Genomic DNA, 461,373 nt, shown 5'->3' on the forward strand with positions numbered 1-461,373 from the left:
CATTTCTACTGTGAGCTTGCGCTACAGGCAATGGGGAGTGATGACCTTGACCGTGCGATGAACCTGCTGAAAAAAGGGGACTCTGCCGACCGCAACAGCGCCCGCGTCTCGATCATGATGGGGCGCATTCATATGGCGAAAGGCGAGTATGCCAAAGCGGTAGCGCACCTGCAGCGTGTTATCGAGCAGGATAAAGAGCTGGTCAGCGAGACGCTGGAAATGCTCGAAAGCTGCTACCAACACCTGGAACAACCGCAGGCGTGGGCCGACTACCTGCGTCGCTGCGTCGAAGAGAATACCGGCGCGTCAGCCGAGCTTTACCTTGCTGGCATCCTCGATCGGGAAGAGGGCGCGGAAGCCGCGCAGACCTACATCACCCGTCAGCTTCAGCGCCATCCGACCATGCGGGTGTTCCATCGCCTGATGGACTTTAATTTGCAGGAGGCCGAAGATGGCCGCGCGAAAGAGAGCCTGATGGTCCTGCGTGAGATGGTGGGCGAACAGATCCGCACCAAGCCACGCTATCGCTGCCATAAATGCGGGTTTACCGCCCATGCGCTTTACTGGCACTGCCCATCCTGCCGCGCCTGGTCATCGGTCAAACCTATCCGCGGCCTCGACGGCCAATAACCTTCTGTTTTTATTAGCTATCACCCTTTTTATTGTAGGGGCTGACCTTCTTTTCCGGTCAGCCCGTAAAAAGATTCTAAGCCTTATTAGTTACAACATACTAACGCGTTTAGTTTAATAGCGGTTCCAGCCGCACCCGTACTCTCCTGTGCTTAACAGGGAAGGATAATTGTCAGCGTAAACTGTGAATTTCCCTGCGCTATAGGTAGAATGCTCCCCGTTTATCGTTTGCGCCGTGCGGTGCACCAATTAAAGAGGGTATATCCATGCTTTCACCTCAGGTTACCGGCTCACCGATTGTGGTCGCGTTAGATTATGCCGATCTCAATCGCGCAATGGCGTTTGTTGACCAGATTGAGCCCGGCAGCTGCCGCTTAAAAGTCGGCAAAGAGATGTTTACCCTGTTTGGTCCGCAGCTGGTGCGCGATCTCCAGCAGCGCGGGTTCGAGGTGTTTCTCGACCTCAAATTCCACGATATCCCCAACACTACCGCGCATGCCGTTGCCGCCGCAGCCGATCTCGGCGTATGGATGGTAAACGTGCATGCCAGCGGCGGGGCGCGGATGATGAACGCCGCGCGTGAAGCGCTGCTGCCAATGGGGAAAGATGCGCCGCTGCTGATTGCCGTAACCGTATTGACCAGCATGGATGCTGATGACCTGCGCGGCCTGGGCATTGAGCTGTCACCGGCAGAGCAGGCTGAGCGTCTGGCGCGCCTGACCCACCAGTGTGGTCTGGACGGCGTGGTCTGTTCGGCTCAGGAAGCCAGCCACTTCAAGCAGGCTATCGGACAGCAGTTCCGTCTGGTGACGCCTGGCATTCGCCCGGCAGGCAGCGATGCTGGCGATCAGCGCCGTATCATGACGCCCCAGCAGGCGGTGCAGGCTGGCGTCGACTATATGGTGATCGGTCGCCCGATTACCCAGTCCAGCGACCCGGCAGCAACGCTGCGTAACATTCTCAGCGAACTGCAGGGGGCATAATGGTCGATGATAACAGCCGCCTGGTTTACTCCACGGAGAGCGGGCGCATCGATGAGCCGAAAGCGGTGGTGCAGCGGCCAAAAGGCGACGGCATTGTGCGCATCCAGCGTCAGACCAGCGGCCGTAAGGGCAAAGGCGTCTGTCTGATCAGCGGAATTGACCTTGATGATGCGGAGCTGACAAAGCTGGCTGCCGAGCTGAAAAAGAGATGCGGCTGCGGCGGTGCGCTAAAGGATGGCATTATTGAGATCCAGGGGGATAAGCGCGATCTGTTGAAAACCCTGCTGGAAGGCAAAGGTTTTAAGGTCAAGCTGGCTGGCGGTTAATCGTTCGCTGCGCTGAAAAGAAAAGAAGGCCGCGATAAATCGCGGCCTTCTGCATGTAGATGTGCGTGCGGAGCCAATTTCTTATAGTTAGTCGACCTGATGGCCGATAATCCCACCAACGGCAGCGCCGCCTACGGTGCCGAGACCACTACCGTTGGTCAAAATTGACCCACCAATTGCACCGGCACCTGCACCGATGGCCGTATTACGATCGCGTTTCGACCAGTTTGAACAGGCGCTCAGGGAAAGAACTAACGTTGCTGCCAGTACGGCGGCGGTGATGCGTTTTGCATTGATTGACATTATGACTACTCCTTAGTTACAGCGTCAGAAATACCTCTCAAGTATAGAAGAGGGTTGGTACACAAGGCGCTTTTACTGGTGATTTATGTCACTGTTCAGGTAAATAGCGCTTAAAAATAGAACAATTTATTGTGCCATCCACCCGGCAGATGAAGATGAATCAGACCTTTAGGTCTCTAACTATCACCTGCGGCCAGAACAGATAAGCTAATTCTAGATATTGCTGAATATATTTACAGGTAAAAAATCTTAATTCCTACCAGACCTGGCTGTTATTGCTGCCGCAAATCGCAGTGAACAGCCGGAATCTGCCACTTATCCAGCGAATGCTTCCATACCCGCTTTGCCTCCTGCCGCTGACAATAAGTCAGATATCAACACGGAGATAACAGCATGCTGGAACAACTAAAGCAGCAGGTACTCGAGGCAAATCTGGCGCTGCCGCGTTATGGTCTGGTGACCTTTACCTGGGGCAACGTGAGCGCGATTGACCGCACGCAGGGCTTAATGGTGATTAAGCCTTCCGGGGTGAGCTACGAGGCGATGCAGCGTGACGATATGGTGGTGGTTGATGTGGCCAGCGGCGAAGCGATCGAAGGGAGTAAGCGCCCGTCGTCAGATACTGACACCCACCGTGCCCTCTATCTTGCCTGGCCGCAGATTGGCGGTATCGTTCACACCCATTCGCGTCACGCCACTATCTGGGCGCAGGCGGGGAGAGATCTCCCCGCATGGGGGACGACTCACGCCGATGATTTTTACGGCGCCATCCCTTGTACGCGCCAGATGCGCGCCGAAGAGATCGCCGAGCGCTATGAGTGGCAAACCGGGCAGGTCATTATTGAAACGCTGCAGCAGCGCAATATCGATCCTCTGGCGATCCCTGCTGTGCTGGTCAACTCGCATGGCCCGTTTACCTGGGGGAACAGCGCTGAAGCTGCGGTACACAGCGCCGTAGTACTGGAAGAAGTCGCCTACATGGGGATCTTCAGCCAGCAACTTACGCCGGAGTTGCCTGCGGTACAGCAGGTATTACTGGATAAACACTACCTGCGAAAACATGGAAAAAACGCGTACTACGGACAAGAGTAGTTAGCCCGTATCTCCGCCCGGTTGCCACTCTCGGGCGGCATCAGCGTGGCTAAAATCCGGCTTATCAGTGGCGAAATATTTCACTATACGCTGCAGTTGTCACCCCATCATATCGTTTTATTTTTAATCAATTATTTAACGCTATTGCATACTTAACTCAATTTCATCTGGCGTTTATCTGTTAATTTACCTTAAAAATCAAACGCCCTTTTAGCAGGGTCACACTCTGGATTAGGCTGGAGCTGCGTTTAACGCATAACTAATCAGAGGATAATAATATGACCGTTGTAAATCAGACTACCTGCAGGCTCTTTAGCGAAGCTGGACAAATGACTCAGCTCTCCGCCTACTACGAAGAAGAGCGTCGGACGATGTGGATGATGCTTCGTGCACAGCCGCGACCGAGCTTCAATCATCAGCTGATTGAGGAGATTATGAACCTCAGCTACGCCGCACAACGATCCGGGCTGAAGATCGATTTCTGGGTCACCGGTTCGCTGGTGCCGAGCATGTTCAACGCCGGTGGCGATCTGCGTTTCTTTGTCGAATCGATTAAAAACGGGCGTCGTGAAGCATTGCGATCGTATGCCCGCGCCTGCGTTGACTGCATTCATGCCGCCGCGCGCGGCTTTGATACCGGTGCGGTGACCATTGCGATGGTTGAAGGCAGTGCGTTAGGCGGCGGGTTTGAAGCCGCCCTGGCGCATCACTTTATTCTGGCGCAAAACAGCGCGCGCATGGGCTTTCCGGAGATTGCCTTTAATCTGTTCCCGGGGATGGGAGGCTACTCTCTGGTGGCGCGCCGTTCGGGGATGAGGCTGGCGGAAGAGCTGATCTGCGAAGGGGAGTCGCACACCGCAGAGTGGTTCGAAACTCGCGGCCTGGTCGATAAACTGTTCCAGCCGGGAGAGGGTTACCGCTGCACGCGTACCTTCATTGATACCCTGCAGCCGAAGCTAAACGGCGTGAGAGCGATGCTGAAAGCGCGTCAGCGCGTGCTGCAACTCACTCGGGCTGAACTGATGGATATCACCGAGGACTGGGTGGATTTCGCCTTCACGATTGAGCCGAAGGATATTGCCTACATGGAGCGACTGGTCCAGCTACAAAACCGCCACAGCGCACAGCTGCTGAAAGCGGGCTAACTGTTAACCCCCCTCAGGATGTGATCCCGGCATGATGCTGCGTGAGCCAGTGCTCGAGCTGTTCAGCGGGCATTGGCTTTGCGTACAGATAACCCTGACGAATATCAACGCCGTTCGCCATGACAAAGCGCGCTTCCTCTTCGGTTTCGATTCCTTCCGCAATCACTTGCAGATTCAGCGCTTTCGCTACGGCGACGATCGCCCGCACCAGCGACTGCGACACTTCCTGATGATTCACCCCGCGCACAAAACTCTGGTCAAGTTTGATAGCATCGATAGGCACCCGCGCCAGCTGAGACAGCGAGGAGTAGCCGGTACCGAAGTCATCCAGATGTACCGCCGCCCCCAGCGCCTGAAATTGCCCCATCAGCGCCAGCGCCAGCTGCTCATTTTCAATCAGGCAGCTCTCGGTCAGTTCAATATCAATCGGGCTGCTGTCCAGCCCGGCCTCATCGAGTGCCAGTTTTAAATCGGTATAAATACTCTGGTCAATCAGCTGCCGGGCGGAGACGTTAACCGCCACGCGCAGATTGATCCCCTGCTTGCGCCAGTTGAGCACCTGCTGCAGCGCGCTCAGCATCACCCAGCGCCCCAGAGGGATAATCAGGCCAGACTCTTCGGCATAAGAGATAAAGCTGTCAGGGCGCACCAGCCCGCGCTCTGGCGACAGCCAGCGCACCAGAGCCTCAACGCTGGTCACGCCGCCATCCGCATCAATCTTCGGCTGATAGTGCAGCACCAGCTGGTGTTGCTCCAGCGCTTTACGCAGATTGGTATCCAGCCACAAATACTCAAATACCCGCTGGTTCATCTCAGCGCAGAACAGGCAAAACTTACCGCGGCCATTCTCTTTGGCGGTGTACATTGCGGTATCGGCATTGCGGATCAGGCTTTCACGATCCTCACCATGCTGAGGGGCGAGGGCGATACCAATGGAGCAGCCGGTATAAACTTCGATCAGGCCGATACGGAAAGGCTGCTTCAGGCGTTCAAGGATCCGCGATGACATCGCTTCTAACACGGCCTGGCTGGTGTTCTCCGCCAGCACGATAAACTCATCACCGCCGAGGCGCGCCAGCGTCTGGTCCTTGTCCAGGCAGCTGAGAATAGCCAGTGAAACCGCCTGCAGCAGCTGATCGCCAAACATATGCCCGTAGGCATCGTTCACTTTTTTAAAGTTATCGAGGTCAAGATAGACCACACCAATCTGCTCACTGGTGCGTTTTTCCAGCGCTTCGGTAATTTCATGATTGATGGCGTTGCGGTTAGGCAGCCCGGTGATGTTATCGGTGTTGGCCAGCACGCGCAGGCGCTCCTGCGCGCGGCGCTCTTCGGTAATATCGGTGCCGGAACAGATCAGGAAGATTTCATTTTTGCCGCTGCCGCTGTGCACGAATTTGTTGCGGAACAGAAACAGCCGCTGGCCCTTTTTGGTTTTGATCCAGCGCTCAACCTCATACGAACTGCCTTCACGGAAAAAGCTGCTGATATTGCGTCGCGAGGCTGCCGCTTCCTGGCGCGACATAAACAGCTGGAAGACGTTGCGGCCGATAACTTCCTGCTCTTTCAGGCCGGTGTACTCTTCGCACAGGCGATTAAAACGCTGGATATGGCCCTGCTGATCGACAATCACAATCACCGAGTTAGCCTCGGAAACCACCTGTTCAGCAAAGGAGAGGCCCAGTACCAGATCGCGCGCCACTGAGGAAGTATCGCCCCAGGCTGAAGCCGTACCGGCCCACGCCACCTGGGAGACTTTCCTGCCAACCAGATGCATCGACAGGGAGTTACCGTACAGGGTAATCGTCAGATTAACGCTGGAGGTGATCACCGTCATCGCGCGGATCATATTAGCCTGAGGCGTGGTCAGAGGAACGGCGATATTGGTTTCACCGTCTTCATCTTCAGCAAATTGAATCGCATCACTATCAGCAGATAAACGCCAATGAGGGCTGCTGGTACCAAAGTACGCATACAACAGCGTCTGGCCCTGTTCATCGGTCATTTTTTGTCTCCCTCAGTGCTTCTTTACAGATGGTATCTTCTTATTTTAGCAACAGTATTCGGCAAACAAGAGAATCACAACACATAAGGGCAATATTTTTTCAAAGCGCTAAATAAGTTACGCCTCAAAGTAGGGAAAACAGGCAATCAACAGCGGTTGGTAAAGGGTTCGGTCGTGTTACCAGAACAGGGTGACAGCAATGGCTGCCGCCCAGCAGACTGAAGAGAAACTTAACAGAGTAATCCAGCTAAACGAACGCAGCATGCCAGCATCTTCAATTGAGTTAATCATGTTTTTCATCGTAGTCTCGTTGATATTGTCGGCGGAGGGGTTCCTGTCCCGAATCTGAGGCTAGTTTGGCAGATGGCGGGTTATGACAATATCGGACGCGACTGACGGTTCTGTAGGGTAAATGACTTTTATTTGTAGGAAAGATACTACTAGGGGTGGGGGGGAGGAAAAGAGGGCGGGATAAGCTAAGTTATCCCGCCGCTTTCACGGTCAGGCGACCGGACGAGCCACGATGCTGCGGGTTTCCATGCGCACTTCGGCGATGGTCACCTCAATCAGGTCGGTGACGCGATAGACCACCTCACCTTTGATCTGCACCGTGCCGTTTTCATTGCTCAGCACCAGCTCATCGCGTACCGCATGAATAAACGGTGCCGGGATAAAGGCGACAGCGCCGTTATCCTGCAGACGAACACGCATGCCCCCGCGCGAGACGTCGATAACCTCGGCGCTAAAGCGCCGATCGGTGCCGACCGCTTTCTCAAGGAATCGCGAGTAGAGCCAGTCACCGACATCGCGCTCCGCCATGCGGTTTTGACGGCGGCGCTCGGCCATTTTCACCGTCAGCTCATCGGCAGGGCGCTCAGCGGCTTCACCTTTGATCATCGCTTTCAGCAGGCGGTGGTTAACCATGTCGCCGTACTTACGAATAGGGGAAGTCCAGGTGGCGTACGCCTCAAGGCCAAGACCGAAGTGCGGGCCAGGAGTGATGCTCACCTCAGCAAAAGACTGGAAGCGGCGAATGCGGCTGTCAAGGAACTGGGTGGGTAGCGCATCCAGCTCACGGCGCAGGTTACGGAAACCGTCCAGCGTGGCAATCGCCAGCGGATCGGCGGTGACGCCGTGGTTGGCCAGCACGCCAGCAGCCAGCTCCGCGTTAGCTGCATCAAAGCCGAGGTGCACGTTATACACGCCAAAGCCCAGCTTATCGCGCAGCACGGTGGCAGCGCAGATATTGGCAAGGATCATCGACTCTTCCACGATGCGGTTAGCAATGCGGCGGTGTTCGGCGACGATATCCAGCACTTCGCCTTTCTCACCCAGCAGGAAGCGGAAATCAGGGCGATCTTTAAACACCAGCGCATGCGCCTGGCGCCACGCGCTGCGTGCCAGGCACAAGCGGTGCAGCAGGCGGATCTGCTCAGCAATCGCTTCGCTTTCCGGCTGCCATTCGCCGCTATTTTCCAGCCAGTCAGACACGTTGTCGTAGACCAGCTTGGATTTTGACTCAATCCAGGCGGCGAAGAAGTGGATATCCTCACCCAGGGTGCCATCCGCAGCCACGGTCACGCGGCAGGCCAGCACCGGACGGCGCTCGCCGGCGCGCAGTGAACAGGTGTCATCAGACAGCTGGCGCGGCAGCATCGGGATATTAAAGCCCGGCAGATAGTTGGTGAATGAGCGTTCAGCGGCAACCGCATCCAGCTTGCTGCCCACTGGCACGTAAGCCGTCGGGTCAGCGATGGCGATGGTCAGACTCAGCGCGCCGTCGGCGGCTTCTTCCACATAGAGCGCATCATCCATATCTTCGGTGCTGGCGCTATCGATGGTGACGAAGTTCAGGGCAGTGAGGTCTTCACGCTCCAGTCCTTCATCCAGCATCTCTTCCGGCGCAGCCACGTCCGGGGCTTCACGCTCCAGATTATGGCGCGACAGCGTTACCCACCAGGGAGCCAGATGGTCATCCGCAGTGGTAATAAATTCGGTCAGTTCAGCATAGAAGGTGCGGTCGCCCTTCAGCGGATGGCGGCGCATCTCTGCCACCGCCCAGTCTCCGGCCTGGAAGTCATGCTTCACACTGCGCTCTGCGCGGCACTGGATCGCATCTTTCAGCAGGGGATGGTCGGGAACGATCGACAGGCGGTCATCTTTTCTCTGTACCCGGCCTACAAAACGCGTCAGGAAAGGTTCAATCAGCGTTTCAGGATCGGCAACTTCGCGATCTTTGTCGGTCTGAATCACTGCGCTCACGCGGTCACCGTGCATCACTTTTTTCATGAACGGTGGCGGAATAAAGTAGCTTTTCTGCGGGTCGACTTCCAGGAAGCCAAAACCTTTTTCCGTGCCTTTTACCACACCCTCAACACGCGGTGTCTGGGAGTGGAGTTTCTCTTTAAGCTGCGCGAGCAGCGGGTTATCCTGGAACATAATTTCAACGTTTTCGTGGCCTAAGAGCGGCAGACAGTTTTACGCGATTAACCGCGCTACGGCAAGAAAAAACCCCGTTTCCGGGGGCTGTAGGGGTCGACCCTTTTTTCCGGTAGACCCGTTATGTCCCCGTACTGTTAAGCACGCATCAGGCAATGCGCAGGCCCGGCGTCACCGGTGAGAGCGTAATTTTTACCGGCACGGACTTGGAGGTCGGGGTACCGCTGCCGTCACCAAAACTGGAAAGCGGAACCAGCGGGTTAGTTTCCGGATAATAGGCCGCGAGATTACCGCGTGGGATGGCGTAAGGCACCAGCTTGAAGCCGCTCACTTTGCGGGTAATTCCATCGTTCCACAGGGTTTCAATATCCACGTTGTCGCCGGCGGCGTAGCCCATGCTTTCCATATCCTGCGGATTGATGAACAGCACCTCGCGCTGGCCATATACGCCACGGTAACGGTCATCAAGGCCGTAAATGGTGGTGTTGTACTGATCGTGAGAACGCAGGGTCTGCAGCGTAAACGGCACTTCCTCATCCAGCTGCGGGAACAGCGAAGTGGGCAGGGCAGCGGCGCTGAACTGGGCTTTCTCATTCAGGGTAGTAAAGCGCAGCTCGGCGGCAGCATTACCCAGGTAGAAACCGCCTTTCAGATCGCATTTGGCGTTGAAATCGCTAAAGCCCGGAATCGTCGCGGCAATATGGTCACGGATTTTGTTGTAGTCACCGGCAAGCGATAACCAGTCAACTTTATCGCTGCCCAGCACGGCATTGGCGATCCCCGCGACAATCCAGGTTTCTGAGCGCTGGGTATCGGCGAGAGGTTTGCCGACGCCCTCGGAGGCATGCACCATGCTGAAAGAGTCTTCGACGGTAATAAACTGCGCACCGCTGGCCTGCACATCCTGCTCGGTACGGCCAAGCGTTGGCAGGATCAGCGCATCGATCGCCCCCGGGCAGAGATGGCTGCGGTTAAGCTTGGTGCTGATTTGCACGGTCAGGCCGCAGCGTCTTAAGGCTTCTTCGGTGCGAGGGCTGTCCGGGGCGGCTGCCGCGAGATTGCCACCGAGGGCGATCAGCACTTTAACCTCGTCGCGCAGCATCGCTTCCAGGGCTTCAACGGTGTTATGGCCGATTTCACGCGGCGGCTCAAAGCCGAAATGCTGACCCAGGCTGTCGAGAAACGCTTTAGACGGTTTCTCATCAATGCCCATAGTGCGGTTGCCCTGCACGTTACTGTGGCCGCGCACCGGGCAAAGTCCGGCACCTTTTTTACCCAGTTGACCAAACAGCAGCTGCAGGTTGACGATTTCACGCACGGTATCCACCGAGTGCTTGTGCTGGGTAATGCCCATCGCCCAGGTACAGATCACCCGCTCGGAGTGTTGATAGATGGCGGCGGCTTCGCGAATTTGCTGTTCACTCAGGCCGGACTGGCTGACAATGTGTGACCATTCAGTGGCGTCAACTTCGGCCAGGTAAGCCTCCATCCCTTCAGTTTTGGCATTGATAAACACTTCATCAAACAGGCCCTTTTCACCCTGCGCCACTCGCGCACGATGGTTTTCTGCCAGCACTTTCACCATGCCGCGCACCGCCGCCATATCCCCGCCGAGATTCGGCTGATAGTAGGTCGAGCTGATTTTACCGGCCATGCTGGTCACCACTTCCAGCGGTTTCTGCGGGTCGGCAAAACGCTCCAGCCCGCGCTCGCGCAGGGTATTGAACGTGACGATTTTCGCCCCGCGATCGGCGGCGTGGCGCAGGCTGTGCAGCATACGCGGATGGTTGGTGCCGGGGTTCTGACCGAACACGAAAATCGCATCAGCATGGTCAAAATCGTCCAGGCGGATGGTGCCTTTGCCGACGCCGATGCTGCGTTTCAAACCGGTGCCGCTGGCTTCGTGGCACATGTTAGAGCAGTCGGGGAAGTTATTGCTGCCGTTCATCCGGCCAAACAGCTGATACAGCCAGGAGGCTTCATTACTGGCGCGCCCGGAGGTGTACAGCTCCATCTGGTCAGGATTGTCCATCGCCTTGATATGGGAAGCGATAAGCTGGAAGGCATCGTCCCAGCTAATAGGCTCGTAGCGGTCGGTGGCGCGGTTATAGCGCAGCGGTTCGGTCAGGCGCCCCTGATATTCGAGGAAGTAATCGCTCTGCTGATACAGTGCCGAGACGCTATGCTGTGCAAAGAAATCGGCACCGATATTGCGGTGGGTGGCTTCCCAGGTCACCGCTTTCGCACCGTTCTCGCAGAAGCTGAAGGTACTTTTATTATCATCACCCCAGGCACAGCCCGGGCAGTCAAAGCCTTTCGCTTTGTTCATGCGCATCAGATTGCGCAGATTTTTGATCACTTGCTTGCTGTCAAAAACGAAGCGGGTCGTGGCTTCCAGTGAACCCCAACCGCCCGCAGCGGCCTGGTAAGGTTTGATGGCTTCTTTAAATTTCATTATCTCGCAGGCTTATGTTGAATAATTGTTATGAGTATATGTCTTCTTTATGGCAATTCTGCGAGTGGCAGGGGAATTTGTCTAATTGATTGAGGAAATGGTGCGATAGGCGCTGTTTATCATGGCAGGCGCAGAAGTGTGATTGCGCTCAAAAATTAACCGTTAAAATTGTCGCTGAAGACGATCTTAATCAAGCACGCGACTAATACTTAGCTCTTTGCAGTCAGAGCGGGAGAGGTCAGATGAAAGAGTTTGCCAGCAAGATCCACGCCTTCGGCAAAGCGCTGATGATGCCGATTTCGGTGATTGCCGCCGCCGGCATTTTCCTTGGTGTGGCGGCGGCGTTGCAAAATCCGGCGATTACCGGGGAGGCCTTCGCCCGCATGCAGACGCCCCAGCTGATCATTGGCTTTATCCGTAAGGTCGCCGGGGCGCTGTTTGCTAACCTGCCGCTGTTCTTTGCCGTTGCCAGCGCCATTGGCCTGGCAAAAGCGGAGAAACCGACGGCCGCCTTTGCCGCGGTGATCGGTTTCATCGCTATGCACGTGGGCGTGAGCGCCACGCTAGCCGCCAAGGGTCTGACCGCTGCCACCACCACACCCGCCGCGCTCCAGCAGCAGGGCATGGACCAGACAACAGCGATGATGACCTCGGCGGAATATATCCCGATGCTCGGTATCTTTACCTACAACATGAGCGTGCTGGGCGGGGTGATTGCCGGGCTGCTGACGGTGGCGATCCATAACCGCTGCTACACCACTCAACTGCCGACCGCTATCAGCTTTTTCGGCGGGCGGCGCTTTGTGCCGATTGTCACCGTGCTGGTGCTGCCGCTGGTGGGCGTGCTGCTGGCGTTAATCTGGCCGACGATTGGCGCAGGTATTGCCTGGGTCGGGGAGCTGATTGGCAAAAGCGGCCAGTACGGCGCCTTGCTCTACGGTACCAGTGAACGCCTGCTGATCCCAACCGGGTTACATCACATCCTCAATGAAACCGTGCGCTTTACGCCGATTGGTGGTATTGCCACGGTAGACGGGCAGACGATTGTCGGCGCGCTGAACATCTTTAACACCTCACTGACGCATCCCGGCTCGGTGGCGGATGCCACGGTGCAGGAGGCCACGCGTTTCCTCGCCCAGGGTAAAATCCCGGTGATGATGTTTGGCCTGCCCGCCGCCGCGCTGGCGATGTATCACTGTGCGCGACCGGAACATAAACAGCGGGTGAAGGCGCTGGTAATGGCCGGGGCGCTCACCTCGTTTACCACCGGGATCACCGAGCCGCTGGAGTTCTGCTTTATCTTTGTCTCGCCGGTGCTCTACATCCTGCACGCCCTGCTGAGCGGGCTGTCGTTTATGCTGATGTCGCTGATGCACCTGATGATTGGCAACATTCAGGGCGGTGCAATTGACCTGGTGGTGTTCGGCATTCTGGGCGGCAGCAAAACGGCCTGGTGGTGGAGCGTGGTGCTCGGGCTAATCTACGTGCCGATCTACTACTACGGCTTTAAATTCATCATCCTGCGTATGCGGGTGGAAACCCCGGGGCGAGAATCCGGGCAGGAACCGCAGCAGGAGACCGTTGCCGCCGACGAGCGCACCCGCGTGATTATCAGCGGGCTGGGCGGAAAGGCCAATATAGAGGACGTCGATTGCTGCTTCACCCGTCTGCGCGTGCGCGTTAAGCAGATGAACGAGGTAGTGGACCAGACGCTGATGAGCACCGGTGCCAATGGCGTAAACCGCGTCAGCGATCGTGATGTGCAGGTGATTTACGGGCCGCAGGTAGAGAAAATAGCCAGCGAGGTGAAAAGTGCGCTGGGCGTGGCATGAAGTCGCGTTTCTGGCTCTCAGGCTGTTACTATTAGCAAAAATTTACCAATAAAATAACCATTATGGATATCAAGCAGCTCATCTACCTGTGCAACCTCGAGCGCGAGCGCCACTTTGGCCGTGCCGCAGAAGCCAGCTTTGTCAGTCAGCCCACGCTTTCGATGCGCCTGAAAAATCTGGAAATTGAGCTGGGGCTGTCGCTGATTAACCGCAGCAATAACTTCGACGGCTTCACCCCGGAAGGGGAGCGTGTGCTCTCGTGGGCGCGGGAGATCGTCTCGGTCTATCAGGGCTTAAAGCTGGAAGTTGAGTCGCTGAAGCACGGGGTTAACGGCACGCTACGCATCGGCGTGGTGCCCCAGTGCAGCATCTCGCTGCCGGTGATGCTGAAGGCGATTAGCGAGCGCTATCCGCAGCTGGATTACCGCGTGGCGGTGCTGAGCGCCGATCAGCTGCTGGAAGCGCTGAATAGCCATACGGTGGATGTCGGCATTGGCTTCTTTGAGCTGTCGACGCTGCGTGAACTGCATTTTCAGGCAGAAACGCTGGTGGATAATGGCGTGGAGCTGCTGTTTCATCCGCAGCATTTTCCGCAGTTGAACGGCACAGAGCCGCTGACGCTGCCAGAGATCGCCGCGCTGCCGCTCTGTCTGGCCGATCAAACCCGCTATTTTCGCCGCTATGTTGACGGGCATTTTCGCGAAGCCGGGCTGGAGCTGCGCGTGGTGCTGGAGACCACCTCGGTATTTCAGCTGCTGCAGGGCGCGCAGGTGGGCCTGGGCTGCCTGATTTCTCCCGTCGGGCATCTGATCGCGGGGATGAGCGGTGAGCTGAGCCGCCGCGCGGTGGCGATGCCGCCGATGTCACGCCAGGCTGCGGTGGTGATCGCCGAGCCTGGTCGCGCCACTCCGCTGGCACAGCATTTCTTCGATGAAGTACGGCGCTGGCTGATGGGCTGAGCTAACGCGCTGCCGTGCTGCCGAGGCCCTGCATCAGGCGGTTGCCCCAGCTGGCGTTAGCCACGCTAAGGATTATCGCAAACACTTGCGCGGTACTCAGCCCGGCCTCTTTCAGCGGTTGCACGTGCGCCGCGTTAACCCGCTCGGGCGAGCGCGTTAGCTGGGCTGCCAGCTGGATCACCGCCTGCTGCTGCCGGTCAGCCAGCGCCAGCGCTTGATCGACACTCGCCTGCAGTGCATCACGCAATTCGCCCAGCGCTAAGCGGCCAAAGCAGGCAGCACTGCCGTTAATCCTTGCGGTCACTGCCGCCGCCAGCGTGGCCTGCGGCGAATGACGGATTTCAGACAGTGCCTGCAGCAGGCTCGCCCAGCCGTACAGGGTTTTGCCGTCGTGCGCGAACAGCCAGGCACCGGCTTCCAGCTCGGCTATCGGCTGACAGAAAGTCAGGGCCTCTAACTGATCGGTTGCGGCGTAACGCATTTCGAGCGGCGGCAGGCTGGGCTGCCACTCTGCCGCGGTGCTGAACAGCTCGGGTTCCGCGTCTGCGGGCACCGTTACGCCCGGCATCCAGCGCACGGGCAGCGCCAGCAGGGCATGAATTCCAGCCACCACGCGGGCCTGGTAGCTGACAAAGCCAATAATCTGGCTGAGCGTGACAATATCCGACGCACTGAGCCCCACATCATCCAGATGCTGTACGGCAGCGGCGTCAATCAGCGTTGGCTGGCTGGCAAGCTGGCGGGCATACTCGGTGATTTGCGTCAGGCGGCGATTGCTCTCACGCGATGAATCCGGCCCAGGCAGCGGGTTAAGCCGCGCCGCATAGTGATTACACAGGCGCTGAACGCCGGTAACCTGCGCCACCGTCAGCGCGCTGCTCAGTCGGTCATACAGCGTAAGCGTGTGGGTCAGGGTGGTGGTTAATTCGTTGGGGAACAGGATCTGATAGAGATCGCGGGAGGCCAGCAGTGCGGGCTGCACCTGCTGCAAAGTGGGGATCAGGTCGCCCTCGACCTGCTGCGCCAGACCAAGCAGGAAACGGTCTTCAATAGTGGCAGCTTCGGGCACCAGCGGCGCGCGCTGCGCGGGCAGGCTGGTCTGGGTTTCATGATACCAGTGGTTGTTGCCGGTAAAGCGGCGCTGTTCCATGATCATTCCTTTTCAATTACGGCACGGGTATCCTGGCGTAAGCGCTAAAGCGAAAGAAATAATGTTCGGTGCTATCAAATAGCTGGATGGCATAAGCGGTGCCGTCGTAGGGGCGAGGCATGCCTCACCCTGGTCAGGCAGATGCCGGGTCAGGCAGTGCCGTCGTAGGGGCGAGGCATGCCTCACCCTGGTCAGGCAGTTGCCGGGTCAGGCATGCCTGACCCCTACGGGGTGGGGGTTAGCGGTCTTTACGCCACGCGTCGGCGGTCAGCGCTTCACCGAAGTGGCTGGAGATCAGGCGTTTGGTAAGATCGTGCAGCGGGCAGGCCAGCACGTCGGCGGTGCTGCCGCGCTCCACCACTTCGCCCTGATGCATCACCAGCAGCTTGTCGCTGATATGTTTCATCATACCCAGATGCTGCGTGACGTAGATATAGGCAATACCGTGCTTGTCCTGCAGCTCCAGCATCAGATTGATCAGCTGCGAGCGCATCGACATATCCAGCGCAGCCAGCGCTTCATCCGCCACAATCACCTTCGGCTGTAAAATCAGCGCGCGCGCCAGGCCGATGCGCTGCTTCTGACCCGGGGCCAGCATGTGCGGATAGTAGGAAGCGTGGTCGCGCAGCAGCCCGACCTGGCGCAGCGTGGCGATAATACGTTTCTCGCGCTCATCTGCATTCAGCTCGGTGTTGAGGCGTAGCGGGAAATCGAGGATCTGGCTGATGCGCTGGCGCGGATTCAGGGAGGTCGACGGATCCTGGAATATCATACGAATGCGCTGACTGCGATAGCCGTAATCGCCATACTCCAGCGGACGATCGTCAATCACTATTTCGCCGGATGAGGGGGCAATCATCCCGCTCAGCATTTTCGCCAGCGTCGATTTGCCCGAGCCGTTTTCACCGATAATCGCCAGCGTCTGGCGCTCGCGCAGGGTGAAGCTGACATCCTTCACCGCCTCAACATGCTGGCGGCGGAACAGCCCGGTGCGGTAGCGATAGGTTTTACTCAGGTTGCGCACTTCCAGCAGCGTTTCAACCATTACTGACTCTCCATATTCAGCGGGAAGTGGCAGGCAAACATATGACTCTTCGACCCGGTTAAGCGCGGGGTCTCAATACAGGTTTTCTGAGCATAAGGGCAGCGTGGGCCCAGGCGACAGCCAATCGGCAGGTGTTCAAGCGAGGGGATAGCACCCGGCAGCGTATTGAGGCGGCTTTTATGCGGCAGCGAACGGCCAAAGTCCGGCATTGCGCGGATCAGCGCCTGAGTATAAGGGTGATGCGGAGCAGCGATCAGCTCTTCGCTGAGCGCGGTTTCCACCGTCTGCCCGCAGTACATCACGTTAATTTTATCCGCCCACTGGCTCAGCATCTGCAGATCGTGGCTGATCAGCAGAATCGTGGTGTTGTTGTTTTGGTTGAGCCGGGAGAGCAGGCGGAAAATCTGCGCCTGGGTAGTCGGTTCCATGGCGTTGGTTGGCTCATCGGCAATCAGCAGGCGCGGCTGATTCGCCAGGGCAATAGCGATCATCACCTTCTGGCACTCGCCGTCGGTCAGCTCATACGGGAAGCTGCTCATAATATCTTTATGATCTTTGATGCCAACGCGGTGCAGCAGCTCAATGGCGCGGCGATGACGCCAGCCAAAGCGCTGATACCAGCGGCCTTTCCACGTCCAGCCGGGGATCGCCTGCTTGATCTGGGTGCCGATACTTTCCGACGGGTCGAGGCACGACTGCGGCTCCTGGAAAATCATCGACACGTTATGACCGACAATTTTACGCCGTTCACGCGGCGTCAGGTGCAGCAGGTCGATGTCGTTAAAGCGCATGCGGTCAGCGGTGATGCGCCAGTTATCCTTGGTGACACCGCAGATCGCCTTGGCGATCAGGCTCTTGCCCGAACCGGATTCTCCCACCAGCCCGCGCACTTCGCCTTCGCTCAGCGTGATGCTGACCCGGTCGACCGCTTTTACCGGCCCTTCGGCGGTCATAAATTCTATCGTCAGGTTACGAATATCGAGCAGCGGCATTATTCAACTCCCGCAACGATGGCCCGGCGTGCGCCGTCACCCAACAGGTTAACAATCAGTACACTAAGCATAATCGCTGCGCCCGGTAACATCACGGTCCAGGGAGCAACATAAATCAGCTCCAGCGAATCACCCAGCATCGCGCCCCACTCCGGGGAAGGGAGCTGCGCGCCGAGATCGAGGAAGCCGAGTGCGGCAATATCGAGGATCGCCATCGACAGCGCGCGGGTAAATTCGGTCACCAGCAGCGCCAGAATGTTAGGCAAAATGGCATACCAGAGAATATCCAGGCTGCTGGCACCGTCCAGACGTGCGGCCACCACGTACTCTTTTTCCAGCTCATCATGCACCGCGCTGTAAATGGCGCGCACCAGGCGCGGCAGAATGGCCAGGAACACCGCCAGCATCGCATGTTCCAGCCGTGGCCCCATAAAGGCCACCACGATGATAGCCAGCAGCAGAGAGGGGATCGACAGCAGCGTGTCGAGCACGTGATTCATCACCGCCGAGCGCAGGCCGTGCGTCAGGCCGGCAAAAACGCCCAGCACCATCGCACACAGCGCCGCCGCCAGCGTGACCACAATTGCGGAGCCGACGGTCGGCGCCGCGCCGCTCAGCAGGCGACTGAGCAGATCGCGCCCCAGATCGTCAGTGCCGAGGAAGAACGAAACATCGCCATAGCGTGACCACGAAGGCGGCAGCAGCTGGAAGCCGAGAAACTGCTGGTCGAGGCCGTAAGGCGCCATCAGCCCGCCAAAAATGCACAGCAGCAGCAGCGCGATAAAGCCATAGAACCCGATCATCGCCGTGGTATCGCGATAGAACAGCCCCCACGTGTGGCGCAGCGGGCTGGGCGGCCGCTTCTCGGAGTAGATATTATCTGAGGGCATACCATTCCTTATGCTTCAGCGGGTTTGTCATAGCACCCAGAATATCGGAGAGCACGTTCACGGCGATCACCAGAGCGCCAACCACCATCACGCCGGCGGAAATCGCCGCATAATCCTGCTGGCGAATGGCGTTAATCAGCCAGCGGCCAAGGCCCGGCCAGCTGAACACCATTTCAGTGATCATCGCCAGCGTCAGCATGGTGGAGAATTGCAGCCCGAGACGCGGGATCACCGGCGGCAGGGCGTTATGCAGCACGTGGCGGCGAATAATGGTGAAGCGCGACAGCCCGCGCGTGGCGGCGGCTTTCACATAGTTCTGCTCCATCACATCGCGGGTGCTGATGCGCAGCAGGCGGATCACCTCAGTGGTGGGTGCCACGGCCAGCGCGGTAACCGGCAGGATCATATGCTTCAGCGCGCTGATGATCATCTCATGGCGCCACGGCGAGTCCGTCAGCCAGGCATCAATCAGCGCAAACCCGGTGACGTGCTTTACCGGGTAGAGCAGGTCGAAGCGCCCGGATACCGGCAGCCAGCCGAGATTAAGCGAGAAAAACAGCGTCAGCAGCAGCGCCAGCCAGAACACCGGCAGGGAAAAGCCGAGCAGGGCGACGGCGCTGATGGCTTTATCCTGCCATTTGTTACGCATTACGCCCGCGGCAATGCCCAGCGGGATACCAACCAGCAGGGCCAGGCTGAAGGCCATAAAGCACAGCTCCAGCGTGGCGGGAAACACTTCACGCAGCTGCAGATTAATCGGCTGGCCGTTAATGCTGGATACGCCGAAATCGAGCTGCACGATGCCTCTGAGCCAGAACAGCAGGGCATCCCACAGCGATGCGCCCTGCAGCGGCGCGTGCGGCGTGAAATAGCTCAGGCTGAAGCCAACCAGCGTCAGCATAAACATCGTGACGATAAACAGCACCAGGCGGCGCAGCGTATAGATAATCACGGCGATTTCTCCTCACCACTTTCGCGGTGGACACCCGCAAAGGAAGCATTACCAAACGGGCTCAGCACCAGGCCTTTAATATCGTGGCGGTAGGCCTGCAGGCGCAGCGAATAGGCCAGCGGCAGCACCGGAAGCTCCTGCGACAGCAGCGTCTGGGCCCGATCGTAATAGTCGATGCGGTTAGCAAGCTGCTGAGACAGCAGGGCCTTATGCAGCAGCTCATCAAACGCTGAATTACACCAGTGGGCAAAGTTGGTCTGTGAAGCGATGGCCGCGCAGCTCAGCAGCGGGCGAAAAAAACTGTCCGGATCGTTACTGTCGGTTGCCCAGCCGGTCAGCGTCAGGTCGTGATTATTCTCCATCAGCCTGGCCTCCTGGAAGCGGCCTTCTACCTGCACGATGGTCACTTTAACGCCAATCTGCGCCAGATCGGCCTGAATCAGCTCGGCAGTTTTCAGCGGGCTGGGGTTCCAGGCCTGTGAGGCGGAAGGCACCCACAGATTAAGGTGCAGGTTCTCAATTCCCAGCGCCTTCAGCTCTTCACGCGCTTTCTGCGGATTATAGGGCGTGACGCGCGCATCGGTATCATAGGCCCATGAGGCGCGCGGCAGGATCGAGGCTGCGGTCTCGGCGGTGCCGTAATAGATCGACTCCATCAGCCGTTCATTGTTGATTGCCAGCGCCAGCGCCTGGCGCACCTGTGGGCGATCGAGCGGTGCCTTGCGGGTATTAAACGCCAGATAGGCGATGTTCATGCCGGGGCGCAGGGTCAGGCGCAGGCGCGGGTCGTCACGCAGGATAGAGAGCTGGCTGGCGGCAGGATAGGCCAGCACGTCGCACTCGCCGGTCAGCAGCTTGGACAAGCGCCCGGTGCCGCCCGCTGCCATATCAACCACCACCTGCGACATGCGCGGCTGGCCTTTCCAGTAAGCGTCATTGCGCTGCAGGCGAATATACTGCCCGCTGCGGTAATCATTCAGCATAAACGGACCGGTGCCCACGGGCTCGCGATCGAGCTGTTCCTGGCGATCAATTTTGCTCAGCCGATCGGCATACTCGGCTGACAGCACCGGCGCGTAATGGGTGGCAAGGTGCCAGAGGAAGGACGCATCCGGGCTGTTGAGGCGGATTTCTACCGTATCCTTATCCAGCTTCTTCACGCTCTGCACCGCATCGGAAAATTGCAGGCTGTCAAAGTAGGGGTAGCTGCCGCCGTTGACGTTGTGCCAGGGGTGCTTGCGGTTAAACACGCGCTCGAAGCTGAACACCACGTCATCCGCATTCATCGGGCGGCTGGGTTTGAACCATGCGGTGTGCTGGAAGGCGACGTTGTGGCGCAGGTGGAAGCGATAGGTGGCGCCGTTATCCAGCACTTCCCAGCTCTCTGCCAGCTCGGGGATCAGGCGATAGGTATAGGGATCGACGTCAAGCAGGCGGTCATACAGCTGGGCGGCGAGGGTATCTACCACCAGCCCGCCGCTGGCCATCTGCGGATTAAAGGTATTCATTACGCCGTTAACGCAATACACGAAGCCGCTCTGGCGAATATCACCGGGCGTTGCAGACCAGACCGGAGCGCTTAGCACGCTCAGGCTCAGGAGCAGAGTGGATATTAGTTTGCGCATAACTCTTCTGAAAATTCAGGCAATAAACACAGTGTACCGCACTCTCAGGCTGCACCCAAAGTTTGCTGCGCTGTGGCGGGATGATTCCGCGACTTTAATAAGCACATTAATGCAAGGGTGTTGAAAATACGCACAAAGTTGTTATGGAAATGAGAAAGATTCTCAACAAAATGCTTTACAAGCAAGACTGAGAATGATTATTATTCCCCTGCGCTTCACCGGTGGCTCTGCCGCTGAAGAGCACGACATTGCTCACATTGCTTCCAGTATTTTTAGCCCACCCTGCGTGGGTTTTTTTTTGCCTGAAACCAGGGTCGGGCATGCCCGACCCCTGCGAGGGTGCGGTGCAATGCTGCAGGGGTGATGGCATGCCCGACCCCTACGAGGGTGCGGCGCAACACCGTGGTGCGACGGCATTCCCGACCCCTACGAGGGTGCGGCGTGATACCGTAGGGGCGACGGCATGCCTCGCCCGCCGTTAATTATGACGGATTCAAATCGTGTTTCTTCAGCATGGCGCGCAGCTGATGATAGGTCACGCCCAGCAGCCCGGCGGCGCGTTTCTGATTAAAGCGCGCCTGCGCAAGGCTTTTCTCCAGCAGCGCTTTCTCCTGTTCATGCTGCCAGCGGCGCAGATCCAGCGGCAGCGCGGGCAGGGCGTCCGCGGCGGGCTCCTCCAGCGGGATAGGCGCAGTGCGCTCGAACGGGTTGATAATGATGTTGTCCAGCGGCTCTTCAATGCTGGCGTGGCGATAAACCGAGCGCTCCACCACGTTTTTCAGCTCGCGCACGTTGCCCGGCCAGCCGTAATCCAGCAGCCGCTGTTCGGCCGCCGGGGAAAAACCGGGAAACAGCGCCAGCCCCAGCTCGCGGCACATCTGAATGGCGAAGTGCTGCGCCATCACCAGAATATCGCTGCGCCTTTCGCGCAGCGGCGGAAGCTGCACCACATCGAACGCCAGGCGGTCGAGCAGGTCGGCACGGAATCTCCCCTCCTGCGCCAGCTTCGGCAGGTCGTCATTGGTGGCGCACACCAGCCGCACGCTGACCTGCAGCGGCTGGCTGCCGCCGACGCGCTCCAGATGACCATATTCAATCACCCTCAGCAGCTTCTCCTGCACCAGCATCGGCGCGGTTGCCAGCTCGTCGAGAAACAGCGTCCCGCCGTCAGCGCGTTCAAAGCGGCCAAGATGGCGTTTCTGCGCGCCGGTAAAAGCGCCGGCCTCATGGCCGAACAGCTCCGAATCCAGCAGGTTTTCATTCAGCGCGGCGCAGTTGAGCGAAATAAACGGCCCCTGCCAGCGGTCGGATAAATAGTGCAGACGGCTGGCGATCAGCTCTTTGCCGGTGCCGCGCTCGCCAATGACCAGCACCGGCTTATTCAGCGGCGCGAGGCGGGAAACCTGCTCCAGCACTTCAAGAAAGTTGTTTGATTCACCGAGCAGGGTATCAGGATTTTCGCTCATCATTAATTTCACCAGGTGTTAGTGATAAAAACCACTTTAGCCGCTGTGGCCGCAGGTGTAAAGCCGCCCGGCCCAGTAAAATCAGCAACATAAAAACTGGCACGCTATTTGAATAGTAATAACTCACAGCGCAATATCATTTGTGCCGATAACTGACTGAAGAGGATTTCGATAATGGGTATTTTTTCTCGCTTCGCCGACATCGTGAACGCCAACATTAACTCGCTGCTGGAAAAAGCAGAAGATCCGCAGAAGCTGGTGCGCCTGATGATTCAGGAAATGGAAGATACGCTGGTGGAAGTGCGTTCCACTTCTGCCCGCGCGCTGGCTGAGAAAAAACAGCTGCTGCGCCGCATCGACCAGGCTGAAAGCCAGCAGGCGGAATGGCAGGAAAAAGCTGAACTGGCACTGCGCAAAGAGAAAGACGATCTGGCGCGCGCTGCGCTGATGGAAAAACAGAAGCTAACCGATTTGATTGCCACACTGCAGCAGGAAGCCACCCAGGTAGAAGAGAGCCTGGCGCGCATGAAAGGTGAGATTGGTGAGCTGGAAAGCAAACTGAGCGAAACCCGCGCTCGCCAGCAGGCATTGACGCTGCGCCATCAGGCGGCCTCTTCCTCACGCGATGTGCGCCGTCAGCTGGACAGCGGTAAAATTGATGAAGCGATGGCGCGCTTTGAGTCGTTTGAGCGCCGCATCGATCATATGGAAGCAGAGGCCGAGAGCCACAGCTTCGGCAAGAAGAAAACGCTCGATCAGCAGTTTGCTGAACTGCAGGCCGATGACGAAATCAGCGAGCAGCTGGCCGCGCTGAAAGCAAAAATGAACCGCAGCGAATAATGTAACGGGCCACGAAAGTGGCCGGATAACCTATGCTTAACCCGCAAGGAGAGTGAATGAGCGCGTTATTTCTAGCCATCCCCCTGACGATCTTCGTGCTGTTCGTGGCACCGATCTGGCTCTGGCTGCACTACAGCAATCGTCGCAGCGGCAGCGCTGAGCTGTCGCAAAATGAACTGCAGCGCCTGCAGCAGTTGACCCAGGACGCCCGCAAAATGCGCGAGCGTATTCAGTCGCTGGAAGCGATTCTCGACGCTGAGCATCCGAACTGGAGGCAGCCATGAGCAAGAACAAACTGTACCGCATTCCGCAGCAGGGTAAACTGAAAGGCGTCTGTGCCGGGATTGCCGACTACCTCGGTATTCCGGTGCTGCTGGTACGCGTGATTGTGGTGCTGTCGATGTTCTGCGGGCTGTTTATCTTTACCCTGATTGCCTACTTCGCGCTGGCGGCGGTGCTCGACGAAATGCCGCTCAGCGTGCAGGGGCAGGATAAGCCGCTGAGCGCCCATCAGCTGCTCGATGAGCTGAGTGCAGAACTGAACGGCGGAGAGCAGCAGCTGCGTGAGGTTGAGCGTTATGTCACCTCTGAAACCTTCAGCGTGCGCAGCCGCTTCCGTCAGCTGTAATACGATTAACCGGTCTTTAACGGAGAAATACGATGCGCCAATGGCAACGACATGCCCCGGCCCTGAAAAAGGCCGGTAAGTTTATTCTGATTAATGCGGTCACCTATGGCCCGGCAGGCCTGAGCGGCTGGGCGGTCAAATCCGTGGCCCGCAGGCCGCTGAAAATCCTGCTGGCCTGGGCGCTGGAGCCGCTGGTGCGGCGCGTGATGAAGCGCGCGACCGCTCGCTGGGTCAAACCGACCCGTTAAAGGATTGTGCGGTGCTGGCCTGATGTTACGATAATGGAATAACTCGCAATAAGGATGGCAACCCCACAGATGAAAAGACTGCAAAATGAATTACTTTCTCTGGTCAATCGCGGCGTGGATCGCCATCTGCGCCTTGCGGTTACCGGCCTGAGCCGCAGCGGAAAAACCGCTTTTATCACCTCTCTGGTTAATCAACTTCTCAACGTTAACGCCGGTGCGCGCCTGCCGATGTTTTCCGCCGTGCGCGAACAGCGTCTGCTGGGCGTGAAGCGCGTGCCGCAGCGCGATCTCGGCATGCCGCGCTTCACCTACGATGAGGGGCTGGCGCAGCTGTATGGTACGCCGCCAAACTGGCCCACGCCGACGCGCGGAGTCAGTGAAATGCGTCTTGCGCTGCGCTATCGCTCGCGCGATTCCCTGCTGCGCCATTTTAAAGACGCTTCAACCCTGTACCTGGAGATTGTCGACTATCCCGGTGAATGGTTGCTCGACCTGCCGATGCTGGCGCAGGATTACCTGAGCTGGTCGCGTCAGATGACGGGCCTGCTGCAGGGCGACCGCGCAGCCTGGTCCCAGCGCTGGCAGCAGCTGTGCGTCGATCTCGACCCGTTAGCGCCCGCCGATGAAAACCGTCTGGCAGAGATCGCCGCGGCCTGGACCGAATATCTGCAGCGCTGCAAGCAGGAGGGGCTGCACTTTATCCAACCGGGGCGCTTTGTGCTGCCGGGTGAGATGGCGGGCGCCCCGGCACTGCAATTTTTCCCATGGCCGGCGGTGGACGAGGGCGGTGATACGCGCCTGATGCAGGCCGATGCCTCCACCAATATCGGCATGCTGCGCGCGCGCTACCAGTACTACTGTCAGCACGTGGTGAAGGACTTCTATAAGAATCACTTTCTGCGCTTCGATCGCCAGATCGTGCTGGTGGACTGCCTGCAACCGCTCAACAGCGGGCCGCAGGCGTTTAACGACATGCGCCTGGCGCTGACCCAGCTGATGCAGAGCTTCTCCTACGGGCAGCGCACGCTGTTTCGCCGCATGTTTTCCCCGGTGATCGACAAGCTGCTGTTCGCCGCCACCAAATCCGATCACGTCACCGCCGACCAGCACGCCAATCTGGTCTCGCTGCTGCAACAGCTGGTACAGGATGCCTGGCAGAATGCTGCCTTTGAAGGCATCACCATGGACTGCGTGGGGCTGGCATCGGTGCAGGCCACCCAGAGTGGGCGCGTCGATCATCAGGGCGAGAGCATCCCGGCACTGCGCGGTCATCGGCTGGCGGACAATGAGCCGCTGACGGTCTATCCGGGTGAAGTGCCGCCGCGCCTGCCTGGCAACGCATTCTGGCAGCAGCAGGGGTTCCACTTTGAACAGTTCCGTCCGCAGGATCTGGATGTTGATCGTCCACTGCCGCACATCCGCATGGATGCGGCGCTGGAATTTTTACTGGGAGATAAACTGCGATGAACACACCGATTAAACCGCGCATTGATTTTGCCGCGCCGTTAAAAGAGGAGGCCGCCGCGCCGCTGCGCCCGCCCCGGGAATTTGCCGCGCAGCAGGATAATTTCGTTGTCGTCGATCCTGAGCGCGAAGCCGAAGAAGAGGGGGCAGGCGAGCAGGCCGTCGAAGCCGCACTGCGGCCGAAGCGCAGCCTGTGGCGCAAAATGGTGATGACCGGGCTGGGGCTGTTTGGCGTCAGCGTGGTGGCGCAGGGCGGACAGTGGATGCATCAGGCCTGGGTGACTCAGGACTGGATTGCGCTGGGCGGCGGTGCGGCGGGCGCGCTGATCGTGGCGGCCGGGGCCGGATCGCTGATAAGCGAATGGCGGCGGCTCTATCGCCTGCGTGAACGTGCGGAAGAGCGCGATGAGGCACGCGAGCTGCTGGCCAGCCACGGCATCGGTAAAGGGCGCGCATTCTGTGAGAAGCTGGCCAGCCAGGCCGGACTGGATGCCGGGCATCCGGCGCTGCAGCGCTGGCAGGCTTCGCTGCATGAAACCCATAACGATCGCGAAATCGTCGCGCTATATGCGCAGCTGGTGCAGCCGGTGCTCGACCGCCAGGCGCGGCGTGAAATCAGCCGCTATGCCGCCGAGTCGACGCTGATGATTGCCGTCAGCCCGCTGGCGCTAGTGGATATGGCGTTTATCGCCTGGCGCAATCTGCGGCTGGTGAATCGCATTGCCGCGCTTTACGGCATCGATCTCGGCTATTTCAGCCGTATCCGCCTGTTCCGTCTGGTGCTGCTGAATATCGCCTTCGCCGGGGCATCTGAACTGGTGCGCGAAGTCGGCATGGACTGGATGTCGCAGGACATTGCCGCGCGTCTTTCAGCCCGGGCGGCGCAGGGAATTGGCGCCGGGTTACTGACGGCGCGCCTCGGCATCAAAGCGATGGAGCTGTGCCGCCCGCTGCCGTGGCTGGAGGGGGAGAAACCGCGGCTGGGTGACTTCCGCCGCGATTTGATCGGCCAGCTGAAAGAGAGCATGCAGAATAGCGGGAAAAGTGACAAATAAGCTCAGGATTACAGCGACTGTCAACTTTTCCTGACAGATTACTTCTGGACCTGCAAAGGATAGCGTATTATTTCGCAATCATTTATCGGCTGCATCGGGCGAGGCATGCCTCGCCCCTACTAATGATGGCGTAGGGGCCAGGCATGCCTGGCCCGATAAGCTTGATAACGCGCGAATTGTTATGATCACACTAAAGGTTAATACGCATGCGTCTTGAAGTCTTTTGCCAGGACCGAATCGGTCTGACCCGCGAACTGCTGGATCTGCTGGTCGAGCGCAGCATCGACCTGCGCGGCATCGAAATCGCCGCCATTGGCCGCATCTATCTGAATTTTTCCAGCGTCAGCTTCGATCAGTTCAGCCAGCTGATGGCAGAAATTCGCCGCATACCCGGCGTGACCGACGTGCGTACCGTCTCTTACCTGCCATCCGAACGTGAACATCGCGCTCTGAGTGCACTGCTGGTGGCGCTGCCGGAGCCGGTCTTTTCCATCGATCTGAAAGGTAAAGTTGAGCTGGCGAACCCGGCGGCGCAGACGCTGTTCGCACTGAATGAAGAGAAGATGCGTAACTACAGCGCCGGTTCGCTGATTAGCGGCTTCAACTTCCAGCGCTGGCTGGAGAGCGAGCGCATCGAGGCGCAGGCGCATCACGTGGTGCTGCAGGGGCGCGACTTCCTGATGGAGATCACCCCGATCCATGCTCAGGATGAAGAGGCGTGCTCCCCGAGTCCGGTTGGCGGCGTGGTGATGCTGAAGTCCACCGCGCGCATGGGCCAGCAGCTGCAGAACCTGGCGGTTAACGACGACAGCGAGTTTCAGCATATTGTCGCCGTCAGCAGCAAAATGCGTCAGGTTATCGACCAGGCGCGCAAGCTGGCGATGCTCGATGCGCCGCTGCTGATCGTCGGCGATACCGGCACCGGAAAGGATATGCTGGCGCGCGCCTGCCACCTGCGCAGCGCGCGCGGCAAAAAGCCGTTCCTCGCGCTGAACTGCGCTTCGCTGCCGGACGACGTGGCGGAAAGTGAACTGTTTGGTCACGCTGCCGGGGCTTACCCGAACGCGCTGCAAGGTAAAAAGGGCTTCTTCGAGCAGGCCAGCGGCGGCTCGGTGCTGCTGGATGAGATTGGTGAAATGTCGCCGCGCATGCAAACCAAGCTGCTGCGCTTCCTCAATGACGGCACCTTCCGCCGCGTTGGGGAAGAGCATGAAGTGCATGTGGATGTGCGGGTGATCTGCGCGACGCAAAAAAACCTGATGGAAATGGTGCAGCGCGGCGAATTCCGCGAGGATCTGTTCTATCGCCTCAACGTGTTAACCCTTAATCTGCCGCCGCTGCGCGAGCGCCCGCAGGATATCCTGCCGCTGACCGAAATGTTTGTGGCGCGCTTTGCCGACGAGCAGGGGGTGGCAAGACCGAAACTCTCTGCCCAGCTCAATGCCTTCCTGACCCGCTACACCTGGCCTGGCAATGTGCGTCAGCTGAAGAACGCGCTCTATCGCGCATTAACTCAGCTGGAAGGTTACGAACTGCGCCCGCAGGATATCGTGCTGCCGGAATACGCGATGGAGCTGCCGCTGGGGGATGATGCGATTGAAGGATCGCTGGATGAGATCACCAGCCGCTTTGAACGTTCAGTGCTGACGCGCTTATATCTCTCCTATCCGAGCACGCGCAAGCTGGCGAAACGCCTCGGGGTTTCACATACGGCGATTGCCAATAAGCTGCGGGAATATGGCCTGAGCCAGAAGAAGAGCGAAGCGGAATAGCGGGTTATTGTCGAATAAACGGGCCGATCGAAAAAGAAGATCGGCCCCTACATTTTTAATTGAGCGATGCCAGGGCGGCATCGTAATCCGGCTCGGTGGTGATTTCGTTCACCAGCTGGCTGTAAATAACGTTATCTTTTTCATCCAGCACCACAACGGCGCGCGCCGCCAGGCCTTTCAGCGGGCTATCGGCAATCGCCACGCCATAATCCTGCAGGAATTCGTTGCCGCGCAGCGTGGAGAGGGTCACCACGTTGCTCAGGCCATCGGAGCCGCAGAAGCGCGACTGGGCGAACGGCAGATCGGCTGAAATGCATAACACCACGGCATTGTCGACTTCACCCGCCAGCTGGTTGAATTTACGCACCGAAGCGGCGCATACGCCGGTATCAATGCTCGGGAAGATATTCAGAACTTTGCGCTTACCCGCGTAGTTTGACAGAGAAACTTCGGAAAGGTCTTTGGCCACCAGGGTAAACGGTTTTGCGCTCTGGCCCGGCGTTGGCAGCTGGCCGTCAACGGAAACCGGATTGCCCTGAAAGTGTACGGTCTGAGACATAATCTATCCTTTTAATGTTAATGGTGTTTAACCTGGTCCAGTGTATGCCATGCTTGAGGTGTGCGACAGTTTAAAATCCTTCATGCTGTCCAATTAGAATGAAATCAGGGAGCTGAGTATGAGAGCAGTCAAGGTCTATCCGGAAAGCTGGCCGTTGCATAGCCCGTTTGTTATTGCCCGCGGCGCGCGCAGTGAGGCGGGCGTGGTGGTCGTGGAGCTGGAAGAGGATGGCATAAAAGGCGTCGGTGAATGCACCCCTTATCCCCGCTATGGTGAAAGTGAAGCCTCCGTACTGGCGCAAATTACTCAGCTGCTGCCCGCGCTGCAACAGGGGATGGATCGCGCCCAGCTGCAGCACAGCCTGCCCGCCGGGGCGGCACGCAATGCCCTCGACAGCGCGCTGTGGAACCTGGAAGTGCAGCGCACGCAGCGCAGCCTCTGGCAGTTGACCGCCAGCGCGCAGCCCGCGGTGATTGACATGGCGCAGACCGTCAGCATCGACGGGCCGGAAATGATGGCCAGCAGCGCGCTGGCGCTGTGGGAGAACGGCGCCAGGCTGCTAAAAATCAAACTCGACGATCATCTGATCACCGAGCGCCTGGTGGCGATCCGCAGCGCGGTGCCGCAGGCGACGCTGATTGTCGACGCTAACGAATCCTGGCACGGCGAAGGGCTGGCCGCGCGCTGCCAGCTGCTGGCCGACCTCGGGGTGGCGATGCTGGAGCAGCCGCTGCCTGCGGGCGATGATGCGGCGCTGGAAAACTTTATTCATCCCCTGCCGATCTGCGCTGATGAGAGCTGTCATACCGTCGACAGCCTGCCCGCACTGCGCGGGCGCTATGAGATGGTGAATATCAAACTGGATAAAACCGGCGGCCTGACCGCCGCACTGGCGCTGGCCGCCGCCGCGCAGGCGCAGGGATTCGCCATTATGCTCGGCTGCATGCTGTGCACCTCACGTGCGATCCGCGCCGCGCTGCCGCTGGTGCCTCAGGCGCGCTTTGTCGACCTCGACGGCCCGACCTGGCTGGCGGTGGATGCCGAACCAGTATTGCCCTTCAGCTGCGGGCGCATTGAGCTGTCACGGCTGCCAGCTGAGTAAATCCACCAGGGCGCCGAGATAGTGCTCGGTGGCGGCATCGGCGGAAATCGGCGGGAACTCTGCCGTGATGCAGGGCACATCCAGATCGGCGCACCAGCTGCCAAACGAACCCGGGGTGGCATAGCCCACGCTGGTAACCAGCGGCAGGCCGGTTTTGCTCGCCAGCCAGTGCCCGAGCGGGCTGCTGTCCGGGTCTTCAATGCAGGCCAGCGGCTCGTGGAAGCTGACAATCCACGCCGGGGCAATCTGATGGATCAGCTGGCACAGCGCTTTGGTTTCCGGTTCAGACGCGGCGAAATCCCCGGTCGACAGCTGGACATCGCGCTCGTCGGCCGCACTATTCCAGCGGTAAACCGTGTCACCGGGCTGCCAGTTGGCGGCAGGAAAATTACGATTCAGGTCAACCCCGTTAGCATTGGCGCGTAAGCCAAGCTGGCAGCCATCCGGATTTACCGCCAGCACCACGTGGTGACGGCGGTGGCTGTCCTGCAGCGTGCGCATGGCGCATGAGAGGGTGACCACGGCGGCGTTCTCATCGCCGTGCGTACCGGCGAGGATCAGGCCACTCTCTTCATCCGCCATGGGCGCCGGGAACCACAGCAGCGGAGCACCCAGTACCGACTGTCCATAAGGTTGCGCCACGGCATCAAGACGACCGCGCAGCGGTCTCGGGTGAAGTAACGACATCTACAGTGCTCCAGTTATTTAGCCAGTGATTAAGCTAGCACATTGCCCGCCAGCGTTCATCGCTCACACAATGAATAAAATACTATTTACGCTGTAACAATCTGCGTTACAGTCAGCCGTGAAAATAACCCGGCCGCACATCACGTTACGTTGCTTGCAAGGATACCGTTATGAGGAAATCGTCACCCTTTGCGCTGGCTGCTTTAGCGCTGGTTATCAGTTCTGTTACGCATGCTGCCGATGTTCCGGCGGGAACCCAGCTGGCCACGCGCCAGGAAATTGTCCGCCACATTAAAGATGAACCGGCTTCTCTCGACCCGGTAAAAGCGGTCGGGCTGCCGGAAATCCCGGTGATCCGCGATCTGTTTGAAGGTCTGACAAATCAGGATGCCAATGGGAAAATCATTCCCGGCGTCGCCACCGGCTGGCAGACCAACGATAACAAGACGTGGATTTTCACGCTGCGCAAAGATGCCCGCTGGTCAAACGGTGACACTGTCACCGCCGCCGACTTCGTTTACAGCTGGCAACGTCTGGTTGACCCAAAAAACAGCTCCACCTTTGCCTGGTTCGCGGAACTGGCGGGTATCGAGAATGCCGGGGCGATTATTAAAGGGCAGATGAGCCCGGATAAGCTCGGCGTCAGCGCGATGGATGCCACCCATCTTAAAGTGACGCTCGACAAGCCGGTTCCCTATTTTGCCAGCCTGACCGCCAACTTTAGCCTGTTCCCGGTGCCGCAAAAAGTGGTCACGCAGTACGGTGACCAGTGGACCAAAGCCGGAAATCTGGTTGGCAACGGGGCCTATCAGCTGCAAAACCGCGTGGTTAACGAGAAGCTGGAACTGGTTCGCAACCCGCACTACTGGGACAACGCCCATACGGTGCTGACTAAAGTCACCTTCCTGCCGATTAGCGAAGAGTCCAGCGCTACCAAACGCTACCGCGCCGGAGATATTGATATCACCGAATCCTTCCCAAAAGAGCTGTACGGCCTGCTGAAAAAGCAGATCCCGCATGAGGTTTACACCCCGGATCAGCTCGGCACCTATTACTATGCTTTCAACACCCAGAAAGGCCCGACGGCCGACGTGCGCGTGCGTCAGGCGCTGAGCTGGAGCATCGATCGTAAAATCATCGCCGGCAAAGTGGTGGGAACCGGGGAGAAGCCCGCCTGGCACTTCACGCCGGACGTGACGGCCGGGTTCAAGCCGAAAGCCAGCTTTATTCAGCAGCACAGTCAGGAAGAGCTGAATGCCCAGGCTAAGGCGCTGCTGGCAGCGGCGGGCTATGGCCCGACGCATCCCCTCAACCTGACCCTGCTGTATAACTCTTCCGAAACGCACCAGAAGATTGCCATTGCCGTGGCCTCGATGTGGAAGAAAAACCTGGGCGTCAACGTCAAGCTGCAGAACCAGGAGTGGAAAACCTATATCGACAGCCGTAACAGCGGCAATTTCGATGTGATCCGCGCTTCCTGGGTTGGGGACTATAATGAGCCGTCTACCTTCCTCAGCCTGCTGACGTCCACGCACAGCGGCAACATTGCCCGCTTCAAAAGCAGCGAGTACGACGCGCTGATGGCGCAGGCCAGCCGGGAAACGGATGACAGCGTCCGCAACGATGATTACAACCGCGCCGAGCAGATGATCGCCGACCAGGCGCCGATAGCCCCGATCTATCAGTACACCAACGGCCGCCTGATCAAGCCTTATGTGCAGGGCTACCCGATGACTAACCCCGAAGACGTGGCGTATAGCCGCACCCTGTATATCCTGAAGCACTGACCGCCGGAAAAAGCAGCAGTTCACGCTGCTGCTTATCCCATTGGTTTACGGGTATCACCCGCATAATTGCCCTATCGCGAACAACCCGGTATCCACGATGAAACTGATCTGCCTGCTATCCCTTACCTTGCTCCTCAGCGGCTGTGCCGTAAAACGCTATCCCGCGTCGCCGCCGGTCAGTGCGGTGCAGGCCGACCAGCTCGACTGCAGCGGCATTCAGCAGCAGATCGCCGCGCAGCAGCAGGTGCAGCAGAAAATCGATAAAACCGCTGAGTTTGACGGCCTGACGGTGGTGGGGGCGGCGCTCGACTTCGGCATCGGTAACGGCATTGCCAAAAGCCGGGCGCAGAAAGCCGCTACCCTGCGGGCGCAGCAGCTGCAGCAGCTGGCACAGGCCAGGTGCCACGCGGCGAGCTGAAAATAAACCGAAATAAATCACGAGAGCTGTATCACAGTTCCGCCGCGCCGCGCTTGAGGCGGCGGGATTATGGATTATCGTGTGAACACTGGATTGTTACTGCATTTAAGCAGGCAAAACCTGACCGCTGGAACTGCTCCGGCCGTCAGGTTTTTTTGTTTTCAGGCCGGGAAATGAAAATAGCGAAAGTACTGAATAATAATGTGGTGATCGTCCACGATGCACAGGGCCACGAACAGGTGGTGATGGGGCGCGGGCTGGCGTTTAAAAAACGCAGCGGCGACGATCTCGATCCCGCGCTAGTCGAGAAGACCTTTGCCCTGAAAAGCCAGCAGCTGAGCGGGCGGCTTAGCGAACTGCTGTCCGAAATTCCGCTGGAGGTGGTGATCGCCAGCGAGTGCATTATCGCCCAGGCCCGCCAGCAGCTGAAGGCCCCGCTGCATGAGAGCCTGGCGATTGCGCTGACCGATCACGTGAATTTTGCACTGCTGCGCCATCAGCAAAACTTGCCGATGCGCAACGTCCTGCAGTGGGAGATCCGCAGCCTCTATCCGCAGGAGTACGCGCTGGGGCTGGCGGCGCTGGATATCATCGAACAGCGCCTGCAGGTTCGCCTGCCGGATGATGAAGCCGGTTTTATCGCGCTGCACCTGGTCAACGCCCAGCTGGGCAGTGAGATGCCCGCGGTGATGCATATCACCAAATTTATGCAGGAGATCCTGCATATCGTCAAATATCAGCTGCAGCTCGATTATCAGACCGAGGCGCTGAGCTACAACCGGTTTGTCACCCATCTGAAGTTCTTTTCCCAGCGCATGCTGGGTAAACGCGGTGTCTACAGCGACGATGAATCACTGCACGACGTGGTGCGCGACCGTTATCCCGCCGCCTACAAGTGCGTTGAGAAGATTGACCGGCACATTATGAAAAACTATCAGTACACGCTGGGCAGCGAAGAGCGGATGTTTTTGACCATCCATATTGAGCGCGTCAGGAAAGAGACGCTGTCGCTGAAGGAAGAGCCGGACGAAGCGTAAAAAGGCCGGGCAGAGGTGCCCGGCACAGCATCACTTTAGTGATTCGCCGTGAGTTTTAATCACGTTCTGATACCAGTAGAAGCTTTTCTTGCGGGTGCGCGCCAGCGTGCCGTTACCCTGGTCGTCGCGGTCAACGTAAATAAAGCCGTAGCGCTTGGAGAACTCAGCTTTAGAGGCGCTCACCAGGTCAATCGGTCCCCAGCAGGTGTAGCCCAGCACCTCCACGCCATCCTCAATCGCTTCACGCACCTGCACCAGATGGTCGTTGAGATAAGCGATGCGGTAGTCATCATTGATCGAGCCGTCGGCCTCCACGGTGTCGCGCGCGCCGAGACCGTTTTCAACGATAAACAGCGGTTTCTGATAGCGGTCATACAGCACATTCATCAGATAGCGCAGACCTTCCGGGTCGATCTGCCAGCCCCATTCCGAACTCGCCAGGTGCGGGTTCGGCACCATATTGAGAATATTGGCGCGCTCCTTCTGGTTTTGCTCTTCGTCGGTGGTGACGCAGCCGGTCATGTAATAGCTGAAGGAGATAAAGTCGATCTCGGCGCGCAGGTCCAGGCGGTCCTGCTCGGTAATCTCTAGCGTGATGCCCTGTTGTTTAAAGAAACGCTGCATATAAGCCGGGTAGTAACCGCGCGTCTGCACGTCGCCAAAGAACAGCCAGTCGCGATTCTGCTGCAGGGTTTCCATCACGTCCGCCGGGTCAGGGGTCAGCGGGTAGAGCATCGCCCCCAGCAGCATATTGCCGATTTTACCGTCAGGCACCATGTCGTGGCAGGCTTTCACCGCACGGGCGCTGGCAACCAGCTGATGGTGGATGGCCTGATACACCGCCGGTTTGCCGCTCTCTTCCGGCAGACCCACCCCGGTAAACGGCGCGTGCAGCGACATATTGATCTCGTTAAAAGTCAGCCAGTGTTTCACCTTATGCTTATAGCGCGCAAACACGGTTTTGGCATAGTTGACGAAGAAATCAATGGTCTGACGACTGCCCCAGCCGCCATATTTTTGAATCAGCCCGAACGGCATCTCATAGTGGGAGAGCGTCACCAGCGGAGTGATGTTGTATTTGGCCATCTCATCAAACAGGCGATCGTAAAACGCCAGGCCCGCTTCGTTTGGCTGGGTTTCATCCCCCTGCGGAAAAATGCGCGTCCAGGCGATGGACGTGCGCAGCACGGTAAAGCCCATCTCAGCGAACAGCTTGATGTCTTCCGGATAGCGGTGATAGAAATCAATAGCGAGATCCTTAATGCCAAAATCACCGTCCTTGCGCTCCACGCGCTGACCAAAGATACCCTGCGGCTGCAAATCTGAGGTGGAGATGCCTTTGCCGTCGGTCTGCCATGCGCCTTCGACCTGGTTTGCAGCGACTGCGCCGCCCCAGAGGAAATGTTGTGGGAAACGTTGTGTCATGTTGATCTCCTTATGAAAGATTATTTAATCAGCGTCAGCAGGGGTTCGCCGGCTGCGACTTCACTTTGCTGGCTGGCGGCCAGCACATCGATATAGTCATCGCTATTGCTAATCAGCACCGGCGTGGTCAGGTCATATCCGGCCGCACGAATTGCGGCAATATCAAACTCCAGCAGCAGGTCGCCGACGCGCACCGCATCGCCCTGACTGACGTGCGCGCTAAAGTGCAGACCAGCGAGTTTGACCGTGTCGATACCTACGTGGATCAGCACTTCAGACCCGTCGTCTGCTTCCAGCCCAATGGCATGGTGAGTGCGAAACAGCGAAGCAACGGTGCCGTTAACCGGCGAAAGTACGCGCCCCACGGTGGGCTGGATGCCGATGCCCTTGCCCAGCAGGCCGCTGGCGAAGGTGGCGTCCGGCACCTTTTCCAGTGCGATTACGCTGCCGCTTATCGGGCTGACCAACAGGGATTTGTGCAGCAGCTCAGGAGTGGCAGGCGCCACCGGGACCGCCTTGCTGGCAGGTTCAGCTAGCGCTTCTTCAGGCACACCAAACAGCAGGGTGGCGACGGTGGCAAAGCTGAAGGCGATCAGCGCGCCGACCACGGCCGCCACCACGCTGGCATCAAAACCGCTATTGGGAACGACCTGGCTGAAGGTAAATATCGAGGGCAGGCCAAATGAGAAACTGGTGGTGTGGTAGAAACCGAGCACGGCAGCGCCCATTGAGCCTCCGACACAGCCGAAGATAAACGGCCGGCGCTTGGGCAGTGTGACGCCATACACCGCCGGCTCGGTAATACCAAACAGGCTGGCGCTGAAGGCGGAAGCGGCAATCCCTTTCATTCTGGCATCACGCGTGCGCAGCAGTACGCCAAGGGTAGCTCCGGCTTGGCCGAGTATGGCCGGCATCAGCAGCGGCAGCAGCGTATCGGCACCCTGTACCGCAAGGTTATTGAGCATAATCGGCACCAGGCCCCAGTGCAGGCCGAAAATAACGCACACCTGCCAGAACGCCCCCATAAACGCACCGGCAAACGTCGGGCTGAAGCTGTAAGCGTGCAGATACCCCGCTGCCAGCATCTTGCTCAGCCAGGTTGCCGCCGGGCCAATCAGCATAAAGGTCACCGGCACAACAATCGCCAGGCAGAGAAGCGGGGTGGTGAAGTTACGCACCGCCCCAGGCAGGCGATCGTGCACCAGGCGCTCAATCTGGCAGGAGAACCAGGCGGCGAAGATAATCGGGATCACCGACGAACTGTAGTTAATCAGGATCATCGGAATGCCGAAGAAGTGCAGCGGCGCCGCGCCGCTTTGTGCGGCGGTGAAAGCGGCCAGCATCTGCGGATGGACCAGGGCAGCGCCGATGATCATGGTGGTGAAGGCATTGCCGCCAAACTTTTTACCGGCGGTATACCCCAGCAGAATCGGCAGGAAATAGAACACGGCATCGCTGGCGGCGAACAGGGTTTTGTAAGTCCCGGTCGCCTCGCGGGTCAGGCCAAACGCCAGTGCCAGAGAGAGCAGCCCCTTAAGGATACCGCACGCTGCCATTACGCCGACGAACGGGGTAAAGATGCCGGAAACGATATCAATGAAGCGGGCAAACAGGGCGCTTTTCTCTGCGCTGCTATCATCACTGCGGCTCTCCTCGCCCAGTCCGGCGGCAGCGATTAACGCCTGATAGACCTCGCCGACGTGGTTACCAATCACCACCTGATACTGCCCGCCGCTCTCCACCACCATAATCACGCCGGCATTCTGCTTCAGCGCGGCGGTGTCTGCCCGGCGGCTGTCTTTCAGCTTGAAGCGCAGGCGGGTCGCGCAGTGCATCACCGAACGGATATTCTCTTTGCCGCCGACGCCCTGCAAAATTTCTTCTGATAAAACCTGGTACTTCATGGTGTGCTCCTGGTTTTGACATCTTGTCTGAGGGCCGTTGCCGAATTCAGGCCAAAAAAAAACCTAAACCGCTTCGTTAACGCCGTAGGGGCGAAAGAAGCGGTTTAGGTTTTGCCTGAGATTCAGTAACAATCCTGTTTTGCTGCGCTGATATTTCCCCAGCGGCTGGCTGTTAGCAAGGGGAGAGGGCGGGAATAACTTAATTTCGTGAGGCCGATCGCCTTTTAGCGCCCGGAGCAGGTTTGGAAATTGTCACCATTTTTAACCGCAGTCGCTAATTGTCAGATTTTGCTTAGGTGCCAGTACAGGCTAGACTGTATCGCATTGATTATGTTGAAACCGGGGTGAGCGTGGACGTTATTGCAGGTAAAGCACTACAGGTATCGGATGCCATTATTTCATGTCAGTTAGATGGTAAGGGCGGGCTGATCCCGATTAATGACAGCGAGGTGCTCGACTGTGACCGCCCATGCTGGCTGCACCTCAACTATACCCACCGTGATAGCGCCGACTGGCTGATGTCGACCCCGCTGATCCCGGACAGCGTGCGCGACGCGCTCGGCGGCGACAGCATGCGCCCGCGCGTCAATCGCCTCAGCGATGGCACAATGATCACGCTGCGCAGCGTGAATCTGAACACGGACTCACGCCCGGACCAGCTGGTGGTGATCCGCGTATTTATCAACGACAGGCTGATTGTCTCAACCCGCCGCCGCAAAGTTTTTGCCATCGATGAAGTGCTGACCGACTTAAAAAATGGCAACGGTCCCACCGATGGCGGCAGCTGGCTGGTGGACGTTTGTGATGCCCTGACCGATCACGCCAGCGAATTTATCGAAGATCTGCATGACAAAATCATTGAGCTGGAGGATGCGGTGGTGGACCAGCAAATTCCGCCGCGCGGTGAGCTCTCCCTGATCCGCAAGCAGCTGATTATCATGCGCCGCTACATGGCGCCGCAGCGTGATGTCTTTTCGCGCATCGCCAGCGAGCGGCTGACGTGGATGAGCGACGACGATCGCCGCCGCATGCAGGATATCTCCGACCGGCTGGGCCGCGGTCTGGATGATCTGGATGCCAGCGTGGCGCGTACCGGCGTGCTGTCGGACGAAATCAGCACCGTCATGGCGGAAGCGATGAACCGCCGCACCTATACGATGTCGCTGATGGCGATGGTGTTTCTGCCAACGACCTTCCTGACCGGCCTGTTCGGGGTCAACCTTGGCGGCATTCCGGGCGGGGGGTGGCGTTATGGATTTGGCGCATTCTGCCTGCTGCTGGTGGTGCTGGTACTGGGCGTTGCCTGGTGGTTAAAAAAACGTAAATGGTTGTGAAAAAGCACATTGAGTCGAGAAATTGCCGTAGAAAAGGGAAGTAAAGCTGATCGACGTCAATAAACGTGGTGCGCAATCGGAGCAATATCACTCCCGCAGGTGAATGCAACGTCAAGCGATGGGCGTTGCGCTCCATATTGTCTTACTTCCTTTTTTGAATTAATGCATAGCACATTTAATTCGTACGACGCCGGCATATAGCCGGCTTTTTTTTGCCCGTTTGCCAGCAGGCTGAGATGTCCTACGCTTAAGGTTCATGCAACACCTGAGGAGGAAGGCATGTTCACTGACAGCACAAAAGCGATCCGCAGCTCGGAACCGCTGGGTGACCCGGTTCCCATTCCCGATCCCATCCCTGTTCCGCAACCGCTGCCCGATCCGCCGCCCGACAATCCCGACCCGTATCCGATTATTGACCCACCGCCACATCGTTAAAGCAGCGCAGGTCGTGTCGCGAGAGACGGCCTGCCGGACAACGGATGTTTCCTGCCTGGCAAAACTTACGTATAATGCCCGCCTTAAAATTGTTACTTAAAGCAAGTCGTTCTCAGACTATCAGGGTCAAAATAAAGTGGTTATGAATCAAGTCGATGTAAGAAAAGAAACCCTTGAGTTTAATAAGCTCCAGAAGCGTATCCGCAGAAATGTTGGCAACGCTATCACTGATTACAACATGATCGAAGAGAACGACGTGGTGATGGCCTGCATGAGCGGCGGCAAAGATTCGTTTGCCATGCTGGATATTTTGATTGGCCTGCAAAAAGTGGCCCCGATCAAATTTGAGGTGATCGCCGTTAACCTGGACCAGAAGCAGCCCGGTTTTCCTGAGCATATCCTGCCAGCCTATCTCGATAGTCTGAATATCCCGTATTACATCGTCGACAAAGACACCTACTCGGTGGTGAAAGAGAAGATACCGGAAGGCAAAACCACCTGCGGTCTCTGCTCCCGCCTGCGTCGCGGTACGCTTTACTCCTTCGCCGAGAAAATTGGTGCCACCAAAATCGCGCTGGGCCACCATATGGATGACATCGTTGAGACGCTGTTCCTTAACATGTTCCACGGCGCGCGCATGAAGGCTATGCCGCCTAAACTGCGCTCTGACGATGGTCGTAACGTCGTGATCCGTCCGCTGACCTACTGCCGCGAGAAAGACCTGATCGCCTACGCTGAGCAGAAAGATTTCCCGATTATCCCGTGTAATCTCTGCGGCTCGCAGGAGAACTTACAGCGTCAGGCTATCAAGGCGATGCTGACCGAGTGGGATAAGAAGACTCCGGGCCGCGTGGAGAGCGTATTTAAATCGCTGCAAAACGTCAGCCCAAGCCAGCTGGCGGACCGTGAACTGTTTGACTTTGAACAGCTGCCGCTTGACCGCAGCGGTGACCGCGCTGAGTACTCGTTTACCGAAGCCACCGTCTCTTCCACCAACATCGACAAATCGCTGTATATCGACGTGGCGAATCTGTAAACATTTAACCCTCCATCTACTATGCTTAATGCACTGCACAGATGGAGGTTGTCATGTCGAAAGAGAGTCATAAAGAAGAGAGCAAGCCGCATCCGGCGAAGGATAACCCCAGCGAACACGGTGAAATACCGCGCACGCGTGACGGGAGCCAGGACGATAAAAAGGATCCTTACAAAGATCCGGCTAAGAAGTAAGCCGCGCTTAAATCATCTTAACCCTGCAAGGTTTGCACCCTGTGAACCTTGCTAATCCCCCCTTTCTGCCGTAGTTTCTCCTGCGAGATGCTGAGATTAATCTGAAAATATTTGCGTTTTCGCACCTTAAAAACGCGACATTTAATACCAGCCTTGTCTATAATCCGCCTGAAGACTTCCGTCTTATACAGTTATTTAGCGATCAAATAGCTGAATCAGAACGAAAGTTCGGGAGAAGCAAAACGCATGAAATGGAATCGAAGAAATACCTGGATTGCGATGGTGGCGGGATGCCTGATCTTCTGGCTGCTGATCGCGTTGGTTTTATCTTAGTCTGACTACGCACTCCACGCGCTGTGCGGCACTGCCGCCAGCGCTTTTCTCCCTCCAGGCTCTGCTTTCTGTTACACTCTGCGCCAATTATTTTGCCGTTTTATCAGAGAACTTTCCCGTGACTGCTTTTACTACCCTGACACAACTTCCCGCCAGCCAGATTGAGAACCTCAACGAGCTGGGTTACCTCGCCATGACCCCGGTTCAGGCGGAATCTCTGCCAGCCATCCTTGCCGGGCGCGACGTGCGTGCACAGGCGAAAACAGGCAGTGGCAAAACCGCCGCATTTGGGCTGGGTGTGATGCACCGGGTGGACGCCAGCCAGTATGTGACCCAGGCGCTGGTGCTGTGTCCGACGCGTGAGCTGGCAGACCAGGTAACGAAAGAGCTGCGTCGTCTGGCCCGCTTTACCGCGAATATTAAGATTCTCACTCTGTGCGGCGGTCAGCCGTTTGCCGCGCAGCGTGATTCACTGCTGCATGCTCCACATATTGTAGTAGGAACGCCGGGGCGCATTATGGATCACCTGCAGCGTGAAACCCTGAAGCTGGACGGCGTGAATATGCTGGTGCTGGATGAAGCCGACCGCATGCTGGAGATGGGTTTCCGTGACGATATCGACACCATTATTGGCTACTGCCCGCCACAGCGCCAGACGCTGCTGTTCTCCGCGACCTGGCCGCAGGTGATTGCGCAGATCAGCCAGAATATCCAGCGCGACCCGCTGACGGTAGAAACCGGCGATGTCTCCGACCTGCCGAAAATCGAACAGTCATTCTATGAAGCCGGGCCGCGTGAAAAGCTGAGCGCGCTGATTGGCCTGCTTAGCGACCGCCAGCCATCTTCCTGCGTGGTGTTCTGCAACACCAAGCGCGAATGCGATGATATCGCCCAGGCGCTGGAGTCTGCCCAGATCAGCGCGCAGGCGCTGCATGGCGACCTGGAACAGCGCGATCGTGACCAGGTTTTGATTCGCTTTGCTAACGGCAGCTGCCGCGTGCTGGTGGCGACCGATGTGGCTGCGCGCGGGCTGGACATCAAAGCGCTGGCGATGGTGGTGAATTATCAGCTGTCGTTTGACCCGGAAGTCCACGTGCACCGCATTGGTCGTACCGCGCGCGCGGGGCAGGAGGGCTGTGCCGTCAGTCTGGTGGCGCCGGATGAGATGGTGCGTGCGCACGCGCTGGAAGATTTCCTGCAGCAGAAGCTTAACTGGCGCAGCGTGGCGGAGCTGAAGTCAGTTGCCGCCAAGCCGCTGCCGGCGGAAATGGTTACCGTGTGCCTCGACGGTGGGCGCAAGGCAAAAATTCGCCCGGGCGATATCCTCGGTGCGCTGACCGGTGACGGCGGGCTGAAGGGCGATCAGGTTGGCAAGATTGATGTTGGCCCGACTCACGCCTATGTGGCCATTCGTCGTGACCAGGCGCGCCAGGTGATGGGGCAGTTGAAGGACGTGAAGATTAAAGGCAAATCTTGCCGCGCACGCCTGCTGAAATAATCGAACCTATTCCTGTAGGGGCCGATCTTTTGTTGCGATCGGCCCGCTGAGCCGATCTTTTGTTAGGATCGGCCCGCTGAGCCGCTCTTTTCAAGAACGGCCCTGCCATTTAAATCTTGGTAATCACCGGTGGTGCTGCCAGCAGCGATTCAACCCCCGCCAGCAGAGCCTGGAAGTGTGGCTGGCTCTCGTGCAGTTCAATCGCGGCGGCGCTTTTCCAGGTTTCATGGAACAGGAAGCTGTCGCTGTTCTCTACGCTGCGGTACAGATCGTAATGCAGGTTCCCTTCCTCAAGACGGCTTGGCGCCACGCAGCGGTTTAACACCGCAAACAGCTCATCGCCTTTACCGGCTTTTGCCGTGAAAGTGGCAACAATCAGAATGGATTTATCAGACATCTGTATCTCCTAATAAGTGGCAAAATGACGTCGTCAGCGGCGAAATACCCCTGCGGCGTGTAGTTTGGTGCTGTAAGACTAACGTGCCTGCGGCTGTTTGCCATGATCTTTTTAGGCCTCACTGAATTTCGACCGACTGCACCCCTTTGATTTGTAGCAGATCTTCATATAGCTGATGCGGTTGTATTCTGCGTGACAACGTCACCTCAACCATCATTTCACACAGGCTGTTCTCAGCATCACGGTTAACCACTGAGACATTGCCCGTGCGGACATTCAGCTGCTGCAGCGTCACCAGCACCTGCGGTACGCTCTTGGCCTTGAGATGGAAGGTCAGGGTGTGGTGTCGACCGATCAGCAGGCGGCTGATGCGGCTGAAGGTCTCCAGCACCACCAGCGCCAGTACCGTGCCATAAATGCCAATTTCATACAGGCCGCTGCCGATAACCAGCCCGATTGCCGCGGTCACCCACAGCCCGGCGGCGGTGGTTAACCCTTTTACGATCTGCTTTTGAATAATAATGGTCCCGGCACCGAGAAAACCCATGCCGCTCACCACCTGGGCCGCCACGCGGCTGGGGTCTAGCGCAATGTGGTTGTGCGCGAGAATATCGTCGAAACCATATTTTGAGACGATCATAAACATCGCGCTGCCGATCCCGACCAGAACGTGGGTGCGCAGACCTGCTTCTTTCGCACGCAACTGGCGCTCAAGCCCAATCAGGCCCCCCAGCACCCCCGCCATGGCGATGCGCAGTAACATATCAGCGGTCATCACTTATCCTTTTGATTTTACATAGAGATATCATTATCTGAACGGGTAGTTATAAATTAAGAACCGGGGCTATTGATATTTCTGTTATTTTGATTTTGTAAGAATGCATGACAGCTATCGACCTGGTGTGAATCGTAGCTTATGCTGGCAAACGCATCTCAGCGCAAATCCACCCGGAGTTTACCCGATGAAAGCAGCGAGTTTTTTGCTGGTAACGGCAGCGTTACTACTGTCCGCCTGCAGCAGCGACAGTGATAATGAGCCACCTCAACAGGCTACGGCCGCCCATGCGCCAGCGCGTGTCGTGATGGGCGATTTGGCAGCCAGCAACTGCGCCAGTGCCGGTGGTACCCTGGCGTTGTCTCGTCAGTTAGATGGTAGCTCAGTGGGGATGTGCCAGCTGGCGAACGGTCGCCGCTGTGGTGAAAGTGCCTTAATGAGCGGCACCTGCGCCCGTTAACGGGCTGACCGAAATGTAGGGGGCGACCATTTTTCCGGTCGCCCCGTGCCGCGAGTTTGCACCGGCCTTAATGCAGACCATTTTTTCCGGTCGCCCCGTGCCGCGAATTACACCGTCAGCACATTATCGCACTCGGCGCCTTTTTCCAGCTGACGCAGGTTATGCAGCGTGGTCTGGGAAATGCTGGTCAGGGCTTCATCAGTCAGAAACGCCTGATGGCCGGTGAACAGCACGTTGTGGCAGGCGGAGAGCCGGCGGAACACATCATCCTGGATTACGTCGTTTGATTTATCTTCAAAGAACAGATCGCGCTCGTTCTCATACACGTCCATTCCCAGCGCGCCAATCTTCTGCTGCTTCAGCGCATCAATCGCCGCCTGTGAATCAATTAATGCGCCGCGGCTGGTGTTGATCACCATCACGCCATCCTTCATCTGTGCAAAGGCTTGCGCATTCAGCAGATGATAGTTTTCCTCCGTCAGCGGGCAGTGCAGGGTGATAACGTCAGACTGCGCAAACAGCGTATCGATATCAACATATTCTGCGCCCAGCTCCAGCGCCTGCGGATTAGTATAGGGGTCAAACGCCAGCAGCTTCATGCCGAAGCCTTTCAAAATACGCAGGGTAGCAATGCCGATTTTACCGGTACCGACCACCCCCGCCGTGCGGCCATGCATATTAAAACCGATCAGCCCTTCAAGGGAGAAGTTGGCATCGCGGGTGCGCTGATAAGCACGGTGGATGCGGCGATTCAGCGTCATCATTAAACCAACCGCATGCTCGGCGACCGCTTCCGGGGAGTAAGCCGGCACGCGCACCACCTGCAGACCCAGCTCCTTAGCGGCATCAAGATCCACGTTGTTAAAGCCGGCACAGCGCAGCGCAATAAACTTCACGCCCAGCTCCGCCAGCTCTTCCAATACCGTGCGGCTGCCGTCATCGTTAACGAAGATACAGACCGCATCACAGCCGACGGCATTTTTCGCCGTGCTCTCACTCAAAAGGAAGTCAAAAAACTCCAGTTCAAAGCCGTAGTCTTCATTGACCTGTTCAAGGTATTTCCGGTCATACTGCTTGGTGCTATACACCGCAAGTTTCATCGTGTTACTCCTGTACCCGCGCTTAAATAATAATGCAGTGTAACAACTATTGTGAACCGCGGGCGAGGCATCCCGCTCAGCTGAGCTAAAAAGCAGCGAATGAGTTGATTACTGGTGAAAAACTTCACCAGAGTGATATTCCGTGCCATCATTCAGGGATAATCACGGAGCGAACAGGGTTTTACTGCCATGAAACGGGGCTGGAAAAGGGCGCTTGCGGCGCTGCTGGCGGTGATCCTGCTGCTAACAGGACTTCTTCTTACGGTTACCCAGTGGCTGCCAAGGGTGGCTGGCATCTGGCTGCCTGCGGATACTACCATCGCACTGGACGGCAATCCGCGCTGGCACAATGGCGCACTGTTTCTGCCCGGCATCCGCTACCGTGCGGGCGACTGTCAGCTGGCGAAAGTGGTGAATGTTTCCCTCGGCTACCAGCAAAAACAGTGGCAGCTGGCGGCGGACAGCGTGGCGATTGACAGCGCCTGCCTGGCTAAACTTCCCACATCAGATAACCCTTCCGCACCGCGCAGCCTCGCCGAATGGCAGCAAATGCTGCCCAACGCCCGCGTCAATATCCGCCAGCTCAGCGTTTCTCCCTGGCAGCAGTGGGCTGGAGCTCTGCAGCTCACCTTCGATTCCCAGCGCCAGCAGGTCAGCTATCAGAGCAAAAATCTGACGCTGGCAGCACAACTGAGCGGACAACAGCTGGCGATCGACGCACTGACGGTTCAGGCGCCCGGCGTGGCACGGCCCGTCACGGTCAGCGGTACGCTGACGTTGCCACACCTACCCGATGGCCTGCCGGAACAGGGCGCGCTACGGGGGCAGCTGGCGCTGGCAGGGATCCCTGATTCGCTGCAGATCACGCTTGACTGGCGGCAGCAGAGCGGCACCCTGACCGCCATCGCTGAACACCAGAGTACGCCGCTGCTGACGCTGCCATGGCACATCAGCCCGCAGCAGATTGACATTACCCAGGGGCAGTGGAGCTGGCCTTACGCCGGGCAGCCGCTGTCAGGAGGGATCGCCCTCAGTGCCAAAAACTGGCAGCAGGGCCTGCCCGCCAGCGAGATTAGCGGGCGTCTTAATCTGCTGACCCAGGGGCGCGGGGGGAAAGGGAATGTGGTGCTGACGCTCGGCCCTGGTCATCTTGACTGGAGTGACAGCCAGCTGCCGTTTCGTCTGACGGGTGAGAGCAAGCTGGCCAGCCTGCAGTTTTTCGCCGGGCTTCCCGGTGAGCTGCGCGGACCGCTGCTCGACCCGCAGTTGCACCTGCAGCCCGGCGCGCTACTGCGGATGAAAGGGCGGCTGCTGTCGACGCTGGAAGTGGATGAAGCCCGCTGGCCGCTGGCAGGCGTCGCGGTTTCATCAGCCGGAATTGATGGCCGACTGCAGGCGATCCTCAGCGCCCACGACGCCGAAATGGGCCGTTTTCGCCTGCATCTGGATGGCCGCGCAACCGACTTCTGGCCCGATAAAGGGCAGTGGTTATGGCGCTACTGGGGCGACGGCTATCTGGCTCCGCTGGCGGCGAAGTGGGATATGAACGGCAACGGGCGCTGGCAGGACACGCTGATTGAGCTGCAGTCGCTGTCGACCGGGTTTGACCATCTCACCTATGGCAGCGTCACGGTGGACGCCCCGCGCCTGACGCTCAACAAGGCGGTGCGCTGGCAGCGCGACGCGCAGCAGCCTGCGTTCAGCGGCGAGCTGAAGCTCAACGCGCAGGACACGCGCTTCAGCGCCGGGGGCTATCTGCCGCCTTCGCTTCTGACGCTGAAGGTGAAAGGGCGTGACCCGGCGTGGTTCCTCTACAGTGGCAGCCTGCAGGCGCAGCGCATTGGTCCGGTGCAGGTGCGCGGTCGTTGGGACGGCGAGCGCCTGCGTGGGCAGATGTGGTGGCCTCAGCAGTCGCTGCGCGTCTTCCAGCCGCTGCTCAGCCCGGACCTCAAGCTGGCGATTCAGGACGGTACGCTCAAGGCTCAGGTGGCGTTTTCCGCCGCCAGCGATCAGGGGCTGGAAGCGGGCGGCCACTTCCTGGTGAAGGATGGCAGTGCGCTGCTGCCGGATAACGAATTTAACGGCATCGATTTCTCGCTGCCGTTCCGCCTGCGCGAGCACCGCTGGTACTTCGGCACCCACGGCCCGGTCTCGCTGCGCATCAAAGAGATTAAAAACCAGTTTGCCATGCAAAACGTCACGGCGGATCTGCAGGGCTGGTATCCGTGGAGTGCCAGGCAGCCGCTGGAGCTGAGCAACGTCAGCCTCGACCTGTTAGGCGGCCAGCTGAGTATGGCCAGCCTGAAGATGCCGCAGACGCAGGCGGCCACGATTACTATTCAGCATCTGAGCGTTTCCGAACTGGTGACGGCGATGAAGCTTAAACAGATTGCCATGTCGGGCCACATTAACGGCGCGCTGCCGCTGTGGCTGAATGATTCACGCTGGCTGGTGAAAGAGGGCTGGATAGCCAACAGTGGGCCATTAACCGTGCGCATGGATAAAGATATGGCCGATGCCATCAGCAGCAATAATTTTGCCGCCGGTGCGGCGATGGACTGGCTGCGCTATATGGAAATTTCGCGCAGCTGGGCCACCCTCGACCTCGACAATCTTGGCTGGATGAAAATGACCGCCAAGGTTGATGGCACCAGCCGCTTCAGCAACCGTGACCAGCGCGTCACGCTGAACTATACCCAGCAGGAAAACCTGTTTCAACTCTGGCGCAGTCTGCGCTTTGGCGATAACCTGCAATCCTGGGTGGAGCAGAATGCCACCCTGCCGTCGCAAAAGGAAACGAGTGATGAAAGCCCGAATTAGTCTGCTGATGGCAGGCTGTCTATTGCTGCTTAGCGGCTGTATCCCCCGCATTGAGGTTGCCGCGCCAAAAGAGCCGATCACCATCAATATGAACGTCAAAATTGAGCATGAGATCCATATCAAGGTCGATAAAGACGTGGAAGCCCTGTTAAAAAACCAGAGCGGTCTGTTCTGAGGAGCAAGCAATGAAACGACTGTGCAGCGGATTACTGCTGGGCTGCCTGCTGTTGTCGCCACAGGTGATGGCGCTGACGCTTGATGAGGCACGGCAGCAGGGGCGCGTAGGCGAAACGCTTAACGGCTACATTGCCGCGGTGCAGCAGGATGCAGAGACAGCGGCGCTGGTGAAAGAGATCAATGCCGGGCGCATGAATCAGTATCAGATACTGGCGCAGCAGAACAATTTGACCACGCGTGACGTGGCGAATATCGCTGGGCAGAAGCTGGTAGAGCGGGCAAAGCCGGGAGAGTTCGTGCGGGGGATAAACGGGCAGTGGATTAGGAAGTAGCTGCGGCACCGACACAGTGCCGCAGCAGGCGGATTGAGGAGGGCGCTCAATCCGGCAAACCTGTTATCAGGCAGTGACGATCTGAGAAATCACTTCTTTCGCATCGCTGGCGGCTTTCGCTGCTACTTCAGGACCGTAACCGATACCTTCAGCAAACACGAACTGCACGTCGCTCATACCGAGGAAGCCGAGGAACAGGGTCAGGTACGGGGTCAGCAGGTCGCTTGGGGTGTCTTTATGAACACCGCCACGGCTGGACAGCACCACCACTTTTTTGCCTTTGATCAGGCCTTCAGGACCCTGCTCGGTGTAGCGGAAAGTGATACCGGCACGCGCCACCAGGTCAAAATAGTTTTTCAGTTGGGTTGGGATGTTGAAGTTGTACATTGGCGCAGTGATCACGATGGTGTCGTGTGCCTGCAGCTCAGCAATCAGTTCGTTGGACAGGTCCAGCGCTTCCTGCTGACGCGGGGTCAGCGCGGCATCAGAAGGACGCAGTGCGCCAACCAGTTCGCCGTCCAGTACCGGAATCGGGTTAGCGGCCAGGTCACGTTCGGTCACTTCATCAGCCGGATGGGCCGCTTTCCACTCGGAAACCAGGTGATCGGCCAGCTGACCAGACTGAGAATAACCGGCAAGGATGCTTGATTTCAGTACTAATACTTTGCTCATGGTTTTTTTCCTGTTTTGTCATGCGGAAGGCTATCCGCTCAATGGATAACACTTTACGGATAAATGACGACGAGTGTAAGTGCGAGTTTTCGATATCAATGTTCGAAATTATTGAATAACTGCTCGCGGGCAAATTAATCGCTAAGTCGCTGTCTGTGCTAGAATACGCAAAAATTTTAATCCCTGATAAATCCATGTTGCCCGCATCAGGTGCGACAAAGCGAGCTTTCACCATGTCTGAATCACCACAATCTGCCCTGGCGCCGCTCTATTCACGGCTGGATTTGCTCATGCTGCGCGACCGCCAGCGCTTTCAGCGCCGCCTGCAGGGCGCGAAAAAAATCAAAAATCCGGCGGCGCTCCAGGCGCTGATCGACGAGCTGAGTGCGGAAATCGCTCAGGCCGAGCAGCGCGTGACCGCACGCCGTGCCGTGACGCCAACCCTCCGCTACCCGGAAAATCTGCCGGTCAGCCAGAAGAAGCAGGATATTGCCGATGCAATCCGCGATCACCAGGTGGTGATCGTCGCCGGGGAAACCGGTTCGGGTAAAACCACGCAGCTGCCGAAAATCTGCATGGAGCTGGGGCGCGGCATTCACGGGCTGATTGGCCACACGCAGCCACGCCGCCTGGCGGCCCGCACCGTCGCTGACCGTATTGCCGCGGAGCTGGAAACCTCACTCGGCGGCTGTGTCGGCTACAAGGTGCGCTTTAACGATCAGGTCGGTGAAACCACCCAGGTCAAACTGATGACCGACGGTATTCTGCTGGCGGAGATCCAGCAGGACCGGCTGCTGATGCAGTACGACACCATCATTATCGATGAAGCGCACGAGCGCAGCCTGAACATCGACTTCCTGCTGGGCTATCTGCGCGAGCTGCTGCCTAAGCGCCCGGACCTGAAGGTGATCATCACCTCGGCGACCATTGATCCGCAGCGTTTCTCACGCCATTTCCACAACGCACCGGTGATTGAAGTCTCCGGCCGCACTTATCCGGTGGAAGTTCGCTACCGTCCGGTAGTGGAAGATGCTGATGATACTGACCGCGACCAGCTGCAGGCCATTTTCGACGCGGTGGATGAGCTGGGGCGTGAGAGCCGTGGCGACATCCTGATCTTTATGAGCGGTGAACGTGAAATTCGTGACACCGCCGATGCGTTGATGAAGCGCGACCTGCCGCATACTGAAGTGCTGCCGCTATATGCGCGCCTGTCGAACGCCGAGCAGAACCGCGTGTTCCAGTCCCATGCCGGGCGCCGCATCGTGCTGGCGACCAACGTGGCGGAAACCTCGCTGACCGTACCGGGCATCAAATACGTCATCGATCCGGGCACGGCACGCATCAGCCGCTACAGCTTCCGTACCAAGGTGCAGCGCCTGCCGATCGAGCCGATTTCTCAGGCCTCCGCCAACCAGCGTAAAGGGCGCTGCGGACGCGTCTCGGAGGGGATCTGCATCCGTTTATACGCGGAAGAGGATTTCCTCAGCCGCCCGGCGTTTACCGACCCGGAGATCCTGCGCACCAACCTGGCATCGGTGATCCTGCAAATGACGGCGCTCGGCCTCGGCGATATCGCCGCGTTCCCGTTTGTGCAGGCACCGGACCAGCGCAATATCCAGGACGGGGTACGTCTGCTGGAGGAGCTGGGTGCCATCACGCTCGCCGACCATCAGCGCTATCAGCTCACCCCATCAGGCCGTGCACTGGCGCAGCTGCCGGTCGACCCACGCCTGGCGAAAATGGTGCTGGAGGCGCAGAAATATGGCTGCGTGCGCGAGGTGATGATTATCACCGCCGCGCTGTCGATCCAGGATCCGCGCGAGCGCCCGGCGGAGAAGAAACAGGCATCCGATGAGAAGCACCAGCGCTTTGCTGATAAAGAGTCTGATTTCCTCGCCTTTGTAAACCTGTGGAACTACCTGCAGGAGCAGCAAAAAGCGCTCTCCTCCAGCCAGTTCCGCCGCCAGTGCAAAACCGAATACCTGAACTACCTGCGCGTGCGCGAGTGGCAGGACATCTATACCCAGCTGCGCCAGGTAGTGCGCGAACTCGGGCTGCCGGTGAACAGCGCACCGGCCGAAATGCGTGAAATTCACACCGCCTTACTCACCGGGCTACTGTCGCATATCGGTCAGAAGGATGCGGACAAACAGGAATTTACCGGAGCGCGCAACGCCCGTTTCGCCATCTTCCCCGGCTCCGGTTTATTCAAAAAGCCACCGAAGTGGACCATGGTCGCCGAACTGGTGGAAACCAGCCGCCTGTGGGGGCGCATTGCGGCGCGCATTGAGCCGGAGTGGATCGAACCGGTGGCGCAGCACCTGCTGAAGCGCAGTTATAGCGAGCCGCACTGGGAAAAAGGTCAGGGCGCGGTGATGGCCAGCGAGAAAGTAACGCTGTACGGTCTGCCGATCGTCGCTGCCCGTAAGGTGAATTACGGCACGATTGACCCGGTGCTATCGCGCGAGCTGTTTATCCGTCACGCCCTGGTGGAGGGCGACTGGCAGACGCGCCACGCCTTCTTTAAGGCGAACCTTAAGCTGCGTGCCGAAGTTGAAGAGCTGGAGCACAAGTCGCGCCGCCGCGACATCCTGGTGGATGATGAAACGCTGTTTGCGTTCTACGACCAGCGTATTGCCCACGAGGTGGTTTCCGCGCGCCATTTCGACAGCTGGTGGAAAACCGTCAGTCGCGAAGAGCCGGATCGCCTTAACTTCGCCAAAGAGATGCTGATCAAGCAGGGCGCGGAAAACGTTAGCAAGCTCGACTATCCGAACTTCTGGCATCAGGGCAATCTGAAACTGCGCCTGAGCTATCAGTTTGAGCCAGGGGCAGATGCCGATGGCGTGACGGTGCACGTACCGCTGCCGCTGCTCAACCAGGTGGAAGAGCGGGGTTTTGAGTGGCAGATCCCTGGTATTCGCCGCGAGCTGGTGATTGCGCTGATCAAATCACTGCCTAAGCCGTTACGCCGTAACTTCGTTCCCGCGCCGAACTACGCCGATGCATTCCTTGGCCGCGCGACGCCGCTTGAGCTGCCGCTGCTGGAGTCGCTGGAGCGCGAATTCCGCCGCATGTCGGGCGTGACGCTGGAACGCGAAGCCTGGCAGTGGGATCAGGTGCCCGATCATCTGAAAATGACCTTCCGCATCGTTGACGAAAACAACCGCAAGCTGGCGGAAGGCAAAGATCTGACGGCGTTAAAACTTCAGTTAAAAGGCAAAGTTCAGGAAACCCTGTCGAAAGTGGCTGATGACGGTCTCGAGCAGAGCGGGCTGCATATCTGGAGCTTTGGCGATCTGCCGGATCACTTCGAGCAGAAGCGCGGTAGCTACAGCGTGAAAGCCTGGCCTGCGCTGGTAGACGAAAAAGAGAGCGTGGCGATCCGCCTGTTTGACTCGCAGCACGAGCAGCAAAAAGCGATGTGGCGCGGCCAGCGCCGCCTGCTGCTGCTGAATATCCCGTCGCCGATTAAGTATCTGCACGAAAAGCTGCCAAACAAGGCCAAGCTGGGGCTGTACTTCAACCCTTATGGCAAAGTGCTGGATCTGATCGACGACTGCATCGCCTGCGGCGTGGATAAGCTGATTGCCGAACACGGTGGCCCAAGCTGGCAGGAGCAGGGCTACATGCAGCTGCATGACAAAGTCCGCGCCGAACTGAACGACACGGTGGTCGAGATTGCGAAGAAGGTCGAACAGATCCTCACCTCGGTGTTCAATATCAATAAGCGGCTGAAAGGGCGCGTTGATATGACGATGGCGCTGGCGCTATCGGATATCAAAGCGCAGATGGGTGGCCTGGTGTATCGCGGATTTGTCACCGGCAACGGCTGGAAACGCCTCGGCGATACTCTGCGCTACCTGCACGCCATTGAGCGGCGCATGGAGAAACTGGCGGTTGATCCGCACAGCGACCGTGCGCGCATGATGAAGGTCGAAACGGTGAAACAGGCATGGAGTACGTGGTTCAACAAGCTGCCGCTTGAGCGCAGGGATGATGAGGAAGTTCAGGATATCCGCTGGATGATTGAGGAGCTGCGCGTCAGTTTCTTCGCGCAGCAGCTGGGGACACCTTACCCCATCTCCGAAAAGCGTATTTTACAGGCGATGGAGCAGATTACTGTCTGACAGTGGTCGGGGTTGATGGCGAACCGCAGCGGATCGCCATCGGTTGTTTAATCCCCATACTCCTCCGTGAGAAGGCTGCGGCTCGCCGGACGATATTTTGCCACCAGTGCTGCGGCAATCGCTTCAGTCTCGGCATCCGCAACCCCAGTGTAGTTCGAGGGGCGGAAATGCATCTGGAATACGCTGATAGCCTGCCTGGTTGCGGCGTCGTTCACGCCAGTTTGTGGAATGGTGTAACCGTAGCTGGCGAGATCGGCCTGAATTTTACTGACCGAACCCGCGGTGGCAAATGAGCGACCGGCAAGGTAGTGCTGCACGGTCTGTTTGTCGGGCCAGGCACCGATTCCCTGTTCAGCCAGCTGTTGCCAGGGAAACAGTGGGCCGGGGTCAACCTTGCGCGTTGGCGCAACATCACTGTGTCCGAGAACGTTATAAGGGGTAATGCCATAACGCTGGATGATATCTTTCGCCAGGCTGGCCACCAGCCTGATTTGCTGCGCATCCCAGGGATACCAGTATCTGTCCAGCGCGTCCTGACGGTAACCCAGGTTGACAATCTCCACGCCGATAGAGCTGTCATTGAGATTGCTGCGGCCATGCCAGTTGCTGAGGCCGGCATGCCAGGCACGCTTATCCTCAGGGACCAGCTGGTAGACCATTTTTTTACTTAATGCCGGATCGGCGGCCGAGGGAACAAGGTAATGTGCGCTCACTGAACCCCGGGTTAATGACGCCATGGATGCGGCATCGTCTTCTGCGGTGTAGTGAAGGATGAGAAAACGAACGCGTTCATTCTGACTTTGCGAAGGGTGCTGAGTATTGACCTGGTAACCTGGCCGTGAAACGAGGTTACCGGTTGAACATCCGGTCAATGCTATGGCGAGGATCGCCGTTAGGGTTTTATTCATGATTTCCGTCCGTGAAGTGAATTAATACAGGCGCTGACAGTATTATTTAATTCACCCCGGTGGAACATCGTTAAAACGGCTATCAGATTGACGATAGATGCTACTGCGCTAACGCTTCCAGGCTGTCGCGGAAGGCAGTCACAGCGATAGCGCGGTTGTCTGCCAGGTAGCGGTCTTTCGCCGCCGGAGCAGAACTCTGCACCGCGATCAGCTGCCAGTCGCCGTTCACTTTCAACATCAGCGGGGAGCCACTGTCGCCGGGCAGGGTATCGCACTGGTGCGACAGCACGGTTTTCTGCGCCCAGCCGGTAATCAGGCAGTCGCTGTGGGAGTAAAGCGTTTCAAGATGGTCTTCAGGATAGCCCGCCTGGGTAACCCGACGGCCAGTCTGCTTCAGTGCGGCGGTCAGTTCTGAACGCGAACCGGCAAACAGCGGCACCGGAACAATTCCGGAAGGGGGATTACGCAGCACAATCAAACCAAAATCATAAGGTGCGGCGGAGGCCGGTACGATCCAGCCATCGCCATCCGCTTTTAGCTTCCTGCCCAGAGCCGGATCAACCCGCGCTTCAATATCATGGATCTCATAGCGCCAGCCGCCTTTACCATTGGCGATAAAACGCAGCGCCACGGCTTTATCCAGTTTTCCCGGGGGATTAAGCAGGCAGTGTCCGGCGGTTAACGCCAGGTTTGGGGCAATCAGGGTAGCACTGCAAAGGTTACCGCTCTCTGTTTCCAGCTGGCCGATGGCTTCCCACGGTGGCGTAGCGGTCTGGCTGACCGGCAGGCGATCGTCCTTGCCAAAAAATAGCGTTTTTACGTCGGCTTCACTCGGGCCGTCATCATCGGCGTAAGAATAGAACGAAAAGGCTAAGCAACCCATTAATAACACAGCAGTCAGGCGCATATTTTTCTCAGGCTGGAGAAGCATTGTAATTTGTGGTTACGCTAATGCAGTAACTATAGACGGATAGTGCCAGAAAAGGGAGTTTAATTTGGAATATCAGCACGCTACAGAGACTGCATTTAAAGATAGAAGCTGGCGGCAACAACGCCACAGACGATCATCACAACCAGAATGATTTCGAATAAATAGCGACGCACCATCATCCGAAACTCCTTAAAAAAACACCCGGTAAAACCGGGTGTTTGAGTTTATGGGCCAACCCCTACAATGTCTCAAGGAGTGGACCGCTTTTTGGCTCCGCCCGAGGGCGGAGCTCGGCTGAAGAGTTAAGCCTTAGGAGCGACTTTCTTAGCTTTGTGGTGTTTTTTAGCAGCCTGCGCTTTCTGAGCTACAGGTTTTTTAGCCGCTTTGTGATGCTTTTTAGCCGCCTGCGCTTTCTGGGCTACAGGTTTTTTAGCTGCTTTGTGGTGCTTTTTAGCGGCCTGCGCTTTCTGAGCGGCAGCTTTCTTAGCTTTGTGGTGCTTTTTAGCCGCCTGCGCTTTCTGAGCGGCAGCTTTTTTAGCTTTGTGGTGCTTCTTAGCAGCCTGAGCTTTCTGAGCTACAGCTTTATGATGTTTTTTCACGTGCTTAACAGAGGCTTTAGCTGGAGCCGGTGCAGCAGTGGTGGTGGTAGCAGCTGGAGCAGCAGTTGTTGCTGGAGCAGCGCTGGTTTCAGCAGCGAAAGCAACTGAAGACAGACCCATTGCAGCGGCGACAACCAGAGCGAATAATTTTTTCATTGTGAAACCCTCAAAGTGTTTAGTTCATGTATCAGCCCACTGCGGGGCCGGTGAAGAGACTATAAGGGAATGCGAGGCGGGCTTCCGTGAGTGATTGGTATCGGCGTGTAACCGATTGTACAAACAGGGGGGGCGACGTGATAACCGGTCGAGGCATGCCTCGACCCTACCGAATCAATGCAGGGTTGGCATGCCCGACCCTTAGCCGTTTTCAAGGTAACGCAACGTAGGGGTCGGGCATGCCCGACCCACCATGCCCGACCCACTATGCCCGACCCTTAACCGTTATTTAAGGTAACGGCTTTCCAGATGCTGGCGGAAATAGCGCGGATTGAGGTCTTCGCCGGTAGCATTTTCAATCAGCTGGCGCGTGCTGAAGCGGCAGCCGTGCTGCCAGATGTTCTGCTGGAGCCAGTCAAACACCGGCTGCAGGTCGCCCGCGCGGATCTGCTCGCTGACCTGTGGGATTGCCCGTTTAACTGCCTGGAACAGCTGTGCCGCATACATTGCACCCAGCGTATACGTCGGGAAGTAGCCAAACGCGCCGTCGGTCCAGTGGATATCCTGCATACAGCCATCGCGATAGTTGCCCCGGGTATCCAGGCCCAGCCACTGCTGCATTTTCTCATCCCACAGCGCCGGGATATCCTCAACTTCAATCTCCCCGGCAATCAGCGCTTTTTCAATTTCGTAACGCAGAATGACGTGCGCCGGATAGCTGACTTCATCAGCATCAACGCGGATCAGACCGGGTTTGACCCGCTGATTTAAGGCAATAAAGTTGTCTGCGGCCATTGCAGGCTGATCGCCCAGCAGGCGCACGGCCAGCGGCTGAACCAGGCTGAGGAACTCCGGGCTGCGGCCCAGCTGCTTCTCAAAGAACAGGCTCTGCGACTCGTGGATGGCGGTCGAGCGCGCCAGCGCCACCGGCTGGTCAGCCCACTGCTGCGGCAGGTTCTGCTCATAGCGGGCGTGGCCGGTTTCGTGGATCACCCCCATCATCGCGCTGATAAATTCGGCTTCGTTGTAACGGGTCGTGATGCGCACATCCTGCGGCACGCCGCCGCAGAACGGGTGCGCGCTGATATCCAGACGTCCGCCATTAAAATCAAAGCCGAGCTGCTGCATAATCGCCAGCCCCAGCTGCTGCTGCTGCGCCTGGGGGAACGGGCCAGCGGGAACGGCAACGTTCTCCTGCGACTGCTGCGCGACGATTTTTTGCAGTAAATCCGGCAGCCACTGTTTGAGGTCAGCGAAGGTAAGATCGAGCTTTGCACTGGTCATCCCAGGTTCAAAAACATCCAGCAGGGCATCATAGCGCGAGCAGCCGTTGGCCTGAGCGCGGATTTCCGCCTCCTGGCGGCTCAGCTTCACCACCTCTTTCAGGTTGGCGGAGAAACCCTGCCAGTCGTTGTTCGGGCGCTGGCTGCGCCATGCGTGTTCACAGCGTGAACCAACAATCGATTTGGCTTCAACCAGAGAAGCGGGCAGCAGGGACGCCTGCTGCCAGGCGCGCTGCATCTCAAACAGGTTGGCCTGCGCCACATCATCCAGATCTTCCTGCTGCGCCTGCTGCAGCCACTCGCCAACCTGTTTGGCCGTCAGGATTTCATGGCGCAGCACGCTCAGTTCCGCCAGCGCCGCACCGCGTGCGCTGCTGCCGCCTGCGGGCATCATGGTCATCATATCCCAGCCGGCAATTGCCGACAGGTGGCCAAAGCGTGACAGACGCTGGAAAGTACGGGTCAGATTAGCGTAAGCAGAAGACATAAAGTTCCTTATCAGTTGAGTCAGGTAGCGCGTAACGGGTGATCGATCGGCCAGCAAAAGCGCACGCTGGCGCCGCCGAGCGGGCTGCTGTCGATGGTCACATAGCCGCCAAAAGCCTGCGAGACGGAGTGCACAATCGCCAGCCCAAGCCCGCAGCCGCCAGTGGCACGGTCACGGCTGGGATCGAGACGGACAAAAGGTTCAAACACCCGCTGGCGTTCATCGAGTGGAATACCGGGGCCGTCATCCTCAACCTGTAAGCAGGCGAGGTTACCATCAAACCACAGTCCAACGCGCAGGTGATGATCGGCATAGCGCAGCGCGTTATTCACCAGATTATCCAGCACGCGCTCCATCAGGCGCGCATCGGCCACGCCAATATTTTCGCGCTGCGGCGTATTCAGTTCGAGGGTAAATTCCGGATGCACCGAGCGGATATCCTCCAGCCGTTCGTGCAGCCAGGCGGCGAGATCCAGACTTTGCAGATTGAGGTCGACCTTCGGGCGATCGAGGCGCGCATAGGTCAGCAGCTCCTCAATTAACGCTTCCAGCTGGCCAATGTCGCGGTTAAGCGCCGCCGATTCAGCATCGGTGAGGTTATCACTCATCTCCAGCCGATAGCGCAGGCGCACCAGCGGGGTACGCAGCTCATGGGCAATACCGTCGATCAGCTGCTTTTTGCTGGCGACCAGCGTGTTGATGTTATCGGCCATCTGGTTAAACGCCACGCCAAGGCGCAGCAGGCTGGAGGCGCTGTCGAAATGGATGCGTTCGTCCAGATGCCCCTGGCCTAAACGCTGAGCCGCGTACTCCAGCTTCAGCATGTCCTTCCAGTGCGGGCGCATCCAGATAAACACCGGCAGCGCCAGGGAGATACCGATAAAGGCCAGCAGGGCGATATCGAGTATGCGCATTTCGTGCAGGAAGAACAGGTACGGGATGGGGCCAACGGCCAGCACGTAGTGGCTGCGCGGAATGTGCTGTAAGAAGGTGTACTCCTCATCCAGCGCGACAATTTCCCCTGCGCGCAGGCGGTGCATGGTGACCGGGTCGAGCTGATATTTGCTCATCGGTTCAATATGTAGCTTAAACGACAGGTTAAGGTCGAGGTTATCGATGGTCTTGTTCCAGTCGCGTGGCGGGATCTCGCGCAGTTCGCTACGCATCAGGTAGAGCGAACTTTTCATCAGGTCATCCATCGACTCGCGCCCGGCACGCTCGGCGGTGAATTTGTACACCAGACCGACCAGCATCGCCATCACCAGAAAGCAGACAAATAGCAGCAGATAAAACTGAATAAACAGCTTCTTCATTTATTGCGCATCCCACGCGTGTGGAGCAAACAGATAGCCTTTATTACGGATGGTTTTAATGCGGTAGGGTTCGGTCGCACTGTCCAGCAGCTTTTTGCGCAGGCGCGAGATCGCGACATCAATGCTGCGATCCATGCCGTCATAGCTGACGCCGCGCAGGGTTTTCAGCAGCGCGTCACGGTTGAGAATGGTTCCGGCATGGGTTGCCAGCTCCCACAGCAGGTCGAAATCGGCGGTCGACAGAGCGACAATCTCATCCGACAGCGCGACCTGGCGGTTAACCGGGTCGATGCTCAGCGTGCCGAAGCGCAGCATCTTCTGCCCGGCCACGCTGGGTGCAATCTCCTCGTGCGCACTGCTGACACCCGCCTGGCGCAGGTGCAGCCTGAGTCGCGCCAGCAGCACCGCAGGCGGCGTGGTTTTAAGGATGTAATCATTCGCCCCCATTTCCAGCGACAAAATATGGTTCATATCGCTGTCGAGGGAGGTCAGCAGCACGATAGGGCCCGACCAGCTGCTGCTGTTGCGCAGATCGCGGCACAGCGTCATGCCGTCTTTACCCGGCAGCATGATGTCGAGCATCACCAGGTCAGGGCAGGCGGCGGCAATGGTCTCTTCTGCCCGATCGCCGCGTGACTCGACAATCACCTCAATATCGTGACGTCCGAGATAGGCGGCGATCAGTTCGCCTACGTCTTTATCATCTTCAACGAATACAATTTTGTTCATAGTGCCGGTTCATCGCTACAGAGAAACGTAGCTTATCCTTATCCAGGCTTAACGACCATTAATCAACGCCAAATATTGGGCTTATGTAGTATAATCCCGGCCGAATATGTCATGATACCCCTGTGAAATGAGGGTGCATCAGCGTCAGGTCAGCGGTTGAGAGATGGATAAGGAGAGAAGAGTGTCGGATAAAAAGCGGGTCGCAGCAGAGTACAGTAACCCCATCTGCCTCAACTACATTGATTTTCTCTCCGCATCGTGCAAAAAACGCTGGAGTTTTGTCGACGCCATCTACGGGGTCATTCCGTTTTTTGGCATGATTACCCGCAAACCGGCCGATCTGCCGCGTGCCTCATCGCCGGAGCGTTTGAAAGATCTGGCGCTGCAAATTATCTCCACCCAGGTCAGTGATGAAATCAATATTGCCCGCCTGATCACCCTGGCCCAGCAGCAGCAGATCGATCATTTCGATATCCTGCTGCCTTATCCGCTTTCCGAACAGCAGATGGTGACTATCCGCCAGGAGTACGCCCGGCCGCTGCAACTCGCACAGTATGACGACCGGCTGAACGTGATCATTCCGGTCGTACCGCACTAATCCTCAGCGCGCCAGCATCCATGCGGCGGGCAGCGCCGCCAGCACCAGCGCCACCATCATCGATTTTTCCGCCCGGTTTAACGACTGCGTGGCACGCCCACCGCGGCGGGCAAACAAAAACAGCGCGATGCCCGGTGCATACAGCACCACCGACAGCAGCAGATGCAGTGGACCTGAAGCGTACAGTAGCCACACGCCGTAGGCGCTGGCACCGATGGCGACCACGCTGGCAGGCGCGTGCTTACGCTCACGCGCCACCTTAAACAGATAGATACCCACCAGCAGGTAAGGCACCAGAATCATCTCTGAGGCAATAGTCAGCAGGGTGTTGTAGTCGGAGCCGGTCAGCCAAATCAGGATCAGACAAAGCTGTACGCAGCCGTTGGTTAGCCACAGCGAGGCGGCAGGCGCACCGCGAGCGTTCTGCTGGCTGAGCAGGCGCGGAAATGCACCATGCTGCGCCGCCACCAGCGGGACTTCGGCGGCCATAATGGTCCAGCTCAGATAGGCACCGCATACCGAAACGATTAACCCGACCACGATCACCAGATTGCCCCAGGAGCCCAGCAGGGCAGTCATCAGCCCGGCCATCGAGGGGTTGCGCATTTCCGCCAGCTGGTCTCTGGGCACGATGCCGAGCGACAGCAGCGTCACCAGCAGATAAACCACCAGCGCGGCGACCACCGCCAGCAGCGTGGCGCGCCCCACATCTTTTTTATCCCGGGCGCGTGAGGAGACCACCACGGCACCTTCCACGCCGATAAACACCCACAGGGTGATCAGCATTGTATCCTTCACCTGCTGCCACACCGGTTTACCCAGCGCGATGCCGGTAAAATCAATCCTGAAGCGGTCGTAATTGAACGCTGCAATCGCCAGCAGCACAAACAGCCCGAGCGGCAGCAGCTTACCCAGCGTTGCGACCATGTTAATGCTGGCGGCGGTTTGCACGCCGCGCAGCACCAGGGCATGCACCAGCCACAGCAGCGCCGAGGCGCCGAGCATCGCCTGCCAGGTATTGCCGTCGCCGAAGATCGCGTGGCCCGGTGAGTCGGTGAAAAAGCTCATGGCAGAGAAGACAATCACCAGGTAGGAAACGTTGGCAATCACCGCACAGAGCCAGTATCCCCAGGCAGAACAGAATCCGGTCAGCTCACCAAATCCCGCCCGGGCGTAGGTAAAGATACCGCCATCCAGCTCCGGCTTCAGGCGGCTGAGCAGCAGCATCGCCAGTGCGAGAAAGATGATGCCAACCCCGGTCACTGCCCAGCCGATCAGCAGCGCGGCCGGGCTGGCCACCGCCGCCATATTTTGCGGCAGGCTGAAGACGCCCGCACCGAGCATGGAGCTGAGTACCAGCGCGGTCAGCGCGGTAAGACCTAACTTTTTGTCCAAAAAATACTCCACTTGCAGAATAAAATGCCAGTTTGATCGTCAGCGTTAGAGTTAATACTGGTTGTCAGGGTGTAAGAGGAAACGAACCCCTGAAAGGCGGGCGATTTTACGGAGTGATCGGGCAGGATGCAATGCTTACTCAGCGTTACTTATGCAAACAGAGAAGGGAATTATTCAAAGAGGCGGGGCAGCTGAGCGCTACCCCGCAGCAAAACTTATTTGAACAGGTCAGCCGAGACGGTCAGGTTACCGCCGCTCTGGTTAGACCATTGGCGGGTAACATGATAGTACTTGGCGCCTTTATCAATCGCCCGGCGGCCCACTTCCTGAGAAATCTCAGTCGGGGTGCTGAAGTGCCCGGTAAAGGTGATGCTGTCATACGGCTGCATCTGTGCGGCGGTGATGGCATTCACTTCCTGCACGCTTTTACCGTTCGGGGTGGTTACAGTGTAACGCTGACCGGTTGAGCTTTGCGTTTCAAAGAAACGTCCCACTTTATTGCTTGGCGTTTCAGCTGAAGCCACGCCCGGGATCTCGACCTGCTTCGCGGCGGTGCCACCAGCGGCCAGCGCGGCTTTACCGGCAGCAGAATCCGCAGGGATCAGGTCAGGGGACTGAACTTTGCGCTGTGGCGCATCGGCTTTATACACGTAGGCGGTAATGATCTGATTACCGCCGCTGTTGGTATCAATCTGACGCACGATAAAGAATGACGCCGCGCCTTTTTCTTTGGCGGCTTTGGTGATGGCATCATTGACATCAGGCTGGCTGCGGAAGAAACCGCTGGCGCTGACGGTGTCGTAAGGCTCAAGAGAGTAAGCTTCTGATTTAGTCAGTTCGCGTACGCCGTTAATAATACGGTCTTTATTTTTTGGCGCTGCGGGTGCATCGGCATGATAAACATCCGCCGTCACGCTCCAGTTACCTCCGTTGCCGTTGGTATCATTGATGCCCTGCACATAATAGGAAGCAGCGCCCATTGAATCAGCACGTTTAGACACGGCATCGTTGGCATCGCCAATGGAATTGAAACGGCCATTGATGGTGATGCGGTCGAATGGCTTCAACGCCGCCGCTTTCTCCGGGGTCAGTTCCTGGGCCGCGTGGGCGCTCAATGCCGTCATCGACAACAGGGCTGAGGCCAGAATGGTGTTCTTCAGCTTCATAAAAATTAATCCTTCGCCTTACGCAAAAATTGAGTACGAAAACGTGCTGGACTCTTGATGTGTAACAGATTAGCGCCCGATTATTACATGTAATAATGCGCGCTGTCTCAGCGATTTTGTGTGCAGGAAGACCAGCGATAATTCTTTATTTCAGAATAACCAGGAAAGCTGGCTGAATCGTGTCATTTGCAGACGGTTAACCACTTACGGTGGTAATAATGACCACTTAACCCGTTAATGCATTGTTAAACAATACTTTTTTGCTACATATTTACTCTAATTGTTAAAAAATATCGTAGCACATTATGCGTTTGATTGGCTGTGATTCAGGTCCAAAATAGTGCTTATTGGACTATAAACTGAATTTTTATAGGTTAGTCTACGAAAAGCCTGATGGTGGCTGGATCGAAATAAATATTTTCAGTAGGTTATAAGCAGTTTGCAACAGTTAGCGTTTCGGTCATATCGATCGGGATCTTGAGAACAAACCATCGTACTCTCTGAAGAAAGGGAAGAATATGCTTATTGGTATTACCAAAGAGCGGTTGGCCAATGAAGCCCGCGCAGCAGCAACGCCGAAGACGGTTGAACAGCTGCTCAAACTGGGTTTCAGCGTTGCGGTTGAAAGCGGCGCCGGTAAACTCGCCAGTTTCGAAGATGCAGCCTTTGAGGCGGTAGGGGCAACCATTACCGACTCCGTCACTGTCTGGCAGTCCGATATCGTGTTGAAAGTTAACGCACCAACTGATGAAGAGATCGCCTTAACGCGCGCGGGTAGTACGCTGGTCAGCTTTATCTGGCCAGCGCAGAACCCTGAGCTGCTACAGAAGCTGGCAGCGCGCAACGTCACCGTGATGGCAATGGACTCGGTGCCGCGTATTTCACGCGCGCAGTCGCTGGATGCCCTCAGCTCAATGGCTAACATTGCCGGCTATCGTGCCATTGTTGAAGCCGCTCACGAGTTTGGCCGTTTCTTCACCGGGCAGATCACCGCCGCCGGTAAAGTTCAGCCAGCCAAAGTGATGGTGATTGGCGCCGGCGTTGCTGGCCTGGCCGCTATCGGCGCGGCACGCAGCCTGGGTGCTATTGTGCGCGCCTTCGATACGCGTCCGGAAGTCAAAGAGCAGGTGCAAAGTATGGGCGCCGAGTTCCTTGAGCTGGATTTCGCAGAGGAAGCGGGCAGCGGTGACGGCTATGCCAAAGTGATGTCTGAAGCTTTTATTAAAGCTGAAATGGCGCTGTTTGCCGCTCAGGCTGAAGAAGTGGACATTATTGTCACCACCGCACTGATTCCAGGTAAACCGGCGCCGAAGCTGATCACGGCTGAAATGGTCGCCTCAATGAAACCGGGCAGCGTGATTGTCGATCTCGCCGCGCAAAACGGCGGGAACTGTGAGCTGACCGTAGCGGATACCGTGACCACCAGCCCGAACGGGGTGAAAATTATTGGCTATACCGATCTGCCAAGCCGCCTGCCAACGCAGTCTTCCCAGCTTTACGGCACCAACCTGGTGAACCTGATGAAGCTGCTGTGCAAAGAGAAAGATGGCAACATCGTCATTGATTTCGACGATGTGGTGGTGCGTGGCGTGACGGTGATCCGCGAGGGTGAAGTCACCTGGCCTGCGCCACCGATTCAGGTTTCTGCCGCGCCGAAAGCCGCAGCGGCCCAGGTTCAGGTGGAGAAACCCACAGCTAAACCCGTATCACCGATGCGCAAGTACGGTCTGATCGTGCTGGCTATCGTGCTGTTTGGCTGGCTGGCAAACGTTGCTCCGCCGGAATTCCTCTCCCACTTTACCGTGTTCGCGCTCTCCTGCGTGGTCGGCTATTACGTGGTGTGGAACGTCAGCCACGCGCTGCATACGCCGCTGATGTCGGTCACTAATGCCATTTCCGGCATTATTGTGGTCGGCGCGGTGCTGCAAATCGGTCACGGCGGCTGGGTCAGCTTCCTGTCCTTCGTCGCGGTGCTGATTGCCAGCATCAATATCTTTGGTGGCTTCACCGTCACCCAGCGCATGCTGAAAATGTTCCGTAAAAACTAAGGGGTAGTCCATGTCTTCCGGATTAGTGACTGCAGCATATATCGTTGCTGCAATCCTGTTTATTTGCAGCCTTGCCGGGCTGTCTAAACATGAAACCTCTAAGCAGGGGAATATTTTTGGCATCAGCGGGATGGCGCTGGCGCTGGTGGTCACCATCTTTGGCCCGGACTCTGGCAACGTTGCCTGGATCCTGCTGGCGATGGTGATTGGCGGCGCCATCGGCATCCGTCTGGCGAAGAGAGTCGAGATGACTGAAATGCCAGAACTGGTGGCGATGCTGCACAGCTTTGTTGGCCTGGCGGCGGTGCTGGTTGGCTTTAACAGCTACCTGGACCACGGCCCGGGCCTGCTGCCGGTGATGGAAAACATTCACCTGACTGAGATCTTCATCGGTATCTTTATCGGTGCAGTGACCTTCACGGGTTCCATCGTGGCATTTGGCAAGCTGTGCGGCAAGATCTCCTCTAAACCGCTGGCCCTGCCGCATCGCCACAAGCTGAATCTGCTGGCGCTGGTGGTGTCACTGGCGCTGCTGATTATCTTCGTGCGCAGCGACAGCGTTGGCGCTCAGACCTTTGCGCTGGTGGTCATGCTGCTGATCGCGCTGGCATTTGGCTGGCACCTGGTAGCATCAATCGGCGGGGCGGATATGCCGGTGGTGGTTTCCATGCTGAACTCCTATTCGGGCTGGGCAGCGGCGGCAGCGGGCTTTATGCTCAGCAACGATCTGCTGATTGTGACCGGTGCGCTGGTGGGTTCAAGCGGTGCGATCCTCTCTTACATTATGTGTAAGGCGATGAACCGTTCCTTTATCAGCGTGATCGCCGGGGGCTTCGGCACCGACAGCAGCTCAACGGGTGAAGGTGAAGAGATGGGCGAATACCGCGAAATCGACGCCGCAGGCACCGCAGAACTGCTGAAAAACTCCACCTCGGTGATCATCACGCCTGGCTACGGCATGGCGGTAGCGCAGGCTCAGTATCCGGTGGCGGATATCACCGCCAAACTGCGCGAGCGCGGTATCAAGGTGCGTTTCGGTATTCACCCGGTTGCCGGTCGTCTGCCCGGTCATATGAACGTGCTGCTGGCGGAAGCTAAAGTGCCGTATGACATCGTGCTGGAGATGGATGAGATCAACGATGATTTCACCGACACTGACACCGTGCTGGTTATCGGCGCCAATGACACCGTTAATCCGGCAGCGCAGGAAGATCCGCGCAGCCCAATCGCGGGCATGCCAGTACTGGAAGTGTGGAAAGCGCAAAACGTAGTGGTGTTTAAACGCTCGATGAATACCGGTTATGCCGGGGTGCAGAACCCGCTGTTCTTTAAAGAGAACACGCAGATGCTGTTTGGCGATGCGAAAGAGAGCGTCGAGGCAATTCTGAAAGCGCTGTAACAACAGGGTCAGGCATGCCTGACCCCTACGATCTGTGTTTGGGGAATGACATGCCTGACTCCTACGATATGCGTCTGGGCGATGACATGCCTGACCCCTACACAGATCGTAGGGGCGGGGCATGCCCCGCCCGGATGTGTTCTGTAAGGGCTGACCGCTAGCTGGGTCAGCCCTTTTTTATCATTTAGCGGACGGATCCTGCTCGCCAATAAACCAGTACCACAGCGGCACTGAAAGCAGCAGGGTGAAGACCACGCTATAGATGGTAATCATAAAGAACTCTGAAACATACAGCTCAACGGGCCAGGTGGAAAACGGCATATTGTACTCGTTGATCGCTCCGCCAATCATCGCCTTGGTCATCACAATGATGGCGCAAACCAGCACGCAGGCCTGAGCGGTAAAGAACTGGCGGCGTTTCTTGCCCGGTGGAAATAGTGACATGTTATGTACTCCTGTACGGTGATTCAGAATTTAACGTTAACTTTTGCCCACCAGGTGCGGCCTGGCTCATTCACTGGGGTACTGGCGGAATAGCCAAATACGCTGTTGCCTGCCAGATTCAGGTGCTCGCTGTACGCTTTATTGAAAATATTGTCGACGCCGCTGCTAATCTTGACGTTTTTCGTCACTTCATACGCGGCATTGGCGGAAAAGATGCTGAACCCGGCGCTGCGCTCGAAATCTTTGCCGACCACGTTGCCTTCATTTAACGCGATACGATTTTGTGGCCCCACCATACGCAGCAGGCCGGTCGTGCTCCAGCTTCCCTGTTTCCAGGTCAGACCCAGTCGGCTCTCCAGCGGCGGCATCTGCGGCAGCGGGCGACGATCAGAGCCGTTCTGCCCCCATGAATATGCCAGGCTGCCGTCTGCAGTCAGGCTCTCCGTTAATTTATAACTCAGGCCCGCTTCACCGCCCATAATTGTGGCGTTGACATTATCGGCGCGGCTGACATAAGCGTTGTTCGGATCGTAGCTGAAGAGAATAAAGTCTCTGACGTGGCCCAGGTAAGCCGAAACCCAGCCATCCATGCGCTTGCCGGAATATTTGGCGCCGATATCCAGCTGGGTGGTCTTCTCCGCTTTCACTGTGTCAAACGCCGCGCTGTGCCCGTCTGCGCCGTAGCTGGGTGAGAACAGCTCCCAGTAATCCGGGAAACGCTCCGTATAGCCCACCCCGGCATACATCATCAGCGGCAGGCTATCCAGCGTATGTTCCAGCCGCATAAACCCGGCGGGCATTGTATCGCTCCTTGCACCCTCGCCGGAAGCGCTAAAATTGTCCACCCAGCTGCGGTCGAGTCGCGCACCGCTCACCAGCTTATTGCGCGGGTCAATGCTCCAGCTCAGTTCACCAAAGGCGCCAATATCGTGAAAGCGGGCATCTTTGCGCCAGTCGTTATTCCTGCGGTTACGATGGGTGCTGGTTTGCATATCCATCCCGCTTTTCAGTTCAAAGTCAGACCATAACCAGGTACCCATAAAGCGGCCACCAACGGTGCGGCGATCGAGCTGCATCGCCATCGGCATGCTCATATCCATATGGCTGGACATTCCCGGCATGCTGCCCGGGCTGCGCAGGCTGTAATTATCCATGATGTGATTGGCATAGTTGTAGTACATCTGTGCTTCAAATTTGTCGAGTACCTCGCCGATGTTCGATTTCTCCACCCGCATGCCGAGGCTCTCACGCTTAAACTGGGAGCCATCCATGCTGCGCCCGGCGTAGCGCGCTTCGCCGTTGCCGCGCCCCGCAGTCAGCTCAACCAGCGTATCTTTATCCGGCGTCCAGCCCAGCGCGACGTCGCTGTTCCATTTGTTCCAGCGCGACGGCACGCGGTCACCGTTGCCGTCCTTGTAGTCCTGCGAAATAGAGTGGTTGCCAATCACCCGCAGATAACCCTGTTCGCTGCCCACGCTGAGGTCAGCACTCTGATCCCAGCGATTGTTCGACGCGCCCAGCAGGCTGGCGTTGCCCTGAATGCCGGGCTGGTCGAAGCGGGGCGGCTCACGGTCAAAGCGCACGGTGCCCGCCGAGTTGCCCGGCCCCCAAAGTACGGTTTGCGGGCCTTTGGTGATGCTCAACAGGTCGTAACTCTCCGGGGAGATATATGAACTGGGGGCATCCATGCGCGCCGGGCAGGCACCGGGCATTTCACCGCCGTCGGTCATGATGCGCATGCGCGAGCCGAACATGCCGCGAAACACCGGGTCACCGTTGGTCCCACCGTTACGAATCTGCGCAAAGCCCGGAATGGTTTTCAAATAGTCGGAGCCGTCGCTGGCGGGTACCGGCTGGCGCGGGGTTTTTGGCGAAGTGACAATCTCCAGCGGGGAGGTCAGCGGCGCGGTGACGGTCATCACGCCCGTCTCATCCGGCACGACATCATGCGCCGCGGCCAGATGTGGGCAGGCAGCAATAATTGCCACGCTTAACAGCGACAGCGGCAGGTAAATGACTTTCATGCTTAATTCCTTTTTAAACGGTAATTCTGTCTAAATAACTCGTCTGGATGCCCGGAATAATATTCAGGCGTGCGTGGTCCTGTGCAGGGCACATATAAAAAGGACAACGCTTTCCGACGGAGTTATCCGCAGTAAAATAATTGTATTAATCAGCGAAAGGAATTAAAGCAGCGGCGGGGCGCGAGGCTGGCAAATACTGGGGAAGAAAGTGACGTGAAAAGCGGGAAGAATTAACGCGGGCGGGGTGCAGGCAATCAGGCATATCAGCCAGAAAAAGGCGATAAACAGGCAGAGCAGCAGCGGCATATGGACCAGAAGCTGGCAGTAACCGCAGGCAAATTCGCCCATCATACCCATCTCGCTGCCCATATCATGATGCATGGCTTCATCAGAACCGGCGTGCATCATCATCGCAGCGTGGCTGGACATCGCGGGCATGGACATACCATCCATCATCATCTCTACAGGGTGATGCGCACTCATTTCGCTGCCGGCGGAGGTGCGATAACTCTCCAGCGTTTTGGAAACATCCGGCGCAATAAACAGCAGCAGTACCGCCAGAATAGCGATCAGAGCGGGCAAGCGGCGCTGTGACAGGCGATAGAATGAAACCAATCTGGCAATCCCTGCAGAGTGAATGAAAGGCGATAGTTTAGCGACTTTATTTGGCAATGTTAATGCGAACTTGAATTAATCATTATTAATTTAAGGCAAATAAAGGTCTCCCGCGGTTTTTTTGTGAGAGTACAGGTGTTGTCCAGCGCCCGGGACACTATTTGGTAGTGTTTTCCAGTTTTGCCTCTGCTTAGATAAGACTCCGGCCGGACCCTACACCAATAATTACCGGAGAACATCCATGAATATCATTGCCATCACCGCCTGTCCTACCGGTGTGGCCCATACCTATCTGGCCGAAAGCAATCTGAAAAAAGCGGCGAGAAAACTGGGCCTGTCCCTGCGCGTGGAAACACAGGGTGCCATTGAGAGTCAATACATCCTTAGCGCGGAGGATATCGCGGCCGCCGACATTGTGCTGATCGCCGCAGATAAGAGAGTCGAAATGGGGCGCTTTCAGCATAAAAACATTATCGAGGTTCCGGTGGCGCGTGCGGCCAGAGATGCTGAAGGACTACTGAATGCGATAACCGGTGGCGAACTGGTGCCGCATCGCCTTGAAACCCTGAGCGAAGAGCCGGGGAAGGCCGCAGCAGGCAGCAGTTCGCTGCTCTCCTCAGTCTATGTCCATTTGATTACCGGGGTGAACCTGATGATCCCGTTTGTGGTGGCAGGAGGGATACTGATCGCGCTCAGCTTCTCTTTTGGCATTACTGCAGCCACGCCGGGGGACGCCAGTTTTAGCCCGCTGGCGAAAATGCTGGCGGATATTGGGGGCGGCTCGGCGTTTGCCCTGATGTTGCCGATACTCGCGCTGGGCATTAGTCAGTCAATCAGTGGAAAAATGGGCATTGTCTCCGGCGCAGTGGGCGGCATGATGGCTATTCACACCGGCTCCGGCTTTCTTGGGGCGCTGATTGCCGGGTTTATCGCCGGCTACGTGACGCTGCTGATTGTGCGCCATATTAAACTGCCGCAGGCGATAGCCGGGCTGAAGCCGATCCTGATTGTCCCGCTGCTGAGCGTGCTGATCACCGGTGCGTTGATGGTGTGGCTAATTGGCGAACCCATTAAGCTGCTGCTGGGCTGGCTGACCGACTTCCTGAATGCGCTCGGGCACACCAACTCCGCGATACTCGGCTTACTGTTTGGCATGATGGTGGCTTTTGATATGGGCGGTCCGCTGAATAAAACCGTTTGTATGTTCGCCATCGGGCTGATGTCGAGCGGCATCTACGGGCCTATCGCGGCCTGCATGGCGGCGGGAATGGTACCCCCACTCGGTATTGCCCTGGCGACGCTGCTGTTCCGCCGTAAGTTCAGCCGCAGCGAGCGGGAAACGGGTAAAGTGACCTGGATTCTGGGGCTGTCGTTTATCACCGAAGGGGCGATCCCTTATGCGGTCTCCGATCCGTTACGCGTGATCCCGGCTATCGTGGCGGGCTCCGGGCTGGCCGGGGCACTCTCGATGGCGTTTGGCTGTGCCTCACGCGCGCCGCACGGGGGGATATTTGTGATGTTTATTCCCAATGTCATCGCCAACCTCGCTGCCTATCTGCTGGCGATTGCGGCGGGATCGCTGCTGACGGCGCTGATCCTGGGATTGCTGAAAAAAGAGCTGCCGGAAACGGCATAAAAAAGGCGGCCTGCGGGGCCGCCTGAACCCTTTAAGCAAGCTTAATCGTCTTCGTCGTCATCCAGTTCAACCGGTGAGGTGAAGCCGTCGGGTTTGATCGCCAGCAGATCGCAGCGCAGGTGGTCAATCACCTGTTCGGCGGTATTGCCAAGGAAGGCCGCGGACAGCCCGGTGCGGCCAATCGTTCCCAGCACCACCACACCCGCATCCAGATGTTCCGCCAGGTCAGGGATGACTTCCTCCGGCAGGCCTTTTTCAACATGAGTAAATTTTTCATCAATGCTAAAGGACTGGCGCAGCGCTTTCATCGCCACTAAATGCTGACCGCGAATCGCATCGTTATACACGCTGGGATCGAAGTCCGGCAGTTCAATCGCGATGTTAATTGGCGTGACGGGGTATGCGCCAACCAGATGCACTTCGGTATGGTTGACGCGTTCCGCCAGTTCCAGCGTCTCTTTCACCAGCTTGGTATTCAGCGGATCGTGATGAGGTTCTTCACTGGCAAGGTTAACCGCTACCACCGCTTTACCGCCTTCCGGCCAGGCCTGGTCTTTGACCATCCAAACCGGGCAGGGGCACTTGCGCAGCAGGTGCCAGTCAGTCGGGGTGAAGACCACCGCCTGCAGGCGGTCGTGCTGGTGGGCCATCTTAATCACCAGGTCGTGCTGGTTGTTCAGCACCTCCTGGATAATGGCTTCGTACGGGCGGTTATGCCAGATCACTTTGATATCAATCTGCACTCCGGCCGCGAGGTAGGCCTGCGACTGCTCGCGGATCCACTCAGTGCGCTGGCTGATCACCCCTTTACGCATGGTGATGCGTTCATCAGGGGAGAGCAGGGTAGTCATCTCGTAGGAGAAGTCGTAAATAGGAAGAAAACAGGTAATTTTACCGCCAAGGCGCTGATTCAAATAGACAGCACGGCGAAGTGCAGGCTGATCGTCCTGCTGTGGGTCGATAGCCACAAGAATGTTTTGATACTGAGCCATAACGATTTCTCCTTACACTGAGCGTGTCAGTTTAAAGATAGCCCAATCGCGGCAAAGGAAAAAGAGGAAAAGTTGTTGCCGGATCAATAAAATAACAAATATTGACCCGGCAATTATCAGGCAACCGTGTGGCTCTGGCCCGCAAGCTCCGAGAGGATTTGATGATTTTCAATGGTGATGTATTTGCCTTTCACTGCCAGCATGCCGCTTTTCTGGAAGCGACCGAGCAGGCGGCTGATGGTTTCAACCGTCAAACCGAGGTAATTACCAATATCGCCACGGGTCATGGTCAGGCGGAATTCACGCTGCGAGAAGCCGCGCTGGCCAAAGCGACGTGACAGGCCATAAATAAACGCAGCCAGGCGCTCTTCGGCATTTTTCTTTGACAGCAGCAGGATCATTTCCTGGTCACCTTTAATCTCACCGCTCATCAGGCGCATCATCTGTTGGCGCAGGCTGGGCATTTTACCGGATAGGTCGTCCAGGGTTTCAAAGGGGATTTCACACACCATGGCGGTTTCTAACGCCTGGGCAAAGCTGGGGTGAGAACTGGCGCTAATGGCGTCAAATCCAACCAGGTCACCGGCAAGGTGAAAACCGGTAATCTGCTCATCACCCTGTTCGGTGATGGTGTAACTCTTAATGGTTCCTGAACGGATCGCATAGAGTGATTTCAGTTCATCACCGGCTTTAAACAGCGTCTGGCCTTTCTGAATCGGTTTTTTTCGCTCGATGATATTATCGAGCTGATCCAGTTCGTGCTCGTTAAGCGTGAAGGGAATGCATAGCTGACTGATGCTGCAATCCTGGCAGTGAATAGCACAACCACCTGATTGAATGCGTCGGGTAACAATTCGCTTTTCCTGAATCATGATGTACGCTCGATGATAATTGACTGACATCAATTTACCATTTTTCGCTTACAGAATGAAACTCATCTGAGCAGTTTTGGGCACAATAAAAATGGGGATGTTATTGTCAAGGAATATCAATGTGAACGCGGTGTAAAATACCCGTAGTTAAAGGGGGTATTATCGCCAATTCTCTCGCCCTTATGCCCTTTTGCATCATTTTATCCCCTGAACAACAGAGGTGACCGCGGGCGGATTTTTGCTAAACTCACAGCTCTGGCCGAATAGGGTCACGACTTGATAATGACCGGGGGTGAGTATGACCATCAACCTTGATGAGCTGGATCTGTTTAAAAACGCGATGGAAGACGTCAAACCGCTGAAAGAGTGCAGCAACGTCGTGTGGATGAAGAGCCCTAAGCCCACCGCACCGCGCAAGCAGGATCTGCAGTTAGACAACCCCCTGACCAGCGGGCTGCTGGATATTGTTCCGCTTACCGTGCCGCTGGAATATAAGGCGGAAGGCATCCAGCAGGGGGTGCTGGATAAACTCTACCTCGGCAAATACCCGCCGCAGGCCAATCTCAATCTGATTCGTCAGAGCGTTGAACAGTGCCGCCAGGCGCTGTATCTGTTTATTCTGCAGGCGGAGCATCACGGGCTGCGTAATCTGCTGATCGTTCACGGCAAAGGGCGTGACGATCGTTCGCACGCCAATATTATTCGCAGCTATCTGATGCGCTGGCTACCGCAGCTGGAGCAGGTACAGGCCTTTTGCTGTGCGCGCACTCATGATGGCGGCGAGGGAGCCTGCTATGTCGGATTGCGTAAAAGCGAGCAGGCGCGGCTGGAAAACCGCGAGCGTCACGCCAAACGCAGCCGTTAGCCGGAGTGGGATTTACGGATGGTCGCCAGCATAATCTCTGCACACAGCGTCAGACTGCTGCCGGAGCGGGTCATAATGCCGACCGGCTCCCCCGGGCCATGTGGGGCAATGGGCAGTGCGGCCAGCGAGTTGTGCAGCAGATCCTCTTTGATGGCGCCGGATGGCACAAACCAAACATAGTTGTAGCGCAGCGCCAGCTGGCGGGCGAGGGAGGTCGAAGAGGTTTCGACCAGCGAGCCGGGCAGCTGGCAGCCTTGCTCCTTCAACATTGCTTCCGCCACGCGCCGTGGTGCTGTGCCCTCCGGAGAGATGACTACCGGCCACGACAGTGCCTTCGACAAGGTGACGTTGTCACTTAAGAGCGGGTGATCGGGACGCACAACCAGCCGCATCGACTCCAGGAACAGCAGTTCATAGGTTAACCCGGTCATCAAATCCGGATCGGCCATGCGGCCAATGCCGACATCAAACTCTCCCGCCTTAATTGCCGCAATCAGCACATTATTGTGCAGCGTTGCCACCTGGACGATAGCCTGCGGCTGCTGCTGGTGAAAACGATCGAGAATTGACGGTAGCATGCCCAGCGCCACGGTGGTCAAAACGCCAACGCGTAACACTTCGGGGTCTTGCTTCACCGGGAGATTAAATGACTGCCCGGCATGATTGAGCGCATCGAGCACGCGCACCGCATGGGTCAGAAACTGTTCCCCCATGGTGGTGAGCTGGGCTCCGAGACGCCCGCGTTCGAACAGACGCACGCCCGCCAGCTCCTCAAGCTCATTGAGCGTCTTTGACAGCGCAGGCTGGCTGAGGGACAGGGTTTCGGCGGCACGGCCCAGCGTCCCCTGTTGAGCAACAGCGACGAAAGTATGCAGATGGCGCAGACGAATGCGCTGATTAAACTGATATTTTTTGTCCATAACGCAGAGTAATGAGGGCGGCGATAAACTGGCAAGATCTATCTGAGCGTTTTGTTAACCTTATTGCAAATTTTAATTAACATTTACCGGCTATATGGCCGTATTCATCACTTTTTATGCGGATAAGCCCTGGGGGTTATATCGGCAGATTATAAAACCGCAGAAAAAACAGGCGAACTGCCTTTTTGCGGTTAACCAGGCTTTTTGTTCGTATTACCGTGAAAAAACGAACAAAACTGGCAGGAGAATTCCATAACAATCCGTTATGATAGCCGCCACTTTTTTAAATCAAACCTCAGCGAGTCGACATCATCTGGCCGGGGTTGACCCAGGCCAGCTATGGAGTGCGATGTGGACAGTAGCGCAGCGATCGATATCCGTGCGTTGATTAATCAGGGGGCGTTGAGTCGCTATCAGAAACGGATTATCGCCCTGAGTTTTGCCGTGGTTGCCATGGATGGTATGGATATTGCGCTGATGGGCTTTATCGCTCCTGCGCTGAAAACTGCCTGGGGCGTGACCAATCACCAGCTTGGCGCGGTGATCAGCGCTGCGCTGATCGGCCTGGCGCTGGGGGCAATGTTTGCCGGGCCGCTGGCAGACCGTTTTGGCCGCCGGGTCATCATCATCAGCAGCGTCTTCTTCTTTGGCCTGTGGACGCTGGCGACCGCGTTTTCGCAAAACCTCGACCAGATTATGCTGTTTCGCTTCCTGACCGGGCTTGGGCTGGGCGCAGCGATGCCCAATGTCGGTACCCTGGTGGCCGAATACTCCCCGGAGCGCAAACGCGCCTTCCTGATCACCGTGGTGTTCTGCGGTTTTACCTTTGGTGCGGCGACCGGCGGGTTTGCCGCCTCGTGGCTGATCCCGAATTTTGGCTGGCACGCGGTGCTGGTGCTGGGTGGGGTTCTGCCGCTGTTGCTGGTGCCTCTGCTGCTACGCGGGCTGCCGGAATCGGTGCGCTTTATGATGACGCGCAACGCACCCGCCGCTGAGATCCGCGCCATTGTGCAGAAGATGCATCCTGGCTGCGTGAGCGATGAGAGCCGCTTTACGCGCAGTGAAAGTGTCGCCAGTGAAGGGGCGATAAAAGTGGTGTTATCGCGCCGCTACGCTTTTGGCAGCATGATGCTGTGGGGCAGTTACTTTATGGGGCTGTTCCTCGTCTATCTGATCGGCTCCTGGCTACCCTCGCTGGTGAAGGATGTGGGAATGACGGTGACGCAGGCAGCGCTGGTTACGGCGATGTACCAGGCGGGGGGTACCGTCGGGTCACTGTTTGCGGGCTGGATGATGGACCGTTTTAACGCCAACCTGGCGCTGGCGGCTATCTATTTTACCGGTGCAATTGCCACGGTCTGTATCGGCTACGCTCCGCCGGACGCATGGGTGCTGAGCGCCATCGCTTTCTGCAGCGGTTTCTGCCTGAACGGTGCCAATACCGGGATGAATGCATTATCCGCCAGCTACTATCCGACCCATGCCCGTGCGACCGGTTCCAGCTGGATGCACGGCGTTGGTCGTATCGGGGCTATCCTCAGCGCTTTTGCCGGGGCACAGATGCTGTCGATGGGCTGGAATATCACCGATGTCTTCTCATTCCTCGCCATTCCGGCGGTGCTCACCACGCTGATGCTGGTGGCGAAATATCTGTATGGCTATCAGCGGTCAGATTAACCCTGGGGCGACACAATAAATCGGTGGGGCTGACCCTCTTTTTGGGTCAGCCCGCCTCACATCACTGCAAACTGCTGTTCTTCACTAAGGTAAAACGGCCAGCCCCTAAAAACATGACCGCCAGCGCACCGAAGAAATAGAGCGCTTCACCTTCCAGTGCCCATGCGCCAACGCTGGTTCTGTCCCATACCGCACCGGTTTTTACCAGCAGCGTTGCCACCACCAGATTGACTGCGATAACAAACGCCGCCGGGCGGGTCAGCAGGCCAACGATAATCATCACCGGTGCAACGACTTCGCCGAAATAGGCGCCGTAGGCGACAAACCCCGGGATGCCGTGCGCGTGCAGCAGGCGTGCAATCCAGCCTACGCCGTGCTGGATCTTAAATACCCCATGAAACAGCAGCAGAGCCCCGAGTGAAACGCGTAACACCAGCTTGCCCAAATCGGGGTGGTCGCCGAGGCGGGAAAATCCATTATTGATAGCGGAAAACATAAAGTGGTCCTCAACGTTATGGCAAAAAATCCTGCATCGCAGCCGCGGATCATCGCATTGCGAAAAACTCATCACCTATCAGCATAATCTGCAAATAAGCTGGCGTTATGGACTTTCTGCCTGCGGATGCAAATAATTAATGCAGGCCAGTTTTGGATGAACTAATGAGAAACGATCGTTTATTACGGATTAATACCGCAGAAGGCTGTCTGCGAGGAAACGTGGAAGAGGGTGTATTTGTTTTTAAAGGGATCCCTTACGCCGCACCGCCCGTTGGCCCGCTGCGCTGGAGAGCGCCGAAACCGGTCCCGCCCTGGGAAGGGGAAAAGGATGCCAGCGCATGGGGCTTTGCCAGCTGGCAAAGCCGCGAATACTGCCTCGCCGTTGGCGGAGGCGACCCTGGCACCTTCAGCGAAGATTGCTTATATCTCAACGTCTGGACACCCGATGTCGAGCCATCTTCACCGCTGCCGGTGATGGTGTGGATCCACGGTGGCGGCTACGCCGTCGGTTCAGGTGGGCTGACGCCGTACATTGGCGCACCGCTGGCACAGCGCGGCGCGGTAGTGGTGACGATCAACTATCGCCTGGGTCATCTGGGCTTCTTCGCCCATCCGGCGCTGGACCGCGAGTACGCCAAAGGTGAAGTGATAAATAATTTCGCCTTGCTCGACCAGATCAGCGCCCTGCAGTGGGTGCAACGTAACATTCATGCCTTTGGCGGCAACCCGCACAATGTCACGCTGATGGGCGAATCCTCGGGTGCCCGCAGCGTCCTGTCACTGTTTGCTTCGCCGCTGGCGCAGGGTCTATTCCACAAAGGCATTGCGCAGAGCGCTTACTCTTTACCTGACGTCCCCCGTGCCGAAGCGTTAAAGAAGGGCGAGGCGCTGGCCAGCCATTTTGCACTTGGCGAAGCGACGGCAGAACAGCTGCGCGCGCTGCCCGCCGAAGCCTTCTGGTCGCTGGACAGTTCGCTGGGAACCGGGCCAGTCGCCATCAGCGGTGACTGCGTATTGCCTCAGCCAATGCTTAACGTATTCAATGCTGGCAAACAGCAGCGTCTGCCGCTGATGATTGGCAGTAACAGTGATGAAGCCAGCGTGCTGAACTATTTTGGTGTCGATGCCGCGAAGGTGATCGCCAGGCTGCGCGCCAAACAGCCCCTGACGCTGCGCTTGATTAAGCTGTTATATCCCGGCGTCTGGGATGACATTGAGCTGGGCCGCCAGGTCGCGCGCGATATGAGTTTCACCACCCTGGGCTATGTTATGGCTCTGGCACAGCACCGCATTGGCATTCCGGGCTGGCGCTACTACTTCGATTATGTTTCCGAAAATGCCCGCGATATCTACCCGCACGGCACCTGGCACGGCAATGAAGTGCCGTACGTTCTCAATACGCTGGGGCAGATGCCGCCGGGCGAAGCCGATCGCGCCTTTACCGCAGGTGACCACCAGTTCGCCCGGCGCGTCAGTGAATACTGGCTAAGCTTTGCCCGCGATATCACCGAGTTTTCCCATCAGATCGGCGGTGAGGTGAGCTGGCCTGCCTGGCATCCTTCACAGGATGTTACCCTGCGCTTCGGTCAGGACGGGTTGGCCGATATCCATATTGAAAAACGTTTTATGCGCCGCCGCATGCAGGTTTTCCGCCTGCTGATGAAGGCCCTTGTCCATCTTAAACACTAAACAATAATCACGCAGCGGTAATAGTTAATGATTACTGCTGTGTTTTAAATAACTTAAAAAAGTTAAATATCGGTTCATAGCAATCACTTATATTACATCAGCACTAAAATCAGGCGGCGGAATCAACAATATTAATCGTGTATTTTTCTTAACTGTTTCTTCGTAATTTGCCGATAACTCTCTTGATAGCCCACTTATGTCATCACTTTTATTCGGTATCACCAGGTTACGGAGTCCCTATGAACTTATTAAAGAACTACACGATCCGCGCCATTATGCTGTGGATCCTCGGCCTGTTTTGCCTGCTTTGGGGAGGCGTTGGCGGCTACAGCGTCTATTCTCTGAACCAGCTGGCAAAGGGTAACGACGTTGACCGTCACCTGGTAAGCCAGATGACCACGCTGAGTAAGGGTAACGACCAGTATTTTCGGGTGATTACTCGTCTGTCGCGGGCCATCGAATCTAAAAAGCCAGAAGATATGGCCTCCGTGCAGAAAGCGCTGGATAACATGACCACGCTGCTGGCCGATTTTAAAAAACAGTCTCCCGGCCCGCTTGATGCCCAGTATGCGGCGGGCGCCATTGATAGCTGGCAGAAGCTGCTGGATGAGGGCGTTTCTCCGCAGGTGAACCTGGCAAAGCAGGGCAGCCTTGATGATTTCCGCCGCCAGGCCAGTAGCGTAACGCCTGCGCTGAGCCGCGCATTTGGCGCCAGCGTGGAAAAGTTCAACAGCGCGGCGGGTGCCAAGCTGGATGACACGCGCATCACCGTTGATCACCTGACCAACGTCACCAAAAGCGTGCTGGTGATGGCGGTGATTGCCGGGCTGCTGATTTTACTGTTCACCGACCGCTATCTGGTGGTGATGCTGGTGCGCCCGCTCGACACCATCCGCGAACACTTCCGCGTGATTGCCGAAGGTGACCTTAGCCAGCCGGTGAATGACTTTGGCCGTAACTGCGTCGGCAAGCTGGTGCCTTTACTGCGCGCGATGCAGGACAGCCTGCGCGAAGCGGTCAGCTCAATTCGCAGCGGCACCGAAAATATCTATCGCGGCGCAGCGGAGATCTCCTCGGGTAACAACGATCTCTCTTCGCGTACCGAAGAGCAGGCCTCCGCGCTGGAGCAAACTGCCGCCAGCATGGAGCAGCTCACGGCTACGGTGAAGTTCAACGCCGATAACGCGCGTCAGGCCAGCGATCTGGCGGATACCGCCTCAGCAACCGCGGGTAAAGGCGGCAAGCTGGTTGGTCAGGTGGTCAGCACCATGGAAGGCATTGCCGGCAGTTCGAAGAAGATTGCCGAAATTACCACGGTGATTAACAGCATTGCTTTTCAGACCAACATTCTGGCACTTAACGCTGCGGTCGAAGCCGCACGCGCCGGTGAGCAGGGGCGCGGTTTTGCCGTGGTAGCCAGTGAAGTGCGCAACCTGGCGCAGCGCAGTGCTAACGCGGCCAAAGAGATTGAAACCCTGATTGCCGACTCGGTCAGCCGGGTTGACGATGGGTCGAAGCTGGTAAACGCGGCGGGCAGCACCATGAACGATATTCTGCACTCGGTAGGCGAAGTGACCGAGATCATGAAGCAGATCGCCTCGGCATCGGAAGAGCAGAGTAAGGGCATTGCGCAGGTCGGCACCGCCATTTCCGAGATGGACAGCGTGACCCAGCAGAACGCCTCGCTGGTTGAACAGGTCTCCGCCGCTGCCAGCGCGCTGGAGCGTCAGACGGAAGAGCTGACGCTGTCGGTGGCTAAATTCCGCCTGTCGGCGACCGAGCCTGCGGTGAAAAGTGCGGCGCTGAAATCGCCAGCGCGCGCCGCATCACCTTCGCCTGTCCTGGCAAAAAGCCCGGCGGCTGGCGCTGATGACTGGGTAGCGTTCTAATTCCCCACTGATAACCACGCCACCAGCTCATCCAGCAGCGGTGGCGCTTCCTCAGGCGGGCGGCGGAGCAGGCTGTAAACCGCCCCCGTTTTCACACTGCCGCTAAACGGCGCCACCAGGCGCTGCATCGCCAGATCTTCCGCAATCAGCGTCACATCCGCCACCGTCACGCCAAACCCCTGAATGGCCGCACTGATCGCCAGATCCATGGTGGCAAAGTGCTGGTTACGCTTCATGATCGGCGGCTGGCGGTTGGCCTGGAGCCAGAGCTGCCAGTCACGGCTGTCGGCGGTGGGATGCAGAAAAGTCATCGCGGCCAGCGACGCGGGCGTGACGGCCGGTTCGGGCAGCAGCGCGGCGGCCATCACCGGGGTTAATGCCTCTTCAAACAGCAGCACGCCGTGGCGCGGCATGCTGCCGTAAACAATGGCGGCATCAAAATTTTCCAGCTGGCCGCTGTGCTCAACGGTGGTGGTGAGGGAGACATGCAGTTCCGGGCGCTGCTTCTCCAGCGCCACCAGTTTTGGCACCAGCCAGCGCATCGCACAGGTTGGGGCTTTCAGGCGGATCACCGCGTGCTGACGGCTCGCCTGCTGTGCAGCGTCGTGCATCTGCTGATAGCCGCTTTGTAGCGCGGGCAACAGGCTGGCCCCCTGCGGGGTCAGATGCAGGCCGCGCGCGTGGCGATCAAACAGGGTAAAGCCAAGCCACGCTTCCAGCGCCGCAATTTTACGGCTCACCGCACCCTGAGTAATGCACAGCTCGCTGGCCGCACGCGTCAGGTTAAGGTGACGGGCAGCAACGATAAAAGCATGAATGGCATTTAACGGCAGCGGACGCTGGGGCATAGAGGCTCTCTGAGCTATGTTAAAAAGTCATGGCTATTATGACAACAATTCGCTTGTCGCCTCAAGTGCCGCCAGGTAGAACTGGCATCATTACTTTTCTTCCGACTGGAGCTTCTATGACCATCACCTCAGCGGTGCAGCAGCGCTCAAAACTCCCCGATGTTGGCACCACCATTTTCTCGGTGATTGGCCAGCTCTCCGCGCAGCATAACGCGATAAACCTGTCGCAGGGCGCACCAAACTTCCCTTGCGACCCGCTGCTGGTTGATGGTGTCACCCGCGCCATGCAGCAGGGGCATAACCAGTATGCACCGATGACGGGGTTGGGCGCGCTGAGAGACGTGCTGGCGGAAAAAGTCCACACGCTTTACGGCCAGCAGTATGACGCGGGCAGTGAAGTGCTGATCACCGCCAGCGCCAGCGAGGCGCTCTACTCAGCGATTGCCGGGCTGGTGCATGCGGGCGATGAGGTGATCTTCTTTGAACCCGCGTTCGACAGCTATGCGCCGATTGTGCGCCTGCAGGGGGCGAAAGCCATTGGCCTGAAGTTACAGGTGCCGGAGTTTGCGATTAACTGGGAGGAAGTCAGCGCCGCGATCACCTCGCGCACGCGGATGATCATCATCAACACACCGCACAACCCCAGTTCACAGGTGCTGAGCCGCGAAGATCTCGACCGGCTGGCAGCGCTGACGCGCAACACCGATATCGTGGTGCTGTCCGATGAAGTGTATGAGCACATCCTGTTTGACGGCCGCAAGCATCACGGCATGGCAACCCACCCGGAGCTGGCGCAGCGCAGCGTGATTGTCTCGTCCTTCGGTAAAACTTTCCACGTGACCGGCTGGCGCGTCGGCTATCTGTTAGCCCCGGCGCAGCTGATGGAGGAGGTGGTTAAAGTGCATCAGTTTATGATGTTCTCCGCCGATACCCCCATGCAGGTAGCGTTTGCCGACTATCTGCGCCAGCCAGCTAACTATCTGGCACTGGGCGAATTCTATCAGCGCAAGCGCGACACCTTAGCCGCGCTGCTGCAGGATTCGCCGTTCAGGCTGCTGCCATCTGCGGGATCGTTCTTTATGTTGGCCAGCTATGCTGATTTCAGTGACGAGACGGACAGCGAAATGGTAAAACGTCTGATTGTTGATCATGGTGTGGCGACCATTCCGCTGTCGGCATTTTATACCGATGGCACCGACAATAAATTAATCCGTCTCTCTTTCGCAAAAGACGAAGCCACTTTGCAGGCGGGCGCACGCGCACTCTGCCAGGTCAAGCCTCGCTAACTTAATCACACTTGAGGGGAAGTACATGAAGAAGCTGAACGCGTTGTTGGTGGCGGTAGGCCTGTTGAGTTCTTTGTCCGCGCTGGCGCAGGAGACGCTGCGCTACGGGCTGGAATCGCAGTATCCACCTTTTGAAAGCCGCAATGCCTCCGGGGAGCTGGAAGGGTTTGATATTGAGCTGGGCAAAGCCATTTGCCAGGCGGGTAACTTCAAGTGCAGCTGGGTTGAGAGCAGCTTTGACGCCTTAATCCCGGCACTGGCGGCGAAGAAGTTTGATGCCATTAACTCGGCGATGAACATCACCGAAGCACGCATGAAAAGCATCGGCTTCACCAAGCCTATTTACCGTATTCCCAGCATGCTAATCGTGAAAACCGGTTCTGGCCTGCAGCCAACCGTGGAGAGCCTGAAAGGTAAGAGCGTGGGCGTGCTGCAAGGGTCCGTACAGGAAACCTTCGCTAAGAAGCACTGGGAGCCGCAGGGGGTGACCGTAACCTCCTATCAGGACCAGAACCAGGTGTACAACGACATGGATGCTGGCCGCCTCGACGGTACGCTGGTGATGTCTGCTGCCGGTCAGTCCGGCTTCCTCGACAAGCCGCAGGGCAAGGGTTACAGCTTCGCCGGTAAAGCGGTAGAGGATGAGCAGGTGCTGGGCGTGGGAATCGGTTTTGGCCTGCGTAAAGACGACGCTAAGCTGAAGCAGGATCTCGATGCGGCGATTGCTAAAGTACAGGCTGACGGCACCGTCACCAAGCTGGCTGCCAAGTTCTTCCCCGGCATTGATGTGTCAGTAAAATAATACTTTCCCGGTACAGCGAAGCGACGGCAAGATGTCGCTTCGCCACTGACTTCTCCTCAATATTTTCAATCTAATTATCCCGTTAGAAATTTAAGCCTTAATGTGTTTATTAAGTAAAAATTCGCTGGGCAAGACTTTTTCAAAAAAACTCAGAAAACGCACGAATGGAACTACACTTCCGATTCAAGTATATTATATTTCTCCGTTTTCTATTAAATCTAAAAAATTTATTTTTTTGCTCACTCTTTGTAATTTATATGAAAATTTAAATGCCAATGCTATTAACCATCAAAGCATGATCTCCAGCACATTTCTAAATAAAAATATTCAGTATTATTGTTTTGTCCCTGTTGGTTTTAGTGTTCGTTAAAGTCAGTTTCGATTTTTAAAAACATGGAAGGATAAAATAAATGGATATATCTATAAGGTTGGCGAATTCTTTAGGCTGTTCTGTAGCAGGAACGGCTGTTGTTCATAGTATTTATGAAAAATTTAAAGGCGAGAATATCTCCGTTTATACAAAGTTTCCTAGCCTTTTATCTGGCATTGAAGGTATCGATGTTGTAACTGCAGTAACAGAACTCGATGATTTCTTTGACGTCGACTTGCGTAAGTATACTGAACGGCGCCCCCACAATTCCTTCCCTTATCGACCAAGTTTTTATCATATGCTAGAGATGGCCGAGGAACAACTCAAATGTACACTCCCTATCTGTAATCCTAAGATAATTATCCAGCCAGAGGAAATTAAAATTGCACGTGAGAAAGTGGCGCGATACACAAAGCCTGTTGTTTGGTTACAAACCATATCAAAAAGTTTCAACCGAAATTGGCCAGCTGAAAATTGGTCTCAACTAACTGAATTTTTCAAATCAAAATGCATATTTATTGATCTCTCAAAGGCAGAATATTCTCTGCGAGAGTATCTTGCTGTAACAACACAATGTTATGCTGGGATTTGCCTTGATAGTTTTTTAATACATGGTTCTGCAGCGGTAGGTGCACAAAATGTGATAACGATTTTGGGAAGTTCAAGACCCCAAGTTGTGACCTATCCGGGTCAATCGCTTTGCTATTCATCCAGTTCATGCGAAGCTCAGCCATGCGGTATGCATGGTTATTATAGAGGATGTTCAGCTGTATTTGATAATCACTTCAATAATAACCTATGCATTCATCAAAGTCCCATTTGCATGGAGGGTGTTTCTTTTCAACAAGTTGTAGGGAAACTTAAAAAAATACTCTCTGGCTTTAAAGTGAAGACTACTTAATTCAACGAGTCGTGTTTATAATTTCGATTAAATTTAATGAAATTAATTAGTTAGTAGTTGTTTTGTTCATTTTAATTCTCAGGTGATATTAATGAGGAAAAATAAAAAGAATGTAATACTTCAAGATGTAGCTAAAAAAATAGGCGTTTCATCTATGACTGTATCTAGATTTTTAAATTGTCCAAATCTGGTTTCGGAAGAAACAAGAGAAAAAATTGAGAGGGCAATTTCCGATTTAAATTATGTGCAATGTGGTTTGAAGTCGGAAAATATAAAAATTTGCGATATTGCTAATGAAGCCGGTTTATCACCTATGACTGTATCGAGGGCTGTAAGTAAGCCTCAGCTCGTGTCTGAGAAAACTAGGTTCTATATAGAACAGACTATCTCTCGAATGAGCAGCAGGAAAAAAGAATCACAAAACTCTCTAGCATTGTCTGAAAATGATTTTTTATTTATGTTTTTTTGTATGAATCTTGATATGGCACTCGTTATTAACTATATAAAAAATGTATATGAACGTGGAGTGATACCATGTGTGCTGCCTTACGAAACAAAAACTGAACTTCTATCTAATATCTCAAGAGTAAGGTGTATATGTCATTGTGAATTGGTTGTTTTATCTGATAATGACGATGTTGATTTTAGTGATCTTACATCTATAGTTAATGTTATAAATATTGCAAGAGAAATTTAATTTTTAGAGATTTAACTTATCTATTATGCTTAAATGACTTTAAACTCCAGATTATTCGGTTGAAAACAGTTTGACTAACTTGAGATTAGTTTAACTAATCAATGATGTTTTTTAATTACTTAGTTTCTTTCTGATTATTTGTTAAGGAGATATAATGTCCGTTAATAAAACTAACGATCTTGATTCTGTTGAATATCCATTCCCACCTTTTCCTGAACAGACTCAGCTAGCTCCAGGGCTGGCCAACAAAATGATACCTTTACCTGATCATGGTGAATTAAGCTATAAGGGTAGTGGGCGTTTAGTTGGCCGTAAAGCTCTGATTACAGGAGGGGACTCCGGTATCGGTCGTGCGGTCGCCATCGCTTATGCTCGCGAGGGAGCTGATGTGGCAATCAATTATCTTCCTGAAGAAGAATCTGATGCTGTTGAAGTGATCCGCCTGATTGAAGCGGAGGGAAGGGTAGCTGTCGCTCTTCCAGGAGATATTTGCGATGAAGCGTTCTGCAAAAGGTTAGTCAAAGAAGCCGCCTCCAGACTTGGAGGTATTGATATTTTAGTTAACAATGCAGGGCGTCAGCAATACAATGAATCTATTCGGAATTTAAAGACTGAAGATTTTGATGCAACGTTCAAAATAAACGTTTATGCGATGTTTTGGATAACTAAAGAAGCTGTAAATCACCTTCCCAGAGGGGCTTCAATTATTAATACCAGTTCAATTCAGGCGTTTGATCCTAACGAGATCCTGCTTGACTATGCTCAAACTAAAGCTTGTATTGTTGCCTTTACCAAATCACTGGCAAAGCAGTTGGCCAAAGAAGGTATTCGAGTCAATGCAGTTGCACCTGGGCCATACTGGACCGCTTTGCAACCTAGCGGTGGACAGCCAACGAATAAGGTAAGTACTTTTGGCGCTTCTACGCCGCTAGGGAGACCTGGACAACCAGCAGAAATTGCATCGCTTTATGTGACAATGGCCTCGACTGAAAATAGTTACAGTTCCGGACAAGTCTGGTGTTCTGACGGTGGAACTGGAACAATATGACTTTTTTATGAACCTATCCGCCTCATTCTATTACTTTCCTTTCTTCCAATGTCCCATGGGTCGGGCATGCCCGATCCCCGACGAAAATGTTGCTGGAGATCGTAGGGTCGAGGCATGCCTCGACCGTATTTCTTTCCGCCGACTATCACTCCGCTGCCAGCAGGCAAATTTTCTCTGCCAGCAGGTAAGATTTCACAAACGACGGGATCGGCAGGAACTCAAATTTCGAGTGGAAGTTATGCGCCCCGGTAAAGAAGTTCGGCGTTAACAGACCCTTGGCCGACAGTGCTGCGCCATCGGTGCCGCCGCGCATTGGGATCACCTTCGGTTCAATCTCTAACTGCTTCATCGCCTCAAAGATCAGTTCGATCGGGCGGCGATCGTCGCCAATAGCATTGCTGATATTGCTGTAGGTATCGCTGATGCTGACTTCAACTTTTCCGGTTGGGTAGGCCTGACGGATTTTCTCCGCCACGTCATGCATCTGCTGTTTGCGTGCGGCAAAACTGACGAGGTCAAAATCACGAATTGAAGCCTTCAGACGCGTCTCGCTGGCGTTGGCCTGCATGTCGTTAAACCAGGTGTAGCCTTCGCGCCCCTCGGTATGCTCCGGCGTCTGCTGACGGTCGAAGTGGCTGATAAAGTCCCACGCCATCAGCAGCGGATTGACCAGCACCCCTTTGCCCGACATCGGGTGTGCTGTTACACCGGTCAGGCGGATTTCAGCGGCAGCGGCGTTAAAGTTCTCATAAACCACTTCGCCCAGCTCGCAGCAGTCGATAGTGTAGGCAAAATCGACGTCAAAACGGGCTTTTAAATCCAGCGCCTTCGCACCGCGCAGGCCGATCTCTTCATCCGGCACAAACGCCACCACGATATCGCCGTGGGCGTGCTGCGCATTCAGGTTTTCCATCAGCGTCATCACCACTGTGACCGCCGCTTTATTGTCGGCGCCGAGCACGCTGGTGCCGTCGCTGAAGATGATTTCCTGGCCGTGATAGGCGCGGATCTCCGGGTGTTCCGCGCTGCGCAGCCAGATATCCTGCGTTTGGTTCAGGCACAGATCCTCACCCTCATAGCGCAGCGTCTGCGGATGAATATGCGGTGACAGCCCGACGTCGACGGTATCGATATGGGTGATAAAGCCAATGCGCGGCGCATCAGGGCGGTTGCCGGGCTTAACGGCGGTAACGGTAGCAAACTCATCAATCACCACCTTTTCCAGCCCGAGCTGGCGCAGCTCGTCAGCCAGCATTTGCGCCATCTGATGCTGTTCCGGCGTGCTCGGCAGCACGGTTGCTGCGGCATCACTCTGGCTGGTAACGGCCAGATAACGATAAAAACGCTGAGTCAGCTGGCTCGCCAGGTTGTCGGTCATAACGTTTCCTTATTTGTCGCGAACTATAAAGGTTCTGTAGAGTTGCCAATCGTGTTATTTATTAAACAGATATCTTTTTGTTTTACGCATCACCCCCTGACAAAGTCAAATAAAAAGCGAGGATGGAGATGAAGAAAGTGGTATTACGCACGGTACTGGCGGCTCTGGCGCTCACCGTGGCCTCTGGGGCAGCCGCAAAAACGCTGGTGTTCTGTTCGGAAGGGTCGCCGGAAAACTTTAACCCTCAGCTGTACACCTCCGGCACCAGCGTGGATGCCAGCGCGGTGCCGATTTATAACCGCCTGGTGGATTTCACACCGGGTACCACCGACCTGATCCCGAGCCTCGCCGAGAGCTGGGATATCAGCCCGGACGGCAAGGTTTATACCTTCCACCTGCGCAAAGGCGTTAAGTTCCACAGCAGTAAAAGCTATAAGCCGACGCGCGATTTCAACGCCGACGACGTTATCTTCTCGTTTATGCGGCAGAAAGATCCGGCTAACCCGTATCACAACGTCTCTAACGGCAGCTACACCAACTTTGAAAGCCTGGAGTTTGGCACGCTGCTGCAAAAAATTGAGAAGGTGGACGACCACACCGTGCGCTTTACGCTGGCCCATGCCGAGGCGCCATTCCTCGCCGATCTCGGCTGGTATTTTGCATCGATCCTCTCCGCCGAATATGCCGATGCGATGCTAAAGGCCGGCACGCCGGAGAAAGTGGACCGCGACCCTATCGGCACCGGGCCATTTGAGCTGGTGCAGTACCAGAAGGACGCGCGCATTCTGTACCGTGCCTTCCCGGACTACTGGCAGGGCAAAGCGAAACTGGATCGTCTGGTATTCAGCATCACCCCTGATGCCTCGGTACGTGCTGCCAAGCTGGAGAAAAACGAATGCCAGGTGATGCCATTCCCAAACCCTGCCGACCTTAAGCGCCTGGGCGAAGACAAAAATATCACCCTGATGCAGAAGGCCGGGCTCAACACCGGTTTCCTCGCGTTTAACACCCAGAAAGCCCCGCTGGATAACGTCAAAGTGCGCCAGGCGCTGAGTATGGCGATCAACAAACCGGCGATTATCGAAGCGGTATTCCAGGGCACCGGCACCGCAGCGAAAAATCTGCTGCCGCCGGGGGTGTGGAGCGCTGACCAGGACCTGAAGGATTACGATTACGACGTAGAAAAAGCCAAGGCATTGCTGAAAGAAGCCGGAATAGCCCCTGGCACCAGCATTGACCTGTGGGCGATGCCGGTGCAGCGCCCTTATAACCCAAACGCGCGACGCATGGCCGAAATGATCCAGGCTGACTGGGCGAAAGTGGGCATCAAAGCGAATATCGTCAGCTTCGAATGGGGGGAGTACCTCAAACGGGTGAAAAACGGCGAACACCAGGCCGCGCTGATGGGCTGGACCACCGCAACCGGGGATCCGGATAACTTCTTCGGTCCGCTATTCAGCTGTACTTCGGCCAACGGTGGGTCAAACTCGTCGAAGTGGTGCTACCAGCCCTTTGACCAGCTGATTACCAAAGCGCGCGCCGAGCAGGATCACGACAAGCGCGTGGCGATGTACCGGGAGGCGCAGCAGATCATGCACGACCAGGCCCCAGCGGTGATGATTGCGCACTCAACCATTTTCGAACCGGTGCGCAAAGAGGTGAGCGGTTACGAAGTCGATCCCTTCGGTAAGCATATTTTTTATCAGGTAGAGATGAAATAAAACAGCGGCTTGAATGTCGTAGGGGGCGACCTTCTTTTTCGGTCGCCCCACCAACGGCACGCAGCCATATCACAGACCAAACTGCGCTCTGATCTCCATATCCTGCTGCTTTAACTCCATTCGCACAAAATCCACAAACAGCGACAGCGCTGCCGACGGCTGGCGCCCAATTGCCGTCTGCATCTGCAGCGAACGCTGGCTCAACTGGTCCGGTCCCACCGATTTCAGCACCAGCCCGTGCTCCAGCGCCTGATACATCACGGTGAAGTGGCTACTGATGGTGATCGCCTGCGGTGTATGTAGCAGGAAGGTGTAAAGCGAGCTGAAGTTATTGCAGGTCAGTACCGGCTCGATAAAGGTGCCGCTCATACGGCAGGAGAGGTCGAACAGCTGGCGCACGGTGAAGTTGGCATTGGGCAGCGCCAGCGGGTACGCCAGCAGGTCACTCAGCTTCATCTCCTGCTGCGCCAGCGGGTGGCTGCTATGCAGCACCAGCAGAACCGGAGCAGGCCAGGATGCCGCCACCTCCACACCGCGCTCCGGGTGCAGGCTGAACTGGAACGCCACATCACACTCGCCGCGCCGCAGGATCTCCGCCACTTCCAGCGAGCTGGCTACCGTGAGTTGGAAACTGACCCCGGGGTGCAGCAGGCGAAACTGGGTAAACAGCATTGGCAGCAGGCTGAAAGCCATTCCGTCGGTGCAGGCTACCCGCAGCGCAGTGCGCCTGACGGCTTTTAGCCCTTTAATCTCTGCAATCGCGTGCTCCATATCCATCATGCTTTTTCGCACGTGGTTTTCAAAAATCTGCCCGGCATCGTTCAGCACCATGCCGCGCGCGTGGCGCTCAAACAGCGGGGCGCCAACGCGCTCTTCCAGCCGCTGGATCTGGCGGCTGATCGCCGATACCGCCACAAACAGCTGCTGGCTGGCGGCGCTGAGTGAGCCGCAGTTCACCACCGCCAGAAAATAGCGGATTTCACTGCTGTGCATGGTAGTGCCTCCTGCTGGTGCATGTGCTTTTAAGGTGCAGCGCATCGTTGCTTTAAAAGCAAAGCCCGTTTGATATTTTGATGATTGTAGCAAAGCCCGATTGTCGCTTAAAACTAAACGGCAAACACAAAAAATAAACAGATAAAACGGACAACTATCATGACAGGTGAACAGGCAGTCGCGCAGGCTACGGCGTATTTTGACAGTGGGGAATTTAAAACGGTGCTGGCACGGCGCGTGGCGCTGCGCACTGAAAGCCAGCGCGACGACCGTGATGCGCTGATCCAGAGCTATCTTGATGATGAGATGGTCCCCGCCATGCAGGCGCTGGGCTTCAGCACGCAGCAGCTGGCGAACCCGCAGGCGCCGCAGCGCCCCTTCCTGCTGGCGACCCGCGTTGAAGACCCGCAGCTCCCCACGCTGCTGTGCTACGGCCACGGCGATGTGGTGTTTGGTGACGATGAAAACTGGCGCAGTGGGCTGAACCCGTGGCAGCTGCTGGAAGAGGGCGACCGCTGGTACGGGCGCGGCAGCGCCGACAACAAAGGGCAACACTCGGTGAACATTGCCGCGCTGGAGCAGGTAGTAGCCGCGCGCGGCGGTCGTCTTGGCTTTAACTGCAAGTTTCTGTTTGAGATGGGGGAAGAGATCAGCTCCCCGGGCCTGAAGGAAGTGTGTCAGCGCCATGCCGATCTGATGAAAGCCGATATCTTTATCGCCTCCGATGGCCCGCGCCTCAGCGCGGAGCGGCCAACGCTATTCCTCGGTTCGCGCGGTGCGGTGAACTTCCGCCTCAGCATCCACGCGCGCGATCGTGATTATCACTCCGGCAACTGGGGCGGTCTGTTGAGCAACCCGGGTACCCAACTGGCCAACGCGCTGGCCTGCCTGGTCAATCAGCACGGCCAGCTGCAGGTTGCCGCCCTGAAGCCGCCGGCGATTAGCGCCGCAGTAAAAGCGATCCTCAGCGATATTGATGTCGGCGAAGGCGACGGCCCGGCCATCGATCCCCGCTGGGGCGAATGCGGCCTGACGCCAACCGAGCGCCTGTACGGCTGGAACACGCTTGAAGTGCTCTCTTTCCTCACCGGCAATCCGGCGCGGCCGATGAACGCCATTCCCGGCAGCGCGACGGCGGTCTGCCAGCTGCGTTTTGTCGTCGATACCGACTGGGAAAATATCGCCAGCCACCTGCGCACACATCTGGATGCGCACGGCTTCCAGCAGGTTGAGGTCGAGGTGCTGCGCGGCTCTCCGGCCACGCGCCTTGACCCGACCGATCCGCTGGTGGGCTGGGCGCTCGGAGTGATGGCGCAGACCAGCGGTAAAAAACCGGCGCTGCTGCCCAACCTCGGTGGTTCACTGCCGAATGATGTCTTTGCGCAGACGCTCGGCCTGCCGACGCTGTGGGTGCCGCACTCTTATCCCGCCTGCGGTCAGCACGCGGTGGATGAACATATGCTGAAATCGATCGCCCGCGAGGGGTTACAGATGATGACGCGCTTATTCTGGGATTTAGGCGAGCAGGGCAGCGATCTGCTGGCGCGCCATCGTGCGCACCGTGCACAGGGGGCAGGCCAGTGAGCAGCTTAATTCAGCCTCAGGCGGCGGCGCAGCCGAACCTGTATAAAACGCTGTTCGCGACCTGCGTCGGCAATGCGCTGGAGTGGTTTGATATTGCGGTGTACGGCTTTTTCGCCAGCTATATCGCCCACGCGTTTTTCCCTACTGAGGATCCGTCAGTCTCCATGCTGCTGACTTTCGGCAGCTTTGGCGTATCGTTTCTGATCCGTCCGCTGGGGGCAATTGTTCTCGGTGCCTATGCAGACCGCGTCGGGCGTAAAAAAGCGCTGCTGATGTCGATCATGTTGATGATGGTCGGTGGGTTAATCATCACTGTGATGCCGTCTTATCAGAGCATTGGCCTGCTGGCACCGCTGATGATTTTGCTGGCGCGCCTGATTCAGGGCTTCTCGGCGGGCGGCGAATTCGGCAGCTCTACCGCCTTTCTGGTGGAGCACTTTCCCAAGCGTCGCGCCTTTATCGCCAGCTGGCAGTTTGCTACCCAGGGGGCAAGTACGCTGATGGCCTCGGCGTTTGGCTTAGGGCTGACCTCGTGGCTGACTGAAACGCAGATTCAGGACTGGGGGTGGCGCATTCCGTTTGCTTTCGGCCTGATTATCGGCCCGGTTGGCCTGTATATTCGCCGCCACGTGCATGAGCCGGCCAGCTTTGTCGCGCAGGAGAAGTCCCACGCGCCGCTGAAAGACCTGATGAGCCGCCAGAAAACGCTGCTGCTGCTGGCAATGGGGCTGATGGTGATCTCCACCGGGGTCAACTATATGCTCAACTATGTGCCGACGTATGCCACCAAAACGCTGCATCTGCCGGGTTCTGCGGCCTTTACCGCAACGCTGGTTGCCGGAATTATTCTGACGGTGGTGACCCCGCTGATGGGGCTGTGGGCGGAGAAAGTCGGGCGCGTACCGCTGATGTGGGGGTCATTAATCCTGCTGGCGCTGACCATCTATCCGGCTTTCCGCATGGTGGTGAATAACACCACGCCGACCACCTTGATCCTGCTGGTTGGTTGGATGGCGCTGCTGAAATCGGTCTACTTCTCTACCGTGCCGTCGATGATGGCCGATCTGTTCCCGATTACCACCCGCGCCAGCGGCATGGCAATCAGCTATAACGTGGCGGTCACGGTGTTCGGAGGTTTTGCGCCGCTAATCTGTACGCTGTTGATCAGCGCAACCGGCAGCAGCCTGGCGCCGAGCTACTATCTGATCCTGCTGGCGTTATTCAGCGCGGTGGCGCTGGTCAACAGCCAGCGCCGGGTAGGGCGCTAAAACAGCAGGGGCGACTGAAATGCTCGCCCCTGTCACAAACCCTAAACCTGTAGGGGGTGACCCTTTTTTTCGGTCAACCCACAGTGCAGATACCTAAGAGGTTTTCACTCTGAACACCATGGTGGCACGCTTCTCAATCAGCCAGTAGATCATATAACCGACCACCGCTGAGGCCACGCTGAGGATCACCATCGCCAGATACATCGTGGCGGTGCTGGCCGCGGGCATAAACACATGCAGTACCTTCTCCAGCGCCCCCATAAACAGACGGTGGCACAGATAGATAGAGTACGAAGCCAGACCCACGGCACTCACCACTTTGGTCATGGTGGTTTGGCGAACCGTATTAAACTCCAGTCCGGTCAGCAGGAAGAAGCTCAGCGTCAGCACCAGCAGCTGAAGCACGCCCTGCAGCCACAACGTAGAGAAAGTCAGCAGGGCGACAATCAGCACCAGCGACAGTGCGCTATGGGCATAACGCTCCGGCATACGCTTTTGCAGCATAAAGCATACAATCCCGCTCAGGAAATAGAGCATGATATCGTTGGTATAAAACAGGAAGTAGCTCTGTTGAGAACTGCCCAAATATCCCATCAGCATCAATAAAGCAATGGAGACAAAAATAAAGATCAGGCCGGTACTGCGGCGGAATAATAGCCCGATGGCAAACACCAGATAAAACAGCATTTCGTAGCACAGCGTCCAGCCAACGGATAATACCGGCGTGAGCGTATCGAGTTCTTTAATGTAAACCGAAGGAATAAATAACAGAGAAAGAATATCATCCAGCGGCGTTAATACAGTTGATGGGAACCAGCCGGGGTTAATTACCCATGCGATAATCGTCAGCAGGGTAAACAGATAATACATCGGCAGAATACGCACCAGCCTTTTCTTGACAAACAGCGCCATCTTACCGCGGCCAAAGTCCTCCCAGTGCACGCACGCCATCAGGTAGCCGCTGATCATAAAGAACAGCAGTACGCCAAGCTTGCCTACCGCGCCGCCATAGCCAAACAGCCCGGAAAAATAGCCCGGACTTAATTTGGCCGCAAAGCTTTCTGCATGACAGACGACCACCAGCATACAGGCCACGGCCCGTAGATAAGTAATCGACAGGATATTAGTTTTCACAGCCATTCCCCCTTGGGATTTAATCCCCCCTGCATAAATGATGCAAGGGGGATTAAAGTAACGATAGAAAAATAAAGAAGAAAATCGAAAGGGTATTAATATTTCAGGTCTTATAAGGAAATAATTTCCCTGGTGTTGTAATCGCTCGTACGACAGTTAGCGTGCTGTTGTGTAGTGTCTTGCGACGATGAAACATTACCCAATATTGAGGTAAACACCTAACATAAATTAATCAATTCCTCATCTTTAGGAATTTCCTTTTTTTGTAAAAATAATAACATTAGCGTAGCTGACGCGATGTTCAGTTAAACTTAATAAACGATAAAGCGCTAACCGGCGTTTACGCCAGGTAATCTGTGGTCTCTTCATTTAGCGGCATGAAAATTTGATTAGCGCGGCAGGAGTGGCAGTTGCAGAAATGTCAGCAAAGCGTCAGCAAACGTAAAGGTTACATTAATCCTGCCACACGGCATCACGCACATTGATAGCGCGCGGCAGTAATCCCAGCGCATAGAAGCGGTCGGCAATGGTTTGCTGCGCACGGATCACGCTCAGGTCCATGCGCTGCGTCTGGTGGCTGCGGCGCAGCAGAGCGTGCGATAGCGCCTCAGGTCCCAGCCCCAGTTCGGCGGCCAGCAGGGCGGTGGCCTCTGCGTGGTTAGCATCAATGAAGCGCCCGGTCTGCTCCAGCGCCCGTATCACGCTGTGCAGCAGGTCCGCCGAGTGTGCGGCAAAGTCACGATGCGCGAGGTAAAACTGATGATTGCTCACCCGGCCGCACCCGTCAGCAATCACTCTTAAGCAACCGCTCTGCTCGGCGTCGCTCAGCAGCGGGTCCCACATCATCCAGGCATCGACCGCGTGATAATCGCTGGGCGTCAGCGGATATTTTGGCGGTGCATAGAGCACGCGCACGTCGTTCAGCGTCATTCCGGCTTCATCCAGCATCTGCACCAGCAGATAGTGCACGTTAGATCCCTTATTCACTGCGATACGTTTGCCGCGCAGGTCGGCAAGCGTTTGAATCGGGCTGTCCTGCGCCACCAGCAGCGCCACGCTCTGAGGCGCGGCGGGTTCCCAGGCAACGTACAGCAGGGGATTGTTCTCGGCCTGGGCAAAGACCGGCGGCACTTCCCCGGTGGTGCCGAAATCAATCTCACGGCTGCTGAGTGCGTGCAGCAGCTGTGGTCCGGCGGGGAACTCGCTCCACAGCACGCTGATGCCCGTTCCGGCAAAGCTCGCCTCCAGGCTCTGCCGCGCTTTAAGAATGCCGAGGTTGCCAAATTTCTGGTAGCCAATGCGCAGTTCGCGATCGCCCGCAGGGCGCTGGGCAGTCTGGCGCGCATCGCCGCTCGCCAGACTGCGGCGCGCCTTGATCAGTCCAAGATGGCCAAGATGAGTGCGCAGCGTATTGCGGCTGACGCCCAGCAGCGTGGCGGCCTGGAGCTGATTTTCACCGCTCAGCTCAAAAGCATTGCGCACTAAAGCGTCGATCACCCGCTGGTAGATTGGTCCGCTCTCCTGCTGCAGCTGCTGGCGCAGAAACTGGTCCAGCGCCTGCTCACCCGCCGCGAAAGCTGGCCCTGGCGCGACCGGGTTGAGGCGCAGCTGCTGCGGAGCGATCAGCGGCTCGCGGCTCAGCAGCACCGCATTGTGCAGGGTATTTTCCAGCTCACGCACGTTGCCCGGCCACGCATACTCCATCAGCGCCGCAAGGCTGTCGTCGGTTAAACGCAGCTGCGGGCGCCCCAGGCGGCGGGCGTACAGCGTGAGAAAATGCTCGGCTAGCAGCGGGATATCTTCGCGGCGCTGGCGCAGCGGCGGCAGGGTGACCGCCGCCACATTGAGGCGATAAAACAGATCTTCGCGAAAGCGGCGTTCACGGATTGCCACCGCGAGATCCACGTGGGTGGCAGCGATCACTCGTACGTTGACCTTTACCGGGCGGCGCGACCCGACTCGCGTCACTTCGCGCTCCTGCAGCACGCGCAGCAGCTTAACCTGCAGCGGCAGGCTCAGCTCGCCGATCTCATCCAGCAGCAGCGTGCCGCCCTCCGCCGCTTCAAACCAGCCCTGATGGCGTTCACCCGCGCCGGTAAACGCGCCTTTCTCATGGCCGAACAGCTCGGATTCCGCCAGGCTTTCGGTTAGCGCACCGCAGTTCACCGCAACAAAGGGCTGCGTCCGGCGCGGGCTGTGATGATGCAGATAGCGCGCCACCACCTCTTTGCCGGTGCCGGTCTCACCGACAATCAGCACGGTAGCATCGGTTGGCGCAAGGCGGTCCAGCACGCTCTGAAAAGCGAGGGAGGCAGGGTCAATCAGTAACGGGCCGGAATGCTGCATAGTGTGCTCCTTATACTCAGAGCAGGCAGATTACCCTGGCGTACGCCAGCTAACGACCCGCTGGGGAGCCGCTTTGCTGCAAATGAAGCAGCCTGTGGTCAGTGACTGCTGCAAATGCAGCAGAAAAAGCGGCTGGCATTACTTTTCAACGTCATGAAAAATAAGGTTTTTAACAGAATTACACTCTGGCACGTTTCCTGCTAACTGGTTTATAACCAAAGCGTAACTTTCTATCGAATAAATTCAGATATAGTTATATAGGAAACGAATAATGAGCGACTCAGCGCAGAAAAATATCAACGTATTCTGGTTTCTCCCGACCCACGGCGACGGGCGCTATCTTGGCACCACCGAGGGCGGGCGCGCCGTCGACCTGCCGTATCTACAGCAGGTCGCGCTGGCCGCTGATAACCTCGGCTATTACGGGGTGCTGATCCCGACGGGTAAAAGCTGCGAGGACTCCTGGCTGGTGGCTGCGGCGCTGGCACCGATCACCAAACGCCTGCGCTACCTGGTGGCGGTGCGCCCCGGACTGCAGCCGCCAAGCCTTGCGGCGCGCATGGCCGCCACGCTTGACCGTTTGTCAGAAGGGCGACTGCTGATCAATGTGGTGACCGGTGGCGACCCGGTGGAGAACAAAGGCGACGGTATTTTCCTCAGCCACGCCGAGCGCTATCAGGTGACCCGTGAGTTTCTCGAAGTCTATTCACGCCTGCTGGCGGGGGATAAGGTCGATTTTCACGGTGAACATATTCACGTTGAGGGGGCAGAAATTCTGTTCCCTCCGGTGCAGGAAAACGGCCCACCGCTCTATTTTGGCGGTTCATCCGATGAGGCGATAGACGTGGCCGCCAATCAGGTCGATACCTATCTCACCTGGGGTGAGCCGGTGGCTCAGGTCGCGGAAAAACTGGCGGTAGTGCGTGAACGCGCCGCGGCGCGCGGGCGCACGCTCGACTACGGTATTCGCCTGCATGTCATCGTGCGCGAAACCGAAGAGGAAGCCTGGGCCGCCGCCGACCGCCTGATCGCCCACGTTGACGATGACACTATCGCCGCCGCACAGAAGATTTTCTCGCGCATGGATTCCGCAGGCCAGGCGCGGATGAGCGCGCTGCACAGCGGTTCACGCGACGGGCTGCGCATCGGGCCAAACCTGTGGGCCGGTGTCGGGCTGGTGCGCGGGGGCGCGGGCACCGCGCTGGTTGGCAGCCCGCAGCAGGTGGCGGACCGCATTCGCGAATATCAGGAGCTGGGCATCCAGAACTTTATCCTGTCCGGCTACCCGCATCTGGAAGAGGCGCACCGCTTTGCCGAGCTGGTGATGCCGCTGCTACCGCTGGCGAGCAATGGCGATAAAAAACAGCGCACGGTAAACACCGGGCCGTTTGGCGAAACCATCGGTGGCGATCTGCGCCCGAAAGCGCAAAAGCAAACCAGCGCAAGTTAAAGGGGGATTTTCCATGAGTCAGTCAACGCCGATTAAATTTGCCTACTGGGTACCGAATGTTTCAGGTGGCCTGGTCATCAGTCATATCGCACAGCGCACCAGCTGGGATTTTGACTATAACCGCAAGCTCGCGCAGATTGCCGAGCAGGCTGGTTTCGAGTATGCGCTGACGCAGATCCGCTTTACCGCCGGATACGGCGCTGATAATCAGCATGAGTCGGTCAGTTTTTCCCAGGGCCTGTTGGGGGCCACCGAGAAGCTGAAGGTGATCGCCGCGCTGCTGCCAGGCCCCTGGAATCCAACGCTGGCGGCGAAACAGATCGCCACCATCAGCCACCTGTCGAATGCGCGCATCGCGGTGAATATCGTCAGTGGATGGTTTCGCGGCGAGTTCAAAGCGATTGGCGAGCCGTGGCTCGATCATGAAGAGCGCTATCTGCGATCCGAAGAGTTTATTCGCTGCCTGAAGGGCATCTGGCGCGAACCGACCTTTAACTTTGCCGGCGATTTCTACCGCTACCGCGACTACTCGCTGAAGCCAAAGCCACTGGACCCACAGCCGGAGATTTTCCAGGGCGGCAGCTCGCGTGCAGCGCGTGATATGGCCGCACGCGTCTCCGACTGGTACTTCACCAATGGCAATACCGTGGAAGGTATTCGCCAGCAGGTTGAAGATATCCGTCACAAAGCAGCAGCCAATCAGCATCAGGTAAAAATTGGCGTTAACGGTTTTGTTATCGCGCGTGACAGCGAGCAGGAAGCGCAACAGGTGCTACAGCAGATCCTCGACCACGCCAACCCTGATGCGGTAAAAGGCTTCCAGCATGAGGTTAAAAATGCCGGCAGCGCCTCGCCGGAAGGGGAAGGTAACTGGGCAAAATCCACGCTCGAGGATCTGGTGCAGTACAATGATGGTTTTAAAACTAACCTGATCGGTACTCCGCAGCAGATTGCCGAACGTATTATGGCGCTAAAACAGGCCGGAGTGAGCCTGATGCTGCTGGGCTTCCTGCATTTCCAGGAAGAGGTCGAATTCTTTGGCCGTGAAGTGATCCCGCGGGTGCGCGAGCTGGAGCGGCAACAACAGCTGGAGTTGAGTCATGGCTGAGCGTCATATCGTTATCGTCGGCGGCGGGTTTACCGGCACCGCCACGGCCATCCATCTGGCCGGGCTCGGTGACGCCGGGCTGACGGTAACGGTGATTGAGCCACGGCCGCAGCTGGCCTGCGGAGTGGCTTACGGCACGCGCGACCCTGCACACCGCATCAACGTTCCGGCCGACCGCATGCAGCTCTCGGCGGCGCAACAGGGCGATTTTGACCGCTGGTTCCGCGCCTCGCAAGCGTTTGCGCAGGATGCCGATGCGCAGTGGCACGACGGTAAAGTTTACCCGCAGCGCGGGCAGTTTGCCGCCTGGGTTGCTGAGCAGTTCACCCAGGCACAGCAGAGCTCGGCGGTGACATTACGCCATATTTGCGGCCGGGCGGTGGCGCTGGAAGCGGGAAGCATTGTGACGGACGCGGGGCAGCGCGTGGCCGCCGATGACGTGGTGCTGGCGATCAGCCATCCACCGCCCGCGCTGCCGCGCCAGATTGCCGCAGCGCTGGAGGGGCACCCCGGCCTGATTGCTAACCCGTGGCGTGAGGGGGCGCTGAGCGCTATTGCGGCGGATGAGCGCATCGCGATTATCGGCAGCGGGCTGAGCATGTCGGATGTCGTGGCAACGTTACACCGTCACGGGCATCGCGGCCCGGTCAGCGCCTTTTCACGCCGTGGCCTGCTGCCACGCCCAAATCTCAGCGGTGCTTATCAACCCACGCCGCTGGATTACCAGCAGCCGCAGGCCAGCACGGTGCTGGCGTGGCTGCGGCGTATTCGCCGCGAGATTGCGGCCAGCGGGCTGCCGTGGCAGCTGGTGCTCGACGATATTCGCCTGAACGGCCAGCGCATCTGGCAGCAGCTGTCTCTTGACGAACAGCGCCGCTTCCTGCGCCATCTGCGCCCGTGGTGGGATGTGCACCGCTACCGCATCGCTCCTCAGGTCAGCCAGGTGCTGGAGCAGTGGCTGACTAGCGGGCAGCTGACGGTGAGTGCCGCCAGGCTGGGCGCGGTGCGGGCCGCCGGGCAGCAGATTGAGTTGACGCTCCAGCCGCGCAGAGCGCCGGCGCGGCAACTTACCGTTGACCGCGTAATTATTACCACCGGCCCGGCGCACGGCAGCCTGTTGAGCAGCGACGCGCTGCTGCATCAGTTAACTATCGCTGGCATCATCCAGCCCGATCCGCTGGCGCTGGGTATTGCGGTGAATGCCCTGTCGCAGACCCTTAACCGCAGCGGGCAAGCCAACCCGCATCTGTATGTCGCCGGGCCGGCTGCCCGTGGCCGCTTTGGCGAACTTATGGGGCTGCCGCAGGTGGCGGAGCATGCCGAAAGCGTGGCGCGCCAGCTGCTCGGCCTCGATGCGGAGCGATGTCCCGCCTGACGCCGTAACTCACCGTTGATTCACCCTTAAAAACTATCACCTGCAGCGGGCGGGCTGGATCCGGCCGTGTAAAATTCGGAGTGTGCTATGTCTTCACAACGTGAAATTCGTCTTAACGCCTTTGATATGAACTGCGTGGGCCACCAGTCTCCGGGCCTGTGGGCGCATCCGCGCGACCGCTCCTGGCAGTATAAGGATCTGAGCTACTGGACCGAGCTGGCACGTCTGCTGGAGCGCGGCAAGTTCGACGGCCTGTTTATTGCCGATGTCCTTGGCGTCTACGACGTGCTGAACGGCGATAATGCCGCCGCCATCCGCAACGCTACCCAGGTGCCGGTTAACGATCCGCTGGCGCTGATCACCCCGATGGCGCTGGTGACCGAGCATCTCGGCTTTGGCCTTACCGCATCGCTGTCGTTTGAGCATCCTTACCCGTTTGCCCGCCGCATCTCCACCCTGGATCATCTGACCAAAGGGCGCATCGGCTGGAATATTGTCACCTCCTATCTGGAGAGCGGTGCGCGCAATATCGGCCACCAGGCGCAGACCGATCACGATGCACGCTACGACTACGCCGATGAATATTTGCAGGTGGTGTACAAACTGCTGGAAGGCAGCTGGGAGGAGGGAGCCATCCTGCGCGATCGCCAGCGCCGCATCTTCAGCGACCCAACGAAAATCCATCCGATCAATCACCAGGGCACCTTCTTCCAGGTGCCGGGCATTCACCTGTGTGAACCGTCGCCGCAGCGCACGCCGGTGCTGTATCAGGCTGGAGCATCCAGCCGCGGCAAGCAGTTCGCCGCCGAGCACGCCGAGTGCGTATTTGTGGCCGCGCCGTCGAAAGTGCTGCTGAAGAAGACGGTCGCCGATATCCGCCGCCGCGCCGCAGAGGCCGGGCGCGATCCGCGCAGCATTCTGATCTTCAACCTGCAAACGGTAATCGTTGACGAAACCGATAAAGCGGCGCAGGCGAAATGGCAGGAGTACAAAAGCTACGTCAGCTACGAAGGCGCGCTGGCGCTGATCTCCGGCTGGACCGGCATCGACTTCGGCCAGTATCAGCCGGACCAGGTGCTGAAACATCTGCACACCAACGCTATCCAGTCAGCGGTGGAAACTTTCTCCACCGCCGATCCAAATCGTCAGTGGACGGTGCAGGGGCTGGCGGACTGGGTGGGGATTGGCGGCTTTGGACCGCTGCTGGTCGGCAGTGCGCAGACCGTTGCAGACGAGCTGCAAAGCTGGGTCGAAGAGACGGATGTTGACGGCTTCAACCTCGCCTACGCGGTAACGCATGAAACCTTTAGCGACGTGGTGGAGCACCTGGTCCCGGAGCTGCAAAAGCGCGGGGTCTACAAACAGGATTATCAGGCGGGTACGCTGCGCGAGAAGCTGTTTAAGCAGGGGCCGCGCCTGCAGTATCCGCATCCGGGGGCCGGATACCGCCGCGCGGCCACCGCTGGGGTGCCCCATGCCGATGAGGTCACGCCATGATTGAAATTGACAGCCTGCGTAAACACTACCCGACGGCGGGCGGAAAGACGGTGGAGGTGCTGAAAGGCCTCTCTCTCACCGTGCCCGCAGGGTCGATTACCGCCGTAGTGGGGCCAAGCGGTGCCGGGAAATCGACGCTGGCGAAATGCATCAGCCTGCTGGAACGCCCCAGCTCCGGCAGCATCCGCGTTAACGGGGAAGATCTGTCGCGCCTGTCGGGAGAGGCACTGCGCCGTGAGCGACGCGCAATCGGCACGGTCTTTCAGTCTTCGGCGCTGCTGGCGCGTAAAACCGCCTGGGAAAATATCGCGCTACCGCTGCAGTGGCTGGGCGTGGTGCCGGGGCAGGTTAAGCAGCACGTTGACCAGCTGCTCGACAGCGTTGGCCTGAGCGACAAAGCGGGCTATTACCCGGCGCAGCTCTCCGGCGGTCAGCGCCAGCGCGTCGGGATTGCCCGGGCGCTGGCGCTGAAGCCCTCGGTGCTGCTGGCGGACGAAGCCACCTCCGGGCTGGACCCGCAGGCGACGGCCTCCATCCTGCTGCTGTTGCAACAGCTACGGCAGCAGTTTGGCCTGGCGATTGTCCTGATCACCCATGAGATGGACGTGGTGCGCAGCACGGCGGATGCGGTGGCAGAGATCCGCGACGGTCAGCTGGTACAGCAGGGCACGCTGCGCGACTTGCTCAGCACGCCAGGCTCGGCGCTGGGAGAGCAGCTGTTTCCACTGCGCCCACTTTCAGCGTCAGCCGACCTGCTGCTGCAGCTGACCTACGCCACGCCGCTGGCCACTGACTGGATCGGGCGGATCGGCCAGCAGTGTCACTGCCAGATTGATCTGCTGGCCGCGCATGTGGAAGAGGTTGGCGGGCAGCTGGCCGGGCGTATGCAGATTGGCGTGCGTTTCAATCAGCGCCCGCTGGAAGCCAGGGCGCTGATCGCGCAAATGGCCGAGCTGGGAATTATTGCCCAGCTGATTGAGGCGCGTCCGCGCCTGCAGGAGGCCGGATGAAAGCGCAGGATGTGATAAGCCAGGACACGCCATGGAGCCAGATACACCGGCTGATGCTGCCTGCTTACGGTGAAACCTGGCTGATGGTCGGTATTGTGATGCTGTTTGTGGTGTCGCTCGGCGGGCTGCTCGGCGTGGTGCTGTTTAATACCTCAGCGCGCGGGCTGTTTTCCCACCCGGCGGCCCATCGCAGCCTGAGCTGGCTGGTGAACATTGGGCGCTCGCTGCCGTTTCTGGTGCTGATGGCGGCGATTATCCCCTTCACCTTCTGGCTGACCGGCACCACCATTGGTATTCCGGCGGCGGTGATCCCGATGATCGTCGCCGGAACGCCATTTTTTGCCCGGCTGGTGGAGAACGCGCTGCGCGAGCTGCCGGCGGAAGTGACGGCGGTCGGGCTGGTGTCCGGCGGTTCGCGCTGGCAAATCATCTGCGGCGCGCAGCTCAGTGAGGCACTGCCGGCGATTGTAGCCGCCATCACGCTGAACCTGATTTCAATGATCGAATATTCGGCTATCGCCGGCACCATCGGCGCGGGCGGCATTGGTTATCTGGCGGTGGTGTATGGCTATCAGCGTTTTGATAATCACATCATGATCGCCACCATTGTCGTGCTGATCGCCACTATTCAACTGATTCAACTGATTGGCGACCGCGTGGTTGCCAGACTTCAACACTCTCAGGGAACGCACACATCATGACGCAGCAAACTTTTGAACTGAAAAAGAAGAAAACCTGGCCGTGGCTGGTGGCCGTGGTGCTGATTGCGCTGATTGCGCTACTCGGCTGGCACTTCAGCCGCCAGCAGCAACATAGCGTGACCTTTGGCACCACGCTGAAGGTGCACTTCGAGCCGGCCATGGCGGGTGAACAGAAGCTGATCGAGTACGTGGCGCAGCATATTGCCCCGGACTACGGTATTCAGCTGGAAGCGGTGGGGTTGCAGGATCCGGTGCAGGCCGACCGCGCCGTGGCGGAGGGGCAATATGCGGCCACGGTGTATCAACACCAGTGGTGGCTAAAGCAGGTGGTGGATGCCAATAAATTCGAACTCAGCTCCACGCTGCCGCTGTTCCAGTGGGCGTTTGGTATCTACTCGGACCGCTATAAGGCGATTGCCGATCTGCCCAACGGCGCAGAAATCGTGGTGCCAAACGACGGGGCGAACCAGGGGCAGGCGCTGTGGCTGCTGCAGCGCATTGGTCTGATTGGCCTCGATCCTAACGTTGAGCCGCGCACCGCCAAAATTAAAGATATTGTGAAAAACCCACATAACTTTAATTTTAAAGAGCTGGATTTATTAACCATGCCGCGTGCCTTAAATTCTGTCGATGCCGCAATCGGTTATGTTTCACAGTTTGATGCCGGTAAAGTCGGGCGTGATAAAGGCATATTATTCCCACCCGCGCCGCGTACCTTCGCCTCACAGTTAGTCATTGGTACTCCCTATTTAAATGATGAGAATATTATCAAGTTAAAAAAAGCATTTGCCGATCCACGCGTGCAGAAGTGGCTTAAAGAGACTCAGGATCCGCAGGTGCAGGGCGTATTAGTGCCGGTATCGGCAGATTAAATTAACACGCATCAACAGGCCGGGCATATTGCCCGGCTTTTTGCGTTGGAAAAATATATCCAATTGATTTTAAAGCATAATAAAATCATTTTTCCTTGTTTGTTATTACAGCGCTTCCTCTTTATAAATGCAGTGTTACCTGCTAATAAAATAATATGAGGATACTATGAGTACATTAAATATTGACGATGGTGTTATTTCACCCCCCTCGTCCTCAACACCGGTGCGTTCCGTCAGTGATGTGGCGCAGTTAATTAACACCAGTACCAGCAAAAACAGTTACGCCCGCTGGATTGTCTTTCTGGCACTCGGCGGGGTGTTTTTAGATGCCTACGATCTCACCACACTCTCATACGGTATTGATGATGTGGTTAAAGAGTTCGGCTTAACCCCGGCAATCACCGGGCTGGTCACCTCATCGATTATGATCGGCACCATCGTTGGCAACCTGCTGGGCGGCTGGCTGACCGATAAATATGGCCGCTATTCGGTATTTATGGCCGATATGCTGTTCTTTGTGGTCTCGGCGCTCGCCGCCGGACTGGCGCCAAACGTCTGGGTGCTGATCGGTGCGCGTTTCCTGATGGGGATCGGCGTGGGGATCGACCTGCCGGTGGCGATGGCTTATCTGGCTGAGTTCTCCAAATTTACCGGCAAGGGCAATAAAGCCGCACGTTTAGCCGCGTGGTGCCCGATGTGGTACGCGGCGTCGTCGGCCTGCTTCTTTATTATTTTCGCGCTGTATTTCCTGCTGCCGAAAGAGCACGCCGACTGGCTGTGGCGTGCCTCGCTGCTATTTGGCGCGGTGCCAGCCCTGCTGATTATTGCGGTGCGCAGCAAATTTATGAATGAGTCCCCGCTGTGGGCGGCGAACCAGGGCGATCTGGAAGGGGCGGCACGTATCCTGCGCGACTCTTACGGTATCAGCGCCCACGCGGCGGAAGCCCACGAACGCGAGCCGGTAAAAAAAGCGCCGCCGAAAGTCAGCTTCCGCGTGCTTTTTCATAAGCCGTATCGTGAACGTACTATTGTCACGGCGGTGATGAATATCTGTATCTCCTTCGAATACACCGCCATCGCCTTCTTCCTGCCGTCGATCCTCGCGCAGTTCCTCGGCGCTGGCGTATTTGAAACTATCTCCGCTTCGCTGGGGCTTAATGCGCTGTTCGCCTTTACCGGTGGACTGCTGGGGATGCGCCTGGCATGGAAATTCCCGTCGCGCCACGTGGCGATTGCCGGGTTCGCGCTGCAGTTTATTGCGCTAATCTCGCTGGCGCTGATTGGCCACCCAACCGCCACGCCTGGCGTGGTGTTTGCCATTCTGATGCTCGGTCTGTGGCTGTTTGCCGAAGGCTTCGGTCCCGGCGCGCAGATGATGATCTACCCGGCGCTCTCTTATCCCACTCATATTCGTGCAACCGGCGTCGGTTTTGGCCGCTCGCTGTCGGGGGTTGGCAGCGCGCTGGCGCTGTTTATCCTGCCAATTTTGCAGGCTGCCTACGGCACCAATATGTTCTGGATCGTCTCGCTGGCCGCGATTATCCCGATTATTTTCCTGCTGATTATCCGCTTTGAACCGACCCGGCAGGATATTGACGACCAATCTGAAACCGGAGGATCCCATGTCTGATATTCACCCTGACTATGCCGCGCTGGCGGCAGCCTTTCGCCCCATTTTCGCGCGTATTGCCGAGGGCGCCGTAGAGCGTGAAACCACGCGCACGCTGCCCACGGAACCGATCCGCTGGCTGAAAGAGGCCGGATTTGGCACCCTGCGCATTCCGCAACAGCAGGGCGGATTCGGCGCCACGCTGCCGCAGCTGTTCCAGCTGCTGACGGAGCTGGCCGAAGCCGACTCAAATCTGCCGCAGGCGCTGCGCGCGCATTTTGCCTTTGTCGAAGACCGCCTGAATCAGCCAGATAGCGCGCAGCGGCAGAGCTGGTTCCGCCGTTTTGCCGATGGCGAACTGGTGGGCAGCGGCTGGACTGAAATCGGCACTGTTAAGCTGGGCGAGGTGATCACCAAAGTCAGCCCAGTGGAAAACGGCTGGCAGCTCGACGGGGAGAAGTTCTACAGCACCGGATCACTGTATGCCGACTGGATCGATGTCTACGCTCAGCGCAGCGATAACGGCCGTGATGTGATTGCGCTGGTGAATACCCATCAGGCGGGAGTGGAGCGTGATGATGACTGGGATGGCTTCGGGCAGCGTCTGACCGGCAGCGGCAGCACGCGCTTCCGTCAGGCGCGGGTGGAGCAGGCGCACGTATTTGATTTCAGCGAGCGCTTCCGCTATCAGACCGCGTTCTACCAGCACGTGTTACTGGCAACGCTGGCCGGTATCGGCAGGGCGGTGAAGCGTGATGCCGCGGCGGGAGTGGCAAACCGCACGCGCACCTACAGCCACGGCAATGCCGGACGGGTCAAAAATGATGCGCAGGTGTTGCAGGTGGTGGGGCAGATATCCAGCTGGGCGTGGGCGGTGGAAGCCACGGTACAGCGCGCCGCCCACTCGCTGCAGCTGGCTTATGAGCTGCACAACAGCGGGGATGAAGCGCGCATTCAGCAGGCGAACGTCCTGGCCGAGCTGGAATCGGCGCAGGCGCAGGTGGTGGCGAGCGAGCTGGTGCCGCGTGCTGCCAGCGAGTTGTTTAATGCGCTCGGCGCATCGGATACCCGCGTCAGCAAGGCGCTGGATCGCCACTGGCGCAATGCCCGCACGGTAGCCTCACATAATCCGGTGATTTATAAGATCCGCAATGTCGGGGACTGGGAAGTCAACGGCAAAGAGCCGACGTTTATCTGGCAGATTGGTAACGGGGAATAACAAGGTATGGATTAAGGGTCGATCGAAGAAGATGATCGACCCCTACCGTTTTGAACGGCCCAGATTTACACTATTTATCCAGCGACCAGGTCGCGGAGCTGACGTTCACTTTGACCGGCAGCAGGCCGATTTGGCTGAATTTATCCGCCAGTGCCTGCTGCTCTTTAAACACCGCCGGGGTCATTCGCTCGGCGCCATAAGGCATTCTCGCCAGCGCCCGCTGCCAGATAGGCTGCGGCAGGCCGGTCGAAGTAGCGAGAATTTTCGCCGCATCCTCAGGATGTTTATTCGCCCAGTCGCTCAACGTTCCCAGCTCATCCACGACCTGCTTCGCCGTCTGCGGGTAGGTATCAGCAAACTTGCGGCTGGCGAGATAGAAGGTGTAGTGCGGCACCAGCCCTTCGGCATTTTTCACCAGCCGCGCTTTGGCGTTGGTTTCCACTTCCGCGTAGTACGGGTCCCATATCACCCATGCATCGACCGCACCGCGCTGGAAGGCGGCTCGCGCATCGGCGGGCGGCAGGTAAACCGGCGTAATGTCTTTGTAGCTCAGCCCGGCATTCTCCAGCGCGCTGACCAGCAGATAGTTCACGTCAGAGCCTTTGTTCAGCGCGACGCGCTTGCCTTTCAGATCGGCGACGGTTTTGATGGTGGAATTTTCAGGCACCACAATGGCTTCGGTTTTTGGGTTAGCCGGAGAGTGGGCCAGGTAGACCAGATCGGCCTGCGCCGCCTGGGCGAAAGTCGGTGGCGCATCGCCCGTTGCCGCCAGGTCGATACTGCCGACGTTCAGCCCTTCCAGCATTTGTGGCCCGGCGGGAAACTCGACCCAGCGCACGGCGATACCCTGCTTTTTGAACTGCTCATCCAGCGTGCCGCGATACTTCAGCAGCGCAAAAATATTGGCTTTCTGATAGCCGATATTGACGGTTTTCGGTGTGTTTTCGGCGGCATTGCCAGCAAAGGTGCTGCCGATGGTCATTGCGCCCAGCAGTGCGCTGAATAGCGTTTTTTTCATGTTATATCCCCTGGTAATTAATCCGCTGGGAAAAACATAACAAAATGGCAGAAGGGGGCTTAACGAGTTGATCTGATAACGATATGCACAGAATGGATAACGCCTCAGCGCTGTGGCTGACCTTCTGTTCCGGTCAGCCATGAGTTCAGTTCGGCCCTCGTAGTGGCTGACCCTCTGTTCCGGTCAGCCATTTATCTATATCCGCCTACTGATATTGCAGATAGGCAACGTGCGTTTGCAGATACTCTTCCAGCCCGTGACGACCGTCCGCGCCGCCGATGCCGGATTTACGCCAGCCCGCATGGAAGCCCTGCATCGCTTCAAAGTTCTCGCGGTTAATATAGGTTTCGCCGAACTTCAGCTTCTTCAGCGCCAGCATCGCGGTGTTGATATTCTGCGTGAAGATCGACGAGGTCAGGCCATATTCGCTGTCGTTGGCCAGCGCGATCGCCTCATCCAGCGTACTGAACTTCATCACCGGCAGCACCGGGCCAAAGGTCTCCTCCTGCATGATATTCATTTTCTGCTCAACGTTAGTCAGCAGAGTCGGTTCGAAGAAGAAGCCGGTGCTGCCCGCGCGGTTGCCGCCGGTAACCACTTTCGCCCCGGCGGCAACCGCATCCGCCACCTTCTGCTCAACGCGCTGCAGCGCCGCAGCGGTGATCAGCGGCCCCATATCCAGCCCTTTCTGCGTCGCCGGGTCGCCGAAGGTAACCTGGTTAAATGCGGCGCTCAGGCGCTCCACCACCTGGTCGTAAACCCCTTCCTGCACGTAGAGGCGCTCCGCGCAGTTACACACCTGCCCGCTGTTGATCATGCGCGAGGCGACAATCGCTTTTACCGCCAGATCGAGGTCGGCATCATTCATTACGATAGCCGGGGCTTTGCCGCCCAGCTCCAGTGACACTTTGGTGACGTTTTTCGCCGCTGCCTGCATCGTGGCAATCCCGGCGCCGACGCTGCCGGTCAGGCTTACCATGCCCACTTTCGGGTTGGCGGCCAGCTCCTGGCCAATCACCGGGCCATAGCCGGTGACCAGATTAAACACGCCCGCAGGCAGGCCGATCTCATGCACGATTTGGGCAAAGATAATCGCATTGTTTGGCGTCAGCTCGCTCGGTTTCACCACAATGGTGTTGCCGGTCAGCAGTGCCGGGGCGGCTTTACGCGCAATCAGAAAGAACGGGAAGTTCCACGGCAGGATGCCGGTGGTCACGCCAATGGCTTTCTTGAACACCAGAATGTTCTCCTGCGGGCGGTCGCTCTGCACAATTTCGCCCTCGTAGCGGCGCGCCCACTCGGCCATATAGTCGAGGTAGTCTGCGGTGAACAGCACCTCGGTTTCTGCCAGCTCCTGAGTTTTGCCGCCTTCGGCCACTATCGTCGCGGTTAACTCTGCCGCCCGGCTGCGCACGCCGGCGGCAATCTTATGCAGCCAGGCCCCACGCTCCACCGCGGGTAAGGCTTCCCAGCCCGGCTGCGCGGCCTCTGCCGCATCAATCGCGCGCTGCGCGTCTTCCACGCTGCCTTCAGGAATACGCGACAGCAGCGCCTCAGTTGCCGGATTGATCACCTCGATCCAGCGGTCAGCGCGATTCTCGACAAACTCGCCGTTGATATACATTTGTTGCTGTTCAGGCTTCATGGACGCTTCTCCGTGACACATTTGATAGGGGATTGTTAACCAACAGCGGGTTTGCTGTTACAGGCCCTTGACGGTGCATCAGCGCGCGTTGAATCACCTTGATCTGATTGCCACCCATGAGAGCAGGCTGGCAAAAATCGCAAGAAGCCGCTGCTGGCGCTGGCATTTTCGCGATTTAGTGAAGAATATGAGTGGCTTAGTAAAGACCAGGCTTTTCACCCTGTGGGATCGTCGAGATGTATGATTTGTGATCCTGCAAAGGCAAAGGCGCTGAATTTTGCCAGATTGCTGCCAGGCCCGGCAGCCAGCGTAAGGTTGAACCGGATGGCTTGTCCGTAGACTCAAACCACACAGGGCAAACAACAACCAAGGTAAATAACAATGAGTGAAGCCATCCTCTCAGGCATTCTCTGGCATCTGGTCGGTGCCGCCAGCGCCGCCTGCTTCTATGCTCCGTTTAAAAAAGTGCGTCACTGGTCATGGGAAACCATGTGGTCGGTCGGCGGCATGATGTCGTGGATCGTGCTGCCGTGGGCGGTGAGCGCGGTGCTGCTGCCGCATTTCTGGGCTTACTACAGTTCATTTTCGCTCTCCCAGCTGCTGCCGGTGTTCCTGTTCGGCGCGATGTGGGGCGTGGGCAACATTAACTATGGCCTGACCATGCGCTACCTCGGGATGTCGATGGGTATCGGCATCGCGATCGGCATCACGCTGGTGGTCGGTACGCTGATGACGCCGCTGATCCAGGGGCGTTTTGTTGAGCTGTTCAGCTCCGCCGGTGGCCGGATGACGCTGCTGGGCGTGCTGGTGGCCCTGATTGGCGTGGCTATTGTTTCACGTGCGGGTCTGTTAAAAGAGCGCGCCATGGGCATTACCGCCGAAGAGTTCAACCTGAAGAAAGGGCTGGTGCTGGCGGTGATGTGCGGCATCTTCTCCGCCGGCATGTCGTTTGCGATGGACGCCGCCAAACCGATGCATGAAGCCGCCGCCGCGCTGGGCATCGACCCGCTGTACGTGGCGCTGCCCAGCTATGTGGTGATCATGGGGGGCGGGGCGCTGGTTAACCTTGGCTTCTGCTTCTTCCGCCTGGCGACAAAGTCGAACCTGTCGGTGAAAGCGGACTTCTCGGTGGTCAAGCCGATGCTGATTGCCAATATTGGCCTCTCGCTGCTGGGCGGCACCATGTGGTATCTGCAGTTCTTCTTCTACGCCTGGGGCCACGCGCGCATTCCGGCACAGTACGACTTTATCAGCTGGATGCTGCACATGAGCTTCTACGTGCTGTGCGGCGGCCTGGTCGGTCTGATATTGAAAGAGTGGAATAACGTAGGGCGCACGCCGGTGCGCGTACTCAGCGTCGGTTGCTTTGTGATTATCCTCGCGGCAAATATCGTGGGGATGGGGATGGTGTCCTAGCACTTCTGCGCAGGGTAAAAGGGCTGACCCGTGGTCAGCCCTTTATACTTTTACCGTCGGGGCAGCAATCGGGCCGCGGGGAATAAAGCGCTGGCGCCACGCGCTGGGCGTCAGGCCGGTATCGCGGGTAAACACCACGGAAAAATAGTTGCTGTCATCAAAACCGCAGCGGGCGGCCACTTCACTAATCAGGCACTCGCTGGTACGCAGCAGATACTTGGCACGGCACAGCTGGAGCTGGCGCACGTAGTGGCTAATGGTCATGCCGGTCTGCTGGCGAAACAGCTGCTTCAGCGCCCGTTCAGACAGCTGGTGTTGATGGCAGAACAGCGCCAGATCGAAGGAGGTGGCAATCTGCCCCTGAATAGCGGCCATCAGCAGGTCGAGCTGCTCCCCTTCAGGCTGCTGATAAGCGCGATCCGAGGCGTAGCGGTGGCGTTGCAGGATCAGCGCCAGCTGCAGGAACAGCGCTTCGGTTAGCTGGCGTGACAGCAGGTCGCTTTTGCGGCTCTCCTGCTCCAGCTGCTGGATCACCCCGCGCGCCAGCGCCATGCCGCGCGTGGTTAAGCGCCACGATCCCGCATCCTGCGAGGGCAGCAGCTGTTGCCAGTCCAGCGCCAGCTGAAAACGTTCCGGGCAGTAGATAATGTTGTCGAGCGCCAGATCGTGTACCGACTCATAGCTGTGACAGTCGTCGGCGCTGACGTAAAAGAGGTCACCGCAGGTCACCAGCCACGGCCGGTCATTCATCACGTGCAGGCCGTTGCCGCGCCACACCAGCACGATCTCATTGAACTCGTGCACGTGCGGCGGGAAGGAGGGTTGCGAGCTGCGCTCGGCCACCGCCACGGGCATCTGTTCAGACGGGAAATAGTCAGCTTTTGCCAGGCGCAGGGGAGCGGTCATGGTTCACCTCATCAGTTATTTTGTCGCAGTGTACGCGGCGAGCAGCCAAATTCCCGCTTGAACAGGGTAGAAAAGTGATTGCTGTCACCAAATCCGCACTGAAAAGCGATATCCGTCACGCGCATTTCGCTGTGGCGCAGCAGATGACGCGCCTCCAGCAGGCGCAGGCGGTTGAGATAGCGCTGCGGCGTGCTGCCGGTTTGCTGTTTCAGCTGGCGGTGCAGAGTGCGCAGCGATAAGGAGAAGCGGTCGGCTAAACCTTCCCAGTCAACATCTTCACTATAGTGGTCGGCCAGCCAGTCGAGCAGGGCGCGCAGACGGCTGTCCTGATCGTCACTCTGCGCCGCGCTGCACCCCTGGCGCAGCAGCACCAGCAGCTGCATAAAGTGCATCTCCTGCTCCGCCTGGCTTGCCAGAGAATCGTTGGCGGGGCGCTGCTCCAGCTGGCCGATAAGCTGCCGCGCCTGCGCCAGCACTTTATTACCGATGCGCCAGTGCGACGGATAGTGGCCATCCTGCTCCTGCGGCAGCAGATGCTGTAAGCCGGAGAGAAAACGGAATGACTCCGGCCCGCGGTACAGCACGTTGGTCAGGCAGAGATTATCGGTCTGCTCATACATATGGCGGTCGTGATCGCGTACGAAGCAGACACAGCCACTGCACAGCGGCTGCGACTGGCCGTTAAATACGTGGATACCGGAACCCTGTTCAACAATCACGATCTCATGAAAATCGTCATGATAATGCTCGGGGAAGGCGCCCTGCGGCGCACGCGGTTCGATTGCTACCGGGAAATGCCCGCTCGAGAAGAAATCAACGCTGTGTAACACGGTCATGATAACCCCACTCTTCATTTACATATTGGTAACAGAGTCTACCCAGCGCCGCGCTGTGCCACCTTGAATTTTCGACAGCGGAATATCACTACCCCGGTGATTTTTTTAAGAAATGTGCGACTAACGGTGAGATTTGCGGGCAGGGTCACATCGCGTGAATAAACCCGCAAGCTGCCGAACTGTGAGCTGCTTCACGTTCATCTTTGCCTTGCTGCCAGCGCGCTAATTTCGCTGGCAGTGGCGAGAAGGTAGCGGAATCAGGCTCTTTTACACTGGTGACATTGAATCATCAGGAAGCTATTTCATGAGCCAACGTCATTATGTCGCCGTCGATCTCGGTGCCTCCAGCGGCCGCGTGATGCTGGCCAGCCATCATCCGCACACCGGGGCGATAACGCTGGAAGAAGTCAGCCGCTGCGTGAATCAACTGGTGACGATTAACCATCGTCAGTGCTGGGATCTCGACGCGCTGGAAGCCTTTATTATTGCCGCCTTAGAGAAGATCGATCGGCGCGGCATCGTGCCGCAGAGCATCGGTATCGACACCTGGGGCGTGGACTACGTGCTGCTGAATGCGCAGGGCGAGCGCGTCGGGTTGCCGGTGGCCTATCGTGACCATCGCACCGACGGCGTGATGGCTGCCGCCTGCCGTGAGCTGGGGCGCGAGGGGATTTATCAGCGTACCGGCATCCAGTTTTTACCCTTTAACACCCTCTACCAGCTGCGCGCTCTGTGCCGCGACAATCAGCCCGAACTGGACCAGGTGGCCCATGCGCTGCTGATCCCGGACTATCTGCACTATCGGCTGACCGGGGGGCTGAACTGGGAGTACACCAACGCCACCACCACCCAGCTGCTCAATATTGCCAGCGGTGAGTGGGATAGCGAACTGCTGCGCTGGAGCGGTGCCGATCCCGCCTGGTTTGGCGCACCGTCGCAGCCGGGTAAGCGCGTAGGGAGTTGGACGGCGCCATCGGGTCAGTCGATTGCGGTGGTGGCCGTCGCCACCCACGATACCGCCAGCGCGGTGCTGGCCACGCCACTTCACGGCGATAACGCCGCCTACCTCAGTTCCGGCACCTGGTCGCTGATGGGCTTTGAGAGCCGCCAGCCGTTTACCAGCAGTGCGGCGCAGCAGGCCAACATCACCAATGAAGGTGGGGCCGAAGGGCGTTTTCGCGTGCTGAAAAACATCATGGGCTTATGGCTGCTGCAGCGCGTGTGCGATGAGCTGGCGATTCAGGATCTCTGTCAGCTGATTGCCGACGCACAGCAGCAGAAGGCGGCGGCGTGGCTGATCAATCCCAACGATGAGCGCTTTATTAATCCCGCCAGCATGGTGCGCGAAATTCAGGACGCCTGCGCTGAACAGAATGCCCCGGTGCCCGGCAGCCCGGCCGAGCTGGCGCGCTGCATCTTTGACAGCCTGGCGCTCTACTACCGCCAGGTGCTGCAGGAGCTGGAGCAGCTGCGCGGTAAGCCCTTCAGCCAGCTGCATATTGTGGGCGGCGGCTGCCAGAACCAGTTTTTAAACCAGCTGTGCGCCGATGCCTGCGGTATTCCGGTGTATGCCGGACCGGTGGAAGCCTCCACGCTCGGCAATATCGGCTGCCAGCTGATCGCCGCTGGCGCGGTAAAAGATGTGACCCACTTCCGCCAGCAGATCGCCCAGCACTTCCCACTTATCCGTTTTGACTCTCACGGCAGTGACGCGTTTCGCCGCAGTCTGGCGCGCTTTCAGTTACTGACCCAAACAGCGAAGGAGCTTTGTATATGACTCAGGCTATCGAACAGGCCTATGCCCTGGCAAAACAGCGTTTTGCCGATATCGGCGTCGATGTGGAAGCCGCACTGAAGCAGCTTGATCGGCTGCCGGTTTCCATGCACTGCTGGCAGGGGGATGACGTGCGCGGCTTCGAAAACCCGCAGGGCGCGTTGACCGGCGGTATCCAGGCAACCGGTAACTATCCGGGGCGGGCGCGCAATGTCGAAGAGCTGCGTTCGGACCTCGACCGGGCGATGGCGCTGATCCCTGGCCCGAAACGCCTCAACCTGCATGCTATTTATCTGGAAAGCGAGCAGCCGGTGGCACGCAATGAAATTAAGCCGCAGCACTTTGCCGGCTGGGTCGACTGGGCGAAGCAGCGCGGTTTAGGGCTGGATTTTAACCCGAGCTGCTTCTCGCACGAGCTGAGCGCCGAGGGGTTTACCCTGGCACACGGTAACGCAGAGATCCGCCAGTTCTGGATCGAACACTGCCAGGCCAGCCGCAAAGTCTCGGCCTATTTCGGTGCGCAGCTGGGCACGCCGTCGGTGATGAACATCTGGGTGCCGGACGGCATGAAAGATCTCACCGTGGACCGCCTGGCACCGCGCCAGCGCCTGATGAATTCGCTGGATGCCATCATCAGCGAGAAGCTCGACCCGGCGCACCATATTGACGCCGTGGAAAGCAAGCTGTTCGGCATCGGGGCGGAGAGCTACACCGTCGGTTCCAACGAATTCTGCCTCGGCTATGCCGCCAGCCGTCAGACCGCGCTGACGCTCGACGCCGGGCACTTCCATCCGACCGAAGTGATCTCTGACAAAATTTCTACCGCCATGCTGTACGTGCCGCGCCTGCTGCTGCACGTCAGCCGCCCGGTGCGCTGGGACAGCGACCATGTGGTACTGCTGGATGATGAAACTCAGGCAATCGCCAGCGAAATCGTGCGTCAGCAGCTGTTCGATAAGGTGCATATCGGTCTCGACTTCTTTGATGCTTCCATCAACCGTATTGCCGCCTGGGTCATCGGCACGCGTAATGCGAAAAAAGCGCTGCTGCGCGCGCTGCTGGAGCCGGTAGAAACGCTGAAAAAGCTGGAAAACAGCGGGGACTACACGGCACGCCTGGCGCTGCTGGAGGAGCAGAAATCCCTGCCGTGGCAGGCGGTATGGGAAGCGTGGTGCCTGCGTCACGATGTGCCCGCCGGGGCCAGCTGGTTAGGCGATGTGCGCCATTACGAACAACAGATTCTCAGCCAACGTTAAGGGTAATCAGATGCAACAGATTCTCAACTCCTGGTTTGTCCAGGGCATGGTGAAAGCCACCACCGATATGTGGCTGAAGGGCTGGGATGAACGCAACGGCGGCAACGTGTCGCTGCGCCTGCTGGATGAAGAAGTGCAGCCCTTTGCCGCTGATTTCTACCGCGAGCCACGCACCCTGGAACTGAGCCAGCCCGCGCCTCAGCTGGCGAATGACTGGTTCCTCGTCACCGGCTCCGGCAAGTTTTTCCGCAATGTGCAGCTTGACCCGGCCGACTGCCTGGTGCTGCTGCGCGTCAGCGCCGACGGTCGGGCCTTTACCATTCACTGGGGCCTGAGCAACGGTGGCGTGCCGACCTCTGAGCTGGCTTCCCACTTCCAGTCGCACAGCGTGCGCAAAACCGTCACTCACGGCGCCGACCGCGTGATAATGCACTGTCACGCGACTCACTTTATGGCGCTGAGCTACGTCGTCGATCTCGACTCCGCCAGCTTTACCCGTCTGCTGTGGGAAGGCAGTACCGAATGTCTGGTGGTGTTCCCGGACGGCGTCGGCATCGTGCCGTGGATGGTGCCGGGCACCGACGGTATCGGCACGGCTACCGCCAACAAGATGGAGTCACATACGCTGGTGATGTGGCCTTTCCACGGCATTTTCGGCGCGGGGCCAACCCTTGATGAGACCTTTGGCCTGATCGATACCGCCGAGAAGTCATCCGAAGTGGTGGTTAAAGTGCTGTCGATGGGCGGGATGAAGCAGAGTATTACCACTGAAGAACTGGTGGCACTGGGCGAACGCTTTGGTGTGAAACCCTGGCGCGCAGCGCTGGAAGCGAAGCATAACCATGTTGCGTAAAGCCTTTGTCATGCAGGTACACCCGGATAAGCACCGGGAGTATCAGCAGCGGCATAATCCCATCTGGCCAGAGCTGGCGCAGACGCTGAAGGCGCACGGGGCGCATCACTACAGTATTTTTCTGGATGCACCGCGCAACCTGCTGTTTGCCACGGTGGAGATAGAGTCGGAGGAGCGCTGGAACGCGGTGGCACAAACCGAGGTGTGCCAGCGCTGGTGGCAGTCGATGAGTGAACTGATGCCGTCCAATGCCGACCACAGCCCCGTGAGTGCAGAGTTAAAATCCGTGTTTTATCTCGATTGAACCTGTAGGGGGCGACCTTTTTTTCCGGTCGCCCCGTGCCAATGATTTCCACTGAACGTAATGAAGACCTTTTTTTCCGGTCGCCCCGTGCCAATGATTTCCACTGAACGTGATGAAGACCTTTTTTTCCGGTCGCCCCTTTTTTATTTATTACGCCCGGCTTTACCCATTCAACCGCAGCTGCGGATAACGCTTCATACTCCATGCACACCACAGCAGTGATACCAGGCCAATGGCGCCACCCACATAGCCTACGCTGGCCATATTCAGATGCAGACTCACCTGGTTACCCAGCAGCGCACCGCCGCCGATACCGATATTGTAAATCCCTGACAGCAGCGACATCGCCACGTCGGTAGCATCCGGTGCCAGCGCCAGCACGCGTACCTGCACCGCCAGCCCGATAATCATCATCGCCATGCCCCAGATAATACACAGGGTGGAGATTGCCAGCATATGCGTCGCCGCAAGGTAGAGCGACAGCATGCACAGCGTGATTAACGCGATGGCACCCAGCAGGAAAGTCGCCGGATATTTATTGCCAAACATGCTGAACAGCACGCTGCCGACAATGCCCGCCGCGCCAAAAATCAGCAGCAGGAAGGTGGTAAACCCGGCGCTCAGCGCGGCGACGCCCTGAATAAACGGTTCGATATAGCTGTAAGCGGTGTAGTGCGCCGTCACCGTGACCGCAATCAGGATATACAGCGAAACCAGCGCCGGGCGGCGGAACAGCATCGGCACGCTTTTCAGCGACCCGGTATGTTCACTTGGCAGCTTAGGCAGCAGCTTCATCAGGAGCAGCATGGTAACCAGCGCCACCGCACCAATCACCGCAAAGGTAATGCGCCAGCCCAGCAGCTGACCAATCATGCGGCCAATGGGCAGGCCGAGCACCATCGCCAGCGCGGTGCCGGTTGCCAGCATGCTCAGCGCCTGAGTTTTCTTGCCCGGCGGCGCTACGCGGATCGCCAGCGACGCGGTAATCGACCAGAAAATGGCGTGCGAGAAGGCGATGCCGATACGTGAGATCACCAGCGTATTGAAATCCCAGGCAACGGAAGAGAGCCCGTGGCTGGCAACAAACAGCACAAAAATCACAATCAACAGCAGGCGGCGCTCGACATTACGCGTCAGCAGCATCATTGGCAGCGACATCAGGGCGACCACCCAGGCGTAGATGGTCAGCATCAGCCCGACCTGCGCCGTTTGCATGGAAAAACTGGCGCCAATGTCCGACAGCAGCCCCACCGGCACAAATTCAGTAGTGTTAAAAATAAACGCAGCAATGGCGAGCATCACCACGCGCAGCCATGCGGTCTTGCGGGAAACAGTAGTTGATTGCATTGAGATTAACGCTGTGGTTGAGGAAAGATTACCCGTTACGCCGGGCCACAGAACAAGTCGGGATATTGTCTTTTATTTAGTCGTCAGATGAAATAGAAAACTCAAAATAATTGTAAAGCAGATTATTCAAACAATGTGATCCAGAAGCAATTTTTTTTCGCCTGCGGATATTTGACCTGCGTGCTGTCAGGCGGCAAAATCGCGCGATAATTCAGCCCGTAATAGCGACAGCAGGGGAAGGGTAGTGGAAAGCGTTCTGAATAATGAGTTACTGGCAGACATTGTGCAGCAGGTGCGGCCGTTAATTGGCCAGGGCAAGGTCGCCAGCTATATCCCTGCACTGGCAGAGGTGCCCGCCGACCGGCTTGGCATTGCCGTCTGCATGCTGGACGGCACGGTTTATCAGGCCGGTGACGCGCAGGAGCGTTTCTCCATCCAGTCGATCTCTAAAGTTCTGTCGCTGACGCTGGCCCTGACGCGCTATCAGGACAGCGAAATCTGGCAGCGCGTGGGCAAAGAACCCTCCGGCCAGCCGTTTAATTCGCTGCTGCAGCTGGAGCTGGAGCAGGGCAAACCGCGCAACCCGTTTATCAATGCCGGGGCGTTGGTGGTGTGCGATATGCTGGAAACGCGCCTGACCGCCCCGCGTCAGCGCATGCTGGAAGTGGTGCGCAGCCTGACGCAGGAAGCGGAAATCAGCTATGACCGCCATGTGGCACGCTCTGAATATGAGCATTCGGCGCGCAACGCGGCCATTGCCTGGCTGATGAAGTCGTTTAATAATTTTGCCAACGACGTACCCACCGTGCTGCAAACCTATTTCCACTACTGCTCCATGACCCTGAGCTGCGTTGAGCTGGCGCGCTGCTTCCTCTATCTGGCCAATCACGGGCGCGGATTGGGGCAGGGGGAGGCGCTGCTCACGCCGAAACAGACCCGCCAGATCAATGCGCTGATGGTGACCAGCGGGATGTATGACGGAGCGGGGGAGTTTGCCTGGCGCGTCGGAATGCCGGGGAAATCGGGCGTCGGCGGTGGGATTATCGCGATAGTGCCGGGCGAAATGAGCATCGCCGTCTGGTCGCCAGAGCTGGACAACCAGGGCAACTCGCTGGCCGGTACGGCGATGCTGGAATTACTCTCCGAGCGCATCGGTCGCTCAATTTTCTGACTTTCAGTCACACGGCAGGTCAGTTTACTGGCCTGCCAGAACGCCCCATCAATCAATCACCGCAACTAATTATTGATCCACGTCATTCCCTGTCAGTACACCACCTGGTAATATTTCGCGTAGAAAATTAAATTTACATTTCACGCAGTGATACCTAACCCACCGAGGGTAAATCATGACTATTCAGGCAAAACAGTTAACCCTTAACCATCAGCTGCGTCAGTTTGGCGGGTTGGTCAAACTGGCAATGATCCGCACATCTCCACAACTTATTGAAGTCTGGACCATGAGCGGCAACCGCCTGCGCTTTACACCCACTCAGCGCGTCGAGGCCCAGGTCATCCTATGCTAAACGTTCGCCTGCTGTTGATCGCCACGCTGGTGATGCTGTTAGTGACGGTGTTTTGCGTGCTTAGCCAGCCGTCGGTGACGGTGCATCTTCGCCAGGATATTCGGAAACTGTTGTAAAGATGATGGGTCAGGCGCGCCTGACCCTTTAGCGCGGGCAAATTACCCCGCCTGAACCGCCATCCTGCGCCGGGACATCAGCGCCCGTACCACCAGAGCCAGCATAATCAGCCACTCGGCACCCAGCGCAGCCAGTACCGCATGCTGGTAGTTGCCGTGAGGTTGCAGCACCTGGCTGAACACCGTTCCCAGCACCATCGGACCCAGGCCCAATGCCGCCTGCTGTACCGTGGAGAGCATCGCACTGCCTGAGCCAGCGTGGTCTTTCGGCACTTGCGCCAGACCAATACGGAAGAAGCAGCTGACGATAAACGACTGCCCAAAGCCAATCAGCGCCGTAGCCGGCGCCAGGCTCAGTATGCCCATCTGCTGCCAGCTGCTGTTGAAGGTGATCATCAGCCCGATCAGCCCGGCCATCTGGATCGCGCAGCCGGTCAGCAGCGTCGGCAGTTTACCTATGCGTTCCACCACGCGGGCGGACAGCAGCGAGCCGATAAAGTAGGCCACGCCCAGCGCAATAAAAGTATTGCCCGACTGGAAGGCGCTCATGCCGAGGCCCGACTGCAGCGTCAGCGCCACGACAAACATAAAGCCACTCCAGCAGGAGAAGAACAGCACGGCGATCGACAGACCGAAGCGCACGCCGTGCAGCTGCATCAGCGAGGGCGGTAATAGAGGGGCACCGCCCTGTTGCTCGATGCGTTTTTCCACCTGCCACAGGCGCTTAAGCAGCAGTGGAAAGGCGGCGAGCAGGGCGATGCACGGCCACGACCAGTGGAACAGCGGCCCTAACGCCAGTGCAACCAGCAGGCAGCCAATGGCTCCGGCGAGATAAAAGGTTCCTGCCCAGTCGATGGGGACGCGCTGCTGCTTTTTCGTTTCCGGAATGGTGCGCGGCGCCAGCAGCAGGACCAGCAGGCAGAGCGGGATATTAATCAGGAACACGCTGCGCCAGCCGTAGCCGCCGGGATTAGCATTAATCAGGAAACCGCCCAGTACCTGGCCGATAATAAACGCCATTCCACCGATACCACCGTACAGGCCCAGCGCCCGCGAATGTTCACGACCGTGTAGCGAGACATGCAGCGTGGCGAGGATCTGTGGCACCACCAGCGCCGCGCCAACGCCCTGTAAGGCACGCGCCAGCAGCAGCGTCCAGACGCCGGGGGTGATACCGCACAGCAGGGAGGCAATGCCAAACAGCAGCACGCCGATGCTGAAAATGCGGCGGCGGCCGAAGTTATCCCCCAGGCGGCTGCCCATCGCCAGGCTGACGGCGAAGGCGATACCGTAAATGGCGACAATCAGCTCCAGCTGGATCGGGGTTGCATGTAAGGTGGCGGACATGGCATCCAAAGCCACATTCACGATAGAAAAATCAATCATCGGCAACAGCTGACCCGCTAACAGCACTGTCAGACCGCTGCGGCCGAGAGTGGTGCAATCATAACCGCTTTTCATGGTGTGTAACCCTTGTGTTTAACCGTAACCGGGCATAGCATCAGTGAAATCCGAAACGGGTACCAGTTCTTGATTATACTGGTACCCGCACTACCTGCCTGACTGGAGTCACCCCCGATGAGCGAGACGCCGCTGCCGCTGAGCATCAGCGAAAAAAACCGCCAGCTGCTGGCGACATTTTTACGCAGCCGCCGTGAGAGCATTGATCCGTCGCGACTGGGCATGCCGCATCACCGCTCGCGGCGCACGCCGGGTTTGCGGCGGGAAGAGGTGGCTCAGCTGGCGGATGTTGGCGTGACCTGGTACACCTGGCTGGAGCAGGGGCGCGAGATTAAAGCGTCGCCAAAAACGCTGGCTTCGATTGCGACAGCGTTACAGTGTAACGAAGCGGAAACGCAGCACCTGTTTCGGCTGGCGGGCCATCCCACCCCGGTGATGGCAGCGGCCAAAGCCTGTGCCAAAGTGTCGGCGCACGGGCAGATCCTGCTCGACAGCCTTAACCCGCTGCCGGCTATTATCCAGACGCCGCGCTTCGATATTCTCGGATATAACCCGGCGTGGTGCCGCCTGATGAATGTCGACCTGGAGACTATTCCCGCGGAGGATCGCAACTGTATTCTGCTGGCATTCACCCATCCGCAATGGCGGCAGGCGGTGGCCGATCAGGAACAGCTGATGCCGCATATGGTGGCGCTGTTTCGCACCCAGATGGGAGAGCATCTTGACGATCCGCGCTGGCAGGAGCTGCTGGAACGGTTATTGTCGGAGTCAGATGAGTTTCGCGCCATGTGGCAGCGTTACGAGATCCGCGCCATCGACAACCACGTTAAACGCTTCTATCACCCTGAAGTCGGCATCATCACCCTGCGCCAGAATAACTGGTGGTCCGCACCGCGCAACGGGGATCGCCTGCTGGTGTATATCCCTGATGATGAACAGAGCGCTGCGGCCCTAAAGCGCATTACCGATTGAACTTGTCGGGCTCAGGCGTGCCTGAATCTATCTGAATCGTTAAAAAACAAGGGATCACGCTATGAATCAACTGCCAACGGTTGCGGTACTCGGTCTGGGTGCGATGGGCCATGCCTTCGCTGCCAACCTGTTAAAAAATTCTTTCAGCGTCAGTGCCTGGAACCGCACGCGCTCGCGCGGAGAAGATCTCGAATCCGCCGGGCTAACACTGTGCGACAGCCCGCAGGAAGCGGTGGCCAATGCGGACGTGGTGCTGGTGATGCTGTCCGACGGCGCCACTACGCTGGCGGCCTGCAAACTTATCCTGCCGGCGCTGAAAAATGGCGCGGTGCTGTGTCAGATGGGCACTATCGGCATTGAGGCAACTGAACAGCTGCTGCAAAACATCCAGGCGCAGCGTCCGGATGTGGTCCCGGTCGATGCCCCGGTTTCCGGGACTAAAGCTCCGGCAGAGCAGGGAAAAATTCTGGTACTCGCCAGCGGCGATCGTGGGCGTGCTGCCGCAGTTGAACCGGTGTTTGCTGCCATTTCGAAAGGGGCGAAATGGCTGGGTGAAGCAGGAGCCGGTTCCAGAATGAAGCTGGTGGCTAACGCCTGGCTGGTGTCTATGGTGCAGGGGCTGGCAGAAAGTACGCGTCTGGCCGAGCAGTTAGGTTTCTCGCCGGACGATTTCTGGCAGGTGCTGGATGGCGGCCCGCTGGCTGCGCCCTACGTTAAGGGCAAGCTGGCGATGATTGCAGAAGGGGAGTACCCGGCGCAAATGCAGCTGACGTGGGCGTTAAAGGATGCTCGCCTGGCGCTTGATGCTGCTGGAAACCAGCCGCTGCCGGGCCTCAAGGCGATTGCCACCCAGTGGCAGGGCGCGGTGGATGCCGGTTACGGGGATAAAGACCTGTCGGTGGTGTATCGCTATTTGCAGGACGGCGCTAAAAAAGCCTGAGCAGACTTAAGGCACTTGCGGGTGCCTGTTAATAAAGCCCCGTAAATCATCATGATATCGCCAATAGCCCATATCGCTTAGTGGGTGGCTTCAAAAATGCAACAATGTTTGTTATATTATCGAAATAGTGTTTTTATATTTGACTGATTTTTAATGCTTTTATTACCGTTATTCATCCGCAGATGAACAGCAAAAAGCAAGGATCACATCATGCTTGATATTCGTTTTCCTACCGCCCTGCAGATGGTGTTATGCATTGCCAAGGCGGATCGCGAAGGGCTTCGCTGCACCAGCAAAATTCTGGCTGATGGTCTTAAGGCCAACCCGAGTTTTGTGCGCAAAATGATGGTGCCGCTGACCCGCGACGGTATTATTGTCTCTACGCTGGGGCGCTGTGGCACCACGCGGCTGGGCCGCCCGGCAGAAGAGATCACCCTGTGTGATATCTACACTTCGGTGATTGAAGATAAGCCGCTGATGGCGGGGCGCCCGGAAGTGGAGCCATGCTGTGTGGTGAGCGCCAATGCCTGCTGGTACTTTAAACAGCTGGCGAAAGAGGCTGAACAGGCCTCGCTGGACGTGCTGGCTAAACGCACCGTAGCCGATGCTCTGCATGACATTCTGCAACGCAGCGAAGTGAGCGAACCAGAACCGCAGCGCTGCGCCTCCTGATTTAACTCCCTGACTCATCCTTCCCGAATCCTGTTGGGGTGACCCGTTTACTGGTCGCCCCTGAGTTCTGCCAGATCGCACTTATTCCTAAATTTAATGCAACAATAAAACTTGCATTATAGCCGTTCCTGTCTTAACTTTATTAAGTGCATTCGTCAAAGTTACCTTTTACACCTGACAGTGAGACAGGTCAAGGCAACGCAAAGATCGATAAAAAAACCGCGTCAAAAAACAGAATCAGGGGAACACCGATGAGCCATGATGATTTTATTAGCGATCTGGTTAAGTGGATCGACACTCACATTGAAGGGAAGATGGATTTAGACACCGTGGCCACGCGCGCCGGCTACTCGAAATGGCACCTGCAGCGCATGTTCAAACAGCATACTGGCTATGCCCTTGGTGAATATATCCGTGAACGCCGTCTGAAAAAATCCGCTGAACGCCTCGCACGGGGCGGTGAGCCGATTCTGGATGTGGCGATCAGTTTTGGTTTTGACTCCCAGCAGTCCTTTAACCGCAGCTTCAAGCGCCAGTTCGGCCAGTCGCCGGGCGCATGGCGCCGCCAGGTGCAGATTGCTGCACATGCCTGACAGATTGGGCCGTGGGAAAACCCCTTCGGCCCTGTGTTTTTGTTGCCACAATTCCTCTTCGCTTTAACTCCCGTTTATTCAGCCCAACCTTAGCAGGGCATAGTATACTGTCTGAATTCGCTTCATTTTTTTCCTTTAAGACAGGACTTGTCATGGAAATACGGAATGTTAATCGGTCGCAGCTCTGTCAGGCCGCCAGTTATGGCCTGATTTTTATCGCGCTGTTCGCCATCTTCCCCCTGCGTTTACTGCCCTGTTTTCTCGCCGGGTTTATCGTCTATGAAACTATCCTGGCCCTGACTCCGCTGGTTGAGCGGCTAGTGAAAGGGCAGATAGCCCGCTGGATCAGCATCCTGTTCCTCAGCGTGGTGGTTATCCTCGCGCTGGTGACCGGCATCACCAAACTGATTGGCTTCCTGCTGCACGATTTCCAGAACCCCGCCGCTTTCCACGCTACCGCCACCAAGCTGCTTGAAGATGCCCAGCGCACGCTGTCCCCGGTGATCGTGCGCTATCTGCCCTCGGACATCGACGAGCTGCAAAATCAGGTCGTCACCTGGCTGCGTGAGCATCTGGTGGTGGTGCAAACCTTTGGCCGCACGGCGGCGCATACCTTTGCCACCATGCTGATCGGCATGCTGCTGGGGGCGATTATCTCGCTGCGTAACAGTAGCGGCCAGCGCCCGGAAGCGCCGCTGAAGCAGGCGATGCTTGACCGCCTGACTACGCTGGCTGCCGCCTTCCACAACGTGGTGTTTGCGCAGATCAAAGTCTCGCTGGTGAATACCGTGCTGACCTGCGGTTTCCTGTTTGGCATCCTGCCGCTGTTCGGGCTGCATTTCCCGTTTGCCAAAACCGTGGTAGTGCTGACCTTTATCGCCGGGCTGCTGCCGATTATTGGTAACCTGATTTCCAATACGGTGATTGTGCTGATCGGTCTCTCGATTTCGCTGGAAGCGGCGCTGATCGCCCTGATTTACCTGATCCTGATCCACAAGCTGGAATACTTCATTAATGCGCGCATCTTTGGCAGCCGCATCAGCGCCAAGACCTGGGAGATCCTGCTGGCGATGCTGGTGTTTGAATCCGCTTTTGGGCTGGCTGGCGTGGTGGCTGCGCCGGTTTATTACGCCTATCTGAAAGCTGAACTGCGTATCGCTCATCTGATTTAATCCTGAACCATTTCGGCCGGATGCTTCCGGCCGCGAGACGGAGTTTTCATGCCGCTGATAGCCACGCTGCTGCACCAGATACTGATTGCCATGCCGCTGTTTGTCCTGATTGCACTGGGCTGGCTGCTGGTGCGCTGGCGTCACTGGCCGGAAAGCATTACCGAAGCAATTAACCGCCTGGTGTTTCGCGTCGCGCTTCCGGCGATGCTGTTCCGCCTGATGTGCGACTTCAGTAAGGGCCCGCCGGTTGATGGCCGCCTGCTGATTGCCTTTTTCGGCGGCTGCCTGCTGGTGTTCGCACTGGGTAGGGTAGTTGCTTCACGCCTGTTTAAGCTTGATGGCATTGCCGGTTCAGTATTCGCGCTGGGCGGAATTTTTTCCAATAATGTGCTGCTCGGCTTGCCCATTGCCCGCGTCATGCTGGGGGATGCGGCTATCCCATCGGTTGCGCTGGTGCTGGTGTTCAACGGCCTGATCCTGTGGACGCTGGCAACGGTTTCGGTAGAGTGGTTTAAGCACGGCGCGCTGAATCTCAAAGGCTTTGGTAATACCGCGAAAAGCGTGCTTAAAAATCCGCTGATTATCGGCATCCTTTCCGGCACCGCGTTTAGCCTGAGCGGGCTGCCGCTGCCGCAAATGGTTGACCAGCCTGTCACCATGCTCGGCCAGATCGCCGTGCCGCTGGCGCTGGTCGCGCTGGGGATGAGCCTGGCCGGCTACCGCATCAAAGAAGGGCTGGCCATCAGCTACGCGCTAAGCACCATCAAGCTGATTGTCCAGCCGCTGGTAGTCTGGGGGCTGGCATGGGCGATCGGGCTGCCGCCGCTGGAGAGCAAAGTGGTGGTGCTGCTGGCTTCGATGTCGGTCGGGGTCAATGTCTACCTGATGTCGCAGCAGTTCAACGCGCTGACCGGCCCGGCGGCTACCAGCATGCTGCTCACCACGCTGTTTTCCGCGCTGACCACGCCGCTGTTTATGCTGTTGATGGAGCTGGCCTATCACGGCAAAGCGTGATGGATGTTACGGAATCGTTAAAATCAGATTGCATTCAAACCGTTCATTTCATTAACCTCCAAATGCGGTTGTGATGTTTCATTTTATCCACCGCAGTCACCTTTGCCTCTGGAGAATAATAATGAAACATTTTAAAAAACTGCTGCTGGTGGCCGCGTTAAGCTGCTCCGCTTCCTCACTGGCCGAAACCATTGGCGTGTCGATGGCCTATTTCGACCAGAACTTTCTTACCATTATCCGCCAGGCGATTGATAAAGAGGCCAAAGAGCGCGGCATCAAGGTGCAGTTTGAGGACGCGCGCGGCGATGTCGGGCGCCAGACCGACCAGGTGCAGAGTTTTATCAGCGCCGGGGTGGATGCGATCATTGTTGATCCGGTCAATTCAGCCGGAACTCCCGTTATGACCCGGCTGGTTACCCAGGCTAAAATCCCGCTGGTCTATGTTAACCGTACGCCGGGCGACCCGAAACTGCCACCGGGCGTGGTGTTTGTCGGCTCCGATGAGAAGCAGTCGGGTACTTTGCAGATGGAACAGCTGGCAAAACTCGCCAACTATCAGGGCAAAGTTGGCATTATGATCGGTAACCTGACCGATGCCGGGGCACTGCAGCGCACCAAAGACGTTGAGCAGGTGGTCGCAAAGTACCCGAAAATGAAAGTTGTGCAGAAGCAGACGGCGAACTATTCACGTAGCGAGGGCATGGACCTGATGCTCAGCTGGCTGAGCAACGGCGAAGAGATTGATATCGTCGCCGCCAACAATGATGAAATGGCGATTGGCGCTGCGATGGCGCTGCAGCAGTCAGGCATTAAACAGAATAAAGTGCTGGTTGGCGGCATTGATGCCACGCCGGATGGTCTGAAAGCGCTGGCCAGCGGCAAGATGCAGGTCACCGTATTTCAGGACGCTGTTGGCCAGGGCAAAGCCTCGGTAGATGTCGCCCAGCGTATGATCAAAGGCGAAAAGCTGGATTCTTACCACTGGATCCCCTTCGAGCTGGTGACGCCGGAAAACATGAAGCAGTACGAGAATAAATAGCCATAACGGCAAAATCTGGCGGGAATAGCGCAGCTGCTGGCTTTCTCGCCACGCTTTTCTCTACGCCCCACATCCTGGCTTTGCTAAACTACGCCCATGAACAAAAAACTTCTTATTGCCGCGATCTTCGCGATTGCCGCCGCGGCGGCCGGGCTGCATCATCCGGCGAAACCGCCGACTTCATCAACACAATCCACTCCGACTGCGCGTCAGGGTGCCAACGATATCAGTACGCTTACCGCTCAGCAGCGAGTGGCGGACTATCTGCAACAGCATCAGCGGCTGCCGGACTACTACCTGCGCAAAGGTGAGGCGCGTAAACTGGGCTGGGACCCGTCAAAAGGTAACCTGTGCAACGTGCTGCCGGGGCGGGCCATCGGTGGCGATCGCTTCAGCAACCGCGAAGGGGGGCTGCCAGATAAAGCAGGGCGCCGCTGGTTCGAAGCCGACGTCAATTATCAGTGCGGGCGGCGCGGCAGCGATCGCATGCTCTACTCGAGCGATGGCCTGATTTACGTGACGAGCGACCATTACCGCCATTTTCAGCAGGTAAATTAATATGCAACTGGTGAGTTTTGACTTACAGCAGGTGGAAGATCGCGCCGACTTTTATCGTCAGTTCGCCGCCCGATTTGCGTTGAGCGAGTTCGGCAGTAATCTCGATGCCTTATGGGATGTGCTGACCGCTGGCGTGGCGCTGCCGTTGAGGATCACTCTGCGGCATCTGCACAGGCATCCTCAGCAGGCGGAACTGCAGGGCATCATTGAGGTGATGCAGGAAGCCGAACAGGAAACGGGCGGCGCATTTAGCGTACGGGTTTATTGAGCTTCTCCGGGTCGACCGAAAAAAAAGGTCGACCCCTACGCGAAATCATTATCGGCGGATCACGCTCAAAATCTTCGCCAGCCTTTCACGCTCTTCGCCGCTGATTTCGCGCGATGCCGCATACCCGGCATTCTGCACTATCATCTCATTCAGCCCCACCAGCCAGTCGTAGATATAAAACGCGGCGTGGTTATTTGGCTTCAGCGCCAGACGCGTCAGGCGCTGACCGGGCCCCAAATTAACCGTCTGTGCTTCCGGCTTGGCGAAAATCTTCTGCCCGCGATTGATGCGGCTGTCCGGGCGCTGCGCTTCCGGCAACTGCTGGAACCCCAGCCAGGCGACGAAATCACCCAGCACGCTCAGCGCACGCGACACCTGACGATCGGCGATCTGCTCAGCGGGCAGGCCCGCCGCATCGCTGTCGGCCAGAATGCGCAGCAGCGCCGCTTCAATCTCCTGGCGTACGCTGGCGGTGATCAGCTCTTCGGTCAGCATCTCCAGCGTCGGTTTGGTCACGCCAAGCAGCTCCAGCAGCGGGCCGTTATCCGGCAGCAGGCGTAGCTGATTGATCCAGTGGCGATAGACGTTCTGGGAAAATTCGGCTTCCTGATCCACCACCGGCGCGCTGTGATAGCTGGTCTGTACCGCCGTCAGCGGCTCATCGCTCAGCAGATCGATAGTCATACCAATGCCAAACGGATCGTCCTCGGAGATGCTGTACTCGTCAGCGGCAGTTCGCTCACTGCGCTGATACTGGCGCTGCAGGAACAGGTGACGCAGGGTATCGCGCACCGGCACCAGGCGCTCCAGCAGTTCGCCGTGCACGCCGGTGCGGGTCTGAAGCGCTTTCAGCAGCGTTTCGGCGGTGCGCAGGCGCTCGGCCGGATCTTCACCTTCCGCCGCCTGATACCAGCGCCCGAGCAGGTTTTCACTCAGCTCGCGCTGGATCTCGGCGCGGCAGGCGGCAATGCGCTCCAGCTTGCTGTCACGACGCACTTCATTGACCAGGTACCCGGCCATACGCTGCACGCCTTTTTCATCCATCGCCAGCATGGCACCCCAGGCATCGCCCGGATTGCCCACGTAGCGCTGCACTGCCGCATCGTGGTTGTGGCCGTGGGTAATGCGTTGATCAAACGGCGTCATCGCCCAGATCAGCCCAGGCTTGCGGCCGCTGCGCTGCACGCTGGTTTCGCCCTGAGTTTGCTTCACCCAGAAGTCGAGCAGGCGGCCAACGTGGCGCGTTTCATTACGGTGTGCCGACGCGCTGCACACCAGCAGATGAGTGACATCCTGCTGTACCGCCGCACGCTGCAGCAGGAATGGGCGCCGCGCCTGCAGGAAGCTCAGCGCCAGCGCATGCTGATCGTCGTCCGGCAGCACCGGCAGGCTGACAAAACCAGGGTAATCGAGCAGGTCGACTTCGCTAAACAGCTCCTCGCGCGGCGCGCTGTAGAGCGGCAGCAGTACTTCGCGGCTTAGCAGCGTCAGTTCTGCCAGCGCCACGCTGACCGGGGCCAGAGAACGGCCACCGTGGCGCGGTACCACCTGCAGCGTCAAATCGACGGTGGCATTAAACTGGCTGACGCCGGAGCTGTTAAGCAGGCTGTACGAGGGTTCGTCCAGCACGCTGAGCGGGGCCAGAACGTCGCCCACGCAGGAGAGGTGGTGCAGCACGTGCGCCAGCTGGCGATACAGTGCCGTCAGCTGGCGATCCTCGCCCCACAACAGGGAGAACAGGCGGGCGCGGTCGTCCACGCCGAGGAACGGAGCCTGCTCCACCGCCTGCGGCCAGAAATGGCTCTCCAGCGCGCTGTTGCGCGCCAGGCTGAAATGCAGGGCATCCCACAGTGCCACCATCTGATGACGGTTGATGCCGTCAACCGCTTCCGGCTGGCGGTACATCGCCACGTTCTGCATTTTCTCGCCAAGCTGCGATTCATCAAAGGTGACAGTGTCACCCACGCGCTGCGCATACTGGAGCGCCAGCACCGCAACCAGCTCGCTTTCACTGAGCAGAGTGAGCTGCACCGGCCAGCTGCTGTCGCTGCTCTGCTGCTGACCGCTGAAGCGTAATACCAGATTACTGGTGTGCTGCTGCGGGTTAAGCTGGCCGGCATAATCCAGCACGCTATTGCCAAATGCGCACTCCAGGCGGCCCTTGTCGCTGGCAGCCAGGGCGCCAATCAGATAAGACTTGCCCGCCTGCGCCAGACCGAACAGGCCTATTGCCGGGTTGATCGGCGTGTTGCGGGCCAGTACGCTGGCCTTGTTGTGCTGGCGCAGCAGTTTGACCGCCAGGCGATCTGCTTCCATATTCAGGCGCGGCGCCTGCTGGCGGTTATCCTCCAGCCACTCCAGCGCCTGCTCAATACCCTGCGTCAGAGCATCACGTTTTTTGTTCGCCTGGGCGGTGAGGATCTTATTTAACGATTTCATTTCTTGTAGACGCTCCCGCTGTCAATCCAGTAATGCGCCATGCCCGATCCGCTGCTGGCAAGGGTGTTGAGGCGCAGACGCAGATGTTCAAGCGGCACCTGGCTGCCGTCATCAAGCGTCGCATCGGCAATATCAAAACGCTCCGGTCCGAACTCGCCAAACGGGCGGCTGACCGCCAGCTTAATGCGCAGCACTTTATCCCCGGCTACGCTGCGCGCCAGCTGCGAATCGACAATCGTCAGGGTATACAGCGGTGACGCAGGCCAGCGGTCATTGTCCAGCTGGCGGAACCCTAAGGTTAACGCGCCGCGCACCTGGAATCGGCTACGCACTTCCAGATTAAAGTTCTGCTGGTCGAGGTCAATATCGCTGTACCAGACGTTATCCGCCGTCAGCGCGCCGGTGCCGTCGAGCATCCCGAGATAGCGAATGGTCGAGTACGGCTGGAAGTCCCCGGCCTTGAACCAGAAGTTCGCCAGGCGCAGGTCCAGCGACAGCAGGCACAGCATCGCGCCGACCGCGGCGGTAGATTTCGGGTTCTCGATTTTTCCCTGCTTGTTGAACGGATACCAGTCATTGGTGTGATAGCCGTCCAGTGAAACAATGCGGCTCACCGGCAGCGGTTGCAGGTGGCGGAACAGCGCCTGCACGCCGGGGAAGCGTGAAGGGCGGCCGGTCAGCAGCAGCACATCGCAGTCGTATACCGCCACCACTTCCGACATTGAGCGCAGGCTGTGGGTAATGTTCATGCGCGGCGAGAGGAACTCAGCGTGCAGCTTGCTGAGGCGCACAATCAGCGCCACATCGAGAATATCGAAGGCAGCCGCATCGCCCGGCAGCTCGCGCTGGATCTCGCGGTTAATATAGTCCAGCAGTTTGCTGGTCGGCGCCTGCGCCAGCAGCTCACCAAAGCGGGCATCAATCTCTGCCGTCAGGTCAAGCGGGTCGAAGGTTTCATAGGCTTCCAGCACCGCCTGGCCCAGCGGGATAAACAGCTGCAGCGTCACCTGCTGGCGCAGGGTTGAGTGCCCGTCAAGGCGGCCTTCATGACCGAACAGGCGCGTCATGACCGCTTCAGGGTTGACCATGCCAGCCTGCTTAAAGGCCGCCTGCAGCGCGGGCAGTACGTACAGCTGAATGACGTCGAGCAGGATATCGTCGCCCGCCAGCTTAAAGCCCTCGCGGAACAGCAGGCGCGGCATAATTTTTACGTTATTCCCTACGCCGTCATCGAGGCGATATTGAGTAATTGCCAGGTCGGTGGTGCCGCCGCCAATGTCGATGGAGGCGATGCGCAGCGTCTTGCCCGCCGGTTCATCGGCAGCACGGGCGCGGTCGGGGCGTACCATGCTGGCGAAGAAGGCTTCAGCACGGCCACCAAAGTTGACCTGGGTTTCGTTATAGAGATAAACCATCTGGCCGCAGGTGGCTTCATCCCACTCCATCTGCACCTCCGGCACCGGCACGCTGCTTTTGGCTTTATCCTCGGCGCGGGTGAAATCGTCATCCGCCGGGTGCCAGCCCATGGCTTTCCACACCAGCGCAATGGCCTCCAGCATGCGGCGGCGGAAGATCTCACGCTCCGGCTTCGGCATGGCGGAAGGCAGGGTGAGAATGATATTACGCAGCTGGCGCGGGGCGCTGCTGTGCAGCATTTTCTGGCGCTGCATCGGGCTGTTCATCTGCAACAGCGCCTGCGCCAGAAGCTCGGACAGCATCAGGCTCATCACCGAGCTGCGGCTGTAGTGCGGGGAGAACACCGGCAGGCGCTCATCCAGCGGTATGCTGTACAGCGGCTGGCCTTCATCATTAATCAGGTAGGTCAGCGGCAGCGCGGTCGCCAGCGGTTCCTGCTGCTGATTGCCCGGGGTACGGCTGAAGCGCCAGCCCGGCGTGTAGCTCTCTTCATCCCACAGGTAGCGGCGCGGGCTGGAGAGCCCGGTAGCACCCTCGGTGCCGAGGCGCTGCAGCGCCAGATTGCCGGCTTCGCGCCCGACGCGGACGATCGAAGGCCAGGTAAACGCCTCATCGCGGCCGCTTTCCAGCGAGAAATTCTGCTTGCCGAAGCTGGCCTGGGCGAACTCGACGCGGCTTTCAAACAGTTCGTTATACAGCGCATGGGGATGGCTGAGATTACGCATCTGTAGTTCGTAGGTGTGCTTCAGGCCCTGGTGATCGTCAACGTGATCTTCCACCATAATGCCGCAGGTGTGAGAGTTACCGACGTCGAGGATCAGATCCACGGCAATAGCCGGCTCCTGCAGCGTCGCTGCGCTGATTTTCAGCTCCGGCACTGACAGCTGCTCGCCGAGCATATGCAGGACGTTGAGATAGTGCGCCTGATACTCAAACTCGCGCAGGGCGGCTTTAATATTGACCTGCGGGCGCTGTTCAAGGGTGGAGGCGCTGTCGCTAAATACTTCGCGCAGCCAGCCGTCAATCCAGGTGTGGTCAAGGAACTCGCCCAGCTCGTCGCTGCGGTGGGCCAGCGCGAAATTGACGCCGTTCTTCACATCATTTTCATTCAGCGCCAGCGACTCATCTTCGCCATCGGCCCAGACTTTGGTGTCAAACGCCAGCACGATGCGGTGGGTATGGCCGCTGGCATCCGGTTTATCCAGCGCCACCACCTGGACGCGCGCCCAGTTATCCGGGCCGCCGATAAAGGTGCGCGGCGGGTTGAAGCGGAAGAACGGCAGCGGCAGCCACTGGCCGCACAGCAGGCTGAGCGACTGCGCCAGCGGGAAACTGAACTCCGGCTTGACCACTTCGGCTGGGGTGCCCGCCGCCTGCGGCAGCAGGTACTTGGCGCTGGGCGCGTGATAGTTCAGGCGCAGCAGCGGGCCATTCGCGGTCTGGCGGACAAATTTACCCGGCCAGTCGTTGTTCAGGTCCGGCGTCAGCGCAAAGTCGAGGAACTGGATACCACTGTTCTGGACCAGCGTCATATTGGGTTTGAAATCAGCAATCGTCGCCAGCATCATTATTTACTCTCACGCTTCATGGTCATCGGCAGCACCGTGTCGGCATTGTAGCTGCCGCTGCACTCGGCAGGCCCGCTCAGGCCCTGTTTACACACCAGTTCCGGCATCTGATAGCGCGAACCATCGCTGCATCGCGCTTTCGTGCGGCTGTTAATCACCAGGTTGCCGGAGGACATCAGCCCGGCGAATACCTCGACCTTACAGCTAACGCCGTCGCCCTGGGTGATCCGCGCCGTCCCTTTGCCATTTTTCAGCTGATATTTCAGCATCGGCGGGGTGCCGGTCGGCAGATTTTTCTGCACCAGTACGCGCCAGTTACCGTTAAGGAATTTGGTCGAGCCAATTTTGACCGCATCGGCAGGCAGCACCAGATCGTCTTTCGCCACCGGGCGCGCGTCTGCGACAGCTTCCACCGCCGGTTCAGCCGCGGTCGCTGCTGCCGGGGCCGCAGCGGGTGTAACGGCAGCCGGGGCGATAATCGCCGGTGCCAGTGGCAGAGTAGGTGCAGCAGCCGGAGCGACCGGTGCGGCTGGCGCATTCGCAGCTTGCGGTGCGGCAGGCTCGGGCTGTGCGGCGGGTTCAGGCGCTTTCACCTCTTCAGGCGCTTTATCGCTACAGCTTTTCAGCTGCACGCCAAAGGCAATCAGCAGCACCACGGCCGGAACAACCCAGCTGTAGCGCAGCCAGGCTTTCATCGGTGGTTTTGCCGCAGGCGTAGCGGGGACCGCCGGGGCCGGCTCAGGTGCGATTGCCTCCGGCTCGTCAATAATTTCCAACGGCGGAATAGTGGGCATCACTCGCGGCGCGGCGGCGGGTTCAGGGGTAATCAGCGGAGCAATCACCGGCGAGACCGTAGCCGCAGCGGGTGCAGGGGCTGCCGCGACGGGCGCAAGGCGCGACAGGCCGAGCTGCGGCTCATCATCTTCCACTGCGCGCAGGCAGTCGAAAGCGTCCTGGCGGGATTTTTTATCCAGGCTGACAAAGCCCCAGAAGGTGATCACCGGCTTGCCGCCCACCAGGTAGACATAGTTCTGGTCGGGGAACTGTAACGCCTTGCTCAGCAGGGCGCCGAACAGCTTCTGGCTCGGCTTATCGGACTGCTGGGCGCGGTCGCTAATCTCTGCCAGCGTGCTCTGGCAGGCGAGCAGGTCATTCAGCGCTGCCTTGCGTGCGCTGTTGCTGGCGGCGGCCCACGAACTGACTTTGCCATTCACCGGCGAGTACCAGTCCAGGCGGTCGCCCGCGTCGTTAGGCTGCGGGATCGCCAGGCAGTCGGCCAGCGCAGACTGTTTTCTCAGGCGCAGGGTTTCGCGCAGTTGCAGAGCGGAGAGATAGACCGGTTGCCCGTTCTCCCCCAGAGCGAGCACAGCATCAAGATTGCCACTGCGTAAGAAGATTTTTGCCACGCAAAAGACCTTATAGTCAGAGTTCGGAAGAAAAAAGCGTGTGTAATCAGAATATTTTAACGCTTTGCGACTTAAATCAAATGCGCAAATAAGCGGTGAAACGCAACAGTACTCAGGCTATAGCCGGGCAGGAGCTTGATATCCGGGAGAATGAAATGGCGAAATGTGACACGGGTAGTGACAGTGTCACATCAGATAATTGCTAATGGGTCAGGCAGGCCTGAGCCTAACCTTTAAGCGCTGCAATATCACCCGCCGTAATTCCAGCAAGATGGGCAGTAATCTTCTCCACTGGCCAGTCCCACCAGGCTAGCGCTTCCAGTTCGGCAATCACCTCATCACTAAAGCGTTTGCGGATCGCTTGCGCCGGGTTACCGCCCACTATGCTGTACGCCGGGACATCGGAAACCACTACGGAGCGTGAAGAGACGATCGCGCCGTTGCCGATGCTCACGCCCGGCATAATCAGGCAGTCATAGCCAATCCAGACATCGTTGCCGATGCAGGTATCGCCTTTATAAGGCAGGTCGCCGGGTTGCGGAGCTGCGCTTTCCCAGCCGTTGCCGAAAATAAAAAAGGGAAAGGTCGATATACCAGAGGTCTTATGGTTAGCGCCGTTCATAATGAACTTCACGCCGCGAGCCAGCGCACAGAATTTGCCAATAACCAGCTTATCGCCGATAAACGGATAGTGATAAAGGACGTTGCGCTCGAAGTTCTCCGCGTCATCAGGATCGTCGTAGTAGGTATAGTCGCCGATGATGATATTGGGGTTGGTCACGCAATTTTTGATAAAGCAGACCTGGGGAAAGCCAGGGAGTGGATGTTTCTCGCTGGGGTCGGGTCCGTGCATATATCCTCCTGAAGCAGTAGCGTAAAGAGAGTGTAATTCAGAGGAAACCGAAGCGCCTCACGCTGTATTCAAACGGGCAGTGACGCTATGATAGCAGCGCGCCAAATTCGGCAGAGGAGAATTCGCCATAATGTTTTATCGTTTTACGCTGGCAGCGGTTGTTGCCGCCACCACATTGACAGGTTGCGCTGCCTTTAAATCTAATACTGCCGTGGCGCCCGTTAGCCAGGCGACGCAGACCGCTGATGCCCCCGCTGCAACAGCCCAGCCCGAACAGCCGGTGCAAACAGAGCAAACAGAGCAAACCGCGCCAGCCGAACAGCCGGTGCAGACTACGCCTATCACTGCGCCCGGTGCCGTCACCGAAGGCAGCCCTGAGGCGACGACAGCTGAGGCAGCAACCGCTCCGGCAGCGACCGCACCTGACGCGCAAGTAGAAACGGCCAGCGCTCCGGCCCCGGCCGAAACGGCCACGCCTGCTGCACCTGCCGAACCGGCTAAAGAAGAAAAGGTCACGGCGGCGCAGGGGACAGCAGCAGTAGCACCGTTCAGCAGCGGCCCAACGCAGATTGATGTTTCGCATATCGTCACCCGCGCGGATGATGGCTCCTCCATCACGCTGACCATCGACGGTACTGAAGCGGGCATTCTTAAGCGCGGCGAAAAGCGTGCGCTGTTTGTCGAGCCGGGCAAACACAAGGTGGGCGGCTACGTCCAGACGCTGTTCGGCTTAGGGCGCGTAACCATTCCGGCGGTGGAGATCACCACGGTACCGGGCAAAGTGAAACATGTGGCCTACTCGGTTACCCGAACCAAGCCTGCATTTGCTGAAGCGCCAGACACCACCAAAACCCCAGGCTGATATTACTCTCAGCGGAGTGAACAGCAAAAAAAAAGGCCGATCCTCAGGATCGGCCTTTTTGGTTGGCGGGGAACTTACAGCGCCATATCGTGCTGCGGGCTCTCTGCGCGTTTCTCAGCGGGAGCAGCAGGGGCGTTCTGCTCGCCGTTCATGTTGATCACCGGCGGCTTCACCAGCTGCAGGGTGGCTGCGGTGTCATCCCACACTTGCTGGGTCAGCGGCGTGTTGCCGTTCAGCTGCTGGCCATAGCTCGGCACGATAGTGCGGATTTTGCTCTGCCACTCAGGAGAGTTGAACTGCTCCGGGAACAGCTTTTTGATCACGTTGAGCGCGATAGGGGCCGCAGTAGACGCGCCCGGTGAAGCGCCCAGCAGGGCCGCGACGGTTTTCTGCTGATCGGTCACAATTTCCGTACCCAGCTTCAGCACGCCACCTTTATCGGCATCCTTCTTGATGATCTGCACGCGCTGACCTGCCTGGATCAGTTTCCAGTCCTCTTTACGCGCGTCCGGGTAGTACTCTTTCAGCGCGGCGAAGCGGTCGTCGTCATTCAGCATCACCTGACCAATCAGGTATTTCACCAGGTCAAAGTTATCCAGGCCGACGTGCGTCATTGGCATGAAGTTGCTGGTGGTGGTGGTGCCCAGCAGATCGAAGATCGAACCATTTTTCAGGAACTTGGTAGAGAAGGTGGCAAATGGCCCGAACAGCACCACGCGCTTACCGTCAAGGTAGCGGGCATCCAGGTGTGGAACGGACATCGGTGGTGCGCCCACTGAAGCCTGACCGTATACTTTTTCCTGATGCTGTTTAGTAATTTCCGGGTTTTCAGTGACCAGGAAGGAGCCGCCCACCGGGAAGCCTGCATAGTTATCCGCTTCCGGAATACCGGTTTTCTGCAGCAGCTTCAGCGCGCCGCCGCCGGCACCGATAAACACATATTTCGCATCGATGCTGTGCTCTTCACCGCTGTTAACGTCTTTAACCGTCACATGCCAGGAGTTATCGGCATTGCGCTTAAATTCGGTAGCCTCGGTCGAGGTTTCAAGGGTGAAGTTTTTATCTTTCTTCAGGCTGCCGATCAGCTGACGGGTGATCTCGCCATAGTTGACATCGGTACCCACCGGGGTCCAGGTGGCGGCCACTTTCTGCTGTGGGTCGCGACCGGCAATCACCAGCGGTGCCCACTGCTTGATCTGGTTCTGGTCAGTAGAGAACTTCATGCCCTGGAACAGGGTAGTCTGCTGCAGTGCCTGGTAGCGCTTGGTCAGGTACTCCACGTTCTTATCACCCCAGACGAAGCTCATATGCGGCGTCGAGTTGATGAAAGAGTGCGGGTCGTTGAGCACGCCGCGTTTCACCTGAGCGGTCCAGAACTGGCGCGAGATCATAAACTGTTCGTTGATATCCAGCGCTTTGCTGACATCAATTGAACCATCAGCACGTTCCGGCGTGTAGTTCAGCTCCATGTTCGCAGAGTGGCCGGTCCCGGCGTTGTTCCAGCCGTTCGATGATTCGAGTGCGACACCATCCAGCTTCTCTACCATCAGCTGTTTCCAGCCTGGCTGAAGTTCCTGTAACCAGGTTCCTAAGGAAGCGCTCATGATACCGCCGCCAATCAACAGCACGTCGGTTTTCTGTGGAGCAGGGGTTTCAGCATGCAGTGCAGTAGATACCAGCAGAGCAGACAGAGAAAGCAGGGGAATTGTTTTTCTAAATTTAGACATAGCAGTGAGAGATATCTATATAGGTTTCAAAATTGAGGCGATATTTTAACGAACTTAGATGAAAAGTTAAGAATTATTTGCAGCTTTTAGTTTAAACACGATTAATAGGGTTAAATTTAACAATTAAATTATTTAGTTAAATTTTAAAAAAGCGTCAATTATCAATGACATGTCTCGATTTTAAATAGGCATGCTATCGTTATTGCCATCTGCAGGCTTTAGCTGAATGGATGGTTACTCTAATTACATAACGCTGACTATAATTAATAAACCACGCCACTTTTATAACTAAGCCATTAATTGGTCGACTAATTACCCGCTTGAGAAAATCGCTTCAGTCAGCATAATTATCATTAAGTGCCATATCTCGGCATTTAATTTCCTCCGGCCAGACCCGGTGTCGCGATTTTCCCGCCGCCGTTTGATGCCGAAGGTGTTTATAATTTGAGTTAACTCAGTAGCGTGACTCACGATAAATTTCACTGGGTCAGGGTTAAGCGCAGAAACAGCGAAATTTTTTTTAAAAATTTACGAATAAAAAGTGGCGATGGCGCGTTAACCGATCAACATCCACAAACGGAAACCTACTGTATGTCTGCCATTGCCACTTCCCGCGCGCGTCAGCGCTATGATGCTTTCACCCTGACGCTGCACTGGCTGACCGCTGCCTGCGTGATCTTCCTGTTAGTTTCTTCGGCCTGTTTGATATTCCGGGCTGGATTACCGTCGATCCCGCGCTGCGCCCTACTCTTGCGGGGCTGCACAATAATGTCGCCTGGGCGCTGATTGTTTTGGCGTTGGCCCATGCGATAGCGGCGCTGTTTCACCACTATTTACTGCGCGATAACGTGCTGCGCCGTATGCTGCCTCAAGCTGCCCGGAGGGCGTGAAAATTACCCACAGTGAAGTAAGGCAACAGCTGGCCGCCCATCTGTCGCGCCTGTGGCGTTACGGCATGGTGCTGTCGCGCAATCGCGACGTCGCCGAGGAGCTGGTGCAGTCCACCTGCGTGCGGGCGCCGCCCGCGCGTGCGCAGCACAGGGGACAGGTCAGCCGCCGCGGGCTGATCGCCGCCTCACTCAGCTTTCTGTTTATCGGTTCCGGTATCGGTTATTTCGCCCGTCCGGAAAGCGCCTCGCGCCGCGAAAGCGGCAGGATCCGCGACCTCGAAGCGCAATATATGTCCTTGTACAGCACTCAGACGCTGGCGGATGTCGATAATTCGCCGCCGGTGATTGCGCGCTCGCTGGAGAGAACCGCCCGCGAGATGGGCCTGCGGCTCAGCGCACAGCAGCTGGCGTTACCCGATGCTGAGCTAAAAAGCATACGCCTGCTGCGCTATGACGACGCTTCAATCGCGCAGATCGTCTGGGATCGCGCCAGCGAGGGTCCGATGGCGCTGTGTATTTCCCGCGAGCAGCATCAAAATCTAACCCCGGTGCAGGGTGAAAAGCGCCACGGTATGAGTCTCGCCTGGTGGCATGCCCGGGGTTACCAGTATGTCCTGATAGGCCGCAGCCCGACGCAGCAGATGCAGCAGCGGGCAGGGCAGCTGCGGCAGAGTCTCTCGTAGCGGTCAGGCATGCCTGACCCGACGCGTAGCGTGGGTAGCAATCCCAGGATAATGCCAACCTTATTGCTTTCCGCCTGCCGTGAACTACGCTTTTCAGGTAGGACACGGCTGCGCTTGTTAGCCGACTAATTAAAAACATAATATTCGATAACTCTGAGGATTTAACCATGATGCTTAAGACTAAGCTGGCCACTGCTGCTGTTTTATTATTCTCGCTTAATGCGTATTCAGCGGAGCTGATGTCGAAAGTCGACTTCGACAAAGTTTCTCTTCAGTATGAAAAAGTGGGTGATATCTCTGTTTCGGATGAGTCTGCACCCATGGATGCGCGAGAAGCGCTTAAGGCAGAAGCGGATAAGCTGGGTGCCGATATTTACGTCGTGACCTCAGGTGAGATCGATAAAAAAGTGCGCGCGACTGCGGTCGCTTACAAGAAAAAATAATGGGTCACGTAGGGGTCGACCTTTTTTCCGGTCGACCCGTTTTTTATTAGTGTTGAGTCAGCGCTGTTATGATCTTATTCGCCGCTTCCACTCTTGCCGGGTTCGGATAACTTTTATTTGCCAGCATCACAATCCCAACTTTCTGCTGCGGAACAAAGGCAATATAGCTGCCAAAGCCGTTGGTGCTGCCGGTTTTATGCACCCAGGATTGCGCTTCAGCCTTTCCGGCTGGCGTTAACACCTCGACGGCGTGCGGCTTGAGCGCCACCCCATTGTCGCTGGCAGCAATCACTTCTTTGGCATCCACCGGCCAGTGATAGATTTCCCACCCTAAGCCCTGATACCCGTTGCCCACGCGCAGATAGCGCGCCTGGCTGGTGAGGATTGCCTGCTTCACGGCGGGCGTGCTGTTCGGGTCGATATTCGCCTGCAGATATTTCGCCATATCCTGCACGCTGGTTTTCACTCCGTAGGCTTCTGCATCCAGCATGCCCGCTGAAACGCGCACCGGCTTACCGTCGCGATATCCCCACGCGTAATTTTTCTGCTGCGCCGCAGGCACATCAATATAGGTGTGCGTCATCATTAGCGGTTGCAGCACCTTGTTGTGCAGATAGTCGGTAAAGCTCAGCCCGCTGTTTTTCACCGCCAGTAAACCAAACAGCCCGATGCTGGCATTGGAGTAGCTGCGCATCGTGCCGGGCTGCCATTCAGGCTGCCACTGCTGATAGTAGTGCCACAGCGCCTGCTGGTCGCTCACCGCATCCGGCACCTGCAGCGGCAGCCCGCCCGCGGTGTAGGTGGCGAGGTTTAGCATAGTGATGTGCTGCCACTGCGGCGTGTTGAGCTGCGGCGCATACTTCACCGCCGGGTCGGTGAGCTTCACCAGACCGCTGTTAATCGCTGCGCCTGCGGCGATACCGGTAAAGGTCTTGCTGACGGAACCCAGCTCGAACAGGGTGTCCGCCGTGACCGGGCGCTTAGCCTCGATGTCGGCTTCGCCGTAGCTGTAGAGATGGCTTTTGCCCTGATACACCACGGCGACGGCCATGCCGGGGATCGCCTGCTGGGCCATTAAGGGTTTGATGGTGTCATTGACGATCTGGTCGAGCTGCGCGTTATTCAGCGGGGCCGCTAACAGCGAAAAGCTGGAAAGGGTGCCAGCAATCAAGATCGGGAGAAGGTTTTTTTTCATGCTTAATAGTTCCATAGGCTGATTGATGCAAACAGTGTTGCTCCTTTTGACCTGGAATAGTCTGAAGAGATTGCACGGATCTGACAAACGATTATATTTAGCATCTGACAATAGAAAATCTTACACGAGAGCACCATGAGCCGCAGTTATCTGCCGTTAAATTCGCTGCGTGCCTTTGAAGCCGCGGCCAGACAGTTAAGTTTTACTAAGGCTGCTATCGAACTCAATGTGACCCATGCCGCCATCAGCCAGCAGGTTAAAGCGCTGGAGCAGCATCTGAACTGCCAGCTATTTATCCGCATCTCGCGGGGGCTGGTGCTGACGCCAGAAGGGGAGATCCTGCTGCCCACGCTGAGTGACGCCTTCGATCGCATCGCCGATTCGCTGGACCGTTTTTCTGCTGGCCGCGTCAGGGAGAAGGTGAAAGTTGGCGTGGTCGGAACCTTTGCCACCGGTTATCTGCTGCCGCGGCTGGCGGCATTTCGCCTGCGCTATCCGCATATCGATCTGCTGCTCTCCACCCACAATAATCGCGTCGACAGCGTGGCCGAGGGGCTGGATTACGCCATTCGCTACGGCAACGGCGCCTGGCACGGTACGGAGTCACAGTTTCTGTGCGATGCCCCGCTGGCGCCGCTGTGCACGCCGGAGCTGGCGCAGCAGATCCAGCAGCCTGCCGATCTGAACAACTTTACGCTGCTGCGATCCTTCCGCCGCGATGAGTGGACAACGTGGTTTGCGGCAGTGGGGGAGCCGGCGCCTTCGCCCGCGCAGCATATTATGGTGTTTGATTCGTCGGTGAATATGCTGGAGGCGGCACAGGCCGGGGCGGGCATTGCGCTGGCGCCGCCGGTGATGTTCAGCCATCTGCTGCAAAGTGGTAAGATCGTGCAGCCATTTGCCGCCAGTATCAGCTTAGGGGGTTACTGGCTGACGCGGCTGCAGTCGCGCCCGGAAAGCGCGGGGATGCGTGATTTTGCTGAATGGCTGCTGGGGGAAGCGGGTGCGCCCGGCCATCCCGGGCCGACCAGAAAAGCGGTCGGCCCCTACAACAGATGATGCGCCATTCATTCCTGATGATGCCCCGGTTCTTCCTGCAGGGGCCGACCCTTTTTTCGGTCGGCCCGAAGCCCCTTGATGATGCGCCATTCATTCCTGATGATGCCCCGATTCTTCCTGTAGGGGCCGACCCTTTTTTTCGGTCGGCCCGAAGCCCCTTGATGATGCGCCATTCACTCCTGATGATGCCCCGGTTCTTCCTGTAGGGGCCGACCCTTTTTTTCGGTCGGCCCGGAATCCATCATCCGTTATCCTGAAAACCCGGATAAAGCGTCATGCCGCCATCGACAAACAGCGTGGTGCCGTGCACATAATCGGACAGATCGCTGGCCAGCCAGACGACCGCGTTGCCAATATCCCGCGCTTCGCCAATGCGGCCATAGGGGATCAGCTCCAGCAGCTTGCGCCCCGCGTCACCCTCGGTGCTCTCTTTGTTGATCGCGGTGGCGATGGCGCCGGGCGCGATGGAATTGACGCGTATACGCTCGGCGCCAATCTCCTGGGCAAGCGAGCGCATCAGCAGGTCGACACCGCCTTTGGAGGCCGCATAGTTCACATGCCCGGCCCACGGGATCACCTGGTGTACCGAGCTCATATGGATAATTTTCCCCAGCGCGCGGCTGACCTCCGGCCGCGCACCCTGCTGGCGAAACTGGCGCAGCGCCGCACGGGCGCAGAGGAACTGCCCGGTCAGGTTGACATCCAGCACTTTGTTCCAGTCGGCCAGCGACATCTCGCCAATCGGCGCGTCTTTTTGCAGCCCGGAGTTCGCCACCAGAATATCCAGTGCGCCAAAAGCGTCGATGGTGCGGGCAAACAGGTTGTCGACGTCGTCCTCTTTTGACACATCGCCGCCGACGGCAATGGCTTTGCCGCCTTGCTGACAAATTTTTGCCGCCAGCTCTTCAGCGGGCTGCGCCTGGCTGTTGTAATTGATCACCACGCTGGCCCCGGCTTCCGCCAGCGCCTCTGCGCAGGCATAGCCAATTCCTGAACTGGCGCCCGTCACCAGCGCAACCTGATTTTTTAATGAAATCATCATAACTTTGACCTTCTTGTCGTGAACACGGGTGTCCTATAGTCTTGTTGAGGATCATGAACTCAGCAAATCATGCGGCAATTTTATCAGGAGAGAGCTATGCCAGAGATTAAGTCTGCCCAGTGCCACTGTGGGGCGGTCACCTTTAACGTCACGCTGCTGGACGGCTTCAACACCGTGCGCCGCTGCAACTGTTCTTTTTGCCGCATGCGCGGCGCGGTGGTGGCGTTTGCCAGTGAAATTAACATCACCCAGGGCGAGGATAAGCTGACCGAGTACCGCTTCAACAGCAAATCGGTGGCACACTATTTCTGCTCCGTCTGCGGGATTTACACCTTTCATCAGCCCCGCTCTAATCCGCAGCAGCGTGCCGTCAACGTGGCCTGCATCGACGGCATCTCGCCGTTTGATTTCTCGCCGCTGAACGTTACGGATGGTATACATCATCCGAAAGATGGCGGCAAAGGCGGCGTGGCGGGAACGCTGAGCTATCAGCCTTCTGCCGATGGCTGCGCGCCTGACTGAATATCCACGCGGTGTTCGCGCCCGTCATCGATCAGCTCAATATCGCCGTACGGCTGCGGCGTGCCGTCCAGGCTCAGTGAAGACTCTCCGTCGCAGCGCCGCACGGTGATGCGGTAGTGGCTGCTGCCGTGCTGATAGGCGATCATCACTTCAGGCCAGGCGGCGGGCAGCAGCGGCCTGATGCTCAACTTATCGCCCTCACGGGTTATCCCCAGCAGCGATTCGGTCAGCAGGCGGTACGCCCAGCCCGCCGAACCGGTGTACCAGCTCCAGCCGCCGCGCCCGTTGTGCGGCGCCACGCTGTAGACGTCGGCGGCCATCACGTAAGGCTCGACCTTATAGCGCGCGACTGCGTCAGCATTCAGGCTGTGATTTACCGGGTTGATCATCGACCACAGCTGCCAGGCGCGCTCGCTGTTGCCCATCTGCGCAAAGGCCATCACCGCCCAGATAGCGCCGTGCGTATACTGCCCACCATTTTCCCGCACCCCCGGGACGTAGCCCTGAATATAGCCGGGGTTAGGGCCGAGACCGTCGAACGGCGGAGTGAGCAGTTTGATTAAGCCGTTATCGCCATCGACCAGCAGCTCATCCAGCGAGCGCATCGCCTGAGCACAGCGATCCGCGCTGCCTGCGCCCGACAGCACCGCCCAGCTCTGGGCTATAGCATCAATCTGGCAGGCGGGAGAGAGCTGGGAGCCGAGCGGCGCACCGTTATCAAAATAGCCGCGGCGATACCATTTGCCATCCCAGCCCGACGCGTGGAGATTTTTTTGCAGCAGGTCGGCCTGCTCGCGGCACAGCAGCGCCACGTCGGGCTGCTGTATCCGATCCGCCAGCGCGGCGAAGCGCTGTAGCACCGTGAACAGGAAGAAGCCGAGCCAGACGCTTTCGCCTTTGCCCTCAATACCGACCAGATTCATGCCGTCATTCCAGTCGCCCGCGCCCATCAGCGGCAGGCCGTGCGGACCGAAGCGCAGCCCGTGGCGAATTGCCTTCACGCCGTGCTGCCACAGCGTCTCCTCCAGCGGGGTGATGGTCGGCTGCTGGTAAACTGACTCCTCTTCCGGCCGCAGCGGGCGCGATTCGATATAGCTGACGGGCTGTTGCAGCAGCGCGCTGTCGCCCGTCACGCTCACGTAGTGGCACATGGCCAGCGGCAGCCAGAGATAATCATCGGAGCAGCGGGTACGCACCCCGTTGCCCAGCGGCGGGTGCCACCAGTGCTGCACATCGCCCGCCAGATACTGGCGTGAGGCGCACAGCACGATCTGCTGGCGCAGCCGCTCCGGCGCCGCATGCGCCAGCGCCAGCGTGTCCTGCAGCTGGTCGCGGAAGCCGTAAGCGCCGCCCGACTGGTAGTAGCCGCTGCGCGCCATGATGCGGCTGGAGAGGGTTTGGTACAGCAGCCAGCCGTTGACCAGCAGATCCACCGACGGGTCGGGGGTGGTCACGGTGATTTTGTCGAGCAGGCGGTGCCAGTGCTGATGGACGATTTCCAGCTCGTGCCGTGCCGCGCCTTCACTGATAAAGCGCGCAATCAGCCCTTCGGCCTCTGCCGGGGTTTGCCCGGTGCCGAGAACAAAAATAAAGGTGCGCTGGTCGCCATCAATCAGCGTGGTCGCTGACTGCACGGCCGCGCAGGGATCTAACCCCACGCCGGTGGTGCCCGACAGCATGTGCTGGGTCAGCGCCGCCGGGGCACGCTGCGTGCCATTACGGCCAAGAAAGGCACGCCGGTCGCCGGTCAGGGAGCAGTGGACGCCGCTGACGGCAAAGAAGGACGTGCGCTCCGAGCCGTTACTGCCGTAGAAGTTGGTTGCCAGCACGCCGCACCCGGCGGCAACGCCAGCGGGCTGCGTCATGATATGCATCGCCGATTTGCTGCGCGTCTCGCCCAGCGTCCACTCTACGTAGCCGATGGCGGAAATTTTGCGGATCCGCCCTGAGTTATTGCTCACCGTGAGGATCGCCAGCTTGACCGGCGCATCAACGGCGACCAGTACGGTCAGCTCGCTGTCCAGCCCGGTTTCGCGGTGGTGAAATACGCTGTAGCCGAAACCGTGGCGGCTCAGGTACAGCCCCTGGCCCCTGGCGGGTAGCGCCGTGGGTGACCAGAAGTGGCCGCTCTCTTCATCACGCAGATAGAAGGCTTCACCTGAACGGTCGCTGACCGGGTCATTTTCCCACGGCGTCAGGCGATATTCGTGTGCGTTCTCGAACCAGCTGTAGGCCTGCCCGGCCTCTGAAATTACCGAGCCGAAAGTGTCATTGGCGATCACGTTGGACCATGGCGCAGGGGTCGGGTCCTGCTCATCAAGCAATATCTGGTATTCACGGCCATCAGGGGAGAAGCCTCCGCGCCCGTTGAAGAACAGCAAGTCATCCGTTTCAGGTTGCCACTGCAGGTGCTGATTAGCAGGCAGATCCGTCTGGATAACCAGCGGCTGCGCGGCCGCCGTCACGGGCTGCATGCGCAATTTAAGCTGTTCTTTCAGCCCACCGGCGCGATCGTCGATGACGACCCGCGCCACGCTGAGCAGCAGCAGGCGGTCCTCAGGGGAGAGATGCTGGCCGTCGCGCACAAAAATGCCCCCTGACTTATCAATCAGGCTGGCTTCGGCGCCCGCGGCCACCAGGCTCATTATCTGGTTTTGCAACAGCTGCTGATAGCCGCCGGGGCCGTCATTGAGGATCACCAAATCCATCGACAGACCTTTCATGCGCAGATATTGATGCGCCTGCACAAAGGTAGTAATCAGCGGCGTGTTTTCCGCGCGGGTGACGCTCAGGATCACAATCGGCAGATCGCCCGAAATTGCCCAGCCCCACAGACCGCTTTGCCCACGACGGTTGCGGCTGAGGATCTCCCCACCGGCGCGTAGCTCGGGGCTGGGGAACAGCACGGCACTGGCGAGGCGGTTAAACAGTTTGGCGTCATCTTCGTTGGCGTTGATCTGCCGCAGCGCAATCTGGCTGTGCGACCAGGCCAGTTCAAAGACCCGATCGGCAATCGGCTGGTCGCGGTACTTTTCCAGCAGTTGAATACTGAGGGCGCGGCTTTCCGTCACCCCATAAACAATGTCTACCGTTACCGACTGGCCCGGCAGCAGGGTAAGAGGCTGGCGCACCGCCATGATCGGGTCGAGCACCGCGCCCGCCGAGTTGCTGAGCGGCCCGCTATAACGGGACATTGCCGCATTGCCGGTATCGTTGCCGCGGCCAAGGAAGATGGCGCGGTCAGTTTCGAAGGAGGCGGTTTGCTGCGTTCTGCCATGCACCACCATCATATGAAACAGACAGGGGGTGACTTCATCCGGGGATCTCGGCCGGCGCTGGCAGAGAATGGCTTCATCCTCCGTGAGCAGTTCCGTCTGCACAAAAAGGTTACTGAAGGCCGGATGTGCCCGATCGCTGGCGGCCGGGGCCAGCACCACTTCTGCATAGGTGGTCAGCTCCACGCTGCGCGCCTTGCGGCCGCGGTTGAGCAGCGTGACGCGGCGCAGTTCGATATCGTCTTCCGGCGAAACCACGATCTGGGTTTTGATCTCCAGCGTGCCCTGAGTACGGGTGAAGACCACACCCGCGTCGGTAAACGATGCCCGGTAGCGATCGGCTGGCGCGCCCAGCGGCTGCCAGGTGGTGTTCCACCGCTCACCGCTCTCCACATCGCGAATATAGCAGCACGGGCCCGAATTATCGCAGGTGCTGTCGCTGTGCCAGCGGGTCAGCGCCAGATCGCGCCAGCGGCTGTAGCCACCGCCGGCATGCGTCAGCATCAGGTGATAGTGAGCATTCGACAGCAGCTGGACCTCCGGCAGCGGGCTGTTAACATCATTGAATTCTCGCGGCAGATAGTGAACCGGCAGTAATGCTCCTGCCTGGGCCTCGAAATGACGGCGCGGGCTGTACAGCTCAACAGCATCCGGCACCCGTTCCTGCAGCAGCAGGCGGCCGGACTGGAATGCGGCAACCGACATAAAGCGATCGGTCATGGGCGCGTTGTGTAGCAGGTGGGAGATCGCCTGAAAAGCCATCCCCTGGTGATGCGCCATCCATGAACGCACCACGGCAAAGCGCTGGCCGCTGGCCTGGCGCGAAGGGGTGAAATCCAGCGCCTCATAGAAGCCGTATTCGCCGCGCGCGCCGCTTTTAGCCAGCAGCGCCAGATTCTCACAGGCTTTTTGCGGTGACACCATCAGTGCCAGGAAGGTGGCATACGGGGCGATAACCATATCCTCCGCCAGCCCGCGCTTCAGCCCCAAACCGGGCACGCCAAAGGCGTGATACTGATAGTTTTGCGCCACGTCAAAGGCATAATATCCCGACTCAGAGATCCCCCAGGGCACCCCGCGCTTTTTGCCCCAGTCTATCTGTCCGTTCACCGCCGACAGGCTCATGGCGGCCAGCAGGCTGCCGGGGTAGATTGACATCACCAGATTGGGCATCAGATATTCAAACATCGACCCGCTCCAGGACATCAGCGCGGTATTGTTATCGATAGTGGTGAACAGGCGGCCCAGCGCATACCAGCTTTTCAACGGCAGCTGGTTAGTGGCAATCGTCAGGAAGGTTGTCAGGCGGATCTCAGAGGGAAACAGGTCGTAATGGCTGTGGTCCAGCGTGCTGTTATCGCAGTGATAGCCCACGCTCAGCTGATGGTTAACGTCACTGTACAGGAACACAAAGTCCATTCTGGCGTGCGCGTTCAGCCGCAGTTCCAGCTCGCTGATGATGGCGAGCTGCATGCGGGCCTGGACAATGGCCGAAAGGGGGGGAGAATCGGGCTGCAATGTATCAGCCTGGGAAAGCCACGCCAGCGAAGGCAGCCCGGCCGCACGCCAGTCGGGCGGCAGCCAGCCGAGCAGCGATGACCAAACCTGGCAGAAGCGCGTCAGCTGCGCGTGCAGCAGCCGCGTCCAGCGGCTAACCTCACTGTTCTCCTGCTGGCTCATTCCCTCAAGGCGAGCGCTCAGTTTGCACATCGTCTTCAGCTCATCCTGTAACAGCGCCGGGGAGAGCTGCGCGGCGTCAACAAGATGCTTTTGCAGCAGCCGCAGCGTGGTGGGGGCATGAGCCCCCCAGCAGGTTTCCAGAATAGCCAGGGTATCTTTAAGCCCCGCCAGCATCTGGCCGATATCGATGATCGGCTGATGGCGCAGCTGACCTAAGCCCGCGCTGAGCGTTAACAGGTGACCGGCCATATTGCCGCTGTCGACGCTGGAGACATAGCGCGGGTTAAGCGGCAGCAGCGTCAGGGTGTCGTACCAGTTGAACAGGTGACCGCGGTAGTGCTCCATTTTATCCAGGGTGTCCAGCGTCAGGGTGACGCGCCGCAGCACTTCGGTGCCGGGGATATAGCCGAAATCCATCGCGGTCAGATTAGCCATCAGCGACAGGCCGATATTGGTCGGCGAGGTGCGGTGGGCAATCATGGCGTGGGGCTGCTCCTGATAATTGTCCGGCGGCAGCCAGTTGTCGTCTGCGCAGGTAAATGTTTCGAAAAAGGCCCATATTTCGCGGCTGCTCTGGCGCAGCAGCATTTGATGGTCGCTGCTCAGCGCGGGGGCAGAAAGTTCCGCAGGGCGGCTTAGCCAGCAGAGCAGCAGCGGGGCCAGGCACCACAGTAATCCGACGGGCAGGGCGAGGCTCAGCAGGGCGGGCGCCTGCAATGCGCTTAACAGAATCAATAGCAGGCCAGTCATCACGTTCAGCCACATGCTGCGGTAAAACGCCAGGGGGGAAGCCGGGTTACCGACGGCCGAATGGTCGGCGCTGACCCACTGATTGAGGTTGCGCCGGGTAATCGCCAGCCGCCAGAGGGTGAGCGCAATGGCATGCAGGGAGTAGCCTGCCTCATGCGGTAGCGTGATGAAGTTCAGCCCGATGCGCAGCAGCCGTAGCCAGGTCCCCTTCAGGACAGCCGACACGCGGCTCAGCAGAGGGCGGTTGCTCATCACCAGGTCCAGCACCACGGCCAGCACAGTGGGCAACAGCAGCACGATAGCCAGCACCGCAAGCCAGTACAGGGGGTTAGGTACCAGCAGGAAAGCGCAAAACAGCAGCGTAAGAAATGCCGGAGCTGCCAGGCTGCGGCGTAGATTATCGAATAACTTCCAGCGTGACAGGGTGGTGAGAGGGTTAGGCTCGCGCGAACCATCGGCCCGGGTCACGCGCAGCTTCAGCCAGTTGAGGAGCTGCCAGTCGCCGCGGATCCAGCGCGTGCGCCTGGCGACATCCGTCAGGTAGTTGACCGGGTACTGCTCATACAGCAGCACCTCGCTCAGCAAGCCGGAGCGGGCGTAGCACCCCTCCAGCAGGTCATGGCTCAACACCAGATTTTCCGGGCCAATGTTGCAGGTTGCCTGCGCGAAAACATCCACATCATAGATCCCTTTACCGACAAACGTCCCTTCGCCAAACAGATCCTGATAAATATCCGAGGACATCATCGAGTAGGGATCGTTGCCCGGTACGCTGCTGCAGATCGCCGCGTAGCGCCCCTGACCGTGGCGCGGCATCTCTTCCGCCAGCCCCGGCTGTAAAATGCCATAGCCTTTCACCACCCGGCGTTGCTGCGCATCGTAAACCGGGTGGTTGAGCGGGTGGGCCATGGTCGCGACCAGCTTGTGTGCGGTGTCGCGCGGCAGCACCGTATCGCTGTCCAGCGTGATGACATATTTGATCGGCGCGGGTAGCGCTTTTTCATTGCCGGTAATAGAGGCGAACTGCGTGCCGGGCTGCCGCAGCCAGCTGTTGAGCATCGCCAGCTTGCCGCGTTTGCGTTCATAGCCCATCCAGACGCCCTGCTGGGGGTTCCACGTGGGGGAGCGGTGCAGCAGGTAGAAAAGGGGCGTTTCACGCGCGTAGCGGCGGTTTAGATTTTGTAGTTGTGCGCTAGCCCACTTCAGCAAAGCGTCGTTCTCCGGCGTACTTTCAGACGGGGAATCGTGAAAATCGCTGAGCAGCGCAAAATAGAGGTTGGCGCTGGGATTACCGAGATAGCAGACCTCAAGGCTGCTGAGCAGCGCGTCAATCGATTGACGGCTGCTCAGCAGGCAGGGAATGGCTATCAGCGTACTGGCGGCAGGCGGGATGCCGCTGGCATAGTCCATGCGCGGCAGTGGCATCGGGGTGCGAAAACGCGTGGTCATTTCGCCCAGCAGCTGCAGCACCAGCTGGCTGATAACCAGCGCCAGCGGCAGAGCCAGCAGCCATAGCGTCCAGCTCATTCCGTGCTGCGCAGTGCGCTGCAGCACCGCGGCGCTAACGGCCATGGTCAGCAGGCTGAGGCTACCGAGCCAGGAGAGCAGCGGTACCTGATTGAACCGATGGCGCAGCTGGGTGACTCCGCTGGTATTGGCCGTCAGCACTTTTTCCAGCACCTGGCGTTCATCGCCTATCAGATAGTGACCAATATGCTGCGGTGCCGAAGCGCCGCTGGCCGCCTGCGACAGCGCCAGCACCTGACGCGTGACGTCCAGCTCGCTGAAACGACTGTTGCGCGCCAGCCGCTCAATCACATGGCGGTAATGGTCGCGGGTATCAAAATGCATCTGGGGATAAATCGCGGCGGGATCCTGCCTGAGCAGCTGCTCCACCAGGCTGGCAGACTCGCAAAAATCTGCCCAGTCGGTTTCGCTCAGCAGGCGCAAACCGGCAATGCTGTTGCTGACCGAAAGCTGGCTGGTGGCCAGCTGCTGGTTGAAGCGGTTGATCATGACATCGGTCGTCATGCCACTTTCGGCCAGGCTCTGCTCGGCCCAGGTCAGCGGCAGCGCCAGTAAACTGCCGCGCCCCTGCAGCCTGCGCACCAGCTCGGCGACGAAAGCACTGCTCAACGGCGGGCGCGAGCGGGCCATGTCGGCGATCACCAGCACCAGGTCAGCGGGGGTGGCCTCGGCGCAGGCAATCAATTTATTCACCCACGAGTCTGCCAGATTGCGTTCTTTTTGTGCCTGAGCGACCTCGCTGCTGATGCGGCGCAGGTTCTCAATCAGCGCCAGGCGCAGCATGCCGGGTAGCGCCCACAGCTCGCCCAGCGTCAGCGGCGTAACCCGCTGATAGGCCATAATATAGCCGGTTAAGCTGCCGACATCCCAGCGCCCGTCACCGTGAGCAATCGCTTCGGCGGCGATATCATAGATCCTGGGGCAGGAGTGCGGAGCTGAGAGCACGGGCAACCCTTTACCAAAATTCTTGGGTAAATGGTGGCGCACCATGCGGATCTGCTCCTCAATCAGATAGTAGTTATCCAGCAGCCATTCGCCCGCCGGGGCCATGCTGGCCTTCTCTGCGTCATTGAGTAAAAAGCAGTTGTGGGTAATCACCGCCTCGTTATTGCCCAGTCGTTTGAGCAAATAGTACGGCTGAGTTTTTGGCGACAATCGGTGTGAGCGGGCGAGCTTTTGCCCGTAAAGCTCCATTTGCAGCGCAGAAAAAATTTCCGCCTTCAGGGGAGGGTCATTGGCAGGGGAGACGTCTGCCTGCAAGGGGTTATTTGATCTGCTGGCTAGGTTCGCAAACACGTTTGTCAGCCACGATTTAAAATTTATTTTCATAATTTTGCTCTTCAGGCGAAACAGACGCAGGGGAGCAGTGGTGAAAGAGGTAGAGAAACGTTTTTTGAAATGGGACGACGTTATAGTTTCAGCAGCTGCCGCAGCGAGAGGAGTCGTTAAGAATTAATGGGGTACGACAAAAAGCGATTTACAGGAGGGGCAGAGTAAGGTCTGATTCTGCCTGATTTTACTCGCCGCATGGGACGACTTATGCCCGCAAATGGGACAAATCGCTGTGGTGGTCGTGGCTTTATTTATGCGTTTCAACGCATCATCTAAAAAAGACATGGAATTGTTCCTCCGTCGCGTTTATCGTCGCCTTTATTTTCTGATGTTCAGAATGCTCTTTAATGACTTTCTATACTCTTTAGTCCAGCCGTTATAAATTTCAGTTAGCGACTCCAGATCGGTCCCTGCCGCCACATGGCGAATAAACAGTCTTGCCTCGCTCTCATTGCGATCGTAGACATAAAGGTTGGCCCATGAATCCACCATCCCTTTTTTCCCATCGACGACAATCTTAGCGTGGTCGAAATTAATCAATGGCCATTGTGCTAACTGCGAGAAAAAATGTTTCTTTTCCATAAGCCACCGTTAATTATGTCGATATTAAGAAAGGCACGGGAAAGGTTATTTATTGTGCATAGCGACTATATACCTAACCATTGACACTGTCCTGCGTGGGGTCACCAGTTTACTAATAACCTCTGCAGACGAGGTAGATTCTGTCATTACCTCGTTTTAACCATGCTAAAGCTGCGGATTCAGCACAACTGCGAGGCCATAACCTGGCTGCCGTGCAAAATTCTAATCGGTTGATACACTTACAGGAAACGAACCGGGAGGAATAATGAAATTAGGCTTTGCCTGCAAATACCTTAATGCTGACTTACAGCAGCCGTACCCTTTTAAATCACCCACGCGCAAGCGTTTTCTTAGCCTGGATCAGGACAAGCGCCGTGAGCTGCTGCTGACGTGTGCCAGCCACAACCTGTCGCAGCTGGCGCACATATTTAGCGAGCTGGCGCAACTGCCGCATCAGTTAAGAATGATGCGTATCGGCAGCGATCTGCTGCCGCTGTTTACCGTTCCCGAAGCGCAGGAGCCGTACCAAAGCCTGCTGCCTGACTTATTGCCTCTGTTCGCGCACGCCGGTGCGCTGGCAAAAAAAGCGGATATCAGGCTGTCGTTTCATCCGGGCCAGTATACGGTTCTGGCTTCGGAAACGCCGGAGGTGGTGGACAGGGCGCTGGTGGACATTGAGTATCATGCGCTGTGCGCCAGATTGCTGGGTTATGGCCGTGAGTTTCAGGATTTCAAGATCAATATCCATATGAACGGGCGCGCCGGTTTTGCCGGGTTCAAAGCCGCCTTTGAGCGGCTCAGCCCGGAAGCCAGGCTGATGCTGACGGTGGAAAATGATGAGGTTTCCTGCTCGCTGGATGATGTTTTGCAGGCCAGAGATCTCTGCCCGATCGTGTTAGATATCCACCATCACTGGGTGAAGGAGAATCAGTTTATACAGCCCAACGATGCGCGCATCGCACTGGTCAAAGAGTCCTGGCGCGGGGTACGGCCGGTGCTGCACTACTCGATTTCTCAGGAGGGATTGATTCCCGAGCAGGGGTTCCCCGATCAGGAGTCGCTGGGGCTGTCAAAAATGAAGCTGCGGGCGCATTCAGACTACTACTTTAACGACACCCTGAACGACTGGGCATTGTCGTTTCGCGATTTCGATATTATGTGCGAAGTGAAAATGAAAAATATCGCCAGCGCAAAGCTGTTGCGGGTCGGGCATGCCCGACCCCTACGGGTAAATAGCGTTTAATCGTGACGTTCGCGCGCTTCCCACTCGTCAGGCGTGAGGGTTTTGATATCAAACTGATCGCGGGTGCGGGTGTAGGTGTGCCCGCCCATGCGGCCCACGGCGTCCATCAACTGCTGGTCGATGTGCAGGTTCTCCAGGTTGACCGCGTCACTACGCACGTAGACACCAAGCACTTCGCCAAGGATGATTTCGCGCGCCGGGCCAACCTGTAACGTAGTGTGGCGGCGGCACTCCAGGGCGGCAGGGGCCGAGAGAATACGCGGGCTGCGCACCCTCTTGCCCGCAGTGGTTTCTAGCCCGGCGAGGCTCATTTCATCCACTTCCGGGCCGAATTTAATCGCGCAGACCTCCATCTGCTCAACCAGCGCATCGTCAACGATATGCACGGTAAACTCCCCGGTTTCGCGGATATTACGCGCGGTATCCTTAAAGCGCATATCGGCGTAGTTTTCCACACCAATCGCCACAATCGCCGGATCGTGGGTCAGCACGTTAAAAAAGCTGAATGGGCCGGCGTTGGGCTGGCCTTCCTTGCTCAGCGTGGTGACCAGCGCGATAGGGCGCGGGATCACAGTGCCGATCAGTAGCTTGTAGCGGTCGCGCTCCCCCAGCTCGGCAAAGTCAAAATAGGTATGCCCTGGCATCGTTTTCATCTCAGGCTCCGGCGGCAATGCGGTGAGTTTCCAGCGGGGTGTGGCGGCTGAGGTTTTCAAAGCCATCCTGCGTCACCACGTACATATCGCCAATATTGCAGCCCGCCGACAGCGGCTCCAGCCACTGGGTATGCATCACAAAGACCATGCCTTCCTCCAGACGATCGTAGTTGTGCGAGGAGATGTTAAAGCTGTTCTGACCGCCCGCCATGCCAACGGAATGGCCGAGGTTCGGGTTATGTGGCCCGTGCGTGGCCGGGTAGACGTGCATCAGCTTACGGCCCTGCGCTTCGTAGTCCGCATCCGGCACGTACTGCTGCGGGATCAGCCTGGCCGAACCGTCAGGCATTGGCGACCAGTTGTACGGCATGGTGCGCGCCTCCGGGGAGGCCAGCAACCCGGCTTCAATCATTGGCGCAAAAGCGGCGTTATTGATATCGCGCATCAGCGCGCCGGGCTTAATCAGCTTCTCAGCATTTTTCACCCCTGCAGTACAGGCATCCAGCACCAACTGCTGGCGCCCGGTGATCTCGCCGACGGCGATCATGCGTGCGGTCTGCGCAGTATAACCCCGCCAGGTGACGTTGGAGATATACAGGTTGATCAGGTCGCCCGGGCGCACCACGTGGCCGTAAGGTTTGCCGCAGTGAGTGCCAAACTGGTTAATGCCAATCTGGTAGCCGTCGCCGGTTTCGCCGCCAAACGCCATCTGCGCCGCGGTGAAAGCAGCAAAGATTTCGTAATCGGTAACGCCCGGTTTGGCCACGTGCCAGGCGGCCTGTGTGCCGATACCGATCAGCTGCGCGGCGGCGCGGAACATCTCAATTTCGCGCGGGGAGCGCACCTTCTGCAGGCGATCGAGGATGGCGTTATCGGCAATAAATTTGCTGCCCGGCAGCATCGACTCCACGGCAGCCCAGAAGGTCAATGAAGTGCGGTCGCCGATTTTTCCGATCTGCGCTTTTGCCAGACCAAGATCGCTCAGCAGCTGCGCGCACTTCTCGGCAGTTTTCATCACCGAGTCACCCGGGCGGTCGGCGTATTCACGTCCGATCGGACCAATCTGCCAAATCTCGTCAACCAGCAGCGGCTCGCCGCCCGGAGGCAGCAGCACCGACTGAGTGAAGAAGGAGAGCAGCACCAGCGCTTTGTCAGCATCGGTCGGGATAATCAGCACGCCTTCGCGCATCCAGTCACAGATATAGCGCAGATAGTGATTCGAGGCGTGGAACCAGCCCACGCTGCCGGCATGAACGATAATCGCATCATGCCCGGCTTCCACCGCCTGACGGCGGATTTTGCGCAGGCGCTCTTCAAATTCTTCCAGCGGCAGCGGCAGTGGAGCAGAGAAGTCGAAATCTGGCTGGAAGTCCGCCAGCAGGGCGCCGATGCGATAGCCTGGTGCCTGAGTCGCACGAGTATTCATAGTCATTCCTTGTCTTTCTATTCAGAGAGTTAAGATGCCTGCGGGCGCGGGGCCAGCACACGCCGGGCGACCAGCATGCCGAGCAGGGTTAGTGCAATCAAAATGCCGGAGATCGCCGCGACGCGCACGTCGAGGGACTCCTCAATCATCGCAAACATGCGCAGCGGCAGCACCGTGGTGCTGGCATCGGCGAGGAACAGGGACACGGTGACGTTATCCAGCGACTGGATAAACACCAGGAACGCCCCCGCCATTATGCCGGGCATCAGTAATGGTAATGTGACGCGGCGCAGGGTCATAAACCAGCTGGCCCCCATAGTGGTTGAGGCTTCCGCCAGCGACGGGTTAATCCCCTGCGCCACCACCGACGCGGCGCGGTACATCAGCGGGCCAAACACCACCACGTGGCCGACCACGTTCAGCCAAAGCGAAGGCGGGAAGCCGATAAAGTTGGCGACAATCAGCGCCGCCAGGCCATACACCAGGCTCGGCAGCACCAGCGGGGCCAGCAGCAGCGGCTCGATGGTGCTGACGCTGCGGCGCTTCATGCGCGTCATACCGATGGTGGCAGGCACGGCAAACAGCAGGGCGCCCAGTACCGCCAGCGCGGCGATTTTGAACGAGTTCCAGGCGGCAATATGCTCGGTCGCCGAGCGCACCGGGTCGAGCAGCGCCTCATACCAGCGCAGCGAGAAGCCCTGCGGCGGATATTTCAGCGTCTGTCCGGAGGTGAACGACATCATCACCGCGATGACGATCGGCGCCACCAGGTAGATCACACACAGCGTGCCGAAGCCATAAACGAACAGCTTGTACAGCAGGCCTGGAATCGGGTTTTCACGATGATTAGACATGGCCATTCAGCCTCCGGTGGCGTGAAATCATGGTAAGGGCAACCAGCAGGCAGCCGGTGGAGACCAGCAGCACCACGGCGATAGCCGAGGCCATCGGCCAGTCAAACAGCGTGCCAACCTCGCGATAGATCAGCTGTGGAACATAGACGTTGCGCGCGCCGCCAATCACCGCCTGGGTGACGAACGAGCTGCTGGTACTGGCGAAGACCAGGATCCAACCCGCCAGCAGACCCGGCAGCATCAGCGGCAACAGCACTGTCACCAGCACGCGCCACGGCCCGGCACCGGAAATCTGTGCCGCTTCGGTCAGCTGGTACGGCGTGCGTGACAGAATGGCAATCAGCGGCAGGATAATCAGCGGCAGGTCTATCTGGCACATCGCCAGCAGCAGACCGGTTTCGGTAAACATCAGGCTGGTCGACATGTCGGTCACACCAAGGAACATCAGCGCTTCGCTGATCGGTCCCTGGCGTCCGAGAATGACGATCCAGGCAAAGGTGCGTACCACGTTGCTGGTCAGCATCGGGATCAGCGTCAGAAAAATCAGCACCTGGCGCAGCGTGCGCCCGCCGTGCCAGTAAAGCAGGGCGATCGGCACCCCCAACAGGGTGGTGCCGATCACGGTTTCAATCCCCAGCCGTGCGGTGTTAACCAGCACGCGGAAGTTAAACGCGTCGCCGAAGAAGTTGGCGTAGTGCTGTAACGTCACGCCGCCATCTTTGGTGAAACTGAAAGCGATCAGAACCGCGAGCGGCGTCGCGAAGAACACCACGGAAAGCAACAGCATGGGGATAACATACGGGAAGCCGCTCTGTTTCATCTCTTACCTCAACCTGCTACCAGCGCATCAAACTGACGGATCCAGGTGTCACGATTTTTATTGATGATGTTCCAGTCCGGATAGACCAGTGATTTGACCTGCTCGCGGGTGATGTACGCCGCAATCGCCGGGGTCAGCTCAACATTTTTGTTAGTCGGGAACATTTCGGTCGGCGGCTGCTCCAGTTTGGTTTGCGCAAACTGTGAAATCGCGGCGTCCATATAGGCGTAGGCGGCATCCAGATTTTTGCTGCCTTTGGTCAGATGGATATTGACCGGGGCGGCAGGTGAGCCGGTTTCCGGATGGACAAACTCGGCCTTCATTCCCAGGCTTTTCAGGCGCGCCACGTTGTTGGTGCTGCACATAAATACGGCGATATTGCCCTGCTGGAACTGCGTCATCTGACTGTTGGTGCTGTCGACAATACTGGCCATCTGCTCCGGATGCTTTCTGAACAGGTCAAACACCGCCTGCATATCGTCCGGGCCTTTACCGTAGATTTTGGCAATTTCGGTATAGGCCATCACCGCGGTGTTAGAGCCAAACCCGGTCCATGACACCAGGCCTTTATAGGCCGGGTTCTCAAACAGGTCGGCATAGCCTTTCGGGCGCGGCACCAGCTCCGGGTTGTAGGCAATGCCGTTCACTTCCACCGTCACGGTCGGGCCGTACTCGCCCTGGAACGCCGGGTCGAGCAGGTTCCAGTTTTTCAGGCGGGAAGGGTCGATCTTCTGGATCAGACCTTTATCCACCGCCACCGTCATCTGGCCTGGCGACATGAGCAGCGTGTCGTACGGCGGGTTGCCCGGGCTGGCCATCACTTTTGCCAGCTGGTCCTGCGCCATAGCCGGGGAGACGGTCAGTCCAAAACCCTGCTTCTTGAGAATATCGCCCAATACAGTGCGGTAAGCATCTTCCCAGTTACCGGGGAAGGTCGCCGCGACCGCCGTGCCGCCGCTGGCCGCAACTGCGCGCAGCGAGAGTGGCAGCATGGCGGAAGCCGCAACGCCTGCCACGATCTGACCAAACCGACGACGACTGATTTCAAAATCTTTCATGGTGTTCACCTCTGCTTATTCATTCATAGGTTGCGGTTCAGCCGGGAAGGCGTGACAGCGTGCAGTATCAATCTCAGCGTAAAGTTGCGCTCCAGGCTGCGGGATGAAGGTTGACGGTCCGCGCACTTCGGAGGCGCGTAGCGTGGTGCCATCCTCCATCGCCAGGTCATGGACCAGCGTTGGGCCGAGCGGCAGCGAAACGGTCATCCGCACCGGCTGGGTGTTTTCCCCCGCCTGCTTTGCCAGCCGCACCTCTTCAGGGCGGAAGGTGACCGTGACCTTCGAGCCGGTGGTAAAGTTGAGACGGCGCGGCAGGCGCAGCGTGCGCTCATCCGATAACCCAATCAGCGTGGTGTCGTTATCAAAACGCAGCACGGTGCCGTGCAGCTGGTTGGTCTGCCCGATAAAGGTGTTTACAAACAGCGTTTTTGGCCGGTCATACACCGCCATCGGCGTGTCGATCTGCTCAACATTACCTTTATTCATCAGCACCAGGCGGTTCGCCAGGCTCTGCGCCTCTTCCTGATCGTGGGTGACGATCAGCGTGGTGATACCCAGCGTTTTTTGCAGATGCAGCAGTTCCACCTGCAGGTCGAAACGCAGCGCCCGATCCAGTGCGCCAAATGGCTCATCGAGCAGCAGCAGAGAAGGGCGGCCGGCAATGGCACGCGCCACGGCAACGCGCTGCTGCTGACCACCGGAAAGCTCGCGCGGCAGGCGGTTACCGTATTCGTTCAGCTGCACCAGGTTCAGCATTTCGGCGACGCGCTGCTTGCGCTCAGCGCGGGAAACCTGCTGGCACGCCAGCGGGTAAGCGATGTTTTCGGCCACGGTCAGGTGCGGGAATAATGCATAGTTCTGGAACACCATGCCGATACCGCGCCCTCTGGCCGACACCCCGGCGAGATCCTGATTACCGAGTACGATTTTTCCCGCCTTCGGCTGGATCAATCCGGCAATGGCACGCAGCACGGTGGATTTACCGCAGCCGCTCGGGCCGAGCAGCGCGACAATTTCGCCCGGTTCAATGTTAAAGGAGACATCGCTGATGGCGTTACTGCTGCCGTAGCTGTGGGTCAGGCCCTGAACGCTGAGGCGCTTACTTTCAGCGGTGTTGTGCATATCTGGCATAAAATGCTTCCCTGGTTCTGAGTAGCGGTCACAAGACGTTTTGGTGCTTGGGAAGCATTTTGCAAGCCGCATGCCAGGTTCATAACTGCAGAGGGTTAATGATCACAAGGCATTGAATGTAATGTAATAATTAAAATTTAATAACATTCGCAAGTTTTTGCGAATAAAAGTTATCCTTACTATTCGAAAAGAAAGTTACCATTTAAGCACCCCCATTTGGTGCAACACTATCGTCATTTTGGTGCAAAAAAGCGACGAAAAATCCTGTCACAGCGAATGTTCTGATGCCGTGAAGCACGTAATTTACCCGTAATAAGCCTGGCCAGTTCCTGACGGGACGGGCTTTTGGGAAAATTCGCTGCTTAAGCCGTTTGCTATGACACCAAAGGGATAATCGATTAGCATAATGATTCGCAAATATATTCGACAATCTAGTGATTAAAATATTCTCGATAATAATCATAGTGATATGGTGGAGTTGCTGCACTAAATGTTGCGTCTGGCATGCGGCTTGCAACAGCGGCTGGTGCTCATACGGTAAAATCAGATCGTTATTAAGGAACAGGTTATGAAACTAGGCATTGATGGGTTAAAGCTGCCCGAAGTTAAGAAACGCGGCCCGCTGGCCAGCCTCGATCACGTCAAGGCGCTGGGTCTGCAGGGGATCTTCTTCAGCACCGTGCTGGATATGAGCCCGACGCTGGACTGCGGCGAGCTGCGCGACATCCGCGCCAAAGCTGACGATCTGGGGCTGTATCTGGAAAGTGGCCTTGGCAAAATCAACCCTTACTGCAGTGCCGAAGCGCCGGAGCTGCGCGCCATCGGCAACGGCGACATGATTGCCGGGCTGACGCGCATGATTGAGGCCAGCGCTGCTATCGACTGCCGCGAGATGTGGGTTTCACCGGGCAACTTCAAAGCGCAGTATCCGGGGCGCCTGGCGGTGGACCGTTTCCGTACCGACGTCACGTGGGAAGAGCAGCTGCTGGCAATGGAAAAGGTGCTGCACAAAATGGCCCCGGTGGCACGCGCCCACGGGGTGCATATGAACGTCGAAACCCACGATGAGATCACCTCGTTCGAGATCCTGCGCATGATTGAAGCGGTAGGGGAAGATTGCGTGGGCGTGGTCCTGGACACCGCCAACATGGTGCAGCGCGGCGAACATCCGGTGCTGGCCGCGCAGCGCCTGGCGCCGTGGGTGCGCCAGACGCATATCAAAGATGCCTATATCGGGCGCGCGCCGGGCGGCATTGATTTCCAGCCGCGCCCGTGCGGAAGCGGCGTGGTCGACTTTGCCGCCATTCTGCCGATGCTGGCGAAGGTCAACCCCGAGATGACGCTGTCGCTGGAGATTGCGCAATCGACCGATGACAACCGCCGCCGCGCCAACCCGCGCCAGTGCATTCAGATTGATGACCCGATCTGGCGTGCGGGGCATCCAGACCTGACGGCCGGGGAACTGGAAGCCTATTTTACGCTGGTGGACAGCTATGCGCAGCGCGTGGCAGCAGGAGAAGTCGAAGACTGGGAAAGCTATGAAAGCTCACGCTACGGCTACCCGACCTATCAGCAGCAGAACTATGGCTTTGATGAGGCGATCGCCTTTATCCAGCAGTCGGCCAGCCACATTCGCGCCATTTGCGCCCAGCAGGGCATCACTTTATCCTGACGGTTGCGTAGCAAGTTTCTGACAAAGATAAACCACACCGCAGATTGCTGTTGCGGTAAATTATCCGGCAAGCATCAACACCCACCAGAAATGAAACAGAGGACAGGGAGACAGCCATGAAAAAAGCGCGCGCCAGAGCGACGCCTGTAGCCAGAACAGAGGGCAGCAGCGCCGATCACAGTGAGGATGTGTCTGAACGGATCCGCGCCACGCTGGCGGCCGCTATCGGTGAAGGGGCGCTAAAACCCGGTAGCAAAATACTGGAAGAGGCCATCGCCGAGCATTTCGGCGTCAGTCGTACCGTGGTGCGTGGCGCGCTGGGCGTGCTGGAAAGCGACCATCTGCTGGAGAGAAAGCGAAATCGTGGCACCTTCGTGGCAGAGCCGAGCATCGAGCAGGCCAGGCACCTGTTTGAAGCACGCCGCCAGCTGGAAGGGGGGCTGCTGGAGTTCGTGGTGGCGCGAGCCAGCGCTGAACAGCTGGATGCGCTGGCCCGTCTGGCCGACGAAGAGGAGCAGATCCATCATCACGGCGACGAGAAATCCAAAACGGTGCTTTCCGGTAAGTTCCATATCGTGCTGGCCGAGCTGGCGGGCAACCCGGTGCTGACCGAGATGCTGGCGAAGATCGTCGCCCGCCTGTCGCTGGTGATGTCTTTGTACGAAGAGGAGCGCAAGGATGACTGCGGCGCCGATCACCACCGCCAGATTGTCAGCGCCCTGAAAGCCAAAGATCTGACCAAAGCCCGTCAGCTGATGGACCACCATCTGGCCGATATTGAACGGCGGGTACGCCTGACGGAAGGCCACGGCGATCGGCATTCGTTTATCTCAATGCTGGAGAACTTCTCCTGAGGTTCTCTTCATCGCCATCCGGTGCCCCATGCGGAAGAACAGCAGGCCAGCGGCGGAGAAGGCGATTAGCGCGCAAAACATCACCGGCGGTGCCGTGTAGCTCAGCAGGAAACCGCACAGCACCGGGTTAATGGCACCGCCGATATTGCTCAGGTTCTGCATGCCGTAGTAGCTGCCTTTCATATGGTCCGGCGCAATAAAGTCGATAAACATGTACTCCACCGGGATCACAATCAGCTCGCCAAAGCTGAAGATGGTCATCGCGATCATCCACAGCAGTACCGAGGTACCGGCCAGCATAAAGCCGGCCAGCCCGAGGATGAAAAACAGCGTGCCGAAAAACAGCCACTTCAGCAGGTTATTCTGCTTCATCCCACTGCTCATCACGTACTGGAAAGCGATAACAATTATCGCGTTGGTGATCATGATGGCGCCGATGATCTTATAAGCCTGTGCGGCGTCCGAGATAATGATCAGATACTGCGACAGATAGCCGGTGAACTGGCCAAACACAATCGCACCAAAGGTGCTGCCGAGGGTGAAATAGACCAGGCAACGGTCGCGCATCAGGATGGCTAAGGTCTGGCGCAGGTCAGGTTTTTCCAGCGGTTTCAGCTCAACATCGTTGCGCGCCGGGCTGTTGGGGATGTTGCGTAATCCTACCGCCAGAGCAATGACCGTGCCCAGCGCCAGGCTACCGGATATCATAAACGGTAGCTTAGGATCAAAGCCCGCCAGCCACACGCCCAGTGATGAACCAATGGCCCAGCCGACATTAATGAGCGTGTAGTTCATCGAAAACGCTTTTACCCGCTTCTCTACAGGCAGCCAGGCGGCAATGCAGGCTTTAATGGTAATGCTCAAAAGTGCATAGGAAGCGTTAAGCAGGGCAATCACCATCACCACGCTACTGACCTGCGGCAGGATTGGCAGCAGAAAAAAGCTCAGCGCGAACAGGCTGATAGAGAGGGTGATTAAAGTTCGGTGGTTAAATTTGTCGACCAGATAGCCGCCGTAAAGGCTGCTGAAAATACCGATAGCCAGGCTGGCGCCCATAATAATGCCGACGCTTTTCGGCAGCAGGTGGTAATGCTCGGTCAGGTAGATAGTGAGAAACGGCAGGGTGACGCCGCGCCCGATGGTCAGCACCAGTGAGCCGGCGAGCAGGGCGAGGATAATTGGCGGCATTCCTTTCATTTGAGCAACGTTATTCCATCAAATATTTAACAACCAGACCCGCTACTCTACTAAAAAATTCCAGATTAAACGACAGCTTATATAAAAAACGCCTGGCAGATTTAATGGAATAACAGATAGCACTGGACAACACCGCAAGGGATTCTGTTAATGTAAGCCTTTAAAAGACCAGTATTGCGGAATTTTTATGTTATCTACCCTCATCTATCGCAGCCATCTTTCCGATAATGTTCCGCTAAGCTCGCTGGACAAAATTGTACAAAAGGCAAATAAAAACAACCAGTTAATTGGCGTTACCGGCATTTTGCTGTTTAACGGCACGCATTTCTTCCAGGTGCTGGAAGGCCCTGAACAAGCAGTCAGTAAGCTTTATGAACATATCTGTCGCGATCCCCGTCATCATAATGTCGTGGAACTGATGCGCGACTACGCGCCGTTCCGGCGATTTGGTAATGTCGGCATGGAGCTGTTCTCGCTTCATGAGTTTGATAAAGCCTCGGTGCTGCAGGCAGTACTGGATAAAGGCACATCGGAATTTCTGCTGACCTGGGATGACCGCGCGCTTCAGTTTCTGCGCACCTTTGTCGAATCCTGGGAGAAAGAAAACTATTTCGAAATCCCACCTGCCGGTCAGTGGGAATTTATCGCCACGGACGATCTACCCTTAGCCGATGCAGACTTTGCACCGGGCGAGGATATTAGCTTTGCCTTCCAGCCAATTATCGACCCGCTGGCCGGAACCATCGTCTCCCTTGAAGCCCTGTTGCGCAGCGCACAGGGGCTTTCACCGCTGGATTATTTTGCCAGTTTGCCGCGTGAGGAGCTTTACCGCCGCGACCTGGAATCCAAGAGCCAGGCCCTGGCTCTGGCAAAAGAGCTGCAAATTGATGACATCACCTTCTCGATTAACCTGCTGCCGATGACGCTGGTTGAGATCCCGAATGCCGTGGATTACTTACTGGGTGAGATTGCCCGACACGGACTGGTGCCTCAGCAGATCGTGGTAGAGGTGACTGAAACTGAGGTGATTTCGAATATCGAAGCATTCTCCAGCGCGTTGAAACATCTGAAAGCGGCGGGTATCAGTCTGGCAATAGATGACTTTGGTGCCGGCTCCGCCGGTCTGCTGCTGCTTTCACGCGTGCAGCCGGAGAGAATCAAGATTGATCGTAATATTATCAGTGATGTGCACAAAAGCGGCCCTAAACAGGCAATCGTTCAGGCCATAATTAAATGCTGTTCTTCGCTGGAAATAGCCGTTATTGCCGAAGGCGTGGAAAAACCAGAAGAGTGGATGTGGCTGGAAGCAGCAGGCATCTGTCAGTTCCAGGGGTTCCTGTTTGCTAAACCGCTGCTGAAAGGCATCCCCCCTGTTGCATGGCCTGAATTGAAATAACCCGGTTTGTCTACGACGCGGTGAAGCGGGTGTTTAATAACCAGGGGGAATATCCCCCCTGACATTTATACGTCTTGCGCGGCATGGCGCTCAATCAGTTGAAACTCTTCTGCCACCAGTTCCATTTCTGCAGAGTAGCAACCCTCATGCTCAAAAAATGCTTTGTGAACTTCCTGCCAATATTTAAGGCTTAAGTCTCCTTCGCCCTCTTTTCTCGCAAACTCTTCAGTGACATCGCAGAAGCGCAAGATGCGCATAGCGACCGTCCTGATGACGCACACCGGCTCACCCTTGCCGTTAAGGATGATGCTGTAGCCGCCAATCGTCGGTGCGTCATCTTCATTGATAAAAGATGAGAGTGAGCCACAGGACGCGGTTTTAACTCCTTGCACAACCAGGGCTGCCAGTTCATCCGCCATCTCGCACGAGTTGCCAAATGCCCAGGCAATAGCGCCGGGATATTTTTCCTTCAGGCTTGCCAGAAGATCCATTTCACTTCCTTAATTATCAGGGGGGATTATTTTTTCCGCGTCAGCGTGATGCGCGTCAGCTCCGACGGGCGGCCCACGCGTACCGCCATTCCCGGCCACAGCGCCGTGCCGTTATTTACATACAGCTGCATGCCATCAACATCGTAAAGCCCGGAGACAAAGCCGCCGTTGGGTTTGGCAAACAGGCGGTCTAAGCCGACGATTAAACCACCGTGAGTATGGCCTGACAGCTGAATATCGACCCCGTGTTTCGCATTTTCACGGGCGTTTTTTGGCTGGTGGTCGAGCAACACCACCGGCGCGTTGTCAGGGGCATCAGCCAGTGCTTTTGCCAGATTGGGGCCGTTAGCGCCCCGGCCCGGTGCAGAAGTATCGGGCAACCCGGCAATCACCAGGCTGGCGTTGCCGCGAGAAATGACAGAATGACTGTTTAGCAGGGGCTTCAATCCTAAAGACGCCAGATGCCCGGTCCAGGCCTGCTGCTCGAAGAAATATTCGTGATTGCCGGTAATCGCCAACACGCCATCGGGCGCATGCAGATTGCGCAGCGGCTCCACGTCCTTAATGCGATTTTTCAACGTGCCGTCAATCACATCCCCGGTAACCACAATCAGGTCAACATTCAGCTCCAGCGCACGCCTGACTAACGCGGCACTCCAGCTGGCGTTAAAAAGCGGGGTGATGTGCATATCGGTTAGCTGGAGCATTTGGTAACCCTCAAACTCCTGCGGTAAATCAGCAACCTGAATCGTCACATCCTTGAGAGGGGGAACGCGTATTGCCTGCTGCACGCCCCAGCTGGCCAGGCCGAATGCCAGCAGGGCAGCCAGGTAGCGCACGCCGGGAGCAATCTCCAACGGGTGGCGCAACAGCATCGCGACCAGCGCAACCACATCAATCAGGATCTGGGCGAGGGCGAGGAACAGCACCGCGCTGTAAACCCAGTTGAACAGGATTATGACTAATCTTGGCATCTCCGCAGAAAAGATGCTGCCAGAAGTGAAGCGGCCTATCAGCAGATACTGTGAGGCAAGCAGCGCCAGCAGAGAAAGAGTGATTTTTAACGCCAGTGGCATGGAGAGTGGAATGATAAAACGGGCAATAACATACCAACTCGGTATGCTGAAAATAAGGTGAAACATGGCGATTTTCCCTGTTAAACGCGGCGATTGTTAGCGCAGTAGCAAGATGAAAATGGATAAAGCTTTAATCAAGCAGATTATCATACGGAGAAAATGCGCCGCGAAACACCCCAGATACTGGCCTGAATGTGCCTTTTAGCTCAGCCTGCGCCCGTTTTTATCGACAACTTTTTCCCCGTCTTCTTTACTGAATTCGCCGCGCTGAGCCGCTGGCAAAATGTCTAAAACTTTCTCTGAAGGGCGGCACAGCCGGGTTCCGAGCGCAGTGACAACGACAGGGCGGTTCATCAGGATCGGATGTGCCAGTATTGCGCTGATAAGCTCATCATCAGTGAAAGCGGCGTTCTCCAGATCCAGCTGCTGATAAGGCTCCGTGTTTTTGCGCAGCAGGTCGCGCACGGAAATTCCCATATCAGCAATTAGCTTAACCAGCTCGGCGCGGGTGGGCGGTGTTTCCAGATAGAGGATCACCGTCGGCTCCGTGCCGCTGTTGCGGATCATTTCAAGGGTATTGCGCGACGTCCCGCAGTCGGGATTATGATAAATAGTTACATGGCTCATTTTGTCACTCTCATTTCTCTATTATTAAAACCCCGGAATGGCTATTCCGGGGCCGGGGTTAAACGATGGACAGCCGCAGCGCCAGAGCGCACAGCGTGACAAACAGCACCGGAATCGTCATCACGATGCCGGCACGGAAGTAGTATCCCCAGCTGACTGTGATGTTTTTCTGCGCTAAAACATGTAGCCACAGCAGCGTGGCAAGGCTGCCAATCGGGGTGATTTTTGGCCCTAAATCACTGCCGATTACATTGGCATAAATCATCGCTTGTTTAATCACTCCCGTGGCCTGGTTGCTTTCTATCGACAGCGCGCCAACCAGCACGGTCGGCATATTGTTCATCACGGAGGAGAGGAACGCCGTCAGGAAGCCGGTTCCGAGGGTTGCGGCCCACACTCCATGTTCAGCCAGCTGATTCAGCAGGGAGGAGAGATACAGGGTCAGCCCGGCGTTGCGCAGGCCATAAACCACCAGGTACATGCCCAGTGAGAAGATAACGATCTGCCAGGGCGCGCCGCGCAGTACCTTAGCGGTATTGATCGCATGGCCTTTTTTTGCCACGGCAAACAGGATCAGTGCGCCAGCAGCGGCCACCAGACTGACCGGAACGCCAAGTGGCTCCAGTGCGAAGAAGCCGGCCAGCAGCAGAACCAGAACCAGCCAGCCTGCTTTAAACGTGCTGCTATCGCGAATGGCCTCTTTTGGCGCCTTTAGCAGCGAAATATCGTAAACCGCTGGGATCTCTTTACGGAAAAACAGGTGCAGCATGAGCAGCGTAGCCACGATAGCAGCCAGGTTAACCGGCACCATCACGGCGGCGTACTGGGTAAATCCAAGCTTGAAGAAGTCTGCCGAGACAATGTTAACCAGGTTCGAGACGATCAACGGCAGGCTGGCGGTATCGGCAATAAAACCGGCGGCCATCACAAAAGCCAGGGTTGCTGCCGGGCTGAAACCCAGCGCCAGCAGCATGGCAATCACGATGGGCGTCAGGATCAGTGCAGCACCATCATTGGCGAACAGCGCGGCCACCATCGCACCCAGCAGAATAATCCAGCTAAACAACTGGCGGCCACGGCCTTTGCCCCAGCGGGCAACGTGCAGGGCGGCCCATTCAAAGAAACCCGACTCATCCAGCAGCAGGCTGATGATGATCACCGCAATAAAGGTGGCCGTCGCATTCCAGACGATGTGCCAGACCACCGCAATATCAGCGAGATGAACAACCCCTGTGACCAGCGCCAGGCCTGCACCCAGCATGGCGCTCCAGCCAATACCCAGCCCTCTGGGTTGCCAGATAACCAGGGTTAGCGTCAGTAAAAATATTGCACTTGCCAGTAACATCATAATTCCCACTCACATTCATTTAAATGTATGTATGCTGCATGCTCAACAGGAGGCTTCCGCCGCCTGTCTGAGTTTTTCTCGTATGTGCTCGCGTTCGCAATTCCACGCAGAATCGATAATGGCTGCCGCCCAGGCGGGCATGTGCGGCGACAAACGGTAGTGCACCCATTTGCCTTCACGGCGATCGGTTACCAGCTCCGCCTCACGCAATAGCGCCATATGGCGCGATATTTTCGGCTGCGACTCTGCGGTTACGGCACAGATATCGCAGACGCAAAGCTCGCCGGACTCGCGCAGCAGCATCACCACCGTCGAGCGTGTTTCATCAGCAAGCAGTTTAAAAAGTTGTAGCGGGTGCAGCATGGCTAACCTCGATAGCATTTGACAATACATATGCTAATTCATATATGATAAATTGCAAAGCGCCGTTTCTTTCAAGGAGTCCTTATGCAGCACTTACCCGCAGTCGAACAGGCATGTTTTGATGATGCGATTTCCCGCAAACTACTTAGCGAAGGGCAAATCCCACCGCGCATTCTTATCCTGTATGGTTCCACGCGGCAGCGTTCCTACAGTCGTTATGCCGCCGAAGAGGCAGGGCGCCTGTTAGAGCAAATGGGCGCAGAAGTGAAAATTTTTAATCCCTCTGGACTGCCACTGCCCGATGATGCGCCCGATACGCATCCAAAAGTGCTGGAACTACGCGCGCTGGTAAGGTGGTGTGATGGCATGGTCTGGAGCTCGCCCGAAAGACACGGGGCGATGAGTTCAGTGATGAAGGCGCAGATAGACTGGATCCCACTCAGTGAAGGTGCAGTTCGTCCTTCGCAGGGGAAAACCCTGGCGGTGATGCAGGTGAGCGGCGGGTCACAGTCCTTCAACACGGTTAATCAGATGCGGATACTGGGCCGCTGGATGCGGATGTTCACCATCCCAAACCAGTCATCGGTGCCCAAGGCATGGCAGGAATTCGATGAAGAAGGGCGGATGAAACCCTCAGCGTGGTACGACCGGATTGTCGATGTAGCCGAAGAGCTGTTCAAGATCACCTTAATTCTTAAGTCGCATACCCCTTACCTTGCCGACCGCTACAGCGAAAGGAAAGAGAGCCATCAGGAATTGTCCAGTCGGGTAAATCAGCACAAAATTTGATTAAAAGCCGCGATGTACTGACCTAAGGGCACAACATTGTGCACCTCAATTAAGACGCCGCGATGGATTTTAATTCTGTCGGGCTGAAAGTGCGTGATATTGTTATCTATTCACGTTGGTGCGGGGCGGTGGTACAGCTCGCGCTGTCGTCATGATAAATCACGTTGTCTGGAGGAAAGATGGAATTGGAAACTGCAAGGCTGCGTCTGGAGCCATACCAACACGCTCATTTTGATGGCCTGCGCGAGATGGAAAAAGATCCGGAAATGATGCGCTATATTAGTCCTGGCGAGGTGAGGACAGCGGAAGAAACGCGTGAAAGCATCGAACGGGTGATGCTGCGCTGGCAACAGCGTGGCTTCTCGTGGTGGGCACTCATGGAGAAGGAGTCAGGGGCGCTGGTCGGTGCCGCCTGTCTCCAGCATTTAGCCAATGAGGACGACGCACCGCTGGAGCTCGGCTGGCGCCTTAACGCCAGTTATCATGGCAAAGGGTACGCGACGGAAGCGGCGCAGGCGATTGTGAAATTCGCGGTTGAGCAGGTCGGCGCGCGCTATCTGGTTGCGGTGGCGCATCCGGATAACAGTGCCTCACATCGGGTGATGCAGCGCCTCGGCATGACATACAAAGGCATTGAGCAGCACTACGATACGCAGTGCGTGGTGTATGAGATGCACGTTGGTGAATAACATCAAGCAAATCGCCTCAGCCAGGCTGTCTTATCGCTATTTTGCACGACCGCTGGCAGGATGACTGGATATTTGGGCTGCTGAAGGATGAATTCAGCTGAGAAGAGATCTGCGAATAAAATTACGCGGCCATATTTCAGAAAAAATAATGCCAGTCTGAGACTGGCGAAAATAAATGTAAAAAATACAACTGTGCGATTATATCCGGTGGAATTATTTATCCAGCGGCCAGTATCCGGCTTCTTTTAAGGCAGCGGTTCCATTATTTGCAAACAGCACTATTTCACGCTCTCCTGGCTGCGGATAAATTCGGCTGCTTAAACAGGCTTCGCCTTCATTGACAAAGAGTTCCACGGATGAACGATCAATGAATATTCGCAGCGAAAGGATATCATCCTCTGGCACGGGAATGCTGCGCGTTCCCACAAGCGAGAAATCAGGGTAGCTTCGTTCTAACACTAAGCGCTGGGCCTGATTATCAACGTAAATACGCAGCCCAACTCCCAGCATCATGCCATATTGTTCTGCCTGCGACCTGCTACGCTCCCACTCCAGTAATAACTCCACGGCTTCCGCATCGCCCGCGACAAACATTCTCTGATTGCTCAGGTAATGAGCAGGAACAGGAAAATAACTGCCTCGCAAGGCGGTCACTTCTTCGATGGGTTTCATCATAATGCGATTATTATCACCTAAACTCAGTTCGCGCGGCAGGGAGAGCATACCAGCCCAACCATCCTGCTGCTCCGGCATCGGTGATTCCCACATATCCAGCCAGCCAATAACGATTCTGCGCCCATCCGGACTGAGAAACGTTTGCGGGGCATAAAAATCGTGACCGTTGTCCATTTCAATAAATTGCCCGTCGTGGCTGAACGCCTGACCTGGCTGCCACTCTCCCAGTAAATATCCACTCTGGAAGAGGTTACGGTTTTGATAGCCTTGTGCCACCATTCCTTGTGGAGAGAACATCAGCACACGCTGGCCGTTCAGAGTAAAGAAATCAGGGCATTCCCACATATAGCCTATCCCATCTTCAGATTCGGCCAGAATACCTTCGTCATGCCATTTATGAAGGTCCGTGGAACGGTACAGGCGAACCTGGCCGGTTTCCGCCACGCGTGAACCGACAACCATGTACCAGTATTCACCCTCACGCCATACTTTCGGGTCGCGGAAATGATGCAGTCCTGGAGGGGTATCAATCACCATTCCTTGACGCTCGAAATGAATTCCGTCACGACTGGTTGCCAGACATTGCACCTGATACAAATTGTCATCACTTTCAGGCGAACCGTGAAATTTATGACCGGTGTAAATCAGTGCCAGCGTATCTCCGTCCACCACTGCGGAACCGGAAAAACAGCCGTCTTTATCTGCCGGCCCTTCCGGTGCCAGTGCCACAGGCAGATGTTCCCAGTGAACCAAATCTTTACTGCGGGCATGCCCCCAGTGCATGGGGCCCCATTTCGTTGAATAGGGGTGATGTTGATAAAAGGCATGATACCAGCCGTCGAACCAGACCAGCCCGTTAGGATCGTTCATCCAGCCGGCTCGTGCGGCAAGGTGATAGCGTGGATACCAGCGGCGGTTAATTCCGGCTTGTGCTTCTTCAAGCGTCTCTTCAGCCTGTTTTAATAAAGATGTCATTATGCTTTCTCCCGAAAATTACACAGCATCTTGCTGTAAAAAGGGGTGTTCAGTTGTGGGTTTATTTGGGCGCAAAAGGAAGATGGAAATAAACGTGGTGCAGAACACCATAATGCCCATTATCAGATAGGATTGAGCGAATCCAAATTTTTCGTAGCTGAAACCCGCCAGCGGCGATAACACGGTGCCAATAACTGAACTGGTACAGGCAAAACCCACCAGATAAATCGTGGAAGACAAACGCTTGTCGAAGTTGAGGCTGTTATATTTGAAAATGGCAACCAACAGTATCGGCAATTCCAGGGCATGTAGCAGTTTGGTAATCGAAATGAGCAGAGGCCCCTCAACCAGGCCGGAGGCGATCATACGCAGAGCCATCACCATACCGGCGAATATCAGACCATTTTTGGCGCCAATTTTGTTAACCAGCCACGGTGCGCAGAACATGCCTGCCGCTTCCAGAAATACCTGAAATGAATTTAAATAACCAAACATAGCGTTCCCTTCCCGCAAGGTAGGAAACTGTGAGGAAAAATAAACCGGGAATTGCTGGTCGTATACACCGTAAATACAGGTTCCAATCACAAAGAAAATAAGTGCCCAGAAACGCGGTAGCGTTAGCAGCCGGATAGCATCTTCCAGAGAAACCTTTTTAGCCCCAATCTCCAGCTTTTCCATGCTCGCCGGTGCCGCAATTTTTAATCGGGCCAACATGAAGAAGAAAACCAGGCCAGAGCATGACGCCACCAGGAAATTAAGATTGGGGTTAATGTTAAACAGCAGTCCGGCGAAAAACGTGGCAACGGCCCAACCAAGAGAGCCCCACATGCGGGCCCGTCCAAATTCAAAAGTACTCTGACGCGCAACGCGCTCGGTATAGGATTCCAGCACGCCTATACCACCATTAAACGTCAGACCAACAAACAGGCCACCAAAAACACTTCCCAGCAGAATATTGAGATTGAGCAAATAGCTAAAGAAGAGATACGCAGGGCCGGAGAGGATCAGCAGTGCGGCCATAAACCACAGCAGATTTTTGCGCAGACCAAGACGATCCTGAATGAAGCCGTAAAAGACCTGAGCGAAAAGGGCTGACACGGATAAGACGGAAAAGATAATACCCGTCTCGGAGGCTTTTAACCCCACTTCCTGGTGGAGCCAGATAGAAAGAAGGGAGCTGGACGAAGACCATGTGACAAAGAAAAAGAACAGCAGGGCGCTGAGCAGCATATAGCTGCGGGAAGGCTTTTTTTTCATCTGAGCAATCTCATAGCGATTTATATGCGCACATGGTAACGTTAACATTATACGCAGACACCGAGTTTTATGGCAATATCCGATGTTAATCACAAAAGTTAACGTTAACATTGGCGTTGTGAGATCTGTATCAAATTTCTTTGCCAAATTCCCAAAATATCAGGCTCAAAGCTTAGAATAGTGGGTTCAACTCTATGGATAACTTGATAGCGGCTGTTCGCTTGCAGCGCGATGATGTATCCGGGTTTTCGCAAAATGGAAGATTATGGCGTCTTTGAAAGATGTGGCCAGAATGGCCAATGTATCGTTAATGACAGTTTCGCGGGCGCTTAATTACCCTGAACGCGTGAAGCCCGAGACGCTTGCACGCGTGCAGGAAGCGATTCTGCATTTGAACTACGTACCCGACTTGTCGGCAAAACAGATCCGCAGTGTGGGGACTAAAAACAAGACGATCGGCGTACTGGCGTTGGATACGGTAACCACACCTTTTTCCGTCGAAATCACGCTGTCAATCGAGGAGACCGCGCGCGCACACGGCTGGAAAAGCTTCGTGGTTAACATGTTCTCTGATGATAATCCGGACGAAATTGTCGATCTGCTGCTTGCTCATCGGCCCGGTGGCATCATTTTCACTACCATGGGACTGCGTGAAGTACGTATACCGCCCAAGCTGCTGACACATCCCTGTGTTCTGGCAAATTGCGAAAATAAAGACGAGCCCGTTGCCTGTTACATACCCGATGACGAGAAGGGCCAGTACACTGCAGTTAGAGCCTTGTTGGCGGCAGGATATCGTCGGCCTATCTGTCTGCATTTACCCGCCAACCACCTGGCGACGTCCCGTCGCCAAAAGGGAATGGAGCGCGCCTGTCTTGAGGCAGGCATCGATCCCGATACGCTGGATCATTGCTATATGCAACCTGGCGATGAGCACTACCGTGACATTCCCGACGTTCTTCTGGCTCACATTTATCAGGGGATACCTCAGTTTGATTCAGTTATTTGCGGGAATGACCGCATTGCATTCATGGTGTATCAGACGCTTTTGGCTAAAGGAATTCGTATCCCGCAGGATATCGGGGTTATTGGTTACGATAATCATGTAGGTATTGGCAACCTTTTTTTACCGCCGTTATCTACGGTACAGTTACCGCATTACGAAATTGGTCGACTTAGTACGTTGCATATTATTAACGGTGATGACAGCAAGGCGAGGGTACTGGTGGATAGTCCCTGGTTGTCTCGCGAGTCATTTAGTCTCTGCACCTGACGTTCAGTCAGCCCGAATGGTGAAGCATCATCACAACGTCAATAACGACCTTCAAACCAGTCATGGTGAGAGCCGTCGATTTGAATGAATTTCCCGGTTTGCCGCGTTTTAAGCGGGCAAGCACACCATCTGTCAAAGCTAAGTTCAGATGTCCGGGTTAGGGCAAAGTTAAAATGTCCGCTCTGTGCCAGGAGCGGAATTTAATGTTTTACGGTAATTAAGCCTCTTTCAATGCACTGAATTTAGCAGGACTGAATAAATCTTTGCTGAGTATGTCGATGATTAAATCGCGGGGAAAGATAGTTTCGTTAGTATCTTTAAGCTCTTCTAATGTCCACCAGTGATGCTTTTTAATGACTTGCTTTTCATTTTCACTCCATCCTGAGTCGTCCATATCACGCTTTTCAGCATGGATTATAAAAAAACTCTCTTCCGCAAGAACGGTCTCCCCATCAGGCAGCTGCATAGGGAAAGTTCGGGATGCTACCACCGCGCCGACGGAATCTCTTTTTAATCCGGTCTCTTCCTGCAACTCCCTTAGCGCTGCCTCTTCGAAGGATTCATTATGTTCAAGCCCACCGCCAGGCGTCGCCCAGTAGGACATGCCGCTTAATGCGTCATTTTTATGGGAAAAATTAAACAGCAAAACATTTTTTTCAGGTGAAAGAATAATTAACCGGGATGATTGGCGAGTACGCATAACGCTTCCTTCTGATGCAGTTAAAACTGATTTCCGTTTCGCCATTCAACCATAAACAGCCGCCTAGATCGTTCAGAACGATCCCTTAAATTTCTTGAGGCTATGGCGTTCCAGAAGCTTCTCGCGGCTAATGTAGGGCCGAAATCGCTGTAGCTTTCGCTGATGTTCAGGAGTTTAGCGGCACGCGACTGCGTCAAACTTTTGTTGTTAATACGAAAAATGCTGGCTTTGTCGCTGTAGAATGCCAGCGGCTTACCGTGCTGCTCCAGATAGCCGCGCGTGGCGTCAAAATAGGTGAACGTGGACTCAGACTTTACGAAGTGGAGCTGCATCAGGCGACTGGTCGCGTCATCAACGTAGACCAGCAGCGTGCAGGCCGGTCCGCGTTCCTCAAACCAGCGGTGATCGCAGCCGTCGATCTGTATCAGCTCGCCAACGCAGGCGCGACGATACCGCGGCTGCTGGATCCTCGGCGCACGCATTTTCCGGGGGATCCAGAGTCCGGCTCGTACCATCAGCTGACGCACGGTCTCTTTAGCCAGCACAACGTCATGGAGTTCGGCCAGCTTCTCGCAGGCGAGCGTCGGACCAAAGTCGGCGTAGTTATCGCGGATGATGCCCAGAGCAAGTTCAGCAAGGCCAGGCAGAAGCTGGCGATTACTACGCAATCCACGGCGGCGGTTCACCAGTGCCAGTGGCCCGGACTCGCGATAACGCGCAAGCAGACGCCGGCAGTGACGATCCGTCAGGCCAAGTCGTTGTGATGCAAGCGAAGTAGTGAGCCTGCCATCAATGACATCCTGCAGGATCTTGAGGCGGTTAACTTCATTCATCGTAAAGCACTCCGAACCGTAAGCCGTCATTAGTTGCGTCCTCAGCCGAGAAACCCTGGAAAAGGACGATAAAGCGGACATCTCAATATAGCCAGAGGCGGACATCTTAATTTAGCCACTACACCATCGGTGCGCATAATGTATATTATGTTAAATAAGATATCAGGTAGTCAATCCGTCAGGGCTTCCTGACCAGCCTCATTGCCCTGCTCTTACCAATGTCAATTCAGGCAGCGCTACGTGAATTCTACAAAATTGTGTGGGCTCTCCCACGCCAGAATTTACGTAGCGTTGCCTGTAAAACGCACTCACGAACAACTGCCACCTTTTGCCTGTGTCATGATGCAGTCACTCATCACCCACAGGAACGGCTCATGTCAGACAATGATGTTGGATTTAGCCATCTGGCTTTACAGGTTAAAGACCTGTCGAAAAGCGTCGAATTTTATCAACGTTACGCGGGCATGCAGATTATTCATCAGCGTGAACCCGGGCTTGCTGAAGCACAAAAAGTGGCGTGGCTGTCTGACCTGACGCGGCCGTTCGCGCTGGTGCTGGTGCAGTCAGAAATCAGTAATGACACACCGCTGGGACCCTTCGGTCATATTGGCGTGGCCTGCGGTAGCCGCGAGGAGATTGATGCCAAGGTCAAACTGGCTGAGCAGGAAGGCGTTTTGCGCCGTGCAGCGCAGCAATCTGCTGCACCGGTTGGCTACTGGGCCTTTTTTGCGGATCCTGATGGCAATACGCTGGAGCTGTCATATGGCCAGCAGATCGGCATGGAAGTTATCACCGCGCGCCTGTCGTCATCGACCGGCTAAAGCAGTGATTTACTCATGCGGTAGTTGATAAAGTTCTGGCCGCGCACCTGCACCTGTTGTGCTGCGAGCAGCTGGTACCCTCGCCTGCTAAAAAATGGCTTAGCCGTGATGCTGGCCTCGGTAAATATCACCGGCAACGCCATGGCAATAACGGCGTGCTCCAGTTTTTCCAACAGCGCGCTGGCCACGCCGGTGCGCAGATACTCCGGATGGGTGAACATCAGATCGAGATGACCATCAAACTCCACGTTGCCAAAACCCACTAACTTATCCTCGATGCTGGCAACCCAGCAGTGACTGTTGAGCAGCCGCTTTTGCCAGGAATCACGATCGGCCTGTGCCCAGGCTGCAATCTGTGCAGGATTATAATCGTGTGAGGCTGTCTCGCGCACAGCGCGTTCAAACACCATAATAACCCCTCCGAGGTCAGAATATTGGTACGACCTCAGCTTAAATGTCTGACTATGCACTATTCCCCACTCCTTATCTATTTGAAGCAAAAGAGGATCATCGACACTCTGTCACTTCCTATCCTATTGAATATAAATTAAAATATAACTCAGATCGCGCTACGTGAATTCTGATGTTTTTGCAGTACTGTGATACAGGAAGATTGACGTAGCACCGTTAAAAATCTCCTCCTGGCAGGCCTGCAGCTTTAATGATAGCGCGGTAGTCACAGATGACATTCTGATAGTTATATCCGTACGTTGTAACTAAAGTACCACATTATCGATGATTTAAATGCCGCGACAGCCGATCGCCGCACAGCTGTAATACCGTGACCAGCGCCACCAGCACGACTATCACCGTGAGCATCACCTGCGAGTCAAAACGCTGATAGCCGTAGCGGTAAGCAATATCCCCCAGCCCGCCCGCACCAATCGCGCCCGCCATTGCCGAAGCATTAATCATGGTGACCAGCGTAATGGTAAATCCGCTGACAATCCCCGGGCGCGCCTCTGCCAGCAGCACATGCCAGATGATATGCCGCCGATGGAAGCCCATCGCCTGCGCCGCCTCCACCAACCCTTTATCCACCTCGCGCAGGCTCACCTCGGCAATACGCGCAAAGAACGGCGTTGCAGCCAGCGTCAGTGGGACCACGGCTGCCCACACGCCATAGGAGGTACCCACCACCAGTCGGGTAAAGGGGATCAGCGCAACCATCAGGATCAGAAATGGCACCGAGCGGAACAGGTTGACGACCCAGCCCAACAGGCGATTAATCAGCGGATTGGCGAAGAGATTATTGCGATCGGTAATCACTAATATCACCGCCAGCGGCAATCCCAACAGCAGCGCGGCCAACGAGGAGGCTCCGACCATCATCAGCGTATCGAGCAGCCCCTGCCATAAACGTTCAAGCTGGAGTGACATAGCCCAGCACCTCCACGCGGTTAGCCAGCGTCTGCGGAATGCTGGCAGGATTAAACGGCAGCGGCTGTCTGGCCGCCTGCAATACGATATGGCCAATCTGTCGGCCCTGCACCCACTCCAGCGAACTCTGTATCAGGATAACCTCCTCACCCAGTAGCCCGAGCTGCGGCACCGCCCCCTGACCGGTATAGCTCAGGCGCAGCAGCGGCTGGTCACTCTGCGTCTGGGGAGCGCGATGCAGGTGCGCCAGCAGCGCTTCCGGCAGACCGCTATGCTGAGGATTGAGCAGGATGCGGGTGGTCGGCTGTTGCGGATCGCCATACACCGCCCACACCGGGCCCTGCTCTATCACCTTGCCCTGCTCCAGTACCGCCACCTGGTCGCACAGATCGTGGATCACATTCATCTCATGGGTAATAAGCACGATGGTGATGCCCTGCCGCTGATTAATCTCGCGCAGCAACGCCAGAATCGAGGCGGTAGTCTCCGGGTCAAGTGCCGAGGTGGCTTCATCGCACAGCAGCAGCTGCGGCTGATGCACCAGCGCCCGGGCAATCCCTACCCGCTGCTTCTGCCCGCCGGAAAGCTGCGCTGGCCAGGCGTGCTGGCGTTCTTCCAGCCCGACCAGCGCCAGCAGCTCATCAACCCGCTTTTTGCGCAGCGGTGGAGAAACGCCCGCCACCTTCAGCGGTAGCTCGATGTTCTCACGCACGCTTTTCGCCGACAGCAGGTTGAAGTGCTGGAATATCATGCCGGTGCCGCGCCGCCATTCAACCAGCTCACGCTGAGTCAGGCGGTTAATATCGACACCATCCACCACCACGCGCCCCGCCGTGGGCGTTTCCAGCCGGTTAAGACAGCGGATCAGCGAGGACTTGCCCGCGCCGCTGCGCCCGATAATACCGTAGATAGCCCCGCGCGGAATCGTCAAGTTGATATCGTGCAGCGCATCCAGCTGCTGGCCGGAATAGCGTTTTACCAGCCCCTGAATCGCCACATGCGTCGAGCCATCCGGGCTTACAGCATCAGCTTCTGTAAGCTCATCCCACGTCATCGTCGCCATACTTACTGCTGCCAGCCAGGCTGATAGAGCTTGCCGTAAAACTTATCGAGGCTGGCGCGCACCACCGGGGAGTGCTGATAGATATCAACAAACTTCTTCAGGCGCGGATCGTCCTGGTGCCCGTCGCGGATGACAAACTGAATCACATATTCCGGGTGCTCCAGCCCGTCAAACAACAGCGCGTTATTCGGGTCAATCACGCCGGAGGCGCGCAGATAGTGCGGATAGCCCTGTGCGAGGTCAACCTCCTCCAGCGAGCGCGACAGCTGCACCGCTTCCACTTCAATAATCTTCAGGTGCTTCGGGTTAGCCACAATATCGTCAACGGTAGACTTCAGCCCCGCGCCGGGCTTAAGGGTTATCAGCTTCGCCTTTTGCAGCAGCAGCAGGCCGCGCCCGCCGTTGATGGGGTCATTGGCAATCGCCACCGTGCCGCCGTCGGGGATCTGATCGAGGCTGCTGTGCTTTTTCGAGTACAGGCCGACATTATTAATAATCGCCGGGGCGTACTTCACCAGATGAAAGCCGCCCTGCTGATTGGCGTTATCAAGAAACGGCTGATGCTGGAACAGGTTAACGTCGATATCGCCGTTTTCGACGCTGACGTTAGGCGCCGTCCAGTCGCTGAACTCAATCAGTTCCACCGCCAGCCCCTGTTTCTTTGCCTCTGCCACGGCGGTTTCCAGTGGCGGTGCGAAGGCCGAGGTGGTGCCGACTTTGAGCGGCCCGCTGTAATCGGCCGCCAGCGCATTTCCGCTGAGCAGCGCGGTCAGTAACAGTGTTTTAATTATTTTCATGATGCCCCCTTTTTTTATGTCCCAGATGTTCAAAGATCGCGACGCCAGCGGGCGGCCGAATGGCGCAGCGGCAGGCGGTCGTGGTTGAAGAGTTTGTGGCGCAGCGTGCCGGGCTGATAGGCGGTTTTATAACGCCCGCGCTGCTGAAGTTCCGGTATAACCAGTTCGATGAAATCGATATAGCTCTGCGGATTGACGATGCGCGTCAGGTTAAAGCCGTCGATATCTGCCTCATCCAGCCAGTGAATAAGCTGGTCGGCCACCTGCGACGGGCTGCCAACAATCAGCGGATAGCGGCCACCGAGGGCGTGCTGCTCCAGCAGCCGCCGCCGTGTCCAGCCGCTGAAGGTTTTGCTGACCGACTCGATGGCGCGCCCGGAGCCGCTGTCGATCGGTTCATCCAGCCCGAAGCGGGCGAGATCGATGCCGATAGAGCTGGAGAAGTGGGCAATCCCCGCTTCCGGGCTGGCATAGCGCAGGTACTCCTGATGCTTCTCCTGCGCCTCCTTTTCCGTGGGCGCGACAATCACCGACACGCCCATAAACACCTTCAAATCACCCGGTTCACGCCCGGCATCGCGCGCCGCGCGGCGCAGCGTGTCCACCTGGGTGCGCATCGCCTGCGGAGTGCTGCCGTTAACAAAGCTACACTCCGCGTGGCGGGCGGCAAACTGCACGCCGCGTGCCGAACTCCCGGCCTGAAACAGCAGCGGCGTGCGCTGCGGTGACGGGGAGCTGAGATGGTACCCCTCCAGCTGGTAATACTTACCGTGATGGCGCACCGGATGAATTTTTGCCGCATCGGCGTAGCGGCGCTGCTGGCGGTCGGCGAGCACTGCACCCTCTTGCCAGCTGCCCTCCCACAGCTGGTAGCTGACGTCGAGAAACTCGTCCGCCTGGTCGTAGCGCTCGTCGTGGCCAAGCAGCTGCGGCTGCCCCATCGCCCGCGCGGCGCTGTCGAGATAACCGGTAACAATGTTCCAGCCCACGCGGCCATTAGTGAGATGGTCGAGGGTGGAAAAACGGCGGGCAAACGGGTATGGCGCCTCGTAGCTCAGGTTGGCGGTCAGCCCGAAGCCGAGGTGCTCGGTGACGCTGGCCATCGCCGACACCAGCATCAGCGGATCGTTAACCGGCAGCTGCACCGACTCGCTGGCGGTCAGCGCAATCCCCTGCTGATAGACGTCATACACGCCGAGAATATCGGCAATAAACAGCCCGTCAAACAGGCCGCGCTCCAGGGTACGCGCCAGGTCCAGCCAGTAGCGTAAGTCGTTAAACTCGGTGGAGCGGTCAAGCGGATGGGTCCACATGCCGTGATGGATATGCCCGACGCAGTTCATATTGAAGGCGTTAAGCAGGATTTTTTTGCTCACAGCGTCCCCCTGCGTGCCGGTAACGCACCGTTTAACAGATAGTTGCCGATCGCCGGATACTTCCAGCGCACCGGGTCGTGCAGCGTATGGGTGCGGGCATTGCGCCAGTGGCGGTCAAGGTTATGCTCGCGAAGCGCAGAGCGGGTGCCGGAAAGCTCAAACAGCAGGTTGGATGCCTCCAGCGCCAGCTCGGTGGTCCAGGCGCGCACGATGGCAACGGCAATCGAGGCCGCCGCCACGCTGTCGGCATCCGGGTTACGCTGCGCGGCGTCTACCGCTTCACCCGCCTCCTGCAGGAGGGCGTCACCGGCCTGCAGGCGTGGCGCAATCTGGCCCACGCGATCGATGGTCAGCGTATCCTGCGCGGCGTGATCCACCCCGGCATCGGGCCACGGGCGCGCACGGCTGTTGATAAAGTTCAGCATGTCGTTAAATGCGGCGCGGGCGATGCCCTGTTCGATGGCGGCATGCATGATCTGCGCGAATGGCCCCACGGTGGTCGGGCGCTCAAAGGCGCTCTGAAACGGCACGATATCCTGCGGGTCGACCCTGACGTGATCAAAGGTGACCGTGCCGCTGCCGGTGGTACGCTGCCCGAATCCGGACCAGTCGTCGATCACGCTGACGCCAGGCTGAAAGCGCGGGACAAATACCAGCTGTTCCCTGCCGCTGGCATCACGCGCCGCAGTGGGAATGCGGTCAGCATACAGCGCGCCGGTGGCGTAAAACTTCTGGCCGTTAAGCAGCAAATCCGCACCGTGCGGCAACACCGCCGTACTGCGCTGATGGGCCGCCGCCGAGCTGAACTCCGCCAGCGCGTTGCCGAGATGCACGCCGTCCAGCACCTCCTGATAAAAACGCTGCTGCTGCGCCGGGCTGCCGTTGACGCGCAGTACCTCCAGCGCATAAAAGTGGTTCTGCGGCACCTGACCGATCGCGGCATCGGCCTCACTCAGAATGGCGATCGCCTGCGCCAGCACCGCCGAAGAGAGCGCCGCGCCGCCGAATTCGGCCGGTACGGTAATCGCGCCCAGCCCGGAGGCAAACAGCGCCTGCAACTGCGCGTGCGGCAGTTCGCGCTCGCGGTCTCTGCGTGAAGATCCGCTGCGAAACTCCTGCGCCAGCTGCTGAGCAACCTCGATAGCCTGCTCAGCACTGTGAATGCGGCTGGCGGGATTTTTGGCCTGAACCTGACTGGTCGGCATGACGTTCTCCTTATATCCAGGCATGGCGCACCGGAAAGACACCGTTAAGGTAGTAGTTGCCGATGGCGTGAAACTTCCAGCGGATCGGGTCGTGCAGCGTATGGGTGCGCGCATTGCGCCAGTGGCGGTCAAGGTTATGCTCAGCGAGCGTGGCGCGGCTGCCGCCCCACTCCAGCAGCTTCTCACTGGCCTTCAGCGCCGCCTGGGTCGTCAGCACTTTGGCCTCCGCCACCACGATGGAGGCGCGCGCCGCCGTGGCCGCATCCAGGCTGGCAGGGTCGACCTCATCGAGAAAGCGTGCCGCCCGGCGCAGCAGCGCATCCGCCGCAGCAATCTCGACCCACACGCGCCCGACGTCGGCCTGCAGGTGCGGGTCGTCGCTGTTGCGCTCCACTCCGGCATCCACCCACGGCCGGGAATGCTGGCGCACAAAGGCGCAGGCCTCATCAAAGGCGCCGCGGGCAATTCCGCCGTCGATAGCCGCCTGGATCAGCTGCGATACCGGGCCGCGCAGCGACGGTTTATCGCTGGCGGGCGTGGGGATCACCAGCGCAGCCTCCACCGCCACCTCATCCAGATGGATAGTGCCGCTGGCGGTGGTGCGCTGCCCGATGCCGGACCAGTCATCAACGATCTCCAGCCCGGCGGAATCGCGGGGCATAAACGCCATCACCGGCTGGCCGCTGTCGTCGATAGCGGTGGTAACAATGATGTCGGCGAACAGCGCACCGGTGGAGTAGAACTTACTGCCGGAGAGCCGCAGCCCGCCTTCACGCTGCCGCAGCCGCGCCTGCACGTCCCGGGTGTGTCGGGTGTTCTTCTCCGGGCCGCCGTTGCCTAAACGCTGCCCCTGCACTACGGCAGAAAACAGGCGCTGCTGCTGTGCGAAGGTACCCTCATCGCGCAGGAACTGTATCAGTCCGAAGTGGTTCTGCGGGATCTGCCCGAGGGACGGGTCGGCGGCCGAAATAATGCGGAATACTTCCGCCACGGTGCGGTAAGAGAGCCCGCCGCCGCCGAATTCGCGCGGCACGGAGATACTGCCGAGGCCGGAGCGGCTGAACAGCTCCAGCGCCTCCAGCGGGTAGATGCGTTCGCGGTCACGAGTGGCGGCATCGCGCAGCGCCAGATCGGCCACCGCACGCGCGGCGCAGAGCGCCAGCTCATCGCTGAGGATCACCCTGGCCGGAGGATTTTCTGGGCGTGTAAATGCCGCAGTTTGTTGCGCTGACTGGCTCATGATTTCCCTTAATTAACAGGCAAAGCGGTGCCGGATGGCACAGGCCATCAGCAACAGGATTTGTCGAATTTAATTAATATAATCAGAGCGATAATAATTAGTAAAGCGCCACAGTTATGACAAATATGGCGTTTGATTGCTGATATTCAGCTAAGGGAACTCACTGTATCGGGCTGACCGAAAAAGAGGGTCAGCCCCTACGGGTAATTATCATCGGGCACATCAACCGTAGGGGCCGACCGCTGTTCTGGTCGGCCCTTATGTAAACGGGCTGACCGAAAAAGAGGGTCAGCCCCTACGGGTAATTATCATCGGGCACATCAACCGTGGGGCCGACCGCTGCTCTGGTCGGCCCTTATGTAAACGGGCTGACCGAAAAAGAGGGTCAGCCCCTACGGGTAATTATCATCGGGCACATCAACCGTGGGGCCGACCGCTGTTCTGGTCGGCCCTTATGTAAACGGGCTGACCGAAAAAGAGGGTCAGCCCCTACGGGTAATTATCATCGGGCACATCAACCGTAGGGGCCGACCGCTGTTCTGGTCGGCCCTTATATAAACGGGCTGACCGAAAAAGAGGGTCAGCCCCTACGGGTAATTATCATCGGGCACATCAACCGTAGGGGCCGACCGCTGTTCTGGTCGGCCCTTAATTTCCCCTACCGCCCCATTGACTTAATCTGTATACATCGTACATTTACCGCCATGCACACTTTCCTGATCATCGTCCCCGATGGGGGCATGCTGTTTGAATCCGCAGGGGTCGCCGACATTCTGATGCAGGCTAACCGCCTGCGCGCGCGCCGACGCTTTTTATCACATCACCGTGGCCACCACGCAGCCGCACCGGGTGATCCACGGCCAGTCCGGGCTGAACCTGCTGGCCGACCAGCGCCTGCTCGATCTCGACCCGGGTGAGCAGCGCGATACCATAATGGTGACCGGGCGCGGATTAACCGAGGAGGAAAATGCCGGGGTAGCTGACTGGCTGCGCCTGGCGGCACCGCACGCCGGGCGCGTGACATCCGTGTGCGGCGGCGCGATGCTGCTGGCGCAGGCGGGCCTGCTGGAAGGACGGCGTGCCACCACCCACTGGCGGCTGATGGAGGCCCTGCAAACCCGCTTCCCGAACGTCAGCGTGCAAAATGGCCCGCTGTACGTGCAGGATGGCACGGTCTGGACCTCCGGCGGGGTCAGCTCCGGTTTTGACCTCACGCTGGCGCTGGTGGAAGACGACCTCGGATTTGACCTGGCGCGCTGCGTAGCGCAGGACCTGGTGATGTATCTGCGCCGCCCCGGCGGCCAGGCCCAGTTCAGCCGCTACCTGCTGAACCAGGCCGCCGATGGCCCGATTGCCGGGCTGCAAAGCTGGATGGCGGCTAACCTGAGCGCAGATCTGTCGGTGCAGAGCCTGGCAGAACGGGTGGCAATGAGCCCGCGCAACTTCACCCGGGTATTTACCCGTGAAACCGCCATCAGCCCGGCAAAGTATGTTGAGGAGCTGCGTTTAAGCGCGGCACGGCAGCGGCTGGAGCAGACCCGCGACGGCGTTGAACAGATTGCCTGCCTGTGTGGCTTTGGCAGCGCGCTCAATCTACGCCGGGTGATGGAGCGCAATCTGCACGTCACGCCGGGTGAATACCGTCAGCGCTTCGCCATGCGCACAATGGCGTAAATTGATCTATATTTGTCATTTACGCCATTCAGAACCCAGTCCAGACTGAACTCATTACTCATAATAAGGAGTTCACCATGGTAAACGTCGGTATTAACGGCTTCGGCAGAATCGGACGTAACGTGCTGCGCGCCGCGCTTGGGCGCAGTGATTTTCAGGTAGTGGCGATCAACGACCTCACCGACAGTAAAACCCTTGCCCACCTGCTGAAATATGACTCGCTCTCCGGCACGCTGCCCGTCCCTGTGGAAGCGGGCGACGGCGAACTGTGGGTTGACGGCCAACGTATTCAGGTCTTTTCCCAGCGCGACCCGGCGACCATTCCGTGGAGCAGCGCCGCAGTGGATATCGTGATCGAGGCCACCGGTTTCTTCACCGATAAAGCGCAGGCCGAAGTACATATCACCCACGGCGGCGCCAAACGGGTGATCATCTCTGCCCCGGCAAAAGGCGACGACCTCACCATCGTAATGGGCGTTAACCACCAGCAGTACCACCCGGCGCTGCATAAAGTGGTCAGTAACGGCAGCTGTACCACCAATGGGCTGGCTCCGGCGGCGCAGGTACTGCATCAGCACTTCGGCATTAAGCACGGACTGATGAACACCACGCACGCCTACACGAATAGCCAGGCCCTGCACGACCAGCCTGAGAAAGATTTGCGCGGCGCGCGTGCCGCCGCCGAGTCCATCGTCCCCTATTCCAGCGGCGCGGCGAAGGCGATTGGCAAGGTGATCCCGGAACTTGATGGCCGCATGACCGGCTACTCGCTGCGCGTCCCGGTGCCGGTGGTGTCGATCGTTGACCTGACGGTGAATCTGGATCGTGACGTGACGGTGGAGGAAGTCAATACCGCATTCCGCCAGGCGGCGGAGTCCGGCCCGCTCAAAGATATTCTCGGCTACAGCGAGGAGCCGCTGGTCTCCAGCGACTATCGCGGCGACGCGCGTTCCTCGGTAATTGACGCCCTCTCAACGCTGGTGATTGGGGGCAACATGGTGAAAATCCTCGCCTGGTACGACAACGAATGGGGCTTCTCTAATCGCCTGGTGGATCTTGCGCTGCTGATGGAACAGCGCGGCCTGTAACCCCATCTGAATCACTAAGAGCATCATAATGATGCTCTTTTTTTTTCTTAAGCTTCATGGTGGTATGATGCCTGCGCCGCTGAACACTCCATGGAGTCATTAATGTCCACACTGCGTTTGCTGTTATCCGATTCTTACGATCCCTGGTTTAACCTGGCCGTTGAGGAGTGCATTTTTCGCCAGATGCCCGCCACCCAGCGCGTGCTGTTCCTGTGGCGCAATGCCGAAACGGTGGTGATTGGCCGCTCGCAGAACCCGTGGAAAGAGTGCAACACGCGCAGAATGGAAGAGGACAATATTCGCCTGGCGCGGCGCAGCAGCGGCGGCGGCGCGGTGTTTCATGACCTCGGCAACTGCTGCTTTACCTTTATGGCCGGCAAGCCGGAGTACGATAAAAGCGTATCCACGGCGATTATCCTCAACGCGCTTAACGCGCTGGGTATCCCGGCGGAAGCATCAGGACGTAATGACCTGGTGGTGAATACCGCCGACGGGCTGCGTAAAATTTCCGGCTCTGCCTATCATGAGACCCACGATCGCGGCTTCCACCACGGCACCATCCTGCTTAACGCTGACCTGTCGCGGCTGGCAGACTACCTCAACCCGGATGTGAAAAAACTGCAGGCCAAGGGCATTACCTCGGTGCGCTCGCGCGTGGCGAACCTGGAAGAGCTGGTGCCCGGAATTAGCTTTGAGCAGATCTGTGGCGCGGTGACGGAGGCATTCTTTAGCCACTTTGCCGAACAGTGCCAGCCGGAGATGATTTCACCGAGCGCACTGCCCGACCTGCCGGGCTTTGCAGAGCAGTTTGCTAAACAGAGCAGCTGGCAGTGGAATTTTGGTCAGGCTCCGCACTTCCAGCATCTGCTGGATACGCGTTTTAGCTGGGGCGGCGTGGAGGTCCACTTTGACGTTGAGCGTGGAAAGATTAGCCGCTGCCAGATATTTAGCGACAGCCTGAACCCGGCGCCGTTAGAGCAGCTGGAGCAGGCGTTAAATGGCGTGGAGTATCGCCCGCAGGCGCTCGGCCAGCAGGTGGCGTTGCTGACAGCGGCGTTTCCCGACCAGCAGACAGAGTTGGCACAGCTGCAGGCGTGGCTGGTCAGCAGCGTTAGATAAACCGGGCGGACCAAAAAAGAAGGTCCGCCCCTACAGGTGATTGCTGCTGTAGGGGGCGACCTTTTTCCGGTCGCCCCTTGCTGGATAATGTTAACTTTCCAGCACCACCACGCACTGCCCGGCGCGCACCGCGGAGCCGGGCTGGACGCGCACCTCGCTGATAATGCCGTCGCACGGTGCCAGCAGCGGGATCTCCATCTTCATTGCCTCGATAATCACCAGCACGTCGCCCTGCTTCACCGCGTCGCCCGGCTGGAACTTCACCTGCCACAGATTGCCGGCAATTGCGCTCTCCACCGCCTGCTGCCCGGCCTGCAGCGGCTCGTCATCCGGCGCGGCGCTAGCCTCCTCCTGGCTATCGAAATGGGCCTGACCGCTGGCGATCCAGCGTTCGCGTTCGGCGTTAAATGCCGACTGCTGGTGGGTGCGGAAGACGTCAATGCCCGTGCTTTCGCGCTGTAAAAACTGCTGATAGTCGGCCAGCGCCAGCTCGGTGTGCTCAATGCGCAGCGGATAGCGCCCCAGCGGGAAATCACGACGGATAACCTGCAGCTCGTCGGCGGAGACCGGATAGAACTTTATCTGGTCGAAGAAGCGCAGCAGCCAGGGTTTGCCGTTGAAATCGGCGACCTCACGATAGCGGTTCCACATCTGCAGCGTGCGCCCCACAAACTGATAGCCACCCGGCCCCTCCATGCCATAAACGCACAGATACGCCCCGCCGATCCCCACCGAGTTCTCCGCAGTCCAGGTGCGCGCCGGATTATACTTGGTGGTGACCAGCCGGTGGCGCGGATCGAGCGGCGTGGCGACCGGAGCGCCAAGGTAGACATCGCCCAGCCCCATGACCAGATAGCTGGCGGCAAACACCGTTTTGTAGACCTCATCAATATCCGCCAGGTCGTTGATGCGGCGAATAAACTCAAGGTTACTCGGGCACCAGGGTGCATCGCGGCGCACGGTGGTCATATATTTATCAATCGCCAGCTGGCAGGCGGGGTCATCCCACGACAGCGGCAGATACACCACGCGCGACGGCACGCGTAGATCCTGCTGCGCACACACCGTGTGCCACAGCCGCCCGACCGTTGCCAGCAGCTCGCTCAGCGGCAGCGCTTCAGGACAATAGTGAACCTGCAGCGAGCGGATGCCGGGCGTCAGGTCGATAACTGCCGGATGGTTAATGGCCTCCAGCGCCTGCATCAGCGCATGAGCGCGAAAACGCAGCACCAGGTCCAGCTCCGGTGCGCCAATCTCCAGCAGTAGATGGGTATCACCGCACAGCCGCGCGACCAGCTGCGTATCACCCGTGCCGCACTCCAGCACCACCGGAGAATTCAGCGGCGCAGGCTGCCAGGTGCAATCAACCGGCGCCAGCGCCTGCAGCTCCGCCTCACGCTCTGCGGCCAGCTGGCGGGCGGTCGCCACATCCACCGCGACAAACTTCAGGCGATCGCCCGCTTTCAGCTGCCCGACCTGCCAGAGATCGGCCTCAATCACCGTCACCGGGCAGACAAATCCGCCCAGGCTCGGGCCGTCGCGCCCGAGGATCACCGGCATATCCCCGGTGAAATCCACCGCGCCGACCGCATACGGATTATCGTGGATATTCGAGGGGTGCAGCCCGGCCTCGCCGCCGCTGTCGCGCACCCACTGCGGTTTTGGCCCAATCAGCCGCACCCCGGTGCGGCTGGAGTTGAAATGCACCTGCCACTCGGTGGCGAAAAACGTCTCAATGTAGCCGACAGTGAAATACTCTGGCGCAGCGTGCGGGCCGTAGATAACCCGCAGCTCGCGCAGCGCGGGCAGATCGCTGCACAGCGCGTCAGGCAGTGCCTCTCCGGCGCGCGCATCGCGCAGTTCGCTCAGATGCAGCACGTCACCCGTAAGCAGCGCGCGCCCCGCATGGCCGCCGAACTGCCCGAGGGTAAAGGTGCTTTTACTGCCGAGGTACTCCGGCACGGCGATCCCGCCGCGCAGGCAGAGATAGCTGCGCACGCCGCGGCCAGCGATGGTGCCGAGAGTTAAGGTGCTGCCCGCCGCGATCGCGAAGGTCTGATTCATCGCCAGCGGCTGGCCGTCAAGCGTGAGCGGGATCGCCGCCCCCGTCACCACCGCCACGCTGGCCGTATTGAAGCGCAGCGTTGGGCCGCTCATGGTGATCTCCAGCGCGGCCGCCGTCGGGTCGTTATCCAGCAGGCGGTTGCCCAGGCGTAAAGCGCGGTCGTCCATCGGGCCGGACGGCGGCACGCCCACCGCCCAGTAGCCAAGGCGGCCCGGGAAGTCCTGCACGGTGGTTTGCGTTCCGGCGCTCAGCACCTCAACGGTGGTGGCGCGGTAGTGCAGCTGCTCAAGGCAGCGCGTCCACGGCGAGCCGCTGGTGAACGGCTGCGACGCGAGGATCTGCTGCAGGTACTGGCGGTTAGTCTCAACGCCGTACAGGCGGGTTTCTCCCAGAGCCTGGCTGAGCGCTGCTGTCGCCTGTTCGCGGCTGGGGGCAAAGGCGATAACCTTCGCCAGCAGCGGGTCGAAGAATGGCGGGATCTCACAGCCGGACTCTACCCAGCGGTCAATGCGCAGCTGTTTACCGTCGGCTGGTGGGAAAAACACCTCGGTCAGCAAACCGGGCGAAGGCTGGAACTGGCGGCCAGGGTCTTCGGCGTAGACGCGCGCCTGAATCGCATGGCCCTGCGGTGACAGTGTCACGCCAAGTTCTGCCAGCGGCGGTAGATCCCCGGCCGCAAGAGCGATCATCCAGCGCACCAGATCCACGCCCCACACCTGCTCGGTAACGCCGTGCTCTACCTGAAGACGGGTATTGACCTCGAGGAAGTAAAACTGTTCGGCGGCGCTGTCGTAGACAAACTCAACGGTTCCGGCGCTGCGGTAGCTGACCGCCTTCGCCAGCTTGATGGCGGCGGCACAGAGCGCATCGGCCATGCCCTGTGGAAGATTGGGTGCCGGCGTCTCTTCAATCACCTTCTGATTGCGGCGCTGCACCGAGCAGTCGCGCACGCCGAGCGCAATCACCTCACCCTCGCCGTCACCGAAAATCTGCACCTCAAGGTGGCGGGCGCGCTCGATATACTTCTCGATAAACACGCCCTCATCGCTAAAGTTGTTCTGCCCGAGGCGCTTTACCGCCTCAAACGCTTCGCTCAGTTCAGCCGCGCTGTAGCAGACGCGCATGCCGATGCCCCCCCCGCCCGCGGTGCTTTTCAGCATCACCGGGTAGCCGACCCGTTCGGCGGCCATCAGCGCAGCGGCAATACTCTCCAGCAGCTCCGTCCCCTCCAGCAGCGGCACCTGATGCTGTTTCGCCAGCGCACGTGCGGTGTGCTTCAGGCCGAAGAGGCGCAGCTGCTGTGGCGTCGGGCCGATAAAGGCGATGCCGGCGGATTCACAGGCTTCGGCGAAGGCGGCGTTTTCCGAGAGAAAACCGTAGCCGGGATGGATGGCCTCTGCGCCGCTGGCGCGTGCCGCCGCGAGGATCTTCTCCACCACCAGATAGGTGTTGGCCGCCGGGCCATCGCCAAGGCTGACCGCTTCATCGGCCTCGCGTATGTGCAGGCTGCTGGCATCGGCTTCGGCAAACACCGCCACGCCGCTGACGTTCATTGCGCGCAGCGAGCGTAGAATTCGGCACGCAATCGCGCCACGGTTAGCAATCAGCAATTTTTTAAACATAGGGCAGACTCACACCAGGGCGGGCCGTCCCGCCAGTCTTCAGGCCGCCCGGGGTCGTCCCCGGGGGAAATCTCAGGATTTTCGGCGGCTCAGTTCCACACCAGCACTTCGGCGGCGGTCGGGTTCCAGCCGTTGCACGGGTTGTTAAGCTGCGGACAGTTGGAGATCAGCACAATCACGTCGCATTCGGCGCGCAGCTCGACATATTTCCCGGCGGCGGAGATGCCGTCTGCAAAGGTCAGCCCGCCCTCCGGCGTCACCGGCACGTTCATAAAGAAGTTGATGTTGGCGGCGATGTCGCGCTTGTGCAGGCGGCCATCGTGGATGCAGGCGCAGAGGAAGTTATCGCGGCAGCTGTGCATGTAGCGCTTATCGGCGTGATAGCGTACGGTATTGCTCTCCTGGGCGCAGGCACCGCCAAGGGTGTCGTGGCGCCCGCAGGTGTCGGCAACAATGGTCAGCAGCGGGTTGCCAAGGTTGGAGTAAAGCACGCTGCCGCTGGTCAGGTAGGCGTTATTCTGGCGGCGCAGCGTGCGCTGGGCGTCATAGCGCTCGCGCGGGTTGGCAGTGCTGTAAAACAGCGTATCAACGGCCTGATTGCCCTCCAGATCGTGCAGGCGCACGGTCTGCCCCTTCTTCACTTCAAACAGATAGGGTTCACCCGCCGGAATGGTGTGGCGCAATACGGCATCGCTGGCCTGCTTAGCGCTGGTGATTAAGGTCATCAGACGGCTCCTGTCACGTTAAAGCGTTCAATATTCTGCAAGGCGCGCAGATTCTCCGGGCGCAAGGTTTTACACCCTTCCAGCATCTGTTCATCTTGGGCATCTCGCAGTGCCAGCTGCACCGGGCGCGGCGCATAGTGCGGGTTCGGGTCCATCGGGTGCTGCAGCGCGGTGAGCACCACCAGCGTATTCATCGGGGCGTACAGCTCAACCACACTGCCCGGCGCGGAGTGGTTCTGATGAAACCGGAAGCTGCCCGCTTCATCAACGCTCACCTTACTGAACAGGTTAAGCACCATCAGCAGGTCTTCCAGCCGCAGGTCCCACTTGCCCAGCTCCACCAGCAGATTATCGCTGCCGTTGCGGTAGAAGCCGTTGCGCAGCTCCTGATAGCGGCCGTCGCCGTATTTCTCTGCCACTTCTGCCGCATTCAGCACGCCGCCAAAGCTGTCGTGCCAGCCGCAGGTATCGGTCACGATGGCCGCCAGCACGCGCCCCATATCTGAGTAGAGGCAGTGCCCGGCGGTCAGTCTGGCGGTGTGCTGCCCTTTCAGCGTATCCGGCAGGTTCAGGCGTTCACTTTTCTCATCGGCATTCAGCAGCATCAGGCTGACGTTGGCGCCGCCTTCAAGATCGGTAAGGCGCAGTAGCTGGCCCTTTTTTATCACCAGTGAGGTGTGGCCGCCGCCGGGTAAGGTCTCTTCATAGAGGTGCGTCATGGGAAATCTCCTGAGTGGATGGGTGGGCGAAAGCCGTTGGGTGCATCAGCACTTCAGCGGGCTGACGGCGCTGCCGCAGTCGGGTTTCGTTCAGCGGCAGGTCATAAGTAATGCGTGCGCCCCAGGCGTTGGGTTCGTGCGGGTCAATGCGCACTTTGTCGAACACCAGCAGGCGCGTGCCGAGGTTAAAGCCCTCCGACAGGTCGTGCGTCACCATAAACACCGTCAGCGCGGTTTCCTGCCACAGCTCCAGCAGCAGGCTGTGCATATCCTTACGGATGCCGGGATCGAGCGCGCCGAAAGGCTCATCGAGCAGCAGAATGCGCGGCTGCATGATGAACGCCTGGGCGATCGCCAGCCGCTGCTGCATGCCGCCGGAGAGCTGCGCCGGATATTTCTTTAACGCATGCCCCAGCCCCACGCGCTCCAGCATCGCGGCCGCCTGCTGGCGCGCCGCCTGCTTACGCCTGCCGAACAGCCGGCCACAGATGCGCGCAGCGGGCAGCTCCAGCCCGATGGCAACGTTATCCAGCACGTTAAGGTGTGGAAAGACCGAATAGCGCTGAAACACCACGCCGCGGCTGGCGTCCGGTTCCGCAGGCAGGGTTTCGCCCTGTAGCGTGATGCTGCCGCGGCTTGGCTTCTCCTGGCCCAGCAGCAGGCGCAGGAAGGTTGATTTACCGCAGCCGGAGGCACCGACCATGGTGCAGAACTCCCCTTCGTTGATGCTCAGGTTGAGGTTCTCCAGCACCACGTGGTTGCCATACTCCTGCCAGATGTTGTTGATGTTGATAAAGCTCATGATTTCTCTCCCTGGGCCCACGGGAAGCACCAGCGGTTAAGGCGGCGCAGGCCAAGATCCATCAGCCAGGCCAGCAGCGTGATCCAGAACACATAAGGCAGGATCACATCCATCGCCATATAGCGGCGCACGAGGAAAATGCGGTAGCCCAGCCCGGCAGTTGAGGAGATCGCCTCCGCGGAGATCAGGAACAGCCACGCGGAACCCAGCAGCAGGCGCAGCGAGGTCAGGAGCCGGGTCAGCAGCTGTGGCAGCACCACGCGCAGCACCACCGTCCAGCTATTGGCCCCCAGCGTCTGCGCTTTAATCAGGATCTCCTGCGGGATCTCCCGCGCCCGCTGTTCAAGGTCGCGCGCCAGCATCGGCGTAATGCCAATGACGATCAGCATGATTTTCGACAGCTCATCGAGTCCGAAGACGATAAACAGCACCGGCAGGATAGCCAGCGGAGGCACCATCGATAGCACGGTCATAAACGACGACAGCGGCGAGCGCCACATTGGAAACACTCCGGCGGCAATGCCGAAGGCCAGTCCTAGCAGCGAGGCGATGCCCAGCCCCAGCAGCAGGCGGCCAAGACTGACGGCGGTATCCATCCACAGCAGATAGTCGCCGCTGCGCTTGTCCGGGGTGAACGCCATGCGCTGCACCGCGTCGATCATCTGCCCGAGTCCTGGCAGCAGTTTGTCGTGCGGGTTGGCATCCAGCCGCACGGCGGAGCCGATGAAATAGGCGGCGATCGCCAGAATAAACGGCAGCAGCACCAGCATCAGATGCATGCCTCTGTCGGGATGACGATTCATTTGCCGCATGGCGTTGGCTCCTCTGTGTGGGGTTATAGCTTGCCGTCGGCGGCCATCTTCAGGTAGCTGTCGTCGAAGCGCAGTTTGACGTTGCTGCTGTCGCCCTGGGTGACGTTGCCGGGGAAGCGCATGCCGATAAAGTCAGCACTCTGCGCGCCGTCGCCAAGCAGCCCTTTCTCAAATGAGAAGCGGGCCACGCGCTGCATGGTTTTCGCCAGTTCGGCATCGCTAATGAATTTCAGGTTGTCGGCGGGGGTGTAAAACAGGTGGGTGGTTTTCAGCTGCGCCTGGTAGCCTTTCAGATCAGTGCCGGAAGCGGCTGCCATTGCATTCAGGGCATCGGTATCGCCCGCTTTCATTTTGCTCATCATCTCGTACCAGGCCCCGGTCAGGGCTTTGCCAAGCGCCGGGTTATCCTTCAGCACGTCACTGTTGACTACCATCATATCGATCAGCTCGCCCGGCACCTGCGAGGACTCAAATACTTCCGTGGTATCCGGCGTGGCTTTGATAGCGGAGAGCTGAGGGTTCCAGGCCACGGCCGCCTGCACGCTGCTGGTGGCAAACGCCGAGACGATATCAGCATCAGAGGTGTTTACCACCGTGACATCTTTCTCGGCCAGGCCCGCTTTCTCCAGCCCGCGCACCAGCAGATAGTGTGATACCGACAGTTCCGGCAGGTAGACCTTCATCCCTTTCAGATCGTTGAGGGTCTTGCCCTTGCCTTTCAGCACGATGCCGTCATTGCCCTCAGAGTAGCTACCGAGGATCAGCGCGGTACTGTCAACGCCCCCGGCGGCAGGAATGGTCAGCGCATCCATGTTGGTCATGGTGCAGCCATCAAACTGCCCGGCGGTGTACTGGTTAATGGATTCGATATAGTCGTTAAGCTGGGTGACGTGGATTTTAATGCCATATTTAGCCGCCCACTTGTCGATGATGCCGGAGGTGGCGATCTGGCCCCACGGCATCCAGCCGGCGTAAATGGTCCAGCAGACGTTGAACTCTTTTTTGGCGGCCGCCTGTGAGGGAATGCTGGCCAGCGCGGTGACGCTGAGAAGGCAAATGCTGAGGATGTGAGAAAGTTTCATTGTAACCTCGGTTTGACGGAAAAAGGGGCAGCGCGACACCTGTGGTGTTGCTGTCTCCCGGGCTTTTCTCCCGCCGTGTAACCCCAACCGAGGTCGCCAGCTCTCGGACCAGTCATCCACCTGCGTGGACCGGAACCCTAGCCTGCTATTGTGTTCAGTTATCTGTGTAACGCTGCTGCTGCCATTAACTGAGCAAGAGTTGTGCCAGCTTTTAAAGTGCCAGTAATCAATGAACTGGCGTTTTCGCAGGTTTTACGCGTTCCGCTTTGGGGCATCATTTTCTGGCAGGCTGCATCAGCGCGGTGCAGGCTTCAGGGACGGCCATGCCCGTCCCCTACGAAAAATGAGCGCGGTGCATGCGTCAGGACGGGCATGCCCGTCCACTACGAAAATCAGCGCGGTGCAGGCGTCAGGACGGGCATGCCCGTCCCCTACCAAAACTCGCTTGCCCGACGGGAAGCGGGTAACTACCCTTGATCTACTCTGTTTTCCCGGAAGGTAAAAATAACAATGACAAAGCCTGAGCAGTTAAGAAAGAAAGCGCTGGTGGCGAGCGCGGTGGGTAACTTTATTGAGTGGTATGAGTTTGCCGTGTACGGCTTTCTGGCCACGGTGATTGCGCAGAACTTCTTTACGCTTCAGGGCGAATCGGCGATGACGGGTATCATCCTGACCTGGGCTTCTTTTGCCGTTGCCTTCTTCTTCCGTCCGCTCGGGGCGATTATCTTTGGCCGCATCGGCGACAGAATCGGCCGCAAGCCGACGCTGGTTGCGGTGTTGATCCTGATGACGCTGGCGACCGCCGCGATCGGTTTCGTGCCGGTTTATGCCTCGATTGGCGTCGCCGCCCCGCTGCTGCTGACCCTGTTACGCATCCTTCAGGGGCTGTTCGCCGGCGGCGAGTACGGCGGCGCCGTCTCCCTGATGACGGAGTTTGCCCCCAAGGGCAAGCGCGGGCTGTATGGCGCCTGGCAATCCCTGACCGTGGCGTTTGGCCTGCTGGCGGGTGCGGGGGTGGTCGCCACGCTCTCGGCCGTGATGAGCCCGGAGTCACTGCATGCCTGGGGCTGGCGCATCCCCTTTATCAGCGCGCTGCCGATGGGGCTGGTCGCACTCTGGCTGCGTATGCAGCTGGAAGAGACGCCGACCTTTAGCAATACGCAGCGTGCAGCCAACCCACCCACGGCAGCGCGCAGCGGGCTGGTGCTGAGCGTCATTCTGCTGGGTATCGGCCGCGTTATGGTGTGGTCGGCGGCGGGTTATACCTACCTGGTGGTGATGCCCACCTACCTGCAGTCGGTGCTGCATACCGGGCTGAATCAGGCGCTGGTTATCGCGGTGCTGTCGAATATCGGCTTCGCCCTCACCATCCTGCCTGCCGGCATACTCAGCGACCGCATCGGCCGCAAACCGGTGATGATTGCGGCCAGCGTGCTGCTGCTGGTGTGCGCGTGGCCGCTGCTGAAGGTATTGCAGATGCCGGATATTGGCCTGCTGGTGAAATGCCTGATCGTGCTGTTTGCCGGGGCGATGGTCGGCATGCTTGCCGGTCCCGGGCCTGCCATGCTGGCGGAAATGTTCCCCACCCACGTACGCTATACCGGGCTGGGGCTGGCTTACTCCCTCTCCAATGCGCTGTTTTCCGGCTGTGCAGGCCTGATTATCAGCGGGCTGATTAAGCAGACCGGCAACAACGATATCCCGGCTTACTATGTGATTGTGACTGCGGCCATCAGCATTCTGGCGCTGATGAGCCTGCGGCGCGACGATCATCTGCGTTCGCTGGAGTAATCGCCAGCGGGTCAGGCATGCCTTACCCCGGTAAACAGGTGCCGGCGTCGTAGGGGGCGGGCATGCCCGACCCGCTCGCCTCCTAAAAACCCCCCTCTCCGGTAGTGGTTAAAGATGCTGTTTCAGCACCTTTCCGAGGGTCGCAATCCCTTTAACTATGTTCTCGTCGCTGTGCGTCGAGTAGCTGAAGCGGGCGAAGTTATGGCGCTGCAGCGTGGGGAAGAAACTCCCGCCCGGCACATAGGCGACTTTCGCCTCGGGTATCGCATGGTGCAGCATAAACTGCGCGGTATCGATCCCTTGCGGGAACTCCAGCCAGGTAAACAGGCCACCGTCGGGGTTGGTGAAGCTGATGGTCTGCGGAAAGTGCGCCTTGATCGCCGCCAGCATGGTCTCTTTCTTACGCAGATAGCGTGCTTTGATGGTCTGGATATGCTCGTCGATGTCATGACGCTCCAGATACAGCGACACCGCCGCCATATTCAGCGTGCTGCACTGCGTGTCGGCGGCCAGCTTCAGCAGGCCGAGCTTCTCGGTGATCTCTTTCGATGCCACCGACCAGCCCAGGCGCAGGCCCGGTGCCAGAATTTTCGAGAAGCTGCCGAAATAGATCACCCGCCCTTCACTATCCATGCTTTTCAGCGTGGCGACTTTCTCGCCCTGATAGCGCACTTCACGGTACGGTGAATCTTCGAGGATAATGAAGTCGTACTGATTAGCGAGCGCGATCAGATGGCGGCGGCGCGCCAGCGACAGCGTGATACCGGTCGGATTATGGAAATCCGGTACGGTATAAATGAATTTGATACGCTTTCCGGCCTGCAGCTCGGCTTCCAGCACCTCGGTCATCATGCCCTGCTCGTCCATCGGCACGGCCAGATACTCAGGCTGGCAAGTGTTGAAGGCCAGCAGCGCACCCAGGAAGGTCGGCGCTTCGGTGGCAACGATATCGCCCGGGTTCAGCAGCAGGCGCGCCGCCAGGTCCAGCCCCTGCTGGCTGCCCTGTAAGATCAGCACATTGTCGTCGCTGCAGGCGAGGCCTTCGCGTGCCATGCGGCTGGCGATCTGCTCGCGCAGCTTTGGCATGCCGGTCGAGTGAGTGTACTGCAAAGAGACTTCGCCAGGTCCGGAGAGCAGCTCGGCGTAGATATCCTGCAACGCCTGCGCCGGGAACAGGCTGGAGTCCGGGTAACCGCCGCCAAAGGAAATAATGGAAGGGTCTGCCCCTAACTGTAATAACTGTCTGATTGCTGAAGGCTTGACCAGCTCCATTCTGTCGGCGTAACGCGTGCTCATTAAGTATTCCCTGCGATGTTTTTTATTGGAAATCCACGTTATGAGAGTGAGTAAGTTATGTCAATAAAGGGCCGGGCAAAAAAACTCGGCCCCTGCCGCTATGCCTGGATTGCGACCTTGTTATCCGCCGTGCGCGCCATTCCGATCTTCATCAACACCAGATAGCCGACCGCACCCGCCACCAGCCCGATCGTCGCTTCGCCAAACTGCGGAAACCAGATATGCGCAGCCACCGCACACAGGCTGCCGAACGCCCAGCCGGCAAAGGCGCTGCCGCGAATACGCTGATTTTTACGCTGGCCGCTGAGGCGCGACATAAGGATCAGGTCAACAATCATCACCGCACCAAACGGCGGCACCACCACGCCGAGCAGACTGAGCCACTCCAGGAAGTAGTGCCACACTCCGGCCAGCGCCAGCGCACCGCCCGCCGCACCGAGGATCAGGGTCCAGATGCGCATTTTGCTGCTGAAGATATGGCTAAAGGCCACCGCGCCGTTGTACAGGCAGTGGGTACACACCGAGCCAAGGTTGATAAAGACAAACAGGCAGGCCACGGTGCTGAGCAGCACGCCGTGCCCCATCAGCAGCGGCAGGAAGTTGCCGCCGTTGTTGAGCGGATCCACCGCTGCGCCCAGCGCCACAATCACCACGCCAAACAGGTAGGAGATGCCATTGGCCAGTGGAAACGCGGAGAACGCGGCAAATACGGCGGATCTGCCGTTTTTCGACCAGCGGGTAAAGTCTGCCGTCATGGTGCCGGAGTCGGCAAAACCGGCCACAACCATCGTCACGGCGGTACCCAGCGTCATGCCGCCCGCTACGCTGGCGCTGCCTTTAAACTCAGTGACAGTGCTGAAGTCATGATTTTCTGACACCAGCCACAGTGCCACCAGCCCGAGCACCACATACAGCGGCGCCGCGATCATTCCCAGCACCGACAGCGCGCGCACGCCGAGGAAAGTGATGGCGGTATAAAGCACCATGGCAAACGCCGTTACTGCCAGCGCATTCCAGCCAAAGGTCTGGTTGATCACCAGCCCGGTCAGCCCGGTCTGGAAGGCGTACCAGCCGATCACCACGATGGAGAGAAACCCGGACACCAGAATATAGCCATGGGTACCGAAAGTCCGTTTTGCCTGCAGCGCAAAGTTCATTCCGCTATTGCCGGCAAACCAGCTCAGCGCACCGACATAGGCAAACAGCACCAGGTTGCCGAGCAGGATAGCGATAATTGCCGGCCAGAAACCGAGGTGCCAGGTAATGATGCCGCCGAACAGCGCGTTGGTGAGGATCATCGGGAAGCCAAACCACACCGCCGAGACGGAGCGCGTAGAGTGACGATGGCTGAGCGGAACCGGCTGGTGCTCAAATTCCTGATGCAGACTGTCTGATGATTTTTTCACGGGTGTTCCTCAGAGTTCAGGCGCGAACCGCGCAGGTTGGTGGTGTTTCCACGGCTGGAGACGTTCAAACGCGGCGCTGGCGGCCAGCACGCGGGCATCGTCGAGATGGCGGCCAACGATCTGCAGCCCGACCGGCAGCCCTTCGGCGGTAAATCCGCACGGCACCGAGGCAGCAGGCTGGCCGCTGAAGTTGAACGGGAAGCAGAATGACAGCCAGTGATCGCTGCTCACCCGGCGGCCGTTAATCTCTTCCGGCCCCTGCATCCCCAGCGGGAATGGCGGTGTGGCCAGCGTGGGGGTAATCAGCAGGTCGTAGCCCTGCATAAAGCGCCACAGCGTATTCACCAGCCTCTTGCGCGCCGTCATGGCATCGGTAAATTCGGCGGCCTGCCACGGTCGTTGCAGCATGGCAACCAGATGCGCGGCCATCTGCCCGCCAAACTCAGGCAGCTGCGCGCGCATGCCGCTCAGGTCGGTTTCCAGCGCGACTATGGCGCGAAATGACTCAACCTGGTCGCCAAATGGCGGGTCGACGAGCTCCACCGTGCAGCCGAGGTCATCGGCAAAGCGCTGGGCGGCGCGGCTGACCAGCGCTCTGACCTGCGGGTCGAGCGCCACAAAACCAAAGTCCGCGCTGAAGGCTACGCGTAGCCCGCGCACTGGATGGCGTAACGAACCGAGCCACTCCACGTCGCTGCAGGGAATCGAGTGGCGATCGCGCATATCCGGTCCCGCCATCACCGACATCATCAGCGCCGCATCGCGCACGCTGCGCGTCATCGGGCCAATGTGCTCCAGCGACTCCCAGCTTGAGACCCCGGGATAGCGATCGTCGCGGCAGCCGGGCCACAGCGGCACGCGCCCCATCGACGGTTTAAAACCGTAAACCCCGCAGTGCGCCGCCGGGATACGTACCGACCCGCCGCCGTCGCTGCCGAGCGCCAGCGGGCACAGTCTTGCAGCCAGCGCCGCCCCGGACCCGGCGCTGGAGCCGCCGGGCGTCTTGCTGAGATCCCACGGATTGCGCGGCGCGGGAAACAGCAGGTTGTCCCCCACGCCGCTGTAGCCGAACTCCGGCGCGGTGGTTTTCCCCAGCATTACCGCTCCGGCGGCCATCAGGCGCTCAACGCAGATATCATCTTCATCCGGCACGAAATCGCGATAGATAGCCGAGCCGGAAGTGGTTTTTACCCCGGCGGTGGAGATCAGGTCTTTTACCGCCAGCGGCACCCCGGCCAGCGGCGGCAGCGTTTCACCACGCGCACGCCGGGCATCTACCGCCGCGGCCTGCGCCATTGCCCGCTCAGGCGTCGGCGTACAGAACGCGTGAATCTGCCCGTCGCGGCTCTCCATGCGCTCAAGCGCAGCGCGGGTAATCTCCAGCGCTGAGACTTCGCCGTGGCGAATATGCGCCGCCAGATTGGTCGCATCGCCATCCAGTAAATCGTCAAACATATTTCACCCCACCCTGATTGCTAGCACTTAGGCTATCACTGCATAAAGCGGGCCAGATATGGGTAGATCAGGGAAATCGTTGCTGAAGAGGCGCCGGGATAGGTTGCGGGATACAAGTTGGAATACTCAGCGCGTGAGTCAGAACAGGAGTTGCACAAAAATAAGGCGGGATTGCACTGCGGTAGCCACTGCCTGGGAGGCATCACCAATTTTTTTACATTGCATTTTTTAACGCTGCCATGATAAAAAGCGCCAATTGCATTAATAAAACTTACCAATATGATACCCTGACGGATTCATATTCGCTGATAACGAGTTTGCCTGATGTTCTTAAACCTCATGGAATGATGGAGTAAAGCTATGTTTTATCCTGGTCAGCAATCCCCAGATTCAAGTTTGCCTGGTTATGATTTGGCTCGCCGGCTTGGTCATCAGGCCGGTGCAGATTTCGACTTTAAGAAGCTTGCCGATAAACTCGACTGCACCCGCAACTTTTACCATGTCGGAATTATTTTTGATGATGGCCGCCAGCGATGGTTAGTCCGCCCCTCAAAACGCATTGCTGATGTTAATCAGAGCACGGTCAGCCATGTAGTAATCAGCAAAGTCCCAGACATGTCACAGTCGCATGCCCAAAAAGCGGTTGTTAATACGCTTTCAACCCCTTCACTGGCAACGGAAATTACGTCTACTGGCTTCGCCTGTGGTGCAATGTTAGTTACGCTGGTTATGGCCTTTGGTGCTGGTGCAGCCGTTCCTTTTACTGCTGGTGGTACCGGCATTATCGCGGCGATCAGTATGGCTGGTGCACTGGCCACTGGCGCGCAATGCATGATTGGTGCGGGTAGACTGCTTGCAATGGGCACTAATCATGGTACAGATGTCGCCTGGCTGGACAGTCAGGACTGGTACGTTGCCACCAGTACAATTCTTGATGTGATATCTCTTGCTGCTGCTGGGGTAGCATTGAAGGGAACCCTGGAAACCTACCGATTAATGAAAGCGGCCTCATCTGGTAAGGCTGTTGAGTGGTTTAAAAATTTGAGTCGGGCGGAAAGAAAACGCATTACTGAAGAAATTATAAAAGCACAAAACCCCGGCATATCGAGTTCGGGAGTAAAGGCAGCGATTCGCGCTGGTGTCTATCCCAAACGTTTCCCCAGCGAGTCGCTGCAAAAATCGTTACAGAATGAACTGATCAATGCGGTAACTAATGCTTCTGCATTCGCCGGGAGTTCATTAACCGGAACCATTCGTAATCCGCATAATTTATCTCAGACTGGGCGCTATGTTGTGGGTATCATTCAATCCTTTACGCCAAATTAACCTGCGGGATAATAGTATGTTTCAGCAACTTCTCCAGCGCCTGCAGCATTGCAATCAGGTGAGTGCGCGTATTGGGCATGCCAGCCACACAGAGTTGCAGCAGTTAAAAGAGCAGCTTTCAGAACAGATGGGAAAACCTGTTGGATGGCACACAATGGGTTTACCTGCGGCTATCAGCACTTTGGGAATCATTCTGAGTTTCGCTATCCCCCAGCTGTGGCTGGGCTATATCGTAATGACGGGGTTAAATCTCCCCCCGCAGCAGGTGTTTATCTGGGTAGTGTTAACTTCGTTGATCTTTGCTGCTGCCAATGCAGTGACGATGTTTACGATCGGCAAAGGCAGTATTACAGCGGTCAAAATGCACCTGGCACTCTCCGCCATTAGCCTGATGCTGGCCAGTGCGTATTTAATCTGTTCTCTTGTCGCGGCAGTGACCAGCAGTTATTGGGCTGGTTCCAGCGTGGCGGCAGCCATTACCGGGGGCGTAATGTGGTTAATTAGCGCCGGCTGTATCCGTTCGACCGCATTTTATCAAATGCTGCTGTTTGCACTGCATAACCGCGTGTGGCGACAGTTAATGCAGGTTAGCCGCAGCCATTAGGTTAGACCACTGCGAAGGCTCTCAGGGGCAGGTCCTGGTAGGGGTCGGGCATGCCCGACCCGAAGGCTTATGAATTCTCCAGCTTCTGCCGCCGCCTCAAATGCGGGAACAGCGTCATCCACACCGCGACCACCACCAGGGTGCCGACGCCACCGAGCACCGCAGCAGGCACCGCGCCCATCATTGCTGCCAGCAGGCCGGATTCAAACTCCCCGAGCTGGTTTGAGGTATTAATAAAGATACTGTTGACCGCATTGGCGCGCCCGCGCATATCATCCGGGGTGTCGAGCTGCACCAGCGCCCCGCGGATCACCATGCTGACCATATCAAAACCGCCGAGCGCGGCCAGCGCCAGCAGCGAGAGCCACAGCTGGCTGGAGAGCGCAAACACCAGCGTAGCAACGCCGAACCCGGCTACGGAACCAAACATAATCATGCCGACATTCTTCTCCAGCTTGTTACGGCTGAGCCAGACGCCCACCAGCAGCGCGCCAACCGACGGTGCGCCGCGCAGCATCCCCAGCCCCCACGGCCCGGTATGCAGAATATCTTTGGCAAAAATTGGCAGCAGCGCAGTGGCGCCGCCCAGCAGCACGGCAAACAGGTCGAGCGAGATCACGCCCAGCACGTCGCGGCGCTCGCGGATGAACTTCACCCCGGCAAACAGCGTTTTGATATTCGCGGGCAGACGCGGCTGCGCGGCGCGGATAAAGCGGATGCGGCTGACCATAATAATCGACAGCAGGTAAAACGCCGCGGCCACCGTATACACCACCTCTGGTCCGGCAACATACAGCAGCCCGCCGAGAGTCGGGCCGAGGATCACCGCGCTTTGCCCGCTCACCGCCCCCGCTGCCGTGGCGCGCGCCAGCATCGCAGGCGGCACCAGCGAGGGCAGCATCGACTGCATTGCCGGGCCTTCAATCGCCTTCGCCATCGAGATAAGAAACACCAGTCCCCACAGCGCGTGCTGAGTCGACCAGTGATTAAAGGTCAGCAGCACCAGCGCCAGCAGCGCGCCCCACTCCATGAGCTGCCCGCACAGCACAATACGGCGGCGATCGTACTGGTCGGCCATATGCCCGGCCGGCAGCGCCAGCAGCACCGACGGCAGAAACTGCATCAGGCCAATCATCCCCAGCGCCATTGCACTGTGGGTGATAGCGTAGATCTGCCAGCTGACCGCCACGGAGAACATCTGAAAACCGAAGGAAGAGAAGGTGCGCGCCAGCCAGAAAGCGACAAAGGCGCGTTGATGCAGCAGCGAACCATCCGCTGCTGGTGCAGGTGAACTCATAGCGATTCCGAATCTTATTGTCAGGTTTTGTAATGTTGACAATAAAATAGCCCAATCAGCACGGTGCGGCGATGAGAATAATCACCAGCGCACTCGCCCTGACTGCACGCTTTACTGCGCGGCGGTGACGCGCCAGACGGTGTCTCCGGCATCGTCGGCGATCAGCAGTGCCCCCTGCTGGTCCATCGCCAGCCCAACCGGCAGGCCGTGCACCTGCTTATGATCGTCGCTGAGGAACCCGGTCACCACCGGCTGCGGCAGGCCAACCGGCTTGCCGTTCTCAAAGGCGACGTACGCCACGCGATAGCCGTTGAGCGGGTCGCGGTCCCAGCTTCCGTGTTCGCTGATAAACGCCCCGCCGTGATACTGCGCAGGCAGACTGTTGCCGGTGTAGAACCACAGGCCAAGCGGCGCGACGTGCGAGCTGAGCGCATAATCCGGCTTCACGGCTTTCGCTACCAGATCCGGGCGCGGCGGCTGTGCACGCTTATCAACATGCTGACCAAAATAGCTGTATGGCCAGCCGTAGAACGCCCCTTCATTCACCGAGGTCAGATAATCTGGCACCAGGTCTGCGCCAATTTCATCGCGCTCGTTGACCACCGCCCACAATTTTCCGGTTTGTGGCTCCCACTGTAATCCGGTCGGATTGCGTAGCCCGCTGGCATAAATACGGCTGGCGCCGCTGGCCGCATCCACTTCCAGCACTGCCGCCCGCCGATACTCGGCCCCGATGCCGTTTTCGGTGATATTACTGTTAGAACCCACGCCGACATAAAGCTTGCTGCCGTCCGGGCTGGCGAGCAGCGATTTGGTCCAGTGGTGATTGATCGGGCCGCCCGGTAGCTCGGTCAGCTCGGTTCCCGGCGCCTCAATGCGCGTTTGTCCGCTCTGGTACGGATACTTCATCAGGCTGTCGGCGTTCGCCACATACAGCGTATTACCGACCAGCTGCACGCCAAACGGCGAGTGCAGCCCCTCAAGGAAAACATGCTTCTCCCAGGTTTTACCGTCGCCGCTGCTGTTACGCAGCAGGGTAATACGGTTGCCACCTGCTCCCCCCTTACCGGAAGACTGCTGCACAATGCCCATAATCAGCTGCTTCGGTCGGCTGGTGGGTTTCGCCGGGCCGTTAGCCTCCACCACCAGAATATCGTTATTCGGCAGCACGTACAGCTGGCGCGGATGCTGCAGACCGCTGGCAATTTTGGCAATTTGCAGCCCCTGTGCCACCTGCGGCTTCTCATCGCCCTTCCAGCCGACGCCCTGCGGCACGCGCATCGGCGGCATCAGGAAGTTCTGCGCCTCCGGCAGCACCGGATCGGCGCCCACCTGCTGATTCGGGTCCATTGTTGAAGCGCCATCGCATCCGGCGAGCATCAGCGCTGCCGACAGCGCCAGCAGAGGGAAAACGTGTTGATTTTTCATCTTTTTCTCCTCAGTGTCGCGCGCGCAGGCGCAGAGCAAGCTGAACATTGCCAATCAGCAGCAGCAGGACGGTCAGGGTCGAGAGGATCGCCCCAAGCGGCACCACCGCGTAGCCGTCACGGCTGTGAATAAAGGCATTGAAGATCGCCAGCACCACCGCCAGCAGGTTAAGCCAGAAGTCCGTGCGGTAAGCCCCCGCACGCAGCGGTGCCCGCCCGACCCAGACTTGAAATAAATTAATCAGTCGCGGAACCACGGCAATCAGCAGGCCAAAGACGATCAGCCAGCTGGCGCCCTGGGTCCAGAACTGTTCAAAGCTGTAAACGTAGATGATGTCGAAGATCCAGGCCGCAACGAAACAGCCGAGTGGAATGGGATTCAGCAGCTGATACAGCGCCAGTGCCAGCGTTGACTGCCGTAAGGTGCCAGTTTCGGACATAACAAACCCTCCAGAGAAATAAGGCGGGCGGCAAAACCATCCGCCGCCCGCGACACTGCAAAGTTTAGTTAGTGTTATGAATATTTGTAACTTTTGTTAAAGATCACCCCGCCTGATGGAAGAACGGGAACGCACCGGTGATCAGTCCGCCGACCATCAGCATCAGGCTGACCAGGATCCCCCACTTAATCGCAAAGCGCTGGTGGTCACCAATATCCACCTTCGCCAGCCCTACCAGCAGGTAGACTGATGGCACCAGCGGGCTGAGCAGATGGAACGGCTGGCCGACAATCGATGCGCGTGCAATTTCCTCAGCGGAGATGCCATAGCTGGCTGCCGTCTGGGCGATCACCGGCAGGATGCCGAAATAGAAAGCATCGTTCGACATAAAGAAGGTAAACGGCAGGCTGACCAGCGCGGTAAACACCGCCAGATAAGGGCCGAAGCTGTGTGGGATCACCGCCAGCAGGCTCTTCGCCATCGCATCGACCATTCCGGTGCCGGAGAGGATGCCGGTAAATATCCCGGCGGCGAAAATCAGCGAGGTTACCGCCAGCACGTTACCCGCATGGGCGCTGATGCGCGCTTTCTGCTGCTCCAGCGTCGGGTAGTTGAGCATCACCGCCACGGCGAAGGCCAGCATAAACAGGATCTGAATCGGCAGCAGGCCCACCACCAGCAGTACCAGCAGCACCGTGGTCAGGATCAGGTTGGGCCAGAACATTTTCGGGCGGCGGTTGGCGGCGCACTCTTCGGCATCCCCCAGCCCCAGCTCAATATTTTCCAGATGATGGTCGCTGATTTTCATTACCCCGAGGCGTTTACGCTCCTGCAGGCCAAACAGCACCGCCATGCCGACCAGCGTCACGCAGGCGATAAACATCGCAGGCAGCATCGGGATGAAGATGTCCAGCGCATCAATGCGTAGCGCCGCCGCGGCACGGGCGGTAGGGCCGCCCCACGGCGAGAGGTTCATAATACCGCTGGCGAGGTTGACCAGGCAGGTCATCGCCAGCACGTTCATTCCCAGCTTGCGGTACAGCGGTAAAAACGCCGCGATGGCGATCATATAGGTTGTCGAGCTGTCGCCGTCCAGTGAGACCAGCAGCGTCAGGATAGCCGTGCCGACCAGCACCTTCAGCGGATCCCCGCGCACCAGCCTGAGAATAAAGCGCACCAGCGGGTCGAACAGCCCGGCATCAATCATCAGGCCAAAGTAGAGAATGGAAAAGGTCAGCATCACGCCGGTGGGTGCCAGCGTCTTCACCCCATCGAGCATCATGGCGCCCAGGCCATGGTAAAAACCGCCTGCCAGCGCAAACAGGGTCGGGATCAGGATCAGTGCAATCAGTGCCGACATGCGCTTGGTCATGATCAGGTACATGAAACAGACAACCATCGAAAAACCCAATATGGTCAGCAAGGTAACTCCCCTCTTTAAGCGGTATGAAAGGTGATAAATTGGTCACGTAGTGATAAAAAAACTGATGAAACAATTAGCGCGCTCATGATTAACCTATTGTTTTACATGACGAGCGCTATTTCCTGATAATAATTAGTAACTAAATTTCTTCATTTTTTTAACAAAAAAGAGTGAGGGCGATCGCCTTTCCACACTGTGTAAATGGATAAGTGTGAGGGCGATCAACTGCTGCAGGGTTATCGGTAACAGGAAATGTGGAGGGGACAGTCCGGTTTAACCTGGCACTGTCAGTAAAGTTCAGGGCCGCAGCCAGCGGCCGCCGCCCTGCCCGTGCGTTTACCGGCTTTGCACCAGCTTTTGCAATACTTTGAGCTGTGCAACCGCTTCCTGCATTGCATCAATCCCGGAAGTCATTTCGTTAAGCTTATCGAGGTTATCACTAATGCTCTTACGTTCGCTGGCCGTCTGGCTGCTCATTGCCGCGATGGCGTTGGCGGCATCGATGCTCTGCTCGGCCATCTGTTTCGCACGCTCGACGGTAGTCTCCGCCACTTTACGGATATGCAGAATGGTACTCACCGAGTCGGTAATGCTGCGCGAGGTGGCATCCGCCTGCTCTTTCGAGGAGTGCGCCAGGCGGCGCACTTCGCTGGCGACCACGGCAAAACCTCGCCCTGCCTCCCCGGCGCGTGCTGCTTCCACCGCGGCATTCAGCGCCAGAATATTGGTTTGAAACGCAATATTACTGATGCCGCTATTGATAGTGGTAATCCCGGCGGAGAGGGTTTCCAGCTGATCAAGGCCGCTGCTGAGCTGATGCTGCGCCTGCTGGCTGTGCAGCGCGGCATCGCTGATCGAACGGATATTGCTTTCTGCCGCGCTCAGCGCTTCGCTCTGGCTGCGCGTGGCGTTTTCCAGCGCCGGCAGCGATTTCATCAGCGGGTCGAGCTGCTGCTGATAGTCCACCACCTGATTCACAATTTTGCTTTGCAGCGCGTTCAGCGCCTCCCAGCGGCGCAGGGCGCGCTGCGCATAGTGGCTGGCATAACCGGCATACTGTACCGGGAAGTTGCGCATCGCATCCAATGGACGATGGAAGAATGCCAGCGCCGACAGCGTCTGATTGATCGGCACACCAAGGATTTCGCCAAAGCTGGAAAAGCCCGCCGCCGGGATGCCGGTGAAGAAGTGGGACTGCGGCAGGCGCGCCAGGTTACCGGCCCGGCGCAGTACGCAGTCATTCAGCAGCAGCGCCGCTGGCTCGCCATACTGCGCGGTAAACTTCTGCCAGTCTTCGCGCGTGGCCGCAGCAAAGTCGGTCTCCTGCAGCAAATGCAGGCGATCGCCAAACTCCAGATCGCAGAAGAACTGAATGCGGTCCGGCAAAATTTTGGCGATGGAACGAATGAAGAACTCCTCTTCGACTTTTACCGCAAAGGTCAGCCCCTGCAGGCTTTGTTGCAGGTTAGCCGGCGTGCAATTTAACTGCGCGCACAGCGCATCGATAACGTTGTGCTGGCGCCCCTGGGCATCAAACAGCGAGGTGACGGTGCGTGCCACCGGGTCCGCTTCCGCGACCAGCCAGCTGTGCGCTGTCGGGACAAAGTTCTGGCTTTTAAACGGCGCAAAGGATTTACCGGCGGCCATCTGGCAGAAGACGATCACCGCCTTGCCCTGCAAAATACGCCCGCCGTTGGCGATCCAGGTGCCGTCAAAATCCAGCGTGCCGCCTGCGGACCCGCCAATCGCCAGACACGGGAAGCGACCGGAGGCATACCACGCCTGCATCAGGAATCCTTCGGATGCTGACAGGCCATCACAGAAGATCAGCGCAAAGGTCCGTTCTGCCGAGAGTGGCATTTTTAGCGCCAGATGCTCAAGCTCGCGCTGAATAGCGCTGACACGCTGCGAGGCATCCGAAGTATCCTGTACGTGCAGATCAACCTCATGCACTTCGTGTGCGGCAATCAGACTCTCCGGCAGCCAAAGCCAGCTTCCCTGCTGCCCGTCACCGTCACAGTAGGTGCTCTGCCCCCGCCCGCTGCACAGTGCGCCATTGGAGGAGAGCGTCAGCACGCTGCGCCGCGCCGCGTTCAGCTTCTGCCACGGCGGACTGACACGGCTGAAATCGGCATGCGGCGGCACAAAACTTAGCAGCAGACCGGCGCTGTTGCGGCTCAGCCCTAGCTCGTTCATGCCTGCAGGAGGGTGGCTGGCGTTGAAAACACCGGCACGAGGTACGCTGCCGCGCGTTTTCAGCCGCGCGGCAGTGTTCCAGAAAGAAGTGTGACTCATTTATTGCCTACTTATTGACTAAGCGCCCGGTGCCGTCTGGGTTGAAATCTGGCACCTGCTGGTGAAAAAAATAAGAGATGCGCTTCCGTGTGTCGTTAGGTTTTACGCTGGGGGTTATCGGCAACGAGGGGGGAAGTATTAGGAGCAATGCGTGCGGTGCGCCAACAGAGAGTTAACGGGCGAGGCAAACCTCGCCCGCGCGGCGATCGGGCCATTTTCCTGGTTCGGGTCAGGCCTGCCTGACCGGGGGCCACCAGTGATTATGGTCGTGCCGCGCTGCCGTCCGGCAGGCGGGCGTTGGTCCAGTCCGGCAGACCCCCGCTCACCGGGAAGCGTTTCGCTTTCTCCTCATCAATATCCACCCCCAGTCCCGGACGGTCACTGAGGTAAGCATAGCCGCGGTCGATTTCCGGGCAGCCTGGGAACACCTCCATCAGCGCCTCATTGACCGGGGTATACTCCTGAATGCCAAAGTTGGTCACGCTGAGATCCAGATGCATATTGGCGGCGACGCCGACAGGGGAAATATCCCCCGGGCCGTGCCACGCGGTTCGCACGCCGTGGATCTCGGCATAGGTCGCCAGCTTCTTCGCGGGGGTAATCCCACCGATGGTGCTGACGTGGCAGCGGATAAAATCGATCAGCTGCTGCTGGATCAGCGGCTTCCATTCGTTGACGTGGGTAAACAGCTCCCCCATCGAGATCGGGGTGCTGCTCTGGGCGCGGATCATTTTCAGCCAGTCGAGGTTCTCTGGCGCAACCGGATCTTCAAGGAAGAACAGCTGGTATGGCTCAAGGTTTTTCGCCAGCTGTACCGCCGCAACCGGTGCGATGCGCTCATGAACGTCGTGAATAAACTCAACGCCAAAGCCTAATTTGTCGCGCAGGTGGTCAAACAGGCGCGGTACCGCACGGGCATAAGCATCCGGGTCAAAATAGATCCCTGCCGTCTGGCTGCGCGGCGAAATTTTCGCTTTGATGTTGCGGGCTTTCGCCAGCTTGCCGGCAATCAGGCGCAGATCTTCGGTGCCGGCGCCGCCGTACATCCCCATCTGACAGCGCACATACTGATAGCCCTCTTCCATGCGCGCGCGGATGTTGTCCTCCACTTCTACTTCATCGGCACCGTCGCAGTGGCGATAGAGCGGAATACCGTCGCGGCATTTGCCGCCCAGCAGCTGATAGACCGGCAGTCCGGCAACCTTGCCCTTAATATCCCACAGCGCCATATCAATGCCGGACAGCGCGTTGTTCATGATCGGGCCGCTGCGCCAGTAGCCGCTGACCGCCGCCGACTGCCAGATATCCTCTATGCGCAGCGGATCTTTCCCCAGCAAAAATGGACGCATGTAATTTTCAATCGCGGCTTCCACGGCGAAAATGCGCTGGGTAAAAGTGGCGCAGCCCAAACCGTACAGCCCCGGCTGATTGGTTTCGACTTTAACAACCACCAGATCGATGCCGCCGGGTGCCGTCAGCAGGGTTCTGACATTCGTTATTTTCAACGTTTCCATAACTGTCTCCGTATCACCGCAATGATGTATGATGTCCTACAAGATAAGGTTTTAAAAAAAGCCTCGCACTGAGGCTTTTTGCGCGACTACTTTTCGCCCAATTTCACTTCTTCAATCGCGCTGACGTTGTGCGCCATCGCGCTGTTCAGGGTTTCGCTGGCGGTGGCCGCATCACGGTTTTTCAGCGCCATAAACACCTTAATATGCGCCTCGACGCTTTCCAGCGTGACGCCCAGCACCCGGTTAAGCTCTTCCAGATAATGGATATAGATATTCTTCAGCGACTCCATCACGTGGATAAACACCTTGTTATGCGAGGCTTTAACAATCGCCAGGTGAAAATCGTAGTCGGCTAAGGAGTACTTTTTGTAGTCGTCTTTGCTGACCAGCATGCGGTTCAGCGCCTGCTCCAGCCGCACGATGTCTTCATCAGTGGCATTCTCCACGGCCAGGTCCATGCAGCGGAACTCTACCGTCTGGCGGAACACGCGCATATCGTCAAACTCTTCCTGTGAGAGGTGCAGTATCGGCTGGCTGTCGCTGAAAGCGCCGTAGCGCGACACTTCACGCGTAACAAAGGTGCCCTTGCCCTGATGGGTCACCACCACGCCGAGGTCGCGCAGTTTCTGCACCGCACTGCGCACGCTGACCCGGCTAACGTTAAAGGTTGCCGTCAGTTCAGCTTCCGAAGGCAGCTTACAGCCCGGCTCCCACACGCCGTCCTGAATGTTTTGCTTCATCTGCTGATAGATCAGATTCACCACGTTGTGCTTTTGTACGCTTTCCAGGGTCACTGCCGTCCTCTCTTAACCTGTCCTACAAGCTGGGTTTATTTTTAGCATTGTCGTGGTGTCATTAGCAAGGCTTTGATGATAAATAGTTAACCCTATGATTTTCATACGCTAAGCTGCATTGCAGCAATTAAAATGTGATATTGCCTGCATTTTTATTATCCCCGGATTGCCGATTTAACACGCATCACGTAGATATTAAGCCACAACTTGTTAGTCATGTTACATATACATTAACCGGAGTTACTATGTCTTCTCTGTTCTCCCTTGCTGGTAAAACCGCGCTGATTACCGGCTCCACCCGCGGCCTTGGCCTGGCCTATGCTCAGGGGCTGGCGGCGGCTGGCGCAGCGGTGATTATCAACGGTACGCAGCAGCAGCACCTGCACTCTGCCCTGGCCACCCTCGACGCTCAGGGCGCCAGCGCACGCGGGTTTCTGTTTAACGTCGCCGATGAATCAGCGGTTGAGGCCGTGTTCCGTCAGCTTGATGAAGAACAGGTCAATGTCGATATTGTGATTAATAACGCCGGGATCCAATTTCGCAAACCGATGCTCGAACTGGCGCTCAGCGACTGGCAGCGCGTGCTGGATATCAATCTCACCAGCGCATTTATCGTCTCGCGTGCCGCCGCGACGCGCATGGTGGCGCGCAACAGCGGCGGCAAGATCATCAATATTGGCTCCCTCACCAGCGAAGCGGCGCGGGCCACCGTTGCCCCCTATACCGCGGCTAAAGGCGGTATCAAGCTGCTCACCAAGTCGATGGCGGCAGAGTGGGCACAGTACAACATTCAGAGCAACGGAATCGGCCCGGGCTACATCCTGACCGATATGAACCAGGCGCTGGTGGATAACCAGGAGTTTGATCAGTGGGTGCGCAGCAGTAACCCTTCCGGGCGCTGGGGCCACCCCGATGAGCTGATCGGCACCGCTGTCTATCTGGCCTCGTCAGCGTCCAACTACGTGAACGGCCAGATGATCTACGTTGACGGCGGCTGGCTCGCCACCCTGTAACAGCGCATACCCTACCGGAGCAGAGCGCTAAGACTCTGCCCTTCCATGATACCGAGGTCAGCACCATGAATCAGACAATCGCGGCGGCACTGCCCGCCAGTCGCTGGGGGAAACTGATCCCCATCGCTTTCATTACCTACAGTCTCGCCTATCTTGACCGCGCCAATTATGGCTTTGGTGCCGCAGCGGGGCTGGCTGAAGATCTGAATATTACGCCCGCTATTTCGTCCCTTCTCGGCGCGCTGTTCTTTCTCGGCTACTTCTGCTTTCAGGTGCCCGGCGGGATTTATGCGGAAAAGCATTCGGCTAAGCGGCTGATTTTCTGGAGCCTGGTGCTGTGGGGCGCGCTGGCGGCGGCCACCGGAATGGTGCACAACGTGGTCCTGCTGGCCGCGATCCGCTTTCTGCTCGGCGTGGCCGAAAGCGTGGTGATGCCCGCCATGCTGATTTTCCTCAGCCACTGGTTTACCCGCGCTGAGCGTTCAAAAGCCAATACGTTCCTGTTCCTCGGTAACCCGATCACCGTGCTCTGGATGTCGATCCTTTCCGGTTATCTGGTCAATGCCTTCGGCTGGCGCGGCATGTTTATTATCGAAGGGGTTCCGGCAATTCTCTGGGCGGGGATCTGGTGGCTGGTGTATGCAGACCGCCCGCGCGACGCCAAATGGCTGAGCGAGGCGGAAAAACGGGCGATTGAGAGTGCGCTGGCTGCGGAGCAGCAGGCGATCAAACCGGTTAAAAACTACCGTGAAGCGTTTCGCTCACCGAAAGTGCTGGCGCTGGCATTTATCCACTTCTTCTGGAACATCGGCATGTACGGTTTCATTATGTGGCTGCCGTCGATGCTGAAAAGTGCCTCGGGCATGGGGATTGTGGCGACAGGCTGGCTCTCCGCCGCACCTTATCTGCTGGCGGTACCGCTAATGCTGGCAGCTTCGTGGTTTTCTGACAAATACCAGCAGCGTAAGGCTATTGTCCTGTTGTTCCTCGGACTCGGCGCGATCTGCTTTATCGCCTCCTTCTCCATCGGGCCTGCTCACTTCTGGCTCTCGTGGGTGCTACTGGTGATTGCCGGTGGTGCAATGTATACCCCTTACGGCCCGTTCTTTGCGGCGATCCCTGAAATGATCCCACGTAACGTCGTGGCTGGGGCGATGTCGTTCGTGGTCTGTTTTGGCGCACTGGGATCCTTTATTGGTGCGTGGATCGTAGGCTATCTTAACGGCCTGACCGGTAGCCCCGACGCGTCCTACATCTTTATGGGCGGTTCGCTGGTGTTGGCGGTGCTGCTCGCCGCGCTGACCACCTTCAGCAGCCACTCCTCCACGGCGCAAGCCACTGTGGCCGGCTAAGGGGGCAATGATGACGACGATGAAACCCACGCGTTCACGCTTGACCATTCTGCTGATGCTGTTTGTGGTGACGGCCATCAATTATATGGACCGCGCCAATCTGTCGGTGGCGGGGTCGCACATTCAGGGCGAGTTTGCCCTGTCACCGACCCAGCTTGGCCTGCTGTTTTCAATGTTCACCTGGTTTTATGCCATGAGCCAGATCCCGGTCGGCTATATTCTGGACCGGGTGGGTTCGCGGGTGCTGTACGGCAGCGCCATCGTGCTGTGGAGTATCTTTACCTTTGTGATGGGCTTTGCCTCGCACCATCTTTTCGCTACCGCCAGCGCATCGTTCGCCATGCTGCTGGCCTGCCGCGCGCTGATTGGCGTGGCGGAGGCGCCCTCTTTCCCTTCTAACACCAAGATCATTGCCAGCTGGTTCCCGGACCACGAACGCGCGCGCGCCACCGCCTTTTACTCCAGCGCGCAATATATTGGCCTGGCGCTGCTGACGCCGCTGCTCTCCTGGATCGTGGCGGAATACGGCTGGGAGATGTCGTTTTATCTCTCCGGCGGGATTGGCATTGCGTTTGGCATTTACTGGCTGATCGCCTATCGCGACCCGCAGCACAGCAAAACGGTCAATCAGGCAGAGCTGGAGTATATTCGCGCCGGTGGCGGCTATGGTTCCAGTAATCAGAAAGGTAGCAGTGGCAAAGTGAACTGGGCCAGCGTCAAGCATATCCTGCGCCAGCGTACCGTGTGGGGGCTATTTATTGCCCAGTTCGCCGCTTCATCGACCCTCTATTTCTTCCTGACGTGGTTTATTGTCTATCTGGAAAAAGGGCTGGGGCTGTCGATTGCCAAAGCGGGGATCGGGGCGATGTTCCCCTACCTGATGGCGATGGCGGGCGTGCTGTGCGGCGGTACGTTGAGCGATATGCTGCTGAAAAAAGGGCATTCACGCACGTTTGCCCGCAAGCTACCGGTGATGAGCGGCCTGTTGGTCACCACCTCCATTGCGCTGGTCAACTTTTTCCAGCACAGCCCGACAATTGCCATCGCGATTCTGTCAGTCGCCTTCTTTGCCAATGCCTTTTCTAACCTCGGCTGGGTGGTGTGCAGCGATGTTATTCCACGCCATCTGATCGGCACCATCGGCGGCTTCCTGAATATCTTCGGCAACCTGTCCGGCATCATCAGCCCTATCGTGATTGGCGTGATCCTCGAACGCACCCATAACTTCCAGTATGCCATGTGGTATATCGCCGCCGTAGCGCTGGCGGGCTTCTTCGCCTATCTGCTGCTGGTTGGCAAAATAGAGGTGATAGCCCTGCCGGATGAAAAACCTGAAGCGGATGAACCATTAAAAAAACTGAGGGAAAACAATGCAGCACATTAAAGAAATCGTTGCCAGCGTGGTCAGCGGTGCGCATCAGGTCAGTAATGAAACGCGCAGCCTGGCGTGGAGCGACAGCCAGGTGCTGGTGAAGGTCGAGCGCGGCGGGATCTGCGGCTCCGATCTGCATTACTATCAGCACGGCCGTGCCGGGATGTCGATACTAAAGCAGCCGCTTATACTGGGGCATGAATTTGTCGGCCGCATTGAACAAGCTCCGCCAGAAAGCGGCTTGCGGGCCGGTCAGCGCGTGGCGGTCAATCCTTCGCAACCCTGTAATCAGTGCGAGCTGTGCCTGAAGGGCAAACAGAACCTCTGCCGCACCATGAAGTTTATGGGCAGCGCGCAGTTCTTCCCTCATATCAACGGTGGGTTTGCCAGCTTTGTCGCGGTTAGCCCGGCGCAGTGCGTGCCATTCGCCGAGGATGTGGACAGCAAGATTATTGCCTTTGCCGAGCCGCTGGCAGTGGCACTGCATGCCATTCACCAGGCGGGGGAAATTTTCGGCAAGAAGGTGCTGGTGACCGGTTCCGGTCCGATTGGCTGCCTGGTGATCGCGGCCGCCTTAGCGGGCGGGGCCGCTGAGATCGTCGCAACCGATATGAGTCCGCGCTGCCGCCAGCTGGCGCTGGAAATGGGGGCCACGCAGGCGATCGATCCTAGCGATGAGAGCCTCACCGCCCACTGGCTGGAAGACGGTGGCTATTTCGACCTGTGCTTTGAAGCCTCGGGGGCAGCAGCGGCTATCGCCTCCACCGTCGGTTTTACCCGCCCGGCAGGGCGCATTGTGCAGCTGGGGATGGGCGCGGCCGCGCTGGAATTCCCCCTTGGGCCTCTACTGGTTAAGGAGATTGTGCTGGCAGGATCCTTCCGCTTTATCAGCGAGTTCCAGCTGGCAGTGCGCTGGCTGGAGAGCGGGCGGATAAACCCCCTGCCGCTGCTTTCCGCCGAGTTCCCGCAGCAGGCTATCGTGGCGGCGCTGGAAATGGCCAGCGATAAGAGCCGTGCGGCCAAGGTGCAGGTCGTATTCGGCTAACGTTATGGCGAGGCATGCCTCGCCACTACGGGATTGCGGATGCAGGCGCAACAGCCAGGGGTTAACGTAGGGGTCAGGCCTGCCTGACCCGCGATCCCCCGCGCTGATTCAACCTTCCAGCACGTTCAACGACTCGCCCGTGGCATAGAACTGCCCGCCTGCCACGTAGTGCAGGCTGCGCAGTGCGGGGTCGGCCTGGTCAAAATGCCAGTGACCTTCGCTGAATACCCGGCTGTCGGCCCATGCGCCCACCACTTCAGCGATAAACAGATCATAAGTGTTCTGAATATGAGGTTCGGGGATCAGCCGGCAGGCCAGCCACGCGGAACAGCCGCGTACAAACGGCAGGTCGTAGCCGTCGAAGCTGAACAGCTCCACGCCGCAGTTGGCCAGCTTATCGGGTTCGTTAAACAGGCTGCGCGTGCCAACCGCATGGGTAAGATTGATCTGTGCGACGGTCGGAACCTGAATCACAAACAGCCCGCTCTCCTCTACCAGCTGCCGGGTTTTGGCGATTTTGTCGATCACTACCGTCAGCTTTGACGGCGAGAAATCCAGCCCGCAGGCCCAGGCCGCTGCCATCACATCTTCCGTGCCGCCTGCGCGCGCTGAAACAAGGATGGTCGGGCCGTGATTAATCAGGCGGTAGGCCTTTTCCAGTTCAACCGGGACAATATTGTTCATTGATTTCCACCCTGATGGATTTTTTGCATTACGATCATATCAAGGGTATCTCATCGGGGAATCATCATGCCACTGCTAATCCTGGTACTGCTCAGCGCGCTGCTGCCGCTGCGGGTCGCGACTGCCGACAGCAGCGGCTGCCAGCAACAGTGCTATATCGAAAACAGTCGCTGCGACCGTGACAGTCGCAGCGGCTGTAGCAGTACACTTCAGCGCTGTCTGCAGGCCTGCGCCCACCGTTAACGGCTGACGGGCAGATCAAGCACCTGCTGGGTAGTTTTGATCTCGGCGAACACGTCTGCGACGGCGGCCAGGGCAGCACGCTGCAGATCCTTGCTGTCGACAACGTTGTTATCCCAGGTCGCCAGGCTGCGCGTGGCGGTAGCATCTTGCGGGATAATGACCTCATAGCCCAGCGGCACGGCGTCACGCGCGGTAGATGAGACGCACATGTGGGTCATCAGGCCGCATACGATCAGCGTTTTAATTCCTTTCGCTTTCAGCTGCGCATCCAGATCGGTGCCGACGAACGAACTTGGGGTCGGTTTGGTAATCGTGATATCGCCCTCAACCGGCAGCAACTCCGGGTGAAACTCAGACAAAAAGTGGTCTTTAGCAAACAGTGGGCCGTCCGCCGGGCCTTCGTGGCGAACGAAAAATACCGGCATCGCGTGGGCATGGGCGAAATCAACCAGCTTGCGCGACTGCGTTAAGACTTTCATGCCGTCGGCGATCGGCATTTTGCCGTCAAAATATTCATTCTGGATATCGATAACGATCAGCGCAGTCTCGTTGGCCGTCAGTTGGTTAATAGCCGTGGCGCCGCTCATGGTGCGGATGCTGGGTGCCTGGCTTGCAGTAGCAGATAATGTGGTCATGTTATTTTCCTGTAAGCGTGTTCAATTAGTGGCCTGTCTGATTATAGACAGGCTCACAAAGGGGATTAGTTAATTACCCGCATATCGAGAACCTGCTGGGTGGTTTTGATCTCGGCGAATACGTCCGCAACGCCTGCCAGCGCGGCACGCTGCAGATCCTTGCTGTCGACGACGCTATTATCCCAGGTCGCCAGGCTACGAGTGGCAGTTGCATCTTCCGGAATAATCACCTGATAACCTAATGGCACAGCATCGCGGGCGGTGGAAGAGACACACATATGGGTCATCAGTCCGGTGACAATCAAATCTTTGATGCCCAGTTTTTTCAGCTGCGCATCAAGGTCGGTGCCAACAAATGAGCTGGGAGTGGCTTTGGTGATCACAATGTCACCTTTGCCCGGCTGCAGGTCTTTATGGAACTCTGCAAAGTGGCTGCCTTTGGCAAACAGCGGGCCGTCCGCCGGGCCTTCATGACGCACGAAGATCACCAGCATCCCTTTTTTATGCGCAAAATCGACCAGTTTGCGTGACTGCTTCAGGGCTTTCATGCCGTCGGGGATCGGCATTTTACCGTCAAAGTATTCATTCTGAATGTCGATAACCACCAGCGCGGTCTGTTTGGCAGTCAGCTGCTTGATGGATGTCGCGCCGCTCATGGTACGGATAGTCGGAGCCTTGCTGGCGTTTATGGTGTCAGCGGCAACAGCAGCGCCGGAAGCCATCATGGCTAATACCAGGGCAGCGGAGGTGAATAATGTTTTCATGTTATTTCCTTTCTCTCATTTTCAGGTTAGTTTGCTTTTCACTCATCAAGTGATGGCGGCAAGTATCCTCCTGAAACGGCATGTTGAAGAGAGGCGCGGATACCCAAAAACGATCGTTTTGGGCCAGGTTGATTACAGGAGAAGGTTCATGGCGATTAACATAGGGATTGTGGTGTTTGACGACATCATTCCTTTCCATCTCTCCGTGCCCTGCGCGGTATTTGAGAAGGCGCTACAGCCGGATGGCAGCCCTGTTTTTCAGCTAACCGTGTGCGCCACCACGCCGGGCGTGCTGCGCACCAATGCAGGGTTTTCCATTGTTGCGGAGCGGGGATTAGACGCGCTGGATTCAGCGGATATTGTGGTGGTGCCCAGCTGGAGTAAACCGGACGAGCTCCCCCCTGAAGTCCTGCTGGCGGCGCTGCGCAAGGCACATCAGCGTGGAGCTACCGTCGTCGGGCTGTGCCTCGGGGCCTTTGTGCTGGCAGCTGCGGGCCTGCTGAATGGCCGTCGCGCCACCACGCACTGGCGCTGGATGGATGACTTTCTCAGCCGCTATCCGCAGGTCGATATTGACCGCGACGTACTCTATATCGATGAAGAGGATATTGTCACTTCGGCGGGCACCGCAGCCAGCATCGACTGCTGCCTGCACCTGGTGCGTAAACATTGTGGGGCGGATAGCGCTAACAGCGTGGCGCGCCTGCTGGTGGTCCCCCCTCACCGTCAGGGTGGGCAGGCGCAGTACGTTGAGCAGCCGGTGTATAACACCAAAGGCGGGGATAACTTTTTATCGTCACTCAGCTGGGCAACCGAGAACCTGCAGCAGCCATTAACGCTGGATATGCTGGCGGACCACGCCTGCATGAGCCGCCGCAGCTTTACCCGCCGTTTTCAGCAGACCAGCGGCACCAGCTTTAATGTCTGGCTGCTGAATCAGCGGCTGGCGGTAGCGCAGCGTTTTCTGGAAAAAACCGACCAGCCGATTGAGCTGGTGGCGCAGCACAGCGGATTTCCATCCGCCATTGCTCTGCGCCGCCATTTTAAAGCGCAGTTTAATACCTCCCCGGCCCGCTACCGCAGCGAGTTCCGCGGACGGGTTTAGTTGCCGACGCGCTTCATCAGATCGGCGGGGTAACGATCTCCGGTGACTTCGATCTCAACCAGCGCGCTGTTGATCGCCGCCAGATCGGCGGGATCGAGCGTCACTTTTGCCGCATTGAGGTTCTCCTCCAGCCGCTGCAGTTTGGTCGTGCCGGGGATGGGTACAATCCACGGCTGCTGCGCCAGCAGCCACGCCAGCGCAATCTGTGCCGGAGTAACGCCCTTCTCAGTGGCAATCTGCCCCAGCCTGTCGACCAGTTTCTGATTGGCTTTGCGTGCTTCGGCAGCAAAACGCGGCACCTTATTACGGAAGTCATCGCTGGCAAAGGTGGTGCTGTCGTTGATCGCCCCGGTGAGGAAGCCTTTACCCAGCGGACTGAACGGCACAAAGCCGATACCCAGCTCGGCCAGCAGCGGCAGGATCTCTTTCTCCGGCTGGCGCCACCACATTGAGTATTCACTTTGCAGCGCAGTCACCGGCTGCACCGCGTGCGCACGGCGGATGGTCTGTGCCCCGGCTTCGGACAGGCCAAAATGTTTTACTTTCCCTTCGGCGATCAGCTGCTTAACCGTACCGGCCACCTCTTCAATCGGCACGTTAGGGTCGGTGCGGTGCTGATACAGCAGGTCGATGCATTCAATATTGAGACGCTTTAGCGATCCTTCCACCGCTTGGCGGATATGCTGCGGCTGGCTGTTGAGTACCTGGCTGTTATCCGGCTGGGGCAGATCAAAGCCGAACTTGGTGGCGATCGTTACCTGGTCACGCATCGGGGCCAGCGCCTCGCCGAGCAGCGTTTCATTGGTGAACGGGCCGTACACTTCGGCAGTATCAAAGAAGGTGACCCCCTGCTCCACCGCCGAACGGATCAGCTTTATAGCCTGCTGCTTATCGGTCGCCGGGCCATAGCCAAAACTCAGCCCCATACAGCCTAAGCCGAGTGCTGAAACCTCCAGTCCGCTATTACCGAGTTGTCGCTTTTGCATGTTGATCTCCTGATTTAAACGGGCCGGGCATGCCCGGCCCCTACGTCGAAGTAGGGTCGTAAGACGTTACCTGCGTCGCCCGTGACTAAACGATACCTGATGGTAGTCGCGCCCTCGCCAGCACACTATAGTGCTCAGGCGCATGCGCTTATCAACTCCACTCATCAATCACTCCAGATTGAGGCGGCAGCTGGCAGGAATGCACCGCATTAATGAGTTCAGTTCACCACTTCTATAAGCCAGACGCACTCAATCCGCCGTGCGCGATAGCCTATGATGAAGGGGTGTTCAACAATTAAGGATTAAAACCGATGATCGAGATTACAAAAAAAGACAGCAAACCGGCCGTTGCCGGACCGGCAGACTATTTCACCGGGGCGGTTACCGTTGCTTCCCCGTTTGCCACCACTGAACCGGCGCGTCTGAGCGGCGCAACCGTGACCTTTACCCCGGGCGCACGCACCGCCTGGCATACGCATCCGCTGGGGCAGACGCTGCTGGTGACGGCGGGCCAGGGTTGGGTGCAGGAGTGGGGTAAAGAAGCGCAGGCCATCTCTGCTGGCGACAACGTGTGGATCCGTCCCGGGATAAAACACTGGCACGGCGCCAGCGCCGACAGCGCAATGACCCATATTGCCATCGCCGAAGCCGAAGATGGCAAAGTGGTAGACTGGATGGAACATGTCAGCGACGAGCAGTATCAGGGCTAGTATTCACCCTAACGGGCCGACCGAAAAAGATGGTCGGCCCCTGGCACATGTCACTCCTCTTCTTCAACCTTCTTCACCGGGAAGCGCCTGGGCACCACCACAAAGAACACCGGCACGAAACATACAGAACCAAGACAGATCAACACGGTTACATACGTTGATCTGAATGGTATAGTGAGAAAATATGTTTTACTGGAGTGCCACCCTTGAAAATCAAAAAACTTAAGTTGAGTAATTACCGAGCATTCTCAACGTTTGAATGCACGTTCAACCACGATTTAAATGTCCTGGTCGGACTCAATGGCTTTGGTAAAACAACAATTCTCGATGCCATAGCCTGTGCCTTTGGTCAATTTGTTGCAGGGTTTGAAACTGGAAAAGATATCGGCATATCCGATAGCGACATTCGTTTGAGCAAGAATATAGTTAAGGCTGATGATGGGTTATTTTTACAAGAAGATTCAACGTTATTTAATATGGAGCGGCAGTTTCCTGTCGTAATTTCTGTTGAATCCTATCAAGATGAGTATAATTTTCCTCTTAACTGGTCCAGAACGCGAAAAGAGCTCAAAGGGCGTACCTCCCAGGTAAAAGAATTAAAGGAAGTCGCCCAAGCCTTACAGGATGATGTGAAAAAAAACACTTCTGTTACTTTGCCGCTTCTTGGTTTTTACGGCACTGGGCGGCTCTGGAAGCAAAAACGTCTAACCGAAGGGAAAAACCCGGCGAACAAAAAAGACAGTCGGCTTGATGGGTATCAAGATTGCCTTGATCCAGAATCAAGCTACTCTGCTTTCGCATCATGGTTGAGAAGAGAAACTATAGCTGATTTTGAACATCGAATGAAAATTGCCGAATATTCTGGCCTGGAAGATGCTGTTGTTAAAGGTAAAACATTACGTCAAGGCCTGTTAGCAGCTGTAAACCAAGCTATCAATGTCGTTCTTCAACCCTCAGGTTGGAGTAATGTTCGCTATAGCGCGCAAGCAAAAGAGGTTGTAGCAAGCCATAAATTTCAAGGCGATGTTCCTGTATCATCACTTAGCGATGGTGTACGTAATATGATCGGAATGATCGCCGATATAGCCTATCGAGCAGTCAAACTTAATCCACACTTCGGGAATGAAGCTGTACTAAAAACCAGTGGGATTGTGCTAATTGATGAGGTAGATATGCATCTCCATCCGCAATGGCAGCAATTCGTATTACAAAATATCAGTGAGGCATTCCCCAAACTTCAATTCTTTGTTACTACACATAGCCCTCAAGTATTGACTACCGTTGAAAGTAGTAAAATTCTTATTCTTCCTGACTTGTCGGCAGGTAAAACAGTAGCTCTCCCACCTATTATCGGTACTGGTCATGAGGACTTGCAGAAAGCAGACCGGCTAATTAAACGCAGGGAGTTGCTGGGCAAATGAGATACATCAAAAAAAGAAATGGATTTTCAACTAAAGAGCTTCGTGCTCAATGCAGTCAGGGTGCACCAATAACTGCAGATGAGGCCAGAAGACGATGGCATCGGTTTACCGATTCTAACTACAGGTTACATATACAACTAATAACTGAACAGTTTGGCTTGTGCTGTTACAGCGAAATAAATCTGACTGATTTTTCTCTACATCAAAATCTGGGTTCACATCTGGAACATGAGAAACCTAAGAGTTCTTATCCTGCCAGCACTTTTGACTACAATAATTTATTACTGAGCTCACTCGATTCTGAAGATTTAACTCGTTTCCCGCATAGCAATAAATTTGCCGGACATCATAAGAAAAATATTTTTAACCCACAGTTATTCATCTCCCCACAAGACCCAAATTGCAGGGGGTATTTTATATATTCCTCTGAAACTGGGGAGATAAGCCCAGACCTATCGCGACACGTTAATGATCAGAATAAAGCACGCTATACCATCACTCTCTTAAATCTTAATGCTCCATACTTGCTGGCTGAGCGCAGAGAATGGCTGCAGGAAATCGAAAGTCTAATCGCACACTATGTTGAGGATGGTGATGTAGATGCTATAGAAAGTATTGCGCAAGTTGAGCTTACATTAACTCATCGTTCTTGCCCATTTCTCGCAGTGCATATAGATCAGTTACGTAAGTTTCACTCAGCGGTCAGGGCGATTTTTGGCCAACTTGGTGAGAGGGTAATTAATCAGGAATGCCCTAATATTAACTAGAGCGGCGGCTATCACACCGCCGAAGATGGCAAAGTGGTGGACTGGATGGAACATGTCAGCGACGAGCAGTATCAGGGCTAGTATTCACCCTAACGGGCCGACCGTAAAAGAGGGTCGGCCCCTGGCGCATGTCACTCCTCTTCTTCAAGCTTCTTCGCCGGGAAGCGCCTGCGCACCACCACAAAGAACACCGGCACGAAGTAGATAGCCAGCAGCGTTGCCGCCACCATCCCGCCAATCACCCCTGTCCCGACCGCATTCTGTGCGCCAGAACCCGCACCGGTACTGATTGCCAGCGGCAGCACGCCGAGAATAAACGCCAGCGAGGTCATCAGGATCGGGCGCAGACGCATGCGCACCGCATCCAGCGTGGCTTCAATCAGCCCTTTCCCTTCCTGCTCGATCTGATCTTTGGCGAACTCGACAATCAGAATGGCGTTTTTCGCCGACAGCCCGATAGTGGTCAGCAGCCCGACCACAAAGTAGACATCGTTGCTCAGCCCGCGCAGCGTGGTGGCAAGCAGCGCCCCGAGTACACCGAGCGGCACCACCAGCATCACCGAGAACGGGATCGACCAGCTCTCATACAGCGCCGCCAGGCACAGGAACACCACCACCAGTGAGATGGCGTACAGCATTGGCGCCTGCTGCCCGGTCATTCGCTCCTGGTAAGACATACCGGTCCAGTCAAAGCCGATGCCGGTTGGCAACTGCGCGGCCAGCTGTTCCATCATTGCCATTGCTTCACCCGAGCTTTTTCCTGGCGCAGGCTGGCCGAGGATCTCGACCGCCGGCAGGCCGTTATAACGTTCCAGCCGTGGTGAACCATAGACCCAACTGGCGCTGGAGAAGCTGGCAAACGGCACCATTTTGCCGTTGCTGGCGCGCACGAACCATTTATCGAGGTCGCCCGGCATCATGCGATACGGCGCATCGCTCATCACGTAAACTTTCTTCACGCGGCCGCTGTCGATAAAGTCATTGACGTAGCTGCCGCCCCAGGCGGTGCTGAGCGTGGTGTTGATATCTGCCAGCGGAACGCCGAGCGCGGTCGCTTTCTCCTGATCGATAATCACTTTGTACTGCGGGCTGTCATCGATGCCGTTAGGCCGCACTGCCGTCAGCATATCCGGGTGCTGGCGCACCAGATCCAGCAGCTGATTGCGCGCAGCGGTCAGTTTTTCATGGCCGAGGTTGCCCTGATCGATCAGCTCAAAGTCAAAACCGGTGGCGTTACCCAGCGCGATAATCGGCGGCAGGTTAAAGGCCACCACCTGCGCGTCGATAATGCTGGAAAACGCTTGCGTTGCCCTGGCCACCAGCGCATCGACCTTATTCTCCGCGCCCGCACGCTCGCTCCAGTCCTTAAGGCCCACGAAGGCGATACCGACGTTTTGCCCGCGCCCGGCAAAGCCGAATCCGTTAACGGTCAGTACGTTAGCCACGTTTTTCTTTTCGTCGTTCAGGTAGTAGTCGTTAATGCGATCCAGCACCTGCTGAGTGCGCTGCTGCGTGGCGCCCGGCGGCAGGATCGCCTGAGTGGCGAACACGCCCTGGTCCTCATTTGGCAGGAACGAGGTCGGCAGGCGCAGGAACAACAGCGCCATGCCCGCCACCAGCAGAGCGTAGATCAGCAGATAGCGCCCGGAGCGGTTCAGCAGGCGCGATACCGAATCGCTGTAATGGTCGGTGCTGCGCGCAAACAGCCGGTTAAACCAAGCGAAGAAACCACGATGCGCCACGTGCCCGCCTTTCGGCAGCGGCTTCAGCAGCGTAGCGCACAGCGCCGGAGTGAGGATCAGCGCCACCAGCACTGACAGCACCATCGCCGAGACGATAGTGATAGAGAACTGGCGGTAGATAACCCCGGTCGATCCACCAAAGAACGCCATCGGCACAAATACCGCCGAGAGCACCAGGGCGATACCCACCAGCGCGCCCTGGATCTGCCCCATCGATTTGCGCGTGGCGGCTTTTGGCGACAGGCCCTCTTCCGCCATCACCCGCTCGACGTTCTCCACGACCACGATGGCATCATCCACCAGCAGGCCAATCGCCAGCACCATGCCGAACATCGTCAGGGTGTTTATCGAGTAGCCAAAGGCGCTGAGGATGCCGAAGGTGCCCAGCAATACCACCGGCACGGCAATGGTCGGGATCAGCGTGGCACGCAGGCTCTGCAGGAACAGGTACATCACCAGGAAGACCAGCACGATCGCTTCGAACAGCGTTTTCACCACTTCGCTGATGGAGATAGTGATAAACGGCGTGGTGTCATACGGATAGACCACGCGCATCCCAGCCGGGAAATAGGGCTTCATCTCCGCCAGTTTGGCGCGGATAATATTGGCAGTATCCAGCGCGTTGGCCCCGCTGGCCAGCTGGATACCCAGCGCTGACGCCGGTTTACCGTTGATCTTCACCACAAACTGATAGTTTTCTCCGCCGCGCTCAATGCGCGCCACGTCGTGCAGCCTGACCTGCGAACCGTCGCCGTTCACTTTCAGCAAAATGTTGCCGAACTCTTCCGGCGAGGTCAGGCGCGTCTGCGCAATAATCGAGGCGTTTAACTGCTGCCCCGGCATCGGCGGCGCACCGCCCAGCTGTCCGGCGGCCACCTGCGCATTCTGGGTTTCAATCATGCCGATCACGTCGACCGGCGTCAGCTGCACGTTGTTCAGCTTGTTCGGGTCGAGCCAGATGCGCATCGCGTACTGCGACCCAAACAGCGTGGTGTCACCGACCCCGTCAAGGCGGCTGAGCGGATCTTTGATGTTTGAGCCAACGTAATCGGAGATATCTTCCTGCGACATCCTGCCGTTATCGTCAACGAAGCCTGCCACCAGGAAGAAGGTGCTGGAGGATTTACGCACCGTGATCCCCTGCTGCTGGACCTCCTGCGGCAGCAGCGGCGTGGCGAGCTGCAGCTTGTTCTGCACCTGAACCTGGGCGATGTCGGCATCGGTGCCGCTTTTAAACGACAGCGTCAGTTGCAGGGTGCCGGAGGAGTCGCTGGTTGAGGACATATACATCAGGCCGTCCAGCCCGTTCATATTCTGCTCAATCACCTGAGTGACACTGTTCTGCAAGGTTGTGGCATCGGCACCCGGATAGCTGACGCGGATCTGGATGGCGGTCGGGGCTACGTCAGGATACTGCGCGACCGGCAGGTTGACGACGGCAATCGCGCCCGCCAGCATCACCACAATGGCAATCACCCAGGCGAATATCGGCCGGTCAATAAAAAATCTGGACATCAGTGAGCTTTCCTGGAATTAAGAAGTAACGGGAGAAGGGCCAGCGGGCGCGTTGCTGTCGCCGGTAATTTCGCTTGGTTTGACCGTCATGCCGGGCTGTGCGCGCTGCAGACCGGAGACGATCACTTTTTCACCCGCCTGCAAACCAGAGCGGATCAGCCAGCGGTCACCGACGGCCTGGTCGGTTATCACATTGCGTAACGAGACCTTGTTATCGGCACCGACCACCAACGTGGTGGCATCCCCGCGCGGGTTACGGCTGATGGCCTGCTGCGGCACCAGCAGCGCGGTGGTATTGACGCCCTCCTCCAGCCGCGCCCTGACAAACATCCCCGGCAACAGCTGATGCTGTGGATTGGGGATAATGGCGCGCAGCGTGATGGAGCCGGTGGTCTGGTCGACGGTGACGTCCGAGAATGCCAGCGTACCGGGCTGGGCATAGGTTGCTCCGTTAGCCAGCAGCAGCGTTACGCGGGCCTTGCCGTTCACCTGCTGCAGCCTGCCGGACGCCAGCTGCTCTTTCAGCCGCATAAAGTCGTCACCCGACTGGGTAACGTCGACGTAGATCGGGTCGAGCTGCTGAATAGTTGCCAGCGCATCGCTCTGCCCGTCGGAAACCAGCGCGCCTTCGGTGACCGAGGAAGCGCCAATGCGCCCATCTATCGGTGCCTTCACCGTGCTGTACGCCAGATTTATCTGCGCACTTTGCACCGTGGCCTGCGCTGCCTGGAGCGCCGCCCGCGTTTGCTGAGCGCTGGCCCGCGCCTGGTCATAATCCTGCTGGCTGATGTAGCGCGTTCCAAGCAGCGGCTGATAGCGGCGCAGCGTAGTGGCGGCAATGCTGGCCTGCGCAGCGGCCTGCGCCTGGGCCCCTTTGGCACTGCCCAATGCGGCAAGATAAGGAGCCGGATCGATGCGGTACAGCGCCTCGCCCGCTTTGACCTCTACCCCCTCGGTAAACAGGCGGCGCTGGATGATCCCTGATACCTGCGGGCGCACCTGCGCGATGCGAAATGCCAGCGTGCGCCCAGGCAGGTCACGCGTGACGTTGAGTGCCTCCGTTTTCAGCGTGATAACCTTGACTTCAGGCGTGCTGGCGGCCGCCGTGGCAGGCGGTGAGTTGTCGCAGCCGCTTAACAGCAGCGCGCACAGCGCCGCCGTTGGGGTCAGTGCCCAACGTTGTTTCATTATTTTTCTCTCCAGAGACGTTCGGGAAGGTGTGTCTTATCGGTTTAAATTATTCATGCGGCGAAAAGTCGCAGGCGGAACCCGGTATTTGCGGGCAAAACTGCGGGTAAACGACTGCTGCGAGTCGTAACCATATTTCAGTGAAATAGCGATCACCGTATCGTTACCATCCAGCAGATCGTTCGCGGCCAGTTCCATTTTGCGGTCGCGAATATAGTCGCCCATGCTTTTATCCATAATGCGATGAAACATCCGTTGCAGATGCCACTTGGAATATCCCGCTTTTTCAGCCACTTCGTCTATCTTTAACGGGCGGCTGATATTGCCTTCAATCCATTCAACCAGGGTATTAACGATCTCTTGCTGTCGGTCCATAGGCCCCTCCGAAATCCCGCCGTACGGCGGTAGGGAAGATAAGATTTGCAGGGTTAATGCAGCTTAAGGGCAAAGAGTATCAACGAAAGTTACGCTTGATTAGCCCGCCGATAATACATATCGTTATGAGACTCATTCATTAATCGCCGCCACGCGTGGCGATAAACGTCACGGTTCTCGCCGACTTATGCCTGAACTGTTGAATTTTTCGCATAAGTGACCGATCGGGTATGCCACAGGAACAGGCATGTCTGCCCCCTTCCAAACCAGCAAAGCGATTACCTGTGAGGCCAGCGTGTTAAAAGACAATTTCAACGATCTCATCTCTCTGATGGTGGTGGCGCGGGAACGCAGTTTTACCAAGGCTGCGGCCAAGCTGGGCGTTTCACAGTCGGCGCTCAGCCACTCGATCCGGGCGCTGGAAGAGCGGCTGGCGCTGCGCTTATTAACGCGCACCACGCGCAGCGTGGCCCCGACCGAAGCGGGCGAACAGCTGATCAACGCTATCGGCCCGCGCCTGACGGAAATTGAATCCGAGCTGATCGCCATTACCGAAATGCGTGATAAACCGGCCGGCAATATTCGCCTCACCGCCGGGGAACATGCGGTGAAATCGGCGATCTGGCCGTCACTGAAGCCGTTTATCAAACAGTACCCGGACGTCAAAGTGGAGATTATTGTCGACAATACGCTGACCGATATCGTGAGCGGGCGCTTTGACGCTGGTGTCAGGCTGGGGGAATCCGTGGCGAAGGATATGATTGCGGTACGCATCGGCCCGGACTGGAGCATGGCGGTGGTCGGCTCGCCGGACTATTTCGCCCGCCACGGTCGGCCGCAGGTTCCACAGGATCTGCAGCAGCACAGCTGTATTAATATGCGCCTGCCGACGATGGGCGGTTTATATGCCTGGGAGTTTAAAAAAGGCGATCGGGAGATACGCGTGCGCGTGGAGGGCCAGCTGATATTTAATAACCTGGAGCCGCGTATTGAAGCAGCGGTTGAGGGGATGGGGCTGGCGTTCGTACCGGAAGACAGGGTTAGCGAACAGATCGCCCGTGGGGAGCTGGAGCGCGTGCTCACCGACTGGAGCGAACCGTTTCCCGGTTATTACCTCTATTACCCGAGCCGCAAACAGCACACCTCGGCGTTTGCCCGCATGATTGATGCGTTGCGTTATCCCCCTCTGCCCTGACGGGCCGACCGAAAAAGAGGGTCGGCCCCTACGTGAAGCGGCGTGGTTTACATACCGCGATCCTTCCTGAAACGGCCGTAGCGGTCGACCGCTGTTGTGGTCGACCCGGTACAGCAGAAAAGGGGGCCCTGTGTCAGAGAGCGACTATCTTGCTGATGGCTTCACGCACGGGCTGCTCACCGGCGGTGAGCTCGATGATGACGCGGCTAACGTCGGGCTGACGGATAATTTCTGCTAACGTCGCCGCCACATCATCACGGGTAATGTCGCCATAGGGGATGGCAAGTCCGGCATGGATAAGGCCGGTGCCCTTGCCATCCACCAGCGTGCCAGGCCTCAATATCACCCAGTCCAGTTCACTCTCAGCCAGCGCAACATCGGCCATTTTTTTCACACGCATGTAGTTTTCGAAGTTTTCCGAAGCCGTTTTTCCTCGCCCGGCCTCCGGGAAAGCAGAGACCAGCAGAAAACGCGGCACCCCTGCCTGGATAGCGGCAGCGACTGCAGTTTTCAACCCTTCGCCATCTACCGCGTTGGTCGTCTCCTGCCCACCTTTGCCACCGGCACCCGCCGTAAAGACCACCACCTCACTGCCTTTCATTAGCGCTGCCAGGGCCGGGGCATCAAGCCCGGTCAGGTTGCCTCTGACCGGCTCGGCTCCCTGCCGTTGTATTTCCTGTTCCTGTTCAGGTTTACGGTACAGTGCGCGAACCGCATGTCCGCTATCCGAAAGGAGGTGAGACAGACGCAGGCCGACCTTGCCAGCACCACCAATAATGAAAACCGTTGTCATCAATGACTCCCTCTTAATCACTTTTGCTCTGTCCGCCGCCACGGCAGCGGACAGATTGATAAAAACCAGTGTCATACTATGGTACGGTTTTGCACATTCTGCTGAATATATATCGCAGGCTATCTGTCGTTATCAGCGCCGCACCGAAACGGCGTGGCCCACCTGCGGGGCGCGCGCCAACTTTAAACCAGATACTGATTAAACCACGCTATCGTTCTTTCCCACGCCAGGTCAGCGGCGGCTTTGTCATAACGCGGAGTTGAGTCGTTATGGAAGCCGTGGTTGACCCCTTTGTACACGTAGCCCTCGTAAATCTTATGATGCTCTTTCAGCGCCGCTTCGTAAGGCGGCCAGCCTTCGGTGATGCGCGTATCCAGCTCGGCATAGTGCAGCAGCAGCGGCGCTTTAATCTTCGCCACGTCTTCCGTTTTAGGCTGACGGCCATAAAACGGCACGGCCGCCGCCAGCTCGGGATAGGCGACAGCTGCAGCATTGGCCACCCCGCCGCCGTAGCAGAAGCCGGTAATGCCCACTTTGCCGCTGCCGGGTTGATGCTGCATCAGAAATTCAATCGCGGCGAAAAAGTCGTTCATCAACTTAGTCGGGTCGATCTGCTGCTGCAGCTCGCGCCCCTTCTCGTCATTACCGGGATAGCCGCCGACCGAACTTAAGCCGTCCGGGGCCAGCGCGATAAATCCGGCCTTGGCCACGCGGCGCGCCACATCTTCGATATACGGATTCAGGCCACGGTTTTCATGCACCACCACCACGCCCGGCACCTTGCCACTGGCGTTGGCCGGGCGCACCAGGTAGCCTTTTACGCTGCCGTGCCCCTGCGGTGACGGATAGTGAATATATTCCGCGAGAATGTCAGGATCGGTGAACTCCACCTGCTGAGCATAAGCATAATTGGGCGTCAGCAATGTGCCGAGCGCGGCGGCCGACAGACCACCAACGACAAATTTCGCCGCGATATCAAGGAATTCGCGCTTGCTGATTTTGCCGTGGACGTAGAAATCGAAATACTCGAGTAGTTCGGGGGGGAAATCTTTTGCCGTCATACGTGTCATGCGCCAGGCTCCGTACGGTTGATACAGCAGATTATTTAAGGGCGGACCGCAACAAATGGTCCGCCCCTACATTGCCATAAACCCCTGGTCGCGACCATTTTTTCCGGTCGCTTCGCTTTACAGCTCTACGGAATGGGCGTTGATATCCGGGATGGCTTTGATCAGCCCCTGCTGCAGATACCACTCGGCAACGTGCTGAATATGCTGGCGCTGCGCTGCGCCGACCGGGGAGAGCGGCACGGTATTCACTGCGCCCAGCTGGTCGCCCAGCCCGTCCCCGAGGCGCCCCATCTGCTGCGCCCAGATTTTCCCGGCCTCATGCGGGTGCTGCTTCGCCCAGGCATTCTGCTGCTTCATCACCTCCCAGAATATCTTCACCACTTCCGGGTGCTGCTGATAAAACGAGGTGGTGACAAAATAGCCCACCGCATTTTCCGAGCCAAGCTGTTTGCCGTTGGTCAGCAGGCGGCCATCGTAGCTCTGGCGCGCCAGCGACAGGAACGGGTCCCATACGGCCCACGCATCAACATGGCCGCCGACAAAGGCGCTGCCGCTGTCGGTCGGCGTCAGGTACTCTTTCTGCACGTCGCTCTCTTTCATCCCGGCGCTTTGCAGCGCGCGCGACAGCAGATACTCCCCGGTGCCGCCCTTATTCACCGCCACCTTTTTCCCGCGCAGGTCGGCCAGCGTTTTCAGCGGCGACTCTTTACGGACCACAATGCCTTCGCCATCGGGCGACATCGCCTGATAGCCGAAGAACACCAGCGGCAGCCCGGCAGAGATGGCGGTGACAAACGCGGTTGAGCTGCCGGTGGTGATATCGATCGACCCGGCGTTCATCGCTTCATAGGCGGGCGCGGCTGAGGAGAACGTCCCCGACCACTGCAATTTAACGTTATGCGCGGCCAGCGCCTTTTCCAGGCTGCCGTTTTCCCGCGCCAGCGCCAGGTCGGTCGGCGCACGTAAAAAGCCAATCCGCAGCGTGACCGGGTCGGCAGCCTGAGCCGCCAGCGTGATGCCTAACGCCGCGGCAACCAGCACGCGCAGCACTCCCTTCTTCATGCCTGTACTCCGTATTCTGCCGCAACGCCAATCGTCAACGGCTGGGTGATAAATCCGGCGGCCAGCAGATCGTCGGCCTGCTGCTGCTGCTCCGCCAGCAGGGCTGGTGCAACGCGCTGAATGCCCCACGGGCGGGCGCGAAGGGTTGCCAGCCAGTGGCTTTCGCTCAGCGCACCCGGCAGATGCTGATGCAGCAGTCTGGCCGCCTGCAGGCTGTTTTCAGCAATCCAGCGGTCATTATCGCTGAGCACTTCCAGCAGCTGCGTTGCCTGCTGCGGATGCTGGCTGAGCCAGCTGGCGCGGCACCAGAACAGCGAACGATTGCGGATCACCTCGCCGACCTGAGAGAGACAGCGCACCTTTTTAGCATCCCGGGCGGCAGTTAGCCAGGGATCGATAGCGGCCCACAGATCCACCCGCCCTTCGCGCAGCGCACGCGCGGCATCGCTGCCGTTGAGGTCCACCAGCGTGACGTCACCCAGCGTCAGCTGCTGCCGGAGCAGCAGGCGGGCGAGAAAATGGTCGGTAAACGAGCCTTTCATACAGGCAATGCGCGCGCCGCGCAGGTCGCGCACGCTTTGCCTGGCGCCCTCCTTCATCGCCAACAGCGCACAGTTGGCGGCACGATCGGGAGAGGCAGCGAGATAGGCCACATCCAGACCGTTACCCTGGGCGTAGATCGGCGGGGTTGAGCCGGTCCCCGCCACGTCCAGCCGCCGGTCGGTCAGCATCGCCGCGCTGTCGCCGCCGTGCAGATAGTCCACCCAGCGCACGCCGCTTATCGCCGCTTCCAGCACGCCGCGCTGGCGCAGAATAAACAGCGAGAGGTTATTGGGATGGCTGCCGATACGTAAGCTCATCAGCGCTCCTCCGTCTGGCTAATCGGGCGGTCCCACAGATTGCTCCAGGTAAAGGTATTGCCCGCCTCGTCCGCCGCTGCCGTGACCGCATTGTCGTCCAGCTGCAGGCGCGGCAGCACCAGCTCGCTGAAGCGCTCGGCCTCCTCCAGCAGCGGGAAGCCGGAGAGAATAAACACCTCGACGCCAGCCTGCTGATAAGCTTTCAGCGTGCGTTCCACCGTTTGCGGGCTGCCGACAATCGCCGTGCCCGGACCCGGACGCACCAGACCGATGCCCGCCCACAGCCCGGGGTAGATCTCCAGCTCGCGCGGGTCGTCGGGGCGGGCGTCATTGTGCAGCGCGCTCATGCGTGCCTGGCCGACGGAGTCCGACCCCGCCGCCAGCGCCCGGCGGGCAGCGATCGCCTGCTCATCCATCGACTGATACAGCTCGTCTACCGCCTGCCATGCGGCCTCGTCGCTGTCGCGCACGATGACATACAGGCGAATGCCAAAGCGTAGCGTGCGCTGGTAAGCTGCCGCCCGCTGCTTCACCGTCGCGATTTTCTCTGCGGCCTGCGGCGGGGTTTCTCCCCAGGAGAGATAGGTATCAATATGCTTAGCCGCGACGTCCTGCGCCGCTTCAGATGAGCCGCCAAACCACAGTGCCGGAGGCGGATAGCCGCCGTTGCCCAACGCCAGCTTCGCCTTGTCGATATCAAGATGGTCGCCATGGAAATCCACCGACTGCCCGGCCAGCAGCGGTTTCAGCACGGTAAGAAACTCATCGCTCAGCGCATAACGCTGGTCGTGTTCCAGGTGCATACCGTAGGCGCCAAGGGTATTTTTATCACCGCTCACCACGTTCAGCAGCACCCTCCCTTTCGAGAACTGGTTAAAGGTTACTGCCATTTTCGCCAGCAGCGTCGGGGAGATCAGCCCTGGCTGGATGGCAATCAGAAACTTCATGCGCTCGGTGGCAGAGATCAGCGATGCACCGATAATCCACGGATCGTGCGCCCCCGTCGCCAGCAGCGCACCGTGAAAACCCAGACGGTCAATACCGCGCGCCACCCGCTGGAACCAGGCATAATCGATGTTATAGCTGCCGGCGGCGTTCCACGGCTGAGGGCCATCAGGGGCGGTGAGATACCAGTAAATTTCCATTGCGGCTAACCTATGCTGTGTCAGAGTTAAACCACAGCAATATCAAAGCCGTATCGTAAGGACAAAGAAGAAATCGGGGAAAGGTGTGCAGGAATGAGCATTTGGAAAACTGGCGGCTCTGTGGCCGCCTTGTCTTTTCCTGGTGTGGGCGCGGGGTTATTTCAACATCGCCAGCAGCTGGTCTGCCCCCTTATCAATGCCGGTTTTTGCCGCAGAGAGTGAACCAAAACTTGCCCCGACGTTCATCGCGTTCGGATACTGCTTAGTGACGTACGCCGCCAGCAGCTGCTGATTATCCGCCTGATAAATCTCCACCGCGTAGCTGGCGGACCCGTTCATCAGCCCTTCGCGGCCGCGTACGGCCTGGACGATATTGTAAGGCCCGCCCGCCAGATCAAACTTGGTGAAGGTGCCCAGCACCGGCGTAGTCGTTTCGGCTCCGGTTAGCGTCAGCCGGATGCGTATTGCCCGCGGCGAAGGCTGCTGCGTAAAGCTAAAGCGCCCTTTCAGCGCCTGCTGCACCCTTTGCTGCAAGTAGCTGGCCAGCTCCTGACGGTCGGCACTGTCCATATCGCCAAACTGGTTGTCGGCCCCCTGATAAACGATGACAGGATCGATCGTCACCTCGGTATATTTGCTCCAGTCGACCTGACGCGCGGTGCGCCAGGGCTGGCGATAAGCATCATCGCCGCTGTTTGCCTGCAGTTGCTCAGCGGAAGCTAGCCCCGCATAGCGCGACGGCTGGGTGCCTGCACAGCCGGCTAACGCCAGTGAGAGCAGAATCAGTGTGGTGCGAAATCCCCGGTGCTGGTTAATCATCATTAAACCTCATATATGTACCGTACTGTACGGTTTATTTATGCCCTGGCAGGATTTTTTTGTCAATAAAATGTACACTCGGGTTTATTTTTCGCGGGAGGTGCGATGAAAGTCAAAACGGAAGCCCGCCGTGAGGCGATTGTGGAAGCTGCCGCTCAGCTCTTCCAGGAAATGGGGTATGAACGCGCCTCAATGAATGAGCTGGCGAAGCGGCTGGGTGGCTCGAAAACCACGCTGTATAACTATTTCCCCTCGAAAGAGGAGCTGTTTAGCGCGGTGATCCGCACCTATGCGACGCAGCACCTGACCGACGCCGCCTGTGCGCTGGATACCTCCGTCAGCAAAGGCCTGTCGCTGACCGAGAAGCTGCAGCTGTTCGGTGAGCAGATGCTGCAGGTGATGACCACCAACAACACCGCGCTGGCGGTATACCGCATGGTGGTGGCTGAAGCCGGTCATTCGGAGATGGGGATGCTGTTTTATGAATCAGGGCCGCGTGAGAGCATTGAACGGCTGGCGCGACTGTTCTCCAGCGCGATGGACAGCGGCGTGCTGCGCATGGGCGACCCGCAGATCCGCGCGCTGCAGTTCCTCGCCCTGCTGACTGCAGAAATTGAGATCCGCATTTATCAGCGCAACGCGCCGCCGCTAAGCGTGAAGCGGGTCAGCGAGATGACCGCCTGTGCGGTAAGAATGTTTATGGCTGGCGCAGGAAAGTAGTGCCGCCCCTATTGTGAGGAGATGAATAATGAAAACTCTGCCTGCTGTCACTATCACCTACTGCTCCCAGTGCAACTGGATGCTGCGCGCCAGCTGGATGGCGCAGGAGCTGCTGCACACCTTTAGCACCGACCTTGGCTCGGTTACGCTGATACCCGGCACCGGAGGTGTTTACCAGATTGCGATCCACGACCAGATAATCTGGGACCGCAAAACTGATAACGGTTTTCCCGATGCCGCCGAGATCAAACGCCGCCTGCGCGCCGTCTGCTTCCCCGAGCGTGACCTTGGCCATATTGACCAGCACGTGAAACCGGCCGAATAACACCACAGCGGGTCAGGCATGCCTGACCCCTACCTGAACCCGGATGCTGCTACCATGGGGGGCGGGCACGCCCAACCCGTTGTTTTACGTGATGCTGCTATCGACAGGCGTCAGGCATCCCCGACCCGCTGTTTTCCGTGATGCTGCAACCGTAGGGATCGGGCACGCCCGACCCATTGTTTTCCGTGATGCTACAACCGTAGGGGACGGGCACGCCCGACCCGTTGTTTACCGTATCGCAATTAACCGACGCGCTTCACGTCACCGACCAGCAGGATGTAGGAGAGCGCACCAATCAGCGCCACCACCGAGATATAGATCAGCGCCGGGGAGAAGCCATAATCCTGCGCCAGATAGCCCACCACCAGCGGCACGGTGATGCCACCCAGCCCGCCAATAAAGTTGAATACCCCACCGGTTAAACCAATCAGACGCACCGGCGCCAGCGAAGAGACCAGCGACCAGGTGATTGAAGCAAAGCCGTTGCCGAAGAACGCCACCGCCATCAGTACCATGATCCAAACCGGATCGTTGGTGTAGTTGGCGCCCATAATGCAGGTGGAGATCAGCAGCCCGCAGATGATCGGCGTTTTACGCGCAAAGCCCAACGAGCGGCCGCTGCGCACCAGACGGTCGGCGACAATGCCGGAGAGGATCACCCCGAAAAAGGCAGCGAGGAACGGCACGGTCGTCATAAAGCCAGCGGTAAGTGCCGCAATATGTTTCTCCTGGGTCAAATAGTTAGGGAACCAGGTGAGGAAAAACCACAGCGTCGAGGTCACGGCAAACTGCCCGAGGTAAACGCCGCACAGCTTGCGGTGGAACACCAGCTTCCAGTCAGCCGCCGTCATTTTAACGCGGTTTTTCTTCTCTGAGGGGGCATCGCCGTCGATCATCGCCCCGCCGTCGCGAATGTACTCCAGCTCGGCCTGGTTGATACCCTGGCTTTTGCGCGGAGCCTGGTAGACTTTGATCCAGACAAATGACCAGATAATGCCGATGCCGCCGGTAATGATAAACACCCAGTGCCAGCTCAGTATCTCCTGGATCCAGATCAGCAGCGGCGTCAGAAATGCCAGGCCGACAAACTGCCCTGAAGTGTAAAAACCCACGGCCGAAGCACGCTCCTGCTCCGGGAACCAGCTGGTCACCAGGCGATTATTGGTCGGGAACGCCGGCGCTTCAAAGATACCGGTAATCGCGCGCAGGCCAATCAGCGACATTAATCCGCTGGCAAAGCCTTGCAGCAGCGTCGCCACCGACCAGCCGAAGATGGCGATGAAATAGGTCAGGCGCGAACCGACGCGGTCAAGGAACCAGCCGCCGGGAATCTGGCACAGGGTATACAGCCATGCAAAGGCCGAGAAGACGTAGCCCATCTGCGCTTTGCTTATGCCAAACTCTTCCTGAATATGTGCCGAGGCCACCGCCAGGTTGGCGCGGTCGACATAGCAAATCACCACGGTAATAAAAATCATCAGCAGGGTTAAATAACGCCGACGCGTAGGCCTGGTATTAACGTCAGAGATGTCCATAATAGGGCTCCGTAGGGTTTCAGGGCGAGATTTACCCGCCCGGTGAGAGGTTTATCTTTCTAATAATTTGATAAAAAATTGCCATATAAATGGAACGGTACACTTTGCCACTAATATCGTTAATGGCTGTGCACTCTTAATTAATATCCAAAATAATTCGAGCAGCAGGAAGGCGGCAAGCCCGTGAGTCTCCAGCAGCATAGTAAGCTATGTGACTGCGGTGAGCGGGTGAAGCCAACGCATCTGCGGCTCGAAGAATGAAGGATATTTACCATTCCGCCACGGAACCATCCGCGAAACGCCACAATGGATTACGCCAGTCCGGGGCATTTTTACTGCGCTCAATCACCAGCTCTTCGTTTATTTCTACGCCGAGGCCGGGTTTATTTAACGGATAGAAATGACCGCCATCCATTTTAAAGTCGTCTTTATTAATCACGTAGTCGAGAAGTTCGGCGCCTTTATTATAATGGATGCCCATACTCTGCTCCTGGAATACCGCATTGCGCGAGACAAAATCGACGTGCAGGCAGGCTGCCAGCGCAATCGGTCCCAGCGGGCAGTGCGGCGCCAGCGCCACATCGTAAGATTCAGCCATCGCGGCAATTTTATAGCACTCGGTAATGCCGCCCGCGTGGGAGAGATCGGGTTGCAGGATAGCGAGACCGCCCGCTTCCAGCACGCGTTTAAACTCGAAGCGCGAGAACATGCGCTCACCGGCGGCAAGCGGAATATGGGTTTGTGCCGCCAGTTTCGGATAGTACTCCGCCTGCTCTGCCAGCACCGGCTCTTCGATAAACAGCGGACGATACGGCTCCAGCTCTTTGATCAGCACTTTCGCCATTGGCGCACTGACGCGGCCGTGGAAGTCGAGGCCGAACTCAATCTCACTGCCGAACGCTTCACGGATCTGCGCCACGGTATTGACGGCGGTATCGATCTTACGCGAGTTATCGATAATGCCCATCTCTTCACAGCCGTTCAGCTTAAAGGTGTCGAAGCCGATGGTGCGCAGCTTTTTGATCCCTGCGATGGCATCTGCCGGGCGGTCGCCGCCGACCCAGCTGTAGGCTTTGATGCTGTCGCGCACCAGCCCGCCCAGCAGCTGATAGACCGGGACGCCGAGCACTTTGCCCTTAATATCCCACAGCGCCTGGTCGATGCCCGCAATGGCGCTCATCAGGGTTGGGCCACCGCGATAGAAGCCGCCGCGATACATGACCTGCCAGAGATCGTTGATGCGCGCCGGATCCTGGCCGATCAGATAGTGTGACATCTCGTGCACCGCCGCTTCCACGCTGCGTGCCCCCCCTTCTATTACCGGCTCGCCCCAACCGAATACGCCTTCGTCAGTTTCAATTTTGAGGAACATCCAGCGCGGCGGTAGGCGGTAAGTCGTCAGTTTGGTAATTTTCATCGTAACGCGTCCTTATAAGCGTGAATAAATGCCTGAGCCTGTTCAACGGTGCGCGCCAGCGGCTGCCCGGCGCGGTAGAGATCGCTGCCCAGCCCGGCGCCAATGCAGCCCGCCGCCATAAAATCTTTTAAGTTTTCCGGAGTCACGCCGCCGACGGCAAACACCGGAACGTCGGCAGGCAGCACCGCCTTCAGGGCTTTGATATAGTCAGGGCCAAAGGCGGAGGACGGGAAGATTTTCAGGGTTTGCGCACCGGCTTCCAGCGCGGTAAACGCTTCGGTCGCGGTCGCGCACCCGGCTGCCACCACCATCCCGCAATCGACCGCCCGGCGGATCACCTTGGCGTTGGTATTTGGCGTCACCACCAGCTGGCTTTTGATCTGCGCCAGCTGCTCAACCTGCTCCACTTTCAGTACCGTTCCAGCACCGATCAGTGCTTTATCGCCGAAGTTCTTCACGGCTTCGCTAATGCTGACCGCCCACTCCGGGGAGTTAAGTGGGATCTCGATGGCGTCGAACCCTGCGGCGATCAGCGCGGCAATATGCTCCTGCGCTTCCTGCGGACGGATGCCGCGTAAAATGGCGATTAACGGTAATTTAGTCTGCCAGCTCATTGGCTATGCTCCTTATCCCATGCTGGAAGGCGCTATCGCCCGCCAGCGTTTGTGTATTGAGGCCGACAAAACGCAGCGCCTGCTGATAGCGTTGCGCCAGCGCCTCCCCGGCTATAATCGTCACCGGACGCCCGGCCTTCAACGCGTACTGCCCGGCCATCAGCGCCGCTTCGTGGCCAATTAACAGCCCGGAGAGAAAATCGCTAATCGTCGCCCGGTCACGCACCCCCAGCACGTGTGCCGCACGCACTTCAAACAGCCGGGAGAGAATGGAGCGGTCGCTGCTGCCTACCGCCAGCCCGTCGCGAAAAGCGGCGCGATCCTCACGCTGCTCAGGCAGCCCCGCCCCCACCAGCGACTGCGTTAACAGCAGGTGGTGCAGCTCACCGGTCATCACGGTACGAAAATCGATAATCTGCTCCGCTTCGGCCTGCACCCACTTGGCATGGGTGCCGGGCATCACGTAAACGTCCGCCGGGGCCAGCTGATGTGCGCCCAGCAGCTGCGTCTCTTCACCGCGCATGACGTTGGCGTTATCCTCCCGCTCTACGCTCAGCCCGGGCACCACCCAGGCACGGTTATCGACGCGGGTCAGGCGAGCGGCAATGTCGCTTAAGCGCACCGGGCAGCTGAGGTACGGCACCGGCTGCCAGCCCGCGTTGCTGCCGACCATCCCGGCCATCACCACTGGCACGGCATCCACCGGCCAGCCGGCGGTCACTTCGGCAAACACTTCCGCGCAGCTGCGCCCGTTAAGGCGCGTGACGCCCGCCTCTGAGCGGCGCTGTTCGACACATGCGCCCTGCTGATAGTGCCACGCGCGTAAATTGGTGGATCCCCAGTCGATGGCGATATAGCTGTTCACATTATCTCCTTAAGGCGCCCCGTTGAGCTGGCAATCATGGTTTTCGCCGCCTGCTCAGCGGCATCGGCATCCTGATGGCGAATGGCATCCAGCAGAGCTTTATGCTCCTCCAGCGTACGCGGCATATTGGCTTCGTCCGGCATAAAGGTGCGGTCAAACACCGCTTTTTGCAGCTCGCCAATCGCAACGTTAAGCTGTTGCAGCACCGGGTTATGCACCGAGGCCATCACCGCTTCGTGGTAGCGAATATCCGCCTGGTTAAAGGCATCGCGATCGCGGCGGTTCGCCACCATCTCGTTCCAGGCCATCTCGATATTCGCCAGATCGCTGGAGGTGGCGCGCTCCGCCGACCAGCGCGCAATTTGCGGCTCTACCAGCACGCGCACTTCGTTCATGGCGGCGATCAGGCGCGGGTCGTCATCATGCGCCAGCGACCAGCGCAGCACGTCGCTGTCGAGATAGTTCCACTGGTTGCGCAGGGTGACGAACGCGCCGCGATAGCGCTTCATCTCCATCAGGCGTTTCGCCATCAGTGAGCGAAACACCTCGCGAATAATATTGCGCGAGGTGGTAAAGCGTTCGCACAGCTCGGCTTCGGCAGGCAGCGCGCCGCCGGGAACATATTTGCCCGAAACGATCTCCTCGCCCAGGGTCAGGATGATGCGTTCGGTTTTACTTAGCTGTTCTTGCGTCATGATTTTCCATTCGGTGAGCTGCAGGTCAGCGGCGGCGATTGATGAGCGGATTGTAGTACTAATGGGTAAAGTTGTACTACAATCCAGATCACAAAACAGCCAATTGCTCTGGCAGACACAAAAAAGGCCGGGCAAGCCCGACCTTATGGTTAATCCTGAGCCTTACATCAGAAATCGACGTTCACACCCAGCTGGAAACTACGCCCCGGCATGACGGCCAGTGAGCGGTCGTTGATATCCATCGGGGTATCCCCGGTCAGGTCGCGGCTGCTGAGGTAGTCCCAATATTTGCGATCGGTCAGGTTATAGATACCGCCGCTCAACCTGACGTTCTTCGTCACCTTCACCCACGCGGAGAGATCCACCATGCCGTAGCCCGGCACGCGCTGGTATTCGGAAGTGGCATCGGTCAGCGCCGAGCCACTGTTGTTGAAGCTGTTGCGGTTAGTGTTTTCCGCCCGCTTACCCTTCACAAAGGTTGCGGTGACGTTGGCGCCAAAGCGCTGCGCCGGATCGTCCCAGCCCACGCCGACCACGGCTTTCATCGGTGCCACGCTGTCGAGGTCAACATACCTGTCGCCCGCATAGCTGGATTTCGACTGCCCTTTGCTGTAGCCGAGCGCGAAAGTACTGTTCAGACCATTAACTGCGTCAAACCAGGTGCCGTAGTTGATTTTGCTGCTGACGTTGCCGCCCCAAATGTAGGCTTTATCGCGGTTTTCCGCCTGATACGTGGTGGCGATATTTGACGGCACGTTGGCAAACTTCTCCGGGTTGGTGGCGCGGCTGTAGCGGGTGTAGGCAATGAAGTTTTTATAGCTGTTATAGAACATCGCACCGCTGAAGGTGACGCCTGGCGTTGCTTCGCCCTTTACGCCCCATTCAACGTTGTTGCTGGTTTCGGTATCGAGATCGCTATTGCCGATCAGCGCGTACTGGCGCCCGGCCAGATAGTTGGAGCCGAGGTTCCACGAGCCGTACAGCTGGCTGGCATTCGGGAACTGCGCACCGCGCTTGTACTGCACATAGGTCATCAGCTTTGGCGTGATGTCGTAGTTGAAGCTGATTGACGGCAGTACCTGCGTGTCGCTGTTGGTTTTGCCGTACAGCGCTTCGGCATCGGCCCCGGTCAGCACGTCGGTTCCGGCGGCGAGGTTATCAAGGTTCTGCGGTTTGGTTTCCTGGTGTGCTACGCGCACGCCGGGCACGACCGCAAAGCAGTGACCGTCGAGATCGAACTGAATGGTGTCCTGCACGAAACCACCAAGCACCACGGTGCGGCTGTCGCCCTGGGGTTTGGTGATCTTATTGAACGAGGTCTGCGCCGGGGACTGGCTGAACGGGCGCTCCGCATCGGCCAGACGGGCATTGACTCCGGCCAGCAGATCGTGACGGCCAATGCTTTTCGCCAGCTGGGCTTCATAGCCCACCGTTGCAACGTTGTAGTCGGAGTAGACGCGCTGCAGGGATGACGCATCCAGCGGCATCAGGGTGTTGTCGTGCGCTTCGGTTTTCTGGTAGTAGACCTTGTTACTCAAGCTGTCGACCCACGCGTTGGCCGGCGTCCACTCATCCTTCAGGCTGATGCCCCAGCGGCGGGTATTGCTCTGCTGATTGGCATCGCCCAGTACCGCCGTGCCCGCGGTGTTCCAGCTGTCGTAACGGGTGTGGTTCACCTTGTTGTAGAGATCGACGGTGGCAATCAGCTTGTGCTCGTCGTTGGGCTGCCAGATGCCGGAGGCGAGAAACGCATCGGAGTGCCAGTTCGCCGGGTAAGCATCCAGCTCGCCGCTGTTGTTGCGCGTCTCCTGCCCGTCGCGACGACTGTAAGCCACCAGCCCGCGCAGGGTTTCATCGCCCATCGCGGCGGTAATGCCGTTATGCCAGCTGCGGTTGGAGGAGTCGTAATCGCTCTGGTAGCCAAAGTAGGTCGGTTTTGACGGCGCAAGGTAGTCATCGGCAGATTTCGGCTGGAAGGAGACGGAGCCGCCGAGCGCGTTATTGCTGCGCGCCGTAGAGGTTGCGCCGACTTCGATGTCGACCTGGCCGTAAAGATAGGGGTCCACGTAGTCGCGACCGATACCGAAGGTATTTACCCCGGCGCGGCTGGCGTAGCTGCGCCCGGTCGCGTCCGGCTGCGGGATGCCGTCAACGTCCATCGCGATGCGGTTGCCTTCCAGACCACGGATGTTGTAGCCGGTATAGCCGCTACGGTCGAAGCCGCTTTTACCGCTGGTGGATCCGCCGCTGCTGCCGACCGCGCCGATCAGCGTTTCATAACGCATGATGGTGCCGAAGTCGTTGCCGCCGCGCTGCTGCATCTCCGCCGCGCTGAGCGTGATTTTACTGCCGGCGACGTTTTTCACCGCCGGCGACAAAACGGTCATCTCCGCATCATCTTTCGGCCTGGCGGCAGCGGACGGTTTCTGGCTGCTGGCGTTCTGTGCTGTTTGTGCGGTCTCGTCACCCTGCTGCGCCGCGCTGCTGACGGTGGCGGTGAGTAAAGTTCCCATGACGAGCGATGTCTGCAGTAGCCCCTGGCGGGACGAAAATTTGAGCATGATAAATACCTGATTTAATTATTGGTATTTGCTCAACAGTGCTTTCCGGTGAAACAGGTAATGGCCCCGAAAATGCGATGCGCGGGGCAAGTCGTTCTTTATAATTTGCGACATCATATACAGACGATAATAATTATCAATACACTAATTGAATAATTTACATTAACCTGCGGAACTTTCTGCTAATGCCACCCTCATGGCATAAAAAAACCGCTGTTCCTTGCGGCGCAGCGGCTTTTGCGTGACTCAGTCCCCTCAGGATTCAGCGAAATCCGTCAGCACCTTGCCCTCCATGCGGTAGCGCACCCACTCATCCTGCGGCGCGGCGCCAAGGCTTTTATAGAAGTCGATGGCAGGCTGGTTCCAGTCGAGCACGCTCCACTCCAGGCGGCCACAGTTGCGCGCGACCGCCAGCTGAGCGATATGGCGCAGCAGAGTTTTACCAGCTTTATGGCCGCGAAAACGCGGGGAGACGTAGAGATCTTCAAGATAAATACCGTTTTTGCCCAGCCAGGTAGAGTAGCTGGTAAAGAACACCGCGTAGCCCGCCGCCTCACCGTCGATTTCGCAGATCAGCGCTTCGGATTTGCTATCCGCAGCAAACAGCGACTCTTCGATGTCCTGCTGGCTGGCAACCACTTCATGTAGCGCTTTCTCATATTCGGCCAGCTCGGCGATCATCGCGAGGATCAGTTTAGCGTCCGGGCGTGCGGCGCGGCGGATAACGATATTCATACTATTTCCCTGAGGTTAAGGCGTGGTTAGCGCTTAGCATAACTGCTAAGCGCGGGTGAATGAAGGGAAAGCTTATGCCGCTATGCGTCACGCAGCGTGATGAGTATGAGTTATGCGCTGCTCGTGCCTGCCAATCCCCAACCGTTCGCGCAGCGTGCGGCTGTCGTCCTGGTGCCAGTATCCACGCGCTTCAAGGATCGGCAGTACGTAGCGCACCACATCCTCCAGCGCTTCGTTCAGCACCGGGCCGCAGATGATAAACCCGCTGGCGCCACCCTGCTCAACCCAGCGGATAAAGGTGTCGGCCACCTGCTCTGGCGTGCCGAAAAACTCGCCTTTCGGCAGCGTGGTGCGCAGGGCAACCTCACGCAGCGTTAACTTTTCTTCTGCCGCCAGTCGTTTGATCTGATCGGTAGTGGAACGGAAGCTGTTCTCGCCCAGGCTACCCAGCTGCGGGAAAGGCGCGTCCGGGTCATACTGGCTGAAGTCGTGATGGTCGAAGAAGCGGCCAAGGTAGTTCAGCGCCTGCTCCAGCGTCAGCAGGGAGAGCAGGTACTGATATTTCTCTTCGGCCTCCTGTTGCGTGGCGCCAATAATCGGGCTGATGCCGGGGAAGATCCCCACCGCTTCACGCCCCTGCTGCGCCACCTGTTCGCGCAGGCTGGCAGCGTAGCCTTCGGCTTCCTCCAGCGTGCGCGCGTTGGTAAACACCGCGTCAGCCGTCGCCGCCGCCAGGCGAATACCGGACTCAGAGGCGCCCGCCTGGAAGATCACCGGCTGCCCCTGTGGGGAGCGCTGAATATTGAGCGGCCCCTCGACCGAGAAGTGATCGCCCTGATGATTCAGCTTGTGCAGCTTGCTGGCGTCAAAAAACTCGCCGCTCTGCTTATCACGAATAAAGGCGTCCTCTTCCCAACTGTTCCACAGCCCCTGCACTACCTCGATATATTCGCGCGCTATCTGATAACGCTGGCCGTGCTCCGGATGTGTTTTACCAAAGTTGCGCGCCGAGCCTTCGAGCGGCGAGGTCACCACGTTCCAGCCTGCGCGCCCGTGGCTGAGCAGGTCGAGCGTTGCCAGCTGGCGCGCGACGGTAAACGGATCGCTGTAGGAGGTGGAGATGGTTCCGGCCAGCCCGATGCGCTCGGTCACCGAGGCCAGCGATGAGAGCAGCGCCACCGGCTCGAAACGGTTGAGGAAATGCGGCAGGGATTTTTCATTGATGTGCAGCCCGTCGGCAACAAACAGGAAATCCAGCCCGGCATCTTCCGCCTGGCGTGCCAGCTGGTGATACCAGTTAACGTTGACGCTGGCATCCGCCGGGACGCGATGATGGCGCCACGCATTCATAAAACCACCCGCGCCCTGCAGCATCAGACCAAGTTTGATCCGTTGTGGATTCTGGCTCATTTCACTACTCCCTCGTCATAAGATATGACGCCAGATTTTCATAAATCTGCCACGGAATTAAATATCAATATCCCCTTTGTAATGCCGCATTACGGCATACTGCCAGGCGGTGAGGGTTTTACCCGCACCAGCAGCGGAGTATGATGTCGCGCTTTGGTTAATAAGATGTTCTCTTTTGCTGACTTCAGGATCCTGCCGCCATGATTGTTCGCCCGCATCAGCACTGGTTTCCGCGCCTGTTCTCATGGCACGGCGCGGTGCTGCAAAAAATTCTGTTTCGCCTGAGCCTCAATCTGATGATGGCGATATTCGCGGTGATCTGCTTTCAGTGGTATGAAACGCTGGGGGTGAAGCTGACCACCGCGCCGTTCAGCCTGCTGGGCGTGGCGATTGCTATCTTTCTTGGCTTTCGCAACAGCGCCAGCTATGCGCGCTTTGTTGAAGCGCGAACCCTCTGGGGGTCGCTGCTGATTACCCAGCGTTCGCTGCTGCGCCAGGCGAAAGGCGCGCTGCGCAGCGACCCGGCGGCAGTGAGCGAATTCAGCGCGCTGCTGAAGGCCTTTAGCTGGAGCCTGAAGCATCAGCTGCGCAGCACCGATGCCAGCGATGATATCCGCCGCCTGGCCCCGGAAAAGTGGCGGGAAGAGGTGCTGGCCAGCCCGTTCAGGACCGGCCGCCTGCTGTTGTGCATGGGCGCGTGGCTGGCGGATCAGCGCGAAAAAGGGCTGATTAGCGACCTGCTGTATAACGGCATGGATAATAATCTGAATGAGCTGTCGCATATTCTGGGCGGCTGCGAGCGCATCAGCACCACGCCGATCCCGTTTGCCTACAGCCTGATTGTGCATCGCACGGTGTACCTGTTCTGCACCCTACTGCCGTTCGCGCTGGTGGCAGACCTGCACTATATGACGCCGCTGGTCTCGGTGTTTATCTCTTATACCTTTTTGTCGCTGGAATCGCTGGCGGAAGAGCTGGAAGACCCCTTTGGCACCTCCGCTAACGACCTGCCGCTGAATGCCATCTGTAACCACATCGAACGCACCCTGTGCGAGATGGATAATCAGCACCCGCTGCCGGAGAAGCTGCTGCCGGACGCGCGTTATAATTTGATGTGATTGGATTGCTGTTGCGATAACAGTTTAGGGCCGACCGCGGTTTGGTCGACCCGAATGACATCCCCGTTTCATAAATTTACGCGCCATTATCGATTTCTCAGTGCTCATCAAGAAAAGCGTTAGCTGCACAAGTGTGCCAGGGGTCAGGCTGATTACATATATGCTCTCACCCGCCTGTAAAAAGGCCGACCGGAAAAGAAGGTCGGCCACTACGCGTGACGGGCTACGCTTGTCGGCAGCGCGATGACGTTGGATTTTTAGAGGCACTAACGGATGCTGGCAATCAGGACTAGCCGGATTACCCGGCCGATGTAGGGGTCGGGCATGCCCGACCCGCTGGGAGGGCTCCAGCCTAAAGGGATCTAACGACGGCGAGCCCTGAAATCATCCTTACTCCCCGAGAATGCTGTTCACCGCGGCGGCATGGCCGGTTTTGTCGCTGGCGCCGGAAAGCACCTGGATAACCACAAACTTGTTATCGGCGGTGGAGAGCAGCGTCGCCTGCTGCACGCCCTTACCATCCATCTTGTCGGTGGCTTCAATGTGATAAACGTCCAGCCCTTTGACCTTCTCGGTCTTCTCGCTGATCACCTTATAATCCGGCGATGCCTGCTTCTGTTTATCCTTAATCGACTTCATACCGTTGAGGAAGTCCGCATCGGTGCCGCCCCGCGCCACAACGGGCACGTTGTCCTCACCGAGGATAATCACGCGCTTTTCCGCCTGGCTGACGTACATCTTGCCCGGTGCGCCACCCGGCATTGGCTGCTGCTGATAACCTTTCAGGTCAAAAGTTAAGTCGCCGTTCAACAGCGAGACTTTCTGCGTGGCGGGTGCCGCTGCCGCAGGAGTAGTGACTTCCGCTGCGCCTGCCGCTGTCGCCGTTCCTGCCAGAGCCAGCACCAGAGATAATGAACCTGCTAATTTAGATAATTTAATAGATTTCATTCGAGCATCCTTCTTCTGAATTGGCTTTCAGTATAGTGAGCCGCTCAAGCCCCCTGCCATGAGAAAGTTCCTTAACTGCCGAAAACGATAATGATTAATAAGGATATTTGGCCAGTCACTCTATTGCAGCCAAACCAAAGCCCTGCTTGCCATTACGCTTTACGTTGTACATCGCTTCATCGGCGCGCATCAGCGCCGCGCCAAAACCATCAGATTCCTTCACCTCAGCAATACCGACCGATGCGCCAATCTGCGCCAGGCCGTTATCGAGCTCGAACGGCGTCAGCGCCGCATCCAGCACGGCCTGCGCCGCAATGCGTACTTTGGGATAACCGATCAGGTAAGGCAGCAGCAGCACAAACTCATCGCCGCCGATCCGGCTAATCACCACGGCGGGCGGCACCGCGTCACGCATACGCTGGCTGAGCTGGATCAGCACCTCATCACCGCTGCGATGGCCAAGCGTGTCATTAACGTGCTTAAAGTTGTCGAGGTCGATGTAAGCCAGGCACAGCGGACCCTGCTTTTTCATCTGGCTGAAAAGGTGTTGCAGCGCGTGGCGATTGGTGAGACCGGTTAGCGGATCGTGATGCGCCAGCGCCGAGAGCTGGGCTTCGTACTGCTTCTCTTTAGTCATATCAATATGAGTGCCGGTCACCTTCAGCGCGTTACCCTGCTCGTCCCATTCGCTGACGCGCCCTCGGTCCAGCACCCAGGTGATCTTACCGTTCTTGGCGATCATCCGGTGCAGCGCCTCATAGTAGGGTGCGCGCCCCTCGATATGGTCATAAAACGCCTTCAGCACCTCCTGCGCATCCTCCGGGTGCAGATGTTCGCGCCACACGGCAAATTGCGCACTCAGCTCCTTCGGCTGGAAGCCGAGCATCGACCCCCAGCGACGGTTGAAGATCACCAGCTTGCCGCTGGGAATATCCAGCTGCCACAGACAGAGGCCGGTACCATCCAGCGCCGCATTCAGCTTATGGCGGGCGTCATGAGCAATACGCTTCAGGCGCGCATTATGTTTTTTCAGGTTGTGGATTTGCTGGTAGAGCGCTTCGTCAGACATGGTTCACGCAAAAAGGGAAAATAAGGGCTATTTTGCCTGCGCGGATTTTTCTGTAAATGACTGAATTGAAAAGCCGATCTTTGGTGGGGAATTTCAGGGTAAGAAGCGTTTTTGGCGGTATAGCAGGGCAATATCAGCTGGGAGCGCTGTTTTACCGGGTTGGATGCTCAGGATCGGTTAATAGCTGGCGGCGCGATGCCCTGCGCCGCCGGGCTTAACGTGGTCAGAATTACATCTGCACCAGGTTCTTAATTTTCACGTCCGGATTAACATCCGCTTCGTAGTCCACGCCGTCCAGACCAAAGCCGAACAGGTGCATGAACTCGGTTTTATAACCGACGAAGTCAGTCAGCTGGTTCAGGTTTTCGTCAGTGACGGTCGGCCACAGTGCGGAAACCTCGTCCTGAACTTCAGGCTGCAGCTCTTTGTAATCGGCACGCAGGCGGCCGGTGTCATCGAGGATCGGCGAAGCACTGTACAGGCTGTCTTTAAACAGACCGTAGACCTGCTCGATGCAGCCTTCGTGGGTGCCTTTCTCTTTCATCACTTTGAACAGCAGTGAAAGATAAAGCGGCATTACCGGGATAGCCGAACTGGCCTGGGTCACTACCGCTTTCAGTACGGAAACGCGTGCGTCGCCGTTACCGTGCGCGGCCAGCTTGTCGCGAATGGAAAGAACGCGTTTATCGAGATCTTTCTTCGCTTCACCAATTGAGCCGTTCCAGTAGATATCATGGGTGATCTGCTCGCCCAGATAGGTGAAGGCAGTAGTTTTAGCGCCGTCGGCCAGCACACCCGCTTCCATCAGCGCGTCGATCCACATCTGCCAGTCTTCACCACCCATAACCGCGACGGTGCCTTCGATCTCTTCCTGAGAAGCCGGTTCCAGGGAGACGTCGGTGATGGTTTCTTTATCGGTGTTCAGCCCACGGGTCACCAACGGCTTGCCGATTGGCTTCAGGGTAGAGTTAAACACTTCACCGGTGGTTGGGTGGGTACGGCGTGGCGCGGCCAGGCTGTAAACCACCAGGTCAACCTGACCCAGATCCTGCTTAATCATCTCAATGGTTTTCTGTTTCACCGCGTCGGAGTAGGCGTCACCGTTGATGCTTTTGGCATACAGGCCTTTCTCCTCGGCAAACTCTTCGAACGCCGCAGAGTTGTACCAGCCTGCGGTGGCGGTTTTATTCTCTTCGCCGGCACGTTCAAAGAACACGCCCAGCGTATCTGCACCGCAGCCAAACGCCGCAGAGATACGCGCCGCCAGGCCGTAACCCGTCGAGGCGCCAATCACCAGAACTTTTTTCGGGCCGGAAGCGATCTCGCCCTGTTGGGTGACGTATTCGATCTGTTTTTTGACGTTAGCTTTGCAACCCGCCGGATGGGCAGTAATACAGATGAAGCCACGGATGCGTGGTTTAATAATCATATTGACCTCAGTTTATGAAACTTTTTCATTAACTTTTTCATTAACTTTCTCATGAAATAAGGGCGTCAGAATAGCGCGTAAAGCGGTTCAGGCAAAGTGCGGAAGCGCCGATCTGCCGCTTCGGCTTACTCTGTAAGCGCCAGTTGCTTACGGATTAAGCGCTTTTAGTGCACTGGCCTGATACTGCGCCATCTCCGCAGGCGGCACCATGCCGCCGCCGGTCGCCCAGACTAAGTGCGTCGCACCGGCCAGCGCCGCTGCACTGATGCCCTGCTGAGCCAGCTTTTCAGGCTGCGCGCTGATACGCCACGGCCCTGCCATTCCCGCCAGCGCCGACGGTTCCAGCGCCAGCTGTTCATGCTGATACAGCAGCCCGAGCAGCGCGTACATTTCTTCATCACTGAGAGTATAAAAGGCGCTCAGCAATCGCTCCATTGCGCGGCCGACAAAACCGGAGGCGCGCCCGACCGCCAGACCGTCCGCTGCGGTAAGGTTGTCGATTCCCAGATCCTGTACCGCGATCTCATCATGCAGGCCGGTGTGTACGCCCAGCAGCATGCACGGAGAGTGCGTCGGCTCGGCAAAGATGCAGTGAACGCTGTCGCCAAAGGCCAGCTTAAGGCCAAACGCCACGCCGCCGGGGCCACCGCCGACGCCGCACGGCAGATAGACCAGCAGCGGATGCTGTGCATCAACCCGGATATTTTCCGCAGCAAACTGCTGCTTCAGCCGCTCCCCGGCCACCGCATAGCCAAGAAACAGGTTGTGCGAATTCTCGTCGTCGATAAAGAAACAGTGCGGGTCGGACTCGGCCTGACGGCGCCCTTCCGCCACCGCCACGCCGTAATCCTGCTGATACTCCACCACCTTTACGCCGTGCTCGCGCAGCTTCTGCTTTTTCCACGCGCGCGCATCCGCCGACATGTGGACCGTGACATCAAAACCGAGGCTGGCACTCATAATCCCGATCGACAGGCCAAGATTTCCGGTCGAGCCGACGGCAATACGCCGCTGGCTGAAAAACTGGCGCAGCGGCGCGGAGGCAAGGCAGGCATAGTTATCCGTCTCCTTCAGCAGCCCGGCATTGATTGCCAGCTTTTCCGCATGCGCCAGCACTTCATAGATGCCGCCGCGGGCCTTAATCGAGCCCGAGACCGGCAGGTGGCTATCTTTCTTTAACCACAAACTGCCGGGCAGCGCGTGCTGATAGCGTGCATCAAGCACCGGTTGTAAGCGGGTCAGCGGGCAAATTTCCGACTCAATGATGCCGTTGCTGGCGCGCGTTTCCGGGAATACCTGCATCAGGTAAGGGGCAAAACGCGCCAGCCGGGCGCTGGCGTCCACCACCTGCTCACGCGTCAGGCCGACGTGCGCATAGCCCTGTGCCAGCGTCGTGGCTTTAGGGTTGAACCAGGTAACCGGTTGTAAGGCACACAGCTGATTAACCAGTGGAAAATTCTGCCTGACCTGTTCTGCATCCATTAACATGGTGACTTCTCCTGTGGTGGTGGGGTGATGGCCGATTTATGCTTAAACAATGGGAAAAACAGTCATTACCGCCAAAGTTTGATCGCATTCAAATTTCTGAAAAATATAAAGAAAAAACCAGATATGCAGTTTATCTGCATAACTACCGCCTGCCAACTGTCGGTCTGTAAAGTCAGCGCAGGTTTACCCGCTAACTATGCAGTTAGTCATGCTGGATTGTGCTTAAAACACAGGATTTCACATTTATTTAAAAACTTTGAAACCTTTTTTTGATGTTAAATTAGCGGCGACTTAGTGAGATTCACTGAGTCATCCACGGTATGACAGTATTTATAACTAAGAGCTCCCCGCACGGCATTTGCCCCTGACGGACAGGCTCTACACATATGAAGGTTTGTTATGGAAAAGCTCTCTTACGTTTCTGAAGGCAGCAAGACGGCCTGGTCAACCTATCTGCAGCAGATCGATCGCGTCGCGCCGTATCTCGGCGACCTGTCGCGCTGGGTGGATACCCTGCGTCATCCGAAACGTGCACTGATTGTAGACATTCCGCTGCAAATGGACGACGGCAGCATCCGCCACTTCGAAGGCTTCCGCGTGCAGCACAACCTGTCGCGCGGCCCGGGTAAAGGCGGTATTCGTTACCATCCTAATGTGGATCTTAATGAAGTCATGGCGCTTTCTGCGTGGATGACGATCAAATGTGCGGCGGTTAACCTGCCGTATGGCGGCGCCAAGGGCGGGATCCGCGTTGACCCCTTTGCGCTGTCGGAAGGCGAGCTCGAGCGCCTGACGCGCCGCTACACCAGCGAAATTGGCCTGATCATCGGCCCGCAAAAAGATATTCCTGCGCCGGACGTTGGCACCAACGCCAAAGTGATGGCGTGGATGATGGACACCTATTCAATGAATCACGGCACCACCATCACGGGCGTGGTGACCGGTAAGCCTATCCACCTTGGTGGTTCACTGGGGCGCGAAAAAGCCACCGGGCGCGGCGTATTTATTACCGGCCGTGAAGTGGCACGCCGCAGCGGCATTGAAATTGAAGGTGCGCGAGTTGCCGTGCAGGGCTTTGGTAACGTCGGTAGCGAAGCAGCGCGCCTGTTTAACGATGCCGGGGCGCGCGTGGTAGCGATTCAGGACCACAGCGCCACGCTGTTCAACGCGGCAGGCATCGACCTGGTCGCGCTGAGCGAGTGGCAGGCAGCCAATAAAAAGATTGCCGGATTCAGCGGCGCAGACGTTATCAGCGATGAGGCATTCTGGGACGTGGAAATGGAGATTCTGATCCCTGCCGCGCTGGAAGGTCAGATCACCCGTCAGCGCGCGGAAAAACTGCACTGCCGCATCGTGCTGGAAGGCGCAAACGGCCCAACCTTCCCGGAAGCCGATGACGTGCTGGCCTCACGCGGTATTACCGTCGTGCCGGACGTCGTGTGTAACGCCGGGGGCGTAACCGTCAGCTACTTTGAGTGGGTGCAGGATATGGCCAGCTTCTTCTGGAGCGAGGACGAAATTAATGAGCGCATGGATAAGCTTATGACCGAAGCGATGGTCCACGTCTGGGATAAAGCGCGTGAGAAGACGTGCAGCCTGCGCACCGCCGCCTATATCGTGGCGTGCGAGCGCATCCTGATGGCACGTAAGGATCGCGGGATCTATCCGGGTTAAGCGCAATATAGTCCCTCAAAAACCGTATTAAAAACCGTATTGAAGTAGGGTTAGCTCGAAGAATGGCAGGCTCCTTTAGGAGCCTGCCTTTTTTTAACTCTTTTCCGCCCGGGCGTCCGCTTCGGCCTGCTGGTAACGCTGCTTAAATGCCTCGTTCTCTTCGACCAGGCGCAATGCCGCCTCGATCAGTTCATTCTGCACCAGCGTATCGGCACCGTCGCTGGTGGCCCAGTGAATGTACATCACGCACAGTGCCGCAACCTGCAGCTGCTCGCCCTCTTCATTGCTGCCGTCAAACTGATATTCGGCCAGCGACCAGCGGTAAATTTCAGCGACAAATGGCATATCACCACTTTCATCCAGCGCGGGTAAGGTGGCGAACAGTTCCAGCATCTCCGGGGTGGCGACGTAGTTCTGGCGGCCAACGGCATCCAGCTGGCGTCCGTGGGCGCGGGCCTTATTGGCCTGTTTGGCTTTCAGTTTGGCGCGTTTATTACGTTTGTCCTGTTTGGTGCTCACGGCTTTTCTCTGTCAGTAAAAAATTGGGCGGCAGGATAACATATCTGGTCAGGATTTCCCGATCATCAGCGACACCAGCCCGGCGGCAATCAGCGGCCCGACCGGCACGCCGCGAAACAGCGAGACGCCGATAATGGTGCCGATCAGCAGCCCACCAACGACGGTAGGCTGGCTGCTCATCAGCTGCACGCCGCGCCCGCCAACCCAGGAAACAAAAATGCCCACCGCGATTGCCAGCAGCGATTTCCAGTTCAGGAACGAGTGCATCAGCGTGGTGGATGGCAGCGAACCGCTGGCAATCGGCGCCATCACGCCAATGGTCAGGATGATGATCCCCACCGTGACGCCCTGCTTCTCAATCCACGGGAAGGTTTGCTGCAGCGGCGTCATGCGAATGGCAACCAGCACCAGCAGCGCAATGGTGACGGTGAGGTTGTGGCTGAAGTAGCTCAGGGCGGCAAGGAACAGCAGAATAGCGAGGGTCAAATCGAACATTTTTTACCTGATAACAGTTTCGCAACAAAGTGGTGAGCACAGCATAAAGAATTTTTTCAGCAACTCACCCTTTTTTTTCCTTTACGCCGCCGGCGTGGCCCGCGCCCGCTTCAGGCAATCAGTGGCTGGCATCAATCGCGGCCTGCAGGCTGACCTGCGGACCACTCAGCACCGCCAGCGTACTGTTAATAAAGCGCTCCGCCCCGCTCATCGACGCCTGCGCCAGCACGATACAGCCCAGGGTGCATTCCGGACGTTGCTGAATATAGTGCGCAATTTCCTGATGATAGCCGTCAATGTCGCCCTGATTGAACCAGGCCCACGCGCGCGGGATCAGTTCGATCACCAGCCGTTCACCGGGAATAAAGGCGCTAAATAGCTGGGTGGTGGAGGCCAGCGTCGAGCTGGCGGTGCAGAGCACCAGTATCGTGCCGTGATAGCGCGAGGCGATTTTCGCCAGCGTGGCATCAATGCGCACCACCGGTTTGCTGAACGCGACCTCGTATGCTGCCACCCCAAGCGTGGTGCAGGTGACAATCACCGCATCCGCCTGCTGACACAGCTCTTCAATGGCCTGGCGCGTGGCGGCTGCGATCTCCGGGGTGACCTGCTGCTGCTCAATGGCTTGATCAAAAAGTTCACTCTCCACCCGGTGCAGCAGCTGGACGTCTTCATAGCCGAGCACGCCGAGCGCCTGCTCGAACACTTCTATATTACTTCTGGCCGCGTGCAGGCAGGCAATGATGGTCATGGCCGCATCTCCTTTAACGTTGAAATGCTACTGTGGCAAATATCACAAAAAATGCCAGTAAAAAGGGCCTCTCTGAGAACGAATGTTTCACCCGATAAGCACCGCCGTGGTGCACTGCACCGTATTTGTTCGCCACTATCCTGCAACCTTTGTTTCAACAACCGCATTGTTCGCCTGCTGGCGGCACTTTTTGTCTCATAAGAAACTGGTATGGAAATTGCTTTTATTTACTCATGACGCAAAGGAGAGACAGATGAAAGCAATTATCATAGGTGCCGGTATTGGCGGTATGTGTGCGGCGATTGCGCTGCGGCGCGGCGGCATTGAGTGCGAGGTGTTCGAGGCGGTGAAAGAGATCAAACCGGTAGGTGCGGCGATCTCAGTGTGGCCAAACGGAGTGAAATGCCTCAACTATCTGGGGATGAGAGAAGCCCTGCGCGCCATTGGCGGTCCGATGCAGATGATGGCCTACAAAGACGGGTACAGCGCGGAAACGCTGACCCGCTTCAGCCTTGACCCGCTGGTTAAGGATTCCGGCGAGCGCCCGTATCCGGTAGCGCGTGCCGAGCTTCAGGCGATGCTGTTGGATACCTGGGGGCGCGACTCTGTACAGTTCGGCAAACGGGTGGTCAGCGTGGAAGAAAAAAGTGACGGTGTCACTGCTTACTTCGACGATGGTTCAGAAGCACACGGCGACCTGCTGATCGCCTGCGACGGCACCCACTCGGCGATCCGCCAGCACGTGCTGGGTTATGCCACCGAGCGCCGTTACGCGGGCTATGTAAACTGGAACGGCCTGGTGGAGATTGATGAATCACTGGCTCCGGGCGACCAGTGGACCACCTTTGTCGGTGAAGGCAAACGCGTTTCGCTGATGCCGGTAGCGGGCAACCGCTTCTATTTCTTCTTCGACGTGCCGCTGCCAAAAGGGCTGGCGCAAGACCGCAGCACCCTGCGCGGCGATCTGAAGGGGTATTTCTCCGGCTGGGCTGCGCCGGTGCAGCAGCTGATCGAACGGCTGAACCCGGAAACCACTAACCGCGTGGAGATCCACGATATCGAACCTTTTGCGCAGCTGGTTAAAGGCCGGGTAGCGCTGCTGGGCGATGCGGCACACAGCACCACGCCGGATATCGGCCAGGGCGGCTGTGCGGCGATGGAGGATGCGGTGGTGCTGGCGATGATGCTGCACAGCAATTCGCTGGGCATTGAAGATGCGCTGCTGCGCTATCAGGACAAGCGCGCCGGGCGGGTAAAGGACCTGGTGCTGAAGGCGCGTAAGCGCTGTGATGTTACCCACGCCAAAGAGCCAGCGGTGACCGCAGAGTGGTACGCGGGGCTGCGCGAGGAGACTGGCGAGCGCATCCTGAACGGCATGTGCGAAACCATCCAGGGCGGTCCGCTGGCATAGCCCGCGATTTGCCCCTGTAAGCAGGGCCGATCGAAACAGAAGATCGGCCCCTGGGCGTTATTCTTGCAAACCCCGGTTGCGCAGCATCGGTTCGATCTCCGGGTCACGCCCGCGCCAGTCGTGGTAGAGCTGCTTCAGATCTTCGCTGTTGCCGCGTGACAGCACTTTGTCACGGAAGCGCTGACCATTTTCCCGCGTCAGGCCGCCGTGCTCTTCAAACCACGCAAAGCCATCATCCGCCAGCATTTCGGTCCACAGATAGGCGTAATAACCGGCGGCGTAGCCGTTACCCCAGATATGCTGGAAGTAGCTGGAGCGATAGCGCGGCGGCACGGCGGCCAGGTTGATTTTCTCCTCGCTCAGCGCGTGCTGTTCAAACTCATCGGTTTTCTGCACTGGCTGGTCGGCATGCAGCCCGTGCCAGTGCTGATCGAGCAGCGCGGCGGCCAGCAGCTCGCTCATGTCATAGCCTTTGTTGAAGGTGCTGGCACGCAGCATCTTATCGCGCAGCGCCGCTGGCATCGGCTCCCCGCTCTGGTAGTGGCGGGCGAAGTGGCTGAACACCTGCTGGTTGCTGGCCCAGTGCTCGTTAAACTGCGACGGGAACTCAACAAAATCACGCGGCGTCTCGGTGCCGGACAGGCTGGCGTAGCGCTGGTCGGCGAACATGCCGTGCAGCGCATGACCAAACTCGTGGAACATGGTAATCACATCATCCCACGACAGCAGCGCAGGCTGGCCGGGCGACGGCTTGCTGAAGTTCGCCACGTTGTAAATCACCGGCTTACTGCCCAGCAGCGTCGACTGCTCGACAAAGTTGCCCATCCACGCGCCGCCGCCTTTGTTATCACGCTTGAACCAGTCGGCGTAAAACAGCGCCAGCGGCGTGCCGTCTTTATCCAGCACTTCATACACTTTGACATCCGGGTGATAGACCGGCAGATCGGGGCGTGGCTTAAAGGTAATGCCGTACAGCTGAGTCGCGGCATAGAACACGCCGTTCTCCAGCACGTTGTTCAGCTCGAAGTAAGGTTTGATCTGCGCCTCGTCGAGGTCATATTTGGCGCGGCGCACCTGCTCGGCGTAGAACAGCCAGTCCCACGGCGCCAGGGTAAAACCGCCCTGCTGCTGGTCGATGACCGCCTGGATATCTGCCGCTTCACGCCCGGCGCGCGCGGTGGCTGCCGGGACAATCTGGCGCATAAAATCGAGCGCGGCCTGCGGGGTTTTCGCCATCTGATCCTGCAGCTTCCAGGCGGCATAGCTGTCGAAGCCCAGCAGTTTGGCCTGCTGCGCCCGCACCTGCGCCAGCCGGGCAATCAGCTCGCGCGTGTCGTTGGCGTCGCCTTTTTCGGCGCGCGTCCAGCTGGCCTGATACAGTATTTCACGCGTCGCGCGCGCGCTCAGGGTTTGCAGGTCCGGCTGCTGGGTGGTGTTTTGCAGGGTCAGGAGCCACTGGTTGCTCAGCCCGCGCGCCTGGGCCGCATCGGCCGCTGCGGCAATTTCTCCGGCGCTCAGCCCGGCCAGCGGCTGCTCGCTGCTGAACAGGACGCCGCCCGCTTTGGTGGCGGCCAGCAGGCGGTTGGTGAAGCGGGTGCTGAGCGTGGCAGACTCCTGATTCAGCGCTTTGAGCTGAGTTTTATCCGCGTCGGAAAGCTGCGCTCCAGCCAGTTCAAACGCCTGCCAGGTGACCTCTGTCAGCCGCAGCGACTCCGCATCCAGCTTCAGCTGCTGGCGCTGCTGATACACCGCGTCCAGCCTGGCGAACAGCTTGCCGTTGAGGTGAATATCGTCGTCGAGCGCCGCCAGTTTTGGCGACATCTCCTCATCAAGCGCCTGCAGTTCATCACTGGTATTGCCGGAGGTCATCGCGCTGAAAACGTTATACACGCGTGCCAGGCTCTGACCGCTCTGCTCCAGCGCCAGGTAAGTATTTTCAAAGGTCGGTGCGGCCGGGTTGTCGGCGATGCGGGCGATTTCGGCGCGCTTTTCCGCTATCGCCGCTTCCAGTGCCGGGCGATAATCGGCACTGTGGATCTTGTCGAAGGGCGGTGCCTGGAACGGCAATGTACTGGCCTTGCTGAACGGGTTATCTTGCTGTCTCTGCATCTGCTGATGTTCCTTTTGCGATTCTGCCGCCTGCACGCTGGCGGTGACTGCCATACTGATGGCCCAGACTAACGGTGCAATCCTCATAACTTTACCCTCATCCCTGTTGACGAATCACCAGCTTAGGCGCAGATGCGCCGGGTTGCAAAGTCATTGCTGGCGCTGATAACAGGCGATGATCTCCCCCGCCACCGCCACGGCAATCTCGGCGGGCAGCTTGCCTTTCACGTCCGGTAGCCCTATCGGGCAGCGCATCCCAGCCAGCTGCTCGCGGCTGAAGCCTTTGCCCTCGAGCCGGTAATCAAAGCGCTGGCGCTTGGTTTCAGAGCCAATCACACCAAAATAGCGCGCATCGCCGCGCCGCAGGATCGCTTCACACAGCTGTAAATCGCGCGGGTGATGGTGGGTCATCACCACGTAATAGCTGTTGGCGGGCATCAGCTTGACCTGATCGATGGGGTCTTCCAGACAGCGCGCCGTCACCCCTGGCGGCACCGCCGTGAACTGCTGCGGCCGTTCATCAACCCAAAATACGTGACAGGGTAACGTTGACAGCAGGTTCACCAGCGCCTGACCGACGTGCCCGGCGCCAAACACGGCGATCTGCGGCTGCGGCTGTACCAGCGGCTCGAAAAGAATGCTGGTGACGCCGCCGCAGCACTGCCCGAGGCGTGCACCAAGATTGAATTGCTCATGCCGCGCCTGTACACCCGGGGTTTGCAGCATCTCGCGGGCGATAGCGATGGCCTGAAACTCCAGATGGCCGCCGCCAATGGTCAGCCAGGTGTTATCCTGGCTGACGATCATCTTGCTGCCGCGATCGCGCGGCACTGAGCCTTTATCATCGAGCACCGTCAGCAGCACGCAGGCCTCAGCGCGCGCGCGCAGATTCGCCAGAATAGTGATCCAGTCATCGCTACGCATTATCCCCTCCCGCACGCATTTTTTCCGCCCCCCAGAACACTCGCTCCGGGGTAGCCGGGGCATCCAGCAGCGGATGCTGGCGATAGCCGCCTACGCTGGCAACCGCGTCCTGCAGCGCGCACCACACCGCAATACCCAGCATAAACGGCGGCTCGCCGACCGCTTTGGAATGGAACACGGTCTCTTTTGGATTTTTGCGATTTTCGACCAGCGTCACGCGCAGGTCGTGCGGCACATCGCCAATCGCCGGGATTTTGTAACTGGCCGGGCCATCGGTCATCAGCCGCCCTTCGGCATTCCACACCAGTTCCTCGGTGGTCAGCCAGCCCATGCCCTGCACAAAACCGCCTTCAACCTGGCCGATATCAATCGCCGGGTTAAGCGACGCGCCCACATCGTGCAGGATATCGGCACGCAGCAGGCGGTATTCGCCGGTCAGGGTATCAACCATCACTTCCGCGCAGGCCGCGCCGTAAGCGTAGTAATAGAATGGTTGCCCGCGTCCCGCCAGGCGATCGTAGTGGATGCCCGGCACGCGGTAATAGCCGGCGGCGGAGAGCGGCACCTGATTGAGCCACGCCTGCTGCGCCACTTCGGCGAAGGTAAAATGCTTGTCGCCAACTTTGACGATGCCGTTACTGAAGCGCACCTGCTCCTCAGAGCAGTGATGTACTTTGCACAGCATGGCGATCAGCCGGTCGCGCAGGATCTCCGCCGCATTCTGCGCCGCCTTGCCGTTGAGATCGGTGCCGCTGGAGGCCGCCGTCGGTGAAGTATTGGGTACTTTGCCGGTATCGGTCGCGGTGATCTGGATGCGATCGACGTCGATTTGCAGTACTTCAGCGACGATCTGCGCCACTTTGGTGTTTAGCCCCTGGCCCATCTCGGTACCGCCGTGATTCAGCTGGACCGTGCCGTCGGTGTAGATCAGAATCAGCGCCCCGGCCTGGTTGAGGAAGCTGGAGGTAAACGAGATGCCGAACTTAACCGGCGTCAGCGCCAGGCCGCGCTTCATTACGCTGTTAGCGGCATTAAACGCCGAGATTTCGGCACGGCGGGCGGCGTAGCCTGCACTCTCTTCCAGCTGGGCGGTCATCTCCTCCAGCAGGTTATCTTCCACCGTCTGATAATAGTGGGTGACGTTGCGCGTCTCTTTGCCGTAGTAGTTACGCTTGCGCACTTCCAGCGGGTCGAGGCCCAGCTCGCGGGCGATATGGTCCATAATCTGCTCAATGGCGACCATGCCCTGCGGCCCGCCAAAGCCGCGATAGGCGGTATTGGACGCGGTATTGGTGCGGCAGCGGTAGCCGGTAATCAGGGCATCGCCAAGGTAATAGGCATTGTCAGCGTGGAACATCGCACGATCGACGATAGAACCCGAGAGATCGAGCGAATAGCCGCAGTTGCCCGCCAGATCGATTTTTACCCCGCAGAAGCGCCCTTCATCATCCACCCCGACGTCATAGCGCACAAAGAACGGATGGCGTTTGCCGGTGGTGCGCATATCGTCGCGGCGCGACAGGCGCATTTTTACCGGCCTGCCGCTTTTACCTGCCGCTACCGCGCACAGGCAGGCAACGCCTGCGGCCTGCGTCTCTTTACCGCCGAAGCCGCCGCCCATACGGCGCATGTCGATGGTCACTTTATTCATCGTCACGCCCATTACCGAGGCCACCAGCTTCTGCACTTCGGTCGGGTTCTGGGTTGATGAGTAAACCTGCAGCGCACGATCTTCACCGGGCACCACCAGCGCCACCTGAGTTTCCAGATAGAAGTGCTCCTGACCGCCAATGTGAAATTCGCCCCGCAGGCGGTGGGCCGCACGCGCCAGCGCCGCTTGCGCATCGCCGCGCTGGTGGATGTGCGGCTGCTGGACAAAGCTTTGCTGCTCCAGCGCCTGCTTCACGTCCAGCAGCGGGGTGAGCGGCTGGTACTCAATTTTTGCCAGCATCGCCGCCTGACGCGCCGCCTGCTCGCTTTCGGCTGCCACCACCAGCACCATCTGACCGGCATACTCCACCACGTCCTGCGCCAGCAGCGGGTCGCCAGGCTCCAGCGGCCCGATATCCACATCACCCGGCACGTCGCGCCAGGTCAGCACGCTCACTACCCCGGGCACCGCGTAGCAGGCTGCGACATCAATGCTTATAATGCGCGCATGGGCATGTTCGCTGAGGCGCGGGCAGAGGTGCAGCATCCCAGGCAGCTCGAGGCGATCGTCAATATATTGCGCTGCGCCGCTAACGTGCAGCGCAGCGCTCTCATGCTTGTTGCTCTTGCCAACGCCGTTCTGAATGCCCTGCTTAAACTGTTGGGCAATCACCTCTTCACTGACCTGCGGGCGATTATGAGACATAGCGGGCAACCTCCGTAATGGTCAGTTCACCGTTGAGATCGGCGTAGTAGCGGCGCAGCAGATTTTTCGCCAGCTGCAGGCGATAAGCCGCGCTGGCGCGGAAGTCGCTTAGCGGCTGGAACTCCTGCTCCAGAGCTTTGCAGGCTTGTTCGATGGCGCAGAGCGTCAGCGGCTGGCCAAGCAGCAGCTGTTCACAGCGCGAAGCGCGCTGCGGGATCGCCGCCATGCCGCCAAAGGCAATGCGCACGTGCGACACGCAGTTTTGCGCATCGGTTTGCAGCGTGAAGGCGGCAAATACGGCGGAGATATCATCCTCCAGCCGTTTGGAGACCTTCCAGGCGCGGAAATTTCGTCCGGCCGCCGTTTTGGCTATCACGATAGCGCGGATAAACTCGCCAGCGCGCAGCGCGGTTTTACGGTAGCCGAGGAAGAACTCGCTGATTGCCAGGCGGCGCACTTCATCACCGCGCTGCAGCAGCAGCTCCGCGTCCAGCGCCAGCAGCATCGGCGGCGTATCGCCAATCGGCGAAGCGTTAGCGATGTTGCCGCCCAGCGTGCCCTGATGGCGGATCTGCAGTGAGGCAAAGCGCTCCAGCAGCTGGCTGAACGCCGGGATTTCCGCGCTCAGCAGCTGCCAGCAGTGATGTAAAGAGGCCCCGGCCCCCAGCACAATCTCCTCGCTGCCAATTTCACACTGTTTCAGTTCATCGACGTGGCCGAGAGCAATCATCAGCGGCAGCGTCTGATGCTGCTGCGTCACCTGCAACGCCAGGTCGGTGCCGCCCGCCAGCAGCCGCGCCTGCGGATTGGCCAACAGCGCCGCGCTGAGCTGACCGATAGTTTTTGGCAGCAGGCAATGGTTGCCCTGCCGCGCGATCTCCTGCATCTCGCTGTTTTGCAGCGCCAGCAGACGTTCTACCGTCGCGGTTTCCTGCTGCTGAAAACTGTCGCTGACCGGCGCGGCACAGGCCTGCTGCGCCGCCGCAACGATTGGCCGATAGCCGGTACAGCGGCACAGGTTGCCCGCCAGCGCTTGCTCAATCTGCTGATGGTTTGCGCTGCCCTGCTTTTGCAGCGTGAACAGCGACATTACAAAGCCCGGCGTACAGAAGCCGCACTGCGATGCGTGGCAGTCAACCATTGCCTGCTGCACCGGGTGTAACCCCTCCGGCTGGCGCAGATCTTCAACGCTAATCAGCTGTTTGCCCTGCAGGCTGCTGACAAACGTCAGGCAGCTGTTGACCGTTTCATAGTGCATTTCCCCGTTTTCTACGCGGCCAAGCGTGACGGTGCAGGCGCCGCAGTCGCCGGAGGCGCAGCCCTCTTTCGTGCCGCAGCGCCGCTGGTTCTGGCGCAGATAGTTGAGCACCGTCAGATTCGGGTCGATCTCCTGCTCGCTTACCAGGCGCTGATTGAGTAAGAACTGGATCATGCTGCACGCTCCATTTTATCGCTCTGCCAGACGCAGCGGCCGTTGACCCAGGTGGCGGCGATATTGCGGTCGTCACCCAGCGTCATCAGCACGAACAGTTTTTCCCAGATATCGCGGCTGTTGGCGTGGCGCATCTGCTGCAGCGGGGAAACAGCCGGGTCGAGCACCACAAAATCGGCCTCTTTACCCGGCATGAAATTGCCAATCTTCTGGTCGAGATCCAGCGCTTTCGCGCCGCCCAGCGTGGCGTGGTAAAAAGCTTCACAGGCGGAGAGCCTGTAGCGCTGCAGTTGGCCAACCTTGTAAGCCTCGCCCAGCGTTTGCAGCATATTAAAGGTGGTGCCCGCGCCGACGTCGGTGCCGATACCCATCTTCACCCCTTTATGCCAGCAGGTTTGCAGATTAAACAGCCCGCTGCCGAGGAACAGGTTAGAGGTCGGGCAGAATGCCACCGCGGAATCCGTGGCGTGCAGGCAGTCCCACTCGCCATCGTCAAGATGCAGGCAGTGGGCAAACAGGCTGCGCTTGCCGGTCAGCTGGTACTGGTGATACACGTCAAGATAGCCGTTGTGATGCGGGAACAGCGCCTTCACCCATTCGACCTCCTGCGGGTTCTCGCTCAGGTGAGTATGCAGCCAGGTATCCGGATATTCGGCGCGCAGCTGCTGTACCTTGCTCAGTAACTGCGGGGAGGAGGTCGGGGCAAAGCGCGGGGTCAGCGCGTAGCTCAGGCGGCCGTGATTGTGCCAGCGTTCGATCAGCGCTTTGGTCTGCTGGTAGCTCTGCTCCGGGGTTTCGGTCAGGCTCTCCGGCGCGTTGCGGTCCATCATCACCTTGCCGGCAATCAGCCGCATCTCCAGCGCCGCAGCCGCGGTAAACAGTGCATCGACCGATTCAGGATGCACGGTGCCAAATACCAGCGCGGTGGTGGTGCCGTTGCTCAGCAGCTGCTGGAGGAAAAATGCCGACATGCGCGCCGAGTGCTGCGGGCAGTGATACTGGCTTTCCACCGGGAAGGTGTACTGATTGAGCCACTCCAGCAGCTGCTCACCAAACGCGCCGATCATTTCGGTTTGCGGGTAGTGAATATGGGTGTCGACAAAGCCAGGCACGATCAGGCGGCCGCGATAGTCGAGTGCCCCATTCCCCGGCTGCAGCAGGTGCTGCCCCTGCTGCCACTCATACAGGCCGACGATTTCGCCCGCGTTCAGCAGCAGCAGTCCGTCTTCAATATGGCGTGCGGCGTCCGGCAGCTGCTGAGGATTTTCTACCGTGCGGGTGATATCAAAAAAGCTGGCGCGTATCGCCTGGGTATAGGTCACTGACATAACATTTCCTTTATTGAGGCGGCCTCACCCTGTTCAGTATTTACCAGCAGTGAGGTTTTTACCCGTAATCAAATAACTTTCTTATCAGTGTAGTTTTGCAATTGTTGTGCCAGCCGGGAAAAATAAATTTTCGTTAAATTACAGTCAGTTAAAATTATTCTTAATAAACTCTGTTATTCAGGCTTAATAAACGATTGCGCAATCGGTTGCTAATAATGCAACCGATTGCTAATGGGTAACAGTGCGCTTAATGATTGGGATGACATTTTATTTGGCCGGGCCTGCGCCCTTTTTTGGCGCATTTCTGCCTTGAGGTGCACCAGCAGTGTGCAGCTTTTGGTATTAACCCATAACAAAACGCTCCTTTATCGGCGGCGCGGCATAATGTTAAGGTAAGAAAAATCCAAAATGTGTTGAGGAACAGTGAGATGATCGTATTTGTTACCGGTGCGACCGCCGGTTTTGGTCAGAGTATTACCCGCCGCTTTGTCGCTCAGGGACATAAAGTCATTGCCACCGGCCGCCGCCAGGAGCGCCTGGATGCGTTACAGCAGGAGCTGGGCGACAGCGTCTATACGCTGGTTCTCGACGTGCGCGATCGCGCCGGCATTGACGCGGCGGTGAATAGCTTGCCGACGGAGTGGCGCAACATTGACGTGCTGGTGAATAATGCCGGCCTGGCGCTGGGCATTGAACCGGCACAGCGTGCCAGCCTGGAAGACTGGGAAGATATGATCGACACCAATAACAAGGGCCTGGTGTATATGACGCGCGCCATTCTGCCCGCCATGGTGGAGCGCAACGTCGGCCATATTATCAATATCGGTTCGATTGCCGGCAGCTGGCCGTACCCGGGCGGTAACGTCTACGGTGCGACCAAAGCGTTTGTACGTCAGTTCAGCTTTAACCTGCGTACCGACCTGCACGGCACCGCGCTGCGCGTTACCGATATCGAACCGGGCCTGGTCGGCGGCACCGAGTTCTCCAATGTGCGCTTTAAGGGCGATGATGCCAAAGCGGGTAGCGTGTATGACGGTACCGAACCGTTGACGCCGGAGGATGTGACCGAAGCGGTCTGGTGGGTGGCTACCCTGCCGAAACACGTCAATATCAACGCGCTGGAGATGATGCCAGTCGGCCAAAGTCAGGCCGGCCTGCGCGTGCACAAAGGGTAATTAACCTGCGGCGGGCGACTCAGGCCCGCCCCCATCCGGCAACGATAATCAACACTCCGCAAAACGCCACCAGCGCCCCAAGCCAGTCGAAAGTGCTAAGCCGAACACCCTCAATAAAGCGCAACCACAGCAGCGCCGTGACCACATACACGCCCCCGTAGGCGGCGTAGACGCGCCCACTGGCGGCCGGGTGCAGCGTCAACAGCCAGACAAACAGCATCAGGCTGACTGCTGCCGGCAGCAGCAGCCATGGCGAACCGTTCTTTTTCAGCCACAGATACGGCAGGAAACAGCCGACGATTTCGGCCAGTGCGGTGGCAAAGAAAAGTAAAATGGTGGTCAGCAAAGGTAAATTCTCACTCAAAGTTCAACGGCGCAACCGCGTGACTGGTCGCTGCCTGAAAGCTGGTGATATACTAACAAACATCGTCCGCGCAGTCGCGACAGCGGGCTGCCCATTGAAAGGAAACTATGATGAAAACAGTACAACACCGTCTGAAGCAGGCGACACTGCCGCTATTAATGCTGGCAGCCCTGTTCTCCGTCCAGCACAGCGCGCAGGCACGCACCGACCGCCTGGTGATCGAGGATGGCGATAACTCACTGACTAAAGAAGAAGCGCGCCAGCAGAAAGAGCAGTGGGATGACACCCGCAATCTGCGCCATAAGGTTAACTCCCGCACCGAGAAAGAGTTCGACCGCGTTGACCGCGCTTTTGATACCAGCGAAGCCTGTGAAAAAAGCCTCAATCTGAATGCCTACTGGGAGCCGAAAACCCTGCGCTGCCTCGACCGTCGCACCGGTCGTCCGGTCACGCCTTAACCACTCCGGCACTGTTATTACTGCTAATTTAAGGATGATAAGATGAAGAGTTTCAAGTGGATATTAACCGCCCTCGTCGTTGCCACTCCTCTGGCCGTTCAGGCATCTTGCGAAACGGTCAAGGCCGATATTAACCAGAAAATCATCAACAACGGGGTTCCGGCCTCCGGCTTTACGCTGGATATCGTGCCGAATGACCAGGCCGATCAGGCGGGTGGCCAGGTCGTGGGTCATTGCGAAAACGACACGCAGAAGATTGTTTACAAGCGCAGTGGCAATAACGATGACAGCAGCGTCCCTGCTGCTGCCGGTACCTCGCAGGATACTTCCGCGCAGTAACATTCCGCGGGCCAGGCATGCCTGGCCCCTACCAAACGTTATAATATTTACCCCATCTGCAGGGTCAGGCATGCTTGGCGCGCCTCAACAATTATAACGTTATAATATATTCGTCATTTGTAGGGGTCAGGCATGCCTGACCCGCCTCAACAATTATAAAGTTATAATATGTTCGTCATTTGTAGGGGCCAGGCATGCCTGGCCCGCCTCAAAAAAATTAATGCGGTTTCAGCGCCGGGATCATCCGTGACACCAGCAGGCTCATCACCGCCACCCCCAGCGATACCGCAAACACCCAATGCAGCGACAGCGCGATTTCACTCAGCATATGCTGCAGGCTGTCCGCCTCGATCGCCGCGCGCTGGCTGTGGGACATCACCTGCTGTACCGGGTCGTTGCTATGCGGCAGGCGCAGCAGCAGATTATAATTCAGCACCGCTCCCATCACCGCCGTTCCCAGCGCCGAGCCGAGCATGCGGCTAAACATGATTGACGCGGTACAGATGCCGCGAATGGCGAAGTCGGCGGTATTTTGCACCGCAATCAGGAAGGTGGTGCTGGTCATGCCCATCCCGGTGCCAATCACAAAGGCGAAAAAGCCGGCGTGCCACACCGGGCTTTCACGATGCAGGGTGAGCAGCAGCGCGGTGCCGGCAATTAACAGCAGCGAGCCGAGCAGCGCGGTAAAGCGGTACGAGGTGCGCTGCATCAGGCGCCCGCTCAACGTACTGGCAAGCGGCCAGCCGATTGACATCATCGCCAGCGCACTGCCCGCCTGCAGCGGCGTGCCACCGTTAACCCCCTGGATCCAGGTGGGCAGAAAGGCGCTGATGCCCATCATCGCCGCACCGATCAGCAGATTTCCGGCATTACCTGCCAGCAGCGTGCGGCTACGCCAGATGGCCATCGGGAACAGCGGTTGGTTGGCGTTACGCTCGTGGTGCAGCAAGGCGTAGCCGGCGATACATGCCACAATGACCAGTCCGGCGACCAATGGCAGCCCCAGTGATTCCGCCTGCAGTAACGCCACCAGCAGCGCGCTGACCGTCAGCATCAGCAAGGCGCTGCCCGTCAGGTTCAGGCGGTGCGGACTTTTCTCCTTCGATTCCGGGAAGAAGCGCGCCAGCAGCAGCATCGAAATAATGCCGATCGGCACATTGACCCAGAAAATCAGCGCCCAGTTAAAGTGCTGCACCAGCCACGCCCCGGTTAACGGGCCAACGATCGCCGCCACGCCCCAGACGCTGGACAGCCAGCCCTGGATCCCCGCCCGCTCTTTCGGCGGATAGACATCGGCAATAATAGTGGAGGTGAGCGGCATGATGGCCCCGGCCCCCAGCCCCTGTAGGGCGCGGAACAGGATCAGCCAGCCCATATTGGTGGCAAAGCCGCACAGCACCGAACCGCATAAAAACAGGCCTGTACCAATAAAGAACATGCGCTTTCTGCCCCATAAATCTGCCAGCCGCCCGTAAATCGGCACGCTGACTGCCTGAGTCAGCAGATAGATAGAGAACACCCAGCCAAACTGTGAGAAGCCTCCCAGCTCGGCGATAATCGTGGGCATAGCCGTAGCAACAATGGTGACCTCGATCGCCGCCATAAACATCGCCAGCATCGAGGCGATCAGGATCCAGTGGCGCTGCGCCACGGGATTAGCAATATTTTCCGACATAGTTTCCCCGTCCTTCGTTCATCCCTTTAGTGTGGAGCATTTTAGAGCAAACAGTTTCCGAAATGTGCTTATCTGAATTAGTGACATTGTCACCTGTTGACGATAAATTTTTTTCATTGATGGCTTTTCCAGCGCTGGCAAAGGCTTAAGCGTGATTTAGCTTAAAACTATCCCCCTGATTTTCGGCCTAAAATTTGGCACTTCTCCCGCTTCGCTGCTATAGATTTTTAGGCGAACTTACCGGGTAAAACGCTAGTAACCCATTTAATCATCACTTTTAGTGCTTATCTGCATCCAGGGAGAACCATGATATGCAAAATTCCACGCTGTTGCAGCGTGCCTTACTGGCGGTGCTGTTTATCGCCGCTATCGTTGGCCTGCTGGTCTGGGGGCTTGGCGTAGAGACTATCCAGGCTCGCCGCGTTGATCTGATTTACCTCGGTCAGCAACATATGAAGCTGGTGTTCTGGTCACTGCTGTTTGCGCTGCTGATTGGTATTCCTAGCGGCATTCTTCTTAGCCGCCCTTTTGCCCGCCGCTGGGCGGAATACGTGATGCAGATCTTTAACGTCGGCAATACCCTGCCGCCGCTGGCGGTTCTGGCGCTGGCGATGGTGGTGATCGGCATTGGCGATCGCCCGGCGATTATCGCACTGTTTCTGGCGTCGCTGCTGCCGATTGTGCGCAACACCTACGCCGGCCTGTGCTCGGTGCCCGCTTCACTGCTGGAGGCCGCTGACGGCATTGGCATGACGAAAGGCCAGCGCCTGTACCAGGTTGAGCTGCCCAATGCGTGGCCGGTGATGCTGTCCGGCATTCGCGTGGCGACGGCAATTAACGTCGGCACCGCCCCGCTGGCGTTTCTGATTGGTGCCAGCAGCTACGGCGAGCTGATTTTCCCGGGGATTTACCTGAATGATTTCCCTACTCTGATCCTTGGCGCTGCCGCCACGGCACTGTTTGCGTTGATCCTGGATATGCTGCTGGCCGGTCTTGGCCGCCTGCTCAGCCCGCATACTGCAGCATAACAATAATAAGGAGCTGATAATGGCTGATTTCCTGTTAACCCGCTGGCTGCGCCACGGCGCACTGGCGCTGACCGCCTCGCTGGCGCTGAGCGGCGCGGCTGCGGCGGCACCGCTGGTGATGACCACTAAGAGCTTTACCGAACAGCACATTCTGTCGGCGCTGACCACCCAGTACCTGCGCAAACAGGGCTTTGAAGTGGAACCCAAAACCAACATTGCCACCACCATCGCCCGTAACGCAATGATCAACAAGCAGGTCGATATGACCTGGGAATATACCGGTACCTCACTGATTATTTTTAACCATATTTCAAAACCTATGCCGCCTGATGAAGCGTATCAGACGGTGAAAAAGCTGGATGCCAGGCTGGGTCTGGTGTGGCTCAACCCCGCGCCGATGAACAACACCTACGCCTTCGCCATGAAGCGCGAACGCGCCGACGCCGAGCATATTGATACGATGTCACAAATGGTGGCAAAGCTGGAGCAGGTGCGCAAAAACGACCCCGACCATAACTGGATGCTGGGCCTAGATCTTGAGTTTGCCGGGCGCTCCGATGGCCTGAAGCCGTTGCAGAAAGCCTACAGCATGGAGCTGGACCGCCCGCAGATCCGCCAGATGGACCCGGGGCTGGTTTACAACGCCATTCGTGATGGCTTTGTTGATGCCGGTCTGGTGTACACCACCGACGGGCGCGTAAAAGGCTTCGATTTGAAAGTGCTGAAGGATGATAAAGGCTTCTTCCCAAGCTATGCGGTAACGCCGGTGGTGACCGAGCAGGCGCTGAAAGACCATCCGGGACTGGATACGGCGTTGAATAAGCTGTCGCCGCTGATCACTGATGAGGCAATAACCGAAATGAATAAACGCGTGGATATTGACCATCAGTCGCCGCAGCAGGTGGCCCGCGATTTCCTGAAATCTCACGGCATGCTCTGAGGAGACAGTTATGGATACCCTTCACTACATTATTGATAACTGGGGCTACCTCGCTTCCCTCACCTTCCAGCATTTATGGCTGGTGGCGCTGGCGGTGGGCTTTGCCATTGTGATTGGCGTGCCGCTCGGCATTCTGATTGTGCGTTTTAAGTGGCTGGCAACGCCGATATTAGGGCTGGCAACTATCGTGTTGACCATTCCGTCGATTGCGCTGTTTGGCCTGATGATCCCGCTGTTTTCGATGATCGGTCAGGGCATCGGCGTACTGCCCGCCGTGACTGCGGTGTTCCTTTACTCGCTGCTGCCGATTGTGCGCAACACGCACACCGCGCTGGAAAACCTGCCGGACGGGCTGCGTGAAGCCGGGCGCGGTATCGGCATGACGTTCTGGCAGCGCCTGCGCTGGGTGGAGATCCCAATGGCGCTGCCGGTCATCTTCGGCGGTATCCGCACGGCGGTGGTGATGAACGTTGGCGTGATGGCGATTGCCGCGATTATCGGCGCGGGCGGCCTTGGCCTGCTGTTGCTGGACGGCATCAGCGGCAGTGATATCCGCATGCTGATTGCTGGCGCATTAATGATCTGTTTACTGGCTATTATTCTTGACTGGCTGCTGCACCGCCTGCAGCTGGCGCTGACACCTAAGGGGATTCGATAATGATAAAACTGGAAAACCTCACCAAAACCTTTAAGCAGAAAAACGGTAACAGCTTTAACGCCGTTGATAATGTCAGCCTGAACGTGCCGGAAGGCGAAATGTGCGTCCTGCTCGGCCCTTCCGGCTGCGGCAAAACCACCACGCTGAAGATGATTAACCGCCTGATCCCTTCCAGCAGCGGCAAAATTCTGATTAACGGCGAAGATACCAGCGGCTTAGACACCGTGACGCTGCGCCGCAATATTGGCTATGTGATCCAGCAGATCGGGCTGTTCCCGAATATGACTATCGAAGAGAACATTACCGTGGTGCCGCGTATGCTGGGCTGGGAAAAGCAGCGCTGCAAAGAGCGCGCCCGCGAGCTGATGAGCATGATGGCGCTGGATGCCAACAAGTTTCTTCACCGCTATCCGCGCGAGATGTCCGGCGGCCAGCAGCAGCGCATTGGGGTTATCCGCGCGCTAGCGGCGGACCCACCGGTGCTGCTGATGGATGAGCCGTTCGGTGCGGTCGACCCGATTAACCGCGAAGTGATCCAGAATGAGTTTCTCGAGATGCAGCGCCAGCTGAAGAAAACCGTAATGCTGGTCAGCCACGATATCGATGAGGCGCTGAAGCTCGGTGACCGTATTGCCGTGTTCGGCCAGGGAAAAATCGTGCAGTGCGCCAGCCCGGATGAGCTGCTGGCAAAACCGGCTAACGAGTTTATCGGGTCGTTTGTTGGCCAGGACCGCACGCTGAAGCGGCTGCTGCTGGTGCAGGCGGGCGATGTTACCGATCGGCAGCCTACGCTTACCGTGCAAAAATCCACGCCGCTGGCAGAAGCGTTCGGCATGATGGATGACAACGATTTACGTTCAATCACCGTGGTGGATAATGACGGCAAACCGCTAGGCTTTGTGAAACGTCGCGAGGCGCGCGCTGCCAGCGGCGTCTGTGCCGATATGCTGCACAAGTTTAGCGTCACCGGCAAGGCGGAAGAGAACCTGCGCGTGGTGCTGTCAAAACTGTACGAGCACAATCTGGTCTGGATGCCGATCGTCGATGAAGACGGCCGCTACAGCGGGGAGATTTCACAGGATTATATTGCGGATTACCTCAGTTCAGGCCGTACCCGCCGCGTACTGAACGTTAGCTAATCATCTGGGTAGGGGTCAGGCATGCCTGACCCCAAAAGATTCGGAGCCGATCAGGCATGCCCGCCCCCCAGGATTCGGAATGGGGCAGGCATGCCTGCCCCCTACGATATTGCTGCCTAATCATCTACAGCTTTAGCGCGCTTAAATCGAGATAGTGCGCCAGCTCGCGCGTTTCGGCTCGCGGCAGATACGGCAGCTCCCCCAGCAGCGGCGCCGGGATCTTATCCCTCAGCACGTCGATAATTTGCGCATAGTGCGCCAGCCCCGGATTTATCCGGTTGGCAACCCAGCCCAGCAGCGGCAATCCATCATTCACCACCGCCTGCGCCGTCAGCAGCGCATGGCTGATGCAGCCCAGCTTGATCCCCACCACCAGTACCACCGGCAGCTGTTCCTGCACCGCCCATTCCGATAACGGCCGCAAATCGTTCATCAGGCTGCGCCAGCCGCCCGTCCCTTCCACCACGGTGTAATCCGCCTGCCCGTCCAGTGCCCTCAGCCCATGGCTGAGCGTGGCGTAATCAATCGGCGTGCGGCTGGTGCTGATTTCATCTTCCAGCAGGGTGACCGGGTTGATCGCCTGGTACGGCAGTAGAATCGATGATGAAGCCTGCAGAACCAGCGCATCTTTATTGCGCGGCCCCTCTTCCGTTTGCTGGCTGCTTTTAGCCACAGGTTTATAGCCTACGGCCTGTTTACCCTGCGCTGCCAGCTTCTGTAGCAGCGCGCGGGACACCACCGTTTTGCCGACTTCTGTATCGGTTCCGGTAACAAATAGACGTTTCAACATGAATGGCTCCGGCAGGCCCTGTCTGTCCAGGGTAATCATTTTCGTACTTTACAAGTGAGCGAAAATTGTAGGGCAGTACCGCCCGCCGGAGATTGCGTTAGCGCAAGATTTAGTGGATTTATCAGCCCTGTAGCAGCTTGATTAATAACGAACCGTTATACAGGGCATCTTTGACCAGCGCGGCGCCCGGCATGGTGCCGAGATTAACAAACTCGGTTGGCTCAACCTGTAAGTCAGCGCTGTAGCGGGGTAGCGCCTGCTGGCGAATGCAGGTGGCGATAGCGGGGAACAGCACGCTCTGGGCACGATTAAGTGGGGAACCGATAAGAATTTTTTGAGGATGGAACAGATTAACCATGATGGCCACAATGCGCCCCACGCTGCTACCGACCCCGGCGATGACATCGCAGGCCAGCTGATCGCCAGCCAGCGCCGCGTCGCACAGCGCATCAATCGTCAGAGGCTGATTATGCAGCGTTGAGCTCATCGACGCCTGCATGCGCTGCGCGGCCAGTTCCAGCATGCTGTCGATACTGGCCACGGTTTCCAGGCAGCCGTGATTGCCGCAGTAGCAGCGCTTGCCCCACGGATCGACCTGCGTGTGGCCAATTTCCACCAGCGTACTGCTGCCACCGTGCAGCAACCGGCCACCGGTAATCACACCGGCGCCAACATGATGGTCAATCACCACCTGCAGGACATCGCTGGCATCGCGCGAGGCGCCAAACAGCGACTCCGCCATGGTCCAGGCGCAGATGTCGTGCTGGATATAGACCGGCAGCCCGGTGCGCTTCGCCAGTTCTGGCCCCAGCGGCATATCATCAACCTGATAAAACGGCATGCGGTGCACAATACCGGACTGGCTGTTCATAATCCCGGGCAGCGTAATGGCGATAGCGGTAAGGCGTTCCAGCTTGTGCTGGTGATCGATAAAGAACCGATCGATGAGCTGGATGATGCGCATCAGCAGCGGCTGGTCAGCCTCGGCAGGCAGCGGAAATTGCTGCTCCACCACCATTTTGCTGCTCAGATCGCGCAGCGCGAGCGTGATTTCGCCGTTGCCAATGCGGGCAGAGAGATAGTGCCAGGCCTGGGTGTCCAGCACCAGGCCAACCGCCGGACGCCCACGGCTGCCCGGCTCCTGAAACTCGGTTTCCTGTACCAGATGAGCTTCCAGCATTTCGCGCACAATTTTGGTAATACTGGCCGGGGCCAGCTGAGCTTTTTTGGACAGCTCAATCCGCGAGATGGGCCCAAACCTGTCGATCAGTCGGTACACCGCTCCGGCATTAGTCTGTTTTATCTGATCGATATGACCAGGCTGACTATCCGCAATCACACCCCACTCCTGATTATTACCTGCCCGTCACAGCCGAAATGCGACCGAAAGAAGCACTTATTTTCACGCTTCAAAATAAAGCCATCTGTGCATGGTGAAACACTTATCAGATGGCGTCAAATATTTGATTCGATATGTGATTTACAGCACATAAACCAGCACCATGCGCTCATGTTTTCTGCGAAAAAGAGCGTTCCTGGCGCAGGAGCAGTGACATCATCGCCGCCGTCACCGCCGGAATTTCCCGCTGCTTCGACCACACCAACCACACTTCAGACTGCGCGTCCTGCTCCTCCAGTGGGATCCACACCACATCGCTCAGCCGCACGCGGTGAAACGAGGCGGGTAAAATAGAGACGCCCAGCCCGGTAGAGACCAGACCGATGATCGTCATTGCTTCCCCCACCTCCTGGGCAATGTTTGGCTGGATCTGATAGCGGCGCAGCAGCTCCAGCACCTCGCTATAGAGTGCCGTGCCGACGCTGGGGTCAAAAAAGACAAACGCTTCCTGCGCCAGATCGCTAAGCGCAATTTTCTGCCGTGTTGCCAGACGGTGAGCGCGGTGAACCAGCGCGTACATCGGCTCACGCAGCAACAGCTGATGGTTGAGATTGTCCGGCAGATCGGTATTGCGCATCACGCCAAGATCCAGCCGTCCGTCGCTGAGCGGCGCCAGCTGCTGGCGGGTGTTGATCTCCTGCATCTGCACATGCACGGCGGGAAAGCGCTGGCGGAAGTTGAACAGCGCATCGGAAACGGCGGTAATAAACGGCGCGGAGGAGGTAAAACCAATGCGAAGTTCGCCTTCATCCCCGCGATGCAGCCTGGCGGCTTTTTCCGCGGCCTTGGTCACGTTGAGCATAATCTGGCGCGCATCGAGCAGAAACTGCTGCCCGGCGGCGGTCAGCTGCACGCTGCGATTGGTGCGCGCCAACAGGCGCGCGCCGATCTCCTGCTCCAGCAGTTGGATCTGCTGGCTAAGCGGCGGCTGCGAGATATTCAGGCGCGTGGCTGCGCGGCCAAAGTGCAGCTCTTCAGCAACGGCAATAAAGTAGCGCAGATGACGGAGTTCGATATTCATATTTTAAACATATCATTTTATATTATTAATATATTAGACATCATAATCCGCATTTCTTACCCTTGACAACGTGATACCTCAAATTGACTACTCAAAATAAAAAAAGGAATAGAAGTGAACCGGTCACCCTCTGCCGTTGCGGCGCCAGACCGCGCTGAACGAGCCTCCTCCCCCGCTGATGTCCAGGGCAAAGCCAGCAAAGAGCTGTATATCAAACGCGGTACGCCGCAGTTTATGCGCGTGACGCTGGCGCTGTTCTCTGCCGGTTTGGCAACTTTTGCTCTGCTGTACTGCGTGCAGCCAATCCTGCCCGTTCTGTCGCAGGAGTTTGGTGTTTCTCCTGCGGCCAGCAGTATCTCCCTGTCGATCTCCACCGGGCTGCTGGCGCTCGGCCTGCTGATTACCGGCCCGCTGTCTGATGCGATTGGCCGCAAGCCGGTGATGGTTACCGCCCTGATGCTGGCGGCGATCTGTACGCTGCTTTCCGCTACCATGACCAGCTGGCACGGTATTTTGCTGATGCGGGCGCTAATTGGCCTGTCGCTGAGCGGTGTGGCAGCGGTCGGAATGACCTACCTTAGCGAGGAAATCCATCCGAGCATGGTGGCGTTCTCCATGGGGCTGTATATCAGCGGTAACTCCATCGGTGGGATGAGCGGTCGCCTGCTGAGCGGGGTGATTACCGACTTCAGCAGCTGGCGTGTGGCGGTAATGGTTATCGGCTGTTTTGCCCTGGCTTCGGCGCTGATGTTCTGGAAGATCCTGCCGGCCTCGCGCCATTTCCGCCCGGCTTCACTTAAGCCGCGCAGCCTGCTGATCAACTTCCGCCTGCACTGGCGAGATAGCGGCCTGCCGCTGCTGTTCGCCGAAGGCTTCCTGCTGATGGGGGCGTTCGTTACTCTGTTTAACTATATTGGCTACCGCCTGCTCTCTGCACCTTTTTCGCTCAGTCAGGCGGTTGTCGGGCTGCTGTCGGTGGTGTACCTGACCGGGTCGTGGAGTTCGCCGAAGGCGGGTGCAATGACGGCAAAGTATGGTCGCGCCCCGGTGCTGCTCTTCTCCACCGCCATTATGCTGATCGGGTTACTGATTACCCTGACCAACAATATCTGGCTGATTCTGGCCGGGATGATGCTCTTCACCGCCGGATTCTTTGCTGCACACTCGGTAGCCAGCGGCTGGATTGGACCACGCGCCCGCCGCGCTAAGGGCCAGGCTTCTTCGCTGTATTTGTTCAGTTATTACCTTGGCTCCAGCGTAGCGGGTACGCTCGGCGGCGTGTTCTGGCATAACTTCGGCTGGCACGGGATTACCGCATTTATCGCTGCGCTGCTGGTGATGGCGCTACTGGTGGCAACACGGCTGCACGGGAAGCGGCTGTAGCGGTTTGATGGCGGGCGAGGCATGCCATCGCCCCTACGACAACATCTGACGGGCGAGGCACGCCGTCGCCCCTACGACAACATCTGACGGGCGAGGCACGCCGTCGCCCCTACGACAATATCTGGCGGGCGAGGCATGCCGTCGCCCCTACGACAACATCTGACGGGCGAGGCATGCCGTCGCCCCTACGACAACATCTGACGGGCGAGGCATGCCGTCGCCCCTACGACAACATCCGGCGGGCGAGGCACGCCGTCGCCCCTACGACAATATCTGGCGGGCGAGGCATGCCATCGCCCCTACTCGCCATGAGCGTAGGGGTCGGGCATGCCCGACCCTACAGACGACATTGGCACCTTTGCCGATGTTCATCTCCGTTATTGTCTGCTATATTCCAAAGGTATGTTGTAACTAATGGAGAGAGTTATGAGCCGTTATGATGCCGTCGACAGGCTACACCGCTGTGTCACGCAGCTGGAGCAGGAGCTGGATACCTTGCAGCATCAACTGCTGGATTTGCGCCTGCTGGCGGCCAGGGTTTTTGAACTGCCCGCCGTGGAAAAAGGCAAGGAGCACGATCCGCTGACTGAGATTGCGGTGGAGCAGCTGGTCGGTCAGCCCGCCCTGCAGCGGGCCCTCAGCCACTTCTGCCGCCTGTTTATGCAGCATCAATCAGAAAAAATCAGCACCAAGGCCGCGGTACGCCTGCCGGGCGCTATCTGCGTGGAAACGGACGCTGAGCAGAGTGCCCTGTTACAACAGCAGGTCGCCACTATCAATCAGCTCAAACAGCAGCTGGAGCAGATTATCACCGTAGAGTCGGGCCTGCCGCCCGAGGAGCGCTTCGAGTTTGTGCATACCCACCTGCGCGGCCTAATCACGCTGAATGCCTACCGTTCGATCGCCCTGCTGGACGCGCCGGATTCAGTGCGCTTTGGCTGGGCAAATAAGCACATTATCAAGAACGTCAGCCGTGAAGAGATGCTTGAGAAGCTGAATAAAAGCCTGCAGGCCGGGCGCGCGGTGGCCCCGTGGACGCGTGAGCAGTGGGCAGAACGCGTCGCGGATGAGATTGAAGCGATTAAGTCGCTGCCGGCTCATGCCGCGCTGAAGATTAAACGCCCGGTGAAAGTGCAGCCCATTGCGCGCGTGTGGGATAGCCAACAGCAGAAGCAGACGCAGCTGGCCTGCCCTTCACCGCTGCTGGTGATGTGCCCGGACGCGAACAGCGTGCCGAAGCTGGGTGAGCTGCTGAATTATGATGCCGGGAAAGTCACGCATCGCTATAAGCCGGAGGCGCAACCGCTGTATCTGCTGATCCCGCGGCTGCATTTGTATAGCGATCGGTTAGTTTGAATGACGATTGCTGCGGGCCGACCGGAAAAAAAGGTCGGCCCCTACAAAAACCTGATTCCTACTGGCGAGCATAAGTTTGCTGCGGGCCGACCGGAAAAAAGGTCGGCCCCTACAAAATCCTGATTCCTACTGGAGAGCATGAGTTTGCTGCGGGTCGACCGGAAAAAAGGTCGACCCCTACAAAACTGGCGAGCATGAGTTTGCTACGGGCGTTACACCTTCATGCTGCCGACCATCTCTTCCGGGCGCACCCAGGCGTCGAACTCCTCTTCGGTCAGGTAACCCAGCTTCAGCGCTGAGCCTTTCAGCGTCAGCCCCTCTTTATGCGCTTTTTTCGCAATTTCTGCCGCTTTATCGTAGCCGATATGGGTATTGAGCGCGGTCACCAGCATCAGCGATTCGTTCAGCAGCTGGGTGATGCGGTCACGATTTGGCTCGATGCCCACGGCGCAGTGGTGGTTAAAGCTGTCCATTCCGTCGGCCAGCAGGCGCACCGACTGCAGGAAGTTGTGGATCACCATCGGGCGATAAACGTTCAGCTCGAAGTTACCGGACGCGCCGCCCATATTCACCGCCACATCATTGCCCATCACCTGGCAGCACAGCATGGTCATCGCTTCACACTGCGTCGGGTTGACCTTACCCGGCATAATTGAACTGCCCGGCTCGTTTTCCGGGATGGAAAGTTCGCCGATGCCGCAGCGCGGGCCGGACGACAGCCAGCGCACGTCGTTGGCAATTTTCATCAGCGAAGCCGCCAGCCCCTTCAGCGAACCGTGCGCATGCACCAGCGCATCGCAGGTCGCCAGCGCTTCAAATTTATTCGGTGCGGTAACAAACGGCTGCTGAGTCAGCTCCGCCAGCTCTTTGGCCACGCGTACCGCGTATTCCGGGTGGGTGTTCAGCCCGGTGCCTACCGCCGTGCCGCCCAGCGCCAGCTCCGCCACATGCGGGATACTCTGTTCAATATGCTTGAGATTGTGGCTCAGCATCGCCACCCAGCCGGAGATCTCCTGGCCGAGCGTCAGCGGCGTCGCATCCTGTAAATGGGTACGGCCAATTTTGACGATGTCTTTAAACGCTTCTGCCTTCTCGCTCAGCGTTTTCTGCAACACTTTCAGCTGGGGGATCAGGTGCTGCTGCACCGCCACCACCGCCGCGACGTGCATGGCAGTTGGGAACACGTCGTTAGAGCTCTGGCTCTTATTAACATCATCATTGGGGTGAACCAGGCGCGACATGCCGCGCTCGCCGCCGAGGATCTCGCTGGCGCGGTTTGCCAGCACCTCGTTCATATTCATATTGGTTTGCGTGCCGGAGCCGGTTTGCCAGATAGCCAGCGGGAACTCCCCGTGATGCTTGTCCGCCAGCACTTCGTCCGCCGCTTTGATGATCGCCTCGGCACGCTCATCCGGTAACAGCTTCAGGTCGCTGTTCACTTTGGCTGCAGCACGCTTGGTCAGCGCCAGCGCATACACCAGCTCGGTCGGCATTTTTTCTGTCGAAATGCGGAAGTGCTCCAGCGAGCGCTGTGTTTGCGCGCCCCAGAGTTTATCGGCGGGGACATCGATCGGTCCCATTGAGTCTTTTTCAACGCGGTTGGCAGCCATTCCTCTCTCCTTTAGCACAACTTTTTTTGGCGCTTTTAACTTTGCGATAGGTCAAAAACGCGCACATGAGTGATAAGTCTGACACAGTATAGTTTACGAGTATGCGACTCATTCGCGTTTATCGCACGTTGATTATCTCTCTGCGCCATTTTTCTGCTTTAATAGCGCCAGTAACCAGTGAATGACCAGGGAGAAATGATGCAAAAGTTAATCAATTCGCTGCAAAATTATGCATGGGGCAGCAAGCACGCCCTTACTGATTTATATGGTATTGCCAACCCTTCCCAGCAGCCGATGGCGGAACTGTGGATGGGCGCGCATCCGAAAAGCCCGTCAAAAGTGCTGGTCAACGGCGAGCCGCAGTCGCTGCGCGCGCTAATTGATGCCGATAAAGCTTCCCTGCTTGGCCCCGCCGTCGCGCAGCGTTTTGGCGAGCTGCCGTTCCTGTTTAAAGTGCTGTGCGCAGAACAGCCGCTGTCGATTCAGGTTCACCCGAGCAAACCGGCTGCCGAAGCGGGCTATGCGCGTGAAAATGCCGCTGGCGTGCCGATCGACGCCGCCGAGCGTAACTATAAAGATGCCAACCATAAGCCAGAGTTGGTCTATGCGCTGACGCCGTTCAAGGCGATCAACGGCTTCCGCCCGCTGCGCGAAATCCAGTCCCTGCTGCAGCCGGTAGCGGGCGCGCACCCGGCCATTGCCCATTTCCTCAATGCCGCCGATGAAACCCGCCTGGCCCAGCTGTTTGCCAGCCTGCTGTCGATGAAAGAAGAGGAGAAGTCGCTGGCGCTGGACATTCTGCGCACGGCGCTGCCTGGCCAGCACGGTGAGCCGTGGCAGACCATTGCTGAAATTGCCGAGGTTTACCCGGACGACTGCGGCCTGTTCTCCCCCCTGCTGCTGAACGTGGTTACCCTGCAGCCGGGCGAAGCGATGTTCCTGTTTGCGGAAACCCCGCACGCCTACCTCCACGGCGTGGCGCTGGAAGTCATGGCGAACTCCGATAACGTGCTGCGCGCCGGGTTGACGCCCAAATACATTGATGTTCCTGAGCTGCTGGCCAACCTGAAATTTACCTCGCGCGCGGCCGATACCCTGCTGACCACACCGCAACAGCATGGCGCAACGCTCGATTTCCCCATCCCGGTGGATGACTTTGCCTTTGCCATACACGCGCTGAGCAGCCAGCCGCTCGCGGTGGATCAGGAGAGCGCTGCGATTGTTTTCTGCATTGAAGGTCTCGCCGAACTGAACTGTGGCGGTCAGTCATTGTCACTTAATGCAGGTGAATCTGCTTTTATTGCCGCCAGCGAGCCGACGCTGTCGCTCTGCGGCAATGGCCGCGTTGCCAGGGTTTTTAATCAACATCTTAAATGCGGCTGACGCCAGCGGTCATAATTGCTAAGCTATTTAGTGTATTAAACAAAAACGCCGCATTGGCGTTTTTTATCGCCAGAGGGTTACCCGCAGGATCTGCACGGGCTAACCGGCATTCGCGAACGGAAAAAGGACGACACAACTGATGAATAAAACCAAGATTGCTGTGGGTGTAGTGGTTGCCCTTGGCGTAGTCTGGACTGCTGGCGCCTGGTTTACCGGCAAGCAGCTGGAAAAAAATATGGATCAGCTGGTACAGCAGGCTAACGCCCAGATCCAGAACAGCGCTCCGGAAAGCCGTCTGCAGCTGAGCTATCAGGATTTCCAGCGCGGCGTATTTAGCAGCAGCGCACGTTTCGTGCTGCAGAGCAGCTCGCAGACGGAAGATAACGCCATGCTGAAGCCAGGCCAGAGCATCGTGTTTAAAGAGACTATCGATCATGGTCCTTTCCCGCTGGCACAGCTGAAAAAATTCAACCTGATCCCAAGCATGGCTTCGGTACACAGCGAGCTGGAAAACACCGACGCGGTGAAAAAGCTGTTTGAAATCACCAAAGGCAAGTCGATTGTGCAGGCGGAAACCCGCGTGGGCTACGGCGGCAGCACCGACTCAGATATTAAACTGTTACCTGCCGACTACAGCAATGCCCAGACCGGTGAACGTTTTGCCTTCAACGGCGGCACGCTGAAAGTCAGTGCGGATGATAAAGGCAATAAAGTGGCGTTTAACGGCGATATCGATAGCCTGGTGCTGACCAGCAAAAACGAGCTGGGGATGCCGGTGCTGTTCACCGTTAACGGCCTGAAGCTGGATGCTAATACCAAACTTAGCCCGGAAGGGATGCGCATTGGCGACCAGACTATCGCGCTAAAAAAACTGAGTGCGGCAGTGGATGGCAAAGAGGCGCTGATCGCTGAAGGCCTGAACGGTAAATCGACCTTCGATTCCGACAAGGGCAGCGTGTCCGGCCAGATCGACTACACCCTTGACAGCCTGAAGCTTCAGGGCCAGAACTTCGGCCAGGGCAAGCTGGCAGTTAAGCTGGCTGGCTTTGATGGCAAGGCGATGAAAGCCTTCTCTGAAAGCTACAACCGCCAGATGCAGGCGTTGAACAGCGATCCGGCTGTACAGGCTAACCCTGAGCTATATCAGCAGCGCACCAGTGAAATCCTCACCAGTAACCTGCCGCTGCTGCTGAAAGGCGATCCGTCAGTTAGCATCGCGCCATTTAGCTGGAAAAATGATAAGGGCGAGAGCAGCTTTAACCTCAACGCCCAGTTCAAGGACCCGGCCACCGCCACCGCTCCGGCGCAGAATCTGGGCCAGCAGGTAGATAACGTACTGAAAACTCTGGATACCAAACTGACTATCTCGATGGATATGGCGACCGAGATGATGACGCATGTGGCGATGGCAGAAGGCTACAGCCAGGAAGAAGCGGTAAAACTGGCGGATCAGCAGGTGAAAGGCGTGGCCGCGATGGGCCAGATGTTCAAGCTGACCACGCAGAAAGATAACAACATTACCACCAGCCTGCAGTACGGCACCGGTCAGATCACCATGAACGGTGAGAAGATGCCGCTGGAGCAGTTCCTGTCCCGCTATATGCTGGGTGGCGCTGGCATGGTCGCACCGGAAGGTATGCCGCAGTAACGCCTGCGTTTGAAACTGAAACCACCTTTACGAAGGTGGTTTTTTTTTGCCCGACTAGCTGTGCTGGATCCTGATATCAGCCGCTTCCCCCAGCAGCTGCTGCCCGCTGGTCAGGGGGATCCTGAATGCCGTGGCGTCGCGCTCAAGGCAGACGGTGCGTAAGTGGCGGTTACAAATAAACCAGATCTCATCGCGATTGTTCGACAGCAGATAGTAGGCATCAGAAGTTTCAGAGGGGTTGTAACAGCCTAATGCGCGATAAGCGGTATCCAGAGTGAAACCGCTTTGCAGGGGCAGTGGGCGCGGACCATTATCCAATTCCTTTACTCTCAGATATAAACCTTGTTCCAGCCAGAGCATAAACCACCATCCTTTTTATCCCAGATAATGTGATTATAACCAGCATTCCTCTGCGCACCCCGCCATCCCCTCTATTTGCAAAGCCCGTCACAGCGCTGCAGGAAATTTAAGCCGATCCACGCTCAATCAGCAGCGGCGGCAGGATGATATGCTGCACCGCACTGGACGGGTCGGCCATCTTCTGCAGCAGCCGCTGAGTATCCGGCCGCACGGAGTCGATGTGATCCTCTAGGCACGCAGATCCCGCGCTGTTTTCTCTTACAGCGAGTGCTAATCACTGGTCGGGAACCGCCACTGTTTAATATCACAAAAACGTAACTCTCTATTACTCGCAATCAACTCCGCTGGAATTAAATAAAACTCCTCAGAATATTTGTAAAAGTAATAACTATTACTAAAGATTATCTTTTCATCAGGATCGGGATGTCTGGCGGCAAAGTCTTCGTTGTCAAAAGCAAGTGAGCCTGCAGGATGAGCGATATACTCAAGAATCAGGCTATCCGATGTGAACGGCCTACTATGTAAACAGTGCCGTCCTCTATTGTTCAATGGCTTGATATAGAGAAAATCATCCAGTTGACTAATCTCCTCTGCAAACCCACTCTCTTTCCCAACCAGTGCTAACAATCCTGAATACAGTGCATTTCTCTCATAGAGTGATTTATTCAAAGTGCCAAACTTGACAAACTGATAGATTACTTCATTGATGAGCCTGAACTCACTTATCTTTAACTCTCTGTTATGATAAATAAATTTATCACCCTGATAAGAGATCTTATGGTGCAGCATCTTATTTCTAATTAACACGCAAAAGTCATAAAGGTAATACAAAAACACATCATCAAAGAAATCTTTATTAATATTTCTTTTAATGATCTCTTTTTTCACCGCAAAAGTTTTATCTACGCAACCAAACTTGACATCTACAAAAGTGTCCAGATAATCAAAAAATACAGGGAAAACCACTAACATAGCATAACTGTTTTCCAGAGTACGGTCCCATGCAAAAGAACCTACACAATGAAGAAAGTAATTATATCTGGTGTCGCCCTCTTGTTTGGAGTAAAGGGGGTCATTGCGTGGTCCCCTAAACATAAAAGAGTGATCGATAATTGCCCGCGTAACCTCAAGATGCCTTTCCATCTCGTTTTTATTTTCCATTATTCAATCCCTTTAGGTCCAATAACCTTCATAATCACCTGTTCGATAAACTATGGCAACCCGCGAATCACCGGTATCAGAAGGTACACTCGGTAATCTCCCGCTATTGAAAACGCGCGCTTAGCCGCCCTCTTTGCGCAGATAAGCAACGACCAGCAGCGCCGTTGCGCATTTTGCTGGCGTTGTTGCGCAAAGAGTTTTTATAATGCTCTGCACTTTACGATAACAACAGAGAGTGCCGACATGATCGATTCCCAGCTTCCCCTCACCGATATCCATCGCCATCTTGACGGCAATATTCGCGCCCAAACCATTCTCGATTTAGGCCGCGAGTTTAATCTTACTCTCCCTGCCACCACTCTGGAGCTTCTGCGCCCGCACGTGCAGGTGATTGAAGCGGAGCCGGACCTGGTGAGCTTCCTCAACAAGCTCGACTGGGGCGTAAAAGTGCTGGGCTCGCTCGATGCCTGCCGCCGCGTGGCGCTGGAAAACGTCGAGGACGCGGCACGCGCCGGGATCCACTATGCCGAGCTGCGCTTCTCGCCGGGCTATATGGCGATGACCCACAACCTGCCGGTGGCGGGCGTGGTGGAAGCGGTGATCGACGGCATTAAGGCGGGCTGCGGCAAGCACAATATTGACGTGCGCCTGATTGGCATTATGAGCCGCACCTTCGGTGAGGAAGCCTGCCTGCGCGAGCTCGACGGCCTGCTGGCGCACCGCGACAGCATTACCGCGCTCGACCTGGCGGGTGATGAGCTGGGCTTCCCGGGCAGCCAGTTCCTCAGCCACTTTAACCGCGCGCGTGACGCCGGGCTGCGCATTACCGTGCATGCCGGAGAGGCCGCCGGGCCGGAAAGCATCTGGCAGGCGATCCGCGAGCTGGGCGCGGAGCGTATTGGTCACGGAGTAAAAGCGGTGCAGGATCCGGCGCTGATGGATTTCCTCGCGCAGCACGGGATTGGCATTGAGTCGTGCCTGACTTCCAATATCCAGACCAGCACCGTGGCCTCGCTGGCACAGCATCCGCTGAAGGCCTTCCTTGACCACGGTATCCTCGCCACCATCAATACCGACGATCCGGCGGTTCAGGGGATTGAGATCGGTCACGAATACGAAATTGCCGCCCCGGCAGCAGGTTTGAGCCGTGAGCAGATGCGCGTGGCGCAGGGGAATGGCCTGAAGATTGCGTTCCTCAGCGATGCCGAGAAAGCCGCAGTGCGGGCGCGTGCCGCAGCGTAATTAATGACGCGGGTCGACCGGAAAAAATGGTCTCCATCACGGCCGGTGCCAATCCTTAACACGGGTCGACCGGAAAAAATGGTCGACCCCTACGGTAAATGTGGCGCCGACCTTCTCCATCACGGCCGGTGCAAATCTTTAACACGGGTCGACCGGAAAAAAAGGTCTTTATCACGGCCGGTGCCAATCCTTAACACGGGTCGACCGGAAAAAATGGTCGACCCCTACGGTAGGGGCCGACCTTCTTTTTCGGTCGGCCCTTTTCATACTATTTCAACGACATCGTCTGGCGCTTCTCGGCGGACTGCAAGCCCAGCTCGATCAGCTCCATCACCTGAATCGCCTCTTCCGCCTGCACCGGGTTTTCACCCACGCCGTTAATCGCATCGCGAATGCCCGCATAGTAAGCCGGATAGTTGCCAGGAATAGTCAGCAGGCTCTTCTCGACCATTGCATCACCTTCGGCCAGCGTCAGCACGCCGTCGCGCATATCGTAGCCCCAGTCTTCCTGCGGCGGGCGCGCCCCGGCTTTCAGCGCATCCTCCTGCGGATCCAGGCCAAACTTCACAAAGCTGCCTTTGGTACCGTGTACCTGATAGCGCGCCGATTCGGCGGCCACCAGCATGCTGCCGTGCAGCACTACGCGGCGCTGTGGATAGGTCAGCGTGCAGTGGAAGTAGTCGGTAGTTTGCGCACCCGGGCGCAGCTCGGCGGCATCGAGAGTAATCGCCACCGGGGAGCCAAACAGCTGCAGCGCCTGGTCAATCACGTGCGGTCCCAAATCGTACCAGATGCCGCTGCCCGCACCTTTCTGCTCGCGCCAGCGCTGCTGCACGGTCGGGCGGAAGCGGTCAAAGTGGGACTCAAAGTAGCGTACATCGCCCAGCGTGCCGTCGGCCAGCAGCGCTTTCACGGTGAGGAAATCACTGTCCCAGCGGCGGTTATGGAACACGGAAAGCAGCAGCCCTTTGGCTTTTGCCAGCGCATCCAGCTCGCGTGCCTGTGACAGTGTCACGGTAAACGGTTTGTCGACCACCACATGTTTCCCGGCGTTCAGCGCAGCTTTCGCCAGCGGGAAGTGGGTATCGTTTGGGGTGGGAATGACAATCAGCTGCAGGGTTGGGTCGTCGAACAGTGCCTGAGGGTCGGACACCACCTGCACCGACGGCCAGTCCGCATGAACTTTGCCGGCATCGCTGCTGGAAACGGCGGCCAGCTCCATCTCAGCGGTGCCAGAGATTAGGGGTGCATGGAAGGTTTTGCTGGCGAAGCCGTAGCCCACCAGACCAACACGAATTTTATCACTCATTAGTATCCCTCTCGTAGTTACCCCGTTGATTTAAGTCGATCGACGGGGCAACCACAAGGAGGATTTGCCCGAAAAGCTATTCATTGGCACGGCGCGGTAAATGCCAGGTCTCCTGGGCGACCAGCGCATCGTGTGCATCCAGGCTGCGGCGGCGGAAATCACTGGGGCTGACGCCCGCACGCTTGCGGAACACGCGCGAAAAGTAGAGCTGATCGTCATAGCCCACTTCGCGCCCGATGCTGGCGATCGGTTCCTGGGTAGTTTGCAGCAGCAGCTTGGCGCGGATCACCCGCTGATCCTCTCGCCAGCGCAGCAGGTTGACCCCCATCTGCTCGCGGAACAGGTGCGCCAGCCGCGACGGTGACAGGCAGACATGCTTCGCCACCTCTTCAATTTTCACCTCCGCCGCCAGGTTGTTGGTGACGTACTGGCAGGCTTCGACCACGCGCGCATCGCGGATCTGCTGATGGCTGCGCGGATCTTCCTGCACCGCCCGCAGCAGCAGGCGCTCCAGCAGATTCATCGCCAGCTCCTCGGCAAAGCGCCGCCCGGAGTTGTGGGTGTGTTCGATATTGGCGAACAGGCGGTCAAACTCGCCGCGCAGCGACTCCGGCAGGCGCAGGCGCCCCACGCCCTGCGCTTCATCCTGCCACTCCAGCCAGTCGCTCCAGTAGGCGCGCGGGCGGAAATAGACCCAGCGGTGATACCAGCTGTCGCTGTCAGGCGAACGGCCGTAATAGTGCGGGGTTTTCGGCTGAAACAGCAGCAGGTCGCCCGGTTCGCAGTCAAACGCCGCCTCGCCGTCACACACCCGGCCACGCCCTTTAATCGTCAGGTTGAGAATGTAGCCCTTCATGCCGTGCGGGCGATCGATAAAGAAATCGAGCGGCCCGTCGGCGTTGATGGGGGTCAGCCCGGCCACCAGCCAGGCGCTAAACGGATACCCCGGAAGCAGCGGGTTGGATTGCGCCACCGGCGCCAGACGATGATACATAACCCCTCCTGTCAGGCCGCTTTGGCTTTTTGTTTGTAACGGTCAAAAATCACCGCCGCTAACAATATCAGACCGCGCACCACGTACTGTGAGAAAGGCGAGATATTGAGTAAATTCATCGCATTCTCAACCGTTCCGAGGATTAACACCCCGGCAACCACATAGGAAATCTTACCAATCCCCCCCTTCAGCGACACGCCACCGAGCACGCAGGCAGAAATCACAATCAGCTCATAGCCGAGCGAGGTCATTGGCTGGCCGCTGGTCATGCGCGAGGCGAGGATAATGCCCGCCGCCGCCGACACCAGCCCGGAGAGGATAAAGATGATAATGCGCGTGCGCACCACCGGCACCCCGGCCAGCCTTGCCGCTTCTTCATTACCGCCAATCGCCAGCGTATTGCGGCCAAAGGTGGTTTTGTTCAGCAGGAAACCGAACAGCACCAGAGTAACTATCGTCAGCCACACCGGCGCAGGAATGCCCAGCCAGCTGGCGTAGCCGAGCGCGAAGAAGCGCTCGTCTTCGATACCGACCGCCTTACCGTCGGAGAAGATATACGCCAGCCCGCGCACAATCTGCATGGTCGCCAGCGTGGTGATCAGGGCGTTAATTTTCAGTTTAGCAATGACAAAGCCGTTGATCAGGCCGCAGGCGACGCCGAGCAGTAGCCCCGCCGCCACGCCGATCCACAGGCTTTCGGTCATATTGATCACCACCGCGCACACCACCCCGGCACAGGCAATCACCGAGGCGACCGACAGGTCAAAATCACCGGACGCGAGGCAGAACAGCATGCCGCAGGCCACCATACCGGACATCGACATTGCCAGGCCGAGGCCTTTCATGTTGATCAGGCTGCCGAAGTTCGGCACAAACACCGTGCAGGCGATAAACAGCGCGGCAAACACCACCAGCATGCCGAAGTTGTCCCAGATGCGCCAAAGGCTGAAGCGTGATGGGGCGGCTGGCGTCCCGGTTGAGGTTGTCGTAGACATCGGTTTCTCCTGCATTTCAGGCCACCTGGGTGGCAGGTTTAGCGGTTTTTGGCATCGCCAGACTTAAGGTCAGCGCTTCCGTTGCGTCGTTGTGGTCCAGCTCCCCGGCGATTTCGCCTTCGCGCATCACCAGGATCCGGTCGGCCAGCCCCATCACTTCCGGCAGATCGCTGGAGGCAAACAGCACCGCAATCCCCTGTTCGGCCAGCGCGTAAATCAGCTGATAGATCTCATTTTTTGCTCCGACATCAATGCCGCGCGTTGGCTCGTCGAGCAGGATCACTTTCATCTCTTCCGACAGCCAGCGGCCAAGGATGGCCTTCTGCTGATTGCCACCCGACAGGTTCATAATCAGCTGGTCAGCCGACGGGGTTTTGATATTCAGCGAGCGAATATGCGCCCCGGCGTTTTTCGCTTCCCAACCTTTGTTGATCAGGCAGCCGGCGGTAAGGTTGTTGCGCCGGGCGCTGATGTTGATGTTGTCGCGCACCGAATGCACCGGGATGATGCCGTCGGCCTTGCGGTCTTCCGGGCAGAGCATGATCCCGGCACGAATGGCCTCAATCGGCTCACGCAGATTGAGCACCTCGCCATCGAGGCGCAGCTCGCCGCTGATTAGACGCGTGGCGCCGAACAGCCCTTTCATCAGTTCGCTGCGCCCGGCGCCGACCAGGCCGAACAGCCCGACGATCTCCCCGGCTCTTACGCTGAACGACACCGCGCTGCGCACGCCTTTGGCCTGGACATTGTCGAGCTGCAGGCGCACTGCACCGTGCGCACGCGGGCGGTAGCCGTAGATATCGCCGATTTCACGCCCGACCATCGCCTGCACCAGCAGGTCGTTGGTGGTGGTTTGCATATCGGTGAAGGTGCGCACGTAGCGGCCATCTTTAAACACGGTGATGGCATCGCTAAGGGCGAAAATCTCCTCCATGCGGTGCGAGACATACAGCACCACTTTGCCATCGGCGCGCAGCTGGCGGATAACGCGGAACAGCTGGTCGATTTCCCGCGCCGACAGTGAGCTGGTCGGTTCGTCAAAGGCGATCACTTTGGCGTTGCGCGCCAGCGCTTTGGCAATTTCCACCATCTGCCACTGGCCGAGCGACAGGTATTTCAGCGGCAGATCCGGGTCGATATCCATGCCGAGAGTTTTTAGCTGGCGCGCGGCTTCGGCACGCAGCTTCGCCCGGTTAACCAGCCCGCCGCGCTGCGGCAGCTGGCCTAAGAAGATGTTTTCTGCCACCGACATTTCCGGCACCAGATGCAGTTCCTGATAGATAATCGCTACCCCGGCATTCAGCGCATCGGTGGTGTGCTGGAAGTTAGCCGGCTGGCCTTGAATGCGGATCTCTCCACTGCTGGCCTGATAGCTGCCGCTGAGGATCTTCAACAGCGTCGATTTGCCCGCGCCGTTCTCGCCCATCAGGGCATGCACTTCCCCGGCATAGCAGTCAAAACTGATATCCTGCAGCGCTTTTACGCCGGGAAAGGTTTTGCCTATGCCGTGAAAGCTCAGATAAGCGGGTTGCGTGGTCATAGTGTCTCCTCCTGCACGTTGAGCGTTTGCAGCGGGCGGACCGAAAAAGAGGGTCCGCCCCTACAGCATTCTGAGCCGCTGAAGCCGAACTTTTGGTTTCGATCGGCCCGCGGTTCGCCCCATCACCCTGGATGAACCGTAGGGGTCGGGCATGCCCGACCCGGTGTCACTGATTACATCAGCCCTTTCTTCGCCAGTTCGGCTTTGAAGTTATCGCGGGTAATCAGTACCACGTCGGTCACTTCGGTGAACTTGGCAGGCTCGGTGCCGTTGGTCACCCAGTCATGCAGCATCTTGATACTGCGGTAGCCGTGCACGTCCGGGCTTGGCAGCAGAGAGCCGTAGAAGCCGGTCGCGGCACCTTTCGACAGTTCGCTTACCGCATCCACGCCGTTAATCCCGATGCCAATGACGTCGGCCGCCTTAAAGCCCTGACCTTCGGTGGCGCGCACGCCGCCCAGCACGGTGTTGTCGTTCATACCAACGATCAGCCAGTGCTTCACCTCCGGATGCTGCACCAGCAGGGAGTTACCGGCATCAAACGCGCCGGGAATATCGTTGGATTTGGTTGGGATCTGATAAATCTGTTTTTCCGGGAATCCAGCAGCCTTCAGCGCATCCATCGACCCGCCGGTGCGGCGACGGGCGGTATCCAGCTCGTTGGCGGTGATCGCCATTACCGCAGTCTCTTTCGCATCCCAGCCGCGTTTCTGCATCTCTTTGTACAGCTCCTGCCCCTGGCGCTCGCCGATTTTGGTTGCGGCCATCATCACCAGCGGCACGCTATCCATCGGTTTACCTTTGGCGGTGACGAACTGGTCATCAACGGCGATCACCTTCAGGTCATAGCTGCGCGCTTTCGCGACAATGGCGGAGCCCAGTTTTGGGTCCGGCGTACAGATAACGAACCCTTTCGCGCCGCTGGCGGCCAGGCTGTCGATGGCGTTCAGGGTTTTCTCACCGTCCGGCACGGCGATTTTAATCACCTCAAAGCCCATCTCTTTACCGGCCTTATCGGCGAATTTCCATTCAGTCTGGAACCACGGCTCTTCCGGCTGCTTCACCAGAAAACCGAGTTTCATGGTCTCCGCCATAGCGGATTGTGACATAACGGCGGCGAGGCCAATCGCGGCCAGCGCTTGAGTGAATTTGTGCATGAGGCTCTCCGGCTCAGTGCCCGCTTTACGCGGGTTTGTGTAAACGGTAACAATCGGATGTTCATAAATTTAAAAGCTGCTATTCAATACCTTACCTGAGCACTGACGGCGTAACAGTGACGGTAGTGCGCTAGTTTTACCCGCATGCAAGGGAAAATTTGTAGAGCGCTATCACACCCTGAAATTACAGTCGTTTTGTCCATCTATTCAGCCAGTTTAACCGTCACGCAACATTTGAAGCCCATCACATAACCCCCGCTGATGGCAGAAAAGTGCATATTTGCAGCCAGCCGCACCTAACGTGATTGCCGCGAGCTTTCCAGGATAGAGGGACATGAAAAAAGCCTGTTCTGAAAATAACGGAGAACAACTATGCATAAGGGTGCGATTACCCTCGGTCTGGATTTTGGCAGCGATTCGGTGCGGGCACTGGCAGTGGAGTGCGCCAGCGGACGCGAGCTGTTTAAGCAGGTCGTGGCCTACCCACGCTGGAAGGCCGGGCACTACTGTATGCCGGCGCACAACCAGTTCCGCCATCACCCACAGGACTATATTGACGCGCTGGAGCAGGCTATACGTGACGTTGTCACGCAGATGACGCCCGAGCAGCGCCAGAGTGTGGTGGGCATCGGCGTCGATTCTACCGGCTCCACCCCTGCGCCAATCGATCGCCAAGGCCGGGTGCTGGCGCTGCGCCCGGAGTTTGCTGATAACCCTAACGCAATGTTCGTGCTGTGGAAGGACCACACCGCCATTGAAGAGGCCGAGGCGATTACCCGGCTGTGCCACAGCGGCGAATATCAGGACTATTCACGCTTTATCGGCGGCATTTACTCCTCTGAATGGTTCTGGGCCAAAATCCTGCACGTCAGCCGCAGCGATGCGGCAGTGCGTGAGGCGGCAGTCTCCTGGGTGGAGCTGTGCGACTGGGTACCGGCGCTGCTGAGCGGCACCACTGCCCCGGCAGAGCTGAAGCGCGGGCGCTGCGCCGCCGGGCATAAATCGCTGTGGCACCCGCTATGGCAGGGTTTACCGGACGCGCAGTTTCTTAACGCGCTCGACCCGCTGCTGACCCGCGACCTCGATCACCCGCTGTTTCACGATACCTTCACTGCCGAGCTCCCCGTGGGCGTGCTGAGCGCAGAATGGGCCGAACGGCTCGGCCTGCCTGGCAGTGTCACTATTTCCGGCGGTGCGTTTGACTGCCATATGGGCGCGGTTGGGGCCGGGGCACAGCCCTACACGCTGGTGAAAGTGATCGGTACCTCGACCTGCGACATCCTGATCGCCGATGCTGAGCGCGTCGCCGACCGGGCAATCAAAGGTATCTGCGGCCAGGTCGACGGCAGCGTGATGCCGGGAATGATCGGGCTGGAGGCCGGGCAGTCGGCGTTTGGCGATATGTATGCCTGGTTCAGCCGCCTGTTGAGCTGGCCGCTGGTGCAGGCCGCTCAGCAACAGCCTGAACTCAGACCGCAGCTGGAAGCGATGCAAAACGATCTGCTGCAGCAGCTCACCGCGGCCTGGGCCGCCGACCCGCAGCTTGACCATCTGCCGGTGGTGCTTGACTGGTTTAACGGCCGCCGCACGCCGTTCGCCAACCAGCGCCTGAAAGGGGTGATTACCGACCTGAATCTCGGCACCGATGCGCCCACGCTGTTCGGCGGTTTTATCGCCGCCACCGCCTTTGGCGCCCGCGCCATTATGGAGTGCTTTGAACAGCAGGATATCCCGGTGCAGCAGGTGCTGGCACTGGGCGGCATTGCGCGCAAATCGCCGGTCATCATGCAGGTGTGCTGCGATGTGATGAACCGCCCGCTGGATATCGTCGCCTCCGACGAGTGCTGTGCGCTCGGCGCGGCGATTTTTGCCGCCGTCGCCGCCGGCGTTTATCCCGACATTCCGAGCGCGCAGGCCCAGATGGCCAGCCCGCTGGCGCAGACCCTGCAGCCCGATCCGCAGCGCGTGGCCCGTTTCCAGCAGCTTTATCAGCGTTACCTTCAGTGGTGTGAATGCGCTGAGCCGCAGTTTGCCCCATCAACCTCTTCGTCAGCTAGTTAAGGAACCGTTTTATGACACAGTTAAACGCCCAGAGCGTATGGTTTGTGATTGGTACGCAGCATCTGTACGGTGCGGAAACCCTGCGCCAGGTGGAGCAGCACGGCCAGCAGGTGGTCGAGGGCCTGAATCGTGCCGGGATTCTGCCCTTTACACTCCAGCTCAAGCCGCTGGTAAAAACCCCCGATGAAGCGCTGGCCCTGTGCCGCGAGGCCAATCACGATCTTGGCTGCTTAGGGATCGTTACCTGGCTGCACACCTTCTCCCCGGCCAAGATGTGGATTGGCGGGCTGAGCGTGCTGAACAAGCCACTGCTGCAGCTGCATACCCAGTTCAACGCGGAAATCCCGTGGGACAGCATGGATATGGACTTTATGAACCTGAACCAGACCGCGCACGGCGGCCGCGAGTTCGGTTTTATCGGCGCGCGCATGCGCCTGCCGCATCAGGTGGTGACCGGCCACTGGCAGGATCGAACCACCCAGCAGCGTATCGGCCAGTGGATGCGCGGTGCCGCCGCGCTGCAGGCCAGCCAGCAGCTGAAGGTGGCGCGCTTTGGCGACAATATGCGCGAAGTGGCGGTGACCGAGGGTGATAAAGTCGCGGCGCAGATCCAGTTTGGCTACGCGGTGAATGGCTGGGGCGTTGGCGATTTGGTCGAGGTGATCAACCAGGTGAGCGATGGCGACGTCAGCACGCTGATTGACGAATACGAGAGCCAGTATGAATTTTCCGCTGCGGCGGCGATCGGCGGCGATAAGCGGCAGAACGTGCTTGATGCGGCGCGGATAGAGCTGGGGATTAAACGCTTCCTTGATGCCGAGGGCTGCCGCGCCTTCACCACTAACTTCCAGACGCTGCACGGCATGACGCAGCTGCCGGGGCTGGCGGTGCAGCGCCTGATGCAGCAGGGCTACGGCTTCGCCGGAGAAGGCGACTGGAAAACCGCCGCCCTGCTGCACATCTTCAAAGTCATGGCGGGCAGCCAGCCGGGCGGGACGTCCTTTATGGAGGATTACACCTACCACTTCGCGCCGGGTAACGACCTGGTGCTCGGTTCACATATGCTGGAAGTGTGCCCGACCATCGCGCATGAAGCTAAACCGCTGCTCGACGTGCAGCCGCTGGGCATCGGCGGCAAGGCTGACCCGGCGCGCCTGATCTTCTCGGCACCTGCCGGGCGTGCGGTAAATGCCAGCGTGATTGATATGGGCGACCGCTTCCGCCTGCTGGTCAACGTGGTGGATACCATTGAACAGCCGCAGGCGCTGCCTAAGCTGCCGGTGGCGCGTGCGCTGTGGCGTGCGCAGCCGTCGCTGGCTACCGCGTCAGAGGCGTGGATCCTCGGCGGCGGCGCGCACCACACGGTGTTCAGCCAGGCGCTGACGGTGGAGGATATGCGCCTGTATGCCGAGCTGAATGGCATCGAGGCGCTGGTGATTGACGAAGAGACCACGCTGCACGGCTTCCGCGATGCACTGCGCTGGAACGAGGCGTATTACCGTCTGAATCAGCGGTAATCCTGCAGGCAGGAAACAACAAGGGCGGCCCCATAAACAGGTCCGCCCTTTTATTTTGCACCTTCCGGCTGACCGGAAAAGAGGGTCAGCCGCTACAGGGTCCGGGTAGGTCAGCCGCTACAATGTCCGGGTGGGTCAGCCGCTACAGGGTCTGTAGGGGTCGACCCTCTTTTTCGGTCGACCCTTTTTTTCTCACGATATCAACCGCTTCACTGGCGCATTCTGCTGGCGATCCCACATCACGGTCAGCAGGCGTTGCAGGGCAATAAAGGCGAACAGCAGGACGCCGATGGCGATCTTGGTCCACCACGAGCTGAGCGTACCGTCGAAGTTAATCCATGTCTGGATCAGCCCCTGAATCAGCACGCCGAACAGCGTCCCCAGCACGGTGCCAACGCCGCCGGAGAGCAGCGTGCCGCCAATCACCACCGAGGCAATGGCATCCAGCTCCACGCCCATCCCCGCCAGCGCATAGCCCGCCGAGGTGTAGATTGAAAAGACGATGCCCGCCAGCGTCGCCAGGCCGGATGAGAGCATATAAATGCGTACCGTGGTGCTGCGCGTCGAAATGCCCATCAGCTGCGCCGAGGTGGCGTTGCCGCCAATGGCATACACCTGATTACCGAAGCGGCTGCGGTGCGCCAGCAGGATGCCAAAGGCCACCACCACCAGCATGATCACCGCCAGCAGGCTGAGCCGCCCGCCGCCGGGAATTTTCCACGCCATCGACGACAGCGTGGCATACAGCGGATGGTCGATCGGCAGCGAGCTTTCCGCCACCAGATAGCTGCTGCCGCGCAGGAAGAACATCCCCGCCAGGGTGATAATAAACGCCGGGATTTTCAGCGCGTCGATCAGCCAGCCCATAAAAGCGCCAAACGCCGAGCCCATCACCATCACCAGCGCAAACGCCAGCCACGGATCGAGGTGGAAATCACCAATCGCGCGGGCGAGAAACACCCCGGTAAAGGCGATCACCGCGCCGACCGACAGATCGATACCGCCGGAGAGGATCACAAAAGTCATCCCAACCGCAATAATGCCGAGGAAGGCGTTATCGGTAAGGATATTGGCGATTACCCGCGTTGAGGCGAAGCCGGGAAACTGACTGAGGCAGAACAGGTAGCCCGCTACAAATACCAGCAGGGTAATCATTAACGGCAGATGACGTTTAATCACGGCGGCGCCCTCGTTTAAACAGTTGAATAAAGCGCGGCGACTGCAGCAGCAGCACCACCATCACCACCACCGCTTTGACCACCTGGTTCAGCTCCGGCGGGAAGCCGGAGAGCAAAATCCCGGTGTTCATCGCCTGTATAATCAGCGCGCCAATCAGCGACAGCAGCAGATTAAAGCGGCCGCCCATCAGCGACGCCCCGCCAATCACCACCGCCAGAATCGCATCCAGCTCCAGCCACAGCCCGGCGTTGTTGGCATCGGCACCGCGAATATCCGCCGCGACGATCAGCCCGGCCACTGCCGCGCACAGGCCGCTCAGCAGATAGGTACTCATCACGACCAGCCAGCCGTTCACCCCGGCATTGCGCGCGGCGCGCAGGTTGATGCCGACGGCCTCGATAAACATCCCCAGCGCGGTTTTGCGCGTCAGCAGCCAGACCAGCAGCGCCAGCGCCAGGGTGATCCACATCGGCACCGGAAACAGCAGCAGCGTGCCGCTGCCAAGCTGCGCCAGCGAGTCGCTGTTAAAAGTGACTATCTGCCCCTGGGTGATCAGCTGCGCGATGCCGCGCCCCGCCACCATCAGGATCAGCGTGGCGACAAACGGCTGGATCTTCAGCAGCGCCACCAGCACGCCGTTCCACAGGCCGCACAGCAGGCCGCTGCCCAGCGTCACCAGAATAATCACCGGCAGGCTGTGCCCGGCCACGGTCAGCGTCGCCGCCGTGGCTCCGGCTATCGCCATCACCGCCCCGACCGACAGATCTATCCCGCCGGTGGCGATCACCAGCGTCATCCCTATCGCCAGAATCGCCACCGGCGCAGCGCGGTTAAGGATATCTATCGGGCTGCCGAACAGCCGACCATCCTGCACGTGAATAGCAAAGAAGTTATTGGCCACCAGGCTGTCGATCAGCAGCACCAGCAGCAGCGCGCCAATCTGCGGCAGGCCCGGCGGCAGTTTACGTTTCAGCATCGGCGGTTTCCCCGTCAATAAGTGGGAATCAGGCATGTTGCTCCCCTCCCGCCGCAATGGCGTTAACAATGGAGGCAACGGAGAGCTGCTCCAGCGGAATCTCCGCCACCTGCTGGCGATCGCGCAGGATCAGCACGCGGTCGGCGTAGCCCACCAGCTCTTCCAGCTCGGAGGAGATCACCAGCAGCGCCAGGCCGTCGGCACACAGGGTCTCAATCAGGCGGATGATTTCGGCGTGGGCGCCAACATCAATGCCGCGCGTCGGTTCATCAAGGATCAGAAACTGCGGTTTGGTCACCAGCCAGCGCGACAGCAGTACTTTCTGCTGATTGCCGCCGGAGAGCAGCTCAACCGGCTGATCGGCGTCCGGAGTGCGAATGCCAAGGCTCTTGATATAGCGGTCGGCCACCTGCTGCTGTTCGCGGCGTGGGATGGGCCGCAGCCAGCCGCGCTGCGCCTGCAGAGCCAGAATGATATTTTCCCGCACCGAAGCGGCACCGATAATACCGTCGGTTTTGCGGTCTTCCGGGCAGAAGCCCATGCCGAGGCGAGACGCCTGCGCCGGGGAGCGAATGGTTTTGGCTTTACCCTTGATAAAGGCGCTGCCGCTGTCGGCACGCTTAATGCCGAACAGCAGCTCGGCGGTTTCGGTACGCCCGGAACCCAGCAGGCCAGCCAGCCCGACCGCTTCGCCCGGTCGCACGCTCAGGCTGAACGGCTCGATGGTGCCTTTCTTGCCGTAATTTTTAAATTCCACCACCGGCTGATTGCTTTTCAGCGTGCTGCCCGCGCGCTGCAGCGCGGTTTCCAGCAGCTCACGGCCGAGCATCAGTTTGATCAGCTCAATCTGCGGCAGGGAATGGGTATCGCGCGTGGCAATAAACTGCCCGTTGCGCAGCACCGTAATACGGTCGGTGACGCGGTAAACCTGGTCGAGAAAGTGGGTGACAAACACCAGGCTCATCCCCTTTGCCTTCAGCTGTCTCATCAGCGTGAACAGCATCTCGACTTCGCTGGCGTCCAGGCTGGCGGTGGGTTCATCGAGGATCAGCACCTGAGCGGAGAGATCCACGGCGCGGCAGATAGCAATGATCTGCTGCATTGCCACCGAGTACTGGCCCAGCGGGCGGGTGACATCCAGCTCGAAGCCGTAGTCGTTAAGTAATTTCACCGCGCGCTGGTTTAGCGTTTTACGGTCTATCAGGCCAAAACGTTTCGGTTCACGCCCGATAAACAGATTATCGGCAACCGACATATTCGGCAGCAGGTTCACTTCCTGATACACCGTGCCGATGCCCAGCTGCTGTGCCTCGGCGGTATTGCGCGGATTGATCGGGTTGCCGGAGAGGGTAATGGTGCCAGCATCGCGCTGATAAACGCCGGTCAACACTTTAATCAGGGTCGATTTCCCGGCCCCGTTTTCCCCCAGCAGCGCCATGATTTCACCGGGACGCAGGTCGAAAGAGACATTATCCAGCGCCCGCACGCCGGGAAAGGACTTACTGACGCCGCTAATGGCAAGCAGCGGCGGTGGAGAGGAGTCGATGGTCATACGCGTGCCTCACGCCATGAAAAAAGCCGCCCTCAAGGGCGGCCCGGGGATCAGTAACCCATACCTTTTTTCTTATCCAGCTGGGCCTGGGCATCAGCAGGAAGGAAAAGTTTCGATTCGGTTTTGATGATCTTCGGCGGCATGGTGCCGTCTTTTTTAAGTTTTTCCAGCGCGTCGAAAGCCGGGCCGGCCATATTTGGCGTCAGCTCGACGTTGGCATTGGCTTCACCTGCCAGCATCGCTTTATAAATATCCGGCACGCCGTCAATGGAGCCGGTGAGAATATCTTTACCCGGTTTCAGACCGGCCTCTTTAATCGCCTGAATGGCACCGATAGCCATATCATCGTTATGGGCGTAAACCATGCAGATGTTTTTACCGTTGTTCTCTGCCTTGATGAAACTCTCCATCACCTCTTTACCCTTGCTGCGGGTAAAATCGCCGGACTGCGAACGGATCACTTTAATATTTGGCGTGTTGGCAATCGCTTCAGCGAAGCCCTTCTTACGGTCAATCGCCACGCTGGCGCCGACGGTACCCTGAAGCTCAACCACGTTACACGGCTTGCCCGCCTGCTGTTTCACCAGCCAGTCACCGATTAGCTTACCTTCATAGACGTTGTCGGCGGTGACGACCGCCTGATACAGCGATTTATCTTTGACCACGATAGCGCGGTCCAGCAGGAATACCGGGATTTTGGCATCTTTCGCTTCTTCAAGCACCGGCTCCCAGCCGGTCTGGACTACCGGAGCAATGAAGATGGCATCCACGCCCTGGGCGATAAACGAACGCACTGCCTTGATCTGGTTCTCCTGTTTTTGCTGCCCGTCGGCGATTTTCAGCGTGATACCGCGCTTTTGCGCTTCACTTTTCGCCACGCTGGTCTCTGCGGCTCGCCAGCCCGATTCCGAGCCAACCTGAGAGAAACCAACAGTCATGGATTCAGCCAGCGCTGGAGCCGCCAGGCTGGCACTGATGAGGGTGGATAAGAGTAAACGCTTCCACATGATCATTTTTCCTCTGATGGGATTTTATCAAATAGGGTTAAGAGCCACTTAAGCCTGTACTATTCACCAAAAAACATTTTCGACAATGCTCACAAAACGCAACAAAACAAATGGCTTACGCCAACCCCGCGCCCCAGGCCTTAGCGGGCCGATATGGAAAAATCACGCAGTGGGCGCCAAATTGAGGTTAAATAACTGTAATAAACAGAAGCGTTTGCGCCGCAATCATTTGGAAGCGATTACAATACCGCGTGCAGTTCTGTCGCCGCCGTGCGGCGCGGTTGCGACGTCGGGTAAAGTGTGGATTTGTGAGCTGTTACACAGTTTGCTAAATTCCGGCAAAACGCTGGCTTGCAGCCGGGCGATGTGAGTCGGTGACAGGAAGTGGATAGCGGCGCGCAATAAAATGAACCTAAATACCACTAAATCAATAAGCGGTATAAAAATTCCTAGAAAACTCTTAAAAAATCTATTTCAGCCCCGAATATCTTCATCATTAGTCTGAATTTACCTATTTCATCGCGAACTTTCTGGACTCTTTTTTACCAAATAATATACTTATCACTCACTATTCCGTTCGCAAATGGCCAATATGACCGCTCAAGACTATTTGTTAAAATTTCGCAAAGTTAATTCCCTGGAAACTCTGGAAAAACTCTTCGACCATCTCAACTATTCCCTTAACGATGATGGTGAAATTATTCAGATGTACCGCGCTGCCGATCACCGTCGCGCAGAGCTGGTTTCCGGCGGTCGCCTGTTTGACCTTGGACGCGTGCCAAAAACCGTCTGGCGCTACGTCGTTTAAGGTTCCAGTTCGCTCTGGTTAATGACCTGGCGCATGAAGTTCCGTATAATCCTTTTCTGATATGAGGTGTATCCTGACGGTGCACCTTTTGCCTTGATGGCAGAGTTTGCTGACTGGATAAGGATGAATAAGTGGCTGTTGATACTAAACCGCGCCTGGCAGGCTGGCTGCTGGTGCCGCTGGCATGGCTGATCATGACCTTGCTGACCAGCGCGCTGGTGATGGCAATGTATTTAAGCGCCCTGCTCGACCCGGCGATGCGTAACGCGCTGTTCAGCCATGAAAGCAACGCATTATGGCAGTGGGGAGCCTCGCTGCTGACCTCTACCGTAGTCTGGTGCTACAGTGCCTGGGTGACGTGGATTTTCTGTCAACGCTCGCGTCGGCTGCCGCGCCACTACATTTTGTGGCTGCTACTCACCGTGCTGCTGGCGGTGAAGACTTTTGCCTTCTCTCCGGTGGCCGATGGTGCGGCAATTCGGACTTTACTGATCGCCCTGCTGGCGGCAGCGATACTGGTGCCTTATTTCAAGCGTTCTCAACGCGTTAAGAGCACGTTCATCGAGCCGTGATGGTGAAATAAACGTCAAGAATTTAATCCTGAGTGCGCTGGCGTCGGACACCCGCCGCGCAACGGTTGTGATGGCGTAGCCAATATCCGATAATGTGCTGCTTTTGACTTTTCTTCAGGCGTAATAATGACCGAATACCTGCTTCTCTTTATTGGCACAGTACTGGTGAATAACTTCGTCCTGGTGAAGTTTCTCGGCCTCTGTCCCTTCATGGGCGTTTCCAAAAAACTGGAAACGGCAATTGGCATGGGACTCGCCACCACCTTTGTTATTACCCTGGCCTCTATCTGTGCCTGGCTGGTCAACCACCTGATCCTGCTGCCGCTCGATCTGGTCTATCTGCGTACCATGGCCTATATCCTGGTGATTGCCGTGGTCGTGCAGTTCACCGAAATGGTGGTGCGTAAAACCAGCCCTGACCTCTACCGCCTGCTGGGTATTTTCCTGCCGCTGATCACCACCAACTGTGCGGTGCTCGGCGTGCCGCTGCTCAGCGTCAACCTGAATCACACTTTCCTGCAGGCCGCACTGTTCGGCTTCAGCGCCTCTATCGGCTTTTCGCTGTTGATGGTGCTGTTCGCCGGGATCCGCGAGCGCCTGGTGCTGGCCGATGTGCCCGCACCGTTTAAAGGCTCGTCTATTGCACTGGTGACCGCCGGCCTGATGGCGCTGGCGTTTATGGGCTTTACCGGACTGGTGAAGTTCTGATGAGTGCGATTTGGATTGCTGTTTTGGTACTCAGCGCACTTAGCCTGGTGTTGGGCGGTCTGCTGGGCTACGCCTCGCGCCGCTTCGAAGTGGAAGAAGACCCGATTGTCGAGCAGATAGACGCTATTTTGCCGCAGAGCCAGTGCGGCCAGTGCGGCTACCCCGGCTGCCGTCCGTATGCCGACGCGGTGGGTAATAACGGTGAGCTGATTAACAAATGCGCCCCCGGCGGCGAGCAGACCATGCTGAAACTGGCAGCGCTGCTGAACGTCGACCCGCAGCCGCTGGGTGAAGAGGCCGCATTGGAGCCAGAGCGCAAAGTGGCGTGGATTGACGAAGCCAACTGCATCGGCTGCACCAAGTGCATTCAGGCCTGCCCGGTGGATGCAATTGTCGGCGCCACCCGCGCGATGCACACCGTGCTGAGCGATGTCTGTACCGGCTGCGACCTGTGCGTTGCTCCCTGCCCGACCGACTGCATTGAAATGCGTCCGGTTGCTACCACTACTGCCAACTGGAAATGGGATCTGCAAACCATTCCGGTGCGGGTGATCACTGTAGAAAGTCATGCTTAATCTGCTCAACTACTTTAAAAAAGATCGGCTTTGGGACTTTGAAGGTGGCATTCATCCACCGGAGATGAAGACCCAGTCAAACGGCACGCCGCTGCGCCAGCTGCCGCTGCCCGCCCAGTTTATTCTGCCGCTGAAACAGCATATCGGTAACGAAGGCGAGATCTGCGTGCGCCCCGGCGACGCTGTCCTGCGCGGCCAGGCGCTGACCTTTGGCAATGGCCGTATGCTGCCAATCCACGCGCCAAGCTCCGGCACCGTGAGCAAAATCGCCCCGCATATGACTGCGCATCCGTCCGCGCTGGCGGAGATGTGCATCTTTATCACCCCGGACGGCGAAGACCGCTGGATTGATAAGCAGACGCTGAGCGACTATCGCAGCCTTGACCGCCAGGAGGTGGTGCGCCGCGTGCATCAGGCTGGCGTTGCCGGGCTGGGCGGCGCGGGCTTCCCCACCGCCACCAAGCTGAAGGGCGGGCTGCGCGGGGTCAATACCCTGATTATCAATGGCGCCGAGTGCGAGCCTTATATCACCGCCGACGATCGCCTGATGCAGGACTGCGCCGCAGAAGTGCTGGAAGGCTGCCGCATTCTGGCGTGGACGCTGCAGGCGGAGCGCACCCTGATCGGCATTGAAGATAACAAACCGGAAGCGATTGCCGCGCTGAAAGCCGCCCTGGGCAGCGCGCGCGATATGGAGATCCGCGTCATCCCCACCAAATATCCTTCCGGTGGTGCCAAACAGCTGACTAAAATTCTCACCGGTAAAGAGGTGCCGCACGGCGGGCGCTCTACCGATATCGGCGTGCTGATGCAGAACGTCGGCACCGCCTATGCCGTTAAGCGCGCGATTATTGACGGCGAGCCGCTTACTGAACGCGTTATTACCCTGACCGGTGAGTCGGTGCGCCAGCCTGGCAACGTCTGGGGCCGCCTCGGCACGCCGATCAGCCATCTGCTGCATCACGCCGATTTCGCGCCGGGTGCCGAACAGATGGTGGTGATGGGTGGCCCGCTGATGGGCTTCACCCTGCCGACGCTGGATGTGCCGGTGGTGAAAATCACCAACTGTATTCTCGCACCCGCCGCCTCTGAGATGGGCCACAACGAGCCGGAGCAGGGCTGCATCCGCTGCAGCGCCTGCGCCGACGCCTGCCCGGCCGCCCTGCTGCCGCAGCAGCTTTACTGGTACAGCCGCGGCGGCGATCACGATAAAGCGCGCGAGCATAATATCGCAGACTGCATTGAGTGCGGCGCCTGTGCTTATGTCTGCCCGAGTAATATCCCGCTGGTGCAGTATTACCGCCAGGAGAAGGCCGAGATTCAGGCTATCGATCTGGAAGCCGAGCGTACTGCCCTGGCCAAGGCGCGTTTTGAAGCGCGTCAACAGCGCCTGGAGCGGGAAAAAGCGGCGCGTGAAGCGAAGCACCAGCAGGCCAAACGCAGCGTGGCTATCACCGACGCCGATGCGCTTAACGCCGCGCGCGAACGCGTGAAGGCGAAGCAGGCCGCCGCTGCCACAGCGGTCGATGACGATGCGGCGGCGGCGGCGCAGCGTACAGCCCGCCAGGCGGAAGCCCGCGCGCGCCAGGCTGAGCAACAGGCCAGCAGCGAACCGGTCACGCGCCAGGCCGCCGACCCGCGCAAAGCCGCCGTTGAAGCCGCGATTGCCCGCGCCAAAGCGAAGAAAGCCGAAGCCAGCACGGCCGTCGCTGAGCCGCCGGCGACCGCCGATACGCCGCCAGCCGCTGACCCGCGTAAAACGGCGGTGGAAGCGGCTATCGCCCGTGCCAAAGCGAAGAAAGCCGCGCAGGCCGCCGTTGCTGAACCGCAACCGGCTGCGGCAGAACAACCGGCACCTGCCGCTGACCCGCGCAAGGCGGCCATCGAAGCCGCTATCGCCCGCGCCAAGGCGAAGAAAGCCGCGCAGGCCGCCGTTGCTGAACCGCAACCGGCCGTGGCCGAACAACCGGCACCCGCCGCCGACCCGCGCAAGGCGGCAATTGAGGCCGCTATCGCCCGTGCCAAAGCGAAAAAAGCCGCGCAGGCCGCCGAAGCTCTGCCAGAAGTCACCCCTGAACAACCCGAACCCCGTCAGGAAGAGGCGCCCGCCGCCTCCCCTGAGGATGCACGTAAAGCGGCGGTGGCAGCGGCCATTGCACGCGTGAAAGCGCGTAAATCGCAGCAGCCGTCGACGCAAGAGGATTAAATGGCATTTCGTATTGCAAGCTCGCCCTACACTCATAACCGCCGCAGCACCAGCACCATTATGCTGCTGGTACTGCTGGCCGCCGTACCCGGCATGGCCGTGCAGTGCTGGTACTTTGGCTGGGGTAACCTGATCCAGGTGCTGATCGGCGCGGCTGCCGCTATTACGGCTGAAGCGGCTATTCTGCGGTTACGCAAGCTGCCGCTGGCGGAGACGCTGAAGGATAACTCCGCGCTGCTGACCGCCCTGCTGCTCGGCATTAGCATCCCGCCGCTGGCGCCGTGGTGGCTGATTGTTATCGGCACGCTGTTTGCGGTGATTATCTCCAAGCATCTTTACGGCGGCCTCGGCCAGAACCCGTTTAACCCGGCGATGGTCGGCTACGTGGTGCTGCTGATCTCCTTCCCGGTGCAGATGACCAGCTGGCTGCCGCCGGACGTGCTGCAGGGCATCAGCCCGACCTTTGGCGACACCCTGAGTATGATCTTCCATTTCCACACGCTTGACGGCCACAGCATGCAGCAGCTGCAGGTGGGGATCGACGGCATCAGCCAGGCGACGCCGCTCGACACCTTTAAAACCGGGCTGCGCGCCGGCCATTCGGCGGAAGAAGTGCGCGCAATGCCGATATACGGCGGCGTGCTGGCCGGCCTGGGCTGGCAGTGGGTCAACGTGGCGTTCCTGGCCGGGGGCATTTTCCTGCTGTGGACGCGCAGCATCCGCTGGCATATTCCGGTGAGCTTTATTGCCTCGCTGGCGTTCTGCGCCACGCTCGGCTGGCTGCTGTCACCGGACAGCCTGGTATCTCCGCTGGTGCATCTGTTCTCCGGGGCCACCATGCTGGGCGCATTCTTTATCGCCACCGACCCGGTGACCGCCTCCACCACCAATAAAGGCCGCCTGCTGTACGGCGTGCTGATTGGCCTGCTGGTATGGCTGATCCGCAGCTTTGGCGGCTATCCGGACGGCGTGGCATTTGCCGTGCTGCTGGCGAATATCTGCGTGCCGCTGATTGACTACTACACGCAGCCGCGCGTATACGGACACCGTAAGGGTAAATGATGCTGGACGCGATTCGTAAAAACGGCGTAACGCTGGCGGTGTTTGCCGCTATCACCACCGGCCTGACGGCGGTGATTAATGCGGTAACCAAGCCGACTATTGAACATCAGACCGCCGTCCAGCAGAAGATCCTGCTGGACCAGGTGGTGCCGCCCGAGCTGTATGATAATAAAATTCAGCAGGAGTGTTACGTTGTCACTGATCCGGCACTGGGCAACGGCAGCCCGCACCACCTCTATCTGGCGCGCAAGGGTGATAAACCCGTGGCAGCGGCGGTGGAAACTACCGCGCCTGACGGCTACTCTGGCAATATTCAGCTGATTGTCGGCGCCAGCTTTGATGGCACGGTGTACGGCACCCGCGTGGTGGAACATCATGAAACACCGGGTCTTGGCGACAAAATCGAGCTGCGAATTTCTGACTGGATCATGAGCTTTAACGGCAAAAAAGTGACCGGCGCGGATGACAGCCATTTCGCGGTGAAGAAAGACGGTGGCGACTTCGACCAGTTTACCGGCGCAACGATTACGCCGCGTGCGGTGGTCAATGCGGTGAAGCGCACAACGTTGTATATTGAAACCTTACCGGGGCAACTGTCCTCGTTGCCATCCTGTGGAGACGCCAATGAGTGAAGCAAAAACCCTGCTGGTCGGCGGGCTGTGGAAGAATAACTCCGCGCTGGTGCAGCTGCTGGGCCTCTGCCCGCTGCTGGCCGTGACTTCGACCGCTACCAACGCCCTCGGCCTTGGCCTGGCTACTACCCTGGTGCTGACCTGTACCAATAGCGCGATTTCTCTGTCGCGCCGCTGGGTGCCTTCTGAAATCCGTATTCCGATTTACGTGATGATTATCGCGGCGGTGGTGAGCTGCGTGCAGATGCTGATCAATGCTTATGCCTACGGCCTGTATCAGTCGTTGGGGATTTTTATCCCGCTGATCGTCACCAACTGTATTGTGGTCGGCCGCGCCGAAGCGGTGGCGTCCAAAAGCCGCGTCGGGCTGGCTGCGCTGGACGGGATGGCGATTGGCCTCGGCGCCACCAGCGTGATGGTGGTGCTGGGCTCTATCCGTGAAATTATCGGTAACGGCACCATCTTTAACGGCGCAGACCAGCTGCTTGGCCCGTGGGCAAAGGCGATGCGCATTGAAGTGGTGCATTTCGACTCACCAATGCTGCTGGCGATGCTGCCGCCGGGCGCGTTTATCGGCCTCGGCATGCTGCTGGCGGCAAAATATCTCATCGACAATAAAATGAAGCAGCGCGCCGCGCTGAAAGCAGAACAGGAGAGTGCTGCTATGCCGGAAGGAAAAACTGCGCAGTGAACAAGGATAAGCGTCACGAGATTCTGGTGCGGCTGCGGGACAATAACCCGCACCCCACCACCGAACTGAACTTCACTTCCCCGTTTGAACTACTGATTGCGGTGCTGCTCTCCGCGCAGGCCACCGACGTCAGCGTAAACAAAGCGATGGCCAAACTCTACCCGGTAGCTAATACGCCTGCGGCGATTCTGGCACTTGGCGTAGACGGGGTGAAGGAGTACATCAAAACCATCGGCCTGTTTAACAGCAAGGCCGAGAACGTGATCAAAACCTGCCGCATTCTGGTCGAGCAGCACGGCGGAGAAGTGCCGGAGAGCCGCGAGGCGCTGGAAGCGCTGCCGGGCGTCGGGCGCAAAACCGCTAACGTGGTGCTGAACACCGCCTTTGGCTGGCCAACCATCGCCGTCGATACCCATATTTTCCGCGTCTGCAACCGCACGCGCTTTGCGCCGGGTAACAACGTGGAACAGGTGGAAGAGAAGCTGCTGAAGGTGGTGCCGAAGGAGTTTAAGTTCGACTGCCACCACTGGTTTATCCTGCACGGTCGCTACACCTGCATTGCGCGTAAACCGCGCTGCGGCTCCTGCCTGATTGAAGATTTATGCGAGTTCCGCGAGAAAACGGAAGTATAAAAAAACCCGCCAACTGGCGGGTTTTTTGTTTCTGCTTCACTCCTGCTGCTGCTTTAGCAAAAAATAGCGCTTCTCTAACTGCTCCAGCGCCATCTCGGCCTGGCGGCGCTGAATATCCGACGGGTTAACCGAATAAAGACGCAGCTGCTCTTCTGCCGGGGTTGAACGGCTAAATGCCTGGGTGGCGTTGTACACCACCGATTTCAGCTCGCTGACGGTGATATATTTACCGCGCTGCCCGTCAAGGGCATTCAGCCTGGACGTCAGCTGCTGCAGATGCTCCATCCCCTGCTGCCAGCCGCCCATTGCCTCCTCCGGAAGCGCCGTGGCTTTAAGCTGCTGCTGCCACTCGGCGGCCATTTTGCCGACCGCAGCATCCTGCGGTTTAAACGCCTGGGCCTGGCGCACCAGCCGCTGCCCGTAATCAAATGACCAGTCCGGTGACAGCGTTATAAGCCACGCCAGCTGCTGTTCGGTGTGCTCGCGGATTTTTTCCGGCTGATAGTTTTGCCGCTTCAGGCTGTCGACCTGCTCCCCGGTAAGCGGCATTGCCAGGGGTGAAAGCGTGGCGGCAAGATGATCTATCAGCGGATCGGGGCGTTGCACAAGCTGCCATCCCCCTATTCCCGCAGCGCCCAGCACCAGCATGGTCACTACTCCGGCGGCAAACGGCTTCCAGCGGCTGGGCGGCGGCGGCGTCATGACCTCAATGTTCGCCTCGGGCTGGGGCTGGGCGATATAGACCCATTTTACGGCCGAAGGCGTCATCTCCACAGCCGGGTCGGCTGCACGCCGGGCGCTGGCGGGCAGCACCACATTCTGCTGCGCTGCGCAACTGTTTCCCGCCGCCGCCTCGCTGTTCTCCAGCCGCAGCGCGCTGCTGTGCATCAGTGCCGCCAGCGCGTCAAACTGGCTGAGATGGCGCAGCTCCAGGCGCTGTAACACCTCGTTCAGCCGGGTGAGCTGCTGCTCGGCGCGGTAAAGCTGGCTGAGATCGCTGTAGCCGATCGGCAGCGTGCGCATCATCTGCTGCACGCGGCGGCTGAGGCCGCTGAGGATCTCCACGCGCGCATGCACCTGCTGCGGCCACAGGTTGCCCCACTGGTGGCTGATTAACGCTTCGAGGATAGCCAGACCTTCGTTCAGGCCAGCAAGGCCGCCCAGCTGGGTGCGCGCCAGCGTATACCAGGCCGCCGTTTGCAGCTCAACGCCATTCTGCTCAAACAGCGAGAGGCTGAGTTTTTCCACGTAGTGCCAGTTCACGTCCGGGCGCGCCGGGTGGGACAGCTTGCCCAGCTCGTCGCGCAGCGCCGCGTAGTCCGGCAGCGTGCGTGGGTCGCCGCCGGTTTTCAGGTAACGTTCAGATATATTCATAAAAAGTTTCGATAATTATCAGAGAGGGGCGCCGCTGACTACAGCGAGGCGCGGGCGTCGAGGTACTGCTGCTGTTTCATATGGCGGATCAGCACTTTGCCTTCCGGCATAAATTCGGTGCCGTAGCGCACCAGACCGATACCTTTCAGCTCGGCATCAATGGCGTAGCGCAGCTCGCCGGGAATGCTCTGCGGCAGCATATCGACCTTAATACTGCTGAGGCGCGGCTCGTAGCGCAGCAGCACGCCGGACAGCGTGGTCATCAGCTGGTGCGCGGTGCCGGGCATGCCCTGCAATATTTTGGTCATATCCGGCAGGCCGTAATCGGGCAGATGCGCCAGCGTCCCGGCGCGGCAGTTGAGGATGCGCTGCATGTTGTCGAGCACCGAGAGGATCACCTGGTTCTCTTCACTGACGTTGTGCAGATCCAGCCCGCCGGCAAAGTTGCCGTACAGCATTTCATACAGCGAGGGGGAGTTGTGTGAGTGCGGCATTAGTTGTCCTTAACAGGCAGCAGGCTCAGGCTGTTTTCGCTCGCTTCCAGCACGCGCGCATTATCCGGGTCCAGCGCTTCGCGCTCCAGCACCTGCTGCCAGCCACTCTTCGCCAGGTCCGGCTGACGGAACAGGCCGACGACCGCGACAAACTGCGCTTCCGGCTCCATCGGCATATTAAGGTTAACCGCGCCGCCAGGGCTCAGCACCAGGTCGCGGCTGGCGAGGAGATCGGCACCCAGCAGCGTGTCGCCATCGGTCGCTAACTGCTGGTAGACCAGCTTGTCGAAGGCTTTACGATCTTTCAGCTGATAAACGCGGATCACCACCGACTGCGGACTGCTATGGTTTTCGCGCGTGTCGGTATTCAGTGCCTCACGCGCGATAAAATCGAGGTGCAGCACCCTAATCTTTTTATAGAAGATGGACGATACCGCCGAGCGGGTGCCGTCTGAGACGCTCTGCGTCAGTCCGCAGCCGCTCAGGCTGATGGCCAGTACCGGCACCAGCCAGCGGGTAGATTTAGTCAAACTGGTAATTAACACGCTTATTTCCTTGTACGTGCAGGGTCGGTTGCAGGCCGCGATAGCTGCCCAGTTCGGTGGTAAAAGTTTGCGGGACGTCGTCGGGAATATTCCCCGCCTCAACGCCCAGCACGCCGCTCATGCCGAGCCAGAACGGCGCCTCGCCAAGCGGCATCACCGGCAGCAGCGCGGTGCTGACGGTCAGGCGAATCTTCGCCTTAAAGCGCCAGCCGAGATAGACGCGCAGCATCACCAGGAAATCCTGATACAGCTGTCCGTCCGGCTTCCAGCCCTGCGCTTCGCTCTCGCTGTCGGTGAACAGCTCGATCAGCAGCTGGCTGCTGGTGTCCATCACTTCATCGCCCAGCGGCGCGTTGCCGTCCAGCAAAAAATCCTGCTCGCCGTAAAAGCCGAGCGGCTGGTTGATTTCAATCGGGCGCAGGCAGTACGGGCTGACCCGCGCCTGCGTCTCCGGCGCCAGCAGCTGTACCAGCGCCTGCACGCCCTCCTGGGTTTTTGCCGGCTGGCGCAGCACGCCGAGCAGCGCCAGAAAGCGCGAAACCGGGGTGGCGATATGGCTGGCGGTACCGGGAATGCCTAAGCCCACCAGGCCCAGCAGCGACTGAGAAATCGTGTCCGTCCCGCCGCGCTCGAAGGTGGCGGGATAGGAGTATTTGCGCCAGATGCGGTAGAACTGCGTCAGGATGCGGTGGCTGAAGATATCCAGGAAATCCTGCAGCGCCTCGTGCCCTTCGCGCCGCTGGCTGATGTCATCAAGGTAGGTTGTCGGCAGCGGGGAGTCTACGCCGTAGACGCCCATAAAGGTGGTGCGCACTTTGGGTGCCGCCGCGTCATCTTCACTGTATTCAACGCTTTTCAGCTCGCTGGCGGGAAAGCCCATGCCCGGCCACGGGCTGAAGCGCACCGCATCATCCTGAGGACAGGCGGTGCTGCCGAGCGGCGGCCTGTCCGGATGCTGTTTTTCCAGCAGCTGACAGAAGCGGTAAAAGTTCATCCGCGTCAGGTCAGCTTCCATACGCGGGCTCAGCCGGGAATGCGGCGGTTGTGTTTCTCTTGCCATTCCAGGCGCTCTCCGGTGGGTTGCAGGATAATAACCAGGCGGTTAAACAGATAAATGTCGGTGTACAGCGCGAAAAAGTGGCTGAGCATCTCGCCGAACAGGCAGATGTCGCCGTGCCCGGCAAAACCGTTGCTGTCGAGCGTCACGTCAATCTGCACGCCGCGCAGCAGGTAGCCCTGCTCGAAGCGCTCGGTTTCGCTATGGCTAACGTCGAGGATCGCCTCCAGGCGGCGGCGGTTCATCTCGCTGCCGGTCCACTCGTACAGCGCCAGCGTGCCGCGCAGCACTTCGGCATTGTCCATCATCGACAGGAAGTTGCTGCCGAGGTGGCTGAGCACGCGCCAGTGGAAGCGGTCGCGGTCCGGCGGATAACAGGGCAGCGTTGGCGCACAGAGGTTGCGCACCTCGACGCGGGTCGAGCTGGTGATGATAGCGGTATCCAGCACCGTGCTCTGCAGGGCGCGGCGCGGCAGCTGGCCATTGGTGCCGGTCAGGGTTAATGACAGGCTTTCGTCACCGGGCACGCTGTGGTTATCAAAGGCTTCACCGCCGAGGATAAGCCAGGTGTTGTGCAGCCCGGAAGCACCGCGCCGCACGCGGGAGTGGTAGTAATACTCCGGCGCTTCGTGGCGCATCATCCCGCCCTTGTGGCGGAAGCTGGAGAACGGCACGTAGGTGTGTTGGCCGGAAGACATCACCGAGTCGACGGAATAAATTTCGGTATGCCCGTCCTGCACGCGCATCGGGCGCAGCAGGTATTCGGTTTGCAGCGAGTTGAGCGTCAGCGGGTCGGACTCCAGCGGGAAGAGGTTAATCACCGGCGCACAGTGCAGCCGCAGGTGCTTCTCGCTGAAGGTAAAATCATGCTCCCAGCGCTGCGCCAGCACCACGTCGATTTCGAACCAGGGCAGCTCAGCAGGCAGGGCGATATGCTCCAGCCCACGCAGGCAGGTGAACATAAACTTCTCGCGGAAGGTGAAGTACTCCAGCAGCAGCTGATAGCCGCTGAAGCTGCTGTTGCCCTTTGGCCACAGCCGGTCATCTTCACCAAATCCCAGCGCGGTGAAGCGCGCATCGAGCGGGCGGCGCTCCGGGTCACCCGGCAGGCGTAGCCAGATGCTGGCGCTATTCAGGGTAAAGGCTTCATGCATTGCGCAGGCCAGCGGCGCATCGGCATTGAGATATATCGGGATCAGGCTGAGGTCAGCCCTGCTCCAGTCAGCCAGGCTGCTGCAGGCAAAGCGCAGGCGCACCACCGAGCGACCGTCCGGGTCGGTGGAAAGCGCGGCCAGCTCCAGCGCCAGCGGCTGCAGGCTGATTTCACGGGTGGTGGTGTAGCGGCAGCGGGTCGCTTTCTCGCCGATTGGCCGTGACAGCACCTCAAAGCCCTTCGCGATGGCCATTTTTTCTTTCATCTCGCGCCAGTCGGGGCTGAACTCCACCACCGACATCGACGGAATGGTGCGCAGGTAGTGCGGCCACAGCAGCGTGACCAGCCCTTCCGTTAGCTCCGGAAGATCGTCGTCCAGCTTCTCGCGCAGGCGGCCCATCATAAAGGCGAAGCCTTCGAACAGGCGCTCAACGTAAGGGTCGCGCGCGCCGGATTTGTCCAGGTTCAGCAGCGCCGCCCGGTCCGGGTGGGCGCGGGCAAACTCTTCACCGGCTTCAAGCAGGTAGCGCATTTCAGCGTCGTAATAACGCAGGGTTAAGTCGTCCATAATAAAACCTGAATAAGGGGTGTATCGGAGGAAGTCATTAACTGCAAAGTACCGCCGCACGCGCCGGGTCAAGGCTGATTAAGCCACTCAGCAGCGCGTCCATTTCCGGCTGAATGCGGGTTTTGTCCGTTTCGCTGCGCGAGGCTTTGATGCGCAGCAGCTTTAACCGCCGCGCCCGCACCTCAAACAGCAGGGCTGGCGACCAGTGCTGCAGCGTCAGGGCCTGCGCGTTGCTGTCCAGTTCACCGAGCAGGTGGAACGCCAGATCGTGACGGGCGTACTGCTCCGCCACCCGCGCCATCAGCAGGCGCATCAGCCACTGGTCGCGCAGCGAAGTCATGCCCGGGCGCGACTGTAACCAGCCAAACGCGGCTTCAATGCCGTCGCTGTCGGCCAGCGCCAGCAGCTCCGGCTCCAGCAGCAGCACCTCTTCATCACTTTGCGATGCCGCTGTCACCGCCTCCGCCCCCCAGCCGCCCGGGTTATCCATCACCTGCTGATTGATCCAGTTCAGCGTCACTTCATCAGCAAATGGCGTACCGTCGTTAAACGCCAGCGCCTCCAGACCCGGTAGCCGCGACAGCAGCCCTTGCACATCGCGGCAGAGAATATCGGCACGCGCGCTGTCGGCATCCAGCTTCGCCAGCGCCTGCCAGGTGTACCACTGTAAGTCCAGCCACAGGTGGTTGACGCCCTGGGCATACAGGCTGTCGGCCTGCTCCAGCAGCTCCATCCAGCTCTGCTGCAGGTAAAGGCGCTTGAGGTGAGCACGGTGATCCGGCTTCGGCGGTGCGAGGCGGGTGCGTCCGCTGGCATCAAGCGGCGGCAGCTCGGTCAGCGTATCCCAACGAATGCTTTTCATCAGGTGATGCCCGGCCAGCCAGCCGCCGGGCTGGTCGCGCAGGTAGCCCGCCAGCATTTTCGCCTGGTCGAGCAGATCGCGGCCGGAACTTACGGCGGTCATCAGCGGGGCGGCGGCAGAGGGTGCAGCCACGGGCGCAGCGTCATCGCGGCTGGTCTGCGGCACCATGCTGTCTGCCCCGCCGCTCTGCGCCAGGCGGTTTTCCAGCGCCACGCACAGGCCGGTGAGCTGCGGACGGTGTTCTTCGGCAAACGGCTGCATCGCCTGCTGCGCCAGCAGCAGCGCGCCGGTGATACGCTGCATGGCGGCCATATCCACCTCCGGGTAGAGCGACAGGCTGTCGAGCACGCGCCCGCTGCCGAGCCACTCCAGAGCGGACGTGCGGCTGCGCTCGCGCTGTGGGTGCAGCTGCATGCCGAAGCGCTGCAGCATCGCGGCCAGCAGCTCCAGCCCTTCCGCCAGCCCGGCCTCGCCGTCCTGATGCAGACGCGCCCAGATGTAGAAGGTCACCACGCGCAGATCCTTGCTGGCCGTGGTCAGCAGCTTTTCCGCCAGCTGGCAGATCAGCGCGGTATCAATGCCTGAGAGCTTGTTGACCTCTTCGCGCATGCGCTGAAAGTCATCGTCATAGCCGGGTTCATCGCCCGTCGGCTGCGCGTCACTCAGCGGCAGCAGCCAGGAGCGCCAGTCATCCGCCCGCGCCTGCGCCAGTGAAATCAACGTGCCTTCTTCTGCGTGACAGGCGGTGACTAAGTTTTGCAGCGTGGTCATTCGGAACCTCCTTCCGTGACGGGTAACTCATCATTCCCCGAGAGCGCCTGCGCCGCCATTTCGGCATCGACGCTGAATATCTCTGCCGGCAGCGTAAAATTACGCAGCTGCAGCAGCTGGAGCGGGCCGCTACCCAGTTGGGAGCGCAGTACCCACTGCAGCACGCTGCCGTCCGGCGCGCTAAAGCTCATCATCCACTGGCTGCGGTCAAGCTGGTGACGCTTGCCCTGCTCCAGCCAGCGGATAAGACCCCAGGTGCCGCTGTAGTCGCCAAACAGCCTGGCTCCCGCGCTGGCGGTGCTCCAGGTCAGCATGGTACCCGGCTTAAAGGTGTCGCCCGGCCAGCGGAAGGTCTGCCACTCCGCCATCTGGTTGAAGTACTTCTGCTGCTGGCCGTCAATGGTCAGCTGCGTCTGCACCACCCCCGGCGCCGGGCGCGCCTGCAGCTCAAAGCTGATGCCCTGACTGCCGTCGGTGAACAGCACGTCCGACAGCTGGCTCAGCTGGTTAAGCGCTTTGATAAACGCCGGGTTAAAGGTCAGCCCCTGGCTGTTGGTGCGGTCTGGCACCCACTGGCTGCCCTCCTTATGCAGCACGCCGCCCAGCTCCGCGCTGAGGAAGCGCTCGATGCGCCCGCTGTCCCTGCGCAGGAACTCGGCCAGCATCGGCAGCGAGGCGTCGTTATTACTGGCGGCAAACGGGTAGCGCCCGTCAAACGCGCCGTGCCACAGCGCCACCACCGAGCGCGCCCATTTGTCATTCAGGCTGGCGGCGGACGGCTGCAGCACCGTCTCCCACGCCTGGGTCAGCGGCTGCACGAACATCGTCTGGCCGAAGCCGCTCCACTCCTCGCCAAGGCTGGCGGCAATCAGGCTGCCGTACTGGCGGGTGTCGGTCAGGTCAACGCTTTTGCCCTGGAACACGGTTTGCGCCAGCGTCTGCATCATCTCCCGCGGATCCGAGCTGCCCGCCACCTGCTGCAGGCGCAGGCGCACGCGGGTGATGCGCGTCAGGTACGTCTGCAGGCTCAGGCTGTCGTCGCCGGACAGTGCGCTGGCGGCTTTGTTGCGGCCCATCAGCGTCAGCAGCGGGCCGAAGGTCTCGTCGAGCGGCCCCTGCGGACCGGCGGCGCCCTGGTCAATCACCGGCTTTTTGCTGCTGCCCACCAGCTCCTGCGCCGATTTAATCAGCGAGTCCGACAGCGCCTCGCTCTTCTGACCCGCCTGCCCCTGCCACGCCAGGGTGTTCATCAGCGCAATCAGCGGCGACTGGCGCACGTCGCTCATCAGCGTCAGCTGGTCGGTGACGTTGGCGATGTTGGCCGCCGGGTTGAGGCGCAGGCCGTTGAGGAAGTTGAGCCAGCTGCCGGCAAAGTCGGTAAAGTAGCGCTGCGTCAGGCGCTCCCTGAGCGCTTCCGGCGACAGGTCGGCCGAGACGCTGCGGCGGCTGTCGCTCAGCACCCAGTCAATCTCATCGCGGCGCGATTTGGCCGCGGTCTCTATCGCCTGCTGCACGCCGCCCTCCCACGCCTGGCGGGTAAACATGCCCGGCACGATCTCATCGGTGGTGAACAGGCGGCGCGCGTCGGTGCCACCGGTCATATCCTCCAGCGTGACGTCGGCAAAGTTGCGGCGCACCGATTTCAGCATGTTCTCATACAGGGTACTTTCGGCGTTGCGGCGGCCTATCTGCTGCAGCAGCACCTGGCGGCTCTGGCTGACCAGCTGCGGGTCCGGGGTGATCTTCCACTGCGGCTGGTGCGGCAGCTCGCTGATGTAAAACGCCCAAAGGTCCGGCGCCAGGCTCTGCCACAGGCCGGGCGAGATGCCGCCCCGTGTCGGCTGCACCGTCTTCATCACCTGCGCGTAAAATGCGCTGTCGACCTTATCCGTGCGCGCCATCATCAGCCACGCCTTCAGCTGGTCATAGCCCGGCCTGGCGCGCTCTGCACGCTGCGGGCTGTTGGGCGGCAGGTCGGCCAGCGCGCTCAGCTGCTGCTGCAGCGCGGCGCTGGCCGGGTCGCGCAGCAGGCGGTTATTCGCCACGCCGTACCACGGCATCATCGCCTCCAGCAGCGGCGTATTGTGGTCAAGGCCGAAGCGCTGGTACCACGGCGAGCCGTCCTGATGGCGGTGTTTAAGCAGCCCGGCGTCGTTGCGCAGCGCGTGCAGCTCGGTAAGCTGGCGGTCGGACACCGCCGGAGCCTGCACCAGCGCGCGCGCCTTCTGCGCCACGCTGACAATCTGGCTGCGGTTAAGCGCGAAGGAGAGCAGCAGCCCCGCGCCCCACAGGCCGATAAGCGCCATCAGCGCCCAGGCCAGCGTCTGCTGCCACGGCATGCCGACGCGGCGGCCGGACAGACGGCGGCAGGCAGCCACGATGCCGTCCCAGCTGCTGGAGAGGGTCAGCGCATGGTCGTGGCTGGCGGAGACCTGAGCGCCGCAGGGCAGGCTGAACATCAGGCCGCGCAGCGGAATGCGCGCCTGCCGGGTGGTCAGCCAGCGGCTCAGGCGCTGCTGCCACTGCAGGCTTGCGCCCTGCTCCAGCTCGCTGCCCAGCCGCAGCAGGAAGTCATGGGAGAGGTTTTGCGCAATCTGCGCCATGCCCTGCTCACGCAGCTGCGGAACCAGGCTGTCGAGCTGCTGGCTGACCTCTTCCGGCCGCGCGCGCGCGGAAAACAGCGCGCCGACCGTCTGCTGCTCGCGCCCATCCTGCGGCCACTCGCTGCCGCGCAGCTGCCACAGCCACACCGGGGGCTGCCAGCGCAGGGCCTGCGAGATGTTCTCCAGGCTGCGCAGGCCGTTATCCTGCATCTGCGGGGTCAGCAGCTGGCCGTCTGCCAGCACCCAGACAATGCCGTCCAGCGGGCGGCCGCGGCGCAGCTGGCGCAGCGCGGCTAATTTGTCGTCGTCCGGCGGTGCGCTCAGGCTGCCGCCGTCAATCAGCACGGTGCGCTGCCCTTCCAGCCACTGCTGCTCCTGCAGCCCGGGGACCAGCGCGGCGCGCGCGGCATCGTCGCCGACCACCAAAAGCAGGCGCACCTTGTAGCGCCAGAGCAGGTGGTAGCGGGAATGGAGGTGTTTTTTTAGACGGGATAAATCTATACCCGTGCCGAAAGTATTCAATAAAGATGATTTTGTAGCTTTCCTGACTAAATGGGGTTTGTAAATCTGCTGGTTTTTCCTTTGCTTCCAGCGCCACCACAGCGGGGAGCCAATCAGACCAAAGAGTAAAATAGCAAATATCGTGGCCCAAACTGCCCACACCGTATGAGGTGACATCCCTGCACTCGCTAACACATCCCGATTGATATAAAGCAGTAATGCACTGATCCCCGCAAGCCCAACAATTAAAAGGAAATATCCCCATGAGCCATAACGTGCGACTGACTGATTTTTTTGTTCCATCATGTATAAAGCTCCCGGGTAATCAGACAGAGCGCTCCTGTTTGTTGTGGTGTTTGGTAAATAAGTAGCTGGTCTTTGTCAGTTTCATTTGCAGCTTCAACCATCATTGCCAAAGAGAGTGGAATGGCCATCTCTCCCGGGGGGCCAAATGAAAAGTCAATTGAGTGTAGCGGCCTGTCTTCAGGTAATGACCAGTTGTTATCTGTTGCATATTGCATAATATCTGCAGTTGTTTTTACTGGGTTACCAGAGAGCCAGATGTATTCAAGACTCTGTTTATCAGCACCGCTATATTCAAAAAACATGTTTAGATCGCCAGTGAATCCCCCAGGTTCCAGCGGCATTATGCGATTCAAAGCAGCAATAACCGGAAAAGCCTGCTGGCGGGCAAAGTCAGGAGAAGCGATCAACTGGGCTGAAATAAACTCACTCGCCTGCCCAGGAGCAAGTGCCGGCCAGTCCTGCAGGCAGAGCATCAAAATAAAACCGTCAGTTTCATTAGAATCATAGAAAGAGTGGATTGGTGCGATAGAGTCTGTTATTTCAGGAACCAAGTCCCACTGTTTAAAAATAGCCTCCTTGCTCTTTTTAACTAACTTCCCTGCATCTTGCATAACATAAATAGAATGCAATAAATAACGATAGTGAGGACATTGCTTTTCAAGTTGTAGATCTAACTTTTTCATTAGCGAGGGATAATCATACAAGGGGTCGAATAGTGGACGTGCTCTTTGGGGACAGGCAGGAACATCTTTGAAGTCTGCCAGCAGCGCTTTCATGCCTTTCTCTTCAGGAGAAAACAGAACGTTTCCCACAACTGCAAGCTGCCGACGACTCCAATTTCGCCATTCGTCCTTAGTCCGCTCTTTCTCGACATTCCAACTGAGGCTGGCAGCCACTGACTGCTCATAGCGATTAAACACAACACCGAACGTACATAGCCAAAGTAAAAACGCAGGAAGAATGCCATACAGCAAAGCGTTAATATAATCCGTTATTTTCAGCATCCAGATACTCAAGAGAAAGCCTGCTGCCAGCATAATAATTAATGCGAGCACCCACAACCTAAGTTTCGGTCTTGACAGCGCTTGCTTTTCTGGAATATCAGGTATTGGCCATGCCATATTAAATCATTCCATTTTAATGTATTACCATTACAATGAAAAACACAAAGCCAGTGGCGTTGTTTTTCATCACGCATTGTTATTTATCAGATTAAAAAAACAAAAATACCAGGTAGATTAAATACTCATTTAGAATAGCAGTCCAGAATCGATGGAATAATTCGCGCGCGGCAAGGACAGGAACTATAACTCTCAAGTGTACCAGCCAGTGTTACTCCCTCGTCAAACGAGCCATCTACGCCGCCTAATATTTTATATGTACCGGCGTGGTTGCCGCATGAGACCATATCTCCTGCCCTTGCTGTAGCGATACCATCCCATAAAAAAGTGGAGTCACCCGTTAAAACCTTGCCGCCACAGGTGGTGGCATCACCTATTCTCAAAAAATACCCTCCGCTCATTATGCTTCCTTACTTTAACAAGTGAAATTAGCATGGCAATACCATGCATACTTAAAGTCTTTGCCATTAAATACTTCATAGCCTTATAAAAATAACGGACTACTTACGAGAACAGATGGGTTATAAGCGGTCATTTATAGCGCAGTGAATTGACCAGCCGGTCCCAGATTTCAATCATCTGTGCTTCGCTGTATTGCGTTTTCAAGCTTTCGTTGGCTATACCTATGGTTAGCCACGGTTTGTCTGGGCTAGCATCGGCTTCGTTAGCATATAGATCAAATTCATAGTTCGGGAAAACAACCTTCCCTTTTGTCTCTGTATCAATAATATTTTGCTTGCCGGCAGACAACCATGCCTGGGAGGATATGCCACCCGGTGAGAGTTTGTATTTTTTTATCGTGTATTGACTGTCTAAATTGAGATATTTTTCAATTTCAGCGCTGCGATTAAAGAGGGTGTCACTTGAACCTTTATAAGTATTATTTGTGAATACACCGAATACAAAATCATCATTCTTATAACTGAATGTTACTTTTTCCTTATGATATAGACCATCATCCCTGATAAACCCATTCGGAATGCATACCCCTTTCCCCCTCGGAATTTCCTCATCCTTTCGGCCACTTAAGCGCGAAATCAACGATTGCAACGCTGCCAGCTTAGCGGGTTTTTCATTCATCTGTGACTCAGTAAAACCTGCCTTAACATATGTTTTTTTTCTTTCCACATACTTAGGATCTGACAAATCAAGTATTTCAGTCGTGATGGTAAAAGCCGTCATATTAACATATATGTGGGCCTCTAAGACTCTACCAAGATCGTCCTCTCCTGAAATATTCCTGTCAAAAATAACACCTTTACCTTCAGGAAGCAGGATTTTCTCTTTTATAAACGGGGTGTTTTGCGGGTCATTTCCGGGCTTATTAATGGAACCTCGTAATTCCTGTTCCCTCAGCCGTATCCGCTGCTGAAAGGCCGGCGGGTAGATCCACTTGCTGCTGATTTTAAAGTCATCGATAAAAACCATATCGTGCAGCTGGTTGTTAAATGACTGCGGCACATCAATGATATAGCGCCCGATGCACTGCGGTTTGGTCTCGGCAAACAGGGTGTTGATCACCGCACTGTCATTCATCGGTGACCGGACGGCTATAGCTTGGGCAACAGACATTAGGCAGGCCAGCGATAGCGCAACGCAGTAATGGAAAATTTTCATGATAAGCATCCTTGCATTGCTTTTAAACAGTGGCTCCCAGGAAAACCGGAGAGCCATAAGCAACTCAATTAGTTATTTGTAGCGCAGTGAATTGACCAGCCGGTTCCAGATTTCAATCATCTGCGCTTCGCTGTATTGCGTTCTTAGATACTCGCTGCTGAGGCCAATATTAAGGTTGGGTTTTTCAGGAGTGGCATCCCGCTCATTAGCATAAAGATCAAAATCATAGAAAGTGTTCTTTTCAACTTCGTTGCTTACCGAATTCCTGAGATTTTGAGTACCACCAAACAGCCACATTTCAGTGGCAATACCATTAATGGTCCGCGCCTCTTTTTTAATGCTGTACTCATTAGAGGTTTTCAGCGCTTCATTAATTTGCGCACTGCGGTTAAACAGAGTGTCATCTGAACCCATGAATTCGCTATTTGTATAAAGACCAAAACTCAAGTCCTCATTGACATATCGGAAGGTGATTTTTTCAATGTGCTTAGCGCTATCATCCCTGATAAACCCGTTAGGAATACACACCCCTTTTCCCCTCGGAATTTCCTCATCCTTTCGGCCACTTAAGCGCGAAATCAACGATTGCAGCGCAGCCAGCTTAGCGGGCTTAGTGTTTGCATCGGCCTCGGTAAACCCCCTGGCTATATATCTGGCTTTCTTTTCTTTATTTTTTTCACCTGAAAAATCACGAAATTCCGCAGTTATCACAAAGGCCACATAGTTGACATAAACATGAGCCTCAAGCTGGCGGTAAATATCAGGAGTATCCGATTCATTATGATCATAAATCACACCCCGACCATCAGGTAAGGTAATGACTTCCTTTAAATACGGGGCGTCTTCCGGTTCGTTTTCCGGTTTATTAATCGCGTCCCGCAGTTCCTGCTCTCTCAGCCTTATCCGCTGCTGGAAGGCCGGTGGGTAGATCCATTTGCTGCTAATTTTGAAGTCATCGATAAAAATCATATCGCGCAGCTGGTTGTTAAATGACTGCGGCACATCAATGATATAACGCCCGATGCACTGGGGTTTGGTTTCGGCAAACAGGGTGTTGATCACCGCACTGTCGTTAATCGGTGACGGGACGGCTATAGCTTGAGTAAAAGATATGAGGCAGGCCAGCGATAGCGCAACGCAGTAATGGAAAATTTTCATGATAAGCATCCTTGCACCGTTTCAAACAGTGGCTCCCAGGAAAACCGAAGAGCCATAAGCGACTCAATTCGTTATTTGTAACGAAGTGAATTAACCAGCCGGCCCCAGATTTCAATCATCTGTGCTTCGCTGTATTGCGTTTTCAGGTACTCACTGCTAAGACTAATATTGATGCTGGGTTTCTCAGGTGTGGCATCCCGTTCATTTGCATTAAGCATAAATCTATAAAAGGTATTCTTTTCATCTTCATTGGTCACTGGATCTGTAATCGTCTGATTTCCACCGAACAGCCATACCTCGGAAGGAATACCGCCAGGAGTAAGCGTCATTTTCTTTATGCTATATTTATTTGATGTTTTGAGCGCTTCATTGATTTGCGCGCTGCGATTAAACAGTGTGTCATCCGACCCCAAATATTCACTATTTGTATAAAGACCAAAACTCAAATCCTCATTGACATATCGGAAGGTGATTTTTTCTATGTGCTTAGCGCCATCATCCCTGATAAACCCGTTCGGAATACACACCCCTTTCCCCCTCGGAATTTCCTCATCCTTTCGGCCACTTAAGCGTGAGATCAACGACTGCAGTGCGGCCAGCTTGGCGGGTTTGGTGTTTGTTTGATCTTCCGTTGTAGTTTTAAGATATTCAGCTTTCCTTTCCTTGTATTTCGGTGCCGAAAAATCTCGAATATCTGCCGTAATTATAAATGCAACCATGTTAACGTAAACATGAGCTTCCAGCCTTCGATAAAGGTCATCTGAGCCTGGTCTGTTGCTATCAAATATCACACCTTTACCTTCAGGAAGCAGGATTTTCTCTTTTATAAACGGGCCGTTTTGCGGATCGTTCCCGGGCTTATTAATCGAATCTCGTAATTCCTGCTCCCTAAGCCTTACCCGCTGCTGAAAGGCTGGCGGATAGACCCACTTGCTGCTGATTTTAAAGTCATCGATAAAAATCATATCGTGCAGCTGGTTGTTAAATGACTGCGGCACATCAATGATATAGCGCCCGATGCACTGCGGTTTGGTTTCGGCAAACAGGGTGTTGATCACAGCACTCTCCTTCTGCGTGATAGGCGGTAATGTAGCGGCCAGGGTCGGGGTAGCAAGCAGCATGCTGCTGGCCAGCAGCGCTAACAAAGTAAATTTCTGGACAGATTTCATGGAACCGGGACCTCCTGCACCATTTTCACAATCGCCCGCAGGGTAAATTGCAGGGCCGGTCGTTTAGAGATATCTTTCAGGCTGCTGACGTCATAGGCTTTCTGATGGTCAACATTGGTTGCCAGCACGCTTTTGATACTGCTGCTATGAAGTATAGTGTTCAGTGACTCCACCGGCACCGTACCGTCGCCCGGGGTGTTGGATGACACGACGTGATAAAGCTGAGAGCGATGAAACGGCAGCGGAACCTCACGGTAGTTGTTTGGCAGTTTCCTGTCACTCTCATGCATGTTTTTCGGGAAAGTTCGGGATGTTTTTTTCCAGCTTAGCTTTCCGTCGGAGTCAATTTTATGACCATAAAATGCATAGGTATTAGGGTGATATCCCCATTTATCCAACTGGGTAATAAACTGACGAACACTGTCATCTACCAATTCGCGATAGGCATTCCAGTTGCGTTTAATCACCGCCGCATTCTTATCGATAATATCGGCCTCATACAGTCGGTACCACAGGGTTTCATTGAGGTAGATTTCGCCAAACGGGTCCCGGGCCTTTGGCAGTTTGAGATCGCTGCCATCCTCACTGCCCCCCTCCACCGTCAACCATGGCGCGCCACCGAGGTATTTAGCAGAGGGCAGCAGCTGCAGCGGTGCCGGGGCACGGGCTAACACTGGCATCAGCTCCTGCGCCGTTTTGCCCAGCACCGTTCCCGCCATCCCCTCCTGCCCCGCGCCGACTTTCATACGGCGGTACGCCGCCGGGGAACCGAGGTCAGGGATAACGCCGTGCACAATGCCAAGGATTTTATCCTTAGCCCCTGAAATCTGCGAGGCATAGCGCGCTACCAGCCCCCCCATCGAATGGGTGACGATGATGACTTTCTCCTGCCCGGCGGGAAACGCCATGCCGTGAGAGTGCTCATGTTTGTAGAGGTCAATCACCTCGTCGATATAGTTAACCAGCCCTTCGGCCGAGGTTTTATTATCCTGCAGCCAGTTATAGCCGTAGACATGGAGCGGCAATAAAAAATTTCGGAAGTGATCAAGCTCCTGCTGAGTCATTACGGATTCGCCACTAATCTCGTCTACTTTATCCTGCGACAGCGGCCTGCCCACCAGCTGGCTTAACACGCCGCCTTTCCCCCGGGCGGGCGTGGCGTAATTCACCAGGTCCTGCTGCCAGTCATCCAGCAGTGCCCCTTGGAAGACGCTTAAAAACTTGCCGTAGCTGAAGGATAAAATCTCGCCCCAGCCGCGTTCGCTGCGGGTTGGAAACATTTTTCCGTCATCGGATAACGGTGAAGAGAAACTTTGGTCGATATCGCCACGGTTATCCACCTTTGTAGTATCCGGGTTGAGCAACTCTCGTCGATTATCTCCATTTTTCGATGCCCATTCCCAATACACCCCCACCTGACTGTCGCCGCGCCAGATAGCCTCTGGCTGATCACCCTGGCTCGACATCAGATTCGTCCCCATCACGCCAGGGAGAAAAATAACCGGGATAACCTTAATCGGTGGCTGCAGCAGCACCGCCCTGGCATTCAATGATTTTTTCTGGTTCTGGATACCGTGCCAGTTGACGAGCCCGTGCTGATCCCACTCCGGCAGTATGTAGGTCACATGCTGACCGTCACCGCTTCCCGCTGGTTTTTGTTCCGCCATTCGTTCCATCCTTTTTGTTCAGGTGCTGACTTAATCGTTACGTTCACTGGCGCCTTCCCTTTAGCTTTTTTTCGGCAAAGTCGCGCTGTGTGAGTCAATGTCGACATTATTCTGCGTTGCCGTTTCGCCCAAGCCTGAGGTTGCCAGGGTTTGCTGTATGCCGTCGCCATTTTTAAACGTTAACTGCTGGCCCGCCACGGGAGAGCGGTCTGACAGGCGCAGCACCCTGGGCGTTACTGCAAAATCACTGGTGCTCCACTGCTGAGCCGCCACGTTGATACTTTGCCCGCCGAACTTTTGCCACACCGCTGCACGCTGAATGATGTTATCGGGTGCACCGCACTCTATAGAGCCACCCGCGATGCGAATATATCCGCCACCGCTGCTTAAAATGATTTCCTGTTTGGCACTGATAAACAGTTTTCCTTCGCTGCTGGAAATACGAATATCCTTCAGCGCATCCAGCGTCATCTCATCACTCTGAGCCTGGATTTCTATTTTCCCCCGGCTGGCAAAGAGTTTTATCCCCAGCTTGTTGGCAAACAGACTGATCGCATCCCCCGCCGCCACGGTGAATTTCTTGACTACGCTAAAATCAGTGTTTTTACCGCTGGTGCTGATGATATTTTCCCCCGCCGCGAGCTGCAGACTGGCCGGGGTGGCCTGAGCAATACCCGCCGGGGCGCTCAGCAACAGTGCCGATTTCTTCAACTCGGTCAGGCTCTCTGCCAGCAGGGCTTTCTGTGACTGGATATCTGCCAGTTCAGCCTTGGCCGTTTCCACCGCGCTGCTTAATGCTTCTGCCTGCGACAGCGCCTGCTGTAACTGACCAAGCGCAGCCTGCATCTCCAGCTGCTGCCCCTGTGCCTTCTGCTGGCCGTCGGCGGTGATAAACAGTCCTTTCTCCGCACGGAGGCTGCCCCAGCTGTCGCTGCGCAGCTCGAACCCTTCGCCGCGCTTCTGCTTCTCGCTGTCCACCAGGTGGCCGAGATTCAGCTGGCTTTTGCCGCCGTACTCGGTGCTGAGCTTGATATGCTCCTGGCCCGCCGTATCGTCGAGGCGCAGCTTATTGTTCTTCGGCGTGCGCAGCACGTTGCGCTTGTAGTTGCGGATGGTGACGTGGTCGCCGTGCGCCGAGTCGTGCAGCACCCCGGCAATGTACGGGCGGTCCGGGTTGCCGTGCTCAAAGGCTATCGCCACCTCAGTCCCAGCCAGCAGCGGCAGGTGCAGGCCGTAGGTGTCGCCCGCATAGGGGCGCGCCTGGCGTACCCACAGGCTTTCAAAGCCGGTTTCCCAGCCCGCGCGGTCAAACAGCATGTTGACGCGATAGCGCCCGTCGCGGTCAATATGGCCGTAGGCATCGTTCACCGTGGTACTGGTGACGCGCGCCGGCAGGGTTCCCGCCATCACCGGGTGCGGCAGCGGCACCGGGCGGAAGCCGTAGCGGCTGTTGAGCGGGATGCCGTCAAAGGCGGTTTCAAAGCTGCGGTCGCGCCGCGCGGTGCTGACGATGGCGGTGACCAGCACGCCGCTCTGGAATACCTCACTGACATCCTCCCCGCCGCTGACCTTCAGCTCACTGCCGGGGGCCAGCGCCGGGCAGCTGGTCACTGCCGCCACCCGCGTCTGGCCGTTCAGGTAGCGTTCGTGGCGCAGGCGGGCATAGAACGCGCCGCTCTCCGGGGCCGGGTTATGGCTGTAGCCGTCGCCCGGCGTCAGGTAGTTGTCCGCCCAGCGATAGGACTCACCGTAGGTGGTGTCGTCGCCGCCGGTGACGTCGGCCTGCACGTTCATATCTTCGAGGGCGTTGCGGTAGTTGTAGTCGCGCCCGCTGACGCTTTTCTCCACCACCGCAAAGCGGCTGGCGAGGTCCCACACCGAGTCGCTGGCCGCGTCGTGCATGCCGGAAGGCGGCACGGCGGGCAGCGTCAGCCCCTGCACATGGCCCTGCCTGCCGTCGTAAAACTCCACCACGTCGATGTGCAGGCGGGTGTCGGTGGTGAAGCGGAACCAGATGCCGACCTCGCCCAGCAGGCGGGTAATAAACGCCAGGTCGTCCTCGCCGTACTGCATCACCTGCTCGCGGCGCGGGTACGCGTTGTTGAGGGTGAAAACAAAGTCCTGCCCGCGCATCCCGTGGCGCTCGCGCAGGATTTTTTCCACAATCTGCGGCACCGACATATCCTGGTAGATGGCGTTCTGACGGCTGCGCGACAGCAGCGCCAGGCGGGGCTGCAGGGTGACGGCGTAGTGGGTCTGGTCGGCGCTGGTGCTGAGGCGCTCAAAGCCGGTCACCACGCCCTGCACCACGCGCACCGGCTGCTGGATCTTAATGCCCCAGCCCTGGTCAACCGGGGCCTGCAGGGTCAGCGAGGCCGCTTTCATCAGCATCGCCTCGCGGGTGATGGCATGGTCGGCGCTGGTGAACTCAATGCGCCAGCGGAACGGCTCGCTCAGGCGCTCCTCCCCCTTAAACGCCAGCACGTCGGGCCGGGACTGACAGTCACGCACCGCCAGCAGGTGGTGACTATGGCTGAAAAAAGAGATCGGATTTTTGCTCATGATTCACTTTCCTCTGTGTTAGCAAATTCCAGCACGATGCCTTCCTCGTCGTGCCAGTCGAGCGTCAGCTGCTGCGGCTTCTGTTTTGCCGCCATCTGCAGCAGCAGCTGCTGGCTCAGCACCGGCAGGATCTGCTGGTTCAGCAGGCTGTCGACGTTGCGCGCCCCGGTGTCCGGCAGCAGGCAGGCGGCGGTCAGCGCCGCTGACAGGCCGTCGCCCACGGTGGTTTTCAGGCCGTAGTGGCGCGCCAGGCGCTGGCTCACCTGGTTGAGCTTCATGCCAACGATGGTGCGCATCGCTTCTTCGGTCAGCGGGCGGTAAATCACCGTCTGAAAGCGCGCCAGCAGCGCGGGCTGGAAGTGGTCGCGCAGCGTCGGGCGCAGCAACTCCTGCAGGTCCGCTTCCGTGGCTTGCGGCTGCTGCTCCAGCAGCTGCATGATGGCGTCGCTGCCGAGGTTGGAGGTCATCAGGATCAGGGTGTTGCGAAAATCGATTTCGCGCCCCTCGCCGTCGCGCATAAAACCGCGGTCAAACACCTGGTAGAACAGGTTCAGCACGTCGCGGTGCGCCTTCTCGACCTCGTCGAGCAGCACCACGCTGTAAGGGCGCTTGCGCACCGCCTCGGTGAGGATGCCGCCCTGCCCGTAGCCGACGTAGCCCGGCGGCGAGCCCTTCAGCTGCGAGACGGTGTGCGCCTCCTGGTATTCGGAGAGGTTAATGGTTATCAGCGACCTCTCACCGCCGTACAGCACGTCCGCCAGTGCCAGCGCGCTCTCGGTTTTGCCGGTGCCGCTCGGGCCGACCAGCAGGAACACCCCCTGCGGCCCGTTCTCAGCGGTCAGGCCGGTTTTGGCGGCGCGCAGGCGCCGGGCGATGGCGCTGAGCGCGGCGTCCTGGCCGACCACGCGCCTGCCGATTTCCTCCTCAAGGCTCAGCAGCTCGCTCTGCTCGTCCTTCATCAGTGAGGAGAGCGGCACCCCGGTCCAGTCGGCAATCACGTTGGCAACGGTGCGGGCATCGACGTCGACCTGAATCAGCGCGTCCTGCTGCTGCAGCGCCGCAAGCTGCTGCTGAACGGCGGCAATCTGCGCCTGCGGCTGCTGGTTCTGGCGGCTGCTTATCAGCTGCTGCGCCACTTCCTGCTGCGCGGCAAAATGCGCTTCCTGCTGCGCGCGCTGGCCTTCCAGCTCGCTGCAGATAGTGGCGATGGCGGCGAGGCGCTCGTCGTGCTTATCGCTGCCCGCGGCCATGTCATCGCGCAGGGCCTGCTCCTCCAGCGTCAGCGCGGTAACGCGCGCGTTCAGCAGGGTGATGGCCTCCGGCACGGTGTCGAGGCTCATGCGCACGCGCGCGGCGGCGGTGTCCAGCAGGTCGACCGCCTTATCCGGCAGCTGGCGGCCCGTCAGGTAGCGGCGCGACAGGGTCACCGCCGCTTTTACGGCGTCGTCGCTGATGTGTACGCCGTGGTGCTGCGCGTAGCGCGACTTCAGGCCGCGCAGCATCAGGCAGGCAGTCTCATCGTCCGGCTCGTCGACTTTCACCATCTGGAAGCGGCGCTCCAGCGCGGCGTCCTTCTCGAAGTACTGCTTGTACTCGCTCCAGGTGGTGGCGGCGATGGTGCGCAGTTCGCCGCGCGCCAGCGCCGGTTTCAGCAGGTTGGCGGCGTCGGCCCCGCCAGCCTGGTTGCCCGCGCCGATAATGGTGTGCGCCTCGTCGATAAACAGCAGCACCGGGGTCGGCGACTGCTGCACCGCCTCAATCACGTTTTTCAGGCGCTGCTCAAATTCGCCCTTCACGCCCGCCCCGGCCTGCAAAAGACCGAGGTCGAGGGTGCGTAGCGAAACGGTTTTCAGGCTGTCCGGCACGTTGCCCTGCACAATGCGCAGCGCCAGCCCCTCGACCAGCGCGGTTTTACCGACGCCCGGTTCGCCGACCAGAATGGGGTTGTTCTTGCGGCGGCGCGAGAGGATATCGACCATCTGGCGGATTTCGCTGTCGCGGCCAAACACCGGGTCGATGCTTCCCGCTCTGGCTTTGGCGGTGACGTCGAGGGTGAATTTATCCAGCGCGGCCTGCAGCGCCTCGCTCAGCGCGCTGCCGTCGGCCGGGGTGACCTGCGTATCCACCTCGCCCAGGGTTGATGGAGCCTGGCTCAGGCTCTCCTGCTGCTGCACTTCCGGGCGCTCGTCGGACTGCGCGTCCAGCAGCGGGCGCAGGCGCTCCAGCTGGGGGCGCGTCAGGCTCAGCAGTGGCCACAGCCCTTCGCAGCCGACCAGCGACGGCTTGTCGGTCAGTGCCGCCAGCAGGTGATGGCTGCGGATGTGGGCATCGTCATCCTCCAGCGAGGCAATCAGCCAGGCCTGCTTAATCAGCGCCAGCAGGGAGTCGGCGAGCTGCGGGCGGGTGCGCACCGAGCGCGGCACGTTGTCCAGCCAACACAGCAACGCCTGCCAGATGCCGTCCATGTCCCACTCGTAGCGGCGCGCCAGCACGGTGATGTCGCCCTCGCCCTGCTCCAGCAGCTTGAGTAGCCAGTGCTCAATGCGGATTTCACTGTGGGCGCGGGTCAGGCACAGCGAGGCGGCGGCCTCCAGCGCGCGGGCGCAGAACGGGTTTAAGCGACGTAGCAGGACGGCTGACTGGTTTTCCATATCGGGTTCTCTCTTCCGTAGTTAATCAGGTTCGGACACGCTACCGCCCGTCGCTGTTCCTTTCAGTCAGGAACCCGAAGCGCATCAGGTCAAAAGGCAGCAGGTTGTCGGGTTGTTTGCTGAGCCGCCACGCGGGTAGCGGCTCAGCAAACAAAACGGCAGGCGGCGAACCGCCTGCCGTGAGTTATCAAGCGGTGGTGCGTTCATTCCATGAATCGGAATGAATGATGTTGCCGTCTTTGTAGGTCCAGGTGATCTTTTCGTAGCGCAGCTCAATCTCTTCCAGATGGTTGTGCTTCTCTTTGGACGGGTCCTTGATGTCGTGCATTTTCGGCGCGACCTTCACCAGCTTGACGTTCTCAAGTTTGGTGTTGAAGTACTCCACCTCCTGACCGGCGTCGTTAATTTTGTACCACTTGAACTCGGCAGATTTCAGGGTCTGACCGGTGGTCACCGCCTTGTAGAGATACGGGCTGGAGGAGTCGATCTCCTTGGTAAACATGAACGGCGTGTGCACGCGGGTACCGGTCAGCTTGCCGGTGTTGTTATCGGTCGGGATGTACAGGTTATGTTCCTGCGCCACCACTTCGATGCTGCCTTCACGATCTTTCACATCCACGGAACCTTTGATGTCCGCACCGCCGTCGTCCTTCAGCCACAGATATACTGGTATTGCCATGTGTTACTTCTCCTTTTAATCCCGTCATAATTCGCGCTGCCTCTTTGTTGGCTGCCTTCGTTCACCCCGGTCACATAGTGAACTATGCTCCCGGGGATTCCCTCAGTTGCCGCCGCGATGCAACAGGAATTATTTAGGGCTTACTGTTGTGTCATCATCCTGTGATGACGTTCGGGTTGCTGCTGCCAGACAGGCATCCGCCTGCGGCACCAGACTGATTTCGACCCGGCGGTTTAACGCACGACCTTCCGGGGTATCGTTAGTCGCCATCGGGCGGCTTGCGCCAAAGCCCTGCACCGCAAAGCAGGTCGGCGAGACGTCGCTGGTTGAAAGCATCCAGTCGCGCAGCGCTTCAGCGCGCTTCAGCGACAGCTGCTGATTGGCCTGCGCATTGCCGGTGCTGTCGGTGTGGCCGGCGACCACTATCAGCCAGCCCGGCCGGGCCTTAATATCCACCAGCGCGTTAACCAGCATCTTTAGCGAGCCGGGTTTGAGCACGGACTTGCCGGAGGCAAACAGCGACAGGCTGTCGAGGCGCACGGTTTTTGGCGCTTCCTTCACCACCTCTGGCGGGGGCGGCGGGGGCGGAATATACGAACGAATCGCATCCAGCAGCGGCAGGCGCAGATGCCCCCCCTGATACAGGCCTAAACCCAGCCGCAGAGGTGCGCCGTTGCGGGCATGCTCATCCAGCTCGCGGGCATCGCGACGCAGTACATTGACCGCTGCCGCTTTCATGGCGTAATCATTCATGGCGATACGCGCGTAATGGGCAATATCAAAGGAGACCCGCTGAAGCAGCCGATGGTTATTCCAGGCGCTGCAGCACAGTGCGACAATTCCAACCGTCAACGCCAGCCATAGCGCACCACGCCAGGTGCGCTGGCGCGGGGTCAGGCCATGCCCTGCGGGCAGCAGTTGCAGAACAAACTCCGGCAGCATTGACGGCAGCGGAGACTCCGCAACCTCTGGCGCAAACCATCCTGCTACCTGTACCAGCGCCGTGTGCTGCTGCAGCCAGCGCGTCCAGAGAGAAGTGGCTAATGCCCCGTCAAGTGAAGCACTCAGCCCCCAGACCATGCCTGCGGGGGTGGCGGCAGGCATATCCGGGTGACTGTCGGTTAACACGCGAATCACTTCCTGCTGAAACCACTCCGTCAGGCTGTTGATCAGCACCTGCTGCTGTAATGCGATGCCGCCGCCCGCGGCCAGCCAGCACTCAGGAGGGGTGGGTTTTGCGCTATCGGACCATACGCTGACGGGTTCACCGGCCAGCCGCACCTGCCAGAGAGACTCGCTGACCAGCGCACTGCCCACCTGAGCATTCAGTACCAGCGGCAGTGAATAGCCGGTTTCACGCCGCAGCTGGCCAATCTGCCAGCGCAGTGCCAGCAGGCGGCTGGCCAGCGTGTCACTGTCCTGATGCTGCTGAGGACAGACGCTGATCATCACCGACAGCTGATGTCCCCACTCCCGGCGCAGCGACAGCAGCTGGCGCGCTACCACGTCCAGCGCCTGATGATCGGCCACCCGCACCCAGCAGCCGTGCGGCACGGTCAGTACCGCCGATCCTTCCGGCCAGGCATGCGCGCTGTCGCCGCAGACCAGCACCACCGGCTGACGGTAAGCGACATCCGGCAGGTCATCCGCACACAGCCCGGCTTGAGGCCCGGCGGGACGGCGGGTAACGGCCATCACCCCGGCCAGCAGCACCAGAGCGGCCAGCAGTATGAGCACGGTAGCTAAATGAGGCAGCGGCAGCAGCAGCACGGCGACCAGCAGGACAACCCACAGCGCCAGCGCGCGCTGTAACGCAGGGCTCACTGAACCACTCCCGGCAGCAGCGAAGCCACCAGGCTGCTCAACCAGTGATTCAGCCCCCACCAGACGGCGGCAAGTAACAGCACGGAGAAGCCGATTCGCAACGGCCAGCTGGATAGCCAGCCGCTGAAGCCCAATCCCGCGTTGTTTTCGGCCAGTACGGCCTGCGCCTGCGGCCCGCTGAAGGGTGAAACCTGCGCATTTAACGCGGCGACCAGCTTTTCCCGCTGCGGATCGTTGACTGAACGATAGCCGCCGAGGAAGCCCAGCAACATCACCCGCTGGAAGCAGGTCACAACGAGCGGTTCCGGCGCTGGCTCGCGCAGCACCTCACGCATGCGCTCGCAGAGCATGTCACCGGCATCAACGGTGCCGAGGAAATGCCCCTGCAGAGGCAGGTGAAGCCACTGGACGTAAGCGTCATCCTGCTCGCCGCGCCCCTTAACCACTTCATCGATCAGCGCGCACTGGGCATAGAGAACATCCTTACTCTGTTGGGCATCGTAGCCCGCGTCTTTAAGCGCCTGCTGAACCTTCTCCACTTCTGCGACGCAGCGCTGCCATAACTGCTGACCTTCTCCATCCTTGATCTTTGCGCCGTGGCGCAGGCTGATAACCTGCAGCCAGCTGTTTTGCAGCAGCGCGTCAATATCACACTCGTTTTTCTGGCTCATGTTCTCAGCACCGCAAACAGTTCAAGTTCAGGTTCACCGAGCATGCCCGGTACGTAAAACATGCAGCTGCCGGATTCCAGCATCTCGCGGGCCGCCGGATGCGACAGGTCGAGGGCAAAATACTGATTTTCCAGCCGCAGCGGGATCGCGGCGGGTACGTGGCGTAGCGACTTCAGCGGTATCCCCTGCTGCGACGAATTCACCAGGCCCGTGACGTAATCCGGGCTGCCGACTTTGCACTGGCGCGGGAATTGCTCCTGCAGCTGTACCACCGGCAGCGGGGAGCGGACCGAAAGGTAGAAATCGGCATCCTCGCGCAGGCGCGGCTCCTGCAGACGAGCCAGCCACTGATGCAGGCGCTTGTCGTGCTCAAGTGCTATCGACACCACGCGTGATGGCAGGCTGGCTTCCAGCAGATCGCTGAGCAGATCGAACAGCGCCGGGAATACATGGTTAAGTTCAGCATGCTGATACGCAGGGATCGCGCTGACCTGATGCTCCAGGGAGAAGGTCAGCAGGCTGCCAGCCAGACGGGCAAGCTCCGGATATAACCGCTCCGGCGCACTTTGCGGAAATCGCAGGAACTGGCCCAGTACCGGCTCCGCGCTGTTCAGCGCATTGAGCAGCCAGAACAACGACACATCCGCCACGGCAAAATCGGCCATGCGTTCGTTGCTCTCGCGCCGCATCGCCATCAGGCGGCTGAGGCGCGCGCGCAGCTGCGTCATCAGCTGTTCAAGCTGGGTCAGCAGCCACTGGCTGCTCTGCACGCTCAGCAATGGCGGCAGAAAAGTTTCATCCTGCGTCCAGCTACCCTGACTGTCCTGCCTGAGACGCGCCACCGGGCATACCAGGTAGTCGCCATTGTTCTGATGGGAAAAACGCAGCGTCAGCTCGGGTTTGATCACCGCAATCTGGCGCGTGTCGTCACCAAACTGGTTGCGGATGTCGCGCCAGCGCTGGCGATAGCGCACCGGGCGCTCGGCAATGTCGTCCGGCTGCAAGCAGTTGCCGCCGTTGGCCCTCAGCAGCGGCAGTGCCAGCACCACCACTACGTCTTGCCCTTCAGGCATCATCACCGGCGGCAGATCGTCACCGTTGTTGGTGTCGATCAGCGTGCCGTCCTGAAAGCGCACGTGCAGATGACGCGCCTGCAAACGCCCCAGCTTCAGGGCATCCGCTTCGAACTCGGCACGGATCACGCCCCAGGGATGATTCAGCCCCATTTGTGCAATGCATTCCGTTGACCAGGCCGCATACGCGGCCTGCTGCTGGAAGTGCTGTGGCGAGACCATCACGCCCCGCCCCCACAGCGGTTGTTCCGTTTTCATCCAGCCTCCGCCTTATGCTTTCGCTTTCGGCATCTGGGAAACCAGAGAGAGGTTGACGTCCATCCCTTCCACCTGGAAGTGCGGGATAGCGAACAGCCTGACGCGGAAGAAGCCCGGGTTGTCTTCGATATCTTCGACAATCACTTTGGCATCGCGCAGCGGGTGCGAAGCCTGCAGCTCGTCGCCCGGATCGGTCATTTCCGTGACCAGGCCGCGCACCCAGGTATTCAGCTCCAGCTCCAGCAGGCGGCGGTCCTTGGTGGTGCCGATATTTTCACGCTGGATAAGCTTCAGGTAGTGCGCAATGCGCGACAGCAGGAAGATGTAAGGCAGGCGCGAGTTGATGCGGCTATTCGCCGTTGCATCGGCGGTGTCGTACAGCGCCGGCTTCTGCGTCGAGTTGGCGGAGAAGAAGCACGAGTAATCGCGGTTTTTATAGTACGACAGCGGGATAAAGCCGAGGTTGGCGAACTCAAATTCGCGGGTCTCCGGGATCATCACCTCAGACGGGATCTTCACCTGGTTGCCGGTGCCGAGGTCGTAAAGGTGAATTGGCAGATCCTGCACTGCACCGCCGGCCTGCGGGCCGCGGATTTGCACGCACCAGCCGTTGTTGATAAAGCTTTTCACCATGTTGGCAGCGAAGGCAAACGAGGCGTTGGTCCACAGGTATTTGTCGTGGTCCGGGCCTTTCACCTCTTCAACGTAGTTGAAGCTGCGCACCGGCACGGTATCCGGGCCGTACGGCAGACGGCCGAGCACGCGCGGCATCACCAGGCCGATATAGCGCGAATCGTCGGTTTCGCGGAATGACTTCCACTTGATGTACTCGGCGCGGTCGAAGTAGTTGCCGATATCTTTGATTGCCGCCACCTCTTCCATGTTGTCCTTCAGGAAGAACTGCGGGCCGGCTGAGCCGATAAACGGCATATGCGCTGAGGCCGCCACTTTGGAGATGTTGCGCAGCAGCGCCACGTCCTGCGCCGAGGCGTCGAACTCATAAGAGGAGATCAGCGCGCCAATCGGCTCGCCGCCCGGAGTGTCGTATTCGGCGATGTAGGTGTGCGCGTACAGGCCGCTCTGAATGATTTCCGGCGAGTCTTCGAAGTCCTGGCGCAGATCCTCTTTCGACAGGTCCAGCACTTCGATTTTCACGTTCTGGCGGAAGTCGGTTTTGTCCACCAGCGACTTCAGGCCGCGCCACAGGGATTCCACCTGCTGGAAAGCATCGTGGTGCATCACCGCGTCGAGCTGACGGCTGATCTGCTCGTCCAGCTGCGCGATATGGTGGTCCAGCAGGGTTTTATCCAGCTTCTCCACTTTCGAACCGGACTGGTTCAGACACTCGACCAGCACCTTCATCGCCGCGGTCACGCGCTCGTCGACGCTGGCGTCGGACATCGCCTGGCTGTCCTGCCAGATATCCAGCTCGCTGAGGTGCGACACCGGGCTGAGGTTGATTTTTTCAAACAGTGAAGCGTAAACGCCGCCCGCAGCCGGGCGATCCAGCACGGTGCTTGCACCGGCAGAGGAAATTTCATTTTGCACAGACATCAGCATTCTCTCTATATCGTTCCGTGAAGGGGGATCAGGCTTTTTCAGGCGCCAGAGCGGACAGTTCGCTACGCAGCTCATCACTGAGTGCCGGGTTTTTCAGGATGGTTTCCAGCTCTTTGCGGAAGGTGACGTTATCCAGCAGGTTGGCTTTGAGGTCGCGCAGCAGGTTGCGCATTGCCAGCATGGCTTTAAGCTGAGGGATCTGACGGGCGACCTGCTCCGGCGTGAAGTCCTTCATGTTGCTGAAGGTCAGTTTGACGTTCTCTTCGCTGCCGTCACCGGCCAGGGTGTTTTCAACCGAGATGTTTAACGATGGGGAGAACTCCGCCAGCACGCTATCGAAGTTGTTTTTGTTAACGTTGACTTTCTCACGCTCGGACAGCACGCGCTGCTCCTGACCGTTGCTGAAGTCGCCGGTGACCAGCAGCTTCAGCGGCAGCTCCATTTTCTTACTGGCATTACCCGTGTGCAGGTCAAGCTTGATATTTACACGCGCTTTAGGGATTTCGTTCTGATAAGAGTTGCTCATATTAGTTCCTTTAAACATGCCGTGGAAAGCGCAGGTAAGCACACTTTCCATGTGTGAACAAAAGCGACTATATAGCACTCATCTGAGAAAGGGCAATATGCTAACCCTGTTTTTGTGATCTGATTTATATAGGAATTTTCTTGTTATTTTAGTTAAGTCACTGATTGAAATCGTGAATGACAATTCAGAGCATTCCTAATGAAAACTCAGAAAAACATGAAAAAAGCTTATACCCCCCTTTTTACCCCACCTCAAAATGATTCGCTTTTATTAACTGTTCCAATAAAAAACTGTTAGATATCTCACTAACCCCTCGGCCGTATTTCTACCGCTGGAAATGGATGAAAAATCTGTAGGAAACCTGCCGCGTGACGTCAGCAGATCCAGGATTACACTTAGGCCGTCTGATGCTAAAATGGATGTCGGGCTAACCGCCCGGTATTCCTTGCTTTAGACCTGTCTTTTATCCTCATTATGCGACCGGCTTCACCTGCTATCCGGCCATGATCCAGAATAGAGAGTTCGCTATGCAGCACATCATTGAAGGTTTTTTAAACTTCCAGAAAGAGGTTTTCCCGCAGCAGAAAGAGTTATTTCGCACTCTTGCCTCCAGCCAGAATCCCAAAGCGTTGTTTATTTCCTGCTCCGATAGCCGTCTGGTACCGGAACTGGTCACTCAGCAGGACCCAGGACAGCTCTTCGTGATCCGTAATGCCGGAAATATCGTTCCGTCATTTGGCCCAGAGCCAGGCGGGGTTTCCGCGACTATCGAGTACGCGGTCGTTGCACTGGGCGTAACGGATATTGTGATCTGTGGCCACTCTAACTGCGGCGCCATGAAGGCTATCGCTTCCTGCCAGTGTCTGGACCCGATGCCTGCGGTCGCGCACTGGTTGCGATACGCTGATGCAGCAAAAGCGGTGGTTGAGAAAAAGAGTTACAGCAGCGAAGAAGAAAAATTGAATGCCATGGTGCAGGAGAACGTGATTGCGCAGCTGAACAATATGAAAACGCACCCTTCCGTGGCGGTGGGCCTGCGTAATAATGCACTGCGCCTGCATGGCTGGGTGTATGACATTGAGAGCGGTGTGATCCGCGCGCTGGATAAAGACAGCAAGAAGTTTGTGTTGTTGTCGGAAAACCCGGGCGTCTGTTTCGAGTAAACGCGAACAGGGCCGATCGGCCCTGTAGACGTAGTGGCGGACCGCTTTTTGGTCCGCCCTTTTTTTACGATTGCGCGGGCCGATCGAAAAAGATGATCGGCCCCTACAGTAAGGCTAGCGAGTCAGCTTATAATACTCCGCCGTTGACAGCGGCAGTGGTGCTTTGCCGCGAATGGCATCGGAGATTTTCTCGGCAATCATCACCGTCGGCGCATTCAGGTTGCCGGTGGTAATCTGCGGCATAATTGACGCATCCACCACGCGCAGCTGGTTCATACCGTGTACGCGCCCTTCTGCATCCACCACCGCCATCTCGTCGTTACCCATCGCGCAACTTCCGCAAGGGTGGTAGGCCGTTTCCGCATGTTCGCGGATAAATGCATCAATTTCTTCGTCGCTCTGCACGTTAATACCCGGCTGTAGCTCTTCACCGCAGTATTCTGCCAGCGCTGGCTGGCGCATGATTTCCCGCGTCAGGCGAACCGCATTGCGGAACTCCACCCAGTCGCGCTCTTCGGACATATAGTTGAAGAAGATCGACGGTGCGGCATAGGGGTGCTTAGAGGTCAGCTTGATGCGACCACGGCTCATGGAGCGCATTGGGCCGACGTGCGCCTGGAAACCGTGCTGCTTCACCGGGCTGCTGCCGTTGTAATTGATCGCCACCGGCAGGAAGTGATACTGCAGATCCGGCCAGTCAGGCTGGTCATCGCTGCGGATAAATCCACCCGCTTCAAACTGGTTGCTGGCGCCGGTGCCGGTGCCGTTAAACAGCCACTCTGCGCCGATAGCCGGCTGGTTCCACCACTGCAGCGCCGGATAGAGGCTGACCGGCTTTTTGCAGCTGTACTGCATATAGACTTCCAGGTGGTCCTGCAGGTTGCGACCTACGCCCGGCAGGGCATGCACCACATCAATATCCAGCTCGCGCAGCCACTCTTCCGGGCCAACGCCGGAGCGCTGCAGGATCTGCGGTGAGTTAATCGCCCCGGCGCACAGCAGCACTTCACGCGCCGCTTCGGCCTGTTCCTGTTTACCGTTACGCAACCAGGTGACGCCAGTGGCGGTTTTACCACTAAACAGAATGCGGTCGGTCTGTGCATGGGTAATGATGGTCAGGTTCGGGCGCTGTTTCGCGACATCGAGGTAGCCGCGCGCGGTGCTGGAGCGGCGGCCCTGCGGCGTGACGGTACGATCCATCGGGCCAAAGCCGTCCTGACGGTAGCCGTTAAGGTCATCGGTCTCAGCGTGCCCTGCCTGCTGCGCGGCATCAATAAAGGCGCGGAACAGCGGGTTATTGCCCTTTTTCGGCGTGGTGACGCTGAGGTAGCCTTCACCACCGTGCCAGTCATTTTCACCAATGTCGCGCTTCTCAGCGCGGCGGAAATAGGGCAGACAGTTGAGATAGGACCAGTTTTCCAGCCCGGGCTTGCTCGCCCAGTTGTCATAGTCCATCGCATTGCCGCGAATGTAGCACATGCCGTTGATCAGGGATGAGCCGCCCAGGCCTTTGCCGCGGCCACACTCCATGCGGCGGTTGCCCATATGCGGCTCGGGATCGGTCTCGAACGCCCAGTTATAGCGTTTACCCTGCAGCGGGTAAGCCAAAGCGGCTGGCATTTGGGTACGGAAGTCCCAGCGGTGGTCTTTGCCGCCTGCTTCCAGTAACAGTACCGATACGTCAGCATCCTCAGTCAGTCGCGTTGCCAGCACGTTGCCCGCTGAACCTGCACCAATAATGATATAGTCAAATTTCTGCATTAAACCTCCGGTAAGAGTGCCGCGACGCGTACGCCGCGGCGAAAAATCAGAATGCGGATGGATAGTCGCCCATCTCAATCAGAATCGATTTAGTACGCGTGTAGTGGTGCAGCGTTTCCAGGCCGTTCTCACGCCCGACGCCCGACTGCTTGTAACCCCCCACCGGCATCGGCGCAGGTGATTCACCCCAGCTGTTTACCCAGCAGATGCCGGCTTCCAGCTGGTGGATCACGCGGTGTGCCCGATTCAGTGAGGTGGTAAACACCCCTGCGGCCAGACCGTACTCGGTATTGTTGGCGCGGGCGATAACTTCGTCTTCGCTGTCGAAGGCAAGAATGCTCATTACCGGCCCGAAGATCTCTTCACGCACAATACGCATCTCATCGCTACAGTCGGTAAACACCGTTGGCTGCACGTAGCACCCTTTCGCCAGTGGGCCTTCGCTGATACGCGAGCCGCCCGCCAGCAGGCGTGCGCCCTCTTGCTTACCAATCTCAAGGTAGGAGACCACTTTCTGGCAGTGTTCTTCGCTGACCAGTGGACCGAAGTTCACCGCCGGATCGGTTGGATCGCCGCAGTGAATTCCGGCCATTTTCTCTTTGAGGCGCTGCTCGAACGCTGGCAGCAGTGAGCGCTGCACGAAAACGCGGGTGCCGTTAGTGCACACCTGGCCGCTGCTGTAGAAGTTGGCCATCATCGCACCGTCAACGGCACGTTCCAGATCGGCATCGTCAAACACCACCAGCGGTGACTTGCCGCCCAGCTCCATAGTGACGGATTTCAGGTTGGCTAAGGCCGCATCGGCCATCACGCGCTTGCCGGTATTGACTTCCCCGGTGAAAGAGACTTTGGCGATCTGCGGATGCTGGCTCAGACCCTGACCGACGGTTCCCGCACCCTGCACCACGTTGAACACGCCATCCGGCAGACCGGCTTCGGTGAAGATTTTTGCCAGTTCCAGTGCGCTCAGCGGGGTCACTTCGCTGGGTTTGAATACCATTGCGTTACCGGTGGCGAGCGCCGGGGCGCTTTTCCACATGGCAATTTGAATCGGGTAGTTCCACGCGCCGATACCGGCGCAGACGCCGAGGGGTTCGCGGCGGGTGTAAACCAGTGCAGTGTCACGCAGCGGGATTGACTGGCCTTCAACGGCCACCGCCAGCCCGGCGTAATACTCCAGCACGTCTGCCCCGGTAACGATGTCGACCGCGGCCGTTTCGCTGATTGGCTTGCCGGTATCGGCGGTTTCCAGCTCGGCCAGCGACTGATTGCGCTCGCGCAGGATTTCAACCGCTTTCAGCAGCACGCGGCTGCGTTCCACCGGAGTGTAGCTGCGCCAGATTTTTTGCCCTGCGTGCGCAGAGGCAACGGCAGCATCGATATCCTGCTGGCTGGCGCCTGAAATTTCTGCCAGCACTTCACCGTTGGCAGGATTGATGGTGGTGAATGTTTCGCCCGTTCCGGACACTTCGCGTCCGTTGATGTATAAACCACGGCGTTGCAACTCGGCCATGTCTCCTCCTTTTAAGGGGTGGGTGCGCTGGTTAACCACAGCGCTAAATTTTGATAGCAGAGTGAACGAGCCTGCTCCAGGCCCTGTTCCATCGGCTGAGAAGTCAGCGTCATCCGTAACCATGTACCGTCAATAAGTGCGGCCATGCTGGCTCCGGCGGCACGCGCCTGCTCTTTCGGCAGCACGCGACTGAAATGTGCCGTCAGGTTGGAATAAAGACGGCGGTCGTTAATGCGCTGCAGACGATGCAGATTGGGCTGATGTAAACTGTTAGTCCAGAACACCAGCCAGGTTTTCAGCACCGGCGAGGTGATATCTGCTACGTCAAAATTGCCGTTGATGATAGCCGTAATTTGCGCCTGAGGGTCCGCCTGTGCATCAGCCCGGTGGCGCTCAAGCGCCTTGTACAGGTCTGACATTATCTGGCGCATACAGGCATATAACAGACCGTTTTTGTCACCAAAGTAGTGGCTGACAATGCCGGTTGATACCCCAGCCTCTTTCGCTATTAGCGCCAGGCTGGCATCTGCCAGCCCAACCCGGTCTATCACTGTCAGAGTGGCATTGATTAACTGCGCCTGACGGATCGCCTTCATTCCTATTTTTGGCATCGGCTTCATCGGTTTTGGCTATTGAATGAGAGTAATTGTAGACGTTTTATATTGAACGTTCAATCAATAAAAACCTTTAATGTGGTTGAGGCGTTTTTTTAGATCAAAAATTATCGCTATTTTTGTGACCTACATCACTCAAAGTGGGTTTAGCATGAATTCCGCCTGCTTCATCTTGCTAGCACTATGAATAACCACTGTTTTTAGATCTTCAGTTAGCATAAATACCCATCGATAAACCTTTGTGCAGCAGATGTCGCCATACACGAAGGCGCTAGCGAAATTATCTGCATAATGAACAAATTTCACGCCACTCACCCTCACTTAGGTTGGTTACTTGTTGTAAAACAGCATATTTAACTATTGAATAACAAAAACCACTCAGTTATCGCTATAAAAATGCGCGATGACGGTGATGAAAAAAAACTTGCCTCTGTGGGTTCGATCGGCGAAATTATCCGGCGTTTTTCAACTTCTATAACTATAAGACGAGCGTACGTCCCGCGTTGCGTCGACTTAATTCCTGCCACAAAACAGGTCAAGAATTCAGAGGTACAAGTGTCAACTGCAAACAAACAACCCGAGGCACCAAGCCTCAACGCTTTCAAACAACCTAAAGCGTTTTATCTGATCTTCTCTATCGAATTATGGGAACGTTTCGGCTATTACGGACTACAGGGGATTATGGCGGTCTACCTGGTGAAACAGCTGGGCATGTCCGAAGCACAGTCGATCACCCTGTTCGCTTCCTTCAGTGCGCTGGTCTATGGCCTGGTGGCCGTGGGCGGCTGGCTGGGTGATAAAGTGCTGGGGACCAAGCGCGTTATCGTACTGGGTACGCTGGTACTGGCGCTGGGCTATGCGCTGGTCGCGTGGTCGGGCCATGACGAGGCGATGGTGTACATCGGGATGGCGACTATCGCCGTCGGTAACGGCCTGTTTAAAGCTAACCCCTCTTCACTGCTCTCGACCTGCTACGAAAAAGATGACCCGCGTCTCGATGGCGCTTTCACCATGTACTATATGGCGATCAACATCGGTTCCTTCTTCTCTATGCTGGCTACGCCGTGGCTGGCCGATAAATATGGCTGGAGCACCGCCTTCGCGCTGTCATTTGTCGGGATGCTGATCACCCTGGTGAACTTTATGTTCTTCCGTAAGTGGGTGAAAAACTACGGCTCCAAAGCAGACTTTGCCCCGCTGAACGTCGGTAAACTGCTGGCGACGCTGGTCGGTATTGCCGTCATGATCGCCGTGGCTACCTGGCTGCTGCACAACCAGGAGATTGCCCGCCTGGTGCTGGCGGTGATTGCGGTTGGTATCGTACTGGTGTTCGCTAAAGAGGCCTTTGCTCTGCAGGGTGCCGCGCGCCGTAAGATGATTGTTGCTTTCCTACTTATGGTGCAGGCGATTGTCTTCTTCGTGCTGTATATGCAGATGCCAACCTCGCTGAACTTCTTTGCGATTCGCAACGTTGAGCACAGCATTCTGGGTATTACTTTCCAGCCGGAGCAGTTCCAGGCGCTGAACCCGTTCTGGATTATGATTTTCAGCCCGCTGCTGGCCGCAATCTATAACAAAATGGGTGACCGCCTGCCGATGCCGCACAAGTTTGCGCTGGGTATGGTGCTTTGCTCTGCCGCCTTCCTGGTGCTGCCGCTGGGCGCGTCATTCGCTAACCAGTTGGGCATCGTGTCGGTTAACTGGCTGATCCTCAGCTATGCCCTGCAGAGCGTGGGCGAGCTGATGATTTCGGGTCTCGGCCTGGCAATGGTGGCACAGCTGGTGCCGCAGCGCCTGATGGGCTTCATCATGGGCTCATGGTTCCTGACCACCGCGGGCGCAGCGATGGTGGCCGGTAAAGTGGCAAACCTGATGGCGGTGCCGGAAAACATTACCGACCCGCTGCTGTCGCTGCACGTCTATGGCGATGTGTTCCTGAAAATTGGTATCACCACCGGCGTGATTGCCGTACTGATGATTCTGGTTGCTCCGCTGCTGAATCGTATGACGCAGGATGAACAGCCGGTTCCTCAGAAAGTGAAAGCCTGACGGCTGACGCGGTAATGATCGGGGCGGCAGCAATGTCGCCCTTTTTTATTGCTCGTCGCCCGCTGCAAGCGAAGAATCCGCATATTCCACGCTCAACCCTGCCGCGGGCAGCAGCTGACGCAGGCGCAGGATGCGCTGCGGTGCCAGCGTCCAGAAGCGTTCTACCCGCCCCTCCCCCGGCCGCTGCCACAACACTTCCGCCCGCCCCTGTATATGCAGCGCCGCTCCCTGCTGAAAGTCCATAACCAGTAGCGCCACGCGCGGCTCCAGCAGTATGTTACCCAGCGTATTCATATAGCGATTGCCGCTGTAGTCCGGGATCAGCAGCTTACCTCCGCTGAGGGTTATGAATCCCGGCACTCCTCCACGATGGGAAATATCCGCGCCGCCCACCCCACCTGCGCGCCTGACGTGGCTGGCGACAAAAAAGGTGTCGGCAGCGGCGATCAGATAGCGTGCATCGGCATCCAGCGCGGCAAGAGGCTCCACCCCTGGCTGACGCCTGCTGTCAGGGGGTGGCAGCACCCGTCGCTGAATATACTGCGGACAGTTACCAAAGCTCTCCTGCACGCGAATGCGCATGCTGTGCTGGTCAATACGCTCAACCACCCCGTTGACGCGATTTCGCCGCCGGTTAGACAGGTCGATGCCCAGCCCGCCAAACGGCATGCCGGGCTGGATAGCGGGCAGATACGGCCAGTTATGCAGCGCGCTGCGCGAAATATCCAAATGCTGTTCATCCGGGGTGGCAATAAACCCCGGAGCCCCCTGAATCAGCGCGGCAACCGGATAACCGTCAGCACCCGCAAAGGTGAGGTAAAAGGTCTGCAGCCCCTGATAAAACAGGCGATGTTGCTCCGGCATCGTCGGGTAGATCGCCGCTTTCACCCGCTGATACCCGGCCTTTTCCTGCGCCTGCTGCTCCCCCCGATGGAACATATTCACTCCTCCGCCGGCAGCGGCAGTGCCGGGAGTGCGATAAAGCCCGGCAGCGCTTCAATACGCTGAAGCCAGCGCTGGATTGCGGGATAGTGACGCAGCGAAATGCCCCCTTCTGGCGCACGGGCGATATAGGCATAGCAGGCGAGATCGGCAATGGTTGCACGCTCAGCGACCAGCCATTGCCTGCTGCTCAGGTGCGCTTCCAGCTGGGGTAAGAATTTTGCCGCCACCGCCCGCGCTGAGTCGTAGTTTTCCGCCACGCCAAACTGCTTAATCAGGCGAGCCGACGCCACGCCGTAGCGGATCTCGCCAGCCGCTTTTGCCAGCCACTGATGCACCGCCACCTCCTGCGACAACTCCTGCGGCAGCCAGCCGCTTGCGGGGGCATAGCGTTTTACCAGCCAGATCATAATGGCATTACTGTCGGTAATCACCGTCTCACCCTCCACCAGCACCGGGATCTGGCCCAGCGGGTTAAGCGCGATGAACTGCGCGCTTTGCCTGTAGCCAGCATCGGCTTCTACCCAGTCCGCAGAGAGGTTCAGCATACTCAGCAGCAGTTTGACGCGATGAACGTGCCCGGATAGTTCGCTGCCATATAAAGTTAAGCCTGTCATTGTCATCTCCTCAGTTTGAATTGATTAAGCTTACTCTTGCTGAAATCGGCGTAAACGGGCAAAAATAACAATTCATAATTACGAAAAGTGGAACAGTGATGGATAAACTGGACGAGCTGGCGGTGTTTGTTGCCGTGGTGCAGCAGGGCAGCCTGGCCGCCGCCGCACGCAAATTACAGCGCTCTGCTCCGGCGATTACGCGCACGCTGGCGGCGCTGGAGAGCCGTTTTGCCCTCAGCCTGATTGAACGCTCCACCCGGCGTCTGTCGCCGACTCCAGCCGGGATAGCCCTGTATGAGCGTGCAACCGTGCTGCTGGAGGATTATCAGCAGGTCTTAGAAAGCACCACCCGCAATCAGCTGAGCGGTAAGCTGCGTTTAACCGCGCCCGTGATGTTTGGCCGTAAGCATATTGCGCCGCTGCTGCTGGATTTTATGGCGATCTATCCCGATATCCAGATTGAGCTGATGCTGAGTGACAGTTACCAGGACTTGATTGAGCAGGGGCTGGATATGGCCGTCAGAATTGGACAGCTGCGCGACTCCTCGCTGGTGGCGACTGAGGTCGGCCACGTGCAGCGCGTGCTGGTCGCCAGCCCGCACTATATTGCGACCCACGGTGCGCCTGAAATACCCGGACAGCTGGCAGATCACCCGCTTATTGCAGGGACGATCCCTGCTCAGCAAAGAGAGTGGCGTTTTCGCGCCGAGGCCCAGCAGGAACGCGTGCGCATCACCCCCAGGGTGACGGTCAACGACGTGGAAACCCAGCTTGTCGCTTGCCGCGCAGGTAAAGGCATTGCGCGTCTGTTCTCCTACCAGGTTTATGACGACCTGCAAACGGGTGTACTGAGCGAGGTGCTGGCGCAATATCGCCCGCCGGCGGTTCCGGTCCAGCTGGTGGCGCAAAATGTGAAATATATGCCGGCGCGGGTGCGCGCATTCTGGGATCTGGCCCGCACCAGGCTACCGGAGATTGAGAGCTTGCACTGGGTTAAATAATCAGCAATTAATTTACCTGGCCACTCAAGGTTGTGCTGGCTTTTTGACCAGCCAGGGTTAAGCTGAAGGGATCTGCGCCACTGACGATAAGGAGCAAGTAATGAAACTGTACTGCAAATCCGGAGCCTGTTCGCTGTCACCTCACATTGTACTGCGTGAAACCGGGCTGGATTTTACGCTGGTGAATATCGATCTGAAGGCTAAAACCACCGAGCAGGGGGAAGATTACCTGCTGATCAACCCGAAGGGTCAGGTCCCGGCGCTGGAGCTGAATGACGGGTCGGTACTGACCGAGGGCGTGGCGATTGTGCAGTATCTGGCGGACCTGAAATCCGACCGCCAGCTGCTGGCACCGGCAGGCAGCCTGACCCGTTACCACACCCTGGAGTGGCTCAACTTTATCGCGACCGAGCTGCATAAAGGCTTCAGCCCGCTGTTTCGCCCCACCACGCCCGAAGAGGTAAAAAACCTGGCGCGGGAACAGCTGATGCAGAAATTCCAGTACGTGAATAATGAGCTGAAGGAGAAGCAGTGGCTGTTGGGGCTGCGTTTCACCGTCGCCGATGCCTATCTGTTTACCGTGACGCGCTGGGCTCATGCCATCAAGCTGGATCTGAGCGGGTTATCTGCACTTAACGAGTGGTTTGAACGGGTTGCGGCGCGGCCTGCGGTGGCGGCGGCCCTGAAAGCGGAAGGCTTGAATTAACAAAACGGGCAGGCGCATTTCTGCCCTGCCCGTTTCTCTTACAGTTTTACCGCGGCAAAGTGCTGCTGCGGCTCGGCAATCGCCTGCTGCGCCGCGACCAGCTGCAGTTCATACTCGCCCATCTGATGCGTTTTCAGCATCACCTCATACACCGCTGCCGTCACGTGCTCCAGCGCCTGCTGGAGAGACAGGCCGTGCAGCAGATCGACCAGCAGCAGCCCGCTGGTGAGGTCGCCCACGCCAACCGGCTGGCGCACGCCGAAATCGATCAGCGGGCGGGCAATGTGCCAGGCTTCATCGACCGTCACCAGCAGCATTTCAAAGCGATCGCTGCGATAGCCGGCTCGCGCCAGATGCTTGATTAGCACGACTTTTGGCCCACGGGCAATGAGTTCGCGTGCAGCTGCTACCGCTTCTGCCACGTCCGCCACCTGACGGCCGCTGAGCATTTCCAGCTCCAGCAGGTTTGGCGCAATGATGTCGCTGGCTGGCAGTGAGGCATGAGTATGAAACTCCGCCACGCCCGGCGCCACAATACAGCCTTTCTCCGGATGCCCCATCACCGGGTCACAGAAATACCAGGCGTCCGGATTGGCGGCTTTCACCATGCGCACGATCTCAAGGATAGCTTCGCCCTGCTCGGCGGAACCAAGATAGCCGCTAAGCACGGCATTGCAGGTTTTCAGGCGGTCAATATCACCAATCCCGCGCGCGATGTCCGTCAGGTGGCTGGCCGGCATCACGGAACCGGTCCAGTGGCCGTACTGAGTATGGTTGGAGAACTGTACGGTATTCAGCGGCCAAACGTTTGCGCCAAGGCGACGCATGGGGAATTCTGCTGCGCTGTTACCCGCATGACCAAAGACCGTATGAGACTGGATGGAGAGAATGTTTTTCATCGCGCTAACCTGACCTTTCTTGCCATTAAAAAAGCCGGCGTTAACCGGCTTAGGGACGGAGCAAAACCCCGACCGATTTTATTATTTCCAGCTGATTAAGCTGTAGTTCTTTTTACCGCGGCGCAGCAGCGTGTACTTATCGAACAGGCGGTCATCAGCGCTAAACGCATACTCGGCGTTAGTCTGCAGCGTGCCGTTAATGCTGACGGATTTGGCATCAATCAGTTTGCGCGCCTGCCCGCGGGAGGGGGCCAGTTCAGAATCAACCAGCGCCTGCTGCAGATCCTGACCGGACTCCAGCTCCACGCCCGGCATACCGTCCTGCGCCAGCTGCGCCAGATCCTGCTCTGTCAGCTCGCTCAGTGCGCCGGAGAACAGGCTTTGGGTGATGCGTTTAGCCGCCACCAGGCCCTCTTCGCCGTGCACCAGTCTGGTGACCTGCTCGGCCAGGACATACTGGGCGCGGGGTGCTTTGCCGCTGTTTTTGTCTTCTTCTTCCAGCGCATTGATCTCGTCAATGCTCATAAAGGTGAAGAACTTCAGGAAGCGATAAACGTCAGCGTCAGCGGTGTTGATCCAGAACTGATAGAACTTATACGGGCTGGTTTTCTTCGCGTCCAGCCACACTGCGCCACCTTCGGTCTTGCCAAATTTGGTGCCGTCTGACTTGGTGATCAGCGGAACGGTCAGGCCAAAGACCTGATTCTGATGCAGGCGGCGCGTCAGGTCGATGCCGGAAGTAATGTTGCCCCACTGGTCGGAACCCCCAATCTGCAGCGCCACGCCGTGACGCTCGTTCAGGCAGGCAAAGTCATAGCCCTGCAGCAGGTTGTAAGAGAATTCGGTGAAGGAGATCCCCTGGTCATCGCGGTTCAGGCGCTGCTTAACGGCTTCCTTGTTGATCATCTGATTCACAGAGAAATGCTTGCCTATATCACGCAGGAAGGTCAGCACGTTCATGCCGCCAAACCAGTCATAGTTATTGGCCGCAATGGCGCTGTTGTCACCGCAGTTAAAATCGAGGAACGGTGCTACCTGGTGGCGGATTTTTTCCACCCACTCATTCACGGTATCGCTGGTGTTCAACTTGCGCTCGGCCGCTTTAAAACTCGGGTCACCGATCAGACCGGTGGCCCCACCGACCAGTGCCACAGGCTTGTGTCCGGCATCCTGAAAACGCTTCAGGCAGAGCAACGGCACCAGATGTCCCAAATGCAAGCTGTCGGCAGTCGGATCGAAACCGCAATAGAGAGCGATTGGCCCCTGTGCCAGTCGTTCTGCTAACGCTTCCTCGTCCGTTACCTGGGCAACAAGGCCCCGCTCTTGCAATTGTTTGATCAGGTTACTGCTGGCCATCTAAGACTCCATGTAAAAAAAGTCTGCACCTGGGCTGGTACACAGCTTTCCGCTGAAACGCGGAGAAAAAATAAGGGGTATAGAATAAAGCGCGGGATCGGGCTGGTCCAGCGCTTAGCGGCATTATTTCGTGTTTACGGTGCCAGGCGGTCAATTTTCCACGCATCGCCTTCGCGCTGGTAGAAAAATCTGTCATGCAGGCGGTGAGCCCCCCCCTGCCAGAACTCCATTGAGTCGATTTTGATGCGGTAGCCACCCCAGAAACTCGGCAAGGGGATCTCGCCCTGCTGAAACTTCTGCTTCAGCTCCAGGAACTTGCCTTCCAGCACGCCACGCGCCGAAATGCGGCTCGACTGCTTTGACACCCAGGCACCGAGCTGGCTGTCGCGCGGGCGGCTGTGGAAATACTTCACCACTTCCAGCGTCGACAGGCGTTCCACCCTGCCCAGCACCATCACCTGGCGCTCCAGCATATGCCATGGGAACAGCAGGCTGATGCGCGGATTGGTTTCCAGCTGCTTCGCTTTGCGGCTCCCCAGATTGGTATAAAACACCATACCCTGAGCATCGAAATGCTTAAGCAGCACGATACGTTGATAGGGCTGGCCCTGCTCGTCTACGGTCGCGACGCTCATGGCCGTCGGATCCGGCAGCTGGGCCTCAACCGCCTGGTTAAGCCAGTGTTCAAACAGGCTCAACGGGTCTTCAGGAAGATCCTTGCGGCGCAGGCCACCGCGCGTATATTCACGGCGCAGATGGGCTATTTGTTGCAGGTGATCGCTGTCGGTCATCATTGCGGCTTCTGAGTAGTGAGGGATACGGCATTGTGCGCCGCACCCTGCAATATTTCAATCAGTTAACGGGCTGGAACCTGTTGACAGTCGTTAATAATTATTCGGTCGTTGCGCTCAACAAAGGCACTGTCGCCCTTTGACCAGAAGGTATAATGACCGTCACTGTAGCGGGTGCCGGAAGCCGCAACCTGCTGCTTCAGAACCAGCTGTTCACCGTCCAGAATCAGGCTCACTTCCTCTTTGCTGTTATCCAGCTTCACCGTCAGCGGCAGGGTGCCACAGGTATAATGCAGTGTTTGCACCTGCTCTTGATCCTCAGGCTGGAAATAGCTGCAGCCGGACAGGGCAACCAGTAAGCCTGCGAGATACCACTTTTTCATCATTCACTCCTTGTTAGTTCTCCACTCTGCACTCAGGGTAGAGTGCCGTTTCAGACGATGCAATCAGCGAATTGGACGATTTGCCGGGAATATTGCCCCGATAACAGAGGCTTCGCGCGCGCCGGTAACGGAGGGCAGATTGCCCGGCAGGCCGCTCAGCGTGCGCCAGGCTAGCCAGGCAAATGCCAGCGCCTCCATATCGTCTCCGCCGATCCCTGCCTCGTCCGTGCTGCTGACTTCGGTTCCCGCCAGCTGCGCCGCAATGCGCGCTATCAGCAGTGGATTACGCCCGCCGCCGCCACACACCAGCAGACGGTCGCAACCGCCGCTCAGCAATACCTGCTCGCAAATCGTGGTGGCGGTCAGTTCCACCAGCGTCGCCTGCACATCCTGCGCTGCCAGCCCCGGGAAGGTGGAGAGTTGCTGTTCCAGCCAGCTGAGGTTGAAGTATTCTCGTCCGGTGCTTTTCGGTGCGGCCAGGGCGAAGTACGGGTCGCTCAGCATCTGCTGCAACAGCGGCCAGACTACGCTGCCCGATGCCCCCCATGCGCCATCCTTATCGTATGGCAGCCCCTGCTGACGCCAGACCCAGGCGTCCATCAGCATATTGCCGGGACCGGTGTCAAAACCGCGCAGCGTTTTGCCCGGCAGTAACAGGGAAAGATTGGCGATGCCACCGATATTCAGCACCATTCGCCGCTCGGTGGGATGGCTGAGCACTGCGTGATGAAACGCCGGGACCAGCGGCGCACCCTGCCCGCCAAGGGCCATATCGCGGCGGCGGAAATCGCCCACTACCGTAATCCCCGTCGCGGCAGCAATCTGATTGTTGTCGCCGATCTGCAGAGTGTTTGGCGCATCCCCCAGCGGCTCATGCCACACCGTCTGCCCGTGGCAACCTATGGCGACAATCTCCTCGCTGGCGATCCCCTGCTGTTTCAGCAACGCCTGCACGGCCTCGGCGAACAGCCGTCCCAGGCGGGTATCCAACTGGCCTAATTGTGAAAGCGTCAGCGACTGTCCCTGACATATCGCAAGGATCTGCAAGCGCAGTTCCTGAGGGATAGGATGACTGTAGCTTGCCTGCTGTGCCACCATCTGACCATCAATGGCGGCCAGTACCACATCAATACCATCAAGACTGGTACCGGACATCACGCCAATGTAGCGCCCTGATTTCATGCTTTACCCCTACCCGGGTGTGAGTTTCATGCTCCCAGCCTGGCAAAATTAACGCCGCAATTCTATGATTTAGGCATCTTTAATTGGCGATGAAATTTATCTGGCATTTTATGTTGTGATTGAAGCGACGTTTAATCGCGTTGCATTATGTTTCTGCGGTGCTTTTACAAACTATTAGTGAGTAACGTGCCGGTTGTGCCATATAATAATGCTATTGACCGCTGCTATGGTTGGCAGCACCTGTAACAGATAGGAGTTCTATTATGATGAAGCGTTTAGTCGTGGTGGCGCTTGCCGGGATGACGCTAGCTGGCTGTGTGAATGACAACACCCTTTCCGGTGATGTTTACAGTGCCTCTGAAGCGAAACAGGTGCAGAGAGTGACCTATGGTACGCTGGTTTCTGTGCGTCCGGTACAGATCCAGGGTGGCGATGATAGCAATATTATCGGGGCGATTGGTGGTGCAGTGCTGGGTGGTTTCCTGGGTAACACCGTCGGTGGCGGTACCGGGCGCAGCCTTGCCACGGCAGCCGGTGCCGTGGCGGGTGGTGTAGCAGGCCAGGGCGTGCAGGGCTCTCTGAACAAGAGCCAGGGTGTAGAGCTGGAAATCCGTCAGGATGATGGCAACACCATCATGGTGGTACAGAAACAGGCAGCCAGCCGTTATGCCGTTGGCCAGCGTGTTTCAATGGCGTCAAACGGCAGCCAGGTCACCGTTTCCCCACGCTAATCCGCAATCCGCTCGTATGATAAAAAAAAACCGGCCTGAAAGCCGGTTTTTTTATTCGTCTTTTCCCTGAAGTTCAAGGATATTTTTTTCCAACCTGGCGATCAGCGTCACCATCTTGTCGATCTCCGCCTGCGAAATACCCGCGAGGATATCATCGCGAGTGGCGTCAATAACGTGCTCAACCTGAGTGATAATCGGCTCGGCCTGTTGTGTCAGCTTGATGCGTTTCGCCCGGCGGTCACTGGCGCAGGTGCTGCGCGTAATCAAACCTTTCTCTTCAAGCTGGTCCAGCGTGCGTACCAGAGAAGGCTGTTCGATACCAATGGCTTTTGCTAACTGAATCTGCGACTGCTCAGGCGGAAGCTGATGGATATTATGCAACGTAACCCAGTGGGTTTGCGTCAGCTCCAACGGCTTGAGTCGCTGATCGATCAGAGCACGCCAGATGCGTACTAATCTTGCAAGGTCGGTTCCCAAGGGGGTATCCAATTTCAACTCCTTATAATTAGCTTGCTAGCTATCACGCCTCATTCTAGACTATTCTGCGAGTTTACAGGACAAAATACAAATCCATCCTTAGAGATGTCGTATTAAGTTGTCGGTCGCCTGCAACGCACCGGGAAGAAGGATTCAGCGTTTGATAACATCACTTTTGCCCTCAGCAAGTCCCTTCACCGACCTGGTGTTGGGTGCTTCGCTCTATTTTCCACCGCTGTTTAAAGCCGTTTTACTCGGTTTTTTCATCTGGCTGCTGCTTCACCCCCTGCTGCGAGACTGGATGTATTCAGGTGAAATCTGGCACCCCACGCTGCTGGATCTCTCGCTGTTCATTCTCTGCGTAGCAGCTTCGCTGTGGCTATTAATCACCGGGTAAGACTATGAAACTGAGTTCACTGAAATACTTTTCAACCCTGATTTTTTTCACTGCTGCGATCGCGGCGGGCTGGTGGATGTGGAACTACTACATGCAGTCGCCGTGGACGCGCGATGGCAAGGTGCGTGCTGAACTGGTGAGCATCACGCCGCAGGTTTCCGGACGAATTGAGAAGCTGGACGTTGAGGACAACCAGTTTGTTCACAAAGGGGAGCGGCTGTTCACGCTGGATGATGAACCTTTCCGGATTGCCGTGCTCAATGCAGAGGCAAAGCTGGCGCAGGCGCAGTCTGACCTCGTCAAAGCAGAGCATGAAGCCCGCCGCCGCCAGAACCTGCCGCGTAATGTGATTTCCGCAGAAGATCTCGATGCGGCCAACCTGCAGGCAAAATCGATGAGTTCAGCCGCGAAAGCTGCGCAGGCGGAGCTGGATCAGGCTAAGTGGAATCTGTCACAAACGGTGGTTTATGCGCCCACCGATGGCTGGATTAATAATCTGGCTACGCGTATCGGCGATTACGCCACCACCGGAACGCCCCTGTTTGTGCTGGTCGATAGCCACTCTTTCTATGTTGTCGGCTATTTTGAAGAGACCAAGCTGCGCCACATCAAACCCGGTGCGCAGGCCAATATCCGTCTCTACAGCGACGACCGTCAACTCGCAGGAACCGTGCAAAGTATTGGCCGGGCTATCTACGATCAAAGCGTAGAAACTGACAGCGGGCTGACGCCGGATATCAAACCGAATGTTCCCTGGGTCAGGCTGGCACAGCGTGTTCCCGTGCGAATAAAGCTTGCGAACGTCCCTCCGGACGCATCGCTGGTTGCCGGAACAACCTGTACCATTTCGATCCAGCACTGAGGCCCTGATGAATTTTAGCTGGCTGGAATGGCAGCAACTTCCGTGGATCAAAGCCACGAGTGGCCAATGGCGCTATGCCCTGCGCAACGCGATTGCCATGTGTCTGGCGCTCAGCATCGCTTACGGGTTACAGCTGGATGAACCCTACTGGGCAATGACCTCCGCTGCCGTAGTCAGTTTCCCTACCCTGGGCGGCGTAATCAGTAAAAGCCTGGGCCGTATTGTCGGCAGCATGCTAGGGGCCGCTGCCGCGCTGATTATTGCCGGGCATACCCTGAACGACCCATGGCTTTTTGCTGTGGCCATTGCCGGCTGGCTGGCGCTCTGCACCTGGGTGTCGAATCATTATCAAAATAACGTCGCTTATGCCTTTTCTTTGGCGGGGTATACTGCAGCAATTATCGCGTTTACCAGCGTCAACGTGGTTGAGATCGATGATATCTGGACTATCGCTCAGGCGCGCGTCTGCGAGGTTATCTCCGGGATCCTCTGCGGCGGCCTGATGATGATGATATTGCCCAGCACCTCAGATGGTGATGCCCTGATTCGCTCGCTGAAAGAGATGCACGGCAAGCTGCTGGATCACGCTACCCTGCTGTTGCAGCGTGAAAGCACCGACAATATCCGCCAAGCCCATGAGAACGTTATCGGCCAGATCCTGACGATGAACCTGTTACGTATTCAGGCATTCTGGAGCCATTATCGTTTTCGGCGGCAAAACAATGTACTCAACTATATCCTCCACCAGCAGCTGCGCCTGACCAGCGTCATCTCCAGCCTGCGGCGAATGCTGCTACTGTGGGAAAATCCGCCCGAGGTACTGTTTAGCGCTATGCATCAGATGCTGGCCGAGTTAGCCCGCGGGGATGCTGACAAATACCGGCTGGCACAAATTCTGCGCTCTGCGGCTCCGCAGGACCGCACGGATTATCGGCATCGTGCTTTCTGGAATCGTTTACGCTATTTCTGCTGGCTGTATCTGAATATCTCGCGCTGGTTACGACAGTTTGAACGCGCAGATAGCCAGGCCTGGCTTTCGCCTCCCCCCTCACCGCCACTGGCGCGCCAGGCCGATGGCGCCGAAGCGGGGTGGAATGCCTTACGCACTTTCTGCGTTATTTTACTGGGATGTAGTTTTTCTATCGCCACTCAGTGGGAGTCGGGACCGTCAGCCCTGACGCTGGCAGCCATTAGCTGCGTGCTTTACTCATCATCCCCTTCCCCTACCAGCAGCGTTTCGCTGTTGTTAAAAACCCTTGGCCTGCTGTCGATATTCAGCTTTGTCATGAAGTTTGGCCTGATGGTGCAGGTTAACGTTCTGTGGCAATTCCTTATTGTGCTATTTCCACTGCTGCTAACTTTACAACTGTTCAAACTTCAGCAAAAAAAACGGGCGGCACTCTGGGGTCAGCTGATCGTCTTTATGGGATCTTTTCTCGCCGTAACTAATCCACCCACCTATGATTATCAAAGCTTTATCAATGATAACCTGGCCAAAGTCTGCGGCGTGATGCTGGTTTGGATAGCCTTTCATATTCTCCGTCCCAGCTCGGACAAACGCCGCAGTCGGCGCCACATCCGATCGCTACGCCGGGAGTTCGTTGACCAGTTAGGCAGGCACCCACGGCTCAATCAGGACAGTTTTGAGTCACTGATCTACCACCGCATTGACCAGCTCAATAACAGCCGTGACGATCAGGCCCGTTTGTGGCTGTTGCGCTGGGGAGTGGTACTACTGAACTGTTCGCATATCGCCTGGCAGCTGCGCGAATGGCGCCCTCGAACGCCTGAACTGGCGCAAATCCGCGATGCGGTTCTGAAGGATCTGCAAACCATCATCAGCGAGCGCGGTGTTCATCACGTTTCACTCAATGACACGCTCAACACGCTGCAGCAGCGCATTGATATGTTAAGCCGTGCTCAGGAAGAACAGGAAACGGAACTGGCGGGCATTATCTGGCGCTTACTCTGTTCGTTGTCACAGCTCAGACAGGGCTAAACCCAGTTTTTGCGCAGTCGCTCTGAAAATTAATAACAGGCGGTATTATTTTTACGCAGACAGGTTTAATCTCCTCGCCAGTGAGCATAAAATAGCCGACGGAGAACGACACCGTGTTCAGGGAGGATGAGATGCATACTGGGATGAAAAACAGACACTCGCACGATGATTTAACGGTTATCAGGCTTTCACAGCAAGAAATGCAGCGATCTCAACAGGTGATGGCGTCATCTCTTCATGAGCTGAAACAGGCGCAGCAGGCCTCTGATTTATCGCTGCAGGACGTGAAGCAAACGCAACAGGCGATGGCATCATCACTGCACGAGCTGAAACAGGCGCAGCAGGTGATGGCGTCATCACTGCACGAACTGAAACAGGCGCAGCAGGCGACTGATTTTTCGGTGCAGGAGCTGAAAATCTCATTTCAGAAGATGGATGTTTCACAGCAGGAAATGAAGCAGTCGCAGCAGGAAATGAAACTCGATATTCGCGCGCTGCAGCAGGGCCAGTTGGGGCTGGTGAAAGACATTTCGGGGCTGGCTAAACGCCAGGAGCTGGAAGAACTGCGTGCGGAAACTCAGGAAGAGTTTCGCCTGGTGCGTTGTGAAATGCGCAGTATGCGCACCGAACTTAAAGCAGAAATCGGCATCCTAAGAAACGATGCGCGTGCCGATTTCAGGCTGCTGTTCGGAGGGTTAATTACCCTCGCCATTGGCATGACAGGGCTGCTGGCGAAGGCATTTCACTGGATATAAGAGTTTAAGGTACGTCGTATCCCAGTGCAGCTTTACGGATGCGGAACCACTGCTGGCGGTTCAGCGTTATCTGTGCTGAAGCAGCTGAACTGCGCACGCGCTCAATTTTCCCACTGCCGATAATCGGTAATGGTTGCGAAGGAAGTTGCAGTATCCACGCATAGATCAGCTGCTCGATCGTTTCGGCCCCGGTTTCCTGCTGAATGAGCTTGAGCTCATCGCGCAACGGCTGATATTCCGCGCCGGTAAACATTTTACCCCCCGCCAGACACGACCACGCCATTGGCTTAATGCGCAGCTGCTGGCACTGGTCGAGCGTACCATCCAACAGCAGAGGCTGATAAACCGGAGAAATCTCCACCTGATTGGTGACCAGCGTAAACGGCAGTCGCGACTGCAGCAGGGAAAACTGCGCGGGAGTAAAGTTGGAGACGCCAAAGTGCTTAACCTTGCCGCTTTGATGCAACTGCAGGAAGGCACTGGCCACCTCGTCCGCATCCATCAGCGGATCGGGGCGGTGGATCAACAGCAGATCGAGATAATCAGTATTAAAGTGACGCAGGGAGTTTTCGGCGCTCTGAATAATATGCGCAGCATCGGTGATATAGTGGCCAAGCTTGTGGTCAGGATTGGCCGTAGTGGCAATACCGCATTTGGTCACCAGCTCCAGACGCTCGCGCAGCTGCGGCTGCAAACGTAGCGCTTTACCGAATTCAGCTTCACATAGATAGCCCCCATAGATATCGGCATGATCGACAGTGGTAATGCCGCACTCGAGGTGCTGTTCAATAAAACTGACCAGCTGCTGCGAGTTCATTTCCCACTCCATCAGCCGCCAGTAGCCCATCACCATGCGGGAAAAAACCGGGCCCTGTGGGGCGATCTGCACGCGTTGTAACATCTGTACTCTCCATTAGCGAAATGACTGCACGCATGATACACCATCACTCCGCACCGGAAGCAGGTTGCCGTCAAACTTACCGTTAAAACAGCGTTGGCTGTTCCGGTTCGTCAGGGGCAGCCGCCGCGCCCGCCCTTTGCAGCCGCAGGTAGCGCTGGCGACACAGGCGTAGTACCTCGCGCTTCTGCGCATCACTGAATTTCATCCAGTTAAACCGCTCGTCGCGACTGCGCAGACAGCCCCGGCAGTATCCGCGAACGTCCGCCTGGCAGATCCCGCGACAGGGACTGGGTACCGGGAAAAACTCAAGTTGTTCAGCCACCCTAACTCCTGATTGCTCTACCTGATATTTATTGAAGACGGCTCAGACGATGTCTGCAAGCGTGACGCGGTGGTTTTTACTGAAATAATCGCGCAATGCCCGTATTGCCTGGCGGCTTTTTTCCGGTAAAATCCGTTCGAGCGTCAGCGCCGTTAATTTTAGCGGCGCCGCACGCCACTCCGGTAGCAGCAGCATAAGCTGACCGCTGCGCAGCTCTTCCTGAATTTCCTGCAGGGGCTGAAGCGATAGCCCCATTCCCGCCACGGTAAAAGCGCGCATCACGTGCATACTGTCGCTAACCACCTGCCCTTCGGCAAGGCGCAGGGTCAGCTCGCCCTGACGCGGATGATGGAAGTCGATGTGGCGATGGGAGCTGTGGCCGTGGATCCAGCGATGCGCTGACAGTGCCTGCGGCGTCTCCGGTACGCCATAGCGGGTAAGGTAAGCCGGTGCCGCACAGATCACCATTGGCCACTCAGCCAGCGGGTGAGCAATGATGTTGGCATCGCTCAACTGGCGGCTAAAACGCAGCGCAATATCAATGCGGTGTTCAATCATATCCAGCACGTTATCGGTGGCGATAATGCGCAGGCGAAGGCCGGGATGCTGTTGCAGTAACGGCGACAGCGCGCTGCACAGTGGCTGGCCACCGATCCCCGGCGTAGAACTGATGCGCAGCTCCCCGCTCAACGTATCGCGCAGCTCAGCCAGCCTTTGCTCCGCCTCTTGGGCATTTTTAAGCATCGCTTCACAGCCCGGATAAAATGCCGCACCGGCCTCGGATAGCGTCAGTTTACGGGTCGAACGGTGCAGCAACGGCACGCCGACCGCCTGCTCAAGCGCGCGCAAATGCTGACTGACTGCCGAGGGAGACATAGCCAGGCTGCGTGCCGCCGCCGCCAGAGAACCTTCCCTGACCACGGTCGCAAACACCGCCATACGATTGAGTTTTTCCATGATTCGTAAGTATTACTTCATTATAAAAGCATAAATATGCCACTTATCGCCCTGCTTGTTAAGCTGTAGAGTGCAATACACACTTACAGAGGAGTATTGCTATGAAAATGACCATCATTGGCGCAAGCGGTTTTGTCGGGCCGGACATCGTTAAAGAAGCACTGGCACGCGGCCACCAGGTGGTCGCCGTTTCCCGCTCCGGCAAAAATTTGCCTGTGGATAGCCATCTGACTCAGGCACTGGGTGATATCCACGACAGCGAGTGGTTAAGCGGCGTACTTAACGGTCAGGATGCAGTTATCAGCGCCTATAATCCCGGCTGGGCAGAGAGCGACCTGTTTGAAAAATTCACGCGCGGCAGCAATCAGATTCTGACAGCGGTGAAAAGCAGCGGCGTGCAGCGTCTGCTGGTGGTTGGCGGTGCGGGCAGTCTTGAGGTGGCTCCGGGTGTTGAACTGGTCGATACTGAGGCATTCCCGGCGAATATCAAACCCGCTTCGCTGGGAGCGCGGGCATTGCGTAATCAGCTTCAGGCAGAAGAGGACCAGCTGGACTGGACCTATCTCTCACCGGCTGCCTTTCTTGAACCCGGTCCGCGCACCGCACAATTCCGGGTTGGCCACACCTCGTTATTGATGAATGGCGATAAGCCCGCCTCAATCAGCGTCGCCGACCTGGCGGTGGCGATCCTTGATGAGATCGAAAAGCCACAGCATATCCGCCAGCAATTTACCGTTGCTTACTAATTTACGAAGCCCACTACGGTGGGCTAATCACATGGTTGTAAAAAGGTTAAGGTTTAACTAAGGTTTTCTGGCTATGATAATCTAAGATTATTCTGCATTTGGAATGCCATGAAACCCTTGTTCGCTAAGTTACGTTGTAACGAAATAACGTTTAACCTTACCGCTGCACTTTTCTTTACCCTGGTTTTAAACAGCGTCTTTATTTTCCGGGCCTGGGAAACCATCCCTTACCTCCATTTTCGTGACTACCTGTTTGCCGCCTCTATCCCACTGGTGCTGTTCTGCGCGTTCACCCTGATTTTTAGCGTGCTGGCTTTACCGTGGCTGCGTAAACCGCTACTGGCTGTGCTGATTCTGGCGGGCGCAGCGGCCAACTATTTTATCTACAGTTTCGGTACCGTGATCGATACCAATATGATCCAGAACGTATTTGAAACGGATGTGCAGGAAGCGACCGCACTGTTCAACCTGCGCTATCTGGTGTGGATGCTGCTGCTTGGCGCTTTACCTGTTGCCCTGCTCTGCCTGACAAAAATTGAGAACAATCGTCCGTGGTGGATGGCCATTGCATGGCGCGCCGTAACCTCTCTTGCTGCCGTGGTGCTAATACTGTTGGCCGCGGCGCTCTTCTATAAAGACTACGCCTCAATGATCCGCAATAACAAAGGGCTGGTAAAAATGGTCACCCCGGCGAATGTGGTCAGCGGCATCGGCCACTATGTGGATAATCGCTGGTTTGCTGGCGACCAGACGCTGGTCAAAATTGGCGAAGATGCCAAAAAAGGTCCGGTTATTCTCGGGGCAAAGAAAAAGACCCTGGTTATCTTCGTGCTGGGTGAAACTGCGCGGGCAGAAAACTTCTCACTTGGCGGCTATGCCCGCGAGACGAATCCAAAACTCAAGCGTGATAATGTCATCTATTATCAGCATGCCACCTCGTGCGGCACGGAAACTGCCATCTCCGTACCCTGCATGTTTTCTAATATGCCGCGTGAAAATTATGATGCCAGCCTCGCGCGCCATCAGGAAGGCCTGCTCGATGTGATGGCCCATGCGGGCGTTACCGTAATGTGGCGTGAAAATGATGGCGGCTGCAAAGGCGCCTGCAATCGCGTACCGCATACCGATATGACCAAATGGAACGTCACCGCACTGTGTAAAAGCGATTACTGCCTTGATGATGTTCTGCTGCACCGACTGAATAACTACATTGACAGCGTGAAGGATGACGCAGTCATTGTCCTGCATCAGATGGGCAGCCACGGCCCGGCGTACTATCTGCGTTATCCCGCTGAAATGCGCCAGTTCACGCCAACCTGCGACAGCAATCAGATTCAGGATTGCGATCATCAGGCACTGGTCAACACCTATGACAACTCGATCCTCTATACCGACTCGATGCTGGACAGCACCATTAGCCTGCTAAAGTCATACAGCGCTAAATTCAACGTGGCGATGGTCTATCTTTCCGATCACGGTGAATCACTTGGCGAGCGTGGCATGTATCTGCACGGCGCGCCGTATCTCTTTGCGCCCAGTCAGCAAACGCATATTCCCTTGCTGCTGTGGATGTCGCCGGACTATGCCAGCACGTTTGGCATTAATCAGCAGTGTCTGCAACAGCAGGCTGAGCAGGATGATGTCTCGCAGGACAATATTTTTCATACCCTGCTGGGGATGCTTAACGTAGAAACTAAAGAGTATCAGCCGAAGCTGGACATGATCCGTTCGTGCCGGCAAGGGGCATAAAGGGTTGAATGCGACCGTTCGGTCTAGTACCCTGCTGCGATGAATAAAACGACCCGCTTTGACACAAGAGAGCATCTGCTCAATACCGGCGAACAGCTCTGCCTGCAGTGCGGCTTCAACGGCATGGGCCTGATCGCGCTGCTGAAACAGGCAGAAGTGCCTAAAGGGTCGTTCTATCACTATTTTCCTTCTAAGGAAGCGTTCGGCGTGGCGATGCTTGAGCGTTACTTCGCCCGCTATCATCAGCGCCTGTCTGACTATCTCGATGATCATCAGATAAGCTATCGTCAGCGCGTACTGGATTACTATCAGCAGTCGCTTTCGTTCTGCCAGGAGAGCAGCTTCGCCGGGTGCCTGTCGGTTAAGCTGTCGGCCGAAGTCTGCGATCTCTCTGAAGCGATGCGCAGCGCGCTGCATGCCGGATCTGAAGCATTGATGGCCACGCTGGTCAAGGCGCTGATGAAAGCGCAGCAGCAGGGTACGCTGTCAGCCGAAATCAACTGCTCCCAGTGCGCAGTAACGTTATACACTTTGTGGCTGGGAGCCAGCCTGCAAAGTAAAATCTGCCGTGACAATGCGCCGTTGCTCAACGCATGGCAGGAAATGACACGCATTCTACGCGAAGCGTAAAAAAAACCACCTTTTCTAGTCGACCGGTCTACCAGGAGTAAGTTATGGAACTGAAAAAACTGTTCACCCCTCTCAAAACCGGCGCAATCACCGTGCCGAACCGCATTTTTATGGCACCGCTGACGCGTCTGCGCAGTATTGAACCCGGTGATATCCCGACTCCGCTGATGGGCGAATATTACCGTCAGCGCGCCAGCGCAGGATTAATTATTACCGAAGCCACACAGATCAGTGCGCAGGCGAAAGGCTATGCCGGTGCGCCAGGCTTACATTCGGCTGAACAGATCGGCATGTGGAAAGCCATCAATGAAGGTATTCATCAGGATGGCGGTCACAGTGCCGTTCAGCTGTGGCACACCGGACGTATCTCGCACACCAGCGTGCAGCCTGAGGGCGCGGCGCCGGTATCGGCTTCCGCCATTAATGCTGAAACGCGCACTTCACTGCGTGATGACGCGGGTAACGCCGTGCGCGAAGCCACCTCGACGCCACGCGCCCTGACAACCGAAGAAGTGGCCGGTGTGGTCAATGATTTCCGTCAGGCAGTCAGCAACGCTCGCGAAGCCGATTTTGACCTGGTGGAGCTGCACAGCGCTCACGGTTACCTGATCCATCAGTTCCTGTCCCCTGCCTCAAACCAGCGTGACGACCAGTACGGCGGCAGTATCGAAAATCGCACGCGTTTCGCGCTGGAAGTGGTTGATGCCGCGATCGCCGCCTGGAGCGCAGACCGCATCGCTATCCGTATTTCACCTCTGGGCCCGTTTAATGGCCTGGACAATGGTGAAGATCAGGAAGAAGCCGCACTGTATTACATTGCTGAGCTGGCAAAACGCCAACTTGCCTATCTGCATATTTCTGAACCAGACTGGGCGGGCGGGAAACCATACAGCGAGAGCTTCCGTAAGGCTATCCGTGCCGTTTACCCTGGCGTGATTGTCGGAGCCGGTGGTTACACCGCAGAAAAAGCGGAAACGCTGATTGAACAGGGCCTGATCGACGCCGTTGCTTTTGGCCGCAGCTACATTGCCAACCCGGACCTGGTCGAGCGCCTGAAAAAGAACGCTGAACTGAATGAACCACAGCCGGAAACCTTCTACGGTGGCGGCGCAAAAGGCTATACCGATTACCCGGTTCTGGGCTAAGGGTTCGCAGCGGTTGCTATAACCGCTATACTGGATTTTTTACGTCATCCACCGATGGCGCCGATAAATGAGGATGTTATGCGTTTACTTCACACCATGCTGCGCGTTGGCGATCTGCAACGCTCCGTTGATTTTTACACTAAGGTGCTGGGCATGAAGCTGCTGCGCACCAGTGAAAACACCGAATATAAGTACACCCTCGCGTTTGTCGGCTATACCGAAGAGAGTGAAGGTGCCGTTATCGAGCTGACCTATAACTGGGGCGTAGATAAGTATGACCTCGGCAATGCTTATGGTCATATCGCACTGGGCGTGGACGATTGTGCCGCCACCTGCGACCGCATTCGTAATGATGGTGGCAATGTCACCCGTGAAGCCGGCCCGGTAAAAGGCGGCAGTACCATTATTGCTTTTGTTGAAGATCCGGACGGTTATAAAATCGAACTGATCGAAAACAAACATGCTGGTCACGGTCTGGGCAATTAATTGTTTAGGGTGCCTTTTTGGCACCCTCTCCCTTCCTGTTTGCTGCATCCTGCAGTGAAATTTGCCATAATGTGCGCTGCCTTTTTTCCGCCTATGAGATGCCGATGTCTGAATCGAATGAACTGAACACCCTGAGCAGCCGTTTTCGCGGTTTTTATCCAGTGGTGATTGACGTTGAAACCGCCGGTTTTGATGCCAAAACTAACGCTTTACTGGAAATCGCTGCGGTCACGCTTAAGATGGACGACAATGGCTGGCTGGAAAAAGATGAGACGCTGCACTTCCATGTCGAACCCTTTGTCGGCTCAGTTCTGCAACCCGAAGCGCTGGCGTTCAACGGCATCGACCCGAACAACCCTTTGCGCGGCGCAGTGAGCGAGTACGAAGCGCTGCATGCGATTTTCAAACTGGTGCGTAAAGGCGTGAAGGATCAGGGCTGTAACCGGGCGATCATGGTGGCACACAACGCAACTTTCGACCTGAACTTTATGAACGCCGCCGCCGAGCGCGCCAGCCTGAAGCGCAACCCTTTCCATCCGTTTGTCACCTTTGATACGGCGGCATTGAGTGGTCTGGTGCTGGGGCAAACCGTTCTGGCTAAAGCCTGCACCACTGCCGGCATCGCTTTTGATAATACCCAGGCACACTCCGCACTGTATGACACGCTGCAGACCGCGGATCTGTTCTGTGAACTGGTTAATCGCTGGAAACGTCTGGGCGGCTGGCCGTTGCCCGCCAGCGCCGATGATCAACAGCAGGCTTAAACGCGCTGATTGAAAGATAAAAAAAACCGGAGCCATTTGGCTCCGGTTTTTATTTTGGGTGCACTCTCAAGCTTTAACGCTTATTCAGACGCTTCGCTCGGATACTTTGCCGCAGTTTCTTTAATCAGACTCTGCAGTTCGCCGCGCTGGTACATTTCAATGATGATATCGCAGCCGCCGACCAGCTCACCGTCAACCCACAGCTGTGGGAAGGTCGGCCAGTTGGCATACTTCGGCATTTCAGCACGGATGTCCGGGTTCAGCAGAATATCAACATAGGCGAAACGCTCGCCGCAGGCTGAAAGCGCCTGAACAGCCTGCGCGGAGAAGCCGCAGCTTGGCAGTTTCGGGGAGCCTTTCATATACAGCAGGATCGGGTTTTCTGCGATCTGGCGCTGAATTTTTTCAACAGTACTCATAAATGCCTTCCTCAATACGATACTTCGTGTTTAGTTATTGTAGCGATTCTGTCCAGGCGATGAAAATGACATTTTCAGCAACAGCGTCAGCCTGTGCGCTGTCGTGGAACAGGTGATGGTGACAAAATAACATTTTCTTATCATCAATTCTCCCTCTGTCATGCGCGAAAGTGCAGTAACCGCTGACTTAACCACCTGATTGTGCTCAATTTCAAAGCGTTTACTTGATCTGTATTATTGAAACAAAAAAGACCTTACCTTTTGTTAAGAAGTTAGATTAGAATCGGTCCAACCTTCTGCTTTAGCGCAGAAATCACTTTTTCTGGCTGTGTTGCAGTGTTTTGCAGCGCACAAACTGTTAATGAGAACAATGCGTTCACTCATCACACTCATTCTGCTGGCCTTTGCTCAGCTATTTTTGAACCTGGCGCACGCATCGCCACATGCTCCTATTAATGCAAATCAACATAAAGTTGATAGCAGCGCTGCCAGTAAGGATGACCGGCGTAAACGCCGCCCGGTTAAAGCCGCCTCAACCAAAAAAGTCAAAGAACCCCTCAGCAAAAAGAGCAAACAACCAGCCAAAACCACGCGTACAACCGTTGCGCAAAAACTTAAGCTGAAAAAGAAACCCGCTGCTGAGCCGGTAAAAAAGATTAACGTCGCAAAAACCAAAACCACGGCTAAAAAGCTGGCTAAGAACGAAGGTAAAAAACGCTACGGTCGCCAGCGTGCAGATAAAAAACTCGAATCGCGCGTAGCAGAGAGTACCGATGCGCCGCTCAAGCTGAGTAAAGCTCACCGCGCGCGCTATCAGAAAGCTCGTGAGACAGCGATGAATAAACTGATGGGTCAGCTAGGGAAACCCTACCAGTGGGGCGGAACCTCGCCAAAAACCGGCTTCGACTGCAGTGGGCTGGTTTGGTATGCCTATAAAGATTTAGTGAAGTTTAAGATCCCACGTACCGCGAATGAAATGTATCACCTGCGTGACGCGGCCTCGATCAAACGCGATGAGTTGGAAAAAGGCGATTTGGTATTTTTCCGCATTAATGGTCGCGGCACTGCCGACCATGTGGGCGTCTATCTGGGCGGTGGGAAATTTATCCAGTCACCACGCACCGGCAAAGATATCCAGGTGAGCGCGCTGACGGAAGACTACTGGCAGGAGCACTACATTGGTGCCCGGCGCATGATGACACCGAAAACCATTCGTTAAACGCTAAAGAGAACGGGAGGAGCGACCTCCTCCCGGTGAAACTTAGTGCATTACTGCCGTGATGCTAAACGCAATAATCATCAGCAGTGAACCCACAACCGTCAGCAGTGTCATTTTCATATCGGTATTCATTTCCCCCCCTTAATAACCCTGTTTAAAGTAAGCCAATAGATTTTCCCACAGTAGCCCGTAAAAATCTCGTTTTCTTTGCGCAGCCTTGCTAGAATTCCTCTTTTCCGTTGCGCAACAAGCACGGAAGTGATTTTACTCAGCACCGCATGTCACTCTACGGACGATTTAACCCCATCCTGACCCTTTGAGACAGCATCCATCATTATTCTGGGCGGCCAGAAATGGCGGTGTTTAGGCAAACGTTTAACCAATTAGTTATCAGAGTGTTACGATAACGCCAGGAGTACGAGTTTAATGGCAACAATTAAGGATGTGGCAAAGCGCGCCGGTGTTTCCACCACCACCGTTTCCCATGTAATCAATAAAACGCGCTTTGTAGCTGAAGAGACGCGTGAAGCGGTATGGACGGCAATCAAAGAATTGCACTATTCTCCCAGCGCCGTTGCACGTAGTCTGAAGGTTAACCACACCAAAACTATTGGCCTGCTGGCAACGTCCAGCGAAGCCCCCTATTTTGCCGAGATTATCGAAGCCATTGAAAACCGTTGCTTTGCTAAAGGTTATACGCTGATCCTCGGCAATGCGCACAACGACATCCAGAAGCAGCAGGCTTATCTGTCGATGATGGCGCAAAAGCGCGTTGATGGCCTGTTGGTGATGTGCTCAGAATACCCCGATGAGCTGATTTCCATGCTGGAAGACAATCGTAATATCCCCATGGTGGTGATGGACTGGGGTGAATCGCGCGGCGACTTCACTGATACCGTACTGGATAACGCTTTCGAAGGTGGCTACCTTGCCGGGCGCTATCTGATTGAACGTGGGCATCGTGATATTGGCGCGATCCCGGGGCAGCTGGAGCGCAACACCGGCGGCGGCCGCCATGCTGGCTTTATCAAGGCTCTTAACGAAGCCGGCATCAGCCTGCGCGATGAGTGGCTGGTGCAGGGTGACTTCGAACCGGAATCCGGTTACCGCGCCATGCAGCAGATTTTGTCACAGAAGCAGCGCCCGACGGCGATCTTCTGCGGTGGCGATATCATGGCAATGGGGGCCATCTGTGCCGCTGATGAGATGGGCCTGCGTGTGCCGCAGGATATTTCGGTGATCGGTTATGACAACGTGCGCAACGCGCGCTACTTCACGCCGGCGCTTACCACCGTCCACCAGCCAAAAGAGCGTCTGGGTGAAACTGCCTTTGATATGCTGCTCGACAGAATTACCAGCAAGCGTGAAGAGCCTCAGACCATTGAGGTGCACCCTTCGCTGATTGAGCGCCGTTCAGTGGCCGATGGCCCATTCCGCGATTACCGTCGTTAATCCTCAGGGTGATGTTGCGCAACGTCACCCTGGTACGGTTTCACTTAGCCACTCGGCGTTAAGCGTTTCGGTACTGCCCAGATGTTCCAGCAGCCAGCTTAACGCCGGGGAGACGCTCTGCTCTGACCAACTCAGGCAGCACGGGCTATCGGGAAAAGGGGCGGCAAGCGGCAGCTCGTACAACACCCCCTGCTCCAACCACGGCTGAGCAAAGTGCCCTGGTACCATACCCACGCATAATCCGGCGCGCAGGCAGTCAAACGCGCTATCCCAGTCCGGCACCACCAGCCGCCGCTGGTTATTCAGCGTCCAGGTGGTGCGCTTTGGCAAGGCTCTGGAGGTATCCTCCAGCACCAGCGATGGCCACTCGCGTATCAACTCTTCATTCAACGGGCTGCTGTGGCCAAGCAGCGGATGCCCGGCCAGCACGACACAGCGCCAGTTCAAACTGCCCATATCGCGAAAAGCAAAACGCCCGCCGACAGGAATAGCCTGCGTCGCGCCAATCGCCACGTCGACGCGCCCGTCCGCCAGCGCATCCCAAACGCCGTTGAAAACCTCTGGCGTAATATGCAGCTCCATATCCGGGAAGTGGCGGTAAAAATCCACCACCAGCTGCCGGGTACGCGCCGGACGGACAATACGATCGACCGCGATATTAATCTGCCCACGCCAGCCGTTAGCCACCTGTTGACAGCGCCGACGCGTGGCGAGCATTTTTTTGATGACAACTCTGCCCTCTTCGCTGAATACACGCCCGGCTTCGGTCAGCACCACGTCGCGGTGCCGCCTCTCAAACAGGCTAACGGCTAGCCACTCCTCCATCTGACGTACGGTATAGCTGACGGCAGAGGGCACACGATGCAGTTCTGCCGCAGCAGCGGTAAAACTGCCGGTTCTGGCAACCGCATCAATAACTTCCAGAGAATGTTCAGACCACATAGCTTTGCCTTCAATTTTTTTCAACGCGACTGACGAATATTAGCGTTTCACAAGCCAGTCGGCACTCTATTAAACTGCGTCGGTGAAAAATTTGTCTGATAAGAGTTAAAACAATGCGATCTAAAGGCTTTATGATTTACCTGGCACTGCTCAGCATGCTGGGTTTCCTTGCTACCGATATGTACCTGCCCGCATTTGGCGTGATGCAGCAAGACCTGGGCAGTGAAGCGGGTGCCATCAGCGCCAGCTTGAGTATATTTCTCGCCGGTTTCGCCTGCGCACAGCTTATCTGGGGGCCACTCTCCGATCGCATCGGCCGTAAACCCGTGCTGCTGATGGGCCTGAGCCTGTTTGCCATTGGCTGCGCGGCAATGCTGTGGGTGAACTCTGCCCCATGGCTGCTGGCGATGCGCTTTGTTCAGGCCGTTGGCGTCTGTGCTGCGGCGGTAAGCTGGCAGGCACTGGTGGTAGACCGCTACAGTGGAGCGCGTGCCAATCGCGTTTTTGCCACTATCATGCCGCTGGTTGCTCTTTCGCCCGCGCTGGCGCCGCTGCTGGGGGCGTGGCTGCTGCAGCACTTTTCCTGGCGATCGATCTTCGTTGCGCTGCTGGTGATTAGCATCGGTTTGATCATCCCCACCCTGCGCCTGCCTGCACGCCCTGTAACCGACCATCGCGCACCTAAAACCGTCACTCCGGGCTTCTTCACTCTGCTGAAGTCGCCCATTTACAGCGGCAATGTGGCGATTTATGCCGCCTGTTCAGCGAGTTTTTTTGCGTGGCTGACCGGCTCACCGTTTATTCTGGGAAAATTAGGCCTGTCACCCGCGGATATCGGTCTGAGCTATGTGCCGCAAACTGCCGCCTTCCTGATCGGTGGGTTTAGCTGTCGTTCACTGCTGAATCACTTTGCCGGCCGTCAGCTGTTGCCCTGGCTGCTGGCGTTTTACAGTCTGAGTATTGCCGGGCTTTATCTAGTTGCTCAGCAGGCCGAACCTTCTCTGTTTGCGCTGCTGCTGCCGTTCTGCGGCATGGCGATGGCTAACGGTGCGATTTATCCGATTGTTGTCTCTAATGCCCTGCTGCCCTTCCCGCAGGCAACCGGCAAAGCAGCAGCATTACAGAATATGTTGCAGCTGGGTTTGTGCTTCCTTGCTAGCCTGGCGGTATCGACCTGGATTGAGACGGCACTTCACACCACCGCGTTAGTGATGTTGCTGACTATTTTACTGGCAATTTTCGGCTATATTTTACAACGCTCCGCTGATAAAAAACGCCAGTGGGAAAATGCCTCCCAACAGGGCTAAGTGGTAGCAAATCATTTAGTTAGCACCCTAACAATAATGAATTGAATATTGCCTCACGTGAGCATATACTCCGTGAGGCACCATAAAATAATAAGTTAACAACATTTTAAGCGGGGAACGCCTACGGCGCTTTCCTACTATTGAGATCCTGACAAGGCTGTCATGATGTTCTTCCGCGTGACATTCGTTACGGCCTCTACAGGTTTCAAATCAATCCTCTTTTTTTACGTCGGATATCAGGCCACGGTTTTTGCCGTGCGTTCTCTCACAGATCTGTAGAAATTGACTATTCTATTTCTCAGGTTTCAATCACACAGGGTGATGGAGAAGCTATGAGTTCATCGTGTATAGAAGAAGTGAGCCTGGGGGACAACCAGTGGTATCGAATCGTCCAGGAAATGTTAAGCAAAGCAGACATTCAAATTAACGGTTCCCATCCCTGGGACATCCGGGTCCTCAACCCTGAGTTCTTCAAGCGCGTGATGCAGGAAGGATCGCTGGGGCTGGGCGAAAGCTACATGGATGGCTGGTGGGAATGTGAAAGGCTGGATATCTTTTTCCAGCGCGTTTTGAAAGCTCACCTCGATCAACAACTTCCTCATCATTTTCGCGATACTTTGCGTGTCGCCGCCGCACGTCTGACCAATCTGCAATCGCGTAAGCGGGCATGGATAGTGGGTAAAGAGCATTATGATTTGGGGAACGATCTGTTCACCCGCATGCTGGACCCCTTCATGCAATACTCCTGCGGTTACTGGAAAGAAGCGGAAACGCTGGAACAGGCACAGCAGGCTAAGCTGCAGATGATTTGCGAAAAGCTCCAGCTCGAACCGGGTATGTCGCTGCTGGACATCGGCTGTGGCTGGGGAGGCCTGGCTGAATACGCCGCGCGCAACTTTGGGGTAAAGGTGTTCGGCGTGACGATTTCAGCCGAGCAGCAGAAGCTGGCTCAACAGCGCTGTGAGGGGCTGGACGTCACTATTTTGCTGCAGGATTATCGCGATCTGAACCAACAGTTTGACCGCATTGTTTCGGTAGGGATGTTTGAACACGTTGGCCCCAAAAATTACGCCACCTATTTTGAAGTCGTGGATCGTAATTTAAAACCTGACGGTTTGTTCCTGCTGCATACCATCGGTGCAAATCGCACCAACGACAATGTCGATGCCTGGATCAATAAATATATCTTCCCCAACGGGTGCCTGCCGTCGGTGCTGCATATTGCACAAGCCAGCGAGCCTCACTTCGTTATGGAAGACTGGCATAATATCGGGGCGGATTACGATCTTACGCTGATGGCGTGGTATCAGCGATTCCTCGCAGCATGGCCGGAACTGGCGGAAAAATACGGTGAGCGCTTTAAACGGATGTTTACCTACTACCTTAACTGCTGTGCCGGAGCGTTTCGCGCCAGGGATATTCAGCTTTGGCAGGTGGTATTTACCCACGGAGCGGAAGGCGGATTACGCGTAGCACGCTAAAAGTGTCTAAGGGCGACAATCAGTCGCCCTTTATAATGGTTTTAAATCTCTTCCTGCTGTTCAGCTACTGCCGCAGCCAGCAGCGCGGCCTCGCGCTGTGCCAGAACACGTTCTACGGTTTCAACAATCGCCTGCGTATGGGGGTCGATCTCAATATTGACCTTATGGCCCAGACGCTTGTTGCCCAGCGTGGTGCGCGCCAGCGTTTCCGGGATAAGATGCACGCAGAATTTGGTGCGCGTGACTTCGCCCACGGTCAGACTAATACCGTCAATGCCAATAAAGCCTTTATGCAGAATGTATTTCATCTGGCTGGCATCCTGCGGTTTAAACCAGATTTCACGATTATTCTCTGAGGTGAGAATTTTACTGATTTCCGCCGTCGTCATAATATGGCCCGACATCAGATGACCGCCGATTTCATCGCTGAATTTCGCCGCGCGCTCAACGTTCACCGTATCACCCACCTGCAGATCGCCGAGGTTAGTGATGCGCAGGGTTTCTTTGACCAGATCAAAGCTAACACGATCGCCATCAACGTCGGTCACCGTCAGGCAGCAGCCGTTATGGGAAACCGATGCACCCAGCTCCAGCCCCGGCAACAATGCCTCCGGCATTTTAATCACATGGGTACGAAAATTGGGTTTCTCTTCAATTGCCAGCACCTCTGCGGTGCCCTGCACAATACCGGTAAACATAACTGTTGCCTCAATCAATGTGTTTTCTCTGCGCTTAGTTTGCCCTGGCATCGTAGCAAAGCCAAATAAACTCCCGCACAATTGCGTGACACAAAGAGCTATTTTTTATGCATAAGATTGGCTATTTCTACTATCAACATTAAACTGGACCACCTGCTCTACTGACATTGCAAAAATGTGTCGACTTTTTCATCAGCAGTGGTTCCCCTCCCGATAATATAAAAGGTGTATGCGTGCAGAAGTACCTCTCAGAGGCGCGTCAGTTATTGGCCCTGGCTATTCCGGTGATCCTTGCGCAGGTTGCGCAAACCGCCATGGGCTTCGTTGATACAGTAATGGCCGGTGCCGTCAGCGCCACGGATATGGCCGCCGTTGCCGTGGGAACCTCAATCTGGTTACCCTCAATACTCTTTGGTCACGGCCTGCTGCTGTCGCTAACGCCGGTTATCGCACAGCTGAATGGCTCTGGCCGCCGCGATCGTATTGGCCATCAGGTGCGCCAGGGCTACTGGCTGGCCGGGATGGTGTCGGTGCTGATCATGCTGGTGCTGTATAACGCCGGTTATTTGATTGGTGCGATGCACAACGTTGATCCTGTGCTCGCCGAAAAGGCGATTGGTTACCTGCATGCTTTATTGTGGGGCGCTCCCGGCTATCTGTTTTTCCAGGTCGCGCGTAATCAGTGTGAAGGTCTGTCCAAAACCAAGCCGGGTATGGTGATGGGCTTCCTCGGCCTGCTGGTGAACATTCCGGTTAACTACATCTTTATCTATGGTCATTTCGGCATGCCCGCCCTGGGCGGCGTCGGCTGCGGCGTTGCCACGGCTTCCGTTTACTGGGTGATGTTTATTGCCATGAAGGCGTGGGTGAACCGCGCTAAGTCAATGCGTGATATTCGCAAGCCTGTCAGCCACACCGGCCCCGACTGGAAAGTGCTCCGCCGCCTGGCTGGCCTTGGCCTGCCCGTGGCGCTGGCGCTGTTCTTTGAGGTCACCCTGTTCGCCGTGGTCGCCCTGCTGGTCTCGCCGATGGGGATTGTTAAAGTCGCCGGGCACCAGATCGCGCTGAACTTCAGTTCCCTGATGTTTGTACTGCCGCTGTCGCTGGCCGCAGCAACCACCATCCGTATTGGTTTCAAACTGGGTCAGGGCTCTGTAGAGCAGGCGCGCGTGGCAGCCTGGACCGGCCAGGCGGTGGGAATTGGCATGGCCTGCCTGACCGCGCTGTTTACCGTCACCTTCCGCGAACAGATCGCCCTGCTATATACCGATAACCCGGAAGTGGTCACGCTGGCGGCGCAGCTGATGTTCCTCGCCGCGGTGTATCAGTTCTCGGACTCTATTCAGGTGATCGGTAGCGGTATTCTGCGCGGATATAAAGATACACGCGCTATCTTCTTTATCACCTTCACCGCTTATTGGATCCTCGGCCTGCCGAGTGGTTACATTCTGGCGATGACCGACCTGGTGGTGCCCGCGATGGGTCCTGCCGGATTCTGGACCGGCTTTATTATCGGTCTGACCTCCTCGGCGGTGCTGATGATTTGGCGCATCTTGCGTATGCAGAGTCAACCTGCTGAGCGCATTCTGCGACGCGCAGCGCGCTAATTTTTAGGCATATTTCGCGCCTGAATGGTTAAAATTGCTGCGCTTCGCACAGATGCGCAGCAATCAGCAGGAAAAAACCTTTTTTCTCCTTGCCAGGCGTGCGCAGTGCCGTTAATATTCGTCCCCGCTGTCACCCAGACAGCACAGTGCGTCTGTAGCTCAGTTGGTTAGAGCACCACCTTGACATGGTGGGGGTCGATGGTTCGAGTCCATTCAGACGCACCACTATCTTTAATATTTGCCTCAAAGGGCGAATATTTCGTACTAGAGCGCGGCAGCAACTGCGCGAATCCACAGGAGCATACTCCAGTATGTGACTGCGGTGAGCAAAGGCAGCTAACAAAGCTATAGTGCGAAAGATGAAGCGATTTGCGTTCTTAGCTCAGTTGGTTAGAGCACCACCTTGACATGGTGGGGGTCGGAGGTTCGAGTCCTCTAGAACGCACCAATTTCTCCTCCCCTCTTTAGTACACCTGCAAAACAACCACCAAATTCCTGACCAGTGACCGTTTGCGCAACGAAATTGATGCGTATCATCCTGTCAGCGGATTTAACGCTTTTTAATTGGTTTTCGCACACTTAGCGACTATAATACGGAACGTTGTTTCACTTGAATGGTTTCAGCGTATGGTTGCCCCTCATTTTATAACAAGTACCTGTTGCGCAACGTCCTGCTGCGCCTGCGCCGAAACCGCGTCTCAACTTACCCTGCACGCTTTAATTCTGTCACCTATCCTTACTCAGTATTGCCGTTCGCCTGAAGCGCCAAATTTCTCTTCCGGTGGAAACACCGCCGGGATCCCTCTTTATCATCCATCACAACTTAATAGATAAATCGTCATGAAAAAGACTAAGATCGTTTGTACTATCGGTCCAAAAACCGAATCTGAAGAGATGCTGACTAATCTGCTTGATGCCGGCATGAACGTGATGCGTCTGAACTTTTCCCACGGGAATTATGAAGAGCATGGTCAGCGCATTACCAACCTGCGTAATGTTATGAGCAAAAGCGGTCATCAGGCCGCTATTCTGTTAGACACCAAGGGCCCTGAAATCCGCACCATGAAACTGGAAGGCGGCAATGACGCTTCCCTGAAAGCGGGCCAGACCTTCACCTTCACCACCGACCAGTCTGTTATTGGTAACACCAATACCGTTGCAGTAACCTATCCGGGCTTTGCTGCCGACCTGAAAATCGGTAACACCGTGCTGGTGGACGATGGTCTGATCGGTATGGAAGTGACAGAAGTCACCGAAAGCACCGTCGTGTGTAAAGTGCTGAACAATGGCGACCTGGGCGAAAACAAAGGCGTTAACCTGCCGGGCGTTTCAATTCAGCTGCCAGCGCTGGCTGAAAAAGATAAGCGTGACCTGATCTTCGGCTGCGAGCAGGGTGTCGACTTCGTCGCTGCCTCCTTTATCCGTAAGCGTTCAGACGTGATCGAAATCCGTGAGCACCTGAAAGCCCACGGCGGCGAGCACATTCAGATCATCTCCAAAATCGAAAACCAGGAAGGCCTGAACAACTTCGACGAGATCCTTGATGCTTCTGACGGCATCATGGTGGCCCGCGGTGACCTCGGCGTTGAGATCCCGGTTGAAGAAGTGATCTTCGCGCAGAAGATGATGATCAAAAAATGTAATCGTGCTCGTAAAGTGGTGATCACCGCGACCCAGATGCTCGATTCGATGATCAAGAACCCACGCCCTACCCGCGCTGAAGCGGGCGACGTGGCGAACGCCATTCTCGACGGCACTGACGCCGTAATGCTGTCTGGTGAGAGCGCCAAAGGGAAATACCCGCTGGAGTCCGTCACTATCATGGCGACCATCTGCGAGCGTACTGACCGCGTGATGAAGAGCCGTATCGACTCTCAGCACGACAACCGCAAAATGCGCATCACTGAAGCGGTTTGCCGTGGTGCCGTTGAAACCGCAGAGAAACTCGAGTCACCGCTGATTGTCGTGGCGACAGAAGGCGGCAAGTCAGCGAAATCCATTCGTAAATACTTCCCGAATGCGACTATCCTGGCGCTGACGACTAACCCTCAGACTGCCCGTCAGCTGCTGCTGAGCAAAGGCATTGTCACTTCTGTGGTGAACGAAATTGCCTCAACAGACGATTTCTACCGCCTCGGGAAAGAAGCCGCTATCGCCAGCGGCTATGCGCTGAAAGGCGAAGTGGTGGTCATGGTTTCTGGTGCCCTGGTGCCAAGCGGAACCACTAACACTGCGTCCGTGCACGTTCTGTAATATAAATTTACGACTTGCATTAAAAAAGCGCCCTGAGTGGCGCTTTTTTTACAACTTGCGTAGGCTAATTTCACAAAGTCTCCAATCGAAATTAACGATTTAATCACCGCTAAATCTAAGAGCAGTCCGATTAAAATTGCCTGTTTTCGCGGCGTTTTTTGCCAAAACGCCAAAAGAAGATGCTTCTTTGAGCGAACGATCAAATTTAAGCACGTTCTCATCAAAAAATTATTCTCATTAGAAAATACTTTGTGTAATACTTGTAACGCTACATGGAGATTAACTTAATCTAGAGGGTATTAATAATGAATCGTACTAAACTGGTACTGGGCGCGGTAATCCTGGGTTCAACTCTGCTGGCTGGTTGCTCAAGCAACGCTAAAATCGACCAGCTGTCTACCGACGTTCAGACTCTGAACGCTAAAGTTGACCAGCTGAGCAACGACGTGAACGCAATCCGTTCTGACGTTCAGGCTGCTAAAGATGACGCAGCACGCGCTAACCAGCGTCTGGACAACCAGGCTCACTCTTACCGTAAGTAAGAGTTCTGGTTTAAAAATGGCGCACTTAGTGCGCCATTTTTTTTGCCTGCGTTTCGGGGCCTTCCACGGCTTGCTTCCAGCCCCTGCTGCTAAACGCAATCTCAGCCACGCTGAGCGCTTTATTCCCCGACCTGAGACACAGTCGCAGGTGCACTGGAGGACGTAGCAGAAGGCGTCTGCTGCGCTACAGCAGGCACAGTATCCTCCGTTCCGGCTTTCTCCCCTTTGTTGACCAGCACCGGCATACCTGAGCGACGCGTCATGGCAGCTTTGATCATTGCCCTGTCACCGTCAGGATCCTGCATGAACTTCTTCGCCGCTGCGGTTAGCGCAATCGGCATGGTTTGCGGATCGTCTTTTTCGCTGTGCGACAACGGCTGATGCACCTCCAGATAGCGTTTGCCGTCCGGTTCCACCGCATATTTCACCGGCTGGTTGATAATCTGCACGCGCGTACCTTTCGGGACGCTATTAAACAGCGCCTCAATATCGTCTGGCCGCAGGCGGATGCAGCCGGAGCTGACGCGCATCCCGATGCCAAAATCAGCGTTGGTGCCGTGGATCAGGTAGTGCTGCTGGCCGTAGGCCAGACGCAGCGCATACAGCCCCATTGGATTATCCGGCCCGGCAGGCACGGTCACCGGCAGGCTCTTGCCTTCGGCCGCGTAGCGCTTACGGATGTTTGGCGTGGGTGTCCAGGTCGGATTGGGGATTTTCTGGCTGATGCTGGTGACCATCGCCGGCGTGTTCGCCCCCAGCTGACCGATACCGATCGGATAGACGATCACGCGGTTTTCATCTTTCGGGTAATAGTAGAGGCGCAGTTCCGCGACGTTTACCACAATGCCTTCACGCTTAGTGTCCGGCAGCAGCATCTGGGTAGGGATGGTCAGTTCGCTGCCCGCTTTGGGTAGCCACGGGTCGGTACCCGGGTTGGCTTCCAGCATGCCGAGCAGCCCGATTTTATATTTCGCCGCCACGGCTTCCAGCGGCTGGCCGTCGTTGGGGACGACGTAAGTGGTGTTCTCACCAATCAGGCGGCTGTCGGCAGGGGGTAAAGGGTATTCAGTTGCGCTGGCGTTGTGCGCCCCGGCAAGAAAGGTGAGCGTAAAAGCTGCAGCAAAGCGAGACAGAGGTTTCATGCGCGTTTCCCGGTTATAGGTGGAGAGAGCACCCCGTTCGTGGGGTGCTTACCGGGTAGTGTAGCAACTCAGCCCTGAGTTAAAATCAGCGCTTTCTGACGTATGGCACGAATCATGGCTTCCAGCCCCTGCGAGCGGGATGGGGTGAGCTGCTGCGTCAGGGAGAGATCGGCGAACCACGGGCGCACGTCGAAGTCGACAATCTCCTGCGGCGTCATCTTCTGATAGAGAGCAAAAACGATAGCAATGAGGCCCTTAACCAGCGCGGCATCGCTGTCGCCCTGCAGGCGCACACAGCCACTTGCATCGGTATCAACCACTATCCACACCTGGCTCTGACAGCCGGGCACGATATTTTCCGGCTGCTGCAGGGAATCAGACGATTCTGGCAGGCGTGCGCCTAATTCAATGATGTAGAGATACTTTTCTTCCTGGTTGGCGCAGCGGTTAAAGTTGCGCACCAGCTTGTCTTTATCTGGCAGAGTTGCCATTGCTTCCTCACTTAAAAACGCAGGGGCGAGGCATGCCTCGCCCCTGCGGGTCGGTGCGGGTTGAAACTTAACCCAGCAAACGGTGAATACGTATTAAACCTGCGACCAGACGGTCGACCTCATCTTCGCTATTATACAGCACAAACGAGGCGCGACACATTGCCGGCACCTGATAGTGTTGCATCAGCGGCATGGCGCAGTGGTGGCCGGTACGAATAGCGATGCCGTACTGATCGAGGAAGCTGCCAACGTCAAAAGCGTGATGCTTGCCGAGGTTAAAGGCAATGACGCCGGAACGCTGCCGTGGACCATAGATCACCAGATCCGGCACCGTGGCCAGTTTTTCCAGGGCATAGTGCATCAGCTGCTGCTCGCGCTCGGCAATGACCTCCAGCCCCAGTTCACTCACCCACTTCAGCGCAGCACCCAGACCAATGATAGCGCCGGTGTTCGGTGAGCCAGCTTCGAAGCGCCACGGCGCGGCGGCATAAGTGGTGCCTTTCGTCAGGCTGACGGTGGCGATCATCGATCCGCCCCCTTCCCACGGTGGCATCTGGTCCAGCAGGGCTTTGCGGCCATACAGAATACCAATACCGGTCGGGCCGTAAATTTTATGCCCGGAGAAGACATAGAAATCACAGTCCAGATCCTGCACGTCGACCTGCTGATGCATAACCGCCTGTGCGCCGTCGATCAGAGTCGCAACACCCGCCGCCCTGGCCTGAGCCACCAGCGCTTTTACCGGGTTTTCAGTGCCCAACACGTTGGAGACGTGAGTCACGGCCAGCATGCGCGTACGGCTGTCCATCAGCGCAGGCAGCTGCGCAACGTCCAGCTCGCCATTGGCGGTCAGCGGGATAAAACGCACTTCCGCGCCGGTACGCTCAGCCACCATCTGCCACGGTACGATGTTGGCGTGATGCTCCATCTCCGTGATGATGATGTTGTCGCCTGGCTGCAGCTGACTGCCGCCCCAGCTGCTGGCGACCAGATTAATCGCTTCGGTGGTGCCTTTAACAAACACAATCTCTTCCGCTGAGGCAGCGTTGAGAAACTGTGCTGCCTGTACGCGCACGTTTTCCATCTCGGTGGTCGCTTCCGCGCTCAGCGTATGGATACCACGATGCACAGCGGCATAGCCGTGCTCGTAGAAACGACTTTCGGCGTCAATGACGACCTGCGGCTTCTGCGCGCTGGCGGCACTGTCGAGATAGGCCAGCGGTTGCCCGTTGACCTCGCGCGTCAGTAACGGGAATGCCGCCCGCACACGGGCCAGGTCAAAACTCATTGCAGGCCTCCAGGAAAACGCTGTGCAATGCGCTGCATCACAGCCTCTTTCAGCGTTTCATCATTGATGGCTTCGGTCAGCTCAGCGGCAAAGGCGTAAATGATCATGCGCTGCGCTGCGGCTTCGTCGATACCGCGCGAGCGCAGATAGAACATCTGCTCTTCGTCGATACGACCAATGGTCGCGCCGTGGCCGCACTTCACGTCATCCGCGTAGATTTCCAGCTGCGGTTTGGTGTCCACTTCCGCCAGACGACCTAACAGCAGGTTATTGTTGCTCATCTGCCCGTCGGTCTTCAGCGCGTACTTCGCTACTTTGATATGACCGTTGAATACGGCACGCGCACGGTCACGCACGATAGTTTTGTGCAGCTGACGGCTCTGACAATACCCTTTGTTGTGCTCAAGATAGGTGCGGCTGTCGCACACTTCTTTATCCAGCGGCAGCATCAGGCTGTTAATTACCAGATCGCTGCCCTCGCCTTCCAGTTTGCTGCTGGTGTTGTGACGGGTCAGACCGGCACCCAACAGGAAGCTGTGGCTCTGCACGCGCACATCACGACCCAGGGTCAGATCGTTGTGTGAGAAGTGGTAGCTGCTCTGATCTTCAAAGCACAGATTGTAGTGCGTCAGCGCCGCGTTATTGCCCACGTTGGCGGTAAAACGCGCCCCGGTGAAGTGGGTGCTGGCGTTCAGGCTGAGGTAGTGCTCAATCACCGTCGCTTCAGCCGCTTCATCCAGCTGCAAATGGTGGCGATAGTGCGAAGTGTTCATCTCACCTTGCGCGCTGCCGCTGCTGATATGCAGCAGGTAGAGCGGACGGGCAGCAGCTTTGCCACGCGCCAGATGAATGGTGGTCACCTCTTCAGCCAGGCTCTCGGTCAGATGCAGGAACACTTCAGGCTGGATAGGTGCGTCGAGTTCACGACGCTCCGCAGCCTGAGTCACCTGAATATCAAACAGATCAAACTCGGCATCACTCAGCTCAGGGGCGAAGCGGCCATCGACAAACACCAGGCGCACGGCATCAATCGCCAGCGCCTGAGCGTCGACCACATCCGCAGTCAGCACGGCGGGTTTTGGCAGCACGAAGTGGTGGTCCAGCAGTTGATCCAGCGGCGTGTATTTCCAGTTTTCCTGCTTACGCGTTGGCAGGCCTAGGCGCAGCAGCTGCTGCCAGTGCTGTTGTGCCTGCATTGAGCGGTTTTCACCGCGCGTTTCAAACAGGTGATGCCACTGTTGCAGCGCGTTTTCACTCTTCGTCGGTAAGCCAGCCATAGCCTTGCTCCTCCAACTGTTTCACCAGTGAGAAATCCCCTGATTTAACGATCTTGCCCTGGTACAGCACGTGGACGAAATCAGGCTTAATGTAGTCAAGAATACGCTGGTAGTGGGTGACGATAATAAATGAGCGCTTGCCGTCGCGCAGGCTGTTGACGCCGTTGGAGACAATTTTCAGAGCATCGATGTCCAGACCGGAGTCAGTTTCATCCAGAATGCACAGATCCGGCTCCAGCGCCGCCATCTGCAGAATGTCGTTGCGCTTTTTCTCACCGCCGGAGAAGCCCACATTGACCGAACGGGTCAGCAGATCTTCAGGCATTTTCAGCAGGTGGATTTTCTCTTCGATAAAGTCCTGGAAGTCAAAACGGTCCAGCGCTTCCTGCTCGCGGTATTTACGCACCGCGTTTACCGAGGTTTGCAGGAAGAACTGGTTGCTGACGCCTGGAATTTCAACCGGGTACTGGAAGGCCATAAAGATGCCTTCACCGGCGCGCTCTTCCGGGTCTAGCTCCAGCAGGTCTTTGCCTTTGAACTCGACGGAACCGCCGGTCACTTCATAATCTTCACGTCCTGCCAGCGTGGCAGAAAGCGTGCTTTTCCCTGAGCCGTTCGGCCCCATGATGGCGTGCACTTCCCCAGGTTTGATTTCAAGATTCAACCCACGCAGGATAGCTTTGTCTTCAACGCTGACCTGTAAATCTTTGATGCTTAACATAAGGTTTCCTTCGCAGTGCTTTCCAGCACTGTTGATATACCCTTCATTCTTGAAGCTGCATCGGCGTTGGCTGCGTGTGCTCACCCCGGTCACTTACATCAGTAAGCTCCCGGAGATTCACGCACTGGCCGCCTTGCTGCAACTCCAATAATTTAGGGTAGAGTTCTTGTGCGCGCAGGGTTAGCCCACGCTGTGTTCCAGGCTGATCGCCAACAGTTTCTGCGCTTCCACCGCAAACTCCAGCGGCAGCTCCGAGAAGACATCCTTGCAGAAGCCGTTAACAATCATCGAAATCGCATCGTCTTCGCTGATCCCGCGCTGCAGGCAGTAGAACAGCTGGTCTTCGCCGATGCGTGAAGTCGTCGCTTCATGCTCCAGCTGCGCGGTGTTATTGCGCACCTCCACATAAGGGAAGGTATGCGCTCCGCATTCAGCGCCAATCAGCATTGAGTCGCACTGGGTGAAGTTACGGGCGTTGGTCGCCGTCGGCATGATCTTCACCAGGCCGCGATAGGTATTCTGGCTGGTTCCAGCCGAGATCCCTTTCGAGATGATGGTCGATTTAGTATTTTTACCGATGTGGATCATTTTGGTGCCGGTATCCGCCTGCTGGCGGCCGCTGGTCAGCGCCACGGAGAAGAACTCACCGATAGAGTTATCACCGCGCAGGATCACGCTCGGGTATTTCCAGGTGATGGCTGAACCGGTTTCCGACTGCGTCCAGGACATTTTGCTGTTTTCGCCTTCACACAGCGCACGCTTGGTCACAAAGTTGAGGATACCGCCTTCAGAATCGCCGCCGGAAAACCAGTTCTGCACGGTGGAATATTTCACTTCAGCATCTTTATGGATAATGACCTCTACCACTGCGGCATGCAGCTGATAGGTGTCGCGCACCGGTGCGGAACAGCCTTCGATATAGCTGACATAGCTACCTTCATCGGCAATCAGAATGGTACGTTCGAACTGGCCGGTTTTCGCCGCATTGATGCGGAAATAGGTCGACAGTTCCATCGGGCAGCGCACGCCTTTCGGGATATAAACGAAGGTGCCGTCAGAGGCGACCGCCGAGTTCAGCGCGGCAAAGAAGTTGTCATTGGCCGGAACCACGGTGCCGAGGTACTGCTGCACCAGTTCAGGATGATCGTGAATCGCTTCGCCGAACGAGCAGAAGATAATCCCCTCTTTCGCCAGCTTGTCGCGGTAGGTGGTCGAGACAGAAACGGAGTCGAAGATGGCATCAACCGCCACTTCCTGCCCTTCACGCACCGGCACACCGAGCTGCTTAAAGGCGTCTTCCACTTCCTGCGTCAGATAATTGGGCGCATCACCGGGTGAGGCCTGGGTAGCCCCTGGCTCAGAGGCGCAGCTATCATCGCAGTTGCCGCAGGACGGCGCGGAGTAATAGCTGTAATCCTGATAATCCAGCTTTTTGTAGTTGGCTTTCAGCCAGTGTGGCTCTTCCATCTCCAGCCAGGCAGCAAATGCCTTCAGGCGGAATTCCAGCATCCACTCAGGTTCATTACGTTTGGCCGAGATGGCGCGCACCACATCTTCATTGATGCCGTGCTCGAACTCTTCGGTTTGCAGTTGGGTAAAGAAGCCCTCTTTGTACTTCTGCTGGCCGCCTTCCCAAACCTGTACATCATCAGATGCGTCAGTATTACGAGACATAGTATTCACTCAACGCCAAAGCTCTCACCACAGCCGCAGGCGTGTTGAGCTTTAGGGTTATTAAATTTGAAAATCTGGTTCAGGCCTTCGCGCACGAAATCAACTTCCGTGCCGTCGATATAGGGCATCGCCTGCAGGGGCACGATCAACGCCGCGCCGTTATGGCTGAACACCAGATCATCCGCCGCTGACTCTTTCACCATATCCATGGTGTAGCCGAAACCGGCACAGCCCGAGGTCTTCACACCCAGCTTCAGTCCCTTGATTTCAGGGTCACCGGCAGTCAGGTTAATGATTTGTTTGGCTGCGCTGTCTGTTAGCGTCAGTCCTTTCCAGATAAAGTCATCTGGAGAAAAAGTGGCAGGATTTGCTGATTGCATAATTTACCTCGCGATACGATAGCCCTTCGGGCTAGTGCCCCTATGTTAGTGATAACCTGAATCACTTCAACCTCTTGTTTTGCAGGGATAAAGGCCAAAGATGCTTTTTAGAGGCTGTTTTATAAGTTTAGACCCTGAAAAACAGAATGCGATCTACCTCACGAGCCGAACCCTGCGAAAGATAAGCGATTGAAAATAAGATGTTTATATTTTGTTATCACCTGTTGGTTCTTAATAAGAACTATTTTAACCCTTTTGAACGCCCCGCTTATCGTTATCACCGATTTTTCTGAGAGGCGGCATTAATCGATAAAAATTCGCTCACAGTGATTGAATAATGTCGCAGTTATAATATGATAATGATTATCATTAGCGCGACTGGAACCAGCAATGAATCTGTCGATGAGTGCATGGCTGCAACATAAAATTGATCAGTACAAATTTTCCGTACGTGATATCACCGTCGATTTCTACATGGCGCAGGCTAAATTAAACCGCCCGGAGTGCACCATAGAACAGCTGCGCAAGTTCAACGATACCTGTCTGGACATGGCCGAACTCTGTCAACTCAACGGCGACGATCAAAGTTATCTGCACGCAATGGGCAAACTTCATCAACGGCTGGTTATTGAATTAAGCGACACGACACGCGAACGGCTCTATCGGATGCAGGCCTGGCAGCTGGCGCGTCACTCCCTGAGCCGCCTGTGTCATCAGCTGGCGCTGAACGGCGAATGGGATAAAGCAACCCTGCTGCAAAGCGAATTCGTCAAGCACGCTTCATGGATTATGTGATTCTGTAAACCAGTATACCGTGTGCAGCCGATAGGAAAAACCCCGCAAAAAGCGGGGTTATGGCGTGATTACTGCCGTGGTTAAGCGAGAAGTACAGCATAATCTGTCGCTAACGTCGAAAATCTCGATTTGCCAGACCTGATGGCGGCGACCAATATGCACCGCTCGACAAATTCCGCGCACCTCACCGTCACGTGCGGAGCGCAGGTGGTTAGCGTTGACCTCCAGGCCAACCACCTGTTGCTCACCTTCAGTACACAGATAGCCCGCCATTGAGCCTAGCGTCTCCGCCAGCACCACCGAAGCACCGCCGTGCAACAGCCCGAACGGCTGACGGGTTCGACTATCCACCGGCATCAGCGCCTCGATACTCTCTTCATTCAGCGCGGTGAAACAGATGCCGATATGCGCCACCATTGTTCCCTGGCTGCGCTGATTAAGCTGCTCAAGCGTGGCTGCGCGTTTCCAGATTGCCATCAGATGATCTCCAGTAAAGCCTGCAGAGGGTGGCGCACACCGCTACCTTCAATGCGCTTAACCTGGCTGCGGCACGAGTAGCCGGTCGCCAGACAGCGCTGGCGCGGCAGTTTTTGCATCGCCTGCTGCCAGGATAGCTCATAAATCCCCAGCGAGTTCTGCAGATTTTTCGATTCGTGGCCGTAGGTTCCGGCCATACCGCAGCAGCCGACGCTGACATTTTCCAGCCGGGCACCAAAGCGGGCGAAGATGTTTTCCCACTGCTTTACCGATCCCGGCAAGGCGGTCACTTCGGTGCAGTGGCCAAACAGATACCACGCTTCACCCTGCGCCGCTTGCACCGTGCTGTTCACTTCAGGCAGCGCGTTATGTAGCCACTCATGCACCAGCTGAACCTGGAACTCGCCGCGCTTATCGCCCAGCACCTGGTGGTACTCATCGCGATAGCACAGCACCAGTGCCGGATCGACACCCACCATTGGCAACTCAAGGCGTGCCACCCGATTCAGGAAGTCTGCGGTTTTCTCTGCGGTGCGCGCAAACTGCTGCAGGAAGCCTTTGATATGCTGCGCTTTACCGTTGGGTGAGAACGGCAGCACCACGGCGCGGTAGCCGAGCTTTTCAATCAGCTGGACAAAATCAGCCACCAGCTGCGCTTCGTAGTAACTGGTAAAGGGATCCTGTACCACCAGTACCTGCTGCGCGCGCTGCGCCGGGCTCATCTGCTCCAGGCTTTCCAGCGTGGTGCTCAGCGCACGGTGCCCGGCCAGCTGCTGCTTGAGCGTCGGCGAAGAGAGCAGCGGAAGATCGACCATACCGATATGACGCTTGCTCAGCGATTTCACCCACGGCTGACGCAGGAAGAAGTTAAAGGTTTTAGGCGCTTTCGCCATCAGCGGCGCATAGCTTTCTACCGTGGCCACCAGATAGTCACTGGCCGGACGCAGGTAGCGAGTGTGGTAGAGCTGCAGAAAGCGCGAGCGGAAGCCCGGCACGTCGATTTTGATCGGGCACTGAGTCGAGCAGGCTTTACACGCCAGGCAGCCTGACATCGCCTCTTTCACCTCGTGCGAAAAGTCATACTGCCCGCGTTTTGCCTGCCAGCTATTGCGCGTGCGCTGGATCATCCCGCGCAGGCTGACGCCCTGCTCCGGCAGCTGTTTCTCCAGCAGCAGCGGATCCACACCCTGCTCCGCCAGCAGGCGCAGCCATTCACGCGTCAGCGTCGCGCGCCCCTTCGGCGAGTGCATACGGTTGGCGGTGATCTTCATCGACGGGCACATCGGGCTTGTCACGTCGAAGTTAAAGCACAGTCCGTTGCCATTACACTCCATCGCGCCGCGCCAGTCGCTGCGCACGTTAATCGGGATCTGGCGATCGTAAGTACCCCGCTTCACGGCATCGACCTTCAGCATTGGATCATCCACCCCCAGCGGCGCACAGATTTTACCCGGATTGAGACGATTAGCGGGATCGAACGCCGCTTTAATACGGCGCAGCTCTTCATACAGCTGCGGGCCGAAGAAGGAGGGGCTGTACTCCGCACGGAAGCCTTTCCCATGCTCCCCCCACAGCAGGCCGCCATAGCGAGCCGTCAACGCCACCACTTCGTCGGAGATCTGCTTCATCAGCATCTCCTGCTGCGGGTCACACATATCCAGCGCCGGGCGCACGTGCAGCACCCCGGCATCGACATGGCCAAACATGCCATAGCTGAGATTGTGCCCATCGAGCAGCGCCCGGAACTCCACAATATAGTCCGCCAGGTTGTGCGGCGGCACGCAGGTATCTTCAACAAACGGGATTGGCTTGGCGCGGCCTTTGGCGTTACCCAATAGCCCGACCGCCTTTTTACGCATGCCGTAGATGCGCTCAATGCCGGAGACGTCATCACACAGCTGATAGCCAATCACGCCGCCCTCACGCGTCGCCATCAGCGTATCAAGCCGGGCGCACAGCGCCTCAACCTGGCCATCAATCAGCGGCTTATCATTCCCTGCGAACTCGACCATATTCAGTCCGAGCATCTCTTTATCCGGGACGTCGGTAATCAATTCGCTAACCGAGTGCCAGACGATATCTTCACGCGCCAGATTCAGGACTTTCGAGTCGACGGTTTCTACCGACAGCGCTTTCGCTTCCACCATAAAGGGGGCATTGCGCAGCGCGGAGTCGAAGGAGTCATACTTAATATTGACCAGCCGCCGCACTTTCGGGATCGGGGTGATATCGAGCTTCGCTTCGGTAATAAAGGCCAGCGTCCCTTCCGCACCGCACAGAATGCGCGTCAGATCGATGTTTTGCAGATCGTCGCTCAGCACGTGGCGCAGATCGTAACCCGTCAGGAAGCGGTTCAGCTTGGGAAATTTATCGATAATCAGCTGGCGCTGCTGACGGCAGCGATCCAGCACCACGCGGTAAATATTACCCTCGGCACCCGGCTGCTGCGCCAGCACTTCAGCCTCGCTCACCGGCATCGCGCGGGTGTCCAGCACCTCACCGCCCAGCAGCACGGCTTTCAGCCCCAGCACATGGTCTGAGGTTTTACCGTAAACCAGCGAACCTTGCCCGGAGGCATCGGTGTTAATCATACCGCCCAGCGTGGCGCGGTTGCTGGTCGACAGCTCAGGGGAGAAGAAATAGCCAAACGGTTTAAGGTAGGCATTGAGCTGATCTTTTATCACGCCAGCTTCAACTCTTACCCAGCCCTGTTCGACATTGATCTCGAGAATATTCTTCATATGCCGCGACATGTCGACCACGATACCCTGATTTAACGACTGCCCGTTGGTGCCAGTGCCGCCACCGCGCGGGGTAAAGCTCAGGGTACGGTATTTCTCATCAGCTGCCAGGCGGGCAATCAAGGCCACATCGGCGCTGGAGCGGGGAAAGAGGACAGCATCAGGCAGCAGCTGATAGATGCTGTTGTCGGTGGACATAATCAGCCGATCGGCATAGCTGGTGGCCGTATCGCCGGTAAATCCGTGCTGCTTTAACGCATCCAAAAAATTCAGCACCGTTTGAACGAGGCCGGGTGCCTGGGAAATCTGTGGGATCATTATCGGGTGACCAAAAAGTTGTGTGAATCGTTTGCGTTGCTCAAATGGCGCAGTTATCCGTTTTATCACATTTTTTTATCACCTGCCGTTATTTCAAAAAATGAGGCAAAAGAATAACCTGTTGTCTCTGTCACAAAATCATTTAATACATCATGCTTAAGCAGTCAGGCTCAGCGTAACCGCTTTGCTGGCACTGATTTTAGAGAGATATCGCATCATTGTTCTTTTTACTTGAGGTCACTTTTCGTCAATGAAAAACGCGCAAACAGGCTGGGATTTACCGCAGATCATTTTCTCGTTGCTGTTTATCAGCATCATGATCGTCGCGTGCTTTTGGGTCGTACAGCCATTTATTCTCGGCTTTGCCTGGGCCAGCATGGTGGTGATCGCCACCTGGCCCCTGATGATCAAAATTCAGGGCCTGCTGTGGGGCCGCCGCGCGCTGGCCGTGTTAGCCATGACCATTCTGCTTATCCTGGTGTTTATTATTCCCATCGCCATGTTGGTTAACAGCCTGGTAGAGAACGGCGGCCCCCTGCTGGCGTGGCTGACCTCCGGCAAGCTGCAAATGCCCGATTTACACTGGCTGCGTGAGATCCCACTGGTCGGCAGAAAGCTCTATTCCGCCTGGCACAAGCTGGTGGCCGGTGGCGGCAGCGCCATTATCACTCAGGTTCAGCCTTATATTGGCCGCACTACCGGCTTTTTCTTTGCCCAGGCCGGGCATTTTGGTCGCTTTATGCTGCACATCGGTCTGATGCTGCTGTTTAGCGTGCTGCTTTACTGGCGTGGTGAACAGGTCGGTCACGGCATTCGCCACTTCGCTTTCCGCCTGGCGTCACGTCGCGGCGATGCGGCGGTGCTGCTGGCCGGTCAGGCGATCCGCGCCGTCGCGCTCGGTGTGGTGGTGACCGCGCTGGTGCAGGGCGTGCTGGGCGGCATTGGGCTGGCGATCTCCGGAATTCCTTATGCGGCCATTTTGACGGTGCTGATGATTCTCTCCTGCCTGGTACAGCTCGGTCCCTTGATTGTGCTGGTCCCGGCGATCGTCTGGCTTTACTGGAGTGGCGATACCACCTGGGGCACCGTGCTGCTGATCTGGAGCTGCGTGGTAGGAACACTGGACAATGTTCTGCGCCCGATGCTGATCCGCATGGGGGCCGATTTGCCGATGATCCTGATACTCTCGGGGGTTATTGGCGGGCTGGTGGCGTTTGGCATGATAGGATTATTCATCGGGCCAGTGGTGCTGGCGGTCTCATACCGCCTGGTATCCGTCTGGGTGCATGAGTCGCCCCCTCCAGAAGAGGACGCGCTGGCCGTGGTGGAAGAGCTGGCCGAAATGGAAGCCGAGACGCACCAGTCAAAACCATAATTTTGTCAATTCTGCGGTCGGTAGTCCCGGCCGCAATCATTAGCGATCAGAATACTTACCTGCCGTGAATTAAGAATTCCATTAACGATATTTATCTCTAAACCCCCTTTTTTAGCCTTTTAAACACGACTTAACCTATATTGCTCATATTTTGCCCATCTTTTTCAGCGCTATGATGGGCAATCCGAGTTAAAAGATTATCACTTTTAAACTAATAAGAGGATTCTTAAAGACTCCAGGAACGCGGTTGCATAGTATGGATAACAAGTTTGAGATCAACCCACTGATTTTTAAACAAAGCATTTCCCCCTGAGTGAAGTACAGAATTGCTGTGTGTAGTCTTTGCCCATCCCCTGTGATGGGCTTTTTTTTGGCTAAAATTTGAGATAAAAAAAGGCTGACCAGAGAGTGGTCAGCCGTAAGGTGTTCGCACAACTTATGTCGTGGTCGACCGTTTTTTGGTCGACCAGCGAGTGATTATTGCAGCGCGCTGACCGCAAAAGTGGGTCAGCCGCGACTGATGAAGGCGGTGATTACTTCTTCAACTCGGCCAGGCTCAGCCAGGTCTGCACCACGGTGTCCGGGTTCAGTGACAGGCTGTCGATACCCTCTTCCATCAGCCACGCCGCGAAGTCTTCGTGGTCTGAAGGCCCCTGACCGCAGATGCCGACGTATTTTCCCTGCTTCTTCGCGGCGCGGATCGCCATCGAGAGCAGCGCTTTCACCGCATCGTTACGCTCGTCAAACAGCTCGGATACTACGCCAGAGTCGCGATCCAGCCCCAGCGCCAGCTGCGTCATATCGTTAGAGCCGATTGAGAAGCCGTCAAAATATTGCAGGAACTCGTCGGCCAGCAGCGCATTCGACGGGATTTCACACATCATGATAATCTTCAGCCCGTTCTCCCCGCGCTTCAGACCCTGACGCTCCAGCTCTTCCACCACCGCTTTCGCCTGCGCCACGGTACGGACAAACGGCACCATCACTTCGACATTGGTCAGCCCCATATCATTGCGCACGCGCTTCATCGCCGCGCACTCCAGTGCGAAACAGTCACGGAAGCTGTCGGCCACATAGCGCCCGGCACCGCGGAAGCCAAGCATCGGGTTCTCTTCTTCCGGCTCGTAGCGCTCGCCGCCCACCAGGTTGGCATACTCGTTGGTTTTGAAGTCCGACAGGCGCACAATCACGCGCTTCGGCGCAAAAGCGGCACCCAGCGTGGCAATCCCTTCCGTCAGGCGGGCGATGTAGAACTCCACCGGGTCATCGAACCCTTTCATCAGCGCGCGGATCTGCTGCTGCAGCTCCGGCGTCTGCTGGTCGAACTCCAGCAGTGCTTTCGGGTGCACGCCGATCATCCGGTTGATGATGAACTCCAGGCGCGCTAAACCCACGCCTTCGTTCGGCAGGCAGGCGAAGTCAAATGCCCGGTCAGGGTTACCGACGTTCATCATGATCTTCAGCGGCAGCGACGGCATCTCGTCAACCTGCGAGCTCTTCACTTCAAAGTCCAGCAGATCGTTGTACACGTAGCCGGTATCGCCTTCCGCACAGGAGACGGTCACTTTATTACCATCTTTAAGAATATCAGTGGCGTTACCGCAGCCAACCACCGCCGGGATACCCAGCTCGCGGGCGATAATCGCCGCGTGGCAGGTTCGGCCGCCGCGGTTAGTGACAATCGCTGACGCCTTCTTCATGATCGGCTCCCAGTCCGGGTCGGTCATGTCCGTCACCAGCACATCGCCTTTCTCAATGCGGTTCATTTCGCTGATGTCGTAGATCACTTTGACTTCACCGGCACCAATGCGGTGACCGATAGCACGGCCTTCAACCACCACGTTGCCTTTACCCTGCAGGGTGTAGCGTTCCATCACCGAGCCATTGGAACGCACGGTTTCCGGGCGCGCCTGTACGATAAACAGCTTGCCGGTGTGGCCATCCTTCGCCCACTCAATATCCATCGGGCGCTGGTAGTGCTTCTCAATCTGCACCGCCTGCGCCGCCAGCGCTTCGACTTCGCTATCCGTCAGCGAGAAGCGGTCACGCTCCGCTTCCGGCACGTCCTCGATTCTCACCTGCTCACCGTGCTCCTGTGAGTCGGCGTAAACCATGCGGATCTTTTTCGACCCCATATTACGGCGCACAATCGCCGGGCGGCCGGCGGCCAGCGTGGGTTTGTGCACGTAGAATTCGTCCGGGTTAACCGCGCCCTGCACCACTATCTCACCCAGGCCCAGCGCAGAGGTGATAAACACCACCTGGTCAAAGCCGGATTCAGTGTCAATGGTGAACATCACGCCAGAGGATGCGAGGTCAGAACGCACCATGCGCTGCACGCCCGCCGAGAGCGCCACGCCGCGATGGTCGTAACCCTGATGCACACGGTAAGAGATGGCGCGGTCGTTAAACAGGGAGGCATAAACATGCTTCACCGCCACCAGCACCGCATCGTAACCCTGTACGTTGAGGAAGGTTTCCTGCTGACCCGCGAACGAGGCATCGGGCATATCTTCCGCCGTGGCCGAAGAGCGCACGGCGAATGACGCTTCGGCGTCATCGGCAGAGAGCTGGTTGTACGCTTCGTGAATCGCCTGCTCAAGCTGCGGCGTAAATGGCGTTTCAACTATCCACTGACGGATCTGTTTACCCGCTTTAGCCAGCTCATCAACGTCATCAATATTGGTCTTATCCAGCAGATCGTAGATACGCTGATTGACGCCGCTCTGATCGAGAAACAGGTTGAACGCTTCTGAGGTTGTCGCAAAGCCGTTAGGCACGGACACGCCTAATGACGACAAATTAGTAATCATTTCACCCAGAGAGGCATTTTTGCCTCCCACCCGATCCACATCGTTCATGCCAAGCTGGTTATACCAGAGCACAAGCGGCAATTCGCCTTTATTGGACATTGAAGCAATCCTTGTAAGATTTAATTAGGAATATTAGGGACACAGCATTGCTTCATGAGACTGGCACAGTTAAGCCGGATTGATAAAGTGTTGAATCGTTCAAGCAGCTGAAAAAAATCTTTTTAAGAATACTCCGCGTGAGAAAACAGCGTTGCGCAACGGATAAAATAATAATAAACATTATTTTTCAGTGCGTTATGTATTTTTAATGCATGCAGGGGGAAAAATTCTTTGCGCAACAGAAAACGATTCCTTATTAGAATGATTCTAATAAAAAGGGCGGTAAAAACGCATAATGGATAGAAACGATATTTCATTTTAGGCTAAAAGAGGCGAATGGTCTGATTTTATAAAAATAAAAAGTTCAAATCATCATGAAATGGATTTTTTATTTTATTTCGCGAGCTTTATCACGATTTGCATTATTCAGGCAGATTAATTTAGTCTGCTTAACCCCCCGAACGCGGAGAGAAAATGGACGTGAACGCCGAACGCAGTGTTTTTTATATTTCAGACGGCACGGCAATCACTGCCGAAGTGCTGGGCCACGCGGTACTGTCACAGTTCCCGGTGATCGCTAATAGCGTTACCCTGCCCTTTGTTGAGACCGTGCAGCGCGCTCAGGCAGTGAAAGCCCAAATCAATGCCATTTACCAGCAAAGCGGCGTGCGCCCGCTGGTGTTTATCTCAATTGTCACGCCCGCCATCCGCGAGATTATTTTGCAAAGTGACGGCTTTTGTCAGGACATTGTGCAGTCGCTGGTGGCCCCGCTGCAGCAGGAGCTGGGAGTGGATCCCGCCCCGGTCGCCAACCGCACCCACGGTCTGACCGCCAACAACCTCGGTAAATACGATGCCCGTATCGCCGCCATTGATTACACCCTGGCGCACGATGATGGTATTTCACTGCGCGGGCTGGAAGATGCGCAGGTGATCCTGCTCGGCGTCTCGCGCTGCGGGAAAACGCCCACCAGCCTCTATCTGGCGATGCAGTTTGGCGTGCGCGCCGCTAACTATCCGTTTATCGCCGACGATATGGATAACCTCAAGCTGCCCCCGGCGCTGAAGCCTTTTCAAAATAAGCTGTTTGGCCTGACCATCGACCCGGAACGCCTTGCCGCAATCCGCCAGGAGCGCGCCGAAAATACCCGCTATGCCTCTATGCGCCAGTGCCGGCTGGAAGTCGGCGAGGTGGAAGCCCTGTTCCGCACCCATCAGATCCGCTACCTCAACAGCACCAACTATTCGGTGGAAGAGATTGCGACTAAGATCCTCGATATCATGGGATTAACGCGGCGCATGTACTGATTTTTGCAGTTCTGACGCAGCGGGCAGGGGCTGAATTTCACTCTTCCCCTGCTGTTTTACGGTTGAAATCATCACGGTTTGGTTTAAGGTGGACGCCATTACTTCCCGGCATTCCTGCCGTTGTGAAGACAAAGATTTCAGAGAACGTTGATGAACAGAACAGATGAACTGCGAACCGCGCGCATCGATAGCCTGGTTACGCCTGCCGATCTGCAGGAAAACCTGCCGATCACCGCGGCGATTGCCGACAACGTGACGGCGTCACGTAAACGTATTGCGCGCATTTTGAATGGTGAAGACCCGCGCCTGCTGGTGGTGATCGGCCCCTGCTCGCTGCACGACCCGCGTGCGGCGCTGGAGTATGCCGGGCGCCTCAACGCGCTGCGCGAGAAGCATCACTCGCGCCTTGAGATTGTTATGCGCGCCTACTTTGAGAAACCGCGTACCGTGGTGGGCTGGAAAGGCCTGATCTCCGATCCCGACCTTGACGGCAGCTTCCGTATCAACCACGGCCTGGCGGTGGCGCGTAAGCTGCTGCTGGATATCAACGCGCTGGGCATGCCGACCGCAACGGAATTCCTCGATATGGTGATCGGCCAGTATATTGCCGACCTGATCAGCTGGGGGGCTATCGGCGCGCGCACCACCGAAAGCCAGATCCACCGCGAAATGGCCTCGGCGCTCTCCTGCCCGGTTGGCTTCAAGAACGGCACCGACGGCAATACGCGCATTGCGGTGGACGCCATTCGTGCCGCCCGCGTCAGCCACATGTTCCTCTCGCCGGACAAACGCGGCCAGATGACCATCTATCAGACCAGCGGTAACCCCTCCGGTCACGTCATCATGCGCGGCGGAAAGGTGCCGAACTATCACGCTGCGGATATCGCAGACGCGGCGGCCAGCCTGCGTGAATTCAACCTGCCTGAACAGCTGGTGATCGACTTCAGCCACGGCAACTGCCTGAAGCAGCATCGCCGCCAGAAGGAGGTCGCCGCCGACGTTGCGCAGCAGATCCGCAGCGGCTCGCGCGCCGTGGCTGGCGTGATGATTGAAAGCTTCCTGCAGGAAGGCACGCAAAAAGTCACGCCGAACGCAGCGCTGGTGTATGGCCAGTCTATTACCGACCCCTGCCTTGGCTGGGACGACAGCGCTGAGGTTCTGCAGCTGCTGGCTGACGCGGTCGACAGCCGCTTCTGAGCGGCTGAATAGCCAACAGGGCTGCTCCCACGGGGGCAGCCTTTTTCTTTTGTGCCGCCGTCATACATCACGCTCATTTTCTGCTTGCGCGCCGCTGCCATTTATTGATAATGATTATCATTCTGATAAAAAATGCCCTTGACGTTTACCCCCCTGATAAGGACACAGCACATGACCGCGCACTATCCCCGTTACCTCCAGCTAAAACAGCAGCACCCGAAGAAATATGCGCGCGATCTGGCCGCCATGATGGATATCAGTGAAGCGGAACTGACAGCCGCTCGCGTCGGCCATCAGGCGCAGCCGCTGCGCCCGGCGATGGCGCAACTGCTGCACGCGCTGGCGGCCGTGGGGGAAACCAAATGCATTACGCGCAATGAGTATGCGGTGCACGAGCAGCTGGGTACGTTCAGCAATATTCAGATCGGTGCCCACGCCGGTATTGTGCTCAACCCGCGTGCGCTCGACCTGCGCGTGTTCGTCAACCAGTGGGCCAGCGTCTTTCACCTGCAGGAGATGACCGGGCATGGCGAACGACAGAGCATCCAGTTCTTCGATCGGCAGGGTGACGCAGTGCTGAAAGTTTACGCCACCGATAACACCGATATGGGCGCCTGGCAGCAGCTGCTGAAGGATTATCACAGCGAACCGACCTCAGCGTTCAGCGTAGAACCGGCTGTGGCTGCGGCCAGCGCCAGTGAATTTGATGCTGAGCTGCTGGAGAGCGAATGGCGCGCGATGACCGACGTCCACCAGTTCTTCCGCCTGCTGAAAAAACACAGTGTCACGCGTCAACAGGCGTTCCGCGCGGTAAGCCACGATTTGGCGCAGCAGGTCAGCAATAGCTCGCTGGCCGCGCTGTTGGAAACGGTGCGTCAGGATGCTAACGAGATCATGATTTTTGTCAGCAACCGCGCCTGCACGCAGATCTTTACCGGCAGAATTGAGAAGCTGATGCCGATGCACAACTGGCTGAACATCTTCAATCCGGCCTTTACCCTGCACTTGCAGGAACAGCTGATTGCCGAAAGCTGGATTACCCGTAAACCTACCGCCGATGGCATCGTCACCAGCCTTGAACTGTTTGCCGCTGACGGCACGCAGATTGCCCAACTCTACGGCCAGCGCAGCGAAGGTCAGCCGGAGCAAATGCGCTGGCGGGAACAGCTGGCTACCCTCAGCGCTGAGGACGCCACCGTATGAAATTCCGACTGATTGCCCTGCTGGCCCTGCCGCTGGCCTTTTCTGCCGCCGCCGCGCAGCGTATCGTCAGTATCGGCGGTGATGTTACGCAGATTATCTACGCGCTCGATGCCCAACAGGAGCTGGTGGCTCGCGACAGCACCAGCCTGCATCCGGCGGTCGCCACGAAGCTGCCTGATGTCGGATATATGCGCATGCTGAACGCCGAAGGGATCCTGGCGCTGAAGCCGACGCTGGTGATCGCCAGCGAACTGGCTAAACCGGCGCTGGCACTGCAGCAGGTGGAACAGAACGGCGTCAAAGTGGTGGATGTGACCGGCAAAAATGAGATCTCCGCCATCAACGAGAAAATCCAGACCATTGCCGCCGCGCTGCACCGCGAGGAGCAGGGAGCGCTGTTGCAAAAGAGAGTGCGCAGCCAGCTGGCAAAAGTACCTGCGCAACAACTTCCGGTTAAGGTGCTGTTTATTCTGGCCCATCAGGGCATGGGAGCAATGGCTGCAGGCAGCGGGACATCGGCTGACGGCGCAATCCGTGCCGCCGGGCTGCAAAACGCCATGGCCAGCATCCAGCGCTATCAGCCGCTGTCGCAGGAGGGGGTCGTTGCCAGCGCACCGCAGCTGATCGTCGTTACCGTCGACGGTATCCGTACCCTTGGCGGCGAGGAAAATCTGTGGAAGCTGCCCGGTATCGCGCTGACGCCGGCCGCGAAAAACCGACAGCTGCTGGTCGTCGACGACATGGCCCTGCTCGGCTTTGGCATTGATACCCCGGCGGCGATCCTCAAACTGCGTCAGGCTGCGGAAGCCGTGCAATGATGTCAGTGCGCCACCTGCGCTGGCTCGGCGTATTGCTGCTGTCGCTGATGCTGCTCGGCATCGGCGCCGCTAACATCGGCGCGATGCATCTGTCGCTGCCGATGCTGTGGCATGCGGGCAGCGACAGCAGCCTGTGGCAGATCTGGTTCAGCATCCGTCTGCCGCGCGTGCTGCTGGCGGTTATCGTCGGCGGCGCGCTGGCGCTCTCCGGCTGCGTGATGCAGGGTCTGTTCCGTAATCCGCTGGCCGATCCCGGCCTGCTGGGGATTAGCAGCGGCGCGGCGCTGGCGGTTGCGCTCTCTATTGTGATGTCATTTTCCCTGCCCGGCGTGCTGACGCTCTATCTGCCGCTGCTGGCGGCCTTTATCGGCAGCATGGCAGTGACGCTGATCATTTTTCTACTCAGCCGCCAGGGCGTCAGCGGGTTAAGTCGCCTGCTGCTGGTGGGGATTGCAATCAATGCGCTGTGCGGCGCGGCGGTCGGGGTGCTCTCATGGATGAGCAATGACCAGCAGCTGCGCCAGCTGTCTCTGTGGGGTATGGGCAGCCTGGGGCAGGCGCAGTGGCCCACGGTGCTGGTTTGTGCCTCGGTAGTGCTGCCGTGCATGGTGCTGGTTCAGCGCCTCGCACGGCGCCTTAATCTGCTGCAGCTGGGTGAAGAAGAGGCGCACTATCTGGGCGTTGACGTGCCGCGCACTCAGCGCTATCTGCTGGTGCTCAGCGCACTGCTGGTGGCGGCCGCCGTGGCGGTCAGCGGGGTGATTGGCTTTATTGGCCTGGTGATGCCGCACCTGATGCGTTACTGCCTGGGCGGCGATCATCGCTGGCTGCTGCCCTCCTCCCTGCTAAGCGGGGCTATCCTGCTGCTGCTGGCAGATACGCTGGCGCGCACGCTGGTGGCCCCGGCGGAAATGCCGGTCGGGCTGCTGACCAGCCTGATCGGTGGCCCGTGGTTTCTGTGGCTGATCCTGCGCCGCCGAGGAGGGCTCAATGGCTGAAGCATTGACCGCGGAGGCGCTGAGCTATCAGCTCGGGCAGCGCTGGCTGATTGAAGAGGTGTCGCTGACGCTGCATCCGGGCGAGCTGGTCTCCCTTATCGGCCCCAACGGCGCGGGGAAATCGACGCTGCTGCGGCTGCTCACCGGCTTCCTGACGCCGCAGCAGGGCATTTGCACGCTAATGGGTGAGCCGCTGGCACACTGGTCTGCGGCCCGGCTGTCGCAGCAGCGGGCGGTGATGCGCCAGCAGAGCAGCATGGCCTTTCCGCTCAGCGTGAAGGAGGTGGTCGCGATGGGGCGCGCGCCGTGGCCGGGCAAACCGCTGCAGGCAGTGGTGGAGCAGGTGATGGCGCTGACCGGCTGCGACGGCCTGGCGCAGCGCGACTATCAGCAGCTTTCCGGCGGAGAACAGCAGCGGGTACAGCTGGCCCGGGCGCTGGCGCAGCTGTGGCAGCATAACGGCCCGCGCGGCTGGTTGTTCCTCGATGAACCCACCTCGGCACTGGATCTCTACCATCAGCAGCACCTGCTGCGCCTGCTCTACCAGCTCACGCGCCAGCATCCGCTCAGCGTCTGCTGCGTGCTGCACGATCTCAACCTGGCGTCACTGTGGTCGGATCGCGTGCTGCTGCTGGCGGAGGGACGTCTGGTGGCGCAGGGCACGCCGGAAGAGGTGCTGGAGGAAGCGACGCTGACGCGCTGGTATCAGGCCGATGTGATGGTGCACCCGCATCTGAGCGAAGGGGTGCCCCAGGTGTCGCTGCGCCGTTAGCTGGAGCAGCTCACTTCCAGTTTTTTGCCCCAGTCAGGTGGGCGGCGCGCCAGGTCAGCAAACTCTGGCGCGTCGTCAAACGGCTGCGACAGCGCCCGATGCAGGCGTGCCAGTACGCTGATATCGTCCTGCTCCGCCTGTTCTATCGCCTGCTGCGCCAGATAGTTGCGCAGCACAATCGCCGGATTAGCCTGCTTCATCGCCTGCTGGCGCTGCTCATCGCTGCACTCTTCCTGTAACAGACGCTGACGCCAGACGTTGTACCAGCTGTCGAACGCCTCACGATCGATAAATTCATCGCGCAGCGGGGAGCGTGACTGCTGCTGTTCGCTGCTGCTCAACAGACGGAAAGTGCGCGTATAGTCGCTGCCCTCTTTGGTCATCAGCGACAGCAGCCCGGTAAGAATATTGTTATCCTCTTTGCTGCGCGTTAGCAGCCCAAGCTTCGCACGCATTTTTTCACCCCAGGCGCGCATCAGCTCCGGTTCATAGCCCGCCAGCGCCTGTTTCAGCTGCCCGGCGCTCATCAGGCCGGAGAGCGCGTGCGCCAGGCGATTCAGGTTCCACAGCCCTACCATCGGCTGATTCTCAAAGCTGTAGCGCCCCTGGTGGTCCGAATGATTACAGATAAACTCCGGCTGATAGTCATCGAGGAAGCCATACGGCCCATAATCCAGCGTCAGGCCGAGGATCGACATATTGTCGGTATTCATCACCCCGTGGGCAAAGCCCACGCTCTGCCAGCCAGCAATCAGGCGCGCGGTGCGCTGCACCACATCGCTAAACCACAGCAGATATTTATCGGCTTCCTGCTGCAGATGCGGCCAGTGATGGCGGATTGCGTAGTCGGCGAGCTGGGTGACTTTTTCCTGCTGCCCAAGGTAGTAAAAGTGTTCGAAATGGCCAAAGCGCAGGTGGCTTTCCGCCACGCGCAGCAGCATGGCTCCGGGTTCGGTGGTTTCGCGATAGACCGGTTCATCGCTGGTCACCACCGTTAACGCGCGCGAAGTCGGAATACCCAGGTGGTGCATCGCCTCAGAAGCGAGAAACTCGCGCAGAGTGGAGCGCAGCACCGCACGGCCATCGCCCATGCGCGAATAGGGCGTCAGCCCCGCCCCTTTCAGATGCCAGTCGAATTTGCGTCCGTCATCCAGCTGCTGCTCACCCAGCAGCAGCCCACGCCCATCGCCGAGCTGCCCTGCCCAGACGCCGAACTGATGGCCGCTATAGACCTGTGCCAGCGGCTGCATTCCGGGCATCAGCTTTTCACCGCTCCATAAACCTGGGTTATCTGGGGTAAACAGCGCTGCCTCCAGCCCCAGCTCCTGCGCCAGCTGCGCGCTGTGGTACAGCAGGCGGGGATTTTTTAACGGCGTGGGGGTTAATGCGGTGTAGCAACCGCTCAGCTCGTGAAACCAGGTGTTATTGAAATGCATGACGCCTCCGAAGCGCGGCCAGGAAGATCCCCGACAACGCTGTCAGTGTAAAGCGCGCGGCGGCGGCTAAACACAGAGGATTAGCAGGGTTATTGCAGCACGGGCTGCTGCAGTAAGTATGGCGGGTCCACCAAATGGCTCAACCCCTCTTCATCTACCGGGGGGAACAGCGCGCTCTGGATACCGTCGAAGGCAAAGTGGCGAATGCTTTGCAAGCCGCTGATATCGTCAACGCCCTGCACCACCACGGCGTGACAGTGCGGTTTGATATGGTCGAGAATTGCGCTGATAAAGGGCGGAAAAGAGCCGCGTTTAATATTGTGCTGAATAAATCCCCGGTCCAGCTTAATGCGATAGAAAAGATTGTCAAAAACGGCTTTTGACGTGGCTTTTCCAGCACCATAATTATTCAGACTTAAGTGAAAATGTTGACTCAAGCCCTGCAGGCAGGGATTGTTTTTACCCCCAGCGATATCTGGAAAACTTTCACTAATTTCCAATTCAATACAATCCAGCTGGTTCATTTTTTTAATCAGAAAGTCACTTGCGAGGATGGTTTCTGCCAGTCGCTCATCAATATTTATAGCCACATTTATATTATGGCTACTAAAGAAAGCGTAATGCTTCTCAATAATATTAATCTGATCCTGCAATAGCAGGACGCGTTGATGTTCATTTAACTGTGGTATCAAAATCTCCTGCGGGATGACCACGTTGGCCTGCGCATGAGCAAAGTGTGTCAACATTTCAACAGCAGCCAGCTGCCCGCCGGGCCGGTAAACCGGGCAGAATGCTGTAAAAGTTTTATAATCCGCTTCCAGATGGATTTTCATTTTATTCGCCATTATTAAGCGACACTCACCGCATCCGAGATCAACCAATCAGGCCAGGCCATTGAGCTCTGAGTCAGTTTCCATACAGAAATTCAGCTGTGGTGTGCTTATGCCTCTAATCCAGATCGTTACGCTAACACAAAACTGACATAATTCATCTAGTCAGAATCATTAGTCTGCTGATAGTTAATATCCTCTGCTGTTTTTGTTTACCCAGGCTTTACTAAAATATTGGTTAAGTGTCAGCGCGATAAAGACTTAAGGTAAATTGATCGGAGGGATATTTTTTAATCGCCCTGGCATTAATTATGGCAGCCTAAATCAAATGCTGCATAAAGCAGCACGATGAAAAAAAGGCCAGCAATAATTAAATACGACGCGCCTGCCAGAACACCTTACGCCAGTAAACGTTATCCAGCGACGAGCGGGTTACCCCCTGACTGGTAGAGGCGTGAATAAACTGGTTATCGGTATCATAGATACCAACATGCAAACCGTTCTCGCCGCTGCCAGTTTTAAAAAACACCAGGTCGCCGGGCAGCAGGTCATCTTTAGAGATACGGGTGCCGATATCGGTCTGGGCAGCGGTGGTGCGGGGTAATTGCAGATTAAAGCGCTCGCGGAAGGTCAGATAAACAAAGCCGGAACAGTCAACGCCACGTGGGCTCATCCCGCCATAGCGGTAAGGCGCACCGCGCCATTTGCCAAGCTGATCGTTGAGCTGCGCAATCACGGTGATGGAGTCCGAAAGACGGCTGTTGGGCACAGGGGCATGACTGCTGCAGCCTGCCAGAATAACAACAATTAGAACTAGCCAGTAGCGCATCACGGATCCCCTTCCCTGCAAACCAGTTTAATGTAGCGGTAAAATACCCTCGCTGGCAACTTATGCCCTGTCGTCAGCGCAGCGTGGTCAACATCTGCCGCCCTTCCACTTCAAGCAGGCGAAACGGAACCTGGTACAGGGCGCTGAGATTAGCCGCTGTCAGCACCTCCTGCGCGCGGCCGACCAGTGCGCTCTGCCCCGGGCGCAATAGCCACACCCGGTCGGCAAAATGCAGCGAATGGTTGAGGTCGTGGCTGCTCATCACCACCGCGACACCGCGCGCGCTAATGGCAGAAATGAGGTCATCGAATGCCGCCTGCTGAGCGATATCCAGTCCGGTCAGCGGCTCATCGAGCAGCAGCAGCTTGCCTTCAGACTGGCTGAGCTGCAGCAGTACGGCGGCCAGCCGCACGCGCTGCCACTCTCCGCCGGAGAGCTGATGCAGCGCGCGCTGAAGTTTGTCGGCCAGCTGGAGCTTCTCTGCCAGCGCCAGTAGCACGCTGCTGCTCTGTTCCAGAGTTTGCTGCGCGTGTATGCGCAGATAGTGCCAGACCGGCATCTCCCCCGGCGGCGGCTGTTGCTGCGCCAGGTAAGCCCGCTGGCGTGCCAGCGCAGCGCCGTGCCAGTCGCTTAGCCGCTGCCCGGCAAAGCGGATCTCGCCCGCCGTGCTGAGCAGCCCGGCCAGGGCAGCCAGCAGAGAGCTTTTTCCGGCACCGTTGGGGCCAACCAGGTGAATCACCTGTCCTGCCGCTACCTGCGCGCTAAATGGGGTCAGGCGCCCGGCAAGCGCAGCGCCTGAAATCTCCAGCAGCATCTATTTTGTCAGAGCCTGGTTAATGGCGGCAGTCAACGTCGGATCGTTCGGCTCCATATCCGGTGAGAAACGCGCAATAACCTGACCATCGCGGCCAATCAGGAATTTTTCAAAATTCCACAGAATATCACCGACCTGCTTCGGCGCGCGGCCTTTGCTCTCCATACGCTCGAGGAAACCACTGCCTTCAGGGCGTTGCGCCACCGGCTGTGCGGCCACCAGCTGACTGTAAAGCGGGTGGCGCTGCGGGCCATTGACCTCGATCTTGCTGAACATCGGGAAGGTGACGCCATAAGTGGTACTGCAGAAGGTTTTGATCTCCTCCTCACTGCCCGGCTCCTGCTCCAGAAACGCATTGCAGGGGAAGCCCAGCACGGTCAGTCCCCTGGCATGCAGCGTCTTTTGCAGATTCTCCAGCTGCTCGTAGTGCGGCGTCAGGCCGCATTTTGAAGCAACGTTCACCACCAGCAGCACATCACCCTGCCACTGGGCCAGCGTGGTTTTTTCACCGTCGAGCGTGACCAGTTCTGTATCAAAGATGCTCATAGCGTTTTTCCTGTTTCAATGAGGAGACAACAGCCGTATGGCTGTTAACGGTTGCTCAATAATAGCCAGATAAATACCGGCGCGCCCAGCGTGGCGGTGACAACGCCAATCGGCAGCTCGGCCGAAGTGAGCGCTACGCGCGCAATAATATCCGCCGCCAGCAGCACGCCAGCTCCGGCCAGCGCACAGCCGGGCAGCAGAATACGATGATCGCTCAGCCCATTGAGCCGCAGAATATGCGGGATCACCAGGCCGACAAAGCCTATCGCGCCTGCCAGCGCCACGCTGACACCGACCAGCCAGCCGATAGCCATTACCAGCAGGTTACGCCACAGCACCAGCGGCAGCCCGAGCTGGCGGGCAGAAACCTCCCCCAGCGCCAGCAGGTTCAATACCCGCGCCCGGCCGCTTAACCACAGCAGCACCGGCATGAATGCCAGCATCAGCCAGCCATAGCGCCAGTCAACGCCGCTAAATCCCCCCATCATCCAGTACATCAGCTGGCGCAGATCGAGATTACTGCTGAAATAGACGGCCCAGGTCATCAGGGCACTACAGATTATCCCCAGCGCCACGCCGGCCAGCAGCAGTCGGCTGGTCGACAGCTGGCGTCTTGCCAGGCGCAGCAGGATGAGGGTTACCAGCAATGCACCGCAGATGGCGGCCAGGCTCATCATCCACGGACTGTTGCTGCCGGTGAAAATGCACAGCACCAGCCCGACGCCGGCACCACCGGACACGCCGAGCAGGCCCGGCTCTGCCAGCGGATTAGTAAACAGCGCCTGCATGGCTGCGCCGGCCACCGCCAGTGCGGCACCAACCAGCATGACCGCCAGCGAGCGCGGCAGGCGCAGCTGCCAGACAAACAGCTGACCATCAGGCGTTAACCACTGCGTTGGCGCTATCCAGCGTTCGCCCGCACACAGGCTGATAATAAGCAGGATCAGACAGAACAGCAGCAGTCCGCTCAGCCAGACTGTTGCCCGGCGTTGCGCAGCCGATATCTGTTGAGAGAGCAGAGTCATAGCCGACGTTTTATAGGGAAAACAGGGGTTTGATTGTAGAGGTAAATCAGCAAAAAGAAAGAGCCAGCTTGGCTGGCTCTTGATGATCAGTGACGGTCACCCTGCTGTGGCGGCCGCGGGTGATGAGCGCGATCTTCGCCCTGCGGTCTGCCATTGTGGTGCGGCGGCGCACTGTGGTGTGGCTGCGGACGATGCTGCGGCGGTCGCGGGGGGGCGTGGTGATACGCCGGCCGCGGCGGCGGTGGCGGCCTGCGCACGGGGGGATGACGCTGCCAGCCGCGACCATTCCAGTAGTCACCACGCGGACCTCGCTCGCCCCAGTGGCGGTTCTGGTGGTCGTGCCACCAGCGCGGCGCTCGCCAGTCATATCCGTCCCAGTAGTAACCGCGCGTATCGCGGTCCCCTAAATGAATGCTGACGCCCGGCGAGCGGATATCAATGCCAACGGCAGCTTCGGCCATCAGCGGCGCGCCTGCCAGCAGGCACAGTAACAATACGATTTTTTTCATCAGGCTGACCTCCCGTCATGTCATGGCAGTGTTATAGCAATTGCTTATGAAGATCACTATCAGCCCGGGATGATTTACCGTTTACTTTCTAATAACTTACGCAGGCTTAACAGTATGGAGGGATTGTGAAGGGTATAATCAGGGGTTTTGCCCTAATCGGCTAAAACAGACAGTAAGGAAAAAGGCCGCTTGCGCGGCCTTTTGAATGGCGGAAATCAGTCTTCTTTCGGCGAGGCGTTCTCAACCCGGCTTTTAAGTTTCTGTCCCGGTCGAAACGTCACAACCCGGCGAGCCGTAATGGGAATATCTTCACCCGTTTTGGGGTTACGTCCCGGACGTTGATTTTTGTCGCGAAGGTCGAAGTTGCCAAATCCTGACAGTTTGACCTGTTCACCGTTCTCCAAAGCACGACGCACTTCTTCAAAAAACAGTTCTACCAGCTCTTTGGCATCCCGCTTGCTAAGCCCGAGCTTCTCAAACAGGTATTCAGACATTTCAGCTTTTGTAAGCGCCATAGGTTCAATCCCTCAAGGATGCTTGGAATCGCTCTTTCAGTGCCTCTACGCATTTTGCAACGGTAGCGGCAATCTCCTCTTCTTCGAGTGTCCGGCTGGTATCTTGCAAAATCAGGCTGATAGCGAGGCTCTTAAAACCATCATTTACGCCCTTACCACGGTACACGTCAAACAAGTTTACGCCAACTACCTGATTTACGCCAACTTTCTTACACTCTGCGATGATATCTGCTGCTGGCACGTTTTCTGCCACCACCACGGCGATATCTCGGCGGTTCGCCGGGAAGCGTGAAATGCTGCTGGCATCAGGCAGGACGCGGTCTGCAACCTTGTCCCACAGCAGTTCGAACACCACCGTACGGCCGTTAAGATCCAGTTTACGTTCAAGTTCCGGGTGCACCACACCGATGAATCCGATGTGTTCGCCGCGTAAAATAATTTGTGCGCTCTGCCCTGGATGCAGTGCTGGATTAGCCGCTGCCACAAACTGAATCTCGTCCAGCTTGCCCGTTAACTCCAGTACCGATTCCAAATCACCTTTCAAATCATAGAAGTCTACTGCGTTACGCGCCAGATCCCAGTGCTCTTCATTGCGATGCCCGCTGATAACACCCGCCAGCATAACATCCTGACGGATGCCGAGGTTTGCCTGAGTATCAGGGACAAAGCGCAGCCCGCTCTCAAACAGACGTACGCGTGACTGCTGACGATTCTGGTTATACGCCACCGCACCCAGCAGACCACTCCACAGCGACAGACGCATTGCAGACATCTCTACCGAGATTGGGCTAGGCAGCACCAGGTTCTCTTCACCCGGGTGCAGCAGCGCCTGAATTTTGGGGTCAACGAAGCTGTAAGTGATGGCTTCCTGATAGCCTTTATCCACCAGCAGCGCCTTAACACGCTTCAGGGAGAGGTTAGCTTCACGGTGTTTGGTCATCACCAGACCCGCCTGTACCGGCACGTCAGGAATGTTGTCGTAGCCGTATACGCGGGCCACTTCTTCCACCAGATCTTCTTCAATAGCGAGATCGAAACGCCAGCCTGGCGCAACCGCCTGCCACTGACCGTTTCCTTCCGTCACTTCGCAACCGAGGCGACGCAGAATATCACTCACTTCCTCATCGGCAATCACGTGGCCAATCAGGCGGTCCAACTTTTCACGACGCAGCGTAATGGTCGCACGCTGTGGCAAGGCTGACTCGGTCGTCACATCAATGACCGGGCCAGCTTCACCGCCGCAAATTTCCAGCAGCAGCGCGGTGGCGCGTTCGATAGCTTTATGCTGCAGAGCCGGATCCACGCCACGCTCATAGCGGTGAGACGCATCGGTATGCAGGCCGTGACGGCGTGCGCGGCCGGTAATGGAGAGCGGGCTGAAGAAGGCACACTCGAACAGCACGTTCTGCGTCTCTTCATTTACGCCAGAGTGTTCGCCGCCGAAAATCCCGCCCATGGCCAGCGCTTTGCTGTGATCAGCAATCACCAGCGTGTCGCTTTTCAGGGTAGCTTCGTTGCCGTCCAGCAGGGTCAGCTTCTCACCCTCTTCCGCCAGGCGTACCACGATGCCACCGTCAATGCGGTCAAGGTCGAAGGCGTGCATCGGCTGGCCGAGCTCAAGTAAAACATAGTTGGTGATATCCACCACCGGATCGATCGAGCGGATGCCGCAGCGGCGCAGTTTTTCTTTCATCCACAGCGGGGTAGCGGCTTTGACGTTAATACCTTTCACCACACGACCGAGGTAGCGCGGGCAGGCTTCTGGCGCATCAACACGAATTGGCAAAGTATCCGCCAGCGTGGCTGCAACCGGTGCGATGTCGGGAGCGTTCAACGGCAGCTTGTTGAGCACGGCCACGTCACGCGCCACGCCGATAATGCCCAGGCAGTCGGCACGGTTTGGCGTGACGCTGATCTCAATCGTGTTGTCATCCAGCTGCAGATATTCGCGGATGTCGGTGCCAACGGTGGCATCCAGCGGCAGCTCAATGATGCCCTCATGATCGTCGGAAATACCCAGCTCGGAGAACGAGCACAGCATACCTTCAGAAGGCTCACCGCGCAGCTTAGCCGCTTTGATTTTGAAATCACCCGGCAGCACTGCGCCGACGGTCGCCACGGCCACTTTCAGACCCTGACGGCAGTTGGGTGCGCCACAGACGATATCCAGCAGGCGATCGCCGCCGACGTTAATTTTGGTCACGCGCAGCTTGTCGGCATTCGGGTGCTGACCGCACTCGACCACTTCGCCCACGACTACACCGTGAAAAGCACCGGCAACGGCTTCAACGCCGTCTACTTCCAGGCCTGCCATAGTGATTTGATCGGACAGGGCTGCACTGTCAATGGCCGGGTTGACCCATTCACGTAACCAGAGTTCACTGAATTTCATTGGTTTTACCCGCCCTTATTTAAACTGTTTGAGGAAACGTAAATCATTTTCGAAGAAGGCGCGCAGGTCGGTCACGCCATAGCGCAGCATGGTCAGACGTTCCATCCCCATACCAAAGGCGAAGCCTGAGTACACTTCCGGGTCAATGCCAACATTGCGCAGTACGTTCGGGTGCACCATGCCACAGCCCAGCACTTCCAGCCACTTGCCGTTTTTACCCATCACATCCACTTCGGCGGACGGTTCGGTGAACGGGAAGTAGGACGGACGGAAGCGTACCTGCAGGTCTGCTTCAAAGAAGTTGTTCAGGAAGTCGTGCAGCGTGCCCTTCAGATTGGTGAAGCTGATGCCCTTATCGACAATCAATCCTTCCATCTGGTGGAACATTGGGGTGTGAGTCTGATCGTAATCGTTACGATAGACGCGGCCCGGGGCAATAATGCGGATCGGCGGCTGCTGATCTTTCATGGTGCGGATCTGCACGCCAGAAGTCTGGGTACGCAGCAGGCGGGTGGCATCAAACCAGAAGGTATCGTGATCCGCACGCGCCGGGTGGTGCCCGGGAATATTCAGCGCATCGAAGTTGTGATAGTCATCTTCAATTTCCGGACCGGTTGCCACGGAGAAGCCCAGCTCACCGAAGAAGGTCTCGATGCGGTCAATGGTGCGCGTTACCGGATGCAGACCGCCGTTCTCAATGCGGCGGCCCGGCAGCGAGACATCAATCGTCTCCTGCGCCAGGCGGGCATTCATCACGGCGGACTCCAGCGAATTCTTCTGCGCGTTAAGCGCCTCCTGAACCTGCTGCTTTGCTTCGTTAATCACTGCACCCGCCGCCGGACGGTCTTCCGCTGGCAGTTCACGCAGGGTTGTCATCTGGAGCGTTAGATGCCCTTTTTTACCCAGGTATTCGACGCGAACGTTATCTAACGCGGCGACATCCTGAGCATCATTGATAGCGGCTTTCGCGCTCGCCACCAGGTCTGCGAGATGTGACATGCTTTCCTCTTCTTCCAGCCACCGTGGCCGGTCTGTTATTTGTCAGGACGAGTAGCCGCCCAATAGTCGATGTGTTTCGAGCGCTAAAACGAAAAAAGCCTCCACGAGGGAGGCTTTCAGCGCGATTTTTCGTTTCTTTTCTTTGCGCAAAAGCCCCCGATAGTCAGGCGCTAAAGTAAAAAAAGAAACGGAAAATAGCATTCATGGTGGCGTTACCTTGTTGCGGTTAAGACGGCTCTATTGAAATCTTAACAGGCAGAAAAGTCAATCTTTTCAGACAATAAAAAAGAGGGAGACAAGCTCCCTCTTCCAACTGGCTTACGCCAGAGCTGATTTCGCTTTTTCTACCAGAGCAGCAAATACTGCTTTGTCGAATACGGCGATGTCAGCCAGAATCTTACGGTCGATTTCGATCGAAGCCTTTTTCAGGCCATTGATGAAACGGCTGTAAGACATACCGTTAGTGCGAGCTGCTGCGTTGATACGCGCAATCCACAGCTGACGGAACTGACGCTTACGCTGACGACGGTCACGGTAAGCATACTGACCAGCTTTAATTACAGCCTGGAAGGCAACGCGGTAAACACGTGAACGTGCACCGTAATAGCCTTTAGCTTGTTTTAAGATTTTCTTGTGACGTGCGCGAGCAACTACACCACGTTTTACACGAGCCATTTAGCTCTCCTGTTTAATATTCTGTTAAAAAAAAATTTACTTATGCGTACGGCAGGCAGGCAATAACCAGACCCAGATCGCCTTTAGACACCATGCCTTTCGGACGCAGGTGGCGTTTACGCTTAGTAGATTTTTTAGTCAGAATATGACGCAGGTTAGCGTGTTTACGCTTGAAGCCGCCACCGGCGGTCTTCTTGAAGCGCTTGGCCGCGCCACGTACAGTTTTAATCTTTGGCATTTGAAAAAATATCCACTTCGCATTGTTAATAAAATGAACCAGACAGGCGAATCTCACCGCGCACCGAAGCGCGCGGCAGGATTACTTTAGGGCCTACTGCCTCTTCTTGGGAGCGAGCACCATAATCATCTGACGACCTTCGATCCTTGTAGGGAACGATTCGACCACTGCCAGATCAATATCTTCACACAGATCTTTACGGACGCGGTTAAGCACTTCCATACCGATCTGCTGGTGCGCCATCTCACGACCGCGGAAACGCAGTGTGATCTTGGCTTTATCGCCATCTTCCAGAAAGCGAATCAGGTTGCGTAGTTTTACCTGATAGTCGCCATCATCGGTACCAGGACGGAATTTAATTTCCTTAACCTGGATAACTTTTTGCTTTTTCTTCTGTTCCTTAGAAGATTTGCTTTTTTCATAAAGGAACTTGCCGTAGTCCATAACACGACAAACGGGCGGTTCGGCGTTAGGGCTGATCTCGACAAGATCAACACCTGCTTCTGCAGCTTTTTCTAAAGCTTCATCCAGACTGACAATACCAATCTGTTCGCCATCGACGCCTGTCAGACGAACCTCAGTGGCGCGAATTTCTCTGTTAATGCGATTAGGACGCGCCGGTTGAACTCGTTTTCCGCCTTTAATACTTTATTCCTCCAATTGATGAAGATTGCGACTGCGGATTTCATCCTGCAGCTTCGCGATCACTTCGTTTACGTCCATGCTTCCCAGGTCTTTACCGCGGCGGGTGCGAACGGCCACTTTGCCAGCTTCCACCTCTTTATCACCACAGACCAACATGTAAGGGACACGACGTAAAGTATGCTCGCGGATTTTAAAGCCAATCTTCTCGTTTCTCAAGTCCGCTTTTGCACGAATGCCCGCATTCTGCAATTTTCGGGTCAATTCTGCAACATATTCGGACTGGCCATCGGTGATATTCATCACCACAACTTGTAGTGGAGCAAGCCAGGTCGGGAAGAAACCGGCATATTCTTCGGTTAAAATCCCGATAAAGCGCTCCATGGACCCCAGGATTGCGCGGTGAATCATCACCGGAACCTGACGTTCATTACTTTCACCCACATACGAGGCGCTCAGGCGGCCCGGCAGCGAGAAGTCCAGCTGCACAGTACCACACTGCCATGCACGGTCGAGACAGTCATGCAGGGTAAACTCAATTTTAGGACCGTAGAAAGCGCCCTCGCCCGGCTGATATTCGAACGGAATGTTGTTCTCTTTCAGCGCGGCCGCCAGGTCCGCTTCTGAGCGGTCCCACAGGTCGTCGGTGCCGATACGCTTCTCTGGACGCGTAGAGAGTTTCACCACGATCTTTTCAAAGCCGAAGGTGCTGTACATGTCGTACACCATCTTAATGCAGCTGTTGACCTCGTCGCGCACCTGCTCTTCAGTACAGAAGATATGGGCATCATCCTGAGTAAAGCCGCGTACGCGCATCAGGCCGTGCAGTGCGCCCGACGGCTCATTACGGTGACAGCTACCAAACTCTGCCATACGCAGGGGTAAATCACGGTATGATTTTAGACCCTGATTGAAAATCTGCACGTGGCCCGGGCAGTTCATCGGCTTAATGCAGTATTCACGGTTTTCTGAAGAGGTGGTAAACATCGCCTCTTTGTAGTTTTCCCAGTGGCCGGTTTTTTCCCACAGCACGCGGTCCATCATGAACGGACCTTTTACTTCCTGGTAGTCATACTCTTTCAGCTTGGTGCGGACAAACACTTCCAGCTCGCGGAAGATAGTCCAGCCGTCGTTGTGCCAGAACACCATGCCAGGCGCCTCTTCCTGCATATGATACAGGTCGAGCTGCTTACCGATTTTACGGTGATCGCGCTTCGCCGCTTCTTCCAGACGCAGCAGATAGGCCGCCAGCTGCTTTTTGTCGGCCCAGGCGGTGCCGTAAATACGCTGCAACATTTTATTGTTGCTGTCGCCACGCCAGTAAGCGCCAGAAATTTTCTGTAGCTTGAAGTGGTGGCAGAAACGCATATTCGGCACGTGCGGACCCCGGCACATGTCGACATACTCTTCGTGATGATACAGGCCAGGACGGTCGTCACGGCTGATATTTTCATCAAGGATGGTCATTTTGTAAGTTTCGTCGCGCGCAGCGAAAGCGTCACGCGCTTCCTGCCAGCTGACTTTCTGCTTAACAACGTCGTAATTGGTCTCTGCCAGCTGGTGCATACGCTTTTCCAGCAGGTCGATATCTTCCTGGGTCAGCGTGCGGTCAAGGTCAACGTCGTAGTAAAAACCGTTGTCGATAACCGGGCCGATAGCCATTTTGGTATCCGGCCACAGCTGTTTAATCGCGTGCCCTAACAGGTGCGCACAGGAGTGACGAATAATTTCCAGACCGGCTTCGTCTTTAGCGGTGATGATTGCAACATTGGCGTCTTCGGTGATCGGGTCAACCGCATCCACCAGTTCACCATTCACACGGCCAGCAATACAGGCTTTCGCCAGGCCAGGACCGATGTCGAGGGCAATATCCATCACGCTGACGGCGTGGTCAAAAGAGCGCTGGCTTCCATCAGGAAGAGTAATTACAGGCATGAAACATCCTTAATTGCAGTGGTAACCCACACGTAAGATTACATGCAAACATAGTTTGAGAGTTCCGGGCTGGCAGGCTGTCTGACCCACATTGTCGGATTGCCGCCGCCCTTGATAGCTGCGCAATACACAGCAAGGCAAGCATAATAACATCTTTAGGATCAGAGAGAAACCGCGCAGGGAGATGCTGGCAGAATAAGGCAGGAATGACGGGCCGCCCGCAGGCAGCCCGCAAAGCAATTACATCGCGTAAGAGAGCGTGATGGTGGTTTTGGTATCGGTATGATCGGGCGCTGACTCAGGTGGATTCTGGTTCCAGGTCACGTTGTAAGCCATCTTCAGGGCGAAATGTTCGTTAATCGCTACCTGCAGACCGGTTTCGGAGTTGACGGTAGTATCGTCGCTACCCAGTACGGAAACACCCTGAACGAACTTGGTGGTGTCCGTCAGCTGCCACTGATAGCTCAGTGCGCCATAGGCCAGAGCCTGGGTCTCATGGCCACCTTCATGGTAGTCGTCATAACGCACACCAGGACCGGCTTCCACACGCAGCGAGTGCACCGGGCCGTTCAGCAGCTGGCGACCGTAACCGGCAGCAAGAATAGAACGACCGTCGTAACCGTTGAAGCGGTCGCTTAACCAGCTCGCCTGGCCGAACAGGTAGTCAGCGCTGTTGATGTTATAACGCGTACGGCCACCGACCTGATAGGTCTCGGATGAACGCTCATCATTAGACGAGGTATTGCTGGCGTTGCCCCACAGGCTGTAAGCAAAACTTGGGGTATACCATGTCAGGTTGGTGTTCGCCGTTGCGGAAGAACTGGTGGTGTTACCGGACTGAGCCATATAGCCCGCAGCCGCGTTACCTTCAAAATCTTTCTTCGCTGTAGAAGGGTCATCCATAACCGTGAAGACGTTGTTATCCGCCAGGGCTTGTTGACACAGTGCTCCCCCGGAGAGCAGAAGAACTACAGACAGCTTATTAAGCGCTTTCATTTAAATGTGACCCGTACGACAGTTTTAAAAAGAGGGAGTCTGAAGCGTTTTGAAGGACGATCAACGCAATTTACGGTAATAATCGTAAGAAATTGTTAATCCGCTCTTTTTCCAAAGCATCATGACCAAACTACCCTTCGAATAGGAACATTCCCATTAACGGCGCGCATTATAATGGGTAAATGATGAAAAAACACCTGGCTGTCAATAAGATTTAGCTCTAGCAAAGGACGAATTTATCGCCCTGCAGCCAGTATATGTAAGTAAATATTAATACCAGCATTCGCCCATCCGCTGCGCAACCAGCGGCTTTACGTCTTCTTAACGTAAAACGCGCAGAAAAGAGATCCGCCCTCGGCTTTGCTAGCGCCCTTGCGTGAATTCACCGCACCGACTGCGACAGTGAACTACGATTGAGGGGCGCTTTATCACATTGAGGTAAATCATGAATAGCCAATCAGTTGAACAGTTTGTTGTCACCTTCCGCTACCAGGAAAAAGGGCTCTCTGACCTGCTGGAGTTAAATAGCGCCCTGCTCAGTGCCGGGTTCAGCACCACGCTCAACGACAGCGAGGGCCATCCACACGAATTAGGCACCAACAGCTTCGGCATCACCAGCGCGATGGAGCCGGAAGAGATTGCGCAGCAGGCGCGCAGCGCGGGAGAATTGGTGCTCGGTGATGCACCGGAGGTGGACGTGCAGCGCTGGGAGGAGTTCCAGCAGCAGCTTAAACGCTAACTTTCTGTAAATATGATGCAATGCCGTGCGCCAGTGGGTATTTTGGTTATTCTTTAAGCGTTATCATCGTCGAATCACAGCGAAAAAGAGGAGTGTCCTATGTGGTCAGCCATCGGTCGTCTGTTGAGTGAGCAACTGGGTCCGGCAGAAATTAGCGGACGCAGCGAGTTGCCGGGCGGTGAGGTCCATGCTGCCTGGCTGCTGCAATACGGTGAGCACCAGGTGTTTGTGAAGTGTAACCAGCGCGAGATGCTCGATCTCTTCAGCTGGGAAGCGGATCAGCTCCAGCTGCTGGCGCGTACCCATACGGTGCGCGTGCCGGAAGTGTACGGCGTTGGCAGCGACCGCGAGACCAGCTTTCTGCTGCTGGAATACATCAAGCCGACGCCGCTCAATGCCGATTCTGCTTTCCAGCTTGGCGTACAGCTGGCCCATCTTCACCAGTGGAGTGAACAGCCGCAGTTTGGGCTGGACTTCGACAATAATATTACCACCTCTCCTCAGCCCAACAGCTGGCTGAAACGCTGGTCGGTGTTCTTTGCTGAACAGCGCATCGGCTGGCAGCTGCAGCTCGCCGCTGAAAAGGGTATTCAGTATGGGGATATCGAGCTGATTGTGCACTGCGCGCAGACGGCCCTCGACGCCCATCACCCGCAGCCGTCGCTACTGCACGGCGATCTGTGGCCGGCGAACTGCGCGGGGAGTGACAGTGGTCCCTGGCTATTTGATCCAGCCTGCTACTGGGGCGATCGTGAGTGTGACCTGGCCATGCTACCGTGGTTCAGTCAGCTGCCGGGGCAGATTTTCGAGGGTTATCAGTCGGTGTGGCCGCTACCTTGCGGCTTCTCACAGCGTCAGCCGATTTATCAGCTCTACTATCTGCTGAACCGCGCCAATGTCTTCGGCGGCAGCTGGCTTGGGGAGGCACAGCGTGCGGTAGGCACCCTGTTAGATGTGGACGATTTGGCTAAACAGCACGCGCGTCCGGCCTGAGATAAGCCCGGGCGGGGCACCTTCCCCCGCCCGCCATCCTCAGTAGATAAACCCGGCCAGCTTCAGCACGAAGTAGCCCGCTACGGCGATGATAATCGGCAGGACGTACAGCGGGAATATTTGCAGGAAAATGGTGTGGCGCGGCACCACAATCCTCTCTTCCAGCTGCGCACGCGTGTGCCCTTCTGTACCGCGCGCGTTCTCCAGAATCAGCTGATCCTCAATCCCTTCACGCAGAAAGCGCGACTGGCGCCACATTCGCGCGCCGGAAGCCTGCAGAGCAAGGCCGACAAAAATCAGCACGTAGATAACCCAGAACAGCACGTTGCTGCCGTGATTAAAATCCGGTACCGGTGAGTTATTCCAGAAGCTGGAAAGAAAACCGGTGTTAAAACGGATCATCTCAATCATCACATGGGCAAAATCCTGCATCACCGCATTAATGCCCTCGCGCTTTTCCCGGCTTTTTTCCAGAAAACCCAGCAGGGAAATCAGCGTTGAGATCAGCGCGGGAATAAAGATAACCCAGCCCGCGACCCGCTTGATCACCGCCACTCTGCCAGCCTGTTGATAAGTCATGCCTTCTCCTGTCCATACGATGTCTGCGTGTCAGTCTACATTGAGTCGGCAAAAAGCGCCTGTAAAATGCGGTCACCAGCGCAGGATCCCGGCTAAACGCCGCTGCGATGATAATTTTTTCAGCAGCGCCTTCATGCTAAGGTGGCACAAACTGTCAAATGGAGCCGCAGCATGTCTTATCAACGCCCTGTACTCGCCGCCATCTTTGATATGGATGGCCTGCTGATCGATTCAGAACCGCTATGGCACCAGGCCGAGCTGGACATCTTCAATACCCTTGATGTTGACCTCAGCCGCCGTAAAGAGCTGCCCGAGGCGCTCGGCCTGCGCATCGATCAGGTGGTGCGCATGTGGTACGAAACCCTGCCGTGGAGCGGCCCTTCCCAGGCGGAAGTGACGCAGCGCGTGATTGCCCGCGCGCTGAGCCTGGTAGAGGAGCGCCGCCCGCTGCTGCCGGGCGTTGAGCATGCGTTAAAGCTGTGCCAGGCCGAAGGGCTGAAGATTGGCCTCGCCTCCGCCTCCCCGCTGTTTATGCTGGAGCGCGTGCTGGAGATGTTTGACCTGCGCGACTATTTTGAAGTGCTGGCCTCGGCAGAATCTCTGCCCTACAGCAAACCGCACCCGCAGGTTTACCTTGATGCCGCCGCCCGGCTTGGCGTCGACCCACTGAACTGCGTCACGCTGGAAGACTCCTTTAACGGCATGATCGCCACTAAAGCCGCACGTATGCGCTCTATAGTGGTGCCTGACGCCAGCTACGCTGAAGATGCACGCTGGGCGCTGGCGGAGGTCAAGCTGAGCAGCCTGCAGCAGCTCACCCCTGCTCATCTGCGCGGTGGTTAAACCCTGAAAAGGTGCTGCCTGTGCAGCACCTCTCAATAAAAATAAAACAATGTTTCATTTTTATTGAATTACCCTCTTCCTGCGCCTATGCTCCCTGATAACCTCATTAATCAGGAAGCCGCTATGATCCTCAATGCTTTTAACCTCGAAGGGAAAGTCGCACTGATCACCGGATGCAACACCGGGCTGGGTCAGGGTATGGCCGTCGGTCTGGCGCAGGCCGGATGTGACATTATTGGCGTCAACCGCTCCGCTGCCTGCGCAACGGCAAAGCAGGTGAGCGCGCTCGGACGCCGCTTTATCAGCATCACCGCCGACCTGTCGGACAGCCACTGCGTGCCAAAGGTGATGGAGCAGGCGCTGGCAGCCTGCCCGCGGCTCGATATCCTGGTCAACAATGCCGGGATTATTCGCCGCGCAGAGGCGCTGAATTTCAGTGAGCAGGACTGGGATGACGTCATGAACATCAACAGCAAGACGCTGTTCTTTCTTGCGCAGGCGGTGGCGCGCCAGTTCGTTCAGCAGGGGCACGGCGGCAAAATCATTAATATCGCCTCAATGCTCTCTTACCAGGGCGGCATCCGCGTACCTTCGTATACCGCCTCGAAAAGCGCGGTAATGGGGCTGACGCGCCTGATGGCCAACGAATGGGCGCAGTACGGCATCAACGTTAATGCCATCGCCCCGGGCTATATGGCCACCAACAACACCGAGCAGCTGCGTGATGACGAAGAGCGCAGTCAGCAGATCCTCGAGCGCATCCCGAGCGGTCGCTGGGGCGAGAGCCGCGATATGATGGGGCCGGTGGTGTTTCTTGCCTCCAGCGCGGCGGACTACGTCAATGGCTATACGCTGGCCGTCGACGGCGGCTGGCTGGCGCGGTAAGCCAAATGCGGGTCAGTTTCTGCGCGACCCGCTCAACATTTCACTGATGTAAAAATATTTATCTTTCGTTACAGCGTCACATATTTATTCTACTGTATATATTCCCTATACTGGATGCATTGACAGTTATGCACCAGGTGTTCCCATGACGGCCGAAGGCCACCTCATATTTGCCATTGCCAGCGCCATTTTCGCCAAGCGTGCGGAACTGACGCCGGTGCTGGCCAGCGCAGACTGGTGGCATATTATTCCGGCTACCCTGCTCACCTGCCTGCTGCCGGACATTGACCATCCCAAATCTTTTCTCGGTCAGCGCCTGAAGTGGCTGTCGCACCCTATTGCGCGCGCCTTTGGTCATCGCGGATTTACCCACAGCCTGCTGGCGTTGGCGGGCGGCGTCGCGCTGCTACAGCTGAAGCTGCCCGCTGGCTGGCTGATCCCTGCCGATGCCTTCCAGGGCATGGTGCTGGGCTACCTCAGCCACATTGTTGCCGATATGCTGACGCCCGCCGGGGTCCCCCTGCTGTGGCCGTGCCGCTGGCGCTTCCGCCTGCCGCTGCTGAGAAGCCAGAAAGGTAACCAGCTGGAGCGTGCGCTGTGCCTCGCGCTGGTCGGTTATGCCATCTGGTTTCCGCCGGGAATGCCACCGTTTGGTGCGACCGGCTGGACCAGTCAGGTGGTCAATTCGGTACAAAATGGCTTTAGCCGGGTAATAAATCCGCAAAACGGACATTAATCAGGCAATAACGCAGCAAAAGTTATAAATCATTCCTTTTGGATATAAGCCTGCACCATCACTAGCTGCTACCATTTCGCCCTTGTGCTGGTTACTGCGCGTCAGAAATTAACTGAAGTCAGTTATGGCACTTTTGCCGACTATTTTTGGGAGAAATGGGAAATGAATTTTCCGCTAATTATTAACCTGGTAGCGTTCGTGGCGCTGCTGCTGCTGGTAGCAAAAACCGGCCGCACCGGCTGGAGCCTGTCGAAGAAAGTGCTGTTCGGCCTGGTGGTCGGCGTACTGTTTGGCCTCGCGCTGCACACCATTTACGGCGAAAACAGCCCGGTTATCAAAGAGTCTGTCAGCTGGTTTAACCTGGTCGGCGGCGGTTACGTTCAGCTGCTGCAGATGATTGTGATGCCGCTGGTGTTCGCATCGATTCTCAGCGCCGTAGCCCGTCTGCATAACGCCTCATCGCTGGGTAAAATCAGCGTACTGACCATTGGCGTGCTGCTGTTCACCACCGCCATTGCCGCCGCGGTTGGCGTATTCGTCACCTGGCTGTTCGGCCTCAACGCCGGTGGCCTGGTGCAGGGCGCGCAGGAAAGCGCACGCCTTGCGGCCATTCAGAGCAGCTATGTCGGCAAGGTCGCCGATCTCAGCGCGCCGCAGCTGCTGCTCTCCTTTGTACCGAAAAACCCGTTTGCCGACCTGACCGGTGCCAACCCTACTTCGATCATCAGCGTAGTGATCTTCTCCGCCTTCCTGGGCGTGGCGGCTCTGCAGCTGCTGAAGGATGATGTCGAAAAGGGCCAGCGCGTGCTGAAAGCCATCGATACGCTGCAGTCCTGGGTGATGAAGCTGGTGCGCCTGATCATGAAGCTGACGCCTTACGGCGTGCTGGCGCTGATGACCAAAGTGGTGGCAACCTCTAACCTGAGCGACATCATCAAGCTTGGCAGCTTCGTGCTGGCCTCCTACCTCGGCCTGGCGATTATGTTTGCCGTGCATGCCCTGCTGCTGTCGGTCAACGGCGTGAATCCGCTGCGCTTCTTCCGTAAAGTGTGGCCGGTTATCACCTTTGCCTTCACCAGCCGCTCCAGCGCCGCGACTATTCCGCTGAGCGTGGAAGCGCAAACTCGTCGTCTGGGTATTCCAGAGTCGATTGCCAGCTTTGCGGCATCCTTTGGTGCCACCATTGGTCAGAACGGCTGTGCCGGTCTTTACCCGACCATGCTGGCGGTAATGGTGGCGCCAACCGTGGGCATCAACCCGTTTGACCCGATGTGGATTGCCACGCTGATCGGCATCGTGACCCTCAGCTCTGCGGGCGTTGCCGGCGTCGGCGGTGGCGCGACCTTCGCTGCGCTGATCGTTCTGCCTGCGATGGGCCTGCCGGTCACGCTGGTGGCCCTGCTGATCTCCATCGAGCCGCTGATTGATATGGGCCGCACCGCGCTCAACGTCAACGGTTCCATGACTGCCGGTACGCTGACCAGCCAGTGGCTGAAGCAGACTGATAAAGCGATTATGAACACCGACTCAGACAGCGAAGCCGAACTGGCACATCGTTAATCCTCCTGCGGGTCGGCACTTGCCGGCCCGCCTCATTTCGTCATATCCCTGCATTTAACGGGCGTATATCCCTCACTGTTCTATAGTTACTGTTGCCCTAAAACGACAGCAACTGGAGTAGATGAGTCATGCCGAAAGAACACAAACCGCAGCAGCAGAAGCCCACTACCGCCCCTGACAACGCCAAAGTGGCTGCGCTGGAACCCTTTCGCAAAAATGGAATGGAACAACCACTGACCACCAATCAGGGTACTCGCATCGCCGATGACCAGAACTCACTGCGTGCCGGAACGCGCGGACCGACGCTGCTGGAAGACTTCATCATGCGTGAGAAGATCACCCACTTTGACCACGAGCGCATCCCGGAGCGTATTGTCCATGCGCGCGGCTCTGCGGCACACGGCTACTTTCAAACCTATCGCGACATGAGCGAGGTTACCAAAGCGGACTTTCTGCGCTCCCCGGAAAGCGTCACGCCAGTATTTGTCCGCTTCTCCACGGTGCAGGGCGGCGCGGGTTCCGCCGATACCGTGCGTGACATCCGCGGCTGGGCCACCAAGTTCTATACGGAGGAAGGCGTTTTCGACCTGGTGGGCAACAATACCCCGGTGTTCTTTATCCAGGATGCGCATAAGTTCCCTGATTTTGTCCACGCGGTAAAACCAGAGCCGAACAATGAGATGCCGCAGGGGCAAAGCGCCCACGACACCTTCTGGGATTATGTTTCCCTGCAGCCAGAAACCCTGCACAACGTCATCTGGGCGATGTCCGATCGCGGCATTCCGCGCAGCTACCGCACCATGGAAGGTTTTGGCATTCACACCTTCCGCTTTATCAACGCCGAAGGGAAAGGGACGTTTGTGCGCTTCCACTGGAAGCCGGTGGCGGGTAAAGCCTCGCTGCTGTGGGACGAGTCACAAAAGCTGACCGGCCGCGATCCCGACTTCCACCGCCGCGACCTGTGGGAAGCGATCGAAGCGGGAGACTTCCCGGAATATGAGCTGGGCGTGCAGCTTATTCCCGAGGCTGACGAATTCAACTTCGATTTTGACCTGCTGGATGCCACCAAGCTGATCCCTGAAGAGCTGGTGCCGGTGCAGCTGATTGGCAAAATGGTGCTCAACCGCAACCCGGATAACTTTTTCGCCGAAACCGAGCAGGTGGCCTTCCACCCGGGTCATATCGTACCGGGAATGGATTTCAGCAACGACCCGCTGCTGCAGGGGCGCCTGTTCTCCTACACCGATACCCAGATCAGCCGTCTTGGCGGCCCGAACTTCCATGAAATTCCGATTAACCGCCCGGTCTGCCCGTACCACAACTTCCAGCGCCAGGGCATGCACCGTATGGAGATCGATACTAACCCGGCCAACTACGAACCCAACTCGATCAACGACAACTGGCCGCGCGAAACGCCACCCGCGCCACAGCGCGGCGGTTTTGAGAGCTATCAGGAGCGTATTGAAGGGCATAAAGTGCGCGAGCGCAGCCCCTCTTTTGAGGAGCACTACTCGCAGCCGCGCCTGTTCTGGCAGAGTCAGACGCCGGTGGAACAGCAGCATATCGTCGATGCTTTCTCCTTCGAGCTAAGCAAAGTTGGCCGCGCCTACATTCGCGAGCGCGTGGTGGACCAGCTGGTGCATATCGATATTTCGCTGGCGAACAGCGTGGCGGAGAACCTTGGCCTGACCCTTTCCGAACAGCAGCTGCAGACGGCACCACCAAAGGACGTCAATGGCCTGAAAAAAGATGCCAGCCTCAGCCTGTATGCGGTGCCAAGCGGCAGCATTAAAGGCCGCAAGGTGGCGCTGCTGCTGAGCAATGGTTTCAACGCGGCCGATACGCTGGCTGCGCTGCAGGAGCTGAAAAATCACGGGGTGCATGCCAAATTGCTGGCGGCGCACATGGGCGAGGTTCACGCGGATGACGGCTCGACGCTGACCGTGGATGCTACCTTCAGCGGCCTGCCTTCGCTGACGTTTGACGCGGTGCTGGTGCCCGATGGCAACATCGATGCCCTGCTGCTGCGCGGCGATGCCTGTTATTTCCTGCTGGAAGCCTACAAGCACCTGAAAGTGATCGGGCTGAGCGGCAACGCACGGCGCTTTAAGGCACAGTTCGGGCTGGCTGACGAAGATGAAGAAGAGGGCATCATCTGCGACAGTAAAACTGAGGGGGTGTTGATGAGCGAATTCCTGGCCGCGCTGGCTGCTCACCGTATCTGGTCACGCAGCCAGAAAGCGCTCAGCGTCCCGGCGTAAGCGCCCTGCTCATCACAATCTGAGGGCAATCGTGGCGGTCAGGTAAAGGAAACGTTAAGCGCTGTAAGCAGCGGCAAATGGCGAGGGGTTGGCGCTTGTATTTATCCCGGGTAAGGAAGATGCTGAACCCGGTATGAACCAGGAGAATGCTTATGAAAAAGGTGATAACCACACTTTTCGCCTTATCGCTGCTTACCCCGGCGCTGGCATCGGCCCATCCCGGCGGCTGGGGTCCCGGCCCCGGTCCGGGCTGGCATCATGGCGACGGCGGCTGGCACGGCGGCCACGGACCCGGGCGCTTATCGTTTCTGCCCGGTGCTGCCGCTGCGGTGCTGATTGGCGGCCTGACTTACTATGTGCTTAACGGCAACTACTACCAGCGCCAGAACGATAACACCTATGTGGTGGTTGACCGCCCGGTGGAACATTACCGTGACAGTTACGACGACATGCGCGCGCTGGATTACAACGGTGAGCGATTTTACGTGCAGGACGGCCATTACTACCGCCGCAGCATCAACGGTGAATATCTGGAAGTTCCACGGCCGCCGGGTCTGTAACTTGCTAAAAATGACAAAAAAAAACGGTCACCGCGGTGACCGTTTTTTTTACGTAACCAACAGTTACTTGGTGGTAGCCTGCGGGTCGGTATCGTAATCTTTGCAGCTCTGGAAGCCGTAGTTCATCACACGGCCGGTGTCGCTATAGCTGACAAAGTAAGTCTGCTGTTTACCGTCACGTTCGCCCAGCACATACGTCTGGCAGGTGCCGCGAGCGTGGACCATGGTAATTTCGGTAGAAGGTGGGCCGGCGATGTCACGCACCTGCTGGCGGGTCATCCCTTTTTTCACGTCCTGCACTACAGGTTTGGTGACATAACTTTCCGCCCGGTCGTAGGCAGTACAGCCAGACAACACGGCCAGGGCAACAGCAGCACCAATCAATCCCGTCAACTTACGCATTTATTCTTCCTCATTTATTGTCCATGTAGCTCTAAGCCTGGAATATAAATGCAGATTTATCAACTTTATGGCGTCAAATTAATATCGATCTCTCTGCTCCACGCCTATAATGCAGCCCTTGAGAATGAACATTCGCATTCCTGTAACGGCTGAAGCTTACTGGCTGTTATGGGTCACTCACCCCCAGGCGGAGGGCCGATGAGCTCACAAGTAGAAGCACGCGAGGCGCGCCACCGTCTGCGCCAGGACGAGATTATCTCCGCTGCCCGCCGCTGTTTTCGCCAGCATGGTTTTCATGCCGCCAGCATGTCGCAGCTGGCGCTGGAAGCGCGGCTCAGCGTGGGGCAAATCTATCGCTACTTCATCAATAAAGATGCGATTATCGAAGAGATCATCCGCCGCATTATCGACCACCGCCTGCAGGAGATGATCTCCACCAGCGGCAACGTCCACCTGCCCGAGCTGCTGGCGTGGCGCAGGGTGCTGAATGAAGAGGATGAAGCCCTGATGATCGAGGTTGCCGCCGAAGCCACGCGCAACCCGCGAGTGGCACAGATGATGGCCGATGCCGATCAGCGCATGTTCACCCAGGCCTGCTGCAAAGTGGCGGCTGAACATCCTGAGTTCAGCCCCGAGCGGGTTCGCGCCTCGGTTGAGATCCTCGCCGTGATGGTGGAAGGCACCTCTTACCGCCGCATCACGCCGCAGAAAGCGTCGGCACAACGTCTCTATACCCTTTATCAGCAAATTAACGACCTTCTTTTCAAATCAGAGGAATCATGACACCTGCTCATCCCAAACGTCTTGGCTATGCCATCACGCTCGGCCTGCTGGCGGCGCTTGGCCCGCTCTGCATCGATCTCTACCTGCCCGCGCTGCCGGAACTGGCTAAAGACCTGCACACCCCGACCGCCACGGCACAGCTGAGCCTGACCGCCGGCCTGCTCGGCCTCGGCTTAGGCCAGCTGTTTTTCGGCCCGCTGAGCGATAAATATGGCCGTATCCGCCCGCTGCTGCTGTCGCTGGTGCTATTGCTGGTGGCCTCCATTGGCTGTGCGCTGGCGCAGGATATCCATCAGCTGCTGCTGGCGCGGCTGTTTGAAGGGCTGTCCGGGGCTGGCGGTGCGGTGCTGTCGCGCGCCATTGCCCGCGATATGTACAGCGGCCATGAGCTGACCAAATTCTTTGCGCTACTGATGCTGGTCAACGGCCTGGCGCCGATTGCTGCACCAGTGCTGGGCGGCGCGCTGATGGCGTTTCTCGACTGGCGCGGGCTGTTTATGGTGCTGGCGGCGATTGCCGTGCTGCTGTTTGTGCTGGCACGCCTCAAGCTGCATGAGACCCTGCCCGCTGCGCGCCGCAGCCAGGGCAGTCTGTTCTCGGCGTGGGCGGCCCTCGGCCAGGTGGTCACCCATCGCCCATTTATGGGCTTCTGCCTGACGCAGGGCTTTATGATGTCGGGCATGTTCGCCTATATCGGCGCATCGCCGTTCGTCCTGCAGCAGATCTACCAGCTTTCCCCTCAGGCATTCAGCTTCTGCTTCGCCGCCAATGGGGTCGGCCTGATTATTGCATCACAGGTAAGTGCCCGCCTCAGCCCACTGTGGGGCGAGTACCGCGTGCTGAAAGGCGGCCTGGTGCTGGCGTTCATCTCTTCCGGCAGCCTGCTGGTGGCGGGGCTAAGCAGTGCGAGCCTGCCGCTGGTACTGGTGGCGCTGTTCTTCAGCGTGGCAAGCAACGGCGTGATCTCCGTTACCGCCGCCTCGCTGGCGATGCAGAGCCAGGGGCACCGTGCCGGCAGCGCCTCGGCCGTAATTGGCGTCACCATGTTTACCCTGGGTGGCATCAGCGTTCCGGTTACCGGTATCGGTGGCACCTCGGTACTGACCATGAGCGCCACCATCTTTGGCTGTTATATGCTGGCGATTCTGATGTTCAATCTGCTGGCACAGAAAGCGAAAACAGCCTGACCCAATCAGACCCGGTGCAGAGAGTAACGTATTGATTGTTGTGGTTTCGCGCCGGGCACGTTAGCTTAAACAGATAAATTGCACACCGTCGCCGCCAGTCGGCGCTGAAAATGAGGAGAGGTAAATGGCTCTGCAACAGGACATTATCGCGGCGCTGGGCGTCAAGCCCACTATTGATGCTCAGGCAGAAATTCGCACCAGCGTTGAATTTCTTAAATCCTATCTGAAAACGTATCCGTTCCTGAAGTCGCTGGTGCTGGGCATCAGCGGCGGTCAGGACTCTACCCTGACGGGTAAGCTGTGCCAGATCGCCATTAACGAACTGCGGGCTGAAACCGGCGACGGCAGCTACCAGTTTATCGCGGTGCGCCTGCCGCACGGCGTACAGGCCGACGAGCAGGACTGCCAGGACGCCATTGCGTTTATCCAGCCCGACCGCGTGCTGACGGTGAACATCAAGGCAGCGGTGCAGGCCAGCGAGCAGGCGCTGCGCGATGCCGGAATCACGCTTTCCGATTTTATTCGCGGCAACGATAAAGCGCGCGAGCGCATGAAAACCCAGTACAACATTGCCGGTATGACCTCCGGCGTGGTGGTCGGCACCGACCACGCGGCGGAAGCCGTCACTGGCTTCTTTACCAAATACGGCGATGGCGGCACCGATATCAATCCGATCTTCCGCCTGCACAAAGGCCAGGGTAAGCAGCTGCTGAAAGCGCTGGGCTGCCCGGAGCACCTCTATCTGAAGCACCCCACCGCCGACCTTGAAGACGATCGTCCGGGCCTGCAGGATGAAGTGGCGCTGGGCGTGACCTATGAGATGATCGACCGCTATCTGGAAGGGCAAACTATCGACCCGGCGGCAGCGAAAACCATCGAGAACTGGTATCTGAAAACCGAACATAAACGCCGCCCGCCGATCACGGTGTTTGACGATTTCTGGAAACGTTAACACCTTCGGCCTTTTCACCGGTTATTCCTTACGCGAAAACTCCTGCTATACTGTGCGCATACACAGTAGCCGGAGTTTTTAGTGGCCAGAAGAATAGCCAGTCATCGCCTTGAGTTTGAACCCGCCGCAATCTACCAGTATCCGGAACAGCTGCGTCCGTGGCTGGAATCCCTGCCCACCCTGCCCGGCGTCTATATTTTTCATGGTGAAAGCGAAACCCTGCCGCTGTATATCGGTAAAAGCGTCAATATCCGCAGCCGGGTGCTGTCGCATCTGCGCACCCCTGATGAGGCACGCATGCTGCGCCAGGCGACGCGCATCAGTTTTATCCCTACCGCCGGTGAGCTGGGCGCCCTGCTGCTGGAAGCGCAGATGATCAAACTGCAGCAGCCGCTGTTCAATAAACGCCTGCGTAAAAACCGCCAGCTGTGCGCGCTGCAGATCCGCGCCGGGCGCCCGCAGGTGGTGTATGCCAAAGAGGTCGACTTCTCGCACACGCCGGATCTGTTCGGCCTGTATGCCAGCCGCCGCGCCGCGCTGGACACCCTGCAAAAAATTGCCGACGAGCAGCGGCTCTGTTACGGCCTGCTGGGGCTGGAAACGCTGACGAAAGGTCGCGCCTGCTTCCGCTACAGCCTGAAACGCTGCGCCGGAGCCTGCTGTGGGGAAGAGTCACTGGAGGCGCACCAGCAGCGCCTGCTGGCGGCGCTGGACGCCGTGCGCCTGCAGTGCTGGCCATGGCCGGGTGCCGTGGCCGTGGTGGAAAAGGGCGTCAGCCAGCAGCAGATACATGTGATCAATAACTGGCTCTACCTCGGTTCAGTCAGCGATCTGGCGGATGCCGCCGCCCTGTGCACCACCCCGCCCGGATTTGACAGCGATGGTTATAAGATCCTCTGCAAGCCGCTGCTGAAAGGCAGCCTGCCGATCATCCCTCTACCCGGCGCCTGAACAAAACAAAACCGCCGACGGTGACCACGGCCATTCAGGCGGTGTGGGCAACGTCGGCGGTCTCAGATTTTTTGCAGCCATCCCGGCTCAAACGGGGCAGGCATCCCTCACCCCGTTGAAACTAGCGGATTTACTCTTCTGCAGGCGCCATTTTACCTTCATGGTGCGGCTTTTCAGTCAGACGTTTCTCAAAGTTCTGATTAAACTGTTTTTTCTGCTCAGGAGTCAGCACGTTATACAGCTTGTTCTGCGTCTCCAGCATCGACATTGCCCGCGCTTTGCCGTTGGCAGACATCTGTTCAGCCTGCGCTTCTGCCTTCGCCTTGTCGAAGCTGTCGGAGGCGATAATGTTATGTGCTGCGCGGCGCTCTTCCAGCGACGGGCGCTTCATCTCTTTGTGTGACTCTTTCATGATGGTGCGCATCTGTTGTTTCTGCGCGTCCGTCAGATTCAGTCCTTTAAACATCTCGTGTTGCATACCACCGTGACGCGGCGGCTTATGCGTCATCGGCTTGTCGGCACCCGCCGGCGGTGGCGTCAGAGTATCAGCGGCTGCATGAACGATATTTGCAGCACCCAGAGCCAGTGAAGCGGCAACAAAAACAGAGGTTAATTTACGCATAATATAGTCCTTACTTTTCAGTTCAATGACGACGCGATTGTCGTGATGTCGGAAGCAAGTTTACGGCGCTGAACGTCAAGTAGTCAGAGCGTCAGTAAAGCCCTGAAAGCATAAAAGACAATTTCACGTCAATCATGAAGAGAATGCGAAGATTACGGTGAGGAATTGCAAAAGAATATGAATTTTCACAGGTTTATGCAGAAATTATGGAGGAGTGTAATCCGTGCGGCAGGATAGCGAAAGGAAAAAGTTAACCCATTTGCGGCGACTGGCAATTGCCTGCCAGAGCCGCCACGGGGCGGCTCACCTTCCGCTTACGGCGTCGAGCCCAGCGCCTCATTATGCGCATTATCTTCGACCAGCATCAGCCCGGCTCGCAGGCCGACCGCGACGTTGGGATTAGGGAACAGCACATACTCCCGCGCCTGCTGGACAAAATAACGCTTCTCGCCATCTTCCGCCAGCAGCGTGCCCTGTGGGAAAACGGTGAAGTTCAGCGTGTCATCGCTCATATGCAGCACAAAGCTCTCCGACAAACGGGTGATCTGCTGGGAGACCCGATAGCGGCGCGGCGCCTCAGCGACGGCAGGCAGTTCACCCCCGCAAATCAGCGCGCTCAGCGCCTCGCGGGCGGCGCTGAACTGGCTGAGGTCGTTCTGGCCAAACGGCAGTGCTTTACCCAGCTCCAGCGTGCAGCTGGCAGCCTGAAAATGCTGGCTGCTGTAGTGGGTAAAGGTGCCGCCCGGCGCGCGGTGGAACACCAGCGCCTCCAGTCCGGCAACGCCCAGCCATGCCATAAAATCGTCCGGCCACGGCGTGTCGCGCAGCGGCAGCACGCCAAAGCGCGTATGCCATGAGCCGCGGATTGCGGTGTGCATATCAATATGCCAGCGCACCTCTTCGTACTCGCCGGCCTGCCAGAAGTTCTCCATCGCCTGCTCCAGTCGCCAGGCGCGGCGCGCTTCCGGACAGTCTTCATACTGCTGCCAGCGGCCGCCAAACATCCGGTTCATATCGCCGTGCAGATAGCGCTTATTGCGCCGCAGCGCTGCCGGATTACCATAAATCACCAGCAGACGCGTCTGCAGCGGCCGCTCGCCGCGTAGCAGAGCGTCCAGCAGCGGCTCAACAATTTCCACCGGTGCCGTTTCGTTGCCGTGGATCCCGGCTGAGACCACCAGTGCCATGGTCGCCGGTTGGGTCGGGGTCAGTTCAACAATCCCCTCATCGATCCAGCGCCAGCTGAGATGCTCATTACGCCCCTCAGGCGCGGAGGGGGTTTGCCCGTTTAGCGTGGTGGTGAGGAAGTCCTGCATCGATACTCCTTAGAATCAATCGCCGTTCAGCCCTGACAGGCCGGAGCTGATCTCCGGCCCTGCGATCATCGCGTTACTGCTGAAAACGGTAAACATTGCCTAAGTTTAGCAGCTTCGTCAGCTCATCGAGAGCTTCACGTCCTTCGCGCAGCAATTGCGGGTCGGCGAGGTCAGCCTGCGACAGCCGATCGCGGTAGTGGCGCTCTACCCAGCCGTTGAGCGTGGCGAACAGCTGGTCGTTCATCATCACCGCCGGATTGACCGCCGCCTGCTGCCGCTCGTTCAGCACCACGCGCAGGCGCAGACAGGCCGGGCCGCCGCCGTTGCACATACTTTCGCGCAGGTCGAATACTTTCAGTTCATCAATCAAGCCGCCGCTGGTGACCAGCTCGCTGAGATACGCCCAGACGCCCGCATGGCGGCGCGCCTCTTCCGGCAGCACCAGCAGCATTTTGCCGTCCGGCTTGCTCAACAGCTGGCTGTTAAACAGGTACGTTGCCACCGCATCGGCCACGCTAACCCGGCTGGCAGGAACTTCGATGGCGCTGAAGCCCGGCACTTTCGCTCCCAGCTCCGCCAGCAGCTGCGGCTGATTCACAAAGGCCTGCTGATGGCAAAACAGCGCCTGCTGGTTGCTGACGGCAATCACATCATTGTGGAACACCCCCTGGTCGATCACCGCCGGATTTTGCTGAGCAAACACGGTGCGGGCCGCATCAAGCTGATGCAGCCGCGCCACGGCTTCACTGGCCTCCAGCGTCTGGCGCGCCGGGTAACGCACGGGAGCCACCTCGCCACTGCGCTCTGCGCGCCCGTAGACAAACAGCTGCACGCCCGGCTCGCCGTAGCCGTTGCCAAAGCGGTTGTGGTTGGCCGCGCCCTCGTCACCAAACATCGCCACCTGCGGCAGCGCATCGTGCACGCTGAAGTGGTCACGATCGCGGAAAATGGCGCGCAGCAGCGCCGCCGTGGTAGGGGCTTCTATCGCGCGATGAAACTTATTGTTCAGGTTGGCCACGGTGAGATGCACGCGACCGTCGGCGCTGTCCGCTGAAGGGGATACGGTCGCGGCATTGGCGACCCACATCGCCGACGCCGAGCTGGCGGCAGAAAGCAGCTGCGGCGCCTGTTTTGCCGCCTGCGCCAGCACCTGCGCATCGCTGCCGCTGAAACCAATCTGGCGCAGGGCTGCAATATTTGGCCGCTCGTGCGGCGGGATCACCCCCTGGGCAAAGCCCATATCCGCCAGCGCTTTCATCTTCATCAAGCCCTGCAGCGCCGCCAGCTTCGGGTTAGAGAGCTGGTGCTGGTTGCGGGTTGAGGCTTCATTGCCAAACGACAGCCCGGCATAGTGGTGGGTCAGCCCCGGCAGGCCGTCAAAGTTGACTTCACGTGCGCTCATCGGGCACCTCCCGCATCGCTAAAATCGAGGCCCGGTGACAGAGTGGCAGGCAGCGACAGATCGCTGGACTCCAGCGAGGCCATCGGCCAGGCGCAGTAGTCTGCGGCGTACCAGGCGCTGGCGCGGTGGTTGCCGGAAGCGCCGATGCCGCCGAATGGCGCGGTACTGGCTGCCCCGGTCAGCGGTTTATTCCAGTTCACGATCCCGGCGCGCGCTTCAATCAGCAGCCGCTCAAACTTCTCACGCTGTGGGGAGATCAGCCCGCAGGCCAGGCCGTAGCGGGTGTTATTAGCAATGCGGATCGCCTGGTCGAAATCGTCATAGCGGATCACCGTCAGCAGCGGCCCGAACACCTCTTCATCCGGCAGGCTGGCAACATCGGTCACGTCAATAATGCCCGGCGTCAGGATCGCGCTGTCGCGCTGCGGCCACTGCATCGCCAGCAGCACTTTGCCGCCGCTATCGATGCGTGCCTGCCATTCGCTGTAGATCTTCTCAGCGGCCTGCAGCGAGATCACGCTGCCCATAAAGGGCTGCGGCTCGGCATTCCAGCTTCCGCTGCGAATTTTTGCCGCCACTTCAACCAGGCGTTGCAGGAAGGCATCCCCCGCCGCGCCGCGCTTCACCAGCAGACGGCGCGCACAGGTGCAGCGCTGCCCGGCGCTGATAAACGCCGACTGAATGGCGATATGCACCGCGCCGTCGATATCATCAGGATCTTCGACGATCAGCGGATTGTTGCCGCCCATCTCCAGCGCCAGCATTTTAGCAGGCTGCCCCGCCAGCTGACGGTGCAGCTGATAGCCGGTTGCCGCACTGCCGGTAAACAGCACGCCGTCCACCTGCGGCTCCTGCGACAGCGCCTGGCCGGTTTCGCGCCCGCCCTGTACCATATTCAGCACGCCACCCGGCAGCCCGGCACTCAGCCACAGCCGCACGGTGATCTCCGCCGTCAGCGGCGTCAGCTCGCTCGGTTTGAACACCACGCAGTTGCCCGCCAGCAGCGCTGGCACGATATGCCCATTCGGCAGATGTCCGGGGAAGTTATACGGGCCGAATACCGCCATCACCCCGTGCGGACGGTGGCGCAGTGAGCTGTCGGCGCCATTCTGCTCGCCGGTGCGCTGATGATAGGCGCGCACGGAGATCGCCACTTTATTGATCATCGCCTGAACTTCGGTCTGGGTTTCCCAGCGCGGCTTGCCGGTTTCGCGCGAGATCGCCTCGCTCAGCTCCACTTTGCTTTTTTCCAGCAAAACGGCAAATTTCTCGGCAATTGCCTGACGCTCGGAGAACGGGCGGCGCGCCCACGCTGGAAACGCAGCCCGGGCCGCGGCACAGGCGTCGGTCACCTGCCCGGCGCTGGCGGCTTTACCCTGCCACAGCAGCTCGCCGTGTACCGGATCGGTTTTAGTGATGTTGTCGCCGCCGCCGATCAGCCACTGGCCGTTAATACAGTGCGTCATGCTTTTTTCTCCTCACGAAAAAGTGTCACCACCCGCAGCTTATCGCCCGGCTGGCACAGCAAAATGTCTGCCTGTTCTGGCGTAATGCTGATGCTCTCTGCCTCTGCATCGGCAGGCAGCAGGATCGCGCGAAACTGCTGATAGTTTTCATTCGATACCAGGCACAGCGGCAGCTGTTCGTCCTGCTGCTGGTCGATGCGCGCCGTCATGTGGTGGCTTTTACGAATCGCCCGTACGCGGTCAATGTCGCACTCCAGCGTCGGGCCGCCGTCGAAAATGTCGACGTAGTTCTGGAACTGAAAACCCTCGGCTTCCAGCACGGCACGCGCCGGAGCCGTTTGCGGGTGAACCTTGCCGATCACCTCACGCGCTTCTTCCGTCAGGTAGTCGATATAAAGCGGATGCTTCGGCATCAGTTCGGCGATAAACGCCTTCTGCCCGGTGCCGCACAGATAGTCGGCATCGGCAAAGGACATGGAGAAGAAGCGGCTGCCGACGCTGTCCCAGAACGGTGAAACCCCTGCGTCATCAATCCAGCCGCGCATCTCCGCAACCACTTTTTGCATAAAATGCTGGCGAAAGCCGGCCATAAACAGAAAGCGCGATTTAGATAACAGGTAACCGTTTTTACCGTTGCGGTAGTCCGGGTCGAGGAACAGCGTACAGAGTTCGCTGCTGCCGGTATGGTCGTTGCTGAGCGACAGCGTCGGCAGCATGTTGTAGACGTTCAGCTCTTTCGAGGCGTGCACCTGGGTGCCGACGCGAAAGTTGTACCACGGGTCCTGCAGGCCAACCGCCACTTCAATCGCGCAGATCCCGACGGCTTTCTGGCTCTCACTGTCGGCCAGCACAAAAACGTATCCCTGTTCTGCACGCGGCAGTTTACCCTGCCAGGTCAAAATCGAACGTTCGATACGCGCCGACAGCGTGTCGCTGTCGGCAGGCAGTGAGGTCAGTCCCCCGCCGGTTTTGCCGGCGAGGTGCATCAGCTGCGCCAGATCGTCTCGTTCAACGGGACGAATAAACATCATAGGCCGGCTCCTTCAGTGAGCGTACGGCAGGCGCGTTCAAAGCGTGCCAGCCCTTCGGTCACTTCCTCGCGGGTGATAATCAGCGACGGCGCAAAACGCACCACGTTGGCTCCGGCAATCAGTACCATCAGCCCTTCGCTGGCCGCCGCCTGATTGATCTGCTTAGCCTTACCCTGGTAATCCTGGTTGAGCACGCAGCCGATCAGCAGGCCGAGGCCACGCACCTCAGTGAACAGATGCAGGCGCTGGTTAATCTCGTTGAGGCCGTCAACAAACCACTGGTGACGCTCTTTCACGCCGGCCATCACCTCCGGACGATTGATCAGCTCCATCACTTTTCCACCCACCGCCCCTGCCAGCGGGTTGCCGCCGTAGGTGGTGCCGTGGCTGCCAACGTTGAGGTGCGCCGCCAGCGTTTCGGTGGTCAGCATCGCACCAATCGGGAAGCCGCCGCCCAGCGCTTTGGCGGTGGTCAGCACGTCCGGCGTGACGCCGTAATGCATATAGGCATACAGCGAACCTGTGCGGCCCACGCCGCTCTGCACTTCGTCAAAAATCAGCAGCGCGCCATGCTGGTCGCACAGCTCACGCAGGCCACGCAGGAATGCCGGCTGCGCCGGAACCACACCGCCTTCGCCCTGGATCGGTTCAACGATCACCGCGCAGGTGCTGTCGCTGATCAGCGCGGCAGCGGAGGCGAGGTCGTTATATACCGCGTGCTGAATACCGCCCGGCAGCGGGGCAAAATCTTTCGAGTAGGCGGGCTGCCCACCGGCAGAAACGGTGAACAGCGTGCGGCCGTGAAACGCGTTGTTAAACGCCACGATGCCATTTTTCTTTTCAGCACCATTATCATGGGCCACTTTACGCGCCAGCTTCAGCGCCGCTTCGTTGGCTTCCGCACCCGAGTTACAGAAAAACGCCCGGTCGGCAAAGGTGGCATCCACCAGCTGCTTCGCCAGGCGCAGGATGGGCTCATTGGTATAGCCGTTGCCGGTGTGCCACAGCAGTGCAGCCTGCTGCTGCAGGGCCAGCTGCAGATCCGGGTGTGCATGGCCCAGGGCATTAACCGCAATGCCACCGGCAAAGTCGATATACGACTTGCCCTCCTGATCCCATAAGGTCGACCCTTCAGCCCTGACCGGCACAAAGCTGGCAGGTGCGTAGGTAGGAACAATCCATTGATCAAAGTTTTGACGGGTGACTGACGGTTGCATAGCGGCCTCGTATTTCATTATCCCCTGCTGCATGCAGGGTGAATTAAAAGTTTAAAAAATGTTAATGAGATGATTCATTGCAGCTCTACTGTAGATTGCACGCTGCGTGCCAGCTAGCGGTAAAAATGCATAAACCATTTTGAACAACCGTATATCAATCACTTACGTCAAATTGCTATTCACACTTAATGCATAAAAAGTGAATAAGATTCCGATCCGCCCGGCTTAACCGCACAATAAAAAGCAGAATTATGCATTGCTAAAATAAAATATCGATTATGTGATCGAAGCCAGAATTAGGTTTTAAAAAGAGGCAGTTAGCGCACCAAAATGAACCAGTTGCACCAAAAGAGGGAGGGTTAAGAATGGTTAAAACTCAACACGGGTGGCAGGCTGCCACCCTGTAAAACGGTCAATTACCCGCTCAGGCCGTCATGCGCTCGTTCCATGAGTCTTTGAATACAATGTTTCCGTTACAGTGCTTCCACGTAATGATTTCGTAGCGCAGCATAATGGTTTCTAAATGCGTGCCCGTTGAGGCTCCGGGATAGAGATCCGGCGTGATTGAAACGATTTTGAGGTTATCGAGGAGGATATTGAAATATTCCATTTCCCGACCGGCCTCAGAGATCTCATACAGCTTAATGATCCCGCTTTTCAGCTTTGCTCCGCTCACCAATGCCCGGTAGAGCAGCGGGGTGGTTTTATCGAACTCCTTTTGCACCATAATCGGCGCGTGCACTCGGGTTCCGGTCAGGCGACCGGTATTGCCATCAATAGGAATATTAAGATTATGGCTTAGCGATTTTAACTCAATCGCGCCAACTCGCCCGTTAACCAGCGAGCCACCGACGATAGGCGCGCCACCTTCATCTTCTAACCATAAATAGGCAGGATTTGACATGCTAAACTCCTTCTTAGTTAAAAATATCCATAAAGTCGGGTGCTGCTCTGCAACCTATATTTCGGGGTATTGGTTACGCGTTCACTTTAACTTATCAAACGGCGCTGAGATTTTGGTAAAAATCACAACAAGGCCAAGCCAGCCTACAGCGGTAAGAACAAGCCAGTATTTTGGAAAGAAATACCCAAAGAACATTGCTACAGCCACCATGGCTAGCGGGAATAAGTATTCTGACAAAATCATTGATATCAGGCTTTTAAACATCAAAGATATCTCCCATGATTTTTACGGCCTCTTCAACACTAACGCCCTCGTGTAATTTATTTCTAATCTGCTGCACAGCAAAATTAAGTATGGGGTCAACAAAAATATAGAGCATTTCTAATTGCAACTCATAAAGAGCCCAGTAATAATTAGGCTCGATAGCCTTAAGCTTTCTTGCTGCCATCGCTGCCTTCTGCTCAATGCCATAGACTTGAGCCACCTGCACCAGGTAAGGCATGTTTTTAGAAACTATTTCAGTAACACTTTCAGTTAATATCTTTGACTCAGCCATACTTTTTGCCAAAGGATAGATAAGTGCAAGGCGTGTTGTTTTACCTACAAACCTATTGCCCTGAGCCTCTGTAAACACCCGCACTAAATTACGGACAGTACCTTTCTCATTTTTTCCTGTTGCATCATCTACAACCATTGAAATGTACATCATAATCATCAACTGGATCGCATCACGATATCTATAGAGTGATTTTATTGAGAGATACATCCGATAATCTTCGGTTTTCAATTCCTGGCAGACATCTGCATACCTTTCAGTCAGGCAGGAGGTGTACCAGGAAGCGCGCTCCACTCCAGAGTAAACATTAGAAACCACGCCCTGGGCAGAACGGATAACGTTTTTAAGCCCGGCTTCCGAATAAAGCGCAAGCTGCCTGTCGCTGTGAAACTTCAGTTTTAACAGATCTGATGCAGACATCATTACCTCCCCAATAAGTTGAGTTAATTTTTTCATCGTGTCGCATTCAGATAGCGTGAACCTATCGTAAAAATGCTAAATATCTACACCCGATGATTTAACGACCGCAATCATCAACAGACAGTCAACGTCGCAGTCGCTAAAGGGCTATTCAGCATTAAACAATCATTACGTCAGGCGATAGTGTTTATCCGGCACCGGGGTATCGGGCAGTTCGGTTTCCAGACTCATCTCGCGCAGGTTGATCTCAATATTGATACACATGGCATCCAGCGGCAGATGGTTTTTGGCAAGTCCAAACGGCATCTCCAGCTCCTCTGCCAGCGTGTCCAGCGACAGGAAGGTATAGGAGATAAACACCGACACCAGCGGCGTCATGTAATGCAGGTCCGGCACCAGCGCGAACGGCAGCAGCGTACAGAACAGGTAGACCGTGCGGTGCAGCAGCAGGCCGTAGGCAAAGGGCACCGGCATGCTCGCCAGCCGCTCGCAGCCGCCCAGCACCTGCGACAGCTGGTTAATATTGCTGTCCATATGCTGGTAGAGAATATCGGAAATATTGCCACGACGTCGCTGTTCCGCCAGCCAGTTCGACAGCTGCAGCTCAATAAAGTTAGTCGGCGCGCGGCGCGTTAAGATTTCATCGGCTTCATCACCCAGATAGCGGCGCAGGTCCGCATGGGCATCGGTGCGGCGCAGCTGGTGCTTCAGGCTGTAGCAAAATGCCAGCAGCAGCGCCATCACGCGCGGCGCTTCTGCGGGGGAAATGGCCTGCGCCAGCCGCTGCAGCGTGCGGCAGGCAATCAGTAAGTTGCCCCAGAACATGCGCGCCTCGATAAAGCGACCAAAGCAGACGCTGTTGCGAAAGCCAAGAAACACCGCAATCGACACCCCGAGCAGGCTGAACGGGGCCAGCGTCAGCTTAATCCCCAGGGTTTCATACCAGTCGAGACAGTAAATCGCGATGATCGACATCAGCAGATTCAGCGACAGGCGGAACCAGATGCCAGGTAATACCGAACCGTGCCAGGCGAACAGGCGGACAAACCAGTGACTATTTGTTGGGCGGATGATCATGATGTGAGGATGAGTGGGATTTTTCGCGATTGTGCGGAAAAATCTCGCGCCTGAGAAGTGATATTTTGTGAGTTTAATCACATATATTTGCTGGCCGCATATTGACAAAAATCACCCTCTCAGCGGCCAGAACATTCCCCTGTTTTCAGGGTGCCATCAGGTTGAAATCGCCGTTATCCGGAGCCTGTAGCGTCACGGGAGGTGCCAGCTTGAGGGTGATCCAGTTCGAGGTAACGCGCTGTTGCCTGCTGTCCTCCAGCGTCACCGACAGATGATATTCATTGCTGGCCCCTTCGCTGCTATCCCACGCGGGAATAATGATGCTCCAGCCCTGGGTACTGGCATTGCTGGCCGGTGGCGTCAGGCTCAGGGCCTGGGTATCCCCCTGCCAGCTGACCGCTTTAATCGCATTGCTGTTGCGCACCTGCAGCTTGAGCGGCAGGGTTTCGCCCGGCTGCACCTGCCACGGCGGCGTGGCAAGGAACACCGACAGGGTTTTACGCTGGCGGAAGGCCATCACCGGGGAATTATTGCGATCGACGCTGTCATAGCGGCTGCCGCTCAGCGACTGCGCCGCCGCGACGTTATCTGCCGATAGCTGTTTACTCAGCGCCACGCCGATGCGGTAGTTCATCTTCAGGGCGAACTGATCCTGCGACTCGCCGCCGTCGCCCTCTTTATGCTGCGCGCTGAGGGTGAACAGCGGCACCGGGGTGTAATTGACGCCGAACGAGACCGCCGCAGGATTGGTCATCTGGGTGCCGCTGTTAAACAGGTCAACGTTCTGGCCAAGGTACTGCTCATAGCTGAGCGAGACGCCCAGCTGGCGGTAAAACGGCAGGTAGCCGCGGGTAGTAATATCGTAACCGCGCGCCATGCGCATCTGGCTGGTACTGCTGCGGTTGCGCCAGCCGGAGAGCGGCTGGTAGTAGTTGGCGGAGAAGCGTAAATACTCGCCCCAGGCCTCGGCCCCCAGCGAACCGCGCTGCTGGCTGGAGTCGATGAGATCGTCGACAAAGGCGTTATAGCCAAGTCGCCAGCTGCCGGCGATCCAGCGCTGACCGAGACCGGCATTGCCCACCGTGCCATATTCCGTCTGCTCAACGCCCAGCTGGCTAAAGGTGAGATACTGGTAGTTATCCTGCCACGGCGTCAGCAGCTGCGCCGAGGTGCCGTTAAAGCTCCCTTCCGCATCAACGTTAAGCGATACCGTGGCGCGCCCGTAGGGGGACAGCAGCTGTTCGCCCTCGCTGGCGACGCGCTCGCTGGCCGCATCGCGGAAGCGGTTGAACGCCCAGATCCCCGCCTGTTCACGCAGCGACTTATCGCTGTCGCTGTTCATACTGGCTTCGCCAATCGTTTTCGCTGCCGTGGCGATTTTTTTCGCCAGCTCGCCACTGCTGTCGGTACTGCCCAACTCAGGCAATTGCTGCTGGAGCTGGCTAAAGCGGGCGGGATCGTCAAACGGGGCATCGGCAACGCGGTCAGAAGCGTCAAAGGCATACGCCGGGCACAGCGGCAAACCGCTGACCGCAAGGGTGATGAACAGCGCTGAAAGGGGGAATGGGTGTTTAAATCTGGTCATAACCTCGAAGCAGTGTAGTTTTATAAAAAGTGAGATCTGATTCACAAATCAATAAAACTAACCTTAACACATATTCGCGGGAAGGTCGGATTATCGGGCACGCCCGGAGCTTAAACCGTCGCGCCCGCGGTAAAAAACGTCAAGGGTCTACCTCAGGACATAATCAGGCCACCGTCAACGTTAATGGTCTGCCCGGTAATGTAACGCGCATCGTCAGAAGCGAGGAATGCCACCAGCCCCGCGACGTCCTGTGGCTGCCCGGCGCGCTTCAGCGGAATGCCTTCCACCCATTCAGCCATCAGCTCACCCTTGCCGTATTTTTTACTGTCGCTGCTGAGGATCTCACCCCACACGCGATCGTTGTAGTCCCACATTTCACTCTCAATAATTCCCGGACAGAAGGCATTAACCGTGACGTTGTAACGTGCCAGCTCCTGCGAGAGGCTCTGGGTGATACCGATCACTCCCATTTTGCTGGCGGCGTAGTGCGGCGTATAGATAAACCCCTGGCGGCCCTGTCCTGAGGAGGTGTTGATCAGGCTGCCCGACTGCTGTTTAACCATGTATTTTGCCGCTTCACGGCAGCACAGCCAGACGCCGGTGGTGTTAACCGCCAGAATTTTATCGAAGTCACTTTTCGGCATTTTGTCGAAGGTGTCGATAGTAATCACCCCGGCATTTTGAATCGAGACGTCGATGCTGCCAAAACGTTCGTTGGCCTGGCGGTAAAGCCCCTGCACCTGCTCTTCATCGGTCACATCGACCTGCAGTGCCAGAATCTCGCTGCTGTGCGCCGCTTTCAATTTTTCGGCGGTGGCAAATACGCGTTCGGCGTTAGATACCATCACCAGGTTCGCGCCATCACGGGCAAAACGTTCCGCAATGCCGGCACCGATACCACGACAGGCCCCGGTAATCACCACGGTTTTTCCACTAAAATCTCGCTTCATCTGCTGCTCCTGTTGCAATATTCGTCGTTGACCGGCGGGTCGGGCATGCCCGCCCCCTACGGGTATTGGCAATGTGCACGTATTTTTGTAGGGGCGAGGCATGCTTGCCCCACCCGGAATTTGGCAATGTGCTCGTATTTTTGTAGGGGCGAGGCATGCTTCGCCCGGTGGTATTCGTCGCGGCCAGGCGGGTCGGGCATGCCCGACCCCTACGGGTATTGGCAATTAATTCCGGTTATTGCCCGGCTGCCACAGCGTGCGTTTCACCGCATCCTGCCAGCCCAGCCAGCTCTGCTGGCAGCGCTGATGCCGTTCGGCGTCGGGCTGCCACAGGTCATGCTGCGGCATCATTTCGCGCAGCTGACTGTCGTTGAGCTGACCGAGCGTGCGCCGTGCCAGCAGCCCGGCACCCAGCGCCGACAGCTCGGGCGTGCTGCTGCGCGCCACCGGGCAGCCCAGCAGGTCGGCCTGAAACTGCATCAGCCACGGGTTTTGCGTCGGCCCGCCGTCAACCATCAGTCGCTCCAGGCGGAAACCCGGGTGCTGACGCATCGCCGCAATCACATCGGCAATCTGATAGGCGATCGCCTCCAGCGCGGCGCGGATCAGGTGCGCTGGCGTCACGCCACGGCTTAAACCGCAGATCATGCCGCGCGCCTGGTCATCCCACCACGGCGCACCGGTACCGGTCAGCGCCGGGACGAAATAGACGCCCAGCGTGGAATCGATGCTGGCCGGCAGTTCGTGCAGCGCCCGCGCCAGCACCTGCCCCTTACCGTCGGTTAACCCGGTGGCCTGTGCCATCCACGCCACGCCGTCGCCGGTATGCGGAATATTGCCCTCAAGGCCGTAAACCAGGCGCTCGCCGTCGTGCCACGCCACCGTGGTCGCCAGGCTGGTGATGCTGGTGTCCGGGGTGTTGAGCGGCGCCATCACCGAGGATCCGGTGCCGTAAGTGGCTTTTACCCCGCCCGGGTCGCCCAGGCCGTGACCGTAAAGCGCGGCATGAGAATCGCCCACCATCGCCATAATCGGCAGGCCATCGGCAATCCCTTCCAGCCCGTGCGTGACGCCAAACAGGCTGCCGGACGGGCAGATCTCCGGCAGCGCCGCCGCCGGAATGCCAAACAGGGCCAGCATCGCCCCATCCCAATGGCCGCTGTGCAGATTCAGCAGCTGGGTGCGCGCCGCATTGGAGGTATCACAGCGGAACTGCCGGCCGCCGCTGAGGTTCCACAGCAGCCAGGCATCAATAGTGCCGAGGCACAGCTCGCCATTCGCCGCACGGGCATGGCCATCGCTGACGTTATCCAGCAGCCAGCGCATCTTTGAGGCGGAGAACAGCGGCGCCACCGGCAGCCCGGTGACGGAGCGGATCAGCACTTCCTGGCGATCGTGACGCAGCTGTTCGCAAAATGCCGCCGAACGCGAGCACTGCCAGGTCAGCGCCGGGCCAATCGGTTTACCGCTGTGGCGCTCCCAGCCGATGGCGGTTTCGCGCTGGTTGCTGATCGCCAGCGCCGCCACGTTCTCCTGGCCTACCGTACTCAGCACTTCGCGCAGCACCGTCAGCGAGGCATTAAGCAGCGTGAGGCCGTCCTGCTCCACCCAGCCCGGCTGCGGCGTCGCCACCGTCAGCGGGCGCGAGGCTTTCGCCACCACCTGGCCGCGGGCATCAATCGCCACCGCTTTGACATTGCTGGTGCCTTCGTCCAGCGCAATAATCAACGCTCTAGCCATGGCTAACCTCAGAGAGCGGCGCGGCCGCCTGCTTTTTTTCATGGCGACGCATCAGCACCACTTTGCTTTGCAGCTTCTGCTGGAACTGGTCGATGACCACGGCGGTCACGATAACCAGCCCTTTAATCACCATCTGCCAGAAGTCGCTCACGCCCATCATCACCATGCCATCGGCGAGGAAGACGATAACGAACGCGCCGATGATTGAACCGGAAACCCGCCCGCGCCCGCCCGCCAGCGCCGTTCCACCCAGCACCGTGGCACCGATAGCATCCATCTCAAACATGTTGCCGGTCATCGGGTGCGCGGTTTGCAGCTGCGACGCCACCACCAGCCCGACCAGCGCGGCGCACAGCCCGGAAAAGGCATAGACAAACACTTTGACTTTCACGATCGGCACACCCGCCAGGCGCGCCGCCGATTCGTTACCACCGGCCGCATAGATGTAGCGGCCGAGCGGGGTTTTACGCGTGATATACAGACCGAGCAGCAGGAAACCGACCATCAGCCAGATCGGGAAGTAGACCCCAAGGAAGCTGCCGGACCCGAGCAGCGAGAAGCCGGTGTTGCCGAGCTGCGGCACGCCGACCAGGTTCGCGTAGGTGCTGCCGTCGTTGAACAGCAGGGCTGCACCGCGCGCCACATACATCATGCCGAGGGTACAGATAAACGGCGCCACGCCGAGACGGGTGATCACCGCGCCGTTAATAAAGCCCAGCAGGATGCCAAAAATGGCCACCGCAAGGATCACTTCCGGCACGTTGAGGAACAGCACCTGCCCGCCCCAGATCGGCACGCCGTTGGTCAGCAGCGCACCGGCCACCATGCCGCAGATCCCCGCCACCGCGCCGACCGACAGGTCAATCCCGCCGGTGAGGATCACCAGCGTCATGCCAATCGCCAGCAGCCCGGTGATCGCCACGTGCTGGGTCATGATCAGCAGGTTAGACGTAGTGAGAAAGTTCGGCACCATCACGCTGAAAAAGCCGACGACAATCAGCAACGCAATAAAGGTTCTGGCCTTCAGCAGGTACATATAGAGCAAATATTTCTGATTCATTTTGTCTTCCTCAAGCCAGCTTATTCATGCGGTGTCGACGCAGTAATTAACCCTTCGCGCGTAGCGTCAGCACGCAGCAGGTCGGCAGCAATACGGCCATCGGCCATCACCAGAATGCGGTCGGCCAGCGCCATCACTTCATCCAGTTCGGACGAGGAGAACATCACCGCCAGCCCTTGATGCGCCATTTTGCCAATCAGTTGATAGACGTCAGTTTTGGCGCCGACATCGATACCGCGCGTTGGCTCATCCAGCAGCACCACCTGCGGGCCGGTCATCAGCGCCTTACCCAGCACCACTTTCTGCTGATTGCCACCGCTCAGCGAGGTGATCGGCAGGTCGGTATCGCTGACTTTGATCGCCAGGCGCTGCACCATATCGTCCACTTTTTCGCTCTCCTGCTGCGGGCGCAGCAGGCCCAACGCCCGGCGAAAACCGCGCAGGCTGAGGTCGCTCAGCGTCATATTGGTTTTGATCGACATCATGCCGATCATCCCCTCACCTTTGCGATCCTCCGGCACCAGCGCAATGCCTTTTTTCAGGCGGTACTGGAAGTCGCGCTTGTCGAGGCACTCGCCGTTGAGGTTGATACTGCCGTGCTCGCAGCCCATCAGGCCAATCAGCCCTTTAAACAGCTCGGTGCGCCCGGCGCCCAGCAGGCCGTAAATGCCCACCACTTCACCCTTGCGCAAATTAAAGGAGACTTCGTTCAGCTTGTAGCCGCCGTCCTGGCGCAGCGCGGTCAGCCCGTCCACCTCCAGTACCACCTCACCCTGCTGCGCCGCCGAGTAATCAAACTGTTTTTTCTTATCGCCGACCATCTGGGCGATAATCCACGGCACGCTGGCGTCGCGCACTTCACGCTCGCTTATAAAGCGGCCGTCGCGAAAAATAGTGATGTGATCGCCAATCTCCATCAGCTCTTCCAGGCGGTGAGAGATGTAGATAATGGTGACGCCGCGCCGCTTGAGAGCGGCAATCACGTTGAACAGCACTTTCACTTCTGACTGGCTGAGCGCCGAGGTCGGCTCGTCCATAATCAGTACCCGGGTGTCTTTCGACAGCGCACGCGCAATCTCCACCAGCTGCTGGTGCCCGATGCCCAGTTCTCCGAGCGGCGCGTAAGGATCGACATCCAGCTCCAGCCGTTCCAGCAGGGCTTTCGCCAGCTGGTACTGATATTTTTCGTTAATCCGGCCACGCTGGAAAAATTCATTACCGATAAAGATGTTGTCCATCACGTTCATATTCGGGAACAGATTCAGTTCCTGAAAAATAATGCTGATACCGTGCTTTTCGGCCTGCTGCGTCGAGTGCAGCGAGACGGCTTCACCGTCGAGGAAAATCTGGCCGGAGGAGGGTACTTCCACCCCGGCAAGCATTTTCATCATCGTTGACTTGCCCGCGCCGTTCTCGCCGATCAGCACGTTGACCTTGTTGCGATAGACGCGATAGTTGACCTGGTCCAGCGCGGTAACGCCGGGATAGATGCGCGAGACGTTGCGCGTTTCAATAATCACTTCTGACTGCTGTTCCGCGTGCGGCAGCACGTCAATCTGATGTTCAGCCATCATGACCTCCTCTACTGACGAACCACGCGGGCCGGTGTCACGTCCGGTGGGGTCTGTGGCACATCCCAGCTGCTGAAGACGCCGTCCACTTCCACCTTATCGCCCACTTTCGGCTGCAGTTTTTTCACCTCTTCAGAGGCGAGGTTATTGATGGCGCGACCGTAATCGCCAAACAGCACCTGATCGTTGAAGTCCTGATAGCTGGAGCCTTTATAGACATCGCGCAGTGCGGTGCCGCGAATAATCGGGCCAATCTGCACCACCACATCCTGACCGCTCAGGTCTTTCACCGTCATTTTTCCGCTGCGCGAGGTGGTATTCACTTTACTGACGGTGCCCTGCACTTTTACCGTAAAGATGCACGGGTTCTCATCCTGGCTGCGGTAACCCAGGGTTTTACACGCCGTGTCAAAATCTTTCGCCGCCGCCAGCGAGCTCATCAGCTCACCAAGAGGTTTCGCTTCACTCAGTACCTGCGGCACAATTTTTTGCTGATAAGTCGCGGTGACGTTGGCCATTGCCGGGTTGGGCGGATTTTTTAAATCGGCCAACTCCTGCTGCGACACAATACGACAGCCCCCGAGGGCTAAAGCGGCCATTGCCAGCCAGACTCGCCTGGACATAACTCTTCTCCTTTGCGCCCCCGCAGGGGCGCAGCAACTTCGATGAAAACGTTAACTCAGGATTTGAAATTAAAGTCCTGCACTTTGTTCGCGTTGTCCTTGTTGATCAGGATGCCGCGGAACATCACGCGCTGTTTCTCGGGTTTGGTGCCTTTCTGCAGGAAATTATCGATGTCGGTCACGCCCTGGGCCGCAATGGCCTGAGCCTGCAGCATCACGGTGGCCTGCAGCGTACCGGCTTTGACGGCTTCGCGTTCGTCGTTGCTGCCGTCGATGCCGACAACAATTACGTCGCTACGGCCAGCGGCTTTCAGCGCGGCAATCGCCCCCAGCGCCACCGGACCGTTACCGCAAATCACCCCTTTCACATCCGGGTGCGCCTGCAGAATACTGTCCATGATGCGCTTGCCGTCGATCAGGGTGCCTTTGGCATCCTGTTTCGCCACGCTCTTCAGATCAGGGTACTGATCCAGCACTTCATGGAACGATTTGGAACGGGTCACGCAGTTGTTGTCGGCGAGGTTACAGGTCAGCTCGGCATATTTGCCCTTCTCTCCCATTTTCTCCACGAATACGTTGGCAACGTCAGAACCCGCCTGGAAGTTGTTGTGGGTGATCTGCTCCAGCGCCACGTTGTCGACCGGGATTTCACGGTTAATCAGCACCACCGGAATACCGGCGTCCTTGGCTTTCTGGATAGCGGCTACGCTGGCCGTCGAGTCGGCGTTGTCGAGGATAATGCCCTGCACTTTTTTACCGATAGCGGCATCAATCAGCTCGCTTTGCTTCTTCACATCTTCCCCGTGCGACAGCACCGAGGTTTTGTACCCCAGCTCCTGAGCTTTCAGGTTGGCACCCTTGGCTTCCGAGGCGTAATACGGGTTATCCAGTGAGTTAACGAGGATCATGATAGTGCCTTTCTCAGCGGCAGAAGCCGCGTGGGAGAAGGCGCAGGCAGTTGCAAGGGCAAGCAGAGTTAAACGCATTTTCATATTGATGTTCTCTTATAATGTTATGTGTAGGTACAGCATCTTTACTCACGTTCTCTGGTCTGGGCGAAGCACTGACTAAGTGTTACCAAATTGTAAAACCGCCATCGATCATCAGATCGGCGCCGGTGATCATGTCGCTACCGTTGCTGGCAAAGAACAGCACGGCAGCGGCGATTTCATCCGTGTAGGCAAAGCGTCCCATTGGAATCAGTTTCTTCATCGCTTCCCCTTTTTCGCCGCGCCAGGCTTTTTCGCCCATCGGCGTCAGCACCACGGTTGGCGACAGGGTATTCACGTTGATTTTGTGAGGCGCGAACTCTTTCGCCATCACTTTAGTCATGCCGAGCAGACCGGCTTTTGCCGAGGTGTAGGCCACATGGTTATCAATAGCGATCGACGCCGCCTGTGAAGCAATATTGATAATCTTGCCGCCGTTACCGGCCTTAACCATGCGTTTTGCCACCGCCTGCGAGCAGAGGAACGGCCCGGTCAGGTTAACCGCCACCTGCTTCTGCCACTCGTCGAAGTCCGTTTCCAGCACCGGTTGCAGCATCACGTAACCTGCGCAGTTCACCAGAATATCGATCTTGCCGTAGTGGGCTTCCACTTGCGCAATCGCCTGTTCTACCGAATGCGGGTCGGTGACGTCGCACTGCACAAACTGCACGCGGTCCGATGCGAACTGCCCGGCGATATCGGCGACTTTACTCTGCTCAAAGGCCGGATAAAGCAGCGCCAGGCTGGCGCCCTTCTCCAGCAGCATCTGATTACTGGCCATCGCGATGCCGCCCAGACCGCCGGTCACCACCGCCACTTTACCGGTCAGATCGCCTTTGGTGTCCACGCCGTAGCGCAGGTTCACGTCATATTCGTTGCTCATTTTCCTGCTTCTCCCTTATGCGGCGGCGACAAGTTGTTCTAAGGTGGCGCGCAGCCCGTCGGCATCAATGCGGAACTGGCGGCGCAGCGCAGCGCGGCTGCTGCTGTGGGTAAATTCATACGGCGGAATACCCAGCGGGATAAAGCGCTGACGCAGGCCGTGTTGGTGCAGCAGTTCGCCGATAATGCTGCTCAGGCCGCCGCTCAGCACGTGCTCTTCCATAGTGATCACCTGCGAATGCGCAGCAATCAGCTTAACCACGGCATGCGTATCCAGTGGCCACAGTGACGGCAGGGAAACGATGGTGATGCTGTCATCTTTTGCCGCCAGCGCTTCATGTGCCAGCGTGCCCATGCAAAACACCACGGTCTCTTTGCCCTGCTGGAGCACTTCCGGCTTACCGGGAACAAACTGGTAACTTTCATCGTGCAGCAGCGGCACTTTGTCGCTGTCCATGCGGATATAAACCGGGCCCTTATGGCTGATGGCATGGCGCGCAATCGCGCTGGCCTGAATCGCATCGGCCGGGGCAAAAATTTGCAGATTACCCATCGAGCGGGCGATGGCGATATCGTTAGTACAGTGGTGCGTCGCGCCCAGCGGGCCATAGGCGAAACCGGCATTCAGGCCGAGCATTTTGACGTTGGTTTCGGAGTAGCAAACGTCATTTTTCAGCTGCTCGTTAGAGCGGGCAAACAGGAAAGGTGCCGCGTTGGCGGTAAATACCGTGCGGCCACTCAACGCCACACCGGCGGCCATGCCGACCATGTTCTGCTCGGCAATGCCGACGTTGATCACCCGGTCCGGAAACGCTTTTTCGAACGGGGCGATTTTGGACGTTGAGGTGGAGTCAGCCACCATCACGCTGAGATCGGCGCCGCGGTTCTGCTCTTCCACCAGCGTATTAATAACTGCATCGCGTAAGTCTTGCATGATTACTCCTCCAGCTCGGCTAACCCTAGGGCCAGCTGCTCATCGTTCGGGACGGCGTGATGCCAGGCGGGGACGTTGGCCATAAAGGAGATGCCGTGCCCTTTCTCAGTGTTGGCCAAAATAACGCGCGGTTTGCCGATGCCCGGCTGATTGACCGCGGCGGCAATCGCCTGGGGATCGTGGCCATCGCACTCCAGCACTTCAAAGCCAAACGCCAGCCATTTGTCCGCCAGCGGCTCCAGCGGCATGATCTCTTCGGTCTTACCCGCCAGCTGCAGGCGGTTGCGGTCAACGATGGCAATCAGGTTTTCCAGCTTGAACTTGCTGGCTGACATTGCCGCTTCCCAGTTTGATCCTTCCGCCAGTTCGCCATCGCCCAGCAGCACGAAGGCGCGGCGATGGGCACGGCCAGAAAGTTTGTTACCCAGCGCCAGGCCTACGCCAATAGACAGGCCGTGGCCCAGGCCGCCGGAGTTAATTTCCACCAGTTCAGGCAGCTTCTGGTGAATAGGGTGGCCGGCCAGCAGCGTGTCGTCGCCCATAAACTGGTCGAGGATCGCCGGGTCCAGCAGGCCCATCGCCGCAGCGCTGCAGTACAAGCCGCCCGCACCGTGCCCCTTGGAGAGGATGAAGCGGTCCTGATCTGGACGGGCGCTGCTACGGTCCATCACCGCCATAAACAGCGTACAGATGATGTCCACCTCAGAGAGATCGGCACCGGTGTGACCTTTACCTGCCCGATGATTCATTTGCAGTACATAGCGCCGGGCCTGACGCGCAGTCTGTTTGATTGCCTGAAAGTCCATCATTACCTCTTCATCAATGGCGCCGCGCTGAATAGCATGCTGATACGACAGTCAACTGCGGCAAACTCGTTTTCGAATAAAAATATACGCTATCGTTTGTAATCATATTGTGGGGTAGATCATAATTCAAACAAAAGCCGCGCAAATTATTAACCCGTTGTATTTGTTAAGGTTAGATTGCTGATATGGGTGTTACTGCTAAACAATATGGATAAAAAGTGAAGTAAATCAATTGCATGACCTTGATTGGACTTTCATTCGAAAATAGATAGTGGTTTTCGCTCTGCTCGCAATTGGCGCATCCGGGGGTTACTATTTGACGCAGAGTCGGGCTGGCACGCATAAAAGGCCAGTAATCAGGCAAATGGAGTGTTTCACTTGAAAAGCAAAAATGAACAATTGGCTGATATGCAGCAACGACGAGAGAAAATCCTCGAAATGATCCGTGAGGACGGTACGGTCACGGTGAAAATGCTGACGGAGACCTTCGGCTTGACCGAAGCGACAATCCGCACAGACCTGCGCATGTTGCAGAAAGAGGGATATGTGCAGCGTTATCACGGCGGTGCCACGCTGATGACCGGTAAGCAGAATACCGGCGCGCTGCTGCTGGAGCGCCAGACGCATCTGGATGCCAAAGATGCCATTGGCCGCCTGGCGGCGCAGCATATCGAAAACGGCGATACGGTGATTTTCGATTCCGGCACCACCACCACCGCCATTGCCAATCATATGAACCATATTCGGCGGCTGTCGGTGGTGACCACGGCGGTGAATATTGCGCTGAAGCTGGGCGGCGAGCCGGGCATCAATATCCTGCTGACCGGCGGCACGTTTAAATTCCCCACGCTCTCCACCTCTGGCGATAAAGCCGCCAGCTTTTTTGAGAACGTGCTGGCCGAGAAGCTGTTTCTTGCCACTGCCTGTATTTCACCGCGCCTCGGTTTAAGCTTCCCCAGCGAGACCGATATCAAGGTGAAAACGGCGATGATCAACTGCGCCAGTACCATCTATGTGGTAGCCGACTCGAGTAAAATCGACAAGGTGTCGATGTTTGCCCTGCCGTGTGAGTGGAGCAAGATCCACTACCTGATCACCGACAGCGGCATTACTCCGGAGGCGGTGCAGGCTTTCGAAGCGCTGGGCGTCAAGGTGCTGGTGGCAACAGCATAAAAAAAGGCGTCCGCCATGCTGAGTCAGCTGCTGGCCGGACGCCTTAATCCAAAGCACTCGCTTCACGTTGCGCGAAACAAATGCGTAAGGGTTTACCACTTCCCACTTCTGACGTTGCAACTGCTGTGCCAGTTCCCCGACAGGATACTTTTCTGGCGCTTTTCAGCCACTAAACAGTTTAAAGCCGGGGCGATCCTGCCCTTTTTGCCCCTCACTGAGGCACAAGTGCACGTTTTTTGTGCAGCCTGTTATCCACGGCAGCAGATCTTTCTGGCATTTTGCTGAAAATTTTAAGCCAGCGCGCCAGTTGATTGCGCTGGAAAATAATTAGTACTTTTAACTCTTTGAAGCTTAAGAGTTTAGCAACGCGCTTGCCAGACCAGCACCTGCACTCTCAAGGGGTGATAAATCCGTTATTGCCATTAATCAAATTGCCGTTTTGTCACCTTTCAGGCAAACTCTGTCACGCTTAAAGTTCGCAGTAACATGTTCACCGCGCCCCCGCAATGGTTTCCATTCCCAAAAGCGTCAGGTAGACTGATTGCAGATTTATCTTTATGTAAACCCGAGCAATTTTTTACCTGACGCTGACCGGACTTTTTTAGCCCGTCCAACGCGATTAGGGTGGCTCAGCGCCGCAGCTTTGCGCCTGAAAAGAACCAGATATTTTGATGATATTCACGAGGACCAATGTGAAAATTAGCATCGCGTTTACCCTGTTAGCCGTGCTCACCTTAGCGGGATGCAAAACACCTCCGCCGCCTGTTGGCGATGATACGATTGTCACCAGTGAAGTTGACGGCGTGAAGCTCAGCCACCGTCATGCGGTGCTGCCGCCGAAATCATTTACCCCGGTGAACGCTGAGTATCGCGCGCTTTATAATGCTTCCGTGATGACCAGCCCGGATTACAGCGGCAAAGTGGTGCGTTATCTGGAAAACGGGAAGCCATTTATCGTACTCGGCGAGGTGGAAAACCGCTGGCTGGCGATTGCCGATGTGCCAGAGAAAGCCGAAGCAAAGGCGGAAGCTGAGGCCGAAGCGCAACCTGATGCCGTGGCCGATGCCAAAGCCCCTGCCGCACCAGCTGCAGCTGCCGCTGAAGAAACACTGCCGCAGCTGATTGGCTACGTGCCGCTAAAAGCCGGGGTTAAGAGTGAGCTGTATGACGCCACTCTGCGCAGCGATCGTCCGCGCCCGCGCAGCAAAAATAATAAAAAAGTCTGCGTTGACGTGGGCGGACAGAGTAAAGCCTGTCGCAATAATGATACGGCGACCTGGATCCTGGAATAGTCGCCCGGCGCGCTACAGCCTGCTGCCAGGGAGGGCAGCAACAGTCCCATCCACCCTCTGGTGAAGCCCCTTTTTTTGCCAGCTGGCACACAGCCGAGACTAACAAATTCTGATGACGTTGGAACTTCCCGCTGACCCAGCCACTCCGGTCAGCACAGACAATCCCCTGATTACAGCAGCGTCACCGCTGCTGAATGCCATCGTGCAAATCCGCCTGGCGGCCACGCATGACGACCCCGCCGGTCTGCGCCATCAGCTGATCGACGAAATGCGCCAGTTCGAGAGCCGCTGCAAGCAGGCAGCCATGCCGTTCGAGATGATCATCGGCGCCCGCTACTGCCTGTGTGCGGTGCTGGATGAAGCCGCGGCGCAAACGCCCTGGGGCAGCCGTGGCGTCTGGTCCGGCAGCGGCCTGCTGGTCACTTTCCATAATGAGAGCTGGGGCGGCGAGAAAGTTTTCCAGCTGCTGGCGCGGATTTCGCAAAACCCGGCGCAGCATCTCTGGCTGCTTGAATTGATCCACTACTGCTTACTGCTGGGATACGAGGGGCGCTATCGCGGCATGGATAATGGTCGCCTGCAGCGTGATGCCGTTCGCACCCGGCTGGCGCAGCTGATCGCCGACGTGCGCGGCACCGCCCCGCTGCCACCGCTGCAGGTGGCTGAGGGCGCGCAGCACAATGCGCTGTGGCGCCCGCCGGTGCCGCTGTGGGCCTGCACCACCATTGCGGCGTTTATCGCCTGCCTGATCTTCTCCGGTCTTAACTGGCGGCTGGGTAACGCCGCCGAGCCGCTGCTGCGCGCTATCTGGCAGGTACCGCTGCCAAAAGTGGTGGCCGGTCAGCGCGGTGCCGCTCCGCAGGCGCTGATTGACCTGCGCCAGCGCCTGAGCGATCTGATTGCCGATCGCCAGCTCGACGTCACCGACAGCGCCAACGGCAGCAAAGTGATTATCGCCGCCGATCGCCTGTTTAGCTCGCCTGCTACCGTCCTGTCGCCGGAAGGCCGGGCGCTGGTGGCCCGCGTCGCCACGGCGATGGAGTCAGGTAAAGGCACGATTGTCGTCAGCGTGTTCACCGACGATCGGCATATTCGCTCCAGCCGCTTCCCCTCAAACTACGAATACTCTACCGCCCAGGCTCGCGCCATCAGCACCATGATGGCGCAGATGATCGCCCAGCAGGGGATCAGCATACGTGCTCAGGGGCGCGGGGACAGCGGTGCGCTGCTGCCTAACGACAGCCCGGAAAATCGGGCGCAGAACCGCCGTGTCGAAATCACCCTGTTTGCTGCTCCGGATAGCGATGACAGCAGCCCAACTACGGGGAAAAACTAAGTTGAAAACCTTTTTCTCATGGCTTTCCAGCCGCCTGCTATGGGGCCTGCTGGGGATTACCGCGCTTTCTGCCCTGATCTGGATGGTCGGCCCGCTGCTGACCTTTACCCGCTTCCAGGCGCTGGAAAGCCCGCTGAATCGCCAGCTGCTGATTGGCCTGTGCTATTTCCTTTGGGTGCTGTTCCAGCTGATCCCACAGCTCTACCGCGCCTGGTTCAACAGCAAGCTGCTGACCCGCCTGCAGCTCAGCAACAGCGACCATGCGGAGCTGCAGGCCACGGGCGAAATGCTTGATAACCGCTTTAGCGAAGCCGCGCTGCTGCTGAAGAAAACCCAGTTCGGCAAGCGCGATAAAGGGTTCCAGCGCTTCAGCGCCCAGTACCTTTATCAGCTCCCGTGGTATCTGATTGTCGGCGCACCCGGTGCCGGTAAGACCACCGCGCTGATCAACTCCGGGCTGGAGTTTCCCCTCAGCGACGCGCTGGGTAAAACCGCGCTGCGCGGCGTGGGCGGCACGCGCCACTGCGACTGGTGGTTTACCGACCGCGCCGTGCTGCTGGACACCGCCGGGCGCTACACCCTGCAGGAGAGCCAGCGCGTGCGCGATGCCAGCGAGTGGCAGACCTTTATCACCCTGCTGAAGCGCTACCGGCCGCGCCAGCCGATCAACGGCGTAATCATGACCATCAGCGTCGCCGACCTGTTGAGCGACTCGGCAGAGGTGCGTCACGCCCAGGCCAGCGCCCTGCGCAAGCGTATGGCGGAGCTGCATCAGCAAACCGGGATCCACTTCCCGGTGTATATCATGGTGACCAAAACCGACCTGCTGAAAGGCTTTATGAGCTACTTTGCGCGGCTGGAGAAGAGCCAGCGCGATCGCATCTGGGGCTTTACCTTCCCGTGGGAGGCCAGCCGCCAGAGCGAGCACCGCCTGAATGCGCTTTTCGAACAGCAGTTCAGCCAGCTCAATGCGCGGCTGATGAGCGACCTGAGCGGCAAAATGGCGCAGGAAGGTGACCTGACGCTGCGCGCCGAATGCTTCCAGTTCCCGCAGGAGTTTCGCGCCCTGCGCCCGCTGCTGGCCGAATATCTCGATATCGTCTTTACCCCGGACAATGACGAGGTTCCCTGGTCGGCGCGCGGACTGTTCTTTACCAGCGGAACCCAGGAAGGCTTGCCGTTCGACCGCGTGATGGGCGAACTGTCGCGCAAGCTGCAGCTGCCGCAGGCTCAGGGCCAGTCGATTGCCAGCTGGGACAGCGTCAACCGCAGCGCGCCGATCCCGGCCAACAAGGGTCAGAGCTTCTTTATCCGCGGGCTGCTTAGCGATGTGGTATTTAAAGAGAGCCGCCTGGCCGGCAGCGACCGCCGCTGGGAGCACCGCAACCGCCTGCTGCACTGGACCGGCTACAGCACGCTGGCGGTTGCGCTGCTGGCCGCTTCGGCGCTCTGGCTGACCAGCTACTATAAGAACCAGCACTATTTGCAGGAAGTCGCCACCCGCCTGCCTGCCGTCAACCAAGCGGCCACGCGGCTGACGCAGGATAATCACGGGGATATGCTGGATCTGCTACCCTTCTTAAACAGCCTGGTCTCCCTGCCGCAGAGTCAGGCGTTCGCGCTGGATAAGCCGCCGCTCACCCTGCGCGGTGGGCTGTATCGCGGCGACCAGATTAGCGATGCCGCATGGGGACTGTATCAGGGCGCGCTGAAGTCGCTGCTGTTACCGCGTGTCGCCCAGACGATTACCCAGACGCTGCGCAGCGACAACGGCGAAGATGCCGAGTTCAGCCGTAATGCCCTGCGCGCTTATCAAATGCTCTACCAGCCGCGCAGCTATGACGGTAAGTTTTTACGCGGCTGGGTGATGCAGAATTTACAGCGCAGCCTGCCGCCCAGCGTCACCACGCGCCAGCTGCAGCAGCTGGACTGGCACCTCAGCCAGCTGCTTGACCGCCAGATCCTCAGTTCTCCTTATCTGCGCGACAATGCGCTGATGATGAAGAAGCTGTCGCTTAATCTGGAGAATGCCGGGCATCAGGGTGATGCTGACGAGCCGCTGGCGGTGCTGAAGCCCGTTAGCGGCCAAACTGCCGCATTGCACAAATAAGGTCATCACTATGGCAGCCAATAATGACCTGGGATGGTATGGCAAATTGCCGACTGCTGGCGATTTTTTGCAGCACCGGATGCCGGAAGCAGTGATTAACAGCTGGTCCAACTGGTTTCAGCTCGGGCTGATCCACTGGCATCACCATCACGATGGTGCCAGCGATCTGTTCAGCCAGGCGCCGGTATGGAATTTTGCCCTGCCCGCCACGCTTGGGGTGCAGCGGGTGCAGCTGGGCTGCCTGATGCCGTCACGCGACCGCGTCGGGCGCGCCTGGCCGCTGCTGGTGTTGCAAAGCGTGCCGATGAAGTACTGGCACCCGGCACAGCTGGCGATCTCCGGTGACTGGTTTCAGGAAGTGGGCTCCACCATGGTTCAGGCGGTGCAGCAGCGGCATACTGCAGAGTGGCTGGAGCAGGCGCTGTGCGGCATTGCTCCGCTGTCGCTGCCTGACACCGGGCGCTCCGATATTATGGACGTGATTGGTTATCAGGATCTGCCCTGCACGCTGGACTGGCGCGAGGTGGCAACGCGCTTTGATCCGTTACAGTACACCAGCTACTGGTGGACCAATCAGAGCGACGGCTACCCTCTGGCCAGCCATAAACACAGCGGCAATCTGACCGCACAGCTCTTTTCACAACTCTTTCATCCGGCTGCCGCTGCGCAGCCGGGCCGTCATGGGCTCTATCCACCGATGTTTGAATAGAGTCATTTGGCCCTGGGGCCTCAGTGCAGGAAACGCGCATGCGATTGACCATTTTGCAGAATCAGGCTGAGGCTCCGGTAGCCACCTGTGATTTTGTGCCACCTGGCGGCACCATTGGCCGCAGCGTCGATAATGACCTGGTGTTGCCCGACCCCGATCGGGCGATTTCCCGCCTGCAGGCACTGGTCCATGTTGCCGCCAACGGCGACTGTCGCCTGACCAATCAGGGCAGCGTGATCGCCGTGATCCACAACGGCAGCGAACTGACGCGCGGCAGCCAGGTGATGCTCGACCACGGCGATACGCTGTCGATTGGCTCATACCAGATTGGCGTCAGCGACCCGCTGCGCGCCGCTCAGCCGGACGCTACGCCGGCGTTTGATGACCCGCTGTCGCTGTTTGAGGATGATGGCGCGGGCAATGACCAACTGCTGGCGATGCAGCCGCTGGCCAGCAGCCCGCTGCCGGTGCAGGACGGACTGAGTGCCGAAGAGCAGGAGCTGCGCGCGCAGCGTCAGGCCGTGGGTCGCCTCGGCATTGACCCGGTGGCACACGACGCTCCGCCGGTGGAGTCAGGCGCAGCCGCGCAGGGCAACCGTGAGCAGCGCCTGATGGCCGCGCTGCTGGAGGGGATGGGGCTGGATACCACGCTGGATAAAACCCCGCTGACGGAAGATCAGATGCGCACCACCGGACGGATGCTGAGCCTGTTTTCCCAGGGCACGGTGGCGCTGCTCTCCTCCCGCTCGATCCTCAAACGCGGGGTGAAGGCGGAGATGACCATGATCCTCAACGAGGCCAATAACCCGTTTAAGATCCTGCCGTCCGGTAAAACCGTGCTGATGCAGATTTACCAGAGCCAGATGCCCGGCTTTATGCAGCCGGAACAGGCGGTGCGCGATGCGCTGGTCGACCTGCAGGCCCACCAGCTGGGGATGATTGCCGGGATCCGCGCCATCATCGCCGCCATGCTGCAGTCGTTTAATCCGCAGCGGCTGGAGGAGCACGCCAGGCGCGACGGCGTGATGCCGCGTTTCGCCCTCAGCAGCGCAAAGAAGGCCCAGCTGTGGGACTACTTCATGCGCCACTATCAAAACACCTCGGGCGAAATTGAGGATGATTTCCACACCCTGTTTGGAGAAGCGTTCCTGCAGGCCTACGACATGGAAGTGAATCAGTACAAAGACTCACAAACCCGACCGGAAGACGTATGAATATCAATTTTTCCAGCACCTCGCAGATCGGCGCGCGCGTGAGCAATCAGGACACCACGGGAGCCCTGTTAGGCGACCACCATGCCTGTTTTATGGTCTGTGATGGCGTGGCGGGCAACACGGGCGGCGAGCTGGCGGCCCGCATCGCGCGCGACACGCTGCTGGCTCAGCTGGACGGCGACACGCCGCTTCAGCCACAAAATACCGCCACCCTGGTCGAAAATACCGAGCAGGCGATACGCGCGGCGCAGCGGAATAATCTGAATTACAGCCAGATGAGCACCACGCTGGCGGCGCTGTTTATCGACCGCGATGCGCTGCAGGCCTGGTGGGTACACGCCGGTGACAGCCGGGTTTATCACTTCCGCCGGGGTCTGATCCATGCCGTTACCCGTGACCATAGTCTGGCCCAGCAGCTGCAGGATGCTGGCTATGAAAATACCGGAATTAACAGTAATTTACTTTATAATGCGCTCGGCGCAGATGTCTCACATCCCCACGGCTACAGCGAAGTGCTGCCGCTGGAAGATGGGGATGCATTTTTGGTCTGCACCGACGGTTTCTGGAGCAACCTCACGCCGGGTGAAATGGAGCAGGCGCTGCGCATGGTGAATTCACCGCAGGAGTGGCTGGCGCTGATGCAGAAAGCCATCGATCGCAGCGCAAAAACCGATAACCTGAGCGCCGTCGCCGTCTGGGTTGGCTCGCCGCAGGAAACCACATTACTCTTTTCGATGGCGGATTCGGCTCGTTTTCTCCCGCCACGCGATTAATACCAAGGAATGCTATGAAATTTTGGTTGCCAGCTGCTGTGACACTGTTGTTAGCCGCCAATGTCCAGGCGGCAGATTATCGGGTGGTCTACTCCCCCAGCCTCGCGCTGGAAGTCTTTATCGATAATGTTGCCAGCAACACGCCTGCGGCCTGGTGTCAGGAGACGCTCAACCTGCGTATCGTCTCAGGCAAGAGCACCGAATCCGGCGTGCTGACCAGCTTCCTGCCCCGCGTGGGCAACCTGCTGCAGAACCAGTGCGGTAAGCTGCTGGAGCTGCCGTGGCAGATGACCAATAACGACGGTACGGTGCTGGCCGCCGGCACCGCGGCCAAAGAACAGGGCTGGCGCCCGATTGTCACCGCCGACTCGACCGCCACCGCCACCGCCAGCAATGCCGCACCGCTCGACCTGTCACAGCCGGCAAATGGCGAGCCGTTGCAGCATTTTGATCTGCCCGGCGGCTGCCATTTTCGCACCTGGTGGGATGATAACGGCCAGTCGCTGTTTATCCCGGATGAGAAAAGTATGACCTGCTCCACCGAAGGCTGGCTGGAGGGCCACAGCACCCTGACGCTGGCACGCGACGGTAAGAGTGAGGCGCTGCAGGTTAATTTCTACCAGGGATACCCGCTGCTGCATCTGCACCCAAAACCAGACGCTTTAGATGTCGTGGCGGTCAATAACCAGCGCCTGGTGGTGACGCGTGCCGATGCCGCCGATAGCTGGCTGGTGCTGCCTTTCAATAACCCCCTGCACGCCTGGTCGTTTGACGGTGCGCTGCTGGTGAAAATGGACAGAGCGCAGGCCGGTGACAGCGCCGCGCTGAAAGCACGGGTGGATGCCGTGCGTAAAACCTGGTCCGACGTGATCGACACCGGGGTGAAAGTCAATGTGCTGTTGGTGGATGACCTGCACGCCGACCTGGCCGACCCGGCGATTGGCGCCTGGCGTACCGTTAATTAACCTTAAGCCCAATATGCGCCAGGAGAGCTCGACGATGTCGGCAAACGAACAGCAAAAAAACGTGCCCAATGCCCTTCCGGCTGGCTACCGGTTTAACGAGTTTGAAATTAAGGAAGTGATTGGCGGTGGGGGTTTTGGCATTGTCTATCGCGCCTGGGATCACCTGCTGGAGCGCACCATTGCCATCAAAGAGTATATGCCGATCTCACTGGCCAGCCGCAGCGACCAGCTGGCCATTACCCTGCGCGGTGAACGCTACCAGAAGCTGTTCAGCGCCGGGCTGAACAGCTTTATTCAGGAAGCTCGACTGCTGGCCCGCTTTAACCACCCTGGGCTGCTGCACGTGCTGCGCTTCTGGGAGGAGAACGGGACGGCCTATATGGGGACGCTGTTCTACAGCGGCATGACGCTGAAGGAGTGGCAGCAGACCAGCCCGCAGACGGTTAACGAAGCGTGGATCCGCCAGCTGTTACCGCCGCTGTTTGGCGCAATCAACACCATTCATCGCGCTGGCTACCTGCACCGCGATATCTCACTGGATAATATCCAGATCCAGGAGAACCAGCTGCCGGTGCTGCTGGACTTCGGATCGGCGCGTAAAGAGATTGGTAATCTTTCCGATGAAACCGAAATTATGCTCAAACCCGGCTATGCGCCGATTGAGCAGTACAGCGAAGAGGGCGACAGCGACCAGGGGCCGTGGACGGATATCTACGCGCTGGGCGCGGTACTGCATACCCTGGTGACCGGCAGCCCGCCGCCGGTGAGCGTGGTGCGCTGTATTGAAGATCATTACCAGCCGCTGAGCACGCTGTTACCGGAAGGTTTCTCACTGCCGCTGCTGCATGCCATTGACCGTGCGCTGGCGATGGACCCACGGCAGCGCCCGCAGTCGATTGATGAACTCGCTGCGCTGATCGACCTGCCGGTGAGTGAAGTGGCGGAGCTGGTCAACAACGTCGCCCAGCCGCTGGAAGAGCAGGAACCGCTGCCGGAGCCTGAACCGGTGGTGCTGGCGG

The 461,373-nt window shown here is 57.6% G+C and carries 408 protein-coding genes, 2 tRNA genes, 1 other RNA gene, 5 pseudogenes, 1 riboswitch and 1 other annotated feature (2 of these 418 cut by a window edge); of the genes and pseudogenes, 183 read left to right on the forward strand and 233 right to left on the reverse strand.

Translation table 11 applies throughout. From position 1 onward, the window contains the following. The 3 genes from lapB to yciH form a co-directional block, all read left to right on the forward strand. On the forward strand, nt 1–630 hold the 3' portion of the coding sequence (gene lapB / locus J2Y91_RS18610; protein WP_048915964.1) for a lipopolysaccharide assembly protein LapB. It extends 540 nt beyond the left edge of the window; 630 of the gene's 1,170 nt are visible here — the last part of the coding sequence; its start codon lies beyond the left edge, outside the window; the stop codon is at nt 628–630. Nucleotides 631–896: 266 nt separating this feature from the next. Beyond that, nucleotides 897–1,613 carry an orotidine-5'-phosphate decarboxylase gene (gene pyrF, locus J2Y91_RS18615; protein ID WP_133623742.1) on the forward strand — a complete coding sequence of 239 codons (717 nt, stop codon included), beginning with the start codon at nt 897–899 and terminating at the stop codon, nt 1,611–1,613. Further along, nucleotides 1,613–1,939, forward strand: coding sequence for a stress response translation initiation inhibitor YciH (gene yciH / locus J2Y91_RS18620; RefSeq protein WP_133623741.1), 327 nt, complete (start codon nt 1,613–1,615; stop codon nt 1,937–1,939). Before pyrF ends, yciH begins: the two co-directional genes overlap by 1 nt. 87 nt (nt 1,940–2,026) lie before the next feature. Here the strand turns inward: yciH and osmB are convergent, their stop codons facing one another. Further along, nucleotides 2,027–2,242 (reverse strand): osmotically-inducible lipoprotein OsmB, encoded by a 216-nt coding sequence (gene osmB, locus J2Y91_RS18625; protein WP_048915967.1) that lies wholly within the window; start codon nt 2,240–2,242, stop codon nt 2,027–2,029. Between the two features lie 393 nt (nt 2,243–2,635). Here osmB and araD point away from each other — a divergent pair, with 393 nt between their 5' ends. Beyond that, nucleotides 2,636–3,334 (forward strand): L-ribulose-5-phosphate 4-epimerase, encoded by a 699-nt coding sequence (gene araD / locus J2Y91_RS18630; protein ID WP_133623740.1) that lies wholly within the window; start codon nt 2,636–2,638, stop codon nt 3,332–3,334. 278 nt (nt 3,335–3,612) lie between these two features. After that, the gene (locus J2Y91_RS18635) at nt 3,613–4,479 is read left to right on the forward strand and encodes a crotonase/enoyl-CoA hydratase family protein (RefSeq protein ID WP_048917952.1); all 867 of its coding nucleotides are present in this window, start codon (nt 3,613–3,615) and stop codon (nt 4,477–4,479) included. A 13-nt stretch (nt 4,480–4,492) separates the two neighbouring features. On the opposite strand, the gene pdeR is transcribed toward J2Y91_RS18635, so the two are convergent. From pdeR to J2Y91_RS18650, 4 genes are all read right to left on the reverse strand, one after another. After that, the gene (gene pdeR / locus J2Y91_RS18640) at nt 4,493–6,484 is read right to left on the reverse strand and encodes a cyclic di-GMP phosphodiesterase (protein ID WP_133623739.1); all 1,992 of its coding nucleotides are present in this window, start codon (nt 6,482–6,484) and stop codon (nt 4,493–4,495) included. Nucleotides 6,485–6,661: 177 nt separating this feature from the next. Beyond that, on the reverse strand, nt 6,662–6,784 hold the full coding sequence (locus tag J2Y91_RS23010) for a hypothetical protein (protein WP_301292164.1): 123 nt from the start codon (nt 6,782–6,784) through the stop codon (nt 6,662–6,664). A 201-nt stretch (nt 6,785–6,985) separates the two neighbouring features. Next, entirely contained in the window at nt 6,986–8,923 is a 1,938-nt protein-coding gene (locus J2Y91_RS18645; RefSeq protein ID WP_133623738.1) for an exoribonuclease II, read from the reverse strand. Between the two features lie 148 nt (nt 8,924–9,071). Further along, nucleotides 9,072–11,378: an FdhF/YdeP family oxidoreductase gene (locus J2Y91_RS18650; protein WP_133623737.1), complete on the reverse strand. Its 2,307-nt coding sequence runs from the start codon at nt 11,376–11,378 to the stop codon at nt 9,072–9,074. A 242-nt stretch (nt 11,379–11,620) separates the two neighbouring features. On the opposite strand from J2Y91_RS18650, the gene J2Y91_RS18655 reads away from it, so the two are divergent. Together J2Y91_RS18655 and J2Y91_RS18660 are read left to right on the forward strand one after the other, a co-directional pair. Further along, the gene (locus J2Y91_RS18655; RefSeq protein ID WP_133623736.1) at nt 11,621–13,210 is read left to right on the forward strand and encodes a PTS transporter subunit EIIC; all 1,590 of its coding nucleotides are present in this window, start codon (nt 11,621–11,623) and stop codon (nt 13,208–13,210) included. A 62-nt stretch (nt 13,211–13,272) separates the two neighbouring features. Further along, entirely contained in the window at nt 13,273–14,169 is an 897-nt protein-coding gene (locus tag J2Y91_RS18660; RefSeq protein ID WP_048915972.1) for a LysR family transcriptional regulator, read from the forward strand. Nucleotide 14,170: 1 nt separating this feature from the next. Here J2Y91_RS18660 and J2Y91_RS18665 read toward each other — a convergent pair whose 3' ends face one another. The 7 genes from J2Y91_RS18665 to pspF form a co-directional block, all read right to left on the reverse strand. Continuing rightward, nucleotides 14,171–15,319, reverse strand: a complete 1,149-nt coding sequence (locus tag J2Y91_RS18665; protein ID WP_133623735.1) for a CMD domain-containing protein — start codon at nt 15,317–15,319, stop codon at nt 14,171–14,173. 238 nt (nt 15,320–15,557) lie between these two features. Next, a complete protein-coding gene (gene sapF / locus J2Y91_RS18670; RefSeq protein ID WP_048915975.1) occupies nt 15,558–16,364 on the reverse strand; it encodes a putrescine export ABC transporter ATP-binding protein SapF in 807 nt (268 codons plus the stop codon). After that, nucleotides 16,364–17,356 carry a putrescine export ABC transporter ATP-binding protein SapD gene (gene sapD, locus J2Y91_RS18675; protein WP_133623734.1) on the reverse strand — a complete coding sequence of 331 codons (993 nt, stop codon included), beginning with the start codon at nt 17,354–17,356 and terminating at the stop codon, nt 16,364–16,366. Before sapD ends, sapF begins: the two co-directional genes overlap by 1 nt. Continuing rightward, nucleotides 17,356–18,246, reverse strand: a complete 891-nt coding sequence (sapC, locus tag J2Y91_RS18680; protein ID WP_133623733.1) for a putrescine export ABC transporter permease SapC — start codon at nt 18,244–18,246, stop codon at nt 17,356–17,358. The genes sapD and sapC overlap by 1 nt, the downstream gene beginning before the upstream one ends. Then, complete coding sequence (gene sapB / locus J2Y91_RS18685; protein WP_133623732.1) at nt 18,233–19,198, reverse strand: putrescine export ABC transporter permease SapB; 966 nt, start codon at nt 19,196–19,198, stop codon at nt 18,233–18,235. Before sapB ends, sapC begins: the two co-directional genes overlap by 14 nt. Next, nucleotides 19,195–20,823: an ABC transporter substrate-binding protein SapA gene (gene sapA / locus J2Y91_RS18690; RefSeq protein WP_133623731.1), complete on the reverse strand. Its 1,629-nt coding sequence runs from the start codon at nt 20,821–20,823 to the stop codon at nt 19,195–19,197. The genes sapB and sapA overlap by 4 nt, the downstream gene beginning before the upstream one ends. Before the next feature lie 482 nt (nt 20,824–21,305). Then, nucleotides 21,306–22,292, reverse strand: coding sequence for a phage shock protein operon transcriptional activator (gene pspF, locus J2Y91_RS18695; protein ID WP_133623730.1), 987 nt, complete (start codon nt 22,290–22,292; stop codon nt 21,306–21,308). 171 nt (nt 22,293–22,463) lie between these two features. Between pspF and pspA the strand changes: the two genes are divergently transcribed. The 7 genes from pspA to tyrR all read left to right on the forward strand — a co-directional run bounded on the left by pspA (nt 22,464) and on the right by tyrR (nt 28,296). Then, nucleotides 22,464–23,129 carry a phage shock protein PspA gene (gene pspA, locus J2Y91_RS18700; RefSeq protein WP_133623729.1) on the forward strand — a complete coding sequence of 222 codons (666 nt, stop codon included), beginning with the start codon at nt 22,464–22,466 and terminating at the stop codon, nt 23,127–23,129. Between the two features lie 56 nt (nt 23,130–23,185). Further along, on the forward strand, nt 23,186–23,413 hold the full coding sequence (pspB, locus tag J2Y91_RS18705) for an envelope stress response membrane protein PspB (protein WP_048915982.1): 228 nt from the start codon (nt 23,186–23,188) through the stop codon (nt 23,411–23,413). Then, on the forward strand, nt 23,410–23,757 hold the full coding sequence (gene pspC, locus J2Y91_RS18710; RefSeq protein WP_048915983.1) for an envelope stress response membrane protein PspC: 348 nt from the start codon (nt 23,410–23,412) through the stop codon (nt 23,755–23,757). Before pspB ends, pspC begins: the two co-directional genes overlap by 4 nt. 32 nt (nt 23,758–23,789) lie before the next feature. After that, on the forward strand, nt 23,790–24,005 hold the full coding sequence (gene pspD / locus J2Y91_RS18715) for a phage shock protein PspD (protein WP_048915984.1): 216 nt from the start codon (nt 23,790–23,792) through the stop codon (nt 24,003–24,005). 69 nt (nt 24,006–24,074) lie between these two features. Further along, entirely contained in the window at nt 24,075–25,472 is a 1,398-nt protein-coding gene (locus J2Y91_RS18720) for a YcjX family GTP-binding protein (protein ID WP_133623728.1), read from the forward strand. Beyond that, nucleotides 25,469–26,524 (forward strand): YcjF family protein, encoded by a 1,056-nt coding sequence (locus J2Y91_RS18725; protein ID WP_133623727.1) that lies wholly within the window; start codon nt 25,469–25,471, stop codon nt 26,522–26,524. Before J2Y91_RS18720 ends, J2Y91_RS18725 begins: the two co-directional genes overlap by 4 nt. 206 nt (nt 26,525–26,730) lie before the next feature. After that, on the forward strand, nt 26,731–28,296 hold the full coding sequence (tyrR, locus tag J2Y91_RS18730) for a transcriptional regulator TyrR (RefSeq protein ID WP_133623726.1): 1,566 nt from the start codon (nt 26,731–26,733) through the stop codon (nt 28,294–28,296). Nucleotides 28,297–28,351: 55 nt separating this feature from the next. Here the strand turns inward: tyrR and tpx are convergent, their stop codons facing one another. Next, the gene (gene tpx / locus J2Y91_RS18735; protein ID WP_133623725.1) at nt 28,352–28,855 is read right to left on the reverse strand and encodes a thiol peroxidase; all 504 of its coding nucleotides are present in this window, start codon (nt 28,853–28,855) and stop codon (nt 28,352–28,354) included. Nucleotides 28,856–28,973: 118 nt separating this feature from the next. Between tpx and ycjG the strand changes: the two genes are divergently transcribed. Further along, nucleotides 28,974–29,957 (forward strand): L-Ala-D/L-Glu epimerase, encoded by a 984-nt coding sequence (gene ycjG, locus J2Y91_RS18740; protein WP_133623724.1) that lies wholly within the window; start codon nt 28,974–28,976, stop codon nt 29,955–29,957. Here ycjG and mpaA read toward each other — a convergent pair. Further along, the gene (mpaA, locus tag J2Y91_RS18745) at nt 29,937–30,644 is read right to left on the reverse strand and encodes a murein tripeptide amidase MpaA (protein WP_133623723.1); all 708 of its coding nucleotides are present in this window, start codon (nt 30,642–30,644) and stop codon (nt 29,937–29,939) included. The genes ycjG and mpaA overlap by 21 nt on opposite strands. 170 nt (nt 30,645–30,814) lie before the next feature. Here mpaA and J2Y91_RS18750 point away from each other — a divergent pair, with 170 nt between their 5' ends. The 3 genes from J2Y91_RS18750 to licT all read left to right on the forward strand — a co-directional run bounded on the left by J2Y91_RS18750 (nt 30,815) and on the right by licT (nt 33,886). After that, nucleotides 30,815–32,431 (forward strand): ABC transporter substrate-binding protein, encoded by a 1,617-nt coding sequence (locus J2Y91_RS18750; RefSeq protein WP_133623722.1) that lies wholly within the window; start codon nt 30,815–30,817, stop codon nt 32,429–32,431. 97 nt (nt 32,432–32,528) lie between these two features. Further along, entirely contained in the window at nt 32,529–32,849 is a 321-nt protein-coding gene (locus J2Y91_RS18755; protein ID WP_253539136.1) for a hypothetical protein, read from the forward strand. A 173-nt stretch (nt 32,850–33,022) separates the two neighbouring features. Further along, nucleotides 33,023–33,886 (forward strand): BglG family transcription antiterminator LicT, encoded by an 864-nt coding sequence (licT, locus tag J2Y91_RS18760; RefSeq protein ID WP_133623720.1) that lies wholly within the window; start codon nt 33,023–33,025, stop codon nt 33,884–33,886. Between the two features lie 30 nt (nt 33,887–33,916). On the opposite strand, the gene J2Y91_RS18765 is transcribed toward licT, so the two are convergent. Both J2Y91_RS18765 and bglF read right to left on the reverse strand, forming a co-directional pair. Next, the gene (locus J2Y91_RS18765) at nt 33,917–35,311 is read right to left on the reverse strand and encodes a glycoside hydrolase family 1 protein (RefSeq protein ID WP_133623719.1); all 1,395 of its coding nucleotides are present in this window, start codon (nt 35,309–35,311) and stop codon (nt 33,917–33,919) included. 20 nt (nt 35,312–35,331) lie between these two features. Continuing rightward, nucleotides 35,332–37,215, reverse strand: coding sequence for a PTS beta-glucoside transporter subunit IIABC (bglF, locus tag J2Y91_RS18770; protein WP_133623718.1), 1,884 nt, complete (start codon nt 37,213–37,215; stop codon nt 35,332–35,334). Nucleotides 37,216–37,565: 350 nt separating this feature from the next. Here bglF and zntB point away from each other — a divergent pair, with 350 nt between their 5' ends. The 5 genes from zntB to dbpA all read left to right on the forward strand — a co-directional run bounded on the left by zntB (nt 37,566) and on the right by dbpA (nt 42,045). Further along, on the forward strand, nt 37,566–38,549 hold the full coding sequence (gene zntB, locus J2Y91_RS18775) for a zinc transporter ZntB (protein WP_133623717.1): 984 nt from the start codon (nt 37,566–37,568) through the stop codon (nt 38,547–38,549). A 279-nt stretch (nt 38,550–38,828) separates the two neighbouring features. Next, nucleotides 38,829–38,984: a proline-rich small protein YnaL gene (gene ynaL / locus J2Y91_RS18780; protein ID WP_166643182.1), complete on the forward strand. Its 156-nt coding sequence runs from the start codon at nt 38,829–38,831 to the stop codon at nt 38,982–38,984. Between the two features lie 142 nt (nt 38,985–39,126). Next, nucleotides 39,127–40,020 (forward strand): tRNA 2-thiocytidine(32) synthetase TtcA, encoded by an 894-nt coding sequence (ttcA, locus tag J2Y91_RS18785; protein ID WP_133623715.1) that lies wholly within the window; start codon nt 39,127–39,129, stop codon nt 40,018–40,020. Between the two features lie 53 nt (nt 40,021–40,073). Further along, a complete protein-coding gene (locus tag J2Y91_RS18790; protein WP_166643181.1) occupies nt 40,074–40,214 on the forward strand; it encodes a hypothetical protein in 141 nt (46 codons plus the stop codon). A 451-nt stretch (nt 40,215–40,665) separates the two neighbouring features. After that, on the forward strand, nt 40,666–42,045 hold the full coding sequence (gene dbpA, locus J2Y91_RS18795; RefSeq protein WP_133623714.1) for an ATP-dependent RNA helicase DbpA: 1,380 nt from the start codon (nt 40,666–40,668) through the stop codon (nt 42,043–42,045). A 109-nt stretch (nt 42,046–42,154) separates the two neighbouring features. Here the strand turns inward: dbpA and J2Y91_RS18800 are convergent, their stop codons facing one another. Together J2Y91_RS18800 and J2Y91_RS18805 are read right to left on the reverse strand one after the other, a co-directional pair. Further along, entirely contained in the window at nt 42,155–42,442 is a 288-nt protein-coding gene (locus J2Y91_RS18800) for a putative quinol monooxygenase (protein ID WP_048915998.1), read from the reverse strand. Between the two features lie 118 nt (nt 42,443–42,560). Beyond that, complete coding sequence (locus J2Y91_RS18805) at nt 42,561–43,217, reverse strand: MgtC/SapB family protein (RefSeq protein WP_062818256.1); 657 nt, start codon at nt 43,215–43,217, stop codon at nt 42,561–42,563. Nucleotides 43,218–43,404: 187 nt separating this feature from the next. Here J2Y91_RS18805 and J2Y91_RS18810 point away from each other — a divergent pair, with 187 nt between their 5' ends. Further along, a complete protein-coding gene (locus J2Y91_RS18810) occupies nt 43,405–43,677 on the forward strand; it encodes a putative hemolysin (protein WP_048916002.1) in 273 nt (90 codons plus the stop codon). Between the two features lie 107 nt (nt 43,678–43,784). Here the strand turns inward: J2Y91_RS18810 and J2Y91_RS18815 are convergent, their stop codons facing one another. Continuing rightward, nucleotides 43,785–44,777 (reverse strand): 2-hydroxyacid dehydrogenase, encoded by a 993-nt coding sequence (locus tag J2Y91_RS18815; RefSeq protein ID WP_133623713.1) that lies wholly within the window; start codon nt 44,775–44,777, stop codon nt 43,785–43,787. Nucleotides 44,778–44,966: 189 nt separating this feature from the next. Between J2Y91_RS18815 and J2Y91_RS18820 the strand changes: the two genes are divergently transcribed. Genes J2Y91_RS18820 through J2Y91_RS18830 form a run of 3 tightly spaced genes read left to right on the forward strand, consistent with a single transcriptional unit; the run spans nt 44,967 to nt 48,106 of the window. Beyond that, complete coding sequence (locus tag J2Y91_RS18820; RefSeq protein ID WP_133623712.1) at nt 44,967–47,597, forward strand: YdbH family protein; 2,631 nt, start codon at nt 44,967–44,969, stop codon at nt 47,595–47,597. After that, nucleotides 47,581–47,772 carry a YnbE family lipoprotein gene (locus J2Y91_RS18825; protein ID WP_048916005.1) on the forward strand — a complete coding sequence of 64 codons (192 nt, stop codon included), beginning with the start codon at nt 47,581–47,583 and terminating at the stop codon, nt 47,770–47,772. The genes J2Y91_RS18820 and J2Y91_RS18825 overlap by 17 nt, the downstream gene beginning before the upstream one ends. A 10-nt stretch (nt 47,773–47,782) precedes the next feature. Further along, nucleotides 47,783–48,106: a YdbL family probable chaperone protein gene (locus J2Y91_RS18830; protein WP_133623711.1), complete on the forward strand. Its 324-nt coding sequence runs from the start codon at nt 47,783–47,785 to the stop codon at nt 48,104–48,106. A gap of 66 nt (nt 48,107–48,172) precedes the next feature. Here the strand turns inward: J2Y91_RS18830 and J2Y91_RS18835 are convergent, their stop codons facing one another. Beyond that, entirely contained in the window at nt 48,173–48,778 is a 606-nt protein-coding gene (locus J2Y91_RS18835) for an FMN-dependent NADH-azoreductase (protein ID WP_048916007.1), read from the reverse strand. A 233-nt stretch (nt 48,779–49,011) separates the two neighbouring features. Here J2Y91_RS18835 and hrpA point away from each other — a divergent pair, with 233 nt between their 5' ends. Further along, nucleotides 49,012–52,911 carry an ATP-dependent RNA helicase HrpA gene (hrpA, locus tag J2Y91_RS18840; protein ID WP_133623710.1) on the forward strand — a complete coding sequence of 1,300 codons (3,900 nt, stop codon included), beginning with the start codon at nt 49,012–49,014 and terminating at the stop codon, nt 52,909–52,911. A gap of 47 nt (nt 52,912–52,958) precedes the next feature. Here hrpA and J2Y91_RS18845 read toward each other — a convergent pair whose 3' ends face one another. From J2Y91_RS18845 to rstA, 7 genes are all read right to left on the reverse strand, one after another. Continuing rightward, nucleotides 52,959–53,819: an N-acetylmuramoyl-L-alanine amidase gene (locus tag J2Y91_RS18845; RefSeq protein ID WP_133623709.1), complete on the reverse strand. Its 861-nt coding sequence runs from the start codon at nt 53,817–53,819 to the stop codon at nt 52,959–52,961. 100 nt (nt 53,820–53,919) lie between these two features. Beyond that, entirely contained in the window at nt 53,920–54,726 is an 807-nt protein-coding gene (locus tag J2Y91_RS18850) for a trypsin-like serine peptidase (protein WP_048916010.1), read from the reverse strand. Between the two features lie 119 nt (nt 54,727–54,845). Beyond that, on the reverse strand, nt 54,846–54,929 hold the full coding sequence (gene ydgU, locus J2Y91_RS23195) for a small membrane protein YdgU (protein ID WP_455709044.1): 84 nt from the start codon (nt 54,927–54,929) through the stop codon (nt 54,846–54,848). Nucleotides 54,930–55,052: 123 nt separating this feature from the next. Next, the gene (asr, locus tag J2Y91_RS18855; RefSeq protein WP_099754096.1) at nt 55,053–55,505 is read right to left on the reverse strand and encodes an acid resistance repetitive basic protein Asr; all 453 of its coding nucleotides are present in this window, start codon (nt 55,503–55,505) and stop codon (nt 55,053–55,055) included. A gap of 285 nt (nt 55,506–55,790) precedes the next feature. Then, nucleotides 55,791–57,275, reverse strand: a complete 1,485-nt coding sequence (locus J2Y91_RS18860) for a carboxypeptidase M32 (protein ID WP_253539138.1) — start codon at nt 57,273–57,275, stop codon at nt 55,791–55,793. A 20-nt stretch (nt 57,276–57,295) separates the two neighbouring features. Continuing rightward, on the reverse strand, nt 57,296–58,588 hold the full coding sequence (gene rstB, locus J2Y91_RS18865; RefSeq protein WP_133623708.1) for a two-component system sensor histidine kinase RstB: 1,293 nt from the start codon (nt 58,586–58,588) through the stop codon (nt 57,296–57,298). Continuing rightward, entirely contained in the window at nt 58,589–59,317 is a 729-nt protein-coding gene (gene rstA, locus J2Y91_RS18870) for a two-component system response regulator RstA (protein ID WP_253539140.1), read from the reverse strand. Nucleotides 59,318–59,480: 163 nt separating this feature from the next. On the opposite strand from rstA, the gene J2Y91_RS18875 reads away from it, so the two are divergent. Beyond that, nucleotides 59,481–59,915: a hypothetical protein gene (locus J2Y91_RS18875; protein WP_253539142.1), complete on the forward strand. Its 435-nt coding sequence runs from the start codon at nt 59,481–59,483 to the stop codon at nt 59,913–59,915. 3 nt (nt 59,916–59,918) lie between these two features. Here the strand turns inward: J2Y91_RS18875 and J2Y91_RS18880 are convergent, their stop codons facing one another. Continuing rightward, nucleotides 59,919–61,310: an amino acid permease gene (locus tag J2Y91_RS18880; RefSeq protein ID WP_133623706.1), complete on the reverse strand. Its 1,392-nt coding sequence runs from the start codon at nt 61,308–61,310 to the stop codon at nt 59,919–59,921. A gap of 215 nt (nt 61,311–61,525) precedes the next feature. Beyond that, the gene (gene ydgH / locus J2Y91_RS18885) at nt 61,526–62,476 is read right to left on the reverse strand and encodes a DUF1471 family protein YdgH (RefSeq protein WP_048916017.1); all 951 of its coding nucleotides are present in this window, start codon (nt 62,474–62,476) and stop codon (nt 61,526–61,528) included. Between the two features lie 518 nt (nt 62,477–62,994). Between ydgH and pntA the strand changes: the two genes are divergently transcribed. After that, nucleotides 62,995–64,524 (forward strand): Re/Si-specific NAD(P)(+) transhydrogenase subunit alpha, encoded by a 1,530-nt coding sequence (gene pntA, locus J2Y91_RS18890; RefSeq protein ID WP_133623705.1) that lies wholly within the window; start codon nt 62,995–62,997, stop codon nt 64,522–64,524. A gap of 10 nt (nt 64,525–64,534) precedes the next feature. Beyond that, nucleotides 64,535–65,923 (forward strand): Re/Si-specific NAD(P)(+) transhydrogenase subunit beta, encoded by a 1,389-nt coding sequence (gene pntB / locus J2Y91_RS18895; protein WP_133623704.1) that lies wholly within the window; start codon nt 64,535–64,537, stop codon nt 65,921–65,923. Between the two features lie 180 nt (nt 65,924–66,103). Here the strand turns inward: pntB and J2Y91_RS18900 are convergent, their stop codons facing one another. The 3 genes from J2Y91_RS18900 to J2Y91_RS18910 form a co-directional block, all read right to left on the reverse strand. After that, nucleotides 66,104–66,367: a DUF2534 family protein gene (locus J2Y91_RS18900; RefSeq protein WP_099754091.1), complete on the reverse strand. Its 264-nt coding sequence runs from the start codon at nt 66,365–66,367 to the stop codon at nt 66,104–66,106. Between the two features lie 23 nt (nt 66,368–66,390). Then, on the reverse strand, nt 66,391–68,391 hold the full coding sequence (locus tag J2Y91_RS18905) for a TonB-dependent copper receptor (protein WP_133623703.1): 2,001 nt from the start codon (nt 68,389–68,391) through the stop codon (nt 66,391–66,393). 162 nt (nt 68,392–68,553) lie between these two features. Then, the gene (locus J2Y91_RS18910; protein ID WP_253539145.1) at nt 68,554–69,006 is read right to left on the reverse strand and encodes a DUF2946 domain-containing protein; all 453 of its coding nucleotides are present in this window, start codon (nt 69,004–69,006) and stop codon (nt 68,554–68,556) included. A gap of 241 nt (nt 69,007–69,247) precedes the next feature. On the opposite strand from J2Y91_RS18910, the gene J2Y91_RS18915 reads away from it, so the two are divergent. Further along, complete coding sequence (locus J2Y91_RS18915; protein ID WP_133623702.1) at nt 69,248–70,642, forward strand: PTS fructose transporter subunit IIC; 1,395 nt, start codon at nt 69,248–69,250, stop codon at nt 70,640–70,642. Nucleotides 70,643–70,683: 41 nt separating this feature from the next. On the opposite strand, the gene uspE is transcribed toward J2Y91_RS18915, so the two are convergent. Both uspE and fnr read right to left on the reverse strand, forming a co-directional pair. Further along, nucleotides 70,684–71,634: a universal stress protein UspE gene (uspE, locus tag J2Y91_RS18920; RefSeq protein WP_048916024.1), complete on the reverse strand. Its 951-nt coding sequence runs from the start codon at nt 71,632–71,634 to the stop codon at nt 70,684–70,686. Nucleotides 71,635–71,750: 116 nt separating this feature from the next. After that, nucleotides 71,751–72,506 carry a fumarate/nitrate reduction transcriptional regulator Fnr gene (fnr, locus tag J2Y91_RS18925; protein ID WP_048916025.1) on the reverse strand — a complete coding sequence of 252 codons (756 nt, stop codon included), beginning with the start codon at nt 72,504–72,506 and terminating at the stop codon, nt 71,751–71,753. Nucleotides 72,507–72,810: 304 nt separating this feature from the next. On the opposite strand from fnr, the gene smrA reads away from it, so the two are divergent. Further along, nucleotides 72,811–73,371: a DNA endonuclease SmrA gene (gene smrA / locus J2Y91_RS18930; protein ID WP_048916030.1), complete on the forward strand. Its 561-nt coding sequence runs from the start codon at nt 72,811–72,813 to the stop codon at nt 73,369–73,371. On the opposite strand, the gene J2Y91_RS18935 is transcribed toward smrA, so the two are convergent. Continuing rightward, nucleotides 73,368–74,291 carry a LysR substrate-binding domain-containing protein gene (locus J2Y91_RS18935; protein WP_048916026.1) on the reverse strand — a complete coding sequence of 308 codons (924 nt, stop codon included), beginning with the start codon at nt 74,289–74,291 and terminating at the stop codon, nt 73,368–73,370. The two genes, smrA and J2Y91_RS18935, sit on opposite strands and share 4 nt — an antisense overlap. Before the next feature lie 351 nt (nt 74,292–74,642). Between J2Y91_RS18935 and J2Y91_RS18940 the strand changes: the two genes are divergently transcribed. Continuing rightward, the gene (locus J2Y91_RS18940) at nt 74,643–75,968 is read left to right on the forward strand and encodes an MFS transporter (protein WP_133623701.1); all 1,326 of its coding nucleotides are present in this window, start codon (nt 74,643–74,645) and stop codon (nt 75,966–75,968) included. Between the two features lie 61 nt (nt 75,969–76,029). Here the strand turns inward: J2Y91_RS18940 and J2Y91_RS18945 are convergent, their stop codons facing one another. Beyond that, nucleotides 76,030–76,464, reverse strand: coding sequence for a DoxX family protein (locus J2Y91_RS18945; protein WP_048916028.1), 435 nt, complete (start codon nt 76,462–76,464; stop codon nt 76,030–76,032). A gap of 164 nt (nt 76,465–76,628) precedes the next feature. Here J2Y91_RS18945 and J2Y91_RS18950 point away from each other — a divergent pair, with 164 nt between their 5' ends. Continuing rightward, the gene (locus J2Y91_RS18950) at nt 76,629–78,155 is read left to right on the forward strand and encodes a carboxylesterase/lipase family protein (RefSeq protein ID WP_187496999.1); all 1,527 of its coding nucleotides are present in this window, start codon (nt 76,629–76,631) and stop codon (nt 78,153–78,155) included. Nucleotides 78,156–78,394: 239 nt separating this feature from the next. Beyond that, on the forward strand, nt 78,395–80,044 hold the full coding sequence (locus J2Y91_RS18955; RefSeq protein ID WP_253539149.1) for a methyl-accepting chemotaxis protein: 1,650 nt from the start codon (nt 78,395–78,397) through the stop codon (nt 80,042–80,044). Here the strand turns inward: J2Y91_RS18955 and J2Y91_RS18960 are convergent. Next, nucleotides 80,041–80,892: a LysR family transcriptional regulator gene (locus J2Y91_RS18960; RefSeq protein WP_253539152.1), complete on the reverse strand. Its 852-nt coding sequence runs from the start codon at nt 80,890–80,892 to the stop codon at nt 80,041–80,043. The genes J2Y91_RS18955 and J2Y91_RS18960 overlap by 4 nt on opposite strands. Before the next feature lie 116 nt (nt 80,893–81,008). Between J2Y91_RS18960 and J2Y91_RS18965 the strand changes: the two genes are divergently transcribed. The 5 genes from J2Y91_RS18965 to J2Y91_RS18985 all read left to right on the forward strand — a co-directional run bounded on the left by J2Y91_RS18965 (nt 81,009) and on the right by J2Y91_RS18985 (nt 85,996). Then, nucleotides 81,009–82,178 carry a methionine aminotransferase gene (locus tag J2Y91_RS18965; RefSeq protein WP_133623697.1) on the forward strand — a complete coding sequence of 390 codons (1,170 nt, stop codon included), beginning with the start codon at nt 81,009–81,011 and terminating at the stop codon, nt 82,176–82,178. 25 nt (nt 82,179–82,203) lie between these two features. Further along, a complete protein-coding gene (locus J2Y91_RS18970; RefSeq protein WP_133623696.1) occupies nt 82,204–82,980 on the forward strand; it encodes a transporter substrate-binding domain-containing protein in 777 nt (258 codons plus the stop codon). A 410-nt stretch (nt 82,981–83,390) separates the two neighbouring features. Continuing rightward, nucleotides 83,391–84,251, forward strand: a complete 861-nt coding sequence (locus J2Y91_RS18975) for a glycosyltransferase family 9 protein (RefSeq protein WP_133623695.1) — start codon at nt 83,391–83,393, stop codon at nt 84,249–84,251. Between the two features lie 91 nt (nt 84,252–84,342). After that, on the forward strand, nt 84,343–84,948 hold the full coding sequence (locus J2Y91_RS18980) for a LacI family DNA-binding transcriptional regulator (protein WP_133623694.1): 606 nt from the start codon (nt 84,343–84,345) through the stop codon (nt 84,946–84,948). Between the two features lie 154 nt (nt 84,949–85,102). Further along, nucleotides 85,103–85,996: an SDR family oxidoreductase gene (locus J2Y91_RS18985; protein ID WP_133623693.1), complete on the forward strand. Its 894-nt coding sequence runs from the start codon at nt 85,103–85,105 to the stop codon at nt 85,994–85,996. 145 nt (nt 85,997–86,141) lie between these two features. On the opposite strand, the gene pepT is transcribed toward J2Y91_RS18985, so the two are convergent. Further along, nucleotides 86,142–87,374: a peptidase T gene (gene pepT / locus J2Y91_RS18990; protein ID WP_133623692.1), complete on the reverse strand. Its 1,233-nt coding sequence runs from the start codon at nt 87,372–87,374 to the stop codon at nt 86,142–86,144. Between the two features lie 128 nt (nt 87,375–87,502). On the opposite strand from pepT, the gene J2Y91_RS18995 reads away from it, so the two are divergent. Next, complete coding sequence (locus tag J2Y91_RS18995) at nt 87,503–89,095, forward strand: ABC transporter substrate-binding protein (RefSeq protein ID WP_133623691.1); 1,593 nt, start codon at nt 87,503–87,505, stop codon at nt 89,093–89,095. A 69-nt stretch (nt 89,096–89,164) separates the two neighbouring features. On the opposite strand, the gene J2Y91_RS19000 is transcribed toward J2Y91_RS18995, so the two are convergent. Then, the gene (locus J2Y91_RS19000) at nt 89,165–90,088 is read right to left on the reverse strand and encodes a LysR family transcriptional regulator (RefSeq protein WP_133623690.1); all 924 of its coding nucleotides are present in this window, start codon (nt 90,086–90,088) and stop codon (nt 89,165–89,167) included. Between the two features lie 159 nt (nt 90,089–90,247). Between J2Y91_RS19000 and J2Y91_RS19005 the strand changes: the two genes are divergently transcribed. Continuing rightward, nucleotides 90,248–91,672, forward strand: coding sequence for a M20 family metallopeptidase (locus tag J2Y91_RS19005; RefSeq protein WP_133623689.1), 1,425 nt, complete (start codon nt 90,248–90,250; stop codon nt 91,670–91,672). Continuing rightward, nucleotides 91,669–92,940 (forward strand): MFS transporter, encoded by a 1,272-nt coding sequence (locus J2Y91_RS19010; protein WP_133623688.1) that lies wholly within the window; start codon nt 91,669–91,671, stop codon nt 92,938–92,940. The genes J2Y91_RS19005 and J2Y91_RS19010 overlap by 4 nt, the downstream gene beginning before the upstream one ends. Nucleotides 92,941–93,033: 93 nt before the next feature. Here the strand turns inward: J2Y91_RS19010 and J2Y91_RS19015 are convergent, their stop codons facing one another. Further along, a complete protein-coding gene (locus tag J2Y91_RS19015) occupies nt 93,034–94,074 on the reverse strand; it encodes an acyltransferase family protein (protein ID WP_166643180.1) in 1,041 nt (346 codons plus the stop codon). Nucleotides 94,075–94,527: 453 nt separating this feature from the next. Next, entirely contained in the window at nt 94,528–96,420 is a 1,893-nt protein-coding gene (locus J2Y91_RS19020) for an aliphatic sulfonate ABC transporter substrate-binding protein (RefSeq protein ID WP_133623686.1), read from the reverse strand. A 271-nt stretch (nt 96,421–96,691) separates the two neighbouring features. Between J2Y91_RS19020 and ssuD the strand changes: the two genes are divergently transcribed. The 9 genes from ssuD to J2Y91_RS19065 all read left to right on the forward strand — a co-directional run bounded on the left by ssuD (nt 96,692) and on the right by J2Y91_RS19065 (nt 107,261). Continuing rightward, entirely contained in the window at nt 96,692–97,870 is a 1,179-nt protein-coding gene (gene ssuD, locus J2Y91_RS19025; RefSeq protein WP_133623685.1) for an FMNH2-dependent alkanesulfonate monooxygenase, read from the forward strand. Between the two features lie 13 nt (nt 97,871–97,883). Then, nucleotides 97,884–98,978 (forward strand): dimethylsulfone monooxygenase SfnG, encoded by a 1,095-nt coding sequence (gene sfnG / locus J2Y91_RS19030; protein ID WP_133623684.1) that lies wholly within the window; start codon nt 97,884–97,886, stop codon nt 98,976–98,978. Continuing rightward, on the forward strand, nt 98,971–100,353 hold the full coding sequence (locus J2Y91_RS19035) for an FAD/NAD(P)-binding protein (RefSeq protein ID WP_133623683.1): 1,383 nt from the start codon (nt 98,971–98,973) through the stop codon (nt 100,351–100,353). The genes sfnG and J2Y91_RS19035 overlap by 8 nt, the downstream gene beginning before the upstream one ends. Before the next feature lie 87 nt (nt 100,354–100,440). Continuing rightward, entirely contained in the window at nt 100,441–101,850 is a 1,410-nt protein-coding gene (locus J2Y91_RS19040; RefSeq protein ID WP_133623682.1) for an LLM class flavin-dependent oxidoreductase, read from the forward strand. Then, nucleotides 101,847–102,860, forward strand: a complete 1,014-nt coding sequence (locus J2Y91_RS19045; protein WP_253539155.1) for a methionine ABC transporter ATP-binding protein — start codon at nt 101,847–101,849, stop codon at nt 102,858–102,860. Before J2Y91_RS19040 ends, J2Y91_RS19045 begins: the two co-directional genes overlap by 4 nt. Continuing rightward, nucleotides 102,857–103,561, forward strand: a complete 705-nt coding sequence (locus J2Y91_RS19050) for a methionine ABC transporter permease (protein ID WP_133623680.1) — start codon at nt 102,857–102,859, stop codon at nt 103,559–103,561. The genes J2Y91_RS19045 and J2Y91_RS19050 overlap by 4 nt, the downstream gene beginning before the upstream one ends. Then, nucleotides 103,558–104,433 (forward strand): MetQ/NlpA family ABC transporter substrate-binding protein, encoded by an 876-nt coding sequence (locus J2Y91_RS19055; protein ID WP_133623679.1) that lies wholly within the window; start codon nt 103,558–103,560, stop codon nt 104,431–104,433. The genes J2Y91_RS19050 and J2Y91_RS19055 overlap by 4 nt, the downstream gene beginning before the upstream one ends. Before the next feature lie 166 nt (nt 104,434–104,599). Further along, complete coding sequence (locus tag J2Y91_RS19060) at nt 104,600–106,063, forward strand: MFS transporter (RefSeq protein WP_133623678.1); 1,464 nt, start codon at nt 104,600–104,602, stop codon at nt 106,061–106,063. Continuing rightward, nucleotides 106,056–107,261 (forward strand): acyl-CoA dehydrogenase family protein, encoded by a 1,206-nt coding sequence (locus J2Y91_RS19065; protein ID WP_133623677.1) that lies wholly within the window; start codon nt 106,056–106,058, stop codon nt 107,259–107,261. Before J2Y91_RS19060 ends, J2Y91_RS19065 begins: the two co-directional genes overlap by 8 nt. A gap of 70 nt (nt 107,262–107,331) precedes the next feature. On the opposite strand, the gene J2Y91_RS19070 is transcribed toward J2Y91_RS19065, so the two are convergent. Next, entirely contained in the window at nt 107,332–108,243 is a 912-nt protein-coding gene (locus J2Y91_RS19070; RefSeq protein WP_253539544.1) for a sulfonate ABC transporter substrate-binding protein, read from the reverse strand. Nucleotides 108,244–108,484: 241 nt separating this feature from the next. Beyond that, nucleotides 108,485–109,924 (reverse strand): aldehyde dehydrogenase, encoded by a 1,440-nt coding sequence (gene aldA, locus J2Y91_RS19075; protein WP_133623675.1) that lies wholly within the window; start codon nt 109,922–109,924, stop codon nt 108,485–108,487. A gap of 381 nt (nt 109,925–110,305) precedes the next feature. On the opposite strand from aldA, the gene rhaT reads away from it, so the two are divergent. Further along, a complete protein-coding gene (gene rhaT, locus J2Y91_RS19080) occupies nt 110,306–111,340 on the forward strand; it encodes an L-rhamnose/proton symporter RhaT (protein WP_133623674.1) in 1,035 nt (344 codons plus the stop codon). Nucleotides 111,341–111,382: 42 nt separating this feature from the next. On the opposite strand, the gene rhaR is transcribed toward rhaT, so the two are convergent. Both rhaR and rhaS read right to left on the reverse strand, forming a co-directional pair. Next, a complete protein-coding gene (gene rhaR, locus J2Y91_RS19085; RefSeq protein WP_133623673.1) occupies nt 111,383–112,246 on the reverse strand; it encodes an HTH-type transcriptional activator RhaR in 864 nt (287 codons plus the stop codon). An 11-nt stretch (nt 112,247–112,257) separates the two neighbouring features. Further along, nucleotides 112,258–113,082 (reverse strand): HTH-type transcriptional activator RhaS, encoded by an 825-nt coding sequence (rhaS, locus tag J2Y91_RS19090; RefSeq protein WP_133623672.1) that lies wholly within the window; start codon nt 113,080–113,082, stop codon nt 112,258–112,260. Nucleotides 113,083–113,386: 304 nt separating this feature from the next. Here rhaS and rhaB point away from each other — a divergent pair, with 304 nt between their 5' ends. The 4 genes from rhaB to rhaM are packed head-to-tail and all read left to right on the forward strand — an operon-like array spanning nt 113,387 to nt 117,269. Then, nucleotides 113,387–114,859, forward strand: coding sequence for a rhamnulokinase (gene rhaB / locus J2Y91_RS19095; RefSeq protein ID WP_133623671.1), 1,473 nt, complete (start codon nt 113,387–113,389; stop codon nt 114,857–114,859). Then, the gene (locus J2Y91_RS19100) at nt 114,856–116,112 is read left to right on the forward strand and encodes an L-rhamnose isomerase (protein ID WP_133623670.1); all 1,257 of its coding nucleotides are present in this window, start codon (nt 114,856–114,858) and stop codon (nt 116,110–116,112) included. The genes rhaB and J2Y91_RS19100 overlap by 4 nt, the downstream gene beginning before the upstream one ends. Nucleotides 116,113–116,122: 10 nt before the next feature. Next, a complete protein-coding gene (rhaD, locus tag J2Y91_RS19105; protein WP_133623669.1) occupies nt 116,123–116,965 on the forward strand; it encodes a rhamnulose-1-phosphate aldolase in 843 nt (280 codons plus the stop codon). Beyond that, on the forward strand, nt 116,955–117,269 hold the full coding sequence (gene rhaM, locus J2Y91_RS19110; RefSeq protein WP_133623668.1) for an L-rhamnose mutarotase: 315 nt from the start codon (nt 116,955–116,957) through the stop codon (nt 117,267–117,269). Before rhaD ends, rhaM begins: the two co-directional genes overlap by 11 nt. A 162-nt stretch (nt 117,270–117,431) precedes the next feature. Here rhaM and J2Y91_RS19115 read toward each other — a convergent pair whose 3' ends face one another. Continuing rightward, nucleotides 117,432–118,616 (reverse strand): sugar transporter, encoded by a 1,185-nt coding sequence (locus tag J2Y91_RS19115; RefSeq protein WP_133623667.1) that lies wholly within the window; start codon nt 118,614–118,616, stop codon nt 117,432–117,434. 244 nt (nt 118,617–118,860) lie between these two features. On the opposite strand from J2Y91_RS19115, the gene glsB reads away from it, so the two are divergent. The 3 genes from glsB to J2Y91_RS23015 all read left to right on the forward strand — a co-directional run bounded on the left by glsB (nt 118,861) and on the right by J2Y91_RS23015 (nt 120,255). After that, complete coding sequence (gene glsB, locus J2Y91_RS19120; RefSeq protein ID WP_133623666.1) at nt 118,861–119,787, forward strand: glutaminase B; 927 nt, start codon at nt 118,861–118,863, stop codon at nt 119,785–119,787. A gap of 175 nt (nt 119,788–119,962) precedes the next feature. Beyond that, entirely contained in the window at nt 119,963–120,139 is a 177-nt protein-coding gene (locus tag J2Y91_RS19125; RefSeq protein ID WP_166643179.1) for a hypothetical protein, read from the forward strand. Then, nucleotides 120,133–120,255 carry a hypothetical protein gene (locus J2Y91_RS23015; protein ID WP_263575952.1) on the forward strand — a complete coding sequence of 41 codons (123 nt, stop codon included), beginning with the start codon at nt 120,133–120,135 and terminating at the stop codon, nt 120,253–120,255. Before J2Y91_RS19125 ends, J2Y91_RS23015 begins: the two co-directional genes overlap by 7 nt. Nucleotides 120,256–120,297: 42 nt before the next feature. On the opposite strand, the gene J2Y91_RS19130 is transcribed toward J2Y91_RS23015, so the two are convergent. Continuing rightward, entirely contained in the window at nt 120,298–121,716 is a 1,419-nt protein-coding gene (locus J2Y91_RS19130; protein WP_253539157.1) for an MFS transporter, read from the reverse strand. 117 nt (nt 121,717–121,833) lie between these two features. Between J2Y91_RS19130 and J2Y91_RS19135 the strand changes: the two genes are divergently transcribed. From J2Y91_RS19135 to J2Y91_RS19175, 9 genes are all read left to right on the forward strand, one after another. Then, nucleotides 121,834–122,688, forward strand: a complete 855-nt coding sequence (locus J2Y91_RS19135; RefSeq protein ID WP_133623664.1) for a helix-turn-helix transcriptional regulator — start codon at nt 121,834–121,836, stop codon at nt 122,686–122,688. A gap of 61 nt (nt 122,689–122,749) precedes the next feature. Next, nucleotides 122,750–123,628 (forward strand): NAD(P)-dependent oxidoreductase, encoded by an 879-nt coding sequence (locus J2Y91_RS19140; RefSeq protein WP_133623663.1) that lies wholly within the window; start codon nt 122,750–122,752, stop codon nt 123,626–123,628. A 210-nt stretch (nt 123,629–123,838) separates the two neighbouring features. Then, a complete protein-coding gene (locus tag J2Y91_RS19145; RefSeq protein WP_048916048.1) occupies nt 123,839–124,300 on the forward strand; it encodes an Rrf2 family transcriptional regulator in 462 nt (153 codons plus the stop codon). A 251-nt stretch (nt 124,301–124,551) separates the two neighbouring features. Then, nucleotides 124,552–124,893: a helix-turn-helix domain-containing protein gene (locus J2Y91_RS19150; RefSeq protein WP_048916049.1), complete on the forward strand. Its 342-nt coding sequence runs from the start codon at nt 124,552–124,554 to the stop codon at nt 124,891–124,893. A gap of 152 nt (nt 124,894–125,045) precedes the next feature. Further along, on the forward strand, nt 125,046–126,065 hold the full coding sequence (locus J2Y91_RS19155) for an AI-2E family transporter (protein WP_048916051.1): 1,020 nt from the start codon (nt 125,046–125,048) through the stop codon (nt 126,063–126,065). A 48-nt stretch (nt 126,066–126,113) separates the two neighbouring features. Further along, nucleotides 126,114–127,079, forward strand: a complete 966-nt coding sequence (locus tag J2Y91_RS19160; protein ID WP_133623662.1) for an AEC family transporter — start codon at nt 126,114–126,116, stop codon at nt 127,077–127,079. Nucleotides 127,080–127,200: 121 nt separating this feature from the next. Continuing rightward, a complete protein-coding gene (locus J2Y91_RS19165; RefSeq protein WP_099754734.1) occupies nt 127,201–128,118 on the forward strand; it encodes a sugar ABC transporter substrate-binding protein in 918 nt (305 codons plus the stop codon). A gap of 96 nt (nt 128,119–128,214) precedes the next feature. Next, nucleotides 128,215–128,676 carry a ribonuclease domain-containing protein gene (locus tag J2Y91_RS19170; protein ID WP_048916054.1) on the forward strand — a complete coding sequence of 154 codons (462 nt, stop codon included), beginning with the start codon at nt 128,215–128,217 and terminating at the stop codon, nt 128,674–128,676. Between the two features lies 1 nt (nt 128,677). Further along, nucleotides 128,678–128,944 carry a barstar family protein gene (locus J2Y91_RS19175; protein WP_048916055.1) on the forward strand — a complete coding sequence of 89 codons (267 nt, stop codon included), beginning with the start codon at nt 128,678–128,680 and terminating at the stop codon, nt 128,942–128,944. Nucleotides 128,945–128,992: 48 nt separating this feature from the next. Here J2Y91_RS19175 and J2Y91_RS19180 read toward each other — a convergent pair whose 3' ends face one another. The 4 genes from J2Y91_RS19180 to J2Y91_RS19195 all read right to left on the reverse strand — a co-directional run bounded on the left by J2Y91_RS19180 (nt 128,993) and on the right by J2Y91_RS19195 (nt 136,626). Beyond that, complete coding sequence (locus J2Y91_RS19180) at nt 128,993–131,383, reverse strand: virulence factor SrfC family protein (RefSeq protein ID WP_253539159.1); 2,391 nt, start codon at nt 131,381–131,383, stop codon at nt 128,993–128,995. Beyond that, nucleotides 131,380–134,364, reverse strand: coding sequence for a virulence factor SrfB (locus tag J2Y91_RS19185; protein ID WP_133625075.1), 2,985 nt, complete (start codon nt 134,362–134,364; stop codon nt 131,380–131,382). Before J2Y91_RS19185 ends, J2Y91_RS19180 begins: the two co-directional genes overlap by 4 nt. Before the next feature lie 2 nt (nt 134,365–134,366). Further along, nucleotides 134,367–135,773, reverse strand: a complete 1,407-nt coding sequence (locus J2Y91_RS19190) for an SrfA family protein (protein WP_048916057.1) — start codon at nt 135,771–135,773, stop codon at nt 134,367–134,369. A 226-nt stretch (nt 135,774–135,999) separates the two neighbouring features. Continuing rightward, a complete protein-coding gene (locus tag J2Y91_RS19195; protein ID WP_048916058.1) occupies nt 136,000–136,626 on the reverse strand; it encodes a Vat family streptogramin A O-acetyltransferase in 627 nt (208 codons plus the stop codon). Between the two features lie 130 nt (nt 136,627–136,756). Here J2Y91_RS19195 and J2Y91_RS23125 point away from each other — a divergent pair, with 130 nt between their 5' ends. Further along, on the forward strand, nt 136,757–137,488 hold the full coding sequence (locus J2Y91_RS23125; RefSeq protein ID WP_208864881.1) for a hypothetical protein: 732 nt from the start codon (nt 136,757–136,759) through the stop codon (nt 137,486–137,488). Nucleotides 137,489–137,562: 74 nt separating this feature from the next. Here J2Y91_RS23125 and mqo read toward each other — a convergent pair whose 3' ends face one another. Further along, a complete protein-coding gene (mqo, locus tag J2Y91_RS19205; protein ID WP_133623659.1) occupies nt 137,563–139,215 on the reverse strand; it encodes a malate dehydrogenase (quinone) in 1,653 nt (550 codons plus the stop codon). A gap of 680 nt (nt 139,216–139,895) precedes the next feature. Between mqo and J2Y91_RS19210 the strand changes: the two are divergent. From J2Y91_RS19210 to yahO, 3 genes and pseudogenes are all read left to right on the forward strand, one after another. After that, a pseudogene (locus J2Y91_RS19210) lies at nt 139,896–140,105 on the forward strand (cytochrome b); the annotation flags it as partial. Continuing rightward, a complete protein-coding gene (locus J2Y91_RS23130) occupies nt 140,102–140,788 on the forward strand; it encodes a hypothetical protein (protein WP_133623658.1) in 687 nt (228 codons plus the stop codon). The pseudogene J2Y91_RS19210 and the gene J2Y91_RS23130, both read left to right, overlap by 4 nt. A gap of 167 nt (nt 140,789–140,955) precedes the next feature. Further along, on the forward strand, nt 140,956–141,231 hold the full coding sequence (yahO, locus tag J2Y91_RS19220; protein WP_133623657.1) for a DUF1471 family periplasmic protein YahO: 276 nt from the start codon (nt 140,956–140,958) through the stop codon (nt 141,229–141,231). Nucleotides 141,232–141,277: 46 nt separating this feature from the next. Here the strand turns inward: yahO and ampC are convergent, their stop codons facing one another. Beyond that, on the reverse strand, nt 141,278–142,426 hold the full coding sequence (ampC, locus tag J2Y91_RS19225; protein WP_133623656.1) for a class C beta-lactamase: 1,149 nt from the start codon (nt 142,424–142,426) through the stop codon (nt 141,278–141,280). 135 nt (nt 142,427–142,561) lie between these two features. Between ampC and ampR the strand changes: the two genes are divergently transcribed. Beyond that, nucleotides 142,562–143,485 (forward strand): LysR family transcriptional regulator AmpR, encoded by a 924-nt coding sequence (gene ampR, locus J2Y91_RS19230; RefSeq protein WP_133623655.1) that lies wholly within the window; start codon nt 142,562–142,564, stop codon nt 143,483–143,485. A 241-nt stretch (nt 143,486–143,726) separates the two neighbouring features. Here ampR and J2Y91_RS19235 read toward each other — a convergent pair whose 3' ends face one another. Beyond that, on the reverse strand, nt 143,727–144,527 hold the full coding sequence (locus J2Y91_RS19235; protein ID WP_048914692.1) for an SDR family oxidoreductase: 801 nt from the start codon (nt 144,525–144,527) through the stop codon (nt 143,727–143,729). 96 nt (nt 144,528–144,623) lie between these two features. On the opposite strand from J2Y91_RS19235, the gene J2Y91_RS19240 reads away from it, so the two are divergent. After that, the gene (locus J2Y91_RS19240) at nt 144,624–145,049 is read left to right on the forward strand and encodes a GFA family protein (protein ID WP_133623654.1); all 426 of its coding nucleotides are present in this window, start codon (nt 144,624–144,626) and stop codon (nt 145,047–145,049) included. On the opposite strand, the gene J2Y91_RS19245 is transcribed toward J2Y91_RS19240, so the two are convergent. The 3 genes from J2Y91_RS19245 to J2Y91_RS19255 all read right to left on the reverse strand — a co-directional run bounded on the left by J2Y91_RS19245 (nt 145,016) and on the right by J2Y91_RS19255 (nt 154,195). Then, nucleotides 145,016–153,610, reverse strand: coding sequence for a glycoside hydrolase family 94 protein (locus J2Y91_RS19245; RefSeq protein WP_253539161.1), 8,595 nt, complete (start codon nt 153,608–153,610; stop codon nt 145,016–145,018). The two genes, J2Y91_RS19240 and J2Y91_RS19245, sit on opposite strands and share 34 nt — an antisense overlap. 123 nt (nt 153,611–153,733) lie before the next feature. Then, the gene (locus J2Y91_RS19250) at nt 153,734–153,898 is read right to left on the reverse strand and encodes a YnfU family zinc-binding protein (protein WP_222941354.1); all 165 of its coding nucleotides are present in this window, start codon (nt 153,896–153,898) and stop codon (nt 153,734–153,736) included. Between the two features lie 33 nt (nt 153,899–153,931). Then, nucleotides 153,932–154,195 carry a hypothetical protein gene (locus tag J2Y91_RS19255; RefSeq protein WP_048914689.1) on the reverse strand — a complete coding sequence of 88 codons (264 nt, stop codon included), beginning with the start codon at nt 154,193–154,195 and terminating at the stop codon, nt 153,932–153,934. Nucleotides 154,196–154,460: 265 nt separating this feature from the next. Between J2Y91_RS19255 and J2Y91_RS19260 the strand changes: the two genes are divergently transcribed. Further along, a complete protein-coding gene (locus J2Y91_RS19260) occupies nt 154,461–155,438 on the forward strand; it encodes an apurinic/apyrimidinic endonuclease family protein (protein ID WP_133623652.1) in 978 nt (325 codons plus the stop codon). Here the strand turns inward: J2Y91_RS19260 and J2Y91_RS19265 are convergent. The 6 genes from J2Y91_RS19265 to J2Y91_RS19290 are packed head-to-tail and all read right to left on the reverse strand — an operon-like array spanning nt 155,435 to nt 161,380. Beyond that, nucleotides 155,435–156,091 carry a flavin reductase family protein gene (locus J2Y91_RS19265; RefSeq protein WP_133623651.1) on the reverse strand — a complete coding sequence of 219 codons (657 nt, stop codon included), beginning with the start codon at nt 156,089–156,091 and terminating at the stop codon, nt 155,435–155,437. The two genes, J2Y91_RS19260 and J2Y91_RS19265, sit on opposite strands and share 4 nt — an antisense overlap. Nucleotide 156,092: 1 nt before the next feature. Next, nucleotides 156,093–157,517, reverse strand: a complete 1,425-nt coding sequence (locus J2Y91_RS19270) for a M24 family metallopeptidase (protein ID WP_253539163.1) — start codon at nt 157,515–157,517, stop codon at nt 156,093–156,095. 29 nt (nt 157,518–157,546) lie between these two features. Further along, the gene (locus J2Y91_RS19275) at nt 157,547–158,377 is read right to left on the reverse strand and encodes an ABC transporter permease (protein WP_253539165.1); all 831 of its coding nucleotides are present in this window, start codon (nt 158,375–158,377) and stop codon (nt 157,547–157,549) included. After that, nucleotides 158,364–159,191 carry an ABC transporter permease gene (locus J2Y91_RS19280; RefSeq protein ID WP_133623649.1) on the reverse strand — a complete coding sequence of 276 codons (828 nt, stop codon included), beginning with the start codon at nt 159,189–159,191 and terminating at the stop codon, nt 158,364–158,366. Before J2Y91_RS19280 ends, J2Y91_RS19275 begins: the two co-directional genes overlap by 14 nt. A gap of 8 nt (nt 159,192–159,199) precedes the next feature. Then, complete coding sequence (locus J2Y91_RS19285) at nt 159,200–160,249, reverse strand: ABC transporter substrate-binding protein (protein WP_133623648.1); 1,050 nt, start codon at nt 160,247–160,249, stop codon at nt 159,200–159,202. Nucleotides 160,250–160,264: 15 nt separating this feature from the next. Continuing rightward, nucleotides 160,265–161,380, reverse strand: a complete 1,116-nt coding sequence (locus J2Y91_RS19290) for an ABC transporter ATP-binding protein (RefSeq protein ID WP_133623647.1) — start codon at nt 161,378–161,380, stop codon at nt 160,265–160,267. A 568-nt stretch (nt 161,381–161,948) separates the two neighbouring features. Between J2Y91_RS19290 and J2Y91_RS19295 the strand changes: the two genes are divergently transcribed. Together J2Y91_RS19295 and J2Y91_RS19300 are read left to right on the forward strand one after the other, a co-directional pair. Beyond that, nucleotides 161,949–163,052 carry a sugar phosphate isomerase/epimerase family protein gene (locus J2Y91_RS19295; protein WP_133623646.1) on the forward strand — a complete coding sequence of 368 codons (1,104 nt, stop codon included), beginning with the start codon at nt 161,949–161,951 and terminating at the stop codon, nt 163,050–163,052. A 116-nt stretch (nt 163,053–163,168) separates the two neighbouring features. After that, complete coding sequence (locus J2Y91_RS19300; RefSeq protein WP_133623645.1) at nt 163,169–163,906, forward strand: GntR family transcriptional regulator; 738 nt, start codon at nt 163,169–163,171, stop codon at nt 163,904–163,906. On the opposite strand, the gene J2Y91_RS19305 is transcribed toward J2Y91_RS19300, so the two are convergent. Then, on the reverse strand, nt 163,883–165,103 hold the full coding sequence (locus J2Y91_RS19305) for an MFS transporter (protein WP_133623644.1): 1,221 nt from the start codon (nt 165,101–165,103) through the stop codon (nt 163,883–163,885). The genes J2Y91_RS19300 and J2Y91_RS19305 overlap by 24 nt on opposite strands. A gap of 187 nt (nt 165,104–165,290) precedes the next feature. Between J2Y91_RS19305 and J2Y91_RS19310 the strand changes: the two genes are divergently transcribed. Next, complete coding sequence (locus J2Y91_RS19310; protein ID WP_133623643.1) at nt 165,291–166,499, forward strand: diguanylate phosphodiesterase; 1,209 nt, start codon at nt 165,291–165,293, stop codon at nt 166,497–166,499. Nucleotides 166,500–166,564: 65 nt separating this feature from the next. Here J2Y91_RS19310 and J2Y91_RS19315 read toward each other — a convergent pair whose 3' ends face one another. The 5 genes from J2Y91_RS19315 to J2Y91_RS19335 all read right to left on the reverse strand — a co-directional run bounded on the left by J2Y91_RS19315 (nt 166,565) and on the right by J2Y91_RS19335 (nt 170,404). Continuing rightward, nucleotides 166,565–166,990, reverse strand: a complete 426-nt coding sequence (locus J2Y91_RS19315) for an ASCH domain-containing protein (protein ID WP_133623642.1) — start codon at nt 166,988–166,990, stop codon at nt 166,565–166,567. 26 nt (nt 166,991–167,016) lie between these two features. Further along, nucleotides 167,017–168,132, reverse strand: coding sequence for a metallophosphoesterase (locus J2Y91_RS19320; protein WP_133623641.1), 1,116 nt, complete (start codon nt 168,130–168,132; stop codon nt 167,017–167,019). 135 nt (nt 168,133–168,267) lie between these two features. Continuing rightward, the gene (gene arsC / locus J2Y91_RS19325; protein WP_133623640.1) at nt 168,268–168,693 is read right to left on the reverse strand and encodes a glutaredoxin-dependent arsenate reductase; all 426 of its coding nucleotides are present in this window, start codon (nt 168,691–168,693) and stop codon (nt 168,268–168,270) included. 58 nt (nt 168,694–168,751) lie between these two features. Continuing rightward, complete coding sequence (locus tag J2Y91_RS19330; protein WP_133625072.1) at nt 168,752–170,038, reverse strand: arsenic transporter; 1,287 nt, start codon at nt 170,036–170,038, stop codon at nt 168,752–168,754. 45 nt (nt 170,039–170,083) lie between these two features. Next, nucleotides 170,084–170,404: a metalloregulator ArsR/SmtB family transcription factor gene (locus J2Y91_RS19335; protein WP_133625071.1), complete on the reverse strand. Its 321-nt coding sequence runs from the start codon at nt 170,402–170,404 to the stop codon at nt 170,084–170,086. An 84-nt stretch (nt 170,405–170,488) separates the two neighbouring features. Between J2Y91_RS19335 and arsH the strand changes: the two genes are divergently transcribed. Further along, nucleotides 170,489–171,193 carry an arsenical resistance protein ArsH gene (gene arsH, locus J2Y91_RS19340; RefSeq protein WP_133623639.1) on the forward strand — a complete coding sequence of 235 codons (705 nt, stop codon included), beginning with the start codon at nt 170,489–170,491 and terminating at the stop codon, nt 171,191–171,193. Between the two features lie 179 nt (nt 171,194–171,372). Then, on the forward strand, nt 171,373–171,882 hold the full coding sequence (locus J2Y91_RS19345; protein WP_133623638.1) for a GNAT family N-acetyltransferase: 510 nt from the start codon (nt 171,373–171,375) through the stop codon (nt 171,880–171,882). 213 nt (nt 171,883–172,095) lie between these two features. On the opposite strand, the gene J2Y91_RS19350 is transcribed toward J2Y91_RS19345, so the two are convergent. Both J2Y91_RS19350 and J2Y91_RS19355 read right to left on the reverse strand, forming a co-directional pair. Beyond that, on the reverse strand, nt 172,096–173,532 hold the full coding sequence (locus J2Y91_RS19350) for a glycoside hydrolase family 32 protein (RefSeq protein WP_133623637.1): 1,437 nt from the start codon (nt 173,530–173,532) through the stop codon (nt 172,096–172,098). A gap of 18 nt (nt 173,533–173,550) precedes the next feature. Continuing rightward, the gene (locus J2Y91_RS19355; RefSeq protein WP_133623636.1) at nt 173,551–174,789 is read right to left on the reverse strand and encodes an MFS transporter; all 1,239 of its coding nucleotides are present in this window, start codon (nt 174,787–174,789) and stop codon (nt 173,551–173,553) included. A gap of 265 nt (nt 174,790–175,054) precedes the next feature. Between J2Y91_RS19355 and J2Y91_RS19360 the strand changes: the two genes are divergently transcribed. After that, nucleotides 175,055–176,062, forward strand: a complete 1,008-nt coding sequence (locus J2Y91_RS19360) for a LacI family DNA-binding transcriptional regulator (RefSeq protein ID WP_133623635.1) — start codon at nt 175,055–175,057, stop codon at nt 176,060–176,062. Between the two features lie 217 nt (nt 176,063–176,279). On the opposite strand, the gene J2Y91_RS19365 is transcribed toward J2Y91_RS19360, so the two are convergent. Together J2Y91_RS19365 and J2Y91_RS19370 are read right to left on the reverse strand one after the other, a co-directional pair. Beyond that, on the reverse strand, nt 176,280–176,762 hold the full coding sequence (locus J2Y91_RS19365) for an NUDIX hydrolase (protein WP_133623634.1): 483 nt from the start codon (nt 176,760–176,762) through the stop codon (nt 176,280–176,282). Between the two features lie 134 nt (nt 176,763–176,896). Beyond that, nucleotides 176,897–177,625: pseudogene (locus J2Y91_RS19370) on the reverse strand (ISNCY family transposase); the annotation flags it as partial. A gap of 344 nt (nt 177,626–177,969) precedes the next feature. On the opposite strand from J2Y91_RS19370, the gene J2Y91_RS19375 reads away from it, so the two are divergent. Then, complete coding sequence (locus J2Y91_RS19375; protein WP_133623633.1) at nt 177,970–178,416, forward strand: VOC family protein; 447 nt, start codon at nt 177,970–177,972, stop codon at nt 178,414–178,416. Here the strand turns inward: J2Y91_RS19375 and J2Y91_RS19380 are convergent. The 7 genes from J2Y91_RS19380 to J2Y91_RS19410 form a co-directional block, all read right to left on the reverse strand. Continuing rightward, nucleotides 178,413–178,826, reverse strand: a complete 414-nt coding sequence (locus J2Y91_RS19380; protein WP_133623632.1) for a GNAT family N-acetyltransferase — start codon at nt 178,824–178,826, stop codon at nt 178,413–178,415. The genes J2Y91_RS19375 and J2Y91_RS19380 overlap by 4 nt on opposite strands. A 319-nt stretch (nt 178,827–179,145) precedes the next feature. Then, a complete protein-coding gene (locus J2Y91_RS19385; RefSeq protein ID WP_133623631.1) occupies nt 179,146–179,796 on the reverse strand; it encodes a methionine ABC transporter permease in 651 nt (216 codons plus the stop codon). Next, nucleotides 179,780–180,859, reverse strand: a complete 1,080-nt coding sequence (locus J2Y91_RS19390; protein WP_133623630.1) for a methionine ABC transporter ATP-binding protein — start codon at nt 180,857–180,859, stop codon at nt 179,780–179,782. Before J2Y91_RS19390 ends, J2Y91_RS19385 begins: the two co-directional genes overlap by 17 nt. A gap of 2 nt (nt 180,860–180,861) precedes the next feature. After that, a complete protein-coding gene (locus J2Y91_RS19395; protein ID WP_062818536.1) occupies nt 180,862–181,656 on the reverse strand; it encodes a MetQ/NlpA family ABC transporter substrate-binding protein in 795 nt (264 codons plus the stop codon). Between the two features lie 29 nt (nt 181,657–181,685). Next, nucleotides 181,686–183,032, reverse strand: a complete 1,347-nt coding sequence (locus J2Y91_RS19400) for an LLM class flavin-dependent oxidoreductase (RefSeq protein WP_366521320.1) — start codon at nt 183,030–183,032, stop codon at nt 181,686–181,688. Further along, on the reverse strand, nt 183,029–184,237 hold the full coding sequence (locus tag J2Y91_RS19405) for an SfnB family sulfur acquisition oxidoreductase (RefSeq protein ID WP_133623629.1): 1,209 nt from the start codon (nt 184,235–184,237) through the stop codon (nt 183,029–183,031). Before J2Y91_RS19405 ends, J2Y91_RS19400 begins: the two co-directional genes overlap by 4 nt. A 10-nt stretch (nt 184,238–184,247) precedes the next feature. Then, on the reverse strand, nt 184,248–185,477 hold the full coding sequence (locus tag J2Y91_RS19410; protein WP_133623628.1) for an SfnB family sulfur acquisition oxidoreductase: 1,230 nt from the start codon (nt 185,475–185,477) through the stop codon (nt 184,248–184,250). 704 nt (nt 185,478–186,181) lie between these two features. Between J2Y91_RS19410 and J2Y91_RS19415 the strand changes: the two are divergent. The 3 genes and pseudogenes from J2Y91_RS19415 (at nt 186,182) to lplA (ending at nt 189,358) form a co-directional block, all read left to right on the forward strand. After that, nucleotides 186,182–187,151, forward strand: a pseudogene (locus J2Y91_RS19415) (GlxA family transcriptional regulator). Nucleotides 187,152–187,228: 77 nt separating this feature from the next. Further along, complete coding sequence (gene gap, locus J2Y91_RS19420) at nt 187,229–188,239, forward strand: type I glyceraldehyde-3-phosphate dehydrogenase (RefSeq protein WP_133623627.1); 1,011 nt, start codon at nt 187,229–187,231, stop codon at nt 188,237–188,239. A gap of 102 nt (nt 188,240–188,341) precedes the next feature. After that, nucleotides 188,342–189,358 carry a lipoate--protein ligase gene (lplA, locus tag J2Y91_RS19425; RefSeq protein WP_133623626.1) on the forward strand — a complete coding sequence of 339 codons (1,017 nt, stop codon included), beginning with the start codon at nt 188,342–188,344 and terminating at the stop codon, nt 189,356–189,358. A 90-nt stretch (nt 189,359–189,448) separates the two neighbouring features. Here lplA and uca read toward each other — a convergent pair whose 3' ends face one another. The 6 genes from uca to J2Y91_RS19455 form a co-directional block, all read right to left on the reverse strand. Further along, nucleotides 189,449–193,045 carry an urea carboxylase gene (gene uca, locus J2Y91_RS19430; RefSeq protein ID WP_253539169.1) on the reverse strand — a complete coding sequence of 1,199 codons (3,597 nt, stop codon included), beginning with the start codon at nt 193,043–193,045 and terminating at the stop codon, nt 189,449–189,451. An 89-nt stretch (nt 193,046–193,134) separates the two neighbouring features. Beyond that, nucleotides 193,135–193,770 carry an urea amidolyase associated protein UAAP2 gene (locus J2Y91_RS19435; RefSeq protein ID WP_133623624.1) on the reverse strand — a complete coding sequence of 212 codons (636 nt, stop codon included), beginning with the start codon at nt 193,768–193,770 and terminating at the stop codon, nt 193,135–193,137. Next, complete coding sequence (locus J2Y91_RS19440) at nt 193,770–194,489, reverse strand: urea amidolyase associated protein UAAP1 (protein WP_133623623.1); 720 nt, start codon at nt 194,487–194,489, stop codon at nt 193,770–193,772. The genes J2Y91_RS19435 and J2Y91_RS19440 overlap by 1 nt, the downstream gene beginning before the upstream one ends. Beyond that, nucleotides 194,473–195,291, reverse strand: a complete 819-nt coding sequence (locus J2Y91_RS19445; protein ID WP_133623622.1) for an ABC transporter ATP-binding protein — start codon at nt 195,289–195,291, stop codon at nt 194,473–194,475. Before J2Y91_RS19445 ends, J2Y91_RS19440 begins: the two co-directional genes overlap by 17 nt. Next, nucleotides 195,288–196,103, reverse strand: a complete 816-nt coding sequence (locus J2Y91_RS19450; protein WP_099753843.1) for an ABC transporter permease — start codon at nt 196,101–196,103, stop codon at nt 195,288–195,290. The genes J2Y91_RS19445 and J2Y91_RS19450 overlap by 4 nt, the downstream gene beginning before the upstream one ends. A 23-nt stretch (nt 196,104–196,126) precedes the next feature. Next, complete coding sequence (locus tag J2Y91_RS19455; RefSeq protein ID WP_133623620.1) at nt 196,127–197,185, reverse strand: putative urea ABC transporter substrate-binding protein; 1,059 nt, start codon at nt 197,183–197,185, stop codon at nt 196,127–196,129. A 52-nt stretch (nt 197,186–197,237) separates the two neighbouring features. Then, nucleotides 197,238–197,337: riboswitch (guanidine-I (ykkC/yxkD leader) on the reverse strand. A gap of 358 nt (nt 197,338–197,695) precedes the next feature. Between J2Y91_RS19455 and J2Y91_RS19460 the strand changes: the two genes are divergently transcribed. Continuing rightward, complete coding sequence (locus tag J2Y91_RS19460; protein WP_133623619.1) at nt 197,696–198,976, forward strand: MFS transporter; 1,281 nt, start codon at nt 197,696–197,698, stop codon at nt 198,974–198,976. Between the two features lie 108 nt (nt 198,977–199,084). Here the strand turns inward: J2Y91_RS19460 and J2Y91_RS19465 are convergent, their stop codons facing one another. From J2Y91_RS19465 to J2Y91_RS19475, 3 genes are all read right to left on the reverse strand, one after another. Further along, nucleotides 199,085–200,272 carry an aminotransferase-like domain-containing protein gene (locus J2Y91_RS19465; protein WP_133623618.1) on the reverse strand — a complete coding sequence of 396 codons (1,188 nt, stop codon included), beginning with the start codon at nt 200,270–200,272 and terminating at the stop codon, nt 199,085–199,087. A gap of 98 nt (nt 200,273–200,370) precedes the next feature. Beyond that, nucleotides 200,371–201,678 (reverse strand): cytosine permease, encoded by a 1,308-nt coding sequence (locus J2Y91_RS19470; RefSeq protein ID WP_133623617.1) that lies wholly within the window; start codon nt 201,676–201,678, stop codon nt 200,371–200,373. 9 nt (nt 201,679–201,687) lie between these two features. Then, nucleotides 201,688–203,133, reverse strand: a complete 1,446-nt coding sequence (locus tag J2Y91_RS19475) for an amidase (protein ID WP_133623616.1) — start codon at nt 203,131–203,133, stop codon at nt 201,688–201,690. A gap of 360 nt (nt 203,134–203,493) precedes the next feature. Here J2Y91_RS19475 and ssp4 point away from each other — a divergent pair, with 360 nt between their 5' ends. Next, nucleotides 203,494–204,459, forward strand: coding sequence for an Ssp4 family T6SS effector (ssp4, locus tag J2Y91_RS19480; RefSeq protein ID WP_133623615.1), 966 nt, complete (start codon nt 203,494–203,496; stop codon nt 204,457–204,459). A gap of 16 nt (nt 204,460–204,475) precedes the next feature. Beyond that, nucleotides 204,476–205,063, forward strand: a complete 588-nt coding sequence (locus J2Y91_RS19485; protein WP_133623614.1) for a hypothetical protein — start codon at nt 204,476–204,478, stop codon at nt 205,061–205,063. 67 nt (nt 205,064–205,130) lie between these two features. Here J2Y91_RS19485 and J2Y91_RS19490 read toward each other — a convergent pair whose 3' ends face one another. The 7 genes from J2Y91_RS19490 to J2Y91_RS19520 form a co-directional block, all read right to left on the reverse strand. Beyond that, entirely contained in the window at nt 205,131–206,360 is a 1,230-nt protein-coding gene (locus J2Y91_RS19490) for an MFS transporter (RefSeq protein WP_133623613.1), read from the reverse strand. Nucleotides 206,361–206,471: 111 nt separating this feature from the next. After that, nucleotides 206,472–207,788: a PQQ-dependent sugar dehydrogenase gene (locus J2Y91_RS19495; RefSeq protein ID WP_048917988.1), complete on the reverse strand. Its 1,317-nt coding sequence runs from the start codon at nt 207,786–207,788 to the stop codon at nt 206,472–206,474. A gap of 10 nt (nt 207,789–207,798) precedes the next feature. Beyond that, nucleotides 207,799–208,227 (reverse strand): DUF2231 domain-containing protein, encoded by a 429-nt coding sequence (locus J2Y91_RS19500; RefSeq protein WP_099753838.1) that lies wholly within the window; start codon nt 208,225–208,227, stop codon nt 207,799–207,801. A 103-nt stretch (nt 208,228–208,330) separates the two neighbouring features. After that, nucleotides 208,331–209,650, reverse strand: a complete 1,320-nt coding sequence (locus J2Y91_RS19505) for a CitMHS family transporter (protein ID WP_099753837.1) — start codon at nt 209,648–209,650, stop codon at nt 208,331–208,333. 336 nt (nt 209,651–209,986) lie between these two features. After that, nucleotides 209,987–211,945, reverse strand: a complete 1,959-nt coding sequence (locus J2Y91_RS19510; RefSeq protein WP_133623612.1) for a methyl-accepting chemotaxis protein — start codon at nt 211,943–211,945, stop codon at nt 209,987–209,989. A 260-nt stretch (nt 211,946–212,205) separates the two neighbouring features. Beyond that, the gene (locus J2Y91_RS19515) at nt 212,206–213,459 is read right to left on the reverse strand and encodes an enolase C-terminal domain-like protein (RefSeq protein WP_133623611.1); all 1,254 of its coding nucleotides are present in this window, start codon (nt 213,457–213,459) and stop codon (nt 212,206–212,208) included. Between the two features lie 86 nt (nt 213,460–213,545). Further along, nucleotides 213,546–214,253 carry a FadR/GntR family transcriptional regulator gene (locus tag J2Y91_RS19520; RefSeq protein WP_048917993.1) on the reverse strand — a complete coding sequence of 236 codons (708 nt, stop codon included), beginning with the start codon at nt 214,251–214,253 and terminating at the stop codon, nt 213,546–213,548. A 245-nt stretch (nt 214,254–214,498) separates the two neighbouring features. Here J2Y91_RS19520 and J2Y91_RS19525 point away from each other — a divergent pair, with 245 nt between their 5' ends. From J2Y91_RS19525 to idnD, 4 genes are all read left to right on the forward strand, one after another. Then, entirely contained in the window at nt 214,499–215,266 is a 768-nt protein-coding gene (locus J2Y91_RS19525) for an SDR family oxidoreductase (protein WP_133623609.1), read from the forward strand. A 65-nt stretch (nt 215,267–215,331) separates the two neighbouring features. Then, on the forward strand, nt 215,332–216,618 hold the full coding sequence (locus J2Y91_RS19530) for an MFS transporter (RefSeq protein ID WP_133623608.1): 1,287 nt from the start codon (nt 215,332–215,334) through the stop codon (nt 216,616–216,618). 19 nt (nt 216,619–216,637) lie between these two features. Further along, the gene (locus J2Y91_RS19535) at nt 216,638–218,002 is read left to right on the forward strand and encodes an MFS transporter (RefSeq protein ID WP_048918014.1); all 1,365 of its coding nucleotides are present in this window, start codon (nt 216,638–216,640) and stop codon (nt 218,000–218,002) included. After that, nucleotides 217,989–219,035: an L-idonate 5-dehydrogenase gene (gene idnD, locus J2Y91_RS19540; protein ID WP_133623607.1), complete on the forward strand. Its 1,047-nt coding sequence runs from the start codon at nt 217,989–217,991 to the stop codon at nt 219,033–219,035. The genes J2Y91_RS19535 and idnD overlap by 14 nt, the downstream gene beginning before the upstream one ends. 108 nt (nt 219,036–219,143) lie before the next feature. Here idnD and J2Y91_RS19545 read toward each other — a convergent pair whose 3' ends face one another. Further along, complete coding sequence (locus J2Y91_RS19545) at nt 219,144–219,719, reverse strand: flavin reductase family protein (RefSeq protein ID WP_048917997.1); 576 nt, start codon at nt 219,717–219,719, stop codon at nt 219,144–219,146. 66 nt (nt 219,720–219,785) lie between these two features. Here J2Y91_RS19545 and J2Y91_RS19550 point away from each other — a divergent pair, with 66 nt between their 5' ends. Then, on the forward strand, nt 219,786–219,962 hold the full coding sequence (locus tag J2Y91_RS19550) for a hypothetical protein (RefSeq protein WP_166643178.1): 177 nt from the start codon (nt 219,786–219,788) through the stop codon (nt 219,960–219,962). On the opposite strand, the gene J2Y91_RS19555 is transcribed toward J2Y91_RS19550, so the two are convergent. Beyond that, complete coding sequence (locus J2Y91_RS19555; protein ID WP_133623606.1) at nt 219,959–220,597, reverse strand: cysteine hydrolase family protein; 639 nt, start codon at nt 220,595–220,597, stop codon at nt 219,959–219,961. The genes J2Y91_RS19550 and J2Y91_RS19555 overlap by 4 nt on opposite strands. A 65-nt stretch (nt 220,598–220,662) precedes the next feature. After that, the gene (locus tag J2Y91_RS19560; protein WP_133623605.1) at nt 220,663–221,361 is read right to left on the reverse strand and encodes a cysteine hydrolase family protein; all 699 of its coding nucleotides are present in this window, start codon (nt 221,359–221,361) and stop codon (nt 220,663–220,665) included. A 148-nt stretch (nt 221,362–221,509) separates the two neighbouring features. On the opposite strand from J2Y91_RS19560, the gene J2Y91_RS19565 reads away from it, so the two are divergent. Continuing rightward, nucleotides 221,510–222,466: a GlxA family transcriptional regulator gene (locus J2Y91_RS19565; RefSeq protein ID WP_099753829.1), complete on the forward strand. Its 957-nt coding sequence runs from the start codon at nt 221,510–221,512 to the stop codon at nt 222,464–222,466. On the opposite strand, the gene J2Y91_RS19570 is transcribed toward J2Y91_RS19565, so the two are convergent. Beyond that, entirely contained in the window at nt 222,463–223,452 is a 990-nt protein-coding gene (locus J2Y91_RS19570; protein ID WP_133623604.1) for an aldo/keto reductase, read from the reverse strand. The two genes, J2Y91_RS19565 and J2Y91_RS19570, sit on opposite strands and share 4 nt — an antisense overlap. A 314-nt stretch (nt 223,453–223,766) precedes the next feature. On the opposite strand from J2Y91_RS19570, the gene J2Y91_RS19575 reads away from it, so the two are divergent. The 3 genes from J2Y91_RS19575 to J2Y91_RS19585 all read left to right on the forward strand — a co-directional run bounded on the left by J2Y91_RS19575 (nt 223,767) and on the right by J2Y91_RS19585 (nt 226,350). Beyond that, nucleotides 223,767–224,162: a (R)-mandelonitrile lyase gene (locus J2Y91_RS19575; protein WP_253539554.1), complete on the forward strand. Its 396-nt coding sequence runs from the start codon at nt 223,767–223,769 to the stop codon at nt 224,160–224,162. A 206-nt stretch (nt 224,163–224,368) separates the two neighbouring features. Continuing rightward, nucleotides 224,369–225,583 (forward strand): AAA family ATPase, encoded by a 1,215-nt coding sequence (locus J2Y91_RS19580; protein WP_253539173.1) that lies wholly within the window; start codon nt 224,369–224,371, stop codon nt 225,581–225,583. Continuing rightward, the gene (locus J2Y91_RS19585; protein ID WP_253539176.1) at nt 225,580–226,350 is read left to right on the forward strand and encodes a retron system putative HNH endonuclease; all 771 of its coding nucleotides are present in this window, start codon (nt 225,580–225,582) and stop codon (nt 226,348–226,350) included. The genes J2Y91_RS19580 and J2Y91_RS19585 overlap by 4 nt, the downstream gene beginning before the upstream one ends. A 131-nt stretch (nt 226,351–226,481) precedes the next feature. Here the strand turns inward: J2Y91_RS19585 and J2Y91_RS19590 are convergent, their stop codons facing one another. The 3 genes from J2Y91_RS19590 to J2Y91_RS19600 are packed head-to-tail and all read right to left on the reverse strand — an operon-like array spanning nt 226,482 to nt 231,170. Beyond that, nucleotides 226,482–229,607, reverse strand: a complete 3,126-nt coding sequence (locus tag J2Y91_RS19590) for an efflux RND transporter permease subunit (RefSeq protein WP_253539178.1) — start codon at nt 229,605–229,607, stop codon at nt 226,482–226,484. Nucleotides 229,608–229,625: 18 nt separating this feature from the next. After that, entirely contained in the window at nt 229,626–230,795 is a 1,170-nt protein-coding gene (locus J2Y91_RS19595; RefSeq protein ID WP_253539179.1) for an efflux RND transporter periplasmic adaptor subunit, read from the reverse strand. A 36-nt stretch (nt 230,796–230,831) separates the two neighbouring features. Then, nucleotides 230,832–231,170, reverse strand: a complete 339-nt coding sequence (locus tag J2Y91_RS19600; protein ID WP_253539181.1) for a helix-turn-helix domain-containing protein — start codon at nt 231,168–231,170, stop codon at nt 230,832–230,834. Between the two features lie 295 nt (nt 231,171–231,465). Between J2Y91_RS19600 and J2Y91_RS19605 the strand changes: the two genes are divergently transcribed. Next, nucleotides 231,466–232,365: a LysR family transcriptional regulator gene (locus J2Y91_RS19605; RefSeq protein ID WP_187499009.1), complete on the forward strand. Its 900-nt coding sequence runs from the start codon at nt 231,466–231,468 to the stop codon at nt 232,363–232,365. A 133-nt stretch (nt 232,366–232,498) separates the two neighbouring features. Here J2Y91_RS19605 and J2Y91_RS19610 read toward each other — a convergent pair whose 3' ends face one another. The 6 genes from J2Y91_RS19610 to J2Y91_RS19635 form a co-directional block, all read right to left on the reverse strand. Continuing rightward, on the reverse strand, nt 232,499–233,158 hold the full coding sequence (locus J2Y91_RS19610) for an SDR family oxidoreductase (RefSeq protein ID WP_253539183.1): 660 nt from the start codon (nt 233,156–233,158) through the stop codon (nt 232,499–232,501). A 182-nt stretch (nt 233,159–233,340) separates the two neighbouring features. Beyond that, nucleotides 233,341–234,228 (reverse strand): YghX family hydrolase, encoded by an 888-nt coding sequence (gene yghX / locus J2Y91_RS19615; RefSeq protein WP_253539185.1) that lies wholly within the window; start codon nt 234,226–234,228, stop codon nt 233,341–233,343. A 117-nt stretch (nt 234,229–234,345) separates the two neighbouring features. Then, entirely contained in the window at nt 234,346–235,290 is a 945-nt protein-coding gene (locus J2Y91_RS19620) for an aliphatic sulfonate ABC transporter substrate-binding protein (RefSeq protein ID WP_253539187.1), read from the reverse strand. Continuing rightward, entirely contained in the window at nt 235,287–236,150 is an 864-nt protein-coding gene (locus J2Y91_RS19625; protein WP_253539189.1) for an ABC transporter substrate-binding protein, read from the reverse strand. The genes J2Y91_RS19620 and J2Y91_RS19625 overlap by 4 nt, the downstream gene beginning before the upstream one ends. Next, nucleotides 236,150–237,295, reverse strand: a complete 1,146-nt coding sequence (locus tag J2Y91_RS19630; protein ID WP_253539191.1) for an LLM class flavin-dependent oxidoreductase — start codon at nt 237,293–237,295, stop codon at nt 236,150–236,152. The genes J2Y91_RS19625 and J2Y91_RS19630 overlap by 1 nt, the downstream gene beginning before the upstream one ends. Nucleotides 237,296–237,451: 156 nt before the next feature. Then, nucleotides 237,452–238,114: a DUF3313 domain-containing protein gene (locus J2Y91_RS19635; protein WP_253539557.1), complete on the reverse strand. Its 663-nt coding sequence runs from the start codon at nt 238,112–238,114 to the stop codon at nt 237,452–237,454. 105 nt (nt 238,115–238,219) lie between these two features. Between J2Y91_RS19635 and J2Y91_RS19640 the strand changes: the two genes are divergently transcribed. Beyond that, entirely contained in the window at nt 238,220–238,834 is a 615-nt protein-coding gene (locus tag J2Y91_RS19640; protein WP_048918005.1) for a TetR/AcrR family transcriptional regulator, read from the forward strand. Nucleotides 238,835–238,862: 28 nt separating this feature from the next. Beyond that, nucleotides 238,863–239,159, forward strand: a complete 297-nt coding sequence (locus J2Y91_RS19645) for an Rdx family protein (protein ID WP_048918006.1) — start codon at nt 238,863–238,865, stop codon at nt 239,157–239,159. Nucleotides 239,160–239,401: 242 nt separating this feature from the next. On the opposite strand, the gene J2Y91_RS19650 is transcribed toward J2Y91_RS19645, so the two are convergent. The 8 genes from J2Y91_RS19650 to J2Y91_RS19685 all read right to left on the reverse strand — a co-directional run bounded on the left by J2Y91_RS19650 (nt 239,402) and on the right by J2Y91_RS19685 (nt 248,991). Continuing rightward, nucleotides 239,402–240,694 (reverse strand): MFS transporter, encoded by a 1,293-nt coding sequence (locus J2Y91_RS19650; protein WP_048918007.1) that lies wholly within the window; start codon nt 240,692–240,694, stop codon nt 239,402–239,404. A 268-nt stretch (nt 240,695–240,962) separates the two neighbouring features. Further along, the gene (gene dgoD / locus J2Y91_RS19655; RefSeq protein WP_253539194.1) at nt 240,963–242,111 is read right to left on the reverse strand and encodes a galactonate dehydratase; all 1,149 of its coding nucleotides are present in this window, start codon (nt 242,109–242,111) and stop codon (nt 240,963–240,965) included. Continuing rightward, nucleotides 242,108–242,725 (reverse strand): 2-dehydro-3-deoxy-6-phosphogalactonate aldolase, encoded by a 618-nt coding sequence (locus J2Y91_RS19660; protein WP_253539197.1) that lies wholly within the window; start codon nt 242,723–242,725, stop codon nt 242,108–242,110. Before J2Y91_RS19660 ends, dgoD begins: the two co-directional genes overlap by 4 nt. Beyond that, on the reverse strand, nt 242,709–243,590 hold the full coding sequence (locus J2Y91_RS19665) for a 2-dehydro-3-deoxygalactonokinase (RefSeq protein WP_253539200.1): 882 nt from the start codon (nt 243,588–243,590) through the stop codon (nt 242,709–242,711). The genes J2Y91_RS19660 and J2Y91_RS19665 overlap by 17 nt, the downstream gene beginning before the upstream one ends. Continuing rightward, the gene (locus tag J2Y91_RS19670) at nt 243,587–244,285 is read right to left on the reverse strand and encodes a FadR/GntR family transcriptional regulator (protein ID WP_048918011.1); all 699 of its coding nucleotides are present in this window, start codon (nt 244,283–244,285) and stop codon (nt 243,587–243,589) included. The genes J2Y91_RS19665 and J2Y91_RS19670 overlap by 4 nt, the downstream gene beginning before the upstream one ends. 167 nt (nt 244,286–244,452) lie before the next feature. Beyond that, on the reverse strand, nt 244,453–246,846 hold the full coding sequence (locus tag J2Y91_RS19675) for a TonB-dependent receptor domain-containing protein (RefSeq protein WP_253539203.1): 2,394 nt from the start codon (nt 246,844–246,846) through the stop codon (nt 244,453–244,455). Between the two features lie 255 nt (nt 246,847–247,101). Next, the gene (locus J2Y91_RS19680) at nt 247,102–247,581 is read right to left on the reverse strand and encodes a GNAT family N-acetyltransferase (RefSeq protein ID WP_253539206.1); all 480 of its coding nucleotides are present in this window, start codon (nt 247,579–247,581) and stop codon (nt 247,102–247,104) included. Between the two features lie 87 nt (nt 247,582–247,668). Continuing rightward, complete coding sequence (locus tag J2Y91_RS19685) at nt 247,669–248,991, reverse strand: LLM class flavin-dependent oxidoreductase (RefSeq protein WP_253539209.1); 1,323 nt, start codon at nt 248,989–248,991, stop codon at nt 247,669–247,671. Between the two features lie 200 nt (nt 248,992–249,191). Here J2Y91_RS19685 and J2Y91_RS19690 point away from each other — a divergent pair, with 200 nt between their 5' ends. Beyond that, on the forward strand, nt 249,192–250,109 hold the full coding sequence (locus J2Y91_RS19690) for a bestrophin family protein (protein ID WP_062818546.1): 918 nt from the start codon (nt 249,192–249,194) through the stop codon (nt 250,107–250,109). A 390-nt stretch (nt 250,110–250,499) separates the two neighbouring features. On the opposite strand, the gene J2Y91_RS19695 is transcribed toward J2Y91_RS19690, so the two are convergent. The 4 genes from J2Y91_RS19695 to dsdA form a co-directional block, all read right to left on the reverse strand. Then, the gene (locus tag J2Y91_RS19695) at nt 250,500–251,057 is read right to left on the reverse strand and encodes a DcrB/PsbP domain-containing protein (RefSeq protein WP_253539212.1); all 558 of its coding nucleotides are present in this window, start codon (nt 251,055–251,057) and stop codon (nt 250,500–250,502) included. A gap of 115 nt (nt 251,058–251,172) precedes the next feature. Continuing rightward, complete coding sequence (locus tag J2Y91_RS19700; protein ID WP_253539216.1) at nt 251,173–252,126, reverse strand: sensor domain-containing diguanylate cyclase; 954 nt, start codon at nt 252,124–252,126, stop codon at nt 251,173–251,175. 229 nt (nt 252,127–252,355) lie between these two features. Beyond that, entirely contained in the window at nt 252,356–253,555 is a 1,200-nt protein-coding gene (gene fabV, locus J2Y91_RS19705) for an enoyl-ACP reductase FabV (protein ID WP_048916068.1), read from the reverse strand. 147 nt (nt 253,556–253,702) lie between these two features. Further along, entirely contained in the window at nt 253,703–255,037 is a 1,335-nt protein-coding gene (gene dsdA, locus J2Y91_RS19710) for a D-serine ammonia-lyase (protein ID WP_253539560.1), read from the reverse strand. A 405-nt stretch (nt 255,038–255,442) separates the two neighbouring features. On the opposite strand from dsdA, the gene J2Y91_RS19715 reads away from it, so the two are divergent. Then, complete coding sequence (locus tag J2Y91_RS19715) at nt 255,443–256,717, forward strand: Glu/Leu/Phe/Val family dehydrogenase (protein WP_048916069.1); 1,275 nt, start codon at nt 255,443–255,445, stop codon at nt 256,715–256,717. Between the two features lie 93 nt (nt 256,718–256,810). Here J2Y91_RS19715 and J2Y91_RS19720 read toward each other — a convergent pair whose 3' ends face one another. From J2Y91_RS19720 to J2Y91_RS19730, 3 genes are all read right to left on the reverse strand, one after another. Next, on the reverse strand, nt 256,811–257,236 hold the full coding sequence (locus J2Y91_RS19720; protein WP_253539218.1) for a hypothetical protein: 426 nt from the start codon (nt 257,234–257,236) through the stop codon (nt 256,811–256,813). 48 nt (nt 257,237–257,284) lie between these two features. Beyond that, the gene (locus tag J2Y91_RS19725) at nt 257,285–257,731 is read right to left on the reverse strand and encodes a DUF441 domain-containing protein (RefSeq protein WP_048916071.1); all 447 of its coding nucleotides are present in this window, start codon (nt 257,729–257,731) and stop codon (nt 257,285–257,287) included. Nucleotides 257,732–257,849: 118 nt separating this feature from the next. After that, nucleotides 257,850–258,482, reverse strand: coding sequence for a hypothetical protein (locus tag J2Y91_RS19730; RefSeq protein WP_253539220.1), 633 nt, complete (start codon nt 258,480–258,482; stop codon nt 257,850–257,852). Nucleotides 258,483–258,735: 253 nt separating this feature from the next. On the opposite strand from J2Y91_RS19730, the gene hpxO reads away from it, so the two are divergent. After that, nucleotides 258,736–259,893 carry an FAD-dependent urate hydroxylase HpxO gene (hpxO, locus tag J2Y91_RS19735; protein WP_133623588.1) on the forward strand — a complete coding sequence of 386 codons (1,158 nt, stop codon included), beginning with the start codon at nt 258,736–258,738 and terminating at the stop codon, nt 259,891–259,893. A 57-nt stretch (nt 259,894–259,950) separates the two neighbouring features. Here the strand turns inward: hpxO and dcp are convergent, their stop codons facing one another. The 5 genes from dcp to guaD form a co-directional block, all read right to left on the reverse strand. After that, complete coding sequence (gene dcp / locus J2Y91_RS19740) at nt 259,951–262,089, reverse strand: peptidyl-dipeptidase Dcp (protein ID WP_253539222.1); 2,139 nt, start codon at nt 262,087–262,089, stop codon at nt 259,951–259,953. Between the two features lie 63 nt (nt 262,090–262,152). Next, nucleotides 262,153–262,926, reverse strand: coding sequence for a xanthine dehydrogenase accessory protein XdhC (xdhC, locus tag J2Y91_RS19745; protein ID WP_253539223.1), 774 nt, complete (start codon nt 262,924–262,926; stop codon nt 262,153–262,155). Further along, nucleotides 262,919–265,282: a xanthine dehydrogenase molybdopterin binding subunit gene (gene xdhB, locus J2Y91_RS19750; RefSeq protein ID WP_253539224.1), complete on the reverse strand. Its 2,364-nt coding sequence runs from the start codon at nt 265,280–265,282 to the stop codon at nt 262,919–262,921. Before xdhB ends, xdhC begins: the two co-directional genes overlap by 8 nt. Further along, complete coding sequence (gene xdhA, locus J2Y91_RS19755) at nt 265,272–266,714, reverse strand: xanthine dehydrogenase small subunit (protein WP_253539225.1); 1,443 nt, start codon at nt 266,712–266,714, stop codon at nt 265,272–265,274. Before xdhA ends, xdhB begins: the two co-directional genes overlap by 11 nt. Beyond that, nucleotides 266,711–268,042: a guanine deaminase gene (guaD, locus tag J2Y91_RS19760; protein WP_253539226.1), complete on the reverse strand. Its 1,332-nt coding sequence runs from the start codon at nt 268,040–268,042 to the stop codon at nt 266,711–266,713. The genes xdhA and guaD overlap by 4 nt, the downstream gene beginning before the upstream one ends. A gap of 428 nt (nt 268,043–268,470) precedes the next feature. Here guaD and ydfG point away from each other — a divergent pair, with 428 nt between their 5' ends. Next, nucleotides 268,471–269,217 carry a bifunctional NADP-dependent 3-hydroxy acid dehydrogenase/3-hydroxypropionate dehydrogenase YdfG gene (ydfG, locus tag J2Y91_RS19765; RefSeq protein WP_253539228.1) on the forward strand — a complete coding sequence of 249 codons (747 nt, stop codon included), beginning with the start codon at nt 268,471–268,473 and terminating at the stop codon, nt 269,215–269,217. Between the two features lie 19 nt (nt 269,218–269,236). On the opposite strand, the gene J2Y91_RS19770 is transcribed toward ydfG, so the two are convergent. Beyond that, nucleotides 269,237–269,563 carry a YnfA family protein gene (locus J2Y91_RS19770; protein WP_048916080.1) on the reverse strand — a complete coding sequence of 109 codons (327 nt, stop codon included), beginning with the start codon at nt 269,561–269,563 and terminating at the stop codon, nt 269,237–269,239. Between the two features lie 128 nt (nt 269,564–269,691). Here J2Y91_RS19770 and J2Y91_RS19775 point away from each other — a divergent pair, with 128 nt between their 5' ends. Together J2Y91_RS19775 and J2Y91_RS19780 are read left to right on the forward strand one after the other, a co-directional pair. Then, nucleotides 269,692–270,039: a DUF1283 family protein gene (locus tag J2Y91_RS19775; protein ID WP_099755163.1), complete on the forward strand. Its 348-nt coding sequence runs from the start codon at nt 269,692–269,694 to the stop codon at nt 270,037–270,039. A 42-nt stretch (nt 270,040–270,081) separates the two neighbouring features. After that, nucleotides 270,082–270,378, forward strand: a complete 297-nt coding sequence (locus J2Y91_RS19780) for a DUF1161 domain-containing protein (protein WP_133623581.1) — start codon at nt 270,082–270,084, stop codon at nt 270,376–270,378. A gap of 217 nt (nt 270,379–270,595) precedes the next feature. Here the strand turns inward: J2Y91_RS19780 and J2Y91_RS19785 are convergent, their stop codons facing one another. Beyond that, the gene (locus J2Y91_RS19785; protein ID WP_191149455.1) at nt 270,596–272,053 is read right to left on the reverse strand and encodes an MDR family MFS transporter; all 1,458 of its coding nucleotides are present in this window, start codon (nt 272,051–272,053) and stop codon (nt 270,596–270,598) included. A 311-nt stretch (nt 272,054–272,364) separates the two neighbouring features. Here J2Y91_RS19785 and osmY point away from each other — a divergent pair, with 311 nt between their 5' ends. The 4 genes from osmY to osmV are packed head-to-tail and all read left to right on the forward strand — an operon-like array spanning nt 272,365 to nt 275,818. After that, the gene (osmY, locus tag J2Y91_RS19790; RefSeq protein WP_062818665.1) at nt 272,365–273,081 is read left to right on the forward strand and encodes an osmoprotectant ABC transporter permease OsmY; all 717 of its coding nucleotides are present in this window, start codon (nt 272,365–272,367) and stop codon (nt 273,079–273,081) included. Nucleotides 273,082–273,100: 19 nt separating this feature from the next. Next, nucleotides 273,101–274,021, forward strand: coding sequence for a glycine betaine ABC transporter substrate-binding protein (locus J2Y91_RS19795; RefSeq protein ID WP_418756206.1), 921 nt, complete (start codon nt 273,101–273,103; stop codon nt 274,019–274,021). Nucleotides 274,022–274,031: 10 nt separating this feature from the next. Next, a complete protein-coding gene (osmW, locus tag J2Y91_RS19800) occupies nt 274,032–274,679 on the forward strand; it encodes an osmoprotectant ABC transporter permease OsmW (RefSeq protein WP_062818664.1) in 648 nt (215 codons plus the stop codon). Then, complete coding sequence (gene osmV, locus J2Y91_RS19805) at nt 274,679–275,818, forward strand: osmoprotectant ABC transporter ATP-binding protein OsmV (RefSeq protein WP_253539230.1); 1,140 nt, start codon at nt 274,679–274,681, stop codon at nt 275,816–275,818. The genes osmW and osmV overlap by 1 nt, the downstream gene beginning before the upstream one ends. A gap of 124 nt (nt 275,819–275,942) precedes the next feature. Here osmV and bioD read toward each other — a convergent pair whose 3' ends face one another. The 3 genes from bioD to J2Y91_RS19820 all read right to left on the reverse strand — a co-directional run bounded on the left by bioD (nt 275,943) and on the right by J2Y91_RS19820 (nt 279,028). Next, nucleotides 275,943–276,608 carry a dethiobiotin synthase gene (gene bioD, locus J2Y91_RS19810; RefSeq protein ID WP_048916084.1) on the reverse strand — a complete coding sequence of 222 codons (666 nt, stop codon included), beginning with the start codon at nt 276,606–276,608 and terminating at the stop codon, nt 275,943–275,945. A gap of 121 nt (nt 276,609–276,729) precedes the next feature. After that, nucleotides 276,730–277,947: a sugar metabolism global transcriptional regulator Mlc gene (gene mlc, locus J2Y91_RS19815; protein ID WP_062818266.1), complete on the reverse strand. Its 1,218-nt coding sequence runs from the start codon at nt 277,945–277,947 to the stop codon at nt 276,730–276,732. 169 nt (nt 277,948–278,116) lie between these two features. After that, entirely contained in the window at nt 278,117–279,028 is a 912-nt protein-coding gene (locus tag J2Y91_RS19820; RefSeq protein ID WP_133623573.1) for a LysR family transcriptional regulator, read from the reverse strand. Between the two features lie 114 nt (nt 279,029–279,142). Between J2Y91_RS19820 and ynfM the strand changes: the two genes are divergently transcribed. Both ynfM and tus read left to right on the forward strand, forming a co-directional pair. Next, nucleotides 279,143–280,411, forward strand: coding sequence for a multidrug efflux MFS transporter YnfM/SxtP(Kp) (ynfM, locus tag J2Y91_RS19825; protein WP_253539233.1), 1,269 nt, complete (start codon nt 279,143–279,145; stop codon nt 280,409–280,411). 426 nt (nt 280,412–280,837) lie between these two features. Continuing rightward, nucleotides 280,838–281,767 (forward strand): DNA replication terminus site-binding protein, encoded by a 930-nt coding sequence (gene tus / locus J2Y91_RS19830; RefSeq protein WP_253539235.1) that lies wholly within the window; start codon nt 280,838–280,840, stop codon nt 281,765–281,767. A 212-nt stretch (nt 281,768–281,979) separates the two neighbouring features. On the opposite strand, the gene fumC is transcribed toward tus, so the two are convergent. Then, entirely contained in the window at nt 281,980–283,377 is a 1,398-nt protein-coding gene (gene fumC / locus J2Y91_RS19835) for a class II fumarate hydratase (protein WP_048916090.1), read from the reverse strand. A 198-nt stretch (nt 283,378–283,575) separates the two neighbouring features. Between fumC and manA the strand changes: the two genes are divergently transcribed. Then, nucleotides 283,576–284,760, forward strand: coding sequence for a mannose-6-phosphate isomerase (manA, locus tag J2Y91_RS19840; RefSeq protein ID WP_253539237.1), 1,185 nt, complete (start codon nt 283,576–283,578; stop codon nt 284,758–284,760). 139 nt (nt 284,761–284,899) lie between these two features. Continuing rightward, nucleotides 284,900–286,408, forward strand: coding sequence for a YdgA family protein (locus J2Y91_RS19845; RefSeq protein WP_253539238.1), 1,509 nt, complete (start codon nt 284,900–284,902; stop codon nt 286,406–286,408). A 54-nt stretch (nt 286,409–286,462) separates the two neighbouring features. Here the strand turns inward: J2Y91_RS19845 and J2Y91_RS19850 are convergent, their stop codons facing one another. After that, nucleotides 286,463–286,768: a hypothetical protein gene (locus tag J2Y91_RS19850; protein ID WP_253539241.1), complete on the reverse strand. Its 306-nt coding sequence runs from the start codon at nt 286,766–286,768 to the stop codon at nt 286,463–286,465. Between the two features lie 270 nt (nt 286,769–287,038). After that, nucleotides 287,039–287,929 (reverse strand): hypothetical protein, encoded by an 891-nt coding sequence (locus J2Y91_RS19855; protein ID WP_253539243.1) that lies wholly within the window; start codon nt 287,927–287,929, stop codon nt 287,039–287,041. 243 nt (nt 287,930–288,172) lie between these two features. Between J2Y91_RS19855 and add the strand changes: the two genes are divergently transcribed. Further along, nucleotides 288,173–289,171 (forward strand): adenosine deaminase, encoded by a 999-nt coding sequence (gene add, locus J2Y91_RS19860; RefSeq protein WP_253539245.1) that lies wholly within the window; start codon nt 288,173–288,175, stop codon nt 289,169–289,171. 268 nt (nt 289,172–289,439) lie between these two features. Here the strand turns inward: add and J2Y91_RS19865 are convergent, their stop codons facing one another. The 5 genes from J2Y91_RS19865 to J2Y91_RS19885 form a co-directional block, all read right to left on the reverse strand. Continuing rightward, a complete protein-coding gene (locus J2Y91_RS19865; RefSeq protein ID WP_253539247.1) occupies nt 289,440–290,480 on the reverse strand; it encodes an oxidoreductase in 1,041 nt (346 codons plus the stop codon). 76 nt (nt 290,481–290,556) lie between these two features. After that, on the reverse strand, nt 290,557–291,474 hold the full coding sequence (araC, locus tag J2Y91_RS19870) for an arabinose operon transcriptional regulator AraC (RefSeq protein WP_048916099.1): 918 nt from the start codon (nt 291,472–291,474) through the stop codon (nt 290,557–290,559). 11 nt (nt 291,475–291,485) lie between these two features. Beyond that, nucleotides 291,486–292,469, reverse strand: a complete 984-nt coding sequence (gene araH / locus J2Y91_RS19875; protein ID WP_048916112.1) for an L-arabinose ABC transporter permease AraH — start codon at nt 292,467–292,469, stop codon at nt 291,486–291,488. 16 nt (nt 292,470–292,485) lie between these two features. Then, on the reverse strand, nt 292,486–294,009 hold the full coding sequence (araG, locus tag J2Y91_RS19880; RefSeq protein WP_048916100.1) for an L-arabinose ABC transporter ATP-binding protein AraG: 1,524 nt from the start codon (nt 294,007–294,009) through the stop codon (nt 292,486–292,488). Nucleotides 294,010–294,182: 173 nt separating this feature from the next. Continuing rightward, complete coding sequence (locus J2Y91_RS19885) at nt 294,183–295,166, reverse strand: arabinose ABC transporter substrate-binding protein (RefSeq protein ID WP_048916101.1); 984 nt, start codon at nt 295,164–295,166, stop codon at nt 294,183–294,185. 372 nt (nt 295,167–295,538) lie between these two features. Between J2Y91_RS19885 and J2Y91_RS19890 the strand changes: the two genes are divergently transcribed. Further along, nucleotides 295,539–297,227 (forward strand): ribulokinase, encoded by a 1,689-nt coding sequence (locus tag J2Y91_RS19890; RefSeq protein ID WP_253539249.1) that lies wholly within the window; start codon nt 295,539–295,541, stop codon nt 297,225–297,227. Between the two features lie 11 nt (nt 297,228–297,238). Then, nucleotides 297,239–298,744, forward strand: a complete 1,506-nt coding sequence (gene araA / locus J2Y91_RS19895; RefSeq protein WP_133623561.1) for an L-arabinose isomerase — start codon at nt 297,239–297,241, stop codon at nt 298,742–298,744. A 192-nt stretch (nt 298,745–298,936) separates the two neighbouring features. Here araA and yjfF read toward each other — a convergent pair whose 3' ends face one another. From yjfF to ytfQ, 4 genes are read right to left on the reverse strand one after another with little or no spacing between them, the layout of a single operon-like run. Then, nucleotides 298,937–299,923, reverse strand: a complete 987-nt coding sequence (gene yjfF, locus J2Y91_RS19900) for a galactofuranose ABC transporter, permease protein YjfF (RefSeq protein ID WP_133623560.1) — start codon at nt 299,921–299,923, stop codon at nt 298,937–298,939. Continuing rightward, complete coding sequence (gene ytfT, locus J2Y91_RS19905; protein WP_133623559.1) at nt 299,916–300,935, reverse strand: galactofuranose ABC transporter, ATP-binding protein YtfT; 1,020 nt, start codon at nt 300,933–300,935, stop codon at nt 299,916–299,918. The genes yjfF and ytfT overlap by 8 nt, the downstream gene beginning before the upstream one ends. Beyond that, entirely contained in the window at nt 300,928–302,451 is a 1,524-nt protein-coding gene (ytfR, locus tag J2Y91_RS19910; RefSeq protein WP_133623558.1) for a galactofuranose ABC transporter, ATP-binding protein YtfR, read from the reverse strand. The genes ytfT and ytfR overlap by 8 nt, the downstream gene beginning before the upstream one ends. 50 nt (nt 302,452–302,501) lie before the next feature. Next, entirely contained in the window at nt 302,502–303,458 is a 957-nt protein-coding gene (gene ytfQ / locus J2Y91_RS19915) for a galactofuranose ABC transporter, galactofuranose-binding protein YtfQ (RefSeq protein WP_048916107.1), read from the reverse strand. A 592-nt stretch (nt 303,459–304,050) separates the two neighbouring features. Between ytfQ and ydgT the strand changes: the two genes are divergently transcribed. From ydgT to nth, 9 genes are all read left to right on the forward strand, one after another. Beyond that, nucleotides 304,051–304,266, forward strand: coding sequence for a transcription modulator YdgT (gene ydgT, locus J2Y91_RS19920; RefSeq protein WP_048916113.1), 216 nt, complete (start codon nt 304,051–304,053; stop codon nt 304,264–304,266). Nucleotides 304,267–304,397: 131 nt separating this feature from the next. Further along, entirely contained in the window at nt 304,398–304,838 is a 441-nt protein-coding gene (locus tag J2Y91_RS19925) for a DUF2569 domain-containing protein (protein WP_133623557.1), read from the forward strand. 126 nt (nt 304,839–304,964) lie between these two features. Continuing rightward, complete coding sequence (rsxA, locus tag J2Y91_RS19930; RefSeq protein WP_133623556.1) at nt 304,965–305,546, forward strand: electron transport complex subunit RsxA; 582 nt, start codon at nt 304,965–304,967, stop codon at nt 305,544–305,546. After that, on the forward strand, nt 305,546–306,121 hold the full coding sequence (rsxB, locus tag J2Y91_RS19935; RefSeq protein WP_048916110.1) for an electron transport complex subunit RsxB: 576 nt from the start codon (nt 305,546–305,548) through the stop codon (nt 306,119–306,121). Before rsxA ends, rsxB begins: the two co-directional genes overlap by 1 nt. Continuing rightward, nucleotides 306,114–308,327: an electron transport complex subunit RsxC gene (gene rsxC, locus J2Y91_RS19940; protein WP_133623555.1), complete on the forward strand. Its 2,214-nt coding sequence runs from the start codon at nt 306,114–306,116 to the stop codon at nt 308,325–308,327. Before rsxB ends, rsxC begins: the two co-directional genes overlap by 8 nt. Continuing rightward, a complete protein-coding gene (gene rsxD, locus J2Y91_RS19945) occupies nt 308,328–309,389 on the forward strand; it encodes an electron transport complex subunit RsxD (RefSeq protein ID WP_133623554.1) in 1,062 nt (353 codons plus the stop codon). It abuts the gene before it with no gap. Next, the gene (rsxG, locus tag J2Y91_RS19950) at nt 309,389–310,021 is read left to right on the forward strand and encodes an electron transport complex subunit RsxG (RefSeq protein ID WP_133625063.1); all 633 of its coding nucleotides are present in this window, start codon (nt 309,389–309,391) and stop codon (nt 310,019–310,021) included. The genes rsxD and rsxG overlap by 1 nt, the downstream gene beginning before the upstream one ends. Further along, on the forward strand, nt 310,014–310,712 hold the full coding sequence (locus J2Y91_RS19955) for an electron transport complex subunit E (protein WP_133623553.1): 699 nt from the start codon (nt 310,014–310,016) through the stop codon (nt 310,710–310,712). The genes rsxG and J2Y91_RS19955 overlap by 8 nt, the downstream gene beginning before the upstream one ends. Beyond that, a complete protein-coding gene (gene nth, locus J2Y91_RS19960) occupies nt 310,709–311,344 on the forward strand; it encodes an endonuclease III (protein ID WP_133623552.1) in 636 nt (211 codons plus the stop codon). Before J2Y91_RS19955 ends, nth begins: the two co-directional genes overlap by 4 nt. A gap of 36 nt (nt 311,345–311,380) precedes the next feature. Here the strand turns inward: nth and J2Y91_RS19965 are convergent, their stop codons facing one another. The 21 genes from J2Y91_RS19965 to tssB form a co-directional block, all read right to left on the reverse strand. Beyond that, complete coding sequence (locus tag J2Y91_RS19965) at nt 311,381–312,718, reverse strand: VasL domain-containing protein (protein WP_133623551.1); 1,338 nt, start codon at nt 312,716–312,718, stop codon at nt 311,381–311,383. Nucleotides 312,719–312,756: 38 nt separating this feature from the next. Beyond that, nucleotides 312,757–313,212 carry a type VI secretion system baseplate subunit TssE gene (gene tssE, locus J2Y91_RS19970; protein WP_048916119.1) on the reverse strand — a complete coding sequence of 152 codons (456 nt, stop codon included), beginning with the start codon at nt 313,210–313,212 and terminating at the stop codon, nt 312,757–312,759. Continuing rightward, complete coding sequence (tssJ, locus tag J2Y91_RS19975) at nt 313,212–313,757, reverse strand: type VI secretion system lipoprotein TssJ (protein ID WP_133623549.1); 546 nt, start codon at nt 313,755–313,757, stop codon at nt 313,212–313,214. Before tssJ ends, tssE begins: the two co-directional genes overlap by 1 nt. Further along, on the reverse strand, nt 313,735–314,817 hold the full coding sequence (gene tssG / locus J2Y91_RS19980) for a type VI secretion system baseplate subunit TssG (RefSeq protein WP_133623548.1): 1,083 nt from the start codon (nt 314,815–314,817) through the stop codon (nt 313,735–313,737). The genes tssJ and tssG overlap by 23 nt, the downstream gene beginning before the upstream one ends. Further along, nucleotides 314,781–316,535: a type VI secretion system baseplate subunit TssF gene (tssF, locus tag J2Y91_RS19985; RefSeq protein ID WP_133623547.1), complete on the reverse strand. Its 1,755-nt coding sequence runs from the start codon at nt 316,533–316,535 to the stop codon at nt 314,781–314,783. The genes tssG and tssF overlap by 37 nt, the downstream gene beginning before the upstream one ends. Before the next feature lie 37 nt (nt 316,536–316,572). Further along, entirely contained in the window at nt 316,573–318,168 is a 1,596-nt protein-coding gene (tssA, locus tag J2Y91_RS19990) for a type VI secretion system protein TssA (protein WP_133623546.1), read from the reverse strand. Beyond that, a complete protein-coding gene (locus tag J2Y91_RS19995) occupies nt 318,165–321,578 on the reverse strand; it encodes an ImcF-related family protein (RefSeq protein WP_133623545.1) in 3,414 nt (1,137 codons plus the stop codon). The genes tssA and J2Y91_RS19995 overlap by 4 nt, the downstream gene beginning before the upstream one ends. Next, nucleotides 321,575–322,699 carry a KPHS_23130 family T6SS system protein gene (locus tag J2Y91_RS20000; RefSeq protein WP_133623544.1) on the reverse strand — a complete coding sequence of 375 codons (1,125 nt, stop codon included), beginning with the start codon at nt 322,697–322,699 and terminating at the stop codon, nt 321,575–321,577. Before J2Y91_RS20000 ends, J2Y91_RS19995 begins: the two co-directional genes overlap by 4 nt. 125 nt (nt 322,700–322,824) lie before the next feature. Beyond that, entirely contained in the window at nt 322,825–323,100 is a 276-nt protein-coding gene (locus tag J2Y91_RS20005) for a PAAR domain-containing protein (protein ID WP_133623543.1), read from the reverse strand. A gap of 130 nt (nt 323,101–323,230) precedes the next feature. Further along, a complete protein-coding gene (locus J2Y91_RS20010; RefSeq protein WP_133623542.1) occupies nt 323,231–324,316 on the reverse strand; it encodes a T6SS immunity protein Tli4 family protein in 1,086 nt (361 codons plus the stop codon). Between the two features lie 72 nt (nt 324,317–324,388). Continuing rightward, a complete protein-coding gene (locus J2Y91_RS20015; protein WP_133623541.1) occupies nt 324,389–325,474 on the reverse strand; it encodes a T6SS immunity protein Tli4 family protein in 1,086 nt (361 codons plus the stop codon). A 71-nt stretch (nt 325,475–325,545) separates the two neighbouring features. Then, entirely contained in the window at nt 325,546–326,643 is a 1,098-nt protein-coding gene (locus tag J2Y91_RS20020; RefSeq protein ID WP_133623540.1) for a T6SS immunity protein Tli4 family protein, read from the reverse strand. Beyond that, nucleotides 326,640–328,310, reverse strand: coding sequence for a lipase family alpha/beta hydrolase (locus J2Y91_RS20025; RefSeq protein WP_133623539.1), 1,671 nt, complete (start codon nt 328,308–328,310; stop codon nt 326,640–326,642). Before J2Y91_RS20025 ends, J2Y91_RS20020 begins: the two co-directional genes overlap by 4 nt. Nucleotides 328,311–328,370: 60 nt before the next feature. Then, entirely contained in the window at nt 328,371–330,872 is a 2,502-nt protein-coding gene (locus J2Y91_RS20030) for a type VI secretion system Vgr family protein (RefSeq protein WP_133623538.1), read from the reverse strand. Further along, nucleotides 330,869–333,523: a type VI secretion system ATPase TssH gene (gene tssH / locus J2Y91_RS20035; RefSeq protein WP_133623537.1), complete on the reverse strand. Its 2,655-nt coding sequence runs from the start codon at nt 333,521–333,523 to the stop codon at nt 330,869–330,871. Before tssH ends, J2Y91_RS20030 begins: the two co-directional genes overlap by 4 nt. A 187-nt stretch (nt 333,524–333,710) precedes the next feature. Further along, nucleotides 333,711–334,202 carry an Hcp family type VI secretion system effector gene (locus J2Y91_RS20040; protein ID WP_099754210.1) on the reverse strand — a complete coding sequence of 164 codons (492 nt, stop codon included), beginning with the start codon at nt 334,200–334,202 and terminating at the stop codon, nt 333,711–333,713. Nucleotides 334,203–334,331: 129 nt separating this feature from the next. Beyond that, on the reverse strand, nt 334,332–336,026 hold the full coding sequence (locus tag J2Y91_RS20045) for an OmpA family protein (RefSeq protein ID WP_133623536.1): 1,695 nt from the start codon (nt 336,024–336,026) through the stop codon (nt 334,332–334,334). Next, on the reverse strand, nt 336,023–336,697 hold the full coding sequence (tssL, locus tag J2Y91_RS20050; RefSeq protein ID WP_048916127.1) for a type VI secretion system protein TssL, short form: 675 nt from the start codon (nt 336,695–336,697) through the stop codon (nt 336,023–336,025). Before tssL ends, J2Y91_RS20045 begins: the two co-directional genes overlap by 4 nt. Beyond that, nucleotides 336,694–338,028: a type VI secretion system baseplate subunit TssK gene (tssK, locus tag J2Y91_RS20055; RefSeq protein WP_133623535.1), complete on the reverse strand. Its 1,335-nt coding sequence runs from the start codon at nt 338,026–338,028 to the stop codon at nt 336,694–336,696. The genes tssL and tssK overlap by 4 nt, the downstream gene beginning before the upstream one ends. A 12-nt stretch (nt 338,029–338,040) precedes the next feature. Then, a complete protein-coding gene (gene tssC, locus J2Y91_RS20060; protein WP_133623534.1) occupies nt 338,041–339,588 on the reverse strand; it encodes a type VI secretion system contractile sheath large subunit in 1,548 nt (515 codons plus the stop codon). Nucleotides 339,589–339,616: 28 nt separating this feature from the next. Next, a complete protein-coding gene (gene tssB / locus J2Y91_RS20065) occupies nt 339,617–340,114 on the reverse strand; it encodes a type VI secretion system contractile sheath small subunit (RefSeq protein ID WP_133623533.1) in 498 nt (165 codons plus the stop codon). A gap of 527 nt (nt 340,115–340,641) precedes the next feature. Here tssB and J2Y91_RS20070 point away from each other — a divergent pair. Further along, on the forward strand, nt 340,642–341,277 hold the full coding sequence (locus J2Y91_RS20070) for a carbonic anhydrase (protein ID WP_048916131.1): 636 nt from the start codon (nt 340,642–340,644) through the stop codon (nt 341,275–341,277). Nucleotides 341,278–341,391: 114 nt separating this feature from the next. Here J2Y91_RS20070 and betA read toward each other — a convergent pair whose 3' ends face one another. From betA to betI, 3 genes are read right to left on the reverse strand one after another with little or no spacing between them, the layout of a single operon-like run. Continuing rightward, the gene (gene betA / locus J2Y91_RS20075; RefSeq protein WP_048916132.1) at nt 341,392–343,038 is read right to left on the reverse strand and encodes a choline dehydrogenase; all 1,647 of its coding nucleotides are present in this window, start codon (nt 343,036–343,038) and stop codon (nt 341,392–341,394) included. 46 nt (nt 343,039–343,084) lie between these two features. Next, nucleotides 343,085–344,551, reverse strand: coding sequence for a betaine-aldehyde dehydrogenase (betB, locus tag J2Y91_RS20080; protein WP_253539251.1), 1,467 nt, complete (start codon nt 344,549–344,551; stop codon nt 343,085–343,087). Between the two features lie 11 nt (nt 344,552–344,562). Next, nucleotides 344,563–345,162, reverse strand: a complete 600-nt coding sequence (gene betI / locus J2Y91_RS20085) for a transcriptional regulator BetI (RefSeq protein ID WP_048916133.1) — start codon at nt 345,160–345,162, stop codon at nt 344,563–344,565. A gap of 558 nt (nt 345,163–345,720) precedes the next feature. Here betI and dtpA point away from each other — a divergent pair. Beyond that, nucleotides 345,721–347,214: a dipeptide/tripeptide permease DtpA gene (gene dtpA / locus J2Y91_RS20090; protein WP_133623532.1), complete on the forward strand. Its 1,494-nt coding sequence runs from the start codon at nt 345,721–345,723 to the stop codon at nt 347,212–347,214. 45 nt (nt 347,215–347,259) lie between these two features. Here the strand turns inward: dtpA and J2Y91_RS20095 are convergent, their stop codons facing one another. Both J2Y91_RS20095 and J2Y91_RS20100 read right to left on the reverse strand, forming a co-directional pair. Then, nucleotides 347,260–348,153, reverse strand: a complete 894-nt coding sequence (locus J2Y91_RS20095; protein ID WP_133623531.1) for a PNPOx family protein — start codon at nt 348,151–348,153, stop codon at nt 347,260–347,262. Between the two features lie 2 nt (nt 348,154–348,155). Beyond that, nucleotides 348,156–348,773, reverse strand: a complete 618-nt coding sequence (locus J2Y91_RS20100) for a glutathione S-transferase (RefSeq protein WP_133623530.1) — start codon at nt 348,771–348,773, stop codon at nt 348,156–348,158. Nucleotides 348,774–348,871: 98 nt separating this feature from the next. On the opposite strand from J2Y91_RS20100, the gene J2Y91_RS20105 reads away from it, so the two are divergent. Both J2Y91_RS20105 and gstA read left to right on the forward strand, forming a co-directional pair. Then, on the forward strand, nt 348,872–349,774 hold the full coding sequence (locus J2Y91_RS20105) for a LysR family transcriptional regulator (protein WP_133623529.1): 903 nt from the start codon (nt 348,872–348,874) through the stop codon (nt 349,772–349,774). A gap of 100 nt (nt 349,775–349,874) precedes the next feature. Further along, a complete protein-coding gene (gstA, locus tag J2Y91_RS20110; protein WP_133623528.1) occupies nt 349,875–350,480 on the forward strand; it encodes a glutathione transferase GstA in 606 nt (201 codons plus the stop codon). A gap of 38 nt (nt 350,481–350,518) precedes the next feature. Here gstA and pdxY read toward each other — a convergent pair whose 3' ends face one another. The 5 genes from pdxY to anmK form a co-directional block, all read right to left on the reverse strand. Beyond that, nucleotides 350,519–351,379 (reverse strand): pyridoxal kinase PdxY, encoded by an 861-nt coding sequence (gene pdxY / locus J2Y91_RS20115; RefSeq protein ID WP_133623527.1) that lies wholly within the window; start codon nt 351,377–351,379, stop codon nt 350,519–350,521. 81 nt (nt 351,380–351,460) lie between these two features. After that, nucleotides 351,461–352,735 (reverse strand): tyrosine--tRNA ligase, encoded by a 1,275-nt coding sequence (gene tyrS, locus J2Y91_RS20120; protein WP_048916140.1) that lies wholly within the window; start codon nt 352,733–352,735, stop codon nt 351,461–351,463. 134 nt (nt 352,736–352,869) lie between these two features. After that, nucleotides 352,870–353,526, reverse strand: a complete 657-nt coding sequence (gene pdxH / locus J2Y91_RS20125) for a pyridoxamine 5'-phosphate oxidase (RefSeq protein WP_133625061.1) — start codon at nt 353,524–353,526, stop codon at nt 352,870–352,872. Between the two features lie 65 nt (nt 353,527–353,591). Then, entirely contained in the window at nt 353,592–353,912 is a 321-nt protein-coding gene (locus J2Y91_RS20130; protein WP_048916141.1) for an MliC family protein, read from the reverse strand. 60 nt (nt 353,913–353,972) lie between these two features. After that, nucleotides 353,973–355,091: an anhydro-N-acetylmuramic acid kinase gene (gene anmK, locus J2Y91_RS20135; RefSeq protein ID WP_133623526.1), complete on the reverse strand. Its 1,119-nt coding sequence runs from the start codon at nt 355,089–355,091 to the stop codon at nt 353,973–353,975. A gap of 263 nt (nt 355,092–355,354) precedes the next feature. Between anmK and slyB the strand changes: the two genes are divergently transcribed. After that, on the forward strand, nt 355,355–355,822 hold the full coding sequence (gene slyB, locus J2Y91_RS20140; RefSeq protein WP_048916143.1) for an outer membrane lipoprotein SlyB: 468 nt from the start codon (nt 355,355–355,357) through the stop codon (nt 355,820–355,822). Nucleotides 355,823–355,873: 51 nt separating this feature from the next. On the opposite strand, the gene slyA is transcribed toward slyB, so the two are convergent. Beyond that, entirely contained in the window at nt 355,874–356,317 is a 444-nt protein-coding gene (slyA, locus tag J2Y91_RS20145; RefSeq protein ID WP_166643177.1) for a transcriptional regulator SlyA, read from the reverse strand. Between the two features lie 142 nt (nt 356,318–356,459). On the opposite strand from slyA, the gene J2Y91_RS20150 reads away from it, so the two are divergent. The 4 genes from J2Y91_RS20150 (at nt 356,460) to J2Y91_RS20165 (ending at nt 360,312) form a co-directional block, all read left to right on the forward strand. Further along, nucleotides 356,460–356,696, forward strand: a complete 237-nt coding sequence (locus J2Y91_RS20150) for a DUF1656 domain-containing protein (protein WP_048916145.1) — start codon at nt 356,460–356,462, stop codon at nt 356,694–356,696. Nucleotides 356,697–356,700: 4 nt separating this feature from the next. Beyond that, the gene (locus tag J2Y91_RS20155) at nt 356,701–357,558 is read left to right on the forward strand and encodes an efflux RND transporter periplasmic adaptor subunit (RefSeq protein ID WP_253539253.1); all 858 of its coding nucleotides are present in this window, start codon (nt 356,701–356,703) and stop codon (nt 357,556–357,558) included. A 7-nt stretch (nt 357,559–357,565) separates the two neighbouring features. Beyond that, the gene (locus J2Y91_RS20160) at nt 357,566–359,557 is read left to right on the forward strand and encodes an FUSC family protein (protein ID WP_048916147.1); all 1,992 of its coding nucleotides are present in this window, start codon (nt 357,566–357,568) and stop codon (nt 359,555–359,557) included. A 221-nt stretch (nt 359,558–359,778) separates the two neighbouring features. Then, on the forward strand, nt 359,779–360,312 hold the full coding sequence (locus tag J2Y91_RS20165; RefSeq protein WP_253539255.1) for a hypothetical protein: 534 nt from the start codon (nt 359,779–359,781) through the stop codon (nt 360,310–360,312). A 4-nt stretch (nt 360,313–360,316) separates the two neighbouring features. Here the strand turns inward: J2Y91_RS20165 and J2Y91_RS20170 are convergent, their stop codons facing one another. The 3 genes from J2Y91_RS20170 to J2Y91_RS20180 form a co-directional block, all read right to left on the reverse strand. Further along, entirely contained in the window at nt 360,317–361,213 is an 897-nt protein-coding gene (locus J2Y91_RS20170) for an aldo/keto reductase (RefSeq protein WP_253539257.1), read from the reverse strand. Nucleotides 361,214–361,295: 82 nt separating this feature from the next. Further along, entirely contained in the window at nt 361,296–361,535 is a 240-nt protein-coding gene (locus J2Y91_RS20175; RefSeq protein ID WP_253539260.1) for a DUF1289 domain-containing protein, read from the reverse strand. Nucleotides 361,536–361,577: 42 nt separating this feature from the next. Then, a complete protein-coding gene (locus J2Y91_RS20180; RefSeq protein WP_253539263.1) occupies nt 361,578–362,492 on the reverse strand; it encodes a LysR family transcriptional regulator in 915 nt (304 codons plus the stop codon). 101 nt (nt 362,493–362,593) lie between these two features. On the opposite strand from J2Y91_RS20180, the gene J2Y91_RS20185 reads away from it, so the two are divergent. The 6 genes from J2Y91_RS20185 to rnt all read left to right on the forward strand — a co-directional run bounded on the left by J2Y91_RS20185 (nt 362,594) and on the right by rnt (nt 368,012). Continuing rightward, nucleotides 362,594–363,238 carry an NAD(P)-dependent oxidoreductase gene (locus J2Y91_RS20185; RefSeq protein ID WP_253539266.1) on the forward strand — a complete coding sequence of 215 codons (645 nt, stop codon included), beginning with the start codon at nt 362,594–362,596 and terminating at the stop codon, nt 363,236–363,238. A gap of 108 nt (nt 363,239–363,346) precedes the next feature. Beyond that, complete coding sequence (eptA, locus tag J2Y91_RS20190; protein ID WP_253539269.1) at nt 363,347–364,987, forward strand: phosphoethanolamine transferase EptA; 1,641 nt, start codon at nt 363,347–363,349, stop codon at nt 364,985–364,987. 39 nt (nt 364,988–365,026) lie between these two features. Next, nucleotides 365,027–365,617 carry a TetR/AcrR family transcriptional regulator gene (locus J2Y91_RS20195; protein ID WP_253539272.1) on the forward strand — a complete coding sequence of 197 codons (591 nt, stop codon included), beginning with the start codon at nt 365,027–365,029 and terminating at the stop codon, nt 365,615–365,617. 44 nt (nt 365,618–365,661) lie between these two features. After that, nucleotides 365,662–366,762 carry an alkene reductase gene (locus J2Y91_RS20200; RefSeq protein WP_099754902.1) on the forward strand — a complete coding sequence of 367 codons (1,101 nt, stop codon included), beginning with the start codon at nt 365,662–365,664 and terminating at the stop codon, nt 366,760–366,762. Nucleotides 366,763–366,840: 78 nt separating this feature from the next. Then, a complete protein-coding gene (gloA, locus tag J2Y91_RS20205) occupies nt 366,841–367,248 on the forward strand; it encodes a lactoylglutathione lyase (RefSeq protein ID WP_048916160.1) in 408 nt (135 codons plus the stop codon). 104 nt (nt 367,249–367,352) lie between these two features. Continuing rightward, on the forward strand, nt 367,353–368,012 hold the full coding sequence (gene rnt / locus J2Y91_RS20210) for a ribonuclease T (protein ID WP_048916158.1): 660 nt from the start codon (nt 367,353–367,355) through the stop codon (nt 368,010–368,012). Between the two features lie 80 nt (nt 368,013–368,092). Here rnt and J2Y91_RS20215 read toward each other — a convergent pair whose 3' ends face one another. After that, nucleotides 368,093–368,431: a Grx4 family monothiol glutaredoxin gene (locus tag J2Y91_RS20215; protein ID WP_048916159.1), complete on the reverse strand. Its 339-nt coding sequence runs from the start codon at nt 368,429–368,431 to the stop codon at nt 368,093–368,095. A 370-nt stretch (nt 368,432–368,801) separates the two neighbouring features. Here J2Y91_RS20215 and J2Y91_RS20220 point away from each other — a divergent pair, with 370 nt between their 5' ends. Then, nucleotides 368,802–369,650, forward strand: a complete 849-nt coding sequence (locus J2Y91_RS20220) for a C40 family peptidase (RefSeq protein WP_133623519.1) — start codon at nt 368,802–368,804, stop codon at nt 369,648–369,650. A 42-nt stretch (nt 369,651–369,692) separates the two neighbouring features. Here J2Y91_RS20220 and cydH read toward each other — a convergent pair whose 3' ends face one another. Further along, nucleotides 369,693–369,782, reverse strand: coding sequence for a cytochrome bd-I oxidase subunit CydH (gene cydH / locus J2Y91_RS20225; protein WP_099754901.1), 90 nt, complete (start codon nt 369,780–369,782; stop codon nt 369,693–369,695). Between the two features lie 294 nt (nt 369,783–370,076). On the opposite strand from cydH, the gene purR reads away from it, so the two are divergent. Next, nucleotides 370,077–371,102, forward strand: coding sequence for an HTH-type transcriptional repressor PurR (gene purR, locus J2Y91_RS20230; protein WP_048916162.1), 1,026 nt, complete (start codon nt 370,077–370,079; stop codon nt 371,100–371,102). A gap of 24 nt (nt 371,103–371,126) precedes the next feature. Here purR and punR read toward each other — a convergent pair whose 3' ends face one another. Then, entirely contained in the window at nt 371,127–372,044 is a 918-nt protein-coding gene (gene punR / locus J2Y91_RS20235) for a DNA-binding transcriptional activator PunR (RefSeq protein WP_253539275.1), read from the reverse strand. Between the two features lie 113 nt (nt 372,045–372,157). Here punR and punC point away from each other — a divergent pair, with 113 nt between their 5' ends. Continuing rightward, nucleotides 372,158–373,351: a purine nucleoside transporter PunC gene (gene punC, locus J2Y91_RS20240; RefSeq protein WP_048916164.1), complete on the forward strand. Its 1,194-nt coding sequence runs from the start codon at nt 372,158–372,160 to the stop codon at nt 373,349–373,351. Between the two features lie 332 nt (nt 373,352–373,683). Then, nucleotides 373,684–374,832, forward strand: a complete 1,149-nt coding sequence (gene cfa, locus J2Y91_RS20245) for a cyclopropane fatty acyl phospholipid synthase (RefSeq protein WP_133623518.1) — start codon at nt 373,684–373,686, stop codon at nt 374,830–374,832. A gap of 41 nt (nt 374,833–374,873) precedes the next feature. Here cfa and J2Y91_RS20250 read toward each other — a convergent pair whose 3' ends face one another. Then, on the reverse strand, nt 374,874–375,530 hold the full coding sequence (locus J2Y91_RS20250) for a riboflavin synthase (RefSeq protein WP_048916166.1): 657 nt from the start codon (nt 375,528–375,530) through the stop codon (nt 374,874–374,876). 233 nt (nt 375,531–375,763) lie between these two features. On the opposite strand from J2Y91_RS20250, the gene mdtK reads away from it, so the two are divergent. The 5 genes from mdtK to J2Y91_RS20275 all read left to right on the forward strand — a co-directional run bounded on the left by mdtK (nt 375,764) and on the right by J2Y91_RS20275 (nt 379,932). Continuing rightward, on the forward strand, nt 375,764–377,137 hold the full coding sequence (mdtK, locus tag J2Y91_RS20255) for an MdtK family multidrug efflux MATE transporter (protein ID WP_133623516.1): 1,374 nt from the start codon (nt 375,764–375,766) through the stop codon (nt 377,135–377,137). A 148-nt stretch (nt 377,138–377,285) separates the two neighbouring features. Continuing rightward, a tRNA-Val gene (locus tag J2Y91_RS20260) sits at nt 377,286–377,362 on the forward strand. A 146-nt stretch (nt 377,363–377,508) separates the two neighbouring features. After that, nucleotides 377,509–377,585 (forward strand) — tRNA-Val (locus J2Y91_RS20265). A 392-nt stretch (nt 377,586–377,977) separates the two neighbouring features. Continuing rightward, entirely contained in the window at nt 377,978–379,390 is a 1,413-nt protein-coding gene (gene pykF, locus J2Y91_RS20270) for a pyruvate kinase PykF (protein WP_048916168.1), read from the forward strand. A gap of 305 nt (nt 379,391–379,695) precedes the next feature. Continuing rightward, nucleotides 379,696–379,932 (forward strand): major outer membrane lipoprotein, encoded by a 237-nt coding sequence (locus J2Y91_RS20275; RefSeq protein WP_016169824.1) that lies wholly within the window; start codon nt 379,696–379,698, stop codon nt 379,930–379,932. A gap of 119 nt (nt 379,933–380,051) precedes the next feature. Here the strand turns inward: J2Y91_RS20275 and J2Y91_RS20280 are convergent, their stop codons facing one another. The 7 genes from J2Y91_RS20280 to sufA form a co-directional block, all read right to left on the reverse strand. Continuing rightward, the gene (locus J2Y91_RS20280; protein ID WP_133623515.1) at nt 380,052–381,074 is read right to left on the reverse strand and encodes a L,D-transpeptidase family protein; all 1,023 of its coding nucleotides are present in this window, start codon (nt 381,072–381,074) and stop codon (nt 380,052–380,054) included. A gap of 68 nt (nt 381,075–381,142) precedes the next feature. Continuing rightward, on the reverse strand, nt 381,143–381,565 hold the full coding sequence (gene sufE / locus J2Y91_RS20285; RefSeq protein ID WP_048916170.1) for a cysteine desulfuration protein SufE: 423 nt from the start codon (nt 381,563–381,565) through the stop codon (nt 381,143–381,145). Nucleotides 381,566–381,632: 67 nt separating this feature from the next. Then, nucleotides 381,633–382,853 carry a cysteine desulfurase SufS gene (gene sufS, locus J2Y91_RS20290; RefSeq protein ID WP_133623514.1) on the reverse strand — a complete coding sequence of 407 codons (1,221 nt, stop codon included), beginning with the start codon at nt 382,851–382,853 and terminating at the stop codon, nt 381,633–381,635. After that, nucleotides 382,850–384,130, reverse strand: coding sequence for a Fe-S cluster assembly protein SufD (gene sufD / locus J2Y91_RS20295; protein ID WP_133623513.1), 1,281 nt, complete (start codon nt 384,128–384,130; stop codon nt 382,850–382,852). Before sufD ends, sufS begins: the two co-directional genes overlap by 4 nt. Next, complete coding sequence (gene sufC / locus J2Y91_RS20300) at nt 384,105–384,851, reverse strand: Fe-S cluster assembly ATPase SufC (RefSeq protein ID WP_048916173.1); 747 nt, start codon at nt 384,849–384,851, stop codon at nt 384,105–384,107. Before sufC ends, sufD begins: the two co-directional genes overlap by 26 nt. A 180-nt stretch (nt 384,852–385,031) precedes the next feature. Further along, on the reverse strand, nt 385,032–386,525 hold the full coding sequence (gene sufB, locus J2Y91_RS20305) for a Fe-S cluster assembly protein SufB (RefSeq protein WP_048916174.1): 1,494 nt from the start codon (nt 386,523–386,525) through the stop codon (nt 385,032–385,034). Between the two features lie 5 nt (nt 386,526–386,530). Further along, a complete protein-coding gene (sufA, locus tag J2Y91_RS20310; RefSeq protein WP_048916175.1) occupies nt 386,531–386,905 on the reverse strand; it encodes a Fe-S cluster assembly scaffold SufA in 375 nt (124 codons plus the stop codon). Between the two features lie 390 nt (nt 386,906–387,295). Between sufA and J2Y91_RS20315 the strand changes: the two genes are divergently transcribed. Next, nucleotides 387,296–387,700, forward strand: coding sequence for a hypothetical protein (locus J2Y91_RS20315; protein ID WP_048916176.1), 405 nt, complete (start codon nt 387,296–387,298; stop codon nt 387,698–387,700). Nucleotides 387,701–387,757: 57 nt separating this feature from the next. Here J2Y91_RS20315 and J2Y91_RS20320 read toward each other — a convergent pair whose 3' ends face one another. Next, a complete protein-coding gene (locus J2Y91_RS20320; RefSeq protein ID WP_133623512.1) occupies nt 387,758–388,177 on the reverse strand; it encodes a hotdog fold thioesterase in 420 nt (139 codons plus the stop codon). Then, nucleotides 388,177–391,236: a D-2-hydroxyglutarate dehydrogenase YdiJ gene (gene ydiJ, locus J2Y91_RS20325; protein WP_133623511.1), complete on the reverse strand. Its 3,060-nt coding sequence runs from the start codon at nt 391,234–391,236 to the stop codon at nt 388,177–388,179. Before ydiJ ends, J2Y91_RS20320 begins: the two co-directional genes overlap by 1 nt. Before the next feature lie 250 nt (nt 391,237–391,486). On the opposite strand from ydiJ, the gene ydiK reads away from it, so the two are divergent. Together ydiK and rprA are read left to right on the forward strand one after the other, a co-directional pair. After that, nucleotides 391,487–392,611 carry an AI-2E family transporter YdiK gene (gene ydiK / locus J2Y91_RS20330; RefSeq protein WP_133623510.1) on the forward strand — a complete coding sequence of 375 codons (1,125 nt, stop codon included), beginning with the start codon at nt 391,487–391,489 and terminating at the stop codon, nt 392,609–392,611. A 264-nt stretch (nt 392,612–392,875) separates the two neighbouring features. Continuing rightward, nucleotides 392,876–392,985, forward strand: an RNA gene (gene rprA / locus J2Y91_RS20335) — antisense sRNA RprA. A gap of 159 nt (nt 392,986–393,144) precedes the next feature. Here rprA and ppsA read toward each other — a convergent pair. Continuing rightward, nucleotides 393,145–395,523 carry a phosphoenolpyruvate synthase gene (ppsA, locus tag J2Y91_RS20340; protein ID WP_133623509.1) on the reverse strand — a complete coding sequence of 793 codons (2,379 nt, stop codon included), beginning with the start codon at nt 395,521–395,523 and terminating at the stop codon, nt 393,145–393,147. 474 nt (nt 395,524–395,997) lie between these two features. On the opposite strand from ppsA, the gene ppsR reads away from it, so the two are divergent. The 6 genes from ppsR to J2Y91_RS20370 all read left to right on the forward strand — a co-directional run bounded on the left by ppsR (nt 395,998) and on the right by J2Y91_RS20370 (nt 401,819). After that, the gene (gene ppsR / locus J2Y91_RS20345) at nt 395,998–396,831 is read left to right on the forward strand and encodes a posphoenolpyruvate synthetase regulatory kinase/phosphorylase PpsR (protein WP_048916181.1); all 834 of its coding nucleotides are present in this window, start codon (nt 395,998–396,000) and stop codon (nt 396,829–396,831) included. A 150-nt stretch (nt 396,832–396,981) separates the two neighbouring features. After that, the gene (locus tag J2Y91_RS20350) at nt 396,982–398,028 is read left to right on the forward strand and encodes a 3-deoxy-7-phosphoheptulonate synthase (protein ID WP_133623508.1); all 1,047 of its coding nucleotides are present in this window, start codon (nt 396,982–396,984) and stop codon (nt 398,026–398,028) included. 171 nt (nt 398,029–398,199) lie between these two features. Then, nucleotides 398,200–399,231, forward strand: coding sequence for a hemin-degrading factor (locus J2Y91_RS20355; protein ID WP_133623507.1), 1,032 nt, complete (start codon nt 398,200–398,202; stop codon nt 399,229–399,231). Then, nucleotides 399,228–400,049 (forward strand): heme/hemin ABC transporter substrate-binding protein, encoded by an 822-nt coding sequence (locus J2Y91_RS20360; protein ID WP_133623506.1) that lies wholly within the window; start codon nt 399,228–399,230, stop codon nt 400,047–400,049. The genes J2Y91_RS20355 and J2Y91_RS20360 overlap by 4 nt, the downstream gene beginning before the upstream one ends. Continuing rightward, nucleotides 400,046–401,047 carry a FecCD family ABC transporter permease gene (locus J2Y91_RS20365; protein ID WP_133623505.1) on the forward strand — a complete coding sequence of 334 codons (1,002 nt, stop codon included), beginning with the start codon at nt 400,046–400,048 and terminating at the stop codon, nt 401,045–401,047. Before J2Y91_RS20360 ends, J2Y91_RS20365 begins: the two co-directional genes overlap by 4 nt. After that, the gene (locus tag J2Y91_RS20370) at nt 401,040–401,819 is read left to right on the forward strand and encodes a heme ABC transporter ATP-binding protein (RefSeq protein WP_133623504.1); all 780 of its coding nucleotides are present in this window, start codon (nt 401,040–401,042) and stop codon (nt 401,817–401,819) included. The genes J2Y91_RS20365 and J2Y91_RS20370 overlap by 8 nt, the downstream gene beginning before the upstream one ends. On the opposite strand, the gene J2Y91_RS20375 is transcribed toward J2Y91_RS20370, so the two are convergent. From J2Y91_RS20375 to J2Y91_RS20450, 16 genes and pseudogenes are all read right to left on the reverse strand, one after another. Beyond that, complete coding sequence (locus J2Y91_RS20375; protein ID WP_133623503.1) at nt 401,816–403,255, reverse strand: protein adenylyltransferase SelO; 1,440 nt, start codon at nt 403,253–403,255, stop codon at nt 401,816–401,818. The two genes, J2Y91_RS20370 and J2Y91_RS20375, sit on opposite strands and share 4 nt — an antisense overlap. A gap of 89 nt (nt 403,256–403,344) precedes the next feature. After that, nucleotides 403,345–404,088 carry an EAL domain-containing protein gene (locus J2Y91_RS20380; protein WP_133623502.1) on the reverse strand — a complete coding sequence of 248 codons (744 nt, stop codon included), beginning with the start codon at nt 404,086–404,088 and terminating at the stop codon, nt 403,345–403,347. Nucleotides 404,089–404,455: 367 nt separating this feature from the next. Beyond that, nucleotides 404,456–404,914: an NlpC/P60 family protein gene (locus J2Y91_RS20385; RefSeq protein WP_133623501.1), complete on the reverse strand. Its 459-nt coding sequence runs from the start codon at nt 404,912–404,914 to the stop codon at nt 404,456–404,458. A gap of 73 nt (nt 404,915–404,987) precedes the next feature. Continuing rightward, nucleotides 404,988–405,728 (reverse strand): vitamin B12 ABC transporter ATP-binding protein BtuD, encoded by a 741-nt coding sequence (btuD, locus tag J2Y91_RS20390; RefSeq protein WP_133623500.1) that lies wholly within the window; start codon nt 405,726–405,728, stop codon nt 404,988–404,990. Beyond that, nucleotides 405,729–406,274, reverse strand: a complete 546-nt coding sequence (locus tag J2Y91_RS20395; RefSeq protein WP_133623499.1) for a glutathione peroxidase — start codon at nt 406,272–406,274, stop codon at nt 405,729–405,731. It abuts the gene before it with no gap. A 44-nt stretch (nt 406,275–406,318) separates the two neighbouring features. Next, nucleotides 406,319–407,299, reverse strand: coding sequence for a vitamin B12 ABC transporter permease BtuC (gene btuC / locus J2Y91_RS20400; RefSeq protein ID WP_133623498.1), 981 nt, complete (start codon nt 407,297–407,299; stop codon nt 406,319–406,321). Between the two features lie 86 nt (nt 407,300–407,385). Continuing rightward, the gene (locus J2Y91_RS20405) at nt 407,386–407,808 is read right to left on the reverse strand and encodes a DUF2502 domain-containing protein (RefSeq protein ID WP_133623497.1); all 423 of its coding nucleotides are present in this window, start codon (nt 407,806–407,808) and stop codon (nt 407,386–407,388) included. Nucleotides 407,809–408,023: 215 nt separating this feature from the next. Beyond that, complete coding sequence (ihfA, locus tag J2Y91_RS20410; RefSeq protein WP_017802142.1) at nt 408,024–408,323, reverse strand: integration host factor subunit alpha; 300 nt, start codon at nt 408,321–408,323, stop codon at nt 408,024–408,026. Between the two features lie 4 nt (nt 408,324–408,327). Beyond that, the gene (gene pheT / locus J2Y91_RS20415; RefSeq protein ID WP_133623496.1) at nt 408,328–410,715 is read right to left on the reverse strand and encodes a phenylalanine--tRNA ligase subunit beta; all 2,388 of its coding nucleotides are present in this window, start codon (nt 410,713–410,715) and stop codon (nt 408,328–408,330) included. A 15-nt stretch (nt 410,716–410,730) separates the two neighbouring features. Next, nucleotides 410,731–411,714, reverse strand: coding sequence for a phenylalanine--tRNA ligase subunit alpha (gene pheS, locus J2Y91_RS20420; RefSeq protein WP_048916196.1), 984 nt, complete (start codon nt 411,712–411,714; stop codon nt 410,731–410,733). A gap of 88 nt (nt 411,715–411,802) precedes the next feature. Beyond that, nucleotides 411,803–411,928: a sequence feature (Phe leader region), on the reverse strand. Then, nucleotides 411,878–411,919: pseudogene (pheM, locus tag J2Y91_RS20425) on the reverse strand (pheST operon leader peptide PheM). (Overlaps the previous feature by 42 nt.) A gap of 104 nt (nt 411,929–412,032) precedes the next feature. Then, nucleotides 412,033–412,389: a 50S ribosomal protein L20 gene (rplT, locus tag J2Y91_RS20430; protein WP_062743499.1), complete on the reverse strand. Its 357-nt coding sequence runs from the start codon at nt 412,387–412,389 to the stop codon at nt 412,033–412,035. A gap of 40 nt (nt 412,390–412,429) precedes the next feature. Continuing rightward, a complete protein-coding gene (gene rpmI, locus J2Y91_RS20435) occupies nt 412,430–412,627 on the reverse strand; it encodes a 50S ribosomal protein L35 (protein ID WP_005968897.1) in 198 nt (65 codons plus the stop codon). A gap of 93 nt (nt 412,628–412,720) precedes the next feature. Then, nucleotides 412,721–413,272, reverse strand: coding sequence for a translation initiation factor IF-3 (gene infC, locus J2Y91_RS20440; RefSeq protein WP_099754375.1), 552 nt, complete (start codon nt 413,270–413,272; stop codon nt 412,721–412,723). Between the two features lie 3 nt (nt 413,273–413,275). Further along, entirely contained in the window at nt 413,276–415,204 is a 1,929-nt protein-coding gene (gene thrS / locus J2Y91_RS20445; RefSeq protein WP_048916199.1) for a threonine--tRNA ligase, read from the reverse strand. A 240-nt stretch (nt 415,205–415,444) separates the two neighbouring features. After that, nucleotides 415,445–416,200 (reverse strand): DUF481 domain-containing protein, encoded by a 756-nt coding sequence (locus J2Y91_RS20450; protein WP_133623494.1) that lies wholly within the window; start codon nt 416,198–416,200, stop codon nt 415,445–415,447. 445 nt (nt 416,201–416,645) lie between these two features. Between J2Y91_RS20450 and ghoS the strand changes: the two genes are divergently transcribed. Both ghoS and J2Y91_RS20460 read left to right on the forward strand, forming a co-directional pair. Beyond that, a complete protein-coding gene (gene ghoS / locus J2Y91_RS20455; protein ID WP_133623493.1) occupies nt 416,646–416,939 on the forward strand; it encodes a type V toxin-antitoxin system endoribonuclease antitoxin GhoS in 294 nt (97 codons plus the stop codon). Between the two features lie 99 nt (nt 416,940–417,038). Continuing rightward, nucleotides 417,039–417,932 carry a fructosamine kinase family protein gene (locus tag J2Y91_RS20460; RefSeq protein WP_133623492.1) on the forward strand — a complete coding sequence of 298 codons (894 nt, stop codon included), beginning with the start codon at nt 417,039–417,041 and terminating at the stop codon, nt 417,930–417,932. Nucleotides 417,933–417,971: 39 nt separating this feature from the next. On the opposite strand, the gene J2Y91_RS20465 is transcribed toward J2Y91_RS20460, so the two are convergent. After that, nucleotides 417,972–418,511 (reverse strand): YniB family protein, encoded by a 540-nt coding sequence (locus J2Y91_RS20465; RefSeq protein WP_048916214.1) that lies wholly within the window; start codon nt 418,509–418,511, stop codon nt 417,972–417,974. A gap of 171 nt (nt 418,512–418,682) precedes the next feature. On the opposite strand from J2Y91_RS20465, the gene hxpB reads away from it, so the two are divergent. The 6 genes and pseudogenes from hxpB to J2Y91_RS20495 all read left to right on the forward strand — a co-directional run bounded on the left by hxpB (nt 418,683) and on the right by J2Y91_RS20495 (nt 425,356). Next, complete coding sequence (gene hxpB / locus J2Y91_RS20470) at nt 418,683–419,354, forward strand: hexitol phosphatase HxpB (RefSeq protein ID WP_253539278.1); 672 nt, start codon at nt 418,683–418,685, stop codon at nt 419,352–419,354. Between the two features lie 123 nt (nt 419,355–419,477). Continuing rightward, nucleotides 419,478–420,239: a 2-dehydro-3-deoxy-D-gluconate 5-dehydrogenase KduD gene (kduD, locus tag J2Y91_RS20475; RefSeq protein ID WP_133623490.1), complete on the forward strand. Its 762-nt coding sequence runs from the start codon at nt 419,478–419,480 to the stop codon at nt 420,237–420,239. A 145-nt stretch (nt 420,240–420,384) separates the two neighbouring features. After that, the gene (locus J2Y91_RS20480; RefSeq protein WP_133623489.1) at nt 420,385–420,975 is read left to right on the forward strand and encodes a metal-dependent hydrolase; all 591 of its coding nucleotides are present in this window, start codon (nt 420,385–420,387) and stop codon (nt 420,973–420,975) included. A gap of 162 nt (nt 420,976–421,137) precedes the next feature. Beyond that, nucleotides 421,138–422,535 (forward strand): L-cystine transporter, encoded by a 1,398-nt coding sequence (locus J2Y91_RS20485; RefSeq protein WP_133623488.1) that lies wholly within the window; start codon nt 421,138–421,140, stop codon nt 422,533–422,535. A 170-nt stretch (nt 422,536–422,705) separates the two neighbouring features. Further along, a pseudogene (gene katE / locus J2Y91_RS20490) lies at nt 422,706–424,796 on the forward strand (catalase HPII); the annotation flags it as partial. A 152-nt stretch (nt 424,797–424,948) separates the two neighbouring features. Next, a complete protein-coding gene (locus J2Y91_RS20495; protein ID WP_048916221.1) occupies nt 424,949–425,356 on the forward strand; it encodes a DUF6515 family protein in 408 nt (135 codons plus the stop codon). A gap of 63 nt (nt 425,357–425,419) precedes the next feature. Here the strand turns inward: J2Y91_RS20495 and osmE are convergent, their stop codons facing one another. After that, nucleotides 425,420–425,758, reverse strand: coding sequence for an osmotically-inducible lipoprotein OsmE (gene osmE / locus J2Y91_RS20500; protein WP_048916222.1), 339 nt, complete (start codon nt 425,756–425,758; stop codon nt 425,420–425,422). 198 nt (nt 425,759–425,956) lie between these two features. Here osmE and J2Y91_RS20505 point away from each other — a divergent pair, with 198 nt between their 5' ends. The 4 genes from J2Y91_RS20505 to cho all read left to right on the forward strand — a co-directional run bounded on the left by J2Y91_RS20505 (nt 425,957) and on the right by cho (nt 429,631). Then, nucleotides 425,957–426,541, forward strand: coding sequence for a TetR/AcrR family transcriptional regulator (locus J2Y91_RS20505; protein ID WP_133623486.1), 585 nt, complete (start codon nt 425,957–425,959; stop codon nt 426,539–426,541). After that, nucleotides 426,538–427,728: a multidrug effflux MFS transporter gene (locus tag J2Y91_RS20510; protein ID WP_133623485.1), complete on the forward strand. Its 1,191-nt coding sequence runs from the start codon at nt 426,538–426,540 to the stop codon at nt 427,726–427,728. The genes J2Y91_RS20505 and J2Y91_RS20510 overlap by 4 nt, the downstream gene beginning before the upstream one ends. Nucleotides 427,729–427,852: 124 nt before the next feature. Next, the gene (gene nadE / locus J2Y91_RS20515) at nt 427,853–428,680 is read left to right on the forward strand and encodes an NAD(+) synthase (RefSeq protein ID WP_133623484.1); all 828 of its coding nucleotides are present in this window, start codon (nt 427,853–427,855) and stop codon (nt 428,678–428,680) included. Nucleotides 428,681–428,761: 81 nt separating this feature from the next. Further along, nucleotides 428,762–429,631 carry an excinuclease Cho gene (gene cho, locus J2Y91_RS20520; RefSeq protein WP_133623483.1) on the forward strand — a complete coding sequence of 290 codons (870 nt, stop codon included), beginning with the start codon at nt 428,762–428,764 and terminating at the stop codon, nt 429,629–429,631. Nucleotides 429,632–429,761: 130 nt separating this feature from the next. Here cho and spy read toward each other — a convergent pair whose 3' ends face one another. From spy to J2Y91_RS20620, 20 genes are all read right to left on the reverse strand, one after another. Continuing rightward, nucleotides 429,762–430,253 (reverse strand): ATP-independent periplasmic protein-refolding chaperone Spy, encoded by a 492-nt coding sequence (gene spy / locus J2Y91_RS20525; RefSeq protein WP_133623482.1) that lies wholly within the window; start codon nt 430,251–430,253, stop codon nt 429,762–429,764. A gap of 314 nt (nt 430,254–430,567) precedes the next feature. Continuing rightward, nucleotides 430,568–431,569, reverse strand: coding sequence for a succinylglutamate desuccinylase (gene astE / locus J2Y91_RS20530; protein ID WP_133623481.1), 1,002 nt, complete (start codon nt 431,567–431,569; stop codon nt 430,568–430,570). A gap of 73 nt (nt 431,570–431,642) precedes the next feature. After that, the gene (astB, locus tag J2Y91_RS20535) at nt 431,643–432,971 is read right to left on the reverse strand and encodes an N-succinylarginine dihydrolase (RefSeq protein WP_133623480.1); all 1,329 of its coding nucleotides are present in this window, start codon (nt 432,969–432,971) and stop codon (nt 431,643–431,645) included. Continuing rightward, a complete protein-coding gene (gene astD, locus J2Y91_RS20540) occupies nt 432,968–434,437 on the reverse strand; it encodes a succinylglutamate-semialdehyde dehydrogenase (protein ID WP_133623479.1) in 1,470 nt (489 codons plus the stop codon). The genes astB and astD overlap by 4 nt, the downstream gene beginning before the upstream one ends. After that, nucleotides 434,434–435,468: an arginine N-succinyltransferase gene (gene astA / locus J2Y91_RS20545; protein WP_133623478.1), complete on the reverse strand. Its 1,035-nt coding sequence runs from the start codon at nt 435,466–435,468 to the stop codon at nt 434,434–434,436. The genes astD and astA overlap by 4 nt, the downstream gene beginning before the upstream one ends. Beyond that, nucleotides 435,465–436,685 (reverse strand): aspartate aminotransferase family protein, encoded by a 1,221-nt coding sequence (locus tag J2Y91_RS20550; protein WP_133625058.1) that lies wholly within the window; start codon nt 436,683–436,685, stop codon nt 435,465–435,467. Before J2Y91_RS20550 ends, astA begins: the two co-directional genes overlap by 4 nt. A 424-nt stretch (nt 436,686–437,109) precedes the next feature. Next, the gene (locus tag J2Y91_RS20555; RefSeq protein ID WP_133623477.1) at nt 437,110–437,589 is read right to left on the reverse strand and encodes an Hcp family type VI secretion system effector; all 480 of its coding nucleotides are present in this window, start codon (nt 437,587–437,589) and stop codon (nt 437,110–437,112) included. 81 nt (nt 437,590–437,670) lie between these two features. Further along, nucleotides 437,671–437,853 (reverse strand): hypothetical protein, encoded by a 183-nt coding sequence (locus tag J2Y91_RS20560; RefSeq protein ID WP_133623476.1) that lies wholly within the window; start codon nt 437,851–437,853, stop codon nt 437,671–437,673. Continuing rightward, nucleotides 437,846–438,601, reverse strand: coding sequence for a hypothetical protein (locus J2Y91_RS20565; protein WP_133623475.1), 756 nt, complete (start codon nt 438,599–438,601; stop codon nt 437,846–437,848). Before J2Y91_RS20565 ends, J2Y91_RS20560 begins: the two co-directional genes overlap by 8 nt. Before the next feature lie 132 nt (nt 438,602–438,733). Then, nucleotides 438,734–439,642, reverse strand: a complete 909-nt coding sequence (locus J2Y91_RS20570; protein ID WP_133623474.1) for a bestrophin family protein — start codon at nt 439,640–439,642, stop codon at nt 438,734–438,736. A 145-nt stretch (nt 439,643–439,787) separates the two neighbouring features. After that, a complete protein-coding gene (locus J2Y91_RS20575; RefSeq protein WP_133623473.1) occupies nt 439,788–441,227 on the reverse strand; it encodes a YchO/YchP family invasin in 1,440 nt (479 codons plus the stop codon). Nucleotides 441,228–441,379: 152 nt separating this feature from the next. Beyond that, a complete protein-coding gene (locus tag J2Y91_RS20580; protein WP_133623472.1) occupies nt 441,380–442,177 on the reverse strand; it encodes an SDR family oxidoreductase in 798 nt (265 codons plus the stop codon). Between the two features lie 225 nt (nt 442,178–442,402). Beyond that, the gene (locus J2Y91_RS20585) at nt 442,403–443,917 is read right to left on the reverse strand and encodes an FGGY family carbohydrate kinase (RefSeq protein WP_133623471.1); all 1,515 of its coding nucleotides are present in this window, start codon (nt 443,915–443,917) and stop codon (nt 442,403–442,405) included. After that, nucleotides 443,910–444,977: an ABC transporter permease gene (locus J2Y91_RS20590; RefSeq protein WP_062820952.1), complete on the reverse strand. Its 1,068-nt coding sequence runs from the start codon at nt 444,975–444,977 to the stop codon at nt 443,910–443,912. Before J2Y91_RS20590 ends, J2Y91_RS20585 begins: the two co-directional genes overlap by 8 nt. A 20-nt stretch (nt 444,978–444,997) precedes the next feature. Then, entirely contained in the window at nt 444,998–446,548 is a 1,551-nt protein-coding gene (locus J2Y91_RS20595; protein ID WP_133625057.1) for a sugar ABC transporter ATP-binding protein, read from the reverse strand. Nucleotides 446,549–446,559: 11 nt separating this feature from the next. Then, nucleotides 446,560–447,171 (reverse strand): DUF2291 family protein, encoded by a 612-nt coding sequence (locus J2Y91_RS20600; protein WP_048918588.1) that lies wholly within the window; start codon nt 447,169–447,171, stop codon nt 446,560–446,562. 56 nt (nt 447,172–447,227) lie between these two features. Continuing rightward, complete coding sequence (locus tag J2Y91_RS20605) at nt 447,228–448,163, reverse strand: D-ribose ABC transporter substrate-binding protein (RefSeq protein ID WP_133623470.1); 936 nt, start codon at nt 448,161–448,163, stop codon at nt 447,228–447,230. 82 nt (nt 448,164–448,245) lie between these two features. Beyond that, nucleotides 448,246–449,043, reverse strand: coding sequence for a GolD/DthD family dehydrogenase (locus J2Y91_RS20610; protein ID WP_133623469.1), 798 nt, complete (start codon nt 449,041–449,043; stop codon nt 448,246–448,248). Nucleotides 449,044–449,058: 15 nt separating this feature from the next. Then, entirely contained in the window at nt 449,059–449,976 is a 918-nt protein-coding gene (locus J2Y91_RS20615; protein ID WP_133623468.1) for a transketolase family protein, read from the reverse strand. 2 nt (nt 449,977–449,978) lie between these two features. Then, entirely contained in the window at nt 449,979–450,782 is an 804-nt protein-coding gene (locus J2Y91_RS20620; RefSeq protein ID WP_048918595.1) for a transketolase, read from the reverse strand. Nucleotides 450,783–451,160: 378 nt separating this feature from the next. Between J2Y91_RS20620 and J2Y91_RS20625 the strand changes: the two genes are divergently transcribed. The 10 genes from J2Y91_RS20625 to J2Y91_RS20670 form a co-directional block, all read left to right on the forward strand. Further along, nucleotides 451,161–451,955 (forward strand): DeoR/GlpR family DNA-binding transcription regulator, encoded by a 795-nt coding sequence (locus J2Y91_RS20625; RefSeq protein ID WP_133623467.1) that lies wholly within the window; start codon nt 451,161–451,163, stop codon nt 451,953–451,955. 15 nt (nt 451,956–451,970) lie between these two features. After that, on the forward strand, nt 451,971–452,240 hold the full coding sequence (locus tag J2Y91_RS20630; protein WP_166643175.1) for a hypothetical protein: 270 nt from the start codon (nt 451,971–451,973) through the stop codon (nt 452,238–452,240). 386 nt (nt 452,241–452,626) lie between these two features. Continuing rightward, nucleotides 452,627–453,247, forward strand: a complete 621-nt coding sequence (locus J2Y91_RS20635) for an SH3 domain-containing protein (protein WP_413449752.1) — start codon at nt 452,627–452,629, stop codon at nt 453,245–453,247. A 112-nt stretch (nt 453,248–453,359) separates the two neighbouring features. Further along, on the forward strand, nt 453,360–454,583 hold the full coding sequence (gene icmH / locus J2Y91_RS20640) for a type IVB secretion system protein IcmH/DotU (protein WP_133623466.1): 1,224 nt from the start codon (nt 453,360–453,362) through the stop codon (nt 454,581–454,583). A gap of 1 nt (nt 454,584) precedes the next feature. Then, the gene (tssM, locus tag J2Y91_RS20645; protein WP_253539283.1) at nt 454,585–456,693 is read left to right on the forward strand and encodes a type VI secretion system membrane subunit TssM; all 2,109 of its coding nucleotides are present in this window, start codon (nt 454,585–454,587) and stop codon (nt 456,691–456,693) included. 10 nt (nt 456,694–456,703) lie between these two features. After that, nucleotides 456,704–457,402, forward strand: a complete 699-nt coding sequence (tagF, locus tag J2Y91_RS20650) for a type VI secretion system-associated protein TagF (RefSeq protein WP_133623464.1) — start codon at nt 456,704–456,706, stop codon at nt 457,400–457,402. 38 nt (nt 457,403–457,440) lie between these two features. Next, nucleotides 457,441–458,616, forward strand: coding sequence for a type VI secretion system-associated FHA domain protein TagH (tagH, locus tag J2Y91_RS20655; RefSeq protein ID WP_133623463.1), 1,176 nt, complete (start codon nt 457,441–457,443; stop codon nt 458,614–458,616). After that, entirely contained in the window at nt 458,613–459,389 is a 777-nt protein-coding gene (locus tag J2Y91_RS20660) for a PP2C family protein-serine/threonine phosphatase (RefSeq protein WP_133623462.1), read from the forward strand. The genes tagH and J2Y91_RS20660 overlap by 4 nt, the downstream gene beginning before the upstream one ends. A gap of 14 nt (nt 459,390–459,403) precedes the next feature. Next, nucleotides 459,404–460,354, forward strand: coding sequence for a hypothetical protein (locus J2Y91_RS20665; protein WP_048916246.1), 951 nt, complete (start codon nt 459,404–459,406; stop codon nt 460,352–460,354). A gap of 34 nt (nt 460,355–460,388) precedes the next feature. Next, nucleotides 460,389–461,373: the 5' portion of a serine/threonine protein kinase gene (locus J2Y91_RS20670; protein WP_048916247.1), read on the forward strand. Its footprint extends 440 nt past the window's final position; the window shows 985 of its 1,425 coding nt (coding positions 1–985); it begins with the start codon at nt 460,389–460,391; the stop codon falls past the right edge of the window.

Source organism: Erwinia aphidicola (assembly GCF_024169515.1).
Taxonomy (GTDB): Bacteria; Pseudomonadota; Gammaproteobacteria; order Enterobacterales; family Enterobacteriaceae; genus Erwinia; species Erwinia aphidicola.

Bases quoted from the DNA above. Each gene is read 5' to 3' on its own strand.
- ydgT (WP_048916113.1), top strand. From the start codon at position 304,051: ATGACCGCTCAAGACTATTTGTTAAAATTTCGCAAAGTTAATTCCCTG.
- J2Y91_RS18750 (WP_133623722.1), top strand. From the start codon at position 30,815: ATGAGGAAATCGTCACCCTTTGCGCTGGCTGCTTTAGCGCTGGTTATC.
- J2Y91_RS19700 (WP_253539216.1), bottom strand. From the start codon at position 252,126: ATGTCTGACGAAGCGCTCTACCAGCAAATCCACAACCTGAAAAAACAT.
- J2Y91_RS19175 (WP_048916055.1), top strand. From the start codon at position 128,678: ATGCAACTGGTGAGTTTTGACTTACAGCAGGTGGAAGATCGCGCCGAC.
- J2Y91_RS20195 (WP_253539272.1), top strand. From the start codon at position 365,027: ATGAATAAAACGACCCGCTTTGACACAAGAGAGCATCTGCTCAATACC.
- J2Y91_RS20105 (WP_133623529.1), top strand. From the start codon at position 348,872: ATGGATAAACTGGACGAGCTGGCGGTGTTTGTTGCCGTGGTGCAGCAG.
- J2Y91_RS20600 (WP_048918588.1), bottom strand. From the start codon at position 447,171: ATGTCCAGGCGAGTCTGGCTGGCAATGGCCGCTTTAGCCCTCGGGGGC.
- J2Y91_RS19170 (WP_048916054.1), top strand. From the start codon at position 128,215: ATGAACAAAAAACTTCTTATTGCCGCGATCTTCGCGATTGCCGCCGCG.
- J2Y91_RS20575 (WP_133623473.1), bottom strand. From the start codon at position 441,227: ATGACCAGATTTAAACACCCATTCCCCCTTTCAGCGCTGTTCATCACC.
- J2Y91_RS20565 (WP_133623475.1), bottom strand. From the start codon at position 438,601: ATGAAAAAATTAACTCAACTTATTGGGGAGGTAATGATGTCTGCATCA.
- J2Y91_RS19640 (WP_048918005.1), top strand. From the start codon at position 238,220: ATGAAAGTCAAAACGGAAGCCCGCCGTGAGGCGATTGTGGAAGCTGCC.
- J2Y91_RS19165 (WP_099754734.1), top strand. From the start codon at position 127,201: ATGAAACATTTTAAAAAACTGCTGCTGGTGGCCGCGTTAAGCTGCTCC.
- J2Y91_RS19845 (WP_253539238.1), top strand. From the start codon at position 284,900: ATGAATAAAACCAAGATTGCTGTGGGTGTAGTGGTTGCCCTTGGCGTA.
- J2Y91_RS19375 (WP_133623633.1), top strand. From the start codon at position 177,970: ATGTCAGACAATGATGTTGGATTTAGCCATCTGGCTTTACAGGTTAAA.
- J2Y91_RS20010 (WP_133623542.1), bottom strand. From the start codon at position 324,316: ATGAAAATTTTCCATTACTGCGTTGCGCTATCGCTGGCCTGCCTAATG.
- J2Y91_RS20315 (WP_048916176.1), top strand. From the start codon at position 387,296: ATGAATCTGTCGATGAGTGCATGGCTGCAACATAAAATTGATCAGTAC.
- dgoD (WP_253539194.1), bottom strand. From the start codon at position 242,111: ATGAAAATTACCAAACTGACGACTTACCGCCTACCGCCGCGCTGGATG.
- J2Y91_RS20550 (WP_133625058.1), bottom strand. From the start codon at position 436,685: ATGCAACCGTCAGTCACCCGTCAAAACTTTGATCAATGGATTGTTCCT.
- J2Y91_RS19050 (WP_133623680.1), top strand. From the start codon at position 102,857: ATGAAAGCGCAGGATGTGATAAGCCAGGACACGCCATGGAGCCAGATA.
- yahO (WP_133623657.1), top strand. From the start codon at position 140,956: ATGATGCTTAAGACTAAGCTGGCCACTGCTGCTGTTTTATTATTCTCG.
- J2Y91_RS19460 (WP_133623619.1), top strand. From the start codon at position 197,696: ATGACAAAGCCTGAGCAGTTAAGAAAGAAAGCGCTGGTGGCGAGCGCG.
- J2Y91_RS20465 (WP_048916214.1), bottom strand. From the start codon at position 418,511: ATGACTTATCAACAGGCTGGCAGAGTGGCGGTGATCAAGCGGGTCGCG.
- J2Y91_RS19645 (WP_048918006.1), top strand. From the start codon at position 238,863: ATGAAAACTCTGCCTGCTGTCACTATCACCTACTGCTCCCAGTGCAAC.
- tyrR (WP_133623726.1), top strand. From the start codon at position 26,731: ATGCGTCTTGAAGTCTTTTGCCAGGACCGAATCGGTCTGACCCGCGAA.
- J2Y91_RS18655 (WP_133623736.1), top strand. From the start codon at position 11,621: ATGAAAGAGTTTGCCAGCAAGATCCACGCCTTCGGCAAAGCGCTGATG.
- yghX (WP_253539185.1), bottom strand. From the start codon at position 234,228: ATGACACGTATGACGGCAAAAGATTTCCCCCCCGAACTACTCGAGTAT.
- J2Y91_RS19635 (WP_253539557.1), bottom strand. From the start codon at position 238,114: ATGATTAACCAGCACCGGGGATTTCGCACCACACTGATTCTGCTCTCA.
- pyrF (WP_133623742.1), top strand. From the start codon at position 897: ATGCTTTCACCTCAGGTTACCGGCTCACCGATTGTGGTCGCGTTAGAT.
- osmW (WP_062818664.1), top strand. From the start codon at position 274,032: ATGGATACCCTTCACTACATTATTGATAACTGGGGCTACCTCGCTTCC.
- J2Y91_RS19020 (WP_133623686.1), bottom strand. From the start codon at position 96,420: ATGCAGCATTCCGGCCCGTTACTGATTGACCCTGCCTCCCTCGCTTTT.
- araD (WP_133623740.1), top strand. From the start codon at position 2,636: ATGCTGGAACAACTAAAGCAGCAGGTACTCGAGGCAAATCTGGCGCTG.
- tssF (WP_133623547.1), bottom strand. From the start codon at position 316,535: ATGGACGACTTAACCCTGCGTTATTACGACGCTGAAATGCGCTACCTG.
- J2Y91_RS18845 (WP_133623709.1), bottom strand. From the start codon at position 53,819: ATGAATAAAACCCTAACGGCGATCCTCGCCATAGCATTGACCGGATGT.
- J2Y91_RS19500 (WP_099753838.1), bottom strand. From the start codon at position 208,227: ATGTCCGAAACTGGCACCTTACGGCAGTCAACGCTGGCACTGGCGCTG.
- J2Y91_RS19035 (WP_133623683.1), top strand. From the start codon at position 98,971: ATGGCTGAGCGTCATATCGTTATCGTCGGCGGCGGGTTTACCGGCACC.
- J2Y91_RS20610 (WP_133623469.1), bottom strand. From the start codon at position 449,043: ATGAGCAACGAATATGACGTGAACCTGCGCTACGGCGTGGACACCAAA.
- J2Y91_RS20495 (WP_048916221.1), top strand. From the start codon at position 424,949: ATGAAAAAGGTGATAACCACACTTTTCGCCTTATCGCTGCTTACCCCG.
- cydH (WP_099754901.1), bottom strand. From the start codon at position 369,782: ATGAATACCGATATGAAAATGACACTGCTGACGGTTGTGGGTTCACTG.
- xdhB (WP_253539224.1), bottom strand. From the start codon at position 265,282: ATGTCTCATAATCGCCCGCAGGTCAGTGAAGAGGTGATTGCCCAACAG.
- ghoS (WP_133623493.1), top strand. From the start codon at position 416,646: ATGAATAGCCAATCAGTTGAACAGTTTGTTGTCACCTTCCGCTACCAG.
- J2Y91_RS19510 (WP_133623612.1), bottom strand. From the start codon at position 211,945: ATGAGTCACACTTCTTTCTGGAACACTGCCGCGCGGCTGAAAACGCGC.
- hpxO (WP_133623588.1), top strand. From the start codon at position 258,736: ATGAAAGCAATTATCATAGGTGCCGGTATTGGCGGTATGTGTGCGGCG.
- J2Y91_RS20365 (WP_133623505.1), top strand. From the start codon at position 400,046: ATGATGTCAGTGCGCCACCTGCGCTGGCTCGGCGTATTGCTGCTGTCG.
- rsxG (WP_133625063.1), top strand. From the start codon at position 309,389: ATGCTGGACGCGATTCGTAAAAACGGCGTAACGCTGGCGGTGTTTGCC.
- fnr (WP_048916025.1), bottom strand. From the start codon at position 72,506: ATGATTCAGGAAAAGCGAATTGTTACCCGACGCATTCAATCAGGTGGT.
- J2Y91_RS19280 (WP_133623649.1), bottom strand. From the start codon at position 159,191: ATGAAACAGAGCGGCTTCCCGTATGTTATCCCCATGCTGTTGCTTTCC.
- J2Y91_RS19570 (WP_133623604.1), bottom strand. From the start codon at position 223,452: ATGCAAAAGCGACAACTCGGTAATAGCGGACTGGAGGTTTCAGCACTC.
- J2Y91_RS20450 (WP_133623494.1), bottom strand. From the start codon at position 416,200: ATGAAAGCGCTTAATAAGCTGTCTGTAGTTCTTCTGCTCTCCGGGGGA.
- hrpA (WP_133623710.1), top strand. From the start codon at position 49,012: ATGTCTGAATCACCACAATCTGCCCTGGCGCCGCTCTATTCACGGCTG.
- ihfA (WP_017802142.1), bottom strand. From the start codon at position 408,323: ATGGCGCTTACAAAAGCTGAAATGTCTGAATACCTGTTTGAGAAGCTC.
- J2Y91_RS20375 (WP_133623503.1), bottom strand. From the start codon at position 403,255: ATGCATTTCAATAACACCTGGTTTCACGAGCTGAGCGGTTGCTACACC.
- rstB (WP_133623708.1), bottom strand. From the start codon at position 58,588: ATGAAGAAGCTGTTTATTCAGTTTTATCTGCTGCTATTTGTCTGCTTT.
- J2Y91_RS20000 (WP_133623544.1), bottom strand. From the start codon at position 322,699: ATGGCATGGCCAATACCTGATATTCCAGAAAAGCAAGCGCTGTCAAGA.
- J2Y91_RS18665 (WP_133623735.1), bottom strand. From the start codon at position 15,319: ATGGAACAGCGCCGCTTTACCGGCAACAACCACTGGTATCATGAAACC.
- J2Y91_RS19290 (WP_133623647.1), bottom strand. From the start codon at position 161,380: ATGCCAGATATGCACAACACCGCTGAAAGTAAGCGCCTCAGCGTTCAG.
- J2Y91_RS18765 (WP_133623719.1), bottom strand. From the start codon at position 35,311: ATGACACAACGTTTCCCACAACATTTCCTCTGGGGCGGCGCAGTCGCT.
- J2Y91_RS19240 (WP_133623654.1), top strand. From the start codon at position 144,624: ATGCCAGAGATTAAGTCTGCCCAGTGCCACTGTGGGGCGGTCACCTTT.
- J2Y91_RS20350 (WP_133623508.1), top strand. From the start codon at position 396,982: ATGAACAGAACAGATGAACTGCGAACCGCGCGCATCGATAGCCTGGTT.
- xdhC (WP_253539223.1), bottom strand. From the start codon at position 262,926: ATGCGTAGCGATGACTGGATCACTATTCTGGCGAATCTGCGCGCGCGC.
- J2Y91_RS19150 (WP_048916049.1), top strand. From the start codon at position 124,552: ATGAGCCATGATGATTTTATTAGCGATCTGGTTAAGTGGATCGACACT.
- J2Y91_RS19630 (WP_253539191.1), bottom strand. From the start codon at position 237,295: ATGGAAATTTACTGGTATCTCACCGCCCCTGATGGCCCTCAGCCGTGG.
- J2Y91_RS19555 (WP_133623606.1), bottom strand. From the start codon at position 220,597: ATGACCACATTATCTGCTACTGCAAGCCAGGCACCCAGCATCCGCACC.
- J2Y91_RS18970 (WP_133623696.1), top strand. From the start codon at position 82,204: ATGAAGAAGCTGAACGCGTTGTTGGTGGCGGTAGGCCTGTTGAGTTCT.
- araA (WP_133623561.1), top strand. From the start codon at position 297,239: ATGACACAGTTAAACGCCCAGAGCGTATGGTTTGTGATTGGTACGCAG.
- J2Y91_RS19485 (WP_133623614.1), top strand. From the start codon at position 204,476: ATGTTTCAGCAACTTCTCCAGCGCCTGCAGCATTGCAATCAGGTGAGT.
- pdeR (WP_133623739.1), bottom strand. From the start codon at position 6,484: ATGACCGATGAACAGGGCCAGACGCTGTTGTATGCGTACTTTGGTACC.
- tpx (WP_133623725.1), bottom strand. From the start codon at position 28,855: ATGTCTCAGACCGTACACTTTCAGGGCAATCCGGTTTCCGTTGACGGC.
- J2Y91_RS18875 (WP_253539142.1), top strand. From the start codon at position 59,481: ATGGATAAGGAGAGAAGAGTGTCGGATAAAAAGCGGGTCGCAGCAGAG.
- J2Y91_RS19070 (WP_253539544.1), bottom strand. From the start codon at position 108,243: ATGACCATCGGCAGCACCTTTGCTGGCAATGCCGCCGAAAACACACCG.
- J2Y91_RS20070 (WP_048916131.1), top strand. From the start codon at position 340,642: ATGCAGCACATCATTGAAGGTTTTTTAAACTTCCAGAAAGAGGTTTTC.
- tssA (WP_133623546.1), bottom strand. From the start codon at position 318,168: ATGACCACGCTGCAAAACTTAGTCACCGCCTGTCACGCAGAAGAAGGC.
- sufD (WP_133623513.1), bottom strand. From the start codon at position 384,130: ATGGCTGGCTTACCGACGAAGAGTGAAAACGCGCTGCAACAGTGGCAT.
- J2Y91_RS18905 (WP_133623703.1), bottom strand. From the start codon at position 68,391: ATGAAAGTCATTTACCTGCCGCTGTCGCTGTTAAGCGTGGCAATTATT.
- J2Y91_RS20555 (WP_133623477.1), bottom strand. From the start codon at position 437,589: ATGTCAAATCCTGCCTATTTATGGTTAGAAGATGAAGGTGGCGCGCCT.
- J2Y91_RS19560 (WP_133623605.1), bottom strand. From the start codon at position 221,361: ATGAAAACATTATTCACCTCCGCTGCCCTGGTATTAGCCATGATGGCT.
- J2Y91_RS19775 (WP_099755163.1), top strand. From the start codon at position 269,692: ATGAAAACAGTACAACACCGTCTGAAGCAGGCGACACTGCCGCTATTA.
- J2Y91_RS19130 (WP_253539157.1), bottom strand. From the start codon at position 121,716: ATGAAAAGCGGTTATGATTGCACCACTCTCGGCCGCAGCGGTCTGACA.
- tssK (WP_133623535.1), bottom strand. From the start codon at position 338,028: ATGAAAACGGAACAACCGCTGTGGGGGCGGGGCGTGATGGTCTCGCCA.
- J2Y91_RS19005 (WP_133623689.1), top strand. From the start codon at position 90,248: ATGACAGGTGAACAGGCAGTCGCGCAGGCTACGGCGTATTTTGACAGT.
- J2Y91_RS19100 (WP_133623670.1), top strand. From the start codon at position 114,856: ATGACTCAGGCTATCGAACAGGCCTATGCCCTGGCAAAACAGCGTTTT.
- J2Y91_RS19535 (WP_048918014.1), top strand. From the start codon at position 216,638: ATGAAACCCACGCGTTCACGCTTGACCATTCTGCTGATGCTGTTTGTG.
- J2Y91_RS19585 (WP_253539176.1), top strand. From the start codon at position 225,580: ATGAGATACATCAAAAAAAGAAATGGATTTTCAACTAAAGAGCTTCGT.
- J2Y91_RS19245 (WP_253539161.1), bottom strand. From the start codon at position 153,610: ATGAAAATAAATTTTAAATCGTGGCTGACAAACGTGTTTGCGAACCTA.
- J2Y91_RS19680 (WP_253539206.1), bottom strand. From the start codon at position 247,581: ATGAATATCGTTATCCGCCGCGCCGCACGCCCGGACGCTAAACTGATC.
- J2Y91_RS19055 (WP_133623679.1), top strand. From the start codon at position 103,558: ATGACGCAGCAAACTTTTGAACTGAAAAAGAAGAAAACCTGGCCGTGG.
- J2Y91_RS18830 (WP_133623711.1), top strand. From the start codon at position 47,783: ATGAAACGACTGTGCAGCGGATTACTGCTGGGCTGCCTGCTGTTGTCG.
- J2Y91_RS18650 (WP_133623737.1), bottom strand. From the start codon at position 11,378: ATGAAATTTAAAGAAGCCATCAAACCTTACCAGGCCGCTGCGGGCGGT.
- J2Y91_RS20510 (WP_133623485.1), top strand. From the start codon at position 426,538: ATGACACCTGCTCATCCCAAACGTCTTGGCTATGCCATCACGCTCGGC.
- J2Y91_RS19780 (WP_133623581.1), top strand. From the start codon at position 270,082: ATGAAGAGTTTCAAGTGGATATTAACCGCCCTCGTCGTTGCCACTCCT.
- J2Y91_RS18645 (WP_133623738.1), bottom strand. From the start codon at position 8,923: ATGTTCCAGGATAACCCGCTGCTCGCGCAGCTTAAAGAGAAACTCCAC.
- J2Y91_RS23010 (WP_301292164.1), bottom strand. From the start codon at position 6,784: ATGAAAAACATGATTAACTCAATTGAAGATGCTGGCATGCTGCGTTCG.
- rhaS (WP_133623672.1), bottom strand. From the start codon at position 113,082: ATGACCGTGTTACACAGCGTTGATTTCTTCTCGAGCGGGCATTTCCCG.
- pntA (WP_133623705.1), top strand. From the start codon at position 62,995: ATGCTTATTGGTATTACCAAAGAGCGGTTGGCCAATGAAGCCCGCGCA.
- rhaD (WP_133623669.1), top strand. From the start codon at position 116,123: ATGCAACAGATTCTCAACTCCTGGTTTGTCCAGGGCATGGTGAAAGCC.
- J2Y91_RS20660 (WP_133623462.1), top strand. From the start codon at position 458,613: ATGAATATCAATTTTTCCAGCACCTCGCAGATCGGCGCGCGCGTGAGC.
- tssE (WP_048916119.1), bottom strand. From the start codon at position 313,212: ATGCCGCACTCACACAACTCCCCCTCGCTGTATGAAATGCTGTACGGC.
- J2Y91_RS19550 (WP_166643178.1), top strand. From the start codon at position 219,786: ATGCCACTGCTAATCCTGGTACTGCTCAGCGCGCTGCTGCCGCTGCGG.
- J2Y91_RS18900 (WP_099754091.1), bottom strand. From the start codon at position 66,367: ATGTCACTATTTCCACCGGGCAAGAAACGCCGCCAGTTCTTTACCGCT.
- eptA (WP_253539269.1), top strand. From the start codon at position 363,347: ATGAAACCCTTGTTCGCTAAGTTACGTTGTAACGAAATAACGTTTAAC.
- fabV (WP_048916068.1), bottom strand. From the start codon at position 253,555: ATGATTATTAAACCACGCATCCGTGGCTTCATCTGTATTACTGCCCAT.
- J2Y91_RS19330 (WP_133625072.1), bottom strand. From the start codon at position 170,038: ATGTTACTGGCAAGTGCAATATTTTTACTGACGCTAACCCTGGTTATC.
- licT (WP_133623720.1), top strand. From the start codon at position 33,023: ATGAAAATAGCGAAAGTACTGAATAATAATGTGGTGATCGTCCACGAT.
- betA (WP_048916132.1), bottom strand. From the start codon at position 343,038: ATGCAGAAATTTGACTATATCATTATTGGTGCAGGTTCAGCGGGCAAC.
- gloA (WP_048916160.1), top strand. From the start codon at position 366,841: ATGCGTTTACTTCACACCATGCTGCGCGTTGGCGATCTGCAACGCTCC.
- punC (WP_048916164.1), top strand. From the start codon at position 372,158: ATGCGATCTAAAGGCTTTATGATTTACCTGGCACTGCTCAGCATGCTG.
- osmB (WP_048915967.1), bottom strand. From the start codon at position 2,242: ATGTCAATCAATGCAAAACGCATCACCGCCGCCGTACTGGCAGCAACG.
- J2Y91_RS20405 (WP_133623497.1), bottom strand. From the start codon at position 407,808: ATGAAAAAAATCGTATTGTTACTGTGCCTGCTGGCAGGCGCGCCGCTG.
- J2Y91_RS19465 (WP_133623618.1), bottom strand. From the start codon at position 200,272: ATGAGCACGCGTTACGCCGACAGAATGGAGCTGGTCAAGCCTTCAGCA.
- J2Y91_RS20630 (WP_166643175.1), top strand. From the start codon at position 451,971: ATGCTGAGTCAGCTGCTGGCCGGACGCCTTAATCCAAAGCACTCGCTT.
- ppsR (WP_048916181.1), top strand. From the start codon at position 395,998: ATGGACGTGAACGCCGAACGCAGTGTTTTTTATATTTCAGACGGCACG.
- J2Y91_RS20100 (WP_133623530.1), bottom strand. From the start codon at position 348,773: ATGACAGGCTTAACTTTATATGGCAGCGAACTATCCGGGCACGTTCAT.
- J2Y91_RS19610 (WP_253539183.1), bottom strand. From the start codon at position 233,158: ATGACAACGGTTTTCATTATTGGTGGTGCTGGCAAGGTCGGCCTGCGT.
- tssB (WP_133623533.1), bottom strand. From the start codon at position 340,114: ATGAGCAACTCTTATCAGAACGAAATCCCTAAAGCGCGTGTAAATATC.
- J2Y91_RS19565 (WP_099753829.1), top strand. From the start codon at position 221,510: ATGGCGATTAACATAGGGATTGTGGTGTTTGACGACATCATTCCTTTC.
- J2Y91_RS19145 (WP_048916048.1), top strand. From the start codon at position 123,839: ATGCTTGATATTCGTTTTCCTACCGCCCTGCAGATGGTGTTATGCATT.
- nadE (WP_133623484.1), top strand. From the start codon at position 427,853: ATGGCTCTGCAACAGGACATTATCGCGGCGCTGGGCGTCAAGCCCACT.
- rhaB (WP_133623671.1), top strand. From the start codon at position 113,387: ATGAGCCAACGTCATTATGTCGCCGTCGATCTCGGTGCCTCCAGCGGC.
- sapA (WP_133623731.1), bottom strand. From the start codon at position 20,823: ATGCGCAAACTAATATCCACTCTGCTCCTGAGCCTGAGCGTGCTAAGC.
- tagH (WP_133623463.1), top strand. From the start codon at position 457,441: ATGCGATTGACCATTTTGCAGAATCAGGCTGAGGCTCCGGTAGCCACC.
- tyrS (WP_048916140.1), bottom strand. From the start codon at position 352,735: ATGGCCAGCAGTAACCTGATCAAACAATTGCAAGAGCGGGGCCTTGTT.
- J2Y91_RS19545 (WP_048917997.1), bottom strand. From the start codon at position 219,719: ATGAACAATATTGTCCCGGTTGAACTGGAAAAGGCCTACCGCCTGATT.
- astE (WP_133623481.1), bottom strand. From the start codon at position 431,569: ATGCAGGACTTCCTCACCACCACGCTAAACGGGCAAACCCCCTCCGCG.
- J2Y91_RS20200 (WP_099754902.1), top strand. From the start codon at position 365,662: ATGGAACTGAAAAAACTGTTCACCCCTCTCAAAACCGGCGCAATCACC.
- betI (WP_048916133.1), bottom strand. From the start codon at position 345,162: ATGCCAAAAATAGGAATGAAGGCGATCCGTCAGGCGCAGTTAATCAAT.
- J2Y91_RS19865 (WP_253539247.1), bottom strand. From the start codon at position 290,480: ATGAGTGATAAAATTCGTGTTGGTCTGGTGGGCTACGGCTTCGCCAGC.
- J2Y91_RS19670 (WP_048918011.1), bottom strand. From the start codon at position 244,285: ATGACGCAAGAACAGCTAAGTAAAACCGAACGCATCATCCTGACCCTG.
- J2Y91_RS20275 (WP_016169824.1), top strand. From the start codon at position 379,696: ATGAATCGTACTAAACTGGTACTGGGCGCGGTAATCCTGGGTTCAACT.
- rsxB (WP_048916110.1), top strand. From the start codon at position 305,546: ATGAGTGCGATTTGGATTGCTGTTTTGGTACTCAGCGCACTTAGCCTG.
- J2Y91_RS19270 (WP_253539163.1), bottom strand. From the start codon at position 157,517: ATGAATACTCGTGCGACTCAGGCACCAGGCTATCGCATCGGCGCCCTG.
- J2Y91_RS20560 (WP_133623476.1), bottom strand. From the start codon at position 437,853: ATGTTTAAAAGCCTGATATCAATGATTTTGTCAGAATACTTATTCCCG.
- J2Y91_RS20005 (WP_133623543.1), bottom strand. From the start codon at position 323,100: ATGAGCGGAGGGTATTTTTTGAGAATAGGTGATGCCACCACCTGTGGC.
- J2Y91_RS19455 (WP_133623620.1), bottom strand. From the start codon at position 197,185: ATGAAACTTTCTCACATCCTCAGCATTTGCCTTCTCAGCGTCACCGCG.
- J2Y91_RS19000 (WP_133623690.1), bottom strand. From the start codon at position 90,088: ATGCACAGCAGTGAAATCCGCTATTTTCTGGCGGTGGTGAACTGCGGC.
- rsxC (WP_133623555.1), top strand. From the start codon at position 306,114: ATGCTTAATCTGCTCAACTACTTTAAAAAAGATCGGCTTTGGGACTTT.
- J2Y91_RS19955 (WP_133623553.1), top strand. From the start codon at position 310,014: ATGAGTGAAGCAAAAACCCTGCTGGTCGGCGGGCTGTGGAAGAATAAC.
- J2Y91_RS20180 (WP_253539263.1), bottom strand. From the start codon at position 362,492: ATGGAAAAACTCAATCGTATGGCGGTGTTTGCGACCGTGGTCAGGGAA.
- J2Y91_RS19715 (WP_048916069.1), top strand. From the start codon at position 255,443: ATGGAAAAGCTCTCTTACGTTTCTGAAGGCAGCAAGACGGCCTGGTCA.
- pheS (WP_048916196.1), bottom strand. From the start codon at position 411,714: ATGTCACATCTCGCAGACCTGGTGGCGAGCGCGAAAGCCGCTATCAAT.
- J2Y91_RS20570 (WP_133623474.1), bottom strand. From the start codon at position 439,642: ATGATCATCCGCCCAACAAATAGTCACTGGTTTGTCCGCCTGTTCGCC.
- J2Y91_RS20165 (WP_253539255.1), top strand. From the start codon at position 359,779: ATGGCGTCATCTCTTCATGAGCTGAAACAGGCGCAGCAGGCCTCTGAT.
- sufE (WP_048916170.1), bottom strand. From the start codon at position 381,565: ATGGCAACTCTGCCAGATAAAGACAAGCTGGTGCGCAACTTTAACCGC.
- cfa (WP_133623518.1), top strand. From the start codon at position 373,684: ATGAGTTCATCGTGTATAGAAGAAGTGAGCCTGGGGGACAACCAGTGG.
- tus (WP_253539235.1), top strand. From the start codon at position 280,838: ATGAGCCGTTATGATGCCGTCGACAGGCTACACCGCTGTGTCACGCAG.
- araH (WP_048916112.1), bottom strand. From the start codon at position 292,469: ATGTCTACGACAACCTCAACCGGGACGCCAGCCGCCCCATCACGCTTC.
- J2Y91_RS18850 (WP_048916010.1), bottom strand. From the start codon at position 54,726: ATGCGCCTGACTGCTGTGTTATTAATGGGTTGCTTAGCCTTTTCGTTC.
- J2Y91_RS19265 (WP_133623651.1), bottom strand. From the start codon at position 156,091: ATGAAAACGATGCCAGGGCATACCTATTTTGACTTTGCCGAGCTGGGG.
- J2Y91_RS18915 (WP_133623702.1), top strand. From the start codon at position 69,248: ATGAATATCATTGCCATCACCGCCTGTCCTACCGGTGTGGCCCATACC.
- pspD (WP_048915984.1), top strand. From the start codon at position 23,790: ATGCGCCAATGGCAACGACATGCCCCGGCCCTGAAAAAGGCCGGTAAG.
- J2Y91_RS19445 (WP_133623622.1), bottom strand. From the start codon at position 195,291: ATGAGCTTTATCAACATCAACAACATCTGGCAGGAGTATGGCAACCAC.
- araC (WP_048916099.1), bottom strand. From the start codon at position 291,474: ATGTATCATCGTCTGGCGCCGGTGGCGCAATCCAACCCGCTGCTTCCG.
- idnD (WP_133623607.1), top strand. From the start codon at position 217,989: ATGCAGCACATTAAAGAAATCGTTGCCAGCGTGGTCAGCGGTGCGCAT.
- J2Y91_RS19380 (WP_133623632.1), bottom strand. From the start codon at position 178,826: ATGGTGTTTGAACGCGCTGTGCGCGAGACAGCCTCACACGATTATAAT.
- J2Y91_RS20580 (WP_133623472.1), bottom strand. From the start codon at position 442,177: ATGAAGCGAGATTTTAGTGGAAAAACCGTGGTGATTACCGGGGCCTGT.
- rhaR (WP_133623673.1), bottom strand. From the start codon at position 112,246: ATGACCGCTCCCCTGCGCCTGGCAAAAGCTGACTATTTCCCGTCTGAA.
- J2Y91_RS19620 (WP_253539187.1), bottom strand. From the start codon at position 235,290: ATGAAGAAGGGAGTGCTGCGCGTGCTGGTTGCCGCGGCGTTAGGCATC.
- mpaA (WP_133623723.1), bottom strand. From the start codon at position 30,644: ATGTCGTTACTTCACCCGAGACCGCTGCGCGGTCGTCTTGATGCCGTG.
- aldA (WP_133623675.1), bottom strand. From the start codon at position 109,924: ATGAAGCCTGAACAGCAACAAATGTATATCAACGGCGAGTTTGTCGAG.
- icmH (WP_133623466.1), top strand. From the start codon at position 453,360: ATGACGTTGGAACTTCCCGCTGACCCAGCCACTCCGGTCAGCACAGAC.
- J2Y91_RS18790 (WP_166643181.1), top strand. From the start codon at position 40,074: ATGTCGAAAGAGAGTCATAAAGAAGAGAGCAAGCCGCATCCGGCGAAG.
- J2Y91_RS20170 (WP_253539257.1), bottom strand. From the start codon at position 361,213: ATGTTACAACGCGTGCAGATCGCCCCACAGGGCCCGGTTTTTTCCCGC.
- J2Y91_RS23125 (WP_208864881.1), top strand. From the start codon at position 136,757: ATGTTTTATCGTTTTACGCTGGCAGCGGTTGTTGCCGCCACCACATTG.
- J2Y91_RS20160 (WP_048916147.1), top strand. From the start codon at position 357,566: ATGAATTTTAGCTGGCTGGAATGGCAGCAACTTCCGTGGATCAAAGCC.
- J2Y91_RS20355 (WP_133623507.1), top strand. From the start codon at position 398,200: ATGACCGCGCACTATCCCCGTTACCTCCAGCTAAAACAGCAGCACCCG.
- add (WP_253539245.1), top strand. From the start codon at position 288,173: ATGATCGATTCCCAGCTTCCCCTCACCGATATCCATCGCCATCTTGAC.
- J2Y91_RS20015 (WP_133623541.1), bottom strand. From the start codon at position 325,474: ATGAAAATTTTCCATTACTGCGTTGCGCTATCGCTGGCCTGCCTCATA.
- J2Y91_RS19595 (WP_253539179.1), bottom strand. From the start codon at position 230,795: ATGAAACAACGTTGGGCACTGACCCCAACGGCGGCGCTGTGCGCGCTG.
- osmV (WP_253539230.1), top strand. From the start codon at position 274,679: ATGATAAAACTGGAAAACCTCACCAAAACCTTTAAGCAGAAAAACGGT.
- btuC (WP_133623498.1), bottom strand. From the start codon at position 407,299: ATGACTCTGCTCTCTCAACAGATATCGGCTGCGCAACGCCGGGCAACA.
- J2Y91_RS19440 (WP_133623623.1), bottom strand. From the start codon at position 194,489: ATGACGCACCTCTATGAAGAGACCTTACCCGGCGGCGGCCACACCTCA.
- J2Y91_RS18820 (WP_133623712.1), top strand. From the start codon at position 44,967: ATGAAACGGGGCTGGAAAAGGGCGCTTGCGGCGCTGCTGGCGGTGATC.
- J2Y91_RS18825 (WP_048916005.1), top strand. From the start codon at position 47,581: ATGAAAGCCCGAATTAGTCTGCTGATGGCAGGCTGTCTATTGCTGCTT.
- J2Y91_RS18835 (WP_048916007.1), bottom strand. From the start codon at position 48,778: ATGAGCAAAGTATTAGTACTGAAATCAAGCATCCTTGCCGGTTATTCT.
- J2Y91_RS19350 (WP_133623637.1), bottom strand. From the start codon at position 173,532: ATGACATCTTTATTAAAACAGGCTGAAGAGACGCTTGAAGAAGCACAA.
- guaD (WP_253539226.1), bottom strand. From the start codon at position 268,042: ATGTCAGTGACCTATACCCAGGCGATACGCGCCAGCTTTTTTGATATC.
- pspA (WP_133623729.1), top strand. From the start codon at position 22,464: ATGGGTATTTTTTCTCGCTTCGCCGACATCGTGAACGCCAACATTAAC.
- J2Y91_RS18960 (WP_253539152.1), bottom strand. From the start codon at position 80,892: ATGCCCCAGCGTCCGCTGCCGTTAAATGCCATTCATGCTTTTATCGTT.
- rpmI (WP_005968897.1), bottom strand. From the start codon at position 412,627: ATGCCAAAGATTAAAACTGTACGTGGCGCGGCCAAGCGCTTCAAGAAG.
- tssH (WP_133623537.1), bottom strand. From the start codon at position 333,523: ATGGAAAACCAGTCAGCCGTCCTGCTACGTCGCTTAAACCCGTTCTGC.
- J2Y91_RS20385 (WP_133623501.1), bottom strand. From the start codon at position 404,914: ATGCGCTACTGGCTAGTTCTAATTGTTGTTATTCTGGCAGGCTGCAGC.
- J2Y91_RS19320 (WP_133623641.1), bottom strand. From the start codon at position 168,132: ATGTTTCACCTTATTTTCAGCATACCGAGTTGGTATGTTATTGCCCGT.
- J2Y91_RS19310 (WP_133623643.1), top strand. From the start codon at position 165,291: ATGTTATCTACCCTCATCTATCGCAGCCATCTTTCCGATAATGTTCCG.
- J2Y91_RS19495 (WP_048917988.1), bottom strand. From the start codon at position 207,788: ATGAAAAATCAACACGTTTTCCCTCTGCTGGCGCTGTCGGCAGCGCTG.
- J2Y91_RS20220 (WP_133623519.1), top strand. From the start codon at position 368,802: ATGCGTTCACTCATCACACTCATTCTGCTGGCCTTTGCTCAGCTATTT.
- J2Y91_RS20460 (WP_133623492.1), top strand. From the start codon at position 417,039: ATGTGGTCAGCCATCGGTCGTCTGTTGAGTGAGCAACTGGGTCCGGCA.
- J2Y91_RS18975 (WP_133623695.1), top strand. From the start codon at position 83,391: ATGGATATATCTATAAGGTTGGCGAATTCTTTAGGCTGTTCTGTAGCA.
- uspE (WP_048916024.1), bottom strand. From the start codon at position 71,634: ATGGCTCAGTATCAAAACATTCTTGTGGCTATCGACCCACAGCAGGAC.
- sufS (WP_133623514.1), bottom strand. From the start codon at position 382,853: ATGAGTTTTGACCTGGCCCGTGTGCGGGCGGCATTCCCGTTACTGACG.
- ycjG (WP_133623724.1), top strand. From the start codon at position 28,974: ATGAGAGCAGTCAAGGTCTATCCGGAAAGCTGGCCGTTGCATAGCCCG.
- J2Y91_RS19685 (WP_253539209.1), bottom strand. From the start codon at position 248,991: ATGAGCCAGAATCCACAACGGATCAAACTTGGTCTGATGCTGCAGGGC.
- J2Y91_RS19690 (WP_062818546.1), top strand. From the start codon at position 249,192: ATGATTGTTCGCCCGCATCAGCACTGGTTTCCGCGCCTGTTCTCATGG.
- bioD (WP_048916084.1), bottom strand. From the start codon at position 276,608: ATGTTGAAACGTCTATTTGTTACCGGAACCGATACAGAAGTCGGCAAA.
- J2Y91_RS19965 (WP_133623551.1), bottom strand. From the start codon at position 312,718: ATGAATATATCTGAACGTTACCTGAAAACCGGCGGCGACCCACGCACG.
- ssp4 (WP_133623615.1), top strand. From the start codon at position 203,494: ATGTTTTATCCTGGTCAGCAATCCCCAGATTCAAGTTTGCCTGGTTAT.
- J2Y91_RS20480 (WP_133623489.1), top strand. From the start codon at position 420,385: ATGACGGCCGAAGGCCACCTCATATTTGCCATTGCCAGCGCCATTTTC.
- J2Y91_RS18800 (WP_048915998.1), bottom strand. From the start codon at position 42,442: ATGTCTGATAAATCCATTCTGATTGTTGCCACTTTCACGGCAAAAGCC.
- J2Y91_RS19180 (WP_253539159.1), bottom strand. From the start codon at position 131,383: ATGAAATCGTTAAATAAGATCCTCACCGCCCAGGCGAACAAAAAACGT.
- thrS (WP_048916199.1), bottom strand. From the start codon at position 415,204: ATGCCTGTAATTACTCTTCCTGATGGAAGCCAGCGCTCTTTTGACCAC.
- J2Y91_RS18965 (WP_133623697.1), top strand. From the start codon at position 81,009: ATGACCATCACCTCAGCGGTGCAGCAGCGCTCAAAACTCCCCGATGTT.
- kduD (WP_133623490.1), top strand. From the start codon at position 419,478: ATGATCCTCAATGCTTTTAACCTCGAAGGGAAAGTCGCACTGATCACC.
- astD (WP_133623479.1), bottom strand. From the start codon at position 434,437: ATGACGCACTGTATTAACGGCCAGTGGCTGATCGGCGGCGGCGACAAC.
- rstA (WP_253539140.1), bottom strand. From the start codon at position 59,317: ATGAACAAAATTGTATTCGTTGAAGATGATAAAGACGTAGGCGAACTG.
- spy (WP_133623482.1), bottom strand. From the start codon at position 430,253: ATGCGTAAATTAACCTCTGTTTTTGTTGCCGCTTCACTGGCTCTGGGT.
- asr (WP_099754096.1), bottom strand. From the start codon at position 55,505: ATGAAAAAATTATTCGCTCTGGTTGTCGCCGCTGCAATGGGTCTGTCT.
- J2Y91_RS18635 (WP_048917952.1), top strand. From the start codon at position 3,613: ATGACCGTTGTAAATCAGACTACCTGCAGGCTCTTTAGCGAAGCTGGA.
- J2Y91_RS19600 (WP_253539181.1), bottom strand. From the start codon at position 231,170: ATGGACCGACAGCAAGAGATCGTTAATACCCTGGTTGAATGGATTGAA.
- pspB (WP_048915982.1), top strand. From the start codon at position 23,186: ATGAGCGCGTTATTTCTAGCCATCCCCCTGACGATCTTCGTGCTGTTC.
- pdxY (WP_133623527.1), bottom strand. From the start codon at position 351,379: ATGAAAAACATTCTCTCCATCCAGTCTCATACGGTCTTTGGTCATGCG.
- sapD (WP_133623734.1), bottom strand. From the start codon at position 17,356: ATGCCGCTGCTCGATATTCGTAACCTGACGATAGAATTTATGACCGCC.
- J2Y91_RS19855 (WP_253539243.1), bottom strand. From the start codon at position 287,929: ATGGAAAATAAAAACGAGATGGAAAGGCATCTTGAGGTTACGCGGGCA.
- J2Y91_RS19435 (WP_133623624.1), bottom strand. From the start codon at position 193,770: ATGACCTTAATCACCAGCGCTAAGCAGGCCAGCGATGCCGTATTGCGC.
- gap (WP_133623627.1), top strand. From the start codon at position 187,229: ATGGTAAACGTCGGTATTAACGGCTTCGGCAGAATCGGACGTAACGTG.
- J2Y91_RS19360 (WP_133623635.1), top strand. From the start codon at position 175,055: ATGGCGTCTTTGAAAGATGTGGCCAGAATGGCCAATGTATCGTTAATG.
- astA (WP_133623478.1), bottom strand. From the start codon at position 435,468: ATGATGTTTATTCGTCCCGTTGAACGAGACGATCTGGCGCAGCTGATG.
- J2Y91_RS19730 (WP_253539220.1), bottom strand. From the start codon at position 258,482: ATGACCATCATTGCCTGCCTGCACGCGGCCAGAAGTAATATAGAAGTG.
- J2Y91_RS19065 (WP_133623677.1), top strand. From the start codon at position 106,056: ATGTCTGATATTCACCCTGACTATGCCGCGCTGGCGGCAGCCTTTCGC.
- J2Y91_RS19040 (WP_133623682.1), top strand. From the start codon at position 100,441: ATGTCTTCACAACGTGAAATTCGTCTTAACGCCTTTGATATGAACTGC.
- J2Y91_RS19850 (WP_253539241.1), bottom strand. From the start codon at position 286,768: ATGCTCTGGCTGGAACAAGGTTTATATCTGAGAGTAAAGGAATTGGAT.
- J2Y91_RS19195 (WP_048916058.1), bottom strand. From the start codon at position 136,626: ATGCACGGACCCGACCCCAGCGAGAAACATCCACTCCCTGGCTTTCCC.
- J2Y91_RS19315 (WP_133623642.1), bottom strand. From the start codon at position 166,990: ATGGATCTTCTGGCAAGCCTGAAGGAAAAATATCCCGGCGCTATTGCC.
- rhaM (WP_133623668.1), top strand. From the start codon at position 116,955: ATGTTGCGTAAAGCCTTTGTCATGCAGGTACACCCGGATAAGCACCGG.
- J2Y91_RS19115 (WP_133623667.1), bottom strand. From the start codon at position 118,616: ATGCAATCAACTACTGTTTCCCGCAAGACCGCATGGCTGCGCGTGGTG.
- J2Y91_RS19300 (WP_133623645.1), top strand. From the start codon at position 163,169: ATGAAAAAAGCGCGCGCCAGAGCGACGCCTGTAGCCAGAACAGAGGGC.
- J2Y91_RS20635 (WP_413449752.1), top strand. From the start codon at position 452,627: ATGATATTCACGAGGACCAATGTGAAAATTAGCATCGCGTTTACCCTG.
- J2Y91_RS19405 (WP_133623629.1), bottom strand. From the start codon at position 184,237: ATGCCGACCAGTCAGGTTCAGGCCAAAAATCCCGCCAGCCGCATTCAC.
- J2Y91_RS19650 (WP_048918007.1), bottom strand. From the start codon at position 240,694: ATGGACATCTCTGACGTTAATACCAGGCCTACGCGTCGGCGTTATTTA.
- J2Y91_RS19395 (WP_062818536.1), bottom strand. From the start codon at position 181,656: ATGAAAATAATTAAAACACTGTTACTGACCGCGCTGCTCAGCGGAAAT.
- ydiK (WP_133623510.1), top strand. From the start codon at position 391,487: ATGAAAAACGCGCAAACAGGCTGGGATTTACCGCAGATCATTTTCTCG.
- J2Y91_RS20585 (WP_133623471.1), bottom strand. From the start codon at position 443,917: ATGGCTAGAGCGTTGATTATTGCGCTGGACGAAGGCACCAGCAATGTC.
- J2Y91_RS20040 (WP_099754210.1), bottom strand. From the start codon at position 334,202: ATGGCAATACCAGTATATCTGTGGCTGAAGGACGACGGCGGTGCGGAC.
- pntB (WP_133623704.1), top strand. From the start codon at position 64,535: ATGTCTTCCGGATTAGTGACTGCAGCATATATCGTTGCTGCAATCCTG.
- J2Y91_RS19525 (WP_133623609.1), top strand. From the start codon at position 214,499: ATGTCTTCTCTGTTCTCCCTTGCTGGTAAAACCGCGCTGATTACCGGC.
- J2Y91_RS18860 (WP_253539138.1), bottom strand. From the start codon at position 57,275: ATGTCTTCTGCTTACGCTAATCTGACCCGTACTTTCCAGCGTCTGTCA.
- ampC (WP_133623656.1), bottom strand. From the start codon at position 142,426: ATGAAAAAAAACCTTCTCCCGATCTTGATTGCTGGCACCCTTTCCAGC.
- astB (WP_133623480.1), bottom strand. From the start codon at position 432,971: ATGAGCGCACGTGAAGTCAACTTTGACGGCCTGCCGGGGCTGACCCAC.
- tssG (WP_133623548.1), bottom strand. From the start codon at position 314,817: ATGGCAAGAGAAACACAACCGCCGCATTCCCGGCTGAGCCCGCGTATG.
- J2Y91_RS19295 (WP_133623646.1), top strand. From the start codon at position 161,949: ATGAAACTAGGCATTGATGGGTTAAAGCTGCCCGAAGTTAAGAAACGC.
- J2Y91_RS20360 (WP_133623506.1), top strand. From the start codon at position 399,228: ATGAAATTCCGACTGATTGCCCTGCTGGCCCTGCCGCTGGCCTTTTCT.
- J2Y91_RS18720 (WP_133623728.1), top strand. From the start codon at position 24,075: ATGAAAAGACTGCAAAATGAATTACTTTCTCTGGTCAATCGCGGCGTG.
- xdhA (WP_253539225.1), bottom strand. From the start codon at position 266,714: ATGATCCAGTTCTTACTCAATCAGCGCCTGGTAAGCGAGCAGGAGATC.
- J2Y91_RS20095 (WP_133623531.1), bottom strand. From the start codon at position 348,153: ATGTTCCATCGGGGGGAGCAGCAGGCGCAGGAAAAGGCCGGGTATCAG.
- sufA (WP_048916175.1), bottom strand. From the start codon at position 386,905: ATGCAATCAGCAAATCCTGCCACTTTTTCTCCAGATGACTTTATCTGG.
- J2Y91_RS20380 (WP_133623502.1), bottom strand. From the start codon at position 404,088: ATGAAAATCCATCTGGAAGCGGATTATAAAACTTTTACAGCATTCTGC.
- ytfQ (WP_048916107.1), bottom strand. From the start codon at position 303,458: ATGTGGAAGCGTTTACTCTTATCCACCCTCATCAGTGCCAGCCTGGCG.
- J2Y91_RS19125 (WP_166643179.1), top strand. From the start codon at position 119,963: ATGACTATTCAGGCAAAACAGTTAACCCTTAACCATCAGCTGCGTCAG.
- J2Y91_RS19305 (WP_133623644.1), bottom strand. From the start codon at position 165,103: ATGAAAGGAATGCCGCCAATTATCCTCGCCCTGCTCGCCGGCTCACTG.
- J2Y91_RS20605 (WP_133623470.1), bottom strand. From the start codon at position 448,163: ATGAAAATGCGTTTAACTCTGCTTGCCCTTGCAACTGCCTGCGCCTTC.
- ytfT (WP_133623559.1), bottom strand. From the start codon at position 300,935: ATGCCTGATTCCCACTTATTGACGGGGAAACCGCCGATGCTGAAACGT.
- ppsA (WP_133623509.1), bottom strand. From the start codon at position 395,523: ATGTCCAATAAAGGCGAATTGCCGCTTGTGCTCTGGTATAACCAGCTT.
- J2Y91_RS20020 (WP_133623540.1), bottom strand. From the start codon at position 326,643: ATGAAATCTGTCCAGAAATTTACTTTGTTAGCGCTGCTGGCCAGCAGC.
- J2Y91_RS20595 (WP_133625057.1), bottom strand. From the start codon at position 446,548: ATGGCTGAACATCAGATTGACGTGCTGCCGCACGCGGAACAGCAGTCA.
- pheT (WP_133623496.1), bottom strand. From the start codon at position 410,715: ATGAAATTCAGTGAACTCTGGTTACGTGAATGGGTCAACCCGGCCATT.
- J2Y91_RS18980 (WP_133623694.1), top strand. From the start codon at position 84,343: ATGAGGAAAAATAAAAAGAATGTAATACTTCAAGATGTAGCTAAAAAA.
- osmY (WP_062818665.1), top strand. From the start codon at position 272,365: ATGCAAAATTCCACGCTGTTGCAGCGTGCCTTACTGGCGGTGCTGTTT.
- J2Y91_RS20665 (WP_048916246.1), top strand. From the start codon at position 459,404: ATGAAATTTTGGTTGCCAGCTGCTGTGACACTGTTGTTAGCCGCCAAT.
- J2Y91_RS19890 (WP_253539249.1), top strand. From the start codon at position 295,539: ATGCATAAGGGTGCGATTACCCTCGGTCTGGATTTTGGCAGCGATTCG.
- lplA (WP_133623626.1), top strand. From the start codon at position 188,342: ATGTCCACACTGCGTTTGCTGTTATCCGATTCTTACGATCCCTGGTTT.
- rplT (WP_062743499.1), bottom strand. From the start codon at position 412,389: ATGGCTCGTGTAAAACGTGGTGTAGTTGCTCGCGCACGTCACAAGAAA.
- gstA (WP_133623528.1), top strand. From the start codon at position 349,875: ATGAAACTGTACTGCAAATCCGGAGCCTGTTCGCTGTCACCTCACATT.
- J2Y91_RS19185 (WP_133625075.1), bottom strand. From the start codon at position 134,364: ATGCTGGCGACGATTGCTGATTTCAAACCCAATATGACGCTGGTCCAG.
- J2Y91_RS19660 (WP_253539197.1), bottom strand. From the start codon at position 242,725: ATGAGCTGGCAGACTAAATTACCGTTAATCGCCATTTTACGCGGCATC.
- J2Y91_RS19135 (WP_133623664.1), top strand. From the start codon at position 121,834: ATGAGCGAGACGCCGCTGCCGCTGAGCATCAGCGAAAAAAACCGCCAG.
- J2Y91_RS19155 (WP_048916051.1), top strand. From the start codon at position 125,046: ATGGAAATACGGAATGTTAATCGGTCGCAGCTCTGTCAGGCCGCCAGT.
- yciH (WP_133623741.1), top strand. From the start codon at position 1,613: ATGGTCGATGATAACAGCCGCCTGGTTTACTCCACGGAGAGCGGGCGC.
- J2Y91_RS18725 (WP_133623727.1), top strand. From the start codon at position 25,469: ATGAACACACCGATTAAACCGCGCATTGATTTTGCCGCGCCGTTAAAA.
- anmK (WP_133623526.1), bottom strand. From the start codon at position 355,091: ATGAAATCAGGGCGCTACATTGGCGTGATGTCCGGTACCAGTCTTGAT.
- J2Y91_RS20030 (WP_133623538.1), bottom strand. From the start codon at position 330,872: ATGAGCAAAAATCCGATCTCTTTTTTCAGCCATAGTCACCACCTGCTG.
- J2Y91_RS19060 (WP_133623678.1), top strand. From the start codon at position 104,600: ATGAGTACATTAAATATTGACGATGGTGTTATTTCACCCCCCTCGTCC.
- hxpB (WP_253539278.1), top strand. From the start codon at position 418,683: ATGTCTTATCAACGCCCTGTACTCGCCGCCATCTTTGATATGGATGGC.
- J2Y91_RS19885 (WP_048916101.1), bottom strand. From the start codon at position 295,166: ATGCACAAATTCACTCAAGCGCTGGCCGCGATTGGCCTCGCCGCCGTT.
- rsxD (WP_133623554.1), top strand. From the start codon at position 308,328: ATGGCATTTCGTATTGCAAGCTCGCCCTACACTCATAACCGCCGCAGC.
- J2Y91_RS20280 (WP_133623515.1), bottom strand. From the start codon at position 381,074: ATGAAACCTCTGTCTCGCTTTGCTGCAGCTTTTACGCTCACCTTTCTT.
- J2Y91_RS19235 (WP_048914692.1), bottom strand. From the start codon at position 144,527: ATGATGATTTCATTAAAAAATCAGGTTGCGCTGGTGACGGGCGCCAGT.
- pspF (WP_133623730.1), bottom strand. From the start codon at position 22,292: ATGATGAGCGAAAATCCTGATACCCTGCTCGGTGAATCAAACAACTTT.
- J2Y91_RS20395 (WP_133623499.1), bottom strand. From the start codon at position 406,274: ATGAGCATCTTTGATACAGAACTGGTCACGCTCGACGGTGAAAAAACC.
- J2Y91_RS20185 (WP_253539266.1), top strand. From the start codon at position 362,594: ATGAAAATGACCATCATTGGCGCAAGCGGTTTTGTCGGGCCGGACATC.
- sufC (WP_048916173.1), bottom strand. From the start codon at position 384,851: ATGTTAAGCATCAAAGATTTACAGGTCAGCGTTGAAGACAAAGCTATC.
- J2Y91_RS19490 (WP_133623613.1), bottom strand. From the start codon at position 206,360: ATGAGTTCACCTGCACCAGCAGCGGATGGTTCGCTGCTGCATCAACGC.
- fumC (WP_048916090.1), bottom strand. From the start codon at position 283,377: ATGGCTGCCAACCGCGTTGAAAAAGACTCAATGGGACCGATCGATGTC.
- J2Y91_RS18985 (WP_133623693.1), top strand. From the start codon at position 85,103: ATGTCCGTTAATAAAACTAACGATCTTGATTCTGTTGAATATCCATTC.
- rhaT (WP_133623674.1), top strand. From the start codon at position 110,306: ATGAGTGAAGCCATCCTCTCAGGCATTCTCTGGCATCTGGTCGGTGCC.
- J2Y91_RS19515 (WP_133623611.1), bottom strand. From the start codon at position 213,459: ATGGAAACGTTGAAAATAACGAATGTCAGAACCCTGCTGACGGCACCC.
- J2Y91_RS20370 (WP_133623504.1), top strand. From the start codon at position 401,040: ATGGCTGAAGCATTGACCGCGGAGGCGCTGAGCTATCAGCTCGGGCAG.
- J2Y91_RS19795 (WP_418756206.1), top strand. From the start codon at position 273,101: ATGGCTGATTTCCTGTTAACCCGCTGGCTGCGCCACGGCGCACTGGCG.
- J2Y91_RS20620 (WP_048918595.1), bottom strand. From the start codon at position 450,782: ATGGACTTTCAGGCAATCAAACAGACTGCGCGTCAGGCCCGGCGCTAT.
- sfnG (WP_133623684.1), top strand. From the start codon at position 97,884: ATGAGTCAGTCAACGCCGATTAAATTTGCCTACTGGGTACCGAATGTT.
- mqo (WP_133623659.1), bottom strand. From the start codon at position 139,215: ATGTCTAAATTTAGAAAAACAATTCCCCTGCTTTCTCTGTCTGCTCTG.
- J2Y91_RS18950 (WP_187496999.1), top strand. From the start codon at position 76,629: ATGAGAAACGATCGTTTATTACGGATTAATACCGCAGAAGGCTGTCTG.
- slyB (WP_048916143.1), top strand. From the start codon at position 355,355: ATGATGAAGCGTTTAGTCGTGGTGGCGCTTGCCGGGATGACGCTAGCT.
- sapC (WP_133623733.1), bottom strand. From the start codon at position 18,246: ATGCCCTCAGATAATATCTACTCCGAGAAGCGGCCGCCCAGCCCGCTG.
- J2Y91_RS19675 (WP_253539203.1), bottom strand. From the start codon at position 246,846: ATGCTCAAATTTTCGTCCCGCCAGGGGCTACTGCAGACATCGCTCGTC.
- tagF (WP_133623464.1), top strand. From the start codon at position 456,704: ATGGCAGCCAATAATGACCTGGGATGGTATGGCAAATTGCCGACTGCT.
- J2Y91_RS19590 (WP_253539178.1), bottom strand. From the start codon at position 229,607: ATGTCCAGATTTTTTATTGACCGGCCGATATTCGCCTGGGTGATTGCC.
- J2Y91_RS19530 (WP_133623608.1), top strand. From the start codon at position 215,332: ATGAATCAGACAATCGCGGCGGCACTGCCCGCCAGTCGCTGGGGGAAA.
- J2Y91_RS19390 (WP_133623630.1), bottom strand. From the start codon at position 180,859: ATGGCGACGATGACGTGGGATGAGCTTACAGAAGCTGATGCTGTAAGC.
- osmE (WP_048916222.1), bottom strand. From the start codon at position 425,758: ATGCGTAAGTTGACGGGATTGATTGGTGCTGCTGTTGCCCTGGCCGTG.
- J2Y91_RS19275 (WP_253539165.1), bottom strand. From the start codon at position 158,377: ATGGCCATGTCTAATCATCGTGAAAACCCGATTCCAGGCCTGCTGTAC.
- J2Y91_RS19385 (WP_133623631.1), bottom strand. From the start codon at position 179,796: ATGTCACTCCAGCTTGAACGTTTATGGCAGGGGCTGCTCGATACGCTG.
- J2Y91_RS19255 (WP_048914689.1), bottom strand. From the start codon at position 154,195: ATGGAAAAGAAACATTTTTTCTCGCAGTTAGCACAATGGCCATTGATT.
- J2Y91_RS19335 (WP_133625071.1), bottom strand. From the start codon at position 170,404: ATGCTGCACCCGCTACAACTTTTTAAACTGCTTGCTGATGAAACACGC.
- tssL (WP_048916127.1), bottom strand. From the start codon at position 336,697: ATGAGCCAGAAAAACGAGTGTGATATTGACGCGCTGCTGCAAAACAGC.
- J2Y91_RS20250 (WP_048916166.1), bottom strand. From the start codon at position 375,530: ATGTTTACCGGTATTGTGCAGGGCACCGCAGAGGTGCTGGCAATTGAA.
- J2Y91_RS19995 (WP_133623545.1), bottom strand. From the start codon at position 321,578: ATGATGGAACAAAAAAATCAGTCAGTCGCACGTTATGGCTCATGGGGA.
- J2Y91_RS19475 (WP_133623616.1), bottom strand. From the start codon at position 203,133: ATGTTTGACGATTTACTGGATGGCGATGCGACCAATCTGGCGGCGCAT.
- sufB (WP_048916174.1), bottom strand. From the start codon at position 386,525: ATGTCTCGTAATACTGACGCATCTGATGATGTACAGGTTTGGGAAGGC.
- btuD (WP_133623500.1), bottom strand. From the start codon at position 405,728: ATGCTGCTGGAGATTTCAGGCGCTGCGCTTGCCGGGCGCCTGACCCCA.
- ydgH (WP_048916017.1), bottom strand. From the start codon at position 62,476: ATGAAGCTGAAGAACACCATTCTGGCCTCAGCCCTGTTGTCGATGACG.
- J2Y91_RS20485 (WP_133623488.1), top strand. From the start codon at position 421,138: ATGAATTTTCCGCTAATTATTAACCTGGTAGCGTTCGTGGCGCTGCTG.
- J2Y91_RS18945 (WP_048916028.1), bottom strand. From the start codon at position 76,464: ATGTTTTCCGCTATCAATAATGGATTTTCCCGCCTCGGCGACCACCCC.
- J2Y91_RS18810 (WP_048916002.1), top strand. From the start codon at position 43,405: ATGAAAGCAGCGAGTTTTTTGCTGGTAACGGCAGCGTTACTACTGTCC.
- J2Y91_RS18755 (WP_253539136.1), top strand. From the start codon at position 32,529: ATGAAACTGATCTGCCTGCTATCCCTTACCTTGCTCCTCAGCGGCTGT.
- J2Y91_RS19140 (WP_133623663.1), top strand. From the start codon at position 122,750: ATGAATCAACTGCCAACGGTTGCGGTACTCGGTCTGGGTGCGATGGGC.
- tssC (WP_133623534.1), bottom strand. From the start codon at position 339,588: ATGCTGATGTCTGTGCAAAATGAAATTTCCTCTGCCGGTGCAAGCACC.
- purR (WP_048916162.1), top strand. From the start codon at position 370,077: ATGGCAACAATTAAGGATGTGGCAAAGCGCGCCGGTGTTTCCACCACC.
- J2Y91_RS19695 (WP_253539212.1), bottom strand. From the start codon at position 251,057: ATGAAATCTATTAAATTATCTAAATTAGCAGGTTCATTATCTCTGGTG.
- ampR (WP_133623655.1), top strand. From the start codon at position 142,562: ATGAGCCGCAGTTATCTGCCGTTAAATTCGCTGCGTGCCTTTGAAGCC.
- J2Y91_RS19450 (WP_099753843.1), bottom strand. From the start codon at position 196,103: ATGCGGCAAATGAATCGTCATCCCGACAGAGGCATGCATCTGATGCTG.
- ytfR (WP_133623558.1), bottom strand. From the start codon at position 302,451: ATGACCATCGACTCCTCTCCACCGCCGCTGCTTGCCATTAGCGGCGTC.
- J2Y91_RS19250 (WP_222941354.1), bottom strand. From the start codon at position 153,898: ATGTCTTTTTTAGATGATGCGTTGAAACGCATAAATAAAGCCACGACC.
- dcp (WP_253539222.1), bottom strand. From the start codon at position 262,089: ATGAGGATTGCACCGTTAGTCTGGGCCATCAGTATGGCAGTCACCGCC.
- bglF (WP_133623718.1), bottom strand. From the start codon at position 37,215: ATGAAGTACCAGGTTTTATCAGAAGAAATTTTGCAGGGCGTCGGCGGC.
- J2Y91_RS23015 (WP_263575952.1), top strand. From the start codon at position 120,133: ATGCTAAACGTTCGCCTGCTGTTGATCGCCACGCTGGTGATGCTGTTA.
- pspC (WP_048915983.1), top strand. From the start codon at position 23,410: ATGAGCAAGAACAAACTGTACCGCATTCCGCAGCAGGGTAAACTGAAA.
- J2Y91_RS18995 (WP_133623691.1), top strand. From the start codon at position 87,503: ATGAAGAAAGTGGTATTACGCACGGTACTGGCGGCTCTGGCGCTCACC.
- J2Y91_RS18815 (WP_133623713.1), bottom strand. From the start codon at position 44,777: ATGAAACTTGCGGTGTATAGCACCAAGCAGTATGACCGGAAATACCTT.
- ydiJ (WP_133623511.1), bottom strand. From the start codon at position 391,236: ATGATCCCACAGATTTCCCAGGCACCCGGCCTCGTTCAAACGGTGCTG.
- ssuD (WP_133623685.1), top strand. From the start codon at position 96,692: ATGAGCGACTCAGCGCAGAAAAATATCAACGTATTCTGGTTTCTCCCG.
- J2Y91_RS19345 (WP_133623638.1), top strand. From the start codon at position 171,373: ATGGAATTGGAAACTGCAAGGCTGCGTCTGGAGCCATACCAACACGCT.
- pdxH (WP_133625061.1), bottom strand. From the start codon at position 353,526: ATGACCGACAGCGATCACCTGCAACAAATAGCCCATCTGCGCCGTGAA.
- J2Y91_RS19410 (WP_133623628.1), bottom strand. From the start codon at position 185,477: ATGAGCCAGTCAGCGCAACAAACTGCGGCATTTACACGCCCAGAAAAT.
- arsC (WP_133623640.1), bottom strand. From the start codon at position 168,693: ATGAGCCATGTAACTATTTATCATAATCCCGACTGCGGGACGTCGCGC.
- J2Y91_RS20505 (WP_133623486.1), top strand. From the start codon at position 425,957: ATGAGCTCACAAGTAGAAGCACGCGAGGCGCGCCACCGTCTGCGCCAG.
- J2Y91_RS19785 (WP_191149455.1), bottom strand. From the start codon at position 272,053: ATGTCGGAAAATATTGCTAATCCCGTGGCGCAGCGCCACTGGATCCTG.
- betB (WP_253539251.1), bottom strand. From the start codon at position 344,551: ATGGCCGAGTTGCAACGCCGTGGTTTATACATCAACGGACGCGAAGTG.
- ynaL (WP_166643182.1), top strand. From the start codon at position 38,829: ATGTTCACTGACAGCACAAAAGCGATCCGCAGCTCGGAACCGCTGGGT.
- J2Y91_RS19625 (WP_253539189.1), bottom strand. From the start codon at position 236,150: ATGAGCTTACGTATCGGCAGCCATCCCAATAACCTCTCGCTGTTTATT.
- J2Y91_RS18805 (WP_062818256.1), bottom strand. From the start codon at position 43,217: ATGACCGCTGATATGTTACTGCGCATCGCCATGGCGGGGGTGCTGGGG.
- J2Y91_RS19365 (WP_133623634.1), bottom strand. From the start codon at position 176,762: ATGCGTACTCGCCAATCATCCCGGTTAATTATTCTTTCACCTGAAAAA.
- J2Y91_RS19725 (WP_048916071.1), bottom strand. From the start codon at position 257,731: ATGTTCGATTTGACCCTCGCTATTCTGCTGTTCCTTGCCGCCCTGAGC.
- J2Y91_RS19820 (WP_133623573.1), bottom strand. From the start codon at position 279,028: ATGAATATCGAACTCCGTCATCTGCGCTACTTTATTGCCGTTGCTGAA.
- rsxA (WP_133623556.1), top strand. From the start codon at position 304,965: ATGACCGAATACCTGCTTCTCTTTATTGGCACAGTACTGGTGAATAAC.
- dsdA (WP_253539560.1), bottom strand. From the start codon at position 255,037: ATGGATGCAGAACAGGTCAGGCAGAATTTTCCACTGGTTAATCAGCTG.
- J2Y91_RS20215 (WP_048916159.1), bottom strand. From the start codon at position 368,431: ATGAGTACTGTTGAAAAAATTCAGCGCCAGATCGCAGAAAACCCGATC.
- J2Y91_RS18935 (WP_048916026.1), bottom strand. From the start codon at position 74,291: ATGGACAAAAAATATCAGTTTAATCAGCGCATTCGTCTGCGCCATCTG.
- J2Y91_RS19045 (WP_253539155.1), top strand. From the start codon at position 101,847: ATGATTGAAATTGACAGCCTGCGTAAACACTACCCGACGGCGGGCGGA.
- J2Y91_RS20320 (WP_133623512.1), bottom strand. From the start codon at position 388,177: ATGGCAATCTGGAAACGCGCAGCCACGCTTGAGCAGCTTAATCAGCGC.
- pykF (WP_048916168.1), top strand. From the start codon at position 377,978: ATGAAAAAGACTAAGATCGTTTGTACTATCGGTCCAAAAACCGAATCT.
- J2Y91_RS20155 (WP_253539253.1), top strand. From the start codon at position 356,701: ATGAAACTGAGTTCACTGAAATACTTTTCAACCCTGATTTTTTTCACT.
- J2Y91_RS19285 (WP_133623648.1), bottom strand. From the start codon at position 160,249: ATGAAAGATTTTGAAATCAGTCGTCGTCGGTTTGGTCAGATCGTGGCA.
- ydfG (WP_253539228.1), top strand. From the start codon at position 268,471: ATGATCGTATTTGTTACCGGTGCGACCGCCGGTTTTGGTCAGAGTATT.
- araG (WP_048916100.1), bottom strand. From the start codon at position 294,009: ATGACCACGCAACCCGCTTATCTGAGCTTTCACGGCATAGGCAAAACC.
- punR (WP_253539275.1), bottom strand. From the start codon at position 372,044: ATGTGGTCTGAACATTCTCTGGAAGTTATTGATGCGGTTGCCAGAACC.
- ttcA (WP_133623715.1), top strand. From the start codon at position 39,127: ATGAATCAAGTCGATGTAAGAAAAGAAACCCTTGAGTTTAATAAGCTC.
- J2Y91_RS19355 (WP_133623636.1), bottom strand. From the start codon at position 174,789: ATGAAAAAAAAGCCTTCCCGCAGCTATATGCTGCTCAGCGCCCTGCTG.
- J2Y91_RS20025 (WP_133623539.1), bottom strand. From the start codon at position 328,310: ATGGCGGAACAAAAACCAGCGGGAAGCGGTGACGGTCAGCATGTGACC.
- J2Y91_RS18955 (WP_253539149.1), top strand. From the start codon at position 78,395: ATGAACTTATTAAAGAACTACACGATCCGCGCCATTATGCTGTGGATC.
- J2Y91_RS20590 (WP_062820952.1), bottom strand. From the start codon at position 444,977: ATGAATCAGAAATATTTGCTCTATATGTACCTGCTGAAGGCCAGAACC.
- J2Y91_RS18660 (WP_048915972.1), top strand. From the start codon at position 13,273: ATGGATATCAAGCAGCTCATCTACCTGTGCAACCTCGAGCGCGAGCGC.
- ydgU (WP_455709044.1), bottom strand. From the start codon at position 54,929: ATGATGGTGCGTCGCTATTTATTCGAAATCATTCTGGTTGTGATGATC.
- J2Y91_RS19160 (WP_133623662.1), top strand. From the start codon at position 126,114: ATGCCGCTGATAGCCACGCTGCTGCACCAGATACTGATTGCCATGCCG.
- J2Y91_RS20130 (WP_048916141.1), bottom strand. From the start codon at position 353,912: ATGATGAAAAAGTGGTATCTCGCAGGCTTACTGGTTGCCCTGTCCGGC.
- uca (WP_253539169.1), bottom strand. From the start codon at position 193,045: ATGTTTAAAAAATTGCTGATTGCTAACCGTGGCGCGATTGCGTGCCGA.
- rnt (WP_048916158.1), top strand. From the start codon at position 367,353: ATGTCTGAATCGAATGAACTGAACACCCTGAGCAGCCGTTTTCGCGGT.
- sapF (WP_048915975.1), bottom strand. From the start codon at position 16,364: ATGGTTGAAACGCTGCTGGAAGTGCGCAACCTGAGTAAAACCTATCGC.
- pepT (WP_133623692.1), bottom strand. From the start codon at position 87,374: ATGACCGACAACCTGGCGAGCCAGCTGACTCAGCGTTTTTATCGTTAT.
- J2Y91_RS20615 (WP_133623468.1), bottom strand. From the start codon at position 449,976: ATGCAAGACTTACGCGATGCAGTTATTAATACGCTGGTGGAAGAGCAG.
- J2Y91_RS19260 (WP_133623652.1), top strand. From the start codon at position 154,461: ATGAAATTAGGCTTTGCCTGCAAATACCTTAATGCTGACTTACAGCAG.
- manA (WP_253539237.1), top strand. From the start codon at position 283,576: ATGCAAAAGTTAATCAATTCGCTGCAAAATTATGCATGGGGCAGCAAG.
- arsH (WP_133623639.1), top strand. From the start codon at position 170,489: ATGCAGCACTTACCCGCAGTCGAACAGGCATGTTTTGATGATGCGATT.